The 456,080-nt window shown below is 70.6% G+C and carries 406 protein-coding genes, 12 pseudogenes and 1 riboswitch (2 of these 419 only partly in view); of the genes and pseudogenes, 223 read left to right on the top strand and 195 right to left on the bottom strand.

Annotation, left to right across the window (positions count from 1 at the left end; all coding sequences use genetic code 11):
• The 3 genes in view from KK483_RS01880 to KK483_RS01890 are tightly spaced (at most 59 nt apart) and all read left to right on the top strand, a layout consistent with a single transcriptional unit that may run on beyond the window.
• Nucleotides 1-302, top strand: the final stretch of a protein-coding gene (locus KK483_RS01880) for a polyprenyl synthetase family protein (protein ID WP_262003141.1). The gene continues 784 nt to the left of window position 1, outside the view; the window shows 302 of its 1,086 coding nt (coding positions 785-1,086); the start codon falls outside the window, past its left edge; it ends in the stop codon at nucleotides 300-302.
• Between the two features lie 59 nt (nucleotides 303-361).
• On the top strand, nucleotides 362-1,948 hold the full coding sequence (locus KK483_RS01885; protein ID WP_262003142.1) for a prenyltransferase/squalene oxidase repeat-containing protein: 1,587 nt from the start codon (nucleotides 362-364) through the stop codon (nucleotides 1,946-1,948).
• Nucleotides 1,948-3,150 carry a cytochrome P450 gene (locus tag KK483_RS01890; protein WP_262003143.1) on the top strand — a complete coding sequence of 401 codons (1,203 nt, stop codon included), beginning with the start codon at nucleotides 1,948-1,950 and terminating at the stop codon, nucleotides 3,148-3,150. The genes KK483_RS01885 and KK483_RS01890 overlap by 1 nt, the downstream gene beginning before the upstream one ends.
• An 82-nt stretch (nucleotides 3,151-3,232) precedes the next feature.
• Here KK483_RS01890 and KK483_RS01895 read toward each other — a convergent pair whose 3' ends face one another.
• The gene (locus KK483_RS01895; RefSeq protein ID WP_262003145.1) at nucleotides 3,233-4,009 is read right to left on the bottom strand and encodes a DUF3152 domain-containing protein; all 777 of its coding nucleotides are present in this window, start codon (nucleotides 4,007-4,009) and stop codon (nucleotides 3,233-3,235) included.
• A 330-nt stretch (nucleotides 4,010-4,339) separates the two neighbouring features.
• On the opposite strand from KK483_RS01895, the gene KK483_RS01900 reads away from it, so the two are divergent.
• From KK483_RS01900 to KK483_RS01915, 4 genes are all read left to right on the top strand, one after another.
• The gene (locus tag KK483_RS01900) at nucleotides 4,340-5,029 is read left to right on the top strand and encodes a response regulator transcription factor (protein WP_262003146.1); all 690 of its coding nucleotides are present in this window, start codon (nucleotides 4,340-4,342) and stop codon (nucleotides 5,027-5,029) included.
• Between the two features lie 92 nt (nucleotides 5,030-5,121).
• Nucleotides 5,122-6,624 (top strand): HAMP domain-containing sensor histidine kinase, encoded by a 1,503-nt coding sequence (locus KK483_RS01905; protein ID WP_262003147.1) that lies wholly within the window; start codon nucleotides 5,122-5,124, stop codon nucleotides 6,622-6,624.
• Nucleotides 6,625-6,635: 11 nt separating this feature from the next.
• Nucleotides 6,636-7,214, top strand: a complete 579-nt coding sequence (locus tag KK483_RS01910; protein WP_262003148.1) for a hypothetical protein — start codon at nucleotides 6,636-6,638, stop codon at nucleotides 7,212-7,214.
• A gap of 187 nt (nucleotides 7,215-7,401) precedes the next feature.
• Nucleotides 7,402-8,220 carry an SAM-dependent methyltransferase gene (locus KK483_RS01915; RefSeq protein ID WP_262003149.1) on the top strand — a complete coding sequence of 273 codons (819 nt, stop codon included), beginning with the start codon at nucleotides 7,402-7,404 and terminating at the stop codon, nucleotides 8,218-8,220.
• A gap of 142 nt (nucleotides 8,221-8,362) precedes the next feature.
• On the opposite strand, the gene KK483_RS01920 is transcribed toward KK483_RS01915, so the two are convergent.
• The gene (locus tag KK483_RS01920; protein ID WP_262003150.1) at nucleotides 8,363-8,938 is read right to left on the bottom strand and encodes a TetR/AcrR family transcriptional regulator; all 576 of its coding nucleotides are present in this window, start codon (nucleotides 8,936-8,938) and stop codon (nucleotides 8,363-8,365) included.
• A 74-nt stretch (nucleotides 8,939-9,012) separates the two neighbouring features.
• Between KK483_RS01920 and KK483_RS01925 the strand changes: the two genes are divergently transcribed.
• From KK483_RS01925 to KK483_RS01935, 3 genes are all read left to right on the top strand, one after another.
• Nucleotides 9,013-11,430 (top strand): PEP/pyruvate-binding domain-containing protein, encoded by a 2,418-nt coding sequence (locus tag KK483_RS01925; protein ID WP_262003151.1) that lies wholly within the window; start codon nucleotides 9,013-9,015, stop codon nucleotides 11,428-11,430.
• A 739-nt stretch (nucleotides 11,431-12,169) separates the two neighbouring features.
• Complete coding sequence (locus tag KK483_RS01930; RefSeq protein WP_262003152.1) at nucleotides 12,170-14,590, top strand: polysaccharide lyase 8 family protein; 2,421 nt, start codon at nucleotides 12,170-12,172, stop codon at nucleotides 14,588-14,590.
• Nucleotides 14,591-14,905: 315 nt separating this feature from the next.
• Entirely contained in the window at nucleotides 14,906-16,297 is a 1,392-nt protein-coding gene (locus tag KK483_RS01935; RefSeq protein ID WP_262003153.1) for an MFS transporter, read from the top strand.
• 104 nt (nucleotides 16,298-16,401) lie between these two features.
• On the opposite strand, the gene KK483_RS01940 is transcribed toward KK483_RS01935, so the two are convergent.
• The 4 genes from KK483_RS01940 to lnt (KK483_RS01955) all read right to left on the bottom strand — a co-directional run bounded on the left by KK483_RS01940 (nucleotide 16,402) and on the right by lnt (KK483_RS01955) (nucleotide 21,379).
• Nucleotides 16,402-18,294, bottom strand: coding sequence for a GAF domain-containing protein (locus tag KK483_RS01940; protein ID WP_262003154.1), 1,893 nt, complete (start codon nucleotides 18,292-18,294; stop codon nucleotides 16,402-16,404).
• 93 nt (nucleotides 18,295-18,387) lie between these two features.
• Nucleotides 18,388-19,224, bottom strand: a complete 837-nt coding sequence (locus KK483_RS01945; protein WP_262003155.1) for a 3-hydroxybutyrate dehydrogenase — start codon at nucleotides 19,222-19,224, stop codon at nucleotides 18,388-18,390.
• 55 nt (nucleotides 19,225-19,279) lie between these two features.
• On the bottom strand, nucleotides 19,280-19,762 hold the full coding sequence (locus KK483_RS01950) for an NUDIX domain-containing protein (protein ID WP_262003156.1): 483 nt from the start codon (nucleotides 19,760-19,762) through the stop codon (nucleotides 19,280-19,282).
• Nucleotides 19,763-19,771: 9 nt separating this feature from the next.
• Entirely contained in the window at nucleotides 19,772-21,379 is a 1,608-nt protein-coding gene (gene lnt, locus KK483_RS01955) for an apolipoprotein N-acyltransferase (RefSeq protein ID WP_399013057.1), read from the bottom strand.
• Between the two features lie 231 nt (nucleotides 21,380-21,610).
• Between lnt (KK483_RS01955) and KK483_RS01960 the strand changes: the two genes are divergently transcribed.
• A complete protein-coding gene (locus tag KK483_RS01960; protein ID WP_262003157.1) occupies nucleotides 21,611-22,738 on the top strand; it encodes an O-antigen ligase in 1,128 nt (375 codons plus the stop codon).
• 53 nt (nucleotides 22,739-22,791) lie between these two features.
• Here the strand turns inward: KK483_RS01960 and KK483_RS01965 are convergent, their stop codons facing one another.
• Nucleotides 22,792-23,355 (bottom strand): hypothetical protein, encoded by a 564-nt coding sequence (locus KK483_RS01965; protein WP_262003159.1) that lies wholly within the window; start codon nucleotides 23,353-23,355, stop codon nucleotides 22,792-22,794.
• 222 nt (nucleotides 23,356-23,577) lie between these two features.
• Here KK483_RS01965 and KK483_RS01970 point away from each other — a divergent pair, with 222 nt between their 5' ends.
• A complete protein-coding gene (locus KK483_RS01970; protein WP_262003160.1) occupies nucleotides 23,578-23,790 on the top strand; it encodes a hypothetical protein in 213 nt (70 codons plus the stop codon).
• An 86-nt stretch (nucleotides 23,791-23,876) separates the two neighbouring features.
• Here the strand turns inward: KK483_RS01970 and KK483_RS01975 are convergent, their stop codons facing one another.
• Both KK483_RS01975 and KK483_RS01980 read right to left on the bottom strand, forming a co-directional pair.
• Nucleotides 23,877-24,512, bottom strand: coding sequence for a hypothetical protein (locus KK483_RS01975; RefSeq protein WP_262003162.1), 636 nt, complete (start codon nucleotides 24,510-24,512; stop codon nucleotides 23,877-23,879).
• 267 nt (nucleotides 24,513-24,779) lie between these two features.
• A complete protein-coding gene (locus tag KK483_RS01980; RefSeq protein ID WP_262003164.1) occupies nucleotides 24,780-25,583 on the bottom strand; it encodes a glutamate racemase in 804 nt (267 codons plus the stop codon).
• Between the two features lie 58 nt (nucleotides 25,584-25,641).
• On the opposite strand from KK483_RS01980, the gene KK483_RS01985 reads away from it, so the two are divergent.
• On the top strand, nucleotides 25,642-26,826 hold the full coding sequence (locus KK483_RS01985) for a glycosyltransferase (RefSeq protein ID WP_262003165.1): 1,185 nt from the start codon (nucleotides 25,642-25,644) through the stop codon (nucleotides 26,824-26,826).
• Nucleotides 26,827-26,839: 13 nt separating this feature from the next.
• Here the strand turns inward: KK483_RS01985 and KK483_RS01990 are convergent, their stop codons facing one another.
• Nucleotides 26,840-28,114 (bottom strand): TerD domain-containing protein, encoded by a 1,275-nt coding sequence (locus KK483_RS01990; protein WP_262003167.1) that lies wholly within the window; start codon nucleotides 28,112-28,114, stop codon nucleotides 26,840-26,842.
• Nucleotides 28,115-28,366: 252 nt separating this feature from the next.
• Here KK483_RS01990 and KK483_RS01995 point away from each other — a divergent pair, with 252 nt between their 5' ends.
• The 4 genes from KK483_RS01995 to KK483_RS02010 all read left to right on the top strand — a co-directional run bounded on the left by KK483_RS01995 (nucleotide 28,367) and on the right by KK483_RS02010 (nucleotide 33,016).
• Nucleotides 28,367-28,828, top strand: a complete 462-nt coding sequence (locus KK483_RS01995; RefSeq protein WP_262003169.1) for a DUF6643 family protein — start codon at nucleotides 28,367-28,369, stop codon at nucleotides 28,826-28,828.
• Nucleotides 28,829-28,893: 65 nt separating this feature from the next.
• A complete protein-coding gene (locus KK483_RS02000) occupies nucleotides 28,894-29,727 on the top strand; it encodes an MOSC domain-containing protein (RefSeq protein ID WP_262003171.1) in 834 nt (277 codons plus the stop codon).
• Between the two features lie 157 nt (nucleotides 29,728-29,884).
• On the top strand, nucleotides 29,885-30,493 hold the full coding sequence (locus KK483_RS02005; RefSeq protein WP_262003173.1) for a hypothetical protein: 609 nt from the start codon (nucleotides 29,885-29,887) through the stop codon (nucleotides 30,491-30,493).
• Between the two features lie 87 nt (nucleotides 30,494-30,580).
• Complete coding sequence (locus KK483_RS02010; protein ID WP_262003174.1) at nucleotides 30,581-33,016, top strand: right-handed parallel beta-helix repeat-containing protein; 2,436 nt, start codon at nucleotides 30,581-30,583, stop codon at nucleotides 33,014-33,016.
• Between the two features lie 83 nt (nucleotides 33,017-33,099).
• Here the strand turns inward: KK483_RS02010 and KK483_RS02015 are convergent, their stop codons facing one another.
• On the bottom strand, nucleotides 33,100-35,547 hold the full coding sequence (locus KK483_RS02015; RefSeq protein ID WP_262003176.1) for a hypothetical protein: 2,448 nt from the start codon (nucleotides 35,545-35,547) through the stop codon (nucleotides 33,100-33,102).
• A 162-nt stretch (nucleotides 35,548-35,709) separates the two neighbouring features.
• Between KK483_RS02015 and KK483_RS02020 the strand changes: the two genes are divergently transcribed.
• A complete protein-coding gene (locus KK483_RS02020) occupies nucleotides 35,710-36,648 on the top strand; it encodes a DeoR/GlpR family DNA-binding transcription regulator (RefSeq protein WP_262003178.1) in 939 nt (312 codons plus the stop codon).
• Nucleotides 36,649-36,858: 210 nt separating this feature from the next.
• Nucleotides 36,859-37,341, top strand: coding sequence for an SRPBCC family protein (locus KK483_RS02025; protein ID WP_262003180.1), 483 nt, complete (start codon nucleotides 36,859-36,861; stop codon nucleotides 37,339-37,341).
• Nucleotides 37,342-37,433: 92 nt separating this feature from the next.
• On the opposite strand, the gene KK483_RS02030 is transcribed toward KK483_RS02025, so the two are convergent.
• Complete coding sequence (locus tag KK483_RS02030) at nucleotides 37,434-38,549, bottom strand: PLP-dependent cysteine synthase family protein (protein ID WP_262003182.1); 1,116 nt, start codon at nucleotides 38,547-38,549, stop codon at nucleotides 37,434-37,436.
• Between the two features lie 208 nt (nucleotides 38,550-38,757).
• On the opposite strand from KK483_RS02030, the gene KK483_RS02035 reads away from it, so the two are divergent.
• Together KK483_RS02035 and KK483_RS02040 are read left to right on the top strand one after the other, a co-directional pair.
• Nucleotides 38,758-39,090, top strand: coding sequence for a hypothetical protein (locus tag KK483_RS02035; RefSeq protein ID WP_262003183.1), 333 nt, complete (start codon nucleotides 38,758-38,760; stop codon nucleotides 39,088-39,090).
• A 361-nt stretch (nucleotides 39,091-39,451) separates the two neighbouring features.
• A complete protein-coding gene (locus tag KK483_RS02040; protein WP_262003185.1) occupies nucleotides 39,452-40,015 on the top strand; it encodes an ATP-binding protein in 564 nt (187 codons plus the stop codon).
• Between the two features lie 102 nt (nucleotides 40,016-40,117).
• Here KK483_RS02040 and KK483_RS02045 read toward each other — a convergent pair whose 3' ends face one another.
• From KK483_RS02045 to KK483_RS02055, 3 genes are all read right to left on the bottom strand, one after another.
• A complete protein-coding gene (locus KK483_RS02045; RefSeq protein WP_262003186.1) occupies nucleotides 40,118-40,405 on the bottom strand; it encodes an SHOCT domain-containing protein in 288 nt (95 codons plus the stop codon).
• A 261-nt stretch (nucleotides 40,406-40,666) separates the two neighbouring features.
• Nucleotides 40,667-41,461: a cyclopropane-fatty-acyl-phospholipid synthase family protein gene (locus KK483_RS02050; protein WP_262003188.1), complete on the bottom strand. Its 795-nt coding sequence runs from the start codon at nucleotides 41,459-41,461 to the stop codon at nucleotides 40,667-40,669.
• A gap of 164 nt (nucleotides 41,462-41,625) precedes the next feature.
• Nucleotides 41,626-42,852, bottom strand: coding sequence for an ROK family protein (locus tag KK483_RS02055; RefSeq protein ID WP_262003189.1), 1,227 nt, complete (start codon nucleotides 42,850-42,852; stop codon nucleotides 41,626-41,628).
• Between the two features lie 158 nt (nucleotides 42,853-43,010).
• On the opposite strand from KK483_RS02055, the gene KK483_RS02060 reads away from it, so the two are divergent.
• Entirely contained in the window at nucleotides 43,011-44,246 is a 1,236-nt protein-coding gene (locus KK483_RS02060; protein ID WP_262003191.1) for an MFS transporter, read from the top strand.
• Nucleotides 44,247-44,446: 200 nt separating this feature from the next.
• Nucleotides 44,447-44,584 (top strand): DUF6332 family protein, encoded by a 138-nt coding sequence (locus tag KK483_RS35420; protein ID WP_399015933.1) that lies wholly within the window; start codon nucleotides 44,447-44,449, stop codon nucleotides 44,582-44,584.
• Here the strand turns inward: KK483_RS35420 and KK483_RS02065 are convergent.
• Genes KK483_RS02065 through KK483_RS02075 form a run of 3 tightly spaced genes read right to left on the bottom strand, consistent with a single transcriptional unit; the run spans nucleotide 44,545 to nucleotide 47,337 of the window.
• On the bottom strand, nucleotides 44,545-45,210 hold the full coding sequence (locus KK483_RS02065) for a response regulator transcription factor (protein ID WP_262003193.1): 666 nt from the start codon (nucleotides 45,208-45,210) through the stop codon (nucleotides 44,545-44,547). The two genes, KK483_RS35420 and KK483_RS02065, sit on opposite strands and share 40 nt — an antisense overlap.
• Before the next feature lie 19 nt (nucleotides 45,211-45,229).
• Entirely contained in the window at nucleotides 45,230-46,558 is a 1,329-nt protein-coding gene (locus tag KK483_RS02070) for a sensor histidine kinase (protein WP_399013070.1), read from the bottom strand.
• A gap of 59 nt (nucleotides 46,559-46,617) precedes the next feature.
• Complete coding sequence (locus KK483_RS02075) at nucleotides 46,618-47,337, bottom strand: TetR/AcrR family transcriptional regulator (protein WP_262003195.1); 720 nt, start codon at nucleotides 47,335-47,337, stop codon at nucleotides 46,618-46,620.
• A gap of 134 nt (nucleotides 47,338-47,471) precedes the next feature.
• On the opposite strand from KK483_RS02075, the gene KK483_RS02080 reads away from it, so the two are divergent.
• On the top strand, nucleotides 47,472-47,924 hold the full coding sequence (locus KK483_RS02080) for a nitroreductase family deazaflavin-dependent oxidoreductase (RefSeq protein ID WP_262003197.1): 453 nt from the start codon (nucleotides 47,472-47,474) through the stop codon (nucleotides 47,922-47,924).
• Here KK483_RS02080 and KK483_RS02085 read toward each other — a convergent pair.
• Nucleotides 47,914-49,146, bottom strand: coding sequence for a geranylgeranyl reductase family protein (locus KK483_RS02085; RefSeq protein ID WP_262003199.1), 1,233 nt, complete (start codon nucleotides 49,144-49,146; stop codon nucleotides 47,914-47,916). The two genes, KK483_RS02080 and KK483_RS02085, sit on opposite strands and share 11 nt — an antisense overlap.
• Before the next feature lie 415 nt (nucleotides 49,147-49,561).
• Here KK483_RS02085 and KK483_RS02090 point away from each other — a divergent pair, with 415 nt between their 5' ends.
• Together KK483_RS02090 and KK483_RS35425 are read left to right on the top strand one after the other, a co-directional pair.
• Entirely contained in the window at nucleotides 49,562-50,926 is a 1,365-nt protein-coding gene (locus KK483_RS02090) for a dipeptidase (RefSeq protein ID WP_262003200.1), read from the top strand.
• Nucleotides 50,927-51,264: 338 nt separating this feature from the next.
• Nucleotides 51,265-51,465: pseudogene (locus tag KK483_RS35425) on the top strand (MBL fold metallo-hydrolase); the annotation flags it as partial.
• 168 nt (nucleotides 51,466-51,633) lie between these two features.
• Here the strand turns inward: KK483_RS35425 and KK483_RS02100 are convergent.
• Nucleotides 51,634-52,704: an NUDIX hydrolase gene (locus tag KK483_RS02100; RefSeq protein ID WP_262003201.1), complete on the bottom strand. Its 1,071-nt coding sequence runs from the start codon at nucleotides 52,702-52,704 to the stop codon at nucleotides 51,634-51,636.
• 154 nt (nucleotides 52,705-52,858) lie between these two features.
• Here KK483_RS02100 and KK483_RS02105 point away from each other — a divergent pair, with 154 nt between their 5' ends.
• Nucleotides 52,859-53,035, top strand: a complete 177-nt coding sequence (locus tag KK483_RS02105; RefSeq protein ID WP_262003203.1) for a hypothetical protein — start codon at nucleotides 52,859-52,861, stop codon at nucleotides 53,033-53,035.
• A gap of 25 nt (nucleotides 53,036-53,060) precedes the next feature.
• Here the strand turns inward: KK483_RS02105 and KK483_RS02110 are convergent, their stop codons facing one another.
• The 3 genes from KK483_RS02110 to KK483_RS02120 form a co-directional block, all read right to left on the bottom strand.
• Nucleotides 53,061-53,936, bottom strand: a complete 876-nt coding sequence (locus KK483_RS02110) for a carbohydrate ABC transporter permease (RefSeq protein WP_262009312.1) — start codon at nucleotides 53,934-53,936, stop codon at nucleotides 53,061-53,063.
• 77 nt (nucleotides 53,937-54,013) lie between these two features.
• Entirely contained in the window at nucleotides 54,014-54,928 is a 915-nt protein-coding gene (locus tag KK483_RS02115; RefSeq protein WP_262003205.1) for a carbohydrate ABC transporter permease, read from the bottom strand.
• A 47-nt stretch (nucleotides 54,929-54,975) separates the two neighbouring features.
• The gene (locus KK483_RS02120; RefSeq protein WP_262003207.1) at nucleotides 54,976-56,325 is read right to left on the bottom strand and encodes an ABC transporter substrate-binding protein; all 1,350 of its coding nucleotides are present in this window, start codon (nucleotides 56,323-56,325) and stop codon (nucleotides 54,976-54,978) included.
• A 220-nt stretch (nucleotides 56,326-56,545) separates the two neighbouring features.
• Between KK483_RS02120 and KK483_RS02125 the strand changes: the two genes are divergently transcribed.
• Together KK483_RS02125 and KK483_RS02130 are read left to right on the top strand one after the other, a co-directional pair.
• A complete protein-coding gene (locus KK483_RS02125) occupies nucleotides 56,546-58,606 on the top strand; it encodes an NPCBM/NEW2 domain-containing protein (protein ID WP_262003209.1) in 2,061 nt (686 codons plus the stop codon).
• Between the two features lie 227 nt (nucleotides 58,607-58,833).
• A complete protein-coding gene (locus KK483_RS02130; RefSeq protein WP_262003211.1) occupies nucleotides 58,834-59,697 on the top strand; it encodes a DUF4394 domain-containing protein in 864 nt (287 codons plus the stop codon).
• A gap of 149 nt (nucleotides 59,698-59,846) precedes the next feature.
• Here the strand turns inward: KK483_RS02130 and KK483_RS02135 are convergent, their stop codons facing one another.
• Nucleotides 59,847-60,806: an ROK family protein gene (locus KK483_RS02135; RefSeq protein WP_262003213.1), complete on the bottom strand. Its 960-nt coding sequence runs from the start codon at nucleotides 60,804-60,806 to the stop codon at nucleotides 59,847-59,849.
• Between the two features lie 209 nt (nucleotides 60,807-61,015).
• Between KK483_RS02135 and KK483_RS02140 the strand changes: the two genes are divergently transcribed.
• Nucleotides 61,016-62,050, top strand: coding sequence for a LacI family DNA-binding transcriptional regulator (locus KK483_RS02140; RefSeq protein WP_399013079.1), 1,035 nt, complete (start codon nucleotides 61,016-61,018; stop codon nucleotides 62,048-62,050).
• A gap of 224 nt (nucleotides 62,051-62,274) precedes the next feature.
• On the top strand, nucleotides 62,275-63,561 hold the full coding sequence (locus KK483_RS02145; RefSeq protein WP_262003215.1) for an MFS transporter: 1,287 nt from the start codon (nucleotides 62,275-62,277) through the stop codon (nucleotides 63,559-63,561).
• 45 nt (nucleotides 63,562-63,606) lie between these two features.
• Here the strand turns inward: KK483_RS02145 and KK483_RS02150 are convergent, their stop codons facing one another.
• The 5 genes from KK483_RS02150 to KK483_RS02170 all read right to left on the bottom strand — a co-directional run bounded on the left by KK483_RS02150 (nucleotide 63,607) and on the right by KK483_RS02170 (nucleotide 68,272).
• Nucleotides 63,607-64,896, bottom strand: coding sequence for an HpcH/HpaI aldolase/citrate lyase family protein (locus tag KK483_RS02150; protein ID WP_262003217.1), 1,290 nt, complete (start codon nucleotides 64,894-64,896; stop codon nucleotides 63,607-63,609).
• Nucleotides 64,897-65,054: 158 nt separating this feature from the next.
• Nucleotides 65,055-66,017 carry an electron transfer flavoprotein subunit alpha/FixB family protein gene (locus KK483_RS02155; protein WP_262003218.1) on the bottom strand — a complete coding sequence of 321 codons (963 nt, stop codon included), beginning with the start codon at nucleotides 66,015-66,017 and terminating at the stop codon, nucleotides 65,055-65,057.
• Nucleotides 66,018-66,116: 99 nt separating this feature from the next.
• Nucleotides 66,117-66,902, bottom strand: coding sequence for an electron transfer flavoprotein subunit beta/FixA family protein (locus KK483_RS02160; protein ID WP_262003220.1), 786 nt, complete (start codon nucleotides 66,900-66,902; stop codon nucleotides 66,117-66,119).
• A 216-nt stretch (nucleotides 66,903-67,118) separates the two neighbouring features.
• Nucleotides 67,119-67,625 (bottom strand): flavin reductase family protein, encoded by a 507-nt coding sequence (locus KK483_RS02165; RefSeq protein WP_262009314.1) that lies wholly within the window; start codon nucleotides 67,623-67,625, stop codon nucleotides 67,119-67,121.
• Nucleotides 67,626-67,831: 206 nt separating this feature from the next.
• Nucleotides 67,832-68,272 (bottom strand): thioredoxin family protein, encoded by a 441-nt coding sequence (locus tag KK483_RS02170; RefSeq protein WP_262003221.1) that lies wholly within the window; start codon nucleotides 68,270-68,272, stop codon nucleotides 67,832-67,834.
• A 106-nt stretch (nucleotides 68,273-68,378) separates the two neighbouring features.
• Here KK483_RS02170 and KK483_RS02175 point away from each other — a divergent pair, with 106 nt between their 5' ends.
• Nucleotides 68,379-68,795 carry a DUF4395 domain-containing protein gene (locus tag KK483_RS02175; protein WP_262009315.1) on the top strand — a complete coding sequence of 139 codons (417 nt, stop codon included), beginning with the start codon at nucleotides 68,379-68,381 and terminating at the stop codon, nucleotides 68,793-68,795.
• A 221-nt stretch (nucleotides 68,796-69,016) separates the two neighbouring features.
• Complete coding sequence (locus KK483_RS02180; protein ID WP_262003223.1) at nucleotides 69,017-69,757, top strand: 1-acyl-sn-glycerol-3-phosphate acyltransferase; 741 nt, start codon at nucleotides 69,017-69,019, stop codon at nucleotides 69,755-69,757.
• A 30-nt stretch (nucleotides 69,758-69,787) separates the two neighbouring features.
• On the opposite strand, the gene KK483_RS02185 is transcribed toward KK483_RS02180, so the two are convergent.
• The 4 genes from KK483_RS02185 to KK483_RS02200 all read right to left on the bottom strand — a co-directional run bounded on the left by KK483_RS02185 (nucleotide 69,788) and on the right by KK483_RS02200 (nucleotide 73,863).
• Complete coding sequence (locus KK483_RS02185) at nucleotides 69,788-70,480, bottom strand: B3/4 domain-containing protein (RefSeq protein WP_262003225.1); 693 nt, start codon at nucleotides 70,478-70,480, stop codon at nucleotides 69,788-69,790.
• Between the two features lie 112 nt (nucleotides 70,481-70,592).
• Complete coding sequence (locus KK483_RS02190; RefSeq protein ID WP_262009316.1) at nucleotides 70,593-71,654, bottom strand: low specificity L-threonine aldolase; 1,062 nt, start codon at nucleotides 71,652-71,654, stop codon at nucleotides 70,593-70,595.
• Between the two features lie 14 nt (nucleotides 71,655-71,668).
• Complete coding sequence (locus tag KK483_RS02195) at nucleotides 71,669-72,427, bottom strand: SDR family NAD(P)-dependent oxidoreductase (protein WP_262003227.1); 759 nt, start codon at nucleotides 72,425-72,427, stop codon at nucleotides 71,669-71,671.
• A gap of 35 nt (nucleotides 72,428-72,462) precedes the next feature.
• Entirely contained in the window at nucleotides 72,463-73,863 is a 1,401-nt protein-coding gene (locus KK483_RS02200) for a DUF6421 family protein (protein ID WP_262003229.1), read from the bottom strand.
• A 412-nt stretch (nucleotides 73,864-74,275) separates the two neighbouring features.
• On the opposite strand from KK483_RS02200, the gene KK483_RS02205 reads away from it, so the two are divergent.
• Nucleotides 74,276-74,959, top strand: a complete 684-nt coding sequence (locus tag KK483_RS02205; protein WP_262009317.1) for a glycerophosphodiester phosphodiesterase family protein — start codon at nucleotides 74,276-74,278, stop codon at nucleotides 74,957-74,959.
• Between the two features lie 44 nt (nucleotides 74,960-75,003).
• On the opposite strand, the gene KK483_RS02210 is transcribed toward KK483_RS02205, so the two are convergent.
• Nucleotides 75,004-75,558, bottom strand: coding sequence for a GNAT family N-acetyltransferase (locus KK483_RS02210; RefSeq protein WP_262003231.1), 555 nt, complete (start codon nucleotides 75,556-75,558; stop codon nucleotides 75,004-75,006).
• 49 nt (nucleotides 75,559-75,607) lie between these two features.
• Between KK483_RS02210 and KK483_RS02215 the strand changes: the two genes are divergently transcribed.
• From KK483_RS02215 to KK483_RS02250, 7 genes are all read left to right on the top strand, one after another.
• A complete protein-coding gene (locus KK483_RS02215) occupies nucleotides 75,608-75,994 on the top strand; it encodes a VOC family protein (protein WP_262003233.1) in 387 nt (128 codons plus the stop codon).
• A gap of 114 nt (nucleotides 75,995-76,108) precedes the next feature.
• Nucleotides 76,109-76,690 (top strand): DUF5134 domain-containing protein, encoded by a 582-nt coding sequence (locus KK483_RS02220; protein ID WP_262003235.1) that lies wholly within the window; start codon nucleotides 76,109-76,111, stop codon nucleotides 76,688-76,690.
• An 84-nt stretch (nucleotides 76,691-76,774) separates the two neighbouring features.
• Nucleotides 76,775-77,710, top strand: a complete 936-nt coding sequence (locus KK483_RS02225) for a M56 family metallopeptidase (RefSeq protein WP_262003237.1) — start codon at nucleotides 76,775-76,777, stop codon at nucleotides 77,708-77,710.
• Between the two features lie 914 nt (nucleotides 77,711-78,624).
• Nucleotides 78,625-78,846 (top strand): hypothetical protein, encoded by a 222-nt coding sequence (locus KK483_RS02235; protein WP_262009822.1) that lies wholly within the window; start codon nucleotides 78,625-78,627, stop codon nucleotides 78,844-78,846.
• A gap of 116 nt (nucleotides 78,847-78,962) precedes the next feature.
• Nucleotides 78,963-79,670, top strand: coding sequence for a phosphatase PAP2 family protein (locus KK483_RS02240; protein ID WP_399015939.1), 708 nt, complete (start codon nucleotides 78,963-78,965; stop codon nucleotides 79,668-79,670).
• 18 nt (nucleotides 79,671-79,688) lie between these two features.
• Complete coding sequence (locus KK483_RS02245; RefSeq protein WP_262003238.1) at nucleotides 79,689-80,408, top strand: HAD family hydrolase; 720 nt, start codon at nucleotides 79,689-79,691, stop codon at nucleotides 80,406-80,408.
• A 155-nt stretch (nucleotides 80,409-80,563) separates the two neighbouring features.
• Nucleotides 80,564-81,211 carry a TetR/AcrR family transcriptional regulator gene (locus KK483_RS02250; RefSeq protein ID WP_262003240.1) on the top strand — a complete coding sequence of 216 codons (648 nt, stop codon included), beginning with the start codon at nucleotides 80,564-80,566 and terminating at the stop codon, nucleotides 81,209-81,211.
• Between the two features lie 45 nt (nucleotides 81,212-81,256).
• Here KK483_RS02250 and KK483_RS02255 read toward each other — a convergent pair whose 3' ends face one another.
• A complete protein-coding gene (locus tag KK483_RS02255; RefSeq protein WP_262003241.1) occupies nucleotides 81,257-82,771 on the bottom strand; it encodes an LVIVD repeat-containing protein in 1,515 nt (504 codons plus the stop codon).
• Nucleotides 82,772-82,950: 179 nt separating this feature from the next.
• Between KK483_RS02255 and KK483_RS02260 the strand changes: the two genes are divergently transcribed.
• Entirely contained in the window at nucleotides 82,951-83,643 is a 693-nt protein-coding gene (locus KK483_RS02260) for a DUF305 domain-containing protein (protein ID WP_399015942.1), read from the top strand.
• A 60-nt stretch (nucleotides 83,644-83,703) separates the two neighbouring features.
• Complete coding sequence (locus KK483_RS02265; RefSeq protein ID WP_262003244.1) at nucleotides 83,704-85,374, top strand: FAD-dependent oxidoreductase; 1,671 nt, start codon at nucleotides 83,704-83,706, stop codon at nucleotides 85,372-85,374.
• Nucleotides 85,375-85,462: 88 nt separating this feature from the next.
• On the opposite strand, the gene KK483_RS02270 is transcribed toward KK483_RS02265, so the two are convergent.
• Nucleotides 85,463-85,813: a helix-turn-helix transcriptional regulator gene (locus KK483_RS02270; protein ID WP_242332501.1), complete on the bottom strand. Its 351-nt coding sequence runs from the start codon at nucleotides 85,811-85,813 to the stop codon at nucleotides 85,463-85,465.
• A 128-nt stretch (nucleotides 85,814-85,941) separates the two neighbouring features.
• On the bottom strand, nucleotides 85,942-86,355 hold the full coding sequence (locus KK483_RS02275) for an organic hydroperoxide resistance protein (RefSeq protein ID WP_262003246.1): 414 nt from the start codon (nucleotides 86,353-86,355) through the stop codon (nucleotides 85,942-85,944).
• 99 nt (nucleotides 86,356-86,454) lie between these two features.
• On the opposite strand from KK483_RS02275, the gene KK483_RS02280 reads away from it, so the two are divergent.
• The 6 genes from KK483_RS02280 to KK483_RS02305 all read left to right on the top strand — a co-directional run bounded on the left by KK483_RS02280 (nucleotide 86,455) and on the right by KK483_RS02305 (nucleotide 92,201).
• Entirely contained in the window at nucleotides 86,455-86,967 is a 513-nt protein-coding gene (locus KK483_RS02280; RefSeq protein WP_262003247.1) for a MarR family winged helix-turn-helix transcriptional regulator, read from the top strand.
• A 131-nt stretch (nucleotides 86,968-87,098) separates the two neighbouring features.
• Nucleotides 87,099-88,178, top strand: a complete 1,080-nt coding sequence (locus tag KK483_RS02285) for an NADH:flavin oxidoreductase/NADH oxidase (protein WP_262003249.1) — start codon at nucleotides 87,099-87,101, stop codon at nucleotides 88,176-88,178.
• A 139-nt stretch (nucleotides 88,179-88,317) separates the two neighbouring features.
• On the top strand, nucleotides 88,318-89,403 hold the full coding sequence (locus tag KK483_RS02290) for a sialidase family protein (protein WP_262003251.1): 1,086 nt from the start codon (nucleotides 88,318-88,320) through the stop codon (nucleotides 89,401-89,403).
• 65 nt (nucleotides 89,404-89,468) lie between these two features.
• Nucleotides 89,469-90,146, top strand: a complete 678-nt coding sequence (locus tag KK483_RS02295) for a uracil-DNA glycosylase (RefSeq protein WP_262003252.1) — start codon at nucleotides 89,469-89,471, stop codon at nucleotides 90,144-90,146.
• Nucleotides 90,143-91,156, top strand: coding sequence for an N-acetylglucosamine kinase (locus tag KK483_RS02300; RefSeq protein ID WP_262003253.1), 1,014 nt, complete (start codon nucleotides 90,143-90,145; stop codon nucleotides 91,154-91,156). The genes KK483_RS02295 and KK483_RS02300 overlap by 4 nt, the downstream gene beginning before the upstream one ends.
• A gap of 124 nt (nucleotides 91,157-91,280) precedes the next feature.
• A complete protein-coding gene (locus tag KK483_RS02305) occupies nucleotides 91,281-92,201 on the top strand; it encodes a sirohydrochlorin chelatase (RefSeq protein WP_262003254.1) in 921 nt (306 codons plus the stop codon).
• 65 nt (nucleotides 92,202-92,266) lie between these two features.
• Here KK483_RS02305 and KK483_RS02310 read toward each other — a convergent pair whose 3' ends face one another.
• The 3 genes from KK483_RS02310 to KK483_RS02320 all read right to left on the bottom strand — a co-directional run bounded on the left by KK483_RS02310 (nucleotide 92,267) and on the right by KK483_RS02320 (nucleotide 96,376).
• Nucleotides 92,267-93,400 (bottom strand): lactonase family protein, encoded by a 1,134-nt coding sequence (locus KK483_RS02310; protein ID WP_262003255.1) that lies wholly within the window; start codon nucleotides 93,398-93,400, stop codon nucleotides 92,267-92,269.
• Between the two features lie 73 nt (nucleotides 93,401-93,473).
• Nucleotides 93,474-94,661 carry a nitric oxide synthase oxygenase gene (locus KK483_RS02315; protein ID WP_262003256.1) on the bottom strand — a complete coding sequence of 396 codons (1,188 nt, stop codon included), beginning with the start codon at nucleotides 94,659-94,661 and terminating at the stop codon, nucleotides 93,474-93,476.
• Between the two features lie 188 nt (nucleotides 94,662-94,849).
• A complete protein-coding gene (locus tag KK483_RS02320; protein ID WP_262003258.1) occupies nucleotides 94,850-96,376 on the bottom strand; it encodes an FUSC family protein in 1,527 nt (508 codons plus the stop codon).
• Between the two features lie 472 nt (nucleotides 96,377-96,848).
• Here KK483_RS02320 and KK483_RS02325 point away from each other — a divergent pair, with 472 nt between their 5' ends.
• On the top strand, nucleotides 96,849-98,177 hold the full coding sequence (locus tag KK483_RS02325; protein ID WP_262003259.1) for an aromatic acid/H+ symport family MFS transporter: 1,329 nt from the start codon (nucleotides 96,849-96,851) through the stop codon (nucleotides 98,175-98,177).
• Between the two features lie 68 nt (nucleotides 98,178-98,245).
• On the opposite strand, the gene KK483_RS02330 is transcribed toward KK483_RS02325, so the two are convergent.
• The 8 genes from KK483_RS02330 to KK483_RS02365 form a co-directional block, all read right to left on the bottom strand.
• Nucleotides 98,246-99,430, bottom strand: a complete 1,185-nt coding sequence (locus KK483_RS02330) for a 4-hydroxybenzoate 3-monooxygenase (RefSeq protein WP_262003261.1) — start codon at nucleotides 99,428-99,430, stop codon at nucleotides 98,246-98,248.
• A complete protein-coding gene (gene pcaD, locus KK483_RS02335) occupies nucleotides 99,430-100,245 on the bottom strand; it encodes a 3-oxoadipate enol-lactonase (RefSeq protein WP_262003263.1) in 816 nt (271 codons plus the stop codon). Before pcaD ends, KK483_RS02330 begins: the two co-directional genes overlap by 1 nt.
• Before the next feature lie 228 nt (nucleotides 100,246-100,473).
• Complete coding sequence (gene pcaB, locus KK483_RS02340) at nucleotides 100,474-101,799, bottom strand: 3-carboxy-cis,cis-muconate cycloisomerase (RefSeq protein ID WP_262003265.1); 1,326 nt, start codon at nucleotides 101,797-101,799, stop codon at nucleotides 100,474-100,476.
• Nucleotides 101,783-102,322 carry a protocatechuate 3,4-dioxygenase subunit alpha gene (pcaG, locus tag KK483_RS02345; protein WP_262003266.1) on the bottom strand — a complete coding sequence of 180 codons (540 nt, stop codon included), beginning with the start codon at nucleotides 102,320-102,322 and terminating at the stop codon, nucleotides 101,783-101,785. The genes pcaB and pcaG overlap by 17 nt, the downstream gene beginning before the upstream one ends.
• Nucleotides 102,322-103,110, bottom strand: a complete 789-nt coding sequence (pcaH, locus tag KK483_RS02350; RefSeq protein ID WP_262003268.1) for a protocatechuate 3,4-dioxygenase subunit beta — start codon at nucleotides 103,108-103,110, stop codon at nucleotides 102,322-102,324. Before pcaH ends, pcaG begins: the two co-directional genes overlap by 1 nt.
• Before the next feature lie 26 nt (nucleotides 103,111-103,136).
• Nucleotides 103,137-104,327 carry an acetyl-CoA C-acyltransferase gene (locus tag KK483_RS02355; RefSeq protein WP_262003269.1) on the bottom strand — a complete coding sequence of 397 codons (1,191 nt, stop codon included), beginning with the start codon at nucleotides 104,325-104,327 and terminating at the stop codon, nucleotides 103,137-103,139.
• Nucleotides 104,324-104,950, bottom strand: a complete 627-nt coding sequence (locus KK483_RS02360) for a CoA transferase subunit B (protein ID WP_262003271.1) — start codon at nucleotides 104,948-104,950, stop codon at nucleotides 104,324-104,326. Before KK483_RS02360 ends, KK483_RS02355 begins: the two co-directional genes overlap by 4 nt.
• Nucleotides 104,950-105,732: a CoA transferase subunit A gene (locus tag KK483_RS02365; RefSeq protein WP_262003272.1), complete on the bottom strand. Its 783-nt coding sequence runs from the start codon at nucleotides 105,730-105,732 to the stop codon at nucleotides 104,950-104,952. The genes KK483_RS02360 and KK483_RS02365 overlap by 1 nt, the downstream gene beginning before the upstream one ends.
• 119 nt (nucleotides 105,733-105,851) lie before the next feature.
• Here KK483_RS02365 and KK483_RS02370 point away from each other — a divergent pair, with 119 nt between their 5' ends.
• The gene (locus tag KK483_RS02370) at nucleotides 105,852-107,531 is read left to right on the top strand and encodes an IclR family transcriptional regulator C-terminal domain-containing protein (protein ID WP_262003274.1); all 1,680 of its coding nucleotides are present in this window, start codon (nucleotides 105,852-105,854) and stop codon (nucleotides 107,529-107,531) included.
• A 24-nt stretch (nucleotides 107,532-107,555) separates the two neighbouring features.
• On the opposite strand, the gene KK483_RS02375 is transcribed toward KK483_RS02370, so the two are convergent.
• Nucleotides 107,556-107,843, bottom strand: a complete 288-nt coding sequence (locus KK483_RS02375; protein ID WP_262003276.1) for a DUF6158 family protein — start codon at nucleotides 107,841-107,843, stop codon at nucleotides 107,556-107,558.
• Between the two features lie 212 nt (nucleotides 107,844-108,055).
• On the opposite strand from KK483_RS02375, the gene KK483_RS02380 reads away from it, so the two are divergent.
• The 3 genes from KK483_RS02380 to KK483_RS02390 all read left to right on the top strand — a co-directional run bounded on the left by KK483_RS02380 (nucleotide 108,056) and on the right by KK483_RS02390 (nucleotide 113,349).
• Nucleotides 108,056-108,529, top strand: a complete 474-nt coding sequence (locus KK483_RS02380; RefSeq protein WP_262003278.1) for an Lrp/AsnC family transcriptional regulator — start codon at nucleotides 108,056-108,058, stop codon at nucleotides 108,527-108,529.
• A 105-nt stretch (nucleotides 108,530-108,634) separates the two neighbouring features.
• Nucleotides 108,635-109,312, top strand: a complete 678-nt coding sequence (locus KK483_RS02385) for an HAD family phosphatase (RefSeq protein WP_262003280.1) — start codon at nucleotides 108,635-108,637, stop codon at nucleotides 109,310-109,312.
• A gap of 866 nt (nucleotides 109,313-110,178) precedes the next feature.
• On the top strand, nucleotides 110,179-113,349 hold the full coding sequence (locus tag KK483_RS02390; RefSeq protein WP_262003282.1) for a type ISP restriction/modification enzyme: 3,171 nt from the start codon (nucleotides 110,179-110,181) through the stop codon (nucleotides 113,347-113,349).
• Nucleotides 113,350-114,590: 1,241 nt separating this feature from the next.
• On the opposite strand, the gene KK483_RS02395 is transcribed toward KK483_RS02390, so the two are convergent.
• Complete coding sequence (locus KK483_RS02395) at nucleotides 114,591-117,587, bottom strand: DEAD/DEAH box helicase (protein ID WP_262003284.1); 2,997 nt, start codon at nucleotides 117,585-117,587, stop codon at nucleotides 114,591-114,593.
• A 158-nt stretch (nucleotides 117,588-117,745) separates the two neighbouring features.
• Between KK483_RS02395 and KK483_RS02400 the strand changes: the two genes are divergently transcribed.
• The gene (locus KK483_RS02400; protein ID WP_262003286.1) at nucleotides 117,746-120,334 is read left to right on the top strand and encodes a DEAD/DEAH box helicase; all 2,589 of its coding nucleotides are present in this window, start codon (nucleotides 117,746-117,748) and stop codon (nucleotides 120,332-120,334) included.
• Between the two features lie 496 nt (nucleotides 120,335-120,830).
• On the opposite strand, the gene KK483_RS02405 is transcribed toward KK483_RS02400, so the two are convergent.
• From KK483_RS02405 to KK483_RS02450, 10 genes are all read right to left on the bottom strand, one after another.
• The gene (locus KK483_RS02405; RefSeq protein ID WP_262003288.1) at nucleotides 120,831-123,140 is read right to left on the bottom strand and encodes a UvrD-helicase domain-containing protein; all 2,310 of its coding nucleotides are present in this window, start codon (nucleotides 123,138-123,140) and stop codon (nucleotides 120,831-120,833) included.
• Nucleotides 123,137-129,850 carry a DEAD/DEAH box helicase gene (locus tag KK483_RS02410; protein ID WP_262003290.1) on the bottom strand — a complete coding sequence of 2,238 codons (6,714 nt, stop codon included), beginning with the start codon at nucleotides 129,848-129,850 and terminating at the stop codon, nucleotides 123,137-123,139. Before KK483_RS02410 ends, KK483_RS02405 begins: the two co-directional genes overlap by 4 nt.
• Nucleotides 129,847-135,105 (bottom strand): hypothetical protein, encoded by a 5,259-nt coding sequence (locus KK483_RS02415; protein WP_262003291.1) that lies wholly within the window; start codon nucleotides 135,103-135,105, stop codon nucleotides 129,847-129,849. The genes KK483_RS02410 and KK483_RS02415 overlap by 4 nt, the downstream gene beginning before the upstream one ends.
• A gap of 11 nt (nucleotides 135,106-135,116) precedes the next feature.
• The gene (locus KK483_RS02420; RefSeq protein ID WP_262003292.1) at nucleotides 135,117-138,278 is read right to left on the bottom strand and encodes a DEAD/DEAH box helicase; all 3,162 of its coding nucleotides are present in this window, start codon (nucleotides 138,276-138,278) and stop codon (nucleotides 135,117-135,119) included.
• Nucleotides 138,279-138,384: 106 nt separating this feature from the next.
• On the bottom strand, nucleotides 138,385-139,593 hold the full coding sequence (locus tag KK483_RS02425) for a serine/threonine-protein kinase (protein ID WP_262009319.1): 1,209 nt from the start codon (nucleotides 139,591-139,593) through the stop codon (nucleotides 138,385-138,387).
• Nucleotides 139,594-140,615: 1,022 nt separating this feature from the next.
• Nucleotides 140,616-141,878, bottom strand: coding sequence for a TIGR02679 family protein (locus KK483_RS02430; RefSeq protein WP_262003294.1), 1,263 nt, complete (start codon nucleotides 141,876-141,878; stop codon nucleotides 140,616-140,618).
• Nucleotides 141,878-146,212, bottom strand: coding sequence for a TIGR02680 family protein (locus tag KK483_RS02435; RefSeq protein ID WP_262003296.1), 4,335 nt, complete (start codon nucleotides 146,210-146,212; stop codon nucleotides 141,878-141,880). The genes KK483_RS02430 and KK483_RS02435 overlap by 1 nt, the downstream gene beginning before the upstream one ends.
• Nucleotides 146,209-147,630: a TIGR02678 family protein gene (locus KK483_RS02440; RefSeq protein WP_262003298.1), complete on the bottom strand. Its 1,422-nt coding sequence runs from the start codon at nucleotides 147,628-147,630 to the stop codon at nucleotides 146,209-146,211. Before KK483_RS02440 ends, KK483_RS02435 begins: the two co-directional genes overlap by 4 nt.
• Nucleotides 147,612-149,201 (bottom strand): TIGR02677 family protein, encoded by a 1,590-nt coding sequence (locus KK483_RS02445; RefSeq protein WP_262003299.1) that lies wholly within the window; start codon nucleotides 149,199-149,201, stop codon nucleotides 147,612-147,614. The genes KK483_RS02440 and KK483_RS02445 overlap by 19 nt, the downstream gene beginning before the upstream one ends.
• A 589-nt stretch (nucleotides 149,202-149,790) precedes the next feature.
• Nucleotides 149,791-150,540, bottom strand: a complete 750-nt coding sequence (locus tag KK483_RS02450) for a site-specific DNA-methyltransferase (RefSeq protein ID WP_262003300.1) — start codon at nucleotides 150,538-150,540, stop codon at nucleotides 149,791-149,793.
• A 636-nt stretch (nucleotides 150,541-151,176) separates the two neighbouring features.
• Between KK483_RS02450 and KK483_RS02455 the strand changes: the two genes are divergently transcribed.
• From KK483_RS02455 to KK483_RS02570, 24 genes are all read left to right on the top strand, one after another.
• Nucleotides 151,177-152,304, top strand: coding sequence for a C40 family peptidase (locus KK483_RS02455; RefSeq protein WP_262003302.1), 1,128 nt, complete (start codon nucleotides 151,177-151,179; stop codon nucleotides 152,302-152,304).
• 72 nt (nucleotides 152,305-152,376) lie between these two features.
• Nucleotides 152,377-152,685, top strand: coding sequence for a DUF6112 family protein (locus KK483_RS02460; protein ID WP_039649441.1), 309 nt, complete (start codon nucleotides 152,377-152,379; stop codon nucleotides 152,683-152,685).
• Nucleotides 152,685-153,371, top strand: coding sequence for a hypothetical protein (locus KK483_RS02465; protein ID WP_262003306.1), 687 nt, complete (start codon nucleotides 152,685-152,687; stop codon nucleotides 153,369-153,371). The genes KK483_RS02460 and KK483_RS02465 overlap by 1 nt, the downstream gene beginning before the upstream one ends.
• Before the next feature lie 31 nt (nucleotides 153,372-153,402).
• Nucleotides 153,403-154,773: an ATP-binding protein gene (locus tag KK483_RS02470; protein WP_262003308.1), complete on the top strand. Its 1,371-nt coding sequence runs from the start codon at nucleotides 153,403-153,405 to the stop codon at nucleotides 154,771-154,773.
• An 89-nt stretch (nucleotides 154,774-154,862) separates the two neighbouring features.
• Nucleotides 154,863-156,332 (top strand): SCO6880 family protein, encoded by a 1,470-nt coding sequence (locus KK483_RS02475; RefSeq protein WP_262003309.1) that lies wholly within the window; start codon nucleotides 154,863-154,865, stop codon nucleotides 156,330-156,332.
• A gap of 43 nt (nucleotides 156,333-156,375) precedes the next feature.
• Nucleotides 156,376-156,831: a DUF6238 family protein gene (locus KK483_RS02480; protein ID WP_262003311.1), complete on the top strand. Its 456-nt coding sequence runs from the start codon at nucleotides 156,376-156,378 to the stop codon at nucleotides 156,829-156,831.
• Nucleotides 156,832-156,850: 19 nt separating this feature from the next.
• A complete protein-coding gene (locus tag KK483_RS02485) occupies nucleotides 156,851-158,356 on the top strand; it encodes an ATP-binding protein (RefSeq protein WP_262003312.1) in 1,506 nt (501 codons plus the stop codon).
• 105 nt (nucleotides 158,357-158,461) lie between these two features.
• Nucleotides 158,462-158,653 (top strand): hypothetical protein, encoded by a 192-nt coding sequence (locus KK483_RS02490; RefSeq protein ID WP_262003314.1) that lies wholly within the window; start codon nucleotides 158,462-158,464, stop codon nucleotides 158,651-158,653.
• Nucleotides 158,646-159,755 carry a hypothetical protein gene (locus tag KK483_RS02495; RefSeq protein WP_262003316.1) on the top strand — a complete coding sequence of 370 codons (1,110 nt, stop codon included), beginning with the start codon at nucleotides 158,646-158,648 and terminating at the stop codon, nucleotides 159,753-159,755. Before KK483_RS02490 ends, KK483_RS02495 begins: the two co-directional genes overlap by 8 nt.
• Nucleotides 159,722-159,955, top strand: coding sequence for a hypothetical protein (locus KK483_RS02500; RefSeq protein WP_262003317.1), 234 nt, complete (start codon nucleotides 159,722-159,724; stop codon nucleotides 159,953-159,955). The genes KK483_RS02495 and KK483_RS02500 overlap by 34 nt, the downstream gene beginning before the upstream one ends.
• An 88-nt stretch (nucleotides 159,956-160,043) precedes the next feature.
• A complete protein-coding gene (locus tag KK483_RS02505; protein ID WP_262003318.1) occupies nucleotides 160,044-160,502 on the top strand; it encodes a hypothetical protein in 459 nt (152 codons plus the stop codon).
• A gap of 586 nt (nucleotides 160,503-161,088) precedes the next feature.
• Nucleotides 161,089-161,403: a hypothetical protein gene (locus tag KK483_RS02510; RefSeq protein ID WP_262003320.1), complete on the top strand. Its 315-nt coding sequence runs from the start codon at nucleotides 161,089-161,091 to the stop codon at nucleotides 161,401-161,403.
• 29 nt (nucleotides 161,404-161,432) lie between these two features.
• Nucleotides 161,433-161,870, top strand: coding sequence for a hypothetical protein (locus KK483_RS02515; RefSeq protein WP_262003322.1), 438 nt, complete (start codon nucleotides 161,433-161,435; stop codon nucleotides 161,868-161,870).
• A gap of 76 nt (nucleotides 161,871-161,946) precedes the next feature.
• Complete coding sequence (locus KK483_RS02520; protein WP_262003324.1) at nucleotides 161,947-163,740, top strand: type IV secretory system conjugative DNA transfer family protein; 1,794 nt, start codon at nucleotides 161,947-161,949, stop codon at nucleotides 163,738-163,740.
• A 99-nt stretch (nucleotides 163,741-163,839) separates the two neighbouring features.
• Nucleotides 163,840-164,076, top strand: a complete 237-nt coding sequence (locus KK483_RS02525) for a hypothetical protein (RefSeq protein ID WP_262003325.1) — start codon at nucleotides 163,840-163,842, stop codon at nucleotides 164,074-164,076.
• Complete coding sequence (locus KK483_RS02530; protein WP_262003327.1) at nucleotides 164,073-165,251, top strand: DnaB-like helicase N-terminal domain-containing protein; 1,179 nt, start codon at nucleotides 164,073-164,075, stop codon at nucleotides 165,249-165,251. Before KK483_RS02525 ends, KK483_RS02530 begins: the two co-directional genes overlap by 4 nt.
• Entirely contained in the window at nucleotides 165,248-165,850 is a 603-nt protein-coding gene (locus tag KK483_RS02535; RefSeq protein ID WP_262003329.1) for a hypothetical protein, read from the top strand. The genes KK483_RS02530 and KK483_RS02535 overlap by 4 nt, the downstream gene beginning before the upstream one ends.
• Nucleotides 165,840-166,130, top strand: coding sequence for a DNA cytosine methyltransferase (locus tag KK483_RS02540; protein WP_262003330.1), 291 nt, complete (start codon nucleotides 165,840-165,842; stop codon nucleotides 166,128-166,130). Before KK483_RS02535 ends, KK483_RS02540 begins: the two co-directional genes overlap by 11 nt.
• Entirely contained in the window at nucleotides 166,123-167,043 is a 921-nt protein-coding gene (locus tag KK483_RS02545) for a DNA cytosine methyltransferase (protein WP_262009320.1), read from the top strand. Before KK483_RS02540 ends, KK483_RS02545 begins: the two co-directional genes overlap by 8 nt.
• Nucleotides 167,044-167,138: 95 nt before the next feature.
• The gene (locus KK483_RS02550) at nucleotides 167,139-167,744 is read left to right on the top strand and encodes a DUF4913 domain-containing protein (RefSeq protein WP_262003333.1); all 606 of its coding nucleotides are present in this window, start codon (nucleotides 167,139-167,141) and stop codon (nucleotides 167,742-167,744) included.
• Between the two features lies 1 nt (nucleotide 167,745).
• Nucleotides 167,746-168,555 (top strand): hypothetical protein, encoded by an 810-nt coding sequence (locus tag KK483_RS02555; protein ID WP_262003334.1) that lies wholly within the window; start codon nucleotides 167,746-167,748, stop codon nucleotides 168,553-168,555.
• Complete coding sequence (locus KK483_RS02560) at nucleotides 168,552-169,025, top strand: hypothetical protein (RefSeq protein ID WP_262003336.1); 474 nt, start codon at nucleotides 168,552-168,554, stop codon at nucleotides 169,023-169,025. The genes KK483_RS02555 and KK483_RS02560 overlap by 4 nt, the downstream gene beginning before the upstream one ends.
• A gap of 41 nt (nucleotides 169,026-169,066) precedes the next feature.
• A complete protein-coding gene (locus tag KK483_RS02565; RefSeq protein ID WP_262003338.1) occupies nucleotides 169,067-169,927 on the top strand; it encodes a DUF317 domain-containing protein in 861 nt (286 codons plus the stop codon).
• Between the two features lie 30 nt (nucleotides 169,928-169,957).
• Entirely contained in the window at nucleotides 169,958-170,833 is an 876-nt protein-coding gene (locus tag KK483_RS02570; RefSeq protein WP_262003340.1) for a DUF317 domain-containing protein, read from the top strand.
• Between the two features lie 166 nt (nucleotides 170,834-170,999).
• Here KK483_RS02570 and KK483_RS02575 read toward each other — a convergent pair whose 3' ends face one another.
• Complete coding sequence (locus KK483_RS02575; RefSeq protein WP_262003342.1) at nucleotides 171,000-171,176, bottom strand: hypothetical protein; 177 nt, start codon at nucleotides 171,174-171,176, stop codon at nucleotides 171,000-171,002.
• 208 nt (nucleotides 171,177-171,384) lie between these two features.
• Between KK483_RS02575 and KK483_RS02580 the strand changes: the two genes are divergently transcribed.
• The 3 genes from KK483_RS02580 to KK483_RS02590 all read left to right on the top strand — a co-directional run bounded on the left by KK483_RS02580 (nucleotide 171,385) and on the right by KK483_RS02590 (nucleotide 172,439).
• A complete protein-coding gene (locus KK483_RS02580; RefSeq protein ID WP_262003343.1) occupies nucleotides 171,385-171,759 on the top strand; it encodes a DUF317 domain-containing protein in 375 nt (124 codons plus the stop codon).
• A gap of 36 nt (nucleotides 171,760-171,795) precedes the next feature.
• A complete protein-coding gene (locus KK483_RS02585) occupies nucleotides 171,796-172,020 on the top strand; it encodes a hypothetical protein (RefSeq protein ID WP_262003345.1) in 225 nt (74 codons plus the stop codon).
• A 236-nt stretch (nucleotides 172,021-172,256) separates the two neighbouring features.
• A complete protein-coding gene (locus KK483_RS02590; protein ID WP_262003347.1) occupies nucleotides 172,257-172,439 on the top strand; it encodes a hypothetical protein in 183 nt (60 codons plus the stop codon).
• 190 nt (nucleotides 172,440-172,629) lie between these two features.
• Here the strand turns inward: KK483_RS02590 and KK483_RS02595 are convergent, their stop codons facing one another.
• The 9 genes from KK483_RS02595 to KK483_RS02635 form a co-directional block, all read right to left on the bottom strand.
• Complete coding sequence (locus KK483_RS02595) at nucleotides 172,630-172,995, bottom strand: hypothetical protein (protein WP_313879507.1); 366 nt, start codon at nucleotides 172,993-172,995, stop codon at nucleotides 172,630-172,632.
• A 110-nt stretch (nucleotides 172,996-173,105) separates the two neighbouring features.
• Nucleotides 173,106-174,854 (bottom strand): relaxase/mobilization nuclease domain-containing protein, encoded by a 1,749-nt coding sequence (locus KK483_RS02600; RefSeq protein ID WP_262003351.1) that lies wholly within the window; start codon nucleotides 174,852-174,854, stop codon nucleotides 173,106-173,108.
• Between the two features lie 4 nt (nucleotides 174,855-174,858).
• Nucleotides 174,859-175,209, bottom strand: coding sequence for a MobC family plasmid mobilization relaxosome protein (locus tag KK483_RS02605; RefSeq protein WP_262003353.1), 351 nt, complete (start codon nucleotides 175,207-175,209; stop codon nucleotides 174,859-174,861).
• 269 nt (nucleotides 175,210-175,478) lie between these two features.
• Nucleotides 175,479-175,703, bottom strand: coding sequence for a hypothetical protein (locus KK483_RS02610; RefSeq protein ID WP_262003355.1), 225 nt, complete (start codon nucleotides 175,701-175,703; stop codon nucleotides 175,479-175,481).
• A gap of 104 nt (nucleotides 175,704-175,807) precedes the next feature.
• Entirely contained in the window at nucleotides 175,808-176,839 is a 1,032-nt protein-coding gene (locus KK483_RS02615) for a DUF2637 domain-containing protein (protein WP_399013122.1), read from the bottom strand.
• Nucleotides 176,836-177,399, bottom strand: coding sequence for a WhiB family transcriptional regulator (locus KK483_RS02620; RefSeq protein ID WP_262003356.1), 564 nt, complete (start codon nucleotides 177,397-177,399; stop codon nucleotides 176,836-176,838). Before KK483_RS02620 ends, KK483_RS02615 begins: the two co-directional genes overlap by 4 nt.
• A 92-nt stretch (nucleotides 177,400-177,491) precedes the next feature.
• Nucleotides 177,492-178,205, bottom strand: coding sequence for an ATP-binding protein (locus KK483_RS02625; protein ID WP_262003357.1), 714 nt, complete (start codon nucleotides 178,203-178,205; stop codon nucleotides 177,492-177,494).
• Nucleotides 178,205-179,212 (bottom strand): hypothetical protein, encoded by a 1,008-nt coding sequence (locus KK483_RS02630; protein ID WP_262003359.1) that lies wholly within the window; start codon nucleotides 179,210-179,212, stop codon nucleotides 178,205-178,207. Before KK483_RS02630 ends, KK483_RS02625 begins: the two co-directional genes overlap by 1 nt.
• Before the next feature lie 2 nt (nucleotides 179,213-179,214).
• Nucleotides 179,215-179,556 (bottom strand): transcriptional regulator, encoded by a 342-nt coding sequence (locus KK483_RS02635; RefSeq protein WP_262003360.1) that lies wholly within the window; start codon nucleotides 179,554-179,556, stop codon nucleotides 179,215-179,217.
• Nucleotides 179,557-179,879: 323 nt separating this feature from the next.
• On the opposite strand from KK483_RS02635, the gene KK483_RS02640 reads away from it, so the two are divergent.
• The 4 genes from KK483_RS02640 (at nucleotide 179,880) to KK483_RS02655 (ending at nucleotide 183,413) form a co-directional block, all read left to right on the top strand.
• A complete protein-coding gene (locus KK483_RS02640) occupies nucleotides 179,880-180,332 on the top strand; it encodes a helix-turn-helix domain-containing protein (protein WP_262003361.1) in 453 nt (150 codons plus the stop codon).
• Between the two features lie 167 nt (nucleotides 180,333-180,499).
• Complete coding sequence (locus KK483_RS02645) at nucleotides 180,500-181,027, top strand: regulator component (RefSeq protein ID WP_262003362.1); 528 nt, start codon at nucleotides 180,500-180,502, stop codon at nucleotides 181,025-181,027.
• Nucleotides 181,027-182,238 carry an MAB_1171c family putative transporter gene (locus tag KK483_RS02650; protein ID WP_262009322.1) on the top strand — a complete coding sequence of 404 codons (1,212 nt, stop codon included), beginning with the start codon at nucleotides 181,027-181,029 and terminating at the stop codon, nucleotides 182,236-182,238. Before KK483_RS02645 ends, KK483_RS02650 begins: the two co-directional genes overlap by 1 nt.
• Complete coding sequence (locus KK483_RS02655) at nucleotides 182,235-183,413, top strand: cytochrome P450 (RefSeq protein WP_262003363.1); 1,179 nt, start codon at nucleotides 182,235-182,237, stop codon at nucleotides 183,411-183,413. Before KK483_RS02650 ends, KK483_RS02655 begins: the two co-directional genes overlap by 4 nt.
• A 183-nt stretch (nucleotides 183,414-183,596) precedes the next feature.
• Here the strand turns inward: KK483_RS02655 and KK483_RS02660 are convergent, their stop codons facing one another.
• Nucleotides 183,597-184,469 carry an aminoglycoside phosphotransferase family protein gene (locus KK483_RS02660; RefSeq protein WP_262003364.1) on the bottom strand — a complete coding sequence of 291 codons (873 nt, stop codon included), beginning with the start codon at nucleotides 184,467-184,469 and terminating at the stop codon, nucleotides 183,597-183,599.
• A 38-nt stretch (nucleotides 184,470-184,507) separates the two neighbouring features.
• The gene (locus KK483_RS02665) at nucleotides 184,508-185,899 is read right to left on the bottom strand and encodes a helix-turn-helix domain-containing protein (protein ID WP_262003366.1); all 1,392 of its coding nucleotides are present in this window, start codon (nucleotides 185,897-185,899) and stop codon (nucleotides 184,508-184,510) included.
• A 212-nt stretch (nucleotides 185,900-186,111) separates the two neighbouring features.
• Between KK483_RS02665 and KK483_RS02670 the strand changes: the two genes are divergently transcribed.
• The 7 genes from KK483_RS02670 to KK483_RS02700 are packed head-to-tail and all read left to right on the top strand — an operon-like array spanning nucleotide 186,112 to nucleotide 192,267.
• On the top strand, nucleotides 186,112-186,354 hold the full coding sequence (locus tag KK483_RS02670; protein WP_262003368.1) for a hypothetical protein: 243 nt from the start codon (nucleotides 186,112-186,114) through the stop codon (nucleotides 186,352-186,354).
• A complete protein-coding gene (locus tag KK483_RS02675) occupies nucleotides 186,351-187,028 on the top strand; it encodes a class I SAM-dependent methyltransferase (RefSeq protein ID WP_262003369.1) in 678 nt (225 codons plus the stop codon). The genes KK483_RS02670 and KK483_RS02675 overlap by 4 nt, the downstream gene beginning before the upstream one ends.
• A complete protein-coding gene (locus KK483_RS02680; protein WP_262003371.1) occupies nucleotides 187,025-188,341 on the top strand; it encodes a N,N-dimethylformamidase beta subunit family domain-containing protein in 1,317 nt (438 codons plus the stop codon). The genes KK483_RS02675 and KK483_RS02680 overlap by 4 nt, the downstream gene beginning before the upstream one ends.
• A gap of 14 nt (nucleotides 188,342-188,355) precedes the next feature.
• Nucleotides 188,356-189,498, top strand: a complete 1,143-nt coding sequence (locus KK483_RS02685) for a glycosyltransferase family protein (RefSeq protein ID WP_262003373.1) — start codon at nucleotides 188,356-188,358, stop codon at nucleotides 189,496-189,498.
• Between the two features lie 39 nt (nucleotides 189,499-189,537).
• Nucleotides 189,538-191,100 carry a hypothetical protein gene (locus KK483_RS02690; RefSeq protein WP_262003375.1) on the top strand — a complete coding sequence of 521 codons (1,563 nt, stop codon included), beginning with the start codon at nucleotides 189,538-189,540 and terminating at the stop codon, nucleotides 191,098-191,100.
• Nucleotides 191,052-191,606 (top strand): FkbM family methyltransferase, encoded by a 555-nt coding sequence (locus tag KK483_RS02695; protein WP_262003376.1) that lies wholly within the window; start codon nucleotides 191,052-191,054, stop codon nucleotides 191,604-191,606. Before KK483_RS02690 ends, KK483_RS02695 begins: the two co-directional genes overlap by 49 nt.
• A 22-nt stretch (nucleotides 191,607-191,628) precedes the next feature.
• A complete protein-coding gene (locus KK483_RS02700) occupies nucleotides 191,629-192,267 on the top strand; it encodes a histidine phosphatase family protein (protein ID WP_262003378.1) in 639 nt (212 codons plus the stop codon).
• A gap of 32 nt (nucleotides 192,268-192,299) precedes the next feature.
• On the opposite strand, the gene metG is transcribed toward KK483_RS02700, so the two are convergent.
• On the bottom strand, nucleotides 192,300-194,024 hold the full coding sequence (metG, locus tag KK483_RS02705) for a methionine--tRNA ligase (RefSeq protein ID WP_262003379.1): 1,725 nt from the start codon (nucleotides 194,022-194,024) through the stop codon (nucleotides 192,300-192,302).
• A 335-nt stretch (nucleotides 194,025-194,359) separates the two neighbouring features.
• On the opposite strand from metG, the gene KK483_RS02710 reads away from it, so the two are divergent.
• A complete protein-coding gene (locus tag KK483_RS02710; protein WP_262003381.1) occupies nucleotides 194,360-195,655 on the top strand; it encodes a nucleotide sugar dehydrogenase in 1,296 nt (431 codons plus the stop codon).
• Between the two features lie 11 nt (nucleotides 195,656-195,666).
• Nucleotides 195,667-196,728, top strand: coding sequence for an NAD-dependent epimerase/dehydratase family protein (locus tag KK483_RS02715; protein ID WP_262003383.1), 1,062 nt, complete (start codon nucleotides 195,667-195,669; stop codon nucleotides 196,726-196,728).
• A 17-nt stretch (nucleotides 196,729-196,745) separates the two neighbouring features.
• Here KK483_RS02715 and KK483_RS02720 read toward each other — a convergent pair whose 3' ends face one another.
• From KK483_RS02720 to KK483_RS02735, 4 genes are all read right to left on the bottom strand, one after another.
• On the bottom strand, nucleotides 196,746-198,653 hold the full coding sequence (locus KK483_RS02720; RefSeq protein WP_262003385.1) for a UvrD-helicase domain-containing protein: 1,908 nt from the start codon (nucleotides 198,651-198,653) through the stop codon (nucleotides 196,746-196,748).
• Between the two features lie 3 nt (nucleotides 198,654-198,656).
• On the bottom strand, nucleotides 198,657-200,609 hold the full coding sequence (locus tag KK483_RS02725; RefSeq protein ID WP_262003387.1) for an ATP-dependent endonuclease: 1,953 nt from the start codon (nucleotides 200,607-200,609) through the stop codon (nucleotides 198,657-198,659).
• 417 nt (nucleotides 200,610-201,026) lie between these two features.
• Nucleotides 201,027-202,280, bottom strand: a complete 1,254-nt coding sequence (locus KK483_RS02730) for a hypothetical protein (protein ID WP_262003389.1) — start codon at nucleotides 202,278-202,280, stop codon at nucleotides 201,027-201,029.
• Nucleotides 202,281-202,736: 456 nt separating this feature from the next.
• Nucleotides 202,737-203,504 (bottom strand): hypothetical protein, encoded by a 768-nt coding sequence (locus tag KK483_RS02735; RefSeq protein ID WP_262003390.1) that lies wholly within the window; start codon nucleotides 203,502-203,504, stop codon nucleotides 202,737-202,739.
• A gap of 206 nt (nucleotides 203,505-203,710) precedes the next feature.
• Here KK483_RS02735 and KK483_RS02740 point away from each other — a divergent pair, with 206 nt between their 5' ends.
• Nucleotides 203,711-203,974, top strand: coding sequence for a hypothetical protein (locus KK483_RS02740; RefSeq protein ID WP_262003392.1), 264 nt, complete (start codon nucleotides 203,711-203,713; stop codon nucleotides 203,972-203,974).
• Nucleotides 203,975-204,360: 386 nt separating this feature from the next.
• Nucleotides 204,361-205,779, top strand: a complete 1,419-nt coding sequence (locus KK483_RS02745) for a hypothetical protein (protein WP_262003393.1) — start codon at nucleotides 204,361-204,363, stop codon at nucleotides 205,777-205,779.
• A gap of 212 nt (nucleotides 205,780-205,991) precedes the next feature.
• Here KK483_RS02745 and KK483_RS35430 read toward each other — a convergent pair whose 3' ends face one another.
• The 3 genes from KK483_RS35430 to KK483_RS02755 all read right to left on the bottom strand — a co-directional run bounded on the left by KK483_RS35430 (nucleotide 205,992) and on the right by KK483_RS02755 (nucleotide 208,824).
• Nucleotides 205,992-206,654, bottom strand: a complete 663-nt coding sequence (locus tag KK483_RS35430; RefSeq protein WP_399013136.1) for a hypothetical protein — start codon at nucleotides 206,652-206,654, stop codon at nucleotides 205,992-205,994.
• 139 nt (nucleotides 206,655-206,793) lie between these two features.
• Entirely contained in the window at nucleotides 206,794-208,317 is a 1,524-nt protein-coding gene (locus tag KK483_RS02750) for a recombinase family protein (protein WP_262003395.1), read from the bottom strand.
• 84 nt (nucleotides 208,318-208,401) lie between these two features.
• Nucleotides 208,402-208,824, bottom strand: coding sequence for a secondary thiamine-phosphate synthase enzyme YjbQ (locus KK483_RS02755; RefSeq protein ID WP_262003396.1), 423 nt, complete (start codon nucleotides 208,822-208,824; stop codon nucleotides 208,402-208,404).
• 126 nt (nucleotides 208,825-208,950) lie between these two features.
• On the opposite strand from KK483_RS02755, the gene KK483_RS35435 reads away from it, so the two are divergent.
• The 9 genes from KK483_RS35435 (at nucleotide 208,951) to KK483_RS02795 (ending at nucleotide 218,656) form a co-directional block, all read left to right on the top strand.
• The gene (locus KK483_RS35435) at nucleotides 208,951-209,034 is read left to right on the top strand and encodes a putative leader peptide (RefSeq protein ID WP_356832488.1); all 84 of its coding nucleotides are present in this window, start codon (nucleotides 208,951-208,953) and stop codon (nucleotides 209,032-209,034) included.
• A gap of 220 nt (nucleotides 209,035-209,254) precedes the next feature.
• The gene (locus KK483_RS02760) at nucleotides 209,255-210,184 is read left to right on the top strand and encodes an ABC transporter permease (RefSeq protein WP_262003397.1); all 930 of its coding nucleotides are present in this window, start codon (nucleotides 209,255-209,257) and stop codon (nucleotides 210,182-210,184) included.
• Nucleotides 210,157-210,951, top strand: coding sequence for an ABC transporter ATP-binding protein (locus KK483_RS02765; protein WP_262003398.1), 795 nt, complete (start codon nucleotides 210,157-210,159; stop codon nucleotides 210,949-210,951). The genes KK483_RS02760 and KK483_RS02765 overlap by 28 nt, the downstream gene beginning before the upstream one ends.
• 29 nt (nucleotides 210,952-210,980) lie before the next feature.
• Nucleotides 210,981-212,024: an ABC transporter substrate-binding protein gene (locus KK483_RS02770; protein WP_262003400.1), complete on the top strand. Its 1,044-nt coding sequence runs from the start codon at nucleotides 210,981-210,983 to the stop codon at nucleotides 212,022-212,024.
• Nucleotides 212,024-213,232, top strand: a complete 1,209-nt coding sequence (locus tag KK483_RS02775; protein ID WP_262003401.1) for an LLM class flavin-dependent oxidoreductase — start codon at nucleotides 212,024-212,026, stop codon at nucleotides 213,230-213,232. The genes KK483_RS02770 and KK483_RS02775 overlap by 1 nt, the downstream gene beginning before the upstream one ends.
• A gap of 125 nt (nucleotides 213,233-213,357) precedes the next feature.
• Nucleotides 213,358-214,557, top strand: coding sequence for an FAD-binding oxidoreductase (locus KK483_RS02780; RefSeq protein WP_262003402.1), 1,200 nt, complete (start codon nucleotides 213,358-213,360; stop codon nucleotides 214,555-214,557).
• A 20-nt stretch (nucleotides 214,558-214,577) separates the two neighbouring features.
• Nucleotides 214,578-215,933: a VOC family protein gene (locus KK483_RS02785; protein WP_262003403.1), complete on the top strand. Its 1,356-nt coding sequence runs from the start codon at nucleotides 214,578-214,580 to the stop codon at nucleotides 215,931-215,933.
• Complete coding sequence (locus tag KK483_RS02790; RefSeq protein ID WP_262003405.1) at nucleotides 215,930-217,462, top strand: aldehyde dehydrogenase family protein; 1,533 nt, start codon at nucleotides 215,930-215,932, stop codon at nucleotides 217,460-217,462. Before KK483_RS02785 ends, KK483_RS02790 begins: the two co-directional genes overlap by 4 nt.
• Nucleotides 217,463-217,549: 87 nt before the next feature.
• Nucleotides 217,550-218,656, top strand: coding sequence for an NAD(P)-binding domain-containing protein (locus KK483_RS02795; protein ID WP_262009323.1), 1,107 nt, complete (start codon nucleotides 217,550-217,552; stop codon nucleotides 218,654-218,656).
• Between the two features lie 67 nt (nucleotides 218,657-218,723).
• Here KK483_RS02795 and KK483_RS02800 read toward each other — a convergent pair whose 3' ends face one another.
• A complete protein-coding gene (locus KK483_RS02800) occupies nucleotides 218,724-220,556 on the bottom strand; it encodes an ABC transporter ATP-binding protein (protein ID WP_262003406.1) in 1,833 nt (610 codons plus the stop codon).
• A gap of 94 nt (nucleotides 220,557-220,650) precedes the next feature.
• Here KK483_RS02800 and KK483_RS02805 point away from each other — a divergent pair, with 94 nt between their 5' ends.
• Complete coding sequence (locus tag KK483_RS02805; RefSeq protein WP_262003408.1) at nucleotides 220,651-221,127, top strand: MarR family winged helix-turn-helix transcriptional regulator; 477 nt, start codon at nucleotides 220,651-220,653, stop codon at nucleotides 221,125-221,127.
• A gap of 61 nt (nucleotides 221,128-221,188) precedes the next feature.
• On the opposite strand, the gene KK483_RS02810 is transcribed toward KK483_RS02805, so the two are convergent.
• Together KK483_RS02810 and KK483_RS02815 are read right to left on the bottom strand one after the other, a co-directional pair.
• Nucleotides 221,189-223,234 (bottom strand): NPCBM/NEW2 domain-containing protein, encoded by a 2,046-nt coding sequence (locus tag KK483_RS02810; RefSeq protein ID WP_262003409.1) that lies wholly within the window; start codon nucleotides 223,232-223,234, stop codon nucleotides 221,189-221,191.
• Between the two features lie 195 nt (nucleotides 223,235-223,429).
• Nucleotides 223,430-225,064 carry a peptide-N4-asparagine amidase gene (locus KK483_RS02815; protein WP_262003411.1) on the bottom strand — a complete coding sequence of 545 codons (1,635 nt, stop codon included), beginning with the start codon at nucleotides 225,062-225,064 and terminating at the stop codon, nucleotides 223,430-223,432.
• A gap of 168 nt (nucleotides 225,065-225,232) precedes the next feature.
• Here KK483_RS02815 and KK483_RS02820 point away from each other — a divergent pair, with 168 nt between their 5' ends.
• On the top strand, nucleotides 225,233-227,113 hold the full coding sequence (locus tag KK483_RS02820) for an ABC transporter ATP-binding protein (RefSeq protein ID WP_262003413.1): 1,881 nt from the start codon (nucleotides 225,233-225,235) through the stop codon (nucleotides 227,111-227,113).
• Nucleotides 227,110-228,891 (top strand): ABC transporter ATP-binding protein, encoded by a 1,782-nt coding sequence (locus KK483_RS02825; protein WP_262003414.1) that lies wholly within the window; start codon nucleotides 227,110-227,112, stop codon nucleotides 228,889-228,891. Before KK483_RS02820 ends, KK483_RS02825 begins: the two co-directional genes overlap by 4 nt.
• Nucleotides 228,892-228,933: 42 nt before the next feature.
• On the opposite strand, the gene KK483_RS02830 is transcribed toward KK483_RS02825, so the two are convergent.
• The gene (locus KK483_RS02830; protein ID WP_262003416.1) at nucleotides 228,934-229,581 is read right to left on the bottom strand and encodes a TMEM175 family protein; all 648 of its coding nucleotides are present in this window, start codon (nucleotides 229,579-229,581) and stop codon (nucleotides 228,934-228,936) included.
• A gap of 84 nt (nucleotides 229,582-229,665) precedes the next feature.
• Nucleotides 229,666-230,457, bottom strand: a complete 792-nt coding sequence (locus KK483_RS02835; protein WP_262003418.1) for a metal-dependent hydrolase — start codon at nucleotides 230,455-230,457, stop codon at nucleotides 229,666-229,668.
• A 133-nt stretch (nucleotides 230,458-230,590) separates the two neighbouring features.
• Between KK483_RS02835 and KK483_RS02840 the strand changes: the two genes are divergently transcribed.
• The 3 genes from KK483_RS02840 to KK483_RS02850 are packed head-to-tail and all read left to right on the top strand — an operon-like array spanning nucleotide 230,591 to nucleotide 234,534.
• On the top strand, nucleotides 230,591-233,113 hold the full coding sequence (locus tag KK483_RS02840; protein WP_262003420.1) for an RNA helicase: 2,523 nt from the start codon (nucleotides 230,591-230,593) through the stop codon (nucleotides 233,111-233,113).
• Nucleotides 233,114-233,144: 31 nt separating this feature from the next.
• Nucleotides 233,145-234,014, top strand: a complete 870-nt coding sequence (locus KK483_RS02845; protein ID WP_262003422.1) for an acyl-CoA thioesterase II — start codon at nucleotides 233,145-233,147, stop codon at nucleotides 234,012-234,014.
• 34 nt (nucleotides 234,015-234,048) lie between these two features.
• Nucleotides 234,049-234,534 (top strand): glutathione peroxidase, encoded by a 486-nt coding sequence (locus KK483_RS02850; RefSeq protein WP_262003424.1) that lies wholly within the window; start codon nucleotides 234,049-234,051, stop codon nucleotides 234,532-234,534.
• 96 nt (nucleotides 234,535-234,630) lie between these two features.
• Here the strand turns inward: KK483_RS02850 and KK483_RS02855 are convergent, their stop codons facing one another.
• On the bottom strand, nucleotides 234,631-235,860 hold the full coding sequence (locus KK483_RS02855; protein ID WP_262003426.1) for an acyl-CoA dehydrogenase family protein: 1,230 nt from the start codon (nucleotides 235,858-235,860) through the stop codon (nucleotides 234,631-234,633).
• A gap of 172 nt (nucleotides 235,861-236,032) precedes the next feature.
• Here KK483_RS02855 and KK483_RS02860 point away from each other — a divergent pair, with 172 nt between their 5' ends.
• Nucleotides 236,033-236,680 (top strand): TetR/AcrR family transcriptional regulator, encoded by a 648-nt coding sequence (locus KK483_RS02860; RefSeq protein ID WP_262003428.1) that lies wholly within the window; start codon nucleotides 236,033-236,035, stop codon nucleotides 236,678-236,680.
• Nucleotides 236,681-236,817: 137 nt separating this feature from the next.
• Here the strand turns inward: KK483_RS02860 and def are convergent, their stop codons facing one another.
• Nucleotides 236,818-237,360 (bottom strand): peptide deformylase, encoded by a 543-nt coding sequence (def, locus tag KK483_RS02865; protein WP_262003429.1) that lies wholly within the window; start codon nucleotides 237,358-237,360, stop codon nucleotides 236,818-236,820.
• 103 nt (nucleotides 237,361-237,463) lie between these two features.
• Between def and KK483_RS02870 the strand changes: the two genes are divergently transcribed.
• From KK483_RS02870 to KK483_RS02895, 6 genes and pseudogenes are all read left to right on the top strand, one after another.
• Nucleotides 237,464-238,711 carry a MurT ligase domain-containing protein gene (locus tag KK483_RS02870; RefSeq protein WP_262003431.1) on the top strand — a complete coding sequence of 416 codons (1,248 nt, stop codon included), beginning with the start codon at nucleotides 237,464-237,466 and terminating at the stop codon, nucleotides 238,709-238,711.
• Between the two features lie 26 nt (nucleotides 238,712-238,737).
• Nucleotides 238,738-239,466 (top strand): type 1 glutamine amidotransferase, encoded by a 729-nt coding sequence (locus tag KK483_RS02875; RefSeq protein ID WP_262003432.1) that lies wholly within the window; start codon nucleotides 238,738-238,740, stop codon nucleotides 239,464-239,466.
• Nucleotides 239,467-239,633: 167 nt separating this feature from the next.
• Nucleotides 239,634-240,659 carry a 6-phosphofructokinase gene (locus KK483_RS02880; protein WP_262003433.1) on the top strand — a complete coding sequence of 342 codons (1,026 nt, stop codon included), beginning with the start codon at nucleotides 239,634-239,636 and terminating at the stop codon, nucleotides 240,657-240,659.
• Between the two features lie 144 nt (nucleotides 240,660-240,803).
• Entirely contained in the window at nucleotides 240,804-241,772 is a 969-nt protein-coding gene (locus KK483_RS02885; RefSeq protein ID WP_262003434.1) for a cytochrome c oxidase assembly protein, read from the top strand.
• Nucleotides 241,773-241,900: 128 nt separating this feature from the next.
• Nucleotides 241,901-242,065, top strand: a complete 165-nt coding sequence (locus KK483_RS02890) for a hypothetical protein (protein ID WP_242332541.1) — start codon at nucleotides 241,901-241,903, stop codon at nucleotides 242,063-242,065.
• A 65-nt stretch (nucleotides 242,066-242,130) separates the two neighbouring features.
• A pseudogene (locus KK483_RS02895) lies at nucleotides 242,131-242,487 on the top strand (response regulator); the annotation flags it as partial.
• A gap of 241 nt (nucleotides 242,488-242,728) precedes the next feature.
• Here KK483_RS02895 and KK483_RS02900 read toward each other — a convergent pair.
• From KK483_RS02900 to KK483_RS02930, 7 genes are all read right to left on the bottom strand, one after another.
• A complete protein-coding gene (locus tag KK483_RS02900) occupies nucleotides 242,729-243,268 on the bottom strand; it encodes a hypothetical protein (protein ID WP_262003436.1) in 540 nt (179 codons plus the stop codon).
• A gap of 36 nt (nucleotides 243,269-243,304) precedes the next feature.
• On the bottom strand, nucleotides 243,305-243,442 hold the full coding sequence (locus KK483_RS02905; protein WP_262003437.1) for a hypothetical protein: 138 nt from the start codon (nucleotides 243,440-243,442) through the stop codon (nucleotides 243,305-243,307).
• Between the two features lie 463 nt (nucleotides 243,443-243,905).
• Entirely contained in the window at nucleotides 243,906-245,948 is a 2,043-nt protein-coding gene (locus tag KK483_RS02910) for a glycoside hydrolase family 31 protein (RefSeq protein ID WP_262003439.1), read from the bottom strand.
• 93 nt (nucleotides 245,949-246,041) lie between these two features.
• Entirely contained in the window at nucleotides 246,042-246,875 is an 834-nt protein-coding gene (locus tag KK483_RS02915; protein WP_262003440.1) for a carbohydrate ABC transporter permease, read from the bottom strand.
• A gap of 6 nt (nucleotides 246,876-246,881) precedes the next feature.
• On the bottom strand, nucleotides 246,882-247,826 hold the full coding sequence (locus tag KK483_RS02920) for a carbohydrate ABC transporter permease (RefSeq protein ID WP_262003441.1): 945 nt from the start codon (nucleotides 247,824-247,826) through the stop codon (nucleotides 246,882-246,884).
• Between the two features lie 21 nt (nucleotides 247,827-247,847).
• A complete protein-coding gene (locus tag KK483_RS02925) occupies nucleotides 247,848-249,071 on the bottom strand; it encodes a sugar ABC transporter substrate-binding protein (RefSeq protein ID WP_262003443.1) in 1,224 nt (407 codons plus the stop codon).
• Complete coding sequence (locus KK483_RS02930) at nucleotides 249,068-250,090, bottom strand: LacI family DNA-binding transcriptional regulator (protein WP_262003445.1); 1,023 nt, start codon at nucleotides 250,088-250,090, stop codon at nucleotides 249,068-249,070. The genes KK483_RS02925 and KK483_RS02930 overlap by 4 nt, the downstream gene beginning before the upstream one ends.
• Before the next feature lie 280 nt (nucleotides 250,091-250,370).
• Between KK483_RS02930 and KK483_RS02935 the strand changes: the two genes are divergently transcribed.
• Nucleotides 250,371-251,030: an RraA family protein gene (locus tag KK483_RS02935; protein WP_262003446.1), complete on the top strand. Its 660-nt coding sequence runs from the start codon at nucleotides 250,371-250,373 to the stop codon at nucleotides 251,028-251,030.
• 349 nt (nucleotides 251,031-251,379) lie between these two features.
• Here KK483_RS02935 and KK483_RS02940 read toward each other — a convergent pair whose 3' ends face one another.
• On the bottom strand, nucleotides 251,380-251,853 hold the full coding sequence (locus KK483_RS02940; protein ID WP_262003448.1) for a VOC family protein: 474 nt from the start codon (nucleotides 251,851-251,853) through the stop codon (nucleotides 251,380-251,382).
• A 416-nt stretch (nucleotides 251,854-252,269) separates the two neighbouring features.
• Complete coding sequence (locus KK483_RS02945) at nucleotides 252,270-252,722, bottom strand: MarR family winged helix-turn-helix transcriptional regulator (protein WP_262003450.1); 453 nt, start codon at nucleotides 252,720-252,722, stop codon at nucleotides 252,270-252,272.
• Between the two features lie 151 nt (nucleotides 252,723-252,873).
• Between KK483_RS02945 and KK483_RS02950 the strand changes: the two genes are divergently transcribed.
• From KK483_RS02950 to KK483_RS02970, 5 genes are all read left to right on the top strand, one after another.
• On the top strand, nucleotides 252,874-253,779 hold the full coding sequence (locus KK483_RS02950) for an NAD(P)H-binding protein (RefSeq protein WP_262003451.1): 906 nt from the start codon (nucleotides 252,874-252,876) through the stop codon (nucleotides 253,777-253,779).
• Nucleotides 253,780-253,880: 101 nt separating this feature from the next.
• Nucleotides 253,881-254,600, top strand: a complete 720-nt coding sequence (locus tag KK483_RS02955; protein ID WP_262003453.1) for a flavodoxin family protein — start codon at nucleotides 253,881-253,883, stop codon at nucleotides 254,598-254,600.
• Between the two features lie 127 nt (nucleotides 254,601-254,727).
• Complete coding sequence (locus KK483_RS02960) at nucleotides 254,728-255,738, top strand: hypothetical protein (RefSeq protein WP_262003455.1); 1,011 nt, start codon at nucleotides 254,728-254,730, stop codon at nucleotides 255,736-255,738.
• A 183-nt stretch (nucleotides 255,739-255,921) separates the two neighbouring features.
• The gene (locus KK483_RS02965; protein ID WP_262003457.1) at nucleotides 255,922-256,644 is read left to right on the top strand and encodes a VOC family protein; all 723 of its coding nucleotides are present in this window, start codon (nucleotides 255,922-255,924) and stop codon (nucleotides 256,642-256,644) included.
• A 201-nt stretch (nucleotides 256,645-256,845) separates the two neighbouring features.
• On the top strand, nucleotides 256,846-257,565 hold the full coding sequence (locus tag KK483_RS02970) for a 1-acyl-sn-glycerol-3-phosphate acyltransferase (RefSeq protein ID WP_262003459.1): 720 nt from the start codon (nucleotides 256,846-256,848) through the stop codon (nucleotides 257,563-257,565).
• A 34-nt stretch (nucleotides 257,566-257,599) separates the two neighbouring features.
• On the opposite strand, the gene KK483_RS02975 is transcribed toward KK483_RS02970, so the two are convergent.
• Both KK483_RS02975 and KK483_RS02980 read right to left on the bottom strand, forming a co-directional pair.
• Nucleotides 257,600-258,973 (bottom strand): deoxyribodipyrimidine photo-lyase, encoded by a 1,374-nt coding sequence (locus KK483_RS02975; protein ID WP_262003461.1) that lies wholly within the window; start codon nucleotides 258,971-258,973, stop codon nucleotides 257,600-257,602.
• On the bottom strand, nucleotides 258,970-260,502 hold the full coding sequence (locus tag KK483_RS02980; protein WP_262009324.1) for an SDR family oxidoreductase: 1,533 nt from the start codon (nucleotides 260,500-260,502) through the stop codon (nucleotides 258,970-258,972). The genes KK483_RS02975 and KK483_RS02980 overlap by 4 nt, the downstream gene beginning before the upstream one ends.
• A 96-nt stretch (nucleotides 260,503-260,598) precedes the next feature.
• Between KK483_RS02980 and KK483_RS02985 the strand changes: the two genes are divergently transcribed.
• The gene (locus KK483_RS02985) at nucleotides 260,599-262,137 is read left to right on the top strand and encodes a bifunctional phosphatase PAP2/diacylglycerol kinase family protein (protein ID WP_262003463.1); all 1,539 of its coding nucleotides are present in this window, start codon (nucleotides 260,599-260,601) and stop codon (nucleotides 262,135-262,137) included.
• A gap of 9 nt (nucleotides 262,138-262,146) precedes the next feature.
• Here KK483_RS02985 and KK483_RS02990 read toward each other — a convergent pair whose 3' ends face one another.
• Entirely contained in the window at nucleotides 262,147-262,671 is a 525-nt protein-coding gene (locus KK483_RS02990; RefSeq protein ID WP_262003464.1) for a VanZ family protein, read from the bottom strand.
• 191 nt (nucleotides 262,672-262,862) lie between these two features.
• Between KK483_RS02990 and KK483_RS02995 the strand changes: the two genes are divergently transcribed.
• Nucleotides 262,863-263,681 carry an RNA polymerase sigma factor SigF gene (locus tag KK483_RS02995; protein ID WP_262009325.1) on the top strand — a complete coding sequence of 273 codons (819 nt, stop codon included), beginning with the start codon at nucleotides 262,863-262,865 and terminating at the stop codon, nucleotides 263,679-263,681.
• A gap of 112 nt (nucleotides 263,682-263,793) precedes the next feature.
• On the opposite strand, the gene KK483_RS03000 is transcribed toward KK483_RS02995, so the two are convergent.
• The 13 genes from KK483_RS03000 to KK483_RS35260 all read right to left on the bottom strand — a co-directional run bounded on the left by KK483_RS03000 (nucleotide 263,794) and on the right by KK483_RS35260 (nucleotide 277,976).
• The gene (locus KK483_RS03000; RefSeq protein ID WP_262003466.1) at nucleotides 263,794-264,225 is read right to left on the bottom strand and encodes an ATP-binding protein; all 432 of its coding nucleotides are present in this window, start codon (nucleotides 264,223-264,225) and stop codon (nucleotides 263,794-263,796) included.
• 133 nt (nucleotides 264,226-264,358) lie between these two features.
• Nucleotides 264,359-265,189, bottom strand: a complete 831-nt coding sequence (locus tag KK483_RS03005; protein WP_262003468.1) for an urease accessory protein UreD — start codon at nucleotides 265,187-265,189, stop codon at nucleotides 264,359-264,361.
• Nucleotides 265,186-265,866 (bottom strand): urease accessory protein UreG, encoded by a 681-nt coding sequence (gene ureG, locus KK483_RS03010; protein WP_262003470.1) that lies wholly within the window; start codon nucleotides 265,864-265,866, stop codon nucleotides 265,186-265,188. The genes KK483_RS03005 and ureG overlap by 4 nt, the downstream gene beginning before the upstream one ends.
• Before the next feature lie 78 nt (nucleotides 265,867-265,944).
• Nucleotides 265,945-266,652, bottom strand: coding sequence for an urease accessory protein UreF (locus tag KK483_RS03015; protein ID WP_262003472.1), 708 nt, complete (start codon nucleotides 266,650-266,652; stop codon nucleotides 265,945-265,947).
• 2 nt (nucleotides 266,653-266,654) lie between these two features.
• A complete protein-coding gene (locus tag KK483_RS03020) occupies nucleotides 266,655-268,376 on the bottom strand; it encodes an urease subunit alpha (RefSeq protein ID WP_262003474.1) in 1,722 nt (573 codons plus the stop codon).
• Nucleotides 268,369-268,755, bottom strand: a complete 387-nt coding sequence (locus KK483_RS03025; RefSeq protein ID WP_262003476.1) for an urease subunit beta — start codon at nucleotides 268,753-268,755, stop codon at nucleotides 268,369-268,371. Before KK483_RS03025 ends, KK483_RS03020 begins: the two co-directional genes overlap by 8 nt.
• Before the next feature lie 16 nt (nucleotides 268,756-268,771).
• A complete protein-coding gene (locus KK483_RS03030) occupies nucleotides 268,772-269,074 on the bottom strand; it encodes an urease subunit gamma (RefSeq protein ID WP_262003478.1) in 303 nt (100 codons plus the stop codon).
• Between the two features lie 371 nt (nucleotides 269,075-269,445).
• Nucleotides 269,446-269,739, bottom strand: a complete 294-nt coding sequence (locus KK483_RS03035; RefSeq protein WP_262003480.1) for a type II toxin-antitoxin system Phd/YefM family antitoxin — start codon at nucleotides 269,737-269,739, stop codon at nucleotides 269,446-269,448.
• Nucleotides 269,740-270,363: 624 nt separating this feature from the next.
• Nucleotides 270,364-271,383, bottom strand: a complete 1,020-nt coding sequence (locus KK483_RS03040; RefSeq protein ID WP_262003482.1) for a DUF4331 domain-containing protein — start codon at nucleotides 271,381-271,383, stop codon at nucleotides 270,364-270,366.
• A 319-nt stretch (nucleotides 271,384-271,702) separates the two neighbouring features.
• On the bottom strand, nucleotides 271,703-274,624 hold the full coding sequence (locus tag KK483_RS03045) for a carbohydrate binding domain-containing protein (RefSeq protein ID WP_262009326.1): 2,922 nt from the start codon (nucleotides 274,622-274,624) through the stop codon (nucleotides 271,703-271,705).
• A gap of 155 nt (nucleotides 274,625-274,779) precedes the next feature.
• Complete coding sequence (locus KK483_RS03050) at nucleotides 274,780-277,140, bottom strand: isoamylase (RefSeq protein WP_262003484.1); 2,361 nt, start codon at nucleotides 277,138-277,140, stop codon at nucleotides 274,780-274,782.
• Between the two features lie 156 nt (nucleotides 277,141-277,296).
• The gene (locus KK483_RS03055; protein ID WP_313878041.1) at nucleotides 277,297-277,698 is read right to left on the bottom strand and encodes an AAA family ATPase; all 402 of its coding nucleotides are present in this window, start codon (nucleotides 277,696-277,698) and stop codon (nucleotides 277,297-277,299) included.
• Entirely contained in the window at nucleotides 277,587-277,976 is a 390-nt protein-coding gene (locus KK483_RS35260) for an AAA family ATPase (RefSeq protein WP_313878043.1), read from the bottom strand. The genes KK483_RS03055 and KK483_RS35260 overlap by 112 nt, the downstream gene beginning before the upstream one ends.
• A 181-nt stretch (nucleotides 277,977-278,157) precedes the next feature.
• Between KK483_RS35260 and KK483_RS03065 the strand changes: the two genes are divergently transcribed.
• Nucleotides 278,158-279,153, top strand: a complete 996-nt coding sequence (locus KK483_RS03065; protein WP_262003486.1) for a terpene synthase family protein — start codon at nucleotides 278,158-278,160, stop codon at nucleotides 279,151-279,153.
• Nucleotides 279,150-280,496: a cytochrome P450 gene (locus KK483_RS03070; RefSeq protein ID WP_262003488.1), complete on the top strand. Its 1,347-nt coding sequence runs from the start codon at nucleotides 279,150-279,152 to the stop codon at nucleotides 280,494-280,496. Before KK483_RS03065 ends, KK483_RS03070 begins: the two co-directional genes overlap by 4 nt.
• 165 nt (nucleotides 280,497-280,661) lie before the next feature.
• Here KK483_RS03070 and KK483_RS35440 read toward each other — a convergent pair.
• The 4 genes and pseudogenes from KK483_RS35440 to KK483_RS03090 form a co-directional block, all read right to left on the bottom strand.
• Nucleotides 280,662-280,832 (bottom strand): annotated as a pseudogene (locus KK483_RS35440) (IS630 family transposase); the annotation flags it as partial.
• 308 nt (nucleotides 280,833-281,140) lie between these two features.
• A complete protein-coding gene (locus KK483_RS03080) occupies nucleotides 281,141-281,350 on the bottom strand; it encodes a DUF3592 domain-containing protein (RefSeq protein ID WP_262003490.1) in 210 nt (69 codons plus the stop codon).
• A gap of 274 nt (nucleotides 281,351-281,624) precedes the next feature.
• The gene (locus KK483_RS03085) at nucleotides 281,625-282,311 is read right to left on the bottom strand and encodes an alpha/beta hydrolase (RefSeq protein WP_262003492.1); all 687 of its coding nucleotides are present in this window, start codon (nucleotides 282,309-282,311) and stop codon (nucleotides 281,625-281,627) included.
• Between the two features lie 11 nt (nucleotides 282,312-282,322).
• Nucleotides 282,323-282,649 (bottom strand): hypothetical protein, encoded by a 327-nt coding sequence (locus KK483_RS03090; protein WP_262003493.1) that lies wholly within the window; start codon nucleotides 282,647-282,649, stop codon nucleotides 282,323-282,325.
• A 179-nt stretch (nucleotides 282,650-282,828) separates the two neighbouring features.
• On the opposite strand from KK483_RS03090, the gene KK483_RS03095 reads away from it, so the two are divergent.
• The 4 genes from KK483_RS03095 (at nucleotide 282,829) to KK483_RS03110 (ending at nucleotide 285,450) form a co-directional block, all read left to right on the top strand.
• Nucleotides 282,829-283,464, top strand: coding sequence for a ClpP family protease (locus tag KK483_RS03095; protein ID WP_262003494.1), 636 nt, complete (start codon nucleotides 282,829-282,831; stop codon nucleotides 283,462-283,464).
• 6 nt (nucleotides 283,465-283,470) lie between these two features.
• On the top strand, nucleotides 283,471-283,779 hold the full coding sequence (locus tag KK483_RS03100) for a hypothetical protein (RefSeq protein ID WP_262003496.1): 309 nt from the start codon (nucleotides 283,471-283,473) through the stop codon (nucleotides 283,777-283,779).
• Nucleotides 283,780-284,145: 366 nt separating this feature from the next.
• A riboswitch (cyclic di-AMP (ydaO/yuaA leader) is annotated at nucleotides 284,146-284,301 on the top strand.
• A gap of 3 nt (nucleotides 284,302-284,304) precedes the next feature.
• Nucleotides 284,305-284,781 carry a C40 family peptidase gene (locus tag KK483_RS03105; RefSeq protein WP_262003498.1) on the top strand — a complete coding sequence of 159 codons (477 nt, stop codon included), beginning with the start codon at nucleotides 284,305-284,307 and terminating at the stop codon, nucleotides 284,779-284,781.
• An 81-nt stretch (nucleotides 284,782-284,862) separates the two neighbouring features.
• Nucleotides 284,863-285,450 (top strand): DUF6328 family protein, encoded by a 588-nt coding sequence (locus KK483_RS03110; RefSeq protein WP_262003499.1) that lies wholly within the window; start codon nucleotides 284,863-284,865, stop codon nucleotides 285,448-285,450.
• 114 nt (nucleotides 285,451-285,564) lie between these two features.
• Here the strand turns inward: KK483_RS03110 and KK483_RS03115 are convergent, their stop codons facing one another.
• Both KK483_RS03115 and KK483_RS03120 read right to left on the bottom strand, forming a co-directional pair.
• Complete coding sequence (locus KK483_RS03115; protein WP_262003500.1) at nucleotides 285,565-286,005, bottom strand: ATP-binding protein; 441 nt, start codon at nucleotides 286,003-286,005, stop codon at nucleotides 285,565-285,567.
• A gap of 441 nt (nucleotides 286,006-286,446) precedes the next feature.
• The gene (locus tag KK483_RS03120) at nucleotides 286,447-287,604 is read right to left on the bottom strand and encodes an 8-amino-7-oxononanoate synthase (RefSeq protein WP_262003501.1); all 1,158 of its coding nucleotides are present in this window, start codon (nucleotides 287,602-287,604) and stop codon (nucleotides 286,447-286,449) included.
• Between the two features lie 148 nt (nucleotides 287,605-287,752).
• On the opposite strand from KK483_RS03120, the gene bioB reads away from it, so the two are divergent.
• The 5 genes from bioB (at nucleotide 287,753) to KK483_RS03145 (ending at nucleotide 292,269) form a co-directional block, all read left to right on the top strand.
• On the top strand, nucleotides 287,753-288,964 hold the full coding sequence (gene bioB, locus KK483_RS03125) for a biotin synthase BioB (RefSeq protein WP_262003503.1): 1,212 nt from the start codon (nucleotides 287,753-287,755) through the stop codon (nucleotides 288,962-288,964).
• The gene (locus tag KK483_RS03130; RefSeq protein ID WP_262003505.1) at nucleotides 288,957-290,261 is read left to right on the top strand and encodes an adenosylmethionine--8-amino-7-oxononanoate transaminase; all 1,305 of its coding nucleotides are present in this window, start codon (nucleotides 288,957-288,959) and stop codon (nucleotides 290,259-290,261) included. Before bioB ends, KK483_RS03130 begins: the two co-directional genes overlap by 8 nt.
• A 168-nt stretch (nucleotides 290,262-290,429) precedes the next feature.
• Nucleotides 290,430-291,146 carry a dethiobiotin synthase gene (gene bioD, locus KK483_RS03135; protein WP_262003507.1) on the top strand — a complete coding sequence of 239 codons (717 nt, stop codon included), beginning with the start codon at nucleotides 290,430-290,432 and terminating at the stop codon, nucleotides 291,144-291,146.
• Between the two features lie 5 nt (nucleotides 291,147-291,151).
• On the top strand, nucleotides 291,152-291,496 hold the full coding sequence (locus KK483_RS03140; protein WP_262003509.1) for a VOC family protein: 345 nt from the start codon (nucleotides 291,152-291,154) through the stop codon (nucleotides 291,494-291,496).
• 89 nt (nucleotides 291,497-291,585) lie between these two features.
• The gene (locus tag KK483_RS03145) at nucleotides 291,586-292,269 is read left to right on the top strand and encodes a class I SAM-dependent methyltransferase (protein ID WP_262003511.1); all 684 of its coding nucleotides are present in this window, start codon (nucleotides 291,586-291,588) and stop codon (nucleotides 292,267-292,269) included.
• On the opposite strand, the gene KK483_RS03150 is transcribed toward KK483_RS03145, so the two are convergent.
• Both KK483_RS03150 and KK483_RS03155 read right to left on the bottom strand, forming a co-directional pair.
• A complete protein-coding gene (locus KK483_RS03150) occupies nucleotides 292,263-292,634 on the bottom strand; it encodes a fic family toxin-antitoxin system, toxin component (protein WP_262003512.1) in 372 nt (123 codons plus the stop codon). The two genes, KK483_RS03145 and KK483_RS03150, sit on opposite strands and share 7 nt — an antisense overlap.
• Before the next feature lie 92 nt (nucleotides 292,635-292,726).
• Nucleotides 292,727-292,936, bottom strand: a pseudogene (locus KK483_RS03155) (antitoxin); the annotation flags it as partial.
• Between the two features lie 129 nt (nucleotides 292,937-293,065).
• Here KK483_RS03155 and KK483_RS03160 point away from each other — a divergent pair.
• The 4 genes and pseudogenes from KK483_RS03160 (at nucleotide 293,066) to KK483_RS03175 (ending at nucleotide 298,145) form a co-directional block, all read left to right on the top strand.
• Nucleotides 293,066-293,874 (top strand): annotated as a pseudogene (locus KK483_RS03160) (ABC transporter ATP-binding protein).
• Between the two features lie 89 nt (nucleotides 293,875-293,963).
• The gene (locus KK483_RS03165; protein ID WP_262003516.1) at nucleotides 293,964-296,528 is read left to right on the top strand and encodes an ABC transporter permease; all 2,565 of its coding nucleotides are present in this window, start codon (nucleotides 293,964-293,966) and stop codon (nucleotides 296,526-296,528) included.
• Nucleotides 296,529-296,543: 15 nt separating this feature from the next.
• On the top strand, nucleotides 296,544-297,428 hold the full coding sequence (locus tag KK483_RS03170) for a TIGR03621 family F420-dependent LLM class oxidoreductase (protein ID WP_262003518.1): 885 nt from the start codon (nucleotides 296,544-296,546) through the stop codon (nucleotides 297,426-297,428).
• A 195-nt stretch (nucleotides 297,429-297,623) separates the two neighbouring features.
• Complete coding sequence (locus KK483_RS03175; RefSeq protein WP_262003520.1) at nucleotides 297,624-298,145, top strand: hypothetical protein; 522 nt, start codon at nucleotides 297,624-297,626, stop codon at nucleotides 298,143-298,145.
• On the opposite strand, the pseudogene KK483_RS03180 reads toward KK483_RS03175, so the two are convergent.
• Together KK483_RS03180 and KK483_RS03185 are read right to left on the bottom strand one after the other, a co-directional pair.
• Nucleotides 298,056-298,388: pseudogene (locus KK483_RS03180) on the bottom strand (winged helix-turn-helix domain-containing protein); the annotation flags it as partial. The gene KK483_RS03175 and the pseudogene KK483_RS03180 sit on opposite strands and share 90 nt — an antisense overlap.
• A gap of 487 nt (nucleotides 298,389-298,875) precedes the next feature.
• The gene (locus KK483_RS03185) at nucleotides 298,876-302,772 is read right to left on the bottom strand and encodes a polymorphic toxin-type HINT domain-containing protein (RefSeq protein WP_262003521.1); all 3,897 of its coding nucleotides are present in this window, start codon (nucleotides 302,770-302,772) and stop codon (nucleotides 298,876-298,878) included.
• Nucleotides 302,773-303,148: 376 nt separating this feature from the next.
• Between KK483_RS03185 and KK483_RS03190 the strand changes: the two genes are divergently transcribed.
• The 8 genes from KK483_RS03190 to KK483_RS03220 all read left to right on the top strand — a co-directional run bounded on the left by KK483_RS03190 (nucleotide 303,149) and on the right by KK483_RS03220 (nucleotide 311,204).
• A complete protein-coding gene (locus KK483_RS03190) occupies nucleotides 303,149-303,661 on the top strand; it encodes a hypothetical protein (RefSeq protein WP_262003523.1) in 513 nt (170 codons plus the stop codon).
• Nucleotides 303,662-304,036: 375 nt separating this feature from the next.
• The gene (locus tag KK483_RS03195) at nucleotides 304,037-305,560 is read left to right on the top strand and encodes a trypsin-like serine protease (RefSeq protein ID WP_262003524.1); all 1,524 of its coding nucleotides are present in this window, start codon (nucleotides 304,037-304,039) and stop codon (nucleotides 305,558-305,560) included.
• 41 nt (nucleotides 305,561-305,601) lie between these two features.
• On the top strand, nucleotides 305,602-307,731 hold the full coding sequence (locus KK483_RS03200) for an FG-GAP-like repeat-containing protein (protein ID WP_262003526.1): 2,130 nt from the start codon (nucleotides 305,602-305,604) through the stop codon (nucleotides 307,729-307,731).
• Between the two features lie 337 nt (nucleotides 307,732-308,068).
• A complete protein-coding gene (locus KK483_RS35445) occupies nucleotides 308,069-308,578 on the top strand; it encodes a helix-turn-helix domain-containing protein (RefSeq protein WP_399013171.1) in 510 nt (169 codons plus the stop codon).
• Between the two features lie 55 nt (nucleotides 308,579-308,633).
• Entirely contained in the window at nucleotides 308,634-308,987 is a 354-nt protein-coding gene (locus KK483_RS03205; RefSeq protein WP_262003528.1) for a hypothetical protein, read from the top strand.
• Between the two features lie 692 nt (nucleotides 308,988-309,679).
• Entirely contained in the window at nucleotides 309,680-310,444 is a 765-nt protein-coding gene (locus KK483_RS03210) for a hypothetical protein (protein WP_262003530.1), read from the top strand.
• Nucleotides 310,444-310,620 (top strand): hypothetical protein, encoded by a 177-nt coding sequence (locus KK483_RS03215; protein ID WP_262003532.1) that lies wholly within the window; start codon nucleotides 310,444-310,446, stop codon nucleotides 310,618-310,620. The genes KK483_RS03210 and KK483_RS03215 overlap by 1 nt, the downstream gene beginning before the upstream one ends.
• A 371-nt stretch (nucleotides 310,621-310,991) precedes the next feature.
• Nucleotides 310,992-311,204 (top strand): hypothetical protein, encoded by a 213-nt coding sequence (locus KK483_RS03220; protein WP_262003534.1) that lies wholly within the window; start codon nucleotides 310,992-310,994, stop codon nucleotides 311,202-311,204.
• A 438-nt stretch (nucleotides 311,205-311,642) separates the two neighbouring features.
• Here KK483_RS03220 and KK483_RS03225 read toward each other — a convergent pair whose 3' ends face one another.
• Nucleotides 311,643-311,930, bottom strand: coding sequence for a hypothetical protein (locus KK483_RS03225; protein WP_262003536.1), 288 nt, complete (start codon nucleotides 311,928-311,930; stop codon nucleotides 311,643-311,645).
• Between KK483_RS03225 and KK483_RS03230 the strand changes: the two genes are divergently transcribed.
• From KK483_RS03230 to KK483_RS03245, 4 genes are all read left to right on the top strand, one after another.
• On the top strand, nucleotides 311,929-312,351 hold the full coding sequence (locus KK483_RS03230) for a GNAT family N-acetyltransferase (protein WP_262003538.1): 423 nt from the start codon (nucleotides 311,929-311,931) through the stop codon (nucleotides 312,349-312,351). The genes KK483_RS03225 and KK483_RS03230 overlap by 2 nt on opposite strands.
• 207 nt (nucleotides 312,352-312,558) lie before the next feature.
• On the top strand, nucleotides 312,559-314,220 hold the full coding sequence (locus tag KK483_RS03235; protein ID WP_262003540.1) for a hemolysin family protein: 1,662 nt from the start codon (nucleotides 312,559-312,561) through the stop codon (nucleotides 314,218-314,220).
• On the top strand, nucleotides 314,217-315,239 hold the full coding sequence (locus KK483_RS03240; protein WP_262003542.1) for a hemolysin family protein: 1,023 nt from the start codon (nucleotides 314,217-314,219) through the stop codon (nucleotides 315,237-315,239). Before KK483_RS03235 ends, KK483_RS03240 begins: the two co-directional genes overlap by 4 nt.
• Nucleotides 315,240-315,322: 83 nt before the next feature.
• Nucleotides 315,323-316,132, top strand: a complete 810-nt coding sequence (locus tag KK483_RS03245; RefSeq protein WP_262003544.1) for an SGNH/GDSL hydrolase family protein — start codon at nucleotides 315,323-315,325, stop codon at nucleotides 316,130-316,132.
• Nucleotides 316,133-316,215: 83 nt separating this feature from the next.
• On the opposite strand, the pseudogene KK483_RS03250 reads toward KK483_RS03245, so the two are convergent.
• Nucleotides 316,216-316,728: pseudogene (locus KK483_RS03250) on the bottom strand (hypothetical protein); the annotation flags it as partial.
• A gap of 539 nt (nucleotides 316,729-317,267) precedes the next feature.
• On the opposite strand from KK483_RS03250, the gene KK483_RS03255 reads away from it, so the two are divergent.
• From KK483_RS03255 to KK483_RS03265, 3 genes are read left to right on the top strand one after another with little or no spacing between them, the layout of a single operon-like run.
• The gene (locus tag KK483_RS03255) at nucleotides 317,268-319,496 is read left to right on the top strand and encodes a radical SAM protein (protein ID WP_262003546.1); all 2,229 of its coding nucleotides are present in this window, start codon (nucleotides 317,268-317,270) and stop codon (nucleotides 319,494-319,496) included.
• Nucleotides 319,497-319,504: 8 nt separating this feature from the next.
• Nucleotides 319,505-319,753, top strand: a complete 249-nt coding sequence (locus tag KK483_RS03260) for a hypothetical protein (protein ID WP_262003547.1) — start codon at nucleotides 319,505-319,507, stop codon at nucleotides 319,751-319,753.
• Nucleotides 319,722-320,387: a DUF6875 domain-containing protein gene (locus KK483_RS03265; RefSeq protein WP_262003549.1), complete on the top strand. Its 666-nt coding sequence runs from the start codon at nucleotides 319,722-319,724 to the stop codon at nucleotides 320,385-320,387. The genes KK483_RS03260 and KK483_RS03265 overlap by 32 nt, the downstream gene beginning before the upstream one ends.
• Here KK483_RS03265 and KK483_RS03270 read toward each other — a convergent pair.
• Complete coding sequence (locus tag KK483_RS03270) at nucleotides 320,359-321,267, bottom strand: hypothetical protein (RefSeq protein WP_262003550.1); 909 nt, start codon at nucleotides 321,265-321,267, stop codon at nucleotides 320,359-320,361. The genes KK483_RS03265 and KK483_RS03270 overlap by 29 nt on opposite strands.
• A gap of 87 nt (nucleotides 321,268-321,354) precedes the next feature.
• On the opposite strand from KK483_RS03270, the gene KK483_RS03275 reads away from it, so the two are divergent.
• The 3 genes from KK483_RS03275 (at nucleotide 321,355) to mug (ending at nucleotide 325,407) form a co-directional block, all read left to right on the top strand.
• A complete protein-coding gene (locus KK483_RS03275) occupies nucleotides 321,355-322,293 on the top strand; it encodes an isopenicillin N synthase family oxygenase (RefSeq protein ID WP_262003552.1) in 939 nt (312 codons plus the stop codon).
• Nucleotides 322,294-323,371: 1,078 nt separating this feature from the next.
• The gene (purB, locus tag KK483_RS03280) at nucleotides 323,372-324,805 is read left to right on the top strand and encodes an adenylosuccinate lyase (protein WP_262003554.1); all 1,434 of its coding nucleotides are present in this window, start codon (nucleotides 323,372-323,374) and stop codon (nucleotides 324,803-324,805) included.
• A gap of 29 nt (nucleotides 324,806-324,834) precedes the next feature.
• Nucleotides 324,835-325,407: a G/U mismatch-specific DNA glycosylase gene (mug, locus tag KK483_RS03285; RefSeq protein WP_262003556.1), complete on the top strand. Its 573-nt coding sequence runs from the start codon at nucleotides 324,835-324,837 to the stop codon at nucleotides 325,405-325,407.
• 125 nt (nucleotides 325,408-325,532) lie between these two features.
• Here mug and KK483_RS03290 read toward each other — a convergent pair whose 3' ends face one another.
• On the bottom strand, nucleotides 325,533-325,970 hold the full coding sequence (locus tag KK483_RS03290; RefSeq protein ID WP_262003558.1) for a hypothetical protein: 438 nt from the start codon (nucleotides 325,968-325,970) through the stop codon (nucleotides 325,533-325,535).
• Between the two features lie 183 nt (nucleotides 325,971-326,153).
• On the opposite strand from KK483_RS03290, the gene KK483_RS03295 reads away from it, so the two are divergent.
• On the top strand, nucleotides 326,154-327,314 hold the full coding sequence (locus KK483_RS03295) for an ROK family protein (RefSeq protein WP_262003559.1): 1,161 nt from the start codon (nucleotides 326,154-326,156) through the stop codon (nucleotides 327,312-327,314).
• A gap of 156 nt (nucleotides 327,315-327,470) precedes the next feature.
• Here KK483_RS03295 and KK483_RS03300 read toward each other — a convergent pair whose 3' ends face one another.
• Together KK483_RS03300 and KK483_RS03305 are read right to left on the bottom strand one after the other, a co-directional pair.
• Complete coding sequence (locus KK483_RS03300) at nucleotides 327,471-328,235, bottom strand: GntR family transcriptional regulator (protein WP_262003561.1); 765 nt, start codon at nucleotides 328,233-328,235, stop codon at nucleotides 327,471-327,473.
• 265 nt (nucleotides 328,236-328,500) lie between these two features.
• Nucleotides 328,501-329,382, bottom strand: a complete 882-nt coding sequence (locus KK483_RS03305) for an RNA polymerase sigma-70 factor (RefSeq protein ID WP_262003563.1) — start codon at nucleotides 329,380-329,382, stop codon at nucleotides 328,501-328,503.
• Between the two features lie 169 nt (nucleotides 329,383-329,551).
• On the opposite strand from KK483_RS03305, the gene KK483_RS03310 reads away from it, so the two are divergent.
• From KK483_RS03310 to KK483_RS03320, 3 genes are all read left to right on the top strand, one after another.
• Nucleotides 329,552-330,382 (top strand): alpha/beta fold hydrolase, encoded by an 831-nt coding sequence (locus KK483_RS03310; protein ID WP_262003565.1) that lies wholly within the window; start codon nucleotides 329,552-329,554, stop codon nucleotides 330,380-330,382.
• 157 nt (nucleotides 330,383-330,539) lie between these two features.
• Complete coding sequence (locus tag KK483_RS03315) at nucleotides 330,540-332,090, top strand: alkaline phosphatase (RefSeq protein WP_262003567.1); 1,551 nt, start codon at nucleotides 330,540-330,542, stop codon at nucleotides 332,088-332,090.
• A gap of 168 nt (nucleotides 332,091-332,258) precedes the next feature.
• A complete protein-coding gene (locus KK483_RS03320) occupies nucleotides 332,259-333,764 on the top strand; it encodes a GNAT family N-acetyltransferase (protein ID WP_262003569.1) in 1,506 nt (501 codons plus the stop codon).
• Here the strand turns inward: KK483_RS03320 and KK483_RS03325 are convergent.
• Nucleotides 333,700-334,953, bottom strand: coding sequence for a PLP-dependent aspartate aminotransferase family protein (locus KK483_RS03325; RefSeq protein ID WP_262003571.1), 1,254 nt, complete (start codon nucleotides 334,951-334,953; stop codon nucleotides 333,700-333,702). The genes KK483_RS03320 and KK483_RS03325 overlap by 65 nt on opposite strands.
• A 59-nt stretch (nucleotides 334,954-335,012) precedes the next feature.
• Here KK483_RS03325 and KK483_RS03330 point away from each other — a divergent pair, with 59 nt between their 5' ends.
• Nucleotides 335,013-335,489 carry an Lrp/AsnC family transcriptional regulator gene (locus KK483_RS03330; RefSeq protein ID WP_262003573.1) on the top strand — a complete coding sequence of 159 codons (477 nt, stop codon included), beginning with the start codon at nucleotides 335,013-335,015 and terminating at the stop codon, nucleotides 335,487-335,489.
• Between the two features lie 180 nt (nucleotides 335,490-335,669).
• Nucleotides 335,670-337,358, top strand: coding sequence for a DUF885 domain-containing protein (locus tag KK483_RS03335; RefSeq protein WP_262003575.1), 1,689 nt, complete (start codon nucleotides 335,670-335,672; stop codon nucleotides 337,356-337,358).
• Nucleotides 337,359-337,650: 292 nt separating this feature from the next.
• Here the strand turns inward: KK483_RS03335 and KK483_RS03340 are convergent, their stop codons facing one another.
• The gene (locus tag KK483_RS03340; protein WP_262003577.1) at nucleotides 337,651-338,505 is read right to left on the bottom strand and encodes an SDR family oxidoreductase; all 855 of its coding nucleotides are present in this window, start codon (nucleotides 338,503-338,505) and stop codon (nucleotides 337,651-337,653) included.
• Nucleotides 338,506-338,568: 63 nt separating this feature from the next.
• A complete protein-coding gene (locus tag KK483_RS03345) occupies nucleotides 338,569-339,033 on the bottom strand; it encodes a rhodanese-like domain-containing protein (protein ID WP_262003579.1) in 465 nt (154 codons plus the stop codon).
• Nucleotides 339,034-339,127: 94 nt separating this feature from the next.
• On the opposite strand from KK483_RS03345, the gene KK483_RS03350 reads away from it, so the two are divergent.
• The 3 genes from KK483_RS03350 (at nucleotide 339,128) to KK483_RS03360 (ending at nucleotide 341,063) form a co-directional block, all read left to right on the top strand.
• Nucleotides 339,128-339,574, top strand: a complete 447-nt coding sequence (locus KK483_RS03350; protein ID WP_262003581.1) for an Lrp/AsnC family transcriptional regulator — start codon at nucleotides 339,128-339,130, stop codon at nucleotides 339,572-339,574.
• Nucleotides 339,575-339,766: 192 nt separating this feature from the next.
• Nucleotides 339,767-340,309: a GNAT family N-acetyltransferase gene (locus KK483_RS03355; RefSeq protein ID WP_262003583.1), complete on the top strand. Its 543-nt coding sequence runs from the start codon at nucleotides 339,767-339,769 to the stop codon at nucleotides 340,307-340,309.
• Between the two features lie 130 nt (nucleotides 340,310-340,439).
• Nucleotides 340,440-341,063: an LAETG motif-containing sortase-dependent surface protein gene (locus tag KK483_RS03360; RefSeq protein ID WP_262003585.1), complete on the top strand. Its 624-nt coding sequence runs from the start codon at nucleotides 340,440-340,442 to the stop codon at nucleotides 341,061-341,063.
• 87 nt (nucleotides 341,064-341,150) lie between these two features.
• Here KK483_RS03360 and KK483_RS03365 read toward each other — a convergent pair whose 3' ends face one another.
• Nucleotides 341,151-344,579, bottom strand: coding sequence for an SMC family ATPase (locus KK483_RS03365; RefSeq protein WP_262003586.1), 3,429 nt, complete (start codon nucleotides 344,577-344,579; stop codon nucleotides 341,151-341,153).
• Nucleotides 344,576-345,766 (bottom strand): exonuclease SbcCD subunit D, encoded by a 1,191-nt coding sequence (locus KK483_RS03370; protein ID WP_262003588.1) that lies wholly within the window; start codon nucleotides 345,764-345,766, stop codon nucleotides 344,576-344,578. The genes KK483_RS03365 and KK483_RS03370 overlap by 4 nt, the downstream gene beginning before the upstream one ends.
• A 335-nt stretch (nucleotides 345,767-346,101) precedes the next feature.
• Here KK483_RS03370 and KK483_RS03375 point away from each other — a divergent pair, with 335 nt between their 5' ends.
• Nucleotides 346,102-346,734 carry a histidine phosphatase family protein gene (locus KK483_RS03375; protein WP_262003590.1) on the top strand — a complete coding sequence of 211 codons (633 nt, stop codon included), beginning with the start codon at nucleotides 346,102-346,104 and terminating at the stop codon, nucleotides 346,732-346,734.
• An 81-nt stretch (nucleotides 346,735-346,815) separates the two neighbouring features.
• Here the strand turns inward: KK483_RS03375 and KK483_RS03380 are convergent, their stop codons facing one another.
• A complete protein-coding gene (locus KK483_RS03380) occupies nucleotides 346,816-347,238 on the bottom strand; it encodes a hypothetical protein (RefSeq protein WP_262009329.1) in 423 nt (140 codons plus the stop codon).
• 235 nt (nucleotides 347,239-347,473) lie between these two features.
• On the bottom strand, nucleotides 347,474-348,637 hold the full coding sequence (locus tag KK483_RS03385; protein ID WP_262003592.1) for an NAD-dependent formate dehydrogenase: 1,164 nt from the start codon (nucleotides 348,635-348,637) through the stop codon (nucleotides 347,474-347,476).
• Nucleotides 348,638-348,866: 229 nt separating this feature from the next.
• Between KK483_RS03385 and KK483_RS35450 the strand changes: the two genes are divergently transcribed.
• The 3 genes from KK483_RS35450 to fmdA all read left to right on the top strand — a co-directional run bounded on the left by KK483_RS35450 (nucleotide 348,867) and on the right by fmdA (nucleotide 351,132).
• Nucleotides 348,867-349,145 carry an FmdB family zinc ribbon protein gene (locus KK483_RS35450; RefSeq protein WP_399013189.1) on the top strand — a complete coding sequence of 93 codons (279 nt, stop codon included), beginning with the start codon at nucleotides 348,867-348,869 and terminating at the stop codon, nucleotides 349,143-349,145.
• Between the two features lie 67 nt (nucleotides 349,146-349,212).
• A complete protein-coding gene (locus KK483_RS03390) occupies nucleotides 349,213-349,857 on the top strand; it encodes an AmiS/UreI family transporter (protein ID WP_262003593.1) in 645 nt (214 codons plus the stop codon).
• Nucleotides 349,858-349,881: 24 nt separating this feature from the next.
• Nucleotides 349,882-351,132 carry a formamidase gene (gene fmdA, locus KK483_RS03395; RefSeq protein ID WP_262003595.1) on the top strand — a complete coding sequence of 417 codons (1,251 nt, stop codon included), beginning with the start codon at nucleotides 349,882-349,884 and terminating at the stop codon, nucleotides 351,130-351,132.
• 121 nt (nucleotides 351,133-351,253) lie between these two features.
• On the opposite strand, the gene KK483_RS03400 is transcribed toward fmdA, so the two are convergent.
• Nucleotides 351,254-351,880, bottom strand: a complete 627-nt coding sequence (locus KK483_RS03400) for a YigZ family protein (protein ID WP_262003596.1) — start codon at nucleotides 351,878-351,880, stop codon at nucleotides 351,254-351,256.
• 59 nt (nucleotides 351,881-351,939) lie between these two features.
• Here KK483_RS03400 and KK483_RS03405 point away from each other — a divergent pair, with 59 nt between their 5' ends.
• Nucleotides 351,940-352,347: a CoA-binding protein gene (locus KK483_RS03405; RefSeq protein WP_262003598.1), complete on the top strand. Its 408-nt coding sequence runs from the start codon at nucleotides 351,940-351,942 to the stop codon at nucleotides 352,345-352,347.
• A gap of 19 nt (nucleotides 352,348-352,366) precedes the next feature.
• On the opposite strand, the gene KK483_RS03410 is transcribed toward KK483_RS03405, so the two are convergent.
• Nucleotides 352,367-352,924, bottom strand: a complete 558-nt coding sequence (locus tag KK483_RS03410) for a YbaK/EbsC family protein (protein ID WP_262003599.1) — start codon at nucleotides 352,922-352,924, stop codon at nucleotides 352,367-352,369.
• 44 nt (nucleotides 352,925-352,968) lie between these two features.
• Nucleotides 352,969-353,541: a helix-turn-helix domain-containing protein gene (locus tag KK483_RS03415; RefSeq protein ID WP_262003601.1), complete on the bottom strand. Its 573-nt coding sequence runs from the start codon at nucleotides 353,539-353,541 to the stop codon at nucleotides 352,969-352,971.
• Between the two features lie 92 nt (nucleotides 353,542-353,633).
• Between KK483_RS03415 and KK483_RS03420 the strand changes: the two genes are divergently transcribed.
• Nucleotides 353,634-354,506, top strand: a complete 873-nt coding sequence (locus KK483_RS03420; protein WP_262003602.1) for a DMT family transporter — start codon at nucleotides 353,634-353,636, stop codon at nucleotides 354,504-354,506.
• Nucleotides 354,507-354,529: 23 nt separating this feature from the next.
• Here KK483_RS03420 and KK483_RS03425 read toward each other — a convergent pair whose 3' ends face one another.
• The gene (locus KK483_RS03425; protein WP_262003604.1) at nucleotides 354,530-355,273 is read right to left on the bottom strand and encodes a DapH/DapD/GlmU-related protein; all 744 of its coding nucleotides are present in this window, start codon (nucleotides 355,271-355,273) and stop codon (nucleotides 354,530-354,532) included.
• 116 nt (nucleotides 355,274-355,389) lie between these two features.
• Here KK483_RS03425 and KK483_RS03430 point away from each other — a divergent pair, with 116 nt between their 5' ends.
• Nucleotides 355,390-356,613, top strand: a complete 1,224-nt coding sequence (locus tag KK483_RS03430) for an aromatic acid exporter family protein (RefSeq protein WP_262003605.1) — start codon at nucleotides 355,390-355,392, stop codon at nucleotides 356,611-356,613.
• Nucleotides 356,614-356,753: 140 nt separating this feature from the next.
• On the opposite strand, the gene KK483_RS03435 is transcribed toward KK483_RS03430, so the two are convergent.
• The 4 genes from KK483_RS03435 to KK483_RS03450 form a co-directional block, all read right to left on the bottom strand.
• Nucleotides 356,754-356,927, bottom strand: a complete 174-nt coding sequence (locus KK483_RS03435) for a CsbD family protein (protein WP_262003606.1) — start codon at nucleotides 356,925-356,927, stop codon at nucleotides 356,754-356,756.
• Between the two features lie 106 nt (nucleotides 356,928-357,033).
• Nucleotides 357,034-357,570: a gamma carbonic anhydrase family protein gene (locus KK483_RS03440; RefSeq protein ID WP_262003607.1), complete on the bottom strand. Its 537-nt coding sequence runs from the start codon at nucleotides 357,568-357,570 to the stop codon at nucleotides 357,034-357,036.
• Nucleotides 357,571-357,663: 93 nt separating this feature from the next.
• Nucleotides 357,664-358,356, bottom strand: a complete 693-nt coding sequence (locus tag KK483_RS03445) for a DedA family protein (RefSeq protein ID WP_262003608.1) — start codon at nucleotides 358,354-358,356, stop codon at nucleotides 357,664-357,666.
• 221 nt (nucleotides 358,357-358,577) lie between these two features.
• Nucleotides 358,578-359,030, bottom strand: a complete 453-nt coding sequence (locus KK483_RS03450; protein ID WP_262003610.1) for a DUF4442 domain-containing protein — start codon at nucleotides 359,028-359,030, stop codon at nucleotides 358,578-358,580.
• Between the two features lie 91 nt (nucleotides 359,031-359,121).
• Between KK483_RS03450 and KK483_RS03455 the strand changes: the two genes are divergently transcribed.
• Complete coding sequence (locus KK483_RS03455) at nucleotides 359,122-360,219, top strand: hypothetical protein (RefSeq protein ID WP_262003611.1); 1,098 nt, start codon at nucleotides 359,122-359,124, stop codon at nucleotides 360,217-360,219.
• A 48-nt stretch (nucleotides 360,220-360,267) separates the two neighbouring features.
• Entirely contained in the window at nucleotides 360,268-361,623 is a 1,356-nt protein-coding gene (locus KK483_RS03460; protein WP_399013198.1) for an MFS transporter, read from the top strand.
• Here KK483_RS03460 and KK483_RS03465 read toward each other — a convergent pair.
• The 4 genes from KK483_RS03465 to KK483_RS03480 all read right to left on the bottom strand — a co-directional run bounded on the left by KK483_RS03465 (nucleotide 361,585) and on the right by KK483_RS03480 (nucleotide 365,667).
• Nucleotides 361,585-362,430 carry a spermidine synthase gene (locus KK483_RS03465; protein ID WP_262003613.1) on the bottom strand — a complete coding sequence of 282 codons (846 nt, stop codon included), beginning with the start codon at nucleotides 362,428-362,430 and terminating at the stop codon, nucleotides 361,585-361,587. The genes KK483_RS03460 and KK483_RS03465 overlap by 39 nt on opposite strands.
• 85 nt (nucleotides 362,431-362,515) lie before the next feature.
• A complete protein-coding gene (locus tag KK483_RS03470) occupies nucleotides 362,516-363,385 on the bottom strand; it encodes a patatin-like phospholipase family protein (RefSeq protein WP_262003615.1) in 870 nt (289 codons plus the stop codon).
• A 73-nt stretch (nucleotides 363,386-363,458) separates the two neighbouring features.
• Nucleotides 363,459-364,640, bottom strand: a complete 1,182-nt coding sequence (tuf, locus tag KK483_RS03475; protein WP_262003616.1) for an elongation factor Tu — start codon at nucleotides 364,638-364,640, stop codon at nucleotides 363,459-363,461.
• 295 nt (nucleotides 364,641-364,935) lie between these two features.
• Entirely contained in the window at nucleotides 364,936-365,667 is a 732-nt protein-coding gene (locus KK483_RS03480) for a DNA alkylation repair protein (RefSeq protein WP_262003617.1), read from the bottom strand.
• 49 nt (nucleotides 365,668-365,716) lie between these two features.
• Here KK483_RS03480 and KK483_RS03485 point away from each other — a divergent pair, with 49 nt between their 5' ends.
• The 5 genes from KK483_RS03485 to lnt (KK483_RS03505) all read left to right on the top strand — a co-directional run bounded on the left by KK483_RS03485 (nucleotide 365,717) and on the right by lnt (KK483_RS03505) (nucleotide 371,986).
• Nucleotides 365,717-366,433 carry a TVP38/TMEM64 family protein gene (locus tag KK483_RS03485; RefSeq protein ID WP_262003619.1) on the top strand — a complete coding sequence of 239 codons (717 nt, stop codon included), beginning with the start codon at nucleotides 365,717-365,719 and terminating at the stop codon, nucleotides 366,431-366,433.
• 180 nt (nucleotides 366,434-366,613) lie between these two features.
• The gene (locus KK483_RS03490) at nucleotides 366,614-367,486 is read left to right on the top strand and encodes an undecaprenyl-diphosphate phosphatase (RefSeq protein WP_262003620.1); all 873 of its coding nucleotides are present in this window, start codon (nucleotides 366,614-366,616) and stop codon (nucleotides 367,484-367,486) included.
• 85 nt (nucleotides 367,487-367,571) lie between these two features.
• The gene (locus KK483_RS03495; protein ID WP_262003621.1) at nucleotides 367,572-369,584 is read left to right on the top strand and encodes an APC family permease; all 2,013 of its coding nucleotides are present in this window, start codon (nucleotides 367,572-367,574) and stop codon (nucleotides 369,582-369,584) included.
• A gap of 213 nt (nucleotides 369,585-369,797) precedes the next feature.
• Nucleotides 369,798-370,259 (top strand): nuclear transport factor 2 family protein, encoded by a 462-nt coding sequence (locus KK483_RS03500; protein ID WP_262003623.1) that lies wholly within the window; start codon nucleotides 369,798-369,800, stop codon nucleotides 370,257-370,259.
• A gap of 92 nt (nucleotides 370,260-370,351) precedes the next feature.
• Nucleotides 370,352-371,986 (top strand): apolipoprotein N-acyltransferase, encoded by a 1,635-nt coding sequence (gene lnt / locus KK483_RS03505; RefSeq protein WP_262003625.1) that lies wholly within the window; start codon nucleotides 370,352-370,354, stop codon nucleotides 371,984-371,986.
• Here lnt (KK483_RS03505) and KK483_RS03510 read toward each other — a convergent pair.
• Nucleotides 371,910-372,815: a Gfo/Idh/MocA family protein gene (locus tag KK483_RS03510; RefSeq protein WP_262003626.1), complete on the bottom strand. Its 906-nt coding sequence runs from the start codon at nucleotides 372,813-372,815 to the stop codon at nucleotides 371,910-371,912. The genes lnt (KK483_RS03505) and KK483_RS03510 overlap by 77 nt on opposite strands.
• Before the next feature lie 90 nt (nucleotides 372,816-372,905).
• Between KK483_RS03510 and KK483_RS03515 the strand changes: the two genes are divergently transcribed.
• Both KK483_RS03515 and KK483_RS03520 read left to right on the top strand, forming a co-directional pair.
• Entirely contained in the window at nucleotides 372,906-373,040 is a 135-nt protein-coding gene (locus KK483_RS03515; protein WP_262003628.1) for a hypothetical protein, read from the top strand.
• A gap of 82 nt (nucleotides 373,041-373,122) precedes the next feature.
• Nucleotides 373,123-373,635 (top strand): DinB family protein, encoded by a 513-nt coding sequence (locus KK483_RS03520; protein ID WP_262003629.1) that lies wholly within the window; start codon nucleotides 373,123-373,125, stop codon nucleotides 373,633-373,635.
• Between the two features lie 23 nt (nucleotides 373,636-373,658).
• Here the strand turns inward: KK483_RS03520 and KK483_RS03525 are convergent, their stop codons facing one another.
• The 7 genes from KK483_RS03525 to KK483_RS03555 form a co-directional block, all read right to left on the bottom strand.
• A complete protein-coding gene (locus KK483_RS03525; protein WP_262009331.1) occupies nucleotides 373,659-374,132 on the bottom strand; it encodes a hypothetical protein in 474 nt (157 codons plus the stop codon).
• Between the two features lie 155 nt (nucleotides 374,133-374,287).
• Nucleotides 374,288-374,971: a uracil-DNA glycosylase gene (gene ung / locus KK483_RS03530; RefSeq protein WP_262003631.1), complete on the bottom strand. Its 684-nt coding sequence runs from the start codon at nucleotides 374,969-374,971 to the stop codon at nucleotides 374,288-374,290.
• A gap of 138 nt (nucleotides 374,972-375,109) precedes the next feature.
• Entirely contained in the window at nucleotides 375,110-376,693 is a 1,584-nt protein-coding gene (locus tag KK483_RS03535) for an ABC transporter substrate-binding protein (RefSeq protein ID WP_262003633.1), read from the bottom strand.
• A 120-nt stretch (nucleotides 376,694-376,813) separates the two neighbouring features.
• Nucleotides 376,814-377,581, bottom strand: coding sequence for an SDR family oxidoreductase (locus tag KK483_RS03540; RefSeq protein WP_262003635.1), 768 nt, complete (start codon nucleotides 377,579-377,581; stop codon nucleotides 376,814-376,816).
• A 16-nt stretch (nucleotides 377,582-377,597) separates the two neighbouring features.
• A complete protein-coding gene (gene fabG / locus KK483_RS03545) occupies nucleotides 377,598-378,359 on the bottom strand; it encodes a 3-oxoacyl-ACP reductase FabG (RefSeq protein WP_262003637.1) in 762 nt (253 codons plus the stop codon).
• Between the two features lie 160 nt (nucleotides 378,360-378,519).
• Nucleotides 378,520-378,903, bottom strand: coding sequence for a DUF3037 domain-containing protein (locus KK483_RS03550; protein ID WP_262003639.1), 384 nt, complete (start codon nucleotides 378,901-378,903; stop codon nucleotides 378,520-378,522).
• Nucleotides 378,900-379,748: a HipA family kinase gene (locus KK483_RS03555; protein ID WP_262003641.1), complete on the bottom strand. Its 849-nt coding sequence runs from the start codon at nucleotides 379,746-379,748 to the stop codon at nucleotides 378,900-378,902. The genes KK483_RS03550 and KK483_RS03555 overlap by 4 nt, the downstream gene beginning before the upstream one ends.
• A 228-nt stretch (nucleotides 379,749-379,976) precedes the next feature.
• Between KK483_RS03555 and KK483_RS03560 the strand changes: the two genes are divergently transcribed.
• Both KK483_RS03560 and KK483_RS03565 read left to right on the top strand, forming a co-directional pair.
• Nucleotides 379,977-380,273, top strand: coding sequence for a transposase (locus KK483_RS03560; RefSeq protein ID WP_399013211.1), 297 nt, complete (start codon nucleotides 379,977-379,979; stop codon nucleotides 380,271-380,273).
• A gap of 2 nt (nucleotides 380,274-380,275) precedes the next feature.
• Nucleotides 380,276-380,662: an IS3 family transposase gene (locus KK483_RS03565; protein ID WP_262009332.1), complete on the top strand. Its 387-nt coding sequence runs from the start codon at nucleotides 380,276-380,278 to the stop codon at nucleotides 380,660-380,662.
• Here KK483_RS03565 and KK483_RS03570 read toward each other — a convergent pair.
• Nucleotides 380,634-381,073: pseudogene (locus tag KK483_RS03570) on the bottom strand (IS5 family transposase); the annotation flags it as partial. The gene KK483_RS03565 and the pseudogene KK483_RS03570 overlap by 29 nt on opposite strands.
• Before the next feature lie 169 nt (nucleotides 381,074-381,242).
• On the opposite strand from KK483_RS03570, the gene KK483_RS03575 reads away from it, so the two are divergent.
• From KK483_RS03575 to KK483_RS03585, 3 genes are all read left to right on the top strand, one after another.
• On the top strand, nucleotides 381,243-381,932 hold the full coding sequence (locus KK483_RS03575; RefSeq protein ID WP_262003643.1) for an ABC transporter ATP-binding protein: 690 nt from the start codon (nucleotides 381,243-381,245) through the stop codon (nucleotides 381,930-381,932).
• On the top strand, nucleotides 381,929-383,254 hold the full coding sequence (locus tag KK483_RS03580) for an ABC transporter permease (RefSeq protein ID WP_262003645.1): 1,326 nt from the start codon (nucleotides 381,929-381,931) through the stop codon (nucleotides 383,252-383,254). The genes KK483_RS03575 and KK483_RS03580 overlap by 4 nt, the downstream gene beginning before the upstream one ends.
• Nucleotides 383,255-383,430: 176 nt before the next feature.
• Nucleotides 383,431-384,729: a sensor histidine kinase gene (locus KK483_RS03585; RefSeq protein WP_262003647.1), complete on the top strand. Its 1,299-nt coding sequence runs from the start codon at nucleotides 383,431-383,433 to the stop codon at nucleotides 384,727-384,729.
• 169 nt (nucleotides 384,730-384,898) lie between these two features.
• On the opposite strand, the gene KK483_RS03590 is transcribed toward KK483_RS03585, so the two are convergent.
• On the bottom strand, nucleotides 384,899-385,468 hold the full coding sequence (locus tag KK483_RS03590) for a dihydrofolate reductase family protein (RefSeq protein ID WP_262003649.1): 570 nt from the start codon (nucleotides 385,466-385,468) through the stop codon (nucleotides 384,899-384,901).
• A gap of 287 nt (nucleotides 385,469-385,755) precedes the next feature.
• Between KK483_RS03590 and KK483_RS03595 the strand changes: the two genes are divergently transcribed.
• The 3 genes from KK483_RS03595 (at nucleotide 385,756) to KK483_RS03605 (ending at nucleotide 387,277) form a co-directional block, all read left to right on the top strand.
• On the top strand, nucleotides 385,756-386,406 hold the full coding sequence (locus KK483_RS03595; RefSeq protein WP_262003652.1) for a response regulator transcription factor: 651 nt from the start codon (nucleotides 385,756-385,758) through the stop codon (nucleotides 386,404-386,406).
• 113 nt (nucleotides 386,407-386,519) lie between these two features.
• On the top strand, nucleotides 386,520-386,813 hold the full coding sequence (locus KK483_RS03600) for a transposase (protein WP_262003654.1): 294 nt from the start codon (nucleotides 386,520-386,522) through the stop codon (nucleotides 386,811-386,813).
• The gene (locus KK483_RS03605) at nucleotides 386,810-387,277 is read left to right on the top strand and encodes an IS3 family transposase (protein ID WP_262003656.1); all 468 of its coding nucleotides are present in this window, start codon (nucleotides 386,810-386,812) and stop codon (nucleotides 387,275-387,277) included. Before KK483_RS03600 ends, KK483_RS03605 begins: the two co-directional genes overlap by 4 nt.
• Here the strand turns inward: KK483_RS03605 and KK483_RS03610 are convergent.
• The 3 genes from KK483_RS03610 to KK483_RS03620 form a co-directional block, all read right to left on the bottom strand.
• Nucleotides 387,222-388,592, bottom strand: coding sequence for an FAD-binding oxidoreductase (locus KK483_RS03610; protein ID WP_262003657.1), 1,371 nt, complete (start codon nucleotides 388,590-388,592; stop codon nucleotides 387,222-387,224). The genes KK483_RS03605 and KK483_RS03610 overlap by 56 nt on opposite strands.
• A gap of 70 nt (nucleotides 388,593-388,662) precedes the next feature.
• A complete protein-coding gene (locus KK483_RS03615; protein ID WP_262003659.1) occupies nucleotides 388,663-389,526 on the bottom strand; it encodes a DAPG hydrolase family protein in 864 nt (287 codons plus the stop codon).
• Between the two features lie 8 nt (nucleotides 389,527-389,534).
• Nucleotides 389,535-391,214 carry an arylsulfotransferase family protein gene (locus tag KK483_RS03620; protein ID WP_262003661.1) on the bottom strand — a complete coding sequence of 560 codons (1,680 nt, stop codon included), beginning with the start codon at nucleotides 391,212-391,214 and terminating at the stop codon, nucleotides 389,535-389,537.
• A 152-nt stretch (nucleotides 391,215-391,366) separates the two neighbouring features.
• On the opposite strand from KK483_RS03620, the gene KK483_RS03625 reads away from it, so the two are divergent.
• Entirely contained in the window at nucleotides 391,367-391,477 is a 111-nt protein-coding gene (locus tag KK483_RS03625) for a hypothetical protein (protein ID WP_313878092.1), read from the top strand.
• 724 nt (nucleotides 391,478-392,201) lie between these two features.
• A pseudogene (locus tag KK483_RS03630) lies at nucleotides 392,202-392,381 on the top strand (OsmC family peroxiredoxin); the annotation flags it as partial.
• 152 nt (nucleotides 392,382-392,533) lie between these two features.
• Here KK483_RS03630 and KK483_RS03635 read toward each other — a convergent pair.
• Together KK483_RS03635 and KK483_RS03640 are read right to left on the bottom strand one after the other, a co-directional pair.
• Nucleotides 392,534-393,397, bottom strand: a complete 864-nt coding sequence (locus KK483_RS03635; RefSeq protein WP_262003663.1) for a CBS domain-containing protein — start codon at nucleotides 393,395-393,397, stop codon at nucleotides 392,534-392,536.
• A 63-nt stretch (nucleotides 393,398-393,460) separates the two neighbouring features.
• Complete coding sequence (locus tag KK483_RS03640) at nucleotides 393,461-394,336, bottom strand: universal stress protein (RefSeq protein WP_262003665.1); 876 nt, start codon at nucleotides 394,334-394,336, stop codon at nucleotides 393,461-393,463.
• A gap of 242 nt (nucleotides 394,337-394,578) precedes the next feature.
• Here KK483_RS03640 and KK483_RS03645 point away from each other — a divergent pair, with 242 nt between their 5' ends.
• The 4 genes from KK483_RS03645 to KK483_RS03660 all read left to right on the top strand — a co-directional run bounded on the left by KK483_RS03645 (nucleotide 394,579) and on the right by KK483_RS03660 (nucleotide 397,010).
• A complete protein-coding gene (locus KK483_RS03645; RefSeq protein ID WP_262003667.1) occupies nucleotides 394,579-395,001 on the top strand; it encodes an Hsp20/alpha crystallin family protein in 423 nt (140 codons plus the stop codon).
• 136 nt (nucleotides 395,002-395,137) lie between these two features.
• Nucleotides 395,138-396,019: a universal stress protein gene (locus tag KK483_RS03650; protein ID WP_262003669.1), complete on the top strand. Its 882-nt coding sequence runs from the start codon at nucleotides 395,138-395,140 to the stop codon at nucleotides 396,017-396,019.
• A 198-nt stretch (nucleotides 396,020-396,217) separates the two neighbouring features.
• Nucleotides 396,218-396,679 (top strand): cyclic nucleotide-binding domain-containing protein, encoded by a 462-nt coding sequence (locus tag KK483_RS03655; RefSeq protein ID WP_262003670.1) that lies wholly within the window; start codon nucleotides 396,218-396,220, stop codon nucleotides 396,677-396,679.
• Between the two features lie 31 nt (nucleotides 396,680-396,710).
• Entirely contained in the window at nucleotides 396,711-397,010 is a 300-nt protein-coding gene (locus KK483_RS03660; RefSeq protein WP_262003672.1) for a DUF1876 domain-containing protein, read from the top strand.
• Nucleotides 397,011-397,084: 74 nt separating this feature from the next.
• On the opposite strand, the gene ppsA is transcribed toward KK483_RS03660, so the two are convergent.
• Nucleotides 397,085-399,475 carry a phosphoenolpyruvate synthase gene (ppsA, locus tag KK483_RS03665; RefSeq protein ID WP_399013220.1) on the bottom strand — a complete coding sequence of 797 codons (2,391 nt, stop codon included), beginning with the start codon at nucleotides 399,473-399,475 and terminating at the stop codon, nucleotides 397,085-397,087.
• Between the two features lie 408 nt (nucleotides 399,476-399,883).
• On the opposite strand from ppsA, the gene KK483_RS03670 reads away from it, so the two are divergent.
• From KK483_RS03670 to KK483_RS03695, 6 genes are all read left to right on the top strand, one after another.
• A complete protein-coding gene (locus KK483_RS03670) occupies nucleotides 399,884-400,759 on the top strand; it encodes a universal stress protein (protein WP_262003675.1) in 876 nt (291 codons plus the stop codon).
• A gap of 118 nt (nucleotides 400,760-400,877) precedes the next feature.
• Complete coding sequence (locus KK483_RS03675; RefSeq protein WP_262003676.1) at nucleotides 400,878-401,732, top strand: DMT family transporter; 855 nt, start codon at nucleotides 400,878-400,880, stop codon at nucleotides 401,730-401,732.
• Nucleotides 401,733-402,286: 554 nt separating this feature from the next.
• Nucleotides 402,287-402,721: a hypothetical protein gene (locus KK483_RS03680; RefSeq protein ID WP_262003677.1), complete on the top strand. Its 435-nt coding sequence runs from the start codon at nucleotides 402,287-402,289 to the stop codon at nucleotides 402,719-402,721.
• Nucleotides 402,687-405,548, top strand: a complete 2,862-nt coding sequence (locus KK483_RS03685) for a cation-transporting P-type ATPase (RefSeq protein ID WP_262003679.1) — start codon at nucleotides 402,687-402,689, stop codon at nucleotides 405,546-405,548. The genes KK483_RS03680 and KK483_RS03685 overlap by 35 nt, the downstream gene beginning before the upstream one ends.
• A complete protein-coding gene (locus KK483_RS03690) occupies nucleotides 405,545-406,204 on the top strand; it encodes a TrkA family potassium uptake protein (RefSeq protein WP_262003681.1) in 660 nt (219 codons plus the stop codon). Before KK483_RS03685 ends, KK483_RS03690 begins: the two co-directional genes overlap by 4 nt.
• Entirely contained in the window at nucleotides 406,201-406,857 is a 657-nt protein-coding gene (locus KK483_RS03695; RefSeq protein ID WP_262003683.1) for a TrkA family potassium uptake protein, read from the top strand. The genes KK483_RS03690 and KK483_RS03695 overlap by 4 nt, the downstream gene beginning before the upstream one ends.
• 240 nt (nucleotides 406,858-407,097) lie before the next feature.
• On the opposite strand, the gene KK483_RS03700 is transcribed toward KK483_RS03695, so the two are convergent.
• From KK483_RS03700 to KK483_RS03735, 9 genes and pseudogenes are all read right to left on the bottom strand, one after another.
• Nucleotides 407,098-407,754 (bottom strand): CBS domain-containing protein, encoded by a 657-nt coding sequence (locus tag KK483_RS03700; protein ID WP_262003684.1) that lies wholly within the window; start codon nucleotides 407,752-407,754, stop codon nucleotides 407,098-407,100.
• 77 nt (nucleotides 407,755-407,831) lie between these two features.
• Nucleotides 407,832-408,149, bottom strand: a pseudogene (locus KK483_RS35265) (universal stress protein); the annotation flags it as partial.
• Nucleotides 408,150-408,351: 202 nt separating this feature from the next.
• Nucleotides 408,352-408,741: pseudogene (locus KK483_RS35270) on the bottom strand (universal stress protein); the annotation flags it as partial.
• A gap of 73 nt (nucleotides 408,742-408,814) precedes the next feature.
• The gene (locus KK483_RS03710) at nucleotides 408,815-410,197 is read right to left on the bottom strand and encodes a Ni/Fe hydrogenase subunit alpha (protein WP_262003686.1); all 1,383 of its coding nucleotides are present in this window, start codon (nucleotides 410,195-410,197) and stop codon (nucleotides 408,815-408,817) included.
• Entirely contained in the window at nucleotides 410,194-411,006 is an 813-nt protein-coding gene (locus KK483_RS03715) for an oxidoreductase (RefSeq protein WP_262003687.1), read from the bottom strand. Before KK483_RS03715 ends, KK483_RS03710 begins: the two co-directional genes overlap by 4 nt.
• Before the next feature lies 1 nt (nucleotide 411,007).
• A complete protein-coding gene (locus KK483_RS03720) occupies nucleotides 411,008-411,811 on the bottom strand; it encodes an FAD/NAD(P)-binding protein (RefSeq protein ID WP_262003688.1) in 804 nt (267 codons plus the stop codon).
• Entirely contained in the window at nucleotides 411,808-412,236 is a 429-nt protein-coding gene (locus KK483_RS03725) for a cyclic nucleotide-binding domain-containing protein (protein ID WP_262003690.1), read from the bottom strand. Before KK483_RS03725 ends, KK483_RS03720 begins: the two co-directional genes overlap by 4 nt.
• A 113-nt stretch (nucleotides 412,237-412,349) precedes the next feature.
• The gene (locus KK483_RS03730; protein ID WP_262003692.1) at nucleotides 412,350-413,519 is read right to left on the bottom strand and encodes a 4Fe-4S dicluster domain-containing protein; all 1,170 of its coding nucleotides are present in this window, start codon (nucleotides 413,517-413,519) and stop codon (nucleotides 412,350-412,352) included.
• Nucleotides 413,520-413,692: 173 nt separating this feature from the next.
• Nucleotides 413,693-414,214, bottom strand: a complete 522-nt coding sequence (locus KK483_RS03735) for a hydrogenase maturation protease (protein WP_262003693.1) — start codon at nucleotides 414,212-414,214, stop codon at nucleotides 413,693-413,695.
• A 415-nt stretch (nucleotides 414,215-414,629) separates the two neighbouring features.
• Here KK483_RS03735 and KK483_RS03740 point away from each other — a divergent pair, with 415 nt between their 5' ends.
• Together KK483_RS03740 and KK483_RS03745 are read left to right on the top strand one after the other, a co-directional pair.
• On the top strand, nucleotides 414,630-415,070 hold the full coding sequence (locus KK483_RS03740) for a universal stress protein (RefSeq protein WP_262003694.1): 441 nt from the start codon (nucleotides 414,630-414,632) through the stop codon (nucleotides 415,068-415,070).
• 163 nt (nucleotides 415,071-415,233) lie between these two features.
• Nucleotides 415,234-415,665 carry a CBS domain-containing protein gene (locus KK483_RS03745; protein WP_262003695.1) on the top strand — a complete coding sequence of 144 codons (432 nt, stop codon included), beginning with the start codon at nucleotides 415,234-415,236 and terminating at the stop codon, nucleotides 415,663-415,665.
• Between the two features lie 390 nt (nucleotides 415,666-416,055).
• On the opposite strand, the gene KK483_RS03750 is transcribed toward KK483_RS03745, so the two are convergent.
• Complete coding sequence (locus KK483_RS03750; RefSeq protein WP_262003696.1) at nucleotides 416,056-416,475, bottom strand: CBS domain-containing protein; 420 nt, start codon at nucleotides 416,473-416,475, stop codon at nucleotides 416,056-416,058.
• 272 nt (nucleotides 416,476-416,747) lie between these two features.
• Here KK483_RS03750 and KK483_RS03755 point away from each other — a divergent pair, with 272 nt between their 5' ends.
• Nucleotides 416,748-417,005, top strand: a complete 258-nt coding sequence (locus KK483_RS03755) for an SHOCT domain-containing protein (protein WP_262003697.1) — start codon at nucleotides 416,748-416,750, stop codon at nucleotides 417,003-417,005.
• Nucleotides 417,006-417,013: 8 nt separating this feature from the next.
• Here KK483_RS03755 and KK483_RS03760 read toward each other — a convergent pair whose 3' ends face one another.
• The 4 genes from KK483_RS03760 to KK483_RS03775 form a co-directional block, all read right to left on the bottom strand.
• On the bottom strand, nucleotides 417,014-419,617 hold the full coding sequence (locus KK483_RS03760) for a cation-transporting P-type ATPase (protein ID WP_262003698.1): 2,604 nt from the start codon (nucleotides 419,615-419,617) through the stop codon (nucleotides 417,014-417,016).
• 72 nt (nucleotides 419,618-419,689) lie between these two features.
• Entirely contained in the window at nucleotides 419,690-420,283 is a 594-nt protein-coding gene (locus KK483_RS03765) for a fasciclin domain-containing protein (RefSeq protein ID WP_262003699.1), read from the bottom strand.
• A 176-nt stretch (nucleotides 420,284-420,459) separates the two neighbouring features.
• On the bottom strand, nucleotides 420,460-422,856 hold the full coding sequence (locus tag KK483_RS03770; protein ID WP_399013228.1) for a glycoside hydrolase family 65 protein: 2,397 nt from the start codon (nucleotides 422,854-422,856) through the stop codon (nucleotides 420,460-420,462).
• Nucleotides 422,857-422,925: 69 nt separating this feature from the next.
• On the bottom strand, nucleotides 422,926-423,801 hold the full coding sequence (locus KK483_RS03775; protein WP_262003701.1) for a universal stress protein: 876 nt from the start codon (nucleotides 423,799-423,801) through the stop codon (nucleotides 422,926-422,928).
• 276 nt (nucleotides 423,802-424,077) lie between these two features.
• On the opposite strand from KK483_RS03775, the gene KK483_RS03780 reads away from it, so the two are divergent.
• Together KK483_RS03780 and KK483_RS03785 are read left to right on the top strand one after the other, a co-directional pair.
• Nucleotides 424,078-424,818 carry a CBS domain-containing protein gene (locus KK483_RS03780; protein WP_262003702.1) on the top strand — a complete coding sequence of 247 codons (741 nt, stop codon included), beginning with the start codon at nucleotides 424,078-424,080 and terminating at the stop codon, nucleotides 424,816-424,818.
• Nucleotides 424,819-424,833: 15 nt separating this feature from the next.
• Nucleotides 424,834-425,517 carry a CBS domain-containing protein gene (locus KK483_RS03785; protein ID WP_262003703.1) on the top strand — a complete coding sequence of 228 codons (684 nt, stop codon included), beginning with the start codon at nucleotides 424,834-424,836 and terminating at the stop codon, nucleotides 425,515-425,517.
• A gap of 48 nt (nucleotides 425,518-425,565) precedes the next feature.
• Here the strand turns inward: KK483_RS03785 and KK483_RS03790 are convergent, their stop codons facing one another.
• Together KK483_RS03790 and KK483_RS03795 are read right to left on the bottom strand one after the other, a co-directional pair.
• Nucleotides 425,566-426,558 (bottom strand): Acg family FMN-binding oxidoreductase, encoded by a 993-nt coding sequence (locus KK483_RS03790; protein WP_262003704.1) that lies wholly within the window; start codon nucleotides 426,556-426,558, stop codon nucleotides 425,566-425,568.
• Between the two features lie 52 nt (nucleotides 426,559-426,610).
• Complete coding sequence (locus KK483_RS03795; RefSeq protein WP_262003705.1) at nucleotides 426,611-427,552, bottom strand: pyridoxamine 5'-phosphate oxidase family protein; 942 nt, start codon at nucleotides 427,550-427,552, stop codon at nucleotides 426,611-426,613.
• Nucleotides 427,553-427,784: 232 nt separating this feature from the next.
• Here KK483_RS03795 and KK483_RS03800 point away from each other — a divergent pair, with 232 nt between their 5' ends.
• The gene (locus tag KK483_RS03800; protein ID WP_262003706.1) at nucleotides 427,785-428,459 is read left to right on the top strand and encodes a CBS domain-containing protein; all 675 of its coding nucleotides are present in this window, start codon (nucleotides 427,785-427,787) and stop codon (nucleotides 428,457-428,459) included.
• A 61-nt stretch (nucleotides 428,460-428,520) separates the two neighbouring features.
• Here the strand turns inward: KK483_RS03800 and KK483_RS03805 are convergent.
• From KK483_RS03805 to KK483_RS03815, 3 genes and pseudogenes are all read right to left on the bottom strand, one after another.
• Nucleotides 428,521-429,866, bottom strand: a pseudogene (locus KK483_RS03805) (nicotinate phosphoribosyltransferase).
• A 37-nt stretch (nucleotides 429,867-429,903) separates the two neighbouring features.
• Complete coding sequence (locus KK483_RS03810; RefSeq protein ID WP_262003707.1) at nucleotides 429,904-430,524, bottom strand: hypothetical protein; 621 nt, start codon at nucleotides 430,522-430,524, stop codon at nucleotides 429,904-429,906.
• 302 nt (nucleotides 430,525-430,826) lie between these two features.
• Nucleotides 430,827-431,648 carry a universal stress protein gene (locus tag KK483_RS03815; RefSeq protein ID WP_262003708.1) on the bottom strand — a complete coding sequence of 274 codons (822 nt, stop codon included), beginning with the start codon at nucleotides 431,646-431,648 and terminating at the stop codon, nucleotides 430,827-430,829.
• A 193-nt stretch (nucleotides 431,649-431,841) separates the two neighbouring features.
• Here KK483_RS03815 and KK483_RS03820 point away from each other — a divergent pair, with 193 nt between their 5' ends.
• Both KK483_RS03820 and KK483_RS03825 read left to right on the top strand, forming a co-directional pair.
• A complete protein-coding gene (locus KK483_RS03820) occupies nucleotides 431,842-432,717 on the top strand; it encodes a universal stress protein (protein ID WP_262003709.1) in 876 nt (291 codons plus the stop codon).
• A 118-nt stretch (nucleotides 432,718-432,835) separates the two neighbouring features.
• Nucleotides 432,836-434,311: a bifunctional aminoglycoside phosphotransferase/ATP-binding protein gene (locus tag KK483_RS03825; RefSeq protein ID WP_262009333.1), complete on the top strand. Its 1,476-nt coding sequence runs from the start codon at nucleotides 432,836-432,838 to the stop codon at nucleotides 434,309-434,311.
• Between the two features lie 77 nt (nucleotides 434,312-434,388).
• Here KK483_RS03825 and KK483_RS03830 read toward each other — a convergent pair whose 3' ends face one another.
• Nucleotides 434,389-434,511, bottom strand: a complete 123-nt coding sequence (locus KK483_RS03830) for a hypothetical protein (protein ID WP_262003710.1) — start codon at nucleotides 434,509-434,511, stop codon at nucleotides 434,389-434,391.
• A 315-nt stretch (nucleotides 434,512-434,826) separates the two neighbouring features.
• A complete protein-coding gene (locus tag KK483_RS03835) occupies nucleotides 434,827-435,036 on the bottom strand; it encodes a hypothetical protein (protein ID WP_262003712.1) in 210 nt (69 codons plus the stop codon).
• Between the two features lie 211 nt (nucleotides 435,037-435,247).
• Between KK483_RS03835 and KK483_RS03840 the strand changes: the two genes are divergently transcribed.
• The gene (locus tag KK483_RS03840; RefSeq protein ID WP_262003713.1) at nucleotides 435,248-436,963 is read left to right on the top strand and encodes a SulP family inorganic anion transporter; all 1,716 of its coding nucleotides are present in this window, start codon (nucleotides 435,248-435,250) and stop codon (nucleotides 436,961-436,963) included.
• A 54-nt stretch (nucleotides 436,964-437,017) separates the two neighbouring features.
• Here KK483_RS03840 and KK483_RS03845 read toward each other — a convergent pair whose 3' ends face one another.
• Nucleotides 437,018-437,590 (bottom strand): rhodanese-like domain-containing protein, encoded by a 573-nt coding sequence (locus KK483_RS03845; protein WP_399015952.1) that lies wholly within the window; start codon nucleotides 437,588-437,590, stop codon nucleotides 437,018-437,020.
• 80 nt (nucleotides 437,591-437,670) lie between these two features.
• Between KK483_RS03845 and KK483_RS03850 the strand changes: the two genes are divergently transcribed.
• The gene (locus tag KK483_RS03850) at nucleotides 437,671-437,958 is read left to right on the top strand and encodes a metal-sensitive transcriptional regulator (RefSeq protein ID WP_262003716.1); all 288 of its coding nucleotides are present in this window, start codon (nucleotides 437,671-437,673) and stop codon (nucleotides 437,956-437,958) included.
• Nucleotides 437,959-438,014: 56 nt separating this feature from the next.
• Here the strand turns inward: KK483_RS03850 and KK483_RS03855 are convergent, their stop codons facing one another.
• From KK483_RS03855 to KK483_RS03865, 3 genes are read right to left on the bottom strand one after another with little or no spacing between them, the layout of a single operon-like run.
• A complete protein-coding gene (locus tag KK483_RS03855) occupies nucleotides 438,015-438,764 on the bottom strand; it encodes a sulfite exporter TauE/SafE family protein (protein WP_262003717.1) in 750 nt (249 codons plus the stop codon).
• The gene (locus KK483_RS03860; RefSeq protein ID WP_262003718.1) at nucleotides 438,761-439,123 is read right to left on the bottom strand and encodes a rhodanese-like domain-containing protein; all 363 of its coding nucleotides are present in this window, start codon (nucleotides 439,121-439,123) and stop codon (nucleotides 438,761-438,763) included. Before KK483_RS03860 ends, KK483_RS03855 begins: the two co-directional genes overlap by 4 nt.
• A 47-nt stretch (nucleotides 439,124-439,170) precedes the next feature.
• Nucleotides 439,171-440,532 carry a rhodanese-like domain-containing protein gene (locus KK483_RS03865; RefSeq protein WP_262003720.1) on the bottom strand — a complete coding sequence of 454 codons (1,362 nt, stop codon included), beginning with the start codon at nucleotides 440,530-440,532 and terminating at the stop codon, nucleotides 439,171-439,173.
• A 925-nt stretch (nucleotides 440,533-441,457) separates the two neighbouring features.
• On the opposite strand from KK483_RS03865, the gene KK483_RS03870 reads away from it, so the two are divergent.
• From KK483_RS03870 to KK483_RS03895, 6 genes are all read left to right on the top strand, one after another.
• Nucleotides 441,458-442,717, top strand: coding sequence for a sodium:proton antiporter (locus tag KK483_RS03870; protein ID WP_262003721.1), 1,260 nt, complete (start codon nucleotides 441,458-441,460; stop codon nucleotides 442,715-442,717).
• A gap of 142 nt (nucleotides 442,718-442,859) precedes the next feature.
• Nucleotides 442,860-443,156 (top strand): hypothetical protein, encoded by a 297-nt coding sequence (locus KK483_RS03875; protein WP_262003723.1) that lies wholly within the window; start codon nucleotides 442,860-442,862, stop codon nucleotides 443,154-443,156.
• Between the two features lie 82 nt (nucleotides 443,157-443,238).
• Entirely contained in the window at nucleotides 443,239-443,664 is a 426-nt protein-coding gene (locus KK483_RS03880) for a hypothetical protein (RefSeq protein ID WP_262003724.1), read from the top strand.
• A gap of 43 nt (nucleotides 443,665-443,707) precedes the next feature.
• Nucleotides 443,708-445,216 carry an FAD-dependent monooxygenase gene (locus KK483_RS03885; RefSeq protein WP_262003726.1) on the top strand — a complete coding sequence of 503 codons (1,509 nt, stop codon included), beginning with the start codon at nucleotides 443,708-443,710 and terminating at the stop codon, nucleotides 445,214-445,216.
• A 34-nt stretch (nucleotides 445,217-445,250) separates the two neighbouring features.
• On the top strand, nucleotides 445,251-445,844 hold the full coding sequence (locus KK483_RS03890; RefSeq protein WP_262003728.1) for a TetR/AcrR family transcriptional regulator: 594 nt from the start codon (nucleotides 445,251-445,253) through the stop codon (nucleotides 445,842-445,844).
• 181 nt (nucleotides 445,845-446,025) lie between these two features.
• The gene (locus KK483_RS03895; RefSeq protein WP_262009334.1) at nucleotides 446,026-447,957 is read left to right on the top strand and encodes a TrkA family potassium uptake protein; all 1,932 of its coding nucleotides are present in this window, start codon (nucleotides 446,026-446,028) and stop codon (nucleotides 447,955-447,957) included.
• 434 nt (nucleotides 447,958-448,391) lie between these two features.
• On the opposite strand, the gene KK483_RS03900 is transcribed toward KK483_RS03895, so the two are convergent.
• Nucleotides 448,392-448,892, bottom strand: a complete 501-nt coding sequence (locus KK483_RS03900; protein ID WP_262009335.1) for a MarR family winged helix-turn-helix transcriptional regulator — start codon at nucleotides 448,890-448,892, stop codon at nucleotides 448,392-448,394.
• 95 nt (nucleotides 448,893-448,987) lie between these two features.
• Entirely contained in the window at nucleotides 448,988-449,989 is a 1,002-nt protein-coding gene (locus tag KK483_RS03905; protein WP_262009336.1) for a PP2C family protein-serine/threonine phosphatase, read from the bottom strand.
• 250 nt (nucleotides 449,990-450,239) lie between these two features.
• Between KK483_RS03905 and KK483_RS03910 the strand changes: the two genes are divergently transcribed.
• Nucleotides 450,240-450,767 (top strand): nitroreductase family deazaflavin-dependent oxidoreductase, encoded by a 528-nt coding sequence (locus KK483_RS03910; RefSeq protein WP_262003729.1) that lies wholly within the window; start codon nucleotides 450,240-450,242, stop codon nucleotides 450,765-450,767.
• A 139-nt stretch (nucleotides 450,768-450,906) separates the two neighbouring features.
• Here KK483_RS03910 and KK483_RS03915 read toward each other — a convergent pair whose 3' ends face one another.
• The 5 genes from KK483_RS03915 to KK483_RS35455 form a co-directional block, all read right to left on the bottom strand.
• Entirely contained in the window at nucleotides 450,907-451,545 is a 639-nt protein-coding gene (locus tag KK483_RS03915) for a hypothetical protein (RefSeq protein WP_262003731.1), read from the bottom strand.
• 96 nt (nucleotides 451,546-451,641) lie between these two features.
• On the bottom strand, nucleotides 451,642-451,917 hold the full coding sequence (locus KK483_RS03920) for a hypothetical protein (protein WP_262003732.1): 276 nt from the start codon (nucleotides 451,915-451,917) through the stop codon (nucleotides 451,642-451,644).
• A 34-nt stretch (nucleotides 451,918-451,951) separates the two neighbouring features.
• Nucleotides 451,952-453,268, bottom strand: coding sequence for a Na+/H+ antiporter NhaA (nhaA, locus tag KK483_RS03925; protein ID WP_262003734.1), 1,317 nt, complete (start codon nucleotides 453,266-453,268; stop codon nucleotides 451,952-451,954).
• Nucleotides 453,269-453,529: 261 nt separating this feature from the next.
• Nucleotides 453,530-455,065 (bottom strand): sodium:alanine symporter family protein, encoded by a 1,536-nt coding sequence (locus KK483_RS03930; protein ID WP_262003735.1) that lies wholly within the window; start codon nucleotides 455,063-455,065, stop codon nucleotides 453,530-453,532.
• Nucleotides 455,066-455,290: 225 nt separating this feature from the next.
• The gene (locus tag KK483_RS35455; protein WP_399013244.1) at nucleotides 455,291-455,614 is read right to left on the bottom strand and encodes a hypothetical protein; all 324 of its coding nucleotides are present in this window, start codon (nucleotides 455,612-455,614) and stop codon (nucleotides 455,291-455,293) included.
• A gap of 422 nt (nucleotides 455,615-456,036) precedes the next feature.
• Here KK483_RS35455 and KK483_RS03940 point away from each other — a divergent pair, with 422 nt between their 5' ends.
• A protein-coding gene (locus tag KK483_RS03940) for a hypothetical protein (RefSeq protein ID WP_262003736.1) crosses the window boundary here: on the top strand, nucleotides 456,037-456,080 show its beginning. The gene runs 562 nt beyond the window's last position; 44 of the gene's 606 nt are visible here — the first part of the coding sequence; its start codon is at nucleotides 456,037-456,039; its stop codon lies beyond the right edge, outside the window.

A 456,080-nucleotide genomic window follows, 5' to 3' on the forward strand; every position in this document is an offset into this window, starting at 1 on the left:
GGCGCAAGAAGACCCTGCCCGTGCTGGCGGCGATCCGTGCCCGGGACTCCGTACGACACCGCTTCGTGGAGTCGTGGCTCGCGGACGGGAGCGTGGACGAGAGCCCCGACTCCACCGCCGACTCCACGGCCGGGGCGATGCTGGCCGCGCTGGAGGACGCCAACGCCCGTGCGTTCTGCGACGAGCGGGCGGAGCACCACTACCGGCAGGCCCTCGCACACCTGGAGGCGTTGCAGATGACCGCCACGGTGCGCGCCGAACTCGGCGATCTCGCCCGTTTCATCCGCCACCGCCGAGCCTGATATCCGCTACGGCGAAGGCTGGTCCCGCCAAGCCTGACCCGCCACCGCAGAGGCTGGACATGACCGCAGACCTGGCCCTGAAGTCGCTGTCGGACGCGCTCGACGACCCCTGGGGCCTCATCTCACCGTCGTTCTACGACACCGCGCACGTCGTCCGCGCCTGGTCCCGTAACCCCGAACGCGTCCCGCCGGCCCTCGGAGCACCGGCGCTCGCCTTCCTCCTCGACCGGCAGAATCCCGACGGCAGTTGGGGACGGCCGAGCACACCGCGTGCCTACCGTCTCGTTCCCACCCTCGCGGCCGCGGTCGCGCTGTCCGCCAGGACCCGCTCCGCGCCGGCCGCCGCGGCCGCGGAACACGACCGGGTCCTCGCCGCTCTTCGCCACGGGCTTGCCCACCTCACCACCCAGCCCGTGCCACGCCCCGACGACATGCCGGACACCGTGGCGGTCGAGTACCTCGTGCCCGCGTTGTTCGAGGAACTCCACGCACGGCTCGCCGACGCTTCTCCCGGGGACGCGGCGCGCGTGGAGCACGCGATGCGGCCGTTCGTTCCCTGGCGGGGACTGCTGCGTCTGCTGCGGGAACACGTCCGCGCCGGAGCCGCGGTGCCCGTCCAGCGGGACCACTGCTGGGAGATCTTCGACGCGGAGGACGCACCCGTACCGGTGCCGCCCTTCCGGGACGGTTCGGTCGTGTGCTCGCCCGCCGCCACGGCAGCGGCGCTCGCCCGCTGCGACCGCGACGTACCGGCGGCGGAGAAGTACCTGGCGCTCTCTCCCCCCGCGCTCGGCGGCGCGCAGCCGGTGGTGCTCCCGCTCGTCGTCTTCGAACGGGTCTGGGTGCTGACCGCCCTGCTGCACGCGGGGATTCCCCTGTCCGCCTCGGTGAGAGCGGCGGCCATCGCCGCTCTCCGCCCGTTCTGGACACCCGCCGGAGTGGGTGCCGCCCCGGGGCTCGCCATCGAGGCCGACGACACCGCCAACTACCTCCTCGCCCTGCTGCGGCTGGGCGAGGAGCCGGATCTCAGCTGCCTGCTGGCCTTCGAGGACGAAGCCGTCTTCCGCACCTATCACACGGCCGAACGCAATGTCTCCGTCAGCACCAACGCCCACGTCCTGGAGGCCCTGACGGCGGGGATGGCCCGGCGGCCGGGACTCGCGGCGCAGTTCGCGGCCCCGGCGGCCAAGGCCCGGGACTTCGTGCTCGATTCGCAGACCACCGACGGGCACTGGGTGGACAAGTGGCACGCCTCACCGCTCTACGCCACGTCCTGCGCCGTTTTCGCGCTCCTGCCGTCCTCCGACCCGCGCATCGGCCGGGCTGTGCGCAGGACCACGGACTGGCTGCTGAGCACCCAGCGCCGGGACGGGTCCTGGGGGCGGTGGTGCGGCACCCTCGAAGAGACCTCCTACGCGGTCACGATCCTCGCGCGCCACGGCCACGGGCGTGGCGGGAGCGCCGTACGCACGGCCGTGGAGCGGGGCCTTCGGTTCCTCGACGCCGCGAGCGGATCGGAGCCGGACGACGACGCCCGGACGCCCTTGTGGCACAGCAAGGAGCTCTACAGCCCGCTGCGGCTGGTCGGCGCGCTGGTCCTGGGAGCGCGCCACGCGGCCCGCCGGTATCTGGAAGGACGCGACTGATGCGCCTGAGCGATGCGGTCCTGAACTTCCCCTTCACGCCGGCCCCGCACGGCGAACCTCCGCCGGACTACGCCCACCTGCGCAGAAACGCACCGGTGACACCGGTGATCCTGCCCACCGGTCATCGGGTGTGGCTGGTCACCGGCCACGCCGACACCCAGACCGTGCTCAGCGACCCGCGCTTCAGCCGCGATGTGCGCAGCGCGGGACTCGCGATCGCCACGGGGACCGACTTCTTCGTGGTCAGCGGTTCCTTCATGTACATGGACCCGCCCGATCACACCCGGCTGCGCCGCCTGGTCCAGCCCTTCTTCACCCCCCGGTACCTGAAGCCGCTGACCTCGGCGGTGGAGGCCCTCGCGGACGAGTGCCTCGACGGCTTCACCGGGCTCGGGCCGCCGGCGGACCTCGTCGCACAGTTCGCGTTCCCGTTCACCGTGCGCGTCACCTGCCGGCTGCTGGGCATGGAGGTGAGCGATCTCGCCGTGTTCCGCTCCTGGGTGGAGACCATCCCTTCGCTGACCCGCTCGACTGCGGACGAGATCGGTCAGGCAGTGGCCGACATGGGCGCGTACCTGACGGAGCAACTCCACGCGAAGCGCGAACGACCGGGCGACGACCCGCTCACCGTGCTGGTGAACGCACAGGACACCGGCCGGATCACCGAGGAGGAAGCCCTCAACCTGGCCCGGCTGCTGTTCTTCGCGGGCCAGGACAGCCCCGGCAACCTGATCGCGCGAGGCGCCCTCCTGCTGATGCGGCACCCGGACCAGTGGGCGGCGCTGTGCGCCGACCCGTCCCTCGTCGACGGCGCGGTCGAGGAGATCCTCCGCCACTCGATGACGAGCGGTACGGGCCTGACCCACCCCACCGTCGCCACCGAGGACCTGACGCTCTCCGGCGTACGGATCAGGGCCGGCGAGGTGGTGGTGGCCCCGCTCATCGCCGCCAACCGCGACCCCGGAAGGTTCACCGAGCCGGACACCTTCGACATCACCCGAGCCGACGCGGCTTCACACCTCGCCTTCGGCAAAGGGATCCACTACTGCCTCGGCGCCCCGCTGGCCCGGATCCAGCTGCGCGCCGCATTCGGCCGACTCGCCCGGCGCTTCCCGGCGATACGCCGCGCGGACACCGGCGACCTCGCCTGGAGCACCGACATGCTGCCCAACAGGATCAAGGAACTGACGGTCACCTGGTGAGCGTCGCCCTGGCGGCCTCACGGCCGCGGGCGCTCGGCCCGTCACGTCCCGGGTGAACCGGAGAACGTGGGCGGCGTGCCGTTCACTGCACGTGCGGCCCCGTGACGAAGCGGCCGTTCTCGTCGTAGGGCCAGGCGTTGGCGATGCATCCGTGCAGGCCCTTGATCTGCTGCATCATCACCGGTGCCAGGTGGCCCGGGCCCGCGCAGGTCGTGTGCGTGTGGCCCAGGAAGTGCCCCATCTCGTGGTTGATGATCAGCGCCCGGTAGTCATGGATCGGACCGTCGAAGGTGGGCGAGCCCTTGACCCAGCGCTTGAGGTTCACCACCACCCCACCGGGAACCTCGCAGTTGTACTCGCCTTGGGTGTCCTGCTGGATGCCCGCCCAGCAGAGGGCGTCCGCCGTCCCCGGTGTCGCGATCCTCACCGTCAGGTCGTGGGGCTGTCCCGCGCTCACCAACTGGAACGAGTGGGCCGGGTTGCGGGTCCAGCCCCGGGGGGCGGCGAGTATGTCGGCGATCTCGTCCGCCGCTTGGGTCGGCGAGATGTCGAGGCCGGTCTCGACCTCCACCGCGTACCGGATCGGACGCGGACCGTGACCCACCTTCGCGCCACTGGCCTGCGCGGTGACGAACGTGCCGGTGCCCGTCGAGGGGACGTCGATCTCGGTGGGTGTCGGGGTCGGGGTGGGCGTCCGCGTGGGAGTGGGCGCCGGCGTCCGCGTCGGCGTGGTGGTGTGGGGTGCAACGCTCCGCGGGTGCGGCGCGCCGCTCGACGCGTCACGCGGCGCATCGCTCGACACGTCGCCTCGCCCACCGTCGAGGAAGAACACAGCGGAACCGAGCAGGCCCGCTGCCACCAGCGTGCCGATCAGGTACCTCCGGCCCGGGCGCCGCCGACTGCCCCGGTGGCGCGAGGACCGGCGACGGCCACCGCGGTGGGAGGCCACGGTGCTGCCGGTGGTCGATGTGAGTTCCCGCTCTCGTGCCGCATGCATGGCAACTCAAACTGGTCATTTCAGATGATCGCCCTGAGTTCGCATCATCACGAACCGATAACGGACCGCCGCTCGGCGGGTTCGGCGGATTCGGCCGCCCGACGGCACACCGATGTGACCCTTCTGTAACGGCTCCCGAGAGGGACTCCTGCGCAGGTCGGCGAGCGCACACGACCTGCCTACACTGTCGAGGTGCCACGAGTCCTGATTGTCGAAGACGACCCAGATGTCCGTAAGGCCGTCCAGCTGGGACTGCGTCATCAGGGGCATGACGTCTTCGCCGCCGGAACGGGTGAAGAGGGCTTGGAGCAGCTGCACCCCTTCCGTCCGGACGTCGTCGTGCTCGACCTCATGCTGCCCGGCGTGTCCGGCCTCGACGTATGCCGGCGGATCAGGGTTCGCGACCAGGTGCCGATCATCATGGTGACCGCCAAGGGCGACGACATCGACGTGGTCGTGGGGCTGGAGGCCGGAGCGGACGACTACGTGGTCAAGCCCGTGCAGGCCCGGGTGCTCGACGCGCGAATACGGGCCGTACTGCGCAGGCAGGACGCGTCGGTCTCCGACACCGTCCGGCCGAGGGCGGAGTCGCACGGCGACCTGGTCATCGACCGGGCCGGGCTCGTGGTGACACACCATAATGAACGCGTCGCGCTCGCCCCCTCGGAGCTTCGGCTGCTGCTGACCCTGTCGGCCTCGCCCGGACAGGTACTCAGCCGCCAGCAGTTGCTGGAAGCGGTCTGGGAGCACAGCTACTACGGCGACATCCGGCTCGTGGACGCCTGTGTGAAGCGATTGCGCGGCAAGCTCGGCGAGCTGGGCGGGGATCCCCGCTACATCCAGACCGTACGCGGCTTCGGTTACCGCTTCGGTTCCCAGTGAGCGGCCAGGGATCCGCACGGGCCCGCAGGCGCCTGCGCAAGCGCGAGGCCGTCGCGGCCGGGCAGGGCCCCCGGCCGGCGAGACCCTTTCGGATGATCCTGGCGAAAGTCCCGCTTCCGCTGCGGGGCCTGCGCTCCCGCCTGGTGGTCGCCTTCGTCCTGGTGGCCATGGCCAGTGCCCTGAGCACCGGAGCCGTCGCCTTCCGGGAGGCCCGCACGGGGGTGCTCCAGCAGAGCCAGGACTCCGTCATCCGGCAGTTCCGGACCAGCGTCGACGCCGCGGCTCTCGGCACTCCCCCGGCGCCGAGCCAGAGCCACCTGCAGAAGGCGGTGAACCAGGTACTCCAGGCCAACCAGTCGCAGGGGTGGCGGGTACTGGCCACGTACGGCAGCCTGCGCGCCTACGCGCCGAGTGCCGACTTCGGCAAGCTCAGCCCGGAACTGCGCCGGTCCGTGGACACCAAACGCGCCGCGGTGTTCCAGCGGGTGAACGAGGACGGGCGTCCCTATCTCGTCGTCGGCATGCCGGTCACGTACTCCGGCGGCGAAGGCACGGAGTCCAGGCTCTCGGGGATGGTGATGTACCTGGTGGTGCCGCAGAACACCGAACAGGCTTACGTCGAAGCGATGGTCAGCGCCATCGAGCACGCCACCCTGGTGGCGCTGTTCCTCGCCGTCGTCCTGGCGCTGCTGGCCGCGAGCGGCGTACTCCGTCCCGTGCGGGCGTTGCGCGGAGCCACGCGCCGGATGGCGGAGGGGCACCTCGACGTCCGGCTGGCCGTCAACGGCTCCGACGAACTGGCCGACCTCTCACGGTCCTTCAACCACACGGCGGCCGCGCTGGAGGAGTCGGTCTCGGAGCTGCGCCGCCTGGAGGCCCAGGCGCGCCGCTTCGTCGCGGACGTCTCCCACGAACTGCGGACGCCGCTGGCGGCGATGTCGGCGGTCACCGACGTGCTGGACGAGAAGGCGCTGCGCCTGGACGAGGAGACCGGCCAGGCACTGCAGCTCATCAGCGAGGGGACCAGCCGGTTGAGCGTGCTGGTGAACGACCTGATGGAGATCTCCCGCTTCGACGCGGGCGCGGCCGAACTCAGCCTGGACGAGGTCGACCTGGCCGACTTCGTCCAGCACACCCTCGCGGCTCGGGGGTGGCAGGGCCAGGTGGAGACCGACCTGCCCGGACCGGGCGTGCTCCGGACGCGCGTGGATCCGCGCCGGCTCGACGTGGTGATGGCCAATCTGGTCGGCAACGCGCTGCGGCACGGAGCGCCGCCGGTGCGGCTGACCATGGGCGTGAGAGAGGAGCGAGCGGACGTGGCGTGGGCCGTCATCGAGGTGACCGACAGCGGACCGGGCATCGCCGAGGAAGCCGTGCCACACATCTTCGAGCGCTTCTACAAGGCGAGCACCACACGGACCAGAAGCGAGAGCAGCGGACTGGGCCTGGCCATCACGGCGGAGAACGTGCACCTGCACGGTGGACGCATCAGCGCCGCCAACCTGCCCGGGGGCGGAGCGGCGTTCACGGTCGAACTCCCCCTGCACCGCGACACCGCGCCCGCCGACCACGACTCCACCCCGGGTGCCCGGTGAAGGGCGCGCGCGTGACGGCGAGCCTGGCCGGGCTCGCGGCCGCGCTCTCGCTGACGGCGTGCGGAGTCCCCCCGTCCGACGTCATCCAGGCCGGCGAACCGGCGAGCGGCATGTTCTCCGCCGCTCCGAAGCCCTCGGTGCCGGTCGTCGTCTCCCTCTATTTCCTCGACGACGGAGTTCTGACGGCTCATCCCCGCACGATCGCCGGTCCTGCGGACCTCGGGACCGTCGTGGGCGCGCTGTTCGGCGGACCGACTCCAGGCGAGACCATGACGGTCACCACGGAGCTGCCCCGCCTGACGGATGCGCCGGTCGTGACGGCGGACAGGAGCGTCAAGGACGTCTCCATCAAGCTTCCCGGTGATGTCGCTCCCTTCAGCCGTCCGGCCATGCTGCAGCTGGCGTGCACGGTGGCTCACGTGAGCAGGTCGTTGACCGCGCCTCCCTTGGACGCGGATCCGGACGGCTCCCCTGCGGCGCCTGTCGCCGATGCGCAACGCTCGCCCGCACGCACGAGCGTCCATGTGCTCGGGGACGGATGGACGATGAGGCAGTCGGCCGACTCGTGTCCCGAACCTCCGCGGCCGTAGGAGGAGCCCGGGCACGGCCCCCGGTACCGGCAGAGATCGTTGACGACGCTCAGCCCGCTCGGTGCGGGGTGCCGGGTGCCGGGTGCGCAGGCACGATGTCGATCTGTCGTGCCGCAAGCACTCACGTCCCTCAACTCCGGGCACTAAGTTGTCCCTTGCTATCTCACTGGCCGACTGGAGACTCACCGTGACCGATTTTCCGGCAGCGCCCGCAGACCCGCGCGACAGAATCAACACCGCGCAGCCCCACACCGCCCGCATCTGGAACTACTGGCTGGGCGGCAAGGACAACTACGAAGTCGATCGCGTCGTCGGAGACCAGATCCGCAAGCTGCACCCGGGCATCGGGGACTACGCCCTCGCGGACCGGCTTTTCCTCGGACGAGTCGTGCGTCACCTGGTGGACGAGTGCGGCATACGCCAGTTCCTCGACATCGGCACGGGGCTGCCGAGCGCCGACAACACCCATGAAGTCGCCCAGCGGTTGGCTCCGGAGTCCCGCATCGTCTACGTCGACAACGACCCCCTGGTGCTCGCGCACGCGCGTGCCCTGCTGAAGAGCACGCCCGAGGGCAGGACGGACTACCTGGACGAGGACCTGCGCAACGTCGACACCATCCTGGAGCACGCGGCGAGGACGCTGGACTTCAGCCGGCCCGTGGCGCTCATGCTTCTCGGAGTGGTCATCTTCGTCGGGGACGACGAGGAGGCCTACGGGAACGTTCGGCGGCTCATGGACGCGCTCCCGTCCGGCAGTCACCTGGTGCTTTCCCACACCATCACCAGCCCCGCCATGCCCGATGTCGACGCGGCGGTGGCGTTCTGGAACGAACACGGCACTCCGAAACTGACCCAGCGTACGCCGGAGGCCGTCGCCCGCTTCTTCGACGGGCTTGCACTCCTCGATCCCGGTGTCGTGTCCTGCAACCACTGGCGCCCCGATGCGCAGGGCACGCCGTTGCCCGATGAAGTGGCCATGTTCGGCGGGGTCGGACGCAAGAACTGATACGCGCGCGAAGGCGCCGCCGCTGTCGAGGAGTCGCACCGGCGGCGGTGCCACCGCACCGGCCTCGCCAGCCGGCTCGCCGGCGCCTTGGGGCGCTTCCGGCGATGAGTGACATGTCCTGCCGCTCGCCTCGCCGGCACGCCTAGGGCCGGTCGAAGAGCAGCGTGAGCTGGGCGTCGAGTGCGGCGACGGCGTCCTGCTCGGCGTATTGCTGCGACAGCAGTTGCATGCCCAGTCCGTCGACGAGCGCGAGGAGACCTGCGGCCGCGCGTTCGGGGTCGGCGCGATCGGCTCCCGCCGCGCGCAACTGGTCCGCGAGGAACGTGCGCATCGCTGCGGCGTCCTCGCGCAGCCCCGAAGCGATCGACGGCTTCACCGCGGCGTAGGCGAGGAACGCGAGCACGACGTGGTTCTCCAGCCGGCGGGGCTCGTCCAGCGGCAGCACCTGGAGCAGCAGGGCGCGGACGAGTTCGCGCGGCGAGTTCGGTACGGCCGCGGCCTGGGACCGTTCCCGGATCCTGTCCATGACCATGCCGAGCGCGAACGTCATCATCTCGTCCTTGGTGCGGAAGTAGTGCTGCACCATCCCGGTCGAGACGCCCGCCTCGGTCGCCACGTGCCGCAGGCTCACCCCCTCCAGGCCGCGTGCGGCGGCGAGGTTCATCAGTGCGTTGGCCAGCAGCTCCCGCCGCTCCTGGTGGTCCACCTTGCGAGGCATGGGCCCACTTTACATTGCGACCGTATTGCCATCTGATACATTGCAGTCGTATTGGAAAGATGGAGGTGGGTCCGATGACCGTGCTCGAGTTGACGGCGATAGACCAGTGGCGACGGGATCTGGTGGGCGGCAAGGCCGCCGGTCTGGCCGCGCTGATACTCCTGGGCGAGCGCGTGCCGGACGCCTTCTGCGTCACGACCGAGGCGCACCGGCGCGGCGAGGTGCCCCGCGACGAGGTGCTCGCGGCATACGAAAGGCTCGGTGGCGGACCGGTCGCGGTTCGCTCGAGCGCCACCACCGAGGACCTGCCCGACGCGAGCTTCGCCGGCCAGCAGGACACCCTTCTCTCGGTCACGGGCCCGGAAGAGCTGCTCAAGGCGATCCGCGCCTGCTGGGAATCGCTGCACACCGAGCGTGCCGTCGCCTACCGCGAGGCGGCCGGGATCGCCCATGACACCGTAGGCATGGCGGTCGTCGTGCAGCGGATGATCGCTCCCGAGGTCGCGGGCGTGATGTTCACCGCCAACCCGCTCACCGGTTCGCGCGGCGAGACCGTCGTCGATGCCGCACCAGGACTGGGCACGGCCGTCGTCGACGGGACCACCGTGGCCGACCACTACGTGCTGGACGGCACGGAACCGGCTGAGCGAGGGTGCCTGGCACCCGCCCGGCTGAAGGAGCTGAGTGAGGTCGGCGAGCGGCTCCGGCGCCGGCTCGGCACGGAGCAGGATGTCGAGTGGGCCTACGACCACGACGGCGAGCTGTGGCTGCTGCAGGCGCGCCCGATCACCACGTTGTTCCCGCTGCCGCCCGCCGGCACCAAGCCGGGGCCGCGTCTGTATGTCGAGTTCGGCCATGTGCAGGGCATGCTCCAACCGGCCACCCCGATGGGCATGTCGACGCTGAAGTCGATGGTGGCCGGCATGCTCGCCTCGGTCGGCCTCACGGTCGAGATCGTCGACATCGGCGGGCGCCTGTACGGCGACCTGACCGACGCGGTGCGCGATCCCTCGACCCGGCAGCGGCTGGTGAAGCTGATGGCGGTCGATTTCGGGCCCCGCGCGCAGGCCGCAGTCGAGCACCTGCTGGACGACCCCCGGTTCGCCCCGCAGCCCGGTGCCCGCCGCCGCAACTCGGCCGCGCTGGCCACGGGCCCGAAGGCGCTGTTCGGCATTCTCGGCGCGTTGGCCCGGCCGACGGCGGCGCGTGCCCGCGTGTTCGGCGAGATCGAACGCCTCCGGCGCGAGCCGGTCACCGACCCGCCCACCGCCGCGGAACTGCTCGACCTGCTCGACGAAGCGACCGCAGGAAGCGACCGCCTCAGCTCGATCATCTGGCCGGTGGTGAGCGGACTCGCGGTCTCCGCGGTGCTTCCGCCGCTGCTCAAGGGAATCGCCGACGACGCCGAGATCCACACCGTGCTCGGCGGCATGCCGCACAACGTCACCATCGAGATGGACCTCGAACTGTGGCGAACAGCCCAGCGTGCAGCGCCCCACCGCGAGACGCTGCTCAACACCCCGCCGGACCGGCTCGCCGCGGCCCATCTGGCGGGTAGCCTGCCGGAGTTCGGTCTGACCGCCTTCCTCGAGACCTACGGCAACCGTTCCGCCGCCGAGGTCGACGTCGGCGTCCCGCGCTGGTCGGAGGACCCCACACCGGTGTTCGCGATACTCGCCAACTATCTGCGGGTCACCGACCCCGAACAGGCCCCGGACCGGCGCTTCGCCCGCGCCGCGGCCACGGCGGAGGCGAAGCTGACCGAGCTCACCGAGCGGGCACGCCGCGCACACCGCCTGCGCGGCGCTCTCGCCGGCTTCCTCCTCCGCCGGGCGCGACAGCTGACCGGACTGCGCGAGGCGGGCAAGTTCGCCGGGTTGTACGCGCTGCGCGACCAGCGCCGCCGCCTCCTGCTCATCGGCACCGAACTGCGGGAGAACGGGCGTATCGAGCACGCGGACGACGTCATGTTCCTCACCGTGTCCGAGCTGCGCACAGCCGTGGAGTCGCACGACGACCTGCGTGAAACGGTCGCCGGACGTCGCTCGCAGTACGCACGGGAGCTGCGCCGGCGCACCGTTCCGGTCGCTCTGCTCTCGGACGGCACCGACGTGGAGACGCTGCTGCCCGCCCAGGCGGCGGACGGCCCCGCGCTCACCGGCATGGGTGCGGCACCCGGGCGGGTCAGCGGCCGTGCCCGCGTGGTCCGCGACCCGGCCGGCGCATCCATCGAGCCGGGCGAGATCCTCGTTGCGCCGACGACCGACCCGGGCTGGACACCGCTGTTCCTCACCGCCGGGGGGCTCGTCACCGAGACGGGCGCGGTGATGGCGCACGGCCCCACCGTGGCACGGGAGTACGGGATCCCCGCCGTGATCTGCGTACCGGGCGCGACTGAACGCATCCGCACCGGGCAGTTGATCACCGTCGACGGCGCCACGGGAACGATCACCATCGACCAGTCCCCCGGGGGCGAGAGCACGGCGCACTGAGCCCTGCAAGACCGTTGCGGCCCGGAGGCCACGGGTGTCGGCCGCGCACACCGTGGACCGGGCTCGGCGCCGTCGGAGCCCGGGTGTGTCCTGGCGGAATCCGTCAGGAGGTGGCCGCCGGGTGCGGGGCGGGGCGCAGAGGTACGGGAACCGGTCCAGGGTGTCGGTGTCCGGCGTCAGACCGGTGGGCGGCGCCTCGTTCCTGGTCAGGAACGCGACGCGATTCCTCTTGCCGCGGTGAGGACGTCTTCGGCGTCGGCCGCATCTTCTGCGGACGCGGATGTCCACGAGAGCTGCGCGGCCACAGCCATGGCTGCCGCTCCCTGCGGGACGAGTAAGCGTTTCCTCCGGCGCGGGAGATCACGTTGCCCCACCCCGGTTGCCGCGTCGACAGGTCAGCCGCCCTCCCTACGAGAAGGCAGCATGACGGGCATGATCAAGCAGGTTCGGTGCGGGCGGAGCACGTCCCGCATCCGCCCGCGGCAAACAACCACGGCCCGCCGTGGGCCGATTGCGACGAGCGCGGCGTTCGCCTGCGGACTTCGAGGCACAGTCGATCTGCGGCGGGGGGACACAGCCGACGCCCAGAGTCTCGGCCATGCGCGAAGGCACACAGGCGACCAGACGAGGAAATGATCGAAAATAATCAACTCGATCCGCCCTATAGAGCGAATGAGCGAATGCGTGCTAGAAACCGCCGTCCGCACACACTCGTCCCCATCCCACCCGGGAGACCGCAATGAAGCGTTCCTGGTCCCGCCGTACCTTCCTGAGTGCCACCGGCGGCACGGCGCTGGCCCTCGGCGTCGTCGGCAGCCCGCTGCTTACCGGTCAGGCAGCAGCGGCCGACGAGTTCGGCGATCTGCGCGCCAAGTGGCGCACGCTGATACTCGGTACGGGCTTCAGCCCCACCGCCGAGCCGTTCAAGAGCAGGTTGACCAGCCTCGGCGCCCGGGCCGCCGAGTACCAGGCGACGATGGTGCCGGGCACCGGATCGCTCTGGCCCGACCTGGTGTGGTCCGATCCGGAGCCCGACACCGACCAGGAGTCGTTCGGCTTCTCCCAGTGCATGAACGACAGTTTCTCCCGGCTGCGCACCATGGCCGAGGCGTACTGTCAGCCGGGTACGGGGCTGACCGGGAACGCCTCCCTGGCGTCCGCCGTCGTCACCGGGCTCGACCACATGCACGCCCGGATCTACAACCCGGGCCAGACGCGCTTCGGCAACTGGTGGAACTGGCAGATCGGTGCCCCGCAGGCGCTGCTGGACATCTGTGTGCTGATGTACGACCAGTTGTCGGCGGTGCAGATCGCGAACTACTGCGCGGCGGTCGACCACTTCGTCCCCGACTCGGCGATCGGCAGCTACACCGGCAGCAGTACCGGCGCCAACCGTGTCGACCTGTGCCGCGTTGTCGCGCTGCGCGGCATCGTCGGCAACAACTCCGCCAAGATCACTCTCGCCCGCAACGCGCTCTCGCCCGTGTTCCCGTACGTCACCTCGGGCGATGGCCTCTACGCCGACGGCTCCTTCATCCAGCACACCTCCGTCGCCTACACCGGCACCTACGGTGCGGTCATGCTCGGCGGCCTAGGCATGCTCTTCGCGCTGCTGGCAGGCTCCAGCTGGGCGGTGAGCGATCCGAACCGGCAGATCGTCTTCGACGCGGTCGAGAACGCCTGGGCACCGTTCCTCTACAACGGCCTCGTCATGGACAACGTCTCCGGACGTGCCATCAGCCGGGGCATATCCGCCACCGACCCCAACCAGGTCCAGGCCGACGACCATATACGCGGCCACAGCATTCTCGCTTCGATCGTGCTGCTCGGGCAGGGCGCGAGCGCGGCGGAGAACGCGCGGTGGCGGGGTCTGGTCAAGGGCTGGATCCAGCGCGACTACTACAGCCCGCCCATGAGCAATCCTTCGATGGGACTGGTGGGCCTCGCCCGGTTGAAGTCCGTGATGGACGACACCACGGTCGCGGCGATCGCCGAACCGACCGGTCACCGGCTCTTCCCCGCCATGGTCCGGGCCACCCACCGGCGCCCCGGCTGGGCCGCGTCGATCAGCATGGCCAACAAGCGCATCGCCTACTACGAAACGGGCAGTGAGAACCTGCACGGGTGGCACACCGGCTCCGGAATGCTCTACTGGTGGGGCGACACCTACGCCAACGGGCAGTACAGCGACGCCTTCTGGCCCACCGTCGACCCCTACCGCCTGCCCGGCACCACCAACTCGCGCAAGGTCCTCGCGGACGCCGCAGGCGGCGGGTCGAAGCCCGACGTGAACTGGGTGGGCGGGGCCACCGACGGCAACCGGGCCGCGATCGGCCAGTACCTCAGAGGGCTCCAGAGCACCCTGATGGCGAAGAAGTCCTGGTTCTGCCTCGACGACTCCATCGTCTGCCTCGGCGCCGGCATCAAGTCCACCGACGGCACGGCAGTCGAGTCCGTCATCGAGAACCGCAACCTGGGCCCCAACGGCACCCACGCCCTCACCGTCAACGGCACCGTCAAACCGGTCGCCCACCCCTGGTCCGAAACCATCACCGGCACCACCTGGGCACACATCGGAGGCATGGGCGGCTACGTCTTCCCCGGCGGCACGACGGTCAAGGCGCTGCGCGAAGAGCGCACCGGCAAGTGGAGCGACATCAACAGGAGTAGCGCGACCACCGCGATCACCCGCCACTACCTGACGATGTGGGTCGACCACGGCACCAACCCCACCGACGGCACCTACGCGTACATCCTGATGCCGGGCGCGAACACCACCCAGACCTCGGCGCGCGCCGCCGACACCACCTGGGTCCAGATCCTCGCCAACACCGACAACCAGCAGGGCATCCGCGTACCCTCCCTCGGCTTCACCGGCGTCAACTTCTGGTTCGGCGGCACCGTCGGCACACTCACCGCCAGCGCCCCCTGCGCCGTCATGATCACCGAGAAGAGCGACGGCACCGCCGTGATCTGCGTCAGCGACCCCATGCGCATGCAGACCAGCCTCACCCTCACCTGGAACCGAGCCGTGACCGCCGTGACCTCCAAGCCCTCCACCGTCACCAGCACGACCACCGGATCCTCACTCACCCTCAACTTCAGCGACCTCACCGGCACCCTCGGCGCCACCCAGAAAATCACCGTCACACTCGGCTGACCAGCACCGAAACCCGCGCTCCACAGGTGTTCCGGGCCCGTGGCAACACGAGCCCGGACCACAGCTCCCAGGGCCGCAGCATCCGCGTTCAGTCGCTTGCACGGCGCTCCACATCATGCCCGTATGACGCAACTCGGACAGCCTCTTTCACGGCCTGGCCAAGGCCGCATCGGAGATCCCAGCACCGGCTTCATGGTGGCCAAGCGCATGCCGACCGATAGAACTATGGTGTCCCACCATATGTGACCCTGACCTGCGTCTTCCTACGGTGTGGCGACACACAAACGTCCCCGCACCTGTCCGGAAGTGGTAGTCATGCCCGCCTCTGCAACCGCTCCACCAGCCCCCGGCTCGCTCAGGCGCATCGTCGCCGCGAGCCTCATCGGTACCACCATCGAGTGGTACGACTTCTTCCTCTACGGATCGGCCGCCGCGCTCGTCTTCAACGAGCTGTTCTTCCCGGAGAAGGATCCTCTGGTCGGCACGCTGCTGGCCTTTCTGACGTACGCCGTCGGGTTCGCCGCGCGGCCGCTGGGCGCGCTGGTGTTCGGGCACTACGGGGACCGGCTCGGGCGCAAGAAGCTGCTGGTGCTGAGTCTGCTGATGATGGGTGCCGCGACCTTCGCGATCGGGCTGCTGCCCACGTACGCGACGGTCGGGGCGGCCGCTCCCGTGCTGCTGACCGTGCTCCGGCTGGTGCAGGGGTTCGCGCTCGGTGGTGAGTGGGGCGGGGCCGTGCTGCTGGTGTCCGAGCACGGGGACGCGCGGCGGCGCGGGTTCTGGGCGTCGTGGCCGCAGACCGGGGCGCCGGCCGGGCAGTTGCTGGCGACCGGGGTGCTGTCCGCGCTGACGGCGCTGCTGTCGGACGCGGCGTTCACGTCGTGGGGCTGGCGCATACCGTTCCTGCTCTCCGGTGTTCTGGTGATCGTCGGCTTGTGGATTCGTCTCTCTGTCGATGAATCGCCGGTGTTCAAGGCCGCGCTGGCCCAGGCCGAGCAGCGCAAGGCGGCCACCGCGCAGGTCGAGAAGCTGCCGCTGGTCGCCGTGCTGCGGCACCACTGGCGCGATGTGCTGATCGCCATGGGCGCGCGCATGGCCGAGAACATCAGCTACTACGTGATCACCGCCTTCATCCTCGTCTACGCGACCACGTCGGCCGGGCTCAGCAAGCAGACCGCGCTCAACGCCGTGCTCATCGCGTCCGCCGTGCACTTCGCGGTGATCCCGGCGTGGGGCGCCCTGTCCGACCGGATCGGGCGGCGTCCGGTGTATCTCATCGGCGCGGCCGGTGTGGGCCTGTGGATGTTCCCGTTCTTCGCGCTCATCGACTCCAGGTCCTTCGGAAGTCTGCTGCTGGCCGTGACGGTCGGGCTGGTGCTGCACGGAGCGATGTACGCACCGCAGGCGGCCTTCTTCTCCGAGATGTTCGCAACGCGCATGCGCTACTCCGGTGCCTCGATCGGCGCGCAGTTCTCGTCGGTCGCCGCCGGCGCGCCCGCACCGCTCATCGCCACCGCGCTGCTCGCCAGCTACGACAGCTCGACACCGATCGCCCTGTACGTCATCGCCGCCGCGCTGCTCACGATGGTCGCCATCGCCTGCGCGAAGGAGACCCGTCACCGGGACCTGGCCGATGTCACGGTGGAACGCGACGACCGGGATGCCAGTAAGCCCATGGCCGCCGCGGACGCCCCGACGTCCGCCTGACACGGCGCCTGTCGGGCCCGGCCGAGGCCGGGTCCTGACAGCGCCCAGAAACACAGGGCCGCGTGGACAGGCGTCCACGCGGCCCGCCGTGTGTCGGCTCCGTGTCAGCGGACGACGGCCGATATCGCGTGCAGCCGCAGTGCCAGCTGGAGCTCCAGGGCGCGGGCCGGGGAGTGCCAGTCGTCGCCGAGCAGCCTTCCTATTCGTTCGAGCCGCTGCGCCACCGTGTTGACGTGGACGTGGAGTTCGTCCTTCGTACGGGCCGGGCTCATGCCGCTCGCGAAGTACGCGTCGAGCGTGCGCACCAGGTCCGTGCCGCGCCGCTCGTCGTAGTCGGCGACAGGTCCGAGCGTGCGCCGGACGAAGCCCTCGATGTCGCGGGTGTCGGCGAGCAGCAGGCCGAGGAAGCCCAGGTCCTCGGCGGCAGCGCCCTCGCCGGAGCGGCGCAGCAGCCTGAGGGACTCGACGCAGCGGCGGGCCTCGTCGTAGGCGGCGGCTATCGCCCCCGGGGTGGCGACGGGCGCCTGGACCGGGGCGGAGGCCCCGACGGTGACGAGCTCGCGCAGGGTGCCGCCGAGGTGTCTGGCGGTCTGGCGGGCGAGGTCGGCCGCGCTGTCGCCGGGTCCGAGCGGCAGCAGCAGGACCGCACCGCCGTCGCGGGCAGCGGCCAGACCGTGGCGGGTGGCGGCGAGGTGGGCGGCCGCGGAGGCGAGCCGCTGGCGGTCGGCGGTGGCCCGCTCGGCGCTGTCCGCGGCGGGGTGAGCGTCGATCCGCGCGGCGAGCACCACGTGCGGGGCGTCGAGGTCGGCCTTGAGCCGGCTCGCGCGCTCCCGCAGCAGCCGGGGGTCGCGGCCGGGGGCGTCCAGCAGGTCGTCGAGCAGCTCGCCGCGCACCCGCTGCTCGGCCTCGCCGGCGGAGCGACGGGCCAGCAGAAGCAGGGAGGTCACCATCGCCGCGCGCTCAAGGGTGCGCCGGTCGACCGGGTCGAGGTCCGGATGGCCGTGCAGCACGAGCGCGCCCAGCAGTTCGCCGCCGGCCGAGACCGCGACCACCCAGTCGTCGCCGTGCCGGATCGCGTGTCCGTCGGTGCCGTCGAGTTGGAGGGCGGCGATGGCGGGGGCGTCCGGGTCGGCGAAGGCGACGGTGCCGTCGAGCACCTCGGACACCGCGTCGGCCACGTCGTGGACCCCGCCGCCGTGCAGCACGAGTTCGGTGAGCCGGTCGTGCACGTCGGACGCCCGCTCGATGACGGCGCTGTGATCGCGGATGATCTCGTTGGCCCGCTCCAGCTCGGCGAGGGCGGTGCGGGTCTCGGCGAGCAGGTTGGCGGTGTCGATGGCGACCGCGGCGTGCGCCGCGAAGGAGCCCAGCAGCGCCACCTGTTCGCGCTCGAAGACGCGGGCGCGGCGGTCGGCGGCGAAGAGCACCCCGATGACCTGGCTGCCGAGCATCAGCGGGACGCCGAGGATCGCGACGAGTCCCTCGTCCCGGACGCCCGAGTCGATGGCCCGGGTGTGCTGGAAGCGTTCGTCCTCGAAGTAGCTCTCGGTCACATACGGCCGGGCGGTCTGGGCGACGAGGCCCCCGAGCCCCTCCCCCATGCCGAGCCTCAGCTGCTGGAAGCGCGCCGAGACCGAGCCTTCGGTGACGCGCATGTACGTGTCGCCGGCGGCCGGGTCGTTCAGGCTGAGATAGGCGACTTCGGTGCCGAGCAGCGAGCGGGCCCGCTGCACGATCGCGCGGAGCACCGCGTCGAGGTCGCGCAGGCCCGACAGGTCGTGCGCGGTCTCGAAGAGCGCCGACAGCTCCGCCTCGCGCCGCCGTCTGCCCTCCAACTCGGCTCGCACGCGCAGCGCGAGCTGCTTGGCCTGGTCGAGCCCGGCCAGCGTCTCGGGACCCGCGCCGCTCGCACGGGCGAGCAGCACGGGCCGGTCGTACGCCTCCACGGCGGCGCCGCGGGCAAGGAGCTCCAGGTAGGAGGCCTGATCGTGGGACATGGACAAGGGATACCTGTCGTGCGGGGGGTCGCACCAGCCCCTGTGGACGGTGCGGCCCATGTGGACAACTCCGTCACCCTGACCGCGCGCGGCTCAGTGCGCCGTCCAGCCGCCGTCCAGGGCCAGTGACGTACCGGTGATGAAGGACGCCTCCGGCGTGCAGAGGTACGCCACCGCCTCGGCCACCTCCTCCGGTTCGACGAGGCGCTTGAGAGCGGAGTCCTTCAGCAGGATGTCGGCGACGACCCGGTCCTCGGGTATGCCGTGGACGGCGGCCTGGTCGGCGATCTGCTTCTCGACCAGGGGGGTGCGCACATAGCCGGGGTTGACGCAGTTGGAGGTGACCCCGTGCGGAGCGCCCTCCAGCGCTGCGGTCTTGGAGAGCCCCTCCAGTCCATGTTTGGCGGCCACATAGGCACTCTTGTAGGCCGAGGCACGCACCCCGTGCACGGAGGAGACATTGATGATCCGGCCCCACCCCTGCCCGTACATGTGCGGAAGCGCGCCCCTGATCAGCCGGAACGGCGCCTCCAGCATCACGGTCAGGACGGTGTGGAAGACCTCCGGGGGGAACTCCTCGATGGGCCGCACCAGTTGCAGCCCCGCGTTGTTGACGAGGATGTCGGTGCCCGCGGCCGCCTCCTCCGCCGCGTCGAGGTCCGTCAGGTCGAGGACGTGTGCTTCCAGCGAGCCGGCGGCCGCCGGGCCCAGGGACTCGGCGAGCAGCGCTTCGAGGCCGTCCGCCTGCCTGTCCACGGCCTTGACCTTGGCCCCGGCGGCCACGAGCCGCAGCGCGCAGGCCCGGCCTATGCCGCTCGCCGCCCCCGTGACGAGCACGGTGCGGCCGTCGAGGTCGAGCCCGACGGAGGGGGCGGCGAGGGCCGGGGCGAGCGGACGGGGGTGAGGGGCGGGACCCGGGTTCATGGTCATGTTCCGCACCCTAGGCAGGCCCCAGGCGGCTACCGATGTGGGCAGCGCCCACAGTTCATTCAGGCACAGTGGAGTCGAACCACGTGTGGCCGTCCGTCAGCGCCTGCTTGATCCGGAACAACGCGAATTCCTGCAGCTCCGGCAGCGCGTCCACGGAGAACCAGCCCACCTCCAGCGACTCCTCGTCATTGACGCGCGCCTCACCGCCCACGGCCCGACAGCGCAGGCACACGTCCATGAACTGGCACTGGTCCCCGTTCGGATACGTGATCGGCTTCTGCAGGGCCTGGACGAGGACGATCCGCTCCGGGACGCACCGCACCGCGGTCTCCTCGTACACCTCGCGGACTGCCGTGGTCGCGGGCTGCTCCCCCGGCTCCGGGATACCACCGATGATCGCCCACTTGCCGGTGTCGGCCCGTCTTCCCAGCAGCACGCGCCCCTCGTCGTCGAAGACGACCGCGCTGACACCGGGAAGATAGAGCAACTGGTGGCCCGCGCTTGCGCGGATGGCGCGGATGAAGTCCGGAGTACCCATGGTCCGACCCTAACCGGCGTTCCGGCTCCGTTCCCGGGCACGGGCGTAGCCGACCCAGCCGAGCGCGCCGACGGCGAGTGCCACGAGCACGCCCTCGGGCAGCGTGCCCATCCGGGTCGCGGGGGTGAGCGAGGAGCGCAGCGGCACCTTCGCGACAAGGGCGTCCGGCGTGAACATCCTGGTCTGCTGCTCGATCGTCCCGTCCGGCCGGATCACGGCGCTGACGCCGCTCGTGACCGGGACGACGACGGCCCGGCCGTGCTCGACGGCCCGCACCCGCGACATCGCCAGCTGCTGGTACGTCATCTCGCTGCGCCCGAAGGTCGCGTTGTTGCTCGGCACGGAGATGAGCTGGGCGCCGTGGGTGACGGTGTCCCGGACGTCCCAGTCGAACGCGGCCTCGTAGCAGGTCGCGAGCCCCACCTTCGTACCGGCGAGGTCGAAGACCCCCACCTTGTCGCCGGGGCCGAAGTCCCGGCTGACGCGGTCGACGTCCGAGCTGAAGAGCCGGACGAAGGAGCGCATCGGGATGTACTCGCCGAAGGGCTGGACGTGCCTCTTGTCGTACGTGGCGACGGGCCCGCGATCCGGCTCCCACTGGATCAGCGTGTTGCGCAGCTTGCCGGTGTCCGGGGTGACCACCGCGCCGATGACGGTGGGCACGCCGATCTTCCGCACGGCCTGGTCGATCACCAGGCGTGCGTCGCCGTTGCGGTACGGGTCGAGGTCCGAGGAGTTCTCGGGCCACAGCACGAAGTCGGGCTTGGCCGCCCTGCCCGCCGCCACATCCGCCGCGAGCTGCTCGGTGCGGCGGGCGTGGTTGTCGAGGACGGCGCGGCGCTGGGAGTTGAAGTCGAGTCCGAGGCGCGGCACGTTGCCCTGGACGGCGGCGACCGTCGCGGTGCCGTCCTGCGCCGAGTCGTCGATGAGCGGAAGCGCGGCGAGCGCGGCCGTGACGGGGAGGAACACGGTGAGGACCGCCGCCGCGAGGGGGCCTCGGGGAAGCTCGCCGGAGGTGCGGTAGGAGCGGATCCGGCGCGCGGTCTCGTACAGCCCGAAGCCGCACAGCACGACGCCGAAGCCGAGCACCGGAGTGCCGCCGAGGGCGGCGAGCGGAAGGAAGACGCTGTCCGCCTGACCGAAGGCGATCTTGCCCCAGGGGAACCCGCCGAACGGGACGCGCGCGCGGGCGGCCTCACCGAGTACCCAGACAGCCGCGCCCCAGACCGGCCACAGCGGCAGCCGCGTCACGAGGGCGATACCCATGCAGGTGACGGCGATGAAGAGGGCCTCGACGGCGGCGAGCGCCAGCCATGGAAGCGCGCCGACCTCCTCCCCCGTCCAGATGAGCAGCGGGACCAGGAAGCCGAGCCCCGCGAGGTATCCGAGGCCGAGGGCCGCGCGTGGGCGGTGGGCGGTGCGCAGGCACCAGCCGAGCAGCGCGAAGCCGGGCAGGACCAGCCACCACAGGGGCCGGGGCGGAAAGCTGAGGTAGAGCAGTACGCCGGACAGCGCGGCGGCGCCGGGCCGCGCGAGCCGCAGCAGCAGCCGGTGGGCCCCGTCGCGCGGGGCTCGGACGGGCTGCTCGGTGTCGACGGGGGTCATCGTGGCGCTCACGTGCCGGAGTCTACGGCGGCGGCCCGTGCGCCGGGCAGTCCGGCCCAGCTCAGCACCGCCCCCGCCCACGCGTGTCCGCCCCGCTGCCGGACGGGGGCGCCGCCGGCCTGCGCCGCAGGGGCACAGTTCCTGCGCAGTCCATCCACAAACGTCCTTCTTGCCGTTACCGTGGCCGCCGGGCCGTGGACAGGGGTCCGGACGGGGCCGGACGGGGCCGGACGGGGGCGGCGGATGGCAGCAACGGCAGGCTGGTCGTCGAACACGAGCGCGACGGGCATCGATACGACCGATACGAACTCGGATGCTTCCGCGCCGGTACGGGACGGGGAGCAGCAGGAGCGGGGCCATGCCGCCGATGTCGTCGGCGTCGCGGTGCTCGGCTGCTCCGCCGCCTGGGCCCTGATCAGCGCCGCAGGGCGGGACGCGCGACCCGAGGGGGTGCTGCTCGCCGTACTGGCGGTCGCCGCCGGATACGCCTGCGGCCGGATCTGCGGCGGCCTGCTGCCGGTGACCGCCGCCGCTGCCGCCGCGCTCGGCGGCCTCGGGCTCGCCCTCGCCTCACCGCACGGGCTGCCCGGCCTCCACGACGTGCCCGGTGGCCCGTTGCCGCAGCCCGGTTCCTCCGGGGCGGCCGCCGCGCTGCTGGTCCTGGCGGCGGGAGCGGCGTGCTGTGCCGCTTCGGCGGCCCGGCCGGGGGCGATACGGCTCGCCCTGTGGCTGCTCGCCGTCGGCGTCGTCGGTACGTCGCTCCTGCTCGGCTCGGTCGTGGGGTCCGCGGCAGCCGTCGGCGTACTGCTGTGCTCGCTGGCCGCGGCCCATGTGCGCCGGCGGCTCATGGGTCTGGCCGGTTTCGCCCTGGCCACGGCCCTGGTGACCGCAGGTGCGTGGGCGATGGCCGAGGACACGCTGCCCCACGGGCTCACGGTCTCGCTCCAGGACCGGCTCACCGAGCACCGGGTGCGGCTGTGGCAGGACGCGGCCGGGATCGCCGAGGAGTATCCGGTGCTGGGCGCCGGACCGGGCCGGTTCGGCGAGCTGAGCCCGACGGTGCAGCAGTCGCCGGACCCCGACGGCACGCCGCGTTCCGCGCCGCTCCAGCTGGCGGCGGAGCAGGGTGTGGTGGGGGTGGTACTGCTGGGCGGGCTGTACGTCTGGATGCTCTACGGGCTCGGGCGCTCGTCCCGGTCCACGGCGGTGGCGCTGAGCGCGGGTGCGGCGCTGACGGCCGTGGGGGTGCTGGCGAGCGTCGGCGACTGCCTGAGCCATACGGCGGTGACGGCGGGGGCGGGGCTGCTGGCGGGGCTGGCCACGGCGCGTACGGCGTCCGGGCCGGACGGGAGCGCTCGGCACCTGGACTGAGGGTGCGGATTCAGGGCCGCTGAGGGAGCGGATTCAGGTCCCGTACGGCTGGGTCACACACCCGTCGTCGTCGAGCCCGCCGGTGCGGTCCGCAGATGGTCGCGGATAATCCGGACCGCCGTCTGGGCGTCGTCCACGGTGACCGTGAAGGTCTTGCCGTCATCGAGGGCGAGGACCACGCCCTCGCCGCGGCGGACGATGAAGGCCGTGCCCTTCTCGGGGTGCCAGCGGCAGCCCCAGCCGCCCCACTGGCAGGGGGTGACACGGGGATCGAAATCCGCCGCCACGACGGACGCGAGGGGGATCCGCCGGCGCGGTACGCCCATGTGACCGCAGCGCACCTCCACGGCGTCGCGGTCGACCGTGACCGTCACATGCACGAACGCGATGGTTCCGAAGAGCATCAGCAGGCCGGCGGCGACACAGCCGATGACCGACATCAGGAGCGGCACGGTGCCCGAGGTCCACGGCGAGTCGACGGCGAGCTCGATGCCGAGCGCCATGCAGCCCGCACCGGCGGCGGCGAGCGCCCATTGGATGTGGTTCGTCGCCCGGCCGGTCCAGATGGGGGGCAGCGAACCTGCGGCCTGCCCCTCGTCGCTGGGGTGGTCCCTCATGCGTAGCAGCGTACTCACGTTCCGCAGACCCGGCACCGCTGCGAGCCGACGGAATGCAGTGGTCCCCGGCCCGCTCGCCCGCGGCCCGCGCCCCTGCTGGGGGCCGTTCCTGTCAAGCCCCGAGTTCCCGGGGTGTGACGGAGCTCATGCGAGGGGGTTTACTCGAATACATGGGGCGCTCGGAGCGGGTGCCCGACCACGTCGTCCGGAAAGAGGACTCTCATGACTCGCACCTCTCGGAAACGGCGTCTGACGATGCTCGCCGCCTCAGCCGCGCTGGCCGCCGGTGGCGCGCTCCTGCCCGGCACCGCGTACGCCGTGCCTCCGGTGCCACCGCCCGACGGGACCGTGGCGATGTCGGTGGACACGCACACAGGCAGCAGCCGGCAGGTCGGGTTGGACCAAAGGGCTGACGCGTTGGCCCAGAAGGGCTGAGCGCAAGGGCCTCGGGCTTCAGGGCGGCGTGTGACCGGCTGCCGTCATGGGACGCGCCGCTGCCGTCATGGGACGTGCCGCAGCTGTCATGGGACGTGCCGCAGCGCGGCTGCGTCCGACAGGCGCTCGTTCATGCGCTCCAGCGCTTCCGCTGCGAGGCGGGGGAGTTCGGCCTTGCTTTCGGGCGGCCCCTCCACAGCGGCGTACAGCACCACTTCGCCCTTGCGGCCCGTCAGGGCGACGTACGAGTAGTTCGTGTTCTGACCGTCTTCGAGGGTTGCCCTGCCTTCCTCGGAGATCACGTGGTCCAGGCCCGACACATGCGGCGCCGCGCCCTCGCGGACGTCCTCGTAGCGGGCCTTGGGGGTGCGCTGCACGGGGCACCGGTGGAGCGTGTCCTCGATGTCCTTCATGTACGCCTCCGCGGTGGCCGCGTTCTTGAAGGCGCGCGCGTCGGACATCGCGAACAGGGTGCCCTCGTCACTCTTGGCGACGCGCTGCAGACCTACGAGCGTGCCGGGACGGTTGCCTCTGGCGGTCAGCTCGCAGTCCTTCTGCGCCAGCAGTTCCCCCGTGTCGTACCTGTCACCGAGGTCGTCGAAGCCGGGGCCCCAGTCGGTGGCCGTCGCGGCCACGTTCGTCACCAGTTCGCGCGCCTCGGCGGGCGACCTGCTGGGCCCGCCACCGAGGGTCAGCACCAGCGTGACCACGAGTCCCGTCACGACTGCCACACCGGCGACGGCCAGGGCCAGGAAGCGCCGCGATCGCCACCTCGGCCCGGGCTTCCCGGCGTCAGGGGGACCGGGGGCGGCTCCCGGCGGAGGGGGGAACGAGAGCGGACCGCTCGGCGGTCCGCCCGGCGGTTGTGAACTCACACGGTTCTCCTACCCGCCACGGGCAGGAGTGCCTCGCCGACCGGACGAGTGAATGGGGGCAATACAGGCGAACAGGTGCAAGCGGTCACGCAAGCACCGCGCCGCGCGCCCAGGTCAGTACGCGGAAGTAACCGGATCCACCGAACCGAGCAGACGGCCCTCGGCGTACGCCAGAGCGGCCTCGGGCAGTGACGACGCGCGGCCGCTGAGCAGGACGGTGAGCCGTGCGCTCGGCGTGGCCGCGGGCGCCGGAGCGGCGCCGATGCGGCGCAGCGCCTGCGCGGCGACGGCCCCGGCGGAGCCGTGCAGGGCGACCGGCGGCAGCGCATCCGTGCGGCCCTCGGCGACGGCCGCACGGATGCGCTCGGCGACGAGCTCGTAGTGGGTGCAGCCGAGCACGACGGCGCGTACGTCCATGGGCGTGAGGGCGGCCGCAGCGGCGACGGCTTCGTCGATGGCGCGCTCGTCGGCCTGTTCGACGGCGGCGGCGAGGCCCGGGCAGGGCACCTCGGTGACATCGACACCGTCCGCGAAGTCGCGGATGAGGCCGCGCTGATAGGCGCTGCCGGTGGTGGCGGGGGTCGCCCAGATGGCGACGCGACCGCCGCCCGCGGCGGCCGGCTTGATCGCGGGGACCGTGCCGATGACCGGCAGTCCCGGCTCCAGCTCCGTCCGGAGGGCGGGGAGCGCGTGCACCGAGGCGGTGTTGCAGCCGACGATCAGCGCGTCGGGGCCGTGGGCGCCGGCGGCGCGTGCGACGGCGAGCGCGTGGTCGGTCACATCGTCCGGCGTGCGCGGACCCCAGGGCATACCGTCGGGGTCCAGGGAGAGGACGAGCTCGGCGTCCGGCCGCAGCCGGCGCACGGCAGCGGCCGCGGGCAGCAGCCCGATTCCGGAGTCGATGAGCGCGATCTTCACCCGGTCACCCTAGCCGACCACCCTTGCGGTCCCAGCAATCTGGGGCACACTGCGGCGAATGAGCAGCATTGCGTGGATCGCCCTGGGGTCGCTGGCCGCCTGGCTGTGGCTGCTGCTGGGGCAGGGGTTCTTCTGGCGGACGGATCAGCGGCTCCCCCGGCGTACGGCGCCCGCGTCGTGGCCGTACGTCGTCATCGTCGTACCGGCGAGGGACGAGGCGGAGGTGCTGCCGGAGAGCCTGCCGTCGCTGCTGCGGCAGGCGTATCCCGGCCGGGCGGAGGTGATCCTGGTCGACGACGCCAGCACGGACGGTACGGGCAAGCTCGCCCAGGAGCTGGCCCTGAGGTACGAAGGGCTGCCGCTGACCGTGACCTCGCCGGGGGAACCCGAGCCGGGCTGGACGGGCAAGCTGTGGGCGCTGCGGCACGGCCTGGCGCTGGCACGGGCCCGCCGGCCGGAGTACCTGCTGCTGACCGACGCCGATATCGCGCATGAGCCCGACAGCCTGTCCGAGCTGGTCGCCGCGGCCGGCTCGAACGGCCTCGATCTCGTTTCGCAAATGGCGCGACTGCAGGTCACCAACGGCTGGGAGCGGCTGGTGGTGCCCGCCTTCGTCTACTTCTTCGCGCAGCTCTATCCCTTCCGCTGGATCAACAAGGAGCGTGCGTGGACGACGGCCGCGGCGGGCGGCTGTGTGCTGCTGCGCACGGACGCGGCCGAGCGGGCGGGGATCCCCGACGCGGTGCGCCAGGCGGTCATCGACGACGTGGCGGTGGCGCGTGCGGTGCGGCGGGCCGGGGGGCGGGTGTGGCTGGGGCTCGCGGAGCGGGTGGACAGCATCCGGCCCTATCCCCGCCTCGCCGACCTGTGGCGGATGGTGTCTCGGACCGCGTACGCCCAGCTGCGGCACAGTCCCGCGCTCCTCGCCGCGACCGTGGCGGGGCTCGCGCTGGTGTACCTCGCCCCGCCCGTCGCGCTGTGCGCCGGAGTGTTCGGCGCGGACGCCCCGGGTGACACGGTCGCGGGCTGGGCGGGGTTCCTGGCGTGGGCGGTGATGGCGGGTACGTACGCCCCGATGCTCCACTACTACCGGCAGACCCTGTGGCTCGCTCCGCTGCTGCCGCTCACCGCGCTGCTCTATCTGCTGATGACGGTGGACTCGGCGGTGCAGCACTACCGAGGGCGCGGCGCGGCCTGGAAGGGGCGTACGTACTCCCGTCCCGAAGCCGCGCCGGACCGTTGACGGCGGGCGTAGGTCACTTCCTGCCGGGCGTCCAGTTCATGCCCCAGCCATAGGCGTAATCGATGGTGCGCTGGGGGCTCACTCCGCGCTCGGGCACCAGATAGCGCGCCTCGCGCTGGACGACGATGTCCCCGCCCTGGTTGGTGAGGAGTGCGAGGGCGCACACCGTGGAGGGGACGGTGCACTCGTCGAGCGAGAACTCGATGGCGGCCCCGTGCTGTGGCTGGAGGGTGACCGTGGCGTGCAGATCGGCGAAGCTGCGCGCGCCTTCGTAGATGGTCACGAAGATGACGACGCGGCGCAGCTCGCTCTTGTGGTCGAGATTGACGGTGAGGTTCTCACCGCTGGTGACGGCTCCGGTGCGGTCGTCGCCGTCGAGATGGATGTAGGGGGGCTGGTGGAGGGCGCCGAAGGCGTTGCCGAGCGCCTGGACGACTCCCTTGCGGCCGTCGGTGAGTTCGTAGAGGGCGCACAGGTCGAGGTCGAGGTCGCCGTGGACGGCGACGGCCCGGCCGAGCTTGGCCCCCCAGCCCTTGAACTGCTTGCGCACCTCCCAGTTGAGGTTGACCCGCATGGCGCCGGACGTGCCGCCCTGCTTGCTGAGCGAGACGGTCGGGGACTCCTTCGTCAGGGTGACCTTGGTGAGGCGCACGGGCGCGGGGGCGGGCGGTGTCGGCGCCGGTGCCATCGGCGCCGGGGGCGGGGCGGCCGGAGCCGGCGCACGCCGGGGCGCGGGCTGCCGGGGTGCGGGCTGCTGGGGCTCGTCGACCGAGATGCCGAAGTCGGTGGCGAGGCCCGCGAGTCCGCTCCCGTACCCCTGGCCGACGGCGCGGAACTTCCACGCGCCCTGGCGCCGGTAGAGCTCGCCGAGGATGAAGGCCGTCTCGACGGTCGCGTCCTGGCTCTCGTAGCGGGCGATCTCCGTTCCCCCCGCCGCGTCGAGCAGCCGCACGTACAGACCCGGCACCTGTCCGAAGCTGCCGCCGTCGGCCGATGCGGCGAGAACGATCCGCTCGATGCCGGGCTCGACGCTCCCCAGGTCGACGGCGATGCGGTCGGTCGTGCCGTCCCCCTCGCTGCGCTTGCCTTCGTGGCGCACCGCGCCCGAGGCGTGCACGGGCTGGTTGTAGAAGACGAAGTCCGCGTCGGAGCGGACCTTTCCGGACCCCGCGTCGAGGAGCAGGGCCGACGCGTCGACGTCGGGCGCCCCGCCTCCCGAACGCCACCCCAACTCGACATGAACACTCAGCGCGGGTACTGGAACATTGGCCCCTTTGAGCATGGACATAGCGGCCCCCCATCACGGGTCCTGGTGCCCGGTCACTTCCCTGTCGCCAACCTAGCGGCGACCGCGCCCGGACACCCCCCGCAACCCGGCGGTAACCCCTTCCCAGCTTGCCCTTTACACGATCCGAACGCCGCGCGACGACCGTTTTTCCCAGATTCGCTCGCATTGGGGATCCACGGTCACTCGTAACACGTCAAACAACCCTCTTATCGGGCTCCCCAACCAGCACATCGTGGGCTTAACTTATGTGCCATGACCTCCCCCCGCTCCACCTACGGCGGCGGTTACTACGCCGCGCCGTCGTTCCCCGACACCCCGATCTACGACTCCCTGGTCGCGGAGCGGGGCACGCCTCAGATCGCCCCGATCCGAGTGCCTTCCGCGTACGAGACCGGTCACAGCTACCTGCCGGCCCTCCCCGCGGCCCTGCCCGCCCTCCCGGCGGCGCCCTCGCACCCCAGCCCTTCGTACGGCTACCCCCAGCCGGCTCCGCAGCCCGTCCCGCTGCAGCACGCGCCCGCGCCGTACATCCCGCAGCAGCCGACCGGCCCCCGCGGGTACCCGGGCGCCCAGCCGCAGCCGATGCCCCGCCCGATGGCGGGCGCCGGGTACGAGGCCATGCGCCCCGCCGCGGCGCCGCGCCCGATGCCGGCCCCGGCGCCCGCGCCGTACGAGGACCCGTACAACCGCCCCTACCAGGGCGGCCGATACTGACCGAAACGCACTGACCGGGGGTTTCCGGCCGAACGGATGCGCGGCGCGGCTGGCAGGATGGCCTCATGCCGATCGCAGTGCTTCGCTCTGTCCACGTCCACCCGGTCAAGTCGGTCGCGGGATACGCACCGGGCGAGGCCGTCGTGGAACCGTGGGGTCTCGCCGGCGACCGCCGGTGGATGGTGGTCGACGCGGCCGGCCGGGCCGTGACCCAACGCCAGCAGGCACGGCTGGCGTTGGCCGCCGCCGAGCCGCTCGCGGACGGCGGAATCCGGCTGTCCGCTCCCGGGCGGGAGCCGCTGACCGTGGCGGCGCCCGAGCCCGTGGGCGCGACCGTCGTGGAGCTCTTTGGGGAGAAGCTGGAGGCGGTGCCCGTCGGCACCGCCTCCGACGCCTGGTTCAGCGCCTATCTGGGCGTGCCGGTCCGGCTCGTGCACCTCGACGACCCGGCGCACCGCCGCCCGGTCGACCCTGACTACGCGCTGCCGGGCGAGACGGTGTCCTTCGCCGACGGTTTCCCGCTGCTCGTGACCTCGGTCGCCTCTCTCGACGCGCTGAACTCCCTCATCGCGCAGGGCGACCACCCCGACGAGGGCCCCCTGCCCATGAACCGCTTCCGGCCCAATCTCGTCGTGGACGGCACACCGCCGTGGGACGAGGACGGCTGGCAGCGCATCCAGGTGGGCGAGGTCCGTTTCCGGGTGACCAAGCCGTGCGGACGCTGCGTCGTGACGACGACCGACCAGCTGACGGCGGAGCGCGGCAAGGAGCCGCTGCGGACCCTCGCACGCCACCGGCGCTTCGGGGACCGGCTCGTCTTCGGCCAGAACCTGGTTCCGGAGCACACGGGAACCGTACGAGTGGGAGACCCCGTGCGGATCCTCGGCCGACGGACCTGAGATCCCGGGCCGGTGCCGCGGAACTCCGCGGGATGCCCCGCGCGTTGGCAGAGTGACCGGGTGAGCACCGGGGGGTGAGCTTGCTCTCTCTTCGCTCCACCCGTGCGTGTGCGGCGCCCGGCGGAGCTATCACGAAGGGGGAAGGGGGTGCGGGACAGTGCACGCGATCACCGGCCTCTGGCGCTGGCGGCACAATCCCCTGCGCCGCGCCACCGATCTCGTCGAAGCATGGGCGGCGCTGGCCGCTCTCGCACTGCTGGCCGTGGCCGTTCCGGCCGCCGGCTGGATCTGCGGCGGGCTGACCGACGCCGCGCTCCGGGAGTCCGTGCGCGCCCAGCGGGCCGAGCGCCATCTCACGACCGCCCGGGTGCTGCGGGCCGCACCACGCCCCGAGCAGACCGTCGCCGAACCGGAAGCGTCGACGGAGCAGCCCGTACGGCGCGCCGTCGTCGCCGAGTGGACGTCGGCGGACGGCAGCCGGCACAGCGGCACGGTCACCACGCATGTCCGGACGGCGGACCCCGGAGACACCTTCCGCATATGGACGGACGCCCGGGGCCGTGCGGTCAGCCGCCCCCTGGACCATGACACCGCACGGACGCACGCCGTCCTCGCCGGGCTCGCCGCCGCAGCCGTCGTCGCCGGATCCGTCGAAGGTGCCAGACGGCTCTTCGTACGCCGGCTGATGCAGCGGCGGTACGAGCGGCTCGACCGCGCGTGGGCCGATGCCGGTCCGGACTGGGGTCGCACGGGCGCGGGCAGCTGACCCGTCAACTCCCGCCCGCCGCGCGCGCTACGGTGGTGCGACGCGTGGCACGGCAGGCAGTCGACGAGGTGGGGGCAGAGCAGCACCATGGCACAGGGCACGGTCCAGGTGACGCACACCGGCACGTCGCGGTGGCGGCGCCGCACGGGCGAGTACGCCTCCCTCGCCGCAGCCCTCGAGGCCGCCGGCGACGGTGACATCCTCACCGTCGCCCCCGGGACCTACCGGGAGAACCTCGTGGTGCAGCGCGCCGTGACGCTGCGCGGGAGCGAGGGGTCGGCCGGTTCGGTGCGGATCGCCCCGGCCGAGGGCGTGCCGCTGACCGTGCGTGCCTCGGCGACGGTGCGGGACCTCCAAGTCGAGGGGCAGGACTCGGCGGCGCCGGCGCTGCTCGTCGAGGACGGCACACCCGAGCTGGCGGACCTGCGGATCGTCACCCGTTCCGCCGCGGGCATCGAGGTGCGCGGCGCGGCCCGGCCCACCGTGCGCCGGTGCACGGTCGACAATCCGGCCGGGGTCGGCATCGGGGTGCTGGACGGCGCCGGCGGCGTGTTCGAGGAGTGCGAGGTCGTCGCGGCCGGGCAGGCCGGGGTCTCGGTGCGTGGCGGCGCCCGTCCGCGGCTCGAGCGCTGCCGGGTGCATCACGCGTCGGGCGTGGGCCTGAGCGTGACCGGCGAGGGCAGCTCGCTGGAGGCGCTGGGCTGCGAGGTGTACGAGATCAAGGGTGCGGGCGTGCAGATCGCGTCGCGCGCCACGGCCCATCTCACCGACTCCAGCGTGCACCGCACCGCGTCGGACGGCATCACGCTCGACACGGACGCGGTGCTCACTCTCTCCGACTGCGACATCCACGACGTGCCGGAGAACGCGGTGGACCTGCGCTCCCGTGCGGTCCTCACGCTCACCCGCTCGACCGTCCGCCGCTTCGGCCGCAACGGTCTGTCGGTCTGGGACCCCGGCACCCGTGTGGATGCCAACCAGTGCGAGATCCATGACAGCACGGGCGACTATCCGGCGGTCTGGGTCAGCGACGGCGCCGCCGCCGTCCTCGACTCCTGCCGCGTCCACGACGTCCCCGACGCGCTCTTCGTCCTCGACCGCGGCTCGCGCGCCGATGTCGTCGACAGCGATCTCTTCCAGGTGCGCAACACCGCGGTGTCGGTCAGCGACGGAGCAACCGCCCAGCTCGACGACTGCCGTATCCGCGAGGCGTCCACCGGCGCCTGGTTCCGCGACCACGGCAGCGGCGGCACGCTCGGCAACTGCACCATCGACGGGGCGCAGACGGGCGTGATCGTCACCAAGGGCGCCGATCCCACGGTCGAGCGCTGCACGGTGACGTCCCCCGCCGAGGCGGGTTTCTACGTGTCGGCCGAGGGCCGCGGCACCTTCCACGCCTGCCGGGTGACCGGCAGCGGCGGCTACGGCTTCCATGTGATGGACGGCTGCCGTACGACCCTGACGCAGTGTCGCACCGAGCGGTGCACGCGCGGGGGCTACGAGTTCCCCGCGCAGGGCCCGGTGGTGGAGGACTGCACCAGCGACGAGAGCGGGGTGCGGTCCGCGCCGCAGCAGACCCCGGCGGTGGTGACGGCGTCCCAGCCCGACCGTTCCTCCACCGGGCTGCTCGGCATGATCCCCGGGCAGCGCACCGCCGAACCGCTGGTCATACCGGACGCGCCGGTGCAGCCCGCGGTCGCCGTCCCTGCGGCCCGTACGCCGGCGGACGTCCTCGGTGAACTCGACGCTCTGGTCGGCCTGGAGAGCGTCAAGCGCGAGGTGCGCACGCTCACCAACATGATCGAGGTGGGCAGGCGGCGCCAGGAGGCGGGCCTCAAGGCGGCGTCGGTCCGCCGCCATCTCGTCTTCACCGGCTCCCCCGGCACGGGCAAGACGACGGTGGCACGGCTGTACGGCGAGATCCTGGCCTCGCTCGGGGTGCTGGAGCGCGGCCATCTCGTCGAGGTGTCCCGGGTCGACCTCGTCGGCGAGCACATCGGCTCGACCGCCATCCGTACGCAGGAGGCGTTCGAGCGGGCGCGCGGCGGGGTGCTCTTCATCGACGAGGCGTACGCGCTCTCGCCCGAGGACTCCGGCCGGGACTTCGGCCGCGAGGCCATCGACACCCTCGTGAAGCTGATGGAGGACCACCGGGACGCGGTGGTGGTGATCGTCGCCGGGTACACGGCGGAGATGGAGCGCTTCCTCTCGGTCAACCCCGGTGTGGCGTCGCGTTTCTCACGGACCATCACCTTCAGCGACTACATGCCCGATGAACTGCTGCGGATCGTGGAGCAGCAGGCCGAGGAGCACGAGTACCGGCTGGCGGACGGCACTTCAGAGGCGCTGCGGAAGTACTTCACGGTGCTGCCCAAGGGACCCGCGTTCGGCAACGGCCGGACGGCCCGCCAGACCTTCGAGTCGATGGTGGAGCGGCATGCGGGCCGGGTCGCCGAGCTCAGCGAGGTGAGCACCGACGACCTGACGCTGCTCCATCCGGAGGATCTGCCCGAACTTCCCTGAGAGCCCCGGGGACTTGAGGATCCCGGGGGCTCAAGGGACTCGAAGGACTCGAAGGACTCGAGGGCTTGAGGGGCTTGAGGGTCCTAAGGGCTCTGAGGCTCCCGGAGGTCCTGGGGTTCCTCGGTGTCCGGGGAGACGCGACCCTCGGCGCGCTGGTGGGGCAGGGCGGGAGGCAGCCGGTCGAGCAGTGCCTGGCGCTCCTGCGCGAAGGCGGGGTCGGCCTGGTAGTCGGAGTGCCCGAGGATCGGCTCGGGCAGGGGGTGCGTGTCCGTACGCCCGTACACGACCGGGTCCTTGAGGGCGTCCCTGTCGACCTCGGGCCTGCCTTCCTCGGCAGGGATCCTGACGGGCCCGCCGATCGGGTCGGTATGCCGCCACAGGTTGCGCCAGCAGTGCAGCTCCCGGTGGAGCGCGCTGAGCGGGCCGGGGCCGAAGTAGGCGGGGAACCAGCGGCCGTAGAGCCGCTCCAGCGGTGAGCCGTAGGTCAGCAGGGCGACCCGGCGGCGCGTGGCGGGCGCCAGCTGCCACACGGCGGCGGCGGCCAGCACGCTCCCCTGCGAATGGCCGGAGATGACGAGCCGTCCGCCCGTGTTCGCGGTCCAGGAGGCCATGCGCCAGGTGAGGTCGGGTACGGCGCGCTCGGCGTAGCAGGGCGGCGCGAAGGGGTGCGCGGCGCGCGGCCAGAACGTGCCGACGTCCCAGAGGATGCCGATGGTGCGGCGGGCGGCCGCGTCCCGGTACGCCCGCCGGCCCCAGGTGACGAAGAGGAGGAACCCGAGCCCGATCAGCCAGGAGCCGAGCGTCTGGGCCACCTCCGCGGCGGCCTCCACGGCCGGGTGGGCCCGGTTGAACGCCTCCGCCGGGACCTCTCCGCTCACCCAGGCCCCGGCCACCGCGCCCGCGCCGAGGAGCAGGGTTGCCGTGCAGAGGATGCCGATGAGGGCCGGGGCGGCGTCGGTGAGTTCCGCCCTGGCCCGGGTGCCGGTGATGCGCCGGGTACGGACGTCGTCGGACCGCTCGCCGGTGTAGTCCGCCTCGACCGTGCCGGTCAGGGCACGCCCCGTCCGCCAGGTCCGGGCGCCGAGCACCGCGAGCGGGACGAGCAGCAGGAACAGCAGCACGGGGATCGCGGACGCCTGCCAGCTCAGCAGCACCGGCGGCCCGGCGATGGGCCCTTCGCCCACTCCGGGGGTGCCGGAGCCGTCCAGCCAGTCGGCGACCTGCTGGGCGACCCCGCCGGTCATGACACCGCCCAGCGCGCAGGCGAGCAGCGCGACGGCGGGCCCGGCCAGCCCTCGCATGGCGGTGCGCGGATGCCGCGCCCGGCGGTGCAGGAGATGGGCGGTGACCGCGAGGGTGACGACCAGCGCGCCCTGGGCCAGGGCGATCACGCGGAAGGCGACGTCGCCGGGGAGGGTGTCGTGGGAGACCCAGCCGGGCCGGGACCAGGAGGCGTACACCATCGCCAGGGCGAGTTGGGCGAACGAGACGGCGGGGAGCCATCTGGCGACGGCGTGGTCGATGCGGTTGTCGATGACCTTCTCGCTGCGGCCCCGGCGGAACACGACCGCTACGACGAACAGCCCGGTGACAGCGAGCACCGACTCCAGGGCGCGGCCCGCGACCTCGAGCGCCTGGACTCCGGCGTCGCGGTCGTGGCGGGCGGCCGCTCCGGTGACGGCGGCGGCGATGATCAGGAACCCGGCGGCGGTGTGCGCGGCACGCAGCCGGGCGACGAGGCGGCGGCCGTACCAGAAGCCGGGGCGTCCGAGCGCGGGCCGGATGTCGGCGGGCGAGTCGGTCCCGGCCGTTCCCGTGGCCTCACCGGCGGCGTCACCGGCTGTGTGACCGGGCGTTCCCGCGGTGTCGCCGGCCGTCGCCGCGCTGGGCGGCCGCTGGGACTCGTACGCGCTCCAGGTCCGGTTGGACAGGTACCAGAGCAGCCCCACGAGCCCGGTCGGCACCAGGGCGGCGAGCGCGAGGCGGCGTCCGGGCTGCGCCCACCAGCCGCCGTTGGCCGGGGAGAGGAAGCCCAGCCAGGAGCTTTCCGCCGAGCAGGCGGCCGAACCGGCGCACTGCCACGCCGTCAGATCGAGCGCGACCTCGCAGGCGGCGGCCGTGAGCAGTGCGGTGAGGCTGAGCGCCACGAGCCGTACGAGCATGCCGTAGAAGCGGACGGCGCGCGCCGGGCCCTTGCTGGTGGGACGCGTCCAGTGCGCGAGATTGACCACCATGAAGGGCAGGAGCAGCAGCCAGAGCGCGCGGGCGCCGTTGCCGGACGTGAGGTTGGACCAGCAGTACGCCTCCGGGATCGGCTCCTTCACGTACCGCTCAGGGTGGTCCTCGGCGTCGGTGTCCTCGGGACGCCGGTACACGGCGGCGGTCGCGTCGCCGGTGATCCGGACCGTACGCAGATCGTCGAGCATGTCCTGCGGAGTGGCTCCGCCGACGCCGTGGACCAGCAGCTCCAGCGCGGGCGCGCCGCGCGGTGGCCCCGGGACCGACGCCGAGACCGGTGTGGCAGAGGACACTTCTGTGACTCGCTCTCTGGTGGGAGGATCAGCGGCGCACGACCAGAATCCCGGATCATGGCCGCTGCCGCACGGCTCTCACCGAATCTTCGGAAACGGCCGTGGGAGGATGGGCGATCGCGGTGATTCGGTGAAGGCGAAACGGAAGGACCGGCCCGGGCGGTGAACGACAATCAGAACCTTCTCGCGGAGCAGCGGCGCGCCCTGATCCTCGACGAGGTGCGGCGGCGGGGCGGCGTGCGGGTCAACGAGCTCACGCGGAAGCTGAACGTCTCCGACATGACCGTGCGCCGCGATCTCGACGCCCTCGCCCGGCAGGGCGTCATCGAGAAGGTGCACGGCGGCGCGGTGCCGGTGGTCGAGGCGAGCACGCACGAGCCGGGTTTCGAGGCCAAGTCGTCGCTGGAGCTGAGCGCGAAGGAGGACATCGCGCGGGCGGCCGCGGCGATGGCCGTCCCGGGCAGCGCGATCGCCCTCTCCGGAGGGACCACGACGTACGCCCTGGCGCAGCATCTGGTGGGCGTTCCCGATCTGACGGTCGTGACGAACTCGGTCCGGGTGGCCGATGTGTTCCACGCGGCACAGCAGGCGGGTGCGGCGAGCGGGCAGCGGGCGGGGGCCGCGACGGTGGTGCTCACCGGAGGGGTGCGTACGCCGTCGGACTCGCTGGTGGGCCCGGTCGCGGACCAGGCGATCCGCTCCCTCCACTTCGACGTGCTGTTCCTCGGGGTGCACGGCATCTCGGTCGAGGCGGGGCTGTCGACGCCGAACCTGGCGGAGGCGGAGACGAACCGGCGCCTCGTCCGGTCGGCGCGACGTGTGGTGGTCGTGGCCGACCACACCAAGTGGGGGACGGTGGGGCTGAGTTCGTTCGCCCGGCTGGACGAGGTGGACACGCTGGTCACGGACGCGGGGCTGTCGGTGGAGGCGCGCGAGGAGATCGCGGAGCAGCTGCCGCACCTGGTGGTGGCGGGCGAGTCGGCGGAGGACGGGGCCGAGGCCGTCGCAGCGGTGGAGGTGGAGGCGGGGAGCGGGCCGGGGGGTCCCGGGGCGGACGGGATTTCCCTCGCCTCGGAGGGGCCGCGGGCGTCCGCGGAGTAGCGGCGAGGGCTCCGGGGTCCGTGGCCCGGGGTCCGAGGGCCGGGCGGCCGGGGCAGAGGGGCCCCGGCGCGCGAACGGCCGTACGGGCGGGCAGGTTTCGCGCTGCCGCGGTGGTGCCCATCCGACGGTTCGGGGGCTATCGTGGCCGCCCCCGCCCCCGCCCCCGACCCAGACCCCGACAGCCGGCCCGACATCCGGAGGTACGGTTCCATGGCTCACCGGCTGGACTCCGTGCAGCTCGACTTCGTCGAGACCGCGCCGCTGCGGCTGGTCTTCGCCACGGAGGTGAGTGCCGCGCCGGCGGAGCTCTACCGTGCGCTCGCCGAGGATGTGGAGGGCTGGCCCTCCTGGTTCAGGGCGATCGTGTCGGCGCGGCCGACCGCTGGGGATGCGGGCCGGGAGGTCCGGCTGCGTGGCGGCATCCGGTTCGAGGAGACGATCATGGCGGCGGAGCCGTCCACCCGGTACGCGTACCGGGTGGACGTGACCAACGCTCCCGGGGTGCGCGCCATGGTGGAGGAGTGGCGGCTCACGCCCACCGACTCCGGGAGGACTCGGGTGCAGTGGACCATGGCGGTGTCCGGCACGGCGCCGTTCCGGTTCGCGCTGCGGCTGGGCCGGGCGGGTATGGGGCAGTCCTTCCGCGACGCCGTGCGCAGGCTCGACCGCCGGATCGCCACCGCGGCCGGGTGAGCAGCGGGCAGCGCACAGCGCGCCCCGGGCCCTGGGCCCTGGGCCCTGGGATCCCCCGTGCCCCGCCCCTCGCCCGACTCCGACGCGCCCCGTCAGCCCGGCCAGACGCCGCTGTCGAGGAACTGGTCGATCGTCGCCGCGTACGGAGCGATGTCCAGCCCTTGTCCGGCCAGCCAGTCGTCGGAGTAGTACTTGTCGAGGTAGCGGTCGCCGGGGTCGCAGATCAGCGTGACCACGCTGCCGGTGGTGCCCTCCGCCACCATCTCCGCAACGATCTTCAGCGCGCTCCACAGCCCCGTTCCGGTGGACCCGCCCGCCTTGCGCCCGATGGCCTGCTCCAGGGCGCGCACGGCGGCGACGGTCGCGGCGTCCGGCACCTTCATCATCCGGTCGATCGCCCCGGGCACGAAGCTCGGCTCCATCCGCGGGCGTCCGATGCCCTCGATCCGCGAGCCGCAGTCGGCCGTGGCCAGCGGGTCGTGGCGGGTCCAGCCCTCGAAGAAACAGGAGTTCTCCGGGTCGGGCACACAGATCCTGGTGTCGTACTGCATGTAGTGGACGTACCGCGCGATCGTCGCCGACGTGCCGCCCGTCCCGGCCGTGGCCACGATCCACGTGGGCTCCGGATAGCGCTCCAACTTCAGCTGCTGGTAGATGGATTCGGCGATGTTGTTGTTCCCGCGCCAGTCGGTGGCCCGCTCGGCGTAGGTGAACTGGTCCATGTAGTGCCCGCCCGTTTCCGCTGCGAGCTCGGCGGACTCGTCGTACACCCGCATGGGGTCGTCCACGAAGTGGCACCGTCCACCGTGGAATTCGATGAGCCGGCACTTCTCGGCGCTGGTGGTGCGCGGCATGACGGCGATGAACGGCACACCGATGAGCTTGGCGAAGTACGCCTCCGACACGGCCGTCGAGCCGCTGGACGCCTCGATGACAGGCTTGCCGGGCCGGATCCAGCCGTTGCAGAGGCCGTACAGGAACAGCGAACGGGCCAGCCGGTGCTTGAGGCTGCCGGTGGGATGGGTGGACTCGTCCTTGAGGTAGAGGTCGATCCCCCACTGCTCGGGCAGCGGGAAACGCAGCAGATGGGTGTCGGCCGAGCGGTTCGCGTCGGCCTGCACCTTGCGCACGGCCTCATTCAGCCATGCCCGGTACTCCGGATCGCTCCGGTCCACATCGGTCGTGGCCGTCGCTTCGTACGTGCTCATACGCGCCGCTCCTCTTCTTGCCGGGCCCGTCCCCACTGCCCACCATAAGCCCCTCACCTGCACAAACGCTGACTTTGGGGTTCCATAGGAACTCCTTGTGGGAGGGTGGCGCCAAGGTGCCGGAATGCGCACTGGTGTCCAGGCGGTTGCATGGGCACACTGGGGTGCAGGAGTGGGGCGCGAGAGCGGGAGCGAAGGGGGCGGCGGCATGCGTGAGCCGGAGTTCAACGCCATGGGTGTGCGGATCGAGCGGTGGCCCCGCTCGCTCACCAAGGCCGGTCAAGTCCTCATCGAGGGCGGCCGACTGGCGCTTCTGACCAGCTACGGGCGGGTCATCGACAGTGCGCCGGTGCAGGCGGTCCGCGCGGAGAGGCCCTGGTTCGCGGGCAGCCGCAGCACGGTCGCGACGGTGAACGGCACGCGCTACCGGCTGACGATGGACCGGGCCGCCCGGGCGCGCGACGGCCACCGGATCGACGGTACGGCACTGGCGGGGCGCTTCCTGGCCGCCGTGCGCGGCGCCGGTGGCAGCAGCGGCTGACGGCCGCCGCGGCGGGCGCTCACGGCGGGCATCCGGCCGCTCCTGGGGGCGCCCGGCTCTCCCGGCACCCGATCCCGGCTCCCGGACCGCTCGTATACGTCCACGCACCCATCTGCCCGTGTGTCCACTGCACGGGTCCGGGAGACACGCACGTGGCGGGGGCTATGGCACTCATGTGCCCTGCGCAGGCATGTGTGCGCGGAGTTGCGAAGTCATTACTCCTGGTTCACGCTTGAGGGCATCACTCAGGGTTCACCGGCGGTGACACTGCGACCCAGCCCCGCCGGCGCAAACAGCAGGCAGCCAACTGCTGGATCCGTTCCTTCGTCTTCTTCCGGACCTATTTCGGGGAGTCGCAGCCGTGATCAGCGAGGCAAGCAGGCATTGCAGGGTGGAGCTCCAGGCTCTGCCCTCGCGGATCGGTCAGGTCCGCAGAATCATCTCGGCGCTTCTGCGCTACTGGCATCTCGATCCCTTGATCGACCACGCGGCCCTCGGCGTCACGGAGCTGCTGACCAATGTCCATCGGCACGCCGAGCCGGACAAACTCTGCTCGGTCGAGATTGAGCTGCTCCTCGACCGGCTGACGGTATCGGTGCACGACCACGATCCCCGGCTGCCCAGCGTCGCCGACGCCGGGCCGCTGGAGACCACGGGGCGCGGACTGGCGCTGATAGCAGCGGTGAGCGAGAGCTGGGGCGTGCTGCCCAAGGGCGAGGACGGCAAGGTCGTCTGGTTCACGCTCCCGGCCTCGGTACCGGTGGCGGCCGGGCCCAAGTGCGCGGCCGACCTGGTCTACGGTGCGGCGCCCGGCTCCCCCTTCCCCGCCGTGGAGACCCTTGTGGAGGCCGGGCGGGCACGTGAGCCGCGCACATCCGCCGTGGCCGCCGGCTCGGCCATGACCCGGTCACCCGTTCCGGGCTGACCTGGCACTGCCTCCAGGCCGACCGGGCCTGCTTGCCCGGCCGGTCCGGACAGGCCGGGCCTCAACAGGCGCGACCCGCCCGTCCGTTCGCAGATGCGGCCGTTACGCGGCACCGTGCTTGGAGTGCGCGCCGAACTGCTCGTCGAGGACGGACAGCCGGCGCCAGTACTCGTCCTCGTCGATCTCCCCTGCGGCGAACCGGCGCCCCAGAACGACGATCGGTGACCGGCCGTCGGGCACCGCGTGCGCGCGCCACGGTCCACCCCGGCCACCCCGGCCGCCCCGGACGGTGCGGCACAGCAGCGTGACGCCCGCGAAGATGACGGCCGCCCAGATCAGCGGGAAGAACAGGATCCACGGGCCGGGCCCGTCGTAGGCCAGCGTGTTCATGAGCGTCAGCTCCTCGGTCGCGGGGTTCGGGGTTCGCGGTATGCGGTTCTCCCTCGTTTCCCTCGCTACCGAGACTGGCTTCGAGTGGGGGGTCCGGTCGTCGTACGGCCAGCGGCTTCGCGTGTACGCCCGCGGAAGTAGGAACCGGTCTCGCGCACGACGACGGACCGGCGGCCGGACCCTCGCCCCGTGGCGCCACCCGGCGCCGGATGGGTCCCCGGTCCGCGACCGTACGGAGCGGACCGGCGGTGCTCCGGTGCCTCAGGCGACCGGGACCAGCGTCAGGTAGACGAGGCCGAGCACGCCGCGATAGCCGCGGAGCCAGCTCGCCCGATGGCGGTCCACGCGGTTCCGGGTCTCGGCGGCCAGCGGGTGCCCGGCGTTGGCGGCGAGCCACTCCTCCACGTCGGCGAGGTAGCCGGATTCGAAGTGCTCCCACTCCTCCTCGGTCGCCGTCTCGATCCACTCGACGCGGAATCCGGCCGCCGTGGCGGCCTCCGTGATCGCGGCGAGGGGCAGGTGGTCGTCGACCCGCGCTCCCGGCCACATCGCGGCCAGCTCGTCCGCGGCCGGGGTGCGCTGCCAGAAGCCCTCGCCGAAGAGCGCCCGCCCACCGGGGGCGACCAGGGTGCGCAGTGCCCGGAGCGCGTCGACGGTTGCGGACAACGACGCGCCGGCACCGGCGGGTTCACTGCCGGACTCGCTGTCGAGCAGCGCCTGCCCGGACCCGACGCACAGCACGACGTCGGCCGGCCCGCGGGTCGTACCGGTGGCGGATTCCTCGACGAACTCCGCTCGTCCGTCGAGGCCGCGCTCCCCCGCGGTGCGCCGCCCGCGCGCGAGATCGTCGGCGTTGAGGTCGATGCCGATCCCCTTCGCGTCCGGCGCCGCTTCCAGCACCCGCAGCATCAGCTCGCCCCATCCGCAGCCGATGTCCAGGACGGACGCAGGGCTGTTGCGTACGAGCCGTGTGACCAGCTGTGCGGCGCGTGCCTCGGAGAGCGGTCCGTGGAAGGTGAGCCGGGTGAGGCGGGGCGGAGTACCGGTGTCGGACATGGTGCGGACGGTACGGCACGCGGGGCGCGAGCACATCCGGATTTCGGCGGGGCGGCCACCCGAGCGGAAGGAGGGCGGCGGCCCACGCCCGAGCTGGGCCACCGCCTGGGGTGCCGGTGGCTGCTCGCGAGGGAGCCGGGCAGTGGGGAGTCAGGACATGGGGGTCAGGAGACGCGCGCGGGCAGCACGGTCAGCGGGTCGTCGAGGACCGGCTGCCAGGCCAGCTCCGCCGCGCCCACCAGGCTGTTGTGGTCGAGCGTGCAGGGGAGGATGGGGACGCCGCCGCTGCGGCCCCAGAGGCTGCGGTCGGCGACGACCGCGCGCAGCCGCTCGGGGTCGGCGTCGAGGAGGTCCCGGTGCAGGCCGCCGAGGATGATGCGGTCGGGGTTGAGGATGTTCACGAGGCCGGCGAGACCGAGGCCGAGCCGGTCGATGAGCTCCTCGGCCGCGGCGCGCACCGTCGGGTCGGCGTACTCCGTGCGGAGCAGTTCCTGCGACTGCTGGAGCAGGGACACCTCGGGGCCGGGCTCACGGCGCGCGGCGGTGAGGAAGGCCAGCGGATCGGCCTCGACGTCGAGGCAGCCGCGGCTGCCGCAGTGGCAGGGGCGGCCCTCGGGGTTGACGGTGAGGTGGCCGACCTCCAGGGCGAGGCCGGAACTTCCCGTGTGGAGGCGGCCGTCGAGGACGAGGGCGCCGCCGACGCCGCGGTGCCCGGTGGCGACGCAGAGCAGGTGCTGGGCGCCGCGGCCGGCGCCGTGGCGGTGTTCGGCGAGGGCGGCGAGGTTGACGTCGTTGCCCGTGAACGCCGGTCCCGTGATGCCGGCCGCGCGGACGCGCTCGGCGAAGATGTCGCGGACCGGGGCCCCGGCCGGCCAGGCGAGGTGGAGCGGGTTGAGTGCGGTGCCCTCGGGCTCGGCCACGGCGGAGGGGACGGCGAGCCCTGCGCCCACGCATCGCCTGCCGGTCTCGCGCAGCAGCGCCGCACCCGCGTCGACGACCTCGCCGAGCACCTGCGCCGGGTCGGCGGAGACCGCGACGCAGCCGGGGGCGGTCGCGACGATGCCCCCGCCGAGCCCGACGAGCGCGGCCCGGAAGCCGTCGGCGTGCACCTGCGCGGCGAGCGCGACGGGGCCCGTGTCGTCGATGGACAGCCGGTGCGAGGGGCGGCCCTGCGAGCCGGCGGCGGCACCGGGCCGCGAGTCGACGCGGATCAGCCCGAGGGCTTCGAGTTCGGCGGCGACGGCTCCGGCGGTGGCACGGGTGACGCCGAGCTCGGCGGTGAGGACGGCCCGGGTGGGCGCCCGGCCCGTGTGCACCAGTTCCAGCGCGGGGCCGAGCGCGCTGCGGCCTCTCTCCAGTCGTGTGCGGGCGGGCGTCACCTTGCCGTTCATGGAGGCGAGTGTCCCATGATCCGGTGCCTGCGGGCGGTATGGCGCCGGGCCGCCCGCAGGACCGCCGCCTGCCGGGCGCGCCAGGCGCCGGACGACAGCCGCTCGCACGGCGGGGCGCCGGCTTGTGCGCCGATCGCGGCTGCCCATATCCTCACTTTGTGCCGCTACTGAACAAACCAACGACGGCCACCTCCGGTGCACCCGGCGGCGACCCCGCCCCGCGCTCCCTGACCCGCCTGCGCACCGCGCTCACCGTCTTCTTCGCACTCGACGGCTTCCTCTTCGCCGGCTGGGTGGTCCGTATCCCCGCCATCAAGCAGCAGACGGGCGCCTCGGCGAGCGACTTGGGGCTGGCGCTGCTCGGGGTGTCCGCGGGGGCGGTCGTGACGATGACCCTGACCGGGCGGCTGTGCCGGAGGTTCGGCAGCCATCCCGTGACCGTCGCGGCGGGGGCGCTGATGTCGCTGGGCATCGCGTTGCCCGCGCAGGCCCATTCGGCGTTCTCGCTGGGGCTGGTCCTGCTCGTGTTCGGCATCGCGTACGGCGGCATCAACGTGGCGATGAACAGCGCCGCCGTGGACCTGGTGGCGGCTCTGCGGCGGCCCGTCATGCCCGGTTTCCACGCCGCGTTCAGCCTCGGCGGCATGATCGGCGCGGGGCTCGGCGGACTGGTTGCCGCAGGCCTCTCCCCCGCCGTCCATCTGCTCGCCCTGACGGCGGTGGGGCTGCTGGTCACGGCCGCGGCAGGGCCGACGCTGCTGCGCCACCCCGCACCCGTCCCCGCTTCCGCACCCGTGCCCCCGCCCGCGCGCGTCTCCGCGCAAGCCGGGCCCGTCGCCCGGCCGAGCGGTCGCACCCGCCGCCTGGTCGTGCTCTTCGGCGTGATCGCGTTGTGTACGGCATACGGAGAGGGGGCGCTCGCCGACTGGGGAGCGCTGCACCTGGAGCAGGACCTGGACGCACACCCGGGCATCGCGGCTGCCGGGTACTCCCTCTTCGCCCTCGCTATGACCGCGGGCCGGCTCACGGGCACGGCCCTGCTGGAGCGGCTGGGCCAGACGCGCACCCTGGTCCTGGGCGGAGCGACCGCCGCCGTCGGCATGCTGCTCGGCGCGCTGGCGCCGACGGTGTGGCTCGCGCTGCTCGGCTTCGCCGTGACCGGCCTCGGCCTGGCGAACATCTTCCCGGTGGCGGTGGGCCGCGCGGGCGCACTGGCCGGGCCCGCCGGTGTGGCGACGGCGTCCACGCTCGGCTACGGCGGCATGCTGCTGGGCCCGCCCGCGATCGGCTTCCTCGCCGACTGGTTCTCGCTCCCGGCGGCGCTGACGACGGTGGCGGCGCTCGCGGGCGCGGCGGCGCTGATCGGGTACGCGGCACGGAAGTCGGCGTCCTGACCGTCCTCACCGGCGTGACCGGCGTGACCGGCGTGACCGGCGAGTGCGCGGCGGACGGCAGACCGGCGGCTCGCCGCGGGGCGTGCTCGCCAGTGTGTGGAGGGTTGCCCGGGCATCACCGCCCTCTGATACTCGCGCCATGGGGGCACACACGCGAGCTGCTCGCCGCGGGCGCCGCGGCGGCCGCCGTGGTCTTCCCCGTGCGGGTGGTGAGCGTGCTGTGGCGGTTCTCGCGGGCGCCGGGGCGACCAGGTCGAGGGAGTGGGCCTGTTGAGCCGGGTGGGCCGGGGAAACCGGGTCAGCCGAGCCAGCCGGGGCGGACCAGGCCGGACTCGTAGGCCAGGACCACCAGTTGGGCCCGGTCGCGGGCGCCCAGCTTGACCATGGTGCGGCTGACATGCGTCTTCGCGGTGAGCGGGCTGACCACGAGGCGGCGGGCGATCTCCTCGTTGGAGAGTCCGATCCCGACGAGCGCCATCACCTCCCGCTCCCGCTCGGTGAGACCGGCGAGCCGCTCGTCGTCGGCGGGCGCCTTCGACCGCGCGGCGAACTCGGCGATGAGCCGACGGGTCACCCCCGGCGACAGGAGCGCGTCGCCGTCCACCACCGCCCGTACCGCGCGCAGCAGTTCGTCCGGCTCGGTGTCCTTCACGAGGAACCCCGAGGCCCCGGCGCGGATCGCCTCGAAGACGTACTCGTCCAGCTCGAAGGTGGTGAGCATGACGACCTTGACGCCGTCGAGGGACGCGTCCCCGGTGATGCGGCGGGTGGCGGCGAGCCCGTCGAGCAGCGGCATGCGGATGTCCATCAGGACGACATCGGGCCTGAGTTCGGCGACCCGGCGCAGCGCCTCCTCGCCGTCCGCGGCCTCTCCTGCCACGTCGATGTCCGGCTGGGCGTCGAGCAGCGCCCGGAAGCCCGCCCGCACCAGGGCCTGGTCGTCGGCGAGCAGTACGCGGATCACGCTGCCTCCTTCAGGCGGATCACGGTGTCTCCTTCAGCGTGCTCGGCACGACCGGCAGGTCGGCGTCGACGCGGAAGCCGCCGTCCGGGCGGGTGCCCGCCTCGATCGTGCCACCCAGTGCGGCGGCGCGCTCCCGCATCCCTGCGAGTCCGTTTCCGCTGCCGCCCTGGTCGGTGCCGGTGGCGGGCCCGTCGTCGTCGATCCGGAGGCGGAGCCGGCCGGGTGCGTAGGCGATCCGGACCCTCGCCGTCCGCGAACCGGAGTGGCGCACGACGTTGGTGAGCGCCTCCTGCACGATGCGGAACGCGGCGAGGTCCGCGCCGGGCGGCAGCGGCGCCTCGGTTCCCTCGGTGGCGACCTGCACGGTGAGTCCGGTCCTCGCTGCCTGTTCGACGAGTTCGGGGAGCCGGTCGAGTCCGGGTGCCGGCGCCCGCGGCGCCTCGCCGGGGGCGCGGAGCGTGTCCAGCACCTGGCGCACCTCGCCGAGGGCCTCCTTGCTGGCCGCTTTGATGGTGGTCAGTGCCGTGCGGGCCTGCTCGGGGTCGGAGTCCAGCAGGGCGAGGCCGACTCCGGCCTGCACGTTGATGACGGAGATGGAGTGGGCGAGCACGTCGTGGAGTTCGCGGGCGATGCGCAGCCGTTCCTCGTCGGCGCGGCGCTTCTCGGCGGCGGCCCGTTCGGCGCGGTCGCGGGCCCACTGCTCCCTGCGTACGCGGGTCAGTTCGGCGGCCGCGACGATGGCGAGGACCCAGGCGGCGCCCACCAGTTCCTGGCCCCACGGCACGGCCGCGTCGCCGGCCGGCGGCAGATACCGGTAGAGCCAGTGGCCGATGAGGAGATGGCCGGCCCAGAGCATGCCGACGGCGCCCCAGGCCGCGTACCGGTGCCCCGCCGCGACGGCCGAGAAGACGGCTAGGGCGACGGGGACGAAGGCCGGGCCGTAGGGATAGCCCGCGCCGAGGTAGACCAGCGTGGTCCCCGCCACCGCGAAGACCGTGGCGGCCGGGTACTTGTGGCGGGCCAGCAGCAGGACGGCGCCGACGAGCAGCAGGACGCGGGCGAAGGTGTCGAGGGGCTCGCGGTCGGGCTGGTTCCTGGCCGCGAAGGTGGTCCCGACCATCACGAACACGGCGACGACCAGCGTGGACCGCCAGGGCACCCCGGTCCCGTTCCACCGTACCGGCCCGTGACGCCACCACGGTGGGCCGCCGTGCGCCGACGGTGGCCCGCCATGCGCCCACGGTGGCCCGCCGTGCGCCGCCCACGGCGGACCGCCAGGCGTCCGGGGCGGTCCGCCAGGCGTCCAGGGCGGAGAGCCGTGGTCACGGCGGGTGTGCTGCTCGTCCATACCGGTCACGCTAGCCCCGGCCGCACCCGGCGGGCGTCAGCCGTGCGCGGTGATCACGTCTACTCCCTGTGCAGTACGAGTCCGGCGTCGCGGGCGAGTCGCCCGGCGGCGTGTGCGAAGAAGGCGTCCCGCTCCTCCACGACCCGGTGGAACTGGCCGAAGAGCTCGAACGAGATCATCCCGAACAGCTGGGACCAGGCCGCCACCAGAGCGACGACAAGGGCGGGGGGAAGATCGGGGGCGAGGTCGGCGGCCATCCGGTCGGCCTCCTCCCGCAGTTCGGGAGGGAGCGGGGGCGGGGCGACGCCGGGGCCCCGGTGTGCGTCGCGGGCGATGGCGATGAGGGTCTGGCCGACACGGGAGGCCGGCGCGATGGTGGTCTGCGGGGCGGCGTAGCCGGGGACGGGAGAGCCGTAGATGAGGGCGTACTCATGGGGGTGAACCAGCGCCCAGGCGCGCACGGCGGTGCAGACCGCGGTCCAGCGGGCTACGGGGGTGAGGCCGGGCGCGGCCTCGGCGAGTGCGCGTTCGGCGGCGGGGCCGACGGCGTCGTACGCGTCGACGATGAGCGCGGTGAGCAGCTCGTCGCGGCTCGGGAAGTAGCGGTAGAGCGCCGAGGAGACCATGCCCAGCTCGCGGGCGACGGCGCGCAGGGAGAGCTTGGCGGCGCCCTCGGCGGCAAGCTGTCTGCGGGCCTCGTCCTTGATGGCCGCGGTGATCTCGCTGCGGGCCCGTTCCCTGGCTCCGCGCATGGCGCTGCCCCTGTTCGTGCCGGTCATGGGCGACAGTCTGACACGCTTCAGAGCGGTGACCAAGAACGAGAGCAGTGCTCTTGCCCTGGTCCACCCTTCCAGTGCACACTGCTCATGACCGAGAGCACTGCTCTCTCACTTGTGAGGATGGGGAGAACGCCATGTCGTCGTCGCGCCACTACATCAAGGTCAGCCCGAACGACCTCCGCCTGAACCGCTTCGTCGGCTGGCTCGCCCGCCGCGGCATCAGCCTCGTCGGCTCCGCCGAGCTCTCCGTGCGCGGCCGCAAGAGCGGCGCGATGCAGCGCATCCCCGTCAACCCCTACACCCAGGACGGCGTGCAGTACCTGGTCTCGGCCCGCGGCCACTCCCAGTGGGTGCGCAACATGCGGGCCGCGGGCGGGGGCGAGTTGCGCGTGGGCCGCACGGTGCGCACCTTCACCGCCGAGGAGATCCCGGACGCGGAGAAGACCCCCGTCCTGCGCGGCTATCTGAAGCGCTGGGGCTGGGAGGTCGACCGGTTCTTCCAGGGCGTCACCGCCAAGTCCTCCGACACGGAGATCCTGGCGGCGGCCCCCGACCACCCGGTCTTCCGGATCACCGTCACGAAGTGACGGCGGCCCCGTCGGTCTCCGACTCCTCCGCCCCACTGCGCTCGCCGCCGCCGGAGGCGCCCATCGGCCGCACCCGGTCCAGCGCCTCAAGAGCCCGCCGCGCCATCGGCCGCGAGCGCACGATGCCCGCCAGCGAGGTCGCTCCCCGGGTGATGTCCGCGAACGCCTTCCACGCGGGCCGGAAGCCGGTGATCGTGGCGTGGAAGAGTCCCGGGCGCCGCTCGAAGACCGTCAGGAGCCGGCGCCCGACGCCCATCTCGACGCCCAGTCCCGCCTTGACGGCGAAGGCGTAGTTCAGCGCCTGACGGCGGGCGTCCACACCGTCGTTCGCCTCCGCGATCCGTACCGCCCACTCCCCCGCGAGACGCCCGGAGCGCAGCGCGTACGAGATGCCCTCGCGCGTCCACGGCTCCAGCAGCCCGGCCGCGTCCCCGCACACCAGCACCCGCCCGCGCGACAGCGGGGAGTCGTCGCTGCGGCAGCGGGTCAGGTGTCCCGACGAGACGGCCGGCTCGAAACCTGCGAGTCCCAGCCGGGCGATGAAGTCCTCCAGATAGCGCTTGGTCGCGCCACCCTCGCCGCGCGCCGAGATCACGCCGACGGTCAGGACGTCGCCCTTGGGGAAGACCCAGCCGTAACTCCCGGGCATCGGGCCCCAGTCGATGAGCACCCGGCCCGCCCAGTCCTCGGCGACCGTCGCCGGGACGGGGATCTCGGCCTCCAGGCCGAGATCGACCTGGTCGAGCTTGACGCCGACATGCGCTCCTATGCGGCTGGCGCTGCCGTCGGCACCGACCACGGCGCGGGCCAGGACCGTCTCGCCGTCCGCGAGGACGACCGCGACCGTGCGGCGGTCCGGCACCGCCGGTCCGTGCTGCTCGACGCGGGAGACGGTCGCGCCGGTGCGCAGCACGGCGCCCGCCTTCTGCGCCTGCTCCACCAGCCCCGCGTCGAACTCGGGCCGGTTGACCAGCCCGAAGAGCATCCTGCGCGAGCGCCGGGTACGGGCCAGCCTGCCGTTCAGCGAGAACGTGACGGCGTACACCCGGTCCCGGAGCGGCAGCTCGAAGCCGGGCGGCAGGCAGTCCCGCGACGGCCCGATGATCCCTCCGCCGCAGGTCTTGTAGCGGGGCAGCTCGGCCTTCTCCAGCAGGAGCACGCGGCGTCCGGCGACCGCGGCGGCGTAGGCCGCCGACGCTCCCGCCGGTCCTGCGCCGACCACGACGACGTCCCAGACGGGTTCGACGGGCGCAACAGGCTCGCTCGCCTCAGCCGGCTCACTGCCGCGTCCGACCTCGGGCCCGGACTCGGGCCCGGACTCGGGCCCGGACTCGGGCCCATGCCCGTGCCCGGCCTCAGACTCACGCCCGTGCCCGGACTCAGACTCACGCCCGTGCCCGGCCTCTCGGTCGTGCTCGTTCCCGTGCCCGTCCGCGTGCCCGCCCTGCTCTCCGTTTCCGCTGACGGCATCTGCGTTCTCGCTGCTCACGATGTGCTTCTGCTCCTGATCCGACCCATGGCCCAAGCTCTCGACGGCATCCTACGGGCGCAGACCGCGGCCCCCGCTGTGGGAGGATCGGCCGTACCTTCGCCGTACACACAATGCACACAACGTCGCACCCACGAGGAGCGTGCCCATGACCGCGAATCCGATCGCCGAGACCGTCGCGTCCCTGATACCCCGCGCGAAGACGGAGCTCAGGGAGCTGGTGGCGTTCCATTCGGTGGCGGACCCGGCCGTGGCGCCCAGGAGCGAGTGCGAGGCCGCGGCGAAGTGGGTGGCGGACGCGCTCGCCGCCGAAGGCTTCCAGGACGTGGCGCTCCTCGACACCCCCGACGGTTCGCAGTCGGTGTACGGCCTGCTGCCCGGGCCCGAGGGCGCGCCGACCGTGCTGCTGTACGCGCACTACGATGTGCAGCCGATGCTCGACGAATCGGCGTGGGTGACGCCCCCGTTCGAGCTGACCGACCGGAACGGCCGCTGGTACGGGCGCGGAGCCGCCGACTGCAAGGGCGGCTTCATCATGCACCTGCTCGCGCTGCGCGCCCTCAAGGCGAACGGCGGCGTCCCGGTCACCGTCAAGGTCATCGTCGAGGGCTCGGAGGAGCAGGGAACGGGCGGTCTCGAGCGGTACGCCGAGGCGCACCCGGAACTGCTGCGTGCGGACGCCATCGTGATCGGCGACAGCGGCAACTTCCGCCTGGGCCTGCCGACCGTGACGGCGACCCTGCGCGGGATGACGATGATCCGCGTCCAGGTCGACACCATGGAGGGCAACCTGCACTCCGGCATGTTCGGCGGCGCCGCCCCCGACGCGCTGGCCGCGCTGATCCGCGTCCTCGACTCGCTGCGCGCCGAGGACGGCTCGACGGTCGTCGACGGGCTGGCGGCGGACGCGGCCTGGGACGGACTCCAGTACCCGGAGGAGGACTTCCGCAAGGACGCGAAGGTGCTGGACGGCGTCGGACTGATCGGCCGCGGCACGGTCGCCGACCGCCTCTGGGCGCGACCCGCCGTCACCGTCGTGGGCATCGACTGCTCGCCGGTGGCCGGTGCGACCCCGTCCGTCCCGTCCAGTGCCCGTGCCCAGATCAGCCTGCGGGTGCCGCCCGGGCAGGACGCGGCCGAGGCGACGAAGCTGCTCTACGCCCACATCGAGAAGCACACGCCGTGGAACGCCCGGGTGCGCCTGGAGCAGGTGGGGCAGGGACAGGCGTTCCGCGCGGACGTGACCAGTCCGGCCTACACCTCGATGGCGGAGGCGATGGGGATCGCGTACCCGGGCGAGGAGATGCAGATCTCCGGCATGGGCGGCTCGATTCCGCTGTGCAACACGCTCGCCGCGCTGTACCCGGAGGCGGAGATCCTGCTGATCGGCCTGAGCGAGCCGGAGGCGCAGATCCACGCGGTGAACGAGAGCGTGTCGCCCGAGGAGCTGGAGCGGCTGTCGGTGGCGGAGGCGCACTTCCTGGTGAACTACGCGCGCTCGAAGCAGGTTTGACGCCGGGCGCCGCGCGCGTTCGCAAGCCACGCCCCCACCGCTCGGCGCTGAGCACTGAGCACTGAGTGCTGCGCTTTCGGCGGAAGTCGCCGCGAGCGTGGACGAAGGCGGCGGACGTACGCGTCTGCGTACGTCCGCCGCAGGGACGTCATCGGGGTACTCCCCCGGCGTCGATCCGGCCGGCATCCGCCGAATCGTGCCGACCGACTGCCGCCGCGACCATACCGGCGCCGTGCAGGAGGCACCCGCCCGCGAGCCTGTACGAGCGTGCGCTCACGGTGCCCGAGGCCCCGCCGCCCCGGGTGCACCCGGTGGTCCGGGTGGACCAGTTGGACCGGGTGGACCGGGTGGACCGGGTAGACCGGGTGGACCGGGTAGACCGGGTGGACCGGGAGCTGGAGGACGGCGACGAGCTCGGCTTCCGCGGCGGCGTACGGGTGGGGCATGTCCCGGGCCGCACCCCTGGCCCGATCGCGCTGCATCTGCCGCGCCACGGCGTGCTGTTCACCGGCGACGCGGTCGCGGGCGTGGGCCGGGTGATGCCCGGCGTCTTCGACACCGGCCGGAAGCAGCCCTGGAGTCGATGCACCCGCTGGCCCCGCTCGCACGGCCGTGCTCTGCCTGGGCACGGCGACCCGGTCGGCGAGGACGCGGTGGCGGTGGCGGTGCTGGGCGCGGCGGCAAGCGCCGCGTCGCCAGACGACCGGTCACCCCACGGGCACACCCGCCTCCAGGTTGAGCACCGTCCCGCGCTCCCGGGCCCGCAGCGCCCAGCGCAGCCGCTCGTAGCGCACCGGGGGCAGCATTCCGGCGGCCTCCTCCTCGGTGGCGAACCGCCATCCCCGCAGCTCCGCACCGGGCAGCAGCACCCGTGCGGCGGCCTCCTCGCCGGTGAGCCGGCCGCCGTCGAAGAGCAGCCGCAGCCCGCCGTACCCCGGCGGCCGTGGCGGCTCCCAGTCGACGACCAGCAGCCGCGGTACGGCGTCCAGCCGTATCCCCGTCTCCTCGGCCACCTCCCGCATGCCCGCGCGCGCCGGGGCCTCCCCGGGTTCGACCACGCCGCCGGGGAACTCCCAGCCGGGCTTGTAGGTGGGGTCGACGAGGAGCACCCGGTCGTGCTCGTCGAAGAGCAGCACGCCGGCGGCGAGGGTCTCCGCGGTGGGTTCGGGTGTCTGCACGATCGCGCTGACCGCGGCGGCGCCGCTGCTCACGGCCTCGGCGACGGCCTCGGCGGTCTGGCGCGGGCTGAGGGACGAGGTGTCGACGACATGCGCGTCGGCGGTGAGCCAGCCGTGGAGGGCGGTGCGGTAGGGCTCGACGTGGTCGTACGCCCACTGGTCCACGGGCTGCTCCGCGTCGGGGTTGCCGGGCTCCTCACGGGCGGGCTGCTCCCGGGTGGGCTCCTCCCGGGCGGCGATCCGGGCGCGCAGGATCGTTTCCTCCGAGTGGAGCAGGACATGGCGCACCGGGATGCGGCGGGCGGCGAGCCCGCCGAAGATCTCGTCCCGGTACTCCTGCCTGAGCAGCGTCATGGGCACCACGAGGACACCGCCGAACTCGGCGAGCATCCCCGCCGCCGCGTCCACCACCAGGCGGCGCCAGATCGGCAGGTCCTGGTAGTCGGTCACCTCGTCGAGCCGCTTCTGCGGCAGGAGGTACCGCAGCGCCCCGCCGATCACCTCGGGGTCGTACAACGTGCTGTTCGGGATCAGATCGATCAGCTCGCGAGCGGCGGTCGACTTGCCCGCGCCGAAAGCACCGTTGATCCAGACGATCACGGTTCCCCCTCCTCCGTAGCCCCCAGTGGACTGCCCGCTACACCCTGCCATGGAAACGTCGCACCCGGCCCGGCCGCGGCCCCGGGCGGGCACCGCCCGTAACACATCCGGAGGGAGCCTCGTTGGGGATCACGATGAGCAAGGGGGTGCGGAGATGCTCCGTACGGTGCTGGAGAGGTTTCCCGCAGGGGGCCCGCGAGGGAGCTGGCCGGCTGAGGAGTTCGCCCGGGCCCGGCGGGACGAGGGCGTGGCGGCGGAGGTCGTGATGGACCTGGACACGGACGCGTTCCTCGTGGTGGTGATCCCGCAGCAGGCGGTCGAGCCCCGCTGAGTTCCTCGGGCCCGCCCTGCGGTGGTCACCCCTTGCTCGACCCCAGCGTGAGCCCCGCGATGAAGTGCCGCTGCAGCAGCAGGAAGACGAGCAGCGTGGGCAGGGCCACGATCACCGAGCCCGCCGCCAGCAGGTTGTAGTCGGTGAAGAACTGCCCGCGCAGGTTGTTCAGGGCCGAGGTGATGGGGAGCTTGTCGCCGTCGGAGATGAAGACGAGCGCCCAGAGGAAGTCGTTGTACATCCAGTTGAACTGGAGCGTGCCGAGGGCCGCCAGCGCGGGTCGGCACAGCGGCAGCGTGATGCGCCAGTACTGCGTCCAGACCCCGGCGCCGTCGACGACGGCCGCCTCCAGGATCTCCTGGGGAAGCGTACGCATGAAATTGGCGAGGACGAACACGCAGAACCCGATCTGGAAGCCGACCTGGACGGTGATGACCGCCCAGTACGAGTCGAACATCGTCATCGAGTCGGACATCCAGTAGGGCAGCGGGATGCGGTTGAACAGGACGTACAGCGGCGTGACGATGACCTGCTGCGGGAGCAGGTTGCCCGCCGTGAAGAGCATCAGCAGCAGGATCGAGCCGCGCAGCTTCAGCCGGGAGACGGCGAAGGCGACGAAGGACGCGAGGAAGAGCGCGAGCAGCACGCCCGGTACGGCGATGACCAGGGTGTTGACGAAGTACTTCGTCATCCCCGAGTCGGTGAAGGCCTGCCGGTAGTAGGCGAAGGAGAGCGTGCGCGGCAGCGAGAAGTAGCCGTGCTCGGAGGTCTCGTCGTACGGCCTGAGCGAGGCGTAGACCGCGAGGGCGAGCGGCGCCAGGAAGGCGAGCGAGACGGTCATCAGGAACGCGTGCAGGCCGAGCCGGCCGGGGCGCAGGCGGCGCCGGCGGCCGGCGGGCACCCGTGCGCGCCGCGCGTCCGTGGCGGCCTGCGCGGCGGATGCGGCCGGGGTGTCGGTGCTCAGCGGGCTCAGTGGGCTCAACGGGCTTTCTCCCCTCGGATCTCCTGGACCAGATACGTCACGACGAATCCCAGGGAGACGGTGAGCAGCACCACCGCGATCGCCGAGCCGAAGCCGATCCGGCCGGCCTCGCCGATGATGTTGTCGGTGACGAGCACCGAGAGCAGCTCCAGGCCGTTGCGGCCCTTGTTGACGGCGTAGACGATGTCGAAGGCGCGCAGGGCCTCGATGACGGTGATGACGCCGACGATGACGTTGACGGGGCGCAGGGTCGGCAGGACGACCCGGAAGAAGGTCTGCGCCTCGCCGGCCCCGTCGATGGCGGCGGCTTCCTTGAGCGACGGGTCCACGGCCTTGAGCCCGGCGAGGTAGAGGATCATCACATAGCCGGTGTGCCGCCAGGCCGCGGCCAGCAGGACCATCCAGATGTTGAGGTCGGGGTCGCCGAGCCAGTCGGTGGGGTTGTCGGTGTTCCCGAGGATCGCGTTGAGCGCACCCTGGTCGCGGGAGAAGACCAGTTGGGCGATGAAGCCGACGATCGCGAGCGACAGGACGACGGGCATGTAGAGGGTCGACTGGTAGAAGCGGCTGAAGCGGACACCGCGGTCGACGAGGACGGCGAGGAGCAGCCCGAAGGGGGTGGCGACGAGGCCGAGGAAGGCCAGCCACAGCAGGTTGTGCCGTACGGCGGGCCAGAACTGGGGATAGTTGGTGAAGAGGTTCGCGTAGTTCTGCGTACCGACCCACTCGATGTCGCCGATGCCGTCCCAGCTGGTGAAGGAGAGCGCGACGGACGCGACTGTCGGCCCCCAGACGACGACGAGGTCGAGCAGGAGCGGTACGCCCAGGAGCACGCCGAGGACGGCGAGGTCGCGGGGGGTGAACCGCCGCGGGCCTCGTCGTCGGGTGCGCCGCGCGGTGTTGAGCGCCACGGATCGGAACTCCCAGTGGTCGAGGGCTGTCGGCCGCTCTCGGGCCGTCAGTCGGAGGCGAAGATGGTCTTCTTCTGCCGCTCGATGTCGTTGACGAGTCCGTCGACGTCGTCCGGATTGCTGATGAACGCCTGGATAGCCGGGATCATGACGGTCGAGGAGAAGTCGGGACGGGTGTCGCGGTCGAGGAACTGGGAGATCTGCCGGGCGTTCGAGACCAGTTCGACGGCCTTCTTCTGGATCGTGCTGTACGCGGAGGTGTCCGCCTCGCTGCTGACGGCGATGTTGTTCGGGTCGTGCTGGAGGTAGATGTCCTCGGCCTTGCCGGTGGCGAGCCACTTCAGCAGGTCCTTGGCGCTTTCGAGCGTCTTCTCGTTCTTGAGGTTCTTCGACTTCTTGGCGAGGAGGTAGCCGTCGATCGGGGCCTCGACGGCGTCCTGGCCGTGCTCCGGGTCGATGACCGGGAACGGGAAGAAGTCGAGGTCGTCCTGGTCGCTCTCCGGGAACTGCTGTCCGGGGTGCGGGAGTCCGAGGACCACCATGCCGGCCTCGCGCTTCTGGAGGCTGGTGGCGGCCTCCTGCCAGGTGCGGCCGTTGGCGCCCTGCTGGCAGTACGGGAGCAGCCGGCGCCAGGTGTCGAAGACCTCCTTGACCTGCTTGCCGTTCCAGGCTTCCTTCCCGGCCATCAGGTTCTTGTGGAACTCGTAGCCGTTGGTGCGCATGTTGAGATAGTCGAAGGTACCCATCGCGGGCCAGCCGTCCTTGTCGCAGAAAGCGATGGGGACGAGCTTGTCCTTCTGCATCTGCCGGGCGAGTGCGACGTACTCGTCGAGCGTCTTCGGAGCCTGGTAGCCGCGCTCCTCAAAGAGGCTCTTCCGGTGGAACACGGCCCACGGATAGTAGTAGTACGGCGTCAGGTACTGCTTGCCGTCCTCGCCCGTCGACTGGTCCTTGAGGGCCGGGGAGAAGCCCTGGTATCCGGACCAGAGGTCGGATATCTCGTGCAGCAGGCCCTTCTTGGCGAAGAACTGCATGCGGTAGCCGGCGAACCACATGAAGACGTCGTCCGGCTTGCCCTGCAGATAGCGGTTGATGTTCTCCTGGAAGGTGTTGTGGTCGACGGTGTTGACCTCGACCTTGCGGCCTTCCTTCGACTGGTTCTCGTAGGCCGTGAACGCCTCGGCGAACGCCTTGCGCGGCACCGGGTCCGACGCGTTGGACCCCATCGTGACGGTCCTGCCGTCACCACCGGGCCCTCCGCCGCAGGCGGTGAGGAGCGACGGCAGCGTGATTGCACCCGCACCCAGAGCCGCACCGCGCAGCACGCTCCGCCGGGAGACCCGATGGCCGGCCACGCTCCCTGGTACGGGCGAATCCTCGAACGATGACTGCGTCATGCCCCCTCCTCCGGGATGCAACCGAACACAACCAAACGCGCGAACTGGATCTCACTCCCAAGTAGCAGTGCAGTCAAGAGCTTTGACGCCGGAAGAAGCAACCGTTACGCATGCCTTCCAACAGACTCCCACAAGCCCTACCGTAAACGCGCTCAATTGTGCATGTGCATGCCGTGCATGAACGTCACCCGTCTTCGCGTGAGTACGGAGGAACGTAACGATGCGTCACCTTCCCATCTGCACACATCGACGAAGAGTGCTTACGGCAGCGGTCGTGGCCCTGGTGTGGGCGGGCGGAGCGTCCCCTGCGGGCCCGGCGGCCGCCGTGGCACCGGCCACGACCCCCTCCGCGGCATCGGCGCCGACGACGCCGGCCGACGCCTCACCGGTGGACGACGGGCTCGCCCTCACTCCGCCCATGGGGTTCAACAACTGGAACTCCACGCACTGCAGGGCCGAATTCAACGAGGCGATGGTCAAGGGCATCGCCGACATCTTCGTCGAAAAGGGCCTCAAGGACGCGGGATATCAGTACGTCAACCTCGACGACTGCTGGGCGCTACCCGAGCGCGACGCCGGAGGAAAGCTCGTGCCCGACCCGGTGCGCTTCCCGAACGGCATCAAGGCAGTGGCCGATTATGTCCACTCCAAAGGGCTGAAATTCGGTATCTACACGAGCGCCGGGACAAAGACCTGCAACCCCGCGGGATTCCCGGGCGGTCTGGGACACGAGTACAGCGATGCCCAGCAGTTCGCCGACTGGGGCGTCGACTACCTCAAGTACGACAACTGCAACAACCAGGGCGTGGACGCGAAACTGCGCTACAACACGATGCGCGACGCACTGAAGGCCACCGGTCGGCCCATCGTGTACAGCCTCTGCGAATGGGGCGAGAACAAGCCTTGGGAATGGGCGGCGGACACCGGCCATCTGTGGCGCACCACGGGCGACATCAGCGACAGCTGGGGCTCCATGCTCTCGATCATGAAGCAGAACCTGCCCCTCGCGCCGTACGCGGGACCGGGGAACTGGAACGACCCCGACATGCTGGAGGTCGGCAACGGCGGCATGACGGACACCGAGTACCGCACCCACTTCTCCATGTGGTCGATCATGGCCGCTCCCCTGCTCATCGGCTCGGACCTGCGCAAAGCGACCCCGGAGACCTTCGAGATCCTGGGCAATCGCGAGGTCATCGCCGTCGACCAGGACCCGCTGGGCAAGCAGGGCGCCGTCGTGTCGTCGGGGGCCGGCCGGTGGGTGGTCGCCAAGGAGATGGCGGACGGCAGCCGGGCCGTCGCGCTCTTCAACGAGAGCGCCAGTCCGCAGCGGATCGCGACGACCGCACGGGAGGTCGGACTCCCGGAGGCGGCGGGATACCGGCTCCGCGACCTGTGGCGGCACACCGACCGCAACACCGCGGGCGCGATCGCGGCGACCGTGCCCGCGCACGGCACGGTGCTGGTCCGGGTGTCGGCAGGCTCGGGCTGGGCGCAGCTGCCGCCCGCCGTCGAACTCGCCGCCGGCGAGGGGCTGATGACCGAGGCGGGCGAGCGCGCCGAGCTGACGACCGAGGTCACCGATCTGGGCCGTACGCCCGCACGGGACGTGTCGGTGTCGCTGACCGGACCCGAGGGCTGGCGGATCGAGCCCGCCTCCCGCACGTCGACACCGCTGCTGCGGACCGGCGGGAAGCTCACCACCGGCTGGCGGGTCACGGCGCCGGAGGATGCGGCGGACGGTTCGTACGGGCTGACGCTGACGGCCACGTACCGGGCACCGGACGGGAAGCGCATCACCGAGACCGTACCGGCGGCCGCCCAGGTGGTGACGGCCCCGCCCGCCGGGGCCTCGTACCTCAGCGACCTCGGGCCGCTCAGCGCCACCAACGGCTGGGGGCCGGTCGAGAAGGACCGCAGCAACGGCGAGAGCGGCGCCGGCGACGGCCGTCCGATCACCATCGGCGGCCAGGTCTTCGCCAAGGGCCTCGGCGTCCACGCGGGGAGCACCGTCGAGTACTACACCGGGGGACGCTGCACCTCCGTGACGGCCCAGGTCGGCCTGGACGACGAGTCGGGCACCCGCGGCACGGTCGCCTTCGAGATCTGGGCCGATGGCAGGAAGGCCGCGGCGACGGACGTCCTCACGAACGAGTCGGCAGCACAGCCGCTCTCGGCGGAGGTGTCCGGTGCCCAGGTCGTACGCCTGGTCGTGACCGACGGCGGTGACGGCATCGACTACGACCACGCGGACTGGGCGGAGCCGAGGCTGACCTGCTGAGGGCCGGAAGAGCGAAGGGACGGGCCCCGCGGGGCCCGTCCCCTGTCGGCAAACCACCCAGGTGGGGCATCATGCGGCCGCCGCGCCGGTAATCGCGTTCCCCCGCTCGGCTCAGCGTACGGCGCCTTATGGGTCATTTCATCGAGCTATATAGGGAATTACGTGGTTATGGTCGGCGTGTTGACGCCTCATCGGAAGGGGGCGTCCGAACAGATCTCGGAGATCTTATGCGTGCAGCAGTTATCGCTCTCGCCCTCGCGGCCTCCATCGCCACGGCCGTGCCGGCAACCGCCGTCACCATGGATGACGGAAACGACGGGCGTGGTGGCGGCAAGATCGAGGTGACGGGCCTGACCAGTGACAACCGGCTGGTGGAGTTCCGTGAGAACCGCCCCGGCAAGGTCACCTCGATCGGCGCCGTCACCGGGCTCACGGGGGACACGGATCTGGTGGGTATCGACTACCGGGTCCAGAACGGTCTCCTCTACGGAGTCGGCGACCAGGGCGGCATCTACACCCTGGACCCGGACACCGCAGTGGCGACAATGGTCAGCCAGCTCACGGTGGCCCTGTCCGGCAGCTCGTTCGGCGTGGACTTCAACCCCGCCGCCAACCGCCTGCGGATCGTCAGTGACACCGGGCAGAACCTCCGCCACAACATCGACGACCTCTCGGCCCCGCTGACCACGACCGTCGATGCCCCGCTGACCCATGTGTCGCCGGCCGGGCCGGCGAACGGAGTCACCGCAGCGGCCTACACCAACAACGACGGTGACGCGACGACGGGGACCACCCTGTTCGTCATCGACACGGTCAACAACCAGGTCGCGATCCAGTCCCCGGCGAACGCCGGCACCCTCGTTCCCACCGGTGCCCTGGGCGTCGACGCGGGCCTTGAGGCCGGCTTCGACATCTACTACTCGGCCAAGAACGGCAGCAATCGCGGCTTCGCCGTCCTGCAGGTCAACGGCGCCAGCGGCTTCTACGAGATCAACCTGCTGACGGGCCGTGCCACCAGCGAGGGCGCCTTCCCGGCGGCCGCCCAGGTGGTCGACATCGCGGTTCCGCTGAACCAGAACAACAAGAGCTGACTCGCGCGGTCGCGCCCTTGGAATGAGTCGTGCTGTGCCGGAGCGACGCTCCGGCACAGCACTGCCGTGTGCGGCGATGCCGTGCCGGTGAAGCACGGCGGGTGAAGCACGACGGGTGAATTCGCCGCCGGGACCGCCCGGTTGACCGGTCAGCCGTTGAGGCTCGCCGCCGCCTCGCCGCGCAGCACGGGCGACGCGGCCGCCGCGGCCCCCAGCAGGCCGGCGTCCGTACCCGTACGCGCGGGCGCGACGACGAGGTCCTGCACGAAGGAGAGCGTGGCGTAGTCCCGGAGGGCACGCCGCAGCGGCGTGAAGAGGACGTCGCCCGCCCCCGCCACTCCCCCGCCGATGACGGCGATACGGATCTCCACCAGCGTCGCGGTCGCCGCGATGCCCGCGGCCAGCGCCTGCGCCGCGCGCTCGAAGGACGCGGCCGCCAGGGGGTCGCCGGCGGCGGCCGCCGCGGCCACGGCGGCGGCCGAGGTGTCGCCGTCCGGGCCCGGCCGCCAGCCGGCCTCGACGGCACGGCGCGCGATGTTGGGTCCGCTGGCGATCCGCTCCACGCAGCCGCGCCCCCCGCACGGGCAGAGATCGCCGTCGAGGTCCACGCTGATGTGGCCGATGTGTCCCGCGTTGCCCGTGGGCCCCGGGTGCAGCTTGCCGCCGAGGACGAGTCCGCCGCCGACGCCCGTGGAGACCACCATGCACAGCGCGTCGTCGTACCCGCGCGCGGCGCCCTGCCAGTGCTCGGCCGCGGTGATCGCGACGCCGTCGCCGACCAGCTCGACGGGCAGCCCGCCGACGGCCGCACGCACCTGGTCCACCAGCGGAAAGCCACGCCAGCCGGGAATGTTGACCGGGCTCACCGTGCCGGCCGACGCGTCCACGGGACCGGCACTGCCGATGCCGACGGCGGTCGTGTGCAGCCACAGCGGGGATGCCGCGAGCTCACCGAGCACCGCCTGGACGGCGCGCATCACCGTCTCGCCGTCCTCACGCGCCGGGGTCGGCCGCTGCGCCCGTACGAGAATCCTGCCGCTGCCGTCCACCAGAGCGCCGGCGATCTTGGTGCCGCCGATGTCGAGCGCGGCGACGAGGTCGTTATGCATCGGGTGTGCGATCTCCCAGGGACTGGCGGGCGACGGGCAGATCCGGCGGACGGCCCGGACCTGCGGCTTCGACGACCAGTCTCCATTGCCCTGACAACGTTGTCCAGGCCCTATGCTCGACGCCACAGCCTTGCATGGCACCAAAGGTGTCCGCAGGCTATACCCCATGTGCCCGCACGGGCACTCCGACGACGACAGGACAGCGCACAGTGGCCGAGTTCGCCCGCCGCCCCGAGACCACCCGCTACGGCACCCGGCCCACCATGAAGGATGTGGCAGCGCGCGCCGGAGTCGGCCTCAAGACGGTGTCCCGGGTGGTCAACGGCGAGCCGGGGGTCACACCGGACACCGAGCGAAGGGTCCAGGAGGCCATCGAGGCGCTGGGCTTCCGGCGCAACGACAGCGCACGGGTGCTCCGCAAGGGGCGTACGGCATCGATCGGGCTGGTCCTGGAGGATCTCGCCGACCCCTTCTACGGTCCCCTGAGCCGCGCCGTCGAGGAAGTCGCCCGGGCCCACGGCGCGCTGCTCATCAACGGCTCCAGCGCGGAGGACCCGGACCGCGAGCAGGAGTTGGCGCTGGCGCTGTGCGCGCGCCGCGTGGACGGGCTGATCGTGATCCCGGCCGGCCGCGACCACCGCTATCTGGAGCCCGAGATCAAGGCGGGCGTGGCGACGGTGTTCGTGGACCGTCCGGCCGGGCGCATCGACGCGGACGTCGTCCTGTCGGACAGCTTCGGCGGCTCCCGGCAGGGCGTCGCGCATCTGGTCGCGCACGGGCACCGCAGGATCGGGTTCATCGGCGACCAGCCGCGGATCCACACGGCGACGGAGCGACTGCGCGGCTACCGCGCCGCGATGGAGGACGCGGGGCTGGACGTGGACGAGCGATGGGTGTCGCTCGGTTCGACGGACCCGGAGCGGGTGACGGAGGCGGTGGAGGCGATGCTGTCGGGGCCCGACCCGGTCACCGCGCTGTTCGCCGGCAACAACCGCGTGACCGTCACCGCCGTCCGGGTGCTGGCGGGGCGCGACAGTCCGGTCGCCCTGGTCGGCTTCGACGACATCGAACTCGCCGATCTGCTGGGCATCACCGTCATCGCACAGGACGCCGCGGCGCTCGGGCGCACGGCGGCGGAGCGGCTGTTCCGCCGGCTCGACGGGGTGGCCGACGAGCCGACGCGGGTCGAGCTGGCGACACGGCTGATCGCCCGCGGCTCGGGCGAAGTGCCGCCGCCCGCCTGAGCCGTACGCACGCGCCCGGGCTCGGACACGCCCCGGGCGCAGGCACGACCCCGGGCTCGGAAACAGCCCGGGCGCAGGCACAACCCCCGGCCCGGAAACAACCCGGGCACAGGCACAACCCCCGGCCCGGACAGGCCCGATCGACCGCGGGCGCGCCCCGGTCTCCGCCAGTGCTGTCCGTAATCACGGGCGTTCGCGCCCGGCTCCGCCGTACGCTCCTCCCCATGACCGAACTCGCCGCCGGCCGGCGGGCATCGAAAGGGGTACACCCGCTGTGGCGCGACCGTGACTTCGCTGTCTTCTGGGCCGCGCAGACCCTCTCGGTCGTCGGAGACTCCTTCGCCCTGATCGCAGTGCCGCTGCTGGTGCTGCACGCGACGGGATCCGTGGCGCAGATGGGCCTGCTGACCGCCGTCGCCGGCGCGGCCTCGCTCGTGGCGGGGGTGTTCGCCGGGGTCGTGGTGGACCGCCTCGACCGCAGGAAGCTGCTGATCGCCTGCGACGTCGCTCGCATGCTGCTCTACGCACTCGTGCCGTTGGTGTGGGCGTTCGGCCCGCGGATCTGGCTGCTCTATGTACTCCTGCCGCTCGGCGAGGCGGTGGGGATGCTGTTCGCCGTCACCTACGTCACCGTCGTACGCAGCCTGGTCAGCGGCGACCGCATCACGGAGGCCAACGGCGGGCTCAACGCGACGGCCGCGGCGGCCGGGGTGATCGGCCCGCTGTGCGCGGGCGTGGTGGCGGCCCGGTTCGGGCCGGCGGCGGCGGTCGGTGTGGACGCGGCGAGCTTCGGCGTCTCCGCGGCCTGCCTGGTCTTCGTACGGTTCAGGGACGGCACGCGGGCGACGCGGAGCGCCGAGCAACCGGGCGCCGAGGCGGGTGCGAAGGCGGCTCCGTGGAGGCTGTGGCAGGACCTGCGCGCCGGGGTGTCCTTCCTGCGCGGGCACCCCGTGCTGCGGGCCCTGACCGTCCTTCTGGCGTTCTTCAGCTTCCTGACGCTCGGTCTGAACGACCTGCTCATCTACCACCTCAAGCACGATCTCGGACAGAGCGACGGCGCGGTGGGCACCGTCTTCGCGTTCGGGGCGCTGGGCACGATCACCGGGGCCCTGCTCGTGGCCCGGATCCGCCGCAGGCTCGGCTTCGGCGCGACCTGGACCGGGGCCGTCGCGGTCTGCGGGCTCGCCGTCGCGGGCATCGGCTGGGCCGGCAGCGTGACGGGCGTCGCCGTCATGGCAGCCGCGTTCCTGGGCTGCGCCGGCATCGCGGGAACGTGCTCGATGTCCCTGCGGCAGGAAGTGACCCCGGAGCACCTGCTGGGACGCGTCACTTCGGCGTTCTGGACGCTCCACTACTCGGCGGCGCCGGTCGGTGCGGCCGTCCTCACCTGGGCCGCGCAACGCCACGGAACGGCCCCGGTGGGTCTGGCCGCCGGTGCGGCCTGCGTGCTCATGGCGGCGCTGGCGCTGTTCACACCGGTCCGCCGGCGCCGCCCGGAGTGCCCCGCGTAGACCGTCGGGGATCGCCCGGTCTCGCCGGGCGGGGGTACGGGGGGACTACTGCGCCGTGGCCGTCAGATCGCCGCGGCGCGGCCGTGCGAAACCGTCGAGCTCGGCGCGCGTCAGTCCGGTGAGCCCGGCCACCTCGTCGCCGTCCAGGGCGCCGCAGTCCAGTCCGCGCAGGAGGTAGCCGCTGAGCGCCTTCGCGGTGGCGGGCTCGTCCATGATGTCGCCCTCGGTCCTGGCGACGTACGCGGCGAGGCGGGCGGCGGCGGCCGCCATCCCCTCGCGGTAGAAGGCGAAGACGGCGGCGTAGCGGGTCGGGAGGTGGCCCGGGTGCATGTCCCAGCCCTGGTAGTACGCGCGGGCCAACGCGCGTCGCGTCAGGCCGTAGTGGAGCCTCCACGCCTCGTGGACGTGGTCGGTGGTCCCCACCGGGAGGACGTTGGTGGAGCCGTCGGAGACGCGGACGCCGGTGCCCGCCGCGGCGACCTGCATGACCGCCTTGGCGTGGTCGGCCGCCGGGTGGTCGCTCGCCTGGTACGCGGCGCTGACGCCGAGGCAGGCGCTGTAGTCGAAGGTGCCGTAGTGCAGTCCGGTGGCGCGCCCCTCGGCGGCGTCGAGCATGCGGGCCACGGTGGCGGTGCCGTCGGCGGCCAGGATGGCCTGGCTGGTCTCGATCTGGATCTCGAAGCCGATCCGGCCGGCGTCGAGGCCGTGGGCCTTCTCGAAGGCTTCGAGGAGCCGGACGAACGCCGCGACCTGCTCGGGGTAGGTCACCTTGGGGAGGGTGAGCACGTGCCCGTCGGGCAAACCGCCGTGCTCCATCAGACCGGTGAGGAAGATGTCCGTGGTGCGGATGCCGCGGTCGCGTACTGCGGCCTCCATGCATTTCATCCGGATGCCCATGTACGGGGCCGCCGTGCCCTCTTCGTACGCCTCGGAGATCAGCCGGGCGGCGCGGGCGGCGTCCGCGTCCTCGTCACGGCCGTGGTAGCCGTCCTCGAAGTCGACGCGGAGGTCCTCGACGGGCTCGCGCTCCAGCTTGGCCCGTACGCGCGTGTGGACGGGCTCGGCGAGTTCCTCGGAGAGGCCGAGCACCCGGGCGAGGGTCGCGGCGTCGGGCGCGTGCTCGTCGAGCGCGGCGAGGGCCTGGTCGCCCCATGAGCGGATGGTTCCGGCGTCGAACGCGTCGCCCGGTACGTAGACGGTGTGAACGGGCTGGCGGGTGCCGGGGTCTCCCGGGTAGCGGCGGGCGAGCTCGGCGTCCACCGGTGCGAGGGAGGCGCTGATGTCCTCGCTGACCGCGCCGGCGAGGCTCGTCGTCACCTTCTCCTGCTGACCCATCGCTGCTCACCCTCCTGTTTTCCGCTGCACGGAATCAGTAATCCGTATGGTGAAGCTATCTGGGTGACCGACCTGCGTCAATGGTCCCCTGCAACGGCGTGGGGCCGCGGGGTGGGGTTCACCGCGCGGCCCCGTGGTGGGGGTGGGGGGTGTCGGGTTCAGCTCTTGCGGGTGTTGATTTCCTGGGTGAGTTGGGGGACGACGTCGAAGAGGTCGCCGACGATGCCGTAGTCGACGAGGTCGAAGATGGGGGCTTCGGCGTCCTTGTTGATCGCGACGATGGTCTTGGAGGTCTGCATGCCGGCCCGGTGCTGGATCGCGCCGGAGATACCGGAGGCGATGTACAGCTGGGGGGAGACGCTCTTGCCGGTCTGGCCGACCTGGTTGGAGTGCGGGTACCAGCCGGCGTCGACCGCGGCGCGGGAGGCACCGACCGCGGCCCCCAGGGAGTCGGCGAGCGCTTCGATGATCGCGAAGTTCTCCGCGCCGTTGACACCGCGGCCGCCGGAGACCACGATCGCGGCCTCGGTCAGCTCCGGACGGCCGGTCGACTCCCGCGGCGTGCGGGAGACGATCTTCGTGCCGGTGGCCTGCTCACCGAAGGACACCGTCAGCGCCTCGACACTACCGGCGGCCGGGGCGGCCTGGACCGGGGCCGAGTTCGGCTTCACGGTGATGACCGGCGTGCCCTTGGACACCCGGGAGGTGGTGGTGAACGCGGCGGCGAACGCGGACTGCGTGGCCACCGGACCCTGCTCGCCGGCCTCCAGATCGATCGCGTCGGTGATGATGCCCGAACCGATCCGCACCGCCAGACGCGCGGCGATCTCCTTGCCCTCGGCCGAGGACGGCACCAACACCGCCACCGGCGAGGTGGCCTCGTAGGCGGCCTGCAACGCGTCCACCTTCGGGACCACCAGATAGTCGGCGAACTCGGGGGCATCGGCGGTCAGGACCCTGACCGCGCCGTGCTCGGCGAGCGTAGCGGCGGTGGCCTCGGCACCGGGGCCGAGCGCGACGGCGACCGGCTCACCGATACGGCGGGCCAGCGTCAGCAGCTCCAGCGTGGGCTTGCGGACGGCACCGTCCACGTGGTCGACATAGACGAGAACTTCAGCCATGGAACGTCTTCTCTCCTGCGTGCAAAGTATGCGAGACGGGACGAGCGGGCGGGCGGGGCGGGCGGGGTGAGCGGGGCGGTTGGGGTGAAGGGCCGGGGCTCAGATGAACTTCTGCCCGGCCAGGAACGCGGCCAGCTGCCTGCCGCCCTCGCCCTCGTCCTTGACGATCGTGCCCGCGCTGCGGGCCGGACGCTCGACCGCGGAATCCACCGCGGTCCAGGCACCCTCCAGACCCACCTCGTCCGCGTCGATCTCCAGATCGGACAGGTCCAGCGACTCCACCGGCTTCTTCTTCGCCGCCATGATCCCCTTGAACGACGGGTAACGCGCCTCGCCCGACTGGTCCGTCACCGACACCACGGCCGGCAGCGACGCCTCCAACTGCTCCGACGCGGTGTCACCATCCCGCCGACCCGTGACCACACCGCCCTCGACCGCAACCTCCGACAGCAGCGTGACCTGCGGAACACCCAACCGCTCCGCCAGGATCGCCGGCAGCACCCCCATCGTGCCGTCGGTCGAGGCCATACCACAGACGACCAGGTCGAAACCGGTCCTCTCGATCGCCTTCGCCAGCACCAACGACGTGCCCATCACATCCGAACCGTGCAGATCATCGTCCTCGACATGAACCGCCCGGTCCGCACCCATCGACAACGCCTTACGCAACGCATCCCGGGCATCCTCCGGACCCACCGTCACCACAGTGACCTCCGCATCACCCGACGCCTCCGCGATCTGCAACGCCTGCTCCACCGCATACTCGTCCAGCTCGGAAAGCAGACCGTCCACATCGTCCCGATCAACCGTCAGGTCATCACCGAAACGCCGGTCACCAGTCGCGTCGGGCACAAACTTCACAGTGACAACGATCCTCAAGCTCACGCCGGCTCTCCTACTGCATCGTCATTTCTCGGCTGCCTTCTGCAGGCAGCATAGGCGCCTGAAGCGGCCGATCCCGGTCGGAGCGCCCCGCGCTCCGCACGAAATATTACTCGCCAGTAGAGCGGGCCGACGACGGATGAGCAAGCGCTTGGAACTGTGACCTTGACAACGCTGCGTAATCACTGGTGCCGGGAGCTTCCGGCGGCCCGGAACTCCTCAGTCCCTCAGGGAGTTGAAGCGGCCCTGGTGGTACAGCAGCGGACGCCCCGCTCCGGCGGGGTCGCCCGCGACGGCCTCGGCGATGACGATCCGATGGTCCCCCGCGGGCACCCGGGCCACGACACGGCAGACCAGCCAGGCCAGCACCCCGTCGAGGACGGGGACGCCCGCGGGTCCGGTACGCCATCGGGTGGGCGGGGCGAAGCGCTCGGCGCCGCTGCGCGCGAAGGTGGCGGCCAGCTCGCGCTGGTGTTCACCGAGTACGTGGACACCGATGTGGCCGGCCTGGGAGACGACGGGCCAGCTGGACGACGCGGTCCCGATCCCGAAGGAGACCAACGGGGGCTCGGCGGCGACGGAGTTGAGGGAGGTGGCGGTGAAGCCGACGGGACGGTCGCCGTGGGCCGTGATGACCGCGACACCTGCCGCGTGCTGCCGGAAAACGGCGCGGAGCAGGTCGGGGGAGGCCAGTTGGGGGACGCCGAGATCGGGCGTAGCCGTCATGGAGTTGTCCTTCTTGTCCTTCTGCGGGGGATGCGTACGGGTCCTTGGCTGCTCAGACACCCGGACAGCGCGCACTCGCGTTGCGGCCCAGGTCAACGTGGGCCCTGCGGTGGAGAAGGAGTTGAGGTGGCACCTCGTCAGACTGACGATCGATGGCCAGTGCAGTCAAGCGCGTACCGGAATATGCGAGCAGCGTCACGACGCGTTCACTCCGCGCCGCGACCGGTCCCGTCCTGGACCGCAGCGCCCAGCGCCGCGATGACGTCGGCCTTGCGGGGCTGTCCCGACGCGCGGCGTACGATCCGGCCCCGGGCGTCCAGGACCAGCACGGTCGGCGTCTTCAGGATGTCCAGTTCGCGCACGAGCGAGAGCCGGTCCTCGGCGTCGAGTTCGACGTGGACGACGCCGTCGACCATGTCCACCACCTCGGCGAGCGTGCGCCGGGTCGCCCTGCAGGGCTGGCAGAAGGCGCTGGAGAACTGCACCAGCGTGGCCCGCTCCCCCAGTTCCGCGCCCAGCTCGGCCGCCCCGAGCCTGCGCTCCTCGTCCCGCCCCCGCACCTTCAGCCTCCCGCTCGTCCGCCGGTGCAGCAGGCCGAAGGCCCCCGCCACCGCGAGGACCGCCGCACACACCACAAGTCCGGTCATCGTTCCCTTCCGATCCGACTGCCTTGCCAGCGTTCACACGACCGCAAAGATTCCCGTGCTCCCCCTCCGCGTCTGCTGCGGGATGCTGGTCGCCATGGATGCCGCCATGAACATCGACGTCAGAGGGCCGCGCTTCGGCGCCGCCGTCACCACGGTCGTACTCGCCGCCGTTCTCATCACCTCCAGCTGGGCGCTGCTCGCCTGGCAGACGCTGTGCTTCGCCGTGGGGTCGGTGGCCGGCGTGCAGCGTTCACCGTACGGGTTGCTGTTCCGGGGCCTCATACGCCCGAGGATCGGTCCGCCCACGGAGGTCGAGTCTCCCGGACCGCCGCGGTTCGCGCAGAGGGTCGGGCTCGGCTTCGCGCTGCTGGGACTCGTCGGCTACGCCTGGGGGCCGCAGTGGCTGGGGATGGCGGCCGCGGCGTGCGCGCTTGCCGCCGCGTTCCTGAACGCGGCGTTCTCGTACTGCCTGGGGTGTGAGCTCTATCTGCTGCTCCGCCGGGCGGCTCCGGCCCGCGGATGACACACGGTTGCCCCACGGACGGACGTCGATGACGCGCGGAGGGAACGCGGAATGCCGCGATCCGTGACACGACGTGACGAGAATCTCGCCGTGTGAGGCGCCCAGGACTGGCCGTAACGCCGCGCATGGGGCACCATCTGCCCAATGCCGAAAACCTACGGCTGCGTAACTTCCGCCGGGTGAACCCTCCCGGGGCACAGTAAGGAAGGGTCTCCCGACAGATGGCAGAGCTCGTCTACCGGCCGGTCATCGGCGCCGCACTCACGATGTTCAAGGCGCTCGACCTGAAGATCGAGACCAAGGGGGCGGAGAACATTCCGCGCTCCGGCGGCGCGGTGCTGGTGAGCAACCACATCAGCTACCTCGACTTCGTCTTCTCCGGCCTCGCGGCGCTGCCGCAGAAGCGGCTGGTCCGCTTCATGGCGAAGGAGTCGGTGTTCCGGCACCGGATCTCGGGCCCGCTGATGCGCGGGATGAAGCACATCCCCGTCGACCGCGCCCAGGGCGAGGCGGCGTACGCGCACGCGCTGGACTCGCTGCGCTCCGGCGAGATCGTCGGGGTCTTCCCCGAGGCCACGATCTCGCAGTCGTTCACCCTGAAGAGCTTCAAGTCGGGTGCCGCGCGACTCGCCCAGGAGGCCGGGGTGCCGCTGGTCCCGATGGCGCTGTGGGGCACCCAGCGGCTGTGGACGAAGGGGCGGCCGAAGAACCTCAGGCGCAGCCACATCCCGGTGACGATCCGGGTCGGAGAGCCGGTGGAGGCCCCCTCCGACCAGTACGCGGGCGCGATCACCCGGCGGCTGCGGGAGCGTGTGCAGGAGCTGCTTGAGGCGGCGCAGCGCGCCTACCCGGTGCGCCCCAAGGACGCGGGCGACACCTGGTGGGTGCCCTCGCACCTCGGGGGCACGGCGCCTTCCCCCGCGGAGATCCGCGAGGCCGAGCGGAGCGTTCAGAACGGCTGAGGCCGTTGGGGCGTCGTAGCCGCTGAAACGTCACTCCGGGGTGCGGACGGTGATCCGCGCCCCGGGGCTCAGTTTCTCCAGGGACTCGGCGAGTTCCGCACCCGCCGCCCGGAGCGCGTCGATGGTCATCGGAGCGAGCGATTCCAGCAGGAAGATCGCGTTCACCGACTCCTCGGTGAGCCGGGTGCGCGGGCCCTGCCGCCAGTTCCAGCGCCGACAGGTGACACCCGCGTCGTCGCACCAGACGATCTCACCCGCGTCCGGGTGCTCGACCGTCTCCACCCCCGCCGCGACCGTGGTGAACGGCTCGTCGCCGACGGCGCGCACCAGGCTCATACCGCCCTGGATGTGGTCGAGGTCCTCACCGCCGACGGGGACGAGGTGGGCCACACTGATCGCGTTGTACGCGTCGACCAGCAGATTGATGCGCGGCAGCCCGCCGTCCGCCAGGGCGCGCCTGGCGAGCGCCTCCGCCGAGTTGCGGGTACGGGTCGGCTTGGCGCCGAAGGCGGTGTAGGCGGCGCGCCAGGCGGCGATGTGCGGGTCCTCGTGCGGCGCCCGGCCGTCGAGCCGCTCGGCGAGCCTGCGCGCCGCGTCATCCAGCAGTGCCGAACTCGCGGCGTTGCTGGGCGCGTTGACCAGGCCGTGGGCTTCGATCGCGAGATGGGTGAAGCCGGGGACGAGGCTGCGCACCTCGTCGGACACGGTGAGCGTGAGGGTCATCGTCTGCCTTGCTTCGGCGCTTCACAGCGCAACGGAGTGGACTGCACAGTCCATGATACGGCACTGTGCAGTCCACTCCATCAATCTCCGCCCCCGGGGGCCGTCGGCAGCGCTACCTGGCCATCTCTTCCTTCAGAGCGAGCAGGAACGCGTCCACGTCGTCCTCGCCGGTGTCGAAGGAGCACATCCACCGGACATCACCGGCCGCCTCGTCCCAGAAGTAGAAGCGGAACCGCTGCTGGAGCCGGCGGCTCACCTCGTGCGGCAGTCGGGCGAAGACCGCGTTGGCCTGCACCGGGTAGAGGATCTCGACACCGTCCACCGCGCGCACGCCGTCGGCGAGGCGCTGCGCCATCGCGTTGGAGTGCCGGGCGTTGCGCAGCCACAGGTCCTTGGCGAGCAGGGCCTCCAACTGCACCGACACGAACCGCATCTTGGAGGCGAGCTGCATCGACAGCTTGCGCAGGTGCTTCATATGGCTGACGGCGTCGGGGTTGAGCACGACGACGGCCTCACCGAAGAGCATCCCGTTCTTCGTGCCGCCGTACGAGATGACGTCCACGCCGACCGCGTTGGTGAACGCGCGCATCGGCACGTCCAGCGACGCGGCGGCGTTGGCTATCCGGGCCCCGTCGAGATGGACCTTCATGCCGAGGCCGTGCGCGTGCTCGACGATCGCACGGATCTCGTCCACCGTGTAGACGGTGCCGAGTTCGGTGTTCTGGGTGATCGAGACGACCTGCGGCATGGCACGGTGCTCGTCGTCCCAGCCGTACGCCTGCCGGTCGATCAGCTCGGGCGTGAGCTTGCCGTCCGGCGTCGGGACGGTCAGCAGCTTGATGCCGCCGACCCGCTCCGGCGCCCCGCACTCGTCGACGTTGATGTGCGCCGACTCGGCGCAGATCACCGCGCCCCAGCGGTCGGTGAGCGCCTGGAGCGCGACGACGTTGGCCCCGGTGCCGTTGAAGACGGGGAACGCCTCGGCGGACGAGCCGAAGTGGCTGTGCATGATCCGCTGGAGGTGGTCCGTGTAGTCGTCCTCGCCGTAGGAGACCTGGTGGCCGCCGTTGGCCAGGGCCAGGGCGGCCAGGATCTCCGGGTGCGCACCCGCGTAGTTGTCGCTGGCGAAGCCCCGTACGTCGGGGTCGTGGTGTCGGCGGGCGTCCGTCCTCAGGGGCGTCGACGGGGTCACGGCTCGGGGGTCAGCCACAGACGCTGTCCATTCACTTCCGGGGCGGGCCGGTCCCAGACTCCGGCAATGGCCTCGGCCAGTTCCTCGACGTCCGTGAAGCCCGCGAACTTCGCATTGGGGCGCTCGGCGCGCATGGCGTCGTGCACCAGTGCCTTGATGATCAGGATGGCAGCCGCGGCGCGCGGGCCCTCCTCGCCCCCAGCCTTCCGGAAGGAGTCGGCGAGCGCCAGGGTCCATGCCTCGGCGGCCGCCTTGGCCGCGGCATAGGCGGCGTTGCCCTCGGTGGGCCTGGCCGCGCCGGACTGGCTGACCAGCACGAAGCGGCCCCGGTCGCTGCGCTTGAGTGCGTCGTGGAAGGCGAGCGAGGTGTGCTGGACCGTGCGGATCAGCAGCCGCTCCAGCAGCTCCCAGTCGGCGAGGTCCGTCTCGGCGAAGGTCGCGCTGCCGCGCCAGCCGCCGACGAGATGCACCAGCCCGTCGACGCGGCCGAACTCCTTCTCGGTCTGGTTGGCCCAGTCACGGGCCGCGTTCGGGTCGAGCAGATCGACCGTGTCCCCGGTGACGGTCGCCCCACCGTGGGCGTACCGGGCGGCGTCGACCGCCTCGGCGAGGCGCTCGGTGTCCGCGTCGGCGCCCACGACGACCGCTCCTGCCTCCGCAAGGCGGAGCAGTGTGGCACGGCCGGCCGGTCCTGCGGCCCCGGCGACCGCGATCACGGCACCGTCCAGCACGCCACCGTTGTTGTTCGAGTCCATCCGGGTCTCCTCCGTGGTCTCTTCCGTGCCAGAGCTCACGCGGCGACTCGCTCAGCCTTGTCGTCGGCGGTGATCCCCTTGGTCGAGGCGATCACGTCCTTCAGCTTCTTGGACAGCGCCTCATAGAACATGCTGAGCGGAAACTCGTCCGGAAGCACGTCGTCCACGAGCTTGCGCGGCGGCTGGGTGAGGTCCAGGGCGTCCGGGCCCTTGGCCCAGCGGGAGCCGGGGTGCGGGGCCAGGTAGCCGGAGACCAGGTCGTACGCCTTGAACCAGTGGACGAGCTTCGGACGGTCGATGCCCTCGCGGTACAGCGTCTCGATCTCGGCGCAGAGCTGGTTGGTGATCCTCGGGGCCCGCTCCCAGTCGATCTTCAGCTGGTTGTCCGTCCAGCGCACCACGTCGTGCTTGTGGAGGTAGGCGAAGAGCAGCTGGCCGCCGAGGCCGTCGTAGTTGCGCACGCGGTCCCCGGTGAGGGGGAAGCGGAACATGCGGTCGAAGAGCACCGCGTACTGGACGTCGCGGCCGTGCTCGTTGCCCTCGGCCTCCAGCTTCACGGCCTCCTTGAAGGCGGTGAGGTCGCAGCGGAGCTCCTCCAGGCCGTACATCCAGAACGGCTGGCGCTGCTTGATCATGAACGGGTCGAAGGGCAGGTCGCCGTGGCTGTGGGTGCGGTCGTGGACCATGTCCCAGAGGACGAACGCCTTCTCGCAGCGCTCCTGGTCGTGGACCATCGCGGCGATGTCGTCGGGGAGCTCGACGCCGAGGATGTCGACGGCCGCCGCCGTGACGCGGCGGAAGCGGGCCGCCTCGCGGTCGCAGAAGATGCCTCCCCAGCTGAACCGCTCGGGGGCCTCGCGCACGGCTATGGTCTCCGGGAACAGCACGGCCGAGTTGGTGTCGTAGCCGGCGGTGAAGTCCTCGAAGGTGATGCCGCAGAAGAGCGGGTTGTCGTAGCGGGTGGCCTCCAGCTCGGCGAGCCACTCCGGCCAGACCATGCGCAGCACGACCGCTTCGAGGTTGCGGTCCGGATTGCCGTTCTGCGTGTACATGGGGAAGACGACCAGGTGCTGGAGGCCGTCCACGCGGTTCGCGGCGGGCTGGAAGGCGAGCAGCGAGTCCAGGAAGTCCGGCACGTCGAAAGCGCCGTCGGCCCACTTCCTCAGGTCGGCGACGAGCGCGCGGTGGTACGCGGCGTCGTGCGGGAGCAGCGGGGAGAGCTCCTCGACCGCGGCGGTCACGCGCTCGACCGCGCGCTCGGCGGTGGCGCGCGACGGGGCGGCCTCCGCGTCGAAGTCGATCGAGCCGTCCTTGGACTGCCAGGGCCGGATCTCCTCGACGGCATCCTTGAGCGTGCGCCAGGCCGGATGCTCGACCACCCGGGCAGCGGTGGCGATCGCGCCACCCACAGCGTCCTGCACAAGAATTTCCGTCATGTCACTTCCTCCACGGGAGAACCTCGCGTCAAGACACCGTAACCATGCGCGTGTCTCCCGTACAAGTGCTGCTTTGGGAAATTATCCTGCCCCACCCCTTGGTCACCGCAGATTTTGCTGCCGGCGCCCCGTTGGGGCGGCGATGGCTTCGATCGGCGCGTGCACCTCCCGCCCGGTGCACCGAGGGCCCGGTGCACCGAGGGCCCGGACGAACCCCGTCAAGGCCCGTACGACGCGCCCACGCGCGGGTGAGGGGGTGTGGCGCCCGTCCGCCCAGGGGACCGTTCCCATGCGCCCGTGGCCTCGTGCACGACCGGTTACGCCCGGGGCCGGGGCGGTTAGGCTGCCGCAGTGCCGCGTGGGGTACGAGCGCCGCACAGGAGCCGACAACACGACGGGAAGCGAGAAGATCTTGAGTTTCCTCACCATCGGTCATCGCGGGGTCATGGGAGTCGAGCCGGAGAACACCCTCCGCTCCTTCGTCCGCGCCGAGCGCGAGGGCATGGACGCCATCGAGCTCGATCTCCATCTGAGCAAGGACGGCGCACTCGTCGTCATGCACGACGCCGAGGTGGACCGCACGACCGACGGGACGGGCCCGATCGCCGAGAAGACCCTCGCCGAGCTGCGGGAGCTCGACGCCGGTCAGGGCGAGCGCGTCCCGGTCCTCGAGGAAGTCCTGGACGCCGTGAGCGCGCCGCTCCAGGCGGAGATCAAGGACATCAGGGCGGCGCGGGCGCTCGCGGACGTGCTGCACAAGCGCGATCTGGTGGGCCGGGTCGAGGTGTCGTCCTTCCAGGACGACGCGGTCGCGGAGATCGCCAAGCTGGTGCCGGGCGTACGGACCGCCCTGATCGCCAGCCGCTGGGACGGCGACGTGATCGAGCGCGCCCAGGCGGTGGGCGCCACCACCCTTGCGCTGAACATCCGCCGACTGACCCTGGAGACCGTGGAGCGGGCGCACGCCGAGGGGCTGAAGGTCATCGGCTGGGTGGTCAACACCCAGAACCACCTGCGGCTGGTGCGCGCCCTCGAACTCGACGGCGCGACCACCGACTTCCCCGAGATCCGGCGCACCGGCCGCTTCACGGCCTGAGCCGGTGCCGCAGAGGTCCGCGACCACTGCGGCCCGGTCCGCGCCTACTGCGGCAGGTTCTTCACGAGCAGCTCGAACCGCAGGTCGTCGCGTTGCGGGATGCCGAAGCGCTCGTCGCCGTACGGGAACGGGGTCATCGTCCCCGTACGGCGGTAGCCGCGGCGCTCGTACCAGGCGATGAGGTCCTCGCGCTGCGCGATCACCGTCATGTGCATCTCGCGCACGCCCCATGACTCCCGCGCGATGCGCTCCGCCTCCGCGAGGACCTGCCGGCCGACACCGCCGCCCTGGAGCCCAGGGCGGACGGCGAACATCCCGAAGTACGCGGCCTCGCCCCGGTGTTCGAGCTGGCAGCAGGCGGTCAGCTCCTCGTCCCGCTCGACGACGACGAGGCGGCTGCCGGACGCCCTGATGACCTGGCGGACGCCGTCCGGGTCCGTCCGCTGCCCCTCCAGGAGGTCCGCCTCCGTGGTCCAGCCGGCGCGGCTGCTGTCCCCGCGGTAGGCGGACTCGATGAGCTCGACGAGCGCGGGCACATCGGCCTCGACGGCGTCGCGGAAGGTCAGCCGGGCGGGGTCCTGCTGCGGGACGGTGGCCATGGCGTGCGTCTCCGATCTCTTCTGAGTGCTGACGTCTAGTGTGCAGCCCATGATGCATGTGCTCAGCAGCCGCATCCTGCTGCGGCCGACCGATCCCGAGCGGTCCCGCCGGTTCTACGAGGACGTACTCAACCTCCAGATCTACCGTGAGTTCGGCACCGGTCCGCAGCGCGGGACGGTCTACTTCCTCGGCGGCGGCTTCCTGGAGCTCTCCGGACGCTCGGACGCACCGCCCGCCCCCGGGCTCGCCCTCTGGCTCCAGGTCTCGGACGTGAAGGCGGCGTACGGGCACGTCCTGAAGCACCAGGCGGCGGTGGACCGGCCGCCGCAGCGGGAGCCTTGGGGGCTCGTGGAGATGTGGCTGACCGACCCGGACGGGGTGCGGATCGCCGTGGTCGAGGTGCCCGAGGAGCATCCGCTGCGCCACCGGCCCTGACGGCGGAGAGGCGCCGGCCGCTCCGAGCGCGCCCCGTGTACGCCTGTGCGCTCGTATGCGCCGGGGGCGGCGCGGGCATCACCTTCTCGACACCGTCGAACGGGGAGGTGCCCGGTGCACGGACCGGCGACGCCGGGCTGGCTGCTGGTCGCGCTGTGTGCGGCGTCCGGCGCGTACTGCCTGCTGCGCGCCCGCAGCTGTACGGGCGACGAGCGCAGGAGCGCGGGCGGCGAGGCGGTGATGGGGTTCGGGATGGCCGCGATGGCCGTGCCCGCCGCTGTCGTGCCGCCCCCGCCGTGGGCCTGGGCGGGGTACGCGGCCCTCTTCGGCACGGCCGCCCTGTGGGCCCTGCGCGGACTGTGGGCAGCGCGGTCACGGGCCTCGCACGGCGACACACATCATCTGCACCACCTCGTGGGCTCGCTGGCCATGGTCTACATGGCGCTGACGATGGCTCCCGGCGCGGCGGGTGGGCACGCGCACCATGTGGGAACGGGCGGAGTGCCGCTGGTGACCGGGGTGTTGCTGGTGTACTTCGTGGCGTTCGTGCTGCGTACGGGGGCGCGGCTGGTGCCGGTGGCGGCCGCTGCCACGCCGGCGGGCGCGACCGTGACCTGGGGGGCGCGGCCCGAGCTGGCGCTGGCCTGCCGGCTGTCCATGGGGGTCGCGATGGTCGCCATGCTCCTCACCGTGTGAGACACGGCGGCCGCGGGCGTGGCGTGCGTCACTTGACTCGCGCGCCCATACCCGTGGGTAGTACCGCCCTCATAGGCTGGCGCCATGATGGTCTCCCTCGTGCTGCTGACGCTCGGCGCACTGGCCGCCGTCGTGGCCCCGCGGCTGATGTCGCGGGCCGACTGGCCGGAGCGCGAGCCGGTGGTGGCGCTGTGGGTGTGGCAGTGCGTGGTCGCGGCGGTGCTGCTGAGCTTCGCGCTCTCCATGACCTTCAGCGCGGCGGCGGCCTGGCAGGCCGTACGGGGCCAGGTGTTCGCACCCGCGCCGACCGCGGTGGTGGAGGCGTACGCACTGGGTGCGCACGGCCCGTGGTCCGCGGTGCTCGCCGTGCTGCTCGCGTGCGGCGGGCTGTGGACCGGCGCGATGCTGACCCGGGAGGTCCACCGGGCGCATGCACGGCGCAAGCGCCGCCGGGCCGAACTGCTCGTACGCGCCCCCCTGTTGCCGGGCGAGGAACCGGGCGGCGAACCGCTGGTCCTGCTGGAGGGCGAGCGCCCCGACGCATGGTGGCTGCCGGGCGCGGCGCCGCAGCTCGTCATCACCACCGCGGCGCTGCGCCGGCTGAAGGGCCGTCAGCTCGATGCCGTGCTCGCCCATGAGCAGGGCCATGCGCGGGCGCGCCACGACTGGCTGCTCCACTGCTCCGGCGCGCTCGCGAACGGCTTTCCGCAGGTGCCGGTGTTCGCGGTCTTCCGCGACGAGATGCACCGGCTGGTGGAGCTGGCCGCCGACGATGTCGCGTCGCGCCGCTTCGGCCGGCTGACGATCGCTCTCGCTCTCGTGGAGCTCAACGAGCACCGCGGCGTGTTCGGCCCGTCCCCGGCCCCGGACGCCCACCTCCCGCAACGCGTCAACCGGCTGCTGGCCCCGCGCCCCCGCCTGACCGCGACCCATCGCCTCCGCCTGACCGCGGTGGCGGCGCTGGTCCCGGTGATCCCGCTGCTCGTGGCCTTCGTACCTGCGCTCGGCACCCTGCGCTAGCCGTTCGTCGCCCGCCCGCGGGGGCGGGGCTCCCGGCGTCCGGCCGGCCGGACGAACGGGCGAACGGGGCAACCCCTTGGACCGATCGCTTGATCGTTCGGCGCGTCTGCTGCCAGGGCCTCATGGCACGGCGAAAAAGCTGCCGGAGGGCGCCCCCGGAGCGGGACTTCCCGGGTCTTCGCTCGCTTCTCCGAGGAGTGATTGAGCATGGGTACTGATCACCGCACCCGGTCCGGCATGTCGCCGCTGCCCAGGAAGGGCGCGTGGTGCGCCGGTGGTGCTGCGGCGTCGCTCGCCCTCGTGGTGCTCGGTTTCGCCGAACCCGCGCTCGCCACCCCGAGCTCGCCGACGGGGCCCACGACCCCGGTACGTGCCACCGGCGGCGACGAGTGCCGGGACGGCAGGAGTGATCACGATGGCGCGCCCGGATTCCCGGGTCGCGGCCGCGGAAACGACGACGAGTGCGAGGCCGGACCCGCTGGTCCGCCGGGACCGCAAGGCCCGCAGGGCGACACCGGGCCGCAAGGCGCGACCGGAGAGGCCGGTCCGCAGGGCACCAGCGGACCGCAGGGCGACACCGGACAAGCAGGTCCACAAGGCGCCGTCGGCCCGGCGGGACCGCAGGGCGAGACCGGACCGGCCGGCTCGCAAGGCGCCACCGGACCGCAAGGCGCCACCGGAGAGGCCGGTCCGCAAGGGACCACCGGACCCCAGGGCGCCACCGGAGAGGCGGGACCGCAAGGGACCACCGGACCCGAGGGCGACACCGGAGAGGCGGGACCGCAAGGGACCACCGGACCCCGGGCGCCACCGGACCGCAGGGGCCGGAAGCACCGCAACCGATCTTCGGTCAGTTCCTCTCGACCCAGATCGTGCGCGGCGCGACGCTCACGTGTACGAGCATCAACACGACCGTGACCACTTCATCGTGCAGCGGGCCGAGGATCAACGGTCTCGACATCCGGCTGGCGGGTATCGAAGCACAGGCCATCTGCTCCGCCGTCACCGGGCAGAGCTTCAACACGGCGAGCGGAATGGGCGCCGCCGTGAATCCGTACGTCATCTGGAACGGAACGACATGGGCGCTCAGCTCCGCCGGCGCCACTCCGATGCTGAACATCAACTGCGATCGTTGAGCCGCGCCGGACGCGGGGGCCGCCCACCCGGTGCGTCCCCCGCGAAGGCAGTCGTGGTGGTGCCGTCGGCCCAATCGAGCGCGCAGATCTGGTAGCGCGCCGGGATCGCGGGCAGGATCGGTCTTGTGCACCTCCTCCACCCCGTCCGTCCCTCACGACTCGATGGTCCGGCTCCCGCTTCGCCCCGGGAGGCCGTTCGGACCGCCGCAGCCACCGCCGCCGTCGCGGTGGTGCTGATGGTGCTGGTCGTCGGCGGATGGGGACCGCTGGTGGCGCTGGATCTCATGGTGGCGCGGGAACTGCACACGTCGGCGCTGGAAGATCCCGGGTTCACGCAGACCAACCGGGTGTTCAGCGACTGGGTGTGGGACCCGTGGACGATGCGTGCCCTGATCGCCGCGGTGGTCCTGCTGCTGCTGCTGTGGCGGTCGGCGTGGCTGCCCGCGCTCTGGGTGGCCGCCGCGAGCGCGCTGGGCAGCGCCGTGCAGCAGGGGCTGAAGTTCCTGGTCGGCCGCGAGCGGCCGTCGTGGTCCGACCCGGTGGATACCGCCGAGTACGCCGCCTTCCCCTCCGGGCACGCCATGACGGCGACGGTGACCTGCGGGCTGCTGCTCTGGCTGCTGAGACGGCGCGGCACGAGTCCCCGGGTGTGGCGGGCCGCGGTCGCGGCCGCCGCCGTCACGGTGCTCGGCGTGGGCTTCACCCGGCTGTATCTCGGGGTGCACTGGCTCACCGACGTCGTGGCGGGCTGGCTGCTCGGGGTGTGTCTGGTGGCCGTCGCGGTGGCGTCGTACGACCGGTGGGCCTTGATCTGGAAGCGCTGACGCCGCGAGGATCTCCGCATGGGGATCAAAGGCGTGCTCTTCGACTTCTCGGGAACGCTCTTCCGGATCGAACCCGTCACCGCGTGGCTGCGGGCCGCGCCCGACGAGACCGGCGTCCGTGTCGGCAGCGAGGACTTCGAGCGGTACGCGCGCCAACTGGACGCCGCGGGGGCGCTGCCCGGCGGATCCGACCCGCTGCGGGTCCCGGCGCCGCTGGCCGAGCTGTGGTCCACCCGTGACGAGGACGCCGGTCGGCACCGCGCGGCCTACATCGGGCTCGCGCGCCGGGTCGAGCTTCCCGACCCGCGGCTGTACGACGTGCTGTACGAGCGGCACAAGACGCCGCCCGCCTGGCGGCCGTACCCGGACGCGGCGGAGGTGCTCGGCGGGCTGCGGCGGCGCGGCGTGGGGGTCGCGGTGGTCAGCAACATCGGCTGGGATCCGCGGCCGGTCTTCCGGGCACACGGGCTGGACGTGTACGTGGACGCGTACGTCCTGTCGTACCGCCACGGTGTGCAGAAGCCGGACACACGGCTGTTCCGGGCGGGCTGCGAGGCGCTGGGACACGATCCGCGGAACGTGCTGATGGTGGGCGACGACCGGTATGCGGACGGCGGCGCGGCCAGGCTGGGCTGCGCAGTGCACTTCGTGGACCGGCTGCCGGTGGACGAAAGGCCGGAGGGACTGCGTCCGGTCCTGGCGCTCGTCGATGCGGCACCGATCCGGCCGCAGGCATGACGAGGTCGTGAAACACGCATGACGAAGCTGCCCGGCCGGGCGATCCCCCGCGTCGCCCGGCCGGGCAGTCACCCCCGCTGACCAGGCACAACAGCGCCGTTCAGCGGTACGCGCCGAGTATACTGGCTCCGAGCCAGTCAACGCAGGAGTCAAGCATGTCCCCGCGGAGCCCATCGGTCAACGAAGAACTCCGCCGGCGTTCCCGCGAGCGTCTTCTCCAGGCGACCGTGGACCTCGTCGGAGAGCGCGGCTACGAGGCGACGACCCTGGGCGACATCGCCGACCGCGCGGGCTCGGCGCGCGGTCTGGTCTCGTACTACTTCGCCGGCAAGCGGCAGCTCTTCCAGTCCGCCGTCCACCGGTTGATGCATCTGACGCTCGAAGCGGCGCTGGAGCGCGAACCGCGCACGGACGACGGCCGGGAGCGGCTGGCACGGGCGGTCGACGCGGTGCTGGGGCTGGCCGTGGACCGGCCGGTGCTGATGCGGGCGCACATGGCCGGGATCCTTCAGGCCGAGGGGTTCGTCCGGTGTCCGGAGCAGCAGCGGCTGGCGTTTCTGCTGCGCGACACGGTCGAGCGCTACGGCTCGCAGGACGTGGACGCCGACTATCCGCTGCTGCGCGCGCTGTTGATGGGCGCGGTCTTCGCGGTGGCGCTGCCGGGGGCGCCGATGCCGCGGGAGCGGCTGCGGGCCGAGCTGTTCCAGCGGTACGGTCTCGCCTGGGAGCAGGGCGCACCCCCGGCCTCGGGTGTCACGCCGGACGCACTCCCCGGTGCCCCCGTTCGTCCCGCCGGGCGGTGAGCCGCCCGGCGGGACGAACGGTGCCCATACGGGCACGGACGACGGTCAGTCGCGGTCGAAGTCGTCGAAGTAGTCCGGCTGCGTCTGCACGTTGAGCTCGTGCATCCGCACCCGCTTCGCCTGGTCGGTGCGACGGTCGTCGAGCTTCAGCACGTCGAAGCCCTTGGCGATGTCGTTCGAGTAGATGTAGCCGTTGTAGTAGTACGCCGACCACGAGCCGCCCGTGGCGAGGGCGGTGGTGGAGAGCGGGCCACGCTCGAAGTAGGCGATCTCCCGGGGCTTGCGGGAGTCGGTGAACTCCCAGACCGAGATGCCGCCCTGGTACCAGGCCTGGACCATGATGTCGCGGCCCCTGACCGGGATCAGCGAGCCGTTGTGGGCCACGCAGTTCTCGGTCGCCGCCTGGTGACGGTCGATCTTGTAGTAGCTGCGGAAGACAAGCTTGCGCTTGTCACCCTTGCCGACGATGTCGTAGATGCCGTCGGCACCGCGGTTCGGACCGATCTCCGCGTTGCAGGTGGCACCGGAGCCGCCGCCGAGCTCGTCGGTGAAGACGACCTTGTTGGCGCCCTGGTTGAAGGTCGCCGAGTGCCAGAAGGCGAAGTTGACGTTGTCCTGGACCCGGTCGATGACCCTGGGGCGCTCGGGGTCGTCGATGTCGAACAGGATGCCGTCACCCATGCAGGCGCCCGCCGCGAGGTCCTTCGAGGGCAGCACGGTGATGTCATGGCAGCCGGTCGTCTTGGAGACGCCCGGGTTCGTCGGGCCGCCGGGGTTTCCGCCGCCGTCCGGGCCCTCGCCCGGGAACAGCACGGGGAAGCCCACGAGCGCGGCCTTCTCGGGGGCGTACCGCGGCACCTTGATGACGGAGATTCCGTCGTGCGGCGGCTGGCAGTCCGGGAACGTCGCGTTCGGCGAGTACGAGGAGACGTAGACGTAGACGTTGCGGCGTTCGGGCACCAGGGTGTGCGTGTGCGATCCGCAGGCGGTCTCGACGGCAGCGACGTACTTCGGGTTGCGCTTGTCGCTGATGTCGAAGATCTTCATGCCCTCCCAGGAGGACTTCTCCGTCGCGGGCTGCGTGGTGCTGCTGCAGGAGTTGTCGCTGCGCGAGGAGTCGGTGGAGAGGAAGAGCAGGTTCCCGGAGACGGAGATGTCGTTCTGCGATCCGGGGCACAGGACCTGGGCGACGGTCTTCGGGGCCTTCGGGTTGCTGATGTCGAAGATCCGGAAGCCGTCGTAGTTGCCGGCGAAGGCGTACCTGCCCTGGAATGCCAGGTCCGAGTTGGTGCCCGGGAGCGCCTCCTTGGGGATGTTGACGAGGTGCTCGATGTTGTCGCTGTGGACGATCTCGTCCACGCCCGGTATCTCGCCGTTCGCCACGGCCGACGACGCCTCGGCGCGCTGGGCCGAGGAGAGCTTCCCCTGGGTCGGGGCGTCTCCCGGGTCGGGGATGGCGGCCGCGGGTGCAGCCGTCAGCAGTGTGGCGAGCAGTCCGGCCGCGGCCGCCGCCACGCCGAGGTGTCTGCGCCGCACGCGGGTGTTGTGCAAGGAGATCACTGCGTCCTCCCTTGTCTCCGTTCGCATTTGAACGGTTCATGGATCCCGGCAGTATGGTCCTTTGCATGCCCATTCCAACAGATGGAAACAGAGCCGTAATGAAAGTTTTTGATCACTGAGCCGTGCAACCGTGCTACTACGATCACCGACACCCCCAAGTACCGCAGGAGATTGCTGTGTTGCTGCCCCGTAGATCACGTTCTGTCCGCAGATCCGCCCTGGTCGCATGGGTCTCGGTCGCCGTACTCACCCTGGGCGCCTGCGAGTCGGGGTCCGGTGACGGCTCCGGTGACGGCAAGGCGGCGGCGAAGGACGGCGGCGCGCCGGCCGTGGTCGCACCCGGCAAGCCGGGAGAACCGGCCAGGACGCTGTCGCCGGAGGAGGCCAAGAAGGAACTGCCGGACAACAGCCCCAACTCCGCGGACCACTCCTATGTCCAGATGATGATTACCCATCACCACCAGGCCCTGGAGATGACGTCGCTCGTTCCGGACCGCGCTGCCGGGGACCCCGTGAAGCGGCTCGCCGAGCGCATCAGGGCGGCGCAGCAGCCGGAGATCGGCGCGATGGAGGGATGGCTGAAAAGCAACGGTGGCGGAAAGGACGACGGCTCGGGGAAGAGCGGTCACGACGCCCATAAGCACGGGGTGATGCCCGGCATGGCCACCGAGGCGCAGCTGGCCCAGCTGCGCGCGGCGAAGGGCCGGGCCTTCGACGAGCTCTTCCTGAAGCTGATGATCACCCATCACGAGGGGGCTCTCACGATGGCGTCGGGGGTGCTCTCCGAGGGCAACAACGTCCAGGTGGAGGAGATGGCCAACGACGTGGTCGCCCAGCAGACGGCGGAGATCAGCCGTATGCGCGCGATGTGAGCCTCCCCGCGCGACCGTCCGGGTGCCATGCTGGAAGCACCCTGCGGAAGGAGCGCAGCCGTGCTTCGAGTCGCCGTCGTCGGATCCGGCCCGAGCGGGGTGTACACCGCTCAGGGCCTCGTCCAGCAGTCCCTGGTCCCGGATGTCCGTGTGGACGTACTGGACCGGCTCCCCTGTCCGTTCGGGCTGGTGAGATACGGAGTCGCGCCCGACCACGAGAAGATCAAGTCGCTGCAGAACAACCTCCGGACGGTGCTGGAGGACGAGCGGATCGGCTTCCTCGGCAATGTCGAGGTGGGCGCCCGGGGGCTGACCCCGGCGCGGCTGCTGGAGCTGTACCACGCGGTGGTCTACTGCGTGGGGGCGGCGAAGGACCGCAGGCTCGGCGTGCCGGGCGAGGATCTTCCGGGCAGTTGCTCGGCCACCGACTTCGTGTCCTGGTACAGCGCGCATCCCGACGCCGCGGCCGACGGGGCGGACGGCTTCGGGCTCGGCGGGGTCCGGTCCGCGGTGGTGATCGGGGTCGGCAACGTGGCCGTGGACGTCGCCCGGATCCTCGCACGCGCCGCGGCCGACCTGCATCCGACCGATATGCCGGATGCGGCGCTCGGGGTGCTGGCGGCCAGTGGTGTGCGCGAGGTGCACATGGTGGGCAGGCGAGGTCCGTCGCAGGCGAAGTTCACGACGAAGGAGCTGCGCGAACTGGGAGCACTGTCCGGCGCCGTGGTGGGCGTCGAGCCGTCGGACCTCGCGCTGGACCCCGGCTACGCCGACCCGTCGGCGCTGCCGGGCGTGAACCGGCGCAACGTCGAGGTCGTACGGGGCTGGACGGCGGGCGCCGATGAGGCCGGTGTGTCCGGTGAGGCCGGCGCGCAGGGCGAAGCCGGTGCGCGGGGCGAAGCCGGTGCGCGGGGCGAAGCCGGTGCGCGGGGCGAAGCCGGTGCGCGGGGCGAAGCCGGTGCGCGGGGCGAAGCCGGCGGCGCGGCGGACGAACGGGGCGGCCTCGCACGGCGGATCCGGCTGCGCTTCTTCCTCCGGCCCGTGGAGCTGCTGGCGGGCGGCGACGGGCGGGTCGCCGGGGTGCGCTTCGAGCGCACGGTGCCGGACGGCGCGGGCGGGGTGCGCGGCACGGGGACGTACGAGGACATCGAGGCGCAGCTGGTGCTGCGGGCGGTCGGCTACCGCGGAGTGCCGCTGGACGGGCTGCCGTTCGACCCGGCGCACGGCACGGTGCCGCACGAGGCGGGGCGGGTGCTCCGGGACGGCGTGCCGTCATCGGGCGAGTACGTGGCGGGGTGGATCAAGCGCGGGCCGACCGGTGTGATCGGCACGAACCGGCCGTGCGCCAAGGAGACGGTGGCCTCGCTGCTCGCTGACGCGGCCGGGCTGTCCGCGCGTCCGCTCACGGGCGAACCGCTCGATGTGCTGCGGGGCTTGGGCCACCGGCCGGTCGAATGGCGCGGCTGGCAGGCGATCGAGCGGGCCGAGGCCGAGCTGGGCCGCTCGCTCGGGCGGCGCTCCGTGAAGATCCCGGACTGGCCGGGGCTGCTGGGGGCGGCGCTGGGCGCGGACGCGCACACGGATCCGGATGCGGGCCCGGATCCTGACGCAGGCGCCGCTCCGGATGCAGGCGCCGTTCCGGACCCGGAGGAAGGTGCGGACGCGGAGGAAGGTGCGGACGCGGGGACGGACGCGGGTGCGGACGCGGGTGCGGAGGTGCCGGCGGCGTAGCCCTTCCGGGGCCGGCCGGGGTACGGCTGCCGCCGGTGGGTGGGCCGGGCGCCCGGTGCGCGGCGCACAGTGGCCCCGCGCGGGGCGGCTATGCCGTGCCGAGTCGGCCCGCCTCGCGGGCGGCCGCGGCGAGGACGCTGTCGAGGAGGCCCGGGAAGAGCGCGCCGAGGTCGTCGCGCCGCAGGCAGTTCATCTTCGCCGTTCCGCGGTAGATCTGCCGGATCACCCCGCTCTCCCGCAGCACGCGGAAGTGGTGCGTGGTCGTCGACTTGGTGACGGGCAGCTCGAAGTCCGAGCAGGACAGCTCCTCGGACGCGGTCGCGAGCTCCCGCACCACCCGCAGCCGCATCGGGTCGGAGAGCGCGTGGAGCACGCCCTCCAGGCGGATCTCGTCACGGGCGGGGTGGGCGAGGGCGCGCGGGCTGGTCGCGGTGGTCACAGCGGCTCCACTTCTCCGGGGGCTCCATCGTACGAGATCCGTCGTAGTTGCTGCCCCGGATGGGAGGAGCGGCCCGCGCAGGCGGGACAGCTGCGGTGCCCGCGCCGCGGGCACCGCACAGCGGGCGGCTACTCGACGACGAGCTCGACCGGGATGTTGCCGCGGGTCGCCTTGGAGTACGGGCAGACCTGGTGGGCCTGCTTCACCAGCAGCTGCCCCGTCTCGCCCTCCAGCGCCTGCGGCAGCTCGACGCGGAGCGTCACGGCCAGGCCGAAGCCGCCGTCCTCGTCCTTGCCGATGCCGACCTCGGCGGTCACCGAGATCTCGCCGGTGTCGACCTTCGCCTGCCGGCCGACGAGGCCGAGCGCGCTCGCGAAGCAGGCGGCGTAGCCGGCCGCGAAGAGCTGCTCCGGGTTGGTGCCCTCGCCGCTGCCGCCCAGGGCGGTGGGAGCGGCGAGCGGAAGGTCGAGTCGGCCGTCGGAGCTGACGGCACGGCCGTCACGGCCGTTGGCGGTGGCGACCGCGGTGTACAGCGCGTTCATCGGTTCATCCCTCTGTCGGTGTGGTTGGTCAGACATGAGTACAGCACACAATTTAATTGTGCACAACTGAATGATGCCCGAACAGGTACCCTGGACACCATGAAGACGACACCGGACGCGACGCCGGACGGGGAGATCCTCCGCCTCGACCACCAGATCTGCTTCTCGCTCCACGCGGCCTCGCGTGCCTTCAACGGCGTCTACCGGACGGTCCTCAAGGACCTCGGGATCACCTATCCGCAGTACCTGGCGATGCTGGTGCTCTGGGAGCACGGCGAGCTGCCGGTCAAGACGATCGGGGCCCGGCTGCGCCTGGACTCGGGCACGCTCTCGCCGCTGCTCAAGCGGCTGGAGGCGCTCGGCCTCGTGGAGCGCAGGCGCAGCGCGGAGGACGAGCGGTCGGTCACCGTCAGGCCGACCGCACAGGGCGTCGCCCTGCGCGAGCAGGCCGCCCTGGTGCCGCGCAGGATCGCCGCCGCCACCGGACTGACCCTCGCGGAGATGGGAGACCTCCAGGAGCGGCTCACCGCACTGACGGCCAAGCTCGACGGCGCCGACCCGGAGTACGAGCCGTCGGCGGGGTGCGCGGGCGGACAGGACCCACTGGACTGACGCGCTGGACCGACGGGCCTGGCCCGACGCGGGACTTTGTACGAGAGTTCTCGTAGTTTGACAGCCACCGTATTACGATGGCTATCGTACGAGTGGCACTTTCCCCGTGCATCCCGTGAATGGAGTCCGCCGTGAGCGCACTGTTCGAGCCGTACACCCTTCGGCAGCTGACGATCCCGAACCGGGTCTGGATGGCGCCCATGTGCCAGTACAGCGCCGAGGCGTCCGGCCCGGACGCGGGCGTCCCCAACGACTGGCACTTCGCCCACTACGCCGCCCGTGCGGCCGGCGGCACGGGACTGATCCTGACGGAGGCCACCGCGGTCTCGCCGGAGGGCCGGATCAGCCCGCACGACCTCGGCATCTGGAACGACACCCAGGTCGAGGGCTTCCGCCGGATCACCCGCTTCCTCAAGGCGCAGGGCACCGTCCCCGGCATCCAGATCGCCCATGCCGGCCGCAAGGCGTCGACCGACCGGCCGTGGAACGGCGGTGCACCGGTCGGCCCGGACGCGAACGGCTGGCAGCCGCTCGGCCCGAGCCCGGTCGCCTTCGACGAGGGCCACCCCGTGCCCGACGAGCTGACGACGGCCCGGATCGCGGAGATCGTGGACCGGTTCGCGGACGCCGCGCGCCGGGCGCTGGACGCGGGCTTCGAGGTCGTCGAGGTGCACGGCGCGCACGGCTACCTCCTCGGCGAGTTCCTCTCCCCGCACAGCAACCACCGGACCGACGAGTACGGCGGCTCCTTCGCCGGCCGCACCCGGTTCGCCCTCGAAGTCGTCGACGCCGTACGGGCGGTGTGGCCGCAGGAGCTGCCCGTCCTCTTCCGCATCTCGGCGACCGACTGGCTGGACGAGAACGGCTGGACGGCCGACGACACCGTGCGCTTCGCCGCGTTGCTCAAGGAGCACGGCGTCGATCTCCTGGACGTCTCGTCCGGCGGCAACGCCCCGCGGGTACGGATCCCGGTCGGCCCCGGTTACCAAGTACCGTTCGCGGCCCGGGTGAAGGCCGAGACGGGCCTGCCGGTCGCCGCCGTCGGGATGATCACCGCTCCCGGGCAGGCCGAGAAGATCCTCTCCAACGGCGAGGCCGACGCGGTGCTGCTGGGGCGGGAGCTGCTGCGCGACCCGTCCTGGGCCCGGCGGGCGGCGCGCGAGCTGGGCGGCTCGATCCGGGTCCCCGAGCAGTACCACCGCTCGGTCTGACCGCGGCGCGGGGCCGGGTGTCCGCGCAGGTCGGCCGGGCCGCGCCGACCTGCGCGGATGCGCGCCGTCCGGTCCGCTGTCAGTGGCGGGGTGCAGACTGGCCCGTATCCGTGACAACGGCGTCCTGGAGGTGTCGGCGATGACCGACGTACTGCTGGCTGTAGGCACTCGAAAAGGGCTCTTCATCGGCCGTAGGCGGGCCGGCCGATGGGAGCTCGACGGCCCCCACTTCAACGCACAGGCCGTGTACTCGATCGGGATCGACACACGCCGCCCCGTCCCCCGGCTGCTCGTCGGCGGCGACAGCTCGCACTGGGGACCGTCGGTCTTCCACTCCGACGACCTGGGTGCGAGCTGGAGCGAGCCGGCGAAGCCCGCGATCAAGTTCCCCAAGGACACCGGGGCTTCCCTGGAGCGGGTCTGGCAGCTGCATCCGGCGGGCCCCACGGCCCCCGACGTGGTGTACGCGGGCACGGAGCCCGCGGCGCTGTTCCGCTCCGACGACGCCGGCGAGACGTTCGAGCTGGTCCGACCGTTGTGGGAGCATCCGACACGGTCGAAATGGGCGCCCGGCGGGGGCGGCGAGGCGGTCCACACGGTGGTGACCGACCGGCGGGCTCCGGAGGCCGTGACCGTCGCCGTCTCCGCGGCCGGGGTCTTCCGCAGCCGCGACGGCGGCGCCACGTGGAAGGCATCCAACCAAGGAGTGTCGGCGGTCTTCCTTCCCGATCCGTACCCCGAGTTCGGCCAGTGCGTCCACAAGATCGCGCAGGACGCGGGCGATCTGGACCGGTTGTACCTGCAGAACCACTGGGGGGTGTACCGCAGCGACGACGCGGGCGCCAAGTGGACCGACATCGGCGACGGCCTGCCGTCGGACTTCGGCTTCACGGTCACCGCCCATCCGCACCGCCCGGACGTGGCGTACGTCTTCCCGATCACGGCGGACGAGGACCGGGTGCCCGCGGGGCGCCGCTGCCGGGTCTACCGCACGGAGGACGCGGGACGCAGCTGGGAGCCCCTCTCGGCCGGCCTCCCCGAGGACGACCACTACGGCACGGTGCTGCGCGACGCGATGTGCACGGACGGCGCCGACCCCGCGGGTGTGTACTTCGGCAACCGGAACGGGGAGTTGTTCGCGAGCGCCGACGACGGCGACAGCTGGCAGCAGCTCGCCTCGCACCTGCCGGACGTCCTGTGCGTGCGGGCGGCGGTGGTCGGCTGAGCTCGGGTGCGGCCGTCTGCCGCCGGGTGATCGGGACACGGGCCGCACCAGTAGAGTGACGCCCCGTGGCAGCACGACCCTTGAATGAGATTGTCGAGCCGGGATGGGCGGACGCCCTGCGACCGGTGGCCGAACGCATCGCCGCGATGGGCGACTTCCTCCGCGCGGAGATCGCCGCGGGCCGGACGTATCTGCCGGCGGGCGCGCATGTGCTGCGCGCCTTCCAGCAGCCGTTCGACGAGGTGCGCGTCCTGATCGTCGGCCAGGATCCGTATCCGACGCCAGGGCATGCGGTGGGGCTGAGCTTCTCCGTGGCACCGGAGGTGCGTCCACTGCCGGGCAGCCTGGAGAACATCTTCCGGGAGATGCACACCGACCTCGGGTTGCCCCGGCCGTCCAACGGCGATCTCACGCCGTGGACGCGGCAGGGTGTGCTGCTGCTCAACAGGGCCCTGACCACGGCCCCCCGCAAGCCCGCCGCGCATCGCGGCAAGGGCTGGGAGGACGTGACCGAGCAGGCCATCCGGGCCCTGGTGGACCGCGGCAAGCCGATGGTGTCGGTGCTGTGGGGGCGCGACGCGCGCAATCTGCGACCGCTGCTGGGTGAGCTCCCCGCGATCGAGTCCGCGCATCCCTCGCCGATGTCGGCGGACCGCGGCTTCTTCGGATCACGGCCGTTCAGCAGGGCGAACGAGCTGTTGGTCCGCCAGGGGGCGCAGCCGGTGGACTGGCGGCTGCCGTGACCACCCCGGGTCCGGGGTGGGTGCTGGGGGCCGACTCCGGGGGCTCGGGCCTGCGGGTCGCCCTCGCCCCGGCCGACACCCCCGCCCATGCCCTGTCGACCGCGTCCCGCGAGCCGGTCCGCACGGGCCCCCGCGGGATCGACGCGGCCCATCTGCTGGAGCAGCTGCTGCCGATGGCGCACACCCTGCTGCGGCGGGCGGCCGGGACCGGCGCCCCCGGCGCGGCGGACGCGGAGGCGCCCGGGCTCGTCGCCGTCGCGATCGGGGCCGCCGGGATGGCGACGCTCGGGGACGACCTGCGTGCGGTGCTCCCCCGTGCACTCGCGCAGGCGCTCGGCGTGCACCGGGTGGCGCTCGCCGCCGATGCGGTGACCGCGTACGCCGGTGCGCTGGACCAGCGCCCGGGGGCGGTCGTCGCGGCGGGCACGGGGATGATCGCGCTGGGCACCGACCTGACGGACTGGCGCCGCGCGGACGGCTGGGGCCATCTGCTGGGCGACTGCGGCGGCGGGGCATGGATCGGCCGGGCGGGCCTGGAAGCGGCGATGCGCGCCCACGACGGGCGCCGGGGCGGTTCGGCGGCGCTGCTGGAGCGGCTGGAAGCGGTGTTCGGGCCGGCCGATGAGCTGCCGGGGCTGCTCTATCCGCGCTCCGACCGGCCCGCCCTGCTCGCCTCCTTCGCGCCCGAGGTCGCCCGCTGCGCCGCGGACGACCCGGTCGCCCGGGGCATCCTCGCCAAGGCCGCCGACGACATCGCCGCCGCGGCGGCCGCGGTCTGCCCGCCCGTGTCGGCCGGGGAGTGCGAAGTCGCCCTGACCGGGGGCCTGTTCAAAATGGGCGACCCCCTGGCCGTACCGCTGCGGGCCGCTCTCGCACAGCAACTCCCGCACGCCCGCCCGGTGTCCGCCGCGGGCGATCCGCTCGCCGGTTCGCTGACCGTCGCCGCCGCGCTCGCCACCGGATCGCTGACGCTTCCCCGGCACCCGCGCATGCTCCATGTGTCCCTGTGATATATCCCCGTTCAGAACAGGACACTCGACCAGTAACGAACTCATCGGATAAAAACGGACAGACAGTTCTCGGCCGCCCCCTCCCCGAACAGCTGAGCCGATAAACGAAGTAGCATGCGGCGCCATGAGCTCCCCCACTGGGCCTGCATCCGGCCTGCCCGTACGAATGCCGCGACCCCGCCAGTCCGGGCGACACCGTCGCCCCGAGCCCGTGGCGGCGCCCGAGGGCGCGCCCGTGCTCGTTCTCGCGGTGCCCGGCACCCCCACCCCCGCGACACGCGGTCTCGCCGAGGAAGTCGTCAGCATCGCCCGCTCCGAGCTGCCCGGCCTGGAGGCCGCGATCGGCTACCTCGACGGTGACGACGCCGAGTACCCCACGCTGGGGAGCGTGCTCGCACAAGCGGCGGCGCTGCGCGTCGAGCGGTACGAGCTGGCCAGGGCCGCCGGCCGCGAGGTCGCCGAGCCCGAGGGCCCGGCCTCCGTCGTGGTCCCGCTGCTCGCCGGCCCCGACAGCGCGCTGACCCGGCGGATCCGCCAGGCGGTCATGGAGAGCCAGGGCACCGCCGAGCTGACCGATGTCCTCGGTCCGCACCCGCTGCTCGCGGAGGCGCTGCACGTGCGGCTGTCCGAGGCCGGGCTGGCCCGCGCCGACCGCGCCCGGCTGTTCACGGTCGCGACAGCCGCCGACGGCATCGTGCTGGCCACGGTCGGCGGCGACGAGGCCGTGCAGGCCGCCGGGATCACGGGCATGCTGCTCGCCGCCCGCCTCGCCGTTCCGGTGATGGCCGCCGCGCTGGACCAGGAGGGCGCGATCGCCGCGACCGCCGACGAGCTGCGCGCCGCCGGTTCCGGACAGCTGGCGCTGGCCCCGTACCTGGTCGGCCCCGAGCTGCCGGAGGGTCTGCTCGCCGCGGCCGCCGCGGAGGCGGGCTGCGCCGCGGCCGAGCCGCTCGGCGCGTACCCGGCGATCGGCAAGCTGGTGCTGTCGAAGTACACGACCGCGCTCGGCATCCCGACGCAGCCGCAGGGCGCCCAGGCGCACTGAACGGACGGAAAGGGCCCACGCCGACGCGGCGCGGGCCCTTTCGTTGCCGCAGGTGCGGCCGGGGGTCAGGCGAAGACCACGCACGAGGCCGCCGGGGCGGCGATCGAACCCGCCCGGCGCGGCAGGCCGCTTGCGGCGTCGATGTCGAACCAGGTGACGTCCCCGGAGCGCTCGTTCGCCGCGTACAGCCGCGTCCCGGTGGGGTCGAGCGCGAGGTCGCGCGGCCAGTGGCCGCCGCACGGCACGGTGGTGACCAGCTCGGCCTTCTCCCCGCTCGGGTCGAGGGCGAGGACGGAGATCGAGTCGTGGCCCCGGTTGGCCACCCACACGAACCGCCCGTCGTGGGCCACGACGACCGCGGAAGGGTAGCTGACGCCCGCGAGGCCCTCCGGCAGGACCGCGGTCTCCCCCACGGGTTCGAGGACGCCCTCCTCGGCCTCCCAGCGGCACACGGTCAGCACCGGCTCCAGCTCGCCGAGCACGTACGCGTACCGGCCCGAGGGGTGGAAGGCGAGCTGGCGCGGGCCGGTGCCGGGCCGCAGCGGCGTCTCGCCGTGCGGGCTCAGGTCGCCGGTGGCCGGGTCGAGTTCGCCGACGCGCACGGAGTCGGTGCCGAGGTCGACGCCGAGTATCCAGCGCCCGGTGGGATCGGGGAGCACCTGGTGGGCGTGCGGGCCGCGCTGCCGCTCCGGGTGCGGGCCCGAGCCCTCGTGCCGCAGTACGCCCACGGCGGCGGCCGGCGCCCCCGCGGGGCCGACCGGGAGGACGCTGACGCTGCCCGAGCCGTAGTTGGCGGTGAGCAGATGGCCGCCTGCCACGGCGAGATGGGTGGGGCCGGCCCCGCTCACCGGCGCCGGCGCACCGATGAGCCGGAACGCCGCCGGCCCCTCCCCGGCGGTCGCGGAAGTCGCGGTCGTCGCGATGGTCGCGATGGTCGCGATGATGTCGAAGGCCGCGACGGCACCCTCGTCCGTCTCGGAGACGGCGTAGAGGACCGGACCGCTCTCGGCGGCGCCGACGGCCAGGTACGACGGATCGGCGACGGCGTCCGTCGCGGCGGTCTCGCTGAGGGCCCCGGTCTGCTCGTCGACGGCGGCCGCGATGATGCCGCGGCCGCCCGCCGAGGTGAAGGATCCGATGAAAGCCGTCGCCCGTCCGCCGGTTCCGCCGGTTCCGCCGGGGCCCGTGCCGTTGCTCATGCCGTCGCCGCCCACTGCGTTTTCCCCTCGCCGCCGGGATGTCCGTTTCCCGGCTGACGGTAGCAGGAACGGTCTAGACCACATCGGACTCCTCTCCCCGGGCGCGCGCGAGCGCCTCCGGATGGTGCGCGAACATCGGCTTGAGCTGCGTCGCGTCGTACGTCCGGTGGAAGACGGGGGTGGCGGAGCCGGAGATCGGCGGCACGATCCAGGACCAGTCGGCGCCCACCGCCCGGCCCTTGGCCTGCTCACGGTCGAGGTGGGCGAGGAAGCGGCGGGATTCGGTGTGGTGGTCGGCCAGGGTGACTCCGGCCCGGTCGAAGGAGTGCAGGACGGCCCGGTTGAGCTCGACGAGAGCGCGGTCCTTCCACAGGGAGCGTTCGTCGGAGGTGTCGAGTCCGAGCCGATCGGCGACGAACGGCAGCAGGTGGTACCGGTCGGTGTCACCGAGGTTCCTGGCGCCGATCTCGGTGCCCATGTACCAGCCGTTGAAGGGCGCTGCCGGGTAGCAGATGCCGCCGATCTCCAGGCACATGTTGGCGATGGCGGGAACGGCGTTCCAGCGCAGGCCGAGCACGGCGTGCCAGTCGTCGTCGGGGTGGCGCAGCGGGACCTCGAGGACGGCGTCCTCGGGGAGCGTGAACCAGCGGGGTTTGTCGTCGCTGCCCTGGACGATCAGCGGCAGCACGTCGAAGGGGGTGCCGGGACCGCCGGGCCAGCCGAGCCGCTCGGCGTAGGCGGTGATGCCGGCGTTGCGCGGATCGCCCGTGCGACCGCCGCCTTGGGCGGCGGTGTAGCCCGCGTACCGCACGAGTTGCTCGTTCCAGATGCGCGGGCCGGGGCGGCCGGGGGCGTCGGGCGCGAAGACCGTGATGAGGGGCCGTATCCGGCCGCCGTTGGTCGCCTCCCGCAGATGGTCCGCCGACTCGGCCGCGACGGTGTCGGCGTCGCGCACGTCACGGCGGTCCCGCACCCGCAACGAACGCCAGTAGAGCCTGCCTATGCAGCGGTTGCTGTTGCGCCAGGCGACGCGCGCGCCGTGGGCGAGTTCCTCGGTGGTGTGCCGGTACGTCCCGGTCGCGTCGATCTCGGCGTGGACGGCGGCGACACGGGCCGCGAGGGCGGCCGGTCCGCCCGCCTCCGGCTCCTCGTGGTGGCACAGCCGCAGGAACTCCTCCGCTTCCTGCCGCAGTTCGGCATACGGGTCATGACGGTCGTACCGGGCCTTGCGGCCGGCGGCTCTTCGGCGGAACTTCCGCATGGAGTGCACCCCCCGGGTGAAGCGGACGGACGTGGTTGCCGTCCGAACTACCCCATAGGTGGCCTGATCCACCCTGTACGTGCCACACGCACATGCCTGGTGCGAGCGCCGCGCGGCCGTTCGGCTGCCGTGAGGCTTGCCGTGAGGCTTGCCGTGAGGGGGCCCGGCCGCAGGGCGGCAGCGGGCCGTCAGACGGCGATGAGCGGGGAGCGCGGTGAGGTGCCGAGGGGCGTGGCAAGGTCCGTGAGTGCGCGCTCGAGACCGTGCAGATGCGTGAGGGCGGCATCGGCGCCGGAATGCTGCCGCTGGGCCGGGATGGCGACGGCGAGGCCCTGCGCAGGGGCGGGCGCGGGTACGCCGTCCGGCGAGGCCAGGGTGAGGACGGCGGCCTCGACACGGTGGCAGGCGGCGGCCAGCCGGGCGTCGTGGGAGGCGGCCGGGTCGGCGGCGACCGCGGCGAGCCCCCGTGCCTCGCGGGCGCACTCGTCGAGCAGCGCGAGCACCTGCCGGGCACGGGCCTTGCGGGCGCGCATCGGGCTGAGCGGATGCACCAGCGGCGCCACGGCCATCCGCACCCGGCCGAGCAGCGCCTCCAGCTCCGTGACGTGCGGAGCGGGGTCGGCCGTCGTGGATCCGGCCAGCCGCGCGGCAGCTTCTGCGGTGCAGCGGTGGACGCAGCGCAGCGCCTGCTGGATCCAGGCGTCGGTGGTGGCGTGCGTGGTGACGGGCAGCACGAGGAGGACGGCGACCACGGCGCCCAGCGCGCCGACGCCGGTCTCCGCGAGCCGCAGCGCGAGCAGGCCCGGGTCGAGGACGCCGAGCAGCCCGTACAGCAGGCTGACCATGACGGTGACGAAGAACATCATCCAGCTGTACGAGACCGCGGCCGTGTAGAAGATGCCGAAGACGCACACGGCCACCAGTGCGGCCGTGGGGGCCGCGTCGCCGTGCACGGGGACGGCGACGAGCAGGCCCACGGCGATGCCGGTGACCGTGCCGAGGACCCGGCGGAAGCCGCGGACCAGGGTCTCGCCGCGCGACGCGGTGTTCACGAAGATCCACCAGGCGGCGCCGACGGCCCAGTACCAGCGCTCCTGCGAGAGCAGTTGGCCAAGCGCGAGGGCGAGGGCGCCCGCGACGGCCACCTGCACGGCCTGGCGGGTGGTCGTCCTGGCCAGACCCGTTCCGGCGGGAAGGGCGGGCACGACGGGCGGCGCCAGCCGTCGCTCGTAGCACCAGAGGCCGAAGCGGACGGCGGACGAGGCGACCACGGCGAGCAGGACGGCCGAGTACAGCCCGGGCAGCTGCGCGGGGATCGTGTGCAGGAACTGCGCCACGAAGAAGGTCATGAACGCGAAGACCCCCAGGGCGTGACCGCGCGGCCCCCAGCGGCGGACGTACACCCCCGCGCCGGCGACGGCGAGGAACGCCGTGTCTCGCAGCAGGGGCTGGTCGTGCAGCCCGGCCGCGAGCGCGAGCACCGGAAGCCCGGCCGCGGGCAGCAGCAGCGTGGTCACGGCCTGGCCGCGGACGGTCGCGTCGGTGACAGTGAAGAGGGCGAGGAGCGCGGCGAGCCCGCCGGTGATCACGGCGGGCAGCGAATGGCCGGTCAGCGCGACCGCGAGCACGGCCGGCCCGATGCCGAGCACGGACCGGGAGGCGCTGCGCAGCCGCAGCCGCCCCGGATCCGGAACCACGAACATCCCCTTCAGCAACTCTTCCCGCCCCTTCCGCTCCGCTTACGCGACTCCGCGCCCGGGAAGGACGCCCGGGCATGAAAAAGGCGCCGCGGAGTCCGCAGCGCCATCGACACGTCCATGAGAGCATCCCCGGCCCCAGTGGTTCAAGCGGCGACGGGCGAGCTGGGCCATTGGCACATTCCACCAAGGAGAACGGGGGCTGCGCGCGGCCATCGGACCACCCCTGCGTGGACCGGCGTGGACCGGCGTGAACCGGCGTGAACCGGTGCCCTACGGACTGCCGACTCGGCGCGCGTCGCGGCACGGCACGGCACGGCACGGCACGGCACGGCACGGCACGGCCGAACTCGTCGCGAACCGCTCGCATCGCCTTGCGTCCGACTCATTGACACCCGGTCGTGCCGACCCGACACTCATACGCCCGCAGCCTGTGAATTTCAGTTCACTTGGCGAACAATCTTTCTCGGGACGACATTCAGGGACCGATATGACCCCACCGCCCCAGCCCCACACCTTCCGCTCGGTGCTTCCCGTTCTCGCGCTCTGCTGGCTCGCCGTCTTCTTCGACGGCATGGACGTCAACATCTACGGCGCCGTCATGCCGCACATGCTCGACGACACCGGCCTCGGCCTCACCCCCGGGACCGCGGGCACCATCGGCAGCTGGACCACCTTCGGCATGCTCATCGGCGCGCTGACCGCCGGGAACATGACCGACTGGCTCGGCCGCCGCCCCCTGCTCGTCGCGAGCATCACGCTCTTCTCGCTCGGCTCCGCCCTCTGCGCCGTCGCCGGGAGCCCCGCGGCCTTCGGGGCCGGGCGGTTCGTCGCCGGGCTCGGGCTCGGCGGGCTGATGCCGCTGTGCCTGGCCATGGTGATGGAGTTCGCGCCGCCGCGCAGGGCCGCGCTGACGACGGGGCTGCTGATGACCTCGTACCACGCGGGCGGCATGGCCGCGACGGCCCTCGGTCTCACGCTCGCGCCCGCGGCCGGCTGGCGCTGGGTGTTCTGGGCGGGCGCCCTGCCGGCCGTCGTCGCCGTGCCCCTGCTGCTGAAGCTGCTCCCCGAGTCGCCCGGCGTGCTCCTCGCACGCGGCGAGCGGACACGGGCGGAGGCGGTGGCCGACCGGTACGGGCTGCCGCGGCCGACGGCCGTCGAGGCACCGGCCGCCGGTGCCAAGGGGCGTTTCGAGGCGGTCCTCGCGCTCTTCAGGCCGGAGTCCCGCTGGGCGACCCCGCTGCTCTGGCTGGCGTCCTTCTGCGGACTGCTGCTCGTCTACGGCGTCAGCACCTGGCTCCCCCAGCTGATGCGCGCCTCCGGCTACGGACTGACCTCGTCCGTCAGCTTCCTCCTCGTCATCAACGCGGGCGGCATCGTGGGCATGCTGATCGCGGGCCGGACGGCGGACCGCTTCGGCGCGGTACGGGTCTCGGCCGTCTGGTTCGTCCTCACCGCGGTCGGCGCGCTGCTGCTGAAGGCGCATCTGCCGCTCGGGATCACGTACGTCGTCGTCGCCGTCACCGGTGTCTGGCTCTTCAGCGCACAGGTGATGGTGTACGCGGCCACGAACACCCTCTACCGGGGCAGCGAGCGCGCCGCGGGGCTCGGCTGGGTGACCGGGGTCGGCCGCACCGGTGCGGTCGTCGGCCCCTGGCTCGGCGGTGTGCTCGCCGCGAACGGCAACGAGGGCTGGGGCTTCACGGCGTTCGCCCTGGCCGGGCTGGTGGGTGCGGTGGCGATCTCCCTGGTGCCGCTCGCGGCCCGGCTCGGCGCGGGCCGTGCCCGGCGCGCCGAGACCTCCGCGGCCGTCGCCTGAACCCGCCGGAAGGGCTCCGAAGGAAGGGGCCCGTCCGGCGCAGGTGAGCGGCCTGCGCACGCCGCATGTCAGTGCGCGAGCGGCAACCCCGTGTAGTTCTCGGCCAGTTCCGCCGCCGCGTGCGGCGACACCGCCACCCGCTCCAGCTGGGACAGTTGCAGCCGCGCCTCGAACGCCGACTGGGCCGGATCGGTGTGCAGCGTCGTCGTCATGAAGTACGAGAAGTGCTCCGCCCGCCACACCCGCCGCAGGCAGGTGTCCGAGTACGCGTCCAGCAGCCGGGTCGAGCCCGTGCGGCGCCACAGGGCGAGCGCCCGCGCCAGGACGATGACATCGGCGGCGGCGAGGTTCAGCCCCTTCGCGCCGGTCGGCGGGACGATATGGGCCGCGTCGCCCGCCAGGAAGACCCGGCCGTGGCGCATGGGTTCGACCACGTGGCTGCGCATCGGCAGCACCGCCTTCGACGTCACCGGCCCGCGCTCCAGCTTCCACCCGGGGTCCCCGTCGGTCGCGAACCGGGCGTCCAGCTCGTCCCAGATCCGGCCGTCGGACCAGTCCGCCGGGTCCGTGCCGTTCGGCACCTGGAGGTAGAGCCGGCTCACCGTCGCCGACCGCATGCTGGCGAGCGCGAAGCCGCGCTCGGAGTGGGCGTACACCAACTCCGCGTAGACGGGCGGGGCTTCGGCCAGGATGCCCAGCCAGGAGTAGGGATACGTCCGCTCGTACGCGGTCCGCACGGACGCGGGTATCGCCTTCCGGGCCACCCCGTGGAAGCCGTCGCAGCCGATGACGTAGTCGCAGGTCAGCGTCTGCTCGCGGCCTTCGTGCAGATACCGGATCGCCGGGCTGTCGCTGTCGGCGCCCTCGACGGACGTCACCTCGGCGTCGAACAGCAGCGGACCGCCGTCGGCGAGCTGGAGGGCGATGAGGTCCTTCACCACCTCGGTCTGGGCGTACACCATCACGCTGCGCCCGCCGGTGAGGGACGGGAAGTCGATGCGGTGTGCGCGGCGGCCGAAGCGCAGCTCGATGCCGTGGTGGGGCATGCCTTCGCGGTCCATCCGCGCCCCGGCCCCGGCGGCGCGCAGGGCGTCCACGGTGGCCTGTTCGAGGATGCCGGCGCGCTGCCGCTGCTCGACGTAGGCTCGGTCGCGGCGCTCCAGGACGACGCTGTCGATGCCCGCGTTGTGCAGGAGCCGCGCCAGCAGCACTCCCGCGGGGCCGGCGCCGACGATGCCGACGGTGGTGTGCATCAGCGCTCCTCCTCTTCCTCTTCGTCTTCCTGTCGTCCCTGGTGCTCGTCGCAGTGGTCGAAGTGATCGAAGTGGTCCTGAAGGGCGGTCAGTACGGCCTGCGGGCGCTCGACGTTCGCGAGATGCGCGGCGCGGGGCAGTTCGAGGAGCCGGGCGCCACGGATACCGTCGGCGAGTTCGCGGGCGTGCACGGGCGGGGTCGCCTTGTCGTCCCGGCCCGCGACGACGAGCGTGGGGGCGGTGATGCGGGCCAGATCGGCGCGGAGGTCGAGCGCGGCGAGGATCCCGCAGCACGCGGCGTACGCGTCCGGGTCGGCGGAGCGCTGGTCGGCGACAAGCGCTTCGTACGCCGTGAAGGCGGGCGTGAACCAGCGCGCCGGCGCGGTCGCGGCGAGCGGGCCGAACCCTTTCGTACGGACCATCTCGGCGCGTTCCAGCCAGGGGCCGGGGTCCCCGAAGCGGGCCGATGAGCAGACCAGCGCCAGTGCCGCCACCCGCTCCGGGTGGTGTGCGGCGAGCCAGGTGCCGACGGCGCCACCGAGGGAGATGCCCGCGTAGGCGAAGGTCCGCGCGCCGAGCTCGTCCGCGAGGCCGAGGACGAGCCGGCCGACGTCGGCGACGGTCGCCCCGGCGGGGAGCAGTCCGGGCGCGGAGCCCCCGTGCCCGGGGAGGTCCCAGCGGACGACGCGCCGACGCTGCGCGAGCGCGGATGCCTGCGGGTCCCAGACACGCAGGGATGTTCCGAGGGACGGCCCGAGCACGAGCACGGGCGCGCTCTCCGGGCCGTCGATGCGGTGGTGGAGCAAGGGGGTCATCGTTGAGTCCCGTCGTAGGCCGGGGTTCTGTCGTAGGCCAGGGTTCTGTCGTAGGCCGGGGTTCTGTCGTAGGCCGGGGTTCTGTCGTAGGCCGGGGTTCTGTCGTAGGCCGGGGTTCTGTCGTCGGTCAGGGTCCCGCCGACGGTCAAAGTCCCCCTTCGGTCGAAGTCCCCTTCGGTCAAGGTCCCGCTTCGGTCAGGGGCCCGTCGCCGGTCGAGGTCCTGCCGGTCAGGGGTTCGTGCCCATGGCACCGCAGCCGCGGGACAGCGCCCGGTCCACCAGGGCCGGGGCGCTGCCCAGGTAGCCGGCGGGGTCGCCGAGGTGGTCCAGCGAGGGCAGCTCGCGGTGCTCGGCGAGGACGGCGAACAGGTCCGTGCCCTCCTGCGCCGCACGCCGCGACGCCTCCGCCAGCAGCTGCCGGGCCCGCTCCCGGCCGAGCAGCGGTGTCACCTCCGCGAGCAGGCGCTCCGTCAGCATCCGCCCGCCCGTCAAGGCCAGGTTGGCCCGCATCCGGTCCGGGTGGACGACCAGCTGCGTGCAGAGCGCGGCGGCCGCCGACGCCGCGGCGCCCGTCAGCCGCAGGGCCTCGCGCAGGGGCTGCCACTCCGCGTGCCAGGCCCCGGCGGGCCGTTCGTCCTCTGCGGCCAGCGAGCCGAGGAGGACCGCGGCGAGCGCCGGCATCTGGCGGGCCGCGGACGCGATCAGCGTCGCCCGCACGGGGTTGCTCTTGTGCGGCATGGCGGACGAGCCGCCGCCCGCGCTCTCGCCCAACTCCCCGATCTCGGTGCGCGACAGCACCAGCACATCCGCCGCGATCTTCCCCAGCGCACCGGTGCAGAACGCCAGCGCCGCCCCCAGGTCCGCGACCGGGGTGCGGAGCACATGCCATGGCAACTGCGGTTCCGCGAGGCCGAGTTCACGTGCGTAGGCGGCCGTGTGCGCCGGTCCCGCGTCTCCGAACGCCGCCAGCGTCCCCGCTGCGCCGCCGAGTTGGGCGGGCAGTGTGGCCCGGACTCGCGCCAGCCGGTCGTGCGCGTCCAGGACGAGCGCCCGCCAGCCCGCCGCTTTCAGGCCGAAGGTGGTGGGGACGGCGTGCTGGGTGAGGGTGCGGCCCGGCATGGGGGTGGTGCGGTGCGCGGCGGCGAGGTCGCCCAGGGAGTCGGCGGTCCGCTCCAGATCGGCGGTGATCGGACCGAGCGTCCGGACGGAGACGAGCATGAGGGCGGTGTCCACGATGTCCTGGCTGGTGGCTCCCCGGTGCACGGACTCCGCGTGCACCGGGGACATTTCGGCGACGGCCGCGGTGAGATCGGCGACCAGCGGGATCACCGGGTTCCCTCCGGCCCGTGCGCGCAGTGCGAGGGACCGTACGTCGAACCGCTCGGCGTGCGCGACCGCCGTGACGGTCGCACCCGCCGCCGGGTCGAGGACGCGCGCCAGTGCCGCCTCGGCGTCGAGCATGGCCTGGAGGAAGGCCGAGTCGCCGGTCGCCGCCTCGGCCGGGCTCCCCGCACGGACGGGGGAGAACAGCCCCGCGTCAGCCCCGGAAGTCAAGGAAGACCGTCTCCTTCTCGCCCTGCAGATGAATGTCGAAGCGGTACGTCCGTTCGCCGTCGGGCACGGCGAGCAGCGTGCCGCGTCGCTCCTGCGGGACCGCCGGCGGCAGTGCTTCCGCGGGAGGTTCGCCGATGTACGCACGCGTGAACAGATGGTGTGTCAGCCCGCGCGCGAACACGCAGACGGAGAGATACGGGGTCTGCGCCCGCGGCGGGAGCGTCCGCACCACCCAGCGCCCGTCGGCGTCGGTCGCCACCCGTCCGAACCCGGTGAAGTCCACACCGTTGCGGCGCAACGAACCGGGGCTCGGTGCACCGGGCCGCTGTGCACCGGGCCGCCCGGCCGGCTGCCAGAACTCCAGGAGTGCGTCGGGCACCGGGGCGCCGTCCCCGTCGCGTACGCACCCGTGCACGGTGATGGTGTCGAGGTGGCCGGCAGGGGCGATGTCGCCGCCCCCGGCGAACGGCAGGGCGTATCCGTAGAAGGGCCCGACGGTCTGGGAGGGAGTGGGTGCCGGCATCACGGGCCCTCCTCGGGATCGGGAAGCGTCGCGGCCGGGCCGTCGAGCACGATGTCCCAGCGGTAGCCGAGTGCCCATTCGGGGCTGGACAGTTCGTGGTCGTAAGCGGCGACGAGCCGGGTACGCGCCGCCGGGTCGGTGACCGACTGGAGGATCGGGTCGTAGGGGAAGAGCGGGTCGCCCGGGAAGTACATCTGCGTCACCAGGCGCTGGGTGAAGGCGGTCCCGAAGAGGGAGAAGTGGATGTGGGCGGGCCGCCAGGCCCCCACGTGGTTGCGCCACGGGTACGCCCCGGGTCTGACCGTCGTGAAGGCGTACCGCCCGTCGTCGTCGGTCAGACAGCGGCCCACGCCGGTGAAGTTGGGGTCCAGCGGCGCCGGGTGCTGGTCGCGCCGGTGCGCGTACCGGCCGGAGGCATTGGCCTGCCAGATCTCGACGAGCTGGCGGCGCACGGGCCGTCCGGCGCGGTCCAGCACCCGGCCGGTGACCGTGATGCGCTCGCCGAGGGGCTCGCCCGTGTGCTGCCGGGTCAGGTCCGCGTCGAGTTCGGCCACATCGGTGGCGCCGAAGACCGGTCCGTACAGCTCGGCCGCCTCCGGGTCGTCCGCCACGGCCACCAGCGGCTGCTGGGGGTGGCGCAGGGCGGTGCTGCGGTACGGGGCGAAGTCGCGGGCCGGATGGTGCGGTGCGACGCCGTCGGCCTGGACGGCCTGGACGGCCTGGTGCGCGGCTTCGATCTCCGCGCTGATCTGCCGCTGACCGGGGATCACCGGGGTTGCCCGGGCCATGGGATGCGTCGAAGGGGGCACCGGCGTCACCGCTCCAGGACGAGCGCGATGCCCTGGCCGACACCGATGCACAGCGTGGCGAGGCCGGTCCCCGAGCCCGCGGCGGCGAGCTGGTGGGCGACGGCGCCGGTGAGCCGGACGCCGGAGGCGCCGAGGGGGTGGCCGATGGCGATGGCGCCGCCGCGCGGGTTGACGACGGACGGGTCGAGTCCGGGCCACTGGCGCAGACAGGCCAGCGCCTGTGCGGCGAAAGCCTCGTTGAGCTCGACGGTGTGCAGGTCGGCGAATTCACGGCCGGCCTTCTTCAGGGCGCGGTGGACCGCCTCGACGGGGCCCGCGCCGAAGTACTGCGGTTCGATGCCGGTGACGGCGGAAGCACCGATGCGTGCGAGAGGTTCGCGGCCGGTGGCGCGCAGCCCGTCCTCGTCCACGAGCAGCAGCGCGGCGGCGCCGTCGTTGAGCGGCGACGAGTTCCCCGCGGTGACGGTCCCGTCCTTGCGGAAGACCGGCTTCAGCTTGGCCAGCGCCTCCGGCGACGTGGTGTCGCGGATGCACTCGTCCCTGGCCAGGTCGACTCCGTCGACGGGCACGACCTCGCCGGCGTACAGGCCGTCGGCCCACGCCCGTGCCGCGTTGCGGTGGCTGGCGAGGGCGAAGGCGTCCTGCTCGTCGCGGCCGATCCCGTACCGCTCGGCGAGGAGTTCGGCGCCTTCTCCGAGTCCGACCGTCCACTCCTCGGGCATTCGCGGGTTGACCATCCGCCAGCCGAGCGTGGTCGAGTACATCTGCTGGTGCCCGGCGGGGAAGCCGCGCTCCGGCTTCTGCACGACCCAGGGGGCGCGGCTCATCGACTCGACGCCGCCCGCGACGGCGATCGACGCGTCGCCGACGGCGATGGCGCGCGCCGCCTGGACGACGGCCTCCATGCCGGAACCGCAGAGCCGGTTCACGGTCGTGCCGGGGACGGTGACGGGCAGCCCGGCGAGCAGCACGGCCATCCGCGCCACATCGCGGTTGTCCTCGCCCGCGCCGTTGGCGTCGCCGAAGAAGACGTCGTCGACACGGGCCGGGTCGAGCTCCGGCGTACGGGAGACGAGGGCGCCGAGCACCCCCGCCGCGAGGTCGTCGGGGCGGACGCCGGCCAGCGCGCCGCCGTACTTGCCGATGGGGGTGCGAACGGCGTCGACCACGTACACATCGCGCAGCCGGTCGGTCATGTCAGCTCAGCTCCAGTCCTGTCTCGTATCTCGTCGGGTGTGACGCCGGGCGCCGTCTCGACGAGGGCGAAGCCCTCGCCGGTCACGTCGAGCACGCCCAGGTCGGTGATGACGCGGTGCACGCACGCCTTGCCCGTCAGCGGCAGTGTGCAGGCGCGGACGAGCTTCGGGGAGCCGTCCTTGGCCGTGTGGTCGGTGAGGACGATGACGCGGCGGGCGCCGTGGACCAGATCCATCGCGCCTCCCATGCCCTTGATCACCTTTCCGGGGACGGACCAGTTGGCGAGGTCGCCGCCCGCGGACACCTGCATGGCTCCCAGGATGGCGGTGTCGATGTGTCCGCCGCGGATCATGCCGAAGGAGAGCGCGGAGTCGAAGTACGCGGCGCCGGGCCGGACCGTGACGGTCTCCTTGCCGGCGTTGATCAGATCCGGGTCGACCTCGTGCTCGTGCGGATACGGTCCGACGCCGAGGATCCCGTTCTCGGAGTGCAGGACGACGCTCACGCCGGGCGGCAGATGGCCGGGCACGAGCGTGGGGAGTCCGATGCCGAGGTTCACGTAGGAACCGTCGGTCAGCTCGGCGGCCGCGCGGGCGGCCATCTCGTCGCGGGTCCAGGCCATCAGGCGCGCACCGTCCCCCGTGGCGCGGGCGCGGAGACCGTGCGGTGCTCGATGCCCTTCGCGGCGGTCTGCTCCGGGGTGAGCGGCAGCACCCGCTGCACGAAGACGCCCGGCACGTGGATCGCGTCCGGGTCCAGCTCCCCGGGCTCGACCAGCTCCTCGACCTCGGCGATCGTCACACGGCCCGCCATGGCGGCGAGCGGGTTGAAGTTCCGGGCGGCCCGGCGGAAGACCAGGTTTCCGTGGCGGTCGCCCCTGGCGGCCCGTACGAGCGCGAAGTCGGTGGTGATGCCGCGCTCCAGGACGTGGTCGCGGCCGTCGAACGAACGGATCTCCTTGGCCGGGGACGGCACGGCGACGGCACTGTCGGGGCCGTAACGCCAGGGCAGTCCGCCGTCGGCGACCTGGGTGCCGACACCGGCCGGGGTGTAGAAGGCGGGGATCCCGCAGCCGCCGGCGCGCAGCCGCTCGGCGAGGGTGCCCTGGGGGACGAGCTCGACCTCGATCTCGCCGCCGAGGTACTGGCGGGCGAACTCCTTGTTCTCGCCGATGTACGAGCCGGTCACACGGGCGATACGGCCCGCGGCGAGCAGCACACCGAGGCCGCCGCCGTCGACGCCGCAGTTGTTGGAGACGACGCTCAGTGCGCGAACCCCGCGCGCGTGCACCGCCTCGATCAGTACATTCGGCACACCGCTGAGGCCGAAGCCGCCGACGGCGAGTGACGCGTGGTCGGCGATGCCGGCGACCGCGTCGGCCGCGGACCGTTCGACTTTGTCCATGAGGCTTCCGTTCGACGCCTGCCGTATCGTGTGCGTTCGCCAGATGAACTAAAGTTCATAAGCGAACCGCCCCCGAGTGTGGGTGCACGGGTCACGCATGTCAACGCCCTGGAGGTCCGATGCCGGCCGCACCCGCCGCCGAGCCGCCCGCCGAGGCTCCTGCCCAGGCTGCGGCCCAGGCCCTTGCCGAGGCCCCCGCCGAGGCCGTGGGTCCGCTGATGCGCGGTATCGCCGTCCTGCGCGCGGTCAGCGACGCCGGTGGCCGGATGAGCCTCAGCGACCTCGTCCGCACCACCGGTCTCGCCCGCTCCACCGTCGACCGGGTCGCCGCGACGCTCGCGCGCATGGGCTACGTACGCCTCGACGGCCATGAGGCGACGCTGGCACCGCGCCTCATGGAGCTGGGCAACGCCTATCTGGCCGCGGCCGGCCTGCCGGGCCCGCTCGGCCCGCTCGCCGAGCGGCTCGCCGACGAACTCGACGAATCGGTGTCGCTCGCCGTCCCGGACGCCGACGGCATCCGCTTCGTCCACCAGACCACGCGCCGGCGCGCCATGTCGCTGACCTTCCGCATCGGCGACCTGCTGCCCGCCGAACGCACGGCGCCCGGGCCGCTGTTCGCCGCCGCGTGGCCGGACGCCCGGTGGGCGGCATGGCGCCGCGGTCCCGGCTCCGGGACCGCGGACTTCGAGGAGCGGGCGGCCCGCGCCGCCAGGGACGGCTGGGCACTGGACGACCAGCTGATCGAGCCCGGTCTCGTGGCCCTCGCGGTCCCGGTGCGGGACCCGCGGGGACGGACGGTCTGCGCGCTGAGCGTCGTCAGCCACACCAGCCGCCACGGTGCCGACGCGCTGCGCCGCGCGCTCCTTCCCCGCGTACGCGAGACCGTGGCCGCGATGGAGCGCGAGCTCCACCGGGCGCCGCCCGCCGCCGGGCAGGCCACGGCGGGCGAGGCCGCCGGCGGCACCGCCGTGCGGGGCCTCGCGCACTGGACCGCCGCGTCGAAGCAGGAGCTCGGGGCCGAGTTCGTGGAGTCGCTCGCCCGCGGGCTGACCGTCATCACCGCCTTCGGCGAGGGCCGCGCGGAGCTGGGGCTCACCGCGATCGCCGAGGCCACCGGCCTCGCCCGCGCCACCGCCCGCCGCGCCCTCATCACCCTGGAGCACCTCGGCTACGTCACCTCGCAGGACCGGACCTTCCGCCTCACCCCGCGCGTGCTCGCCCTCGGCTGCCCGCCGCTCTCCCGGACGACGCTCTCCGACATCGCCGTGCCGCACATGGCCGAGCTGGTCCGCCACGTCCACGACTCCGCGTCCCTGGCCGTCCTCGAAGGCGAGGACATCCGCTACACCGCTCGCGTCGCCACCGAGCGCATCATGAGCGTCAACATCACCATCGGCACCCGCTTCCCCGCGTACGCGGCGTCCATGGGCCGGGTCCTCCTCGCCGGTCTCCCCGCCGACGAGCGAACGGCACACATCGGCCGCACCGGGCTGCGCGCCCTCACCCCCCGCACGGTCACCGATCCCGCCCGGCTGGCCGCGCTCCTCGACCGCGTCGTCGACGAGGGCTACGCGCTGGTCGACGAGGAACTGGAGGAGGGCCTGCGCTCCCTGGCCGTCCCGGTCCGCAACCACACGGGCCGCACCGTCGCGGCGCTCAACGTCGCCATGCACTCCGCCCGGCGCACCCTCGACGAATGCCTCACGGAGGTGCTCCCCCAGCTCCGTGCCACGGCCGCCGGCATCGAGTCCGATCTCCGCATCGCGGGCCGCTTCACCCGTATCGCCGAGGCGTGACGCCTGCCGGCTCCGTGCGGAAGGTCACTTCTCGTCGTCGCACTCCTCGCCATGGCACTTCTCGCCGTCGCACTTCTCGCCGTCGCGGGCGCGCGCTCCGGCACGGGTCCGGCCGGGCGACTGGGCCCGCTGCGGGTGGCGGCGGACGTACTCGTCCTCCAGGGCCGCCATCCGGGCCGTGTGGGTACTGAGCGCGTCCTCCGACCCGTAGAGCAGGGTCTCGTGGCGGGTGCGGTGGATGACCTCCAGTTCCTTGAGGAGCAGTCCGTCCGTCAGCTGCTCCGGCGCCACCCCGCGTTCCTTCTCGGCCATGGCTCACACCTCCGGGTCGGGACATCCAGCCTCGCAGCCTGCGGCTCCCCCCGCGCTCCCCGCCACGCGAATGGCGCATACCCGTATCGGGACGGAACGACACCGCACGGACGGCCACCGCCGCCGGGACAGTGGCACGGCCGGGGCGCCGGACCTGGGCCATTGGTACGGTCATGAGGCGCTCGGCCGGCCGGGAGGAGAGCTGAGGACCCATGGCGGTGGACGAACTCGACACCCGCATCCTGCGGCTGCTGATCGAGCAGCCCCGGACCAGCGTGCGGGAGTACGCGCGCATCCTCGGTATCGCGCGCGGCACGCTCCAGGCCAGGATCGACCGGCTGGAGCGGGACGGGGTGATCACGGGCAGCGGTCCGTACCTGTCCCCCGCCGCGCTCGGCCATCCGGTGCTCGCGTTCGTGCACATCGAGGTCACCCAGGGGCATCTGGACGAGGTCGGCGACGCACTCGCCGAGGTGCCGGAGATCGTCGAGGCGTTCTCGATCACCGGTGGCGGGGATCTGCTGACCCGGGTGGTGGCCCGGGACAACGGTCATCTGGAGGATGTGATCCAGCGGCTGATCAATCTGCCCGGCGTGGTCCGTACGCGTACGGAGATGGCGCTGCGCGAGCGGGTGGCGCACCGGCTGCTGCCGCTGGTCGAGTCGGTGGGGCGGGACACTCGCTGACCCGGCCGTCCGCGCCGGCCGGGCGTCGGCCGACCCGTGCCGGGGAACGCATGACCGGGTGACCGGGTGACCGGGTGCAGCGGACCGATTGGCATCCTGGAGTGCATGAGCACAGCGCAGAGCACTTCGGTCATCTTCGATCTCGACGGGACGCTCGTGGACAGCGAGCCGAACTACTACGAGGCGGGCCGCCGGGTCCTCGCGAGCCACGGCATCACCGATTTCACCTGGGAGGACCACAGTCGCTTCGTCGGCATCGGCACCCGCGAGACGCTGGAGGCGCTGCGCGAGCGGTACGGGATCGGCGCGCCGGTGGACGAGCTGCTGGCGGGAAAGAACCGGCACTACCTGGAACTGGCGAGGGCCAGGACCGACGTCTTTCCGGAGATGTGGAAGTTCGTGCGACGGCTGCACGCGGACGGCGTGCCGATGGCCGTGGCCTCCGGCTCCTCGCTCTCCGCCATCGAGGCCGTGCTGGCGGGCACCGGCCTCGACGCCTACCTCACCACCCTGGTCTCCGCGGAGGAGGTCGCCCACGGAAAGCCCCGTCCGGACGTCTTCCTGGAGGCGGCGCGCAGGCTCGGCGCCGCTCCGGCCGACTGCGTCGTGCTGGAGGACTCCCCGCCGGGTGCGGCGGCGGCGCACGCCGCGGGCATGCGCTGCATCGGCATCCCGTACGTGCCCGAGACGGCGAAGGACGAGGCGTTCGAAGCGGCCGGGCTGCTCTTCCGGGGCGGGCAGGCCGAGTTCACCGCGCGGGCCGCTTACGACTGGCTCGGCTGACGGTACGTCATCGCGCCCGTGCCACCGCCCGGTGCTTGCCGGGCGGACGTGCGCTTGGCGAACGCGCGCCTGTCGACGGCCGAGCCGGGACGGGACGGCGCGGCCGGGGGCGGGCGGGGGCGGGCCGGGCCTCAGCCGAGGAAGGAGAGCCGCACCTGGCGCTGCGGGTTGTCCCTGTTGGTGTCCGCCAACCTCCGCAAAGACAACCCTCAGCATAGACGCGCACTTGCCTGGCGAGAGAGCCACTGACCAACCGGGCGGGCGGGAGGCGGCCCGCGAGACATCGCGGGCTAAAATCCCGCCACCCGGACAGAGAAGTACCAGGTCAGGGCCTGATCCAGTGAGTGGATCAGGCCCTGAGTGGTTCCTGGAGAGCGTTTGGGAGAAAACTGAGAGAAGATCTCAGTTGGGCTCTCCCAACGGGCAGCAGCCGCACCCGCCTCCTGGCTCGTCTCGGCGATCCGACTGAACGCCAAACAGCCCCTGGACAGCGCCCGCAACGTCTCAGCTCCAGTCCGACATGGGCGCGTATTGCACGCATACGCGCGCCTCCATGCGCCCTCGCGTGCACCCTCCTTGCGCCCCGCGCTCCCCTCCTACGGTCATGGAACAGCGAGGGCCGGAGTGAAGTCCGACCCCGACGGGAGCAAGGTGCGGCAGATAGCCGCATCGACCTGACGTCGGCCGGATCTGCCCGCCTTGGGGGATGGGGCGGTATGAGTGCCCGACGCAGGGTCCATTACAGCTTCGAGCAGGCAGTCCAAGCCTCTGTGTCCGCGTTTGGAGCGGAGGTCACGCCGAAACTGAGAGGCAGCGGGTGGCAGGAGGACCAGCTCCGGGGGCCGCTGGAGAACATGATCCGGTCCGTGTGCCGTGGCCTGGGTCTGGACGTCACCCTCATCGGTGAGGTTCCGCTCGTCGACATGAGGGCCCGCCCTGACTATGCGGTTGAGGTCGGTGGCGCTCTCGTCGGTTACATCGAGCTCAAGAAGCCGGGCACCCAGGCCGACCCGTCCGTCTACACAGGCCGCAATGCCGAACAGTGGGCGAAGCTGCGGCTGCTCAACAACGTACTGCTCTGTGACGGGGACGAGTTCTCTGTCCACCAGCAGGGCCAGCAGGTTGGCGAAGTGGCCTCAATGCGCGGCTCGGTCCTCACCTCCGGCGCCCGTCTTGCTCCCGCCGACGGGGCGCTTGCGCGGGTGCTGTACGACTTTCTGACCTGGGAACCGCAGACACCCCGCACCACGAGCCAGCTCATCCGAGCAGTCGCCGGACTCTGCCAACTCCTGTCGGAAGAGGTCGGAGAGGCGATCGCGCAGGAGAAGAGCCGACGCCGTCTGCCAGCCTTTACAAGACTTGCCAAGGACTGGCGGCACTTGCTGTTCCCAGAGGCGACCGATGCCGAGTTCGTCGAACAGTACGGCCAAGCCGTCGTGTTCGCCCTTCTGCTCGCTCGGGTGGAGGAGATCACCTTCGAGGGCGAGACCATGCACAGTATCGCCACGAAGCTGGGCAAGAAGCACTCGCTGATGGGCCAGGCTCTGGACGCCCTCGCCGGAGACTCGGTCGCTGGACTGTCCACCACGCTCAACACACTGCTCCGTGTCATCGGCGCGGTCAGATGGGACGTGCTGGACGACGGAACGGGCGACGCCTATTTCCTGCTCTACGAGCACTTCCTTCACATCTACGACCCTGAGCTGCGGATACGCACCGGCTCGTACTACACACCACGTGGTGTCGTCTCGGCCATGGCCAGGCTGGTCGAGGACGTGCTGAGACGGGAGGGATTCCGTATTCCGTCCGGCTTCGCATCTCCCGATGTGGTCCTTGTCGATCCGGCCATGGGCACCGGCACTTTCCTGCTGTCGGCACTGGAGCTCGCTGCCGAGACCATCGCCGAAGAAGAGGGCCCAGGCGCGGTGGGCCCGCGCCTGCGAGAGATGGTGGGGCGTCGACTGGTCGGCTTCGAGATGCAGGTCGGTCCGTTCGCAGTCGCAGAACTGCGTATGCACGCCATGCTCAAGCAGTACGGGTCTGCGGCCCCCTCCCAGGGCCTCAGGCTGCTGGTGGCTGATGCCCTGGACAGCCCGACAGCCGAGTTCAACTGGATCCCCCACACCTACCGGGCGCTCGCCGAATCCCGCCGCCAGGCCAACCAGGTCAAACGGGACGAGCGTGTCATGGTCGTCATGGGCAACCCGCCTCACGACGCTGTGAGTCGTGGCGCTGGCAAGTGGGTGGAACGAGGGGAGCCTGAGGCGGACACCCCCGCCCCGCTGGGGGCCTTCCGGCAACCCGGTAACGGCAGGTACGAGTCGAAGATCGCCAACCTCTACGTCTATTTCTGGCGCTGGGCCACCTGGAAGGTCTTCGACGCACACGACGACGCGCCATTCGGTGTCGTCGCGCTGATCACACCGAAGGCATGGCTCAAGGGACGGGCGTTCGCCGGAATGCGCCGCTACCTGCGGGAAACCTCCGACGAGGGCTGGATCATCGACCTGTCGCCGGAGGGCCACCGCGCGGATGTCGCGACCCGCATCTTCCCTGAGGTCGCCCAGGAGCTGTGCATCGCAATCTTCGTACGATGGCGGGACAGCCCCAGGCCGCGGACAAACCGGCAGACCGCAAAGGTAAGACACCTCAAGGTCGGCGGACGCCGCGACGAGAAGATCGAACGCCTGACGACCCTCAGGCTCGACGACCCCGAATGGCGCGTGTGCGCCACGGGCGAGACGGATGCCTTCCTGCCACCCGGCAGCGACCTGTGGGAGTCCTGCCCGCAGTTGAGAGACCTGATGCCGTGGTCGTCCCGTGGCGTCACCCCGGGGCGCATGTGGGTCTATGCACCGGACAAGGACACGCTCCACAAACGGTGGCGGCGTTTTGTCGCCGTGGACACCGAGCGGCGTGCCGAGATGCTCGGAGACTCGGGAGAGCGAACACCTGATGACAATGTCCCGCCCCTGCCGGGGGTCGAATCTCATGGACGGACAACACTCGCCACCGAGCACAGGACCAACGCTCAAACAGTGCGCATCGGATTCCGGTCGTTCGACCGGCAATATGTCCTGCCGGACAGCCGATTGATGGAACGCGGCAGAGCGGACCTCTGGCGAGTCCGCAGCGACCGCCAGATCTACACCATCGAACAGAACGCCCACCCGGTGGTCAACGGGCCAGCACTGGTCTTCAGCGCCCTCATTCCCGACATGCACTACTTCAACAACCGCAGCGGTTGCGCCCGTCCTCTTTACCGCAACGCCGCCGGTACGCTGCCCAACGTCACGACCGGTCTGCTCCCCCTGCTCTCCGGGCGGCTCGGCGTACCAGTCGTCGCAGAAGACCTGCTGGCGTACATCGCCGCGATCGCGTCCCACCCGGAGTACACAGATCGATTCGAGGAAGACCTCGAAGTCCCGGGCGTCCGGATACCAATCACCTCTGACCATTACCTGTGGGAGCGGGCGGTTGCCATCGGCCAGCGAGTCCTGTGGCTGCACACCTACGGCGAGCGGTACGCCGATGAGACGGCCGGGAGGCCGTACGGCAGGGTGTTGCTGCCACGCGACCGTCCCCGATGCGTCGCGGAGATTCCGGATGATGCGGAAGCCATGCCGGAGAAGCTGACGTACGACCCCGTGACACAGGACCTGTGGGTTGGCAGTGGACGGATCAGTCCAGTGCCTCGCGCGGTCCGGGAGTACGAAGTGTCCGGGATGAACGTTCTCGACAAGTGGTTTGGCTACCGCCGAAGGAATCCCGCCGGCAAGCGGCGCCTCGAACTGGACCATGAGTTCGCTCGGCGCTGGCTTCCGTCATGGACCACGGAACTGCTTGAGCTGTTGAATGTCCTCGGCCTGCTCGTGCAGGAAGAGCAGGCACAGGCCGACCTCTTCAATGAGGTGTGCGCGGGCCCACTGATCACGGTGACGGACCTGACCACAGCGGGCATCCTTCCCGTGCCCACAGAGGCGACCAAGGCGTTGAAGGCGACATCGGACGCGGGCGACGCCCTATTCGACCTGTGAGCGAAGCAGCGGCTCGTCTCCACTGCCATGCCCGTGGCTCCGGCAGAACCTGGCTGCGTGAGGGGCATCAGGCAGCGGGACAACTCACTGCGCTGCTCCCTTCGGCTCATCAGCCGCGGACGGGGGACGTACCTGCCCTCGTTGAACGGCGTGAACCACGCCTTGAACGCCATCGGTGCGACGCCGAGAGCCGCTCCGACGGCGGTCTCGTCGATGCCGTCCATGGAGTCGTCGTAGAGCCACTCGTGGTCCATGTCCTCGTAGACGTTGTCGGCGAACGAGTCGAGCGCGGCCGAGACGCCGTGGTCGAGCAGCCCGAAGGTCTCCATGGTCACGTTCGTCTCATTCAGCAGCAGCTTCAGCGCAAGTTCCTCGGCGACGCAGCCATGGGTTCACGCGTCACCACCCGACCGCGCAGAGTCCTGGCCCGCCACTCGCGTAGGAGAACACGATGACGACCACCTCAAGCTGGGCACTTCTCAACGTTCCACGGGGCGTTTGGCGGCCGGAGCTCACCGATACAGTCCCACCGCAGCGAATCACTGACCGAAGAAACTGAACGGAACCTGACGGTTGGTGTTGCTCCTAATAGTGTCGCCGACCTCCACAAAGACAACCCGCAGCACAGCCATCGGTCTCCCGACCCGAACAAGCTGCTTGCGCAGCAGGGGCGGAGCCAGTGGGCTGGCGCCTGCCGTAGGCCGCCACCCGCTGTCCCCCGGCTCGGTTCTACAGGCCCGGCGTACAAGGCAATCGAGGTCCTCGCTCCGCTCGCGCCCACCTTGCCCGAGGCAATCGCGGCCTCGAGCGCAGAGCCCTACCTGCTGTACAGCGGCCAGCACCACGACCTTGGCGTGATTGTCCAGGCCCTGACCACCACCAGCACCGAACTGCTCCTTCTCGGTGCCGCGCCCGGGATCGACCTATGACTTGACGGCGACCCGCGCCGACGGCATCGCCCAGGCGTCACCGACGCCGACGCCCCTACGTGGAGACCACCGCAGACTCCGACGACCAGGGCGCCGCCGACACTGTGCGCACTCCCATCAAGCGCCCGAAGGGCCAGCGACACAACGGCAGGGCGAAATAGGCCAACTCCGCCCTCGCCAGGCTCCGCGTCCCTGCCGAGCGCGACTTCGCCGAACTCGGGCGCTGGCGGGTGCTCGACCTGTTGCGGATCAGCCCGAATCGCGTTACCCGCCGCGCTTCACGCCCTCCTCGTGATCACACAAAAGCGATCTTCACTGGCGAGGGGGTAGATCGTAAACGCTCAGCACGAGCGCCGCAGTGAGGATCTGCGGTGGCTTCGTCGACATCAACTGCTGCTGGTCGAGCAGTGCGAGACGCTTGCGAAGCCGTACATCGAGCTCGACAGCCTTGCGGTGGAGGCTCTCGGAGGACTCCTTGGGCTTCTCGCCCCTTCGTTCCTTCTCGGAGGCCGCCGCAGCATCGAGGAGCAGCCGCTCACTCTCCGAGGTCAGGCGCTTGGTCACTAGTTCCCGGGTGTTGACCAACTCTGCCAGGCGACGGGGCTGGACCTCGGCCAGGTATTCGGGAAGCTGGTTGGCAATGATCCAGCTGGTTGCCTTGTCTTCGGCGTCTGCGAGCCAGTGAAGACCGCGCGCGATGTCGACCGCCGTGCCGTTGGGAGCCTCGGCGCAGTCGAGGTAGGGCGCGGGGCCGGCCGGGCGCACGGTGCCGCGGCTGTCCACGTAGGCGTAGGCGAACCGTCTTGCCACCGACGCGCCCGTGGCGTCCGCGACCTCTTCGACCACCCCGACGAGAAGGTGCGGTTCGTCGAGGGTGGCCGAAACGAGGACGGTGCCCCGGTTGAGGGCGCTGCCGAAGTTCCGGATGGTTTCGGCCATGACGGCGTCATGCAACAGGTGGCCGGGAGCGAGCAGATCGACGTGACCGCGGTCGTCAGGCCGGACGTGGCTGAGGTCGAAGGTGACGTGATTGTACTTGGTGGCAATGGGCCCGTTACCTGCCGAGCGGATGTGCTGGGGCACGTGGGCTATCTCGTAACGCCCCCGTTCGCGCTTGACGATCCGGCCCCCGAGCCGGGTGAAGGCGTCCTTGAAGGCCGATTCGATGTCGTGCGGCTGAAGACGCCGGGCGCGGGCGTCGTCCATCGCGGCGCGCAGGGCGCGAAGATCGGCGTCCGAGAAGTGCTCCGAAGCGAGCGCGCGCTCGTCCAGGAGGCCCTTGAGGCCGTCTCCAACGGTGGCGTCGATGACCTCGTACATCCGATCCTTGACAGCCGGCTGCTCACCGTACTGGATGGCATTGAGGAGCAAGTCTCGCAGCGGGGTCTCGGCAAACGCCTCTCCCAGCACATCGAAGACCTTCCCGCCGTACGTCTCGCGCATCTGGTCGAGTTTCTCCAGCAGGCGCGTGAAGACCTCACCCTCGCGGGTGTTGGAGGCGACGAGGTTCCAGAGCCGGCAGACCGCCTCCTGGCCGATGCGGTGAATGCGGCCGAAGCGCTGCTCAATGCGGTTGGGATTCCAGGGCAGGTCGTAGTTGACCATCAGGTGTGCGGCCTGCAGGTTGAGTCCCTCGCCGGCGGCGTCGGTGGCCAGCAGGATCTGAACGTCGCGGTTCTTGGTGAACTCCTCGGTGATCTGCCGCCGCTCGGCCCGGCGTACGCCGCCGTGTATGGCCTTGACTGCATCGGGCTTGCCCAGAAGCGACGCGATCTTGCGCTGCAGATACTGGAGGGTGTCGCGGTGCTCGGTGAAGATGATGAGTTTCCGAGGCCGGCCATTGGCGTCTGTCACCAGCGTGTGGTCTCGAAGGAGGGCGGACAGCTCGGTCCACTTGCGGTCCGTACCTGCCTCTCGGACCCGCTGCGCCGTCTTCACCAACGCCCTCAGCTCGACGAGCTCGACGTTGAGCTCCTCGACCGTCTGCGCCGCCGTCGCGGCATCGAGCAGTTCCTCCTCGGTCTCCTCGATCTCTTCGGCATTGAAGTCGTCATTGTCGAAGTCGGCGAGGTCGATGGTGGGCATGCTCTCGCGCCAGGTGCCGTTGAGGATCTCCTGCTTCTTGCGCTCCAGGCGCTCGGTACGCCGCACGAGGCTCTTGTAGATCGCCTCGGGGCTGGAGGCCAGGCGTCGCTGCAGAACGGTGAGCGCAAAACCGACAGTGTTCTTGCGTTTACCACCGACGCGGTCGGCGCGGTTCATCCCCTCGCGGACATAGTGGGTGACGTCCTCGTAGAGGTCGTACTCGAGTGCCGTGAGCTCATAGGGGACGGTCTCCGCGATGCGCTCGGGGAAGAGCTTCCTGCCCTCGAAGGTGAGCAGATCTTCCTTGATCATGCGCCGCATGATCCCGCTGACGTCGGTACTCCTCTTCTGCCTGCCCTCGAACCGGTCACGGTCCAGCAGCGTGAGGAAGAGCTGGAAGTCCTCCTCCTTTCCCGAGTGCGGGGTAGCTGTCATCAGGAGCAGGTGACGAGTGATCTCGCCGAGCATCTCACCGAGCTGGAACCTCTTGGTCTTCTCCAGCTTGCCACCGAAGTAGTGGCCCCCCATCCGGTGCGCCTCATCGACCACGATCAGGTCCCACTCCGACTCCTGGAGCTGCGCCTTCAGGTGCTCGTTACGGGAGAGCTGATCCATGCGAGCGATCAGGAGCGGGGCGGAGTCGAAGACGTGGGGATGGAGCTTGGAGTCGATGACCTGGTTCGTGAGCAGGTCGAAGCGGAGACCGAACTTGAAGAAGAGCTCGTCCTGCCACTGATCGACCAAGCCCCCCGGAGCCACAACAAGGCACCGCTCGACGTCGTCGCGCAGCAGGAGCTCCTTGATGTAGAGCCCAGCCATGATCGTCTTTCCCGCACCCGGATCGTCGGCGAGTAGGAAGCGCAACGGTGTACGGGGCATGAGCTCGCCGTACACGGCGCGGATCTGGTGCGGGAGCGGCTGGACGTCGCTGGTCGCCACAGCAAGCATCGGGTCGAACAGGCCTGCCATTGAAATCCGCTGAGCCTCGGCAACCAGCTTGAAGTCACGTACGCTCGCGTCGAAGGCGCGGCTGCCGCTGTGAGCGACGCTGAGCTTCTCCTCGTCCTTCCGGAAGACGACCCGCTGGTCGAGGACGCCTCCGGCGGTCTTGTAGGTCAGCTCGAGTGCGTTCGCACCGTGCCACTGGGCTGCGACGACCGTGACGACCTCCGCCGGTATGAGGCCGTCGATCCGCAGACCCGGCTTCAGCTCCTCGAGCAGCACGTACACAACCTCCTGCTTGGCAGCCTACGAACGCTACTCGGGCGTTCCGGCGATTTCCTGATCCCGTCGACTTCGTCAACCGGGGTCGCTAATCTTCCCAGAGGTCATGCGAGTCGGCGGGGGCAATGGAGCGAGAAGCACGTCATCACCTGCGTGGTGTGGTGGAGGACGTCAGCGGGTGGCGCAGCCTCGCGGTGCGGATCGTCGAGCACCGTGAGCCCGTCGAGACAGCGGCAGAAGACGCCGCCAGGCAGTTCCTCGACCGAGTGACTTCTCTCGGGACCGGAGGCAACACCGCATGGCGCGTACTGCAGGTGTCGCCGTCCGACGTCGACCTGGTGGCCTCCCTGGCCTGCCGTCAGGCTCTTCCGGTGCTCACCGCGCATGCCCAGCAGGGCGTCCACCAGTTGACCAACGACGTCGGCCAGGCGCTGAGGTCCGTTCGGGCGCTGTTCGGTGCACGCCGGATCTTGTCGGGCAAGAGCCGAAAGGACGAAGCAGGGCAGGCTGCGACGTACCTGACTTCCTTTCACGAGTGGGCTGCGAGCACCCCACTTGTATCCGAGTTGGAAAGCCTGGCAGCATGGGACAGGAGCGCTGTCCCCGCGATCGGGCTCTCGGCCATCCTCGATGACACGGTCGGCTTCGCCCACCGCCTAAGCGGCCGAGCCGAACTCGTCGGGCGGCATGAACTGGCCGTCGCCAAGACCGCGATCAGAGCTATCGATCAGGCCCTACAGCGCGAGGACAAGTTCAGAACGGCGGTAAACACCGCCGGCCATGCCGTCCGAGAGGCCGAGGCTCGCAAGCTCGTCGCCGAAATGCCCGTCGAGCGGCTCAAGGACGCCACCAGCGGCCAACTGCGCATCACGGCGCTGATCGATGCCGGAATCAGGACCGTGCAACAGGTACTCGACCAGAAGTCACGGATTCGATCGCTCCCCGGAGTCGGTGAGACGACGGGCAACCGGATGGTCGGCGCCGCGCGAACCATCTGGCAAACCACGCTGGACGAGATGCCGGTCCGGATCGACGTAAGGAAGCGATCCAACGCCACCACGAAGCTCCTCAAGGCGATGCGGGCTTGGGACGCGGCACGCTCGATCCGCAGCGCAACAGCCGACCTCGCTGCCGCCGACGCGGTTCGACCGCTCCTCCAAAGCCTTGATTCCCAGACTTCCCACGTGGTTCTCGTCCCCCAGGCGCGGACCGTCGCCGAGTTGCGTACTGCACTAGCGGCCGTCGAGCGCCGCGGGGCGCTGCTCAGCGGTGAGACCAACGCCGCGGGCGGTGATCCTTGGGAGGATTTCATCACCCGCCCGGCCGACTACTACGCGATGCTCGCGGAGCTCGGGTTCCTGGCCGACGACGCCGAGAAGAGCCAAGGCGACCTGCCGGCCGACATCGTCGAGGCGATCAGGGGGCTCACACTCGACACCAGCCATCTGAAGGCGTCCCTGCGTGGGTACCAGTCATTCGGTGCCCGCTTCGCGATCGTGCAACGGAAGGTCATCATCGGCGACGAGATGGGGCTGGGAAAGACCGTCGAATCACTCGCCGTACTCACCCACTTGCGCGCCAAGGGCTCGTCTCACTTCCTGGTCGTGTGCCCCGCCGCTGTCGTGACCAACTGGGTGCGCGAGGTCCAGGCCAAGTCCGATCTGCGCGCGTATCGCCTGCACGGGCTCGGTCGCGACGACGCGCTGAAATCCTGGATCCGCAATGGTGGAGTCGCGGTCACCACCTACGACATCCTCGGTTGGATGGAAGGCCGGATCCCCGAACGCGCCAGACCTGCATGCCTGGTCTTCGACGAAGCGCACTACATCAAGAATCCGGGCGCCCAGCGAACCCGGCGCTCCACGGCCCTGATCAACAGCTCGGAGCGAACGATCCTCCTGACGGGCACCCCACTGGAGAACAGGATTGAGGAATTCCGCAATCTCGTCGGCTACCTCCGGCCAGACCTGTCGATCAGCGCCTCGGAAATAGCTCCTCGCCAGTTCCGGAAGCAGGTGGCACCGGCCTACTTGCGGCGCAACCAGGAAGACGTCCTCACCGAGCTCCCGGAGCGGTTCGAAGTCGACGAGTGGATGCCAATGTCCAGCGCCGACGAGCAGCACTACCGAGCGGCTGTCATCGAGGGCAACTTCATGGCCATGCGCCAGGCCGCGCTACGCGCCGGCGCCAAGTCCGAAAAGATGCAGCGCCTCATCGACATCGTCCAGGAGGCAGAGGACAACGAGCGCAAGGTGCTGGTCTTCTCGTACTTCCGTGACGTCCTCGACGAAGTGGCGTCGGTCCTTCCGGGCAAGGTGTTCGGGCCCCTTACCGGCTCTGTTCCCGCCGCGAAGCGACAGAGCATGGTCGATGAGTTCTCCCAATCCCCCCACGGGGCAGTGCTCGTCGCGCAAATCGTGGCAGGCGGCGTCGGTCTGAACATTCAGTCGGCATCGGTCGTCGTGATCTGCGAGCCCCAGCTCAAGCCGACGACCGAATGGCAAGCCATCGGCCGCTCCCACAGAATGGGGCAGCTGGAGTCAGTACAAGTACACCGCCTGCTCTCCGAAGAAGGCGTCGACCAGCGCATCATTGAGATCCTGGCGCGCAAGAGCCAACTCTTCGCGGAGTTTGCCCGAGTCTCAGAAACCGCCGACAGCGCCCCGGAAGCGTTCGACATCACAGACGCCGAGCTGGCACGGGAGATCGTGGCGGCCGAGCGTGAACGCCTCCTCACGGGCGGCTGACAGACGCGAGACACGGAGCCGACTGCAGTCGGCCGACCCAGGCGCTCACCTCTCTCTGACCGTCGCCGGCACCGGGAGACCGGCGAGGCCAGCTGGGTCTCAGGCAACAGGTGCCACGTCTTCCCGGGGCCGTCCGGTGACGATGGCCTGGATTACGACTTCAGGGTCGGCTCTGGCAAGCACCCGCTGTTGTACGAGGTCAACGCCACGCAGGGGCCGGGAGGTCAGATCGAACTCGGGGAGACCGGGGTGAGGGCCGCCCAGAGATACGCCAGCAGCGATCGCTGGAGGATCCTGGTAGGCACATCGGTACTGGATCCCGACCGGCGGGAGCTACGCATGCTGCCAAATCCGTTCGGCGACCATGGCCGTGGCCTGTACCGAGAGGAGGGCGGCGCGCTTCGGTTCTCCTATCGAATCTGATCGCGAATGATCTGACTGCCAGCCCTCTGCCCCGCGGTAGTTGGTCACCGCCGGGCAGAGCCGCCTCGGTCAGCTACAAGGGGAGGAACGGACTGGGCTTGCCGTGCCAGGAGATGCGCAACGCGTCGCGGGCTCGGGTGGTGGCGACGAAGAGTTGGTTTCGGCTCTTCTGGAGTTCGCGTTCGTATCGCTTAGGGTCGATCTTTTCGTACTGCTCGACGAGGGCGGTGCGCGGAAGAATGCCGTCGCTCGCACCGATGATCGCGAGCTTCTGGTACTCAAGCCCCTTGAATCGATGCATCGTACCGATGTGGACTTCTCCCCCACCCTGCGGGCCGTCCTTGGTGAGGGTGGCTGTGGTGATGCCATGCTTCATCTCCAGGTCGGTGGCGACGCGGCCGGCCATCTCGCCGTCGGCGACGCAGACAGCCATGGTGCCGCTCGGGTCGCGTACGGTGCCGTCCGCGCCAGGCTGGGTGATGTTCGCGCGCCACTCCTTGAGAGCCTCAGCGAGCTGGGCGATCTCGTCGGTCCAGTCGGCGCAGGCGACGTACTCGGGGGCTGGGCCGTGCAGCAGGGAGTGGTAGCCGTCTAGGGTGTCGGTGCCGTCGTCGAGGTCGTCGTAGGTTGCCCCGCTGACGACCTTGGCGGCCTGGTCGAGGATCTCCTGGGTGGTGCGGTAGCTGAGCGTCAGCTTCGAGGCACGACCGCGGATGTGGACGCCGACGGTGGAGAGGGTGACCTGCCGGTCGTAGATCCGCTGGTGCGTGTCGCTTGCGATGAAGAGGTCGCCCTCGCCGGACGCGACCATGGCGCGCAGCATCTTCCAGTGGGCGGGGCTGAGGTCCTGGGCCTCGTCGACGACGATGTGCTGGTAGCGATGACGCAGGTAGCGCATGGCGGAGCTGTTGTCGTCGAGGTGGACCAGGTCGCCGCCGCCGATGTCCGCCTTTCGCTCGGCACGGATCTTGATCTTGTGGGCGCGTTCCATCTCGTAGCGGGCCGCCCGTTCGGCGGACTGGGCCCAGGTCTCCCGGCCCAGGCCGTTGAGGCGCAGAGTGAACTGGTCGAGCAGCTTCCAGATGGCGGCACGTTCGGGGCGGCTCAGCGCGCGCCCCATACCTGCGCGGCGGGCCTTGAAGTAGTCCTGGCGGGTCGCGAGGGACTGGCCGAGGACGATCTGTTCCCATTCGTCGAAGAGGAACTCGGCGCCCCAGCGCTGCTCATCGTGCTCGAAGAGGACTTCGCGCAGGACGTCCAGGGCCCGGTCGTCGGAGATCAGGCTGCGCTGCGAGCCGGGCGCGGTGTTCTCGTTGAGGACGCTCTGCGCGAGCTGGTCGATGTGCTTGATGTCGACGCGGCCGAGCAGTGCCGGATCCATGAGCGAGGTGAGCCTGGAGCGCAGGTCGGCCGTGAGGTTCTTGGTGTACGTGGTCAGCAGGATCGGCTTGCTGTGGCCGGAGGGCAGGGCGGCGGCGAGACGGGCGACGCGGTGCAGGGCGACGATGGTCTTGCCGGTGCCGGGGCCGCCGCTGACACGGGCCGGGCCGCCGTAGTTCCGCTCGACGATCTTGCGCTGAGTGGGGTGGAGATACACCTTCCAGGCGCGGAAGTCGCCCTCGGCCAGGACGTTGCGGATGTCGTCGTCGACCGTGGTGACCGCGGTCCTAGTGAGGGCCGCCGCCATGTCGTCCTCGAAGCCCGGCTCAAGTTCGGTGGCAGCAGGCTGGGTGATCTCACGCTCCACCTCGTCCACAGACATTCCGGAGCCGAGGCCGGTGAGGACCTCGGCGGTCAGCCGCGGAGCGCCGGCGATGAGGTGGTCGAGTTCCTCGTCGGTCGTTACGGTGAGGGCGAGGTCGATGAGCGCGTCGGCGACACCGAGCCGACGCAGGTCTCCCGGGGCGCAGCCGACGAGGAGTGGTTCTGCGGCGACGGCAGGTTCCGGCGCCACGACGGGTGCGGGTGTGGGTTCGACCGGCACGGTCTGCTCGTCCGGAGCCGGAGTGAGCTGGAGTCCCGCACGCTGGAGGACGCTCTGACCGACGACGCCGAGGTCGACGAACTCGATCTCACCGGTGATCCGGTTGATGGCGACGGTGAGTTCCTCGTAGACGTCCTTGCGGTGGCGGACGGCGACGATCAGCCACTGCGGGATGCCATCGGCGCCGACGCCGGCCCGGGCGAGAAGTGCCCGGTACGTACGGTCAATCTTGGCGCGGAAGATCCGGCCGTCGCCCTTAAGGGGCTTGAGGTCGAGGCTGGGGTGATCGGGGTCGAGGCGGAATTGGTGACAGAAGTCGTAGAACTTCGTCTTGACCGACGACTCCATCTTGTAGAGCTCGTTTTCGGCCTTCTGGTAGAGGCTGAGGCGTGCGGTCATCGTGCGGCACCCTGTTCTTCGGAGTCGGGGCGGGTGGTGGCGTTGGGGAGCACGGTCAGCAGGGCGTCGAGATCGGCGAGCCAGTCGTCGGCCGAGCGGACGGTGAACCCGGCGTCGCGGTAGGCGCGCCAGGTCTTGTCGCTCTCCTCGTCCTCGTGGTCGTACGGCTCAGCCATGACGGCGATCCGCTGGTCTCTGTGGCCCCAGGCGAAGTCGGCGAGCCAGCCGCGTTCGCCGAGTTCGAAGCCGTAGGCGGGGGCTGCCTTGCCGCCGTCGGCCAGGGCGTGGGCGAGGCGGGTGAGGGGGGCGTCGGGTTCGTCCTCGTCGAGGTACTCGAGGATCTCCCGGTCCCACAGCAGATCACGCAGCTTCGCTTCGAGCGGAGTGGCGTCGGGTGCCTCCACCGCAGGGCGCTGCGGCGCGGGTGTGCCGGTGCCGTACCGCACGACCAGCGATTCGAGTTCGCCGAGGCCGCCGAGAGCCTTGAGGACCGAGATGTCGAAGCGCGCCGCGGTCGCTGTGGTGAGTTGGATGCCGTCGCCGCCGTCGTGGGCGAGGAACTGCAGGATGTTGGACCACTGGAGCCAGGCGCGCCAGCGCGCCTTGTGTTCGGGCGTGCCGAGCTGGTCGGGTGCGGTGTCGTCGAGGCAGGCCAGGGCGGACCAGTGACCGGTGGCGCCGTCGACGAGGAAGGCAACGGGGAGACCGGACTGGTCGCAAGTCTGGAACAGGTTGAGCGTGCCGGTGCCCTGGACGGGCGCCGGGTCGATCCCGTCGGTGCGGCCCCAGGCGTCAAGGAGCCCGCTGAGCGTCTGACGCGTCTGGTCGGGGGTGCCGTTGCCGACGAGGATCTCCTGGCTGGTCCCGAGGAGCCCGCCGGCCATGGCTGATGCCCGCTTGCCCCAGGCCGCGTCGTCCGGACTGCGCAGGTAGGCGAGGAGCATGGTCATCGGGTCGGTGAAGGCGGTGGCCGCGAGGTCGTCGCCGCCACGGTCGGCGTAGAGCTGTTTGGCGAGGTCCTGGGCGCTGCGCGGGTACGGCGGCCACACCGGCTCGGCCGCCTCCCGCCCCGCGGCGGACTCCGCCGTGTTCGTCTGCCGCTCGAAGGCGTCGAGGTCGTCCCAGGTGAGCTGGAAGACGGCGCGACCCTCGGCCCGGAGCCGGTTGCGCTTGTCGGCGTCGCCGGCGAGCCGGTTGTGCTGGCGGGTGGCGTGGAAGCGGTGTCCGTCGAGGTAGACGGTAATCTTCTGCTTGGGACCGTCAACGCGTTCGAAGGTGAAGTCGGTACGGGTGTAACCCTCGTTGCGCTGGGCGGTCAGACGCCAGCCGTGCACGGTGCCGACCTCGTCCAGACGCAGGTAGGCGCTGTTGTCGCTGCTCTCCTCCAGCACGGCGTCGCCGCGCTGTCCGGCCCACCCGCGCAGGGCCTTGAGGAAGCGTGCCTCCAGATCGGACTCGACCTGTCCGTCGAGACCGATCTGGTCAGTGTTGCCGACCTTCTTGGTGTCCCAGGCGTCGGTGTCGGTGCCCAGGAGTTCGTCGAGGATCTCCAGGGCAGCCTGGCGAGAGACCCGCTCGATGTACTGCTCGTCGGCGTAGAGGTACAGACAGCGGTGGCAGGCCTGCCCGCCCTCCTCGTTGCAGGGGCACTCCACGAGCAGCCGGCGCGCGCCCTCCAGAACCTGACGGAAGGCGGCGGGGTCAGTGAGCCGGTCGAGATAGCCGGTGCCGTGCGGGAGACGGTCGTACAGGACCAGGAAGTGCCGTTTCTCCGCCGTGTCACGGTCCGGCATGGTGGCGAGGGTGGTGGCGAGGTGTTGAGGGTCGCCGCCGAAGGCACCGTCCACGCCGAGGCGCAGGGCTGCCTGGAAGGAGTGGACCTTCTCCTCTACGAGGACGGTCGCGGCCGGCAGCAGGATGCGCAGTGCTTCGGTCTCCAGCTCGTGGGCGAGCAGGACCGGTTCCTGGGGTACGCCCTTCTTTCCGCGCCGCAGCGGGCACCAGGGAGTGTGGTGCTTGAGTTCGCGATGGCGGTTGGCGGAGTTGTCGACGGCGTCCCGGTCGTCGTCGAAGACCGGCCGGCCGTCCGCGCTCGCGGCTCCGCAGGCGGTGCACACATGGAAGGGGGCGATGCGCACCGGCTTCCCGGCGAGCTGGTCGTTCTCCTGGGCGCCGATGCTGAGCGGTCCGGTGTTGATACGGCGGATGACGGCACGGCGGGTGTAGTCGACGCCGAAGATCTCTTTGGTGTGCCGCCAGGACTTGCCTACCGCGAAGTCCTTGGGGTCGATGTCGACCATGTCGACGACGGTGTAGAAGCGGCGGTCGCGGTCGTCGCTCTCGTCGCCGATCCTGGCGTCCTCCCGCTTGTCACGGGCCGTCACGACACTGGGCTGGACGATCTGCCACAGGCTGCCGGAGTCGGCGATGCCCGCCTCCCCGCAGCGCGGGCAGGGCGTGATGTCGTTCTCAGCGTTCTCGGTGCGGACGTAGCCGCACGAGGGGCAGAAACGCCAGTGGCGCCAGTCCTGATCCCGGCCGGTGACGATGTCGATACCGGTGATCCGGTGCTTGTAGCCCTCGGCGTAGAAGGTGTTGCCAGGGGCGAGTTCGGACAGGGCGAAGCCGCGCGGTCGTCCGTAGGAGAACGACTTCGACTTGTAGCGGGGCCGGCCTTCCGGTGTGGTGCCCTCCGGCCAGAAGACGGTGGCGTCGAGGGTGGTCGTGGCGTCGATGAGGGCGTAGTTGGGCAGTAGGCCGAGGTCGCACAGCACGGTCTGCGAAGGCTGACGCTGGCGCGTGGCGCCCTGCTTAGAGATGGCGCCGAGCTCGGCCTCCAACTCCGCCTTGGTGTCCGCCTGTTCGTCGTCGCCGTCCTTGAGCTCGTCGATCGCGGAACGGATCGTACGGATACGGGTGCGCAGCTTCTGGTTCTCGCGCTCCCACTCCCGCTCGGCCTTCTCGATCGCGCTCCGGATGCCGCGGACCGCGTACTTCTCCAGCTCCGCCTTGGCGGTGTCGCTCACGCCGGTCGGGAACAGGGCGAGGAAGTCGGCGACGAGTTCCTCGCCGTGGGCGAGGGCGGCGTCGGTGAAGTCGGCGAGGTAGCCGGAGGGGCCGAAGAGCTCGTCGACCCGGCGTGACAGCGCGGCCAGCGGCCTGCCGTCCTCGCGCAGCATCCGGCCGCGCGCCGCGAGATCGAGGAGATGGGCGGTGTACTGGCGGCGCAGGATCTCGATGGCCGACAGATACGAGCCCGGCGGCACGATCCGCCCGTCGATCATGTCCCGTGGCCGGTCGAGGAAGTACAGGTCGCGGCGCTTGCGGTCGGGGATGGTCAGCAGGAAGGCGTTGCCGGTGCGGCGTCCGGCCCGGCCCGCCTGCTGGGCGTAGTTGGCCGGGCGGCGTGGCAGGGCGCCGAGGACGACGGCGGACAGGTCGCCGATGTCGATGCCCATCTCCAGGGTGGGCGTGCAGGACAGCACATTGGGGTCGTTGAATCCCTCGCCGTTGCGGAAGGCGTCCTCGACGCGTTCGCGTTTGCCGCGGGAGAGCAGACCGGTGTGCTCGGCGGTGATGACCTGGTAGGTGCCGGCTCGTCGGTACAGGCTGCGGTAGTAGTCGTCGCGGTAGTCCCGGTCCCGGTCGTGCCGGTCCACGGTCTCCAGCCACCGATCACCAGCGACCAGCCGCCCCTTCGCACAGCGATACGCCTGGCAAGGCTGCCCGTGATACTGCGCCAGCAGCGAGGGATGGACGGTCTGCTCCCAGAAACACTTCGGGCAGCGCACATACGCCTCGTTGACCTGGGCGTCGGTCAGCAACTGCAGCCGGATGGCACCCGGTTGAAGGCCGTACAGACGGGCGGCCGAGTCGCTCGGCGTACGCGCGGCGAGCAGCCCGGCGTCGGTGAGCTGCGGCAGCAGCCGCACCCAGAACTCGTCGGCCTGCTCGCGCGTCATGTCGAGGCAGCGCTGGGCCCAGGTCTGGTACCAGGACAGACGTCCGGCGGCGAAGTCGAACTCGCTGCTCGGCTTGGGCCGCGCGAGCAGGAAGGTCGGCGCGGAAACCCCCTTGGGGAAGGCCTTCATGCCGCGTGGGCGACCGCCCCAGATGAAGTAACGGCTGGTGCCCGCCTCGTCGAGGAACTTCTCCAGCCACCGGTGCCCGACCGCCCCCCGCGTACGCAGCCGCTCCAACAGGCCGCGCAGGAACGCCAGATAGCGGGAGTCGTCGTGTTCGGTGAGCGTCAACCCGCGCTGGGCGACCTCCTCATGAGCAGCGCGCACGAGCGCCACGGCCGCCTGCTCGTCGGGGATGTCCACCCAGGCGGCTGCGGTACGGGTCAGTTCGAGGGTACGGCCGTTGCGGGAGCGGTGGCCGAACTCCATCACGGCCTCGAACGCGAACCGTTCACCGATCAGATCCCAGGTCTTCCGGTCCCCGCCCCGCCCCACGCCCGACAGCAGACGCGCCACACCCGTGTCGTCGTGCAGGTCCGGCGGGACGACGGCGGCGAGTGTCTCACGGTCGGTGGTGGCCGCGACGACGTCGGCGACAAGGTCGTTGAGCGCGCTGGGCCGTTGCTCGCTCAGGTGCTTGGTAAACAGGGCCCGCAAGGAGAAAGTGTACGAGCGGGAGGCGACGAACCCGGCCCGGTGCGCGGCGTCCTGCACCGAGTCGTTGAACATCAGCGTCTTCGTCTCACGCTGCTTCTTGTCCATCTCCCCGCTGGTGAACAGCTGGGTGACGGAGGCAGCGGCGAGAGCGGCGGCACCCGTACCGACGAAGCGGATCGCGTTGTGCGTGCCGCAGGCCGGGCACCAGTCGTCCTTGGCGGCGCGCTCCGCCGTGTCGCCGAGCTGGACGAGGACGAAGGCAGAGTCGGGGCCGGCAGGAGCCGGGTTGCCCTCGTCGTCGTAGTCACCCTGGGGATCGGGAAGACGCAGACGCTGGGACAGACCATCGAGCACCATGAGCACGCCCGCGCCGCCGGTGGTCAGCGACCTCTGCGCCGCCGGGTCCATGGCGGTACGGCCGTTGCCCTCACGGGCCTCGTTGTCGGTGGCCGCCACCAGGGTGCGCACCTTGGCCTTCTCGGCGGTGACGGTGGCCCGGCGGATCTTGTGGGCCTCGAAGTTCAGCTCCTCGAAGTCCGACTCGGGGGCGAGGACCGACCATCCGGAACGCCCGCACTCGCGGCAGTACACCGCAGGCAGGAAGATCTTGGTGTCGCGGGAGGCGGTGGTGTCCGGCGTGGTACGCGACTGGTTCTGCGCCCCGGCCGTATCCCACGCGAACTCGGCCTTCGGCCACGGCAGTACGCCCCGCAGCATGCGGGTGACGGACCGCGCCCACTGGTGAACCTCGACCTGGACGAAGGGGCGGCCGAGCTCGGGCAGCGCGTCCGGGTCACGCGCCACGGACAGCAGGGCCACGAAACGGGCGAGTGCCAGCGCGGCGATCTGCGGCCGCGTCGTGATCGCCTCGTCCCAGCTTTTCGCCCCACTGCGGCGCATCACGTCGAGCACCTCGTCGTAGGTGCGCACCGTGCCGTCGAAGGCGTTCAGGACACCGTAGGTGAGCCGGTTGCGCTTGAGCGCGGCACCGAGGGCGACCGGGTCGGTGATCCGGCTTCCGGTGACGGCCTCGGCGAGGTCCGCGAGCTGTTCCAGGCCGGACGCCGGGTCCGGCAGGGCGGTGAGTGTCTCGGGGGGCGTGGCCTGGCCGGGGAGGAATCGCGCGTCCGGGATCGACTCGTCCTCGCCGAGGATGAATTCGTCGACCGTCAGCCGGTCCTCGCCGACGATCGCGTCCTCGGTGAACTCCGTGCCGAAGATGTTGGTGGCCACGGAGAGGAGTTGGCGTACCCCATCCTCATCAGTGCCGGAGGCGAGGGTCGCGGAGGTAGCGACGGGGGTGATCGAGCCAAGCGGCTTGCCTGGCTGGTTGGCATCGACGGCGATGGCGAGGCGGCGCAGCAGCATGGCGACGTCGGTGCCCTGTGCGCCGTCGTAGGTGTGGAACTCGTCGACGACCACGTAGCGGATGTCGCTGCCGTCCCACAGCGGTGCGTCGGCGGCACGCTGGAGCAGCAAGTCGAGCATCTTGTAGTTGGTGATCAGGATGTCCGGCGGGGACAGCTGCATGTCCTGGCGCCGGGTGTAAACCTGGTCGTAGTGTGTCGCCGCCTTCTCCCCGATGTAGAGGCCGGCGCGGACACCGCTCAACTCGTCGTAATCGGTGAGCAGATCGTTGATCCGGGCCGCCTGGTCGGTGGCCAGGGCGTTCATCGGGTACAGGAAGACCGCCTTGACCCCGTTGTTCCCGGCCGCGCGCTCGCGGGCGCAGTGATCAAGCACGGGGTACAGGAACGACTCGGTCTTGCCGGAACCTGTGCCTGTCGTGACGAGCGTGGGCTGAGGTGTGTGGCCGTCCTTGGATGTGAGCCGGGCGAAGGCGCGGGCCTGGTGGGCGTAGGGTGTCCAGCCGTCGGTACGGACCCAGTCCAGGTACTGCTGCCAGCCGTCGTCGGCCGGGGTGAAGGGGGTACGCAGGCGGAGGTACGGTCCGCGGAACATACCCGTCGTCTCGTCCCCGAGGAAGGCGTTCAGCGCCTTTCGGGCGCCCTCGTCCGCGAGACCGTACGTCGTGGACAGGTACTGGAGCAGGCTCTCCTTGAGTCCCTGTGCTTCGAGGGTCGGCCTCACGGGGTCGGGACCTCCATCTTCTCCGGGTCCCACAGACCCTTAGCCACGGCTTCGTCGAGGCGCTGCTTGAAGTAGGCGTGCGCGGCGCGCATCTCACGCTCGCGGTCGGCCTTGTAGAAGGGGGCGGTGTAGCCGTCGGGGACAGGACTGGCGTCGGGTGCGGCCAAATGCTCCACTAGGGCTTTCCAATGCTCGCCGGTCTGCCCGGTGCCGAAAACCCACCTGTCTGAAGCAAGTTGTCGCCCGCGCTCGTCGAAGTACATCTGCTCTTCACGGGCGGATAGCACGTCGAGGCGTGCTTGGTACGCCGCGATCAGTGCGTCTGCGGGAAGCCCCATCCACACAGCGGCCAGCGCGTCGAGCTCAACGAGCGCGGCGCGGCGTTCGAACTCCGTGCGCAGTGGTGTGCTCCACGACCAGCGGGGTTCCATCGCGTTCAGTGGGCGCAGGCCCGTCCACGGAATTGCCCATTCCTCGCAGAGCCATGAGAAACGGAACTCCGACTCCCACAGGTCAGCGTAGGCACTTGAGAGACAGTTCAGGCGGGCCGACCTGATGGCAAGCGCCCTCGCCAGCGGGTGGTCCGGAGACGGAGCGGGAAGCCGCTGGGCACCGGTCTCGTAGAGGTCCTTCATTCCGAAGGCACGCAGCATGTAGTCCAGCGGAATCGCCGACCAGAAACCGGAGACCAGCAGCAGATGCTGGCGATTTCGAAAGGCAAGACTGTGGACACCGTGAACATGGGTGGGACCTGGGGGAATGATCCCGGCTTGCAGAACCCTCTCCGTCTTCCCGTCGTTCCTGCGCCGGAAGGCCAAGCGGTAGTGGCGGGCATGTGGCTGCCCCTGCCAGTCCCTCCATACCATAGCCATGGACTCAAACCTTTCCCGATCGCATGACCTGGCCATCTTGGTGGCGGGAATGAAGTCGGCTGGGATTGTGGTCAGATCGATCCGCACCCCCTCTGATCTCAGTTCGGGGTCTTCCTTGCAGAAGGGTGTTCCAGGACCGATATGCGGGCCATGCAGGATCGCTTCATCCCAGGAAGCCGGCCGCTGGCTTCGATAGTTGACGTATCCCGCAGTACGGTCGCGCTCTTCGTCATAGCCACGGCTCATGCTGATCTCGTCGCGGGAGAGCCGGATGGGGTACTTCGCCATCAGAGCGACCGCATTCTGTTCACTCTGCGTCAGCGGATACATCATCTCCGCCTCCGCCGCCGGGAACTCACCGCCTTGCTGCTCACTCCACAGGGCGAGAGTCTCTGCATTCACGTTGATGATCCGCGCCCGGTGCGGCCGGGTGTCGTACTGCCCGTCGAACCTTAGACCCGGTTCCGGACCAGACCCATCGTGCCGCAGGGAATCTGTGAGCACATCGGCCCTGTAGAGGAAGCTCAGGTGCTTGAAGTTGACCTCTTGACGAGGGCCGTAGATGTTGGCTGCAAACTCCTTCGTGTGTCCAACAGGTTGAGGGAAGGCCCAATTCGAGACGTTCACAAAGGCTCCGTGCACACGCAGCCGGCGATACGCTTCCGCACGGATGCGCCGGTTCTGCTTCCCTTTCAGGTGACCATCGGGGTGTACGAGTCCGATGGCACCCGTCGCGGCCGCGTGGTCCCAGCATTGGCTCATGAAGCGCGGGTGCAGGTGCGCCGGTGTCCCCGCGAGGATCGGGTACACGGCCGCGCTGGAGTAGAAGCTCGCCAGTGCCGTGTCCGTGGCCGCGTCTCGGAGTACCCGGATGCGCCACTCGGGCACCTGCAAGACACGATCGCGCAACTCTGCCTCGCGCTCCTTGGTAAGGCTCTCCTGCAGCGTCAGGTGGGGTTCGAACTCGGAGAAACTGGCTGTACGGTTGAACTTGATCTCCACCCAAGGCGGGTTCCCGACCTGGAGGTCGAAACCTCCCGTTTCACTCGCGAATACACCCGCAAAGTCCAGTTCCCAGTGCAGGAACCCCTGTTCCTTCGCGATATCCCGTACCAACCGCATCCACGGATACCGCGTCTCCACGGCCTTTCGAGCATCGTCCATGCCCATCTCGCCCTGCATGGCCTCTTCGAGGACCTTCAGCTCCTCCAGGGAGTCAACGGAGGTGGCAAACGTTTCCTCCGGGACCGACCCCGTGCCAACCATGGATTCCAGGAAGGCAAGCCAGTCATCCAGGTCCTTCAGAGCGATGACGGGGCGGCGCTGCGCCGTTCCTACGCCCTTCTTCGGCGCCGACGGCGTGCGACGCCTCTTGACCCGCGTCTTCTCGACCAGTTCACTCTCGTCCGCGCGCTCTCCGAAGGTCAACTGGTCCCCGTTCAGCGCGAACAGCAGCCCACTCTCGACGTACTGAGGTGCAGGCGCAGGTTCCATCTCGCCCACCTGCGGCACCCCCGACGACAACAGCGCATCGACCGCCACCACCGGTGGCGTCTCGTATTCTGCGTCCGTCCCGTCGAGCATCCCCACCTGGTCCAGCGGCCAGAAACACAGCGCACACCACGCGTCCATGACCTGCTTGAGTCGCCAGTACGGAGAACCTTCTGCCTCGAACAAGTCCTGGAAGACCTGTTCCTTGGTCAGCGGCAAGGAGTCCCCCTCCGCGTTCGTCTTATCACGGCGTAGGAACGCGTACTCCTCCGCATCCTCCTCCCGCCCGGTCCCCCACACGTCGATAGTGCGGGCAATCTCGCGCTCACTCAGCTCCATCCGCTTGCCGACGAGCTGCCAGAGGAACTCCACCCGCTTGGCCGCCTCCTGTAGCCGCGCGAGCTGGCTCCCTTTGCCACCCGTGGCCTTCGGTTTGGCGCCTACCGCTTTTCGCCACTCGATAAGTCGGTCGAGTTCCGGCTTGGCCGACTGCCTGATGAGCTGGCCGGCAGGATTTGCTGGCTTGACCAAGGCGACCGCGCCCCACCCCGGCGTGGGCAGCAGGAACTGGTGCACCGCCCCCTCGGGCAGCGCCTGCTCCGCGCCATCGCCCTCCGTGTCGCGGAACGGCAACTTGACCGGCGTCGTACCGCCGACGGTCCGCTCGTTCTTGATGCGGTCCGCTTCGTACACCCAACGCCGCGCCCCGATCAGCGAGTTGCCGCGCCGCAGGTGCAGTCCGAACCATGGTGCGCGCATACCGGGGTGCATGGTGTTCAGCCATAGCGACACCTCGGCGAGCTCCACGCCCGTCGCGTTCAGGTCGATGCCGTACGCGTTGTGCAGCGCGATGTACGCCTTGACTTTCTGCTTCGCGTCCAGCGCCTTCGACGTGTCCAGGCTGACGCCGAGCTCCTCCTGCCGGCGCTTAAGGTACTCGTCCGCGACCTGGTTGATCGCCTCGTTGAGGAACGCGCCGGAGCCGAGCGCGGGCTCGCAGATCGTGTACTTCAGGAGGTCGCTCGCCCGCGTCTCGTCCGTGAGCCGGTGCTTGAGAGCCAGTTCGACGGTGACCTTCGTCAACGACTCCGGCGTGTAGTACGAGGCGGACGTCTCGCGGTCGCGTCCGGCCAGCCGGTAGACGTACTCGCCTACCGCGTACTTCTTCGGACCGCGAAGGCCGTGCTGTTCGGCGTCCTGGGCGGAGTAGACGACCCAGGTGTTCTCCGGGTAGTCGCCCAGCCGGTCCGCGGGAATCAGCCACGAGCCCTTCTCCGGCTCGCCGTACTGCTTGCCACCCCGCTTCTCACCCGGCCTTGCGACCTCGGCGAGCTCCTTCTCGGCGATTATGCCGGTGTAGGACATCAGGCCCTCGTAGACGGCGCCGAGCTGGTTGATGCCGAGGTTGCGGTAGGAGATGAAGCCGCCCTGTCTGCCCTTCTGGCCGGCCTCCTTCATGGTCAGCAGACGCAGTACCTGGTGCAACGCCTCGTTGCGCAGTCGCAGATCCAGCCACCTCGGCTGCTCGTCGCCGTCCTCGTCCCATCGAGGGTGGAGGATGCGACGGCCGATAAGGGTGATCGCCTTGGGGTCGAACAGCTCGCTGCGCAGCGGCTCGAAGCGCAGTCCGCGAAGCTCGCTGCGTTCCTCGGCTGGCTTGTCGTCGTCTGCTTCGGTGCCGTGCGGGCGGTGGCCGTAGTTGACCTTGTTGAAGAGGACGTCGAGGGAGGCGAAGAGGTGGAAGCCGTTCCGGCTGTCCTCCTCGACCAGCTTTCGCTCGCGCGCCACCAGTTCGCGCAGCCGGGCGATCGAGTACCCGGTCTGGTACGTCGAGTCGTCGGCGGGCAGAATGCCCAGTTCGGGGCGGGCTTCCGCGTAGAGGAGGAAGAGGATGCGGTACAGGTAGCGCAGCGATTCGCGGGTGAGCTGCTTGGCGAACGGGCCCTTCTTGAGGTCCTCGATCTCCCGCGGCTCGACCTCCGCCTTGCGCAGGCGGGCGAGCACCTCGTTCGCGATGATCTCGACCGATTGCTGGAGTCCCTTGCGCAGCTCGGAGTTGACGCCAACGGCGTTGTCGCGGGAGGCCTTGAGCAGGTCGTTGAAGCGTCGGCCCTTGCCGTCAGGGCGGGGCGCGAGCATGTCGTGGGAGAAGAGGGCGGCGAGGAGGGCGAGTTCGCCGGCCTTCGCGGTGTCGTTGCGGGCGAGGGCCGCGTCCAGGCTGGCGGCGAGATAGCGGCCTTCCGCCCAGGCTCTCCGGTCGGCGAGGACGAGCACGCCGCCGCAGAGCAGCAGGATAAAGCGGGGCGCGTCGCCGCCCGGCTCGTGCAGTTCGCTCTGAAAGAGCCAGCCCGCCAGCTTCTCGCCGACTTCGAGGAGGCCATCGGCGGTCTTGAGGGGGTGGAGGAGCTGTCCGGCCTCGGCGAGGTCGAGGGCGTCGTCGAGCTTGGCGGTCCAGCCGCAGTCGACGGCGAGGATGCCATCTCCGTGCCAGGCGACCTGGAGTTCGTACTCCTTACCCGCGTTGTGCACGGTGATTGGCTCCGGCCGGTCACCGCCGTAACCGAAGGCCTTGAGGACGGCGGTGTGCCAGGTAGTAAGGCGCTCGGCCCACTCGCCCGTGGGGTCGTCGTAGGTGCTGCCGAGTTCTTCCTGCTGGGCGCGGGCGGCGAGGAAGGGACGCACGGTGGCCAGGTACTCACCGCGGAGCCGGGGGAGGAGTTCACGCGGAGTGGGCTGCGGGTCGTGAGGGTCGGTCTCGCGACTGGTCCACAGGGTGAACAGGCCCTCGTCACCCACTTTGCTCTTCTTGAGGGTGTTCTCCAACTCCTCGCTAAAGTAGTGGGCGGAGAGGTACTCGCCGCGGTTGGAGAAGGAGTCGTAGGTGTAGCTCATCGCGCGGACTCCTAAGCGTGTACGGCGGAGACGGTGGTGGCGTGGAGGGGTTCGAGAACGCCGAGGACCCGCAGCATCGGGTCGCCGTCGGTCCGCAGACGGCGTACGAGGTCGCGGCGGCGGGCCGCGGTGTCGTACACCTGCTTGCGGCGACGCTCCTGGTTGCCTACGGCGATCAGGGCGCCCTGCTCCCAGACCTGCACACGGTCCTCGTACGGGGCCAGGTAGGAGTCGACCTGCTTGTCGTAGTCGGCGCGGCGCTCGCGCAGGTGGGTCTCGGCCGCGTCGACGGCCGCGGGGACGAGTTCCTGGAGGAGGTCGGGGTCGACGGGCTGGCCGCGGCCGGGCATGTCAGGGCCCACGCCGCAGGCGGCGAGGAACGCCGAGTCCATGCGCCATACGCGAGGGGTGGCCTCGGCGAGGTCAGTGACGGCCATCCACTCCACGACCGTCGGCTTGCCCGCCGCGTTGGAGTAGACGCCCTGGAGGAGATAGACCGGGCCGGTGAGGGCTGAAGGAAGAGCGGCGTCGATCCGCTTGGCCTTGGCTACATCTGGCTGGTAGGCGAGGACGAACGCCTCGTCGTACTTGAGCTTGGCGAGGACCTTGTCCGTCACCCAGTCGAGCACCGGGTGGATGTCGGAGACGTAGGAGACATTGGGCCACTGGGACGTGGGCTCGTCGGTCTTGCCCTGCTTGGCGTTACGGGCGGCCTCCAGCCGGTCGGCGGCATACTGCTTGTCGAAGGTGATGCGCAGCGTGCCGTCGTACTTAGGTGTCGTAAGGATCTTCTCCTGCTCCAGGTACGACTTCGGTAGCTCCCGGAAGCGGTACTGCAGGTCGTCGGGCGGAGTGAACTCGATGCGGCCACCCGCCGTCTCCGGCTTCCAGTCGAGGGCTTCGCGCTCGGCCTGCGGGTAGATGAGGTCCACGGCGGTGTGGAAGTACGCTTTGGTGTCGGCGAAGACGTGGGGTACGTCGGCCTCGGGCACCGCGGCCGTGCCGAGAGTGGCCGGAGCAGCCGACGGGTCGGCAAGCCGGGCGTTGGCGCCGGCGAGGAGCCCCGCAAGGACCCCACCGGACTCCTGCTGGGACTGTTTGATAGAACGCTCGACGGTGCCGCCCTTGATGAGGTCGCGGGTGAGGCGGTCCTCTTCCTTCTTGTCGTCGTAGAGACCCGTGACGGCCTCGGCGCTGCCCTCACCGGTCTCGATCTCGTGCGCCTGGGCCTCGCGACGCAGCAGACGAGTGCCGACGAGCCGGTCGTCGAGCGTGAGCATCTCGCCGCTCTCCTCATCGAGCCGCCAGGGCACGTCGGCAGTGAGGGTGAGCGCACGGAACTCGGGGCTGACCGCCTGCCCGTAGCGGTCGATACGTCCGTTGCGCTGTTCGATACGGATCAGGGACCAGGGCAGGTCGTAGTGGATAAGGTCGTGGCACTGGTGGTGCAGGTTGACGCCCTCGGAGGCGATGTCACCGGTGAACAGCAGCCGCACCGGCTCCTCGCGCCGGCCGAAGCGGTCGACGATCTCCTGCTGTTGCTGATCGTTGGTGGTATCGCCGTGCATGACCTCGACGGCGCCGTCGTACGCCTTCCAGGGACGCATCTTGTCGGGCTTGGCCAGGTTCTTCTTCTTGAAGCCAAGTCGGGCCGGGACCTCCTGGCCCAGCCAGTCCAGGGTCTGGACCCGCTCCGAGAAGATCACGACGCGGCGCTCGGAGTGCGGGCCAACGCCGAGGTCGTCCTTCAGCGTGCGGACGAGAGCGTCGAGCTTGGCGGAGTCCTGGTCGGTGAAGTCCGCGACCAGCGCCTCCAGCTCCGCGAGAGCCTTGCTCTCGGCGGCGAGAGCAGCACGGCGCTCGGGGGTGTCCGGCGCGGTCTTGGCCTTGCCCTTTGCCGTGACGCTCTTCGGGTTGTCCAGGTAGGCACGCCGGTTGGCCAGGGAATGGCGCAGCGCGACGTGGGAGGAGAGGAACGCCTTCAGGAAGTTGTAGCCGACCAGGGGATCGGCGCAGACCGACGAACGGTTCGGATCGCCCGGCGTCCATTCGTTCGCGAGCTTCTCCAGGACGGCGACCTCCCTCCGGGTCGCCGGAGCCGGCACCGGAAGGGAGTCGCCGCGTTCGGCCCAAGGCTTGTTCTTGAGGCCGTCGCGTACCTCGCGGTCGGACTTGGTGCGCCTGATGTAGAGGTGGTCGAGGTCGGCGACCTTGTAGTTCTTGGGGTCGGCGATCGCCGCTGGGTCGAGCATCCGGATCAGCTCGGCGAAGGATTCGGCGTCGCCGTTGTGCGGAGTGGCGGATGCCAGGATCAGCGCATCGGTCTGCTCGGCGAGACGGCGGGCAAGGCGGTTGTTGCGGGTGCCCTTGTTCACGAGGTTGTGTGACTCGTCGATGACCACCGCGTCCCAGGTGATGTTCTCCAGGTGGTGGGCGTAAGTCGCCGACTTGAGGGTGTCGACGGAGACGATGACGCGCTTGAAGTGGGCGAACGGGTTCCGGCCCGCCGGGATCTCCTGCTGGATGCGCTGGATGCCGGTGGAGTCCAGGCGCACCAGCGGCAGGGCGAAGCGGGTCCACAGCTCGCGCTGGAACTGCTCCAGCACATGGGCGGGCGTGACCACGAGGATGCGCTCGCCGCGCCCGCGCCGGATGAGCTCCGAGAGCGTGATGCCGATCTCCAGCGTCTTGCCCAGCCCGACCACGTCGGCGATCAGCAGCCGGGGCTGCGGGTTGCGCATGGACAGCGCCAGCTCGGCGGGGCGCAGCTGGTGCTCCTGCCGGTCCATGAGGAAGGAGTCGGCGAGCGCGATGCCGTGTTCGGTCTGCGGCAGCGCGGTCTTGCGGATGACTGCCTCCAGGTAGAGGCGGGCCTTGGCGTGCCTGGATGTGTCGTCGGGCTTGAGCCGGGTCTTGCGTGGATCGAGTACGTCGATCTGGTCAAGGTCGGAGTAGAACACCGCGTCCGTGCCCCGGACGAACGAGGACACCCCGCTGACCTCGACCATCATTCCGTCGCGGGACTCGTCGACGGACTTCACGAGCCACTGCTCATGGCGGATGCGCACCTGGGCGCCGGGCGCGAAGGTCGGCTTCGCACCGGCCGGGTACGCCGACCGCGCCGCATCAGCGTCGCGCGCCTCAGGAACCTCGGGCTGCATCGCCGTGGTCACGTGGTGCTCCTCTGTGGACTGTGTGCTCGTGATGTGCGGTGTGCTGCCGCCCACCCTTTGTATCGCCCTGGACCGGCTCCGTCGGCGAAAGGTGAGGAAGAGCGGTTCAGCGCCTCGACCAGGCGAGTGCCGGCCCCATTGCGTAGCGCTTGCGCAGCTCGTCGGCGACCCGCCGGGAAGCGGGAGGACGGCCCCTTTTCGGCGTGGGTTCAGCCGTGCTTCCGCTCCCGGGCTCGGGCTTCTGCACGGGCGGGGACGAGTTCTCCACGCCGTTCTCGACATCGCTCTCGGCCGGGGTGTCCGGAGCGGATTCAACGTCGGACGGCGAGGCGGGGATGTTCTCCGCTGGGGACGCCGACTGTTCGCGCAGCTGCCTCTCAAGTGAGTCGAGCCGGTCCAGCATGGGCGTGTCAGGCTGAGGCAGCACCGTCGTGGGATGGTCCTTCGGCGTCGTCTCCTGGATCAGAGCACGCCGTGCCCGGGCCGGACTTGTACCCAGCAACCGCATCAGATCAGCACACTGGCGGGTTACGTCCTCCAGGGAGGGACGGTCCTCCGCCTTGTGTGCCAGCATGGCCGATACGACGGAGGTCAGTTCGGCGGGTAGCCCGGACAGGTCGGGGCCGATCTCGGCGTTGACCACCTGAGCGGCCACCGCCTCCCACCGGGCGCCGTCGTACGGATAGTGCCCGGTCGCCGCGTACAGAAGCACGGTGCCGAGGCCGTACACGTCAGCGGCCTGCGTCACGTCCAGCTCACCCAGTGCCTGCTCGGGCGGCATGCAGCGAACTGTGCCGATGACCACACCGGCCTGTGTGAGCGATCCCTTGGATGCCCCGACGAAGGCACCGAGACCGAAGTCGATGATCACGGGACCGAAGTCTCCGAGAATGACGTTCTGCGCCTTCAGGTCGCGGTGCACCAGCCCCGCGGCGTGCACGGCGGCAAGCCCCTCGGCCAACAGCGCGCCAAGGCTCGCCACGAGTGGCGTGGACAGCAGACCTTGGTCCTTCACGACATCGGAGAGCGGGCGGCCGGGAACGTAGTCCATGGCCAGCCAAGGCTGCTCAGCGAACGGATCCGCCTCGATGAAACGCGCCACACGCCCCGTTCCCGAGATCGTACGCGCCATCGCCGCCTCGCGTTCGAACCGGGCGCGCGTGTGCGGATCCGTGCGGTCGGGCCGGATCACCTTCACGGCGACTGGTTCACCCGCGACCGAGTAGGCGAGGTATACCTCCCCCATCCCGCCTGCGCCGAGCCTCCGCTCGACGAGGTACGGACCGATACGCGACGGCAGAGTCGCGCCGTTCACCGCACACCCCCTGACTCCCGCAACGACAGCGCGGCCTGGCTCGGCGCATGCGTCCGCTCCACCGTAGAAGAAACAAGGCACGAGGGGCATGGACACCGACGAATCACCGCTACAGCGTACTGATCGGCATCCCATAGGAGGAAGTGATCACATCGGACTGGGCCGAGCTTCCGGGCGCTATGTCCGGAATCATGCAGCTATAGATGCGGCTCAGTGATCTCAGGGAATGTCACCCCGGTCCGTCCAGATTCCTCAGCAGGGCCCACGGACCTACGCGTGGCTGTCCTGAGAGCAGGCCCGGCGGACGAAGCAGGCTCATAGCTTTATCGCACCACCTGACCTCCGCTGGCTCGGAGCGGCAGAGGCCGGTCACATCCTGGTACTCCTGTGAGGCCTTGGTTGGCTTTGACAGCAGTTCGTGGCTCCACTTGTCAGCGATGGCTCCACCGGCGTGGGGAGCAACCTGATGTGAGAGAGTTTGGGCCCCACTGCCCTTCTTGCGGTGGGAGTACCGATGTGCGTCCAGCGTTGGGGAGGCTCCGATGCGGCCGCAGTCCAAAGTCGATCTTTTCGCGGCGATCCGCCGGGACTCTCGTACCGAGGGGCTGTCGATACGGGCCATGGCCCGTAAGTACGACGTGCACCGCAGAACGGTGCGCGAGGCGTTGTCCTCGGCATGGTAGGGCCCCACGCCGCAAGCCGCCTCCCTGTTCGTCTCAGCTGGACCCGTTCAAGCGCGCCATCGATCAGATACTGAGGGCGGATCTGGACGCGCTGCAAGCAGCGGCATACGGTGCAGCGGATCTACGTCCGGCTGATCGACGAGTTCTGTATGCAGGGCATTTCGTACTCGCTGGTGCGTGAATACGTGGCCCGCCGCCGACCGCAGATCCGGATGAAGGAGGTACGGGGCCCGCCCAGGTGTTCATCCCGCAGTCGCACCGGCCAGGCGTCGAGGCGAAGGTCGACTTCGGCGACGTCTACGTGAAGCTGACCGGGGTCAGAGCCAAAATCGCCGTCGTTCACAAGGGCTGGCCACCCCAATCCGCCAGGAGGGCGTCAGCGACGCCTTCCTCGTAGACAGCCGCCTGATGCTCCTGCATCGCATTGCTCAAACGCGGGTCCCATGAAGTGCTACGGGCCTTCCCGGACAAGGCAACGTGGTCGTCTTCGGTCCGGAGCCCCTCCAGGTAATCCTCAGCGCTCATCTTCCAGGGCTCGGCTCCGTAACGGCCGATGAGCTGATTGGTCATGTCGATTCCCGGCCAGTCGAAGTCCCCGTGGTAGAGGAGCCGGCCCCCTCCGTTGACGATCAAGCGGGCCAGTCGGTGGAAGGCCGTTGACGGTCGGCCTTCGGCGCAGATCAACGGCGGGCTGCTCGCGCCGAGCTCTCCGGCAGCGCGGCGGAGGACGGCTGGATTCTCACACACGTACACCCGGGGCAGGTGAACGGTGACAGGCAAGGTGACCAGCTGGTGAAGTGTGACGTGGAAGGGGGTGCCGTATCGAGCCGCGTCAGCGAGCCACTCCCCCAGCCCTCGACCAGCCGCCGGCAGGTTGAGGACAAGGACACGGCTGGCCAGGTCGTCGACGATGACGTCGAACGCGTCCCAGAGCTCACGCCGGGCCTCGGCTCCTGCCTTGAGCGGAACTCCTCGTGCTGTTGCCAGCGCGCGGAGTACGAGGGTCGGCAGCGAGCCTTGGCCAGGGTTGAGGGCCTTGGTGTTTCCCGTGGTCGCATCGGCCAAGGCGGCCAGCATGATCGGGGGCGAACCGCTGGCGCGGGCATAGAGGTATTCCAGAACACGGATGGCCTGGCCGAGGAGGCGGCCGTCCTCCTTATTGATCAGCCCAGTGATCGTCCCGTCGGAGGCTAGGCCACTCAGCCACTCCTTGTACCAGGGATTCTCGGCGTGGAGCGCGCTGGCCTCCCCCTCGGCCAGCAACTGCTGGCGGGCCTGATCGATGGCGCTGCGTTCGTCGGCTCGAAACCGCAGCGGAGGACCCATTCGCTCCAAGACGTCGCGGAGTGAGGCGCCGGTGACGTTGCGGACATTCTGGTCCAGTGCCGCGAGCGGAAGAGAGACACGGCGGACATCCGCCGAGCGGTACGCGCCTGTGATGCCGATGATGGCGTTGCGCTCTTCTGTCGTTGGATTTGTCAGGCCGATGGAGCCGGTGATCTCGCCTCCATTGCGTTCAAGAGAGCGCCGGGCGGCCCCAAGAAGGCGGCGGAACTCGGGGCCACGGTAGCGCTCGTATGCGTCGGACGCCGGCAGACTCATTACTCCCCCTCGTTTTCCTCAGTGCCGGTGTCTGCCGCCTCTTCCTCAGGTACGTCGGTGAGCAACCCCGCGTGGGCCGGAACGTGGCGGCTTGGCCGGAAGCTGAGCAGCTCGGCGGCCAGATCTTCAGATCCGGGGTATCCGACATCGTCGAGGATCTGTTCACCGTCCCAGACCAGCAGCATGGCGGAGACGGTGTGCGATGCCTCGTCGTGCTTCATGTCGTAGTGCGAGATCTGCGGCACGTCGGGATACGTGATCCACAGGTCGTAGCCGGTCATGAAGAGGTCGAGGTCGAACTTGGCCGTGAGGGCGAGCAGGTCAGGGCGGTACTTCTCATCGATGCCTGCGAACGCCTCGTCGAGGGCGATCAAGCGTGGGCAGGTGGGGTAGGCGGAACTGTACTGGGCGTGGGCGGCGGCGAAGAGTGGCAGGTGGATGGAGGCGGACTTCTCACCGCCGGACATCACACTGTGTTTGGCCTTGGTGAGAACTTCTCCTTTCTTCCTCTCCTCCTCACTCATGCCCGGGCGGAACAGCCGCAGTTCGAACTTGCGCCAGGATCGGTAGTCAAGGACTTCGGCGATCACGTGTTGGTAGCTCTGCTTTTTGTCTGCGGCGGCCTTGGTGCGGATCTGGCTGCGCAGGTGGGAGCGGAGTTCGGCCAGGCTCGCAGAGTCGAGTCCGGACGCGTCCTTCTCCAGCAGCTTGCTGACGGCCTTCTGAGGGTCGGTCAGGCTGTCGGAAGTCACCCAGTGGATACCGACCGTCGTCCCGGACGACATCGGCCTGGCCCGGGTGTCGGCGTCCATGTTCCTGACCAAATCGCGGGCCGCAATGGTGCGGCTATGAATCTGCTGGGCGAGCCCGGTCAGCAGGCCGTCTTCAAGGACGGTACGTTCCTTCTCCTCCAGCAATACCCGCTGATCGGCGAGTTGTTCGGCCAATCGGCGCCCGAAGTCCGCGACCGGCGCCGGGCCTTCGCTGTCTGTGACCCTCGCCAGGATGATGTCGCCGGCCTGCTCCCACTCGAAGAGGTAGCCCTGATCGGATCCGAGCAGGGCGCCTTCCAGTGTGGTGATGGCCGTGGAGATCTTTGTGGTGGCGGTCTTCAGGAGGCTCTCGGTGATACGGCGGCCTTGAGTGGCTTCGTCGAGTGCGTCGACGAGGGAGATGACGGTCGCAGGGACGGCGCTGCGGGCTGCCTCGATGCCGGTGACCGAGGTGTCGTGGGCAGTCAGCGTGTCCGTGAGTCGCCGCACGGTCTCCTCGGCAGATGGCCACACTTCGCGCGGTACCCAGACGGTGTCCACCACTGCGTCGAGTAGGCCGAGCAGGTCCGGCCGGGCGTACGGCTCAAGGGTGAGTGTCGTTCGTACCTGCTCGCGCACGGCGGTCGTCAGGGCGTCGCCGACGAACTCCAGAGTGTTCTTGGCCTTCATAAGCCGGTCACGCTGCTCTTCGACGTCCTTCACCGCACGCCGGTGTGCCTTCCCTGCTTCCGCCAGCTGCCCCTCGGCCACCTTGATCTTCTGGAGGATCTCCCGGAGCGGTGCTTCAAGCGTCTCTTGTCGCGTACGTAGCCGCTCTTCCAGGACGGCGAAAGCATCCTTGCGTGTCTGCAGCTGCTCGGCCTCCTCGGCGTAGGTCTGCGCCTGCCCTTCGATAATCTCTTTGCGGCCCACGAGGTCCTTCTCGGCCTCATCGATCTGTTCTCGGCATACCGCAAGCTCCTTGCCGGCAGCGCCGAAATCGGTGACGGCCTGGGCGACACCTTTCAGTTCCTCACGGGTCGTAGGAAGCCGCGCGGCAGTGGCGGCTTGTCTCAGCAGCCGCTTCTTCTCGTGTGCACGGGCAACAGCACCATCAAGGTCTTTGCGAGCCTTCTCAAGGCGGCGGCGAGCTCCGGCGAGATCGCTGGCGATCACCGCCACCTGGCGTGCCGCTTCGTCGATCATCTGGGTGCTGGGGAGCTGGCAGCGCGCGCGGTCGAAGTCGTCGAACACCTCCTGGGCGTACTTCCGTTGACCCTCGGCATCTGTGAGCTGGGTCTCCAGCACGGTGATGGCCCCATCGAGGCGGCTCAGCCGCTCACGTCGGCGTGCAGCCCGTGCAGTGGCTCCGATGTACTCCGGCTGTTCCTTGGGATGGGCACCGACCTGAACGCCGAGGGAGAAATGCGACCCGACGGTGATGCAAGGGGCGCCATCCGTGTCGATGTCTCTGTCGGCTGTCGGAGCTTCGTCCGTGACACCGATGGAAGCGAGGACGGCTTGCACACCTTCGGGGCTCACATGTTCCTGGTCTTCGACAACCAGGATGTCGGCCAGTGTGCTCCCGGTGGGCCGTTGCGTGACGGGCAGTGGACGCAGATAGGCGTCGGCGACTTTATCGCGCAGTGCCTGGTCGGTGGCCTCCGAGCCGGGGTGCAGCCATGCGGTGAGCAACCCGGCCGCGTACAGGGCGCCTTCCACCGCGGCAGCGTGGTCATCGGGAATGTGATCGGCGAACCGTACGAGCTGCCACAGCGGAGCGCCTGGCCTTCCCTCTCTGTTGGCGGGTCGCAGGTCGCTGAGCGGAGGTGCCTCGTCTTCTTCAGCTGCCACCCTGTCTCGCTCGCTTCGCGTCTTGTGCAGGGCATCCGAGATGTCGTCGTACTGCCTCTTGAGCGTTTCGACGCGGGTGAGGGCTGCAGTTCGGCGCTGATCAGTGAGAGAGCGGAAGACCTCAGGCAGCGGGGTCGCCGCCGGCTCTCCTGCGGCGGCCAAATCAGCGAGCAGGGGTGCACGGTCGGCGGGGCAGAGAACCGCGGCTTCGCCGTCGCTGGTCCAGCGAGCGATGACTTGGTCGAGATCCTGGGCGGCCTCTGCGCGCGCCTGGCTGAGCTGATCGGCGGCGGCAGCTGACTTCTGCTCGGTCTCCGTGAGTTCAGCAGCTGCGATATCCACACGTTTTTGCTCGCGGCCCTGATCCTCCATAGCTTGCTCGACTGCGGTGAGATGGTGGCGCACATCCTCGAGTTCGGCTTCGCGCGCGGTCGTGTAGCCGACGACGTGCGCCTGGAACGCGGCATCGAAGTTCAGTGCGTCCTCTTCGAGGAGGATGCCGGAGCGGCGTGCCGCGTCCAAGAGGTCTCGGGTGTGCCGTGATGCGGCTGCGTTGAGTTTCTCGCACCGCTCGCCGACCTTCTCTGCCTCACCCTTGAGAGTGGCCAGGTGCCCCCAAGCGCCGTTGAGGAGGCGGTCGCTGTCTTTGATGCCCTGGTTCTCGTCGCGCACTCGGTCACGTAGCTCGTCGAGGTCCTTCTGCTGCGTAACGGCGTCATGATTCCTGAGGGTGGCGAGACGTGTGTCGATCTCTTTGCACTGCCGTTCACCGGTGTACCGGCGTTGCCGTGCCTCAGCCAGTTGCCCGTCGGCGGTGCGCCGCTCCTCCGCTGCCTGAAGGATCTTGGCGCACTCATCGGCCGTGGCCTGTGTGCGCTCCTTGACCTGGTCTATGCGGTCTCGGGCGTGGACTTGCAGGTAACTGGTGTACTCACGCAGGAAGTTCTGTACGGCTGTGTCGGCCCCGGCCAAGGCATTGAGGAGCGCCTGGATCTCTGCGAGGTTCTCGAAGTCCCGGGCGGCTTGCTTGATCAGGTCTTCGTCGACGGGGCGCAGACCCGCGGTGAGGGTGTCAGACACCTTGACCGGATCCAGGTCCTTGGCCAGGAGAGGGCGCCGCAACTGGAGCAGCAGGTTGATCAGTTGGCCGTAGCGTTCGCGCCCAAGGCCGAACAGCCGGTCGTCGATGGCATCGCGATATGCCTCTGCCGTCTCGTACGTGGCATCCGCGCCCAGCAATTCCGCCAGTGCCCTTTCCCGCAGAGGCCGCGAGGCATCGTCCAGGAGACCAAAGTCGAGGCCCATGCGGCCATCGGTGACGAAGTAGAGGCGGGCCGGCGAGGGCATCGATTTCGTCACTCGCATGCCGATGCCAGCGGTAACAGCCTCGATGACCTTGCCGTCAGGCGCAGTGCGGGCGAACTCCATCCATACATAGCCGTATGCGGACTCCTGCTTCTTGTAGAGCAGGTTCGATTTCATGGTCCGTTCCTCGCCACTGAACGGATCCAGCCGTCGCGCGTCTAGGACGCCGTCCAGCACGAGGGGGAAGAGCACCTCCAGGGCCTTGGTCTTGCCGGATCCGTTGTGCCCGCGAAGCACCAGGCGACCGTCGGCGAAGACGAACTCCTCGTCGATGTAGTCCCACAGGCCGATCACGCCCGCCCGCGTGGGCTTGAATCGGGCCTCCGGATACTCGGCATTGCGGGGATGCGGGATGAGCGTCATCGAGAGGTGTCCTCAAGGGGGAAGTCGAGGGCGAACTGACCTTCGTACGCAGGTCGAGGCAGCACGGCGGTGATATTGCGGTAACGCGCCGCGGCAGGGCACACGAGGATTCCCCCGGGGACGAGGTGCACCAGGCGCAGGTCTGCCAGCAGAGAGAGGGCCTCGGCCAGGAGCCCTCCTGGATCGCCCTGCCATTTGTTGGTGAACGAGGACGGACCGAACTCCTCGTAGAGCTCGGTGATCATCTGCTCCAGCACGCCTTGCTCAACGAATGGCAGGCCCGCCCGCTGTTCGGCTGCGTGGGCTTCCGTTCCTGGTCCGTGCGTCTCTTGGCCGTTGTCTGTCTGCGGGTCATAGGCGAGGGCTTCGAGCGTGCCAGCGTCGGGCAGGGCCATGTCGATGCGACTCAGGAGGTCCTCGTGTTCTTCTCGCGGGTCAGGTGGGAGAAGGCTCTGCAGGCTGCCGGAACGGTCGGGGTCTTCCTGCAGGTCCGCGATCTTCGCCAGTATCAGACCGGCGGTCCGGTTGACTGCTCCTCCTCGCCCCGGGAAACGCTTGTCCGTGAAGCGCCCCGTGGTATCGACAAGCATGATCCCCTCAGCCCGGCGCTCGACGGGCAGACCGGTCAGACGCGCGATGTCCTCGGCCAGGGTGGGCTGGCGCAGCGCAATCGCGGTTTCCGGGTCAATGCCGGCGAAGTAGACCACCGGGTGCTCGATGAGCATCCGTCGGGCCTGCTGGGCAGCCCAACGCCGACGCGGGTCCCGCCCGGTTCCTGCGGTCGGGGTGTCCAGCAGACCGGCGGCACTCGTCAGGTGCTGCAAGGGCCTGTTGGGCTTGAAGAGGGCTGCGCAGGCGTCGTGGTCGATGTCGAACAGCGCGTCCCCACGATCGTGATCACGGGCCCAGTCCTCGGTGGAACCATCGGAAATCCGCAGCGCCCCTCGGTCGACCAGCCAGTCCATCACGTCAACGACCGCGTCCTTGTGGCCCGCTGCCGTCGCGTCGAAGCCGAGATGCTCGATGGCGTTGGCGTACGGGCCAAGGAACTTGACGAGATCGGCGAGGGTGATCTCCATCCGCGACCGGTTCAGGCACGCCAGGACCAGACACAGGTATGCGAGTCGCCGCCGGTCGAAGGGATTCTTGCTCTTCACCGTCAGAAAGGCCTGGCTCTCGTCGAAGGCATCCAGCCGCCGCAGCAGGCGAGCATGACGGGCACTCGTGGACAGCGTGTATCCGAAAAGGTCCCGGAAGTCCTTCGTCAGTTCGTCGGCCCACTGCAGGACCGACGCAAGCGCCTTGGTCCGCGGGTAGGTTTCGGTGACCACGCTGTGTAACAACATGAGCCGGGCCGCCTGCTGGTACGAGCTGAGGTCCGCGGGCTCCACGGATGCGGCTACGCGATGGGCAGGCATCTGGGCGCCTCCGATCCGAGACGGCGACGCATCGCACCGTGGGGCTTGATCTCCAGGGCGAAACCGGGCAGGTGCAGCGTGCCGGTTTCGGTCCGCACGCGACTCCCGCGTTCACTGGGCACGAGACGCAGCGTCAGCACATCGCTGCTGCCGGTACCCGAGCGCAGACGTCCCGCGACGACCGTTCGCGCCTCCAGGGCGCGGGTCAGCAGCTTGAGCACGGCGCGAGTCTCCGCCTGGTTCAGTACTCGATCATGAGGTCCGTGCTCCAGGAGGGTTTCCGCCGCGCTCCGTTCCGCGGCCCGCTCTGCCAGTTGTGCCTCGCGCAGGCGGGCGTGCGCGCCCCGGGACTTCCGCACCGGCTGCGGACCTCCCTGCGCTGGCCTCTTACCGTGCTTGAAGAGGCTGACACTGATCTCCACGCCCGGCGCCTCCCACCACGTCGAACGTGGCGAGATCTGGTCGTCATCGTCGTGGGCGCCCGAAAGATGCCGTACGGAGCGCAGATCGAAAGCGGCGGCGACCAAAGCGTTCGCCGCTAGCTCATCCGGTGCCGCGGCAGCCCACGCGGCCAGATGCCGCAGCTGAGTAGTGCGGCTCACGCCGCCTCTGCGTGACTCCGTGACCTGCCTCAGCAAGGCGATGACCCCAGAGATCGCGGAGCGAGTGGCGCCCTGCAACTGGTCTGCCCTGGACCCGTCCGTGCCATCGGCCAAGAACCACTGCCGCAGCCCCATCCAGCGCCGCCGCCAGTCCTCCAGCCGTACAGCCGGGCGCATCATGGGCCGTTCGTCCGCTGCGGCCGCCCGCTCCAGCAGCGTCTCCACCCCGGTGTCCTCCACCTCATGCACAGCCTCAGCCAGGCGGGGCGCATAGCGTTCCAGTTCGGCCGTGAACTCGCTCATGTGGGCCAGCAGCGCATGCTTGTACCGGAGGAACGTCTCGGGGGATATGTCCGTCGTACGCACTACGTCGTTGAGCGTCAAATAGAAGCGCGCTGCCCGTTGGGTCATGTCCTCCAACACGCTGTCGAGCCGGGTGAGCTTGCGGTAGACCTCGTCCTGGTCGCCCTGCCGGTTCGCGGTGGCCAGGGCCTTGAAGTCCGCCAGGATGTCGGCGAAGACCAGACGCGACAGGTTTGCGTCCTGGACCCGCGACCCGATGACCTCTTCCACTGCGCAGTAGACGCGGTAGCCGATCTCCGTGAACTGGTACACCGACTGGCGGTTGCGGTAGGCAGCAAGATTGCCGCACCGCGTCGCGTCCTCCACCTTGTAGAGGACCTGCTCATCCTCGGCCGCGAGGTTGTCGAGCATGGCCCGCAGGTTCAGGTCCTTAGCACTCGGCACCTCGTCGTGCGCTGCCGCAAGTTCACTCAAGGCCTTAGCCACGTCATCGGTGTGGACCTGAACCTGGTGCACAGCCCGCAGCACATTCATCGCCCGCAGCACCCACAAGTACGCGACATGGTTATCGCGCTGAGTGAAGTTGAACAGTCTCAGCCGGTCGCCCACCGTCAATGAATCAAGATCGAACGACTCTGCGATTCCCGAGTCATCACGCTGCAGCACCTACACCGCCCCTCGTTCGCATCTACTGCTCCTACCCTGACAGTTGCCACTGACAATCACGCCGGAGTGCCCGGAAATCGGTCGCCCCTGACGCCGCTCAACGGCCAAGCCGCCGGGCAGCCATCGCCCGAGGGTCGTGGACGATCGTGTGGCCGTAGGGCACGGTCCACGCCGAGGCCGCCCGGTTTCTGCGCCGGCATGACGGCTCGGGCACGCAGAGTACGCACGCGTATCTGCTGGTGGGACCTGCGGTGGCTGGAGCGCGAGTGTCTGGCCTTCGACACGGTGCAACAACACGACCTGGAGCGGTACATGGGCATCGTGGCGCCGAGGTGCGCATTGCCGCTCGGTAAGCCGTGGCGTGGAGCTGCACGACAGGTTCTCCGAGACATCCAAGGCGTGGGGGTCATGGGAATGGGCAGCGGCGCGGGTCGGCTCGCGCGAAGACCTCGCACGGGCTACCGATCTCATTCAGCGGAGCATCGAAGCTGGGCGACTCCCCGTACAGGGGAAGGGCGGTTGTTCCACCTGACTGTTGGAACAACCGCCCTTCTCTGCATGCCGCGCCCGCTGTCTGGGCTTCTCACTCTCACTCCTCTGGCCCGGCGAGTTCGAAGTCGTCCTGGGTCAGCGCGCGCCGCAGCCGCTGCTCAGCGATGTGGGCGTAGTGCTCGGAGAGCTCGACGCCGATGAACTTGCGGCCCTCGCGCAGGGCGGCGACGCCGGTTGTGCCGGAGCCGGTGAAGGGGTCGAGGACGGTTCCGCCCGGCGGGCAGATCCTCACCAGCTCCTGCATCACCTCCACGGGCTTCTGTGTGATGTGTACGCGGTCCTTCCGGGGCTGGCTCGCGGTATAGAGGCCGGGCAGGTAGACGGGGTTCCGGTCTGGGTCGACCGGGCCCTTGGTGCCCCAGACGATGTACTCGCAGGACTGCTTGAGCCGGCCCTTCTGCGGTCGGGAGACCGGCTTGTGCCACGAGGCGATGCCGCGCCAGGTCCAGCCGGCGGCCTGGAGCGCGTCGGTGGTGGTGGGCAGTTGCCTCCAGTCGGTGAAGACGAGCGCGGCGCCCGACTCGGCGGTGGCCCGGTAGGACTCGGTGAGCAGGAGAGTGAGCCAGAAGTCGTACGAGCGCTGGTCGCGGTTCTCGCCGGGGAAGTTGGCGAGGTCGTGCTCGGCGTCGCCCGAGGTGTACTTCGCGCGGGCACTGCGGCCGGTTCGTTCGCCGCTGGTTCGGCCACCGCTGTTGTAGGGCGGGTCCGTGATCACGGCATCGACACTGTTGTCGGGGATGCCAGCGAGCGCGGTCAGCGCGTCGCCTCGGTGCAGGGTGTACGACATTGTGCGGTTCTCTCTTTCCGCGGGGACGGTCGTGCGGGATTCCGCGTTCCCGGAATACCGCGCACATCGGCGTGATCCGCTCCCGGATGCCACAGAAGCAGCCGCCTGAGGAGAGCGATGGGCTGGAGAGTAACCACCATTCCCGGCCGCACCTAATGACGCTCTGCCGCCACATCACGGGCGCCGGCTGCCAGACGAGGCGTCGTTTGGTGCGGCCGGAATTCGTCTCTACAGTCTCGCCGTGTTCGACGGACGGGGCTCAGCTCCCGCTCTGTTGAGCTGTACTGATGCGTGTCGCCTCGTCCAAGCGGCGGCCCAGAGGCGCTCACGAAACGGCCTGATATTTCGGCGAGGGGATTCTCCGTGTGGCGTGTGAGATTTAGAGCGCGGCTGGCTGCCGCTCTCCAGTAACGGGGTCCCCATGGGTCGGGAGTTAGCCGCTCCCGGCCCTTGGAATCTCCATTCCCTGATCTCAGGTGTTGTGATTTCTGACCGGTGCGGTGCCGGTGACCTTTTCGACGAGAACGCTGGTGCCGCGCTGCCTACGAGTAAGGAGCTGCTGATGCAGCATGCCCAGGCACGCCCTTCCCCGACGTCCGACTCCTGCGACCTCTGCTCGGCGGACGGCCTGCGGCCGTGAAGGCGGGCGCGGCAATAGTCGGGTCCGTGGCTCTTGGGCCACTGCTGCTGATCGCCCCGCTCGCGATGGCTCTGGCCGGCGCGAGCAGTGCCCAGGCCGCCTGTGCGAGCGGCGATGCACAGGCTGTGGATTCTGCGGCGGTGGCCAAGCAGGTGAAGTCGATCCTCAAGGGCGGTGGGAAGGCCACCCTGTCGGTCCCGGGGCTGGACGATCCCGCGGAGCAGATCCCGAACGCCAAGACGATCCAGGCCACGGGCGTCGCCATGAAGGTACTGGCCCGGGGGCAGGTCGTGGCTCTGGTCACGGCCCTGCAGGAGTCGGGGCTGCGGAATCTGGACTACGGCGACCGGGATTCGCTCGGCCTATTCCAGCAGCGCCCAAGCCAGGGCTGGGGAACGGCTCAGCAGGTCCGCGATCCGGTGCACGCCTCGACGAGGTTCTACGAGGCTCTACTCAAGGTCCCAGGCTGGCAGTCGATGACCGTCACGCAGGCGGCACAGGCGGTCCAGAAGAGCGGCTTTCCTGACGCCTACGCCAAGTGGGAGCCGCTGGGCACGGCTCTACAGAAGGCCATCGCCACGTCGCTGTCGGATGAGTCGAGTTCCGACGGAGGCGACGAGGGCGAGCAGACGGATGCGGCTCCCGGCGGGTGCGGCACCGGTGAGGACGGGGCCAAATTCGGTCCGATCCCCGCAGGCTCCGTCCCCAAGGACTACAAGATCCCGGTTGATGCGCCCAAGTCGGTCCGCACCGCCATCCGCTGGGGTCTCGGTCAGCTCGGCACTCCGTATCAGTGGGGTGGCGCGTGTACCGATCCGCGTGGCCAGGACCCGATGGGCCGCTGCGACTGCTCGTCCCTGATGCAGATGTCGTACAAGGCCGGGGGCGTCTCGATCTCCCGGACCACGTACACGCAGGTCAAGGAGGGCAAGGCGGTCAGCGTCGATGCCCTCAAGCCGGGCGATCTCCTCTTCACTCGCGGCACGGCCCAAGTTCCGGAACACGTAGGGATGTTCATCGGTGACGGCCTGATTTTGCATGCTCCGCGTACCGGTGACGTGGTCAAGATCTCGACCCTCGCCGACTGGCGGCCGGACGTGCTCGCCGCCCGCCGGATCGTCTGACCGGCCCCCCTCTCCCCCTCTCACTCCTCCCCTTCCGGGCCTTCGCGCGCCCATGTTCGTACTGGAGTTCCAATGAAGCTCATTCAGCACGCTCAGATGCTGGCGTACAACCCTGGCGTCACACCGAGCGAGGGCGGTCTGCCCGGCCTCGACGTCCTCAAGAAGGTCATGGGCAGCATCAACCTCTTCGGCATCATCGCCACGGTCGGCGCCCTCGCCATCTCCGCCATCGTCTGGGCCTGGGGCCACCACAGCGGAGGCCACCAGGCCGAGGCCAACGGTAAGAAGGGCACGGTCGTCGCCGCCGGCTGCGCCCTCCTGCTCGGCGCGGCCAACGGCGTCGTCGCGTTCTTCTCGGCGATGGGGACGCAGGTTCACTGATGTCGAAGAATCGCTTCCCTTCCGCCAGGGGGCGGAGGCACGGAGCCCCGTCCTCGGTTCTGCGCCGCGCCTCGATCGGCGGCATCGTCCTCGCTGTCCTGCTGGCCGTCGCCGGTCTGGTCGCGTACGTCACCCGTGCGGAGAGCCCGGCCGCGCCGAAGGCCACCCCCGCGCCGGCGTCCTCTTCGACGTCGCCCTCCCCTGCCGCCACCACGCACGCCGGGGTGCCGGTGGCCGCGCCGCCCAGGACGACGGATCCGATCGAGTTCGCCAAGGCCGCCACCAAGGTCCTGTGGACGTACGACACCCGGTCGTGCTCGCAGGCCGAGCACCTGGCCGGTCTCAAGCAGTGGATGACCAGCGAGAAGAAGTACGCGGACTGGAAGTCGGTCTCGGACCAGGTGCCCAGCCCGGTGTTGTGGTCGCGGATGCACGACAACGGGCAGCACGCCGACGCCGCGGTCGGCGAGGGCCACTTCCCGCAGGCATTCAAGACCGCCCTGGCCCAGGACCCCGGCGCGATCACCGAGGCGTACGTCTACGCCGTCACGGCCACCGGCAAGCAGTCCATCGCCTGGAAGGGCTCCGGTGCCGGAGCCGAGTCCCGCTCGACGACCCTCGCCGTCCAGTGCCGACCGGACCGCGACTGCGCCCTCGTCGGTGTCCTGCCGAACGTCGCGTCGTGATCGCCCTCAACCTGTGTAAGGAGGTGCCCTCATGGGGGCTTGCGACCTTCCTCTGATGAGTACGGTCTGCGACACCGTAGGCGGTGTCGTCGGCGCGACCGGCGAAGCCGTCACGGACGGCATCGGTGCCTGGATCGCCAAGTCGATGGGCGAGATGGCCCAGGCCGCAGCTGACCTGGCCTCGAAGGCCGTCGACCGGACCACGGCCATCGATCTCAACGCCGAGTGGTTCAGGAGCAACTACGAGCTGATCCTGCCCATCGGCCTCATCCTCACCGTCGGCACGTTCTGCCTGCAGCTCACCCGTGCCGCCTGGCGCCGGGACGAACGCGCCCTCGCTCAGGCGGTGTACGGAACAGTGGCCGGCGTCCTGTTCGCGTTCGCCGCGATCGCCTGCACCACCGTCGCGATCACTGTAGTCGACGCGCTCAGCGCCGGCCTGTTCAAGGCGGCCAACAGCTCCGTGGACGACGCGGTACGCCGCATCATCAAGGTCAACGAGTTGGGGGCGATGTACGGCCTGGGCTGGGGCGTCCCCGCGATCGTCGCGCTCGGCTGCGCGGTGGGTGCCTTCCTCTACTGGGCGGTGATGGTCGCCCGTAAGGTCGGCATCCTGGTCCTGGTCACCCTGGCCGTGTTCGCGGGGGCCGGCGGCGGCTGGGAGGTCGCGCGGCGCTGGCGGCGCGGCTGGATCGAGGCGACCAGCACCCTGATCGTCTCCAAGCTCCTGATGACGATGGTGTTCCTGCTGGGCGTCTCGGCCATGGGCAAGACGGACGCGAGCGACGGGCTGAGCGCCCTGTCGGACGCGATCGCGGGCATCGTCGTGATGGTCCTGGTGCTGCTCTGCCCCTACGCCACGTACAAGTTCGTGCACTGGGCGGCCGACGGCGGCGGCCACGACGATCTGCACCGCACCGGCGTCGCCGGCATGGCGGTCGCCGCGGGCGCGGCGAAGACCGCGGGGCAGCTCGCGGTCCAGGCCGGCACGGGAATGCGGGCTCCGCAGGGGCCGGCGAAGGTGCCGGGCCAGGGCTCCGGTGGCGTCGCCTCCGGGATCGACCCGACGGGCGGATCCGGTAGTGACACGAAGCCGAAGCAGACCCACTTCCGCTTCGGTGAGGATCCGGACGCGACTGGCGACAAGGGCCGGGCGCTGATCCGCCGTCCTCCGACGGACGGCGACCGCGGAGTCCCGCTCATCCAGCGCCCCGGTGGGGGCCAGGCAGCTGACTCGGCGCCAGCGGTCTCCGGACCTACGCCACAGGGCGCCTCGGTCTCGGCGCCGCAGGTCACGCACCTGGACCCGCCGGCACCGCGGCGCAGCGGTCCTCCTCCGCAGGGCGGCGCCACCCCGCAGCGGTGGATCTATCCCGGGCCAGCGGACCGCTCGGGCTCGTAGCCCGGAGCTGACGGGGTGGGCCGGGGCCCGCCCGGCCCACCCCGTCTTCCTCTTCTTCTTTCTCCTCATGTTCCAAGGACGGCTTCGCCATGCTCTCTGACGCTTCTCACCCCGACGGTCCGGCCACCGTCAAGTTTCCTCACCGCTCGCGGCGGGGCGTGCTGCTCGGCCTGTCGGCCCCTCAGCTGATCGTCGTCGCGGTCTGCGGGCTGCTCCTTCTCGGGGTGCTGCTCACCTCCGGTGTGACCGGAGCGCTCCAGCTCGTACCGCTGTGGGCCGTCGTTCTCGCGGCGGTCTTCATCCGCCACCGCGGACGGGCACTCGCCGACTGGACGCCGATCGCGATCCGATACGCGCTGCGGCGCTTCCGGGGGCAGCTGATCTGGCTCGCCCGTCCCTCAACCCGGCCGCGGCGAGAGGGTCTGCTCCACCTGCCCGGCACGGCCGCGTCCCTGCGGGTGGTCTCCTCGCCGGACGGCCGCCTCGGCGCGGTGCACGATCCGCACCAGGCCACCCTCACGGCCGTGGTGAAGGTCTCCTCCCGCGCCTTCGCCCTGCTGGACCCGGCCGCCCAGGCCGGCAACGTCTCCGGCTGGGGCCGCACGCTGGCCGCGCTCTCACGCAGCGGGCACATCGCCCGCGTCCAGGTGCTTGAGCGCACGGTTCCCGACTCCGGAGACGCACTCAACCGCTACTGGCAGGAGCACGGCAACGCCCAGACCCCGCTCGCCGGTCCGATCTACGGCGACCTGCTGGCCGCCGCCGGCCCCGCCGCCGCCCCGCACGAGGCGTACGTCGCCCTCGCGCTCGACCTCAAGGCCGCCCGCCGCCTGATCAACCAGGCCGGCGGCGGACTCACCGGAGCCTTCGCCGTACTGGCCCAGCTCGCTTCCACCTTCGACCAGTCCGCCCGTACCTCCGGGCTCACACCGAATGGCTGGCTGCCCGCGCGCGAGATCGCCGCCGTGATCCGTACCGCGTACGACCCCAAGGCGTCGGCTGGCCTCGACCGGTGGTCCGACTCTGGCCGTCCGCAGGCCGACCCCGCTGCCGCCGGGCCGGTCGTCCTGGTCGAGAAGGCCGACCGTATCCAGACCGACTCGGCCCACCACGCCACGTTCTGGATCGAGAACTGGCCGCGCATCGAGACCAGCCCCGGGTTCCTCCACCAGCTCCTGTTCACCACCGGCGTGCGCCGCACCCTCTCGCTGACCTACGAGCCCAAGGGACTGGACGCCGCCCTGAAGGACGTACAGCGCAAGAAGGCCACCGTGATCGCGGACGCCGCCGAGCGGGCCCGCAAGGGCCAGGTCGACTCCGAGGAAGACTCGGTCGAGTACGCCGACATCAAGCAGCGCGAGCGCCAGCTCATCGCCGGACACGCCGACGTCGCCCTCACCGGCCTGCTCACCGTGAGCGCGGACACCCGCGAGGAGCTCAACGCCGCCTGCGCCGCCGTCGAAACCGCGGCCGTCGCCGCCCTCGTCGACCTGCGCCTGCTGACCTGGCAGCAGGCCGAAGCCTTCACCAACGCCGCTCTGCCGCTCGCCCGCCCGTAGCGCGGCCCAGCACCACCGACCGCGCTCTACCGAAGGGCACCCCATGCCGACCGAGCCCCTGCCCGAACTGGCTTCGGACTTCGTCCCGTTCGCCACCGCAGCGCTCGACTTCCACCGGGCCATCAACATGCCCGTCGCCCCGGTCGCCGCCAGCCGCACCGAACTGGACTCCCTGCACGCCCACCTGGTCGCCCTGTACGGGCTGCTGGACGCGCACACCGCCCGGACCACCCCGGTGGCCACCGGTGAGGGCGATCACCTGCGGGCCTGCCGCATCCGGCTGTGGCAGGCAGCCGAGCACCTCCACGCCGCCTATCACGCGGCCCCGCAGCGAGTCACCGGCCGCCTCCCCACGCGGGAGGCATGCCGGGCCCGCCTTCCCGAGGGCGCACCCGACCTCACCGTGTGCCAGCGCCACCTGGCCACCGCCGCCCGCGTCCGCCGTGACCACACCCCGGCCGACCTGCGCGACCCGTTCACCGGCCTGATCCGCCACTGACCACCGGAGCACCACCGCCATGCCCACCCGAACCACCCGCGCCAGCGCCAGTCCGCTGTTCGTCCCCCGCAACACCGACCGCCGCACGGCCCGCGCCGCTCGCGACCAGTTCGCCGCCGCCCGCGACAAGGCCCGCCACGCCGCCCGTCCCGAAGCCCGCCGCACCGCGACCGGCATCGATCCCGGGCTGCGCGCCACCTACCCGGCCGCCGGCCGCCCCGGGCCCGCCTCCGCCCGCGGCGGCCGGCTCAAGCTCCCCGCCCACCGGATGACCACCGCCACCGCGTCCGGCGCCTACCCCTTCCTCGCCGAGGGCGGTCTGGGCGCCCAGGGCATCTACGTGGGCCGAGACGTACACGCGGAGGCCGCCTTCACCTACGACCCGTTCGCGCTGTACGGGCGGCTCGACGGCTTCACGAACCCGAACATCCTGCTCGCCGGGATCATCGGCATGGGCAAGTCCGCCCTGGCCAAGTCCCTCGCCGTACGCGCCGTCGCCTTCGGCTACCGAATCTACGTGCCGTGCGACCCCAAGGGCGAATGGACCGTGGTCGCCCAGGCGCTGGGCGGGCAGACCATCGCCCTCGGCCCCGGTCTTCCCGGCCGGCTGAATCCGCTGGACGCCCCCGCCAGGCCGTACGGCGTCAGCGAGGAGGACTGGGCCGGCGAGGTCCGCAAGCGGCGCCTGCTGCTCCTCGGCTCGCTCGCGAAGACCGTTCTGCGGCGTGACCTGCACCCGATGGAGCACACCGCCCTCGACGTGGCACTCGACCAGGCAGTCGCCCACGCCGGGGCCGTCGGCACCACCCCGCTGCTCGGCGACGTCGCGTACGTGCTCGGCGCGCCCGAGCGGCTCGACGCCGCACTCGGTGACCTGTCCGGACGCCTCGGACGGGCGGCCGAGGACCTGGCCCACGCACTGCGGCGCCTCGTCCATGGCGACCTGGCCGGCATGTTCGACGCGCCGAGCACCGTGGCCTTCGACCCCGGAGCGCCGATGCTCTCCATCGACCTGTCCCGGCTCGGCGGCGCCGGCGACGACACCGCACTCGTCCTGGCGATGACCTGCGCCTCCGCGTGGATGGAGTCCGCCCTCTCCGACCCGACCGGCGGACGGCGCTGGGTGATCTACGACGAGGCATGGCGCGTGATGCGGCACGTCGCCCTGCTGGAACGCATGCAGAGCCAGTGGAAGCTCAGCCGAGGGCTCGGCATCGCCAACATGATGGTCATCCACCGCCTCAGCGACCTACTCACCGCGGGCGACGCCGGCTCCCGGGGCCGCGCGCTCGCCGAGGGCCTGCTCACCGACTGCTCCACCCGGATCATTTACCGCCAGGAAGCCGACCAACTCGGCTCCGCCGCCGCCCTGCTGGGCCTCACCGGCGTCGAGACCCAGGCCGTCTCCGCCCTCACCAAGGGGCGCGGCCTGTGGAAGGTCGCGGGCCGGTCGTTCATTACTCAACATCTGCTCCACCCGCACGAGCGCGAGCTGTTCGACACGGATGCCCGGATGCATACCTGAGCCGTCCGCTCCCGTTCACGCGCCCCCGGGGGAGCCGGCCCACGCCGCCCCGGCTCCCCCTCGCGGTCGTCACATCACGCCCTCCGCACAGAAAGCCGCCCCGCCATGCACCTGAAGCGCACCATCCGTCGCGGCCTGCGCCGCCTCGTCCAGCTCTACGCCGACGCCGCTCGCGCCCACACCGCACTCGGCCATGCCTCCGTAACCCCCAGCCCGTGCGATCCCGTGGGCGCGACACGGCGAGAGGCCGACCGGCGCCCTGACGCGCACGACGAGGGCGAGACCCGCCATGGCTGAGCTGGCATGGATCACGCTGGGCAAGCACCCGCAGCTCGGCCTCACCGCCGCCACCATCCACGACGACTTCGGCTCCGCGAACCGGCTGCTGCTCGATGCCGGATTCTCCACCGGGCATCCCGACTTCGCCTATGTCCGGGCGACGCTTCAGCAGCTCTACAGCGCTGTGGCCAGCCACTACATCGCCATCGACGACGCCTCGCTCGACGGCCCCATGCCCACCAACCCGGCGCCGCCCCGTGGTTCAGAGCCCGCGCACCCTCCGACCCCGTCACCGCGCCGGCCGGACTCGCGGGCCGATCTCGCGGAGTTCGCCGAGGAACTGTCGGGCCGACTCCCCGGCTCCTGGACTTCCGCCGTCCACGAACGCGCTGCAGAGGAAGGCCAGCTCCCGCTCAGCGAACGGGTATGGGATTACGGCCACGTGAGCTGGGCCTTCTCCGAATTCACCCCACATCGAAGCGCCGTACTCACCAGTGACTCTGGCATCGAGCTCCTGGTCACCGACCGCCCCCTGCGCAAGCACGAGTTCCTGGTCGTCGCGTTCGAGCCACGAGGTAGCGGGTTCGACACCACCACCAGGACACCTAACGGCATCGTCGTGAGCACCGACCCGGTGCGAGCAGCCTCCCGAGTGACAACCCGCCTGCTGCCTCGGTACCAGGAGGCCGTCCGCGAGACCCGGCTCAGTCATGTCGCCAAGTCGGTGGCTGCCGGCCAGCGCGTTCTGGCCGAATGGGACGCGGTCTCGGACAGCCTGTGCGATGCCGATCACTGTCCGCTCGACGAGCGGTACGGCCTGCGCCAGCAGGTCCGGGACGCGGAGATGTGGGCGCAGTTCGCTCCCTTCCTTGAGCACGGTCAGGCTCTGGTCGCGCACGCCGAGGAAACGCTTCCTCTCCTTGACCCCGCGGAGCGCGTGGCCGGGCGCTGGGCGTACCGGCTCCGTGCCCTGCGCGAGGCACTGGACGGCGGCGCCCGGGTGCAGGCCGAGTTCCAGGTGGTCGCGCCGAGGCGCTCCTGCCCGACCATCCTCGCTCGAAGGCGGTGTTCGCGGACGCCGTGTCCATGCGCAACGCCGAGGGCTGGCACTACTCCCTGACCTGGATGGACAACGCCGGCGTCCTCGCCGACATCGCACGCGCCGACAAGGCGCCGCCCGCGCCACCGACCCGACCGCTCCGTGCGCAGCGGGTCCGGTCAACACGCGCCGCTCGCCAGATCACCGCGGCGATCGAGAAGAACGCCGGTCCGCCGGCCATCCGCCTCTTCAACTCCAGCAGGCCGCCGCGCTCACGCTGACTAGCGCGAATCCACGGCCACACCAAATCCGCCTTCCGGCCGCATCCTCGTCCTCCGCACGGCCCCGACCTCTGCGAGGTGCATCTTCGTGGCGGAAACACGTCCGCACATCACTGTCGGCCATCACGACCAGTACGGCGTCGTGGCGGCGACGTCGCACGACAACCACGTCGCCGAGCACATCCTGCGGCTCGTCGGCTTCGAGCGGCTGCCCGGCAGCACTCTGTACGGGCTCACCGATCCGCAGCGTGACCCAGTACGGCGCGGGGCTCAGGCGGTCCAGTCCCTGCGGGCCGCGCAGTACAGGGTCAACGCCGATGTCGCATACGACCTCCAGCCCTATACCCGGCTCGGCACGGGCCGGGGCCTCCTGGAGCGACTGGAGAAACCTTCCGCCTCAACGGTGACGCCCGCGGCCCAGCAGCGCCGCTCCCAGGCCGCCACCGCCATCTCCCCGGCCCGCGCGGGTGCGCCGCCGGCGCGGCCCGCCGCCGCAGTCGAGTACCGCCCCGCCCCCTCCGCCCCGCAACCGGTCCGCAGCCGCTAGACCGCACCCACCAAGGAGCCCACGCGATGACTCTGCAACTCGAACCGGACGTCGCCTTCGGGATGCACCCCGACTACGGGGTGGCCGCCGCCGTCGCGGATGACCGACCGTTCCTCGACGAGGTCCTGCGCAAGCACCACTTCCGCTACAGCGAGTACCTCGACGTCTACCTGCTGGCGGACAACACGCCCCACAACACGGCGGCACGGACCGTGGCCAGGGCCACCCGCGAATTCCAGGACGCCGGTCTCTCCGTCGCGGCCGACCCGAGGATCATGACTCCACCGCCGGTCCCGACTCCGGACGAGACGACGCCCCGATCCTTCTGGTACCGCCTGCCCTGGGACATGGGCGAAACCCGCGAGAACCAGATGGCCAGCCACGCGACCCGCATGCTCACCGCCGTCGGCCACCGCGTCGGCCTCGGCCCCGATCTGCACATGGGCCCCCTCACCACGCCCTCCGACCCCCAGGGCAAACACGTCCACGGCCACCAGGTCCTGCGGCTGACCGACGAACTCAACGGCGCCGAGACGTACGAGACTGCGGCCGACCTCGCGGAGCACGTCCTGGACCCCACGATGGTGTGCTCGTCCGCCTCAGCGAGTTCTTCGAAGCCGCCGCCGAACAGGCCAAGGCATCCGAAACCGACGTCGGTTGGGATCTGTCCTGCGACTTCGCGGAAGCCGCGGCGACGCTCACCGACCTCGGCGAAGACCTGCACGACGCCGCCGACCAACTGCGGGCACTCGATCGGCCGGCGAAGCCGAGCTGGCAGGCACGGGTCGCCGGCTACTACGCCACTGCCCCGGTGCCCCAGCGCACCGGAACACCCACCGTCACACCCGAGGCGTCCGCTGCCGCTCCACCGCCCGCGTCCAGGCCGATCCGAACGCGCTGACCAATCCCCCTCATCAGAAGGGCCGTTGCGTGTCCTTCCTGCACGAAGAGTGCGGAACCGACGCCGAGATCTACCGCAAGCCGTTCAGCGGCGAGGTGATCGCCGACTGCGGCGACCCGCGAGCCCACGAGGTGCTTGCCGCGTGCGGCTTCGTGAAGAAGACCGTCCCGCCGCACTACGTCTGGCACCAGCTCCCCGAGGGACTGCCCGAGGAGGAACAGAAGCGGAGCGCCACGCGCGCCGCGTGCCTCCTGCGCGCCCGGGGCTTCGACGCGAACGTCGCCGAGGACCTGGTCTCCGAGGAAGCCGTCACCGCCGTACGCGACGAGATCCGGCGACACCGGATCAGCGGCGCGGCCACGTCGTCCTCGCCGACCGCCGGCCCGGTCGCGCCACCGGCACGCCCGGACACCACCGCCCCGGCCGCGCCTGCGGCTCCCTCCACCTCCGCCCACCGCAGCCGCTAGGAGCCCCCGTGATCACTAGAAGAACCCGCCAGCCCCAGCCCATCGCCCCTCTCGCACCACGTAACGGGACCGCGCTTTGTCTCCTGCACGCACGAGCACACCCTCGATCACCACCGGCACCGACTTCCTGCTGTACCTGATGCTGTCCGTCGCCGGCCTCGGCTTGGGGGCCGGGACGTTGGCCTGGTTGTTCGGCAACATCGCCAACACCCTCACCAGGTCCGGCCCCTGGGCCCCGTACGAACCCACCGAGGCGCTGCTCCACCCCTACGAGGTCTGGCCGCACCTTCCACAGCCGGTCCTCGTCGGCGCCTGCTACGTCCTGCCCGCACTCGTACTCCTGGCCGCCGCGCTGCTCGGCGCGAAGGTGTGGCTGCGGCTGTGCGGCAACCCCAAGGGGCTGGCCGACCAGCGTGACCTGGCCGACCTGATGCCCAAGAAGATCGCGGCCAAGGCGATCGATCTCCGTCCGAGCCTCAAGGGCACCAAGCCCAAGGACATCGTCCCCGACGACCGCGGCGTCCTGCTCGGCACGCTCACGCCCGGCGCACGCGAGGTCCGCTCCTCGTGGGAGGACGTGATCCTGGCGATCATGGCACCCCGGTCCGGAAAGACCTCCGGCCTGGCGATCCCGGCGATCCTGCGCGCGCCCGGACCGGTACTGCTGACCTCGAACAAGGCGGCCCGCGACGCCTACACCGCCACGCTCGCGGCCCGCGCCGAAGCTGGCACGGTATGGACGCTCGATCCGCAGCAGATCGCCCACGCCCCCCAGACGATGTGGTGGGACATCCTCGCCGACGCCCGCGATCTCGCCGGGGCCCGCCGTCTGGCCGGACACTTCGTGACCGCCTCCGTGGACGAGTCGAGCGCGGGCGACTTCTGGTCCACCGCCGCCGCGAACACGCTCACCGCACTGTTCCTCGCCGCCGCCCGCGACCGGCGGCCGATCACCGACGTCCTGGCCTGGCTCGCCTCGCCGGCCGACCGCTCCCCCATCGACCTGCTCCAGGACGCCGGACTCGACGCGGTCGCCGCCCAGCTCCAGGGCACCGTGGCCGGCGCCGTCGAGACCCGCGACGGCATCTTCGAGACCGCGCGGCAGTACGCGAGCTGCCTGCTCGACCCGGCCATCGCCGCCTGGGTCACGCCACCCAGCGGCCTCGGCAAGATCCGCGAGTTCAAGCCGGAGGCGTTCGCCACCAGCAATGACACCCTGTTCCTGTTGTCGAAGGACGGCGGCGGCTCCGCCTCGGCGATCATCGCCGCCGCTGCCGACGGGGTGATGCGCGCGGCCGTCATCCAGGCCGAGCTCGACGGCGGGCGGCTCGACGCCCCGCTGCTCGCGATCCTCGACGAGGCCGCCAACGTGTGCAAGATCGCCGACCTGCCGGACCTGTACTCGCACCTCGGCTCCCGCGGCGTCATCCCGATCACGATCCTGCAGTCCTACCGCCAGGGCGTCCGGGTCTGGGGCGAGGCAGGGATGGACGCCCTGTGGTCCGCCGCGACGATCAAACTCGTCGGCTCGGGCATCGACGACGCCGACTTCGCGGACAAACTCAGCCGCCTGGTGGGCGATCACGACGTCCGTACGGTCTCGGTGTCCACCAGCGAGTCGGGCAAATCCACATCGGTCTCCATGCGCCAGGAGCGCGTGCTGCCGACCGACGCGATCCGCGCCCTACGCAAGGGCTCCGCGCTGCTGCTGGCCACCGGCATCCGCCCCGCGCTCCTCGACCTCAAGCCCTGGTACCGGGAGCCGGACGCCGACCGGCTCGGCGCCGCGTCCGCCACGGCGACCGCGGCGATCACCGAGCGCGCGCTGGCCAAGGGCCTGCGCCGAGACGACTTCGGTCCGGCCGCATGACCTCGGTGCTGCCAGGTGCCCGGCTGGCGAGACGCAAGGGTGCACGCCCCCAACCGTCGCGTCCCTGGGCCTTCGCCCCCATCTCCTTGAGGTAGTCACATGTCCCACCCCGCCCCGTCCTGGGCTTCGATCCGCCGGTCAGAGCGCCTCGCCGGCGCACCCGTCGTTCGGCGCGGCGCCGACTGGTGGCTCGTGTCCCCGTCCGGCTCCCTGCTCGCCTCGGACCCCGCCTTCACCGATGAACTGGACCGCTTCGCCGCCGACCTGGCCGCAGCCGACCACACGGTCGCTGAGATCCACGCCCAGGCCAAGCCTCCGCACAAGGCACAGCCGTGACCCCGCTCGTCCACGCCGAGCAGGCCGTGCTGGGCGCGATCTTCCTGGAGCCCGGCCAACTCGACAGGCTCTCGCCCTGGCTGCGCCCGGAACACTTCTCCCGCCCCGCGCACACGGCGATCTACTCCACGATGCTCCAGCTCAAGGCCGCCGGTCACCCGGCAGCAGCCACGACGGCCGGCTTCCCCGTCCCGCTGGCCTGGGTGACCGACACGCTGCGGGAGGCGAGCACGCGGACCCGCGGGCTCACGGCCTCGTATCTGCACTCCCTCGCGTCGGCGTGTCCGCGCCCCGACCACGCCCCGGTGTACGGGCGGATGGTCCTGGAGGGGTCCATCCACCGCAGCGTGGCCCAGCACGCCGCACGCCTCCATCAGGCCGCGCTCGCCGACGGCCGGGCCGGCACGGTGGAGGAGACGCTGCACCACGCCCAGGTCCTGACCGACGTACTCGCCGACCTGGCGCGCGGCTGGGGCACCGAGACACGTCCCGTGCAGCCGCCCACCCCGTACGCACCCCAGGCCGAGCGCCCGCAGCCGGTGGGCGAGCAGGTCCTCGCCGACGAGGAGTTCCTCCTCGGCTGCCTCGCCGCCCGCCCCGAGCAGCTGCTCGGCCTGGTGCGGTGGCTCCGCCCCGGCGACTTCGCCGACCCGGGCCATCAGCAGCTCTACCGCGCGCTGGGGGCCCTGCACCATCGCGGCGAACCCATCGACCAGCTGACCGTGCTGTGGGAGACCCAGCGTCGCGGCACCCTCGCAGACGGGACGCTCGACACCGAGCGTGTGATGCGGATCTGCGATCCGCTTGTGGGCGGGGCCGCCGAGCACTTCGGCGAGCAGGTCGTCCACGCCTCCCTCGTCCGCACGGCCGCCCTCGCGGCCCGGCAGGTCGGCGCCCTGGCCGACCGCGACGCGCTCGCGCCCGGGCAGCTCATCGGCTACGCCCTGCACGCGCTCGGCCCGCTGGACGACGTACGCCGCCGACTGCGCCTCGCGCGCGAAGCCGAACCCGAGCCACGGCCGCCGGCCAGCCAGCCCGGTGCGCCGCCACCTGCCGCCCGTATCGACGCCGCCCGTGCGCGCAGCCGCCTCGCGGATGCAGCGGCCCCCGCGGCGCCGGTCGCGGCCTCCTGCGCCGCGCTGCCCTCCCGCCACAACCTTCGGAGTCCGTCATGACCGGCCACACCGGCCGCGCAGGTCTGGAGAAGGACGAACTGTACACGGTGGCCCGGGAGTTCGAGGAGGCCCGCCACGAGATTGTCGGGCCGTACACAACGAACTCCCTGCCTGACCTCGTCACCGCGTCCCACCACCTCGCCGCGCTGACGGGGCTGGTGAAGGACCTGTCCGACGAGGTCCTCTTCCGCGTCACCGACAACGACCCGGGCCTCGACTTCGGTCCGGTCATCGCCGCGTACACCAGCGCGTCCGCCCCGGCAGGACGCGCCGTGACCAACTACACCGAAGCCTTCGAGCAGCTCGGATTCCTGCGCCAGCACGCGGAAGCCCCAGCCTCGGCAGACCTCCATGGCGCCCGCCAGGCCGCGTTCGACGTCGTGCAGGACCGGCTGGACCTCACCGTGGACTCGCTGCAGGAAGCCTTCGTTGCTCTGCGGCACGCTGCCGACCGGATCGACGGCACCCCGCCTCGTGTCCTCGCGGCACTGAGCCGCTCGGCACGCCCAGCGAACTCGATCTACCGCGTCCCGGCCGAGCTGCCCGCGACCGAGCCGATCCGTCTCGCCTACATGCCGGTGTCCCGCCATGCGCGCTGATCTCCAGGCAGCGGCGCACCCGCCGTCTATCGGGAGCCTGTGTTCCGGGTACGGCGGTCTGGATCTCGGCGTCCAAGCCGTCTTCGGCGGAACGATCGCCTGGCATGCCGAGGTCGATCCAGGCCCAGCCCGGATCCTGTCCCGACACTGGCCGGCCGTGCCCAATCTCGGCGACATCACGGCCGTGAACTGGGCCGATGTCCCGGAGGTGTGCGTCCTGACGGCCGGGTTCCCCTGTCAAGGACGTCTCGGTCGCCGGCCGTCGCGCCGGACTGGCTGATGGCACCCGGTCCGGTCTGTGGTTGCACATCGTCCGTGCCATCGAAGCCCTCAACCCGTGCCTGGTGGTCATCGAGAAAGTCCGAGGACTCCTCACCTCCCCCGCCGGTTCCCCTGGCGACGTGGAACCCTGCCCGTGGTGTCTGGGAGACACCGCAGGCCAGCCTGCTGTGCGCGCACTCGGTGCCGTACTCGGATCCCTGGCCGACCTCGGGTTCGATGCGCGCTGGTGCGTGCTTCGCGCCTCTGAAGTCGGAGCCCCGCACCGCCGTGAGCGCATCTTCCTCGCCGCCTGGCCCACCTGGCGGGCCGCCGTTGCTGAAGACGCCGACGAGCAACCTGGCGACGAACGGAGGGAGTCAGCACCCGACGAAGAGGAAACAGGGCGGCCACGGCCCCAATCTGGCGGACGAGGTCGAGTGGCTGCTGCCGACACCGAAGGCGTCGGACGGAGCCAAGGGATCGCCAAACCAGCGTCACGGAAACGGGGACCTGACACTGCCCTCGGCGGCTGCCCGACTGCTGCCGACCCCACGGGCAAGCGACACCGGCACTCCGGGACGCCGACCGGGCGCGGGCTTCCGGCCCCCGCTCTCAGCGGTAGCGCTCCCCATGTTCACGGCTCAGACGCCGACGGACGGAGGGCGTGGGGACCGTACGCCGCCGCCATCGCCCGATGGGAGAGGGCAACGCGCCCGGCGCCCCTGCCCACGGACGAGGCGGGGCGCCTCAGCCCGCTGTTCGTCGAGTGGATGCAAGGGCTTGAACCCGGCTGGGTGACGGCCACTCCGGGACTGGGACGCCCAGCCCAACTATCCGCTCTGGGCAACGGAGTCGTGCCGCAGCAGGCCGCTCGCGCGCTGGAGATCCTCGCTCCTCCCGTCGCGGTCTGCGGCCATCACGGCTCGCGGTGAACGGCGCTCTCTACACCGGATTTCCCGGCCTGGCCAAACCCGGTTTTCTTCGGATCCTCGCCACCCCAACCACCCGATCTTGCGGAGGCGTAGCGATGGCCGAACCCGCTCAGGACAGCGAGCCGATTCGCGTGGCGGACCACGATCTGGACGACCTGGTCGCCACGGTCGCGAGGCTGGTCACGGAGAGCCGTAAGCAGGGCGAGACGCTCGCCCAGCTCACCAACGACGCTCCGCCCCCGGACGACGAGGGCGACGGAGCCGAGCGCGGTGATGGCGAGGGCTCGGTCGCCGCGCTGGCGACGGCCGAGCCGGGCGACTCACAGGAACGCCCGGCGTCCATCTTCATCCTGGCCCTCGACGACAAGGCATACGTCGAGGAACTCGCGGCGCTGACGAGTTGGGTGCACGACCTGCTGCTGCCGGTCTACGGGCGGGAGATCACCACCGGCCGGCCGTGGTGCCGGCAGTGGCAGGAGCACCCCGAGGCCGTGGCCCGCCTCCATGCCCTGTGGCTGGCCTGGCAACAGCTCACCGACACCGAGGCCGGCCTCACCGGCCCCTCGACATGGCACCGCGACCACCTCGACCCGACTCTTCTCCAACTTCGCGTTCCCGATGGTCCATTCGGAGCGTGCACGACCAGCCCTACCCGCCCCAACCACCGGCTTCTCGCCTCGCCCGAGCCTGCGGGAGCCTGACATGACCGACACACACGAGCCCCAGGCTCCGGACTACCGGATCGACGGCTTCGAAGCAGCCACCGTGCGGATCGAGGAGGACTTCTTCTCGGTCACGCTCGCAGACGACATGTTCGTACCCCTCGCCGAGCACCACAGCGACGACGGACGCGACACCTACCTGCTGTTCTACGACCGGGCGGCCATCTGGGATGTGCCCGGCACAGCGGAGTACCTCGCGTTGCACCTCACCCGAGACGTGGAGCAGCGCACCTTCGACTTCGAGTACGAGCGGGCCCCCGTCGTCCCGCTCGCCCAGAACTGGCTTATCCGCCAGGACTGCCCGCCCGAGGCCACCGCTCCGAGCCGCAACGGCGGGCCACGCCCCGCCGATGCGATCACCACGCAGCTGGAGGACCTGCTCCGGACCCATCCCGACGGCCGGTACGAGGTCATCGACCACCACACCGACAACCCGGGTTCCTTCGACGTCGGCACCGAGGTGCGCACCCTCGTCCACTACACCCGCCCGGACTCGGCGCACGCCCCCTACCGTCTCTTCCTCGAAGAGACGGCCAAGGACTTCCGCTCCTACACGGTGCGCGAAGGAGCCTTCGCGAGCGCCGAGGCGGTGGACGACCGGGCCATGGACCGCAACACTCCTTTTCCACTGGCACCGGCCCCGCAGGCCACCGTCGTCCGCAGGGCCCAGGTTGCCCTCACCCGCTCGCCGCTCGCCGGAGCCGCTGGTCTCGCGGTTCCCCCGGCGCCTGTCACGGCTCCTCACCTCCCGCTTCCTTCCGTACCGCGCTCTCGCGGGAGTGCACGGTGAGCCGGGCACGGTACGCCTTCGCGGCGCACCCCGAAGCCCTGGCCGATCTGCGCTCCGTTCCTGAGAGCATCCGCGACCTGGCCCTGCTGGAACTGCAGCACCTGGTCCACGGCAACGAACGCGGCGCGGCGCTGACCCGCGAGCTCGCGGGCTGCCACAAGATCTACGTCGATCCGGAGACCCGCTGGCGCATGGTCGTCCAGTACCGCGACGCCCCGGCGACCTCGCAGCACCGCCGGGAGATCTACCTCCTCGCGGTCGGCGAGCGCCAGGACCAGGCCACCTACCGCACCGCGGCTCACCGCCTGGACCGCGAACGCGTGGCATCCACCGGGACATCGCCTGTGCACGGTCGCCGCGCCCAGGCGGCCCGGTCCCGATCCCTGCACGGGAGCGCCGGTCCGGCACACGCAGGTTCGCCGGACCCCGCCCCTTCCGCAGCTCCGCCGCGAGCACGCCGCCCCTCATGACGCCCAGCCCCTCATCCGCCACCGCCCGGAGGCACTTCCCCATGCCGCCTCTCGACCTCGGCGATCTCGCCCCGGGTACCGAGGCCCTCGTCGCGCCAGTCCACCTCGCAGGTCCCGGGACGAGGGAGCCCGTCTTCAGCGTCCTCGACAACGCCGTCGGCTGGACGAAGACCGTCGCCTTCGGTACGGACGCGTACTACGCGAGCCCGTGTCAGCGAGTCCGTATCGCCAACCCCGTGGAGAGCCACTACGGCGGCTGGACGATCACCTACGCCGAGGACCCGCTCGGCGTTCCGGACTGGATCACCACCTTCGACCGCAACACGCCCCGCGAGATCGGTGTCGCCTTCACCAAGACGCTCGTCGACAGCCTGCCCAACCACTTCCGGGACTACTTCAGCGACGGCAAGGACTACACCGGCCTCGGCCAGGAGGACGTACTGCGCCAGAGCAACTGGGAGCCGGTTCATGGAAGTCGGCCGTACTGGATCGTCTCGCCCGACAGCCGAGCGGCCCTGCGCACGCGCAGCGGGTGGCACGACGAGTACACCGAGCTGCTGACTCCGGAGAAGTCCATGTGGCGTCTGTCCGGCGGCGTCGATCCCGTCCACGTGCCGACCTGGAGGGCCTTCTTCAGCAGTAGTACCCCACATCACCTGCGCACCGCTGCCGCCACCGCTCTCACCAGCGCGGACGCTGTGCCGCGCTTCGTCGGCGACATCCCCGAACGCCACCACGACCTGGTGCACGTGCGTCTCGCCGAGCCGATGGCCACCGTGCCCCGGGCTCAGGCGGCCTTGGCCCGTCGGCCGTACGCCATCCACGCAGCCGCGCCCGGGGCGGAGGCCGCAACCTCGCCCGGATCACCTGCCGCGCACAGTCGTTCACGCCGCCAGCGCTGACAGCCCGCCGCTCACACCCGGAGATCCCGCATGCCCTCACACACGCTCGACGGCGACGTCTACGTGACCCCGCTGTACCTCGCTGGCTCCACCACCGTCGGCGACCCGGCGATGCAACCACTCCTCGACCACGGCTGCATGGCGCACAGCGACGAGCTGGCGAACGTCTACGTCTCCTCCCCCGACCAGCACGTCCGGCTCGGATTCCTGCCAGAGGTCACGGACAACACCTTGTGGAAGGTCGCCGCCCACAGCGACCCGTTCGGGCCGCCCGACTGGCTGGCCACCTTCGACTCCAACACGCCGACGGAGCTGGTGACCGCCTTCACCTCCGCCCTCGCCACCACCTACGCCAAGGATCCGGACGCCGCCTTGACCGGTCCCGGTCGACCGGCCGAGGAAGGTTTTCGGCCCCTGGAAGACGCCGGATGGAAGCGAGGAAGCTGGCAGCTCACCACCCTGTTCACCGCGCCCGACGAAATCGCCGGCCTCACCTACAGGGGCGGGGTCCTGGATCGACACGCCGAACTCCGCGGCGACCAGGACCGCTGGCTGCTCTGGGGCGGCCGGGACGGCTTCAGCTCGCGCTGGTACGCCACGTTCACCTCCAGCGTCCCCGTAGATCTGATCGCGGCGACCACCGCCCGCCTGGCCGACCCAGCCCCCGTACTCCGATACGAGATCGAGGTTCCCAAGCGAAACCGCGGTGCCGCCCAGATACGCCCCGTGTCTCCCCCGGTGCCGACTCCGCTGGACGTCCGACGTGCCGCAGCCGCACGCGCGCGCTCCCACGTGGGTCACCTCGTCCGCCGAGCACCAGCGGCGTCCGCAACGACGGGCAGCCCCAGTGCTGTCCCACCGACCCGCCTCGCCCATCGACGGCGGGCCGCTGCGGCACGCTCGTGAACGGCAGCCCGCACCGACGGCCTCTCACGCACACTGGCACGTTCGACCCACGATGCAAGTAGAGGCCGCTCGCCCCCGCTCAACCGAGGCGGTCGTGGTCGTCCCTACGTACCCAGGACGCTGGCCGGGCGGTGGCTCCCGGCAGCTCGCACGAGCCGCCGTTAGCTCACGTCGGCTCCACGACGCTCCAGGTGAGTTCGCCCCCGCCAGCGCCCACCGCCTCCGCCAGCTCCTCGACGCTCAGATCGATCCGTCTGCCGTCCGCCATGCGGGATCGACCCAAGGACGCCGCTACCACGTCATCCACGGTCTCGTCGTACGTACCCATCTCGTGGTCCAGCACGCCGCTCTTCCCGCCTTCCATCGGTCGCCCCGAAAACAGCTCCCGGGGCGACCGATCCATTCCTCCGACTGGTCACACGCGGGCGCTGTCATGGCCAGTTCGCCCACGGCAGACGCGCACCTCTAGGAAGGACTGGAGACCTACTCCTCGACCATGTCAACGTACGACCGCTTCGAAAAACCACAGGTCAACGAAGGGTTTGCTGCTCGTGACGCTTACTGCCACCGCCCCGTCTCATGTCCCCGCCGCACCTCGTCACTCGGCGCTCGGCGACCGCGAGTGGCTGCTCGACTGCCACTGTGCGGGCCCGGTCGTCGACCTCCTCAAAGACCGGGGGTGGGACGTCATCCCCGACCTCGCCGCCAACGTCCACTGCTCCAGCCCTGACCAGCGTGTGTACGTCGGGTTCCTCCCCGAGACCAAGGAGGCGGAGCGCGGCGAGTTGTGGCACATCCAGGTCAAAGAAGCCGACGGACGGGTGGCATGGAGCCAGACCTTCGGGTCGAGCGTCCCGGCCCAGGCCGTCGCCGGGTTCCTCGCGGCAGTCATCGCCTTCCCTAACCGCCACTGCGCCTGCGTCTGACCTACGCCACCCCCTTCACCAACTCAGGAGTCTCTCTTGCCTCGCGAGATCACCGTTCGCCAACTGATCCACCAGCTCCAGGCAGTCGACCCGGATCTCCCCGCGTACTTCGCCATCAACCCGGACTGGCCCCAGACCCACCGCATCGGTCACGTCATCGAGATCAGCGGCCCGGGCGGTGCCGTCTACCTTGCCGAGAACGGCCAAGAGGGCGTCTTGCCAACTGAAGTCCGCACTCAGCTCGACTGGGCCGACGTGTGAACCGCTGGTCACGCTCGCAGTTCGCGGCGGGCGCGAAGAACCCTCCGGTCCCGCCATTGCTCCTCGGCAATGTCGCCCAACGCCCTATGCCTCCAGGCGTACGTGGTGCTCTCGTCCGCTCCGTGCCCCGATGCGCCACCGAGCCGGTTCCCACGACCTGGGTGTCCGCGCAAGACCCCGCTTCCCTTCGTCCGGGCTCCGTTCGGCTGTCCTGGGAACTCGCCCCTTCCGGCGGGATGGACGTCACCGCATACCTCGGCCTGACTTCAGCGAACGTCACCCTCGCCACGTGGCCGAACCTTCGCGGGGAGTGGACCCCGGTCGTCCACCCCACGCTGCTGGAGGTAATCGGTCTGCACACAGCGCTGTCCGTGGCCATCGACGCGCTGCACCTCGCCAACCACCTTGCTGACGCCTGACTCCACGACGCATCTCGAACGCCGAGGGCTGTCCCAATTGGGACAGCCCTCGGCGCTTTTCGTCCCACGAGCCTCGATGCACATCACCCGCGCATCAGGCTCGTGCCTAGAGCGTCCCTGCACCTCCTGAAAGACTCGCCCGGGTAGAGCTCTCGTCCGGCCATGGGGCATTGATGCCACGGGCAGGCTTCTATTCAGGCCGCAGCTCCGACAGGTAGGTGCGGGCGAGCGTGCCGTCGTAGCCCACGGCCTGCGCGGCGGCCTCCAGGCTCGGATAGTCCTGGCCCCCGAAGTCGATCATCGCGTCGTAGTCCGCGCGCGTCAGTTCGGGCTCGACCCACTGGTGCGCGCATCGGCAGCGGATGCTGATCTCGCTGCGGTCGCAGATGACCATCCAGTCGCGCCGGGCTCCGCACTTCGGGCACATCACCAGGATGCCGCCGATGCGGATTTCCTCCGGGTGGGTGGTGGCGCGGAGGCGGATGATGCCGTCGCCGAGCCGCGTCTCCTGCTGGAGCCTCAGCAAGGGGTCGTCGGCTGCCGTCTCCGGCAACACGACTCTCCGGGTCCGGAGGTCTTCGCTGAGCATTGGCATCGTCTCCTCGTCCTCTTGTTGACCAGCACTAACAGCGTTGGCCGTGGGTGTCCAGCGCTTTGAGGTGCTGGTCAGCGCCGTGGGCCCGGCCTGCGGGTACTGTTCGTGTCGTGGCGAGCCGTGGGCTCGGATACCTGCGGCTTCGGGGATCGGTGCTGCGGCGGGGGTGTCCGCGGGTGCGCGCGTGTGCGGGGCAGGTCCGCAGCGGCGGGCAGTTTCCCCATGCGGCGCAGGCGCCAGACGAGTACGTCAGTGACGTTGTCGGCGGTCTCCAACTCGCGCCATTCGATCGCCTGTTGGAGCAGTACGTCGGGGTCGTGTCCCACTCGTTCGGCTTGGGCGAGGGTGGCGGCGAGCACGTCCCAGCCGGGCTCGCGCAGGACGTGATCGGCCTGTCCGGGCAGTGCGGCTTCCACGGTGTGGGCGTAGCGGTCGCGTACGGGGGCGGGGAGTCGGCGTCCCTGTTCGCGCATCGCCTTCATGGGCGTGGCGGACGCGGTCTGGTAGGCGGCGCGCAGGTGCTGCGCGGCTTGTCGGGCGGCGGCGGCCTGCTGGGCGTGACCGCGGGCCGAGTGCCAGCGGACGGCAGCGATCGTGACGAGGACCATCGTGGACAGGAGCATCGCCGTGGTGCCGCCATCCTCGCCTTTGCCGAGGGCGTTGCCGGCTCGGACGATGCCGCGCGCGGCGGAGCGGAGGGCGCGGTGGTCGGCGTGCTCGGCGCGGGTGTGGGAGCGGGTGGCGCGTTCGAAGGCGCGGGCGGCCTCGGCGAGTTCCTTGCGGGTGGAGGCCGGGGAGGTCTGGGCGACGGCGTCGAGGAGTTCGCCGACGCCGATGAGCTGAGCGGCGCCTGCCGCGTCGTCGTCCCCGGCGAGCACGGTGACGGCCTGCTCGACGACGTGAGCGGCGTCTCGGCGAGCACCCGGTGGGCGAGCGGCCCGTGGGGCGGGGCCCGTGACGGTCGTCGGCCCGTCCTCGGGCGGTCCGTCCGCAATGCGTTGGCGGATCTTGGGGAGGGAGAGGTCGGGGGCGAGTCGGGAGCCGGGGAACCAGATGGGCGCGCCGTCACGGTTGCGGTCGCCGGGCAGGGCGACCTTGTAACCGAGGATGTCTCCAGAGGGGGCGACACGCTTGTCGAGGCGAAGTCCGGCTTCGGTGAGACGGCGGAAGAACTCGTCCTCGTCGGCTGCGCCGGCCAGCGCCTGGCGGACGTGCTCACGCAGCGTTTCACGAGGCGGTTCGGTGCGGCCGGTGCGCTCCGCCTTGGCGCGTTCGGCGCTGGTGGGGCGTTGGGCGGCGGTGCGGTCGCCCTCATTGAGGATCTGCAGGCCCCACTCCTTTTCGATCTTGCGGCATTCGGCCTGGGCGCGGATGCCGTCCTGGTGCCGGCGGGGGCTTCGTCCGTCTTCGCGTTTGAGCGTGGCGACGATGTGGATGTGGTCCTCGGCGTGGCGTACGGCGATCCAGCGGCACGCCTTGTCGTCGCCTTCCTCGGCGATGCCGGTGGCGTGGACGATGCGGCGGGCGACCTCGGCCCATTCGGCGTCGGTGAGGTGCCGGTCGCCTGGGGCGGTGCGGACGGGGCAGTGCCAGACGTGCTGGGCGGGGCGGCGGTCCTTGGGGAGGGCGAGGATGGGGAGGTCGAGCCGGTCGGTGAGCTGCTTGAGAGTGGCGGCCGGGTCACGTCCGGGGTCGGGGGCGAGTTCCGGCATCCAGGCGGCGACGAGGTGCGGGTCGGTGTGTTCGTCCCGGCGGCCGGGTCCGTAGAGGTAGGCGAGGAGTCCGTACGTGCGGCTGCCGGTGGAGATGTCCGGGACCACGCTGTCAGCGCCTCGCCATCTCGATGGCGGCGGCCTCGACCAGTGCGGCGGCGCGCAGGACGCGGGCGACCGCGTCGTCGGCGTACTCCGGCCGGCCGCCGGAGTTGAGGACGCGGGCCACCTGGTTGAGGTTGTTGCCGGCGCGGCCGAGCTGGGCGCTGGCGGACATCAGCTCCTCGACGCGTCCGCGCTGGTCCAACAGCCATGCCCTGGAGTCGCCTTGGGCCTGGGCGACCGCGACCGCGGCGTCGGCGAGGAACCCGGCGGTCTTCAGGCCGACGGCTTCGGCGGCGCGCTTGACGATGTCGAGTTCGTCTCGGGTCAGGCGGACGCTGCGGACTTGGTCGCGGTGCACGCTCTGACGCAGGCGGGGGCGCGTACGCGGCGCGGAAGGCGCGGCTTCTTGTCCCTCCGGCTGCGATCCGCCCTCGGTCGCGACCCCACGACCTGGCTCCCCCTGGTGCCGGGCCTCCCCCGCCCCCTGGGGGGTGGGGGCAAGCCCTTCCGAACCTCCTCCGCGGCCCGTGGCTGCGGAGGAGTTTCGGAAGGTACAGCTTGCTCGACCTCGTGCCGGGCAGTGACCTTCCCCCAGGTCAGCGGGGGCGGAGGTGGGATCGGTGGGCGTCATCGGGGCAGTCCGGAGGGGTCGCGGCGTACGTCGCGCAGGACCTCGGCGACGAAGTCGAGCGCGAAGACCGCGTGGTGGAGGGTGCGGGGTGTGCTCGTGGGCGTGCGCTTGACGGTCCAGGCTCCGTCGGGGCCGGGTTCGGCGTGGTGGAGGTGTCCGTACCGGCTGAGCACGGTGATCCAGGCGTCGGCTTCGGCTCGAGTGGCCGAGGTGGTGCGCATGGTAGCGGCTCCAGTGCGTGTGTGGGGCGGGAGGGATTCGTGTGCTCGGCGGGTGCGCCGGTCTGGGTGGACAGGCCGGCGCACCCGCCGAGCGGGCTGTCCGGTCAGGCAGTCCGGGTGTCCGCAGCCTGTTCCGCTTCCTTGCGGAGGTGCTGCATCAGGACGGTCAGCCGGTCGTTCCCGAGGCCGTGTCCGTAACCGCGGATGGCGTCCGCGACGACCTTCCGGGTCAGGTCGCCTGCCTCGGTGACCGCCTGGCGGGCGATCGCGAGAAGCTGCTCGTCGGTGACCGGGGCCGACTTGCGGTCACCGGTGTCCGGACGGGCGGTGGGCCCAGCCTCCGGGGCCGCGCCCGAAGGGGTGTCCGGACGCTTGGCTGGGTCGGCGGGGTGGGTGACCGGGCGGAGTCTGGGGGCGGGGTGTCCGCCCTGGTCAGCGTCGCGGCCGCCGTGCTCGGGCTCCGGTTCGACCGGCTTCTCCCGCTCTCCGGACACGGTGTCCGGGGTGTGGGTCTCCGAGGTGTCCGGCCCCTTGGTGACCGCGGGGCGGCTTGTGGCGGGGCCGGGCAACTCGGCGGGGTGTCCGGAGGTGACCGGGGCTGGGCCTCGTTCACCCCTGGCCGGGGAGGTGTCCGGACGGTCATCGGTGACCCAATCCGTACGGACATCGGGAGTCTCCGGGTGTCCGGACAGATCGGCCTCGGTGGCCCGCCGTGCGATCAGGATGTACAGGTGGACGGCTCCAGCCAGGGCGAGCGGGGCCAGCGTGGACAGGACGCCGACTGTGAGGTCACCGAGCCGGAGGCCTGCACCGTCGTGCTGCTGCTGGTTGAGGCGTACGGCGTGCAGTGCGTTTGCCCAGATGCTGGCTGCGGTCGCGGTGCCGAACAGCGTCCACACGTAGCAGCGGGCGGCAAGCGGGGCGGTGCGCAGGACGAGGAGGGCTCGTACCCCGTACGCGATGCATCCGTCGATGACCAGAGGGAAGAGGAAGGTTAGGAGTCCTCGGACGTGGATCGCGGTGGCCATCTGCTGCAGCGCGTCATACGAGAGGGCGCATCCCGCGCCGCCGAGGGCAACGACGGCAGCCCGGTCCCAGCCGTTGATCCGCGCCGGCATCGGCACGACGTGGCTCACGCTGCCGTCCCGAGGTCGTCGCGAGCCGGGAGCTTGGCAGTGGGACTCTTCAGTGCCTGGGGGGTGTTGTTCTGCTGGTCGACGGCGCGGTTTCGGATCTCGCGACAGGTGCGGCGGTAGAGCTTCCCGGCGTGCTCCTCGGTGACCTTGAGCATCCGGGCGAGCCGCTCGGCGGGGATGTCTGCTTGGTAGGCGGCGCGGACGACGGCCCGGCGCTCGGCCTTGGTGAGGTGGATGTCGCGGCCGGCCAGGACCTCGTTGACGCGGGCGTAGTTGAGGCGGTGCTCCAACCTGCCGTGCAGGAGTTCTCGCTCCTCCTCGGTCATGCCGCCCCGGATGCCGTCGCGGTCGCCGTTTTCGAGGGCAGCGTCAAGGCAGGTGCTGCGGACCGGGCACTGCGCGCACAGGGCCTTGGCGGCGGCGATGCGGTCGACCTCGTCGGGCTCGGGGAAGAAGAGTTCGGGGTCGACCTGGTGGTGCGTGGTCGAGCGGCAGGCGGCCCGGTCGCGCCAGGTGTGGTCGCCGAGGGTGCGGGGCCGTGGGGTCTTGGTGTGGTGCATGAGGATGTCTCCGTGTTCCCCCAGAGCGCGTTCGGGCAGGAGCGACCCGGGGGTGGGTGCGGGAAGGGACAGGCCGGTGTTCGCCGGCAGGGTCAGGCGCGGGCTGCGGCGATGTGGCGTCGCTCGGCCGCGAGGGCTCGTCTGCGGTCGGGGCCGTCGAGAATGACCCGGTCGGTCATCTCGGTGAGCCGGGAGGCGACGCGGTCGCCGATGTGGGCACGCAGGTCGGCCATGCCGAGGTTGGTGGTGATCAGGGTCGGGAGCATCGCGTTGTAGCGGCGGTTGATGAGCCGCATCGTGATTTCCTCGGTCCACTCGCTGTTCTTCGCGGCGCCGAGGTCGTCGATGATCAGCAGCGGGCAGCGGGCCAGGTCCATCAGCTCGCGCTCACCGTCGTGGCCGGGGCGAGGCCGCAGCTCCGCGTACAGGTCGGCGGCCGTGATCGCCTTCCAGCGCAGCCGGACCCCGGCGATCAGGAGTGAGCGGACCGCTCCGTACGCCTGGTGGGTCTTGCCTGTCCCTGTAGTGCCGACGATCAGCAGCGAGCGGCCCTCGGCGAGCCCCGGCGCGCCCTTGGGCCCCGGCCGTCCGCCCCCGGCGACCTCGCGGACCCAAGAGGCGACGGCCGGGTGGTCGGCGACGGCGGCGCGGTAGCGGGCTGGGATACGGGCTTGCGCCGCGTCAAGGGCAGGGACGGGTCCGACCGGGTCGGTGAGCTTGGTTCTCGGGTCGATGCCCCGCGCGGTGAGGATGTGGGCCAGGCGGTGGACGATGCCGCCGACGGGCTGGGCGTCGTAATCGCGCATCACAGCTCCTCGGCATAGGCAGCGGCAGGACTTACGGGGTTACTCCAAGCCCGATGAGCGGGCACGTTAGGACCTGATTCCGGCCGCGCCAAGCCACCGGGTCCGGCGTTCATGGCTTCGTTGACCATGCTGGTAAGCACGCTGGGGTGCTTGGGAGTGGCGGCGAAGCGTTGCAGTCCGGCGCGGATGTGGTCGGGGGCTATGCCCTCGTCCAGGAGCTTCTTGGCGATGCGACCGAGGTGGCCGATCACGTCCCCTGGAGGGCGTTCCCTGGAGGCGGCAACGTACTCACGGACGAGGTCCTGCGCCGAGGCGGTGGGTGCGGGCGCTTTGCGCCCCGAAGGATCAGTCGATCCAGGATCCAAGATCCTAGATCCAGGCGCCGAACCCTCCGAGAGGTTTCGGGGAGCCTTCGGCGAGGTCTGTCGTGCACTCGCCTGACCTGCACCTTTGTCCGTCGTTCCGGTCAGGGTCTCTGGGGCTCCGTCAAGCGCGCGAGGCTCGCCATTTGCACGGCGCCGTCCAGGGGCGGGGACGTCCGGGGACGGGGCGAGCTTACGGTTCGGCTTCGGTGAGCTCTCGCCGAGTCCTCCGCGCAATTCCGCCGAGGTCTCACCGAACACGGTGCAGACGTCCTTGCAGGCCCCGCAGCGTTCCTTGGCGTGATGGTTCGGACACGCCGGGATACGTGACTGCGACGGCTTGTCGATTTTCTGGTGCTCGAACCAGGTGACGATGTGCAAGTACCGTCGGCCATCGCAGCCGGTGTACCGGCAGATCAGCGCAGCGTCAGCAAGCTGCTGTAGATCATCCTCAACGTGCACCGGGGTGTGCTCGGCACGGAGTGGCCAGAGCAGGCCGGTGATGATGGCCGGGTTGTCGCGGAAGCGGCCGTGGTCGTCCGCCTGGGTGAAGAGGCCTAGGAACGTACGCTCGGCGTGGACGCTCACCTCGGCGCAGGACTCGCTGATGAACAGTTCGGGCTTGATGGTTCGGATGCGGGCCACGGTCAGCAGGCCTGTCCGACCGACTTCAGATGGCCCGCGCCAGGAACAGTCGGTGTGAGCTCCGCGCTCGCGAGGTCGAAGTCGTGAGCCTCTTTCCAAAGCGCTTCCGGGTGGGCTCGCATGATCCACCGCGCCACCGTGTACACCTGGGCCCGCTTCAGTTCGATCAGGCAGCCGTCTGAGTCGTAGGCACGAGCGTGCGGGTGCGGCCATGACTCGGTGGGCGCTTGCTGGGTTACCCGAATCCTCGCAGCTTCGGGGACCAGGTCGGTCAGGGCGGTTGCCAGACGACGGCACCGATCGTCGGGGTCGCAGATTGTGCGGCCATGGAAGGTTTCGGACATGCGAGAATCCCTTGCTTGTAGGCGGAGCTCGTCGGCTGGTTCTCGTCGAAAAGGTTCAGCCGACCGCTCGGTGTATGAAGGCTCCCTCTGGGCGCCTGCGGTGCCCGGGAGCGGCTAACTCCCGGGCACCGGTCTCGTTCACATATGCGCGCCTCCGCACGACGGGCGGACTTCGCCCCCCGTGACGCACTTTAGTGTTCGAGGCGCGATCAACGTACACTGAAGTACGCCCAGCTGGTCAACTAGAGTGTCAGTCACGCGCACCCAGCATGCGCATCGAGCACTAAAGTGTGTAAATCGCCGCGCCATGCGAGGAGGTGGATGTGACCGAAGACCGACAGCGCAGCTTGGCAGAGAAGCTGGATCACCTGTTCACAACGATCCACCCACCCTCTCGCGGCCCGTATACGCCCGCAGAGGTCGCCGAGGCGATCGCAGAAGCGGACGACAAGGGCAGAGGGCTGTCGCCAAGCGCCATTCAGCAGCTGCGCAACGGCTCGAAGCAGAACCCGACCATGAACACCATTCGGGCACTGGCGGGATTCTTTGGTGTGCCATCGGCGTACTTCTTCGACGACGAAGTGGCCGCTCGCACAGACGCCGAGATCGGCATCCTGGCAGCCATGGGCGATGCCGGTGTGAGACAGGTCGCGCTGCGGGCGAAAGGCCTGTCCACAGAAAGCCTGCAGATCATCAATGCAGTCATCGACCAGGCCCGGCGCCTGGACGGCCTTGCCGGCGACGCCCCGGACGAGGGCGTCGACCCACAGCACTGAATCTGCGGGGCAAGCTTCCGTCCCCAAAAGATCCTTTTGGTTTGCCCTGACAGAGCCCTTACGCTTTCGAGCGATTCGGAGCCACCCATTCCGGATCGCTCGGCTATGCCGCCCGGTGTAAGTAGGGGAAGCAAGCTTCCAGCCCAGGGCATCCGTCAAGGACGATCATGGAACACGACCGACTCCGCGATGCCTGCGAGGAACGCGTGCGGCAACTCGGACTGCCGCATCACTTCGGCACTGAAGACCTCTGCGATGCTGTCGCAGCTCGACGCGGGCGACCCATTGTGCTCAAGCCATTGGCCACTGCGGGCGCTATCGACGCGCCCTGCGGCATCCGCGTGGAGACGGATGCAGCTGACTACCTCTTTTACGAAGCAGCCACCTCGTTGCTGCACAGAACCCATATTCTCGCCCACGAGATCAGTCACATCGTGTGCGACCACCCCGGCAGCCTCTCACTGGATGAGCACGCTCCTCTCGCCACGGGTATCAACCCGACCCTCATCCGACGCATGGCCGGACGCACGAGCTACACGACGCAGGACGAGCGCGAAGCAGAGCTGATGGCGACCGTCATACGGCAACGTATGTACCGAGGCCGGATCCTGCCGCCCAGTAAGCCGTCACGAGCCGCAGAACGCTGGGAGGCGCTGTTCGCGCAGCCGCCGTCGAGGGGCACCGGTCGGTTGTGATGATGAACCTGATCTTCCTGGGTATGGCGGTTGTTCTGCTGCTTGCAGCCCTGTACTGGGCTCGACGACGGCGCGGCCCCCGGCCCGCCGGCACCTGGGCGATGTGTGCTCTGCTCACGGCATTCGCTCTTGCCTTCGTGTCATACGCCCCCGCGTTGACGACAGCCATGGAAACAGTGGTTCCTCACGTCGCCAGGCTGTTCAGCAACTCCTTCACGCTCGCGGCGGCCACGTCGGTGCTGGCGTTCCTGTTCCAGATGAACCTCGAGCCCGACGAGGCCCGTCGCCGAATCCGGCGGCGGCTGGTGTTCCTGGTGACTGCCGTCAGCGCCATGGTCATGTTCTTTGCCCTTGAGCAGTGGAACGACGGCTCGCCTCAGATGTACGCGCTGTACATGATGGTCTACATCTCGTATCTCGCGGGGACCGTTTGGGACTTCCTCCAGCAGACGTGGACGCAAGCGAAGTCCGCACGAAGGAGAAGCCAGCGAGTCGGTTTGCGGATCACCGTCGCGGGGTGCCTGCTCGCGATGTTGTACATCACGTACAAGGTGGTCAAGGTCGCACCCCTCAGTCTCGGCATGCAGCTTGGGCCGGACCGCCCAAGGTGTTCGTCGCCTGTCACACCCGCGACCTGCGCTTTCAGTGTGACCGCGCCTGCCCTGGCCGTCCTTCTCATCACCATCGGGCTCACACTTCCCGCGGCGATATGGCCGATTCGGCAGCTTCTCCGACATCGGTGGGAGGCCAGGTCCATGGAAGCACTCAAGGAACTCTGGTCCGAGATGTCACGCGCCACGCCTGAGATCGTGCTACCGACAGAAGCAGGCCGGGACGAGACCGACTTCCTTCTGCACCGCCGCGTCATCGAGATCAACGACGGCATTCTCGCGTTGCGCCCTTACCGGTCGGTGGCCGTGCAGCAAGCTGCGACGGAGGCTGTGGCTGCCCTCGATGGCAACGCAAGCCCCAGCACGAGAGCCGCAATCGTGGAGGCCGCAGTGCTGTCCTCGGCGGTGCTCGCAAAGACTTCCGGCGGGCAGGCGTGTTCCACCCAGGCACCGCCAGCGCCCGGCACGGACACGCGAGCCGACAACCTCTGGGCAGAGACTGAATGGCTGCTCCGGGTTGCCCGGGCCTACGCGGACAGCGACATCGTGCGCGCCGTTACCGGCACGCAGGTACCGACGCAAGCACTCTGGAAGGCATGAGCGACCCCCTGCAGGATCCCGGCTTCTTCCAGAACCCGTACGAGACCTACGCTCGGCTTCGCGCTGCCTCGCCGGTGCAAAAGGTGCCCACCGGTTCTGCAGAGAGGCACAGCTACCTCGTCACGGGGTACGCCGAGGCGCGAGCGGCGTTCACAGACCCTCGGCTGTCAAAGGACACGGGGCGCTTCTTCGCCGGTCAACCTTCTCGACGCAATCTGCACCCCGCTGTCTCGCAGACCATGCTGGCCAGCGACCCACCGCAGCACACGCGGCTTCGACGATTGGTGACGGGCGCATTCACCCAGGGCGCGGTGGAACAGCTACGCCCCTACATCCAACAGGTGACCAACGAGCTTCTCGACGATTGGGAACAGCACGGACAAGCCGACCTGGTAGAGGACCTCGCCATCCCACTCCCGGTAACCGTCATCTGCGAAATGCTCGGTGTACCGGAAACCGATCGCGCAGAAGTCCGCCGCTGGTCGAACGACCTCTTCGCCGCCGGCCAGCCGGACCGCATCGACGCCGCCTCACACGCGGTCGCCGAATACATGGGGATGCTGGTCGACACCAAGCGCCATTCACCGGACGACAGCCTGCTGCACGATCTCATCGCAGTCCGCGACGGTGAGGACATGCTCAGCGAGGACGAACTGATCTCACTCGCCGTGCTCTTGCTAGTAGCGGGCCACGAGACCACTACCAATTTCATCGGAAACGCCACACTGGCTCTGCTGCAGTCACCTGACACCCTCGCCCGCCTCCGCGACGCCCCACCGCTGATCGGATCCTTGCTGGACGAGTTGCTGCGGTTCGACTCGCCCGTGGGCATCGCGACCTTCCGGTACAGCACCGAGGCCCTCACTCTCGGCGGGACAACGATTCCGCAGGGCGCTCCCGTGCTTATCGCTCCCGGAGCAGCCGATCGCGACCCAGGCCGCTTCCCCGATCCTGACCGCCTCGACCCGGACCGTGACGCCGCCGGCCATCTCGCCTTCGGCCACGGCATCCACCGTTGTGTCGGAGCTCCGTTGGCTCGAGCGGAAGGCGAAATCGCTCTCAGGACCGTCCTCAGCCGTTTCCCGCGACTGCGCCTTGACATTCCGGCCGAGCAGTTGGAGTGGCGTCATACGCGTCTGATGCGAGGGCTACGTTCACTACCCGTCTCTTGGTAGCCGTCGCCGCCCTCGACACCGACCAGAGCAAGTGCTGAGGACTCAGGCGGCGCACCTTCGCGTGATCGGGCCATTGCACATCCGGTGACGCCTGTTGCGCTTATCGGATGCATCGTTGGTCTCCGCCTGGGTTCAGGGGTCGGGCCGGGGCCCTGTCCGGCCCCGCCTCGCATTTGGGAAGTACTACGGCACGGCGGTCCATCGCCAGGGCCGCGCCCCTTGGCGCCCCATCAAGCATTCGATCCTGTACTGGACTTCGCGGAGAGCGTGCGGATGGCCGGGGTGCTCGGTGGCGATCCGGCAAGCGTAGGCGGTCATGCGCAGTTCCCGAATATCGCGCAGGGTCTCGTAGCCTGGCCAGGCAGTGACGTCCGCGCCGTAGATGGAGCAGAACTCCTCGTAGTCGCTGGACGTGATGCCGCCGGTCGACGTGAGCTTGACGGCGGTGGACGTCAGATCCCACTCCCGGGGGCCCGTGGTGAAACTGTCGAGGTCGAGGAGATAGGAAATGCCGTCTTCGGCCGCTGCGACATTGCCGACCCAGGCGTCACCATGCAGGACGCATCGCGAGAGCGTGGGGGCCTCCACCAGGCGCAGCCACGCCGCCTCCAGTCTGTCCGTATAGCTGTGCAGCCAGGCAAGATTGGCGTCGTCGACAACCGCTGCCTGGTTCAGCCTTGTTCGGATCTTACTGAAAGGCTCGAGCGGCTCCAGGGCGAAGTCCGGCTCGGGCAGGGAATGCAGAGCCTTGAGGAGGTGGGCGACCTCATTGACCGTGCCGTCCCGGTGGGGCGGCAGCTCCTCCCAGATCGTCACGGCCCGGCCATCGACGGTGGTCGGCTGGTCAACGCCGGGGGCAGGGCGTACAGCGGGTATGCCGTGGTCGGCGAGCCAGTTGGCGACGGCGAGTTCACGTCGTGCGGTAGGGGTACCCCCGGGTCGGGAGATACGTGCGACGAGCTGCCCGGGGAGCCGCCAGATGGCGTTCTCCGCGATCCGGATCGGCTCGGCGCCTGCGCAGTCGAGTCCCAGAACCTGGCAGGCGTCGACCAGCACGCGCCGGGAGGTAGTGGCGCTGTCGGTGGAGGCTAGGGTCACGTCTTGATCGTCTCCTTGATGCGGTCGCGCAGGGCTGCTGCCTCGGGGATCGCGCGATGCGTGGCGGCGAGCCTGGCGAGATGGCGCATGTCGTCCACTGCCCGTTGTGAGTGCAGTTTCGCCACCTCGTCAAGGGCTTGGTGCCCGATGGCAGCAGCCTCGGTCGGGTCTCCCCCGGCCATCGTCAAGGTCGCCAGTTTCGTCCGGGAGAACACACGAGACCGTGGGTAGGCATCGGTGTGCCCTTCGACAGCTGCGCGTAACCGGTCTGCTGCGCTGGCCGACTGATACCCGGCCATTGCAAGGTCGTAGAGGGCATGGCCGGTGTCGCCCGCGTGCTGGGCGGCGTCGTAGTAGGTCATCCACGGCGGATCCTCACCAGGCTGGCTCTGCGCGAACGCTTCATCGGCCTGGCCGACCGCGCGCAACGCTGACTGCGCGTCTCCGGCTCTGGCCAGAGCGCGGGCCTTGGCGGTGTAGAGCATGGCGCGCTCGGTGGCTGTGAGGCGGTTCTCGTGGATGAGACCGAGTTCGGCATACGTGAGGCCGGTATCGCAGTCGCCGAGCCACACGGCCTGTCGAGCTCGGTACGAGTAGATCTTCGCGCGCAGGTGCCATTGGGCGGCTTCCTCGGCGCAGGCTGCAGCGAAGGCGTAGACGCGGCGGGCGTCCTCGTGGGCGTGAGCATCGAAGTCCGCTGCACCAACGACCATGCCGAGGCGGGCCGCGGAGGCGAACAAACCGGGACGCAGCGTGTCGCCGCAGGGGAGTTCGAGAAGGGCTGAGGCCCAGCGAAGCTGGGCCTCAGCGGCCGTACGGACGATTCCACCGCCGCCGTAGTGGTGATCCCAGCCGGCGAGCACGGTCGCGGCGGCCTCAATCTGCTCAATGTCTTCGCGACGGACCACGGTCGGCAGGGCGGACGGCTCGCTCGGCTTGATCAGGTGTGAAAACGGGGCGCTGGTCAATAGAGCGGTGACCCCAGTGGCGGAGAGGAAGGCGCGGCGGTTCACGTGGCTCCCGTCGTCGGTCGTGCTTTCGGCAGTCGACAGCATGACTCCCGGGAAGCCCAGAGCGCCTGGTGGCGCCGGTGACCCGGCCGGCTTGTCCGCATCATTAGGGGCCTCGTCCGCGTCAGCGGCCATGCTCCGCAAGAGCCACGCCAGGATGCCCCCCGTGTGCAGTGCCTCGTCGAGTGACCGTGCCAAATCCAGATCACAGGGGCGCTCGGCTTTCTCGATCTTGGCGATCGTGCTGCCGCTGACGTGGACGCGCAAGCCCAGGGCCTGCTGCGAAAGCCCGCGCACCTGACGCCAGTGACGCACGTGGGCGCCGAACCAGTCCCGCGGAGACCGGGTCGGATCAAGATCCTTGGATGGCTGCGGCACAGTCGCTCCCTCCCCCTGATGCGTACACCAGCGCAGTACGCATCTGCCAGTAGCCCGGTAACGAGCCGAGCCCGCAAGGTTTCTACCAAGCAAACGTCACAACTGCCGCCGCCCTGCGGCCTTTTCGGACGACGCCGGCCTCGCATGCGTCGCTCGCAGGTATCGAAATGCGTCCCAACCGGGGCAATCCCCAAGCATCAAGGAGATCAGTCATGCCGAAGCCCAAGCGAGAGAAGCCGAACCACCTGATCTACGCGGAGGTCGTGGGCTCCGAGCCGAGGGTGAGCGTGTGGATGGACGAGCGAGCCTCCTTCCGCGAGAGACAGGGCTGCAGCCTCGACGCGCTGCAGGACCGCACCGAGTGGGCCGAGGTGAAGTTCGGCGACGAGTTCGCCGCCTGCTACGGCGTGGCGCGGGTGCGCCGCACGGAGACGAAAAGGGTGGTCGCACAGTGAACGGAACGACTGAGCAACAAGGCAGTACGGGCGGATGGTCTGAACAGCAGATCGCCTACTACAGGGCACGCGCCGACGAGTACGACGGCACGTACACCAATCGCATGAGCATGCCGCGGCTTGCGAAGTCCATCGAGGCACTGCCGATCAGCGGTGACGTCCTGGAGCTGGCTTGCGGTACGGGCCAGTGGACCCGGCTGCTCTATCGCCGTGCACGCAGCCTTACCGCGCTGGACGCTGCACCGGAGATGCTCCGTCATGCCCGCAACCGTATGCAGGGCACCACCACCCGCTTCATCGAGGCGGACATCTTCGAGTGGGAGCCGGACCGCCATTACGACACGGTGTTCCTCGCCTTCTGGCTCAGCCATGTGCCGCCAGCCGAGATGGAGCCGTTCTGGGATCTGCTCAGGTGGGCCCTGGCCCCTGGCGGCTGCGTGGTGTTCCTCGACGACTCGCCGGCGAAGGCGGAGATCGAAGAGCTGGCGGTCGGGGCGCCGGTACCGACGGTCCACCGCACCCTCGCCGACGGTTCCCGTCACCTCGCCGTGAAGGTGCTCCGCGACCCTGCCGGGCTCTCCTCCCAGCTGAACGGCCTGGGTTGGGAATCCCACGTCGAGGCGGTCGACCCCTTCCACCTGACGGGTGTGGCTCGCCCAAGGGAGACCGCATGAGCACCATCAACGGCTACCCGGCCCGGCCGAGCGTCCGCGCCGGTCACGTGGTCCGACTGCACATCGCGACGTCCGCCGCACGGTTCCACGTCGACTTCTACCGCTGGGGAGCGACGCCGGAGCATGCTGGTCACATCGAGTGGCCCGGCAGCGCCGCCTCATCCGGACGATTCGACGCGGACTGGCAGTGGCCCGCGTACGAGTTCCTCGTACCCCCTGAGTGGCGTTCCGGGGTGTACATCGCGGTGCTGAGCACGGAGCGCCCGTCCGGCATACCGCCACTGGATGCCAGAGAAGCGCGCATCCTGCTGGTCGTCACCTCCTCCGCTCCCTCAGGCCGCAGGGTCCTGTACAAGATCCCGACCTTTACGTACCAGGCGTACAACACCGCAGGTGGGGGCAGCCTCTACAGCGCCTCGCAGGTAACAACACGCCGCCCCGGGGGTGGTGTTGGTGGGCCGGTCAAAGGCCTGCCGGACGCGTATGACCCATCGTCTCCGCGGCAGACGTTCGCGCACTGGGACGCCCCGTTCATCGCATGGCTGGAGCAGAACCGGATCGCCGCTGACTTCTGCACCGACCTGGACCTTCACGAGGGTCTGTTCCTACGCGACGGATACCGCCTCCTGGTCTCCGCCGGCCACGATGAATACTGGAGCGCCGAGACTCGCCGACACGTCACCACCTTCCGGGACGCTGGCGGCCATATCGCCAACTTCGGGGCGAACACCTGCTGGTGGCGAGTCGGAGTCACCCCTGACGGAACAGAGCTGTCCTGCGACAAGTTCCCCCCGGGTGCCCCCGCCGGCACCGACCCGGACAGCTCGTACGGCTCCCCGGACCATTGGTGGGAGGCGGAGCCGGAGAACGCCCTCCTTGGCGTGAGTTACCGCAACGGCGGTGGCCACTGGGACGGTACCCGCGCTCCCCTCGGATTCACCGTCACGGATGCCGGCCACTGGGCGTTCTCTGGCACGGGACTGAGGACCGGCGACAGCCTCGGGCACGATGGGGCGCTGATCGGCTACGAATGCGACGGCGCGGCCTATGAGCCCGACGCCGCTGGCCGCCCGCGTCCCACCGGCCAGGACGGTACGCCCAAGGACTTCGAGATCCTTGGCGTCGCCGAGCTCCCCTCGGACTGGAACTTCGCCGCTCGAGAGCCGATGCCCAGTCCCCGGGCGGCCACGCTCGGCCTCTTCACCGCCGCCGGCACGGTCTTCACCGCCGCCACCACCGACTGGGCCCGCCTGCTGGCCACCGATCCCCAAGTGGCAGCGATCACCCGCAACGTCATCACCCGTCTCTCCTGACAGAAGGGATCGTTGTGTCCGGATACGCACGGCCGCTCAACGTGGTCATCGGTGTCAACGGCATCGGCATGGGCCACTCCGTCAGGCAGAGCGTGATCGCTCAGTACCTCCGCGACCGCGGGCACGAGGTGCGGATCGTCACCAACGGAGCTGCACGCGTCGAGTACTTCAGGGACCTCGGCTTCACCGCGTGGGACGGGTGGATGCCGACGCTTCTGGCCCGCGGGGACCGCATACGCACAAGCGATGCGATACGCGACAACATGTGGCAAGCACCCGTCGGCGTCACCAAGCACCTCCGCCTGCGTCGGATACTTCGCGAGACCGGTCTCCCCGACGTGTTCGTCACCGACTACGAGCCCAACACTCCACGGCTGGCCTATCACTTCGGCCGACCGTTGATCTCGGTCGATCAGCAGAGCAAGTACCGGCACCTCGACCTGCCGGCCGTCGGCCGGTACGCCAGGACCGCGGACGAGCAGCGACTGCGCTACTTCGCACCTCGCGTCGATCGGTCCTTCATCTGCTCCTACGTTCCGCTGGAGGCCGACGACCGACGGCTGGAGTTCATCGCCCCGGTCATCCCCGACTCGGTGCGCTCCACACCGGTCACCACGGAGCCTCTGGCCACGGCCTACTTCTCGCGCTACTTCGACCACGGCCCGGAAGAGTCAGTCGGTACCCTCGCCTCGGTCTTCCGCCAGTACGTGCCAGACCGCGCCCTGCGGATCTATGTGCAACCGACGGAGATCGGCAATCTACGCAAGTATGCCGACGGCAAGATCGAAATCTGTACGTTCGACCGCGAGGCGTTCATCACGGACATGGCGCGGTCCGAGGCCGTCTTCTCCAACGCCGGCTTCAATCTCATCAGCGAAGCCTTCGTACTCGGCAAACCGGTCCACCTGGTGCCGCTGCCCACGTACGACCAGCACTGGTGCGCCAAGGTCGTCCAGGAAGCAGAACTGGGCACATCCGCGCTGCGCATCGACCGCGGTGCGATACTCGACTTTCTCAACCGCACCCGGGAGCTGCGCGACAACGTCGTGCGTCACCGGGATCAGCACCTCGCGATCGACCCCCGGGAGCGGATCGCCTCCTACCTGGAGAACCTGTCGGCAGCCAGTCCGCGAGCCCTTGCTCCGTCCACCCGGTAGACGGCAATGCAGACACCACCGCTCCCTGCATACGTGGGCATGGCGGCGACAGTGGCCGGCGCCGTGGGCTGCTATCGCTTCGCAGTCTCGCCCGCGGTACGGGCCATGGCTCGCCGCCGCTCTGTCTCGCTGGCACTGATCGCTGGTGCCGCGCCTGCGGTACTGCTCGCCTTCAGGCCGCCGCCCGATCCGGGCCCGCTCCGCTGGTTCGTAGTCTTCGTGATCGCCTTGCTCACTTGGCAGGGAGTGACGAGCGACTACGACGTTACGGAGCCCATCGACCCACAGCGCCAGGACAAACGGCTGCTCCTGCTGCTGGCTGCCGCCTCGTGCTGTTGGCCTCCAGCTCTCCTGGCCTGGATGGCTGCGTACTGCGGCAAGCTGCGGGGCTGGAAGCATCACGCGATGATGCCGTTACGCATACTCAAGGCGTACCTCGCCTGGTTCCTCGTAGCGCTGCTCTGCGGCGCTACAGACTCCGCAGCGGGACTCCTCCTGATGCTGGGCTGCGTCTCGCTCTCCCACTACGTCAAACCCGCCTGGAGCAAGGCCCGCCTGGGGCCGCGCCCCTGGTCGTGGATGTGGCACAACCGCACCCACTACCTCATGGCCTCGGCCTACTCCTGGGGATGGGCACGCTTCCTGCACACCGAGACCGTGTCCCGCATACTGCGCCGAGCCCGCGGCCTCGATCGCCCGGTCAACCTGCTCACGATGGCCGTCGAGGCCGCCGGACTCGTCGCATTCATTGATCGCCGGCTGCTGATCGCGATCCTGGTGGCAACCGCCCTCTTCAACCTTGCCGTCGCCCTCGCTTCGGGCATCCTCTTCTGGGAGAACATCAGCACCAACATCGCCTTCGCGATCGCAGTCGGGCAGCTTCCCGATGCCGAGTGCAAGACGGCCTTCGGCTGGCCTGCCGCGCTGATCGCGCTCACTGCGCTTTTGCTCAGCGCCGCCGACCTGCTGTGGCAGCCCTGGCACCTGGGGTGGTGGGACTCTCCCTTCACAGCCCGTGTCCACTGGCAGGTGGAGACAGCGTCCGGCGCGAAGCTGGGGCTCTACAACGACTTCATGTGCCCGTACGAGCGCGAGTTCGGGCGCGTCCTGGGCTACTTCCTCACCGACCAGCCAGTCCTCCACGGCCACCTCGGCATCGTCTGGGACCGGCAGTTACGCGACCGCCTCATCCACGCAGACGGCGACCCCGACCAGCTGCGCGCCATCAAGCAGACGTACGGCCGGGTGCACGAAGACGAGAAGCAGGCGCGCGACCACATTGCATTTCTGACCACGATGTTCACCCGGCTCAACGCCGGCGCCCAGAAGAGTCCGCTGCCCAGGTCGCTGCGCCACCTCAAAGCCCCAGGCGGCCAGCTCTACCAATGGGGCGATCTTCCCCCCTACCGAGGTCAGGAACCGGTCCGGCGCATCACCATCCGCTACCAGGAACGCTGCTACCGCCCAGCCACCTGCGACTTCGTCCTGATCACCGACCTCGCCGTGCAGGAGTTTGACCTCCTCGCGCCCACCACCGATCACGGGAGTACCTCATGCGCAAGATCTTCGTCGACTGCGGCACCAACCTCGGAGTCGTGCTGAACCGCTTCATCCACGAGCTCCCGGACCACGACTTCTACGCCTTCGAGCCCAACAAGGACCTCATCCCCTCCATCCGCCACGAAGTCGAACGCGCCGCCCACTCCCCCCACGTCGAGATCTCCAACAGCGCGGTATGGACCCACGACGGAACGATCGACCTCTTCCTAGGCCACCACGAGAGCTCCACTGTGATGCCCGGCAAGCGCGTGCCGCCGATGTACGACCAACAGATCGACTACAGCTCGCCAGTCCCCGTACCCGCCACCGACTTCAGCGCCTGGCTACAGAAGACCGTCAGCCCAGATGACCACGTCGTCGTGAAGATGGACATCGAGGGCGCCGAGTACCCCGTACTCACCAAGCTGCTCGCCGACGGAACGATCAGTCTCATCTCCGTCCTCTACATCGAGTGGCACTGCGACCGCTTCCCCGCCATGAGCCGAGCCGACCACGATCAGATCGCCGGCGCGGTATCCGCCTGCGTCGACGTCCGCGACTGGGACTGACCCAGGAAGGGGGCACGAGGTAATGCACTCGAAGCACATCTACTTGATCAAGCACGGCGAGACAGAAGAAAACCTCCGAGGCATCCACCAGGGCCAAGCCGTCGGCGGCGTGCTCAGCCAGCGTGGGGGCGACGACATCCGCATGGTCGGCGACAGTCTCTCGGCGGCCGAGATCACCGTGGACCAGATGCTCGTCAGTCCGATGTCCCGTTGCCGTGAGTCTGCCGCCCTGCTGACAGCCGCTCTGGAACCAGCAGACGTAAGAGTGGACGACCGACTGGCCGCCAAGAACAGCGGCCATCTCGGAGGCAGGCGCAGGGACCTCGCTGTAACCGAGGCCGCCCGTAAAAGGGTGCCTGTCCACCAACTCCGCACACCGGGTGGCGAGTCGTCCGAGGACGTCCAAGCCCGCTACGTGCGCCTGTGGGATGAAGTCTGCGCCGGACCACATCGCACGACCGTCCTCATCGGGCACGGTGGGGGAATCGCTTGCTTACTGTTGCGGCTGACAAGGAACGGCTTCGATCGCTACCTCGAGCACGTGCCCGGATCCGCAGGCGTCACCTGGGTCGAGGTGGATGAGGAAGCCCCTCGAATCCGGCTGATGAACGTGTCAGCCGCGGACCTGGCCGGTCACCTCACGGCCCGCACCGCCCGATGAGGACGCGGGCGGTACGGGTGCGAGAAAGACGGTCAGGCGGTCTCAGCACCGCCGAAGCGTTCACGGTAGGACTCCAGGTCCTCCTCCGTGATCTTCGCGAAGAGCACCGGCGGGACAGTGAACGCCGTGCCGGCCGGAACCGCGGCCAGGGCCTTGGCCTGCTCTGCGGTCACCCAGGTCGCCGTGTCACCCTCCAGCGCGAAGGCGCCGCGCATGGCAGCGGCCGTAGCCGGAATGAACGGCTCGGAGACGACCGCGTACAGGTGGATCAGGTTCATCGCCGTGCGCAGGGTCAGCGCGGCGCCGTCCGGGTCGGTCTTGATCTCCAACCAGGGGGCCTTCTCTTCCAGGTAGGAGTTGCCCGCGGACCACAGGGCGCGCAGCGCGGCCGCGGCCTTGCGGAACTGGAGGACCTCCATCTGGTCCTCGTACTCGGCGAGCAGGCGTGCGATCTCCTCGCCCAGCTTGGCCTCTGCCTCGCCGGCGGTGGCGCCCGCCGGGACGTCGTCGCCGAACCGCTTCCGGGAGAAGGACAGCACCCGGTTGACGAAGTTGCCGAGGGTGTCGGCCAGGTCCTTGTTGACCGTGGCGGTGAAGTGCTCCCAGGTGAAGGACGAGTCGTCGGACTCGGGGGCGTTGGCGATCAGGAAGTAGCGCCAGTAGTCGGCGGGCAGGATCTCCAGGGCGGCGTCCGTGAAGACGCCTCGCTTCTGGGAGGTCGAGAACTTGCCGCCGTAGTAGGTCAGCCAGTTGAAGCCCTTGACGAGGTCGACCTTCTTCCACGGTTCGCGCACGCCGAGCTCGGTGGCCGGGAACATCACCGTGTGGAAGGGGACGTTGTCCTTGGCCATGAACTGGGTGTAGCGGACGGTGTCATCGGCCTCGTACCACCACGACTTCCAGTCGCGGGTCTCGCCGTCCGCGGCGGCGTCCGCCCACTCCTTCGTCGCACCGATGTACTCGATCGGGGCATCGAACCAGACGTAGAAGACCTTGCCGTCGGCCGCGAGCTCCGGCCAGGTGTCGGCCGGGACCGGGACACCCCAGTCCAGGTCGCGGGTGATCGCGCGGTCGTGCAGGCCCTCGGTCAACCACTTGCGAGCGATGGCCGTGGACAGGTGCGGCCACTCCTCGCTGACTGCGTCGATCCATGCTTCGACCTCGTGCTGAAGCTTGGACTGCAGCAGGAAGAGGTGCTTGGTCTCGCGGACCTCCAGCTCCGTGGAGCCGCTGATCGCCGAGCGCGGGTTGATCAGGTCAGTCGGATCGAGGACGCGGGTGCAGTTCTCGCACTGGTCGCCGCGGGCCTTGTCGTAGCCGCAGTGCGGGCAGGTGCCCTCGACGTACCGGTCCGGGAGGAAGCGACCGTCAGCAGGCGAGTACACCTGGCGGATCGCGCGCTCCTCGATGAAGCCGTTGTCGTTCAGCTTGCGCGCGAAGTGCTGGGTGATCTCGACATTCTGCTGCGAGGAGCTGCGCCCGAAGTAGTCGAAGGCCAGCTCGAACCCGTCGTACACGGCCTTCTGTGCGTCATGCGCCTGCGCGCAGAATTCCGCAACCGGCAGCCCCTGCTCTTTGGCGGCCAGCTCTGCCGGCGTGCCGTGCTCGTCGGTCGCGCAGATGTAGAGGACGTCGTGACCGCGCTGGCGGAGGTACCGGGAGTACACATCCGCCGGAAGCATCGACCCGACCATGTTGCCCAGGTGCTTGATCCCGTTGATGTAGGGAAGCGCGCTGGTGACCAGGTGTCGAGCCATCCTCGGATGCTCCATTTCGTACGTACGGCGCCGATGACGGTGTCGCGGCGGGCCCAAGTCGGGAGGCTGCAGCCGACGCGATCACTCGAGTCACACGTGGGCGTCACGCACGGTGACGGGCCGGGTCTGCAAGCCAGAGCCATCGTATCGAACCTGAGGAACGCCCTTCCCGCGGATTTTCAGGTCCTGCTGGGCGGAGCCGAGAAGGCACTCGGCCGTCCGAGACAGGCGGCCAAGCGAGTCTCGTACGGCCGAGGCAGTCCCCATCTTAGAGCCACCGCGCTGCCTCATACTCGCACGCACCGCTCTCTCCGCATTCCAACGAGGTGGACAGCATGATCAAGAATCCTGATTTCCAGCAGCTCCGCGTCGTCGTAGTAGGCCAGGGGTACGTCGGACTCCCGCTCGCGGTGAGAGCCGCGGAAATCGGGCACCGGGTCGTCGGTCTCGATGTTGACGCGCAGCGCGTGAAGCGACTGATCCTCGGTGAGTCGTACGTGGAGGACATCCCGGACACACGGCTGGCGCCGCTCCTTGCTTCCGGCGCCTATCGCCCGAGCATCGACGCATCCGACTGCGAGGAATTCGACATAGCAATCGTCGCTGTCCCCACACCACTCCGCGACGGCGTGCCGGACCTCTCCCATGTTGAGGAGGCAGCGCGGATGCTCGGCCGCCACCTCAGACGCGGGGCAACCGTCATCCTGGAGTCCACCACGTACCCCGGCACCACAGAGGAGCTGTTCGGCCCCCTCCTCGCACGCACCTCCGGCCTGACTGCCGGCCCTGACTTCCACCTCGGCTACAGCCCCGAACGCATCGACCCCGGCAACCCCAATTGGAAGCTCGAGAACACCCCCAAGGTCATCTCCGGCATCGACGCCGCATCCATGGAAGTCGTCCGCCGCTTCTACTCGTCCCTCGTCGACACGACCGTCCCGGTCGCCAGTTGCAAGGAAGCCGAGCTGACCAAGCTCTTGGAGAACACCTTCCGGCATGTGAACATCGCGCTTGCCAACGAGCTGGCGATCTTCGCCCACGAACTGGACATCGACGTCTGGGCAGCCATCGATGCTGCTTCTACCAAGCCGTTCGGGTTCATGCGCTTCACCCCTGGCCCGGGCGTCGGAGGCCACTGCCTGCCCATTGATCCGTCGTACCTCTCCTGGCGCGTTCAACGCACCCTGGGACGCAGCTTCCGCTTCGTCGAGCTAGCGAACGACGTCAACAACCACATGCCCGACTACGTCGTCCGCCGCCTCGTCGACGGTCTCAACCAGCGCAGGAAGTCGCTCAACGGATCCCGGATTCTGCTGCTCGGTCTCGCCTACAAGGCCAACACCGGAGACGCCCGAGAGACCCCGGCAGCGCGGATCGCCGAGCTGCTCACTGGCATGGGCGCCGAGGTTCAGGCGGCAGACCCTCACGTCGTCGACGACGCGCACCCTCGTGCCGCCGACCTCCAAACGATTGAGCGAGTCGCAGTGAGCCCCGAGTACCTCGCGGCCACTGACGCCGTCGTACTGCTCGCCGATCACGACGCCTTCGACTACCCCGCGATCACCACACACGCTCCGTACATCCTCGACTGCCGCCGCCGACTCGTCGGTGCACACGTCGACTCTCTCTGAAGGGAAGGCCCGTGAAAGTCGTGATCACCGGCGGCGCCGGATTCATCGGCAGCAACCTCGCCCGAACGCTGGCTGAGCACCCCGAGATCACCCAGATCCGGGTGATCGACAACCTCTCCACCGGTTACAAGGACAACCTTGTGAGCCTCGATGCTCACTTCATCGAAGGCGACATCCAGGACGCAGCTCTTCTGGACCGGGTCTTCCACGGCGCGGACGCCGTCGTCCACCTGGCCGCCCTGCCATCCGTACCGCGCTCCGTGAAGGACCCCCTGGCCAGCCACCACGCCAACGCAACCGGGACCCTCCAGGTCCTCGAAGCCGCGCGCCGCGCTGACAACCTGCACGTAATCGCAGCTTCCTCATCGTCCGTCTACGGTTCGAACCAGCTCCTCCCAAAGCACGAGGACCTCGCCACCGCCCCGATGAGCCCGTACGCGGTCACCAAACTCGCGACTGAGGCATACCTGGGCGCGTACCACCACAGCTACGGCCTGCCAGTCCTGCCCTTCCGCTTCTTCAACGTCTACGGCCCCGGCCAGCGCGCCGACCACCCATATGCCGCGGTCATCCCGAAGTGGATCAACGCCACGCTCGCCGGGCGCCCTGTAATCGTGCACGGTGACGGTACTCAGACGCGGGACTTCACGTACGTGGGCACCGTATGCCGCGTCCTCACCGACGCGCTGCTGCGCCGGGTAGTCGAGTCCCGGCCGGTGAACCTGGCCTTCGGGACACGTCTGTCGCTTCTGGACCTGATTCCTGCGATCGAGTCCACAACCGGAATCCGCGCTCTGAGGGAGCACACGGCCACTCGCGCGGGAGATGTCCCCCATTCCCAGGCCGACGGCACACGCCTGCGAGCGCTGTTCCCGGCGGTGAAGCCCGTACCTATACGGGAGGGCATCTCAGCAACGACGGATTGGCTTGGCACCTCGATCGCGGGTCCTCTGTCGCCAGAATGTCCAATAGGGACCTCTGGTCTCCATTTCCAGAGCACCACACAGGCGGTTGTCGGCGACGGCCTCCGGAGTGATCAGGTGGACGGCTCCCTCATGGTCCATGGCCGCTGACTCGCGGCGCAGGTCGCTCATTGGACGTTGATGTCGTGGATGGACCAGCCGCGTGCCATCATCGCCTCGACGTGCGGTTCAGCTCTCGTGCGGTGCACGGCAAAGGCGAGCAGGTGTGTCGGGCGGGTGGCGCCCACGAAGACGAGCTGTGCCGCGCGCTGGATCGTGACCAGGGCCTTAGAGGCGTCCTGCTGCTGGCTCAGGAGTCTGAGGACCTCGTGCACGTCGTACTTCTTGCCGCTGCGTTCCAGGCACTCGAGGATGAGCGTGGCCACATGAGTTTCACCCTTGGCACTCTGGATCGATCCCGCAACCGACAGCACCACACCCTGCTCCGCATCATCCGACGCCTGAGGCACGGGGGCTGGCTGGACAACGGGCGGGACGTGAGCGAGGGGATCCGTGAGGCGCGCGACCCCTTTCAGGGGGCTCTGAGTCAGGTCGGGCAGCAACCGCAAAAGCCGGGCGGTGAACACTGCCCATTCGACGTCACTGTCGAGTGGGCTCGTCAGCATCTCGTGCAGGAGCAGGCGTGTCCGGCCCCCGGCGGTGGCCGGGTCTCGGTCCAGTCGCCTCAACGGGGGCAGGCTGCCTGAGCTGGCGAGTCGGGCGACATCACGGATTGCCTTCCACAGCAGTGTGACGGCTGCGTGGTTGTCGCCGGATTGCCGCTCTGTCTGGGCGGCGCGTGCCGTCGTGATGAGGCTGCCGGTCGCCTGGCTGGGGGCGGTGGTGAAGCCGGGTACGTAGCAGGAGACGGATTGCGGAAAGGTCTTGGCGCTTCCTCGGGTGAGGCGAGCGCCCAGGACGCGGGGAGGGCTGTCCAGCAGCAGCTGGCGAGGAACCGCGGCCGCTGCCATCCGCTCGAAGGCCGGCACGACCTCGGCGACACAGTCGTCGTCGAAGAGCAGGAGGGCGATGGTCCCCTCGTGGCCAGCGCCGTCAATGCGCTGGCGGCGGTGGACCGTGAGGTCACTAGCCAGTGCTGCGATCTTGCTGCCGAAGCGGCGGCTGACGGGGAGTTGGGCGGCATGAGGTAGGGGGAACGACGAGGGCTGTGCAGCATCCGGCCCGTCAGCAAAGATGCGCTGATTGACGTCACCCACTCGCTGGACGACCGTGCTCGGCGAGCCGAAGACCTTGTCGAGCAGGCGTTGCTGGAGGTCACTGGTGTCTTGCATTTCGTCCAGGAGGACGAAGGAGAAGCGGTGGGTGGCGGCCAGCGCGAGCTGGGGGTGATGAAAGAGATGGTGCTCGGCGATGGCGAACATGTCTTGGTAGCGGAAGACGCCTCGCTCGGTGAGCGTTTCTTTGAGAGCGGCGAATTGCTGGCCACTGTCACTGGCTGCTTTGAAGGGACGGGTGCCGTCAGGTCCTGTCGCGATCAGATCTCCGGCGTCACACAGGTAGCGGGCCTCAGCGACCAGTGAGGGGCCGTTCGTGCGGTGTCCGAGTGCGGTGTTGAGTTTCCGGAACTGGGGGTGGCGTTCGAGCAGCTGGAGGGCTTCGTCCGCGTAAGCGCGGTCGTCTACGATCTGGACTTCAACGCCCCTGGCCCGTAGAGCCGGCAGGGCGAAGAAGGTGTTGGTGAAGGCCTGGATCGTGCCGATGAAGTGCGGGTACTGCAGTAGGCGGCGCCCCGCTGGGCTGGCGGCGAGGCGGTGGAGGATTTCATCCTTGGCCGTGTTGGTGTGGGACAGGACGCAGATGCCGCGCGTGGGCGAGTTCCATCCCTGGCACAGGAGGGCGAGCTTCAGTCCGATCAGGCTGGTCTTGCCCGAGCCGGGAGCTGCCTGGAGGTCCAGGGACTCCGCGCTCTGGATGAAGTCCCACTGTTCCTGGTGCGGCAGTGCAAGGCCGAGTTGCTGGGCGAGTGCCTCAACCTTGTCCTTGATGAAGACATCGGGCGCGTAGAGGCTCATCATTGCTCAAACCTCGCAGCACAGATACGTGAAGGCGGCCACGAGGTAGGGCGGCAGATCGCCCTCGGTCACGGAGGTGGTCTTCAGAAGCCGGGCCGCGTGATGGGCGGCGATCGGCTTGCTGCCCCGGCCCCTGCGCAGCGGCTCATAAATGTCCAGGGCCGCCTTTTCCAGGGAGACGTTGCTCTCTCGCCACTTCGAGACCTCGTCCCGCGCGGAGCGGTCCAGGTCGGCGAGCTTGTCCGCTGTGGGCCAGGTGGTCTTGGAGGCCACGGCGGCGCGGACGGCCTGGTGCATCAGGGTCGCCATGGTCCATGAGGCGGCGGCTAGGTCGTACTCCAGGGTCCAGTGGTCGGAGACAAACGTGCGTACGTGGCCACCGTCCTCCTCTTTCAACCCTGCGACATAGTCGTCGATCTCTTGCTTGGTCATCTCTGCCGAGCACTTCAGCTTCTTGCGCATCTCGTCGGAGGTGCCGGCGGGAACCAAGTCCCGGTCTCGGATGCAGGCCACCGCAACCGGGATTTGCTCTCCCTCGCGTTGGAAGATCCGGCTGTAGCGGAACAGGCCGACGCCACCGACGTCGACAACGCTGACTCCGCGTTCGTTGAACGACTTACCGACCGCCTGTGCGAGCGCGGGCAGGACGATGGCTTCGGCGTCGCCTTCGACGATGGCGACGCTGCGGGCGAAGAATAGGTTGGCCTTGGTGACGTCGAGGAAGCGGGTGAGGAAGGCATAGTCGCCCTCGTCGAGGCGCGTCAGTCCTGGGGCAAGGCGGAAGGTAGAGCCGCGGGCGACGAGGGTGAGGTGTTCGACCGGGATGGCTGACGCGAGGTTGGGGCTGTGGGTGGTGAGGATGACCTGGACGGGCGGCGCCCCGGCCGTTTTGGCGGCGTCGGCGCGATCCTGCAGGAGATCCATGATGCGGGTCTGGAGCTGCGGGTGGAGGTGGGCTTCGGGTTCTTCGATCAGCAGCAGGGGCGCGAAGGCGCTGTTTCCGAGCAGGAGCAGTTCGGCTGCCATGAACAGGGCGTTGTTGTAACCCAGGCCGTGCCTGGTCCACTCCCCCGTGCCCGCGAACAGCGTGAGTTCCAGCCGCTCCAGTGCACGGGCGAGGGAGGCGTCGCCGGCGACGCCGATCTCGCCGCGCAGGATGTCGGAGCCGATGGAGAACTTCTGCAGATAGCCGGTGTTGATGTCGTCCCGGGCTGCCTTCACCGCCTCGTTGTCGCTGATGTGGCGTTCCGCGCGGCGCAGGATGCCAACCAGGGTGGTCGCGTTGCCTGTCTCCTCGTCGAAGTCGTCCTCACCTTGTGCGCGCATGGCCGGATAGCCGGCCAGAATTTGCGACAGCCGGGATCCCCTGCCCGAGCGCAGCTCCGCCTCGGCATCCCGCAGCGGACGCAGGTAAGTGGCCTTCAGCAGTTCGCGGGCGGCGCCGTCCAGGGCCGGCCCCTGGCCGTCGCGTCCGGTGCGCGTGGTCACCGCGACGCGGTGGGGACGCAGCGGGTCCATCAGCTCCGCTTTGACGGTGACGTAGAGGGCGACGTTGCCGTCGTCGTCCGTGGTGAGCAGTTCCAGGAAGACCGCTTGTTCTTCCGTCGATAGTTCCTTGAAACCGCAGGTGATCTTGAAGGTGCCTGCACGGCCATCGGGTCCGACGTGAAAGTCGTCTCGGGTGATGCGGTAGAAGTCAGCCGCGGTCGTCAGCAGGCACAGGCGGATCGCATCGATGATGGCCGTCTTGCCGCTGTCGTTCTCGCCGACGAGGACGTTTGTGGCGGGACCGAAGTCCAAGCTCAGGCTGGCGTCCTTGTCACCGTCCTTCTGCGGCGCCGCGCCGAAGATCCGGAAGTTCTCCGCGTACAGACAGGCAAGGTACAACGATGTCCCCCGAGCGTTGAGGCCCGTGCCCTGGCTGGCCCAGGCGGTCGCAACCGCCTCAAGTTCCCCCATCGCACGCGGTCCTGACGCATCATACGATTCTTGACAACACTCGTGTCCCGTTAGGAGAATCCGCTCCCAGGGCCTGGAAATGAACACATCACATCGGCCCCTCTCTTTCGGTAGCGCTGGACCGTCATCGTGGCGCGGCCGGAGAGGCCAGGGGTTAGCTTCCACACTCGGCATGCATGACAACAGGAAGCCGTCATCGAACATGGCGGCGCTGGAACGCTCCGGTCCTCGGCGGGTGTTGAACACTGCGCGCATGCCCTTGAGAAGCTGGACGCTCTCCTCCTGAACGTCAAGGGTGAAGTTCCCAACGCAGCACCGAAGCGCGAGACGTTCACGACCGGTTCCTCCGCGGTAATGCGGCTCTTCGCAGTTGAGGGTGTAGTCGGGCTGCGCACGTGGCTAACGGTCGGCGCTCACTCAGCCTTCCTCGTCGCGTTCCTCCTCCTCCCCGCGCCGACGGCGCGCTCGCTCGGCGATCCCGCTGGAGAGCTTGCCCTTTACCGAGCTGGCCCGGTCGAGGGTCTCGTTGCCGAGGCTTCTGGCGGCACCGACGCCCTTCGCTCCTGTCTCAAGCGCCTTGTCCCTCACCTCCGCCGCCGCGGCCACCCATCCCCTCGTCTCCGACGGCCGGCGACCGGACTCGATCCCGAGCCGCCCCTGGAAGTCGTGGACACCACCCACGACATGGTTGCTCGACTGGACCACAGCCGGAGACTTGGTCGGGTGCAGCAGCACCTTCGCGTTGGCCGCCCCGGCAGCCCCATTCATTCGGGCCACCAGACGCTCGGTGCTCCGCGAGATGAGATCCAGCCGACTCTGCCGGGCAATCCGAATCCCGAGGCGGTGCCGGTCCAGCTCCTCCGGAGCCGCGTCCAGCACCCGGTCGAGTTCGAGCACGGCGATCGCGTCCTGCAGCTGGAAGCAACGAGCCAGAACAGCGAGCCACTCCTGAGCCTTGGACTCGGCTTCTTTGGCCGCCTCGGCGAGATCACCGATCTTGGCCTTGCGCTCCATCTTCTCCGCGAGTGCGTCGAGTCGACGCAACGCGTACACCTGGGTCGTCGCAATCGTCCCCGGTGTGGCCTGCACCTTCGACCACGTGATCTCGGAAACCCGGCCCACCTGCTCCCGGATGGTCATGGCCTCCTCGATCACGAGCTCCGCTCCGATCATGTCCGACAACGCGGCGTCCACCTGAGCGCGGAGCACGTCGTCGACTTTCTCGTCGATCGTGGCGAGATAATCGGTGATCTCGTCCATGGTCTGCTGCATCGCGAGCTGCGCCATGATCCCCGCAGCATGAGCGAGAACCGCCGGGTTACCCAGAAGCGATCGGGGCCCGCTCGCGAATTCGACGAAACCCCTGATCTGGCCCTTGGGCCCCTTCACCACACCGGTGCTGAGACCCGTCTTCGAGCTTTCCCTCAGTCCGTACTTCTTGACCACCTGTGCCGACTCCCGGGTCAGCTTCACCCAGCAAGCCGATTCGGCGGCAATGTCCGAACCTGCCTGCGCGACCAGAGCCCCGGTACCGGTGACGGACTTGAGCCGTCGCAATCCAAGGTCCTTCGACGACAGTCCCTCCGAGACAAGGAAGCGTTCGACATCCGTCTCACTCCCGATGACCGTCAGTCCGTCACCGTCGCTGATCAGCTGAATCTCGTTGTCCATCCGGCTGATTCTTCACCAGTCGCCGGCTCGGCCCGCCCGATTTGCGGAACTCCCCCATCAGCGTTGCTGTCGACAGCCCGAGAGACACAGACCCGCAGCCCTTCGCCTCCGGCGCGATAGGCCAGTCTCGTGAGCGCGCTCGTCCACTGCTCTGCACGCTTGTCCATCGGTTGTCCACCGACTCCACCGAGCGGCGGCCCTCGGGCCGGTCAGAGGGCAGCGAGACCCGTCCACGGAAGGCAATAGGCCCAGGTCAGCGAGGGTCTAACCTGGACCTTCGTGGAGCGGCCTTCGGGATTCGAACCCGAGACCTACGCATTACGAGGGCCCGCAAGATCATCCCGGCGCGTGCCGGGCGATGCCGCAGAATCCCAATTCCCCAGGTCAGAGGCCTATGCCCCTGAACCCTCGTGCCGCCCAATCCACCCTGTGCCACCCTGTCCGCTCACGCAGCGCTCACGCAATGCCGTCGCCGCGGGCAGGTGGGCTCAGCTGCTTTTGGAGCTCCTCGATCCTGTTGCTCGTAGCAGCAGCGCGCTGCTGCTGGCGCCGGAGCTGCTCCTTCGCCTTGGCCAGCTCGGCAACGACACGTGCCTGCTCCACCTCACTCCGGGCTGCCTCCACGCCATCGGCGGTATATGCGGGTCCGAGCCGCTTGCTCTCGACAACCCCGCGCCGCGTCCGACACTCGGGACAGTCGACCACTCGCCGGACGTAGGTGTTCTCCCGGTGCTGGATGAAGGTGGTCACGTGCTCGCAGGTGAGGATCAGCTCCCAGGCGTCCAGGTCCTTCTTGCGTTCCTCGACAGAGGGGAAGGTCTGAAGCAACCGAGTGAGTTTCTCGATCTGCGCCGGCCCCACCGGTGGTGGCGGACAGCACAGACAGCAGTGCCTCACGCGCGACCCGCCTGTGCCCCAGCGGCCACTCTTACACTCTGGGTGCAGCTGGCGGAACCGCTCTTCCATGGCCTCGTAGTCGCACTTCTCCTCTTCGGTGAGGTACATGAGCCCCGGCCAGCTCCCCAAGCCGTCATACATGGGTTCGCCACATCCCCGACATGGCACCCCGGCCTTGTACTCGTCCCAGGTGAGCCGTGTACCTTCACGCGCCCATGCTTCACGCCGTTCCGTGTCCCGGCGATCCTCCTCCTCGGCGGCAAGAGCCTCACGGCGCGCTCGCGTAGCTGCACGCTTCGCCTTCTGCTCATCAGTGAGCTTGGCCATCGATTCCCCTCGGAGGACCAGACGCGTACGGGGCCTACAAAGCTAGTGCGCCTGCGCGGCCGACGGGGAAGCTACAGGACCGAAGGCGCAACCCGGGACGCAACGATTGACCCTTCACCCTAAAGCGTGATCCGACTGCCCATCAGGCCCGTGCTGCGACCTCGCAGAGAACCATCCACCACAGAACATCGGTGAAGGAGGCCCAAGTGGACCCCACGGAACGTTCGCTTCGCAGTCGCCTCGCTGCCCACGTCAGCTGGGCAAACACGGCGGACCGTCCCGCCCGTACCGAAGCGGCACGCAAAGCGAGCGAGTCCCGCTTTCTGAGCGAGGCTCGGAAACTCCACCCCACGGGTACGTCAAAGCAGATCGAAGACGCCGCCCAGTCGCTGCGCAAGGCGCACTACGCGAGGCTCGCCCTCCTGTCCGCGCAGGCCAGGCGCGCCAGGAAGGCGACCAGTGGGAAGTGAAACGGAAACGGACGTGCCGGAACGCGGCCCGAAGCGGCGCTACACCTATCCCGAGGCTGCCGAGGTCCTCCGCGTCAAGGAACGGTGGCTCCGCGACAACATCAGGCGCCTGCCTCACTCGAGGAAGGGCGTCACTGTGACCTTCTCTGAGGCCAATCTGGACGCGATCGACACCATGTTCCACCACCCTGTCGCGCCCGTTACCCCTGCCCACCCATACGGCACCAACCCGCTGGCTGCCATCAAGCCCAGCGGGCCCCGAAGACGCAAGCTATAGCTGCGCCTTCGATGCCGACCGTCCACGACTCCATGCGTGCTTCGCCTTCCAGGAGCGACCACCCGTACGAGTCATTGCACCTAGCTAAATCCCGGGGTGAGCTGTCGCCATGCATCGTTGGTCTCCCCTGAACGAACGACAGCTCGCCTTGCTCGGCCGGCTCGCGAGCAGCAAGGAGTCCGAGGAGCCCTGGGACCCCGGTGAGTTCCGCACCGCCTACGCGCTGCGCGACCGAGGGCTGGTGACAATCAAGCGCAGCGGGGGCGAGGTGGATGCCCAGGTCACCGAGGCAGGCACCTTCTACATTCAGCACGGCCACCACCCAGACGACCCCGCGCACGCCGGGGAAAAGAAGACCGCCGGGGAGAAGGCGGCAAGCGGCACGCGCTCCGCGTCCTACGCCGACAGGCCAGTGGCACTCACCCGTCGGACCAAGGCGAAGGAGCTCGTCGAGCGACTCGTTACGGACAGGCGGGTCACCTTCACCGAGCCCGACGACGCCACTGTGACGGAGTGGCGACGCGTGATCGACTACGCGAAGCGCCACAGCCTCGTACCTGAGGGCAAACGCATCGAGAGTCTCCGCATGTGGAATCGCGACCTGCAGATCTCTCTGATCGAGGGTCCACACCCCAACTCGCTGAGGCAGAGGCCGGACGAGGCGCCACCCGTCCACGTACCCGCCCAGTTGCGCTCTCCACATCCGGTCGTGGCCGCCATGAGAGACGACGAGGGTCGACTCGTCATGCCTGCCCCGCTCCGCCGCCGATCATTGCTGCTGCTCCAGGGCCTCGCCGCCGAGGCAGTACGGCGCGGGCACAAGGTGAAAGGGCATGAAGTCCCCTCCCGCCACCGCAGCCATGCGTACACGTACAACGGGCGGCACTACCCCTCCAGCTACTCCCGCCGAGAGGGCGAACTGGAACTGGTCGTGGACGGCTTCACCTACACCGTCACGATCCAGCAGGAGTTTCCTCAGTCCACCGAACCAGAGCGCTCCAAGAGCCTCGTGATCGAACTCGGCTACAGCCAAGCCAGCCGGCAGTCCCGATGGGCCGATCGCAAGCGCTGGGTGCTGGAGGACGTCCTGGGAGCCGTGCTCCGGGAGGTCGAGACCCGCGCCGTAGAGGATGCGCAGCGCAAGGCAGACGACGAGCGGGCGAAGGCCGAGCGCGAGGTTCGCTGGCGGGCGGCCATGGAGAAGGCGAAGGACCTGGCCGCCCAGGAGCAATATGCCGAGGTGCTCCGCGCGCAGACCCGCCAGTGGCAGGAAGCGGCGGACCTGAACGCGTACTGCAACGCACTGGAGCGTCGGCTGGGAGAGGCGGCCGCGGAAGACGAGGCGGTGGTGGCCTCTGCACAAGGGTGGTTGTCCTGGGCACGCCGATACGTTCAGAGCCTCGACCCACTGACCCACCTACCCGCCATGCCCACCGCTCGCGAACCGAAGCCCGAGGAGCTGGCGCCCTACCTGAACGGCTGGAGCCCACATGGCCCCGAAGCGCACCGCGGCTGGGGAGCCCGATGAGAAGAAACGGGAACCCCACGCGAGGTGCCCCCACGCGGAGCTAGTGCCGGCCTCGCGCCTTGAGCGAGACCGGCACAGGCGAGAGATCCCCGCCCCTACGCTTCCGCGATCACTTCCTCGGCTGCCACGTCCGGCTTAACCTCGCCGCCCAGTGCCTCGGCTTGATCCCGTGCGAGCTGATGGCGAACGCGGCTCTCCCACTTCTCTCTCCATCAAGCGGCCAGGTGTAGACCAGCTTGGGCCACTGAAAGGCGCCGCACGGTGTGCACCTCCGGATACGAGAACGAGACATCGAGCCCCGACCTGGTCGCCAAGCGTTGCTCTCGAAGAACCAACTCCATCTGCGCCGGTCCACCAGTTCGCTCCACCTTGTGAGACAACGATTCCAACGATTCGTAGAGCTGCCATGCCGACGATTGAAATGAGAGCTCACCCAGCTCCGGAGCTGCCGCTAGGCAGAAGACCAGACGAGCATCAGGCCTTGGTCCCGCCCCAGACCGCGCGGCCGCCTTGCGTTCAAAGGGGTCATCGGGGCACCCGCAAGGCTTGCCCTCGTCCAGCATCGGGGGGAGGAACCTCGAGCCGTCGCAGGCGTGGACAAGACCCCCTTCTTTCTCCAGAGCCAGCCGGTGCCTCACATCGGCCGCACTGGCAACAATCACCGCGATGCCTCGTGAGTGGAGCTTCCGGACATGAAGGTCACCTCCGGGAGCTGCACCCACCGCCTCCCCCTGATACAGCTCGGAAACGCACTCCGCGACTTCCCTGCTCTCGGTGGTCAAAAGCCAGGACCAAAGCCCTGCCCGTCGCCCGGTCCTCCCCTCGTCCGCCGTGATCTGGCCGACGAGTTCTTCACGCCCATGCACCTGGGCCATGCCAGCGCTCCTGCCCTCGGGATTTCGAGGATCCCAGGATCCACAGGTACTGGAACTTGGCCGTGCCGTTGTTCTCGTGTAGGGAGGAGGCCCCACACTCAGCCGTCGAGTCAGATGCGATGTAGCGGCCCGCCAGACTTCATGCGACGCCTACTGGATCCCTTTCCGGTCCATGCACTACGCCTGCCACCCAACGCACCGGTGCTGCATTCGAGTAGAGAATGACCCGCACACCGAAGTCCATGAGGATCTCCTTACGGGCCTGGACATCCAACGCTTTGTCCCAGCGATCCTGCACGGTCTCTCCGGTCGCCCGCCGCACCATGCCCGGCGGGCGTTCCGGCTCCAGTTCAAGTTCCGCCAGCTCATGTCCCATCGCCGCATACTTCTCCCGGAACCACGCAGCGTCATCTGGCGCGTCATAAAGTCCAGCCTCGCGGTCAGCGCGCAGGCGCTCCCGGCTGGCCCGGAGTTCGGCCATGCGTTCCGCCACCCCGTTCCCCTCGTCGTAGACCGTCTCGAAGATCATTCCGTCGCCGAACCTCTGCAGGAACCACTCCTCGACGTACGCGTCCAGCAGCGGCATCCGTACCAGCGGCGCAGGCCGACAGTCCTTCGCGCTCAGCCAACCCTTGTTCCGGGCAGTGCACACGTATCGAGGCGGCTGATCGTGGGAGGTCTGCGTGTACAGCCGGTTGTGGCACTGGCCGCACTGCGCCAGCTCCGTGAGCATGTAATCCCGGTTTGTACGACGGCCGATCCAGGGCGTCCGCCGGGAAGCCAGAGCCTCCTTCAATGCCTCGTGAGTCGGGCGGTCCCACAAGCCCTCGCAGAGCCGCACGGGGTTTCCGTCTCGGTCGATCACCGGCTTGCTCTGGTGCATCAAGTAGCCCAAGGCCGCTTCAGACAAGAGGATGTTCTTCAGACTTGTCGGCCGCCAGGGGCGACCACCTGCTGGCTTGCCGTACATGATGGCCAAGTGGTCAGCGGGTGAGGGCTCTCCGCCCCGGTTCAGGCGGGCCGCCTCACTGCTGGGTGTGACCTTCTCGGGATCAGCCAGGATGCGACGGGCGACCGTACGGATGACAGCCGAGGCGTGCGGATGCAGGACAACGTGATCGATCTTGCCGCCCATCACGGTCCGCACGTACTGGAATCCGTAGGAAGGCTTCCCCTTGGGGCGTCCCGCTGCCCGCGTCTTCTCCGTAGCGTTGCGGTTTCGGCGCTGGATGGCCCGCAGTTCCATCTGAGCGCCCCAGGCCTCCATGGTGAAGCGGTTCTCGTCGACCTGGTCATCCAGGTCCCACGGACCGTCATGGCCGTAGGTGACGAGCAGCTTCCCTTCGTCACGCATCTTGTAGCCGGTGTTCAGGCAGTCCACGACGTTGCGGCCGAGCCGGTCCACGGCTGCAGCCACCAACCCGTCGTACGGACCCTTTTCATCGCGAAGCCAAGGGCCCAGCTTTGGCCGGGTCATCGGGTCGGTGGCGCCCGACACCTCCCAGTCGTCGGCCCAGCCAATGATGTGGCCCCCGACGGATGCGGCGACGGTCAGCACGTCCTCTCGTTGCCGCTCCGGAGACGACGTGGCGAGCTTCATCCGCGACAGCCGTCGCACGCCGAGCAGGCACTTGCCGCACCCGTCGTAGGGGCGTTCGATCATGTTCAGGTCCGTACCGCGCAAGACTTCTCCGTTTCGAGCACGCAAGGTACGGAGATTTGGCGGCCACACCCAGGATGATCTTGCTCAGCCCAGGAAGCTCAGTCGAACCTGACGGTTGACATTGTCTTTATTGGTGTCCACGAGACAGACCGACTGCCAGGTGCCGAGCTCCAGCCGGCCGCCGATGACGGGCAGGGTGGCGTACGGCGGCACCAGTGCGGGCAGCACATGGTCGCGCCCGTGGCCGGGGCTGCCGTGCCGGTGCTGGTAGCGGTCGTCGGCGGGGAGCAGGACGTGCAGCGCCGCCAGCAGGTCGTGGTCGCTGCCGGCGCCGGTCTCGATCAGCGCGATCCCGGCAGTTGCATGAGGCACAAAGACATGGAGGAGACCGTCCCGGCCGGCGGCCGCCTCCTCGAGGAACTTCTCGCACTCACGCGTCAGATCGGTCACGGCCTCGGCCGTGCCGGTGGCCACGTTCAGGACTCGGGTGGTGAAGGCTTCGGGCATACGTCCATCGTCCCGCCCGTCCGGCGGCTTCGCCCATCCGACGAGATCGCCCACGACGTAAGATCACGCGTCCGGGTGGCGAGACGGCATTGACCGCCGGCCGGACCGGTCGCTACGTTCTGCGCCATGTTGCGTACAGCCCTGCTCACCACGCGCGGTCACATCGACCTGCTGCGGGTGGCCTCCGCCGCGTGTTGCCGCGGCTGCTGACGCCTGCTCAGCACAACTGACGCACCCTTAGCGCGACGTCCGGCGCGCGCCCGGGCCGTAACACCCGCACCCGCAGGAGCGGCAACGCCCACGGGAGCGCACCGGCCCGCTCCGCTTCCCTCTCGCCCCGCCCGAACTCTGCGTACCCGGCCGCGCCGTGCATCCGCAGGGCCTTGGCCGGGGTGCTGAGGCACCTCCCTCCCCCCGCTCAGGAGCCTCCGTGACCGTCGGCCATGCACCGCCGGATATTTCCGCCATATCTGCATCCGATCAGGCGTCATCCGCCGATGCGCCGTCACCGCCCCGGGAAACCGCCGCCGGGGCAACGGCCTTCGCCCTCGAAGCCGTCACCCCGCCCGGCGGCCGGAACGGGGGCGCGCGCCGCCGCTCCGTTCCCCGCTGGCTGCGTCGCACCGTCGGCCCACTGCTCCTCCTCGTCCTGTGGCAGCTCTCCAGCTCCACCGGGCTGCTGCCTGCCGAAACCCTCGCCTCGCCCGGCACCGTCGCCCGCGCCGCCGGCGGTCTGATCGCCGACGGGACGCTGCCGAACGCGATGGGCGTCTCGCTCCAGCGCGTCGCCGTCGGACTGCTGCTCGGCGGGGCGATCGGCATCGGCCTGGCGCTGGTGTCGGGCCTGTCCCGGCTCGGCGAGGACCTCGTCGACGCGACCGTGCAGATGCTGCGCACCGTCCCCTGGGTCGGGCTGATCCCGCTCTTCATCATCTGGCTGGGCATCGGCGAGGCCCCGAAGGTCGCCCTCATCGCGCTCGGCGTCGCCTTCCACCTCTATCTCAACCTCTACGCCGGAATCCGCGGCGTGGACGAGCAACTCATCGAGGCGGGGCAGTCATTGGGCCTGGGCCGCTGGGGACTCGTCCGGCACGTCGTCCTGCCGGGCGCGCTGCCGGGCGCGATGACCGGGCTGCGGTACTCGCTAGCGACCGCCTGGCTCGCGCTCGTCTTCGGCGAGTCCATCAACGCCGACGCCGGGATCGGCTTCCTGATGAACCAGGCCCGGGAGTTCTTCCGCACCGACGTCATCGTCGTCTGCCTCGTCGTGTACGCATTCCTCGGCCTGCTCGCCGACGCCGTCGTCCGCACTCTCGAAAGGCTGCTGCTGCAATGGCGACCGACCTTCACGGGCCAGTGAGCACCGCACCGCGGACCACCGCGGTACAGGTCGAAGGGCTGACCCGGTCCTTCGACGGCCGCCCCGTCATCGACCGGCTCGATCTGACGCTGCGCGCGGGCGAGTTCACCGCGCTGCTCGGGCGCAGCGGCTGCGGCAAGTCGACGCTGCTGCGCGTGCTCGCCGGGCTCGACCGCGACATCGCGGGCACCGTCCTCGTTCCGAAGCGGCGGGCCGTCGCCTTCCAGGCGCCGCGTCTGATGCCGTGGAAGCGGGTGTGGCGCAATGTGCTGCTCGGACTGCCGGGCAAGGCCGACCGGGCCCTCGCCGAGCGGGCGCTGGAGGAGGTCGGCCTCGGCCACCGCGCCGGCGCCTGGCCCAAGACGCTCTCCGGCGGCGAGGCCCAGCGGGCCTCGCTCGCGCGGGCCCTCGTCCGCGAGCCCGATCTGCTCCTGCTCGACGAGCCGTTCGGTGCGCTCGACGCGCTGACCCGGCTCAGGGCGCAGCAGTTGGTCGCCGAGTTGTGGCAGCGGCGCGGCTGTGCGGTGCTGCTCGTCACCCACGACGTGGACGAGGCGCTGCTGCTCGCCGACCGGGCGCTGGTGATGCGGGACGGCGTCGTCGCGTACGACACCCCGGTCGCGCCGGAGCGCCCGCGCACGGCCGGCGATCCGGAGCTCGCCGCGCTCCGCGCCCGGCTGCTCACCGAACTCGGCGTCGACGCGCCCGCCCCACGGCCCGCACCCGTCCCCGTCCCCGTGCCCGTCCCCGCACCCGCCGCCACCTGAACCGCCCTCACCAGAAAGCCGGTCAGCCCATGAAACGCATACTCCCCGCCGCGGCCCTGCTCCCCCTCGTGCTCCTCCTCTCCGCCTGCTCCGGCAGCTCCGCCGCCGACGACGCCTCGGGCGGCGCCGGGAGCAATGTGGACGGAAAGGGCTCGCTCACGCTCGACGTCGGTGACCAGAAGGGCGGTTCCGAGGCCGTGCTGCGGGCCGCGGGCGAACTCGACGATCTCACCTACAGGATCAAGTGGTCGACGTTCACCTCCGGGCCGCCGCTGCTGGAGGCGGTGAACGCCAAGGCCGTGGACATCGGCGGGGTGGGCAACACCCCGCCGGTCTTCGCCGCCGGCTCCGGTCAGAGGATCACGGTCGTCGCCGCCACGCACGGGGACTCCTCGGGCGAGGCGATCCTCGTACGCGACGACTCCCCGCTGAAGAGGACCGCGGACCTCAAGGGCAAGAGGGTCGCCGTCGCGCAGGGCAGCTCGGCGCACTACCAGCTCTTCGCCTCCCTCCGGGCGGCCGGGCTCGGCTTCGACGACATCGAGCTCAGCCTGCTCCAGCCGGCCGACGCGCTGGCCGCGTTCACCAGCGGCAAGGTCGACGCCTGGGCGGTGTGGGACCCGTACACCTCGCAGGTGCTGAAGGGAGGCAGGAGCCGGATCCTGACCGACGGCAACGGGCTCGTGAACGGACTCGGCTTCCAGGTCGCCGCACCCTCCGCCCTCGCCGACAAGGAGAAGGCGGCCGCGATCGGCGACTACCTGGAGCGGCTGCGGCGCGCCCAGGACTGGGTGTTCGACCACCCCGAGCAGTGGGCGGAGGTCTGGGCGAAGGACACCGGACTGCCGTACGAGGTCGCGCTCGACGCGGTGAAGCGGTCGTACGCGACGAGGGTGCCGGTCGCCGTGGACGCCGCCGCGATCGCCTCCGAGCAGAAGATCGCGGACACCTTCGCCGGGCTGGGGCTCATTCCGCGCCGCTTCGACTTCGCCGACCACGTCGACGACCGCTTCAACAAGGACCTGCCGCCGTCGACCTCCCCGGCGCGCAGCTACGGAAAGGGCTCCTCCTGATGACGGTTCATCTGCACTGGTTCCTGCCGACCGGAGGCGACGGCCGCACCCTCGTGGACCGGCACGCCTACACCGACGGCGGGGTCAAGCGCGCCAGGATCACCCCCGTGAGCGGGGTGCGGGCGCCGGACATCGACTATCTGGCGCAGATCTCGAAGGCAGCCGAGCAGTTGGGCTTCGAGGCGGTGCTCACACCCACCGGGACGTGGTGCGAGGACGCCTGGCTGACGACCGCGGCGCTGGCGCAGCACACACAGCGGCTGAAGTTCCTGGTCGCGTTCCGGCCGGGGGTCATCTCGCCGGTCCTCGCGGCGCAGATGGCGGCCACCTACCAGCGCATCACGCGCGGACGGCTGCTGCTGAACGTCGTCACCGGCGGCGACTCCACCGAGCAGCGGCGCTTCGGCGACCATCTGGACCACGACCGGCGGTATGCGCGGACGGCGGAGTTCCTGTCCGTCGTGCGGGGCGTCTGGGGCGGCGCACCGTACGACTTCGAGGGCGAGCACTTCCGTATCGAGGGCGGACTGACCGCCCTGCCGCCCGACCCGCTGCCGGAGATCTTCTTCGGCGGCTCGTCCGCCGCGGCGGGGCCGGTCGCGGCGGAGCATGCCGACACCTATCTGACCTGGGGTGAGCCTCCGCAGCAGGTCAAGGAGAAGATCGACTGGATCCGCGGGCTGGCGGAGGAGCGGGGCCGGACCGTCCGCTTCGGTATCCGGCTGCACACCGTCTCCCGCGACTCGGCGCGCGAGGCGTGGGCCGTGGCCGACCGGCTGCTGGACGATCTGGACGCCGACACCGTCGCCGCGGCGCAGCAGGCCCTCGGCCGGAGCGAGTCGGTGGGCCAGCAGCGGATGCTCGCCCTCCACGGCGGCAGGCGGGAGGCCCTGGAGATCTCGCCGAACCTGTGGGCGGGCGTGGGGCTCGTGCGGGGCGGCGCGGGGACGGCGCTGGTCGGCAGTCACGCGGATGTCGCCGACCGGATCGAGGAGTACCACGAGCTCGGCATCGAGCACTTCGTGCTCTCCGGCTACCCCCATCTGGAGGAGGCGTACTGGTTCGGCGAGGGCGTGGCCCCTCAGCTGGCCGCACGTGGCCTCCTGTCGACAGTCCCGGCCTCGCCCCTGCTGGGCGTCCCCGCGGCGAACGGCCGCCCGCCCTCGGCGCCGGGCGGCGCGCCGCTGCTGGTGGCGGGCGGGCGGTAGGCGCGCCCGCGCAGGCACCTTCCCCGCCCCGCCCTGACCCGTTCCTGCCCGAACGGGGCAGGGCGGGGCGGCGTGCGGGGGGGGGCTCCATGGACGCGCAGCCCCACCCCCGCCACCATGGCCTCATGGCTCACGACACCGCTCGTACGCCCCCATCCCCACCCCCACCCCCGCCACCCTCCGCCGACGTCGTCGTCATCGGCGCAGGCGTCATCGGCGCCAGCGTCGCCTTCCACCTCGCCGAGGCGGGCGTGCGCGACGTACTCGTCCTGGAGCGGGACACCCCCGCCGCCGGCTCGTCCGGCAAACCGATCGGCGGGGTCCGCGCGCAGTTCTCCGATCCGCTCAACATCCGCCTCGGGCAGCGCAGTCTGCGCGCGTGGCACGGCTTCGCCGCCCGGCCCGGCGCGGACGTGGGACTGCGGACCGTCGGCTATCTCTTCCTCCTCTCCCGCGCCGAGGACGTGCCCGTCTTCGAGGCGGCCGCGGCGCTCCAGCGGGAGCTCGGCGTCGAGAGCCGCCTGATCGGCCCCCGCGAGGCCCACGCACTGTGCCCGTACGTCGACCCGTCCGGGATCGTGGCCGCCGCCCACTCCCCCGGCGACGGGTACGCGCTGCCGCAGGCCGCCGTCCTCGGCTATCTGCGCGCGGCCCGCGGCCTCGGGGCGACCGTGCTCACCCACTGCGCCGTCACCGAAATCGACACCGACGGCGGCGTGGTGCGGGCCGTGCGCACCACGGCCGGCGTGGTCCGCACCGGCACGGTGGTGTGCGCGGCCGGCGCGTGGTCGCACCGGATCGGCGCGATGGCGGGCGTGCGCCTGCCGGTCACGCCGCTGCGCCGCCAGATCGCGCTCACCGGCCCGCTCACCCCGCCTCCACCGCCCATCCCCTTCACGCTCGACTTCGAGTCGACGATGTACTTCCACGACGACGCGGGCGGGCTCGTCCTCGGTCTCTCCGATGCCCGCCAGCAGCCCGGGTTCGAGCGGGAGTTCGGGGTGGAGTGGCTGGAGCCGTTCCGGGCCGCCGCCGCGCGCCGCGCCCCCGCGCTCGCCGGGCTTGAGCCGGCCGGCGGCGGTTGGGCGGGGCTGTACGAGATGACACCGGACCGCAACGCGCTGATCGGCGAGGCGGCGGAGGTCTCCCGCTTCCTGTACGCCACCGGCTTCTCCGGGCACGGCTTCCTCCAGGCCCCGGCGGTCGGGGAGCTCGTGCGCGACCTGTGGCTGGGGAGGGAACCGTTCCTCGACATCGGCCCGTTGTCGGCCACCCGCTTCGAGCGGGCCGGCGCCGCCGCCCGCCCCGAGGCACACATCATCTGAACGGCGTCCAGGAGGTCCGTATGGTTCCGCTCGTCCCCCCGTGGGTGCTGCGTGCCGCGTTCGCACGCCGCTTGTCCGTCATGTACGGCACGGAGGTCCCGGCGTACGCGACCCTCGTCGAGGTCGCCGGGCAGGTGAACGACGCGGTCCTCCGGGACGCGGGTGAGGGCGCCGAGCGGTTCGGCAGCATCGAGCGCGTCACCGCGGAGCGGCACGGGGCGATCCGGGTCGGTACCCCGGGCGAACTGCGCCAGGTGGCGCAGATCTTCGCCGCACTGGGGATGGAGCCGGTCGGCTTCTACGATCTGCGGGACGCCGCGGCCAGTGCCGTACCCGTCGTCTCCACCGCGTTCCGGCCGGTGCTTCCCGAGGAACTGGACCGCAATCCGTTCCGGGTCTTCACCTCGATGCTGACCCCGGCCGACCGGCGCTTCTTCGACGCCGACCTGGAGAAACGGCTGACGGCGTTCCTGGAGCGCCGCGAGCTGTTCCCACCCGAGCTGCTGGAGCTGGCGGTCCGCGCCGAACGTGAGGCGGGACTGCCGCAGGGGCAGGCCGAGCGGTTCCTGACGCTCGCGGTCGCCGCCTTCGAGCTGTCCCCGGAGCCGGTGGACCGCGCCTGGTACGCGGAGCTGGAGAAGGTCTCCGCCGTCGCCGCCGACATCGGCGGTGTGACGAGCACCCACATCAACCACCTCACGCCGCGCGTCCTGGACATCGACGAGCTGTACCGGCGGATGGAGGACCGGGGCATCACGATGATCGACCGGATCCAGGGGCCGCCGCGCTGGGACGGCCCTGAGGTGCTGCTGCGGCAGACCTCGTTCCGGGCCCTGGCGGAGCCCCGGACGTTCCGGGAGACGGACGGCAGCGTCACGACCGGTGCGCTGCGGGTGCGCTTCGGGGAGGTCGAGGCGCGCGGCATCGCGCTCAGCCGCGCGGGGCGGGCGCTGTACGACAGGCTCGTCGACGGCCCCGTCGAACAGTGGGCCGCGCACTTCCCGGACACCGAGCGCCGACTCGCCCTGGACGGGCTGGGGTTCTTCACGTACGAGGCCGCGACGGGCCGTCCGCGCGACGGGCGGCGGCCGCCGGACGACCTCGCCGGCCTGCTCGACGGCGGCTGGCTGACCGCCAGCCCCATCGTCTACGAGGACTTCCTGCCGCGCTCGGCCGCCGGGATCTTCCAGTCGAACCTGACCGATCCGGGCGCCCGGGACTCCGCGCAGACGGGCACCCACTACGACCAGCACGGGATGTCCGAGGCGGTCGGACGCCCGGTCCACGACCCCTTCGAGCTGTACGCCGCGCAGCAGAACGACTCGCTGGCACGGGCCAGGCGGGCCCTGGGAGACATCGAGGAGAGCGACGCATGACCACCACCGCACTGCCCGGAACGGACGCGCTGCGGGCGCGGGCCGAGGACGCCCTGCGCCGCTGCGGCGCACAGCCGCCGGCCGGCGGGACGGGTGTCACCGCCCGTACGCCGCTGACGGGCGGCACGCTGCTCACTCTGCCCGCCGCCACTCCCGAGGAAGCCGCCGCCACGATCGGGGCCGCGGAGGCCGCCTTCCGGGAGTGGCGCACGCTCCCCGCACCGCGCCGCGGCGCCCTGGTCAAGCGGCTCGGTGAGCTGCTCACCGAGCACAAGGAGGATCTCGCCGAACTCGTCACCATCGAGGCCGGGAAGATTCGCTCCGAAGCGCTCGGCGAGGTGCAGGAGATGATCGACATCTGCGATTTCGCGGTCGGCCTCTCCCGGCAGTTGTACGGACGCACGATGGCCTCCGAGCGGCCCGGGCACCGGCTCTCGGAGAGCTGGCATCCACTGGGCGTGGTCGGGGTCATCTCCGCGTTCAACTTCCCCGTCGCCGTCTGGTCCTGGAACACGGCGATCGCGCTGGTCTGCGGCGACACGGTGGTGTGGAAGCCCTCCGAGCTGACACCGCTGACCGCCGTGGCCTGCGCCGCGCTGCTGGGCCGCGCGGCCGCGGACACCGGCGCGCCGGAGGGAGTGCACGGGCTGCTGCTCGGCGGCCGCGACTGCGGTGAACTGCTGGTCGACGACGCACGGGTGGCGCTGGTCAGTGCGACAGGATCGGTGCGGATGGGCCGGCAGGTGGGTCCGCGGGTGGCCGCCCGGTTCGGCCGCTGCCTGCTGGAGCTGGGCGGCAACAACGCGGCGGTCGTCACGCCGTCCGCCGATCTCGCCCTCGCGGTGCGCGGCATCGTCTTCTCGGCGGCCGGCACGGCGGGGCAGCGGTGCACGAGCCTGCGCAGGCTCATCGTCCACGAGGACATCGCCGATGCGCTCATGGAGCAGATCGTCCATGCATACGGCCAGTTGCCGGTCGGTGATCCGTTCCGGCCGGGGACGCTCGTCGGGCCGCTGATCTCGACGGCCGCGTACGAGGCGATGGCCAAGGCGCTCGACGCGGCGCAGGCCGACGGCGGCAAGGTGCTGACGGGAGGGGACCGCAGACTGCGGGACGAGGCGCCGGAGGCGGCGTACGTCGGCCCGGCGGTGGTGCGGATGCCCGCGCAGACGGCGATCGTGCGCGAGGAGACGTTCGCGCCGATCCTGTACGTCCTGACCTATCGCACCCTGGACCAGGCGATCGAGCTGCACAACGGCGTCCCGCAGGGGCTGTCCTCGTCGATCTTCACACGGGACCAGCGCGAGGCGGAGCGCTTCCTGGCCGCCGACGGCTCCGACTGCGGCATCGCCAATGTGAACATCGGCACGTCGGGCGCGGAGATCGGCGGCGCGTTCGGCGGTGAGAAGCAGACCGGCGGCGGTCGGGAGTCCGGATCGGACGCGTGGCGCGCGTACATGCGCAGGGCGACGAACACGGTGAACCACTCGGACGACCTGCCGCTCGCGCAGGGGGTGAACTTCCTCTGAGCCACCCCGCCCCCGCCCCGTGGGAAGACCGGCGGCACCCCGCGGGTTGGTAGAAGCGTGAACGATTCTGGGGTGCGGGTGGTGCGGATGGTGCGGGACGTGGACGTGGACGTGGTCGTCATCGGCGCCGGGCAGGCGGGCCTGTCCGGCGCCTACCATCTGCGCCGCGTGGGGCTGCGCCCCGACGAGGACTTCGTGGTCCTGGACCACTCCCCCCGGCCGGGCGGCGCCTGGCAGTTCCGCTGGCCGTCACTGACGTACGGCAGGGTCCACGGCATGCACGCGCTGCCGGGCATGGAGCTGACCGGCGCCGACGGGAGCCGCCCGTCGTCCGAGGTGATCGGCGAGTACTTCGCCCGCTACGAGCGCACCTTCGGTCTGCGGGTGCACCGTCCCGTGGATGTCCGCGCGGTGCGCGAGGGCGAGGGCGGCCGGCTGCTGGTGGAGTCGTCGGAGGGGACGTACGCCACGCGCGCCGTCATCAACGCCACCGGCACCTGGGACCGGCCGTTCTGGCCCCGCTATCCCGGGCAGGGAACCTTCCTCGGCCGCCAGTTGCACACGGCGGACTACCCGGGGCCCGAGGCGTTCGCCGGCCGCCGGGTCGTCGTGGTGGGCGGCGGGACCTCGGGGACGCAGCATCTGATGGAGATCGCGGAGGTCGCGGCGGAGACCACCTGGGTGACGCGCCGCCCGCCGGTCTTCCGTGAAGGCCCGTTCGGGGAGGAGCAGGGCCGGGCGGCGGTCTCGCTCGTCGAGGAGCGGGTGCGCGGCGGGCTCCCGCCGCTGAGCGTGGTCTCGGTGACCGGGCTGCCGCTGACCGACGCGATCCGGCGCGCCCGCGCCGACGGCATCCTGGACCGGCTCCCGATGTTCGACCGGATCACACCGACCGGGGTGGCCTGGGACGACGGCCGGACGGTCGACGCCGACGTCATCCTCTGGGCCACGGGCTTCCGCGCCGCGATCGACCATCTCGCCCCGCTGCGGCTCCGGGAGCCGGGCGGCGGCATAGCGCTGGACGGCACGCGCGCGGTGCGCGACGCACGCATCCATCTGGTCGGCTACGGCCCGTCGGCCTCGACGATCGGCGCCAACCGCGCCGGCCGGGCCGCGGTCCACGAGATCCGGCAGCTGCTGGAAGGCGCCCCGACGCACGACCCCGAGCCGGCCGCCGTGGCCGCGTCGCTCTGAGGCCCGGGCCCCGGGAGCGACGCGGACCGATCCACCACGCCGTCGAGAGCGCGACGCCGCACGGGGATCAGGACGTGGCCGGGGCCAGCTCGGCGTCCCTGCGGACCAGGGCGGCATAGCGGCCTTCCCGGTCGAGCAGCTCCTCGTGCGTACCGCTCTCGACTATCTGTCCACCGTCGAGAACGACGATCTGATCGGCGTCCCGCACGGTCGAGAGCCGATGGGCGATGGTGATCGTCGTGCGGCCGGCCGACAGGGCGTCGATCGCCTGCTGGACCGCGTGCTCCGTCCGGGTGTCGAGCGCGCTGGTCGCCTCGTCCAGAATCAGCACCGGCGGATCGCGCAGGATCGTGCGCGCGATGGCGAGACGCTGCTTCTCACCACCCGAGAATCGGTATCCGCGCTCGCCGACCAGGGTGTCGTACCCGTCGGGCAGGGCCGCGATGTGGTCGTGGATCTGCGCGGATCGTGCGGCCGCCCGCATTTCCTCGTCCGTGGCGTCCGGCTTGGCGAAGCGCAGATTGTCGGCGACGGAGGCGTGGAAGAGGTAGGTCTCCTGCGAGACGACGCCCACCGTCCGCGACAGCGTGTCGAAGTCGAGGTCGCGCACGTCCACCCCGTCGATCGTGACCCGGCCGCCGGTGACGTCGTACAACCGGGGCACGAGGTAGCTGAGTGTGGACTTGCCGGATCCGGTGGGTCCGACAACGGCCAGGCTGGCGCCCGCGGGCACGGTGACGTCGATGCCGTCGAGCGTCGTCCCGTTTCGCTCGTCGTAGCTGAAGTCGACGTCCTCGAAACGGACTTCGCCGTGGATCTTCTCCAGCCGGACCGGCTTCTCCGGCTCGGTGATGTCCACCGGAAGGTCCAGATACTCGAAGATGCGGTGGAACAGGGCGAGCGAGGTCTGGATCTGCACGCCCGTGGACAGCAGGCTCACGGCCGGGCGGAAGAGGCCCTGCTGGAGGGAGACGAAGGCGACGAGCGTGCCGATCGATATCGCCGGCCCGCCGGACCCCATGGTGATGCCCGCGGCCCAGTAGAGAAGGGCCGGCATGGCGGCCATCACCATGCCGATGGTGGCCATCCGCCAGCGGCCGGCCATGCTGGAACGGACCTCCAGATCGACCAGACGCTCGGACTCGTCGGCGAAGGAGCGGGTGAGCGAGTCGGCGCGGCCCATCGTGCGGCCGAGGAGGATGCCGCTGACGGACAGCGACTCGGTGACCGTGGCGGCCATCGCGGCCATCTGCTTCTGCCGCTGTGTGGTGATCTTCCTGCGCTCACGGCCGACGCGGCGGCTGATCGCCACGAACAGCGGCAGCAGGAGGAGCGAGACGGCGGTCAGCCGCCAGTCCAGCGCGAGCATCGCGACGATCGTGGCGACGACGGCGGTCGCGTTGGAGACGAGGGAGGTCGCGGTGGAGGTGACGGTCGCCTGCATCCCGCCGATGTCATTGGCGATGCGGGACTGGACCTCGCCGGTGCGGGTCCTGGTGAAGAAGGCGAGCGGCATCCGCTGCAACCGGGCGTAGACCCCAGTGCGCAGATCGTGCATGACGCGCTGGCCGACGGTGGTCGAGATCAGCGTCTGCAGCACACCGAAGGCCCCCGATGTCACGGAGGCGAGGATCATGCCCAGGGCGAGCAGTGAGAGCAGTCCCGTGCGGCCCTGGGGGATCGCCGTGTCCAGGATCTCGCGGAGCAGGAACGGCGACGCCACCGAGACCAGCGACGAGGCGCCGACGAGCAGCCCGACGATCGCGAGCCGCCCCCGATACGGCCGGAAGAGCCGGAGGATGCGGCGCACCTGTGCGGGCTGCTCGGGCAGCGGCGGGCGCGTCGGGTCGAGCGGGCGGTCAGGAGGCGTCCAGGAAGGACCTTCGTCGAGAGGGCGCATGGGCTCCTTCCCAGGGTGCGGGGACACGGACTCGAGGAGCATAGCTCATTGTTACCTATACTCACAATGAACCAGGTCCTGATATGGTTCCCGTATGACCTCCCCCGTCCCCGCCCCCGATCCGGACGGCCTGCTGGCCGAGCAGCTGCTGCGGCTGACCCGCCGGCTCCACCGCATCCAGAAGCGCCATCTGGAGCCCGTCGGCATCACCCCCGCGCAGTCCCGGCTGCTGCGGGTCGTGGCCCACTACGATGGGGCTCCCCGGATGGCCGACCTGGCCGACCGGCTGGAGGTCGTGCCGCGGGCGATCACCACGCTGGTCGACGGGCTGGAGGCGAGCGGCCGGGTCCGCCGGGTGCCGGACCCGGCCAACCGCCGGGTGGTGCGCATCGAGCTGACCGAGACCGGCCGTGTGACGCTGCGGGAGCTGCGCAGCGCCCGCCGGGCGGCAGCGGAGGACATCCTGGCACCCCTCACCGCCGACCAGCGCGAGGTGCTCGGCGGGCTGCTGTCCGCTCTCGTCGACGGTGTACCGGGGCCGCGCTGCCGGCCCGCCGCCGAGTCCTCCTAGTCCTCCTAGTCCTCGCGGCAGGCCGTCGGCGACCGGCCCTTCGGGGCCCCGGCATTCGGGGCTACTCCGCGCAGCCGACCTTCAGATCGGCCCAGTCCGCGTGGTCGTTGCCGTTGCCGTCGTCGGCCGTGGTGGCGACGAGGCTGACGAACTGCGCCCCGCTGATGTCCACTTCGACGTGGCGGGCCGGGTCCTGCCACGAGACCTTCCCCGTGTCCACGGCCTTCTCCCGGTCCGTCCACACCTCGAAGGTGACCGTGCCGCGCTGCGCCGCCACATGGTCCTGGCTGTCGTCCACGCCGACGTCCGCGGTGAGTGTGGTGCAGCGGCCCGCCGTGTAGTAGACGGCCTCGCTCCAGGCGTGCGTGCCCAGCCCCTTGGCGTAGACGGTGCCGCCGATCGTGAGCGGTGTCCCGTCGCCCTGGGGCTGGTCGCCGTTGGTCATGTCGCGCTCCATCGGGCCCCAGCCGTTGGTGGACTTCACCCACGGGGTGTCACTGAGCTGAGTGGCACCGCCCGGCACCGCCTCGGCGACGGTCACCCGGGTCGTGGAGGTGTCCGTGACCGTGCGGCCCCCGACCGTGTACCGCGCTGTGGCGGTGAGGTCGTACGAACCCGAGCCGAGCCCCGCCGGCGGAGTGAGCGTCCACGCGGTCGCCAGCGGACGCCCTTCCCGTACGAGGGAGGCCCGGGCCGGGCCCGCCGCCTCGACCGTCCAGCCTTCCGGCGCCTCGACCCGTACCGACGCGTCCTTCAGCGGCACCCGTCCGAGACCGGCGAGTTCCGTGCGCACGGTTCCCGGCCGGCCCGGCTCGACGAGGGAGGCCGCGGCGCCCTCGTACAGCAGCGGTGTGGTGAGCCCGAAGGAACGCGCGGGGGTGGCGGGTGCGGGTGCGCCGGGGCCGGCCGGTGCGACCCGGTAGACCGTGACCCCGTGCGCCGGAACCCCGGCCTTCAGCGCCCCGTTGCTGTGCAGTTCCTCGCCGGTGAACAGATCGCTCAGCCGGTACGTGGCGGCTCGCGGCAGGCCGGCCGCCGCCGCGGTCGTGGAGATCGTCACCGCGTAGTCGTTCTCGTTGTAGAGCGCGACGGCGACCGAGCCGTCGGCGAGCGGCTTGGCGAGGACGTACGCCCCGCCGTTCTCGGAGACCACGGCGGCCTGCCTGCCGAGCCGGTCCTGGTCGACCGCGATCAGGCCCCGGTTGAGCAGCAGTTCCATGGTCTGCGGTGAGGCGCTGCCCAGGTCCGTGCCGATCATGATGGGCGCGGCCATCATCGCCCAGAGGGCGAAGTGGGTGCGGTACTCGTGGTCGGTCATGCCGCCGTTGCCGACCTGGAGCATGTCGGGGTCGTTCCAGTGGCCAGGACCCGCGTACCGCGCGAGGGTCAGGTTCTTGCGGACGATGGTCTTGACGCTGTCCCAGTCGTCGGTGATGTCCCCGGTGGTGCGCCACAGCTGGCCACCGACCGAGGTCCCCCATTCCCAGGGCTGGTTGGCGCCCCATTCGCAGATGCTGTAGACGATCGGGCGACCGGTGGCGGCGATCGCGTCGCCCATGGCGCGGTAGCGGTCCTGGGCGGGCAGGCCCTGGTTGTTGCAGTTGTCGTACTTGAGGTAGTCGATGCCCCAGTCGGCGAAGGTCCGCGCGTCGGTCGTCTCATGGCCGAGGCTGCCGGGGTACCCGGCGCAGGTGCTGGTGCCTGCGTCGCCGTAGATGCCGAGCTTCAGACCCTTGGCGTGGACGTAGTCGGCCAGCCAGGCCATCCCGTTCGGGAACTTGGCGGGGTCGGCGACCAGCCGGCCGTCGGCGTCGCGCTGCTTCAGGCTCCAGCAGTCGTCGATGGTGACGTACTCGTACCCCGCGCCCTTCAGCCCCTTGGCGACGAACGCGTCCACCGTGTCGGTGACGAGCTGCTGGTTCACCCCGCAGCCGACGGCGTTCCAGCTGTTCCAGCCCATCGGCGGGGTCTGGGCGAGCGGCGGGCGGGCGTCGGCGGGAGCTGTCGGCGGGGCGGGCGCCGTCGGCGGGGCGGCCGCGCTTCCCGTCCCGGTCGTTCCGGCGAGGAGGGCTGCGGTGCACAGCACGGCGGTCAGCAGTCGTCTCATGGCGCGGCAGTGAAGCCGATCCGGCCGGGGTACGGCCAGTGATCGGGCATGGCCCGGGCGAAGAGTCCATGGGCCCGTCCCAAGAGTCCAACAGGCCCTGTGCGCATCAAGAGCCCCACCGGATAGGCTCCTTGACGGAGCTTCCGACGATCCGGACACCCGCCCGCCCCGCCGCCCCGCCGTGCGGTCGTCCCGTCAGCAGCGCAGCCGGTCCTCGGTCAGGACGCCCTGTACCGTCCGCAGTTCACGGTCATGGCAGCCGCCCGGCGCCCGCGGGCCGTGGAACCGGTAGCGCTCCGCAGTCGTACCGACCGCGTGACGCTGGTCGCGGGGCACACCGGCGGTGTAGGTCGCGTCGCCCTCGTACACGTCGTCCAGCCGCGACCAGCCCGTTCGCCGGCCGTCGCGCAGCACCGCGGTCTCGGCCCTGTCCCCGAGCGTGAGTACGGTCCTCAGCCGGTCACCGGCGCCGAGGGTCGTCTCGCCGTCCATCGTGTAGGTGCGGTGGGTGCGGGTCGTGGTCCGGCCCGAGACCACGGTCTCCCGGTCGGTCCAGGCGCCCTTGAGGGCGTCCGGGTTCTCCGCCTCGCCCCAGCGGTGCACCGACGAGTGGGCGACCGTGCGCGTCACGGTGGTCGCGATCCGGCCGTGCGAGGTATCCAGATAGCCTGCGGCGGTGAGGCGGTGGCCGCCCTTCGTGTCCAGCCGGTGCGGTGAACCAGGCGTGTACACCGCAGAGTTGGTGAGCTGCCCCTCCTCATGGCGGGTGAGTGCGCCGGTGACGACGGAGCGGCCCTCGTCCTGCCAGACCAGCAGATTGGCGGGCGTGCTCCAGCCGGTCTGCCCGGCCGGCACCCCGGCGACGGAGACCTCGATCCGGTGCGGACGGCCGTCGTTGAGCAGGGCCGCGAACGGCGTGAGGTCGTACTGCACCGGCCTGACGTCGAAGGCGCGGGGCCCGGGGATCACGTACCAGAGGAAGGGGTTGGACCAGCCACCGGTCCATACGGTCGGGAACGGCGCGGCGATGCCGGCGAGTTGTCCGTCGACCCTGATCTGCACCTCGCGGTAGGGGCCCTCGCCGGCCTTGCACGCGTAGGGCGCCGGGTCGGGGACGGTAAGGTACCAGTACTCCTCGCATCCGCCGCCGGAGCCCGTCGCGTACACCTCGGCGAGGATCCGCTCCGCGTTGCGCGGAGTGGTGAGCGGAGCGGCGGGGTCGAGCGGGAGCACACGGTCGGGCACCCCGCCCGGAGGTGCTGTCCGGCCCTTGGCGGGATAGAAGCTGAGGGTGACGCGGACGTCGATGACTCCGGTGTGGACGTCGTCGACGACATTGCCGATGAGCATCTCGACGGGCTGGGGCCGGCGCAGGACGTCGGAGTAGGCGGTGACGTCCTTCTCGACCGACCAGGCGATGCCGTCGGGCGAGGGCTGGGGGGTGGAGGTGCGGAAGACCTCGACCCCGCCGATCGCGAGGTGGCCGAGGCGGTCGTACTGGCGGCCCTTGACCGTGCCGTCCAGGCGCAGCACCACCTTGCTCCAGTTGCCGCCGCACCCCTCGGGCGGCGCGTAACTCCCCCTGTACGGCGTGAAGTCGCGGAACTGCGCGCTGGCGACGGTCAGGTCGCAGGACTTCCCCGCGGGGCGGGTGACGGGCGGCGCGGCCGTGACCGGGTCGTGCCAGTCGCTGCCGAACTCGGCGGGAGCGACGTCGCGTTCACCCGCGGGGCCCGCCGCTGCCGCCTGCGCCGGGGGCCCCGCTCCGAGCACGGATCCCGCGGCCAGCACGAGCCCGGCGAGCATGGACATGATCTGTTGTCGTCTCATGGGACGGGAGTGAATCGCGCGGACCGCAGCGGGCGCCAGAGCGCCTCGGCGGCCGGAAACGGATCATGGCCGGTTGTCGTCAGGGCGCCTGAAAATCGCTTGCTACGGACGACTGCGGAGAGCGAACCTTGCACGTCCGAGGCCCTTCTTCCGAACGACTGGGACGTCATGCAGATTCGCGATCTTCCGTATCTCGATCCCGGACTACCGGATACGCGCTCGGGTCTCCGGTACCTGGTCTGGCTCGGGCGCAAGCAGCTCGGCGGGCAGCTGAAGTCACTCGCGTGGGGCATGCTCCACTTCGTCTCGGTGATGGCCCTCCCGTACGGCGTCGGCTTCGCCGTGCAGGCCGTGGTGGAGCGCTCCGGCAGCCGACTCGCGCTCGCGGGCGGGCTGATCGCCCTCGCGACGGTCGGGATCGCCCTCGGCGACACGATGCTGCACCGCACGGCCGTCACCAACTGGATCACCGCGGCCGCCCGGACGCAGCAGCTGCTCGCCCGCAGGACCGCCGAGCTGGGCTCCGCGCTCACCCGGCGCGTCGCGGCCGGTGAGGTCGTCGCCGTCTCGACGGGCGACGTCGAGAAGATCGGCTGGTTCGTGGAGGCGGTCTCGCGCTTCCTCGCCGCGGCGCTCACGGTCGTCCTGGTCGTCGTGGGGCTGCTGGTCTACCAGCCGGCGATCGGTGTCGTGGTCGCGATCGGCGTACCGGTGCTGGCGCTCGGCGTGCTGCCGCTGCTCCCCCGGGCCACCCGGCTGGCGGACGCGCAGCGCGAGAAGGCGGGCAAGGCCACCGAGCTGGCCTCCGACACGGTCGCCGGGCTGCGGGTGCTGCGCGGTATCGGCGGCGAGGAGCTGTTCCTGCAGCGCTACCGGCGCGCCTCGCAGGAGGTGCGCCGGGCCGCCGTCCGCAGCGCGCGCATGTGGTCGCTGATCACGGCCGCCCAGGTGCTGCTGCCGGGCCTGCTGCTGATCGCCGTCGTCTGGTACGGCATCGGGCTGGTCGGGGCGGGGCGCATCGAGGTGGGCGAACTCGTCACGGTCTACAGCGCCGTGATGCTGCTGACCTACCCGCTGCGCCACTTCGAGGAGATCGCGATGGCGTACTCGTTCTCGCGGCCCTCCGCGCGGCGGGCCGCGCGGGTGCTGTCGCTGGAACGTCCCTCCGGCGGCTCCGGGGACGCGTCCGGCGGTCCGCCGGCGGGCGACCTGTACGACCCGGCGAGCGGGCTGCTCGCCCCGGCCGGGACGCTGACCGCGGTCGTCTGCGGCGATCCCGACGCGGCGGGCCGGCTGGCGGAGCGGCTCGGCGGGCACGCCGCCGAGCCGGGGGGCCTGCCCTCGGTGCTGCTCGGCGGGGTCGCCCTGGACGAGCAGCCGCGCGAGACCGCCCGCGCCGCGGTGCTGGTCCAGGACAAGGACCCGGTGCTGCTCTCCGGCAGCCTGACCGAGCTGCTCGACGTGCCCGCGTCCGGCGAGGTCTCCGCGACCGAGGCGCTGACCGCCGCCGAGTGCGCGGACGTGCTCGACGCGCTGGCGCAGGCGGCCCTGGACGGCGACCCGATGGGCGCGCCCATCACCGAGCGCGGCCGCTCGCTCTCCGGCGGGCAGCGGCAGCGGCTGGCCCTGGCCAGGTCGCTGGTCGCGGACCCCGAGGTGCTTGTGCTCGACGAGCCGACGTCGGCCGTCGACTCGCACACGGAGGCGCGGATCGCCGAAGGGGTGCGGGCCCTGCGGACGGGGCGTACGACCGTCGTCCTCACGTCGTCCCCGCTGCTGCTCGACCGCGCCGACCGGGTGGTGCTCGTCCACGAGGGCGAGGCCGTCGCCGTCGGCGTGCACCGGGAGTTGCTCCAGAAGGAGCCGCGCTATCGGGAGGTGGTGACCCGGGAGACGGAGACGGAGTCGGAACGGCTCGCCGTGCGCCCGAGCCCGGGCCCGGACACCGGAGAAGCGGTCGGCACGGACGGAAACCCCGGCGACCTCGCCATCGCCGTCGCCGCCGACATCGGCGCCGACATCGACATCGACATCGAGGAGACCGCATGATCGGCGTGGCGCCGCCCGGGTACGACCCGGCGGCTCCCCGGACGGCGACCACCCTGCCGGTGGGCTCGCCCGCGACGGTGCGTGCCTACGTGGCCGAGCTGCTGCGGCGGCACCGCCGCGCGTTCACGGTGCTCATCGCCGTCAACACGGTGGCCGTCGTGGCCTCGATGACCGGGCCGTGGCTGCTCGGTTCGCTCGTGGAGCGGGCGGCCGACGGGGCCCGTGAGATCCATCTGGGGCGCACCGCCGCCCTGTTCGCGGTGGCGCTGGCCGTCCAGGCCGTGTTCGTGCGGCTGGTGCGGCTGCGGGGCGCGATGCTCGGCGAGCGGATGCTGGCGGACCTGCGCGAGGACTTCCTCGTACGGTCGGTCAGGCTGCCGCCGGGCGTGCTGGAGCGGGCCGGCACGGGCGATCTGCTCTCCCGGATCACGACGGACATCGACCGGCTGGCGAACGCGATGCGCGAGGCGGTCCCCCAGCTGACGATCGGCGTCTTCTGGATCGTGCTGCTGCTCGGCGGGCTTGCCCTGACCGCGCCGCCGCTGGCGCCCGCCGTACTGCTGGCCGTTCCGGTTGCGGTGATCGGCTGCCGCTGGTATTTCAAGCGGGCGCCGTCGGCGTACCGCTCGGAGGCGGCGGGTTACGCGGCCGTGGCGGCGGTGCTCGCGGAGACCGTCGACGCGGGGCGCACGGTCGAGGCGCACCGGCTCGGAGCGCGGCGCATCGCCCTGTCGGACCGGCGGATCAAGGAGTGGACGGCCTGGGAGCGGTACACGCTGTGGCTGCGCTCGGTGCTCTTCCCGGTCGTCAACGTCACGCACGCGACCGTGCTCGGCTCGGTGCTGATGGTCGGCGGCGTCTTCGTCCTCCAGGGCTGGATCGGGATCGGGCAGCTGACCACGGGTGCGCTGCTCGCGCAGATGATGGTCGACCCGGTGAACCTGATCCTGCGCTGGTACGACGAGCTCCAAGTAGCCCAGGTGTCACTGGCACGGCTGGTGGGCGTCCGGGAGATCGAACCGGACGCCGGTGACGGGAAGGTCCGGCCCGAGGGCCGCACGGTGCGGGCCGACCAGGTCCACTTCGGCTACCGCGAGGGCGTCGACGTGCTCCACCGGGTGTCGATGGACGTGCCGCCCGGCACCCGGCTGGCGCTGGTGGGCCCGTCGGGCGCGGGCAAGTCCACACTGGGCCGGCTGCTCGCGGGGATCTACGCCCCGCGCACGGGCCGGGTGACGCTCGGCGCGGCCGAGCTGTCCCGGATGCCCGCGGAGCGGGTCCGGGAGCATGTGGCGCTGGTCAACCAGGAGCACCACGTCTTCGTGGGCTCGCTGCGCGACAATCTGCTGCTCGCACGGGCGGGGGCCGAGGACGCGGAGCTGTGGGCGGCGCTGGGTGCGGTGGACGCGGACGCCTGGGCGCGTGCGCTGGACGACGGCCTCGACACGGAGGTCGGCTCGGGCGGCGCGTCGCTCACCCCGGCCCAGGCCCAGCAGATCGCCCTCGCCAGGCTGGTCCTCGCGGACCCGCACACGCTGGTCCTGGACGAGGCGACGTCGCTGCTGGACCCGAGGGCGGCCCGGCATCTGGAGCGTTCCCTGGCCCGGGTCCTCGACGGCCGTACGGTCGTGGCGATCGCGCACCGGCTGCACACGGCCCACGACGCGGACGTGATCGCCGTCGTCGAGAACGGCCGGATCAGCGAACTGGGCAGCCACGCGGAGCTGGTGGCGGCGGACGGTGCGTACGCGGCGCTGTGGCGGTCCTGGCACGGGTGAGCAGCCCCGGCCCTGCCCCGCTCCCGCCCCGGCGGCCCGGTGTCAGCCGGCGGGCGGGGCGGGCCGGGACCGGAGGTCGAGCCAGCGGCGGAGCGGGATCGCGGCCAGCCACGAGATCTGGGCGACCTTCGGTGAGACGAGGGTCAGGGGGATCGAGGCGGCGAAGACAAGCACCATCACCACGCCTTCCTGGACGGAGCGGCGCAGGCTCTCCCGCCCCAGCCCCGGCGTGGCCAGCTCGGGCCGGAAGTGGAGCCGTAGCGACATGGCCGTGAGCAGCGCGGAGGCGAGGGCGATCACTCCCGCGTAGACGGCCGTCGCCGGTGCGGTGTCGCCGTATTCGCTGATCAGGCGGGTCGGGAACGGGAGCCCGGCGATCACGGCCAGCAGTGCCAGATAGAGATAGAGCAGCCACGAGTCGAGCCGGGCGACCTTGGCGAACACCGCGTGCTGGCTCAGCCAGAGCACCCCGATGACCACGAAGCTCAGCAGGAACGCGCCCACGTCGGCGAGGATGTCGAGCAGCGCGTCGCCGAGCCGCGCGTCGGGCAGCCCCTTCGGCACGTTGATGTCGAGGGCCAGCAGGGTGATCGCGATGGCGAAGACCGCGTCGCCGAACGCGAGCAGCCGCTCCCGCCCGATGACGCTGTCGACGTCCTCGGCTCCGGGGCCTCGTCCGACTGGGCTCACGGCCCGGACGCTACCTGCGGGCGCCGGCGGCGGCATCCGGCGTTGGTCCGAACGCCGCCCCTGCCCCAGGACCTGTACGGGGCCCTATATGACGTTCAGCGCCGCAGCCCCGCCCACGCCGCCGAGCAGCATGAACGCCGGCATCAGCACCTTCAGCTCGACCCAGCTGCCGGCCCGGAACCGCATGCCCTTCGGCGGGCCGACCGGGTACCAGCGCTTGCCGCCGACGGGGACCGGCCACAGGATCGGGCAGCCCGAGACGGTCAGGGCGTCGCCGATATCATGGACCAGCGCGCCGAGGACGACGGGGAGACCGAGCCAGAGGTACTCCTGACCGGGTCCGGTGAAGAGCCAGTCGGCGCCGCTGCCCGGCTTGTCCAGGACGCCCGCCAGGATCCAGGCGCTCGTCGCGCCGAGCAGCCACACGAGGACATCGCTGGACACGCGCGCGGCCCGCCACAGCAGCCCCTCGACCGCGAGCACCAGGTGGACGAAGAGGATCGCGAGGACGGCCCACCGCCCGCCGGCCATCGCCAGCACCGAGGTGCCCCCTCCGATCAGGACCGCCCACAGCCAGGTGTGCGTGAGGGTGCGGTGCCCGCCGGTCCTGCGCTTGTCGCCCGGCTTCCTCGTCGCCTTGTAGACGGCGAACGACAGCTTGTCGACCACCTCGCACAGGCCCCGTGACACCGGCCCGAAGGCCCGGGAGATCGTCGCCGCCTTGTGGTCGAGGTCCGGTGCGAGCGCCGCGCCCGCACAGATCAGTGCGCCGACGACGAGCACGGGCCACGGCATCGGACGGTCCAAGGCGGCCGCCGCCGCTCCCACCCCCAGCCAGGCTGCCGCCCCGGACAGGGAGTGCGCCGGTCCCATCATGCTGTTCCCGCCCCATTTGTGTTGTCGTTGTGCTCAGTTGACGCTCATATGAGAGTCGGCTGACGGGACAGGGTACCGGGAGCGATCTTCGTCCCGGCAGCCGGTTCCCTCATCGGGACCGAAGCCAGGCAAGATGGAGGGCGTGACCCTTATCGATCAGCTGCCGCCGGACGCCGACCCCGATGCCCTCTTCGAAGCCTTCGCGTCATGGGCCGAGGAACGGGGCATCTCGCTCTACCCGGCCCAGGAGGAGGCGCTGATCGAGGTGGTCTCCGGGGCCAATGTGATCCTTTCCACACCCACCGGCTCGGGCAAGAGCCTGGTCGCGGCCGGGGCGCACTTCGCCGCGCTGGCCCGGGACGAGGTCACCTTCTACACGGCTCCGATCAAGGCCCTGGTCTCGGAGAAGTTCTTCGACCTCTGCAAGCTCTTCGGCACCGAGAACGTCGGCATGCTCACCGGCGACGCCTCCGTCAACGCGGACGCGCCCGTCATCTGCTGCACCGCCGAGGTGCTGGCCTCCATCGCGCTGCGCGACGGCAAGAACGCCGACATCGGCCAGGTCGTGATGGACGAGTTCCACTTCTACGCGGAGCCCGACCGCGGCTGGGCCTGGCAGATCCCGCTCCTGGAACTCCCCCAGGCGCAGTTCGTGCTGATGTCGGCGACGCTCGGCGACGTCTCGATGTTCGAGAAGGACCTCAAGCGCCGCACCGGCCGCGACACCGCCGTTGTCCGCTCCGCGACCCGCCCGGTCCCGCTGTCGTACGAGTACGTGACGACACCGATCACCGAGACGCTGACCGAGCTGCTCGAGACCAGGCAGGCGCCGGTCTACATCGTGCACTTCACACAGGCGCAGGCGGTCGAGCGGGCCCAGTCGCTGATGAGTATCAACATGTGCACGCGCGAGGAGAAGGACCGGATCGCCGAGCTGATCGGCAACTTCCGCTTCACCACCACGTTCGGCCGGAACCTCTCCCGGTACGTGCGCCACGGCATCGGCGTCCACCACGCCGGCATGCTGCCCAAGTACCGCCGGCTCGTCGAGAAGCTCGCCCAGGCCGGACTGCTGAAGGTCATCTGCGGGACGGACACGCTCGGGGTCGGCGTCAACGTCCCCATCCGCACGGTGCTGTTCACCGCGCTCACCAAGTACGACGGCAGCCGTGTCCGTACGCTGCGCTCCCGCGAGTTCCACCAGATCGCGGGCCGGGCCGGCCGCGCAGGATTCGACACCGCCGGGTTCGTCGTCGCGCAGGCGCCCGAGCACGTCATCGAGAACGAGAAGGCGCTCGCCAAGGCGGGCGACGACCCGAAGAAGAAGCGCAAGGTGGTCCGCAAGAAGGCCCCCGAGGGTTTCGTCGCATGGTCCCAGGGCTCCTTCGAGAAGCTCATCGCCTCCGACCCCGAGCCGCTGACCTCCCGGTTCAAGGTCACCCACGCCATGCTGCTGTCGGTGATCGCCCGCCCCGGCAACGCCTTCGACGCGATGCGCAAGCTGCTTGAGGACAACCACGAGCCGCGCAGGCAGCAGCTGCGGCACATCCGCCGGGCGATCGCGATCTACCGCTCGCTCCTCGACGGCGGCATCGTGGAGCGCCTCGAAACCCCCGACGCACAGGGCCGGATCGTCCGGCTCACCGTCGACTTCCAGCAGGACTTCGCGCTCAACCAGGCGCTCTCCACGTTCGCGCTCGCCGCCTTCGACCTGCTGGACCCCGAGTCGCCGTCGTACGCGCTCGACATGGTCTCCGTCGTCGAGTCGACCCTCGACGACCCGCGCCAGATCCTCGCCGCGCAGCAGAACAAGGCGCGCGGGGAGGCGGTCGGCGCGATGAAGGCGGAGGGCGTCGAGTACGAGGAGCGGATGGAGCGGCTGGCGGACATCTCGTATCCGAAGCCGCTGGAAGAGCTCCTCTGGCACGCCTACAACCTGTACCGCAAGTCCCACCCGTGGGTCGGCGACCATCCGGTGTCGCCGAAGTCCGTCATCCGCGACATGTACGAACGGGCGCTGTCCTTCACCGAGTTCACGTCCTTCTACGAACTGGCCCGCACCGAGGGCATCGTGCTGCGCTATCTCGCGAGCGCGTACAAGGCCCTGGACCACACCATCCCGGACGACCTGAAGACCGAGGACCTCCAGGATCTGATCGCCTGGCTGGGCGAGATGGTCCGGCAGGTCGACTCCAGCCTGCTCGACGAGTGGGAGCAGCTGGCCAACCCCGAGGTGGAGACCGCGGAGGAGGCCCAGGAGAAGGCCGACCAGGTCAAGCCGGTCACGGCCAACGCCCGCGCCTTCCGCGTGCTGGTGCGCAACGCCATGTTCCGCCGTGTGGAGCTCGCGGCCCTCGACCAGGTCGCCCAGCTGGGCGCGCTGGACGCCGAGTCCGGCTGGGACGAGGACGCGTGGGGCGAGGCGATGGACGCGTACTGGGACGAGTACGACGACCTGGGCACGGGCCCGGACGCGCGCGGTCCGAAACTGCTGTCCATCGAGGAGGACCCCGCACACGGTCTGTGGCGGGTGCGGCAGACCTTCGCCGACCCGAACGGCGACCATGACTGGGGCATCGGTGCGGAGGTCGATCTGGCGGCCTCCGACGAGGAGGGCCGGGCGGTCGTGCGGGTCACCTCCGTCGGGCAGCTGTGACGGCCGTCGGAGCTGTGAGAGGACTCCTGCCATGACCAACCCCGCAGAGCGCCTCGTCGACCTGCTCGACCTGGAGCGGATCGAGGTCAACATCTTCCGCGGGCAGAGCCCCAACGAGTCGCTTCAGCGCGTCTTCGGCGGGCAGGTGGCGGGCCAGGCGCTGGTCGCTGCCGGGCGGACGACGGACGGCGGGCGGCCGGTGCACTCGCTGCACGCGTACTTCCTGCGCCCGGGGGTCCCCGGCGTGCCGATCGTCTACCAGGTCGAACGGGTCAGGGACGGCCGCTCGTTCACCACCCGCCGGGTCACCGCCGTGCAGCAGGGGCGCACGATCTTCAACCTCACGGCCTCCTTCCACCAGCCCGAGGAGGCCGGCTTCGAGCACCAGCTGCCGCCGCGCCTGGACTTCCCCGACCCCGAGACCCTGCCGACGGTCACCACGGAGATCAGGGAGCACCTGGGTGCGCTGCCGGAGGCGCTTCAGCGGATGGCCCGGCGCCAGCCCTTCGACATCCGCTACGTCGACCGGCTGCGCTGGACCCACGAGGAGATCAAGGACGCGGACCCGCGCAGCGCCGTGTGGATGCGTGCGGTGGGTCCGCTCGGCGACGACCCGCTGGTGCACACGTGCGCGCTGACGTACGCGAGCGACATGACGCTGCTGGACGCGGTGCGCATCCCGGTCGAGCCGCTGTGGGGGCCGCGGGGCTTCGACATGGCGTCGCTGGACCACGCCATGTGGTTCCACCGGCCGTTCCGGGCGGACGAGTGGTTCCTCTACGACCAGGAGGCGCCCATCGCGACGGGCGGCCGCGGGCTGGCGCGCGGCCGGATCTACGACCGCGAGGGGCGGCTCCTGGTCTCGGTGGTCCAGGAGGGCCTGTTCAGACCGCTGAAGTGACCGATTCACCAGACCCGATTCACAAGGAGATCCGATGACGCTGTACGACATCCCGCTGCGCACCCTGAGCGGCGAGCCCACCTCGCTGGCCGACTACCGGGACTCGGCCGTGCTGCTGGTGAACGTGGCCTCCAAGTGCGGCCTGACCCCGCAGTACGCCGGTCTGGAGCGGCTCCAGAAGCAGTACGGGGACCGCGGGTTCACCGTGCTCGGCGTGCCCTGCAACCAGTTCGCCGGGCAGGAGCCGGGCAGCGCCGAGGAGATCCGGACGTTCTGCTCGACGACGTACGGCGTCTCGTTCCCGCTCCTGGAGAAGGTGGACGTGAACGGCGCGGACCGGCATGCGCTGTACACGGAGCTGACGCAGGTCGCGGACGCGGACGGGGAGGCGGGCGACGTGCAGTGGAACTTCGAGAAGTTCCTGATCTCGCCGCGCGGTGAGGTGACCCGCTTCCGTCCGCGCACGGAGCCGGAGGCCCCGGAGCTCGTCGCGGCGATCGAGGCACTGCTGGGCGCCTGACAGCGGCGGAGGGGGCGGCGTACGGGTGTCGTACGCCGCCCCCTCGCGCGTCGGCCGGGCGTGTCGCCCGGGCCGTGTCGCCCGGGTCGCGGCTCCCTAGCGGATCGGCATCCCGGACAGCGTGCGGGCGATCACCAGGCGCTGGATCTCGCTGGTGCCCTCGAAGATCGTGTAGATCGCTGCGTCGCGGTGCATGCGCTCCACCGGGTACTCGCGGGTGAAGCCGTTGCCGCCGAGGATCTGGACGGCCTGCGCGGTGACCTTCTTGGCGACCTCGCTGGCGAAGAGCTTCGACATCGAGCCCTCGGCCGCGGTGAACGGCTTGCCGCTCACCCCCATCCAGGAGGCGCGCCAGACGAGCAGCCGGGCCGCGTCGATCTGCGTGCGCATGTCGGCGAGCTGGAAGGCGATGCCCTGGTTGTCGATGATCGGGCGGCCGAACTGCTCACGGGTCCTGGCGTAGTCGAGCGCGTAGTCGTACGCGGCGCGGGCCGTGCCGACCGCCATGGCGCCGACGGCGGGGCGGGACGCCTCGAAGGTCGCCATGGCGGCGTTCTTGACGCGTTCGCCGCCGCCCGCCCTGGCCCGCTCGCGGGCGCGGGCGAGGCGCTTGTCGAGCTTCTCCTTGCCGCCGAGGAGGCAGGAGCCGGGGACGCGGACGTCCTCCAGGACGACCTCGGCGGTGTGGGAGGCGCGGATGCCGTGCTTCTTGAACTTCTGGCCCTGGGAGAGACCGGGGGTGTTCGGCGGCACGATGAAGGAGGCGTGGCCCTTGGTGCCGAGCTCCGGGTCGACCACGGCGACGACGACATGGACGTTGGCGATGCCGCCGTTGGTCGCCCAGGTCTTCGTGCCGTTGAGGACCCATTCGTCCTTGGCCTCGTCGTAGACGGCGCGGGTGCGCATCGAGCCGACGTCGGAGCCGGCGTCGGGCTCGGAGGAGCAGAAGGCGGCGACCTTCACGTCCTGGACGTCGCCGTACATCTGCGGGATCCAGGTGCCGATCTGCTCCTCGGTGCCGTTGGCGAGGACGCCGACGGCGGCGAGTCCGGTACCGACGATGGAGAGGGCGATGCCGGCGTCGCCCCAGAAGAGCTCCTCCATGGCCACCGGGATGCCGAGGCCGGTGGGGTCGAAGAACTGCTGGGCATAGAAGTCGAGGGAGTAGATGCCGACCTTGGCGGCCTCCTGGATGACCGGCCAGGGTGTCTCCTCGCGCTCGTCCCACTCCGCGGCGGCCGGGCGGATCACGTCCTTCGCGAAGCCGTGCAGCCAGTCGCGCACCTGCTTCTGGTCGTCGTTGAGATCGAGCGCGAACTCGGTCATTTTCCCCTCCTGATGTGCATCCACTCGCCCGCTGCGACGCATGTTACTAGCGGTAACCGCAGTCTGTTACCGGCAGGTACGGGCTGTCAACCGCCATCGGCACGATCGCCACCCGAGCCCGGCGGAGTGTTACGTTTCGCAGGCCGCAGGAGAACGAGGGCGGGGAGACGCCATGGAGACCACGACTCAGCAGACCGACCAGCAGCGGTCGGTGGACCAGCGGCGACGGGAACTCCTCGAAGCCGCGGACCGTGTGGTGCTCAGGGACGGGCCGGGGGCGTCCATGAACGCGATCGCGGCGGAGGCGGGGATCACCAAGCCGATCCTCTACCGGCACTTCGGTGACAAGGGCGGACTCTACCGCGCCCTCGCCAAGCGGCACACCGACGCACTGCTGGACGCACTGCGCACCGCGATCGACGCCAGCTCCGACCGGCGCGAGCGGGTCGAGCACACGCTCGACACCTACCTCGCGGCGATCGAGGCGCGGCCTCAGGTCTACCGCTTCCTGATGCACCCCGCCGACGACCCCCAGCTGACCGAGCAGACCTTCGACGTCGGCCGCCACTCGGCGCCGCTGCTGCGCCGACTCGGCGAGGAGCTGGCGAAGGTCATCGCCGAACGCGTCGACCTCGGTCCCGGCGGCGACGAGCTGGCCCGGATCTGGGGCCACGGCATCGTCGGCATGATGCACGGCGCCGGCGACTGGTGGCTGGGCGAACGCCCGTGCTCACGGCAGCAGTTGGTCCGGAGCCTGGCGGACCTGCTGTGGGGCCGCCTGTCGGTGGCCGAGGACCGCGCGGGCAGCCCGGGCTTCTGACGGGGACCGGCGCCAGGACCCCCAGCGCCAGGACCCCCGTACGGCCTTCGGCCGTTTCCCCCATCGCCGGACGGGCCGGGTTCCAGCCCGTCCGGCGATCGAGGAGCGGGGGTTCGGGGGCGGAGCCCGGTTCGGGGCTACCGGCGCCCCCACGCCGTGCGGCCCACCGCACGCAGGGCGCGCCGGCGGCGCCAGCCGGTGACGCGGTCCAGGTAGACCCCGCCCTCCAGGTGGTCGCACTCGTGCTGGAGGCACCGCGCGAAGAACCCGGTGCCCTCCACCCGCACCGGCGCGCCCTCCGCCGTCACGCCCTCCACGACCGCGCGGTCGTACCGGGGCGTCCCCGCCTCGATCCCCGGCAGCGACAGACAGCCCTCGGGGCCGCGCAGCTCGACCCCGTCCGCGGCGACGAGCCGCGGATTCACCACGTGCCCGAGGTGGCGCACGTCCTCGTCGTCGGGGCAGTCGTAGACGAAGACCCGCAGCCCCACACCGACCTGGTTCGCCGCGAGCCCGACGCCGTTGGCCGCGTACATTGTCGCGTACATGTCCTCGATCAGCCTCGCCAGCGACGGTCCGAAGTCGGTGACCGCCTCGCAGGGCGCGTGCAGAACGGGGTCACCGAGCAGGCGCATGGCGCGGACGCGCCCGGAACTGCCGGGGATCGGTCGGTTTCGCATGCCGGCAAGGTTACGTTCCGCCCACCTGCGCGAACCGCGGTTCGGGCCCGTGACCGGATCTCGATAGGCTGAGCCCCGACCGACGCAAGGAGGATCAAGGACGATGGCAGGACACCCTGGCAACGCAGAGCCGCTGTCGCCGCGGGCCAAGCTGGCCGTGACGGCAGGGAAGGCCGCAGCGGCGGTGTCGCGCGCAGCGGGACGTGGCAGCGGATCGGTGATCGGCGGCCGGGTGGCGCTGAAACTCGACCCGGATCTGCTGAGTCGGCTGGCACACCACCTCGACGTCATCCTGGTGTCGGCGACGAACGGCAAGACGACCACCACCCGGCTCATCGCCGAGGCGCTGCGCGCCAGCGGCCCGGTCGTCTCGAACGCGCTGGGCGCGAACATGCCCGCGGGCATCACGTCCGCGCTCGCCGGCGGCTCCGACGCCAAGTACGGCGTGATCGAGGTCGACGAGAAGTACCTGGCCGGGGTCGCCCGCGACACCACCCCCAAGGCCATCGCGCTGCTCAACCTCTCCCGCGACCAGCTCGACCGCGCCGCCGAGACCCGGATGCTCGCCGAGAAGTGGCGCGAGGGCCTCTCCGGCACCAAGGCCGTCGTCATCGCCAACGCCGACGACCCGCTGATCGTCTGGGCCGCGTCCTCCTCCGCCAACGTGGTGTGGGTGGCCGCCGGACAGGAGTGGAAGGACGACGCCTGGTCCTGCCCGTCCTGCGGCGGTGTGATGCAGCGCCCCGGCGACGACTGGTACTGCGGCGAGTGCGGCTTCCGCCGGCCCCCGGTGAGCTGGGCGCTGAGCGGCGACCACGTACTCGACCCGCACGGCTCGGCCTGGCCGATCCACCTCCAGCTGCCGGGCCGCGCCAACAAGGCCAACGCCGCCACCTCCGCCGCGGTCGCCGCCGTCTTCGGCGTCCCGCCGCAGGTCGCCCTGGAGCGCATGTACCAGGTGCAGGCGGTCGCCGGACGGTACGACGTGGTGTCGTTCCTCGGCCGCGACCTGCGGCTGCTGCTGGCGAAGAACCCGGCCGGCTGGCTGGAGACGTTCTCGCTGATCGACCCGCCGCCGACCCCGGTGATCCTCTCCGTCAACGCCCGCGGCGCCGACGGCACGGACACCTCCTGGCTGTGGGACGTCGACTACACCCGGCTCGCCGGGCACCCGATCCTGGTGATCGGCGACCGCAGGCTCGACCTGGCCGTCCGCCTCGAGGTCGCGGGCCTGGAATTCCGGGTCTGCGACACCGTCGAGGAGGCCGTGCAGCTCGCCCCGCCCGGGCGGATCGAGCTCATCGCCAACTACACCGCCTTCCAGGACGTACGCCGCCGCGTCGGCAACTGAGCCGGCAGACCAGAGGAAAAGAGAGCATGAGCGACAGCAGCCTGCGCCTGGTCTGGGTCTACCCGGACCTGCTCAGCACCTACGGGGACCAGGGCAACGCCCTGGTCGTGGAGCGCCGGGCCCGGCAGCGCCGACTCGGCGTCACGCGCGTCGACGTCCGCAGCGACCAGCCGGTGCCGACCTCAGGCGACATCTATCTGATCGGCGGCGGCGAGGACCGGCCGCAGCGGCTCGCGGCGGAGCGGCTGCGCCGGGACGGCGGCCTCTCCCGGGCCGCGTCCAACGGCGCGATCATCTTCTCGGTCTGCGCCGGGTACCAGATCCTCGGCCACGAGTTCATCAACGACCTGGGCGAGCGCGAGCCCGGCCTCGGGCTGCTCGACGTGATCTCCACGCGCGGCGAGGGCGAGCGGTGCGTCGGCGACGTCCTCGCCGACATCGACCCGCGGCTCGGCCTGCCGCAGCTGACGGGCTTCGAGAACCACCAGGGCATCACGCATCTGGGACCGACGGCCCGGCCCTTCGCACGCACCGTGTTCGGCAAGGGCAACGGCACGGGCGACGGCACCGAGGGCGCGTACAACGACACCGTCTTCGGTACGTACATGCACGGCCCGGTCATGGCCCGCAATCCGCAGATCGCGGATCTGCTGCTGAAGCTGGCGCTCGATGTGAACGCACTGCCGCCGGCCGACGACCGCTGGTACGAGGCGCTGCGCGCCGAGCGCATCGCGGCGGCGACCCAGCCGGCCTGACCCGCGGCCGGCGGCCTCCGTCCCGCAAGCGGATTCGTACGAACATCCGGTGTCCACGGTGCGGACGTCCGGTTCGGCCCCCGCCACCTGCCGCCGGTAGGCTGGCGGGGATCCAACCGGACGACGTGGTCCGGGAGTCGGCCCACGTTGCAAAGGTATTCGGGCTCATGCGCATTGGTGTCCTCACGTCCGGCGGCGACTGCCCCGGTCTGAACGCGGTCATCCGTTCCGTCGTGCACCGCGCCGTCGTGGACCACGACGACGAGGTCATCGGCTTCCACGACGGCTGGAAGGGCCTGCTGGAGGCCGACTACCGCAAGCTCGACCTCGACGCGGTGGCGGGCATCCTGGCCCGCGGCGGCACCATCCTCGGCTCCTCCCGGGTGCAGCCGGCCCATCTGGTCGACGGCGTCGAGCGCGCCAAGGGCCACGTCGCCGAGCTGGGCCTCGACGCGATCATCCCGATCGGCGGCGAGGGCACGCTGAAGGCCGCCAACCTCCTCTCCGAGGCGGGGCTGCCGATCGTCGGCGTACCGAAGACCATCGACAACGACATCGCCTCGACCGACGTCACCTTCGGCTTCGACACCGCCGTCGGGGTCGCGACGGAGGCGCTGGACCGGCTGAAGACGACCGCCGAGTCGCACCAGCGGGTGCTGATCGTCGAGGTCATGGGCCGCCACACCGGCTGGATCGCCCTGCACTCCGGCATGGCCGCCGGCGCGCACGCCATCGTCGTGCCGGAGCGCCCCTTCGACATCGACGAGCTGACCAAGCGGGTCGGCGCGCGCTTCGAGGCGGGCAAGCGGTTCGCGATCGTCGTGGTCGCGGAGGGCGCCAAGCCGCGCGAGGGCACGATGGAGTTCGACGAGGGCGGCCGGGACATCTACGGCCACGAGCGCTTCGCGGGTGTCGCCCGGCAGCTCTCGGTCGAGCTGGAGCACCGGCTCGGCAAGGAGGCCCGGCCGGTGATCCTCGGGCATGTGCAGCGCGGCGGCACGCCGACCGCGTACGACCGGGTCCTCGCCACCCGGTTCGGCTGGCACGCCGTGGAGGCCGCGCACCGCGGCGAGTTCGGGATGCTGACGGCGCTGCGCGGCACGGACATCACGATGGTGCCGCTGGCGCAGGCCGTGGAAACGCTGAAGACGGTTCCCGACGAGCGGTACGCCGAGGCGGAGTGCGTCCTCTGAACCTCTGACACCTCTGACACCTCCCCTCTGAACACCTCCCCGGACGTCACGAACCGCCCCCGGTCGCAGCAGCGGCCGGGGGCGGTTCTAGTCTGGTCCGGACAACCAGCACGAATCAGGGCGCTCCAGGGGCAGGGCAGGCAGATGGATCACAGCGGGCACGGCGGTCACAGTGGGCACGGGATGCCGATGGATCTGCCGCCGTTCACGCTGGGGCGGGGCCTGGAGCTCTCCGGCGACCCCGTCTTCCTGGCCGGCTGCCTCCTCGTGCTCGGCCTGTACGCGTGGGGCGTCGTCCGGCTGCGGCGGCGCGGGGACGCGTGGCCGGTCGGCCGGACGGTCTTCTTCACCGTCGGCGTGCTGAGCATCGCGCTGGTGATGTGCACCGCGCTCAACGACTACGGCATGGTCATGTTTAGCGTGCACATGGTGCAGCACATGGTGATCAGCATGCTCTCGCCGATCCTGCTGCTGCTCGGCGCCCCGGTGACGCTCGCGCTGCGCGCCCTGCCGGTCGCGGGACGCGGCGCGAAGGGCCCGCGCGAGCTGCTCCTCGCGCTGCTCCACAGCCGCTACATGAAGGTCGTCACGCATCCGGCGTTCACGATCCCGATGTTCATCGCGAGCCTCTACGGGCTCTACTTCACGCCGCTCTTCGACTTCCTCATGGGGTCCAGGGCCGGGCACATCGCGATGATGGTGCACTTCCTCGCCGTCGGGCTGATCTTCTTCTGGCCGATCATGGGCGTGGACCCGGGTCCGCACCGGCCGGGCTATGTGATGCGGATGCTGGAGCTGTTCGCGGGGATGCCGTTCCACGCCTTCTTCGGCATCGCGCTGATGATGGCGAGCGCACCGATGGTGAAGGCGTACGAGAACCCGCCCGCGTCACTCGGGATCACCGCGCTCTCCGACCAGAATGCGGCGGGCGGCATCGCCTGGGCGTTCAGCGAGATCCCGTCGGTGCTGGTGCTGATCGCGCTGGTGTTCCAGTGGTACCGCTCCGAGCAGCGCCAGGCGGTGCGCAAGGACCGGGCGGCGGACCGGGACGGGGACCGGGAGCTGGAGGCGTACAACGCGTATCTGGCCTCGCTCCAGGCGCGCGGACGCTGAGCACGCACGGCGGCCCCCGCCTGGTACGTGCCCGCCAGTAGCGCGAGGCACGTCTCAGGGGTCACGATGGCTGCACGGCCCTGGCCATGGCTTCCAGCGATGGCGCGTCGGCCCGGAGGAGGACGCGCATGTCCGGTTCGAGTGCCACGAAGACGATGGGTGTGCTCACCGTCTCGACCCTGGTGGTCGTGACGGCCTACACGGTCGCGCTGGGGAGCAACGGCTGGCTGTGGTTCGGCTGGATCGTACTGGGTCTCGCCACGATCGGGATGGTGGCGTCCAAGCCCACGTGATCCAGGGGCCGGCGGAGGTCACGCTTCTCAGGGTTCTTTGAGGTTCGTCCGGTACGGATGGGCGCATGAGCGACCCTTCCCCCGGCGGCCCTCCGCCCGGCGGCCCTTCTCCCGGCGGCCCCTCCTCGGGCGACGTCACCGTGCTCGTCGTCGACGACGAGCCGAACATCCGTGACCTGCTGTCCCAGACCCTGCGGCTCGTCGGCTTCCGGGTCACGACCGCCGCCACCGGCTTCGGGGCGCTCACGGCCGCCGAATCGGGGCGGCCGGACCTCGTCGTGCTCGATGTGATGCTGCCCGACCTCGACGGGTTCGAGGTGGCGGGGCGGCTGCGCGCGGCGGGCACGGACGCACCGGTGCTCTTCCTCACCGCACGCGACTCGGTGGACGACCGGATCAGGGGCCTGACGGCCGGTGGCGACGGTGATGGCGGGCGGGGTCGGTGCCACCCTGGTCATCGGCGCTCTGGCGGGGATCTATCCGGCGGTACGGGCGGTACGGCTGCCCCCGACCGAGGCGCTGGCCGCGGCCTGAGCGCCGGTACGCGGGGGCGCCGGGCCGGACAGGGACGGTACGCGGGGGCGCCGGAACGGAAAGGAGGGAGGGTCCGCCGGGCGGTTGCCGGCGGGCCTTCCGCCGTCGGCGGATGACCGCGACCGCGGTTCACTGGCCGGCGGAGAGCTGCCTCGCCTTGGCGGCGACGTGGTGGCGCGTGATGCGGCCGATCTCGTGCCAGAAGGGCTTGGCGGTCAGGTAGGTGCCGAGTACCGACAGAATGCCGAAGGACACGTCCACGCTGATGCGCCCCTGCTTGGCCCAGTAGACGTCCTGAAGGTCGAGCAGCAGGGCGAACTCGTCGGCGATCAGCGCCGTTCCGCATCCGTAGGCGGCGGCGACCGCGGGATGCCCGACGGCCTGCTCGTCTCCGCGGACCGCGATCAGACCGACGCAGGCGAGGGTGCCGATGCCGAAGTTGTAGTGGTGGATGTGCTCGCCCCCCGCGGAGATGTTCCCCCAGGGCAGCCACCCGCCGCGGATGCCGTGCGTGATCAGCCGCACGGTCCCGAAGGTCGTGCCGAAGGCGATCCATGTCACCAGCAGCGACCGCTGGAGCGGGGTGAGGTTCCGGTCCGCCGCCTGGTGCCAGCGCGCGAGCAGCCCCGTCCCGGTCGTGCCGCCCCCACGCGTCGGATTCGCTCCCATGGGCTGCCCTTCCTGTGCGGACGACACACCGGCGCCTCACTCGGGCGCTTGCTCATCAGGACCATCGCTGTCATGCCCCGGCGCGGACGGCGGAAAGAGCACGTCCTCCAAAACCTCGAGGGCGAACATCAGCACCATCATCAACACCGGGACCAGCACGGCTATCACGACCATGGCGTCTCCCCAGAGGAGTCAGGGTGCACGGTCTCCGCGACCTCGACGACACCACTGCCCGGCTTGCCACCTCCTCGCGCCGGCACCCGGTTCCTCGCCCCAGCTTCTGCCCGAACGGAGCACGGCGCACGCTGCGGCGTACGGCGCGGCGGGCGCGACGCGGGCCTGTCCAGGGCGCCGACCTGGGCTTCCGGGGCAACACCGCGGGCTACGCCGATAGGCCATTCGAGTGAGACCGGCGCCGCGCGGCCCGGGCTTTCGGCCTGTTCGGCCGCCGGGCTCGCCGCGCCCCCGGTCCACGGCCGGCGCAGGCTCCGCCATCGGCGGGCCCCCCACGCCACCGGGACCTCGGGCCGCGAGGGCCGCGACGTCGTCGGGTGCGGCGCCTTCGGGACGGGCCGAAGCCGTCAGTCGAGCGCGGCGAGCAGTTCACGCTCGCGCTGGGCGCCGAGGCCGGCTCGTCTCACCCGGTCCACTCGGCGATGGGCAGCCGCGCACCGTTCCGCAGCAGCAGCGGGATCCGGTCGAGCGGCGCGTCCAGCGTGTACGTGCCGGCGCCCTCGTACGGCTCGCCGGTCCAGGCGCAGGTCCAGCGGGCGCCCGCCGGCAGATACACCTCGCGGCGGGTGGCACCGGCCTCGGTGACGGGGGCGACCAGGAGATCAGGACCAAGCAGGAACTGGTCGGTGACGGTCCAGCTGGCCTCGTCCCCGGGGAACTCCAGGAACAGCGGGCGCATCGGCGGCAGCCCTTCCTGCGAGGCCACCAGCATCTGGTCGGCGACGTACGGGCGGATCCGCTCCCGCACCTTCAGGTACCGGCTCAGGATGGCGTATGCCTCGTCGCCGTAGGACCACACCTCGTTGGGGCCGCCGGTCATCTCCCCGCCGAGCGGCAGCCACGGCAGCCGGAAACCGTGCAGCCGGAAGATCGGGCAGAACGCGCCGAACTGGAACCAGCGGACGAGGACTTCGCGGTACGCCGGGTCGTCCGGGTCGCCGCCGTGGAAGCCTCCGATGTCGGTCGTCCACCACGGGATGCCGGACAGGCCGATGTTGAGGCCGGCCGTGATCTGTGAGCGCAGCGTGGCGAAGTCCGTGCCGATGTCGCCCGACCACACGGCCGTTCCGTAACGCTGGCTGCCGGCCCAGGCCGAGCGGCTGAACGACATGCCGTCGGTGTTGCCCGACGCGGCCATGCCCTCGTGGAAGGTACGGGCGTTCTCCCTCGGGTAGAGGTTGGCGACCTCGAGGCCGGGTCCCGCGTGGTAGCGCAGGTTGGCCGGGTGACCGGGATTCATCTCCGGCTCGCAGGCGTCCAGCCACCACAGGTTGACGCCCAGGGACTGGTAGTTCCGCTGCGCCTTGGACCAGACGAACGCGCGGGCCTCGGGGTTGGTGGGATCGTAGAAGGAGACCATGGCCTTGGCCCGTGAGCCCTTGTCCATGAAGGGCGCGTGGGCGGCGGTGCCGAACTCGTTGGCCACGAGCAGGCCGCGGCGCTCCATCTCGTCGTGGTTCTCCGAGAGCCGGTTGACCGAAGGCCAGATGGAGACCATCAGCTTGATGCCGAGTTCGTCGAGTTCGGCGACCATGGCGGCCGGGTCGGGCCACTCGTCGGTGTCGAACTTCCAGTCGCCGAGGTGGGGCCAGTGGAAGAAGTCGGAGACGATGACCGACATCGGAAGCCCGCGGCGCTTGTGCTCACGGGCGACGCCGAGCAGTTCCTCCTGTGTCCTGTAGCGCAGCTTGCACTGCCAGAACCCGGTGCCCCAGTCCGGGAACTCGGGCGCGTGCCCGGTGGCGTCGGCATAGGAGCGCAGGATATCGGCGGGCGTGTCCCCCGCCGTGATCCAGTAGTCGATCTGGCGGGCGCTGTCGGCGACCCAGCGGGTGCCGGTGGCGGCCAGCTCGACGCGGCCGACCGCGGGGCTGTTCCAGAGCAGGCCGTAGCCGCGGCTGGACAGGACGAACGGGATGGAGACCTCGGTGTTGCGCTGCACCAGGTCGATCACGGCGCCCTTCTGGTCGAGCAGTCCGTGCTGGTGCTGGCCGAGACCGTACAGTCGTTCGCCCTCGTACGCGGCGAAGTTCTGCTCCAGGCGATGGTGGCCGTTGCCCGTGGGGGTGTACACGCGGGTGCCGGGCCACCAGAAGTGCGCGCGGCGCTCGGCGAGCAGCTCACGCCCGTCCTCGGTGCTCACGAAGCGCAGCCCGCCGTCGACGGTGAGCTCGGCGGTGATCCGTCCGTTGACCAGGCGGGCCGGCGCGACCGGGTCGGTGGGCGAGCCGAGACCGGTGCTGAACACCGTCAGGCCGTGCAGGTCCGGGACGGTGATCTCGGCCTTGGCCCCGGCCGGGCGGTCGAGGAGTGCGCCGGGTATGTCGTCGCGCGGTGCACCGAGCGTGGCCCGCACCCGGACCGCGTCGGGGCCCCATGCCTCGACCCGCAGGGTCTCGTGGTTGCCGCTCCACTCCAGGCCGCCGTCGCGCTCCCGAAAGGACATGGTTCTCCCTGTTCCTGGCTGTTCTTGGCTGTTCTTGGATGGTGCCGTGGATGGTGCCGTGGATGGTGCGGGTTCGTACGGGCAGAAGGCCCGTCAGTCCTTGACGGAGCCGCCGGTGATGCCGGCCGCGATGTAGCGCTGGGCGATGACCAGGAGGATCGCGGCGGGTACGGAGGCGATGACGGCCGAGGCCATGACCGCGTTCCAGTCGGCGGCGTTGGCTCCGATGAAGCGGTAGATGCCGACGGTGACCGGGGTCACCGCGTCGCGCGAGGTGAGCGTGATGGCGAAGAGGAAGTCCGCCCAGGAGAAGAGGAAGGCGAAAAGCCCCGCGGTGATCACGGAGTTGCGGCTCATCGGCAGCACCACGCGCAGAAAGGTGCGCCAGTGACCGGCTCCGTCGAGGGCTGCGGCCTCGACGACCTCCTTGGGCAGGTTCTGCATGAAGGCGCGCAGCAGGATCGCGGCGAACGGCACCGACAGCGTGGACTGGGCGAGCATCAGGCCGATGGTGTTGTTCAGCAGCCCGAGGTGGCTGTAGAGCACGAACAGCGAGTTGGCCTTCGCCATGCCGGGGATCATCTGGACGATCAGCAGCACGAAGAGGATGAGTCCCGCGTGGCGCAGCGTGAACCTCGCCAGGGCCCAGGCCAGCGGGGCGGCCACGGCGAGGGTGATCAGGACGTTGCCGCAGGCGACGAAGAGGCTGATCAGCAGATGGCGGCCCTGGGTGTCGAAGGCGGCGCGGTAGCCGTCGGCCGTGGGATCGCTCGGGAACCACCTGGGCGGGATGGAGAGCAGCTCGTGGCTCGGCTGGAGCGAGGCGTTGAACATCCAGTAGAGCGGGAAGAGCAGCACGGCGACGAGGGCGACGGCGAGGGCGGTCGTGCCCCAGCGGCGCGTCGACGGGACGGTTGCGGTGGTCATCCTCGGTTACCTTCCGTCCTGCTCGGTACGGACCACGCGCAGGTAGACCAGCGCGAAGAGCATGGCGATGACGACGAGTACGTTGCCGACGGCAGCACCTTCGCCGAAGTGCAGCTCGGTGAAGGAGAGCTGGTAGGACCAGGTGGAGAGCAGCTGGGTCGCGTCGGCGGGCCCTGCCTGGGTGAGCACCATGATCACGTCGAACGCCTTGATGGTGTAGATCAGTCCGAGCATCAGCACCACGGTGGTGACCGGGCGGAGCAGCGGCCAGGTGACGTTGCGGAACCGCTGCCAGGCGCTCGCCCCGTCCAGGGAGGCGGCCTCGTACAACTGCTCGGGAATGGTCTGGAGACCGCCGTAAAGAATCACCATGTTGAAGGGGATGCCGATCCAGATGTTGGCGATGACCACGGCGGTCATGGCGTAGGCCGGATCGACCAGCCAGCCGACGGGGGCGTCGATCACATGCAGGCCGAGGAGTACGTGGTTGAGCACGCCGTATTCCTGGTCCAGCAGCCAGCGGAAGACGGTCCCGGAGACAAGGAGGGGCAGCAGCCAGGGCAGGAGCAGCAGGGCGCGCAGCACCCCGCTGAGCGGGAAGTGCCGGCGGAAGAACAGGGCGAGGCCGAGCCCGATCGCGAACTGGAAGGCCAGCGATGCGAGGGTGAAGACAGCGGTGTTCCACAGGGTGGCCGAGAACAGCTCGTTGCCGAACACGGCCGCGTAGTTGTCCCAGCCGGTCCAGGGGGCGTCCCCCTGGTAGAACGAGCTCACCGTGTAGTCCTGGAAGGCCATGACAACGTTGGCAACGATGGGGTAGCCGAAGAAGACCGCGAGGTAGACCAGGGCGGGGACGTAGAAGCCGAGCTTGGCGATCCGTTGGGCGCGACGGTGCCGGACGGTGGCGCGGCCGGTCACCGGCGCTGCCGGCTCGGTGAGGGTCATGGTCATGGGTGTGCGCACCTCGCCTGATCAGTGGTCGGCCGCGTCGGCCTGGCGCTGGGCGGCGGCCATGGCCTCGGCGGGGGTGAGCTTTCCGGTGGCGACCTGCTGCAGAGCGGTCGATATGGCCTTGGACACCGCGGGGTAGCGGGTGCCGAGCACGGCGGTGCGGGCGCGGGCGCCTGGCGCGCTGGCCACGAACGGGGCGAGGTCGGGCTGCTCCTTCACCAGCTTGCGGGCGACGGCCGGCTTGCTCGCCACGTCGGCCCGCAGCCGCGACCACTGGAGCATGTTCTTGTCGCTCAGTACGCAGTCGAGGAGCCGCACGGCCTGGTCCTGCTTCCCGCCCTCGGGTACGGCCCAGGTCTCGCCGCCCATGGGGCTGGCCGGCATGCCTCCCTCCTCCTTGACCGGGAGCGGCACGACCCCGTAGTCGAGGTGCGTCTCGGAGTCCAGCGATGCCAGCTGCCAGGAACCGTTGATCATCATGGCGGCGTGGCCGCCGATGAACGCGTCGGCGGCATTGGCCTGTTCCCAGTTCAGCGCCGACGTGGAGACCGAGCCGTCGTCGAAGAGGGACTTCCAGTACGTGAGCGCCTCGATGGCCGCCGGTGAGTCGAGGTCGGTGAGTTCCCCGCCTGCGCCCCACAGGAACGGCTCGAACTGCCAGGTGCCTTCCTCGGTGCCGATCGCGGAGAGCGCGAGGCCGTGCCGGTACCCCTTGGTCAGTTTCCTTGCCGTGGAGCGCAGTTCCTCCCATGTGGTGGGCGGTTCGACGCCCTCGTCCGCGAGGGCGCGCTTGTCGTAGAAGAGCGCGAGGCCGTTGACACCGGGGGCGACACCGTAGAGCTCGCCCTGGTAGCTGCCCGCCTGCAGGACACTCTCGTAGAACCCCTCGGTGTCGACCTTCCCGTCGAGCCGGAGCAACGCGCCGGTCGATGCGAGCTTGGCGAGATCCGGGTTGTCGGTGAGGACCAGGTCGGAGAGGGTGTGCGCGGCGCCGTCGCGCAGCAGCTTCGGGACGAGCTGGGAGCGCGGCATCACCTCGCGCTCCACGGTGACGCCGAGATCGCGCCCGCAGGCGTGCAGGATGCTGGTCAGCGCGGTGTTGCCGGGCTCGGAGGTGTAGTAGTCCGCGACGGTCAGGGTGTTGGGCCCGGTCTCGGCCGTGATCAGTCCGCAGCCGACGGTGCTGACGGCGAGTGCGAACGCGGCGCAGGAGGCCAGCGCACCGCGGGCGAGGGGTCGGTTCATCGGTCTTCCTTCGGCTCGTCGCCGCGGACGGGTGCCGGGCGGGTGCTGGCCCTGACCGCGAGTCGGGGTTCCAGGAGCACGGGGGTGCCGGTGGTGGAGCGGTCGAGGTTGTCCATCAGCAGGTCGACGGCGCGCGCGGCCATCTCGGCGGCGGGCACGGCGATCGAGGTCAGCTGCGGTTCGCCCGCGGTGGCGACGGCGTCCGAGCCGATCACGACCATCGAGAGGTCCTCGGGCACCGCACGGCCGTGGCTGCGCAGCAGCGCGGGGAGATGGGCGGTGGCCGACTCGTTCTGCACCACGAGCGCGGTGGCGTCCGGGCGTTCGGCAAGGACTCTGGCGACCGTGCCCGCGGTGCCGGCCCAGTCCGCCTCGCAGGGACGGTGGGTGAGCCTGGCTCCCCGGGCGGCGGCCTGGGCGAAAGCGCCCGCGGCGGTGCGCTCCGCGTAGCCCGCGCGGTGCCGGTAGACAGCGGCGGGTTCGCCGACGAAGACGATGTCGCGATGGCCGAGGCCGGTCAGATGGTCCACACACATCCGTCCTGCGGCCTCGAAGTCCAGGTCCACGCAGGGCAGACCCGCGGGGTTGGCGGGCAGCCCGATGAGCACCGCGGGCACGGAAAGGCGGCGGACCACGTCGAGACGGGGATCGGCCACACCGATGTCCATCATGACCAGCCCGTCGAGCCGGGCGGCCTGCACGGCGTCGAGCAGGTCGTCGCTGCCCTGGTGATCGGTGAGCAGCAGGACGTTGCACCGGTGGCCGCGGGCGGCGACGCTCGCCGCGAGCATGAACTCGGCGAGGAGCGGCCGGTGTTCGCCGCCATGGACGCTGACGGCCAGTCCGACGGTTCGGCGGGGCGGGTGTGCTCCCGGAGTCGGCCGGTAGTCGAGGGCCGCGATGGCGTCGAGCACACGGCTCCGGGTCGCGTCGGATATCGGCCGTTTCCCGCTGAGGACGTAGCTGACGGTGCTGACCGCGACGCCCGCGTGTTGCGCCACGTCCACGATCGTCGCCACGGCTTCTCCTCACGCTGCACCGGCAGGCGAGCGCATCGTCGAAACCGTTTCGACGACACGGATGTGCGGCTCGCCCCTGAGCTGCCCGCGTGAGGTTAAGCAGGGGTGAACGATCGCGTCCATAGCCCTCGGACCGTTTCGACGATTTCGACGCGCGCCATCTGCCCCCGGTGGCCGCCCGGCAGCACCGGGGTACGCCGCTTCTCGTGCTCAGGAATTCCCGAGGGCTTACGAGTACCGTGAAATCAAGGGAGGCCCTACGTCGGCTCGGGAGGCCCTCATGGCAGACAAGCCCGACCGCCTGCACGAACTGGCCTCGCGTGTGCGTACCCCCGACGTCGTCGATGCCATGGGACGGATGCACCGCCACCGGTGCCACATCAACGACCTGGTGAGCCCGACTCCGGGCCGTGTCCTCCTGGGCCCCGCGGTGACGGTGTCCTATCTCCCTTCCTGCGAGAAGGCGCTCCCGCCCGACCGGTTCAACTTCGACCGCCTGTTCAATGACGCCATCGCAGATGGTGCACAGGGGCGGGTGCTGGTCCTGGCCGGCAACGGGCACACGGACGTGTCGCTCGGAGGCGGAGCCAAGCTCTCGCGACTGGCCGTGCACGGTCTTGCGGGCATCCTGGCCGACGGACGTCTGCGGGACTTCGCCCAGATCGCGAGTTACGGCTTCGCCGCCTACTGCTGGGGGGAGACGGTCAAATGGGGCGGCGACGTGGTGACGCCGTTCGAGGCCGACCGGCCGGTCGTGGTGGCCGGTGTGGCCGTCCGCCCGGGTGACTACGTGTTCGCGGACGCGTGCGGCGCTGCCGTGATCCCCGCCGCAGAGGTGCTCAGCGTGTTCGAAGAGGCCAACCGCGTCGTGCAGGACGAGGCGGCCTTCGTCGAAGGAATCCGTCAGGAAGGCCCCGCCGGCAGCGGATCCGGGCAGTAGCGGGCCGCTCCTCCCCCGTCGTCGCGTCCTCCCCCGTCGTCGCGGTTCTCTGCGCGTTCGGCGCCGCGACCGTCCTCGCCGCTCGCTGATGGTCGGGGCGTGCACCTCGGTCGGACGTTCCCGGGCCTGACGGGAGGGGCGGGAGGGGCGGGAGGGGCGGGAGGGGACGAGCACTCACCGATGCCGGGAGGACGGCTCCCCGCGGCGACAGGACCGCCGGGTGCGGAGGGTCACCTCCACACCCGGCGGCTGCGCACCCCGCACCCCGCGGTTCCACACCCCGCGGTTCCACACCCGGCGGCTCCGCACCCGGCGGTCCTGCGCCGGTGTGTCGGCCTCCTGAGGGGTTTCAGCGGCCAGGGGCCCGCTGTGTGACCTCCTGGAGCACCCAGCCGTTGCCGTCCGGGTCGCTGAAAGTGGCGTAGGAGCCGTAGGAGGCGCGGTCGGGATGCGGGCCGGCGACCCGCTCCTGGCCCTCGGCCCCGTGGGTGAGGTCTCCGGCCTCGTGGCCGTGGTAGAAGAGCCCTCCGCCGTCGTGGAATGCCTCGCTCACCTCGATGCCACGGCCGACGAGCTCCGCGCGGGCCTGCTCGATGTCGGTGACGATGAGGTACAGGCCCTGGACCGAGCCCGGCGCGGCGGAGGTGAGCCCCTGGCCGAAGATGATCGAGCACTCGGAGCCGGGCGGCGTGAAGTGCACCGCGCGCCAGTCCTCACTGACGGCCTTGTCGAGATCCAGGCGGAATCCCGCCTGCTCGTAGAAGGTCTTGGCCCGATCGATGTCGGAGACGGGCAGCACGATGAGTTCGAGCTTCAGATCCATGTGGGGGGTCCTTCTCTCTGAGTATCGGTGAATCCCGCACCCTGTGCGTCACCGGTTCACGACGTGGTCCCGGACGGCGGAGCCGGCTCCGGACGCTCGGTCGCGCATGCCCGCGCGCTGTGCGCAGACAGATACCGCCGAGTCGCGGCGCGGTACGCGGACGGCACTGTCCGCACGGCGCGGGAGCTACCCGACCACGAATAGGAGCATATACTCCTATTTGCCACGGAGCAAGAAACCTTTCCACAGCAGCTGGGACCGGGTGTGCCGGTGCGACGAGCACCACTGGCACACGGCATCACGACATCCACCGGCCCGTTCGCGCCGTCGAACCGGTGATCGCGGCGAGAGGCGAGAGAGGGGCCGACCGTTCCAGGATAGATCGCCGACCCCGGTGGCGCTCCGCGCCTCGTTCCTCACTCGGCCCAGGGCTCGAAGCCGGTATGGAGGACGGCCTCCAGGGAGGCGCGCAGCCCGGCCGCCTCCCCCACTCCGAACTTCTCCTCGAACTGGGCTTGCACGGCTTTCCACAGGGGCACCGCCGCCCTCATCCGGGACAGGCCGGCCGGCGTGACGGTGACGATCCGTGCGCGGCGATCGGCCGCCGACTGCTCGACGGTCACCAGACCCTCCCGCGCGAGCGGCTTGAGGTTCGAGGCCAGGGTCGTACGGTCCATGGCGATCATGTCGGCGAGGGTGGTGATCGTCGTTTCCCCGTGAGTGCTCAGCTTCTGCAGGATGCTGAACTGCGTCGCACGAAGACCGACCGGGCCGAGCGCCTTGTCGTATGTCGCACCGAGGTACCGGGCCGCCTTCCGCAGAGCCAGGTTGTTGCACGAGTCGGCGAGATCCGTCGGCGCAGTGGTCATGGTCTCCTCCAGAGTTCCCCCGCCCATAATAGGAGTGCATGCTCGTAATCGCCGACGGTGCCGAGCTCGCGGCCTTCCCGCAGGCGGGGTCCCGCCCGCCTGTCTAGGCTGAAAAGGGGCCCGGGGGCGATCGAAGGGCGGAGGTCGACCGATGGCTGCCGGCAACCTCGTTCTCATCGCCAACGCCGGTGACGTGGGCAGCGCGGTCCTCGACCAACTGCGCGCCCAGGACGTGCCGGTGCGCGTGCTGGTCCGCCGTGACGACGATCGTGCGGCAGGGCTGCGCGCACGCGGGGCGGAGGTCGTCCTCGGCGATCTGACCAGGCCCGAGAGCGTAGCGGCTGCGCTGGAGGGGGTCGCGAGGATGTACTTCGCGATGCCGGTGTCGCCGGACCATCTGCTGGCGACGACCGTGGTGGCCAGCGTGGCCCGCGAACACGGGGAGCTGGACGGCCTGGTCGGCATGTCCCAGATGACGGTGTCGCAGATGACCGCCACCAGCACCGCGGAGTCCTTCCAGCAGCGGCTGCACTGGCTGGCGGAGCAGGTGCTGAACTGGTCGGGCCTGCCGGTGGTGCACATCCGACCGACCTCGTTCCTCGACAACCCGCTGTTCACCACGCTGGCGGCACGGTCGATCCGGGAGAACGGCACGATCGCGCTGCCCTTCGGCACCGGACGCACCTCGCCGGTCGCCGTGGCCGACGTCGCCCGAGTGGTCTCCACCGTGCTCCGCGACCCGGCCCCGCACATCGGACACGTCTACGAGCTGACCGGACCACGCACGGTCGACATGACCGAGATGGCCGAGGAGTTCTCCCGGGCCCTCGGGCGGCCGGTGGCCTACGTGGACGTGCCCCTGGACCAGTGGCGGTCCGGCGTACTCGCCAAGGCCGGTCTGCCGCCGCACACCGAACAGCACATCGCCACCATGGCCCGGCTGCACCGCGAGAACCGCTACGACCGCGCGACCGACGCCGTCGAACGCGTCACGGGCCTGCCGGCCGAGAGGATCGAGGCGTTCGTGGCCGCTCGCAAGGACTTCTATCTCGGCTGAGCCGCGGGACCACGCGCCCCCTGCGTCACGCTCGTCCCACACTCGCCCCCGCTCCCGCATTACGCTCTGCGGCGACGACCGGCCGCGTCCCCGGAGGCTCCATGCCATCCCCCGATTCCCCGCGCTACGACGACCTCCGCGCGATGTTCGTCAACTGCACGCTGAAGCGGTCGCCCGAGGTCAGCAACACCCAGGGCCTGATCGACAGGAGCCGCGCCGTCATGGAGGCGGCCGGCGTCGCCACCGAGCTCGTCCGGGCCGTCGACCACGACATCGCGACCGGCGTGTGGCCGGACATGACCGAACACGGCTGGGAGAGCGACGCATGGCCCGCGCTGTACGAACGGGTCATGGCGGCCGACATCCTGGTCCTGGCCGGGCCGATCTGGCTCGGGGACAACAGCTCGGTGATGAAGCAGGTGATCGAGCGGCTCTACGCGTGCTCCTCGCTGCTCAACGACCGTGGCCAGTACGCGTATTACGGGCGCGTAGGCGGTTGCCTCATCACCGGCAACGAGGACGGCGTGAAGCACTGCGCGATGAACGTCCTCTACAGCCTCCAGCACCTCGGCTACAGCATCGCCCCGCAGGCCGACGCGGGCTGGATCGGGGAGGCGGGGCCCGGACCCTCGTACCTCGACCCCGGATCCGGCGGGCCGCAGAACGACTTCACCAACCGCAACACGACCTTCATGAGCTGGAACCTGATGCACCTCGCCGCCCTGCTCAAGCGCTCGGGTGGCATCCCGGCCCACGGCAACCAGCGCTCGGAGTGGGACGCGGGCTGCCGCTTCGACTTCCCGAACCCCGAGCACCGCTGAGCGGACGGACGCCTCGCGGGCGTCCCCCGGTTCACCACCGAACGGTGCGGTGGGATCGGCCCGGGCAGAGCGGTGACGCCGCCTGGGATACGGTGCCGCGGGACACCGGAGCAGGGAGAGCGGTCCGATGAAGGTCATACGCCGCCTGGCGTTGTACGTGGCGCTGCCGCTGACGGTCGCCGCCGTGGCGGGCCACGGCTGGTACCAGTTCAGCGACACGGGCAAGCGGTGGCGGTACGAGGACAGACTCGCGACGTACTGCCAGGGGCTCATCCCGCCCGAGGAGTCCGCCGTCATCACCGGCTACGACACGGTCGAAGGGCTGCCCAACGACGTGCACCACGGCGGGTCCGACGGCTACGAACTCTGCTGGGTCGGGAGGAGGAACGCACTGACCATCGCCCGGATTCCCGCGTCCGCCCGCGACGACGACGGCCGCCGGGGCGTGTTCGACCTGCTGCGCCCGAGTGCGTCGAAGACGCCACCGCTGCCCCTGGGGGGCGGCTGGCAGGGCTACACCAACCTCAAGAGCGCCGCCGTCGTTCTCGAGTGCACCAACCAGGACGCCTCCGTCGTCGTGAGTTCGGCGAGCGCCGGGGGCGGTGCGGCCGACGGCGCCACGACCGAACTCGTCGCGGCCACGGCGGTCCGCGCGGCGGACCGGTGGGGCTGCGCGGCCGATCCCGGCGGCCCGCTGCCGAAGCTGCCCGACCCACCTGCGGAGAAGTCGCCCCTCGATGCGGAAGGCACCTGCGCGGGCATCCCCATGCGCGGCATGGACATGATCCACTGGATCAGGGAGACGACGTCATCGGCAGGGACCGCGCCGCTGGAGAGCTGCGTCCTCGGTGAGACGAAGGCCCGCGCGGAGGAACTCTTCGTGCTCAGCGCCCGTTTCGGCCCCCTCGCCCAGGCCAGGGCCTCGGACACGGATCCCGACGGGGACGCGGGACACGTCGGCGTCTCCTTCTGGGCCACCGCCAAGTGCCCCGGCGCCGACGCCCGTGCACTCTTCACGATCTCCACCACCGCTTACGTCCACGAGAACGCCGACGCCTTCGCCCGGTCCGCCCTCTCCGCCTTCGCCGAGCGGGCGTCCGCGCAGCGCGGCTGCACGGACCTCCGGCTCCCCGGCTGACGCGTCGGTGGCGAGTCACCGGTGGGCGGCGCTCCCGCGCGCGATCCTGCGCGAGAGCGCCGCCCCCCGAACTATTCCCGTTGCTTCGCGGGGCCCGGGCGTCCTAGCGTGGCCCTCCTCATGGGCAGGGAGACGGTGCCTTGTCCGCGGCTGCGAGTCAGCAGATCGGAGACGCGGAACGGGATGACTTCCCACCTCCTCGCACTCTGCTTCGATGCGAACGACCCCCTCCGCCTCGCCCGCTTCTGGGCCGGCGTCCTGGACTGGGAGTTCGCCGACGATCCCCACGACGGCATCGCCCTCCTGCCGAGCGATGACACCGGGTTCCGTATCCGGTTCCTCCCGACCAGGGAGCAGAAGGCCGTCCCGAACCGGATGCACTTCGATCTGACGAGCGCGTCCCTCGATGACCAGCAGCGGACGGTGGCGACGGCGCTCGCACTCGGCGGCCGCCACATCGACGTCGGTCAGCGCCCGGAGGAGGGTCATGTGGTGCTCGCCGACCCCGACGGCAATGAGTTCTGCGTCACCGAGCCGGGCAACAACTTCCTTGCCGACTGCGGATTCATCGGAGCGCTCGCGTGCGACGGTTCGCAGGAGGTCGGGTACTTCTGGAGCGAGGCGCTGGGCTGGCCGTTGGTCTGGGACCAGGACCAGGAGACCGCGATCCGCGCGCCGTACGGCGGTCCGAAGATCACGTGGGGCGGCCCGCCGCTGCTGCCGAAGCCGGGGAGGAACCGGCTGCATTTCGACCTCGCTCCCCCTGCCGACGGTGACCGGCGAGCGGAGGTCGACCGTCTCGTCTCCCTGGGGGCGACTCGTATCGACATCGGCCGGGACGAGGCCGGCCGGGTGGCGATGGCCGATCCCGACGGCAACGAGTTCTGCGTCCTGACTCCCCGGTAGCGCGACGCGGCGTTCGGCTCGCTCGCGCACCGGGCACCGCCGGGCCGTTCGGGTCTGTCGTCCTCCGTCCCCACGCAGGCCAGGCGTCGATCGACACCGCTCCCGGAATTGATCGCCGGGATCGCATCCCAGATACTGCGTCCTGGCAGGGACCAAGGTGACATCCCCTGAGCCGATCCGGTCGAGTTGGGAGAGACCCTCTTGTTCTACTACGTGCTCAAGTACGTCATTCTGGGCCCGCTGCTGCGGCTGCTGTTCCGGCCCCGGATCGAAGGGCTCGAGCACATTCCCGCGGACGGGGCGGCGATCGTCGCGGGGAACCATCTGTCGTTCTCCGACCACTTCCTGATGCCGGCCATCATCAAGCGGCGCATCACGTTCCTCGCCAAGGCGGAGTACTTCACCGGCCCCGGGCTCAAAGGGCGGCTCACCGCCGCGTTCTTCCGCAGTGCCGGGCAGATCCCGGTGGACCGGTCGGGGAAGGACGCGGGTCAGGCGGCCATCCGTGAGGGTCTCGGGGTGCTGCGCAAGAGCGAGTTGCTCGGGATCTATCCCGAGGGGACGCGCTCGCACGACGGGCGGCTGTACAAGGGGAAGGTCGGGGTCGCGGTGATGGCCGTCACCGCGCAGGTGCCGGTGGTGCCGTGCGCGATGGTCGGGACCTTCGAGATCCAGCCTCCGGGACAGGTCCTGCCGAAGATCAAGCGGGTGACGATCCGCTTCGGGGAGCCGCTGGACTTCTCCCGCTACGCGGGGATGGAGCACGAGAAGGCCGTGCTGCGGGCGGTGACGGACGAGATCATGTACGAGATCCTCGCGCTGTCCGGGCAGGAGTACGTGGACGAGTACGCGGTCAAGGTGAAGGCCGGGCAGTCGGCCGCCCAGCCGCGGGCCCGCAGGTTCCCGCGGAGGCGGCGCTGACCGGCCCCGTTCGGCGCTCTCCGCCCGTCGGGTGTCAGGCTCCGCCCCGGCCGCGCCTGAATCGTTCGAACCCGTCGGCGAGTCCGATGACGGGCTCGGGATAGGCGTACCGCGCCCGGTGGGGGCCCTGGAGCTTCCAGGGCTCGTGGACGGCCGGTCCACCGAGCCCCGCCAGCTCGGGTACCCAGCGCCGTACGTAGGCACCGTCCGGGTCGTACCTCCTGGCCTGCCGGACAGGGTTGAGCACGCGGTTCGGCCGGGTGTCGGTGCCGGTCCCGGCCACCCACTGCCAGTTGAGCTGGTTGTCGGCGACATCACCGTCGACGAGCAGCCCGAGGAAGTACCGCGCTCCGTCGCGCCAGTCGAGACAGAGCGTCTTCGTGAGGAAGCTCGCGGCCAGCAGCCGCCCGCGGTTGTGCATCCAGCCCTCGTGCCGCAGCTGGCGCATGGCGGCGTCGACGACGGGATATCCGGTGCGGCCGTCCTGCCACGCCGCGAGGTCCTCCTCGGCCTCCCTTCCGGTGCGCCAGCGGTCGTGCCGGGTGCGGTAGTCGTCGACGGCGGCCCACGGCCGTGCGGCCAGCACCTGGTGGTGGAAGTCGCGCCAGCACAGCTGCCGTACGAACGCCTCGGCCCCCGGGCCGCCCTTCGCGCGGGCCCGGTGCACGACTTCGGCGGGTGAGAGGGTGCCGAAGTGCAGATGCGGCGAGAGTCTGGACGTCCCGTCGCCTGCGAGGTCGTCGTGGAGGTCGTCGTAGCGCGCGATGCCGCCGCGGAGCCAGGTGGCGAGTCGCCTGCGTCCGGCGCTCTCCCCGCCGCCGGCGAGTCCCGCGGAGACGCCCGGGACGTCCTTGCGGGCCGGTACGGGCTCCGAGCGGACACGGCCGGGAACGCGCACCGTGCGCGGTGCGCCGAGGGTGCCGCGGACCTCCTCCCCCGACCAGCGGCGGAAGTACGGGGTGAACACCGCGAAGTGGTCCGATCCCGAGGGTGTGACACGGCCGGGAGCGATCGCGGTGGTGACGGCGTCATGCACACGGAGCCGGCGGCCGTCCTGCTCAAGGGCCGTGCGCAGCCGCTCCTCCCGGGCCTGGGCGTAGGCGCTGACGCCTGCCGCGATGTGCACCTCGGACGCGTCCGCTTCGTGCGCCACGGCGCGGACCTCGGCGACGACGTCGCCTGAGCGGACGACGAGCCGGCCCCCGCGGGCGTGCAGGCTCCGGTCGAGGTCCGTGAGGCAGTCGGCGAGGAAGGCCAGCCGGTTGGGGGCGGCGAAGCCGGTGCCGGTGATGCGGTCGTCGCGGACGAACAGCGGCACGACCTCCTCGCTCGCGCCCAGCGCCGCACGCAGCGGCGGGTGGTCGTGCAGGCGCAGATCGGCGGTGAAGAGGACGACCGCGGTGGTCATGGGCGCACTCCGGTGTCCGCGTCGCCATGAGGGGAGGCGTCGGTCTTCTCGGCGGCCCGGGCGATGTTGCGGGCCATGCCGCCGAACACGACGGCGTGGAACGGCGACACGCTCCACCAGTAGAGGTGCCCGAGCAGTCCGCGCGGGTGGAACAGGGCCCGCTGGCGGTAGCGGGCCCGGCCGTCCCCGGCCGTGTCGGCGTACATCTCCAGCCAGGCGAGCCCCGGCAGCCGCATCTCGGCGCGCAACCGCAGCAGCCGGCCCGGTTCGATCTCCTCCACGCGCCAGAAGTCGAGCGAGTCGCCGACCCGCAGCCGGGCCGCGTCGCGGCGGCCACGGCGCAGGCCCACGCCGCCGGCGAGCCGGTCCAGCCAGCCGCGTACGGCCCAGGCGAGGGGGAAGGAGTACCAGCCGTTGTCGCCGCCGATCCCCTCGATCACCCGCCACAGCGCCTCCGGCGAGGCGTCGACCGCGAGGGCTCGCCGGTCGGTGTAGAGGCTGCCGCCGGCCCAGTCGGGGTCCGTGGGCATCGGGTCGCTGGGGGCGCCGGGCAGTGCGGCGGAGGACCAGCGCGTGGTCACCCGGGCCTCGCGTACGCGCTGGAGCGCGAGGGTGAGGGCCTGGTCGAAGCCGATGGGGGCGCCGGGTGGATCGGGCACGTACCGGGCGATGTCGTGCTCGCGGCAGACGACCTCGTGCCGCAGTGACTCGGCCAGCGGCCGGGCGAGGGCGGGCGGCACGGGCGTGACCAGGCCGATCCAGTAGCCGGAGAGGCGGGGGGTGAGCATCGGGACCCGCAGGACGAGGCGGTGCGGCAGCCCGGCCACCGCCGCGTAGCGGTGCATCATCTGCTCGTACGTCATCACGTCGGGCCCGCCGATGTCGAAGGCGCGGTTCACGTCGTCGGGCATCCGCGCGCAGCCCACCAGATAGCGCAGCACGTCCCGGACGGCGATGGGCTGGATGCGGGTGCCGACCCAGCTCGGTGTGACCATGACCGGCAGCCGCTCGGTGAGGTAGCGCAGCATCTCGAACGACGCCGAACCGGAGCCGATGATGACCGCGGCGCGCAGCACCGTCGCGGGAACGCCGCCGCGCAGGAAGATGTCGCCGACCTCGGCCCGGGAGCGCAGGTGCGGCGACAGTTCGCTCGCGGACGCCCCGGCCGGGGTGAGCCCGCCGAGGTAGACGATGCGCCGTACGCCGGCGGCGCGTGCCCGCTCGGCGAACTCCCGGGCGGCGTGCCGGTCGGTCTCCTCGAACCCCGGTCCGCCGCGGAGCGCGTGCACGAGGTAGTAGGCGACGTCGATGTCGCGCAGGGCGGCGCCGAGCGAATCCGCGTCGGTCACGTCCCCGCGCACCGCTTCCACACGCCCCGCCCACGGGTGGTCGCGCAGCTTCTCCGGGGTCCGGGCCATGCACCGGACCCGGTGACCCGCGTCGAGCAGCTCCGGCACCAGCCGGCCGCCGATGTAGCCCGTGGCGCCGGTCACCAGACAGCGCGCCTGCCGCGTCGCCTCGCCGTTCATGATGGTCACCGGTGCTTTCCAGGGTACGTCGGCCTTCCGCGCAAGGTCGTGGTGACGGCGGCCAATGGAAGGAAACCGCAGGGGTATAGAGAGCACATGAGTCATTCCCGGGCCCGACGCGTCAGACAGCTCCTCCGTGCACAGGACCACGCCGGGTCCGGCCCGGTCGACTCACCGCGCCGGGCAAGGGGCGGGCTCGTCCCTTCCCTGCTGGGCCGCAGCGCCGACCGCGGACTGCTGTGGTTCGCCGTCGGTGCCGGGATCTGGGCGTTCGGCGGGGCACGGGGGCGTCGGGCCGCCGTGCGCGGGGCCGCCTCCCTCCTCCTCTCGTCGGCGGCGGTCACCACGATCGGGGGCGGCACGGTGCGTCGGGCGACCCGCCCGGCACCGGAATCGGGCACGGCGCTGCGGCGTCCGCCGCGTACCGGCTCCTTCCCGTCCGGGCACGCCGCCTCGGCCGCGGCCTTCGCCGCCGGTGTGGCCATGGAGGCCCGCGGCGTGGGTGCGGTCCTGGCGCCGGTGGCCGCCGGGGTGGCGCTCTCCGGTGTCCGCACCGGCGACCACCGCTCCCGTGATGTGGTCGTCGGGGCGGCGCTCGGCATAGGAGCGGCCTTCGCGGTCCGGGGACTCGTGCCGTCGCGGACCCAGCTCTTTCCCCCGGCCCGGCCGGTGGCCGACGCCCCCGCGCTGGTCGAGGGCAAGGGCCTGACGGTCGTGGTCAACCCGTCCTCCGGAGCCCAGCCCCAACTGGTCAGTCCGGTCCAGCAGCTGAGGAACGCGCTGCCGCGGGCCGAGATCGTGGTCCACGAGCCGGATTCAGGGCCTCTGGCGGACGTGCTCGCCGAGGCGGCAAGGAACGCCGCCCGATCCGGTGGCGCCCTCGGGGTGTGCGGCGGCGACGGCACGGTCAACGCGGGGGCGGCGGCCGCCCTGCGCTTCGACGTGCCGCTCGCGGTCCTGCCCGGCGGTACGTTCAACCACTTCGCCGTCGATCTGGGGACCGACACCGTCGCGGACGCGTGTGCCGCCGTGGAGGCCGGCAGCGCGGTGCGGGTCGACGTCGGAAGGATCAGGCCGCTGGTGCACGCCGGCGGGCAGTTCCCCGACCGTCACGTCCTCGGGCCCCCGGCCGCGGAGCCCTCGTACTTCCTCAACACCTTCAGCATCGGCGTCTACCCGGAGCTGGTCAGGATCCGTGAGCGGTGGTCGCCGCGCATCGGCGGTCCTCCCGCCACGCTGCTCGCCCTGGTGCAGGTGCTGCGCACGACACGCCCTCTGCGGGCCCGTGTGAACGGCCGACGCCGCGCGGTCTGGCTGCTGTTCGCGGGCAACGGCGCGTACCGCAGCCTCGGGGTGGCCCCGACACGCCGTCACGACCTCGCCGACGGACTCCTCGACGTCCGCATCGGGCACGGAGGCCCCTTGGCGCGTACCCGCCTGCTGGCCACGGCTCTCGCCGGCGGATCCGCGAGGACGGGCCTGTACGCGGCGGCACGGCCCCGGCGGCTCGTCATCTCGGAGCTGCCGGAGGGTACGCAGATGGCCTTCGACGGCGAGACCCGGCGCGCACCCTCGGCGTTCGTGATCGACAAGCTCGACGAGGCACTGACCGTGTACCGGCCGGCCGCGGACTGACGTCCCGCGTCAGCCCGTGCTCCTGCCGCTCCCGGTCCAGCGGTGCCACCTGTGGCGGCGGCGCGGATGGACGGCGCGGCCGAGGCGCCTGCCGAGGACGAGATAGCCGAGCAGCGCACCGGTCGTGTTCAGGATGACGTCGTCGATGTCGAAGGCGCGGCCGGTCACCAGCGATCCCTGCACGAGCTCGACCAGCGTCATCACCGCGCCGGTCACGACGGCCACCCGCAGCAGCCCGCGGGTGCGGGGCAGCAGGACGGGCAGCAGGACGCCGAAGGGTACGCCGAGCAGGAGGTTGCCGCCGAGCTGCTTCACGGTGTCGCGGAACGCGGGCTGGGACAGGTAGTCACGGATGGAGTCCCCCGGGCGCAGGTTGCTGTGCGTCAGCGGCTCGGAGGCCGCCGAGGGCTCCAGGGTCAGCCGGGCGAGAACGACGCTGAAGGCCGCTGTCGCGATGAAGGCCAGCAGCACGGCCGCTGCCCTCAGCACGGGTGTCATGGGTGTCGCCGTGTCGTCGGATCCGGTCCGTACCATCGTCGCCCCTAACCAACTCGTCCGGTGTTCCCGACGGTTACCCGGCGGCCGGATGCGCATACCTGGGGAGTGCGGCGGGCGATCCCGGGTATGCGAACCCCACCCAGGAGACCGATCGGACGACAGAGGTGGAACACGTGGCAGCCGTGACGGCAGCAACCGTGGCACAGCAGACGACCGAAGCAACCGGGGTGGCAGGACTCGCACCGATTCCGGAGCCGTCCAAGGTGGCTCCCCGTGACGCGCGTGATCTCTCCCGGCGGTTCTTCGCCCGTCTGGCGGAGCTGGAGGAGGGCACACACGACCACCAGTACGTGCGCAACACGCTCATCGAGATGAACCTGTCGCTCGTCAGGTACGCGGCCGGCCGCTTCCGCAGCCGGGGCGCGGACGAGATGGAGGACATCGTGCAGGTCGGCACGATCGGCCTCATCAAGGCCATCGACCGCTTCGACCTGTCCCGAGAGGCGGAGTTCACCACTTTCGCCGTTCCGTGCATCGTCGGAGAGATCAAGCGCTTCTTCCGCGACACCAGCTGGGCCGTGCATGTCCCCCGCCGGCTCCAGGAGGCCCGCGTGGAGCTGGCCAAGGCCACCGAGGAGCTGCGCAGCCGCCTGGGGCGCACGCCCACCGTGCGGGAGCTGTCCGAGCTGATGTCCTTGTCCGAGGACGAGGTGATCGAGGCCCGAAAGGCGTCCAACGCCTACAACTCCGCCTCGCTGGACGCCGCACTCACCGGTGAACCCTCGCAGGAGAACGAAACGGCTCTCGCCGACTTCATCGGCGAGGAGGAGCCGGCCCTCGAACTCATCGAGGACTTCCACTCCCTCGCTCCGCTCATCGCCCAACTGGACGACCGTGACCGGCAGATCCTGCATCTGCGCTTCGTCGAGGAACGCACCCAGGCCGAGATCGGTGAGCGACTGGGCATCTCCCAGATGCACGTCTCACGCCTGCTGGCCCGGATCATCGCCCGGCTGCGCGAGGGGCTGCTCGACACCACCGGCTGAACGCCACCGAGCGGCACTGCACGGCGCTGCACGGCGCCGGACAGCGGCGGGCGACGGGCGGCGGGCGGCGGCGGGCGGATCGAAGCGTCGGATGCCACGGGTCGTGGCGTCGTCACGGGCAGGTGACACGAACCGTGATGCGCTTCCCGACCGGTTTCCGCTCCACGGCGAAGCGGTCGCACAGGGCCAGCACGATCTCCAGACCGTGCTGGCCCACGCGCTCCGGATCGGCGGCCCTGGCCACGGGCAGGGTGGTGCTGCTGTCCCACACCGTGACCTCCACGCCGGACGGAATCCGCTCCAGGTCCAGCGCGCACGGCCCGAAGGCGTACTTGCGGGCGTTGGTCACCAGCTCCGACACGATCAGCTGGACGGCACCCACGACCCGTGACGCGGGAGCGAAGCCGTGTCCGTCCACCAGGAAGTGCGTGGCGAAGCGGCGGGCCTGTGCGATGCACTCGGGACCGCCGTCGTACACGGCGCCGGCCCACACGCGCCCGGCCCGGCCGGTGGCCGCGCCCTGGTCGTCCCCGTTCGAAGTCATCCGCTGGTCATCTCGTTCAGCCTGCCGTCCCTCGTCCCTGGATCTGTCCCGGGATCCGGGATTTCTCGTACCCAGGATCCGGCCCGGCAGTGCTGGAACATCGAGACGTCTCGGCAACCGGCGCCGTCCGGGCTCAGCCGGGGACGGCCTGGGCCGCCCGTGGTGCGGCCCGTACGGTGCCGGGCTCGCTCATGTCTGCCGGTGCCTCCGCGGGCGCAAGCAGGGCGGTGGACGCGGCGTCGAGCACCCGGCGCAGGACGAGTGCGTCCGGGGCCACCGCGGTGACCAGCACCGCGGGGCCCGCGAGCGGGGTGAGGACGGCGGTGGCGCCGAGCCGGCGGGGCGGGACGGGAGACCTTTCGAACCGGGGGTCCACGACGAGGAGTTGCCCCACCGCGCCGTGGCCGCCGAGGACGGCCGGGCCGCTCCAGCCTGCCGGGGCGGCGGGACCGTAGCAGAGCTCCTGGTCGAGCAGGGGGCGTCCCGCACGGCGGACGGTCAGGCGGGCGGTGAGACTGCCCGTCTCCTCGCCGTACCGGCCCAGGATCTGCTCCTCGCGCAGCACCAGCCGTGCGGTGGCGGCGAGGTCGACGCGGGTGCGCATGTGCAGCTCGCTGCCGCGGGCGGTGATGAGCTGTTCGGGCAGCCAGCGGAGTTCGGCCCCCTCGCCCACGGTGAGCGTGACGTCGTACGTGGCCGGTGCCGGGGTGCGGCCGGGCAGCGCGACGGTCGCGGCGGACGCGTCCACGTGCAGCCGGGCCCCGTCGCACACGTCCGCCTCGATGGCGAGCCGGTCGCCGCCGAGCGGTGCGCTCATGGCGCCGACGACGGTGACGCGGGTGTACGGTCCGGCCGCGCGGGTACGGCGCAGCGCGAGCGGACCGTCGCTCTCCAGGACGGGCAGGCGGCCGTCGCCGGTGGCGACGACACGGGCGGTGGCGGCGAGGCTCGTACGGGCTCTCATGCGGCCCAGGCGAGCAGTTGTGCGCGTACCCAGTCGGCGACCGGCCGGACTCCGTCCTCGCCGGTGAGCGAGGTGAAGGCGACGGGGAGCTCGCCGCGCTGCTCCTTGGCGTCGCGGGCCATGCGCTGGAGGTCGGAGCCGACGTAGGGGGCGAGGTCGGTCTTGTTCACGACGAGGAGGTCGGCGGTGGTGACGCCCGGGCCGCCCTTGCGGGGGATGTCGTCGCCGCCGGCCACGTCGATGACGAAGATCTGGGCGTCGACGAGGCCCTTGGAGAAGGTGGCGGTGAGGTTGTCGCCGCCGGACTCGACGAGGATCAGGTCGAGCGGTCCGACCGTGTCCTCCAGGTCCTCGACGGCTTCGAGGTTGGCGGAGATGTCGTCGCGGATGGCGGTGTGCGGGCAGGCGCCGGTCTCGACCGCCTGGATCCGCTCGGGCGGCAGGACGGCGTTGCGCAGCAGGAACTCGGCGTCCTCGCGCGTGTAGATGTCGTTGGTGACGACGGCGATGGAGAGCTGGTCGCGCAGGTCTCGGCAGAGGGCGGCCACGGTCGCGGTCTTGCCCGAGCCGACGGGGCCGCCGAGGCCGATACGCAGGGCGCGCCGGGTGCCGTCGGGGCGTACGGCGTCGGCGCCGACGGCGGCCGGGCCGGGGTGGTGGTCGTGGTCGAGGTGCATGGCGGCTCCTAGCGCGGTGTCCTACGTGGGTCAGGAGGTACGTGGGTCAGGAGGTACGTGGGTCAGGAGGTACGTGGGTCAGGAGGCGAAGAGGCGGACGGGCCAGGCGGCGTGCTGCTCGGCGGTGATGTCGAGCAGCGGGGCCGACGCGGCGGGCAGGGCGTCGAGCCCGGCCCCGGCCGCCCGGCGGGCCGCTTCGGCGGCGCGGCCCGCGACCTGGTCCAGTTCCGGGGCGAGGCGGGCGAGAACGGCCGTGGCCTGGAAGGGGTCGAGGCCGAGCAGCCGTACGGCGGCGGTCGCGGGGCCGCCGACGCTCTCGTACGCCGCACAGTGCGCGGCGTCCTCGGGCCCGAGGCCGGCGGCGCGTGCGGCGAGGCCGAGAACGACGGGCTGGTGGGCGCCCTTGGGCAACGCGCTTGCCAGTGCGTCGAGTTCGGCCGACGGCCAGGTGGCGCGGGCAGCCCGCATGAGCTGCCGGCCGAGCCTGCGCCCGGTGGCGCGCAGCGCGGGCGACGGCGTACGGGCGTCGGCGGCCTCGTCGAGCTCGACGGGGTCGAGCCCGAGCGCCGCCGCCGCGGCGAGCCCGGCCGCGGTCAGCCCCGCGGTGTGCAGCCGCCCCCGGCAGAACCCGGCAAGCCCTCCGGCGTCCCGGACCCGTCCCGCCTTCACGGCGGCCTCGACCCCACCGGAGTGGGCGTGTCCGCCGGCGGGAAACCGTCCGTCGGCGAGGATGAGCAGCGCGGCCCGCCCGCCCGTCGTACGGCCGGCGGCAGTGGTCGCGTCCATGGTCAGAAGAGGAAGTAGCGCTGGGCCATGGGCAGTTCCTCCGCCGGTGCCGGTTCGACGGGTTCCCCGTCGATGGTCACCGTGAAGGTGTCGGCGTCGACCTCGACGCGCGGCAGGGCGTCGTTCTCCCTCATGTCCGCCTTGGTCACCCCCCTGGTGCTGTGGATCGGGGCGAAGCGCTTGGCGAGCGCAAGGCGTTCGGGAAGGTCGGCCTCGATCGCCTCGGCGGTGGCGAAGTTGAGGGAGTTACCGGCCGGGGCCCGGCCGATCGCGCCGAACATGGGCCGGGGCATGACCGGCTGGGGCGTGGGGATGGAGGCGTTCGCGTCGCCCATCTGGGCATAGGCGATCTGGCCGCCCTTGACGACCAGGTGCGGTTTGACGCCGAAGAACGCCGGCTCCCACAGGACCAGGTCCGCCAGCTTGCCGGGTTCGACCGAGCCGACCTCGTGGTCCATGCCCTGGGCGACGGCCGGGTTGATCGTGTACTTGGCGACATAGCGACGTGCCCGGAGATTGTCGGCGCGGCCGTCGCCGGGCAGCGCCCCACGGCGCCGCTTCATGGCGTGCGCGGTCTGCCAGGTACGCATGATCACCTCGCCGATCCGCCCCATGGCCTGCGAGTCCGAGGAGATGATGGAGATCGCGCCCAGGTCGTGCAGCACGTCCTCCGCGGCCATCGTGGACGGCCGGATCCGGGACTCGGCGAAGGCGAGGTCCTCGGGGACTGCCGGGTTGAGGTGGTGGCAGACCATCAGCATGTCGAGGTGTTCCTCGATGGTGTTGACGGTGTGCGGGCGGGTCGGATTGGTGGAGCTCGGCAGGACGTACGGCTCCGAGACGACGGTGATGATGTCGGGGGCGTGCCCGCCTCCCGCGCCCTCGGTGTGGTACGCGTGGATCGTGCGCCCCGCGATCGCGGCGAGGGTGTCGCCGACGAACCCGGCCTCGTTCAGGGTGTCCGTGTGCACCGCGAGCTGGGCGCCGGTCTCCTCGCAGACGCCGAGGCAGGCGTCGATGGCGGCCGGGGTGGCCCCCCAGTCCTCGTGGATCTTGAACCCGACGGCGCCGCCGCGCAGTTGGGCGTGCATCGCCTCGCGGGACGTGGTGTTGCCCTTGCCGAGCAGACCGATGTTGACGGGGTAGTGCTCCAGCGCTTCGAACATCCGGGCGAGGTGCCAGGAGCCCGGTGTGATGGTCGTAGCCTTGGTGCCTTCGGCGGGTCCGGTGCCGCCGCCCACGAGCGTCGTGATGCCGGAGGACAGCGCCTGGTCGACGACGGTCGGCGAGATGAAGTGGACATGGGCGTCGATCGCGCCCGCGGTGACGATCTTCCCGTTGCCGGCGATGATCTCGGTCTCGGGGCCGATGACGAGGTCCGGGTGGACACCGTCCATCGTGTCGGGGTTGCCCGCCTTGCCGACCGCGGTGATCCGGCCGTCTCGGATGCCGATGTCCGCCTTGACGATCCCCCAGTGGTCGATGACCACCGCGCCGGTGACGACCGTGTCCGGCGCGCCCTCGGCGCGGGTCACCCGCGACTGGCCCATCGACTCGCGGATCACCTTGCCGCCGCCGAACACGGCTTCGTCGCCGGCGCGTCCGGGACCGCCGGAGCGGTCCTCCTCGATCTCGACGAGCAGGTCGGTGTCGGCGAGCCGGATCCGGTCACCGGTCGTGGGGCCGAAGAGGTCCGCGTACACGGCACGTGTCAGCTCAGGCACCCGCTTCTCCGTTCTCCCCCAGCGCTGCCGCGGCGGGCTCGCGTGCGCCGCTCACGCCGCTCATGACACTCACGTCGAGCGGGCCGCCGGTCTCGCCTCGCAGCCCGTGCACGATGCGGCGGCCGGCGAGCGGCACGAGTCCGACCTCGACGGGGACGCCGGGCTCGAAGCGCACGGCGGTGCCTGCGGCGATGTTGAGCCGCCGGCCGCGGGCCGCGACACGGTCGAATGCGAGGCCCGGGTTGGCCTCGGCGAAGTGGTAGTGGGAGCCGACCTGGACGGGCCGGTCGGCGGCGTTGAGCACGGTCAGCCGGGTGACGTCACGGCCCGCGTTGAGCGTGACGGGCTCGTCCGCGTACAGGATCTCTCCGGGGATCATCGCTGCCGCCACCCCTTCAGACGATTGGGTCGTGGACGGTGACGAGCTTGGTGCCGTCCGGGAAGGTCGCCTCGACCTGGACGTCGTGGATCATCTCCGCGATGCCCGTCATGACGTCGTCGCGGGTGAGGACCTTGCGTCCCGAGGCCATCAGTTCGGCCACGGTGCGCCCGTCCCTGGCACCCTCCAGGATGTGCGAGGTGATGAGGGCGACCGCCTCGGGGTGGTTGAGCTTCACTCCGCGGGCCCGGCGCTTGGCGGCGACGTCCGCCGCGACATGGATGAGCAGCCGTTCCTGCTCGTGCGGGGTCAGTTGCACGCTTCCACCTCACAGATCGACCGGCGGGGGCCAGTACGGGCAAGCGCGACCGTAACCCGTTTCGACATGGTGTTGACCGCGATACGAGCTCCGCATGACCGACGCTTGAACGGTAGGGCGGAAGTTTTTCCGGCGCGTTAACTGATCTTTGGCACGTGCAGGGACGTCAGCCCGCGCAGCCCGTCGTCGCGGCGCGTTCCGCGTGCACCGCTACGACGTCGGGGCCGCCGCCCGGAGCGCGGCGGAGGGCGTCGTATACGGCGCCGTGCCGCCGTGGCGTGGCGCCGCGCACCGGAGGCCCCCGCCAGGCGGCACCCCTGGAGGCGGCCAGGGCAGCCGCAACCGCCCGACCGGTCGCAACGCGGCCTCCGTCAGGCGCCGGCGCCCGGGGGCCGGTGTTCCGCCGCGATGCCGAAGCGGCCCCGTTCGCCCGGAGCGGACGGCGCCGAGGTGCGCAGCGTCGAGACCGAGGTGACCACGGACTCGTCGTCCGTCTGCGCGGCGGCGTCGAGTCCGTCGAGTCGCTCCAGGTCAGCGGCGGAAACCAGAGCCACGAGGGGCTTTCCGTGGCGGGTGACGACCACCCGCTCGCCTCCGTACACCACGCGGTTGATCAGCTCGGCGAGCTCCGCCCGTGCTTGCGTCACCGGAATCTCATAGGCCATGTTCCCCAGCTTACGGGGCGTCCATCATGTCCACACGATCCGTAGAGAACGGAGAAAGTCCAGGTCAGAGACTCCGAGACCAGTCGCACACAACACGTCTGTGAGACCTGTGCGAGACGGAGGAGGCCGACCGTGACGGACGGTACCCGGCCCTGGCACCACCGCCAGGGATGAGCCGGTGTCCACCCCGCGGTCCACGCTCGTCATTCCGAGCGGAGTTGCCGCGTGGTGGGGAGCAGTCGCCGGGGCTGGACAACCTGGCGGTTCGGGTGGATCCATCCTCCCGGGCGCGGGAGCAACGCCGCAGGTGGCCGATCGCCGCGTCTTGATCGGGAGCATCCCCGCAGCCGCAGGGCAGAGTCGGTCCTCTTCGTCGACGGCGCCTACTTCCTTGGAGCATCCCCCGGGTCGGGGAGCACGGCACGGCCGTTGGCAAGTCGCCCCAGGCGGAGACCATCCTCGCGGGCGCAGGGGAGCAGTTGGGGGCGATCGTCGTCGCCCACGTCCGTGGCTCTTCCCTGCGGGGTGCAGGGAGCAGGGGGGGACAGCATCGGTGCTCATCTGGGCAGTGCGGTCCTCCCCGAAACCCGCAGGTAGCAGTCGGCCGGCATCTGCCGGGATCCGTCAGGAGGTGGTTGCCGGGTGCGGGTCGCCGAGGTACGGGAACCGGTCCAGGGTGTCGGTGTGCGGCGTCAGACCGGTGGGCGGCGCCTCGTTCTTGGTGAGGAAGGCGACGCGGGTGTCGATGACGTCTTCCGTGAATGTGCGGCCGTTCGGGTACGCGGCGGGCTTGGACGGGTCGAAGTGCAGCACGTCCGGCAGGAGGCCGTGCTCGTCGAGCGCGGTGATCGCCTCCTCACGCGAGTAGCCGCCGGTGTGGCCCAGCAGGTGGACGAACTGCTCCGTCCATCTGGCCCGGTCGTTGACCGGCTCGCTGGCGTTGTACTCCTCCTTCGTGTCGTCGGTGTTGAAGAAGCTGCTCATCGAGGGGTGCCCGGCCCGGTCCGCGTGGACGAGTTCGCCGTCGCGCAGGACGCTGCACCGGCCCCAGATGTGCAACTCGGGATCGGGGGCCAGCTCCGCGGTCGGCAGTTCGATGGCCATGGAGAAGACGTTGGCCGTGCTGTTGGAGTCGACACCGGTCCAGGGGGACTTTCCGCCCAGATGCGGCGCGGTGAAATTCCTCTTGCCGCTGGTGTCGAACAGGTTCTTGATCCCGTCGAAGTCGAAGAAGAAGGCATCACTGCGGCTACCGGCGGCCACCTTGTAGGCGCCGCTGCCGACCACGTTGGCCTGGGAGCCGAAGGAGACGGCGGCGTTCGACACGATCTCGGTGCCGACCGCGTCGGGCCTTCGGGACTCCGCTCCGGTTGCCATGAAGACGCTGTAGGTCTGCGAACCGTCGGATGCCGGCGGGCTGAAGACCCAGCTGAAGGCGGCGTCGGTCAGGTAATCGCCGTCATTGTCGATGTTCAGGCGGTACACGGCGTCGGGGTGCATGGCATCTGCCTGGGGATTGGCGTTGAGGATGAGAACGGTCCTGCTCGGATCGCCGGGTGCCCCGAAGGCGTACAGGTCGCACAGATCGAGGCGCTGGTCGCCGAGTGGTGGCCCAAGGCTGAGGCCGGTGAAGTGGTTGGACATGGTGGACCCTTCCGTTGCTCGCCCGTCGGACAACCACCTAGACGCCCGAACGGACGTTCTGGGGTGCGTGAGGTACTCCCACATCTGGACAGTCCATCCACGCTAGCCGCCGCAGAAGTACGGCCATGGAGGGCGAACACGTAGCCGTCAAACAACGCCCGGATGGATCACGGTGCTCGGCCCGGTCGCCCGCATGACGTCCCGGTACGACGGGCCCGACGTGAGAAGTGGCTCGGCGCGAACGGGCGCGGTGGCTCCTCGTCCCTGCGGGGACGAGGAGCCACCGGCCATGTGCGCTGCCGGCTCGGAACGAGCGCGGCTATCTCAGGTAGGGGCCGTCCGCGCCGATCTTGCCGGGTGCGGCGTTGGAGCCTCCGAGGTCGAGGACGTACACCCTCAGATTGCCCTTGCCGGGACCTGCGACGCCGAGGGTGCCGTTGGAGACGGTCCTCACGTCGCCGGTGACGGCGTCCTTGTACGTTCCGTTGGGGATCCCGGTGAACGTCGCACCGTCGGTGACGGTCACCAGGGCGAAGCTGTCGACGCCGGTGGTGGTGTTCGTGTACCGGCGCTTGAAGGCCATGGTCCCGCTGATGCCCTCGGTCGAGTACTGGCCCATCTGCAGGGCGGGGATGGTCCGGCGGATCATGTTCAGCCTCTGCACATGCTTGACCAGGGGCTTCGACAGTGTGGTGGCGACGGCTCCGGAAGCGGAGGAGACGACGGAGAAGTCACTGGCCGTGACCTCCCCCGCGATCTGGTCTCCGTAGTAGGCCCGTCCGGTGGTGGCGAGCGGGCAGGTGGGTCCGCAGTCGATCTGCTTGCCCGCCTGGAACTCCGTCTCCGAGCCGTAGTAGAGCGTGGGGATGCCGCGGAAGGTCCACATCAGGGCCATGTTCTCGGCCCAGGCGTCGGTGCCTCCCGTGTAGCGCTCCTTGGATTTGTTGGGGCCGTAGTCGTGGCTGTCGACGTAGACGACGTTGTAGGTGGCGTCGTTGACCGAGTCGTCGGAGTCCTTGCCGTTGTGGAAGGCGTTGGAGGCGTAGCCGAAGTTCATGTGCATGCGCATGTCGATGATGTTCATGCCGCTGAACCGGCTGTGGTCGGGAGCGTGATAGCTGTTCCCGTTGAGGAAGGCATTGGTTGACGTGGGCTGGTTGCCGGTGCCCAGGTCGTTCTCGTAGGTGTACTGCTCCAGCGCCGCCTGCACGTCGTCGGCGGCGTACTCCTTGCGTTCCTTCCAGGTGAAGAACTGCGCGGAGTGGTTGACCGAGCCGCGGTTCCACTTGTCGTTGACGAAGGCCCCCACCTCGCCGAAGACGAAGAAGTCGGCCGCCTTGGCGGCCCCGAACCTCCGGGTGGCCTCCTCTTGGATGGCGGGCAGGAAGCGTCGGTTCCAGGTGACGCGGGGGATGTGTACGGCGGTGTCGACCCGGAAACCGTCGACGCCCATGCCGATGTACTTGTTGTACGCGCCGATCAGGTACTGCTGGACCGCCGGGTTCTCGGTGTTGAAGTCGGCCAGGTCCTCGTGGATCCAGCAGGAGCGCGAGTCCTCGCCCTCCCAGTTGCCGATCCAGCACTGGTGGTAGAGCGTGCTCGGGAACATCTTCTTGGTCGGGTCGGGCCACTGGCAGTTGTAGAGGGTGTAGCCTTCGGGGCTCTTCGCGCCCGTGGGCGTGCCCCAGTTGAGGCAGGTGTTGCCGGGCGGCTCGGCGGTCGACCACAGGTCGCCGTTGTAGTACGACTTCCCGGAGACCGGGTCGATCGTCAGGCCGTCGTAGGTGAAGCCCTCGTTCTTCTCGTCGTAGTACCAGCTCCATTGCGCGTCGCGGACGCCGTACACGGTCGGGGTGAACAGACCCTTGGCGCCCCAGCGGGAGCTGTGGTTGTAGACCACGTCCTGGTAGATCTTCATGCCCTTGGCGTGGGTGGCGTTGATCAGGTCCTGGTACGAGGCGCCGGCGGATTCCAGCCGGGCGTCGACCTTGTAGAAGTCGAAGCCGTGGTAGCCGTGGTAGTCGTAGTCGGACCGGTTGAGCACGACCGGGCTGATCCAGATCGCCGAGAAGCCGAGACCCTTGATGTAGTCGAGCTTCTGGATGAGTCCCTTGAAGTCTCCACGGAACATGGGGTCGTTGTTGGCGGCGTTGCCCGACTTCACGTGCTGGCTGCCGCCCCGGTTGTTGGACGTGTCGCCGTCGTTGAAGCGGGCGGTGAGGACGAAGTAGACGGGGTCCTTGCGGGGGTCGCCGCCGAGCGGGGTGCCGGGGGCTGCGGGCGGCGGGGCGGTGCCGGTGGTGGCGCAGTCCTCGGCGCTCGCCGCGGAGAGATTGCCCGCTGCGTCCAGGGCCTTGACGGTGTAGCAGTAGGACGTGTTCTCCTCCAGTCCGCTTTCGGAGTGGACGGTGGAGGAGGTGTTGGTGACCGAGGTGCCGTGAGTGCCGCCGGTGCGGGTGATCTGGTAGCCGGTGACGGTCACGTTGTCGGTGGATGCGTTCCAGGTGAGCACGACGGCCGTGCCGGTGGCGTTCGCGGTGACCGCCGTCGGGACGGTGGGCGCTGTGGTGTCGGGCGTGACGGCCTCGCACGGATCGCTTGCGTCCGCGGTCGCCACGTGGTCCCGCACGGTGGTGTTGCCGTCGCCGAGCTGGTAGTTGGCACCGTTGTTGTTGTCCCAGACGCCGTTGCCGTTGTTGAAGGTGGCCTGCCAGGTGGTCGCCGCCCCCAGGTCGACGGTCTTCCGCACCCATCCCGTGCAGGCCGCCTCCATGCCGGTGCCGGGGACGGTGGTCCAGGAGCCGCCGGCGGGGGCCCAGTGCAGGTTGACCGTGGGCCAGCCCACGGTGGTGGTGGAGTACCAGACGGTCGCCGTGTTTCCGGTCGGTGGCTCAGTCGTGCCGCAGGGGTCGCTGTGGGCCACGGCGCCGTCCCGTACGGTGATCGTTCCGGTGCCGAGCTGGTAGTTGGCGCCGCCGTTGTTGTCCCACGTACCCGAGCCGTTGTTGAACGTGGCCTGCCAGGTGGTCGCCGCCCCCAGGTCGACGGTCAGTTTGACCCAGTCGGTGCAGGCGGCGGCCATCGTCGTTCCGGGCACGGTGGTCCAGCTTCCGCCGGTGGGAGCCCAGTGGAGGTGGTACGCGGACCAGTTCCTGGACGCGGTGTGGTAGTAGACCGTCGCCGAGTTCGCGGCGGCGGACTCGCTGCCGTCGGACGCAGTGGGAGCCGCGCTGACGGTCATGGCGGGCAGCAGGGTGGCCAGGAGAGCTGTGAGCGCGGCGAGCACAAGCCCCCATGGCCGGAGAGGGCTGCGCCGCCGGACGGGTGGCGGCGCGTGGACAGTGCGGTACACGGTGCGGCTCCTCGATCGGTGACGGGTCGGTGGGAGGTGCGGGGCTACTTGGCGATCAGCAGCAGGGTCGCGCGGCCGTGCAGGCGGTAGACGGTTCCCGCGCCGCCGATGAAGGCTTCGGAGCCGGGCTGGGCGACCTGGTCGACGCCTTCCGCCCAGGTGGACGTGTCGGTGGCGCGGTACCAGTTCTTGCCCGCCCCTGGGGACGGGAGGGTGAAGTCGACATCGCCCGACCAGCCGTTGTAGCCCACGTACAGGGCGCTGCTGGAGTCACCGAGCTCCGTGCCGTCGATACGCCAGCCCAGGGCGTGGTTGTTCGGGTTGGACCAGTACGTACCGTCCGGGGCGCTTCCGGCAGGTGTGAACCAGTTCAACTGCCCCATGCCGTTGGCGTTGGTGTCGGCCGCGGTGTAGAAGCCGGTCGGACGCAGCGCGGAGTGGGCCTTGCGAAACGCGATCATCCGCTGGACGTAGGTGCGGAACGTGCTCTGGTCGCCACTCCAGGAGGTGGTGAGCCAGTTGGCGGAGGAGTCCAGATTGTAGGGGTTGTTGTTGCACCGGACGGAGCGCAGGTATTCGTCGCCGCCGGTCGTCATCGGTGTCCCCGCGGAGAGCATGAGCAGGGCGAAGCCGTTGCGTGCGGCCTTTCGCTGGTCGGCCGCGTTGCCGGCCTGGTCCCAGGAGAGGTTGTAGTCGGACCCTCCGTCGGAAGGGCCGTAGGGCCAGGGCCGGCTGTTGTTCTTGGAATTGCACATGTACAGATCGGCGAGGGTGAACCCGTCGTGGGCGACGGCGAAGTTGACGGAGTTGTACGGGGCCCGGCCGTCGTCCTGGTACAGGTCCGATGAGCCGGCGAAGCGGGTGGCGAGTTCGCTCGGAGTGACGTTCTCGACGCCCATGGTGTTCTGGTCGCGGCGTACCGTGTCGCGGAACTTGTCGTTCCATTCGGACCAGCCGGCGGGGAAGTTGCCGACCTGGTAGGTACCGCTGCCCAGGGCCCACGGCTCGGCTATCCAGTCGGTGCCGGTTCCCCCGGTGGCGGGACGGGCAGGCATCAGGGCGGTGATCCGGTTGAGGGCGGTGCCCGGATCGGTACGGCTGTACTGGAAGCAGCCGTGCTGGCAGGTGTTGCCGAGGACCGGCGCGAGGTCGAAGCGGAAGCCGTCGACGCCGAGGGTGTCCTTCCAGTAGGCGAGGGAATCGGTGATCAGGTTCCGGGTGACGGGGTGGTACGTGTTGACGTTGCCGCCGACGCCCGTGTTGTCCCACGGGCTCTGCATGTCACTGGTGAGGGAGTAATAGGCGGGGTTGTCGAGGCCCCGCAGGGACAGCAGGCTGTAGGTGTTCTTGTCGTTCGCGTTCCAGGGCCCGCCCTCGCCCGTGTGGTTGTAGACCACGTCCGTGAAGACCTTGATGCCTGCGTCGTGGTAAGCCCTGACCATCTCCTTGAACTCGCTGGTCGGCCCACCGGGCGACTTGTCGGAGGAGTAACGGCGGTCCGGCGCGAAGTAGTTGAGCGTCGAGTAGCCCCAGTAGTTGTCGCCGGCGGTGCCGGTCGGGTCGACGTCGTTCGCGTCGTTCTGCGTCTCCTGGACGGGCAGGAACTCCACCGCCGTGACACCGAGCGCCGCGAGATCGGCGGCCTTGAGCGCCGCGCCCTTGTACGTGCCCCGATAGGCCGCCGGCACGGAGGGATCGTTCTTGGTGAGCCCGCGGACATGCACCTCGTAGACGATGTCGTCCTTCAGCGCTCTGGTCGGCTTGGTGCCGGTGCTCGTGGCTCCGTCGGCAAGGACGACGCCCTTGGGGGCCTGGGTCCCGCTGTCCGCGCCGCGGTGCTGTGGGCCCGTCCCGTAGACCGCCCCGTCGGCGCCGCCCGGGGTGATCGGGTCATGGCTCAGTTCCGGCGCGTACGGGTCGGTCAGGAGCTTGTTGGGGTTGAAGCGATTGCCGGCGGCGTCGACGTCGGCGATGAACCCGGCGGTCGACCCCTTCGTCCAGGCGGGATCGTAGGGCCAGTTGGGACCCCACGCCCGGTATCCGTAGTACACAGCCCCGCTGATGCCGTACTGCCCTTGGATCGCCGCCACCGGCACGGACACCGACCAGACGTTCGTCGCGGCGTCCTTGGTGAGGGGGACGGCGGCGGCTTCCTGGCTTCCGGATGCCGTCCGGTAGAGGTAGAGGTCGATCCGGCCGGCCCGTGACGAGTGGACCCGGAACTCGATGGAGGCTCCACCGGTGTCGTAATGGGCCCCGAGAGGGCCGCCGGAGGCCGCGGCGGCAGGGACGACGAAGGCGCCGGGCGCCCCCGGCCCGGCGAAGGTGGCGGCCAGGACCGCCGTCGCGGCAAGTACACCGAGACGGGGAGCTCTTCGTATACGGGCAGGGCGGGACACACTCACGGCGGCTCCTGACTGCGAGAGTGGGCGGATGGCCCGGCGCGCCGGGCATCACAGCGACAGCCTGCAAGGCATTGCAGAATGTTGCTGCAAGCTAGTGCAGCCAGATGGGCCCGTAAAGGTTTCCGACAGGTTTCGTTCCACTTCAACAGCCAGTGATTACGGCGGCGTAGGGGTGGACCGGCCGACACAGGTGACGCGTCCATGGCTCACACCCGAGCCGCCGCCCGCAAGTCCTGGTCGACGGCACGGATGTCCTCGTCGGTGAGCGAGGTATGCGTGTGCGCGATCGCCTGCAGACAGTCGTCGTGGTGAGCCGGGCCGGGGCCGGTCGAACCGGCCCGGCCGCAGGAAGGCCGGGTCCAGACTGCGGACCGCGCTGGTCGCGCAGATCAGCAGTCTGCGCTCTCCGCGTCGGAACTGCCGGATGAGCTTGAGGAGCTCGTTGGTCACGCAGTGGGCCAGTGTGGTCGGATAACGCCGCTCGGAGGCGGTCTCCTCCGCATCGTCGAAGAACAACACGACCTGTTGCAGGTGGTCGACCCGGGAGAGCTGCTGCACCGCAGACCGGCCGCCACTCCATGCGGCTCGGCGGCGAGCTGCCAGGGGAACACCTCGATGAAGGCCCAGCACAGCCGGGAGGCCACCGCCCGCGCGAACGTGGTCTTGCCAGTGCCCGGCGGCACGACCAGCACCACGGTCCGGGGGGGGCGGCGCCAGCCGGAAGCGCTCCGCGGCCAGCGGACGTTCCAGGGCAGCACGAGCTCGAAGTAGCTCAGGTCGGGCCGGCCGGTGTATCCCGAATTCACGAAAGCCTCCTCACCGGGCCTCCACCCCACGGCAGGTTGAACAGCTCAATGAGTTGAGGACGGGTCCGTGCAACCCGTTCAACACGTCAGTGGTCCCGGAAGATGGCGCGGTGCCGGCAGTCGGGCTGCAATGGGGAGGATCGCCCGTCTCGGACGTTCGTGCCATTGGCAGCGTGGTTCAAGGGCATCGACCGCATGGTGCCGGGCCAGGGTGAGCGACCTGGAGGGCGGCGTGGTTTCGATCTACGACCTGATCGTGCCGGGGGGCAAGCAGGTAAATCCGCATGCCGAAGCCGCGGAGGCAGTCGCGCATCAGGAGGGTGCGGCCCTCGGAATCGATCTGCCGCATTCACATGAGTACGCGACGATGTCGGCCTACCTGTTCCCCCACGCTGCCGCGGACCGGCTGATGGCGATCATCCTGCTGAACAACATTCTCTTCTACGTGGACGACATGTTCTCCTCGCTGCGGTACAGCCCTACCGACCGACGAAACGAGGCGCTCCACACCTACCGCCAGTGCGTCAGGGTCTTCCGCGGAGATAACACACCGCGCGCCGGTGATCGCCTAGGTGCCGCGTTCCTCAGGTTGCGGACTGTGATGCTTCAGATGGCACCGGAGGCGGCCATGAAACGGTTGCCGGATTCGCTGGAAAGGCACCTGGCAGCGACCCTCACCCCCAGGGCCTCGATCACGACCGGCCGCCGGATGGACATGAACCGCTACATCCAAGTCCGCAAGCACGATTGCGGGATGGGCGTTGTCATCAACTTGATCGAGTTCAGCGAGGGTATGTCCCTGGCCGACATGGTCTGGGCCGACCCGATGGTCGCCAGATGCCGCGATGAGCTGATCCTCATCGGCGGCTTGATGAACGACATCTTCTCCTACGACAAAGAGGTCCGCCAAGGTCAACCGTTCAACCTCGTCTGCGTCCTGATGGAAAACGCAGGGTGCGACGAAAACGCAGCCCTCCGACGCGCCATCGCAATGGTCAACGAGGTCTCCGGGAAGTTCTTGGCTGACCTGAAACACCCCGCGCTGGTGGAACTCGTCAAGGCCGAGCCCGATCTCAGGCACTATCTCTGCGGCCTGCACGACCAGGCGAACGCGAGCTTCCACTGGCAAATGGACACTAATCGGTATCGCTCCCCGCAATCACCGTTCCCTGAACTGCGGGCACTGCTGCAAAGGGAGTTTGAGTGACCGTCAACGATCACCGGCGCGCTGTGCCATCGGCCCGGCGGAGGATTCCCCTCGTCGGAAACGCCTTGTCCCTTCTTCACGACCCGGTCGCGTTTCTGACCTCGCTGCACCGGCAGGGCGACATCGTCCGCGTCCACATCGGTGCCTGGCCCGTGTACTTCGTGACCACACCCGAGCTGGTCTGGCAGGTGCTGGTCACGGACGCCGTGGACTTCGAACTCGGCCGGATCCTCGAGCGTCAGCGCGTGGTCTTCCGGAACGGAATCGTCACCGCTGACGGCGACCTGCACCGGCGGCAGAGGCTGCTCATGCAACCAGCCTTCCACCGCTCAAGGATCGAGCACTACATCACGACCATGAACGAGCACGCCGACGCCATGGCGGGCGCCTGGCGCCCTGGGCAGTCCCTCGCCCTCGATGAGCACTTGCACGAACTCATGCTGACCATCATCACCTCGACGATGTTCTCCGCCGACCCCGCAGCCGCCGCGGTCGCCGAGGTCCGCAGATCGCTCCCACTCATCGCCAAGGGCGTGATGATGCGATCAGCGCTCCCGCCGGTATTCGACCGCCTGCCCATCCCGCTCAACCGCCGCTTCACCGCGGCCAGCGAGAGACTCAGAGCCATCATCATCGAGATCATCGACAACCACGGCGGAGACGGCCACGACCTGCTCTCCCTCCTGCGGACAGCGCGCGATGACCAGGGCCGGCCAATGAGTAGGGAGCAACTCTGCGACGAGCTGATCGGGATCATGCTCGGCGGCACGGAGGCCACCGCGAACATCGTCGCCTGGGCATTCCATGAACTCGCCCAAGCGCCACACTGTGCGGACCGGCTCAGCGACGAGATCGACACAGTCCTCGGCGGAAGGCAACCAGGCGGCCAGGACCTCGCCCGCCTGCCCTACACAGCCAACATCATCAACGAGACCCTCCGTCTGCACTCCCCGCTGCTGAACATGCGCCGAGCCACACAACCGGTCCGGATAGCCGGAGTCACCCTGCCTACCGGCACCGAAGTCGCCTTCAGCCCTTACGTCCTCCACCGCGATCCCCGACTGCATGACCAGCCGGACCGCTTCGTCCCCGAGAGGTGGGACACCGAGGATCCAGCACTCTCACACACGATGTTCCTGCCGTTCGCCGCAGGTCCCCACAAATGCATCGGCGAGAGCTTCGCGCGAGCCGAAATCGCCATCACCATTGCCGCCATCGCCTCGCGATGGCGGCTACACGCCGCGCCGGGAAACCAGGTCCGCGAAGTCCTGGCATCAGTCCCACGCCCGAACGCTCTACCGATGATCGTCCAGCAACGCAGGATCGACCTGCTCCCGCGGTGAGGCTGCCCCACCGTGGCACGTTTCGGGACAGCGGGTTGCGCATGACCTCCAGGGGTCCATCCCCGCGACGCCTTCCAGGAGAGGTCAGCGCGAGGACCACGCTGCCGTCGTGATGCAGTTCCGCGTGGATCGGGCGCCTGGGAAAAGCTCCCCGCGTGAGTGTGGTCAGTACCCAGCAGGGCAGCCCGGAGCGTGGATTGCTCGCGACGATCTCGAGGCCTGCCAGGTCAGCACATCGGGGTGGCGGGCGTTCGCGTCGCGCCACCGCAGGTAGGCGTGAAGTGCCCGGGGCTGCGCGGGGTGGTTGCGGTGGCTGGAGTTGGCGACGGTGAACTGCAAGCCGACGGCACAGTCCAGCTTGAGCCCGAAGAGAGGCCCGTCGGGTGAGCAAGACCGACGATAACCAACGTGGAGGCATATTCAGGCTGGCCGGCCACTGACATCGTCCAAGCCGTCGCCGCACTGCTCTCCCATCAGCAGACCGCCATGATGCACCGCGGTGCGCGAGCGTGAACACGGCGGCGAATCCGCAGCCTTCGACGTGCCACCTGCAACCAGGCACGAGTTCGTAAGGGCGTGTCCGGTGGGTCCCGTGACGGGTCTGGCGGTGGATCCGTCGGTCAGAACGAGGAGGGAGAACAAGCTCAGCGCGTGAGCAGGCACCCAGCCGCGACGCCGAGGAAGATCACGGCTCCGAAGAACAGGCCGACGATCTCATGCAGGCGGTACTTCCAGGTGAACACCCGTGCGCTTTTCGGCCTTTCGGGCAGGTAGGCGACCGGCACATGGGTTCCGAGGTCCAGCCCCGTCGCCGTCGTCGGTGGCCGGAACCTGACGGGCCGTTCACCCGTCATCCGTCCCCTGCTCTCCCTCGCACAGCGCCGCCTGGCACGGGCCGCGCATCAGGAGGACGCGGCACACAACCCGACGGTTCACGAAGGTGCGCGGGCACACCGACTTCTCGGGCCTACGTTGTCGTGGCTCGGGCCACGAAGCGCCGATTGTCGCCTCAGCCGTCTCGCACACGACTGCCGCCCCTGATGGGCCTTCGCCGAGTCGAGCCAGTCAACCGAGTCAGTGCAGTCAACTGGCCAGGCACGGCAGGCTCGCCGACCCATCGGACAGGCCCTACGCGTCGAGGGACTCCGCGGCTTCACGGATCACATCGAGGACGAAGTCAGGATGCGAGAGCATGGGAACGTGGCTGCTGTCCACGGGACGGACATTGGCGCCCATGCGCTCGGCGGCGGACCGCTCCAGGTCGGGGTGCACGGTACGGTCGTTGTTGGCGACGATGAACCAGCTTGGCTTCGTCCGCCAGGCGGTGCCGGGAACCTGCTGGTTGAACAGGTCCGCCACTGGCACAGCGCCCGTCGCCAGGACGAGCTTCTGCTCCGCTTCCGGGAGGTCGCCGCAGAAGTGCGGGACGCCCGAGGGCTTGAGCCACACGCGGCCGTCAGCAACGTCCACGTGCTCGAAGATGGGCGTGCGGGGGAATTTGTCCAGCTGCTCCTGCGACGTCTCGTCCTCGTCCGGGGCGAGCGCGGCGATGTACACCAGAGCGCCGACGCGGTCGTGGGTGCCCGCTTTGGTGATCAGCGTCCCACCGTAGGAGTGACCGACCAGCACGATCGGGCCGGGAACGTGGTTGAGCGTGAAGTTGACGCACGCGACGTCGCTTTCGAGCGAGTCGAGGCCGTGCTGTGAGGCGAAAACCTCGTGCCCTTCAGCCTGGAGCGTGGGGATGAGCTTGTTGAAGCACGACCCATCCGCCCAGAGTCCGTGGGCGAAGACAATGCTGGGCTTGCCCGCCATGGCATTTCCTCCTACAGAGAGATCAAATACGAAAAATTGCACCACATTGCACGTTTGGTGCCTATTCTTGCGTGATGGCCGGGCGTGTCCCCCCATCCCAATTGTTGGGCCGATGAGGTTGAACGTGTTGTCGTGGCGGTCATCCGTTGAGCCACCGGAATCACCGCGATCGCCGCGACCATCGCCTTCCCTTTGAACGTCGCGACGCTGCTGGTGGGATTCGGCGAGATCAGGCGGCACAGGCGCGCGGCCGGCAGCCGGAATCCTGAACGGCAATGGACAGCGACGGTACCGAAGACCTGCCCACGCTGGTGGACCAGGCCTTCCAGGCCCTGCACGGCTGAGCCGACCACACCCCGAGAGCCGCAGGCGCGGGGAGGACGGCCCCGACGCCGCGCAGCCGCCACTCCCCCGGGCTTCCTGCCCCCTCCACCCCACAGCGCAACTCCCTCACCATAATTATCTGTACGTCCTGTACATTTTTTACAGAGACTCGCGCCCCGAGGAGAGGTACGCCATGAACCGGCCTTCCGCCCGCTACGTCCTGCCCGAGCTGACCGAGCGCACCAGCTCCGGCTTCCGCTCGCTCGACCCGTACTCGAAGCTCCTGCAGGAGCGGATCGTCTTCCTCGGCAGCGCCGTCGACGACACCTCGGCCAACGACCTCATCGCCCAGTTCCTGTACCTCGAGTACGACGCCCCTGACCAGGACATCAGCCTCTACATCAACTCGCCTGGCGGCAGCGTCAGCGCCATGACGTCGATCTACGACACCATGCAGGTGGTGAGGTGCGACATCGCGACGACCTGCCTCGGCCAGGCCGCCTCCACCGCCGCCGTCCTGCTCGCGGCCGGCACGCCCGGCAAGCGCATGGCCCTGCCCGGCGCCCGGGTGGTCGTCCAGCAGCCCGCGCTGCCCGAGCCCGTACAGGGACAGCCGACCGATCTGGACATCCAGGCGCGGGAGTTGCTGCGGCTGCGCGATCAGATCACCACGATCCTCGCTCGCCACACGGGTCACAGCTCCGGGCGTGTCGCCGCCGACCTCGAACGCGACACGGTGTTCAATGCCCAAGCGGCCAGGGATTACGGTCTGATCGATCACATCATCAAGAACCGCAAGGCGTCCGCCGCTTCGCCGCTGGTGCGGTGACGGCCCGTGCTGCCTCCGGAGCCTCCACCGCTGCCCGCACTGACGCGCGCCGAAAGCGAGTTCATCGACTGCTGGCTCGAAGTCGTCGACCAGCTGGGACGGATCAATCCGGCCCGGGCCACCCGCACCTACGGCGCGCTGCGCGCCGCACAGGCGCTGGCCGTTCGGGCGGCCGCACTCCGCGACTCGCTCGCTCTGATGCACGCACGGGGCGAGAACGAGCTGCACACGCCCACATTGGCCCGTGCCCTGCGGGTGTTGGACGGGGAGCGGCGCGCCGCGCGGATCACCCTCCCGCCCGAGTCCACGAGTTGACGCCGCGGCACCCCGACGCGCCGTGGCGGCGCGCCACGCTGGGCCACAAGGCGTACGAGTGGGTGTCGCCCATCCGGGGCAGACGTGGCATCGGCTTGCGTGGCTGCGAGTTGCGCCGCAGGTTGGTCCATCCGGTGGAGTCGGCCGTTCCGTTGCTGGTACGGCGCTCGTTCCCGCGCCACTCGACCTCGGCCGAACGGCCGTCTCCACTCGAACGGATCAGCCGTGAGGAGCCTCACATATCGTCGTTTCCAACCAGAAATCCGGCACGGAATGAGTCAAGATCCCTGGGACGACAAGCCCCCGCCACCACGGCGGGGCGGTCCGGGCGGACGCCGAGTCCTGCCGCCGCACCGGATGCCTGGTCGACATGAAGTGCTTCGGCAGGAGTGGAGGACCCATGCAGTACGGGCCGGCCGCCACCCGCGACCGGTCCTCGGGGTGAAGCCGCTTCCGCGGCCGGGCGTCTTCGCAGGCCCGAACCCGACAGGTCATCCTTCACAGGCGGCTGACGAAGGGTTGCGCATGGCTGCGCAGACACAACTTCCGTCCCTGCTGTCCCGGACGGGTGCCGTTTCGGCTCTGACCATCGCCGCCGTCGGCGGCTCCTTGCTCGTACCGGGCGGCACGGCGGAGGCCCACGCCGCCTCGGGACACGCGGCGAAGGCCCTCAAGGTGGCCGCGTCGAAGAGGGGATCCCCGTACCGGTGGGGCGCCACGGGCCCGAACCGGTTCGACTGCTCCGGGCTGACGCAGTACGCCTTCAAGAGGGCCGGCAAGCGCCTGCCGCGTACGGCCCAGGCCCAGTACAACCGCACCCGCCACATCCCCGCCTCCCGCCGCAGCGTCGGCGACCTGGTGTTCTTCCACTGGGGCGGCGCCGTGTACCACGTGGGGATCTACGCCGGCCACGGAAAGATGTGGCACTCCCCCAAGACCGGTTCCGTCGTGAAGCTGAGCAAGATCTGGGCCAAGAACGTCCGGTACGGCCGCGTCCGCTGACCCTCGTGGTCGGCCGGCAGGCCGCAAGCCGCAAGCCGAGGAGACCGGCATGTTCCGCGGGGTACGGGCAACTCGTACGGTATGCCCGACACCGACCCCCGTACCCCGCGGAACGATCCCCCTCCGGACGGCACCGGGGAGCTCCCCCCGGACGGCACCGAGCGTGACGAGACCGAGCCCGAGCGGGCCGACCGCAACTTCGCCGAGCTGCTCCAGGAGCTGCGGGTCACCCAGACGGGCGTGCAGATCCTGTTCGCCTTCCTGCTGACCATCGCCTTCACGGCCGCGTTCCCCCGGCTCGACTCCTTCCAGCGCGGCACGTACGTGACCACGCTGCTGCTGTCCGTGCTGGCCGCGGTGCTGTTCACGGCGCCCGCCGCGGTCCATCGCGGCCTGTTCCGGCAGGGCGCCAAACCGGAGATCGTGACGGTCTCCTCGCGACTGGCCGCTGCCGGCCTCGCGGTCCTCGCGCCGGCGCTCGCCTCCGCGGTGCTGCTGGTCGTCGACGTCGTGCACGGCACGCCCGAAGGCATCGTCACCGCCGTGGCGACGCTGCTCGTCTGCGCCGTGCTCTGGGGAGTCCTGCCCGCGATGATACGGCGGAGGCTCAAAGGGTCGGCGGACCCGTCACCGGGGCCGGACCGAGAGCGGTCGGGGTCCGTCCGCTGACGCCGCACGGCACACGCCGCACGGCACACGGGCGGGCGGGGTCACGCCCGAGATGTGCGGCCACCGCCTCGGATACGGGGCCGCCGCCCCCTGAGGCGCCGCCGCCCCCGTACGTCAACCGCCGGAAGGCCCCGGGAACGGTGTCCACGGAAGGGCGATCCACACCGTCTTGCCGCCCTCGGGGGTCGGGGTCACCGACAGGCGGCCGCCGTACTCCGCGGTGAGCCAGCGGATGATGACCATGCCGCGGCCGTTGTCCTGCTGGACCGCGGCCGGGAGGCGCTGGGGCCAGCGGGGGTGGCTGTCGGTGACGCCGATGCGCAGCTGCTCGTCGCGTACCAGGCGGAGGGCGACGGTGAAGGTCGGCGACTGGCCGAAGGTGTGCTGCACCGCGTTGGTGGCGAGTTCGGAGACGATCAGCCGGACGGTGTCCGCGGTGTCCGCCTCCCCGGGGAGGCCCCATTCGGCGAGGACGCCGCTGACGTACCTCCGCGCGGCGGAGACCGAGGCGGGATCGCTCGGCAGAGTGACGGAGGCTTCCTGGAGGTCTGCCATGGCGAGCTGTCCCTTTCCCACCGGGGCCGGTTGCCGGTACGTGGCGACACGCAGCGGATGAGGAGCCGGCGCGGCCTCGGATTGCGCTGGGCGCCAGACTGCCACCCTTGCCACCGCCGTTGGAGGCGATCCACCCGGGTATGCAGGGATCTGTCGCTCGAAGCGGTGAACTCTGCGACGCGAGAGCGTATTTGGCCGCACGCCCGGTGGCCCCGGGTCGCCCTGCCCTGCCCCGGGCTGCCCTGCCATGCGCGGGCCGCGGCTCGCGCGGGGACTCCATCGGCCGGGCGGCACGGGCGGGTTCGGCGCGCACGCCGGACAGCTCGACCCTGCCGGAGCTGCTCCGGGCGCCGACTCCGCGCGTGCGGTGGCGCGTTCGGCGCCGGACGGGACGCCTCCGGCGGCCTTGGACTCGCTGGTGGAGGTGGGGCCCGACCGGGTTCAGCGGGGCGGTGCGGCCCGAAGGATCACGCCGACGGCGTCGTCGATCTGCCGGTCGGTGAGGTCGGCCCGCGCGGTGAGCCGGATCCGGGAGATGCCGTCCGGGACGGACGGGGGCCGGAAGCAGCCCACGGCCAGCCCGCCGGCCCGGCAGTCCGCGGCCCATCGCACGGCCGCCTCGGGCGACGGCGCCTGTACGGAGACGACCGCCGCGTCCGGGCGTGCCGCGGTCAGCCCGGCGTCCGTCAGCCGCTCGTACAGCGTGGTGGCGACGGTGCGCGCCCGCCCGGCGAGCTCCGGTTCCCGGCGCAGCAGCCGCAGACTCGCGAGTGCCGCGCCCGCGGCGGCCGGGGCGAGGCCGGTGTCGAAGATGAACGTGCGGGCGGCGTTGACGAGATGGTCGACGACCCGCGCCGGGCCGAGGACGGCACCGCCCTGGCTGCCGAGGGACTTGGAGAGGGTGAGCGTGGCCACGACACCCGTCGAGCCCGCGAGGCCCGCGGCGTGCAGCGCGCCCCGGCCGCCGTCGCCGAGCACCCCGAAGCCGTGCGCGTCGTCGACGACCAGTGCGGCGCCATGGGCGCCGCACACGTCGGCGAGGTCCGTGAGCGGAGCGGCGTCGCCGTCCACCGAGAAGACCGAGTCGCTGACGACGAGGGCGCGCCGTCCCGGATCGGCGTCGAGCGTCTTGCGTACGGCCTCGGGGTCGGCGTGCGGCACGACGGCCGTCTCGGCGCGGGAGAGCCGGCAGCCGTCGACGATGGACGCGTGGTTGCCCGCGTCGGAGACGATCAGGGAGCCATGGGTGCTCAGCGCCGTGAGGGCGGCGAGGTTGGCGGCGTACCCGGAGGAGAAGACCAGCGCGGCCTCGAAGCCGCAGAACTCGGCGAGTTCGCCTTCGAGTTCGGTGTGCAGCTCGGTGGTGCCGGTGACGAGCCGGGAGCCGGTGGCGCCCGCGCCCCAGCGCAGGGCGGCCTCCGCCGCGGCCGCCGTGATCTCCGGCCGGCGGGTGAGGCCGAGGTAGTCGTTGCTCGCGAGATCGAGCAGTGCCGTGGCGGCGGGGCGGGGCCGCAGCGCGCGTACGAGTCCGGCGTCCGCGCGCAGGCGCGCCGCTTCGGCGGTCCACTCGAAGGGATCCTGGGGCTGGGACTGCGACATGAGGGTGGTCCGGTCCTTTTGTAGGCAGCGCACAGACACTAGCCCGGGACAGCTGAGGTCAGAGTGTGGCCATGCACACACCCTGTTCGGCGCGTGTTGTCGAGTTCCTCCTTGGCCCGGGGGTGTCCGGTAAGCGAGGATCAGCGCCATGGACCTCCTGAACACGCTGGTGGACAAGGGGCTGCGGCGTGAGCTGCCGTCCCGCGAAGAAGCGCTCGCCGTGCTGGCGACCTCCGACGACGAACTGCTCGAAGTGGTGGCCGCGGCCGGAAAGGTGCGCCGCCAGTGGTTCGGGCGGCGGGTGAAGCTCAACTACCTGGTCAATCTGAAGTCCGGGCTGTGTCCCGAGGACTGCTCGTACTGTTCCCAGCGGCTCGGTTCCAAGGCCGACATCCTCAAGTACACCTGGCTGAAGCCGGACGAGGCGTCACAGGCGGCTGCCGCGGGGGTCGCGGGCGGCGCGAAGCGGGTCTGCCTCGTCGCGAGCGGCCGGGGTCCGACGGACCGGGACGTCGACCGGGTCTCGCAGACCATCGAGGCGATCAAGGAGCGGAACGAGGGCGTCGAGGTGTGTGCCTGCCTCGGGCTGCTCTCGGACGGCCAGGCGGAGCGGCTGCGCGAGGCGGGCGCGGACGCGTACAACCACAACCTCAACACGTCCGAGGGGACGTACGGGGACATCACGACCACCCACACGTACGCCGACCGGGTCGACACCGTGCAGAAGGCCCACGCCGCCGGTCTGTCGGCCTGCTCGGGTCTGATCGCGGGCATGGGCGAGAGCGACGAGGACCTGGTCGACGTCGTCTTCGCGCTGCGCGAGCTGGACCCGGACTCGGTGCCGGTGAACTTCCTCATCCCGTTCGAGGGCACCCCGCTCGCCAAGGAGTGGAACCTGACGCCGCAGCGCTGTCTGCGCATCCTCGCGATGGTCCGGTTCGTCTGCCCGGACGTGGAGGTGCGCATCGCGGGCGGGCGTGAGGTCCATCTGCGCGCGATGCAGCCGCTCGCGCTGCACCTCGCCAACTCGATCTTCCTCGGCGACTACCTCACCAGCGAGGGCCAGGCCGGCAAGGCCGACCTGGAGATGATCGCGGACGCCGGCTTCGAGGTGGAGGGAACGGAGACGACGACGCTGCCGGGGCACCGGGCGGACGCGGCGGCCGGCGGCGCGTGCGGCTCGCACTCCGGTGGCTGCGCACCGTGCGGCGACGGCGCATCCCAGGCCGTGGCCGAGGCCGGGCAAGAGGCCGGGCAAGAGGCCGGGCGAGGGGCCGGGCAAGAGGCGTCGGCCGCCCGTACGGATCTGGTGGCGGTCCGCCGCCGGGGTGCAGGGACGGACCTCGCGCCCAATGCGTGAGCCGTTGAACGCCCGGGAGCTGGTGGCCCTGGACCGCGCCCACGTCTGGCACCCGTACGGTCCGATGCCGGGCCGTACCGACCCGCTCGTCGTGGAGTCCGCCGACGGGGTACGGCTGCGGCTCGCGGAAGCCGCCCACGGGCAGCGGGAGTTGGTCGACGGGATGTCGTCCTGGTGGTCGGCGATCCACGGCTACAACCACCCGGTGCTCAACGAGGCCGCGCGCGGCCAGCTGGACCGGATGAGCCATGTGATGTTCGGGGGACTCACCCACGAGCCCGCCGTCCGGCTCGCCACCCGGCTGGTGGAGATCACCCCCGAGCCGCTCCGGCACGTCTTCCTCTGCGACTCGGGCTCGGTCTCGGTCGAGGTCGCCGTGAAGATGTGCCTGCAGTACTGGCGTTCGGTCGGCCGCCCGGCCAAGCAGCGGCTGCTGACCTGGCGCGGCGGGTACCACGGTGACACCTGGCAGCCCATGTCGGTCTGCGACCCCGAGGGCGGGATGCACGGCCTGTGGTCGGGCGTGCTCCCGCGCCAGATCTTCGCGGACGCCCCGCCCGGGACGTACGAGGAGTACGACCCGTCGTACGGGGACCGGCTGCGCGAGCTCATCGGGCGCCACGCGGACGAGCTGGCCGCCGTGATCGTGGAGCCGGTGGTGCAGGGCGCGGGCGGGATGCGCTTCCACTCCCCCGAGTACCTGCGGGTGCTGCGGGAGGCGTGCGACGCCCACGGCGTCCTCCTCGTCCTCGACGAGATCGCCACGGGCTTCGGGCGCACGGGCCGGCTCTTCGCCGCCGAGCACGCGGGCGTCTCGCCCGATGTGCTGTGCCTCGGCAAGGCGCTGACCGGCGGTTACCTCACGATGGCGGCGACGCTGTGCACGAGCCGGATCGCCGACGGCATCTCCCGGGGCGAGGTCCCGGTCCTCGCCCACGGCCCCACGTTCATGGCCAACCCGCTCGCGTCCGCGGTCGCCTGCGCCTCGCTCGACCTGCTCCTCGGCCAGGACTGGTCCCAGGAGGTCAAGCGCCTGGAGGCGGGCCTGCGCGAGGGCCTGGCGGAGGCGGCCACGCTGCCGGGCGTCCTCGACGTCCGCGTCCTCGGCGCCATCGGCGTCGTGCAGTTGGACCACCCCGTGGACATGGCTGCGGCGACGGAGGCGGCGGTGCGGGAGGGCGTATGGCTGCGGCCGTTCCGCGACCTCGTGTACACGATGCCGCCGTACGTGACGGGCGACGAGGACCTGGCGCGCATCACGCGCGCGGTCCGCGCCGCGGCGGCGGCGGCGGGGTGACGGTCGGGGCCTTCCGTGACTGGGGGCAAGCCCCCAGACCCCCGTACGGCCTTCGGCCGTGTCCTCAATCGCCGGACGGGCTGAAAATCGCCGGCGATTGAGGCGCGGGGGTCCGGGGGCGGAGCCCCCGCTCGACGGACAACAGCCGTACAACCAGGAGCAGCACACATGACCATCCTCGTCGTCAGCGGCACCGGCACCGAGATCGGCAAGACCGTCGTCACCGCCGCCGTCGCCGCCCTCGCCACCACCCGCGGCCGGACGGTCGCGGTGCTCAAGCCCGCCCAGACCGGCCTCGCCGCCGGGGAGACGGGTGACGCCCAGGAGGCCGCGCGGCTGGCCGGGAGCGGGGCGGCGAGCGTCGAGCTCGCGCGTTTTCCCGAACCGCTGGCCCCCGCGACGGCCGCGCGGCGCGCCGGCCTGCCCCCCGTGCGGCCCCAGGACGTGGCCGAGGCGGCCCGGAAGCTCGCCGCCGAGCACGATCTCGTCCTCGTCGAGGGCGCCGGTGGCCTCCTCGTACGCTTCGACGACCGGGGCGGCACGCTCGCCGATGTCGCCCGCCTGCTGCGCGCCCCCGTGCTCGTCGTCGCCCCCGCCGGGCTCGGCACGCTGAACACGACCGCGCTCACCGCCGAGGCGCTGCGCGCCCGCTCGCTGGAGCCGCTCGGCGTCGTCGTCGGCAGCTGGCCCGCCCGGCCGGACCTCGCCGCCCGCTGCAACCTCGCCGACCTGCCGGAGGCGGCGGGCGCGCCGCTGCTGGGCGCGGTGCCGGAGGGCTCGGGCTCGCTGCCGCCCGCCGCGTTCCGCGCCGCCGCCGCGCGCTGGCTGGCCCCGCGGCTCGGTGGCCGCTGGGACGCGGAGTCGTTCGCCGCGTCCGTAAGCTGACCTGCATGCGAGCACGTATCGAGGAGATCGTCTTCGACTGCGCCGAGCCCCTGCCCCTCGCCCGGTTCTGGTCCGCCCTGCTCGGCGGCGAGGCGGTGGAGCGGAGCGCGGACTGGGCGTACGTCGACCCGCCGGAGTTCGTACGCGTCGCCTTCCAGCGGGTGCCGGAGGGCAAGGCCGCCAAGAACCGGCTCCATCTGGACCTGGCCGCGGGTGACGTCGAGGCCGCGGCGGCCGAGGCCGCACGGTACGGCGCGACCCTGGTCGGCGGTGTGGTCATGGACGACTACGGGCGTTTTCAGGTGGTGCGGGACCCGGAGGGCAACGAGTTCTGTTTTGTGGGCGATTGATGGGCTGACGGGCGCCGTCCCGGGGGACAATTTCCCTATCCGGCCCACCGGGTCCGTCCGGTCGTGCCGGTCGTCGGAGGAGGCCCACGATGCCGCTGCGCCCTGCGAAAGTCCCACGGGACGCCGTCCACCACCCCGTCTTCGCCCGCTTCTACGCGCGGATGAGCGTGGCCGCCGACACGAAGGGCGGAATCGCCGCCCACCGTGCGGAGCTGCTCTCCGGGCTCTCCGGCCGGGTCATCGAGATCGGCGCGGGCAACGGGCTGAACTTCGCGCATTACCCGCGCGCCGTCTCCGAGGTCGTCGCCATCGAACCGGAGCGCACGCTGCGCCGGTTGGCGGCGACCGCCGCGCTGCACGCAGACGTCCCCGTGGACGTGGTGCCGGCGGCCGCCGAGGCGCTGCCGGTGAAGAGCGAGGCGTTCGACGCCGCCGTCGTCTCGCTGGTGCTGTGCACGGTGCGGGACCTGCCGCGGGCGCTGTCGGAGATCAGGCGGGTGCTGCGCCCCGGCGGTGAGCTGCGCTTCTTCGAGCACGGTCTGGCGCCCGGCGGAGGCGCGATGGCGCGGGCGCAGCGGGTGCTGGACCGCACGGTGTGGCCGTTCCTGTTCGGTGGCTGCCACACGGCCAGGGACCCGATCGCGGCGCTGGACCGGGCCGGCTTCGGCGTCGGTGAGTACCGCAGGCTGCGCATCCCGGAGAAGGGGCCCCGACTTCCCACGTCCTTCGCCGTGCTGGGGGTGGCGCGCCGGCCGTTCGAGGACGGTCAGTGACACCAGTGGCGCAGCTCGTCCGCGATGGCGCGGACGTCCGCCTTGCCCTCCTTGACCAGCCGGGCGAGGTCGCGGACCTGCTCGGGCGAGGTGGCGACCTTCAGCCCGGAGGCGACGAGGAAGCCGTAGGCGACGGCGGAGGCGAACATCGCGTTCGAGCGCTCCAGCGCGGGCACATGCAGCAGCAGCTGGAGCAGGGACGCGGCGCGGCTGTGCGGATCGCTGTAGACCGGGGTGCCGAAGATCTCCGCCTCGTGACGGCTGACGGCGGCGACGAGCGCGCCCCAGTCGGTGACCTGCGGGTCGCCGGGCGTCTTGTGCTCGGCGACCATGAGGAGCCAGGCGAGGTCGATCGACAGGTTCAAAGCGCGCCCTTGCGCCGCTTGTTCCCCGTGTCCGCGCCCACGCCCGCCGCCGGGCTCGGGGCGGACGCCGGCCGGGGACCTGCCTCGGCGCCGTCGGCGCCGAACTCCTCCGTGAAAACCGACTCGTACTGCTTCATGAAGTCGGCCGCGGCCTCGACGAAGGTCCGTCCCACCTCGCCGGCGTCCTGCTTGACGAGCTCCTCGATGTACCGGTTCACGCTCACCCCGCGCTGGTGCGCCCGCCGCCGCGCCGCCTCCGCGGTGGTCTCGTCCACGCGTACGTTCAGCTGAGTCTTCGCCACACCGCCACGCTAGCGCGGTGCCGCTAGCACCGCCAGCTGCGGGTAGGGCCCTTACGCTCGGGGTACGCAGCACGGAGTACGGGAGCCGAGACGCCCACGACGGCGACGCCCACGATCCGGGAGGCAGCCTTGTCCACCCCTGCCCCAGCACCCGCCCAGGACCTTCCCGCGGATCCCCCGCTCGCCGCACGCGCCCGCGGCCTCACCAAGGCGTACGGATCGGGCGAGACGGCGGTCCTCGCCCTGGACTCCGTGGACGTGGACATCGCGCGCGGGCGGTTCACCGCCGTGATGGGCCCGTCCGGCTCCGGCAAGTCCACACTGATGCTTCCCCTCGCTGCGCTGGGGAGACCCCAAGCCTCGCCGGTCTCGACACGGTCTCCGCCGGGCAGGTCTGGCTCGGCGCGACCGAGATCACCGGGCTGCGCGAGCGCGAGCTGACCCGGCTGCGGCGGGACCGAGTCGGGTTTGTGTTCCAGGCGTTCAATCTGCTGCCGACGCTGACGGCCGCCGAGAACATCACCCTGCCGATGGACATCGCGGGCCGCAGACCCGACCAGGAGTGGGTGGACCGCGTCATCGACACGCTGAGGCTGCGCGACCGGCTCTCCCACCGGCCCGCGCAGCTCTCCGGGGGACAGCAGCAGCGCGTCGCCTGCGCCCGCGCCCTCGCCTCCCGCCCGGATCTGATCTTCGCCGACGAGCCGACCGGCAATCTGGACTCGCGGTCGGGGGCGGAGGTGCTCGCGTTCCTGCGGGAGGCCGTGGACCGGCTGGACCAGACGGTGGTGATGGTGACTCACGACCCGGGGGCGGCCGCCCACGCCGACCTCGTCCTGTTCCTCGCCGACGGACGGATCGTGGACGTGATGCACGGACCGACCGCCGAGACCGTGCTGGAGCGGCTCAAGCGCTTCGACTCGCTGCGCAGGAGCTGACGCCCGGCTGCCGAGACCCGATGACGAGACCCGATGACGAGACCCCGATGCCGAGGCGCCGATGCTGAGAACCCCATGCTGAGAACCCGATGCTGAGAGCGACGCTGCGCAGCTTCTTCGCACACAAGGGCCGGCTGATGCTGTCGGCCCTCGCAGTGGTGCTGTCGGTGGCGTTCGTCAGCGGTTCGCTGATCTTCTCGGACACGGTGGCCCGTACCTTCGACCGGCTGTTCGCCTTGACGGCGGCGGACGTGACGGTGTCCCGAAGGACGGGGCTCGACGAGTACGTGCCCTCCGGCGCGGTCCGTACGGTCCCGGCGTCGCTCGCGCGGCGGATCGCCGCGGTCGACGGGGTCGCCCGCGCCCACGTCGACGCGGCCGTCCAGAACATCACCGTCGTCGACGAGCGGGGCGAGCCGGTCGGACCGACCACCGGCGCGCCGACCATCGCCGCCAACTGGTACGTCACCGAGCGCAGTCCGGTGGAGCTCACCAGCGGGCGCGCGCCGCGCGGCCCCGGTGAGGCGCTCCTGGACGCGGACACCGCCGCCGAGCGGCACCTGGGCATCGGGGACAGGCTGACCGTGCTCGCGCAGCCCGGCTCGTTCACCGTGCGGATCGTCGGCATCGAGACCTTCACCACCACCAACCCCGGGGCCGCGCTGCTCCATCTGGACACCGCGACCGCGCAGCGGGCACTGCTGGGCCGGCCGGACGTGGCCACCTCGATCTCGGTCGAGGCGGCCGACGGGGTGCCCGACGCGGTGCTCAAGCGCCGGATCGCGGCCGTGCTCGGGGACGCGTACGAGCTGAGGACCGCGGACGAGCAGGCCGAGTCGGAGATCGAGCAGCTGGGCGGCTTCCTCGATGTGATCAAGTACGTGATGCTCGGCTTCGCCGGGGTCGCCGTGCTGGTCGGGATCTTCCTGATCGTCAACACCTTCTCGATGCTGATCGCCCAGCGCACCCGTGAACTGGGCCTGTTGCGGGCGCTGGGCGCGGACCGGCGCCAGGTGCGGCGCTCGGTGCTGACCGAGGCGGTGCTGCTCGGGCTGGCCGGGGCGACAGCGGGACTCGCCGCGGGCATCGGCCTGGCTGCCGGACTGATCGAGCTGATGGGCCTGTTCGGGATGAATCTGCGGGCCGCCGAGATGGTGATCGGGGCGGCCACCCCGGTCGCGGCGTACACCGTCGGGCTCGGCGTCACCTTCGTCGCCGCCTACCTCCCGGCCAGGCGCGCGGCCCGCGTCTCGCCGATGGCCGCGCTCGTGGACGCCGAGGTCGCGGGCGTGGGTCGGCCGCTGACCGTGCGGGCGGTCGCGGGCGCTCCGGTCGGGGCCGCGGGTCTCGCCGCGCTCGCGGGGTGTGCGGCGAGCGGGCGGACTGCGACCGCGTCCTGGCTCCTCGGGCTGGGCGTGGTGCTGACGCTGATCGCCGCCGTCGTGTCGGGGCCGCTGCTGGTGCGGCCGGTGATCCGGGTGCTGGGCGCGGCGTTCCCCCGGCTGTTCGGCGCGGTCGGGCGGATGGGCCGGCGCAACGCGCTGCGCAATCCGCGCCGTACGGGAGCGACGGCCGCGGCCCTGATGATCGGGCTGGCGCTGGTGGCCGGCCTGTCGGTGGCGAGCGCTTCGATGACACGCTCCTTCGACCGGCAGATCGACCGCACGCTGGGCGCCGACTTCGTCGTGCAGAACACCAACTTCCAGCCCTTCCCGGCCGAGGTCACCGAGAAGGTGCGGGGTGTGGCGGGCGCGGGGACGGTGGTGCGGCAGCGGTTCACGCCGCTCGCGCTCACGCTGCCGGACGGGGAGCGGATCGAGTCGACCGCCGCCGGGTACGACCCGGAGCTGGACGAGGCCGCCAACGTCACGTACACGAGCGGCGACACCCGGGCGGCGCTGGCGGCGGACGCGCTCGGCATGGACCGGGACTTCGCCTCGGAGCACGGGGTGCGGGTCGGGACGGTCCTGCCCGTGGAGTTCCCCGGCGGGCGGCGGGCGCGGCTGACGGTCGGCGCGCTGACGGACATGGACCAGGCCACGGGACCGGGGATGCGGGGCGGCCTGTTCATGGGCCTGGCCACGCTGGAGCGCCGGGTGCCGGGCGGTCAGGAGAGCGCGCTGTACGTCAACGCGGCGGCGGGCACCGGCACGGACGAGCTGCGGACCGGCCTGGAGCGGGCGCTGGATCCGTATCCCCAGGTGCAGGTGCGGGACCAGGCCGACTACAAGGAGCTGGTGCGGCAGCAGATCGCCGTGCTGCTCTATCTGGTGTACGCGCTGCTGGGGCTGGCCATCGTGATCGCCGTGCTGGGCGTGGTGAACACGCTGGCCCTGTCGGTGGTGGAGCGGACCCGGGAGATCGGGCTGCTGCGGGCGATCGGCCTCTCACGTGTGCAGCTGCGCCGCATGATCCGGCTGGAGTCCGTCGTCATCGCGGTCTTCGGCGCGGTACTCGGTCTTGCGCTGGGGATGGTGTGGGGAGTGGCGGTGCAGCAGGTGCTGGAGCTGGAGGGCATGACCGAGTTCGCCGTGCCGTGGGGGACGCTCGTCGCGGTCGTGGTGGGCTCGGTGGTGGTGGGGCTCGTCGCGGCCGTCCTTCCGGCGCTGCGGGCATCACGGATGAACGTGCTGGCGGCGATCGCGCACGAATAGCGAGGGGTTGAGACGGTGAGGCCGTTCCGGTTCGCGGTGAACATGGTGACGCCCGCGGAGGGCGAGGAGTGGCGCACACGGTGCCGGCGGGCCGAGGCGCTCGGCTACGACGTGATCCTGGTGCCCGATCATCTGGGCATGGTCGCGCCGTTCCCCGCCCTGGTCGCCGCGGCCGGGGCCACCGAGCGACCGCGGCTCGGCACGTTCGTGCTCAACGCCGCCTTCTGGAACCCGGCGCTGCTCGCCCGGGAGATCGCCACCACGGACGCGCTCACGGGCGGCCGGCTGGAGGTGGGGCTCGGCACGGGCTATGTGAGGGAGGAGCACGACCGGGCGGGGCTGGAGTTCCTGCCGCCGGGCCGGCGGGTGGACCTGCTGACGCGTACGGTCGAGGAGGTCGGCCGGCTGCTCGCGGACGGGGACCACGTGCCGCGTGCGGTGCAGCGGCCGCGGCCGCCGCTGCTGATCGGCGGGAACGGCGACCGGGTGCTGCGGCTGGCGGCGGAGCACGCGGACATCACCGCGTTCACCGGGGCCCGCACGGCGAAGGACGGCACGCTGCTGCCGCTCACTGCCGAGGAGCTGGACGAGCGGGTGGCGGCGTACCGTTCGTTCGAGGCAGTGTCCGGGCGGCGGACTCCGGCCGAGCTGAATCTCCTGGTCCAGGCACCCGTGGTCACCGACGACCGGCGGGCCGCGGCCAAGGAGTTGCTGCCTCGGCTGCCGCAGCTGACGGAGGAGCAGCTGCTGGAGCTGCCGCTGCTGACGATCGGCACGGTGGAGGAGATCGCCGCCCAGCTGAGGGCGCAGCGGGAGCGGTACGGCTTCTCGTACATCACGGTGCTCGATCCGTACATGGAGGCGTTCGGGCAGGTGGTCGAGGAGCTGCGCGGCCACTGAGCGCACGGGCGAGCGGGCAGGCGGGGCCACAGCACGAGCGGGCGGGGTGGCGGCGCGGGCGTGCGGGCGGGGTGGCGGCGCGGGGGTGCGGGCGGGGCCACAGCGCGGGCGTGCGGGCGGGAGCGGACCTGCGGCGCGTACCGCATGCCGGAACGGCGTCGACGGCGCCGCACGGGCAGTGGTGGGATGGCGGCCATGACCGATCTGCGGATACGGGCCGCCACGCCCGCCGATCTCGACGCCGTGCTCGCCTTCTGGAAGGTGGCCGCGGAGGGCACCAGCATCAGTGACGACCGGGCAGGCGTCGAGCGGCTGGTCGCGCGCGACCCCGAGGCGCTCATCCTCGCCGAACGGGGCGGTGAGCTGGCGGGCACGGTGATCGCGGGCTTCGACGGGTCGAATTTTCTGTCCTCACAAGATAGCCCCGGGACGTGGACCACAGGGGTGTGGCCGCAGCGGGACCAGGTGCGGGTGGTCGGCGGCGTCATCGAGAATCTGGCTTCGTCCTCGAAGACGAGCCAGGCGTCGAGCGCCGCCACGGTCCTTCCACCTGGGGCCAGGTCTCCCCACCCAGCCGGCCACCACGTTCTCGTCCCGCTCGATCGCACGCCGGGCGGGAACCTGGCAGGTCCAGCCGTGCCGCTTGAGCAGGGCAGCCACCCCTTGCACGGTGTAGCTCTTGTGGAACCGACGCCCGATCAGCGTCTTGATCCGTGACAGGGTCCAGGTCTGGTCCAGCCAGCCGTGTGCCACTGGCCCCTTGGCCAGCTGCCGCTCCAACACGGCGAACAGTTCGTCGCTGAGCAGCGGCAGCGATGCCGGGCCCTTCGAGGCCAGGGCTCTCGATCCGGCCTGCGACCAGGCCTTGCGCCAACGCTGTACCGACCGGACGCTGACCCGCAGGTCGTGAGCGATGACCGCGTTCTCCTCGCCCAGGGCGAACCACCCGGCCGCCTCCATCCTCAACCTCTCACGGAAGGCCCGCCGTTCGTCGGTCAACCCGCCCCCCTTGCGCGTACCTCATGCAGTCGGATACCGCAGGGATCACGAGACGTCAGCCTCTACGACACCACGCTTTGAAGGTCAGTAACGCTCGGCAGCGACAGCAGAGCCCTTCGGCCGCGGCCGTCTAAACGGCCGAGGTAGAAGGAAATCCTTTAGGTGACGACAGTCAGGGCGGCCTGTCGGTACAGAAGACAGGCCGCCCTAGATCGAATCAGTTATCGGGATCTGGTTCGACGTTCTCCAGGTGCGACCACAGACCGCTCAGGCCGAACCTGGACAAGTATTCTTCGAGGAATACGAAAGGAGGGGTGTTCGTGGGCTCTCCCGAGTCCCACACGGTGTCGCATTCCTTGCATACGAGGAACTGATCCTGCCTTCCTCGAACGCGGCGGGAGACAACCCATCCCTGCTCGCATCTGGGACACCAGATCATTCTTTTCTCCTAGAGTTGCGGGAAAGCTGTGATGATCCTAGTGGTGCCTGGCACCACTACGACGCGAATCTTTTTCTCGCCGGCTGTACCAACCACTCTGTTCAGATTCACAACGTACTTGGCGGGATCTGATGGGTCGGGTGCGCCCCTCTTGGTCCATGCCTCGTCGAGCAGCGCAAGGATCTTCGCCTGGTCAGGGTCCGCAAAGACACCGTGTGTGGGCTTGGACGGATCCGGAACAGCATGCGCCATGACGTGGGTCAGTCGATGGCCTTCGGCGGATCCAGGGCCGAAAATCAGCCCTGCTGGCGACCTGAAACGATCTCCGCCGAGGTCTGTGAATCCTACGGGGCAGCTGGCATTGTGCACCAGGATGGGCGTGCTTCCCGCCAGTACATAGAATGTGTGCAGATCGCCAACGGTCAGCGTGTAAGTCCGCTCGTTCTTCGCGAAGGGCTCGCTATTCTGAATCGTGACCGCGGTTCCGTCGAAAGACTGAAGGGTCATCCCCTGACGAAGATCGCCAGCCTCGATCCAGGCCCTTTCTGATGGTGACCAGAAAGGATGTTCCTTCGTTGCTGTGATCTGCTCCTGACTCGTAGAGGTTGCGATTGTGAGCGTGTTGAATGACTTGTCATGCTCGGTGACGATGACATTGGTGACCGTGCGCTGCCCCCGCTCGCCAGACTCCGGGTCGGCGGCAATCACGGAATCGCCGCTGTTGACAGCCTCGATGTTCTTCGTGGAGCCGTCGCCCATCAGCACCTTAGTTCCCGCCAGGAAGCATTGGAAGCATAGGATCGCCTTTGCTGCCCGTGTCCCCTCGGCGACGTCCTCTAGGGCATCCCATCCCTTTTTGAGAAGCTTCACCTTTCCGACTGGGAGCACCCCCACGGCTGCCCAGATACATTGTGCGAGTGTTGGGTTGTCAACGCATTCGATGATGTCGTTGATGCCGAGCCCCTCGCCAATAACCAGCCTGGCCAGCTCGGCTGATGGTTTTGGCATGACTATGGGTTCGCCGGCGAGTGCACAGACCGGAAGATGGTCCTTGGCCATGTACGCGTAGCAAGTGGGCTTGCTCTCTCTTTCCTTCTTTCGCTGCTCCTCAGCCTGCCGGCGTGCTTCGGCTTCTTCGGCCTGCCGCTTCTTGACGACGTCCTTCCAGGCTTGGTTGGCCAGGCTGTTGGCTTCCTCGGCGCTCTTACCTGCGTCCAGTGCAGACACGCGGGCATCCACTGCGGCATCGCCAGCAAGTTCTGCGGAAGTACGTGCGTATTGTGCGGAGAATTCGGCTTGGGCTGCGGATTCTTCGGCGGCGATGGCGTCTTGTTCGGCGCGGTTGGCGGCGTTGCGGGCGGTGGTGGCGGAGGTGGCTGCTTGGGCGGCGCTGGTTTCGGCGTCGTCGGCTGCTGCGTCGGCCTGTGTGGCGTACTGGGCTGCTTGGTCGGCGCTCTTCTGGGCCTCGGTGGCCGCCGTCGCGGCTTCAGCCGCGGCCTGGTTGGCCTCGGCGGCCGCCTTGGCGGCGAGCCAGCGGTTCTGCTGGGCCTTGGCCGCGATGATGCCGCCTTCGGCGATCAGACGCTGGACCTGGGCGATGTGGGTGTTGGCGAGCTGGTCCTTGCGGTCGGCCATGTACTGGCCGGCCTGGACGAATGTGTGAAGCTGGTCGGCCGGTCCTGACAGCGCGATCTTCGCCGCGGCTTTGACCTCGGGCCCGCCGTCGTTGAACAGCTTGCTGGCGGTCACCCGCTCGTCGGTGTTGCGGGTGGCGTACTGGCCGCTGTTGAGGAAACCGAGCAGGGCCTGAGTGCTGCCGTCCTCCAGCGCTGCCCTGGCTGCTTCCTTCACCGCGGTGTCACCGTCGTTGTAGATCTTGCTGACCTCGACGCGGTAGTCGGTCTCGGCGACCTGGTGTCGGCCGGTGGTGTAGAAGCTGCGGATCTGCTCGTCGGTGCCGTCCAGCACCTCGGTGGCCGCGGTGCGCACGGCCTCGTAGGGGCTGGTGGAGGCGATGTCGGCGACCTGCTGGCGCATCTCGTCCTGGACAGCCTTGTCCCACCCGGTGCGCAGGTACTCCAGGACGTCTGCGTCGGTGCCGGACAGAGCCCGAGCAGCGGCTTCCTGGCGCCAAGACCCGAAGTACTCCAACGCCCGCAGGGCAACCTCGCGGCCCTCGTCGGCGATCGCCGTCTGGTCGGCGTCCGGCTTGGCGAGCTCGGCGGCCAGGGCCTTGGTGTCGCCCTCGATCGCCTGACCCTCCACGACCGTCTTGGAGATCTCAACGGTGAAGCTGCTCGCGATCGTCGTCTGTGACTTGGCACTCTCGACGGCCGCGGCGGTGCGGGTGTTGAGGTCTTCGGCCTCGGTCTCCCGCGCGATGTCGAAGGTCGTCTTCGCCATCGCCACCGCGGCCGCAGCCGCATCGGCGGCAACCTTGGCAGCGTTCGCCTGCTTCGTCGCCTCCGCCGCATGATTGGCTGCCTCACCGGCATGCTCAGCCGCTTCATCGGCGGCATCCGCGGCGTTCTCAGCGTGAGTGGCAGCCGAGTTGGCAGCATCACGGGCCTCGTTCGCGGCGGTGGCCGACTTGCGCGCCAACGCCTCGGCAGCGTTGGCCGCACGGTTGGCCTCGTTCGCATGCCGACGGGTCTCCGCCGCTGCGGCCCGGGCCTCGGCCGAGGAAGCACCGGCCGCATCCGCGTAGTCGGCTGCTTCGTCGGCAGCATCGGCCGCGGTGTTCGCGTTGCCACTGGCACTGCGGGACGCCGCCGCCGCCTCGGCAGCCGCGAGCGACGCCTTGCTGGCCTGCTCGGCAGCCTTCGCGGACTTCCGGGCCAGTGCTCCCGCATCCCGGGCGATCTTGGCCCGGTCACGGGCGGCCTGAGCCTGGGACGCGTCCTTGCCCGCGGCGATCGCCGCATTCGAGGCACGTGTGGCCGCATCGGCCGCAGCCGCGGCCGCACTCGCGGTCTGCGCCGCAGCCAGCGCAGCGATCCGCGCCGAACGGTTGGCGGCATTAGCCGCACCGATCGCCGTCTGCGCCGCATCAGCCGCGGCCCGGGCGGCATCGGCAGCCTGCTTGGCCTTCACCGACGCACGCTTGGCATCATCCTTGGCAGCCTCGGTCTCCGCAGCAGCCTTCTGCGCCGCCTGCTTGGCCAACTCCGCCGCAGCGATCGCCTTGCCGGAGGCCTCCTGAGCCGCCTTGGTCGCATCCTCGGCCTGCTTGCCGGCCTTCTCAGCCTGCTCCGTCAGCTGCGCAATGGTGGCGTGCTCCTGGTCGCGGTTCCGCGCGACAAACTGGCCCACCTCAAGAAACTCAACTACGTCGGCCGGCGTACCCCTGAGCGCGAGCATGGCGGCCGCCTTCACATTCGGCCCACCACTGTTGTACAGCTTGGAGGTCTCGACCCGGTCGTCGGTCTCCCGCGCCTTGTACTGACCAACCTGAAGGAACTTCTTGACATCCTCCGGCGTCCCCTGCAGCGCCGCTTCACCAGCGTCCTTGACCGCCACGCCGCCGAAGTTGACAACCCTCGAGGTTTCCACCCGCATGTCCAGCTCATGCGGAGCCTTCCACCCGTCCTTCAGGAACGCTTCCACGTCCGCGGGCGTGCCCTGCAACGCCTGCTTTGCCGCCTCCCGCACCGCCAAACCGCCAGCATTGAGTACTCGGGAGACATCCACCCGGTCGTCGATCTGCTGAATCGCAGGCGCATCCGCAAGGAACTGACGGATGTCGTCATCGGTGCCGAGAAGCGCCTGCTCGGCCGCTTCCTGGATGCCCACGCCGCCGGTCATCCAGTAGTCGACGACCAGTTCGCGATCGGGGGGCGAGGCCGGTTCGTCGGCTGAGGCCGGCGACACTCCCAGCAGCCCGGCCGCGAGCGCGGCGGACAGCACCGTCGCACATGTCGTCCGCGACGCGAGAACCCAGGATGCCGGTCTGTGTCGAAGCCTGAAGGTTCCCCTCGAACCTATAGAACGAAATCGCTGCTTCACCCAACTACCCTTCTTTGACTCAAGAGATCATCTATTTATCCGCCTAGATCCTTACATGGAACAAATGTCCGCTTTGGCCTGCATCGTGACGATGCGGCACCATGGCGGGTTATTGTCAACTGCGAAGGGAACTGGCGTGCACTCGGCCACCCCGCCCTCTCGTGTGAATGAGCAGGGGAGAGGGCTTCACGTGGATCTTACATATGCTTTACTTCAGCCAACTGGAGGGCAGCGTTCCGCCTTGCTCTCAGTCGGCTCACTTCCTGAGAGGACCCCCATGGCGATACCCCGTGCCCGGAAGACGCTTCTGGCAGGGCTCACCGCAGCGATCGTGGCGTGCCTCGGCGCCACTGCCCTGGCTGCCCCGCAGACTGTTCCGGCCGCGCCCCGTGCAGCTGGTGACATGCCGCTCGCTGTCGAGGACTTCAACTACCCCGGCGCCGACAAGCTCCTCCAGGAGCGTCAGATCACGCTGAAGCGCGGTGACGGCCACATCATCCTCACCGACATCACCGACAAGAACGAGTGCTGGGCGGACCCCGCGAACATCCTGGTCGAGTCCTTCCTCGGCAACTTCTGCTTCAGGACCAACGCCACGACCGGCTACCTGACCATGGAGCTTCCCAAGACCTTCAACCTCTGGACCGGAGACCAGCCGATTCAGGCCACCCTGACCGCTGAGGGCGAGGAAACTGTCGTCCAGGCCCCCGCGAACGAGCTCACCACCGTCGGCATCGCCGGCGACACCGGCAAGCAGTCCGCCCTGGTCGAAATCCGCCTCAAGGGCTGACCAGAGCTGCCCCCGCCCGCTCTACGCTCGAGCCCCAGGAAAAGACATTCCGCGCTCGCGGGGCATCAAGGCCAAACGATGTATGGACTGCAGCGCCCCGTCTTCGGCTCATGCCGTTGAGCCCTGCGCCTGACGTGCCCCTGCCTCCGAATGACTGCGGCGAACGGGCAACGTGGCAGCCAACGAACACTGGTACGTCGGTGCATCGACAACAGGGTCCTGAGCTTGCTGCACGCCGAAAGGTCGCAGCGGGTACTGACCGCGTATGGATGTCCCTTTCGCGCCGACAGCGCACGGGAAGACCGCTCGGTGACTCGCTTGAACCACATGCGTAGGGAACAGAAAGTGCCTGAAATACGTCGACGCTTTGCCGTTGTGGCGAGCGTCATCGCGGCGGTAACCGCCTCCGGTGTGCTTACCGCGTCGCCCGCCAGTGCCGTCGCCGGTACGGCCGTCGCGGATAACGCTTACGCGTTCACCGCACGTCTCCAGATCGGCGACGACGAGGACACGATGCGCGCCTGTTCCGGCGCCCTTGTCGACGCCCAGTGGGTGTTGACCGCCGCGTCCTGCTTCACGGGCGGGCTCACCGAACTCGCCCCCGGCAGGCCGGCGGAGAAGACGGTCGCGACGATCGGCCGCGCTGATCTGACCGGCACCGACGGGCACGTCAGCGAGATCGTCGATCTCGTGCCGCGTGCCGGCCGGGACATGGTGATGGCCCGCCTGGCCTCCCCCGCCACCGGTATCACCCCGGTGACCGTGGCCACCATTCAGGCGACGCAAGGTGACACGCTCACGGTCGCCGGTTACGGCCGTACCAAGACGGAGTGGGCGCCGCTCAGGCTCCACACCGCCGCCTTTGCGGTCAACGCGGTCACCGACACCGAGGTGAACATCGCCGGCAAGACCGCGAACGACGCGATCTGCAAGGGCGACACCGGAGCCCCGCTCCTACGCGACCACAACGGCACCCCCGAACTCGTCGGCGTCAACAGCCGCTCCTGGCAGGGCGGTTGCTTCGGCACCGACCCGGCCGAGACCCGCACCGACGCCGTGTCGGCGCGTGCGGACGATGTGGCCTCGTGGATCGGGCAGCTGCGTCTGGCGCCTCTGGTCGAGCAGGTCACCGACGTGGTGACCAGTGCCGATTTCAATGGTGACGGTCGTCAGGATGTTGCCGCGGTGCTCGCCGACGGTTCGCTGCACGCCTTCTACGGGCGCGTGGACGGCACCCTCCAGTACGGCCGCGACCTGTGGCGCGACAAGGGCTGGAAGAGCATCAAGAAGATCATCGGTGGTGACTTCAACGGTGACGGGAAGGCCGACATCGCGGCCATCTCCGCCGCCGGGGTGCTGCTGCTCTACCCGGGTACGAGCCATGACGGCAAGCTCGGCGACAACCGGCCCATGTGGACGGACAACAGCTGGAGCAGCGACCGGCCGGTCACCCGCTTCAAGGTCGACTCCTCCGGCCGTGACGGTCTGGCCGTGCAGGCCGCCGACGGTGCGCTCTACGGCTACCCCAGCAACACTGACGGCGTTCTGACCGGTGCCCGGCTGAACCTGTGGCACGACAAGTCGTGGACCAAGCGCCACATCGCCGCGGGCGACCTGACCGGCGACGGCTACGACGACATGGTCGCGGTCGCACCGGACGGGAAGCTGCACCTCTACCCCGGCACCGCCCAGCACGGGCTCGGCGCCGCACGTCAGATATGGCCCGACACCACCTGGCTGGGGATGAAGACCGTCCTGGCCGGTGACGTCAACGGCGACGGCAAGGGCGACGTCATCGGCCGCGTGAACGCCGGTGGCCTGTACGGATACGCCGGCGACGGCACCGGAACCATCGCCCCCGGCCGCCTGATGTGGCCCACCATCACCTCGGCCAGCTGACACCTCTTCGCCGTCTGGCCTGTATTTCCAAGGAATCCATCATGTCTTCGAGACGTCCTCTAGCCGCAGTGGTGGCGAGCGCCATCGCGGCCATAGCGGCTGCCGGCACTATCACCGCCGGTCCTGCGCACGCCGTCACCGGCACCCCTGCCACCGACAGCACCTACGCCTTCACCGCACGCATCGAGATCGGCGACAACGACGACACCCGCCGTGCCTGTTCCGGTGCCCTCGTCGACGCCCAGTGGGTCCTGACCGCCGCGTCCTGCTTCACCGGTGGGCTCACGGAGCTCACGCCGGGCAAGCCGGCGGAGAAGACGGTCGCGACGATCGGCCGGGCCGATATCACCGGAACTGGCGGCCACGTCAGCGAGGTCGTCGACCTGGTGCCCCGCGCCGGTCGCGACATGGTCATGGCCCGCCTCGCCACCCCGGCGACCGGTATCACACCGGTCAAGATGGCCACCACCCCGGCCGCGGGCGGGGACACGCTCACCGTCGCCGGCTACGGCCGCACCAAGACCGAATGGGCACCAAAGAAGCTCCACACCGCCAGTTTTGCGGTCAACGCGGTCACCGACACCGAGCTGAACATCACCGGCAAGACCGCGAACGACGCCATCTGCAGCGGCGACACCGGCGCCCCGCTCCTGCGCGACAACAATGGCACCCTGGAAGTCGTCGCTGTCAGCAGCCACTCCTGGCAGGGCGGTTGCTTCGGCACCGACGCGACGGAGACCCGGACCGACGCCGTAACTACCCGGGTCGACAACATCACCCTCGGCAACCGCCTGAACGCCGGTCAGCAGCTGCTCTCGGGTGACAGCCTCGTCTCCGCCGTGACCCGGTTGACCATGCAGCCGGACGGCAACCTCGCCATCACCAACCCTGGCGGCAAGACCCTGTGGTCCACAGGCACCGGCGGCAACCCCGGCGCCACGGCCGAACTCGGCACCGACGGCAATCTCGTCGTCCGCAACGCGGCCGACACCGCCACCCTGTGGGAGTCGAAGACCACCGCCACCGGCGGCTACGCCATCCTGCAGAACCGCGGCAACCTGGTCATCCACGATGCCCAGAACGCATCCCAGTGGTCCAGCAACAGCGCACCGCGCCGTGACGTCAACGGCGACGGGCTCAGTGACATGACCGACTGGTACGAGTACACCGACGGCAAGGACGGCATCCACACCTTCGCCGGCACCGCCGACGGGACCTTCGCCGCTCCGTTCCAGGCCTACAAGAGCACGGGCAACAACTGGACGATGAGCCTGTCCCAGCGCGTCCAGGGCGACTTCAACGGCGACGGCCATGCAGATGTCGCAATGATCTACGACTACCCGGACGACACAGCGAAGTTGTGGACGTTCCTCGGCAAGACTGACGGCGGTGTCCAGTCGCCGACCGCGTCCTGGACCTCCCCGGCAGGCACCTGGGACCCGACCCGCTCCACCCTCCATGTCGGTGACTTCAACGCCGACGGCCGCGACGACATCGCCGCTTGGTACGACTACGCCGACGGCTCGGACGCCCTGTTCACCTTCGTCGCCAACCCCGGCGGTGGCTTCGCCGCCCCCGTAAAGAGCTGGTCCGCACCCAACAACTGGTCCGCCTCCATGGCCAAGTACATCACCGGCGACTTCAACGGTGACGGCCGCGACGACATCACGATCCTCTATGACTACGCTGCCAGCGCCGTCAAGCTGTGGACGTTCACCGCCAATCCCACGGGAGGCTTCAACGCCCCCGTACAGGCGTGGAGCCACGACGGCTGGGGTGACTGGGCCCGCACCGCCGTCTACGCCGGCGACTTCAACGGCGACCGACGCGACGACGTGGCCCTCTGGTTCGACTACCCCGACGGCCGCGACACCGTCTACTACACCCTGGCGGGCAACACCGACGGCACCTTCACCTCCCCCCAGGCAGCCATGACCATCCCCGCCGGCACCATGACCTACCAGTCGATGCAGATCGTGCCCGGCGACTACAACGGCGACGGCCGCGACGACCTCGGCGCCATGTACGGCTACAGCGACGGCAACGTCAAGATGTTCACCTGGCTCTCCAAGCCCGACAACACCCTCGACGCGGTCAAGTTTGGCTGGACCAGCCCCACCACAACCAGCTGGACCTACTCCCTGACTCACTTCATCCGCCAGGACAGCTGAAACACCCCAACCGACCGCTGCGCCCCTACCGGACCTCATCCGGTAGGGGCGCAGCGTCACCTGCAGGGCAGCTCCCACGCACGACCACCCCACCAGTCCGCACCCGACACCCTGCGTGCCCTTACCGAGCGCGCCCTGCGCACATTCTGTGACGGAGCGGTAACCCTTCCCGACCCTATGCCTTCTCTGCGGTGCGCCCACTGTTCTCAGGGTGCCACTTGTGTGGAAGGCAAGCCTGGGCGTCGGCGCTCCTTGGCCACCTTTGTGGTGCTGGTACACGGAGTAACCGCTCTCCTCACCCCGAGAACCTGGCGCCGCTTGTTCACTTTTCGCAACATTGCATCGACTGCTGGATACCTGGGACTCGCTGCCCTGGCCCGGTCTGACCTATGACCAGCTGGCCCAACGGTCCCCAGTGGGTCGGGCGACCCTCGCACGGGCAACCAGCGGTCGGGCACTGCCGTCCCGTTCCGCCGTCGCCGCCTTCCTCGACGCCGTAAAGGCTCCCCCGTCAAAGCGTGCCGCAACGCTCCAACTGTGGGAGCACGCCAGCGCCGACCTTCGCAAAACGGAGGAGGAAAGCACTGACTACCTCGTGAAGGCGCTTCACGACCTGCACGAGCGAGCTGGTCGGCCTTCCATGCGCGAGATCGCCAACCGAGCGGGACAGAGTGTGAGCCATCAGACGATCCACCGGGTCATGTCAGGCGAGGTGGTCCCCTCGGCCGGGACGCTGGATGCCGTGGTCACCGCGCTCACCAATCACCTATCGCCCGGCAGAACGCAGCAAGTCGCACACACTCTTCCAACAACTTGCCCAAACGATGTATCGCCCCACCGGCGATAAGCCCCGTGAGCCGGTCCATCGCGCTGGATCGGCGCCTGCCGCCCCATCGAGCAATGTGGCCTTCCAGCACGCGCTGAATCTGATGGAACGACTGCTCGACGTCAACCGGCGCCTGGAAAAGGAACTGCGGGAGCGTACACCCTCCACTGAGGAGTCTGACCAGCTCCTCGACGAGGCTCGACGCACCCGACACTGGGGGACTGCGCTCATTCGGCAACTAGACGAGGAGGGACGGGGTCCCGCGACGCCGCCTTCCTCTCAGAACGCAACCCAACGCACTCAGGCGATCATGGTCGCGGCTGCCCTTCTCGAGGGGACTGACGCGGCACACCTGAGCGAGAACATCGACCGGCTGTTGGCGCTCAGGAACGAGTTGGCCCATGACGCTGCCCCGCTCGATGGAGACTGACGGCAAAGACATAGCCGCGCAGGAGGCCAACTGGGGAGGGTCCGCAATTCTCCCCCTCTGCCCCCGCACCAACGCTCTGGACGTGGTCCTTCGACGTCATCCTGGGCTCCGCGCTGATCGCCGCGGTGGCCGGCGTCGGCCTGTTCGTCCTTGGCCTGGACCGCGCCACCGGGGGCGCTAACTCTGGTCACGCTCGCGGCGCGGGCCGCACTCTGGGGGAAGGTCTTGGTGTACCACGCCCCGGCCTGATACCCGGGGGCGCCCGGGCGGGGACAGCCGGGCACGTCCTCGTGCTCGCGCCGCTCGGCGGGCAGATGGCGCAGTGCGGCCACTGCCGGCCGGAGTCCACACGGCGGGCCCCGGCACAGCGAAGGGGTCGTTCACCCGTATGCGGGTGAACGGCCCTTTCCGTGTATCAGCCAACGCTCTCCACCTCCGCAGGAGCAGCTGAAGCGGGAACAAATGCACCGCTCCGCCAGCGCGGCGCCGGAACCTCGCGGAGCGGTTCTCCCGCTGAACGACCGGCCCGGCCACTCGGTCACGGCGGGCAGGTCTCCGGGAACGTGCAGACGCCAAATCGTGTGCCTGCCACGAATCGCAAGAGTTCTCTGCACTTTCGCGGGGGATGACTCGGGCTTCCTTTCATAAGAGCGCAGCACTACAACTTCCTTGTACAAGATGGAGTGATGTCCGTGTCTGCCAACCACAAGTCGTCCGCCGGCTACCTCGAGGCGCACCGGGGGAACCCTGAGCAGCGGGCCGCCGACCGCGAGTTGTACGAGCAGCTGGTGACCGACGGCTTTACCGGTCCGCGGTTCGAGCTTCTCCGCGAAGACCTTTGGCTGTACGGGTGGCGCGTCCTGCGGAGGTGGATGCGGGAGGGTGAGATCATCGCCCGCTGCCGTGAGAGCGACATCTACTTCTTCGCCCCGTACACGGAAGTGGAGGAGATGATGCGGCGCGATGAGGTCCGCGTCGACATCGCCGGGCTCTGCTTGGGGAAGGCCGTTCCCCTGTTCATGCGTCTGCTCTCCCAGGGACGCTGGAACCCGGAGGGAGGCGCGTCCATCCGCACCTTCTTCATTGGCCTGTGCCTCGCCTGCTTCCGTGACGCGTACCGGGAGTGGGCCGGCCCGTACCGCCGCCGCCTTGCGGAAGTCCTCCACCCCGACGTCATCGGAGGGTTCCCCAAGGTCAGCCTCGCCCCGGAACCCGCGGCGCAGATGCTGTTCCGCGACACGATCGACACGATCCTGGCCGACGCCTCGTGGGAGGAACGGGCTGTCTGCATGTTGATGCTGACCACCGGTGCCACGCAGGAACAGATCGCGCAGCGGCTCGGCACCACACGCAAGGCGGTGGAGCGCCGCCTCGGCCGTATCCGGCGCCGGGCCCAGGAACTCGCCGCTGCCGGCGTCATCATGGTCCCCTCGGTCAGTTCGGCGGTGGCCAAGTGATGGGCGGCCCGCTCGATCTCCGTGCCGTGGTTCTGATGATGGCCGGCGCGGTCACGGCGTACGTCGCCTACCTTCACCCCGACGTGGGCGTGGCCCTGCTCGTCGGAGCGGGGGTGGTGACGCTGCTGTACCTGCTGATGGGCTCCGGCGGGAGCGGATCGGCCCCGCCCCGCTGACCGGTGGTCACCGTCTGGCGAGGAGGCGCCGGTTCGCGCTCGGCGCCTCGTCCGACTCTCCTCGCCCTGCCGTACCTGGGGCGTTGACATACCCGTAGGCGGAAATCGATTCGAGCCTGTCAGAACCCCCGCGTATGCTGTGTGTCGTTCCTCTCCGGCCCATGCGTGGATGAGGTAACGGCTTCGCGACCTGGGATGGTTGGTCGGCAGCCGCAGATGTTCCTGCGGAGCGACGACGTACAACAGGGCAGCCGCTTCGAGCTTCTGTGTCGGCAGTGGCTCGCTTTCGACACCTGTCCTGGTGGTGTCGGACTGCGAGCTGCCTTCACAGGCTCAGGTCCGGCACCCCCTCTGTCCCTTGGGAGGGGCCCATGAGTACGTCTTCCAGCGCGACCCCGCAGTCCGGCCGGATCCTCGGCACGGTCATCGTCTTTCTGCTCGCCGTCATCATCACGCTGGTCGTCAGCTTCGTTCTGGTCGGCCTTGGCCTCAGCGGCCCCCTGACCGTTGCGAGTGCGATCACGCTGTTCATTTCCGCCTCGACGCTCGGGATGAAGGTCCTGGCCTACCTCGCTCCGGCCTGATGGGCGACGGCTCCACCAGGCGGTGGGCCTGGTGGAGCCGGATTAGCCGGTGCGACGGGGGGAGACACACGGGCTCTGTACTCAGTGTGGCTCAAGCCGGTTTGTCCTGGACGTGGTCGGCGCCCGCGCCAATCGCGGGCTGCGAAACCCGACGTAGCCGGGGAGGGGTGCGCACGCTGCGCGCCCTCCGCAGGTGAGCACCCTGAGGGCGATGGCTTCAAGAAGATCTCTTCATCCCAACGCCAGGATGACTCGTGGCCCTTTTCCCGAGAGAACTCCACTCAATCTTGGCCGCCACAAGCGGCCTGAGCAGCACGCCAGCCTGCCTGACACCCCATCAGAACGAGCGTCATATGAGCGTCACGGGCGTCATTTCAGCGTCAAGATATCGCCCGTAACGCCCACACCGCACATAATGCACACGGGCAAAGCCGCAGGTCAGGAGCCCTTCGCGGCCGGTTCAAGGATGGCGACACACTCCACATGGTGCGTCATCGGAAACAGGTCGAGGATCCACACGGCCGGACGCCTACCCTTACGTTCGACCAGCTCGACGTCCACCAGATCCGCGCCGCAACCAACATCCGCCTGCGTGGGCAATGCACGGGATTCGACCGGTGGGCTCGCGGCCTGCGGAAACCCCAGGCCCCGGCTTGCTCCCTCCCGATTCCCCCGTCCGAAAATCCGTTCGCCCAGCACGTATGCGCTCTGCTTGGCTCGCCCCATGAGCGATCTCCACATCCGCCACGCCGCCCTCGCGGACATCGACACCGTGCTCCAGTTCTGGCGCGAAGCCGCGGAAGGAACGAGCATCAGCGACGACCACGACGGAGTGACCCGACTCATCACACGAGACCCCGAAGCACTGCTCCTCGCAGAGCGCGACGGCCTCCTCACCGGAACCGTCATAGCCGGCTCCGACGGCTGGCGCTGCCACCTCTACCGGCTCGCGGTCCACCCCGAGCACCGGCGGCGCGGAGTGGGCGGGGCGCTGCTCGCCGCCGCGGAGGAACGTTTCGTACGGCTGGGCGGGCGGCGCGGGGACGCGATGGTGCTGGACCGGAACGCCCTCGCGCACCATGCGTGGCGGGCCGCGGGCTACGCACCCCAGCCGGAGTGGAGCCGCTGGGTGAAGCCGCTCTCCTGACCGCACCCGGCCCAGCCGGCCCAGCCGGCCCAGCCCGACAGGGGCGCCGGGGTCTTTTGCCGGTCCTTTACCATGGAGGTTCTCCTCAGCGACGAACGAAAGGTGTGAGCGTCCGCCCATGGGCGAGCCTCCCAGTAGCAGACAACCGGGCAGCCGACATCGCGCAGTCCTCCTCCCCCTGGCCGATCATGGGACGGAGGTGAACCGATGACCGAAGTGCTCCTGCTCGTGGTGGCGGTGCTGCTCTGCCTCGCCTGTGGAGCGTTCGTCGCGGCGGAGTTCTCGCTCACCACCGTCGAGCGCACCGATCTGGAGCGCGCGGCGGAGCGCGGCGAGCGCGGGGCCGCGAGCGCCCTGAAGGCCGTCCGGGAGCTCACCTTCCAGCTCTCCGGCGCGCAGCTCGGCATCACCGTCACCAATCTCGTCGTCGGCATGCTCGCCGAGCCGTCCATCGCCGTACTGCTCAGCGGGCCGGTCGAGGCGCTCGGCGCGTCCCCGCAGGTGGCCTCGTCGCTGGCGCTCGTCATCGGCACGGCCCTGTCGACCGTCGTACTGATGGTCATCGGCGAGCTGGTCCCCAAGAACTGGGCGATCTCGTCGCCGCTCGCGGTCGCGAAGGTCGTCGCGCCCCCGCAGCGCGTGTTCTCGGCGGCCTTCCGGCCGCTGATCGGGCACCTGAACAACACGGCCAACCGCATCCTGCGCCGTCTCGGCCTGGAGCCGACAGAGGAGCTGGCGTCCGCGCGCAGCCCGCAGGAGCTGGTCGCGCTGGCCCGCCACTCCGCCCGGGAGGGCGCGCTGGAGGCGGACACCGCCGACCTGTTCGTCCGTACCCTCGGCCTGGCCGGGCTGACCGCGGAGAATGTGATGACGCCCCGCGTCCAGGTCACCGCCCTCGACGCGCAGGCGACCGCCGAGGACGTCGCCAACGCCACCCGTGCCACGGGGCTCTCGCGCTTCCCCGTCTACCAGGGCACCCTCGACGCCGTCGTCGGGATCGCGCACATCAAGGACGTCCTGGCCGTGCCGGCCGACCTGCGCCCGCGGCGCCCGGTCTCCGAGCTGATGCGGGAGCCGCTCCTGGTGCCCGAGACGCTGACCGTCGACCGGCTGCTCGACCGGCTCTCCGGCAAGCGGACGATGGCGGTCGTGATCGACGAGTACGGCGGGACGGCCGGGGTCGTCACGCTGGAGGACATCGTCGAGGAGGTCGTGGGCGAGGTCCGCGACGAACACGACCCGCACGAGACACCCGACCTGGCGCGCGCGGGCGAGGACGCCGACGCCCGGGCCCTGTGGTCGGCCGACGGCGCCGCCCGCACCGACCAGCTGGAGGCGATCGGCCTCCGGGTCCCCGAGGGGCCCTACGAGACGCTCGCCGGCCTGATCGCGAGCGATCTCGGCCGGATCCCGGCCGTCGGCGACACCATCGAACTCACCGGCTGGCAGCTCGACGTCATCGACGCGTCGGGCCGGCGCGCGGCGCGGGTGCTGCTGCACGCGCCGCAGGCGTCGAGGGACGACGCCGTGGACGGCGACGCCGCCGCGCCCGCTCCCGGGCGCTTCCGCCGCGGAGGCCGCGGCGGAAGCGGCGGAAGCGGCGGAAGCGGCGGAAGCGGCGGCGAGTCCGGCGGCACCGACGATTCCGACAGCTCCGACAGCTCCGACAGCTCCGACGACCCGAGCGGCTTTGACGAACCGGGCGATTCCGGAGCCTCCCAGGAATCCCGGAGCCCTCAGGATTCCCAGGATTCCCAGGATTCCCAGGGCTCTCGCGGGTCCCGTGGGTCCCATGGCCCGCGTCGCTCCCGTCGCTCCCGTCGCTCCGGTCGCTCCGGTCGCTCCGACGAGGGGAGGGCCGGACGATGACCATGATTCAGCTGCTGATCGGGCTCCTGACGCTGGTCGTCAATGCCTTCTTCGTCGGCGCCGAATTCGCCCTGATCTCCGTGCGCCGCAGTCAGATCGAGCCGGAGGCGGAGGCCGGGAACCGGCGCGCCCGGAGTGTCATCTGGGGGCTGGAGCACGTCTCGGCGCTGCTTGCCGCCGCCCAGCTCGGCATCACGCTGTGCACGCTGGTGCTCGGTGTCGTCGCTGAGCCGGCCATCGCGCATCTGCTGGAGCCGGTCTTCGACGCCGTCGGGGTGCCGCACGGGCTGATCCATCCGATCTCGTTCGTGATCGCGCTGGCCGTGGCGACCTATCTGCACATGCTCCTGGGCGAGATGGTGCCGAAGAACATCGCGCTGGCCGAGCCGACGCGTACGGCACTGGCGCTCGGCCCGCCGCTGGTGGCGATGGCCCGGGCGCTGCGTCCGGTGATCTTCACGGTCAACGCCTTCGCGAACGCCCTGCTGAAACTGTTGCGCGTGGAGGCCAGGAACGAGGTGGCCGCGACCTTCTCGGACGACGAGCTGGCGCGGATGGTCAGGGACTCCGGTGACGCGGGGCTGCTGGACGACCGGGCCGCCGAGCGGCTGCGCGACGCACTGGAGCTGGGGCGCCGGCCGGTGGCCGATGTGGTGATGCCGGTGGAGCGGGTGGTGGCCACGCACATCGGCACCACCCCCGAGGAGCTGGAGCGGCTGTCGGCGGAATCGGGCTTCTCCCGCTTCCCGGTCCTCGACCCCGCTCAGCGGATCCTGGGCTACCTCCATGTGAAGGACGCCCTGGACGAGGCGCCGCGCGACAGCCCGTTCCCGGTCACGGCGCTGCGGCCGATCGCCCGGGTGCGGGCCGTGACCCCCTTGGACGACGTGCTCACCGCGATGCGTCGCAGCCGTACGCACCTGGCGGCGGTCCTCGACGAGGACGGCACGCTCGCCGGGCTCGTCACCATGGAGGACGTGCTCCGGGAACTGGTGGGCCCGCCGGGCCGCGGCCTCTGAGCACCCCGCTCCGGCTGCCCCGTCCGACGATGCGTCGGACGGGGCACGTCGTCGGCCGTACCGCACGGTAGTATCGCTCCGCCATGGAGATGAATGCCACATACACCAGTTTTGTCGCGGTCGGCGACTCGTTCACCGAGGGCATGTCCGACCTGCTCCCGGACGGCTCGTACCGCGGTTGGGCCGATCTCCTCGCGAGCCGGCTCGCGGCCCGTACCCCCGGCTTCCGGTACGCGAACCTCGCCGTGCGCGGCAAGCTCATCGGGCAGATCGTCGAGGAGCAGGTGGACAACGCGTCCGCGATGAGGGCCGATGTGGTGACGCTGGTGGGCGGCCTCAACGACACGCTGCGCCCCAAGTGCGACATGGTCCGGGTGCGCGCGCTGCTGGAGGAGGCCGTGGAGCGGCTCGCGCCGTCCTGCGGACAGCTGGTGCTGATGCGCAGCCCGGGCCGCAACGGCCCGGTGATGGAGCGCTTCCGGCCGCGCATGGAGGAGCTCTTCGCCCACATCGACGCGCTCGCGGCGCGGCACGGCGCCCTCGTCGTCGACCTGTACGGCGCCGAGGTGCTCGGCGACCAGCGGCTGTGGGACGTGGACCGGCTGCATCTGACCGCCGATGGGCACCGCAGGGTCGCCGAGGCGGTGTGGCAGACGCTGGGGCTTGCGGCCGAGGAGGACTGGCGGACACCGCTGCCGCCCGCCATGCGCCCCGGCTGGGCGGCGCGGCGGACGGCGGACGCGCGGTTCGCCCGGGAGCACCTGGTCCCCTGGATCGGACGCAGGCTCACCGGCCGCTCATCGGGCGACGGCAGACCCGCCAAGCGCCCCGAGCTGCTGCCGTTCGGGCCCGTGGAGCCGGCGCTGCCGGACGGCGACAGCGTGGTCTCGTAGCAACCGGGGCGGGGCGCTGACCTGCGTAAACCGCCAGCAGAAGCAGGGCAACGCTGCCAACTCCGGGGATACCCTCAAACGCCCTAGGTGTATTGGCCCGGAGGGTTGTTGACACGGCTGATGGGTGGCTGGCCGTCGAGTGCGGTGTGGCAGCGGTGGTGGTTGGAAGGCCTGGGCCCGCTGCCGGTATGCGGCGGCGGCGTACTGGCGCCCGTCGCGCAGGATCTCGCTGTAGGCCACGCGGGAGCGGTCGGCGGCGGCGGAGTGGATATAGCTGTAGCCGATCACTGGCTTGCAGCCCGTGCGCTGGTCGGTGGTGTGCTGGCGGTTGCGCTCGCCTGCCGCTCTGCCGACCGTGCGCCGGCCGCCGTCGGGAATGTTGCCCAGTTCCTTGATGCCAACGTGGACCAGCTCACCGGACCGGGCCCGTTCGTGGCGGCGGATGGGTTCACCGGTGGGCCGGTCGAACCAGGCCAGGCGGTTCAGGCCCTGCCCGGCCAGGACGCGGTGGACGGTGGAGCGGCCAGGCCAGGATGGGCGATGCACGCCGGTCCGAGCTTGCGGGCCCGGCACAGCTCGCAGACCCGGGCTGCGACCTTCCTTCGCATCCTGGACTACGCGGGTGCGGACATGTTCAACGACGGTGGAAGAGTTGTCCGGCGTGCCGAGGCGCGGTCTCGATGTCTCACAGGGGCAATCGCAGCCCGCCCTACGGTGACGTTGCGTGACGGGGGAGTTTTGCCGGGGTGGTCCGGGGTGGTCTGCGGGTCGTGATGACGCAGCAAGGACGTGGCCTCCGCAGCAGGCAGTTGCGTGCACCGACTGGCTCTTCGAATGCCTGCGTGGGCGAACGTGGCACGCTGCTCGGTTGGCTCCTCCAGCTCGAATCCCTGTCGGGCCTGCAGATTCGGCGAGTCTGCCACCGACGCTCGCGGCTTTCCAAGTAGGCACCGTAACATGTCAGTTGATCGGCAAAAATCGGTGCATGCCTTGCATGTGACGGCCTTGACGGAGTGTCCGATTCGCTACAACAATTGCTGCCTGATCCTGATCTGCCAACTACGTGGCGACGAGGAAGGGTTGGCTGCGGGCAAGGCAAGAGTGCGAGTCGGACCGTCGAGCATCAAGAGGCAATGTGAGACAACTCTTCCTGTATCCGATCACTGGCCTCTACAACGAGTGCCACGATGTCGACCACGCGGCCCTCCGGGACGCGGTGCCGCCGACTGCCGGCGACCCACGCGCGCTGGCCGACGTCAACAACCTCTGGTGGCAGCATGTTTTGGAGCCGGAGGCTGTGCGCGCAGCCGTGGGCATGCTCGACCGTCTGATGCGTCCTGGCGACGCGCATCCGGCCGCATGGGAGGCCATCGTCGCGGCGCCCGAGAAGTTCGTGGACGAAGTCGTCAGGGCGCCACGGGCACTGGTGGATCTGGGGGCGGGACCGCGGGCCGCGTTCCGGGCGCTGGAGACCCTTCAGCTCTACACGGACATCCACTCGGCCACGATCGGCCGCCCCTTCGAGCTGTCGCTTCAGGAAGGCTATGTCGTCAACGAGCTCTCCTCGCTTGAGCTCGTCCAGTCGGCGCTCGTCCCGGGCTCCAATCCCTATCTGCCGTTCCTGAGGGAATTCGTCTTCCCCGTCATAGAGGACAGCCCCCCGGACATTGCCTGGATCGTGGGCCGCATCAAGATGTCGACCATGGCCATGGCCATGAGGATCAAGGAAGTCAATCCGTCCTGTCACGTGTCCGTGGTGGGGCACTCGAGCGAGTACTACTCACTCAACAAGATCACCAAGTATCTCCGGACCAACAGCCAGCTCTTCAGTGAGATCGACAGCATCGTCCTCGACGACTTCGACAACACACCCCGGCTGCTGCGCGAAGCCCTCGAAGGTGGCGACCCGCTGGAGTCGGTCCCCAACCTGATGTACCGCGAGGGCGATCGCATCCACCAGACCGGCTACGTGGTGGCCGACCGGGCGTTGGACGCCGACCTGCGCAGTGCGCCGCCACGCGACGAGTACGCCGATATGACGGCACCGAGCCTCTCCGTGGCGGAGACACGACTGTGGCCGGCCGCTCAGTGCTACTGGAACAACTGCAACTTCTGTGCGATCAACCGCCGTTACAACACCCTTCCGCGCAATAGCTTCTCGCTGGAGCACGAACGGGCGGAGCTGATGCTGCGCCTCGCGGAGCAGGGGACGTCGTACCTGTGGTCCGTTGACGAGGCCATCCCCCCGGTCAACCTCGGGATCCTCGCCCAGGAGCTGATCGCCCTGGGCTCGCCGCTGGTCTGGGAGACCCGCAGCAAGATCGACCGCAACTTCTCGCCCGAGATCTGCACAGACCTCGGCAAGTCTGGTCTGCGGGAGATCCGGCTGGGATTCGAGTCCGCGAGTCCTCGTGTTCTGGCACTGATGGGCAAGTACCCCGAGGGTTGGTCACTCGACCTGGTCGAGAAGATCGTCTCGCGTTTTCACGCCGCCGGTGTCTCGGTGCATTTCCCCACCATCGTCGGGTTCCCCGGCGAGACTCCGGAAGAGCGCCGTGAGACGTACGAGTTCCTCGAGCACCTGGTATCCCAGTACCCCAGTGTCACCTTCAACGTGAACATTCTCGGCTTCGACGTCGCCAGCAAACTCTTCGAGGACTACGAGGAGTTCGGCGTCACCACCCTGAGGTGGCCGACGCCGACGAAGTACTTCCTGGGGAACCTGATCGATTGGGACTGCGCCGAAACGCCCTTCGACTACGGCCGGCTGGACCAGGAACGCAACGAGTTCATGCGGCAGGTCCTCTACCCTTGGATGCCCGCATCAGCCAGCATCCCCCCGTACATCTTCTACCGTCTGACCGAGACCTCCCGTGCCACGATGGTGTGGAAGTCCCAGCGAGCGGCGACCGGGCGATGGCGTGAACCGGCGCTGTCCGCGGACCTGTCACAGGAGATCCGGACCAGCCCCTCGCTGGTGGCCATGGGGCCTTTCAAGAAGAGCTCGTACGCCACCGAGGAACACTACGCCTGCTATGTCTGGCAGACCCATCATGCCTTCGAGTGCGACGGGCCCACCGCCGGCCTGTTGGAGTTCCTCACTGAGCCCCACTCCCTCGCCGAAGCGGCCCAGGCGACGGGGCTGACGCCCGAGGAGACGGGCGCGGTCGTCAGGGCGCTCTCGGCCATCGGCGCGGTTGTCACGGCATCCACCGACGACGTCCCGGTGAGCCTGCCCGTCTTCGCACCCGCTCCCCGACGCTGGCACGCCCTTGCGGGGCCGGCTCCGGCCCCACGCAAGCGCATCAGCGCCCAACGCAAGCAGGACCTCACGCTCACACTGGGGAGGACATCGTCGACATGATCAGAATCATGGCAGGAACTCTCACGCCGCTGCCCGCTACGGAGCACGAGGAAGCAGCCGAGCCCGACATCCGCCGTCACGTGCGGCTGCTTGGCTCCCCACTCGACGGCGGCCCTCCGCAGGCCGACGCCGACTGGAGCCAGGTGCAGAAGTACGCGATCAGCATGCGTGGTGGGGGCGGCGGCGGTGGTGGAGGCGGTGGCGGGGGAGGAGGAGGCGGGGGTGGTGGCGGTGGTGGAGGCGGCGGCGGTTGGTAGTCCCAGGGCGGCGGCAGCGCGGCACTGCCCTGAGCATCCGCTTCCGGAGCCGGCTCGCACCTGGATCGAGGACTTCGTAGCGGCACCGCACCCGCAGCTGGGCCGTCCGGGGGCCATCTGTCCCAACCTCCCCTTCATTCTCGCGCGACGGCAGCTGTACTGGGGCTCCGTCGACTACGCCGCGGTCGGGAGCGGTGCGATGCCACCGGCCCGCACGCTGACCGTCCTGTTCAGGCAGGCGCTGGCCGAAGCGGCCCGGATCATCGCGGAGTCCGGTGACACGTACCGGACCGCTGTGGTCTGGGTGATCGAGTCGGCGCCGCCGCACACCCACCGGTCCGTGATCGAACCCGCCTTCCAGGCGATCCGGAGCGAAAGCATTGCGGCGGGGATCATGGTCGGCTGCTTCCATCCCTACCGCCGCCGGCGCAGCAGAGTGCAGCCCGAGCTGGCGACGATGAGATCACCGGTCCCGATGATTGCCATGCGCCGTCTGCTGCGCGGTGACCTCGATTCGGTGAGGGATGAACCGGACTCGAGGCGGGCCTTTGACGAGTACTTCACTGCTCACGACCGAGATCGCCGATCACGAGCAAGGCCGCCGCTCACGGCTGAGAGCACCGATGATGAATGAGGTCAAAGAACCGGGCGGAGTTCTCGTGGAAGACGCGCCTCAGGTCACCGTCCTTGACGTCCAGGGCCGCCAGCTTCGTCCGAGCGTCGAGCGCGAGGAGGAACCCCGGATCCGATGGCCCCGTCGCACCCCGAAAAACCACCCGGCCGCTGCGTACCGACCAGGACCGGTCTCCGGAGACAACGAGCCTGTCGCCGTAGCCCAGTTCGACCAACTCCTTCACCAAGTTCATCCGGGCCGTGTCGGCGGTGCTCGTCAGGGGCGTGATGTCCGTGACGCAGAGCAGAGCTCCCTCGTCGAGGCAGGCTCGCATGGATCGCAGCACCTCGTCGAAGGGCTTTCGTCGCCGCCCTTTCAGCTCCAGTTCGGGGTGGCTGAGCATCACGCGGTGCGGCTCCACGCCCAGCGAGCGCAGAAGACGCAGGTGCTCAAGGGCTCCGCTCGGCGAGTGGGTGACGATAGGCAGCCCGGTGCTTCGGTGAACCGCCGCCACAGCCCGGAAGGCGTTGCCCTCGAAATCCGACAGGGTTCCTTGATGGGCCGCGACCTTCACAGCGGCCACGTGAACACGTCCCCGCAGACGGGCCCGCTTCCGCAGAAGCCGTTGTTCCAGCCGCGTGGCCGACAACTCCCTGACCGGTCGACTGACCGAATGGGAAAGGTAGTACCCCACACAGGCGTGGACGCGCACGGGAACGTCGCTGATCAGATCCGCATACCGGAGGGGATCGATGTAAGCCGTCAGGTCAACGATGTCCGTGACCCCGGCGCGTGCGGCGCGCGACAGCTCCTCACGCAGGAACTCCGCGGTCAACGCCTCCCTGCCACCCGGAAACCGGGAGAACACGTGTTCATGCGGCAGGATGACCGGAGATTCCATGCGGGGCATCATACCGATGCGGTTCTTCGGCAAAGCACGGCAAGGACGCCACCCCGACCGCTGACAAAACTGCCGATGGGATGATCGATGGCCAAGGTCCCGGTGATCGACCTGGACGCCGATCCCGAACTGGAGGGACGCAGAGTCTGGGGAATCCTGCGCGACGAAGGGTACTTCTACCTCACCGGATCCAAAGTCGCCGACGTGGACCTCGAAAAACTGGTGGCGGTGGCGGAGGAATTCTTCCGTATGCCGGTCAGCGAGAAAATGAAGTTCCACATCAGCGGATCAGCCTGCCACCGAGGCTACTACCCGCCTGGCGAAGAAGGACCTGCTGATGGAATACCCGACCTCAAAGAAGGGTACGACTCCGGCCTGTTCGAGATCCGATCCGGTCGCGACGATCACACCACCTCGTCGCCGGGCTGCTCTCCTCCCGTACCCGGTTTTCTGGCCACAGTGAACAGCTACCACTCGGCCATGACTGATATCGCGCACGCCCTGTCCGTGGTCGTCGCCCACGCCATAGGCATGCCTGACCGGTTCTTCCTCGAACGTTCTCAGAATCCGCCCAATCAGCTGCGCCTGCTGCACTATCCGGCAAGCCCCACCCCGCGCCAGGGAGTCGGAACCCACAAAGACTTCGAGTGCTTCACACTGCTGGCCTCCACCGGACCGGGACTCGAAGTCGAACGGTCGGACGGCGCCTGGATCCTGGTCCCACCCCGCCAGGACACGCTGGTCGTCACCACCGGGGAGATGCTCGAAATCCTTACCAACGGTGCCCTCCTCGCCGCACGCCACAGAGTGGGGTGGATCCGCGAAGACAGATATTCCTTCCCGTACTTCTTCAGCCTTGACCGGAATATCCTGGTGGAGCCGCTCGATCGATTCGTTGGCCCCGAAGGCACCCACTACGCATCGCTCACCGCCGGAGACCATCTCCAGGCCCGGACATCTCAGGTCTTCCGGTATCTGAGGAACAGAGAACAGGGCAAGCGCGATCACTTGCAGCAGCAGTCCTGAGAGGTCGTCGTCAACGGCCTGATCGCCGGCCGCGCCCACAGCCCGAGGGACATCGTCGATCTCATGCGCCATGTCGGCCTCGACCCGGACCAGTTCGACCTCAAGCGCAGCGCGTCGCCCAGCGCAAGCAGGCCGCCCTGGTGCCGCACAGGACTCGGCCTTCGTCGAGTGGCGGCGATCAGTTGACCGGGCGCGACGTCCGTCCTGTTGCAGTCGGCCACGGTGCAGTGAAAGTAGACCTCCCCCTCGGACCCCCACCAGATGGTGGCCGTATCGATCAGATGGTGGCCGTATCGATCTTGATGCTCACGGTCACGTTGTTGCGAACCTGGTGGATGACCTTGGTCGACGGGACGCTGTTCGTTGTGTCGCCGCAGTGGTAAGAGGCCGGGGGGACCCACGCCAACGTGCAGTTCAGAGAGCCAGACGTGCGAAACGCGCTCCAAGGCGAGCTCTCTGGGGGGTGCTCACAACCCGTCCTTGAGGTTGCCCGTGCCCGTGCCGCCGCTGATCAGATACGAGACCATCGGGTGTGCTCGGGGTACCCCCACGGGTGTGTCTACGGGGTCTGGCCTGCGCGTATGACGCCTGCCCCGGTCGTGTCCGACGCGGCGGACGGGGCGTCATACGGCGGGACCTTGAGCGCCATGCTCGAAGGGTGCAACGGCCTGCGGGTGCAGGCCCGTGTCCCGCATCCAGCGGTAGCCGTGCGCGAGGAACGCGACCGCGTGTCGGCCAGCGTCCGACGCGGTCATGACAGTGCTCATGAGCACTGCGAGATCGTCCGACAGGGGCTGGTCAACGCGGACGGGCATCCGGCGTCGCGCGGTACCAGCGTGCGGCGCGCGTCCCACGCTTCGAGGTGGGCGAAGCCCTTGCCGTCCCGGCCGACGCGGGACGGGTGGATGCCCTTCGGATCAAGGCGCCGTTCGGTGGTTGCACACCGGGCGGCGCCGCCGTCTGACACGCGTCTCGCAGACGTGAGGCGTGAGACGGGCCCGGGCGCCCCTGACCTGCGGTTTTGTCACCGCTATGGACGATTCGTTGCAGTGATGGACGGAAGGTAAACTCCGTTCACGTGACTGCAAAGCCTCGCATCCCCAATGTTCTGGCCGGCCGCTACGCCTCCGCGGAGCTCGCCGTCCTGTGGTCCCCCGAGCAGAAGGTGAAGCTGGAGCGTCAGCTCTGGCTCGCCGTGCTGCGCGCGCAGAAGGACCTCGGGATCGAGGTGCCGGACGCCGCGCTCGCCGACTACGAGCGCGTGCTCGACCAGGTCGACCTGGGCTCCATCGCGGAGCGCGAGAAGGTCACCCGGCACGATGTGAAGGCCCGAATCGAGGAGTTCAACGCCCTCGCCGGGCACGAGCACGTACACAAGGGCATGACCTCGCGCGATCTCACGGAGAACGTGGAGCAGCTGCAGATCCGGCTCTCGCTGGAGCTGATGCGGGACCGCACGGTCGCCGTTCTCGCCCGCCTCGGCCGGCTGGCCGGGGAGTACGCGGAGCTGGTCATGGCCGGCCGCTCGCACAATGTCGCGGCTCAGGCGACGACGCTCGGCAAGCGTTTCGCCACGGGCGCCGACGAGCTGCTGGTGGCGTACGGGCGTCTTGAGGAGCTGCTCGGCCGCTACCCGCTGCGCGGGATCAAGGGCCCGGTGGGCACCGCCCAGGACATGCTGGACCTGCTCGGCGGGGACGCGGCGAAGCTCGCCGAGCTGGAGCAGCGGATCGCGGGCCACCTCGGCTTCGCGCACGCCTTCACCTCCGTGGGCCAGGTCTATCCGCGCTCGCTCGACTACGACGTCGTCACGGCGCTGGTGCAGCTTGCCGCCGCGCCGTCCTCGCTGGCGAAGACGATCCGCCTGATGGCCGGGCACGAGCTGGTCACCGAGGGCTTCAAGCCCGGGCAGGTCGGCTCGTCCGCGATGCCGCACAAGATGAACACCCGCTCCTGCGAGCGCGTCAACGGCCTCATGGTGATCCTGCGCGGCTACGCGTCGATGACGGGCGAGCTGGCGGGCGACCAGTGGAACGAGGGCGACGTCTCCTGCTCGGTGGTGCGCCGGGTCGCGCTGCCGGACGCGTTCTTCGCGTTCGACGGGCTGCTGGAGACGTTCCTCACGGTCCTGGACGAGTTCGGCGCGTTCCCCGCGGTCGTCGCCCGCGAACTCGACCGCTATCTCCCCTTCCTCGCCACCACCAAGGTGCTGATGGGCGCGGTGCGCGCCGGGGTCGGCCGCGAGGTCGCCCACGAGGCCATCAAGGAGAACGCGGTCGCCTCCGCGCTGGCGATGCGCGAGCAGGGTGCCGAGCGCAACGAGCTGCTGGACAAGCTCGCCGCGGATGAACGCATTCCGCTGGACCGGGCCCAGCTCGACGCCCTGATGGCCGACAAGCTGTCCTTCACGGGTGCCGCCGGCGACCAGGTGGCCTCGGTGGTCTCCCGTATCGAGGAGATCGCGAAGCAGCACCCGGAGGCGGCCGCGTACGCCCCCGGGTCGATCCTCTGAACCGCATCTCCCCTGAACCGGATCTTCCCGTGCCCCGCTTCACGCCCGCCGAGCTGGAGGCCGCCCGCGACCGCCTCGTCCCCGATGTGGTCGCGGACGGTCTGGCCGTCCTCTTCTGCGGCATCAACCCCGGTCTGATGTCGGCCGCGACGGGCCACCACTTCGCCCGCCCCGGCAACCGCTTCTGGCCGGTGCTCCATCTGTCGGGCTTCACCCCGTGGCAGTTGAAACCGTCCGAGCAGGACGAGCTGCCGGCGTACGGACTCGGCATCACCAATGTGGCGGCGCGGGCGACCGCGCGCGCCGACGAGCTCGGCGAGGAGGAGTTCCGCGAGGGCGGCCGGATCCTCGCCGGGAAGGTGGAGCGGCTGCGGCCCCGCTGGCTGGCGGTGGCCGGGGTCACCGCGTACCGCACGGCCTTCGGGGACCGCACGGCACGGGTAGGGCCGCAGGAGCGGACGATCGGCGGCACGCGCATCTGGGTACTGCCCAACCCCAGTGGGCTGAACGCGCATTGGACGGTCCGGACGATGGCCGAGGAGTTCGCGCGGCTGCGAGCCGCGGCCATGTCGGGGGACGCCGGGGACGTGTCCGGCACATAGCGGCGCCCCGCCGCAGGGCCGGGCGCGCGCGGTATTGCCGTGCGTGCCATCGCACGGCGGAGGGTCCGCTACGGGGCAGGGCGTGCCGGGCCTCGCGCGGCCGGGCGGGATGTGTCAGACACGGCCTACGGAGGATCCGCGTCCGTGACGGCGGCCACCAGCTGGAACGGCAGCTCGGTGTCCCACTGCGAGACACCGAGCGCGATCCAGCGGCCGTCCGCCCGCCACAGGTGCACATCCGGCACGGAGTTGCTCAGCGTCCCCCAGGGCTCGGGTATCTCCTCGCCGTCGTCGACCGACCTGGCCAGCAACGAGGCCAGGCTGAACACCTGGGCCTCGCCCCAGCGCTCGCTCAGCAGCAGGGCCAGGGCCTCGCGCTCCGCCGCGCACTGCTCCTCGACGACCTCCCACATCGAACGGTCCTCACTGAACCCCTCGCTCGTGGTGAGCTCCGCCAGATGGAAGCCGGGGCCGCAGGCGCCCACATCCGATCTGCCGGGCTCCGCCGGAAAGGGGCGGGAGCGCAGCAGGTCGATGATCGCCACATGCCGTGCAAGGGTCATGGCTTCAGTAAACCTTCCTCCACTGACATTTGGCGGTCCGTCAGATGGACGGGCGGCAGCCGGCGGGGTGGCCCGGCGGGCGGGGCCGCCGACGCGTGACGAGCGGCTGCGGACAGTGCTCGCGGGGCCCTGCCGCCATTGAGTACGATCCGCAGACACGCGCACGAGCTGGAAGGACACACGGTGGGCCGGCTGACCGGCGGGGACCCGTCCCTGCTGCGGCGGATCAACTCCGCGGTGGTACTGCACGCGCTGCGGGGCGGCGCGGACTCCCCCACGCTCACCGATCTGACGCGGGTCACCGGGCTGTCCCGGCCGACCGTCGAGGGCGTGATCGAGGGGCTGATCGAGTCCGGCCTGGTGACCGAGGCGGCGCCCGACGAGGGCGAGGCCCGGCGGCAGGGCCGGCCGGCGCGGAGGTTCCGCTTCCGGGCCGAGGCCGGGCATCTGCTGGGCGTGGAGATCGGTCCGCACCGGGTGGCGGCGCTGCTGTCCGGGCTCGACGGGCGGGTCACGGGCGCCGGGTCTCGGGAGGTGGCGGAGACCGCTTCCGTCGAGGAGCGGCTGGAGCGGGTCCGTACGGTCGTGGCCGATGTGCTGCGCAGGTCCGGGGTGCCCCGCAGCTCGCTGCGGGCGGTCGGGGTCGGCACGCCGGGGATCGTGGAGGCCGACGGGACCGTACGGCTCTGTACGGCGCTGCCCGGCTGGACGGGGCTCGCGCTCGGCGAGCGACTGCGGCGTTCGTTCCGCTGCCCGGTGCTGGTCGAGAACGACGCCAACGCGGCCGCGGTCGCCGAGCACTGGAAGGGGGCCGCGACGGATTCGGACGACATCGTCTTCGTCCTCGCGGGGCTGAGCCCCGGCGCGGGCTCGCTGATCGGCGGCCGGCTGCACCGGGGGTACGGGGGCGCGGCCGGGGAGATCGGCGCGCTGCACCTGCTGGGCCGCGAGGTGACGCCGGAGACGCTGCTGTCCACGACCGGTGAGCCGCTGCACCCCCTGGACGAGCAGGCGGTGGCCGAGGTGTTCACACACGCCCGGCAGGGCGACGAGCGGGCGCGGGCGGCGGTCGACCGGTTCATCCAGCGGCTCGTGCACGACGTGGCCGCGCTGGTGCTGGCGCTCGACCCCGAGCTGGTGGTCGTCGGCGGCTGGGCGGCCGGCCTGGACGGTGTGCTCGATCCTCTGCGCGGCGAACTGTCCCGCTACTGCCTGCGCCCGCCTCGGGTGACGCTGTCCTTGCTCGGCGAGGCGGCGGTGGCGACGGGCGCGTTGCGGTTGGCCCTGGACCACGTCGAGGAGCAGCTCTTCGCCGTCGAGGGATCGGTGACGGCCCGCCGCTGAGCACGGTCGGCGCGGTGCTGAGCACGGTCCCGCGGCGGGCGCGCGGGCGCGGCGCCGCGGGGCGGGCACGGCGCGGCAGGGATGGCGCGGCGCGCGGGCACAGAGGGGGCTCGCCCGCCTCCCTGCCCCCGCCGTCGGAGCGCCTCGCGCCCGCTGTCAGGAAGCGCGGCGCTGCGCTGCGTCGTGCCGGATCTCCAGGTCGCCCGCGGCACCGAAGGTGAGGCGGCAGGTGTCCGCGCGATAGGTCGCGACCGAGACGACCGCCGTACGGCCTTCGGTGAAGTAGCGCGTGGTGACGACCAGGACGGGGGCGCCGGGTAGGCGGTCCAGTTCCTTGGCGTCGTCGGCGCGCGCGGAGCCGAGCTCGACGGCCCGGTCGAGGCCGGCCGGGGCGAGGTGCTGGAGTTCGCGCAGGACGGCGCGGGCGCGGGCGGCGCCCGCGGGGGCGTCTATGGCGGAGAGCTCGGGGACGGAGGAGGAGGGGACGTAGAGCAGTTCGGCGGCGACCGGCTGACCGTGGGTGACCAGCATCCGGCGCAGCGTGTGGACGTCCTCGTCGATGTCCGTGTCGAGTGCGCGGGCGACGGCGGCGGGCGGCAGGGCGGTCGTGCAGCCGACCGGCTGCCAGGCGTCCGTCGAGGAGCCCGGCCAGTCCTGGGGGGAGGCGGAGACGTCGACGCCCATGCGCGGCGGCGCGACGGTCGTGCCGACACCGCGGCGGCGCTGCAGCCGGCCTTCCAGCTCCAGCTGCTCGAGCGCCTGCCGGAGGGTGGCCCGGGCGACGCCGAACCGGGCGGCGAGCTCGCGCTCGTTGGGCAGGATCTCGCCGACCGCGAAGTCGGAGTCGAGCGCCTCGCCGATCACCGTCTTGAGGTGCCAGTACTTCGGCTCCGGCACCGTGTCGAGCTGCGTGGTCCCCACCCTGTCCTCCGCAATCGCCGTGTCCCCGGCGGCTTTTCCGTGCCCTTGTTTATTAAAGGTTCCTGCACTAACTCTGCGACCATAGGACGGCCCACAGACTTGGTCAAGACCAATCCTCGGGGCAGGCGCCATGGAATCACCCTGCGCCATGGGCTGTTCACAGAACGTTTGTGCGGTGGCGAAAAACGGTGGCTTCGCTTCCGCCTCGCCCGTGGCGTCGCGGCCCACGGGCCACGGGCGGCGCCGGTACGACGACGCCGGCCGGCTACCCCGCGAGGCCGCCGAGCTTGTCCGGATTGCGCACCAGGTAGATGCACTGGATCCGCCCGTCCCTGACCTCGACCTGGAAGACGGTGTCCGGACGGCCGCCGGAGAGCACGAGCAGCCCCGGCGCTCCGTTGACCTCGGTGAGGCGGAACTCCCCCTCGGGCACCGGGTCCTTGGCGACGGCGAACAGGAAGCGCCCGACCTTGTCCGCGGTCTCGATGACGCGCCGCGGCGCCTTCGACTTGCCGCCGCTGTCGCTGACCAGCCGGACGTCCGGGGCGAGCAGTCCGAGCAGCTCGTCCAGGTCGCCGCCGGAGGCCGCGGCGAGGAACCGCTCGGTCAGCGCGCGGCGTTCGGCCGGGTCGACGTCGTACCGGGGCCTGCGCTCCTCGACATGGCGGCGCGCCCGCCCGCCGAGCTGGCGCACCGCGGCCTCGCTGCGGTCGAGGGCCGTGGCGATGTCGCCGTACGGGAATCCGAACGCCTCGCGGAGCACGAACACCGCGCGCTCCAGCGGCGAGAGGGATTCGAGGACGACGAGGACCGCGAGGGACACGGACTCCGTCAGCACGGCGCGTTCGGCGGTGTCGGGGGCGGTGTCGCCGAAGTCGGTGGCGATGGGCTCGGGCAGCCAGGGCCCGACGTACGACTCGCGGCGCGACTGCGCCTGGCGGAGCCGGTCGATGGCGAGCCGTGTGGTGATCCGCACGAGATAGCCGCGCGGCTCCCGGACGTCGTCGCGCTCCTCGGCCGACCAGCGCAGCCAGGCGTCCTGGACGACGTCCTCGGCGTCGGCGAACCTGCCGAGCATGCGGTACGCCACTCCCGTCAGCAGGGAGCGGTGGGCCTCGAAGACGTCGGTCACGGTGTCGGTCGCCACGTTCCCATCCCAGCCGACGGCACCCGCGATGTCCAGCGAACGGCCCGTGGGCGGATCCGCGCGCCCGACACCCTCTTGAACCGGCGGCTACCGAGCGGTAATTGTTGCTGACAGGACGTCTACGAAGTCACGGTCGCGGAACGGCCGGGGAACGATCAGGAGCGGCAGCATGGTCTCGAAGGTCTCGTTCACGCTCGACACCCCCGGCGGCGGCCACGAGCTGTCCGTCGCGTACGAACGCCGCGGCGACGGGGAGCCCTTGCTGCTGCTCCACGGCATCGGGCACCACTGGCAGGCATGGGAACCGGTGCTGCCCGTCCTCGCGGCGGAGCGGGACGTCATCGCGGTCGATCTGCCCGGCTTCGGCACCTCCCCGGCGCTGCCCGACGGTGTGTCGTACGACCTGTCGGCCGTGGTCCCGGCACTGGGGGCGTTCTGCGCGGCGCTCGGCATCGACCGGCCGCATGTCGTGGGCAACTCGCTCGGCGGACTGCTCGCACTGGAGCTGGGGCGCGAGAAGCTCGTACGGTCCGTCACGGCGATCTCCCCCGCCGGGTTCTGGACGGAGAGCGAGCGACGGTACGCGTTCGGGACGCTCCTCGCGATGCGCCGCGGCGCGCGGATCCTGCCGTTGCCGGTGATCGACCGGCTGTCCCGCACGCCCGCCGGGCGTGCGGCGCTGACCAGCACCATCTACGCCCGCCCCGGGCGCCGTTCACCCGAGGCGGTCGTCGCCGAGACGCTCGCGCTCCGTGACGCCGCCGGCTTCCGCCGGACGCTCGACGCGGGGCGCGGGGTGCTGTTCACCCACGACCTGCCCGGGCTGCCCGTCACCGTGGCCTGGGGCACGCGCGACCGGCTGCTGCTGCGCCGCCAGGGCGTCCGTGCCAAGCAGGCGATCCCCGGCGCCCGGCTGGTGCGGCTGCCCGGCTGCGGGCATGTGCCGATGAACGACGATCCGGCGCTGGTCGCACGCGTGATCCTCGACGGCAGCCGCTGATCCGGGGCGCGCCGGCCACCGGGTCGACGCATGGCGACGCATGGCGACGACAGGCCCAACGCCCGGTTGTTCACGCGGGGTTCGCGTACCGGCCGTCACGGCGCACTAGGCATGGGCACGGCAGTCCTCCCCCACCCCCTCCCTGGAGGTCCGTACGATGCCGTACAACCGCCGTGCCGTTCTGCGCAGTTCGCTCGCCGCGTCGGCGGCGCTCACGCTCGGGGCCGCCGCCCCGGCCCAGGTCCTGCGCGGCAGGCCGAGCGCCGGCTGGGGCGTCCAGACGGGCGACGTCACCTCGTCGTCGGCGACGGTGTGGGTGCGGTCCGACCGGCCCGCCCGGATGCTCGTGGAGACCTCGGCGACCGAGTCGTTCCGCCGTGCGCACAGCTGGCACGGCCCCCTGCTGGGCCCCGGCACGGACTTCACCGGCACGACGGCGCTCCGCGGGCTGCCGGCGGGCGAGCAGATCCACTACCGGGTGTCGCTCACCGACCCCGAGGACCCGCGCCGCCGCGGCGAGCCCGTGCTCGGCACGTTCCGCACGGCGCCCGCACACCGCCGCTCCGGTGTGCGCTTCCTGTGGTCGGGCGACATCGCCGGGCAGGGCTGGGGCATCAACCCGGACATCGGCGGCTTCCGCGCGTACGAGGAGATGCGGCGACTCGACCCGGACTTCTTCCTGTGCAGCGGGGACACGGTGTACGCGGACGGGCCGCTCGTCCCCAGCGTGACGCTGCCGGACGGACGGGTGTGGCGGAACGTCACCACCGAGGAGAAGTCCAAGGTCGCGGAGACGCTCGACGAGTACCGCGGGAACTTCCGCTACAACCTGCTCGACGCGAACGTCCGCCGGTTCAACGCGCAGGTGCCGACGGTGGTGCAGTGGGACGACCACGAGGTGCGCAACAACTGGTACCCGGGCCAGATCCTCGACGACGCGCGCTACACGGAGAAGGACGTGGACGTGCTGGCGGAGCGCGCGCTGCGGGCGTTCGGCGAGTACTTCCCCGTCTCCACGCTCCGGACGGGCGGCCGCGAGGGACGGATGCACCGGGTGGTGCGGTACGGCCCGCTGCTCGACGTCTTCGTCCTCGACATGCGCTCCCACCGCAACGCCAACTCCCCCGGGCGGCAGGCCGACGACACGACCGGCATCCTCGGCGCGGAGCAACTGGCCTGGCTCAAGCGCGAGCTGGCCCGGTCCCGTGCGGTGTGGAAGGTGCTCGCGGCCGACATGCCGCTCGGGCTGGTCGTCCCGGACGGTGCGGTGAACTTCGAGGCGGTCGCGCAGGGCGATCCGGGTGCGCCGCTCGGGCGCGAGCTGCAGATCGCCGAGCTGCTGCGGTTCATCAAGCACCGGCGGATCACCGGCACGGTGTGGCTGACCGCGGACGTGCACTACACGTCGGCGCAGCACTACGCGCCGGAGCGGGCCGCGTTCGCGGACTTCGCGCCGTTCTGGGAGTTCGTCTCCGGGCCGCTGGCGGCGGGAGGCTTCCCGGCGAACGCGCTCGACGCGACGTTCGGGCCGGACCGGGTGTTCGTACGGGCTCCGGAGCGGGCCAATGTGTCGCCGATGGAGTCGCCGCAGTACTTCGGCGAGGTCGACATCGACGGCGGCAGCGGGGAGTTGACGGTGCGGCTGCGGGCGGAGGGCGGAACGGTACTGTTCAGCAAGGTGCTCCAGCCGGGGCGGGTCGGCCAGTAGGGCCCGCTCCCGGGCCTCTCTGCCGGCCGCTGACCGCAGTACGCCACGGTTGCGATCAGTTCAGGACAGAAATGGCAGAAACCGGTCCATAGCATGCAAGAGCCCTCCTTAACCCATCAGTCACAAAGCGTTCGTGATCACGCAACACCGCTCAGTCACAGTGATTGCATGACTGAAGTGACTTCCGCGAAGCGCAGCGCCCGCCGCCACCACCACTGGCGCCGGGACATGGTCGAGCTGGCCGCCCTGTTCACCGCCGTCGCCGTGGCCGACGCGGTGGCGAACATGATCGCCCACGGCCCCGACGGCCCGTACCTGCTCGTCGCCTCCGCCGTCGCGCTCATCGCCACGGCCGCGTTCCACACATGGTGGGCACGCCGCCACGGCCATGCACCCCCGACAACCGATACCGGCGGTCCCGGAGCCAGGGGCTCCGGGACCGGGCCCGCCTTCACCACCACGGAGCCGGGCGCGCCCGCCGACGACGGCGAGTCGACGCGCCCGCACGAGACGACGCTGTGGCGGATGCGGACGACCGTACGGGACCAGCCCGGCAGCCTCGCCGCACTGTGCACCGCGCTCGCCCGGCACCAGGTGGACATCCTCACCCTCCAGACGCACCCCCTGGCGGACGGCACGGTCGACGAGTTCCTGCTGCGGGCGCCCGCAGCGCTCCAGGCCCCGCAGATCACCCGCGAGGTCGCGGCCGCCGGCGGCCGGAGCACCTGGATCGAGCGCGCCGACGCCCACGACCTGGTGGACACCCCCACCAGGCTGCTGGGCCTCGCCACCCGCACCGCGCTGGACGCGGCCGAACTGCCGCTCGCGCTGCGCCAGCTCCTCGGCCGGTGCACCATCCACTCGCTGCCCGCCACCACACTCGGGGGCCGGCCGGCCGAGAACCCGGCGCCCGAGGAGGGCGTGCTGGACGAGACGGTGATACGGCTGCGCGACCCGCACGGCGGCACGATCACGGTCGAGCGGCCGTATCTGCCGTTCACGCCGACCGAGTTCGCGCGGGCACGCGCACTGGTCGAGCTCGACGCCCGCCTCGGCCCGCGCATCCCGCGCAGCCAGGACGTGCTGACACTCCCCGAGGGCAACGAGATCACGGTGCGGCGCGCCGACCGCGGCGATCTCGCGGCCGCCCGCGCCATGCACGACCGCTGCTCCGCACGCACCCTGAGCCTGCGCTACCACGGCCCCGTCGGCGACGCCGACCGCTATCTCGACCATCTGCTCAGCCCGCGCTTCGGCCGCACCCTGGCCGTCCAGGCGGCCTCAGGGCGGATCGTCGCCCTCGGCCATCTGCTGTGGGACGGCGACGAGACCGAGGTGGCCCTGCTCGTCGAGGACGAGTGGCAGCACCGCGGCATCGGCTCGGAACTGCTCGGCAGGCTCGTCACGATGGCCGTCGAGGCGCGCTGCGAGAGCGTGTACGCCGTGACGCAGGCGTCCAACACCGGCATGGTCGCGGCGATGCGCGGGCTCGGACTGCCCCTCGACTACCAGATAGAGGAGGGGACGCTGGTGATCACCGCCCGGCTGGACTCCGGGCGCGCGGGATCCCACCCCTCGTACGGGACCCCGCGCGAGCTGTCCGCCGGACTCAGCCGGCTGCCTCACCCGCCGCTGCTGCCGGAACTGCCGCACGAGCGGGCCGAGCAGGGGTAGTGGAACGGGCGTGGGCGGCGACCGGGACAGGGGTCGCGCTCAGCGCCTCGCAGAGGTCCGCCCAGAGGTCCTCGACGTCCTCGAGACCGACCGACATGCGCAGCAGCCGGTCGCTGACGCCCGCGGCACGCCGGTCTCCCTCGGCCACGATCCGGTGGCTGATGGAGGCCGGGTGCTGGATCAGCGTGTCGACGCTGCCGAGGCTCACCGCGGGCGTGATCAGCCGGACCCCCGCGACCACGTCGCGCGCCTCGCCGTACACCTCGAACGAGACCATCGCACCGCCCACCGCCGGGTAGTGGACCCGGGCGACGCGCGGGTCGGCGGCGAGTCGCCGGGCCAGATCGGCCGCGGTGACCGATGCCGCCCGTATCCGCACCGGAAGCGTTGCCAGCCCGCGCAGCAGCAGATAGCCGGCCATCGGGTGCAGCACCCCTCCGGTGGCGAAGCGCACCTGCCGCAGGGCGGCCGCGAACTCCTCGTCGCAGGCCACGACCCCGCCCATGACGTCGCCGTGCCCACCCAGGTACTTGGTCGCGCTGTGCAGGACGACCCGGGCACCCTGCTCCACGGGGCGCTGGAGGACGGGGGTGGCGAAGGTGTTGTCGACCAGCAGCGGCACCGAGCCGCACACATGGGCGAGAGCGCGGATGTCGGTCTCGGCGAGGGTGGGGTTCGCCGGGGTCTCGACCATCACCAGGCCGGTGTCGGGCCGGATCGCGTCGGCGACGCCCGCCGGGTCGGTCCAGGTCACCTCGGTGCCGAGCAGCCCGCCGTCCAGGAGGTGGTCGCTGCAGCCGTAGAGCGGCCGGACGGCGACCACGTGCCGCAGCCCCATGGAGGCCCTGACCAGCAGGACCGCGGTGAGGGCGGCCATTCCGCTGGCGAAGGCGACGGCGTCGGCCGCGCCCTCCAGCCGGGCGAGCGCGGTCTCGAAACGGGCCGTCGTGGGGTTGTCGAGCCGGGCGTAGACCGGCGGGCCGTCGAGCCGGGCGCCGGTCGCGGCGAAGGTGTCGATCCGCGCCGCCTCCGCCGCCACGTCGTGCGAGGGGTAGGTGGTGGACAGATCGATGGGTGCGGCGTGCAGGCCGAGGGCGACGAGGTCCTCGCGGCCGGCGTGCACGGCTTCGGTGGCCAGCGCCCGCGCGGTGGGTGTGGCGGCGGGGGTGGCCGGAGCGGCGTAGTCCATGGGCGCAGCCTGAACAATTACCGGGCGGTAGTGCGATCACTCCGTGCTACGTTCGGGCCATGGCCGAATCCGTCGAACTGGACCCGGTGGATCTCCGCATACTGCGCGTTCTCCAGAACGACGCCCGGACCACCTACCGGGAGGTGGCCGCCGAGGTGGGCGTCGCGCCCTCGACCTGTCTCGACCGGGTGGCCCGGTTGCGCCGCGCCGGGGTCATCCTGGGTCATCAGCTCCGACTCGATCCGGCCAAACTCGGCCGGGGTCTTGAAGCGCTCCTCTCCGTTCAGGTACGCCCCCACAGGCGCGAGCTGATCGGGCCCTTCGTGGACCGGATCCGGGCGCTGCCGGAGTCCCGTGCGCTCTTCCATCTCACCGGGCCCGACGACTATCTCGTGCACGTGGCCGTCTCCGACACGGCCGATCTCCAGCGGCTGGTGCTCGACGAGTTCACCTCGCGGCCCGAAGTCGCCCGCGTGGAGACCCGGCTGATCTTCCAGCACTGGGACTGCGGACCGCTGCTCCCGCCGGGTGCCTGAGAGCGTTCCCCGGCCGTTCCGCGGCCGGTCCCGACCGCTCCGCGTCCGTTCCGATGCCTTTCCGGCGCTTTTCCCTCACCTTCCCCGTATCGCTCAAACGCGGCGGGACAGGCTCGTTTGTCAGCCGACCGAGATCCAACGATGATGACGCGGGCACCCCACCCGTATCAGGATGAGCCCATGCCAGAGACACCGAGCAGCGCGCTGCCCCGCCAGGTCGCCGACGCCTACGTCGACGCACTCATCGACCTCGACCCGATCACCGGTACCTACCTCGGAGTTCCGGAGAGCGCAGGCCGCCTCCCCGACTTCTCCCCGGCCGGCCAGGACGCACTGGCCGGCCTCGCCCGCGCGACGCTCGAACGGCTCGACGAGGCCGAGCGGCTGCCCGGCGCCGGCACGGACACCGAACGGCGGTGCGGACGGCTGCTGCGCGAGCGCCTCACGGCCGAACTGGCCGTCCACGATGCCGAAGAGGGGCTGCGCACCGTCAGCAATCTCCGCTCCCCCGCGCACGCGGTGCGCAATGTGTTCACCGTCATGCCGACCGCTACGAAGGCCGACTGGTCGGCCGTGGCGGAGCGGCTGCGGGCGGTGCCCGAGGCGCTGGAGGGCTACCGGGCGTCGCTCGCCCTCGGGCTCGAACGCAAGCTGCCTGCCGGGCCGCGGGCGACGGCCGCCTTCATCGGACAGCTGGCGGAGTGGTCGGGAGCGGGCCGAGCACCGGGCTGGTTCGAGGAGTTCGTCGCACCGGGCCCGGCCGAGCTCCGCGCCGAACTCGACAGCGCCGCACGGGCGGCGACGGCCGCGGTCACCGGGCTGCGCGACTGGATGCGCGACGTCTACGCGCCCGCCGTCGAGTCGGCGTCCGACACCGTCGGCCGTGAGCGGTACGTGCGCTGGGCCCGCTTCTTCAACGGCACCGAGCTCGACATCGACGAGGCGTACGCGTACGGCTGGGCCGAATACCACCGGCTGATGGCCGAGATGACGGCCGAGGCGGACAAGATCCTGCCCGGCGCCGGCCCGTGGGAGGCCCTCGCCCACCTCGACGAGCACGGCACCCACATCGAGGGCGTCGACGAGGTCCGGACCTGGCTGCAGTCGCTGATGGACGAGGCCGTCGACGCGCTGGACGGCACGCATTTCGAGCTCGCGGAGCGGGTGCGCCGGGTCGAGTCCCGTATCGCACCGGCCGGCAGTGCGGCAGCGCCGTACTACACGGGCCCCTCGGAGGACTTCTCGCGACCCGGCCAGACCTGGCTGCCGACGATGGGCGAGACACGCTTCCCCGTGTACGACCTGGTCTCCACCTGGTACCACGAGGGCGTCCCCGGCCACCACCTCCAGATCGCGCAGTGGGCGCACGTCGCCGACCAGCTCTCGCGCTACCAGGCCACCGTCGGATCGGTCAGCGCCAACTGCGAGGGCTGGGCGCTGTACGCGGAGCGCCTCATGGACGAGCTCGGCTTCCTGCCCGACGCCGAGCGCAGGCTCGGCTATCTGGACGCGCAGATGATGCGGGCCTGCCGGGTGATCGTCGACATCGGCATGCACCTGGAGCTGGAGATCCCGGCCGATTCGCCGTTCCACCCGGGCGAGCGCTGGACGCCGGAGCTGGCGCAGGAGTTCTTCGGGCGCCACAGCGGACGTCCTGCGGACTTCGTCGAGAGCGAGCTGACCCGCTATCTCTCCATGCCGGCCCAGGCCATCGGCTACAAGCTCGGTGAGCGGGCGTGGCTGCTGGGCCGTGAGCGGGCACGTGCCGCGCGCGGCGAGGCGTTCGACGCCAAGGCGTGGCACATGGCCGCGCTCTCCCAGGGGCCGCTCGGCCTGGACGACCTCGTCGACGAGCTGGCGAAGCTCTGACGGCTCGGTCGGCCCGGACGGCTCGGACACCGCTCTGACAGTTCGGTCGGCTCGGACGGCTCGGACACTGTTCAGACGGCTCGGACCGCTCAGACGGTGTGCGGGCCCTTCGACCGCTCCGACGCCCGGCCGTACGGCGTCGGGCGGCGCCCCGGGGGCCCCGCGGGCCCCGCAGGTTCCGTGAGCGCCGCGAGCCCCGTGGGCATCATGACGGCCCGGGCCCGCGCATCCGCGGCGGCCGGGCCGGCGCGGATGCGCGGGCCCGGCCTTCCGGTCAGGCACGGCCCGCCGGTCACGAACGACTGAAGCCGCCCTCGGAGTTGATGACCTGGCCCGTGACCCATTCCGCCTCGTCGGTCGCGAGCCAGGCGATCAGCCGGGCCGGATCGTCAGGCATCCCCCAGCGGCCGGCCGGGAAGCGGGCGGCGACGGAGTCGTACACCTCGCCCGAAAGGTAATCCGTGTCCACGGGCCCCGGATTGACGGTGTTGACCGTCACCGCGAGGCCGCCGAGGGCGGTGGCGAGCGTACGCGTGGCCGACGCCAAGGCGCCCTTGGCCAGGGCGTACGCAACCTCGCGCGGCATCCCGTCGGCGAGGTCCTGGCCGGAGGTCATCATGACGACCCGGCCGCCGGGCGTGCGGGGCGGCAGGGCCGCACGCAGCCGGGCGTACGCCTGGGCCAGCAGGATCACGGATCGGGTGTCGGTCGCCCAGTGGGCGTCGAGCATGACCGCGTCGATCGTGTCGAGCGTGCCGTCGGAGCCGCTCAGGGCGTGGTTGGCGACGAGGATGTCGACCCGCCCGCCGAGCGCCCCGGCCGCCCGGTCCATCAGCTCCGCCGGGGCGTCGGGGTCGGTGAGATCGCCGGGGCCGTGGCAGACCCGCGCCTCCGGGTCGCCGAGCGCCTCCCGCACTCCGTCCGCCACCGCGTCGGGGCCGCCGGGCTCGGCGCCCCAGGGCTGGGTCGCGTCGTGCGGGACATGGTGGTGCAGATAGAGGCTCGCGCCGTACGCGGCGAGCCGGCGGGCGATCGCGTATCCGATGCCGCTGCGCCGGCTCGCGCCGGTCACCAGCGCGGTACGGCCGCGCAGCGGCAGGGGGTCACGGCGCAGTTCGGCCGTGCCGGGGTGCGGGAACCTGGGCATGGCAGCCCATCCTGGAGCGGCTTCCTCGCGGTGTCACGCGAATTCCCGCGCGGCGGACTCCCTTCAGCAGCCGCAGGCCCCAGCCCCGGCCGGTGCGGTGAGCGGGTCGGGGGCGCCGCGCCGCTCGCCCTCCCAGGTCTCGTACGCGAAGCCCTCCCGCACCCAGTACTCGAAGCCGCCGAGCATCTCCTTGACCCGGTAGCCGAGTTCGGCGAGGGCGAGCGCCGCGCGGCTGGCGCCGTTGCAGCCGGGGCCCCAGCAGTAGGTGACGACCGGAACGGACGGGTCCAGGAGGTGTGCCGCCTGCTCGGGGACGAGGGCGGTGGGCAGGTGGACCGCGCCCGGGACGTGGCCCTGGTCCCACGCCTCGGTGGAACGGGAGTCGAGCAGGACGAACCCCGGGTCACCGCCGCCGGCGGCGAGCGCGGCGGCGACGTCCGAGACGTCGGCGTGGAGGGCCAGGCTCGCCGAGAAGTAGGCGGCGGCCGTGGCGGACGGGGCCGGGGGAACACGGAGTACGGGGTTCATGACCCCCAATCTAGGTTCGGGGATCATCACGATGAAGGGAGGATTCCCGGCACTCCTCTTGATGGACCGCGGAATCCCCTGCTATTCCTCCTGTATGACGGGATATTCACCGGACGCCACGGACTGGCGCATCCTCGACGCCCTGCAGAGCCAGGGGCGCGCCAGTTTCACCGAGCTGGCCAGGGCGGTCTCGATGTCGCCGAGCGCGGTGACCGAGCGGGTCCGCAGGCTGGAGGAGGCCGGGGTGATCTCGGGCTACACGGCGGTGGTGGACCAGGAGCGGCTCGGGCTGCCGATCCTCGCGTTCGTGCGGCTGCGGTATCCGAACGGCAACTACAAGCCGTTCCACGACCTGCTCTCGGCGACGCCCGAGGTGCTGGAGGCACACCATGTGACGGGCGACGACTGCTTCGTCCTCAAGGTCGCCGCCCGGTCGATGAGCCACCTGGAAGAGGTGTCCGGAAGGATCGGCACGCTCGGGTCGGTGACGACGAGCGTCGTCTACTCTTCCCCGCTCCGGCGCCGGGCGATCAGCCGCTGAGACCCGGGCGCGGCGCGGCGCTGCGCTCAGGGTGCTGCGCTCGGGACGCTGCGATCGGGATGCTGTGATCAGGGCGCTGCGATCAAGCGCCGTACGCCGCCACGGCCCGGCTGTGAGAGTGCCCCGGAGAGTGCGGTGAACCTCCCGCTGGTTACCCTTCCTCGTCCCGCACCCACCAGGGAGGCCCCCAGCATGAGCAGCACCACGTCGTCCTTTCCCGAGCGGATCGAGCTCGTCGGGGAGGGTCTCGTCCTGCGCGACTGGACGGAGGCGGACACGTCCGCCATGCCGGAGCTGTTCGACCACCCCGACATCGCGTACTGGACGCCGATCGTCTCCCCCTTCGACGACGCGGCCGCCCGCGCGCGGCTGGAGCGGGCCCGGCAGCTGCGGGCCGAGGGCACGGCCGTCCTCCTCGCCATCACCGTCGACGGCGGGGCACCGCTCGGCGAGGTGATGCTGCGGCGTTCCCCCGAGGGCACAGAGATCGGCTACGCGGTCGGCCCGGCGCACCGCGGCCAGGGCCTGGCGGCGCGGGCGGTGCGGGTGATGGCCGACCATGCCTTCGAACAGCTGGGCGTGGAGCGCGTGATATTGGAGCTCGAGGCCGAGAACGCCGCGAGCGTCGCCGTGGCCACCAAGGCGGGCTTCCGTCTGCTCGACGTGCCGCTGATCGAGGGGGCGGAGAAGGGGCGGCCCTACGCCCTGCAGACATGGGGCCTGAACCGCCCCTGATCGCCCTCCGCACATGGAACAGGCAGCTGTCCGGCGCATGTTCGAGGGGCGGGTGTGGGGCGTGGTGCAGGGGGGAGTAGTGTCCGCTCGCATCAACCCCCCTCAGAAGTACAGAGTGTGTGGAGGACAGATGAAGGTACTCACCCGTGCGTGGCAGCGCTCGGGCGCTCTGATAACGGGCGCGGCCGTCGGTTTCGTCGGAGTGGGCCTGTGTGCCACTCCGGTGGCGGCCCACACGCCCGTGTGGACGGTGACGTGCTCCGAGGTCACCGTCGATCTCACGGCCTACAACGACGATGTCACCAACACGGTGACCATCACCGTCGACGGCAAGGACCTGCTGCCCGCCAAGGAGTTCGGGCGCGAGTTCCACGAGACGCTGAAGCTTCCCGAGCACAAGACCGAGGTGCCGGTGCGCCTCGTCGTGAAGGCGGGCGACGGGGACGGGTTCTCGCGCGACGAGACCAAGTCCTCGCCGGTCTGCGAGACCACGCCGCCCGCCGAGACCACCCCGCCCGCCGAGACGCCGGAGCCTTCCGGGACTCCGGAGCCCTCGGAGACCACCCCGGGCACCGAGCCGCCCAGCTCGGAGCCGCCCGCTCCGTCGACCAGCGCCCCGGCGCCGGGTGACCTCGCGGAGACCGGTGGATCCAGCGCGACCCCGGTGATCGCCGGTGCCGCGGTCGTCGCGGTCCTGGCCGGTGGCGGCATCCTGGTCGTGACCCGCAGGCGCCGCGCGGCCGACCGCGGCTGACCTCCTCCCGGTATCACGTGCCCTGCGGCCTCTTCGGCCGCAGGGCACGTCCGTGCGGGGCCACCACCACCGGCGGGCGGTGGGGTTTCACCCGCCGGACGCGGCCGTCCTCAGCCGTACCGCCGAGCCGTTCCTGTCCTTGACGACCTCCAGCTGCGCGGGGATCCGGCGGCGCAGGTCGGGGACGTGGCTGACGATGCCGACGCTGCGATCGCGCTCCCGCAGCGAGTCGAGGACGTCGAGCACCTCGTCGAGGGTCTGGTCGTCGAGGCTGCCGAAGCCCTCGTCGATGAAGAGGGTGTCCAGGCGTACGCCGCCGGCCTCGTCGGTGACGACGTCCGCGAGGCCGAGTGCGAGGGCGAGCGAGGCGAAGAACGTCTCGCCTCCGGAAAGCGTCGCCGTGTCGCGCTCGCGGCCGGTCCAGGCGTCGACGACGTGCAGGCCGAGGCCGGCGCGTCTGCCCCCGGCGCGGGCGTCGGAGTGCACGAGTGTGTAGCGGCCGGAGGACATGCGGTGGAGCCGGACGGTCGCGGCGGCGGCGACCTGTTCGAGGCGGGCGGCGAGGACGTACGACTCCAGGCGCATCCGGAGCTCGTTGTCGGCCGAGGTGCCCGCGGTGAGGCCGGCGAGCCGGGCGATCCGGTCGTACTCCTCGCGGAGCGGGCCGAGGCGGCGTACTTCGGCGTCGGCCTGCCGGGACAGACGGGCGAGTTCCGCGCACCGCTGGCGGGCGGCGGCGAGCGCGGACGAGGCGTCGCGCAGGGCCCGGTCGGCGGCGTCGTGCGCCTGCTGCGCGGTCTGCGGGTCGGCGGGCGGGCGTTCGGCGGCCGCCAGGGTGTCGGGCTCGGCGAGCCGGTCCGCGACGGCGGCGGCCTCGTGCTGCCAGGCGTCGATCCGCTGCCGGAGCTCGCGCCGGCCGGCGCCGCCGAGCAGCGCGGCGGCCGCCGCGGCGGGCGTGTCGAACCCGGCGCGGAACGCGGCGTCGGCGAGCCGGTCGTCGGCCTCCTTGAGCCGCTGGGCGGTGTCCTCGGCCGCGCGTACGGTATCGGCGGCCGTGGCGAGCAGCCCGATCCGGCGCTCCAGGAGCGCGGTCCGGTCGGCGACGGTGCCCGCGCCACCGGTCGCGCGGTCCACTTCGGCGTCCAGTGCGGCCTGCTCCCGGTCCAGCACCTCCCGCCGCGATGTCCGCGCGGCCCCTCGCTGCTCGGCCTCCTGCCGGGCGGCGAGCCGCTCCGCATGCTCCCGCTCGGCCCGCTCCAGCGCCTCACGCGCACCGTGCGTCCCTGCGGCGAGCGCATGCGCCTCACCGTGCTCGCGCTCGAGCGCCTCGACGAGCTTCCTCAGCTCTCCGACCTCGGGGTCGGCAGCCGTCTCCTCGGCGTGCCCGCCCCCGTCGGACTGCGCGGGGATGGAAGCGTGCCGCTCCGCGCCGGCGGCGTCGCGGATGCCGTCGGCGCGCGGGCCCTCGGCGCCGTCGCCGTCGGACGACTCCGCCCCGGCAGCACCGCCGAACCGCGCCCCAGCGGCCACGGCCGACGGTGGCATCCGACCCGCAACAAGCCCCGCGCCACCGACCGTCCCGTGAACCGACCCCGACCGAGCCGGGTGGGAGTCGGCCTCGGCGTGCGGGTCCGCCGACGCGGTACCGCTGTCCCTCGCCGCAGCGAGCGCCGACGCCGGCTCCGCCTGGACCGGAATGGTCCCCGGCGTGCCGCCGGTCGCGCGGTCCGCCTGCGGCGATGCCGGCGGGGCGGGCACCGCGGCTTCCGTCCGGTGCAGTTCGCGGGCGGCGCGGCGGGCGGCGGCGAACGACTCGCGGGCGACGGCGAGTTCGCGCTCCGCGTCGGCGCGGGCACTGTCGGCGGCCGTGAAGCCGGCGTACGCCGCGTCCTCCCGGGCGCGGTCCACATGGTCCTCGGTGGTGGTGGCCGGGGCGGGGTGGTCGGACGAGCCGCAGACGGCGCAGGGGGTACCGGGGGAAAGGCCCGCGGCGAGCTCGGCGGCGATGCCGCGCAGGCGGCGCTCCTTGAGGTCGAGCCAGGTGGCGCGCAGTGCGTTCGCGTGGTCGAGGGCGTCGCGCACGGCGTCCTCCGCGGCGGTGACGCGGGTCGCGAGCTCATCGCGCTCGCGGGCGGCGGCCAGCCGGCGGCGCGCCGGGTCGAGGCGGCCGGCCAGGCGCTCGGCGCGCGTCGCGGCATCGGTGGCGGCGGCGATGCGGTCCTGGTGGCGGCGGCGTACGGAGTCCCAGCCGGAAAGCCAGTCGCGGGCGTCCTGGAGGAGGTCCTCGTCGGCGCGCGCCTGGCGCTCCAGGTCCGCGCGCTCCCGGGCGAGTTCGGCGCTGCGGCGTTCGGCACGGCGTGCCGCGCCGAGGCCGCCGAGCTCCTGGCGCAGCTCGCGCTCCAGCGCTGCGAGCTGCTCCGCACCGGCGTCCACCAGCTGCGGCGGCAGCGTCCTGCGTGCCCGTTCCCAGGCGGCGCTCGCCGCGTGGTGCGCGCGTTCCGCGTCCTCGCGCAACCGCAGTGCGGGGACGACGAGTTCGGCCTTGCGGTCCTGGTCGAGCAGGGACTGGTCCCGGTCCCGCGCGGGCCTGCGGGCGGCCAGTTCCGCGGCGCGCCGCGTCGCCTCGGCATGGCGCTGCTGAAGGCGCACCAGCTCCCGCGCCTCGTCCAGGGCGCGCCGCGCCGCCGTCTGCCGGCTCTCCGCCGCGGACAGCGCGCAGCCGGTGATGTCGAGGGCCTCCCGTGCGCCGGAGCGGGCCACGGCCGCCCATTCCAGGACGGATTCGGCGAGCCCCGGGTCGCCGGGCCTGGCGTCGGGCGCCGGCCTGCCGTCGGCCGCGCCGCCCGCCGCCTGGGCCGTCCGCTGGGCGATGGCGAGCAGTTGCTCGTCCCCTGACCTGACCTGGTGTTCCGCACCGCGCCGCAGCTCCGCGAGCCGTTCCTCGACGAGCGCGAAGCGCCGGGTGTCGAAGAGCCGGCCGAGCAGCTTGCCGCGTGCCTCCGCGTCCGCCCGCAGGAAGCGTGCGAAGTCGCCCTGCGGCAACAGCACGACCTGGCAGAACTGCTCCCTGCTCATCCCGACGAGCTGGGTGAGCTCCTCACCGATCTCCTGGTGGGAACGGCTGAGCGCCTTCCACTCGGCGCGTTCCGCGTCGTACTCCCGCAGCAGGCTCTGGGCCTTCTCGGTCGTGAAGCCGGTGCCCTTCTTCTTGGGGCGCGGCTGTGCGGGCCGCCGGGTGATCTCCAACCGCCGTCCGGCGACACTGAGTTCGAGCAGGACCTCGGTGTGCGTGCCCGCCGCGGCGTGATCGCTGCGCAGCGAGGCGCCGGGGCTCTGCCTCGCGCCGGGCACGGCTCCGTACAGCGCGTAGCAGACGGCGTCCAGGACGGACGTCTTGCCCGCGCCGGTCGGTCCGTGCAGCAGAAAGAGTCCGGCGGCGGACAGCGCGTCGAAGTCGACGTCCTGCCGCCCGCCGAAGGGGCCGAAGGCGGTCATCTCCAGCCGGTGCAGCCTCATCCGGACGCCCCCCGCCCAAGGTTCGGTTCGCCGTCCCGCACCGACGTGGCGACCCGCACCTCGTCGAAGGCGCCGCGCAGCACTGTCCGTTCGCGCTCGTCGGGGCCCGCCCCGCCGCGCACATGGGCCACGAAGTCCTCGGCGATCTGGTGGTCGTCGCGGTCGCGCAGCCGCTGCGCGTACGAGGCGAGCGGGTCCTCGTCGGTCCGTTCGGGGGCGAAGACCAGGCTGAGGATGTGCGGGAAGCGTTCGGTGAGCCGGGCCATGGGGTCGGCGGGCCGCACCGGGTCGGTGAGGGTGGCCTCGACCCAGGACTCTTCGTGGCGGGCCGGCGCGGGGTCGGCCAGCAGCTCGTCGAGCCGCCCCCGGATCCGGGCGATGGGCCGCGGCACGGGGCAGTCGATGCGCTCGGCCGCGATCTCGCCCGCCGGTCCGAGCTCGACGAGCCACATCGTCTTGCGGTGGCCCGCTTCGGAGAAGGAGTACGCGAGCGGTGAACCCGAGTACCGTACGCGTGCGTTGATGGTCTGGCAGCCGTGCAGATGTCCCAGCGCCGTGTAGTCGACGCCGTCGAACACACCGGCGGGGACGGCCGCGACGCCGCCGACGGTGATGTCCCGTTCGCTGTCGCTGGGCTCTCCGCCGACCACGAACGCGTGCGCGAGGACGATCGACCGGGTGCCCGGGGCACGCCGTGCGAGGTCGGACCGTACGCGCTCCATGGCCGCGGCGAGTACGGCTTCGTGTCCGGCGGCGGGCGCGCGCAGCTGCTCGCGCACGAGCGCGGGTTCGAGGTACGGAAGCCCGTAGACCGCGATGTCGCCGTGGGCGTCGGTGAGTGTGACGGGCGTGCCGCAGCCGGCCGGGTCGGTGCGCAGGTGGATGCCCGCGAGCTCGATGAGCCCGGCGCCGACCCCGAGCCGGCGGGCCGAGTCGTGGTTCCCGGAGATCATCACCGTGGGCACGCCGGCTTCGGCGAGCCGGTGCAGTACGTCGTCGAAGAGCTCGACGGCGGCGAGCGGCGGTACCGCGCGGTCGTACACGTCCCCTGCGACGAGCACCGCGTCCACGTCGTGCTCGCGCGCCGTCGCCACCAGATGGTCGAGGAACACGGCCTGTGCGTCGAGGAGCCCCACCCGGTGGAACGACCGTCCCAGATGCCAGTCCGATGTGTGCAGAAACCTCAAGCGACGGCTCCGACCTGCATGTCTCCCCTCCCTGCCGCGGCATCCGCGCCCCGTCTGCGCGCGGTCCCGCGACTGGCAACGACCACGCTAGCGCCGGTCGGCCTCTGGTCCCTCACGGACCACAGTTTTTCACCGTGGTCGGCGGGCGGTGGAACCGGGCCGTACGGAGCGGCGTCCATCCGGGCAGCTGCAAGATCACGACAGCCGCAACCACCGCATCGATCGCAGCAGATGTGCGAGATACGTGAAATGCATGAGATGTACGAGACACACGAGATATGCGAGATACACGACCGCACCGCGGAGGGCGGCATGGCAGCCGGGGAGGGCGCTCAATGACGGGGCAGGCGACGCGGTATCTCTATCTCGCCCGGCACGGCGAGGCTTCGCCTGACGAGAGCACACTCACGGAGAACGGCCGGCGGCAGGCGGTCCTGCTGGGCGAGCGGCTCCGGCACAGTCCGCTCGCGCGGATCCACCACGGCCCCCTGCCGCGCGCGGCGCAGACCGCCCGGCTGATCGGCGAGCAGCTCGACGGGGTGCCACTGCGGCCGTCGGAGGCGGCCGGGGACTACCTCCCGTACGTGCCGCGACGGGAAGAGCTGCCCGCGGACACGGCCGACGCCCTGCTCGCCCGCCTGGCCGGTTTCCCCGCCCATGAGCGCGAGCGCGGACCTGGGCTGGCGCGCGAGGCGCTCGCCCGGTTCACCGGGCCCGTGGACGGTGACGAGCCCCGGCACGAGCTGGTCGTCACGCACAACTTCCTCGTCGGCTGGCTCGTCAGGGCCGCGCTCGACGCCCCGCGGTGGCGCTGGATGGGCCTCGATCAGGGCAACGCGGCGCTGACCGTGATCCGGTACGCGCCCGGCCGGCCCGCGTCCGTGCTGTTCTCCAACGACATGGGCCATCTGCCGGCGGAGCTGCGCTGGACGGGCTTCCCGCCCGAACTGCGCGCCGTGGGCAGCTGACCCCGGGCGTCCGTTCGCCGTGCCCGCCGTACCCGCCGCACCTGACGTGCCCGCCGCGTCAGCGCGCGGCGGGCACGGGACTCAGAGCTTGCCGCCGATCTCGCAGGCCTGGCACGCCGGCCTGCCGCAGGTGCACTGCATGATCGCTTCGAGTACCCCGCGATCGTGGTACAGGCACTCGTCCCGGCAGGTGTGGCGGGGGATGAAGCCCGCCTGGATCTCGCCGGGCCACGGCTCGTGACCGTCCCTGCAGCGGGCGAACCGCTCCGGGTCGGTGGCGTGCAGCTGGTGCATGGCGGACCTGGCCTCGTCCTCCAGCTCCCGCACCCGCGTCACCAGGGCCTTGAGCTCGGCGGCGACACCGGCGTAGCGGTCGGCCCCGGTCCGTACGTGGGCGGCCCGCAGCGCCATGGCCGCGTTGCCCAAGAAGCGGCCGGCGTCCTGGAGGTCGGTCACGTGGTGCAACTGAATGCCGTTCACGCCCCGGACCCACACGGCGTCCATGGTCACTGATCCACCCTTCCGGCGTTCACCTGGTTTTGCGCGAAGAGATGCGTCCTCCGATATGCGCGGCACCATCGCCGGCCGCATTCACGAAAGAAATAGGGATAAATATGAACGCTAAAGGTGTTTAAGGTATTCGTCCAGAAAAATCGCAGTGAACCGCCTCACAGCCGGGCACAGGGATGCCCGGGGCACGGACGACCTGCCCCGCTGCGAAGCGGCTCCCGTGACGTGATCACCCCGCGACGGTGTACGAGTGCGCTCCGGCCCCGGCCAGACCGCCGCCGTCGACGATCAGGTACTCCGGACGGATCGGGCGCTCGCCGAACCAGCACTCCAGGATCTCCCGGGCCCCTGCCGCGTACCGGGCCTGTGCGGAGAGGCTCGACCCGGAGACGTGCGGTGTCATCGCCTCGTAGGGCATGGTGCGCCACGGGTGGTCGGGCGGCGGGGGCTGCGGGTACCAGACGTCGCCCGCGTACCCGGCGAGCTGACCGCTGTCGAGGGCCCGTACGACGGCGTCCCGGTCCACGATGAGCGCGCGGGCGGTGTTGACGATGTAGGCGCCACGCCTCATCGCACCGAGCAGTTCGTCGTCGAAGAGGTTCTGTGTCTGCGGGTGGAGCGGCGTATGGATCGACAGCACGTCCACCGTGGACACCAGGGACCGCACATCGGGGTGGTACGTCAGCCCCAGCTCCTCCTCGACCTCCTTCGGCAGCCGGTGCACATCGAAGTAGTGCAGGCGGACGTCGAACGGCTTGAGTCGCCGCAGCACCGCCTGGCCGATGCGGCCGGAGCCGAGGACGCCGACGTCCATGCCTTCGATGTCGTAGCTGCGGGAGACGGCGTCGGCGATGTTCCAGCCCTTCTTCGCCGTGACCCACTCGTGGGAGGGCATGTAGTTGCGCACCAGCGTGAGGATCTGCATGACGGCGTGCTCGGAGACGCTGATACTGTTGCTGAAGGTCACCTCCGCCACGGTCATCCCGTGCGCGATGGCGCTCGGCAGGTCGACGTGGTCGGAGCCGATGCCCGCCGTGATCGCCAGTTTGAGCCGGGGAGCCGCGGCGATGCGTTCGGGGGTCAGGTAGGCCGGCCAGAAGGGCTGGGAGATCACCACGTCGGTGTCGGGGAGTTCACGGTCCAGGACGGAGTCCGGCTCCTCCTTGTCGGAGGTGACGACGTAGGTGTGGCCCGCGTCCTCCAGGAACCGGCGCAGTCCCAGTTCGCCCGAGACGCAGCCGAGCAGTTGTCCCGGGGTGAAGTCGATGGCCTCGGGGGTGGGCGTGGTCTGGCCCCCCGGATAGCCGGTGATGGTGGGAATCCCGTCGCGGGCGTAATCGGGTGGATATCCGCTCACGGGGTCGGGATACAGCACCGAAAGGATCTTTGCCATGGCCGTCCTCCAACGATCGGGCCGTAGCGGGTAAAGACCTCTTCGTATTCGAGCATACGTCGGGCGGGCCCTCACGAGTCCCGCCCCGCCGCCCGCCCCGACCGCCCGCCCGACGCGTCCCACGGCAGGTCCGAGCGGTCCGCTTCGACCTTGACAACAGGGTTGCCGCGGCGTCTCCTTGAATTACGGAAGGGTTGTCCGGAGTACGCCGATACCCGGAGGCGAACTAATGGCAACCTATGAATACCTTTGCAGCCGCTGCGGGCCCTTCGACGTGAAGCTGGCGATAGGGACGGCGCCCGGCCTTCACGGCTGCCCCACGTGCGCGGGCACGGCCAGACGCGTGTACTCGCCTCCCGCCCTGACGAAGACCTCGCACGAGGCCGCCTCTCTCCATGCACTGGAGGAAAAGGCCCGTGAGGCTCCGGCAGTGGTCTCCGAGGTGCCGTCCCACAGCAAGGTGCCACCGCGCCCGCACCCGGCCCTCTCCCGACTGCCACGGCCCTGAGGGAGGTGGTCGGCGCAGGTTTGTCGCAGCGATGGCATCCCCCACGCGGACTTAGGAGGTGCGTCCCGTGGGAAACGTGGGACTGCTCTTCGTCGGTGCCGTGCTCTTCATCAACGGGCTGCTGCTTCTCGGTAAGGTCGAAGCCCGGTCCGCGGCCGTATTCAATCTGTTCGTCGGCGCTTTGCAGGTACTGACACCGACCTATCTCATCTTTACTTCCGGGGGCGACCCGGCCAAGGTCCTGGCGGCATCCGGGCTCTACCTGTTCGGATTCACCTACCTTTATGTGGGCATCGGTCTGCTCGCCGGTCTCGACAGCAGCGGAGTCGGCTACTACTCCCTGTTCGTGGCGATTGTCGCCCTGGGGTTCTCGTTCATCAATTTCCACCGTTTCAAGGACTACCCGTTCGGAGTCATCTGGCTCTACTGGGCATTCCTGTGGTTCCTGTTCTTCCTCCTGCTCGGTCTCAAGAAGACGGAGCTCACCACCTATACGGGCTGGGTGACGGCGATCCAGGGCTGGGTCACCGGTGTGATCCCTGCGGCGCTGCTGCTCGGCGACTACTGGAAGCACACCACCGAGATCGCGATCGCCCTCGGTGTCTTCGGGGTGGTGGTGTTCGGCGCGCTGTGGCCGCTCACCAGGACGTCGCGGCAACCGGCCCCGGCCGGATCGGCCGCTTCGACGGGAAGTGCGGGCACACCGTCCTGAACGGATCTGAACTGAGAGGCTGTCATGCCCGAAATCGTCTTCCATGTGGACCACAGCAAGTCGATGCGTGACCAGGATGTCCCCGGGCACAACAGGTGGCACCCCGACGTCCCTACCGCCGCCATGGTCAAGCCGGGAGCCGAGTTCCGGATGGAGTGCCGCGACTGGACCGACTGCCAGGTCGGCAACAACGACTCCGCCAACGACGTACGCGACATCGACCTGACGATCCCCCATATGCTCAGCGGACCGATAGGCGTGGAGGGCGCCGAGCCCGGCGACCTGCTCGTCGTCGACATACTCGACCTCGGCCCCGTACCGCAGCAGAGCGGGGACGCGGCGGGCCAGGGCTGGGGCTACACCGGCATCTTCGCCAAGGCCAACGGCGGCGGCTTCCTGACCGACTACTTCCCGGACGCCTACAAGGCGATATGGGACTTCCACGGTCAGCAGGCGGTCTCCCGCCACCTTCCCGGCATCCGCTTCACCGGGATCACCCACCCCGGGCTGTTCGGAACGGCTCCGTCCGCCGAGTTGCTGGCCCGGTGGAACGCCCGTGAGCAGGCGCTCATCGACACCGACCCGAACCGGGTCCCGCCGCTCGCCGTACCCCCGGACCCCTCCCACGCGCTCGCCGGGACGGCCACCGGGGATCTCGCCCGCCGCATCACCGAGGAGGGCGCGCGCACCGTGCCGGCCCGTGAGAACGGAGGAAATCACGACATCAAGAACTTCACGCGCGGTTCACGGGTCTTCTACCCCGTGCATGTGAAGGACGCCAAACTCTCCGGCGGCGACCTGCACTTCAGTCAGGGAGACGGAGAGATCACCTTCTGCGGCGCCATCGAGATGGGCGGCTTCATCGACTTCCATGTCGACCTGATCAAGGGCGGCATGGAGACGTACGGCATCTCGACCAACCCGGTGTTCATGCCGGGCAACGTCGAGCCGCGCTACACGGAGTTCCTCACCTTCATCGGGATCTCCGTCGACCACGACACGGACACCAACTTCTATCTGGACGCGACACTGGCGTACCGCCGCGCCTGCCTGAACGCCGTCGAGTACTTCAAGAAGTTCGGCTACAGCGGTGAGCAGGCGTACCTCCTGCTCGGCTCCTCTCCCATCGAGGGACGGATCAGCGGCATCGTCGACATTCCGAACGCGTGCTGTTCGCTCTACGTGCCGACCGCGATGTTCGACTTCGACGTCCGCCCGTCCCCCGCGGGACCGGCGCGGGCCGACCGCGGCCAGGCCGCTCTGACCAGCATCTGACGCCGCGTCCGCACGGCCACGGTCCCGCAGTCCCCGCCTGCGGGACCGTCCCGTGGGTCCCGCACCTCTTGTGCCGTCCGGTGCCTGTGCCCGGTGCCCGGTGCGCGTCCGCGGCCGCCGCTCAGACGTCCCCGTACGCCTCCCCGCCGAGCTCCAGTCGCGCGGTCCCCGCGCTGACGTCCGCGAGCCACGCCCCGAACGTCTCGACATCGGCCTCCGGCAGCCCGATCTCGATGGTCACCGCCTCGCCGTAGCGGACCTCGCGCACCGCCCGTCCCGTCGCGCGCAGATCGTTCTCCAACCTGCCCGCCCGCTGGTGGTCGACGGCTACGGTGGCCAGGCGGAAGCGCTGCCGCGTGACGGTGCCGAGCGCGTCGAGGGCCTCGCCGACGGCGCCTCCGTAGGCGCGGATGAGACCGCCCGCGCCCAGCTTGACGCCACCGTAGTAGCGGGTGACGACGGCGACGGCGTAGCGGATGTCGCGGCGCATGAGCATCTGGAGCATCGGCACGCCCGCGGTGCCGCCCGGCTCGCCGTCGTCTCCGGCCTTCTGGACCGACGCGTCGGCACCGACGACGTACGCGAAGCAGTTGTGGGTGGCGGTCGGGTGCTCCTTGCGGATGCGGGCGACGAAGTCCTGGGCCTCCTGCTCGGTCGCGGCGGGCGCGAGCGCGCAGATGAAGCGCGATCGGTTGACCTCGGTCTCGTGCACACCCTCGCGGGCCACTGTGCGGTACTGCTCCTGCATCCGGCCAGCCTATGCGGCATCGCGGGAATGATCGGCGCGGGCCCGGGGTTGAGCGGGGCATGTACGCAGACGTGGAGACGGTCCGGAAGATCCTCACCGAGACGGGCGGCACCTGGGCGGTGGTCGGCCTGTCGACCAACGAGTCGCGCGCGGCCCACGGCGTCGCCCGGGTCCTTCAGAAGTTCGGCAAGCGCATCGTGCCCGTCCATCCGAAGGCCGAGACCGTCCTCGGAGAGCCGGGCTACCCCTCGCTCGCCGAGATCCCCTTCCCCGTCGATGTCGTGGACGTGTTCGTCAACAGCGACCTTGCCGGTGCGGTCGCGGACGAGGCCGTCGCCAAGGGCGCGAAGGCGGTCTGGTTCCAGCTCGGCGTCATCGACGAGGCGGCGTACGACAGGACCCGCGAGGCCGGGCTCGACATGGTCATGGACCGCTGCCCTGCGATCGAGATCCCGCTGCTCGCCTGAGGCAGCCCCCGTCAGGGCCTCAGGCGGTGCCGAGGTCCTCCAGGACCACCGCGCCGGGGAGCCCGGCGAAGGTCTTGCCGGGCACGATCAGCTTGCCGCGCCGGCGTCCGCTGCCGACGAGGACCCACTCGGTGTCCACGACGGCCGAGTCGACCAGCAGCGGCCAGTCGGCGGGCAGTCCGATCGGCGTGATGCCGCCGTACTCCATGCCCGTCGCTCCGGTGGCGGTGTCCATGGGCGCGAACGACACTTTGCGGGCGCCGAGTTGCCTGCGCACGGCGCCGTTGACGTCGGCCCGGGTGCGGGAGAGGACGACGCAGGCGGCGAGGGTCTGCTCGCCGCCGCGCTTGCCCGCCACGACCACGCAGTTGGCGGAGGTGTCGAGGAGGTCGGCGCCGTGGTGCTCCACGAAGGCCGCGGTGTCGGCGATCGCCGGGTCGGTGTCGACGTAGAGCAGCTGCTCGACCGGGATGTCGCCGCTCCATGCGCGTACCGCGGCGGCGACGGGCCCGGTGAGCTCGTCGAGGCAGTCCGCGGCGGGCCTGGCGTTGTCGAAGTCTCCGATGGGTGCGCGCATACGGCTCACGCTAACAGCCGCCGGCCGGGAGGTGATCGGGCGTCTCAGCGTGCGGGCGGGACGGCGACCGCCATGGTCATCTCGACCTTCTCGGCGCCGTCGTTCCGGTAGGTGTGCGGGACGTTGGCCTCGAAGGTGGCGGAGGTGCCGGCGGGCACGGCGTGCGACTCCCCCTCGATGACCAGCGTGAGGTCGCCCGCGCTGACGTGCAGCAGCTCGACGGTGCCGTCGGGGTGCGGGTCGGAGGCGCTCTCGTCACCGGGCATGAGGGTCCACGACCACAGTTCGACGGGGCCGCGGGCCTCGGTGCCCACCAGCAGGGTGGTGGAGCTGCCGGCGGGGGTCGACCACATGCGCACGGCCTGCTCCCGGGGGACGAGCTGGACCTGCGGGCCGCGCTCGTAGTCGAGGAGCGTGGTGATGCTGACGCCGAGTGCGTCGGCGAGCTTCACCGTCGTGCCCACGCTCGGGTTGGTACGGGCCTGCTCGATCTGGATGATCATGCCGCGGCTGACCCCGGAGCGGGCCGCGAGGGCGTCGAGCGTGAAGCCCCGTTCACCGCGCCAGCGCTTGACGTTGCGGGCGAGCGACTGCGTGAGCTGATCCAGGTCCGACACATTCCGTCCAATATTCTTGATGACATAGTTCAACAGAGTGCACTACGGTGGGATGCACCCCATCGTTCACCAAACTGTACTGCGAGGCCCTCATGACTGCGCTGTTCGCCCTGGCCACCAGCCTCCTGTGGGGGCTGGCCGACTTCGGCGGCGGCCTGCTCACCCGGCGCACGCCCGCGCTGACCGTGGTCGTGGTCTCGCAGTCGATCGCCGTGGTCGTGCTGGGCGCGATCGTGGTCGCCACCGGCGGGTTCGCCGAGGCCGGCCCCCGGCTCTGGTACGCGGTGGCGGCCGGTGTCGTCGGCCCGGTCGCCATGCTGAGCTTCTACAAGGCCCTGGCGCTCGGCCCGATGGGCGTGGTGTCGCCGCTCGGCTCGCTGGGCGTGGTCGTACCGGTCTCGGTGGGCCTGCTGCTCGGGGACCGGCCGGGGCTGCTGCAGTTCGCGGGCATCGGTGTGGCCGTGGCCGGTGTGCTCCTGGCGGGCGGGCCCGAGTTGCGCGGGGCGCCCGTGCAGCGCCGGGCGATCCTGCTGACGCTGATCGCCGCCTTCGGTTTCGGATCCGTGATGGCGCTGATCGCCGAGGCGTCGACGAACCTGACCGGGCTCTTCCTGGCGCTGTTCGTGCAGCGGGTCACCAACGTCGCGGTGGGCGGCGGCGCGCTGTACGTGTCGGTGCGGCGCGGCGGCCGGGCGCTGCCGGCGGCCGAGGACGGCGGGGCGCGACTCGTGCTGCGGTCGCTGCCCGCGCTCGGCTTCGTCGGACTCGCCGATGTCGCGGCGAACGGCACGTACGCGATCGCCGCGCAGCACGGCCCGGTGACCGTGGCGGCGGTGCTCGCCTCGCTCTATCCGGTGGTGACGGCGCTGGCGGCGCGGGGCGTGCTCAAGGAGCGGCTGCGGGCGGTGCAGTCGGCCGGCGCCGGCCTGGCCCTGATCGGCACCGTCCTGCTCGCGAGCGGCTGACCCGGTCCGGCCCCCGCGGGCCGTCAGCCCTCGTCCGGCTCCAGAGCGGCGAGGGCCCGGAGGGCTTCCGGGGTGATCCCGTCCGGGAGGGGCACCGGCGTGGGTGTGCGCAGCGGCGGCTGCCAGCCCTCCTGCGCGTCCCAGCGGCGTACGACCTTGGCGGGCGCCCCGGCCACCACCGCGCGGTCGGGCACCTCGCCCCGTACGACCGCGCCCGCGGCGACCACCGCGTTGCGGCCGATCCGGGCGCCGGGGAGGATCACCGCGCCCGTGCCGAGCCAGCAGCCGGGCCCGATCTCGACGGGTGCGGCCCGCGGCCACTGCTTGCCGACGGGCGTGTGCGGGTCGTCGTAACTGTGGTTGGTCGAGGTGATGTAGACGTACGGGCCGCAGTACGTGTCCGAGCCGATGGTCACCGTCGTGTCGGCGATGACATGACTCCCACGCCCGAGGACGACGCCGTCGCCGAGGGTCAGGATCGGGTCGGGCCCCAGGTCGAGATCGGGCATCATGCCCGCGGTCAGCGTGACCTGTTCGCCGATGATGCAGTGGTCGCCGAGCTCGATCCACGGCTCGCCGAACACCGTGCCCTGCGGGAACGCGAGCCGGGTGCCGGTGCCGATCCTGCGGAAGCGCAGCGGCCCCGGCGTCTGTGCCGTGACGGCGCCCCGCTCCTGGACCCAGCGCCAACCGCGGTGGACGGCACGGGAGAGGAGGCGGCGCCGCCAGACGGTCAGCGATGAGAACGTGTTGCTGTTTTCCGGCACCCGGACACGCTAGTCCGCGCACACATGGCCGATGAGAGCGGTGCGCTGTGATGTTCGCCCCACACCGGGCAGTCTGGGTGGAGGACCTCGTACGTACCGACAGAAAAAGGACGAGGGTGAGCGCAGCCACCGAACCACTCCGCGAACTCGTACGGCGCCACCGCGAACCGGCCGTCGTCCAGACGGTGCGATCCACGGCGGCCGCCGTCATCGCCTACGTCGTCGCCCTCCAGCTCAGCAGCGAGCAGCTGCCGCTGACCGCGCCGCTCACCGCCCTGCTGGTCGTGCAGGTGACGCTCTACTCGACGCTCACCAACTCCATCCGCCGGGTGAACGCGGTCGTGGCGGGCGTCCTCATCGCCGTCGCCTTCAGCGTGTGGGTCGGCCTGAGCTGGTGGAGCCTCGGGCTGATCATCCTGGCGTCCCTGGTGATCGGCCGGTTCGTCAAGGTCGGCGAGTACGTGCCCGAGGTGGCGATCAGCGCGATGCTCGTGCTGGGCGTGACACAAGTGGGCTCGACGGCGTGGGACCGGGTGCTGGAGACGTTGATCGGCGCCGTGGTGGGCCTGATGTTCCATTTCCTGTTCGTGCCGCCCGTCTGGGTGAACGACGCGAGCGAGGCGATCACCGACCTCGCGACGAGGATGCGGACGCTGCTCGCGCACATCTCCGGTCAGCTCGGCGAGCACACCCCCGTGGCGCTCGCGGCGGCCCGGCTCCACGAGGCCCGCCGTCTCGACCACGACATCGTGCAGGTCGACGCGGCCCTGCGGCAGGCCGAGGACAGTCTGCGGCTCAACCCCCGGGTCAAGGAGCCGGTGCTCTCGCGCCTGGTGCTGCGCACGGGTCTCGACGCGCTGGAGATCTGCGCGGTGATCCTCCGGGTGTCCTGCCGCACGCTCACCGACCTGGCGAAGACCCGCAGCTCGGGAACGCTCTTCCCGCCCCACGTCACCGCGGCGATGCAGGAGCTCTTCGGCCACCTCTCCGCCGCCATCGGCAGCTTCGCCGAGCTCATCACCAGCCAGGTGTCGGCGAACGCCGAGGAGGCCGAGGCGCGCCTGGCCGAGGAGCTCGCCGCGGGGCGCGCCTGCCGGGACCGGGTCGAGAAGCTGCTGCTGGACGGTCTCCGTGCGGACAAGGAGCACTGGCAGCTCCACGGGGCGCTGCTCGCGGAGGCGGACAGGATCCTGGACGAGCTCGACATCGAGAAGCGCTCCGAGCGACTGATCGAGGAGCTCGACCGGCACTCCAGCGCGCCGCCGCCCGCCCGCCGCTGGCTCGACGACGTGAGGACCAGGGTGCGCGGGAGCTTCCGGCGCGGCGGCGAGCACCGCTGACGGGTCCCTAGCCGCTGACGGGCCCTCGTCTGCCGCTGCCGCTGCCGCAGTGGACTGCGGGAGCGGTACGCACCGAGGCGGCCGTACCCGCCTCGCACGCGGGTACGACCGCCTCGGCCGTACGGGTGAGGACCGGGTGGTTACCGGCCCTGCCGCTTCGTCCGCTCGGCGGCGTTCTCCATGGCCTCCTGGGCCTTGCCCGTCATCTGCTCGCCGCGGCCCTCGGCCTGCATGCGCTTGTCGCCCGTCGCCTTGCCGGCGGTTTCCTTCATCTGACCCTTGGCCTGCTTCGCCTTGGCCTTTGCCTTCGCCATGAGGGTGGTCCCTTCACTGTGGGGGGTGGACTGGCGTATCCACCTTGCGCACATCACCCAGCGTCCGCAATCGGTGACGGTGGGCGCACACCCGGGTGGGCTCCGGTCAGCCGCCGTGCGCCGCCCGGTGCTCCTTCGCCAGCTCCAGGTACATGGCGGCGTTGAGCTTGATGCCCTCGCGCTCCTCGTCGGTCAGCTCGCGCTTGACCTTGGCGGGTACGCCCGCGACCAGCGAGCCGGGCGGCACCCGCATCCCCTGCGGGACGAGCGCCTGCGCCGCGATCAGCGAGCCCGCGCCGATGTGGGCGCCGTTCAGGACGGTGGCGCCCATGCCGACCAGGACGTCGTCCTCGACCGTGCAGCCGTGCAGCACGGCGTTGTGGCCGACCGAGACCCGGGCACCGACGGTCACCGGGAAGCCGGGGTCGACGTGCACGGTGCAGTTGTCCTGGATGTTGCTGTCGGCGCCGAGGACGATCGGGCCGAAGTCGGCGCGCAGCACCGCGTGGTACCAGACACTCGCGCCCGGGCCGATCGTGACGTCGCCGACCACGACGGAGGTGGGTGCGGTGAACGCCTCGGGAGCGATCTGCGGCTCCTTCCCGCCGATCCCCGAGACCAGTGCCCGCTCGCCCTCTGCCATCGCCGACTCCTCGTCACATCGCCACGTCTTCAGGCCGTCACGTATTCAGGCCGCCAGGTCTTCAGGCCGCCAGGTCTTCAGGCCGCCACGGCGTCAATTCCGCGCCGCGCCCGCGTGCACCGTAGGCGATGCTTCGTCGGCGGTTGCGACGGGGGCGCCGTCCGGCTCGCTCCCGGCGCGCGCCGCGGCCTTCTTGGCGCGGTTCTTGATGACGAGCATCGACGTGATCCCGATCAGCACGGCGATGACCAGACCGAGCCAGGAGAAGCGCTTGAGCCATGCCTCGGCGACGACGCCGAGCGAGTAGACGACGGCGGTCGTGCCGCCCGCCCAGAGGATGCCGCCGAAGACGTTGGCGATGAGGAACTTCCAGTACGGCATGCGCAGGACACCGGCGAGCGGCCCGGCGAAGATCCGCAGCAGGGCGACGAACCGGCCGAAGAAGACGGCCCACATGCCCCACTTCTCGAACGACCGCTCGGCCATCGCGATGTTGGCCTCGCTGAAGTGCTTGGGGAACTTCCCGCCGCACCAGGTGAGCAGCGGCCGTCCGCCCTTGCGTCCGATGGCGTAGCCGATCGAGTCGCCGATGATCGCGCCGGCGGTGGCGCAGATGCCCAGCACCCAGGGGTCGATGTCGCCGTGCTGGGAGGCGAGGAGCGCGGAACTGACGAGGACGATCTCGCCCGGCAGCGGGATGCCGAGGCTTTCGAGGCCGATGACCACCCCCACCAGGAGGTAGATGCTGACCGCGGGAACGGTCTCGAGCCACTCCTGGACGTGCAACGCCGGTTCCTCCGTGGTCGTCGGCCGGGCCCCGGTCGCCGGGCCGGCCCTTCGTGCGGATCGCGCCGGCGTCCGCGTGCGCGCGAGCTGCCCGGCGTGCGCCCTGTGGCGCACGCCGGGCAGCCTACCTGGTCGCGCGAGCGGTCCCGCCCGGGCTCGCTCGCGCGGCCGGCCCCGCGACCCGGGCCCGGCGCGGCGCGGCGCCCGGAGGTCCCGTCCGCTCAGCCGTTGGGCCGCAGCGTCCAGACGATGCTCATCTCGCCGGTCACGGCGCCGTCCGCGCGGGTGATCGCGACGTTCACGGGGAACTCGGGGCGCTCGCCCGCGTCCAGCTCCGCGACGACGTCGGCGGCGGGGCGGCCGAGCGTGGCGGTGGCGGTGACCTCGCCCATCGCGAGCTTCCTGTAGCCGATCTCGGCCTTGACGGCGAGCGGCACGGCCCGGCCCAGCTGGTCGCCGAAGGCGGCGAGCACGATCGCGCCGCTCGCGGACTCGGCGAGCGTGAACATCGCTCCGGCGTGCGGTCCGCCGACGTGGTTGTGGTAGTCGGCCTGGTCCGGGAGGCGGACCACGGCACGCTCGGCGGTGGTCTCATCGAACGTGAGGTTGAGGGTCCTGGCCATGGGGACCGTGGCGGCGAGCAGCTCGCCGACGGACTTCTGATCTGCGGTCATGCGCCCGGATGTTACCCGTCGGTAATGACTTTGGCCATCCCTTGGGGGTGGACATGGCAACCGGGGCCGGGCACCTCTATGGTTACTGGCCATGTGGCCAGGACAGCAGCCGCCCGGGGGCGAGCAGAACCCGCAGGACCAGAACCAGAACCCGTACACGCAGCCGGGGTACCAGCAGCCGAATCCGTACGCGCAGCCGGGATACCAGCAGCAGCCCGGGTATCAGCAGCCGCAGCCGGGATACCAGCAGCAGCCCGGATACCCGCAGGCGCAGCCGGGTTACCCGCAGCCGGACCAGAACCCGAACGTGAACCCGTACCAGCAGACCGCGCCGCAGTACTCGGTGCCGGGACCGCCGCAGCCGGGTGGCCCCGGCCCGTCGTCGGACCGGAAGAAGACCGCCGTCGTCGCGGTCGTCGCGGCCCTGGCCGTCGCCGCCGCCGCCGTCATCACCGGCGTCGTGGTGCTGAAGGACGACGACAGGAAGTCGCCCCAGGCGGACGACAAGAACCCCGCCCCGACCGGGAGTTCGTCCGGGACCGCCCCGTCGCCGACCGACAATCCGCGCGACGGTTCGGGGTCGGCGCAGGCGACCATCCCCGGCTGGAAGGTCGTCACCAACCCCAAGCACGGCACGCAGTTCGAGGTGCCGCCGGAGTGGGAGCTGAGCTCGACCGACACGGCCGCCGGGTTCGAGGACGACAAGAAGGGCGACGGCTCGCCGGTGGTGATGTTCACCGCGCCCGCCTTCCTGAAGTCCAAGTGGTGCCTGGACGACACGGACAAGGACGGCCGGCAGGACGAGCACTCGCTCGGCGGCACCGGCACCAAGGGCGGCCAGGGCGCGAAGGACACGGCCTCCACCGCCCGCAGCGAGGCCGCCACCTGGGTCTGGGCCGCGTACGCCCAGAACGACGACAAGAAGAAGATCACCTACCCGCCGGCCAAGCCGTACACCACCAAGTCCGGCTTGTCGGGCCATGTCGCCGTGGCGACCGCGACCAACATCAAGAAGCTCGGCAAGTGCGACACCGACGGCAAGTCGATCGCCTTCACGTTCAAGAACGCGAAGAACGACTTCGCCACCTGGGTGCTCTACACCCGCAAGGGCGTGCCGGACGAGCTGCCGGACACGACCATCCAGCAGATCCTCAGCACGGTGCGGCTGGCGGAGATCCCAGAGAACTGACGCGTATTCGGTTTGGCAGGAAGGGGTGGCGGCAGCGATAGTCCCCGGGTGAACAGTCCCGCCGCCTCCCCCGGACGCCGTACGAAGCACGGCTCGCTCCGCCCGCGCCGCCCGCACCGCCCCGAGTGGGCGGGGCGCAACTACACGCTGCTGACCGCCTCCGCGATCGTCACCAACCTGGGCACGCACGGTGCGCTGATCGCGGCGGCGTTCGCCGTGCTGGAGTCCGGCGGGGACGGTGGCGACGTGGGGCTCGTCGCGGCGGCGCGGACCCTTCCGCTCGTGCTGTTCCTGCTGATCGGCGGGGCGATCGCCGACCGGCTGCCGCGGCACCGGGTGATGGTCGCCGCCAACGCCCTCAACTGCGTCTCACAGGCCGCCTTCGCCGTACTGGTGCTCGCCGGGGACCCGCAGCTGTGGCAGATGATGGTGCTCACCGCCCTCTGCGGCACCGGGCAGGCGTTCTTCAACCCGGCCGCCGAGGGCATGCTGATGTCCAGCGTCAGCGGCGAGCAGGTCAGCCGGGCCTTCGCGCTCTTCCGGATGGCGATGCACGGCGCCGGGATCGGGGGGGCCGCGCTCGGCGGCGCGATGATCGCCGCAATCGGGCCGGGCTGGGTGCTCGCGATCGACGCCGCCGCCTTCGCGGTCGCGGGTGCCCTGCGCGCCTTCCTCGACGTCGGCCACATCCCCGAGCGCGCCCCGGGCGGCGGCCTTCTCGCGGACCTGCGCGACGGCTGGCAGGAGGTCATCGGCCGGCCGTGGCTGTGGTCGATCGTCGCCCAGTTCTCGGTGGTGGTCGCCGTGGTCGGCGCGGCCGATTCCGTGTACGGACCGCTGGTCGCCGAGGAGTCGCTGGGCGGGGCGCGCCCATGGGGCCTGGCGCTCGCGGCGTTCGGCGCGGGCACGCTCGGCGGGGCGCTGCTGATGATGCGCTGGAAGCCGCGGCGGATGCTGCTCGTCGGCACCTTGTGCGTGTTCCCGCTGGCGCTGCCGTCGGCGGCGCTCGCCGTACCGCTGTCCTTCGCTCCGCTGACCGTGATGATGTTCCTCAGCGGGGTCGCGATCGAGGTGTTCGGTGTCGCGTGGATGACCACGCTGCACCAGGAGATCCCGGAGGAGAAACTGTCCCGTGTCTCCGCGTACGACTGGTTCGGCTCCACGGCGATGCTGCCGCTCTCCACGGCGCTCGCCGGGCCTGCGGAGAGCCTGTTCGGCAGGGAGCAGGCGCTGTGGGGCTGCGCGGCGCTGATCGTCCTGGTGACGGCGCTGGTGCTGCTGGTGCCGGACGTACGGAATCTGACCAGGCGCACGGAGACGAAGCGCGTGACCGGGCACGAGGCCGCCGCGGCGCTGGCGGCCGGCTCAGCCGATACCGAAGGCGCCGTCGGGCGGCTCGGGTGACGCCACGGCGTCCGCGTCCCGCACCGGCTGTGCGTCCCCGATGAGGCGGCGCAGTGGGCGGCCGTGCTCGACGCGGGCGGGGAAGGCGTCGGCGGCGGTGCGGCGTGCGAGAGCCGAGGTGTCGATCGCGGCGTGCGAGGCGAGCAGTACGGCGTTGCCGAAGCGCCGGCCGCGCAGCACCGCGGGCTCGGCGATGAGCGCGAGCTCCTCGAACTGCTCGGCGAAGGTGGCCAGCTGGGAGCGGAGGAACGCGAAGGGGGCGCCGTCGGCGAGGTTGGCGGCGTAGACACCGCCGGGGCGCAGGACCCGCTCGGCGGCCCGCGCGTACTCGCGCGACGTGAGGTGCGCGGGCACCCGAGACCCCCCGAACACATCCGCGATCAGCACATCGGCCGAGCCGGGCGTGGCCTGCTCCAGCCAGCGCCGGGCATCGGCGCCGTGCACCGCGATCCCCGCCCCGGGCGGCAGCGGCAACCGCTCCGCCACCAGCGCGAGCAGCCCGTGGTCCGCCTCCACGACGTCCTGCCGTGAGCCGGGACGGGTCGCCGCCACGTACCGGGGCATGGTGAGCGCCCCGCCGCCGAGGTGCAGCACGTCGAGGGGGGCGCCCTCCTCGGCCACGCAGTCGAGCACGTGCCCGAGCCGCGCCGCGTACTCGAACTCCAGGTGCGTCGGATCGTCCAGATCGACGTACGACTGCGGCGCCCCGTCCACGGTCAGCAGCCACCCCTGCGCCCGGTCGATGTCGGGCATGAGCCTGGCGGCGCCGTGATCGACCTCGCGACTGACGGGTATGCGCTTGTCCACCCGCCCATTCTGCGCCCCGCCCGTGCGATGGCCTCCCCGGCCCCCGCACCGCCGGGCCCGGGCCAGGGCCGGGCCACCGGCGCCGTCAGGCCGGCCAGATCGCGCGGACCTCGGGCGCGTGGAGCGGGGCCTGGGCGAGGCCGGCCCGGGCCGAGGGAGCGCGCCGGGAGGGGTCCAGGACGTTGCGGCCGAAGGCCCTTCGTGCCGCGCGGTCCGGGGTGATCAGGACGACGCGGGACCCGGACGCGGTCAGCCGCGCGACCAGGGTCCGGGCCGAGAGCACGGGCCCGCCGCCGACCGCGATGGGCGCGACGACCACGACCGTGCCGTAACCGAGCGCGAGGTCCGCGTTGGTGGAGGACCGCACCCCGCCGTCGATGAAGCGCCGCCCGTCGATGGTGACGGGCGGCCACACGCCGGGCACGGCGCAGCTCGCGCCGACCGCGTCGATCAGCTCCACCCCGCTCTCCCGGTCGAAGGCCCGGAACTCGCCGGTGAGCGCGTCCACCGCGGTGACGACGAGCCGACGTGCCCGCGGCCACTCGTGCGCGAGCAGCCGCTCGGCGAACACGGCGCGCCGCACCTCCTCCGGCTCGGTGGGCGTCGACAGCGCGAGGCGGCCCATCCTCGCCCCGTACGCCTGGGTGTCGCGGGCCCGCACCACACCCCAGAGATAGCGGGCCAGCACGCCCGGCCCCATGCCCGCAGGCACCTCCCCCTCGGGGTCCGCGAGCTGACGTTCGTACAGCTCGGGCAGGCCGACCCGCCCGGAGGTGAGCTGTACGCCGACGACCGAGCCCGCCGACGTACCGACGATCAGATCCGCGCCGGACGGATCGGCGCCGGCCCGGGCGAGCCCGTGCAGCACACCGATCTCCCAGCCGATCCCGGCAAGACCGCCCCCGCCGAGGACCAGTGCCGTCCGGTTCCGTTTCGCGTCGTCCTTGTCCGCCATGGCAGCAGTGTGACGTGTACGGGTCGGGCCCGCCCCCCGCACGCGTGCAAGAGGCGGACCCGTGGTGCGATGCTCAGAGCAACTCGTTCACCGTTCCGGCGCCGACCGTGCGCCCGCCCTCGCGGATGGCGAAGCCGAGCCCGGGCTCCAGCGGCATGTCGCGGCCGAGTTCGACGGTCATCGTGACCGTGTCACCCGGTCGGGCGACCACCGCCCCTCCGAGGTCGACGTCCCCGACGACATCGGCAGTCCGGATGTAGAACTGCGGCCGGTAGCCGGTGCCGATCGGCGTCGACCGGCCGCCCTCGCGGGTGGACAGCACATACACCTGGGCGGTGAAGCGGCGGCTCGGCGTGACGCTGCCCGGCGCCGCGACGACCTGCCCCCGGCGCACGCCGTCGCGCGGCACACCGCGCAGCAGCAGCGCCACGTTGTCCCCGGCCTCGGCGGAGTCCATCGGCTTGCCGAAGGTCTCCAGGCCGGTGACCACGGTCGTCACATCGGCGCCGAGCACCTCCACCCGGTCGCCGACGCGCACGGTGCCGCGCTCGACGGCGCCGGTGACGACCGTGCCGCGGCCGGTGATGGTGAGCACGTTCTCCACCGGCAGCAGGAACGGCGCGTCCGTGTATCGCACCGGCATCGGCACATAGGTGTCCACCGCGTCGAGCAGCGCCTCGATCGAGGACGTCCACCGAGGGTCGCCCTCCAGGGCCTTGAGCCCGGAGACCCGGACGACGGGCGCCGCGTCGCCGCCGTAGCCGTGCGCGGTGAGCAGCTCGCGGACCTCCAGCTCGACGAGGTCGGTGAGCACGGCGTCCTCACCGTCGTCGACGGCGTCGGCCTTGTTCAGGGCGACCACGATGTGGTCGACGCCGACCTGACGGGCCAGCAGGACGTGCTCGGCGGTCTGCGGCATGATCCCGTCGAGCGCGGAGACGACGAGGATCGCCCCGTCGAGCTGCGCGGCGCCGGTGACCATGTTCTTGACGTAGTCGGCGTGGCCGGGCATGTCGACGTGCGCGTAGTGGCGGGTGCCCGTCTCGTACTCGACGTGCGCGATGTTGATGGTGATGCCGCGGGCGGCCTCCTCCGGCGCGCGGTCGATGCGGTCGAACGGCACGAAGGTGCCGCTGCCGCGCTCGCTGAGGACCTTGGTGATGGCGGCGGTGAGGGTGGTCTTGCCGTGGTCGACGTGGCCCATGGTGCCGATGTTGAGGTGCGGCTTGGTGCGCACGTATGCCGTCTTGGGCATGGCTGACGCGGTTCCTTCCCGGAACTCGACGTGTGAACTCCCTGCGGAGGGGGACCCCTGAGCCGGACCGACCCTCCCCCTGCGGGGTCCGCCGGACAATCCGGGGAGGGTCAGCTTCGGGCGCCGTCGAGGGGCGCCGCAGCAGCATCCGTGAGGAGGACGGCAGCCTTCGGCGCGTCCGCGACTGCGGACGGCGCTGCGGGGAAGGCGTGCCGGAACATGCGTCGATGGTCGCCGCCCGAACGGGGCCGCGTCGAATGGTTTTCCGCCCCTCGGTGGTCGCGGGCCGCGACGGTCACAGGTTCTTGAGCGCTTCCCGCACGGAGAGCGGTGCGAGCCGGTCGCGGGCGCCGTCGACGAAGTCCCGTACGGCGTCCGGGTCGGTCTTCGCGTACTCGCGCAGGCTCCAGCCGATCGCCTTGCGGATGAAGAAGTCGGGATGGGGGGCCTGGCGCAGGCAGTGGCGGAAGAGCCGCTCCGCGTCGGTGGCCTGCTTGTAGCGGAGCTGGTGGAGCAGTGCGGAGCGCGCGACCCACAGGTCGTCGTCCTCGATCCACTCGTCCATGACGGGGACGAGCGCGGGATCGGCGGCGACGAGTCCGCCGACGACGTGCGCGGCGAGCGCGTCGACGGTGTCCCACCAGGAGACGGTGGTGACGAGGCGGCGTACGACCGGCAGGAAGCCGGAGGAGCAGCGTCCGGTGTGGCGCCGCAGATAGTCGACGGCGAAGTAGTGGTACTCGCGCTCGGGCAGCTGCCAGCAGCGCAGGGCGACCGCCGCGCAGTCGGTCTCACCGGGGCGGGCGGTGCCCTGGAGGACCGTGCGGGACAGCACGCGTCGTTCGGGTGTGCGGATGCCGAGGAACGGCGCGACGTCCTTCATGTACGCGGCGGCCTCGGCGGCGCGCACCGGGTCGGCCGCGGCGGCGTACGCGCTGGTGAGCCGCTCCATCACGGTGTCGGCGAGGGCGCTGTGGGGGGTCGCCGGGGGCGCGGTGGATGCTGTCCCGGAGCGCGTCATCGGCATGAGGCCCAGATTACGGCGGACGTTCGGATTCGTCGGTTAGTCTCCCGGGATGCTCGAACCCGTCCCCGGGCCGCGCGGCGGCCTCGCTCTGCGCTGCGGCCGCGCCCTGCTCTCACCGTGGGCCCGGCTGGCACTGCTTGTGCTGCTGCTGGCAGCCGGGGCGGGCTCGATGGTGCTGTACGAACCCCACCGGATGCTCGCCTCGGGCTGGCCGCCCCAGGTGAGCGGCGGCGTGGCGGTGGTCGTCTTCGCCGTCGCGTACGGCGTGTGCTCGGCGGCGTTCGTGCCGCGGCCGCTGATGAGCATGGCCGCGGGCGCGCTCTTCGGATCCGCGGCGGGGCTCACCGCCGCGGTCGCCGGGACGGTGATCGGCGCCGGCATCTCGTTCGTCCTCGTCCGGGTGCTCGGCCAGGACGCGCTCCGCCCGCTGCTGCGCGGACGGTGGCTGAAGGCGGCCGACGGCCTGCTGAGCCGGCACGGCTTCCGCTCCATGCTCGCGCTGCGCCTCTTCCCCGGGATCCCGTTCGCGGCGGCCAACTACTGCGGGGCGCTGTCGCAGATGCGGTACGCGCCCTTCCTGCTGGCGACGGGGATCGGGGTGGTGCCGAACACGGCGGCGTACGTGATCGCGGGGAGCACCGCCGCGTCTCCGACATCGCCGGTGTTCCTCGCGGCGACGGGCTTCATCGTGCTGTCCGGCCTGGTCGGGGTGTTCGTGGCCTGGCGCAAACGCCACCGCCTGCGCGGCGCTGCCAGACCCAGGTGACGGCGGAGCCGCGCTGCCGGGACGAGGGGCGGAGGTCCGCGCCGGGCCCGCGCGGCCCGTTGACAACGGCCCGCCGGAGCAACGGAAAACCGCGGACGCTACGCTGCCACGCGGCGGACGCAAGATCGCGGCCCGTCCCGTACGTTCCGACCTGACCAGCACTTGGATGGCTTAGCTTTCATGTCGTGGTTCGAATCATTCATCCTCGGGCTCGTCCAGGGGCTGACGGAATTCCTGCCCATCTCGTCCAGCGCGCATCTGCGCCTGACGGCGGCGTTCGCCGGCTGGCACGACCCGGGGGCCGCCTTCACCGCGATCACCCAGATCGGCACGGAGACCGCCGTACTGATCTACTTCCGCAAGGACATCGCACGGATCGTCTCCGCCTGGTTCCGCTCCCTCACGGACAAGTCGATGCGCGGTGACCACGACGCGCAGATGGGCTGGCTGGTGATCGTCGGCTCGATCCCGATCGGCGTGCTGGGCATCACGCTCAAGGACCAGATCGAGGGCCCCTTCCGCGATCTGCGCCTGATCGCCACGACGCTGATCGTCATGGGCGTCGTGCTCGGCATCGCGGACCGCCTCGCGGCCCGGGACGAGACCGGCGGCAAGCACCGCGCGATCAAGGAGCGCAAGTCGCTCAAGGAGCTGTCCGTCCGGGACGGCCTGATCTACGGCCTCTGCCAGGCGATGGCCCTGATCCCGGGCGTCTCCCGCTCGGGCGCCACGATCAGCGGCGGTCTGCTGATGGGCTACACGCGCGAGGCGGCGGCCCGCTACTCCTTCCTGCTCGCCATCCCGGCCGTGCTCGCCTCCGGGCTCTTCGAACTGAAGGACGCGGGCGAGGGACATGTGTCCTGGGGGCCGACGATCTTCGCGACGATCATCGCCTTCGGCGTCGGATATGCCGTGATCGCCTGGTTCATGAAGTTCATCACGACCAAGAGCTTCATGCCGTTCGTCATCTACCGGATCCTCCTCGGCATCCTGCTCTTCATCCTCGTCGGGACGGACACCCTCAGCCCGCACGCGGGCGAGTCGGCCGGCTGACGCAGGCGCGGCAGACCGGGCGGGAACGGGGCAGCACGGCGCGGCGGGGCGGAGCCGAACAGGGTCCGCCGCATACGCTCGCGCCGTGTTCAACGTCACGGCGCTCCTGAAACGGCTGGTCATCGGGCGCGCACTGCGCAGCGAGGAACTGGGCGAGACCCTGCTGCCCAAGCGGCTGGCGCTGCCCATCTTCGCCTCGGACCCGCTCTCCTCGGTCGCGTACGCGACGCAGGAGATCCTGCTGGTGCTCACGCTCGGCGGGCTGGCCTATCTGCACTTCACGCCCTGGATCGCGACCGCGGTCGTGGCCCTCATGACCGTGGTCGTGCTCTCGTACCGTCAGGTCGTGCACGCCTATCCGAGCGGCGGCGGCTCCTACGAGGTGGCCTCCACCAACCTGGGCCCCTCCGCCGGCCTCGTGGTCGCCTCGGCCCTGCTGGTCGACTACGTGATGACCGTGGCCGTGTCGGTGGCGTCAGGCGTGGACAACATCATCTCGGCGTTCCCCACGCTGGCCGAGTACCGGGTGCTCATGGCGCTCCTCTTCGTGGGTCTGCTCACCGCGATGAACCTGCGCGGGGTGCGCGAGTCGGGACGGGCGTTCGCGGCCCCGACGTACCTGTTCGTCGCAGGCGTGCTCATCATGTGCGCGACCGGGCTGCTCCGCTATCTGCTCGGCGACCCGCCGGTCGCCGCCACGGCCGCGTACGGCATCGCGCCCGTCCCGGCCGACGCGAACCTGGTCGGCCTCGCGCTGCTGCTGCTGGTGCTGCGGGCCTTCTCCAGCGGTTGCACGGCGCTGACGGGAGTCGAGGCGATCTCCAACGGCGTACCGGCCTTCCGCAAACCGAAGTCGAGCAACGCCGCCGCCACCATGGCCGCGATGGGGATCATCGCCGTGACGATGTTCGTCGGCGTCACGACGCTCGCGATCGTCGCGAAGGTGCACATCGCCGCGGACGCCTGCCAGCTGACCGGGCTGCCCGACTGCGAGGACTACACCCAGCGCACGGTCATCGCGCAGCTGGCGGCCGCGGTCTTCGGCGGCGAGCACAGCGTCGGCTTCTACTACATCCAGGCCGCCACCGCGCTTGTGCTGATCCTCGCGGCGAACACCGCCTTCAACGGCTTCCCGCTGCTCGCCTCGATCCTCGCCCACCACCGCTATCTGCCGCGCCAGTTGCACAACCGCGGCGACCGGCTGGCGTTCTCCAACGGCATCCTGGCGCTCGCGGTCGTGGCCGGGCTGCTCCTGTGGGCGTACAAGGCGAACGTCACCAGCCTCATCCACCTCTACATCCTGGGCGTGTTCACCTCCTTCACGCTCTCCCAGACCGGCATGGTCCTGCACTGGAACCGGGAGCTGCGCGCCGAGCGGGACCCGGCCGTGCGCCGGCGCCACCAGACCGCCCGGGTCATCAACGCGACCGGAGCGGTCGTCACCTGCCTGGTCCTGATCATCGTGCTGATCACCAAGTTCACGCAGGGCGCCTGGCTCGCGGTGCTCGCCGCGGTCGTGCTGTGGGTGATGATGCGGGCCATCCGCCGCCACTACGACGCCACCTCGGCCGAACTGGCGGTCACGGACCCGCGCAGCGAACTGGCTCCGCCCTCCCGGGTCCTGGGGATCGTCCTGGTCTCCACCCTGCACAAGCCGACGCTGCGCGCCCTCGCCTACGCCCGCGCCCTCCGGCCGGACCGGCTGGAGGCCCTCACCGTCGCCGTCGACCGCGACGGAGCGGCGGCGCTCCAACGGCAGTGGGACGACTACCGCATCGACGTACCGCTGAAGGTGCTGGACTCCCCGTACCGGGAGATCACCAGTTCGGTCCTGGCCTACGTCCGCTCGGTCAGGCGCGAGAGCCCGCGCGATGTGGTCGCCGTCTTCATCCCGGAGTACGTCGTCGGGCACTGGTGGGAGAACGTGCTGCACAACCAGTCCGCGCTGTGGCTGAAGAGCAGGCTGCTCTTCACCCCCGGGGTGATGGTCACCAGCGTTCCCTGGCAGCTGAGTTCGTCCGCGCACGCCGACCACCCGGCGCCCCGCGCGCCCGGTGCGGTCCGCAGGGGCGAGCCGCTCCCCCGGCAGAAGTCCTGAGGCCCCGGCCGTGTCCGCTGCCGTACCCGTTGCCGTGTCCGCTGCCGTAGCCGGTGCCGTGTCCGCTGCCGTACTCGTTGCCGTGTCCGCTGCCGTAGTCCGTGCCGTGCCACCTGCCGTCCCGCCGGGGGGCCGCTCGTGCCCCGGGCGCCCGGAGCGCCCGATCCTGCGTGGGCTCTTGGCGTGGCGCGTCCGCTGCCCGAGACTGTGCCGATGACGCAGCGCGTGGATCTCGCGACGGTGATGGACCGGCTGGCCATCGACGAGGTGATCACCGGGTACGCGGTGGCCGTGGACGACGGTGACTGGTCCGGTTACCGGGCCCTCTTCACCCCGGAAGGCCGCGCCGACTACCGCGGCGCGGGCGGCATCGAGGGCCCCGCCGCGGACGTCGCGCAGTGGCTCGCCGAGACGATGCGGCTGTTCCCGGTGCGGCAGCACCTCATCGTCAACCGGCGGGTGCGCCTCCAGGATCTCGGCGGCTACCCGGGCGACGGGGCGGACGCGCAGGCCGACTACGTGAACCCGATGCGGCTGGAGTCGGGCGAGGACTTCGTCTGCGGCGGCAGGTACGCGTTCGCGCTGGAGCGGACGGACGGTGGCTGGCGGCTGCGGTCGGTGACCGTGCGGGAGAAGTGGCGGCACGCCGCCTTCCCCGTCCCGGCGGTCGGCTGAGCCCCCGCCCGCCGTTGATCGGCACGGGCTCTGTCCCGCGCCGCGTCGCTCCCTCACACTGGAATCGGACACTGCTCTCGGGGAGGCGCTGCATGCGGATTCCGGCGGGCCGGCGGGAGCGGCTCACGAGGCTGTTGTCGTCGCCGTGGGGGCGTGGCGCGGCCGCGCTCGCGGCGGGCGCGCTGCCCGCGCTGGCCTTCCCTGCCCCGGGGCTGTGGTGGTTCGCGTACGCCGCGCTCGTCCCGTGGCTCCTGCTGATCCGTACGGCGGCGACGGGGCGGCGCGCAGTCCTGGACGGCTGGCTCGGCGGCATCGGTTTCCTGCTGGCCGTGCACCACTGGCTGGTGCCGAACCTGCATGTGTTCATCCTGCTGCTGGCGGCGCTGCTCGGGCTGCTGTGGGCCCCCTGGGGATGGCTGGTGCGCGCCATGCTCGGCGGGACGCCGTCGGCGGCCCGCGCCACCGCCGCGATCGCCGTCGTGCCGTCGGGCTGGCTGACGGTGGAGCTCGTGCGGTCCTGGGAGGGGCTCGGCGGACCCTGGGGTCTGCTCGGGGCGAGCCAGTGGCAGGTGGAGCCCGCGCTGCGACTCGCCTCGGTGGGCGGGGTGTGGCTGGTGAGCCTGCTGGTGGTCGCGGTGAACACGGCGGTGGTCGTGCTGCTGACGGTGCCGGTGGCGCGGGTGCCAGCCGTGGCGGGTGTCTGCGCGTGTGCGATGGCCGCGGGGGCGGTGTGGCTGTGGGCGCCACGGCCGGAGCGGCCGGGCGACGTGGCGCGGGTCGCCGTCGTCCAGCCCGGTGTCATCAACGGGCTAGGCGGAGCGGAGCGGCGCTTCGCCCGCAGCGAGGAGCTGACCGGTGCGCTCGCCGGGCAGCGGCTCGATCTGGTGGTCTGGGGCGAGAGCAGCGTCGGCGTGGACCTGGCGGCGCGGCCGGACTTCGCGGCGCGTGTCGCCGCCGTGTCCCGTGCCGTGGGAGCCGAGGTGCTGGTCAATGTGGACGCGCGGCGCTCGGATCGGCCCGGGATATTCAAGAGCAGCGTGCTGGTGGGTCCGGGCGGCCCCACCGGTGACCGCTACGACAAGATGCGGCTGGTCCCCTTCGGCGAGTACGTCCCGGCGCGGGCGCTGCTCGGCTGGGTGACGTCCGTGGGCGAGGCGGCGGGTGAGGACCGCAGGCGCGGCAGCCGCCAGGTGGTGCTGGAGCTGGCGGACGGGGCGTCCGGCTCCGGGCTGCGGGTGGGGCCGCTGGTCTGCTTCGAGTCGGCGTTCCCCGACATGAGCCGCCGGCTGGTGCGCGGTGGCGCGCAGCTGCTGGTGGCGCAGTCCGCGACCTCGACGTTCCAGGAGAGCTGGGCGCCGGCGCAGCACGCCTCGCTGGCGGCGCTGCGGGCGGCCGAGACGGGCCGGCCGATGGTGCACGCCACGCTCACGGGCGTCTCGGCGGTGTACGGGCCGGACGGCGAGCCGCTGGGCGACCGGCTGGGCACGGACGCCGGCACCGCTGCCGTGTACGAGATCCCGCTGGCCCGGGGCACGACGCCGTACGTCCGGTTCGGGGACTGGCCCGTGTACGGCACGCTGGCGGTGCTCGCGGCGCTGTGCGCGGCCGAGGGCCTGCGGGCGCTGCGGCGTCCCGGTCCGCCCGCTGACCTCAGGAAGCCTGGGTCAGGGACTCCCGGACCACCCGCTCGCACAGCTCATGGGTCAGCAGCGCGTCCTGAGCGCTGAGGAACTTCCCGGCGCGCACGGCGTCGAGGAAGGCGAGGACGGACTGCTCGATGCCCCGCTGTCGCGCCACCGGCACCCAGTCGCCGCGCCGCCGCACGGTCGGCTGGCCCTTGTGGTCGATGACTTCCGCGAGGTTGACCACCTCGCGCTTGGTGTCCTGTCCGGCGACTTCGAGGATCTCCTCGGTGGAGCCGTTCAGCCGGTTCATCATGCCGATGGCGGTGAATCCGTCGCCGGAGAGCTGGAGGACGACGTGGTGCATCAGCCCGTCGCGGATCCTGGCCCGTACGTCGGTGTGCTCCACGGGGCCGGGCAGCAGGAAGCGCAGGGTGTCGACGACGTGGATGAAATCGTCGAGGACGAGCGTGCGCGGGTCCTCGGGCAGACCGACCCGGTTCTTGCGCATCAGGATCAGCTCGCGCGGGTGCTCGGCGCACTGGGCGTAGGCGGGCGCGAAGCGGCGGTTGAAGCCGACGGCGAGCGTCGTCCCGGTGCGCTCGGACAGTTCCACCAGCCGCTGCGAGTCCGCGAGTTCGTAAGCGAGCGGCTTGTCGACGTACGTCGGCACGCCGGCCTCCAGGAGCCGCGCCACGATCTCGGGGTGCACGGGGGTGGGCGCGTGGACGAAGGCGGCGTCCAGACCCCGGTCGAGGAGCGAGTCCAGGGTGGTGCGGCAGCGGTCGCCGGGGATGTGGTGGGCCGCGGCGATCCGGTCGAGGGTGGCGGGGGTCCGGGTGTGCAGATGCAGTTCGACGTCCGCCCGGGTGGTGAGCACCGGCAGGTACGCCTTCTGCGCGATGTCCCCGAGCCCGATGCAGCCGACCTTCACCTTTGCCTCCCTCGCGTGCCGGCGCGGGACGGCGCCGTCCCCGCAGCATACGTGGGCCGGGGCGACTGCCGGTCGGCGATGCCGTCGAAGGTGCGCAGGAGTAGGTTCACGGGTGTACGCGGCGAGACCCCGGCCGATGTCCGGGGCGGGGCCGGCACCGCCGCCGGCGTGGTGGGCGAGCACGATCGCGTCCTCGACGGCCGTGGCGGGCCGGCCGAGCTGTGAAAGGGTCCGGCGAGCTGCTCCGGAGCTGCTCGGTGAGTGAATTCCCTGGCGGGGACGGGCGCGCGTGGCAGAGGATCGAGCCATGACGACGACTGAACGCACCATGGTCCCCACCATTGCCGGCGAGCGCGAGATGCTGGAGGCCTGGCTCGACTTCCACCGGGAGACCCTCGCCGTGAAGTGCGCCGGGCTCGGCGACGAGCAGCTGCGGGAGAGGTCCGTCCCGCCGTCGGAGCTCTCGCTGCTCGGTCTCGTACGGCACATGGCGGACGTCGAGCGGAACTGGTTCCGCCGGGTCCTGGCCGCGGAGGACGCCCCTCCGCTGTACTACGGCAAGGAGGACCCGGACGGCGAGTTCCACCCGACCGGCGAGGACACCTGGGAAGCGGCGCACGGAGCCTGGCTGGCGGAGATCGCACGAGCCCGGGAGCTGGCCGCGTCGCGCACCCTGGACGACCGGACGGCCGGCACCAACACCAGCGGCGAGCCGTTCAACCTCCGCTGGATCTATGTCCACATGATCGAGGAGTACGCCCGGCACAACGGGCACGCGGACCTGCTCCGGGAGCGGATCGACGGCGTGACGGGCTTCTGACGGTCATACCCCGCGCCGGCGGGTCACTCCCGCGACAGCTGCCGGTCCAGCCGCGCGATCGCCGCCCGGACGCCGTCACCGTACCCGTCGTCTCCGAGGGTGTCCGACGCCGCACGGGCGCGCTCCAGATGGGCGCGCGCGGCCTCCGGACGGTGCAGCTTCGCATAGTCCGCGGCCAGGTTCAGAAGCAGCGAGGGGTACATCCCGCGGACCGCGACCGCTGCGTCATGCCGCGCCAGGCGCGCGTCGCCGAGCACCTCTGCCGCCGACAGCGCCCGCAGGTCCCAGGCGAGTTCGTCGCCGGGGTCGTCCTGGGTGTCCGCCATGTAGTGGGCGAGGGTGCAGCGGTGCAGCGGGTCGCCGTCCTCGCCGATCTGCTCCCACAGCCGGCCGAACCTGTTGCGCGCCTCCTCCCGGTCGCCCGCGTGGAGCAGCATGACCGCCTGCCCGATCCTCGTCATGACGGCGTCGTCCGACGTCTCCCGCTGCTCCGTCACCGCGGCCTCCAGCCCTTTGGTCGCCTGATCGCCCTGATCGCCCTGGACGCGCCTGGTCGCTCCGGTGCGCGTGGGCACGACGCTAGCCGTCGCCGGCGGCAATCCGGCACAGGCTCGGACGGGGGCCCGAGCCTGTCAGCCGGGTGCGCGAACGCTCAGCCGAGATCGGGGATGCGCCAGTCGACCGGCTCATGGTCCTGGGCGGCCACGGCCTCGTTGATCTGCGTGAAGGGCCGGGAGCCGAAGAACTTCTTCGCCGAGAGCGGCGAGGGGTGGGCGCCCTTCACCACCACATGGCGCTCCTCGTCGATCAGCGGCAGCTTTTTCTGGGCGTAGTTGCCCCAGAGGACGAAGACCGCCGGGTCGGGCCGTGAGGCCACCGCGCCGATCACGGCGTCGGTGAACTTCTCCCAGCCCTTGCCCTTGTGGGAGTTGGCCTCGCCCGCCCGCACCGTCAGCACCGCGTTCAGCAGCAGGACGCCCTGCCGGGCCCACGGCATCAGATATCCGTTGTCCGGCACGGGGTGGCCCAGCTCCTCCTGCATCTCCTTGTAGATGTTGCGCAGGGAGGGCGGGGTCTTGACGCCGGGGCGCACCGAGAAGCACAGGCCGTGGCCCTGGCCTTCGCCGTGATACGGGTCCTGGCCGAGGATCAGCACCTTGACCCGGTCGAAGGGCGTGGCGTCCAGCGCCGCGAAGACCTCGTCGCGCGGCGGGTACACCGGCCCCTTGGCGCGCTCGTCCTCGACGAAGTCGACGAGCTCCTTGAAGTACGGCTTCTGGAGCTCCTCGCCGAGGACGCCGCGCCAGGACTCGGGCAGCATGTCGGTGTCGGTCACGTCAACCTCCGGTATGCGATCGGTTCTCGATCGGCTCTCGATCACAGAACCTACCCGCGGCCACTGACAACGGCCGCCGCCGGGGACGGGTCCGCCCGTCCCCCGCGACGGCCGTCGTCAGTGGCCGGCGAACGATCGCTACCAGCTGGCCTTCCGATGGAGCTCCCACACCTGCATGATCGTCTGCGGGTCCATGGCGCGCTCGCAGCCGGCGATCTCCTCGCTGGCCGCGATGTGCAGCTTGCCCTGCCACAGCGGCAGCAGCCTGACGTCGTCCACGAGGACCTCCTGGGCCCGCTCGAACTGCTTGGACACCGCCAGCGCGCCCCGGTCGGTCTCGCGGCGCGAGAGGGTGAGCTGCTCGGCGATCTCGGTGCTCTCGTACGGGGTGCCGAGCGCGTTGTTCTTGCCGACGAACGGTGCGATGAAGTTGTCCGGGTCCGGGAAGTCGGGGAACCAGCCACGCCCGAAGACCGGGTACTTGCCGTTCTTGTAGCCCTCCTGGAAGTCCTTCCAGGGCTTGCCCTGCAGGGTGATCTTGAACAGCTTCGAGGCGTCCAGCTGCCGCTTGAGCTCGGCGAACTCCCGCGCGGTGGCGGAGCCGTAGCGGTCCGTGGTGAACCAGAAGGTCAGCTCGACCGGCTCGTCGATGCCGGCGTCCTGGAGGATCTCGCGCGCCTTGTCGATGTCCGGGTCGCCGAAGGTGTCGAAGAAGCTGGTCGTGTGGCTGGCGATGCCCTTGGGGATCATCGAGTACAGCGGCTCGGCGGTGCCGGCATAGACCTGCGAGACCAGCGCCTCACGGTCCACGACCTGGGCGATCGCCCGGCGCACCGGCAGCTTCGCGGCCGCCGGGTCCTTGGGGTTGAAGACCAGGTAGCGGATGTCGGAGCCGACGGTCTCGACGACCTGGAGGCCCTCGTTCCCGGACTTCTTCTCCTGCAGCGCCGTGACCTCTTCCGCGGTGAGACCACGGTTGGTGACGTCGATGGTCTTGCTCTTGAGGGCGCTCACCATCGCTTCGGAGTCCTTGAAGTACCGGATGGTGACGGCGTCGTTCTTGCGGTCGGCGAAGCCGTTGTAGCTCGCGTTCTTCTTCAGGAGGGCCTCGGAGCCCTCGGTGTACGACTCCAGGGTGTACGGGCCCGAGCCGGTCAGCTTGCCGTCCTCGCGGAGCTTGTCGAGCGGGTACTCGGCGGGGTCGACGAGGGACATCGCGGGCGTGGCGAGGATGAACGGGAAGGTGGCGTCGGCCTTGGTGAGCCGGAAGGTGACCGTCCGGTCCCCTTGCGTCTCGACCCCGCTGAGTGAGCCGAGCAGTCCGCTGGGACCGCCGTTCACATTGATCTTGAGGATCCGGTCGACGGTGTGCTTGACGGCGGCGGCGTCCAGCTTGTGGCCGTTGGAGAAGGTGAGGTTCTCCCGCAGCTTGCACTGGTATGCCGTGTTGGTCGCGTCGGTGAACTTGCAGTTCTCGGCCGCATCGGGCTGCGGACTCGTACTCCCTGTCGGGAAACTCAGAAGTGTCTGGAACACATTGCGGTACAGCTCCCACGAGCCGTCCCACGCAGCAGCAGGATCGAGTGTGCTGGGCGCACTCGTCGTGCCCACAACCACTGGCTTGGCACCCTCGGCGTCATCATCCGAAAACAGACCGCATCCCGCCACCAGGGATATGGACGCAAGGGCTGCAGCCGCCCGCAGCATCGTCCGGTTGAACACGTGCACACGCTCCTCGTTCAGCCATGGGTCGGCGAACCATACCGCAGTGCCCCGCCGGATCAACGGGGAGGTCCGGCGGGGCACTTGAGGCAATCCTCAGCCATTCGGGCACAAACCGGATCAGTGCACTCCGGCATTCAGGAAAATACCGCCGTCAACGACGAGCGTCTGTCCGGTGATCCAGTCCGACTGGTCGGAGGTGAGAAAGGCCGCAGCGCCTCCGATGTCCTCGGGAACGCCGAGCCGGCCGAGCGGATAGGCAGCGGCGGCCTCCGCCTCCCTGCCCTCGTAAAGCGCCTCCGCGAACCTGGTCTTGATCACGGCGGGGGCGATGGCGTTGACCCGGACCCGCGGGGCGAATTCATGCGCGAGCTGCAGGGTCAGATTGACCATGGCCGCCTTGCTCATGCCGTACGCCCCGATGAAGGGGGATGCGGAGACTCCGGCGATCGACGCGATGTTCACGATCGCACCGCCGTTCTCCTTCTGCCATGCCTTCCAGGTCTGCTGGGCGAAGCCGAGCGCCGAGATCACGTTGGTCTCGTAGACCTTGCGGGCGACGCCCAGGTCGAGTTCGGCGATGGGGCCGAAGACCGGGTTGGTGCCGGCGTTGTTGACGAGGAAGTCGACGCGGCCGAACGCCTCCATCACCCGCTCGACGGCGGCCGCCTGGTGGGACTCGTCATGGGCCTTGCCGGCGACGGCGATCACCCGGTCGGCGCCGAGCTGCTCGACGGCCTCCTTGAGCGCGTCCTCTCCGCGCCCGGTGATGCAGACGCGGTCACCTCGGGCGACGAGCGCCTCGGCGACGCCGTAGCCGATGCCCCGGCTGGCGCCCGTGACGAGGGCGACCTTGCCGGACAGCGGGGGAAGTTCCTTCGTGGTCATCTCTGTCGTCTCCGGTTCAGTTGAGCGGGCCGCCGGCGACGTACATGACCTGGCCGGACACGAATCCGGCGTCGTCGCCCGTGAAGAAGGCGATGGCGTTCGCGACGTCCTCGGGACGGCCGACTCGCTGCACCGGGATCTGGGTGGCGGCGGCGGCCTGGAACTCCTCGAAGCCCATGCCCACGCGCGCGGCCGTCTGCGCGGTCATCTCGGTGACGATGAAGCCGGGGGCCACGGCGTTGGCGGTGACGCCGAACTTGCCGAGCTCCTTGGCGAGCGTCTTGGTGAAGCCCTGCAGACCGGCCTTCACGGCGGAGTAGTTGGCCTGGCCGCGGTTGCCGAGCGCCGAGCTGGAGGAGAGCGAGACGATCCGGCCGAAGCCCGCGTCGACCATGTGCTTCTGGCACGCCTTCGCCATCAGGAACGCGCCCTTGAGATGCACGTTCACCACGGTGTCCCAGTCGGACTCGCTCATCTTGAAGAGCAGGTTGTCGCGGAGCACGCCCGCGTTGTTGACGAGGATCACCGGCGCGCCGAGCTCGGCGGCGACGCGCTCGACGGCGGCCTCGACCTGGGCGGAGTCGGAGACGTCGCAGCCGACCGCGACGGCCTTGCCACCGGCCGCGGTGATCTTCTCGACGGTGTCCTTGCAGGCCGCCTCGTCGAGGTCGAGTACGGCGACGGCACGGCCCTCGGCCGCCAGACGCACGGCGGTGGCGGCGCCAATGCCGCGCGCGGCACCGGTCACGATCGCAACGCGCTGCTCGGTGGTGGACATGGTTGGCTCTCCTCGCCCTTGGATCCCGTTGGATGCGGCCACCCGGTACGGCCCGGATGATGAATGAGCGACCGCTTAGTACCTTCAGCAGACGAGACGCTAGAAGCCCTGGCACCCGGTGTCAACGGCGGGATCCCTCCGAGGCCCCGCCGTACCCCGGTCAGCGCACCAGCACATCCAGCAGATGCTCGACCTCGGCCGCGGGGTCGGCCGTCAGTCCGGTGTGCACGGGACCGGGCTGCACGACCGTCGAGCGGGGAGCGATCAGCCAGCGGAAGCGCCGTCCCGCATCGTCGTGCGCCGCCTGCCCGGCATCATCCCCGCCACGGCAGATTCCCTCGACCGCGTGGAGCGCGGCCCGTACGCCCCGGACGTCCGCCCGGGGGTCCAGGGCCTTCAGCTTCGTCTCGTCCAGATACGTCCGGGCGGCCACGAAGGACTTGGCGCGGCAGTAGACCACCACGCCCGCGTTGAAGCACTCGCCGCGCTCGACGCGCGGGACGACGCGGAGCACCGCGTATTCGAAGACGTCGCGCCCGCTCACCGGTTCTCTTCCTTCTGCTTCGTCGGGTGCGGCCAGGGGGTGAGGTGGGCGGTCAGCCAGCCGGGGGCCCCCGAGGGCCGCGGCCTGGACGGCGCGTTCAGAGTGATCCGCTCGTGGATGCCGTCCGCCCGCGCCAGCAGGGTCTCCACATAGGCGCGGCGCAAAGCGGCGGTGGAGTCGAAGCCGGGCTCGTCGACCAGCCACTCGTCGGGCACGTCGGCGGCCGCCTCGGTCAGCAACTCCTCGGTGACCAGCGGGGCCAGCTCGGCCGCCGCGGCCGTGATGTCGGGGCCGAAGGGCGCGAGAGCGTGGTCGGAGGCGTCGTACGGCTTGGCGGCGGATGCCCGCGCGCCCGGCCAGTTGTGGTGCCAGATCATCGTGGCGCCGTGGTCGATGAGCCAGAGCTCACCGTGCCAGACGAGCATGTTGGGGTTGCGCCAGGACCGGTCGACGTTGTTGATCAGCGCGTCGAACCAGACGACCCGGCCCGCCTCCCGGGCGTCCACCTCGTACGCGAGCGGGTCGAAGCCGATCGAGCCGGGCAGGAAGTCCATCCCGAGGTTGAGGCCGCCACTGGCCTTCAGCAGCTCCTGCACCTCCTGGTCGGGCTCGGACAGACCGATGACCGGGTCGAGCTGTATCTGCACGAGCTCCGGAACCCGCAGCCCGAGCCGCCGCCCGAGCTGCCCGCAGATGACCTCGGCGACCAGGGTCTTGCGGCCCTGTCCCGCGCCGGTGAACTTCATGACGTACGTACCGAGATCGTCGGCCTCGACGATGCCCGGGAGCGAACCGCCCTCACGCAGAGGCGTGACGTAGCGGGCCGCTGTGACCTCTGTCAGCATTTCCCCAGGCTATACGGGCTATACGGGTTCGCTCCCTGGCAATCGACGGAGAGGGTCGGCGCGGCACAACCTGGGGCATCGCCTCCGGTCAGCCCTGGGGAAAATCTGGGGAGTCTCGACCGGCAAGCAGTCCGTCGATGACGGCGCGCCCCTTTGTGGGCTTGATCCGCTTTGACGGACATCCGAGATCAGGGGTTCTGCCCCGGGAGGATGTCCATCATGGAGAGCATGGGGAAGAAGCCTCGGCCTCGCCGTTCGTTCACGCCGGAGTTCAAGGCCGAGATTGTCGAGCTGTGCCGACGCGGTGACCGCTCGGTGGGTCAGGTCGCCAAGGACTTCGACCTGACCGAGACCGCGGTGCGGCTGTGGGTCAGCCAGGCCGAAACCGACGCGGGTGAACGGGACGGGCTGACCAGCAGCGAACGCGAGGAGCCGGCCGCGCTGCGGCGGGAGAACCGCCGGCTGCGGGAGGACGTGGAGATCCTCAAGCGGGCCACGGCTTTCTTCGCGAAGGAGACCCGGTGACGGTGCACCCGTTCATCGAGGCGGAGAAGCGAAACGGTCACAACGTCAAGCACGCGTGTGAACTGCTGCAGGTCTCCCGAGCCGCCTTCTACGCCCGCCGCACCGGCAAGCCCGGTCCGCGGGCGGTCCGTGACGCCGAGCTGACCGAGAAGATCACCGAGGTTCACGAGCGTTCCCGCGGGACCTACGGCGCCCCACGAGTCCATGCCGTCCTGCATAGGCAGGACGAGGAGTACGGACGGCGCCGCATCGCCCGGCTGATGCGCAACGCCGGGCTGCAGGGCCGACACCGCAGACGACGGCAGCTGACGACGATCCCCGATCCGCGCGCCGCGTCCCGGCCCGACCTCGTCGTCCGCGACTTCGCGGAATGCCGGTGGCATCGGTGATCAGGTGATGCTTGCTGCCCGTCCTGCCCCGGTCAACGGGGCTTCGTCCGGTCTTGGCTCCCCCTTTAACGCCCGGATGTGGGAGCCGTCGACCGCCGCCCGGGAGAAGTCGAGGGCGTTCGCGCCGCGCAGCTTGGCGAGGAGGATTTCGTGCCGTCGGGGCCACACTCCGGCCCCGGTCCATTCGGCCAAGCGGCGCCAGCAGGTCATGCCCGAGCCGAAGCCGAGTTCCTGCGGCAGGTGTTCCCAGGCGATCCCGGTGTGCAGCACGAACAGGATGCCCTGGAACACCAGCCGGTCCGGATGCCGCTTACGACCAGGATGCCGGATCCGACGCTCAGCCTTCGGCAGCAGCGGCTCGATCACCGCCCACCGCTCGTCGTCGACTTCCCACGCCTTCGGCCGAGCCATCCGTACCCCCAGATCACCAATCCCGGAGTGATCCAACCATCTCGAAGATCATTTCGTTAGGAGTTCCAAGCGCCGCCGCGGGCGTCCGAAGGGGTCGGAATTTCCGACCCCCGGACTCGGGTGCCTGCCCCATCGCGTCGATGACCAGCGGATTCGTACGGTCGACGGCATGGAAGCCATTCTCGAACTCGAGCGGGTCAGCCGGACCTACGGCCGCGGCCGGCACACCGTGCACGCGCTGCACGACCTCGACGCGCGGCTGTACGCGCACTCCCTCACCGCCGTCACGGGCCCTTCCGGGTCTGGGAAGTCGACCTTCCTGCAGTGCGCGGCCGGGCTCGACAAGCCGACGTCGGGGAGCGTGCGGCTGGCCGGGCAGGAGATCTCCGGCATGGGTGAGCGGCAGCTGACCCGGCTGCGCCGGGCCCGCATCGGGTTCGTGTTCCAGTCCTTCAACCTGCTGCCGACGCTGACCGCCGAGGAGAATGTGCTGCTGCCGCTGCGCCTCGACGGCAAGCGCAGGGACCCCGCAAGAGCGCGGCAGATGCTCTCCCGTGTCGGCCTCGACGGCCGCGCGGACGCGAAGCCCGGTCAGCTGTCCGGCGGCCAGCAGCAGCGCGTCGCCATCGCCCGCGCGCTGATCACCGAGCCGGACGTGGTCTTCGCCGACGAGCCGACCGGCTCCCTCGATGCGGAGACCGCGGCCGGGGTGCTGGTGCTGCTGCGGGAGGCGGTGAGCTCGTACGGGGCCACCGTCGCGGTCGTCACCCACGACCCGGCGGTGACCGAGCGGGCCGACCGGGTGCTGCGGCTCGCTGAGGGGCGGCTCGTGGCGGACACCGTGGGGGCACTGGCATGAGCGTGCTCGCCCCCAACGGCCTCGGCGCCGCCTCCGTCAGGGCCCGCCCCTCCGCATTCGCGGGGACCTTCGCCGCTCTGGTGTTCTGCGCGACCGTCGTCACCGCGAGCGTGGCCGTCGCGGTCTCCGCCTCCCGGGTGCCGTCCTCCCCCGAGCAGTACGCGGTCTACGAAATGGGCCTCGTCTTCAGCCTGGTCACCGTCTACATGTCCGTCTTCGTCATCGGCCAGGTGATGTCCCTGGCCGTGAGCCAGCGAGGCCGGGAGAGCGCGCTGCTGCGCGCGATCGGCGCTGGACCGTGGCAGATCCGGCGCATGGTGGCGACCGAGGCGCTGTTCACGGCGCTGCTCGCGCTGCCGGTCGGTTACGGGCTCGGGGCGCTGGTCGCGTGGGGATGGTTCGGCGCGCTCGATGCCGGCGGGATGCTCCCGGACGGGATGTCGCTGCACATCGGTCTCGGGCCGCTGTTCGCCGCGCTCGGCACGCTGGTGGTGTCCTCGCAGCTCGGCGGCCTGATCGCAGCTCTGCGCGCCTCCCGTACCCGCCCGTCGGCCGCGCTGTCGGCGACACAGGTCCCGGGCGGTGAACAGGCGGGCAGGGTCCGGGGCACCGTCTCGCTGGTGTTCCTCGCGGGCGCGGTGGCGCTCACCGTCGTGGCCGCGGTGGGGTCGGCGGAGAACGCCGGGGACGTGATCCCGCTGGTGCTGCTCGCGTATCTGGTGGCCACCGGTGTCGCGGGGCCCTGGCTCGGGCGGTTTGCGACCCGGGCGGCGGCGCCCGTGCTGTACGCCGTGGGGGGCGTGGCGGGCGAGCTCGCGGTGGCGGGATCCCGGGCCAGGGCCCGCCGCCTCTCCGCGGCGATCACGCCGATCGCGATGGTGACGGCCTTCTCACTGGCCCAGTTCGTCTCGCTGGCCGCAGCTGAGGACGTGGACGCGACAGCGCTGTTCGGCACCCTGCTGTATGCCGCCTTCGCGGGCCTGGTCGCCGCCAACACGCTGGTGATGCTGACGCTTGAGCGACTGCGGGAGTTCTCGCTGCTGCGCACGATCGGCGCCGAGAAGCACCAGATACGCGCGGTGGTGCTTGCCGAGTCGGCGATCACGGCCCTTGCCGGAGTCGGTGCGGGCACGGCGATCGCCTGCGCGCTGATGGCCCCGCTGGGAGCCAGGACGGGCACGCCGCTGTCCGCTCTTCCGATGTGGGCATGGGCGGCGACCCTCGGCGCGGGGGCCGTCCTGGTGTGGGCGGCGTCCGCCGCGCCGCTGGGGCGAATGTTCCGAGTGCGTCCGATCGACGGGGTTGCCCGCAGGAGCGCGTAACAGATGGGAATCTCAAGGCTGTGGGCACCCGGCCCGCCCGAAGAGCGAAGCCGGTGCCTCGACACGAAGCGCCCGCCCCGGAGCATCGCGGTCACGCCGCCCACGGCAGCACCGGGACACGCGGGGCGGGCACAGCCGAACCCAGCTATTACCACCCGACAGGCATCGAGGACTTGATGCGCCACCTCCGCAAGCTGCCCGGCTCCCTCAGGGGGGCAGCGAACCTTCTCTTCGGCTCGCCCGGCGAGGCCGCGTACGCCCTGCTCGTCCCCGCCCTCGGGCTCGTCTGCGGCCTCGCCCTGCTGATGCTGCTCGCCACGTCCCTTCTCACCGCGATCGTCCAGATCGGCCTGGTCCTGCTCATCGGCACGCTCGCCGCCGCCCGCGCCATCGGCGCCCTGCACCGCGCCCTGCTGCGCGGCATGCTCGGCGAGGACATTCCCGCGCCGCCCGAGCGGCAGCGACCGCGCGGGTTGCGCTCCGCCCTGACCGACGGTGACGACTGGCGAGCCGCTGCTTTCACCGTCGCGTACACGCCCGTCGGCCTCGTCCTGTTCGCGGTGTGGGTGATGGGCAGGTACTACGGCCTGGCCGCGCTCACCTACCCCTTGTGGTGGCGGGCCATCGAGGAGGACGGCCACTACGGCATCGGCTTCGGCTTCGGCATCGAACCCGACACCTGGCCTCAGGCTCTCATCACCGCCGTGGCCGGCGCCGGCATCCTCGGCTTCACCACCTGGTCGACGCGCGGACTGCTCGACCGCGTCGTACGCCCCATGGCCCAGGCGCTGATCGGGCCCGGACGGCTCGAAACCCGGGTCCAGGAGCTCCAGGAGACCCGCGCGCTGGCCGTCAAGGACTCCGCCGCCACCCTGCGCCGCATCGAACGCGACCTGCACGACGGCGCCCAGGCCAGGCTCGTCGCCGTCGCGATGGCCCTCGCGGGCGCGAAGGACCAGCTCGCCCGGGTCCCCGGCGACGCCCCCGAACTGGCGCGCGGCCGCGAGCTGGTGGACTCCGCCCTCGACGGCTCCCGCACCGCGATCAAAGAACTCCGCGATCTGGTCCGGGGCATCCACCCACCGGCCCTCGACGACGGCCTGGACGTCGCCCTTGAGACTCTGGTCTCGGGATACGACGCACCGCAGGTGACCCTGAACGCGGACCTGCCGGAACGACCTCCCGAGGCGATCGAGACCATCGCGTACTTCTGCGCGGCCGAGCTGATCGCCAACGCCGCGAAGCACGCGGGCGCGACCCGCGCCGACGTGGCGGCGTACACGAAGGACGGGACGCTGCGCCTGTCCGTGACCGACGACGGGCACGGCGGCGCACGGCCGCGCGCGGGCGGCGGCACGGGGCTGGCCGGATTGTCGGAGCGGGTCAGTACGGTGGACGGGCGGCTGCTGATCGACAGCCCCGCCGGCGGCCCGACCACCGCCACCGTCGAACTGCCGCTGGACCCCAGGACGTAGGACCTAGTACCGCATCAGGCAACGTCTGCCCTGTCCGCTACCGGCACCTCGGGGCGATGTCCCCCGTCGATATGTCCGTGCGTTCGGGCGCACGGGCGAGCGCGGGGCAACGCGACCCGAGCCGTCGTTCCGTCGCGAGGCAGCGGCCAACGGCCCAGGACAAATCAGGTCAAGCCGGAACTCGCGTGGGCCGGTATCGCATGGCGACTGCTCCCGACCGGAACTCATGGCGATCCACGAGCTCGACCTGGATGCGCTCGCGCAGACCGGCGAGCAACGTCGGCCCGTGCCCGGCAAGGACCGGCTGCACAAGGAACTCATACTCGTCGATCAATCCCAGGTCTGCCAACGCCAGGGGGAGCGTCACGCCACCCACCCACAGGCCCTCGCCTGGCTCCTGCTTGAGCCGCTGAACCGCTTGCCCCAAGTCGCCTCGCAGCAGCTCAGCATTCCAATCGGCCTCGCCCAGCGTGCTCGACACGACGTACTTCTTCGCCCGGTCGATGGTCTCGGCGAACGGGACCTCCCACTCATCCATCCAGTCAGGCCACGTGCCCGTGGCCGGCTTCCGCCACGCCGACTCCATCATCTCGTAGGTCACCCGGCCGAATAGCAGGGCATCGGCTCGTCCCATCTCGGCGGTCCAGTAGTGCATCGACTCCTCGTCCGGCGGAAGCCCTGCCTCGTGATGGCAGCAGCCGTCGAGCGTGACGTTGATCGAGTATCGAAGTGGTCTCATCTCGTTGCTCTCCCTTGATGCGCGCCCCGCGTTCACCGGACCGTACTTAGACGGCTGTCGGCACCATTTCTGATCGGCGCCCCGATCGGACCTACTCAACACCGTTGCGATGCGAACCAGGCCGCAGACCGCGCGCCCGACCGATTCGGTGTTCGGGGCGGTCAGGTCCGCGACGGGACGGCGCCCATAACGCTCGACTTTGATGCACGTACCGGTCACCTACCGCTGACTCAGGGGCAACGACGAACGTCGCAAACGTTGCCTGACGCGGCACTAGGATCCGCCGCATGCGCATCGTGATCGCCGAAGACGCCGCCGTCGTACGCGAGGGCCTGGTCCAGCTGCTGCGTGACCGGGGCTTGGACGTCGCCGCCGCGGTGGGCGACGCCGAGGCGCTGCTCGCGGCAGTCGAGGAATACCGGCCGGACGCCGTCGTCGCGGACATTCGCATGCCGCCCACGCACCGCGACGAAGGACTGCGCGCCGCGCTCACCCTGCGCGAACGCTATCCGGACCTCGGGGTGCTGCTCTTCTCCCAATACGTGGAAACGCGCTACGCCAACCGGCTCGCCGCCACCGGCATGTCCGGCTTCGGCTATCTGCTCAAGGAACGCGTCGTCGACGTGGACGACTTCGTCGACGCCCTGCACCGGGTGGCCGCGGGCGGCACCGCGCTCGATCCGGAGGTGGTCTCGAAGCTGCTGGCCGCCCAGCACACAGCACACGGCCTGGCGGAGCTCACCGCGCGCGAGCACGAGATCCTCGCGCTGATGGCACAGGGCCGCACGAACGCAGCGATCGCCGAGGGGCTCGGCATCTCCCAGCGCGTGGTGGAGAAGCACACCGCAAGCATCTTCACCAAGCTGGACCTGCCGCGCACAGAGACCGGCCACCGACGGGTACTGGCGGTGCTGCGGTATCTGCAGGGCGACGGCTGAAGACGAAGGACCTGGTGCCGTACGCCATGCGGGAGGCGGGCGGCCCTGAAGCTTCCCCTTGATTGTGGACAGCTGGAGACTGGGACGAGAGATCCCAGGGGAAGCAGTGCCAGGTGGGAAGCAACTACGCGAAGCGGTACTCCGACGAGTACAAACGGGACGCAGTCGAGCTCGTTCGGTCCTCGGGTCGGACGGTGACCGAGGTCGCCCGGGAGCTCGGGATCAGTCCGGAGTCCCTACGGGCCTGGGTGAAGAAGGCCATGACCGGCCTCGACCAGTCCGTGCAGGCGGCCGACGACCGCGACAAGGAGCTGAGGCGGCTGCGGAAGCTCACCGCGGACCAGGCGAAGACGATCGAGATCCTGAAAAAAGCGACGGCCTTCTTCGCGAAGGAGAGCGACCGGTGAGCGAGATATGCCGGTTCATCCACGCGGAGAAGGCAAACTACACGATCGTCCTGTTGCGCAAAGCGATGAGGACCGGCCGCTCGACGTACTACGCCTGGGTCGCCGGGGTCGAGGCCCGCGAAGCAAGGCGACCGGCCGATGAGGCCCTGGCCCACGAGATCACGGTGATCCACATCGCCTCCCGCGGCAATTACGGCGTCCCACGCGTCGCCGCAGAACTACGCCGGCTGGGCAAGCTGGTCAACCGCAAGCGGGTCGAGCGCGTCATGCGCGAGCGAGGCATCGCCGGGAACAGCCGCCGCACCGGGCGCCGCAGCCTGACCAAGGCCGACGCCACCTCCGCCGCGTCGCCCGACCTGCTCGGCCGGGACTTCACCGCAACCCGCCCCGTCTCTCAGGGTCGTTCCTTCAGCGACTCCTCCGAGTGTTGGCGGCCGGTTCGGGGCGGCCGAGCCAGGAGATGAAGAGCCCGTCGGGGTCCCATGTGGCGCGGAGGTCGTCGAGGCGTTGGAGGTTCTCGTCGCTCACGAAGCGGTAGGGGCGGTTGATCAGGTTTTCGTCGGCCAGCTGGATGCCGCTGGCATATGGCTCCCAGGCTTGCATGTGGTCGGTAACCCAGTCCGTGTACTTCCGGTCGTCGGCTGGATCGGTCCAGGCCGCGTACAGCCCGTAGTACAGCTCGTCTTCCACCGAGTAGGCCATCGGCGGGCGTTCGGGCTGTCCCTCGTACCCTGCCCAGTTGTAGAGCACCATGTGTGAGGGCGCGGGGGGCCAGGTCTTCAGCATGGCCTCCAAGTTGGGCCAGAGGCCGTCGAAGGAGGCGTGGGTCCACATGTTGTCGGCCAGATAGCGCTTGGTCTCGTCGTAGTGCGGATCGGTGCCGAGCCGGCTCAGGGTGCCGGTGTCGGTCACCTCGTTGAGCCGTGTGGTGAGCACCTGAGCGCGTGCCGGGCAGGACTCGAAGACCGACAGCTGTTCTCTGGCCTCCTCCTCGGTGTCGGTGAAGGCGGTGGCGTTGAGGGAGATGAGCGGCTCGTCGTTCGCCATCGGGTCGCGGTTGCACATGAGGTTGATCTCTGTGGGTGTCCGGCTGCCGATCTCGTGCACGAAGCCGTAGATGTCCCGCGCGGCCGAGGCGGGCCAGAAGTAGCCGCTGTTCATCGTGATTCGCTTGCGCGGGTAGAGTTTGACGTGGAACCGGGTGACGACGGCGAAGAAGCCGGGACCGGCGCCTCGGGCAGCCCAGAGCAGGTCGGCGTTCTGTGTTTCGTCGGCATGGATCCGCTCGCCGTTCGCGGTGACCGCATCGATGCCGGTGACTGACATGCAGGCCGGTCCGTAGTCCCGCCCGGCCCAGGCGAATCCCCCCTGCAGCAGATAGCCGCCGATGGAGACGCCCGTGCAGTGACCCGTGGGGAAGAACAGCTCTTTCTCCGCCAGCATGGAGTTGAGCTCTGACCCTTTGATTCCGGGCTGGGCGGTGCCGGTCATCGCCTCCTTGTCGACGGTCACACGGCGCAGATTGGAGAGGTCGATCAGCAGCGTGCCGTCGCGCAGGTGCGACCCGGACCAACTGTGGCCGCCTGAACGCACCGCGATCTGCAGGCCCTCCTCCCTGGCCAGCTTCACCGCTCCGACGACATCGTCCTCGTTGTTCGCCAGCACGATCACCTCGGGATAGCGGCCGGGGACCCCCGAGTGCCAGCAGGCGTCACGGCGCAGGCTCTCGTAGCGGTAGTCGCCGCGCCGCAGCACCCTGCCCTCGATCTGGTTCGCCATGTCCGCTCCCTTCGCGAGTCACATCGGCATCATCTGTGCACGCATCCCAGGGCATAGGACGCCGGGCCCGTCACTCTTGTTCGCTGCGTTCGAATTCGTCGAAGATGTCGGGGAGGAACACGGCAAGATGGTTCATCTCCTGCGAGCAGTGCACGACCATGGCGCGGGCCTGTGCTTCTCCCAGATTCCTCACCCCTTCGGCGACCCTTTCGAGTTCACCGGTCAGGGATACTCCCTCCCGGGGGGAGACGTGACTTCCGCCCATCCAGAACCGCGAACGCATCTCGGCGCCACCGTCCACCAGACGCACATGATGGACCAGATGTCCCCAGTCGAGTGGGACATCCGAGAACCCGACCCTCGCGCAGACCGCGGTCGCCTGCTGCGGATCGAGCCTGTCCTCGCTGAATCCCAGACTGCCGGGACGCACGAAACGAATGGCGAGACGGCCGGGTACGTTGCCGACGTACTCATCCACGAACGATGTGCCGCCGATGTACCGCTCGCGATAACGAGCAACTTCTTCCTCCGCACCGCCGGACCACTCCGCGTACAGGTGGGCACGTGGATACCACAGTTTGTACCGCTGGGTCTCCGTGGCATGCCACCAGAACCACCAGTCCACCATGTCAGGGGACACTCGCGGCATATGGGTTGCTGTGGCAACGTGCATGGAGCCGTCGTCGAAGAGGCTGTATCCGTTCTCCAGATCCTGGTATCCGGCCCTGTCCAGTGTCCCCGCGCCGTCCAGGCCCAGACACAGCGGAGGCGCCTGCGGACCGAGAGAGATCGCCTCCTTGACGTGCTCCGGCAGCGGAGCCATCACAGGATTCCAGTACTTCGCATACCACTTGCCGTCGAGTTCGCCGGGACGCATTCCCAAATGGGTCTGGCGTGTGGGATCGGGACGCGGCTCCGCAGTGGAATCGGTCATGCCGGCCCTCATGGGGAAAGGGTCACCACCTCGGAGGACTTGAGGACCCGCCCCTCTTCGTCCAACGCCTTGACCTGGAAGTACGGCCCTGGGGCGTCCGTCGGGACCGCCGTCTCGAAACCGGTCCGCTTGGCGTGCCGCACGACCACCGACAGGGAATCGGGGTCCGGTCCGGCGAGCACCCGCCATGCTCTGGTCTGCGTCGAACCGTTCCAGGAGGCGTATACGACGCTCTCACCGCCGTCGGACTTCACCGCAGCCCGCGGCGGATAGTAGGGCTTGCCTACCCACGTGTTCCGGAAGGCCCGGTACGAGATGTTCGAGCCCGGCATCTGCGCGTCGTACAGCAGGTTCTCCGAGCCGTCGCCCGCCGTGTTCCCCGCGTTGGCGTATTCCGAGTAGTACGAGTTCTGGCCCCATCCGATGAACTTGTTGCCGTTGTCCAGGGCCTGGGTGTTTCCCTGAGACGCGGAGAACAGCGGTGGCCGGTGGTAGTAGGTCCGCACGGCGCTCGCGCGGCGCTCGTCGAAGTCCAGATCCAGGACCAGGCCGTGCGACTCCTGTTCCGGAGTACCGTCCGGCTGGTCGCAGCAGCCGTCGTCGAACATGCTGATCGTGCCCTTCGGCCCGAACCGCGCGTCGTGCTGCCAGTAGAAATCCGCGTCGGGGCCAAAGGTGAAGTCGCTGTCCTTGCCGCCGAGCTGCCACTTGATCTTTCCGGTCTTCCTGGAGATGTCGTAGATCGCCCAGAAGTTGCGGAGCGAGATCAACAGCTCCCCTCTGGGCCCCTCATCGAGCGAGTTCAGGTGGTAGGCGTCCCACACCCCGCCCGACGACGCGGCGTCGGAGGCCGGCACCTCGGAATCGGCGGGGTCCAGGTGGTCCAGCAGGTCCCAGGAGAAGACGAGCCTGCCCGTCTCCAGGTCGACCTCCTGGATCTCGCTGTCCAGGATGGCCCCGTCCTCAGGGCCTCCGTAGGGCCTGAGGTCCATAGGGACCGGCTTGGTCGCGATGAACAGCGCGGTCCCCCTGCGGGTCAGCAGGAACTCGTGCTCGTCCGGATAAAAGCCGTGATGCGCGAAGACCGTCTTGAGGAGGCGGTAGTGATTGTCGTAGATGTAGTAGCACCCGCCCGGCTCGGGAGCGCCACCCGGCAGGTTCGTGTAGGTGGGCGGAATGGCGATGGATCCCTGCCACCAGGTCAGCACCGGCTTCGCCTTCCCGGTCCTTGGATGGTGATACGTCTGAACCTTGAAGTCCGCGTTCTGGAGGTCGGGGGAGGACAGCGGGCGGAACCAGACCGGATCGCCGGAGTTGTCGGAGATCAGTGCCCCCGTCTGGCCGTACACCGCGGTACCGATGGCATAGGGGCCGACGAAGATCTTGCCGGGGGCCGTCCCGGGCTCGTGCGCAGTCACCGTGACCCGCTGGGGGTGAAGGCCCGGCTCGGAGACGAAGCTCCACACGTCGCTGCCCGAGGTGATCGGCGGCGGGGTGGTCGCGCTGCCGGTCGGGGGAGCGGGCTCCGTCGCACACAGGTGCGGCCGGTTCGGTGGTGAACTCTCGGCGGCACCGGCGGCAGCGGGCGGGCAGCCCGCAAAGGTGAACACCGCGACAAGCGCGCAGACGCCTGCCGTGCGGCTCAGACCCCGTCTCGCATGGCGGGCCCCCGGTTGTCGCACCGTCATGTCCCGGCTCCTTACAGCCCTTACACCGCAGTCGGAATCGCTTGGGTTGCTGTCCCACTGGCGAAGTTAGGCTCCACCGCCGGCTTCCGCCTGTTGCAGGCCAGTGCGATGGGCCATTCGGCCGCCGTGGGGGCGCCACACGCCGGGCGGGGGTGGAACGCGTCATGTGCTTCTGCACCGGGAAGGAGCACCAGCGCTTCCAGCACCGGTGCCCGATCGTCGAGGGGATGCTGGTCGTGGACGGCATTCTGCCGCGCGAGTAAGGGTTTCCGGTCATCGACATGATCGCGCCACGAGGACACCGGAGGTCCGGCGGGCACACCACGGGGTCCGACACTCCCCGTGCGTGCCGGCACCGGGGCCCAACAGCCCCCTGGTCCGCCCCGGTCGGCCCTGTCCGCGGTGGCCCTCGACGGCAACACTCGGAGCTGCCAGGCAGCCACAGCGGTACGGAACGGTCGGAGGCACCGGATGTCGCCACGGTCAGCACGCCGTGACCGGCATGCGATGCGACTGCCCCAGCCGCCGGCCGAGCGTCGGACTTGCGGTGCCGGAGCCCGCCGAGTGCGGCAGGAGCGAGTGATTCGGATGGTGACACCAGTGTCCGAGAAGCAGTCGATTACACAGGCGGAAACCGTGCACACGGGGTGTGGCCGCACGGTCAGCGTCTCCAGATTCGTGCCCGCAGGACTGCCCGCCGCGATGGGGCGCGTGGTCCTCGATACCGTGTGCGAGCCGTTTGACAGAGATGAGGTCTGGGCCTCGCTGACCCCTGAAGAGGCCAGGCGCATCGCCGCACTTCTGCTGTTCCAGGCCGAAGCGGTCGAACCCATTCCGCCGGGCCGAGCGGGACATGCGGAGGTCGTTCCCATCTCCGGCGATGCCTATGAAGTCACCGTACGAGGACATGTACTGACGGTTGACCAGCCCATTGGGGACGGTGGCCATGACACGGCGCCCACACCGGTGGAACTGTTTGTGGCCGCAATGACGTCGTGTGTCGCCCACTACGCCGGGCGGTTCCTCGACCGCCACGGCATCGCGCGTAAGGGTCTCCACGTCACGGCCGACCACACGATGGCTTCGGAACGCCCTGCGCGCGTGGCCTCACTGAGCATCCTGGTCGACGTCCCCGAGTTGCCACCGTCCCGTGCCTCCGCGATGCAGGCGGTGATCTCGCACTGCACCGTCAAGAACACGCTCGAAGTCCCACCCGAGATCACCATCACGCTGAGGGGACCGGGATCCGGAGTCGCGCGGCTGCCGGGCAGGAGTCGAGGGTCCACCTCTCGCTGTGACCCCCTCGCGCTCACGCGCCCTCACGCCCTGCCGAGGTGGTCGATCACATCGGTCACGTCGTCGATGTCCTTGATCTGTGCGAGGAGACGGGGGACATCGGCCTCTGCCATCCGTCCGCTGAGGTCGACCACGCCGTTGCGTACGGCAACCTCCACGGTGCTCCGGGCGGCCGGGAAGAGTTTCGCGAGGATCCTGGACTCGATCTCCTCGCGGATGTCGTCGTCATCACGTATCAGGGCGTTGAGCAGGGCGTTCCTGTGCACTACACCGACGAGACGCCCGTCGTGGTCCGTCACCGGCAAACGCTTGAGACGGGACAGGGCGACCAGCCAGGCCGCTTCGGCGACCGTCTGGCCGGGGTATACCGTGACGGCCGGGGTGGTCATCAGCTCCTCCGCGGTCTCGCCGCGTGCCTTGTCGTGCAGCCGCCGTTCCCTCAACCGGCCGAGCGGACCCGGTCGGTGCTCCGTCGCCTCCACGGCGGCCTTGGCCAGCAGATCGGACTCCGACACCACACCCAGCACACGGTCCTCGGCGTCGACGACCGGCAGCGCTCCGACGTGCTCGCGGGTCAGGCTCCGCGCGATGTCCATGAACGGCACGTCCGCGCGCACCGATGGGGCGGGTACGTCCATGACCTCACGGACCAGCAAGGGCTCGGGTTCACCCCCCGCCGCAGCGGCCTCGTCCGCTCGCTCGGCGGGCGCCGGCCCGGTGGCCGCAGGTCGGCGGGCGGCAGCCTCTTTCGCGGACACCGAGGCCACGGCGCCGGCATAGCGCAGCAGCAGGTCCTCGCGCCGGGGCTCGTCGGGCGGCGCCGGCGTCCCGTCCGGGGCCACCCGGCGGGCTTCGGCTCCCGTCGAGGACATCTCACGCTCAGTCATGGTCGGCTCCTCAACGCACTCCGGCCGAGGCGGCCCTCACCTCTCAGTGTCCCGCGGCCAGGGTCAGCCGTCCTCGTGGACCGAGGGGGGCACGACGACCACGGGGCTCACGGCCCTGTGCAGCAGACCGTGCGGAACGGAGCCGAGCCGCATGCCCGTGAAGCCGTCCCGGCCACGACGGCCGACGACCACGGCGAGGGCATGCGCGGCGGCCTCGGCCAGCACCTCGACCGGATGTCCCCGCAGCACCGCGTGGTTCAGCGGCACGTCCTGGTGGGCGGAGGACCGTCCCGCGGTCGCTTCGAGCAACCGCACGTGGCACGCCTCGACGGCGGCCTGCTCGTCGATGAATCCCAGCGCAGGACGCTGCCAGGCCCACACCGCCCGCACCAAGGCCCCTCGCGAGGCAGCGTCTTCCAGGGCATGGTCCAGGGCTGCGTCGGCCGACGGGCTGCCGTCCACCCCGACCACGAGGCAGGGAGGCTCCTCCACCGTGTGCTCTGCTTCCGGTACCACGACCACCGGGCATGCGGCGTTCGCGGTGACGGGGACCACCGTGGAAGCCGCGCTGAGCACCTCCGCCAGCCGGCCCAGCCGACGCGATCCCAGGACCACCAGTCCCGCGTGCGCGGACTGACGTACCAGCGCATGTGCCGGATTGGCGTCCGTGATGAACGTCGTCACCTCAAGACGCGGCTGACGCTCATGGGCACGAACCATGGCCTTGTCGAGCGCCTCGTCCCCAAGCTCCCGCAGGGCCCTGTGATGAGCGGTCTCCTCCACGCCGCGCACGCGATGGGCCACGGGCAGCACCGCGTGGACCAACTGCAGCGGCACCCCGCGGCGGGCGGCTTCATCGGTCGCCCAGGCCAGTGCTGCATCCTGGTCCACGGTGTCGACGCCGAAGACGACCGGGAGTACCTCGCTGGCAGATGTCATGGCTCCTCCACCGGTCTGCGTTCCGGGTGGCGACAGCTCGGCAGCCGCCGTCTCACACCAGCACGCTACGCAGGGGACGGCCGACACGGCAGGACCGAGTGGGCCCGTTCCTGGAGCCGTTCGTCCGTGAACCACGGAACTGGGGACGTTCGGACCCCGATACTGCCTCTTCGGCCCGCGCGAACGTGAACCCGGCGCGGTGGACTGGACGTGTTGTCACCGCGATACCGAGGAGCCGGGTCATGGCCGTACTCGCACGCAAGCAGAAGTTCCCGTTCCCCGACCTGCCCGACTGGTTCGAGGCCTTTCCCACTCGATTCACCATGCCGGCCATGGCAGATCTGTACACCATGAGGATCGAGGAATACACCGAGGAGGGCCGGTACCTCGTCCGTGCCGAAATCCCCGGCATCGACGTCAAGGATCTCGACGTCACCGTCGATGACGGCCTCCTCACCATCACGGCCGAGCGCACCGAGCGCGAGGTCGACAAGCACCGCAGCGAGATCCGGTACGGATCTCTCACCCGCAGCGTTCCCCTGCCCAAGAGCGCGGACGAGAAGGACGTACGCGCCGAGTACGCCGACGGCATGCTCACCGTCAGCGTGGGCCTCGGCGAAGCGAAGCCGGAGCCGAAACACATCGAGATCAAGCACACCACGTGACACCGCCCTCGGACGCCTGGGCGGACTTCCGCGCACACCGCCCAGGCGCCACGGGCAGCGCGCCGCTGCCGCCTGCCCGGGGTCACCGGCGAACACCGCCTCGGCCGGCGCACTCGCTCCGAAGGAGATCCGCACCATGATCCGTCATCTGACCGTCGGCGTGGACGGCTCGCCCGAAAGCCGCTGGGCGGCGGCGTGGGCCGCCGACGAAGCCGTGCTGCACAGCCTGCCGTTGCGCCTCGTCTACGCCGAGGACTGGCCCGTATCCGTCACGACGCCGGTGAGCGGCCCCGAGTCCCGGCAGCGCTGGTCCGATCAGATGCTCACCGAAACCGCCGACAAACTGCGGGAACGCCGTCCCGGGCTGGAGATCTCCACCCGGCGGATCTCCGCGCGGCCCGCCGCGGCTCTGTCCGCCGAGGCGGGCGAGGCGGACATGCTCGTGCTCGGATCGCGCGGGCTCAGCCGTATCGCGGGGTTCCTCATCGGCTCGGTCGGCATGGCCACCATCAGCGCCACCGAGCAGCCTGTCGTCCTCGTACGGGCGCCAGAGCATCCGAGCGACGAGCCGCCGCCTGTCCGGACCGGCCCGTACCGCGACCTGGTCGTCGGGGTCGATGTCGACCAGCCCTGCGACGCGCCCCTGGGCTTCGCCTTCGACGAGGCCGCACGGCGCGGGTGTGCGCTGCGCGCCGTGTACGGCTGGTCGCTTCCCCTGGTGCTCAACCAGGATCCCCTGCCCGACCACGGCGTCCGTCGGGAAGTTGCCGCGGAAGCCGACCGTGCGCTCGCCGACCTGCTGATGCCCTGGCGTCAGAAGTTCCCGTCGGTGGACGTCGTCGAGCAGGCGCTCGTGGGCTCGCGTGGAGAGCAGTTGATCCACTGCGCAGCCGGCGCGGATCTCGTGGTCGTCGGCCGGCGCATCCGCAGATCCCCCCTGGGAGCGCATATCGGCCCCATTGCGCACGCGGTGATCCACCACTCCCCCGCCCCCGTCGCCGTCGTCGCCCACGACTGACCGCCGTGCCCGACGAGGGGCCCACGCGGCATGGCCCCACCTGAAGCGGGCCGAGGCCGCATGGCCACACGGCTGGGACCTGTTGGCCCACGTGCGCGGCGTGCCGTCGGAGCAGCCTGGAGGCATGGCCTCGGTCTGCACCCGCGGCCGCACCCGCACCCGCACCGACCGCCGGGCCCAGAACCCGGGAGGAAACCGATGAACAGCACCTTTCTCCACGGACTGCCGTCAGAGGGCCTGGACCGCCTGATGGCGTGCTCGCACCAGGTCTCGTTCCCCGCCGGCACACGGATCTTCGACGAGGGCGAACCGGCCGACCGGTTCTGGATCATCCGCACCGGCGCCGTCACTCTCGATCTCCAGGCGCACGGCCGCTGCGCTGCCACCGTCGAGACGCTGGGCCACGGGGATCTGCTCGGCTGGTCCTGGCTGGTGCCTCCCTACGGCTGGCGGCTCGGGGCTGAAGCTTTCAGCCTGGTGCGGGCTCATGAGTTCGACGCCAGGACCGTACGCGCCCTGTGCGAGGTGGATCCCGCACTCGGTCTCGCGCTGACCCGCCGCGTACTGGAGGTCGTCACCCACCGGCTGCAGGCCACTCGGGTCCGTCTCCTCGATCTGTACGCGCCCCACGGCAGCGGCGTGATGCGGGTACCGCAGTGAACCCCCTGCGGTACCGGATCGGAGGGACGTCATGACCCGTACGGCCGAGTGGAAGATCCGGCTCTATCTGTTCGAGGAGGACCGGACGACGAAGGCCCGCGTCGTGCTGGACACGGGAACGACCGTTCTCACCGGCCACGGGGTCGCCCACTGCAGCCCCGCCGACGAAGACGTGCCGGAGATCGGCGACGAACTGTCCGTGAGCCGCGCCCTCCACGATCTCGGGCGGCAGCTGATGACCGCGGCCGATGGCGACATGGAGGCCGTGCGGACCACGCCGTCGACGCGGACCACGCCGTCGGCACCGGGCGCCACACGCGACGCGCCCTGATACCTCAGCCGGACCCGCCGGCCCCCCTCGTCTTGTGGTCGTCCGGGTCAGGGTCACTGCGGTCCTCCGTCCCTTCAGGTCGCGCCGGCCCCGTTCCCGTTCTGCTCGGCTGCGGCCACATGGCCCTTCACCGCGGCGAAGCTGTCAGGTGCGACGGAGATCGAGTCGATGCCGGCGCGGACCAGGAATTCGGTGAAGTCCGGGTCGTCGCTGGGGCGCTGGCCACACAGGCCGACAGGGCGGCCGCAGGCATGGGCCCGGGCGATGAGGGTTTCGATGCTGCGGGTGACGGCGGGGTCACGTTCGTCGAAGACCTCGGCGAGCGCTTCCGAGTCGCGGTCGGCTCCGAGGGTGAGCTGGGTGAGGTCGTTACTGCCGATGGAGAAGCCGTCGAAGCGTTCGGCGAACTCCTCCGCGAGGATCACGTTCGCCGGGATCTCCGCCATCACATAGACCTGGAGCCCGTTGGCGCCTCGGTCGAGGCCCTCGTCGGCCATGACCGACAGGACACGGTCCGCCTCGGTCAGCGAGCGGCAGAAGGGGATCATGACGATGACGTTGGTGAGTCCCATGTCGTCCCGTACGCGGCGCAGGGCACGGCATTCGAGCGCGAAACCTTCGCGGTAGCCCTCGCTGTAGTACCGGCTGGCGCCACGCCAGCCGATCATCGGGTTGGCCTCGTCGGGCTCGAAGGGGCGCCCCCCGAGGAGCCGGGCGTACTCGTTCGTCTTGAAGTCGCTCGTGCGGACGATGACGGGAGAGGGCCAGCGGGAGGCGGCGATGCGTGCCACACCGTGAGCGAGGCGATCCGTGAAGTACTGCGTGCGGTCGGGGTATCCGTGGGTGAGTTCGTCGATGCGGCGCCGGTCCGCGGCGTCCAGGCGCTCGGGGTGGACGAGGGCCATCGGGTGGGCCTTGACCTGGTGGGCGACGATGAACTCAAGCCGGGCCAGGCCGACTCCGTCGGCGGGGAGCCGCCACCACCGGAACGCGGCCGCGGGGTCGGCGAGGTTCAGCATGACGCGGGTCCGGGTGGACGGCAGTCCGGAGAGATCGGTCTCGGTCTCCTCGTAGTCGAGAAGGCCGGCGTAGACGTGTCCGTGCTCGCCCTCGGCGCAGGACACGGTCACGTCCTGGCCGTCCCGGAGCACCCGGGTCGCGCGGCCCGACCCGACGACGGCGGGGACGCCGAGCTCCCGGCTGACGATGGCGGCGTGCGAGGTGCGGCCGCCGTGGTCGGTGACGATCGCGGACGCCCGCTTCATGAGGGGCTCCCAGTCCGGGTCGGTGATGCCGGTGACCAGGACGGCGCCGGCCGGGAAGCGGTCGAGATCGACGGGCGCGTCGAGTGCCCTGACGGGGCCCTGGCCGATCGCCTCGCCCACCGCCATGCCCTCGACGAGGCGTTCGCCACCGGCGGTCAGACGGTAGCGGCGCAGCGTCGTGGTACGCCGACGGGACTGCACGGTTTCGGGGCGGGCCTGGACGACGGCGATCTCGCCGGTGATGCCGTCCTTGGCCCATTCGATGTCCATAGGCCCGCCGTAGTGCTGTTCTATGGCGACGGCCCAGCCGGCGAGGGCCCGGATCTCGCTGTCGTCGAGGACCCTGCGTCCGCGCTCCGTCTCGGGTGTGTCGACGGTACGGGTCATGCCTTCGTCCGCGTAGACGGTCTTGAGCTTCTTGCCCCCGATGCGCACATAGATGACCGGGTCGAGCGCGGGGTCCTTGAGGGTCGGCTTGAACACGGTGTACTCGTCGGGATCGACCTGCCCGCTGACCACGGTCTCGCCGAGGCCCCAGGCCGCGCTGATCGTGATCGCGTCCGGAAAGCCGCTCTCGGTGTCGAGGGTGAACATCACGCCGGATCCGGCCAGGTCGGAGCGCACCATGAGCTGCACGCCCACGGAGAGCGCCACGGCCAGGTGGTCGAAGCCCATCCGTTCCCGGTAGTCGATGGCCCGGTCGGTGAAGAGCGAGGAGTAGCAGCGCCGGCAGGCATCGAGCAGCTCCGTGACGCCGCGGACATTGAGGAAGGTCTCCTGCTGGCCCGCGAAGCTCGCCTCCGGAAGGTCCTCGGCGGTGGCGCTGCTGCGCACCGCCACATCCGGGTCCTGGCGCCCGGCGTCACGGCCCAGACGTGCGTACGCCCCCACGACAGCGGCTTCCAGAGCCGGCGGCAGGGGCGCCGCCAGGAAGGCCGTACGGATTGCCGTACCCACGTCGTCGAGCGACGCTCCCTGGTGCAGTCGGCCGATGTGATCCGCGATCGTGCGACGCAGACCGGCCGTGTCCAGCAGCTCCCAGTAGGCATCCGCCGTCGTGGCGAAGCCCCCGGGGACCCGTACACCGCCGATGCCGAGCCGGGTGATCATTTCACCGAGTGACGCGTTCTTGCCCCCGACGAGGCCGACGTCCTGCCGACCGAGTTCGGAGAGGGGGATCACACGGCGAATCGACGGCATAACGTCCTCTCACGGTTCAGGTTCGGACAGTGCCGCTCCGCCCCGCCCGGGGCCGAGCGCGATCGTGGCAAAGGCCGAGAGGAGCTCCGGTCCGGACGCCGGGCGATGCGTCCCGGCGGAACCGTCCCGCGCACCGCGTACTGCCGGCTCGACCGTGTCGGCACAGAGAACGGCGGGGAGGACAACCCACTTCTCGTGGATCCGGATTGCACGGTGAGCGGTTTCGCTCCGCTGCTCCGTGTCCTTGTCCTGTCCTCCTCGTCAATACCAGTGAAGCGCCACCGGACGGTACGGCACAGGTCCGCATGGGGCAGATCGCGGGGACCACTCGGCCCTTCATCGCGGGGGCGTCGCACCGGGACCCTGAAAGCCACGGCCGAGCCTGCGGCACGAAGGAGGCCAGCACCGATGTCCCGCCATGTGACGGCCGGCCTGGACGGGTCGCCCCAGAGCGCCGCCGCCGCCGAATGGGCGGCACGGGAGGCGCTGCTGCGGGAGGTGCCGCTGTGCCTCGTGCACGCGGACGAGTGGCCGGTCTGGACCGCCGATCCCGAGGCCAGGGCCGACGTACAACGACGCTGGGCCGACCAGCTCCTGGCCGGGGCCACGGAGCAGTTGCGGGAAAGGCACCCACACCTGGAGATCACCACTCGCCGGTTGTCCGGGCGGCCGCCCGCCGCCCTGGCCGCGGAGGCGGCCGAGGCCGACCTGCTGGTCCTCGGCTCCCGCGGGCTGAGCTGCGTCAAGGGCTTCGTCCTCGGGTCGGTCGGCATGGAGACGATCACTGCCACCGAGGCGCCGGTCGTTCTCGTACGGGCACCGAAGCCTGCGGGCACCGACCAGGACTCTCCGGCAGGAGCCCCGCGTGACGTGGTGGTCGGTGTCGATGTCCACCTGTCCTGCGACCCGCTCCTGGAGTTCGCGTTCGACGAGGCCGCGCGCCGCGGCGCCCGTCTGCGGGCGCTCCACGGCTGGTCACTCCCGCCGGTCGTCCGCGACGCACTCGCGCTCGAAGAAGCCGAGCTGGACATGGCTCCGGACATCGCCCACCGCCTCACGGAGATGCTGGCGCCCTGGAAGCGGAAGTATCCGTCGGTGACTGTCGTCGAGCGGACACCCGTGGGCGCGCCCTCCCAGCTGCTGGTGCAGTCCGCCGACGATGCGGACCTGGTCGTCGTCGGCCGGCGCGGCCGCCGGTCTCGCCTGGGCGCCCGCATCGGTCCGGTCGCGCACGCGGTGATCCACCACTGCGCCTCACCCGTCGCCGTCGTCGCCCACCACTGACCCCTCCCGGCGGGACGTGACCCCGCTCGGCCGGACGCTGCACCCTGTCGCACCCCACGTTTCCGGGCGCTTGCGTGTCGGGGAGGGCCACGGTCACCCATGACGGGATGCTGGGCCCGTGAACACGGCTGTCGCGGTGCCGGCCGCCCTGCTCTCCGCGCTCGCCTTCGGAGTCGCGTCAGTGCTCCAGCAGCAGGCGGCGCGCGAGGCGCCCGCCGGGGAGGCCCTGCGGCTGCGGCTGGTGCTCCACCTGGCACGCCGGCCGAAATGGCTGGCGGGTATGGGCCTGACCATCGCCTCCTACGCACTGCTCGGCCTCGCTCTCGCCCACGGCCCGCTGGTCCTGGTCCAGCCGCTCGCCGCCACCGATCTGGTCTTCGCGCTACCCCTGCTCGCCCGGCACCGCGGCCTGCCCCTGACGCGCGGGGAGGTGACGGGAATCGCCTGCACTGCGGGGGGTGTGGCCGCGTTCCTGACGGTTCTGCCGCCGTCCCCTGCCGGGTCGGAGGTGCCGGTGGGGTACGCATGGCTCCCGGTGCTCGCGGCCGTCGGCGGCGCGGTGGCGGTGCTGGCCCCGATCGGGCGCAGAAGCCGGGCGACGGCGCGGACGGCCCTGTACGCGACCTGCGCGGCTCTGCTGTTCGCCTTGCTCGACAGCCTCACCAAGAGTGCGGCAGGCCGCTTCCGCGCCGAAGGATTCGGTGCCCTGGCGTACTGGGAGCCGTACGCACTGGTCGTCGTCGGTGTAACGGCCCTGGTCTTCTCGCAGAGCGCCTACCAGGCAGGCTCCCTGGCCATCAGTCTGCCGGTCATCGACACCCTCGAGCCGATCGGCGCCGTGCTGATCGGCATCGCCGTCTTCGGCGAGCAACTCGCGTCCTCCACCTGGGCCCTGACCGTGCAGGCGCTGGGGGCGGCCACCGCTGTGGTCGGCATCGTGCTCCTGGACCGCTCGTCCCTGGCACGGGTCTGAGGCGCGGAGGCCCCGGCTCCAGGCGCCGACGTCCCCGCACGCCGGGCCAGGATGCGGCCCGGGGCGACTGCCGCCACGATGAGGGCATGGTTTCCGTGGGTCCTGCGGACCGTTTCGACGCGTTTCGGGCCCTTGCCGACCGGCGCGGGCCGCGCGGAGACCGGCTGATCAAGTCGAGGGCCGAGGCGAGGGCAGCAACGAGGGCGGCAACGGCGGACGGCCCCGAGGCCTGTGCTCCGGCTGTCGCCGCCCGTGTGGGCCTGCCCGCCGCCGCCGGGCTCGGGCCGGCCCGCTGCCACGCGGGCCTCGCAGCCCCGCACGGCCGCCGTCATGTTCGGGTCTGCGCGGCGAGGGCGTGCTTCGCCGCAGAGGGCGGCCGGCATGCCACCGCTGTGGAGCGCGAGCTGGACACCACTGCGGGCACGGTCTCACCGGACTGCGAGGGGGCCGTCCCGTGGTCTTGCCCGAATCACCACCGCCCCGGGAAAGCCGCGCTGTGCACGGAGAGGTCCGTCACGCCGGACGGGCGGACCCGCCTCACCGCGACCCCCTGCTTGCCACCCGGCGAACAGCCCGGCGACGACTTCAGGCTGGTGATCCTGGTCACCGGAGGGCGCTGGGCCCAGGGCGACTCCGGCGGTATGGCCCGCCGCGGCGGCAATCTCGCACTCGGTCCGGTCCACTTCCCCGACCACCGCCCCGACGGCGTCGTCCGGTACGACGTGCGTGACGACGTGCAGGTCGTCGTCGAGGGCGGGCACGGGCCGGCCCGCCCCGTCGCCCGTGCCGGCGAACGGACGGCCCCCGGCCCGGACTTCTCCTCTTTCCACTGCCCCGCAAGCAGTGTGAACCGCCTCGCCTCCGCCCTTGCGGACACCGTCACGTCCTGCCCCGAGTACAAGGTCGCAGCGGTCCGCGTGGCCGTGGCGTGGCCGCGTCGCGCCAAGGTGGCCCATGGGTACCGGAACCCCCGTACTGACACCCGGTGACAGGGGACGCGAACCGACGGCCCCCGGCGGCGAGCGCGGCCGGGCGGTACAGACCTTGCCGACCGGGGACGTCTTCGCCGCCCTGGGCACCTCGCCGCGGGGACTGACGGCGGCGGAGGCAGCGGCGCGGCGGGACCGATTCGGGCCCAACGAGCTCCCCCGGGCCGGGCGGAGAGGGCTCTGGCGTGACCTCCTCGGCCAGTTCACCGACCTCTTCGCCGTCGTCCTGCTCGTCGCGTCCGCGGTCACGTTCCTGGCCTACGGACTTCAGGAGCCGCGCGACGTGGGCACCCTGCAGCTGGCCGTAGCCATTCTGGGAGTGGTGGTGCTCAACGCGGCCATCGGCTTCGCGCAGGAGTACTCGGCCGAACGGACGGCGGAGTCCCTGCAGGCAATGGTGCCGCACACCTGCCGAGTGCTCCGCGACGGGGAGCGGCAGGAGCTGCCCGCGCCCGGCCTGGTGCCCGGAGACGTCATCGTCCTGGAAGCCGGAGACGCCGTGCCGGCGGACTGCCGGCTCGTCGACGCGCACGAGGTCGCGGTGAACAACGCGGCCCTGACGGGGGAGAGCGACGCCGTCGGTCGCACCGGTGAACCCGTGGCGAGCGGCCCGGTGCTCGAAGCACGTAACTGCGTCTTCATGGGCACCGATGTGGTGGCGGGCTCGGCGAAGGCCGTGGTGTTCGCCACCGGTGCGACGACGGAGTTCGGGCGGATCTTCCGGCTCGCCGCGGCGGCACCGCGGCAGAAGACTCCGTTGCAGCGCCAGGTCTCGTTGATGGCCCGCCGGGTGGCGGGTGCGGCGCTGGCGATCGGGGCTGTCCTGTTCGCGGTGCGCGTGCCCACGGGGCAGGCGCTCGTGGAGACCTTCGTGTTCGCCCTCGGGGTGATGGTCGCGCTCGTACCCGAAGGGCTTCCCGCGACACTGTCGGTGTCGCTGGCGATCGGCGTACGCCGCATGGCCCGTCGGCACGCACTGGTCAAGCAGCTGCTGGCGGTGGAGGCGCTCGGCTCCACCACCGTCGTGTGCACGGACAAGACCGGGACACTCACCCAGGCCGAGATGACCGTCGTCCAGGTGTGGGCCGGCGGTGTGTCACATGCCGTGTCCGGCGTGGGGTACGCGCCGGTCGGCGATGTGGCCGACCCCAGGCCGGTGCGGGAGCTGCTCCGCGCGGCCGGGCTGTGCTCCAACGCCCGACTCGTCCCTCCCCCGGCCGACGCTGTGGGGTCCCGCGACGCTGTGGGGTCCCGCCGGCCGGACCACGCGGGCCGGCGGGTGCTCGGCGACACCACCGAGGGGGCGCTGCTCGTCGCCGCGGCGAAGGCAGGTGTGGATGTGTCCGACGAGGAAGCGGCCGCGCCGCGTGTGGCGGAGTACCCGTTCGACTCGGCCCGCAAGCTGATGAGCACCGTGCACAAGTCCTCCGACGGGTACCGTGCCTACGTCAAAGGCGCGCCCCAGGAGCTCCTCGCCCGCTGCAGCACCGTCGACTGGGGAGGTGCGCGGCGGCCGCTGACCGACGACCTTCGTACCACGGTGACCGCAGCGAGTGATCAACTGGCGTCACAGGGGCTGCGCGTACTGGCGGCGGCATCGCGGGTCGTGGACGAATCCCACCCCGCCCGGCACGAGGTCGAGCGAGGGCTCACGCTGCTGGGCCTGGTCGGCATGTTCGACCCGCCGCGACCGGACGTCAGCGAGGCCGTCGACGCGTGCCGACGGTCCGGGATCCGCATCGTGATGGTCACCGGAGACCATCCGTTGACCGCTGAGGCGGTCGCCCGCCGCGTCGGGATCGTGCGGCAGCCCGCGCCCACGGTCGTCACCGGCACCCGGCTGGACGAGCTGGACGACGCCGGACTCGACGCGCTCCTCGCCGACTCGGGCGAGCTGCTGCTGTGCCGGGTCAGCCCAGAACACAAGATGCGGGTGGTCACCGCCCTGCAGCGGCGCGGCGAGGTCGTCGCGGTCACCGGCGACGGCGCCAACGACGCCCCCGCTCTCAAGCACGCGGACATCGGCGTGGCGATGGGCGCCTCCGGCACCGATGTGGCCCGGGAAGCCGCGGTCATGGTGCTCCTTGACGACTCGTTCGCCTCCATCGCCGCAGCAGTGCGGCTCGGCCGGTCGGTCTATCAGAACATCCGCAAGTTCCTGGTCTACCTTTTCAGCCACAACATCGCTGAGCTGGTGCCGATCCTGGCCGCGACCTTCGCCGGATTCCCGCTGGTCCCCATCACCGCCGTGCAGATCCTGGCGATCGACCTCGGGTCCGACGTGCTGCCCGCCCTGGCGCTCGGCGCCGAGCCTCCGGAGCCCGATGTCATGGACCGTCCGCCGCGCTCCCGGCGCGAACGGCTCTTCTCCGCCGCCGTGATGGGACGCGTCCTGTTCCTGGGTGGCATCCAGGCCGTCGGCGTGACCACCGTGTTCTTCTGGCACATCCACGCCTCCGGAATCCCGTACTCCGACTTCACCGCGGACGACATCGTCTACCGCGAGGCGATCACCTTGGTCCAGGCAGGCATCGTGGTCAGCCAGTTCTTCAACGCGCTCGCGGTACGCACCGACCGGCAGAGCGTGTTCCGGATCGGACTGCTGTCCAACCCCTGGCTGCTCGCCGCCGGCTGCTTCGGCATCGCGCTGATGGCGGCGATCAGCTATCTGCCCCCGCTGCAGGCCCTCTTCAACACCGCGCCGCTCGACGCCGCCGACTGGGCGGTCCTCGCCGGTTTCGGAGCACTGCTGCTGGCAGCCGAGGAAAGCCGCAAATGGTGGCTGCGCCACCGCCGGCCGAGGAGCGCGAAGGGAGAAGCGGGATGAGAGTCATCATCGCGGGCTGCGGGCGGGTGGGGTCCGCGCTCGCCGTGCAGCTCGTCACCGAAGGCCATGACGTACGTCTCATCGATCGCATGCCCAGGACCCGCAGGCATCTGCCCGACACCTTTCCCGGCCGGTTCCACGAGGGCAACGCGTACAGCCGCGTCGCCATGGAGGCGGCGGGCATCGAGCACGCGGACGCGTTCGTGGCCGTCACCTCGGGCGACAACAGCAACATCGTCAGCGCACGGACAGCCAAGGAGACCTACCGCGTCCCGATCGTCCTGGCCCGCATCTACGACCCCCGCCGCGCCGACATCTACCGGGAACTCGGCATCCCCACCATCGCCAGCGTCCGCTGGACGGTGCACCAGATCCACCAGATGCTGCTGCACCGCCACCTCACGCCCGAACTCGCCTTCGGCAACGGCGAAACCCTGCTGGTTCGGTCCGAGCTGCCCGCCTATCTCACGGGCCGGCGGCTGACCGAGTTCGACGTCGACGGCGAGATCCGCGTCGTGGAGGTGACCCGCGCCGGGCGCTCCCTCGTGCCCGCCCACAGCACCCCCGTCGAACCCGGCGACCTGGTCACCTTCGCCGTCGCGGCCACCGCCCTCGGCCGTCTGCGCGGCTTCCTGGACAAGGAGCTGGGGACATGAAGGCCCTCATCGCAGGCGCCGGGCGCCTGGGCACCCAGATCGCGCAGGTCCTCGCCGCCGCCCGTAACGACGTCACCCTCGTCGACGTCGACGAGGACCGCATCGCCGAGCTCGGAGGACACCTTCCCGTGCGCCTCGTCGCCGGGGACGCCTGCGAGCCCGCCTTCCTCGAACACGCGGGAGCCCGCACCGCCGACCTCGTCATCGCCACCACCGGCAACGACGAGGACAACCTCGTCATCAGCCTCCTCGCCAAGCGGCAGTTCGCCGTCCCCCGCGTCGCGGCGCGCGTCAACGACCCGGAGAACGCCTGGCTCTTCGACCAGAACTGGGGTGTCGACACCGCAGTCCCCGCCGCCGCGCCCCTCATCTCCCTCATCGAGGAGGCCACCGGCGCCACCGACACCGTGGCCCTCCTGCGCCTGAGCAAAGCGGGCGTCGACGTGATCGAGACCGCCATCACACCGCAGTCCCGCGCCGCAGGCCGCACACTCGCCGAGATCACCCTCCCCGCAGGCACCGTCATCGCCACGGTCGTCCGCGAGGGCCAACCCACCCTCCCCACGCCCGGGATGCGGCTGCGGCCCGGCGACGAACTCCTCGTGGTCTCCCACGCCGCCACCGAACAGGAGATCCACGCCGCCTTCCAGTGACGGCCGGGGGCACCGGCGAGGGCGGGCGCATCGGACACCAGGTCGCCGACCGACGGAGCTCGCCTTGCAGCAGGCCGGGCACAAGGCCGTTGCGCAGACCTGAGCCATCGGCGTACACCGTTTCACGGCTCCCGGGGCCGGTGCAGCACAGGGCGCGTGAGTCCCCGTCGGTGTCTCAGGGGATGCTCAGTCGGCGGGTCGATGGGCGGTGCGGGATCGCATGCACCAGTGCCTCAGCTGTCACGCGGACCCGTCCGCGCGGTCCAGGTCCCATACGACGTCGACGACCCCGGGCACGGCCCGGGCCATCCGGGAGAGGGCGGGCACGAGCCGGGGGTCGGCCATAACGCCCGTGAAGGTGACCACGCCGCCCGTCACGCGCACGCGCAGCTCGTCACCGGCGCCCTTCGGTACGCGTCCGAGGATGTCCTGCTGCACGTCCGCCGCCAGGTCCTCGTCCGGCCGGAGGTACACCTTCAGCAGGTCCGAGCGGCTGACGATGCCTTCGAGCCGCCCGGCCGAGTCCACGACGGGCAGCCGCTTGACGTTCTCACGGGCCATGAGACGTGCCGCCTGGGGCAGCGAGGCCATCGCGGGCACGGTCACCGCGGGACTGGACATGAGCCCTTCGGCGGTCGTTCCCGTGGCCTTGGCGAGGTCACGGGGACGGCATCGCTGCTGGGTGAGGGTGGGTCGGCTGACACTGAACTCCTCCTTCGCCAGCAGATCGGCTTCGGAGACCACCCCCACGACCACACGGTCGGCGCCGACGACGGGAAGCGCGCTCGCCCCCCAGGCGCTCATCGTCTCGATGATCTCCTTGAACCCCGCATCCGTCGGGACGGCGGCCACGCGGCGGGTCATCACGTCGCGGACGAGCAGGGCGTTGCTGTGCATGGAACGCTCCGTTCTCTCGCCGTACCGGGCCGGTCCGCCAGCCGGGCTCGTCCATGGGTGAGGAGGGGCGGGCGCCGTCATGTCCCCTGCGGTACCACGGCAACGGGACATTCGCTGTGATGGAGCACCGTGTGGGCGACTCGCCCGAGCTGGAGACCGAAGTGCCCCTGTCTGCGGTGCGCCCCGACGACCACAAGGTCCGCTGCGGCGCTGCGCTGCACCAGCACCTTGTATGCCGGGCCTTCGACGGTCGAGCGGCGCAGTGGGACCTCGGGATGCTCCCGCACCCCCTCGGCTACGGCCACGTCGATCTGCGTGGCTGCCCTCTCCCTGTCGTACAACCCTGGGTCGGCGGCCAGCAGTGTGTGGTCGGCGGGCTGGTGTGCCGGGCGGCGCCAGGCTCGGACTGCCTCGAGTTCGCAGGCGCGTGCCGCGGCTTCCCGGAACGCGAAATGAGGTGGCGCTGGAGCCCTGCCCCGTGTCGGCGACGCCCAGCAGGACGCGCCCGTGCGTGCCTTTGCGGCCGGCCGTGTCCCCGCGGACCACGACCACCGGGCAGTGCGCCCGCGCCGCCACCCCCAGCGACACCGAGCCCAGCAGCAGACCCGCCAGTCCGCCGCGGCCGCGCGCCCCTGTGACCAGCATCGCCGCGTGACGGCTCTCGTCCACGAGTGCTGTCACGGTGTCCTCCGCCGAGACTTCCGCGACGACCTTGACGCCCGGGTTCCGGCGGTGGGCTCGCTCAGTGGCCACATCGACAAAGGCATCGATGAGCTGCTGCTCCGAAGGGCGTTCGAGGTCCTCGACGAAGGCGGCGGTCCCCTCGTACCGTTCCCACCGGGAGGCGTACACCAGGCGCAGGGCGAGCGAGCGACGGGCGGCCCCGTCGACGGCCCAGTCCAGTGCGTCGAGGCCGGAACCGGAGCCGTCGACTCCCACGACCAGGGGTGACTCCACCGTACCCACCGCCCTTCTCTGACCGTCCACTGCGGAGGCGGCACCTTCCCAGGATGCATGTGCACCGCGACGGTCGCGAGGGACGACCGTCGGGACGGGGGCGTCAGGTGACTCCCTGCATCCGCTCGATATCCAGGTCCAGGAAGTGGGCCGAGCACGAGATGCAGGGGTCGTGGTTGCGAATGGCCCGCTCGCAGACCCGGGTGAGTTCGGCCTCGGAATCCTCGCCTCGGTCGAGCGCGGCCTGGATCAGGCGCCGCAGGTCCTCCTCGATGGCGCCCTGGTTCTGGGCGGTCGGCGGAACGATGCGGGCGTCGGTGACCCGGCCCCCGTCGTCGAACGCGTAGCGGTGGTAGAGCAGGCCGCGTGGCGCCTCGGTGGCACCGTGCCCGATTCCGGCCCGGGCCGGCACCTCCACGTACGGGTGGGCGGGACGCTCGTACGCGGCAATGATCCGCAGGGCCTCTTCCACGGCGTACAGGACCTCCACGGCGCGGACGAGGATGCTCCGATAGGGGTTTCTGCAGACCTCGCCCCGTCCGGCCGCCTCCCCTCCGGGGCGCGGTGGAGGGTCGCCCAGTCCGGCCTCGCGTGCCGCTTCGAGGGCCAGCGGGGAGAGCAGGTGGCCGTTGATCGCGTAGCGGGCGAGGGAGCCCGTGAGATGCCTTCGGCCGTCCAGCCGGGAGTGCAGGGCGGTCGAGTGGGCGACCTGCTCCTCGGTGACGTGGTCGGAGAATTCGCGGAGCGGGAAGCTGCGGGGCGCACGTGCCCGGTCGTACGGGAGCACGGTGGGGACGCCTGACTCGATGGCGTAGGTGCCGGCCTCGGCAAGGGCGAGCAGGTCGGCGTCGCATTCCGCGTCGGGGAAGTCGAAGCCCGCGACCCAGCGCACGGTGTCCCAGGCGTCGTCGAGGGCCGTACGCAGCCGCTCTGCCAGGGGGAGGAGTTCGGCGCGGGCCGGGGTGCGGTGGAAACCGCCGAGGCGGACGTTGACCGGGTGGATCGCCCGTCCCCCGAGCAGTTCGAGGACGGCGTTGCCGGTCTGCTTCAGGCGCAGACCCCGCTCCACATGTGCCAGATGGGAGCGGGACATGCCGATCACGTCGTCGTGGCCGAGGAAGTCCGGTGCGTGCAGCAGATGGATGTGCAGCGTCTGGCTCTCGATCCACTCCCCGCAGTACAGCAGGCGGCGCAGGGCGGCGAGTTGTCCGTCGACGACGGCGCCGCACGCGTCCTCCACGGCCCGGCAGGCGCTCAGCTGGTAGGCGACGGGGCAGATCCCGCAGATGCGGGAGGTGAGGTCGGGCGGCTCGGTGTGCGCCCGGCCCCGGAGGAAGGCTTCGAAGAACCGTGGGGGTTCGTAGATGCTGAGGTGCGCCTCGGTGACGGTGCTGTCGTGGATCGTCAGGTGCAGAGCGGTCTCGCCCTCGACACGGGTGAGTGCGGGAACGCGCAGGACCTGCGACCGGGGCGCGTTCTCGCTCATCGAGGCCCCTCCTCGCCCGTGCCTGGCCCTTGGTCCTCCACGGCCCTGAAGGCGGTGACGTTGAAGGTGTGCAGGAATCTGCCGATGTCGTCGTCGCTCATCCCGTCGCGGTGCATGAGTGGCACGAGGGCGGGGAGGTTGGTGGTTCCGGCGGGTCCGAAGCAGCCGTAGCAGCCGCGCCCGTAGGTCGGGCACAGGGCTCCGCAGCCTGCGTGGGTGACCGGCCCGAGGCAGGGTGTGCCGTGGGCGACGGTGACGCAGACGTTGCCGCGCCGCTTGCAGGCGAAGCAGACGGCGTGGTTCGGAATGCCGGGCTTCCGTCCGGTGAGGAAGGCGGTGATGACCTCAACGAGCTGGCCGCGGTCGATGGGACAGCCACGCAGTTCGAAGTCGACGGATACGTGGGCGGAGATCGGTGTGGAGGTCGCCAGGGTCTCGATGTAGTCGGGCCGGGCGTAGACAACGGCCAGGTACTCCTCGGCATCGGCGTAGTTGCGCAGCGCCTGGACGCCGCCGGCCGTGGCGCAGGCGCCGATGGTGACGAGATGGCGGGAGTCGGCGCGGATGCGCCGGATGCGATCCTCGTCCTCGGGGGTGCTGACCGAACCCTCGACGAGCGAGAGATCGTAGGGGCCGGGTGCCACGTCGCTTGACGCCTCGAGGAAGTGCGCGATCTCCAGTTCGCCGGCGATACCCAGCAGTTCGTCCTCGCAGTCGAGGAGCGTGAGCTGGCAGCCGTCGCAGGAGGCGAACTTGAACACGCCGAGCCGGGGGCGGGAAGCAGGCCGGGGCACGGTAGGGGTGTTCATCTCACAGCTCCCGTACGGTCAGCAGGGGTTCGGCTCGGTCGTAGCCGACGACCGGGCCGTCGCGGCAGAGCAGCAGGGGTCCGAGCTGGCAGTGGCCGCAGTGGCCGGTGGCGCAGCGCATGTTGCGTTCGAGGGAGACCTGGATGCGGTCGGGGCACATCCCTCGGTGGATCAGGGCGCAGGCGGTTGCGCGGATCATGACTTCGGGGCCGCACACGAAGGCGGTCGTTTCCGCCGGTGTGAACCGGGCTTCTCCGAGCAGCGCGGTGACCACGCCCACCCGGCCGGTCCACTCCGAGGAGGGCCGGTCGACCGTGACGGCGGCGAACGGCCTTCCCCAGGAGGGGAATTCGTCCTGGTACAGGAGATCACCGGGGGTTCTGGCACCGGCGAGGACGTTCAGCCGCCCGTACGGCTGCGGTTCGGCCAGGACCGCGTCGATCAGAGGGCGCAGCGGCGCGATGCCAATACCACCGCCGATGACGAGCAGATCGTGGCCGCGGGCCGCAGCCAGGTCCCAGTGCGTGCCGAACGGGCCGCGCACGCCGACCGATCCACCGACTCTCAGTTCGCACAGCGCACGCGAGACGGCGCCGACCGCGCGGACCGTGTGCGTCAGCCGGTCGTCGACGGCCCGGGACACGGAGACCGGGATCTCGCCCACGCCGAACGCGTAGACCATCGCGAACTGGCCCGGTGCGAAGGGGCTCAGGGCCGCTTCGGCCGGTTCGAGCACGAGCGTGGCCGTGTCGTGCGTCTCGTCGCGGCGGTCGACCAGGCGGTACGGAACAGGAGTGAGGGTCATGGCACCGGACCGCTCTCCTGAGACCCTTGAGACTCCTGAGACCTCTGAGGTCCGTACAGATCGAGGAGCCGGGTGCGGGTGGCCCGGAGCCGCTCTCCGATGGTCTCGGCGACGACGGTGACCAGTGCCAGGCCCAGCGCGGGGTGCCGGGCGCAGAGGTCGTGCACCGGGGCGGCGTCGAACTCCCACGCGCTGACGGGGCCCCGGGTCTCTGCCCCGAGGTGCCACTGGCGGGGTGGGCACAGCCACGACCAGCCGAGCAGGGCGCCGGCGCCGATGGTCTCGACTACGGCGCGTCCACGGCCCGGCACCTGGATGTCGAGCGCGACCGTGCCCGAGCGGATGATCCAGAAGCGGTCGGCCTTGTCGCCCTCCTCGAAGATCCGGGTGGCGGCGGGAAGGACGGCCTCGCGTGCGAGGGCCATGAGCCGCTCGCGGTGCTCCGCAGACAGAGCGGCGAGCACCCCCTCTGCGGGAGACTCGCTCGACTGCGGTTGCCGGGCGCGACCTCCCGGATGACCGGGACCGTCCCCCGCGTTCACGGTGCGACCTCCTGCTGCGTCGCCTCCTGGTGCAGGGCGTGGGCTTCTTCGGTGAGGTCGATGCCGGTGGGGCACCAGACGATGCACCGGCCGCAGCCGACGCAGCCCGAGCTGTCGAACTGGTCGTGCCATGTGCCCAGCTTGTGGGAGAGCCACTGGCGGTACCGGCTGCGCGGGGTGGCCCGGACCGGGCCGCCTTGGAGGAGCGAGAAGTCCAGGTCGTAGCAGGAGTCCCAGCGACGCCAGCGTTCGGCGTGGTCGCCGGTCAGATCGGTGACGTCCTCTGTGGTGGTGCAGAAGCAGGTGGGGCAGACCATGGTGCAGTTTCCGCAGCTCAGGCACCGGGCCGTGACGTCGTCCCAGCGTTCCGCCTCCAGGTTGTCCCGCATCAGTGTGCGCAGGTCCACCGGCGGCATGGACCGGCCCATGCGGTCGGCGGCCTCACTCACGGCTCGGGCTGCGGCGGTGCGGGTCGGGCCGTCGGCGCTGCGGCGCGGTAGTTCCGCGAGTACCGCCGCGCCCTCCTCGCTCCCGCTCCGACACAGGAAGCGGTGGCCGTCGGCGTCCACGACCTCGGTGAGGGCGAGGTCGTACCCGGCGTCCACGGCAGGCCCGGTGCCCATGGAGACGCAGAAACACGTGGCACCCGGCTCGGTGCACTCGACCGCGATCAGGAAGGCACCCGTCCGCCGGGAGAGATAGGCGGGATCCCGGTACCGGCCACCGGACATGACGCGGTCCAGGATCTGGATGGCCCGCAGATCGCAGGGCCTCACACCGAGGAAGGCGAAGGAGACGCTCTGCGGCCGCTCCTCGCGCACGGCGATCGCTCCGTCCGGGCGGCGGTCCGCGGTCCACTGCCGGACCCGCTCGGGGTGCAGGAACGACTTCCACGACTGGGGCCCCGCGCTGTGGGCGAAGGCGGCCCCGTCCTCCCGCGGGCGCACCCGGTACTGCCCCGCCTCCAGCTCGACCCCCCACCCGTAGGGCAGCGCATGAGCGGAATCCAGCTCGTCGAGAACGATCGCTCCGTCACGCACCGTCGGGCCGACCACCGTGCGGCCGCGGCGCTTCAGGACCTGTACGAGCGTCTCCAGGCCGTCGCGGTCGAGCACTGCACCGGCCTGCCGGCCGAGGGCCTCTCCAATATCCGGAGCGTCGGTCATGGTCTGTCCCTCGGTCTCCACACGCCTCGGCCGGGAGGACCGAACCATCCGCCGCAGTCCACCTCCACACGGCTGCCGTGCGGTGCGCAATCGAACCCTGACAGCATGTCAGCCAGGTGTGCTCCGAGCCCTGCAGCCGGTACGGCGTGTCCCGCTGGGCGCGCCGCTGACGCTCACTCGGTCGGCCAAATGCCCGCAGACGCCGCGCTGTGCTGCGCGAGCTCCATCTCGATCCGCCGGGCCAGTCGCGGCACGGCGCACGCCACCGCCGGACTGAGCCCCACGCCCAGCGAACGGTCCGCCCCCTCGATCGCGTACACGACGAGTCGCCGGGGGCGGCGTCCGAGCGCGTCGCCGAGGCACAACGCCTCCGCGAGGCCGAGCCCATGCGTGCTGTTCCTGCCCGGATCGGCCGAACGCAGGGTGCCGTCCGGGACTGAGCACCACCGGTGCGCCCGCCCCGGGTGTGGCGAGGGGGGGAAGCAGGCGTCGACCACGATCGCGAGGCGGGCGTCCTCCCACCATTCGATCAGCCGGCCAGGGTCTCCGTCGGACTGTACGAGAACGGTGCCCGAGGGCAGCGGCCGCTGCCGCACTCGATCCCTCAGCAGTGCGACGACAGCCCACCCGACCCCGTCGTCCCGCCGGAACTCGTTGCCGATCCCGATGACCGCTGCATCGACGGGCGGCTTCATTGGCGTGCCTTCTTCCCCTGACGACATCACCGTGGCGGCCCCTCCGCGCGGACGCCGTACCGGCCCGTTGCGCGACCTCGTTGCCGAGGGAGGCCGTCCGCCCTCTGTCCATGGTCGATGACGGACGCGGACATGTGGCGCAGCGACGCACTTGTCGCGGTCAAGGGTGCGGTTAGGCGCCATGGGGCCGAAAGTCCGGCGCGGCACCGCGAGATCGACCATGCCGAGGCTGCATGCTGTCCCCCGCAGCGGCGGGCCGGGGCATCGCCAAGCACCGGTGCAGTTCGCCCGGACAGCGCCAGGCCGATGACTCCAGCCCCCTGCGGCGGCCCGGGTACTGCCCGTCGGCACCGGATGTGCGCGAGCGGGCCCGTGGCTCGGACGACGTTCGCTCAGGACAGCGCGGAGGTAGGGGATGGTGACCGAGGACCAGCCGCTGGTCGTGGTCGGCGTGGACGGATCCGAGGTGAGCATCGAGGCGTTGAGGTGGGCGGCTCGGCATGCCGAACTCACCGGCGCCGTACTGCGGGTGGTCACTGCGTGGCGGCTGCCGCCGAGCTACGGGGATCTGCCCGACTATGCGGACATGGACTTCGCGGCGGCCGCTCGCGAGACTCTCGATTCCGCGATCACGGCGGTACTGGGCCCGACTCCCCGGCTGTCCGTGGAGGCCCGGGTCGAGGAGGGGCATCCTGCCCCGGTGCTTCTCGCTGCCGCGCACCACGCGGACCTCCTTGTTGTCGGCAGTCGCGGGCACGGCGCGTTCGTCGGGATGCTCCTCGGCTCCACCGCTCAGCACTGCGTCCACCACGCGCCCTGCCCGGTCCTGGTGGTACGCCCGCAGACGACGCCGTGAGATCCGGACCGGACCGCGGCATGTCAGCCGCCTCGCCGTGGGGCCCGCGTTTCTCTGCTCTCGCGTGTCGGGCGCGGCCGCACCGGCCCATGCCGGATTCTTGCCCTCATGGGCGCCGCTGCCGCGACGACGCTCCGTGCTCCAACACGGAAGGGACTGTGCCGTGAAGGCATCCGAGTACATGATGTCGCCGGTGGTGACGGTGCCCCCGGATACCTCTGCGGCCCACGCCGCTCGCACCATGCTCCGGGAATCGGTCGGCTGCCTGCTGATCGTCGACAACGACGACCTGCGCGGCATCGTCACCGACCGCGACCTGGTGGTGCGGTGCCTGGCCGTCGACGTCGGCCCGGACACTCCCGTCTCGCAGCTGATGACTCCCTCCGTGGTCACGTTCAGATCCACCGACGACATCCAGACCGCCTACCGGGCTTTCCGTAGATCGGGCGTGCGCAGACTGCCTGTCATGGACGAGAACGGGCACGTCGCCGGACTCCTGACCATCGACGACCTCTTCCTTGACGTCTTCCAGCGCCTCGCCGACGTACTCGGACCGGTCGCCTGGACGGTACTGCGCGATCCACCCGACTCCTAGGGTCCCGCCCCGCGGTGCGGCGCCTCCAGGGCATCTTCACCGTCACCGGCTGCGCGGATCCGAGGTCTCCGACGCCACCACCACGGTCACCAATCTCGGCGACCAGGGTGTGGAGACCGACTTCGGCGTGATCTTCCCGCTACATGTGGCCTTCGTCGGCTTCGCGGACGGGTCGTCGACGGGCCGTGCGCTGTCGGCGGCCTGCTCAGCGTGGCACGTGGTCACCGCCCCCCTGTCCGACAGCGTCGATTCCTCGTCGCCCGCACCGGGTGAAGTGCCGCGGGACTGCGGCGCGGGACCGGACAGTCACGTGCGGGACCGGACAGTCGCCGTCGGGACGTACCGGAAGTGCCGTCTCTCCGAGCAACACCGCTTCGCCCCCAGGAGTGTTCACTTCGCCGCGCAGACGGCCTCGATGAAGTGGCCCACCTGCTTCTCCGGGAGGCGACGTGCGAGATCCGCCTCGCTGATCATGCCCACCAGACGGTGGTTCTCTATGACCGGCAGCCGCCGGATCTTGTGTTCCTCCATGGCCCGCAGGACCTGGTCCGTGTCGGCCTCGGCGTCGATGGTCACCGGCTTGCCCTGCTCAAGCATGCCGGCGGTCATGGTCTTCGGGTCCTTGCCCTTGGCGAGACACTTCACCACGATGTCGCGGTCGGTGATGATCCCATGAAGCCGGTCGTCCGGCCCGCAGATCGGCAGGGCTCCGACGTCCAGCTCACTCATCCGGCGCGCCGCGTCCGCCAGTGTCTCGTTCTCCTGGATGCAGGTGGCACCGAGGTGCATGATCTCCCGTGCAGTGGTCATGGCCGTCTCCTTCGGGTCAAGGATCTGCGCCGGGAGAGCCCATGGAGCCGGACCCGCCCCGACCGGTACTCCTTCAGGCCAGTGTGGGTTCTTCACGTCCGCCACGCATGCCGGCGAAGAGCCGGCGTCCCCTTGCGGTGGCCGGCCAGGTGCCGAGCGGCCGCCGAGTGGACTCGTAGGGCCCGAGCAGCCCGGGGAGCCAGGCCGATCGGCCCTGGCGTGCGTCCCGTTGTGTGGGGAGAGTGGAAGAGCCCCGGGAGGTGAGTCACATCATGTACTGGAATGGTGGCTGGGCCTGGATGACGCTGATGCCCCTGCTCTGGATCGCGTTGATCGGCTTGGTGGCGTGGGTGGTGGTGCGGCTGACGCAGCACTCGGCCGGTCGCCACGGGACCTCAGCGCCCCGGAAAGCACCGGGGGAGACGCCTGAGGAGATCCTCGACCGCCGTTTCGCCTCCGGAGAGATCGACGCGGACACGTACTCCGAGGCACGCAGACGGCTCGCCGCCCACCGGCCGGGGCCCTGGTGACCGGACGTTCAACGTCCCCCAGTTCTCGATGTCACCGCCGCGCGAGGTGGACGTTCCGGTAGCAGCCACGCCTGGAGACGCATGACGACGTGGCCGAGACCTGACACCGCTGCCGCGATCGCAAGGTCGGTGAGGGGAAGTGGCTCGGTGCCCAACAGGGCCTGCAGGGGAGGCAGGTAGACGCCTGCCACCTGGAGGCACAGTGCCGTGCCGACGGCCACCAGGAGGAACGGGTTGGCCAGGCTTCCCGGGCGGGCGCGGGATCCGAGTGCGACACCGAGCTGCGTGGCGCCGAGGACCAGGAACATCATGGTCTGCCAGGGGCGGCCGGTCTCCCGCGCCCAGACCCCGGCGACGAGGGTCACCGCTGCGACGAAGGCACCCATCAGCAGGATCCGGGGCCACAGGCCGGCGCCGAGCACGCTTTCCTCGGGGGGCCGGGGCGGGTGCCGCATCGTGCCCGGTGCGACGGGTTCCGCGCCGAGAGCGACACCCGGCAGGCCGTGCGTGAGCAGGTTGATCCACAGGATCTGCGCGGGAAGCAGCGGCAGCGGCATCCCCAGGAAGGGACCGAGAAGCATGACCAGGATCTCCGCGGTGCCCCCGGCGAGCCCGTAGAGCAGGAAGCGGCGCACATTGGCGTAGACACGGCGTCCCTCCTCGACGGCCGACACGATCGTCGCCGGGTTGTCGTCGGCGAGTACGAGATCGGCCGCCTGGCGTGCCACCTCGGTGCCGCGCTCCCCCATCGCGACGCCGATGTCGGCCTGACGCAGGGCCGGCCCGTCGTTGACGCCGTCCCCGGTCATCGCGACCACGTGCCCCGCTCCACGCCAGGCCTGGACGATGTCCAGTTTCTGCTCGGGGGTGGTCCGGGCGTAGACGCGTACGCCCGTCAGATCGCCCGCGGTGCCCTCCCGGATCCGCTCACCGGTGGTGAGTTCTTCGTCCCGCGACGTGATGCCCAGGCGGCCGGCCACGGCCCGTGCCGTCAGGGGGTGGTCACCGGTGATGAGTACGGGGACGATGCCGGCCCGTTTGCAGGCGGCGATGGTCGCCTGGGACGCGCTCCGGGGCGGGTCCAGGATGCCGACGAGGCCGAGGAGGGACAGGCCCGACTCCCAGGTCCTCGGCCGTTCCGCCGGGTCCCCGAGGTCTGCCGAGGCGACGGCGAGCACTCGGTACCCGCTGCGTGCGAGCACCTCCGCCTGAGCCGCCGCCCGCCCGAGCAGCTCCGCGCCGTCGGCCAGAGTTTCCGGCCGGAGCACCGATTCCGGCGCCCCCTTGCACACGACCCTCAGTCCCCCCTCGGGTCGACGGTGCACGGTCGTCATGCGCTTGCGGCCGCTGTCGAAGGGAACCTCCTCGACTCGCGCCATCTCTCCGTCCAGCACCCGCCGGTCCAGCCCGAGACGGGCCCCGGCCGCCAGCAGGGCGGCCTCGGTGGGATCGCCCAGTGCGCGCCATTCCGCGGAACGGTCCGACGGGGGCTCCAGCGCTGCGTCGTTGCACAGCATCGCGCCTTCCAGCAGCGCCGCCAGGTCGGGGGCATCCCCCGGGGTGACCGTCTCGCCGTCGCGTAGGACCCTGCCTTCGGGTTCGTAGCCGGTGCCCAGGACGGTGGCCTCTCCGTGCGGCGTCCACAGCCGTTCAGCGGCCATCCGGCCCTCGGTCAGAGTGCCGGTCTTGTCGGTGGCGATCACGGTGACGGAGCCCAGCGTCTCCACCCCGGGCAGTCTGCGGACGATGGCCTGCCGCTCTGCCATCCGCCGGGCGCCCAGCGCGAGGGCAAGCGTCACGACGGCGGGAAGGGATTCCGGAACAGCGGCGACAGCCAGGCTGATCGCCGCCACGATCATCAGCTCCACGGGCTGTCCGCGCACCAGCCCGAGAGCGAGGACCACCGCACACAGCACCACGATGACCGCCGCCAGCATCCGGCCGAACCTCGCCAGCCGGTGCTGCAGCGGAGTCGGACCGGGCGCCGCACCCATGAGGGCAGCGATCCGGCCGAGCGCGCTGCCGGCTCCGGTGGCGGTGACCACGACGCGGCCTCGGCCACGGACGACGACCGTGCCCGCCGACACCGCGCAGGGCGACGTGTCACCGCCGTCGGCCTTCTCCACCGGAACGGACTCGCCCGTCAGCGAGGACTCGTCCACCATCAGCGACGCCGCGGCCTGTATGTCCCCGTCCGCGGGAACGATGTCGCCCTCGCCCACCAGGACCAGATCACCGGGCACCACCTCGGCAGCCGGGACGGAGCGCTCCGCGCCGTCCCGCACCACTCTCGCAGCGGGGGCGCTCAGGGCGGACAGTGCGGTGACCGCTGCCTCCGCCCGTACCTCCTGCACGACACCGACCACCGTGTTCACGGTGATCACGAGCAGGATGACGGCGGCATCGGTGAGGTCGCCGGTGGCGATCGTCAGCACGGCGGCCGCGAGAAGCACCAGGATCAGCGGATCGCGCAGCTGCTGCAGCACCCGCCGCCGCACGGGGGTCCGCGGCTCCTCCGGCACCTTGTTGGGCCCGTGGAGCTCAAGCCGCCGCGCGGCCTCGTCCGACGACAGACCTGCCGCTCCGGGTGGCGCACTTCGGAGTTCGTCCACGTGCTCACCATGCCCTCGGCCGCGCCTGCCCTGAGTCACTGCCTCACCGGAGCTGCGTCCCCGCGGGGACCGTCAGGCGGGCGGGGTGAGGAGCGCGTCGATGAAGTAGACGGTGGCGTTGGCGGTGGTGATGTTGCCGCAGACGATGTTCGCGGAGTCATTGACCTTGTACGAGGTACCCGAACCGGAGGTGGTGAGCTCGGCGCCCTCGAGCGTCTTGAACGAGCCGTCGGGCAGCAGGCTCGGGGTGATGTTCTCGTCCACCACGTGGTAGGTCAGTACCTTCTTCAGCTGCTCCGGGTCGTTCAGCAGTGAGTCGCGTTGTGTCTCGGACAAACTGTTGAAGGCGTGGTTGGTGGGCGCGAAGAGGGTGATGTCGTCGGATTGGTTGAGGGTGTTGTCCAGCCTGGCCTTCGCCAACGCCGATGACAGCTGTGTCAGCTGCCGGCTTCCTGCCGCGGCGTCCGCCACCTTCTGCTCGGCCATGGCGGCGGCGCTGCCTTCTCCGCTCTCGGGCAGTTCCGAGCAGTCGGGGCCGAACGTCCCCGTCGGACCGGGAGTCGGCTCCATTGCGTAGCTCTGCGGGGCAGATATACCGAGCGCGAGCGGAAGTGCGACTGCCGCCGCGACAGCGGCCTCCGCCATGCGAACTCCCATGAACGTCATCGTGATTCCTCCTCGGTGGACGGCGTTCGTGTGAACGTGCCGCCGACGGCTGCCCGACCGGCCACGGGACCGCGATACCTCCACGTAAGCAGCCCCCGCCGGGGAGCGCACTTCGGGTTCGTGGAGGCCCGGGTGACCGGGTTCTTGGGCCGGTGATCTGCCGTCATCACGGAGAGTCAACCTGTCGGCAGCACGAGCGTGCACGTCTCCCCCGGTGCGATGGTGACGGCCCGGTCAGCGAGCACCACACGGATCGGTGACTCCTCGGAGTCGGGTACACCGATCCGTAGCTGTCCGCTCTGCAGGCGCACGCCGACACCCCAGTGCCCGCGGTAGCGCAGTGAGAATCCGTACTCGGACAGCGCCGGAAGCGGCACCGGGTCCAGCCACAGGGCGTCCTCGCGGGTCTCCAGCCCGGTGAGGCCCCGCTGGACCAGGTCCAGGGTCCCGGCCATGGCGCCGAGGTGGATACCTTCGCCGGTCGTGCCGCCCTGGATGTCGGCGACATCCGCCTCCAGGGCCTCCTGGCAGTACGTCCATGCCTCGGCCCGTCGGACCCGAGCGAGGACCCATCCGTGGACGAGACCGCTGAGGGTGGAGCCGTGGCTGGTGCGCCGGAGGTAGTAGTCGACGGTCCTGCGCCAGACCTCGTCGTCCAGCTCGTACCCGAGACGGTGGAAGAGCTGCTGCAGTTCCGCGGGCGAGAAGAGGTAGCCGAGCATCAGGACGTCGGCCTGCTTGGAGGCCTGGTAGCGGTTGACCGTGTCGCCTTCGGCCTCGAGGATCCGGTCGAGGCGGCGGATGCTGTCGTACCGCTCCCGGTAGGCGTCCCAGTCGAGCTCGGCGAGGTCGCCGTAGCCGTCGAACTGGCTGACGACGCCTTGGTGGTAGGGCACCCGCAGCCGCCGGGACACCTCTTCCCACTTCGGGAGTTCGCCGGCGTCCAGCTGCACCCGCTCGGACAGTTCCTGCCGGCGCCAGGCCGGCAGGCGCCGCAGGAGATCCAGAGCACGGCTGAGGACCCAGGCGGCAGTGACGTTGGTGTACGCGTTGTCGTCCAGGCCGGGTTGCACGGCGCCCGGGTAGCTGTCGTGGTATTCGTCGGGACCCACCACTCCGCGGATACGGAAACGGCCCGACGCGGGGTCGAGAACCGCGGTGTCCGCCCAGAACCGGGCTATCTGCAGCAGCATCTCCGCACCTTTGGTGTGCAGGAACTCGGTGTCGCCGCTGGCCTCGCAGTACTGCCACACGTTGTACGCGATCGCCGAGCCGACGTGGTGCTGAAGCCGGGAGTGGTCAGGCAACCAGCGGCCCGAACGGGGGTTGAGATGCAGGTGCTGGGCCTCCTCACGGCCGTCGCTGCCGCTCTGCCACGGGTACATCGCCCCGGCCCGGCCCACCGCCCGGGCTGAGCGGCACGCCTGCGGGAGGCGCCGGTGGCGGTAGTTGAGCAAGGCCCGTGAGACCTCCGGGAAGTGCAGGTTCAGATACGGGAGCACGAACAGCTCGTCCCAGAAGACATGCCCGCGGTAGGCCTCACCGTGCAGCCCTCGCGCCGGAACGCCCACATCGAGTTCCGCGGTGTGCGGCGACAGGGTCTGCAGGACATGGAACAGATGCAGGCGCAGCACGCGACCGGCCTGGCCGGGCACCTGGACGTCCGCGTGCCGCCACAACTGCGCCCACGCGGTGACGTGGGAGTCCAGCAGAGCAGGGAAGTCCGCGGCTGCGGACACCCGGTCGACCGCTGCCCCCAGCGGGTCGCTGATCGCCGCATCGCGTGAGGTGTGCAGCGCCACGGTCTTGTCCACAACGACGGGGCGGCCCGGAGCGACGGGGATCACCAGTCGCCGGACGGCCCGTTGCCGAGCGGGATGAAGCCGCGACGAAGCAGGCGGCTGTCCGGTGACGACCGTGCGGGCCGCCATGGCGATACCCATGTCGGAGCTGCTGGTGCGGCAGTGCAGCCACACGGTGTCGGACTCCTCCACGCCGGTCTGTACGTTGACCAGGTGGTTTCGGTCGAGAGACCGGTAGCGGTGCACATTGCCGTTGACGATGTCGCCGTCGATCGCGGACTCGACCTCGATCTGTCCCGACCGGTCCTCGGCGGTGAAGACGGTCCGCAGCACGGCGAGGTGGGGGTCCGCCATGTGTACCGCGCGGGTCTGTTCCACACTCAACACGCCGGCCTCGCCGTCCTGGTAGCGGAAGGTGCGTGTGAGCGTGCCCCGCCGCAGGTCCAGCGTGTGCCGATGGCCGAGGAAGGCACAGGTGTCCGGGGAGAACCACGAGCCTGCCGATCCTTCCGTACGGCGCAGCCGGAACCGCAGCGGCAGCCAGTTCGGGAGGTTGACCATGTCCTCGTTCGCCACCTGCCGGCCCGCGACGGTCGACTCAAGGCGGTTGTAGCATCCGGCCGCGTAGGTCCCTGGGTAGTGCACCAGACCGGCTCTGCTCTCGGGAACAGCCCCGCGGGTGGCGAAGTAACCGTTGCCGAGCGTGCACAGCGATTCACGCAGGCGCTCGGCTCCCGGGTCGTAGCCCTCGTACTCCCAGGTCCATTCCACTCCGGCATCCGTCGTTCTCACCCCTCCGCCCCCATGAGATTGCACGGGGCGCGATCCACGCGCCGGGGCTCAGTCCCGCTGAGGGACGACAGCGATCGGGCACCGGGAGTGGTGCAGGAGGGTGTGGGCGACCCTGCCGAGTTGCAGACCCATTGGGCCGTGCCGCCTCAGGGCGCCGACGACCAGCAGGTCGGCGTCTGCCGACGCGTCCAGGAGGACCTGCTGGGCGGGGCCTTCCACCGGCCGGCGGACCGCGTCGGCCCCGGGGTGATCGCCTGCGGCCTCGCGCAGCGCGTCGTCGAGGCCCGCGGAGGCCCGTTCCCCGTGTGCGTGGGCGGGATCAACGGCGAGGAGGGGGTCGTCCGCGTGCTCATGGGCCGGGCAGCGCCAGGCCCGCACGGCCTCCAGGACACAGCCGCGTGCCTTCGCCTCGCGGAATGCGAACCGTACTGCGTCCGAGCTCTCCGTCGAGTCGCCGACCCCGACCACCACCCGCCCGACGGCTCCCTGCCGGCTGCGCTCCGAGCCACGGACCACGACGACCGGGCACACGGCGCGGCCGGCCACTGCGACGCTCACCGAGCCCAGCAGCAGTCCGGCGAGCTCGCCACGGCCACGGGCACCCGTGACGAGGGCGAAAGCCTCGTGTCCTGACTGCAGCAGCGCGGAGACGGCGTCGTCGGCCAGCACCTCGCCCGACACCTTCACCTCCGGATTGCGCAGCCGGGCGCGTTCCGCGCCGGACGCGACGATGTGCTCCGCCATGACCTCTCCGGCGGGGCGAGCGGTGCTGACGGACGGGCGGCTGCCCTCGTAGCGCTCCCACAAGGAGCCATGGACCAGGCGCAGGGGCACCCCGTGGCGTGCCGCTTCGTCGACCGCCCAGTCGACCGCATCCAGGCTGGAATCCGATCCGTCGACACCCACGACCAGCGGGAGTTCCATCGTCCCCACCGCCTTCCTCTCCAGCGCCCGCGAGCGCCCCTGTGAATACCGTCGCACCGCCCCGGGGCAACCGCGACACGCAGCACCGGCGATCGGCCCCGGGGCCCTTCCGGCCGGGTCGCCCGGCCGGTTTGACGCGCCGGTGGAGTCGTACGGCCGGTCAGCCCGCCTTCGTGCCCCATAAGGCCCTGGAGCCCCGGCGTCTTGTCGCCGGAAGCTGAAGCAGAAAGCAGAAGCACGTGGCCAGAGCGGACCGCCTTCGAAAGGAAGCCCGCGATGAAGCACAGCAAGATCGGCAGCCTGATGGTGGACAATGTGGTCTCGGTGATTCCGAAGACCTCGTTCAAGGAGGTCGCCAAGCTGCTCGCCGTGCACGGCATCAGCGGTCTGCCGGTGGTCGACACCGACGACAAGGTGCTCGGTGTGATCTCCGAGAGCGACCTCGTGCTGCGGCAGGCCGGGGTCGGTGCGGAGACGGAACCCGTTCGCAGCAGCGCGGACGCCACGGCGCAGGCGATGCGGGCGCGTGAGCTGATGTCGCACCCCGCGATCACCGTCCAGGCCGACAGCACCATCGCCGCGGCCGCCCGCAGGATGGCCGAGCAGCGTGTCGAGCGGCTGCCCGTGGTCGACGAGGACGACCGCCTTGTGGGTATCGTCACCCGCCGCGACCTGCTTCAGGTCTTCCTGCGTCCGGACCCCGACATCCGCCGGGAGGTCGTCGACGAGATCCTGGAACAAACCCTGTGGCTGTCCCCGGACGCGGTCCAGGTGCATGTGATCGACGGTGTGGTCACTCTTGAAGGACAGCTGGAGCGGTTCAGCAGCATCCAGGTCGTGGTCCGGCTGGCGCAGGAGGTGGACGGTGTGGTCGCCGTCGTGGACAAGCTGACCTTCCGCTACGACGACTCCGACTCGCGGCCCGCCCAGCAGACATCGTCCCAGCGGACATCACCCCCCGCCCTGGCAGGCGACCACGCCGGGCGCAGGGGAATGCATGTGGAGAGGTCCCCGTGACCGAGGAGGTCTGACGTGCCTGAGACCCCGCACATCGTGAGCGATGTGATGACCCAGACGGTCGTGGCCGTCGGGCGCGTCGCGCCCTTCAAGGAGATCGTCCGCACCATGGAGCAGTGGAAGGTGAGTGCCCTGCCGGTCCTCGAGGGTGAAGGGCGCGTCATCGGTGTCGTTTCCGAGGCCGACCTGCTGCCCAAGGAGGAGTTCCACGACAGGCCCATGAGCCTCTACGACGAGCGACAGCGTCTGGCCGACGTGGCCAAGGCGGGGGCGGTGACCGCGCAGGAGCTCATGAGCAGCCCCGCCGTCACGGTGCACCCTGACGTCACCCTGGCACAGGCCGCGCGGATCATGGCCGTCAGGCACGTCAAACGGCTCCCCGTGGTCGATGACGAGGGCATGCTGCAGGGCATCGTCAGCCGCGCCGATCTGCTCAAGGTCTTCCTGCGTCCGGACGAGGAGATCGAGGAGGAGGTCCGCCGCACGGTCATCGCCTACCTCTTCCCCGCCTTCAGCCACGCCATCCACGTGAACGTGCACGACGGGGTCGTCACCCTCCGCGGGCAGATCCGCGACACCTCCCTCATTTCGGTCGCTGCCCGCCTTGTCCGCGCCGTGGAGGGTGTGGTGGACGTCGAGCCCCTTCTCACAGGCGAGTCCTCCGCGCGGACCGGGTCGGAGGAACGCGGTGGGACGTGACGGGAGGAACGCGGTGAGCTGTGACGGGTTCTCCGCGCCCCGGGCCGGTCACGGCCGGATGTCGAGCACTTCCGGCACCGGACGGCGGGGCGTGCCGGGGCCTGCCGGTCCGTATCCGAGTCGCACGATCATCTGGGTGTAGCCCGTTCCCGACAACGGTTCCCTCAGGGGCCAGCGAAGGTCGGTCCACTCGATCGCCTGGGTGGCGAAGGAGCTGGACAGGCCCGTGAGAGTGGCCAGCAGCAGGACGCGTTCCATGGCCTGGCCGGCACGCAGCCAGTCCTCCGGACGGTCGTCCACCGTGCTGAGGAGCGCCAGCTGGGGGGACCGTTCGAAGTCGGCGGCGCCGCGGCCGGGGACCTGCCGGCTCCCGGCGAAGTCACGCATGGGTGCCTTGCCGCCGCGTTTGCGCGGCCCGAAGGCATAGTCCGGGATCCCGTCGGGAGCCGTGTTCACCGACGGCCCACCGATACGAGTCCACTGCGCCAGATCCTCGTCACTGCCATGGTCGGTGAGGTCGCGCCGCTCGGCCTCCTCGACGAGTTCCAGCACCTCCTCCTTGTGCCATGGGCCGGGGAAGCTCAGCGTGGCCCCTTCGCGACCGGCGGCCGCGCCGAGGGCTGTCCGCAGGGCCTCGGGAACCTCCGTTTCCTCGAACGGGAAGCGGCTGCTGTGCCGGCGGTGGATCGCCGGATACAGCGCGGCGAGGTCGCTCTCGCCGCCCGCGGCAACGCTCAGCTGCACCGTCGCCAGCAGCGCCGGGTCCGCAGGGTCGGGGAGCAGCCGGACTGCGGGGAACCAGCCCTCGTGGACCACGGCGACCCGCAGATTGAGCAGGGCGGCGCCGCAGCCGAGGTGCAGGGCGCGGGCGTCGGGGTCGGAGTGCGGGATGACACGGTCGAAATCGGCGCGGAGGTGGAAGGTGCGGCTCCCCCGGAAGTAGCGGAAGCGCCACGGCTGCGCGTTGTGCATCGACGGCGCCGCAGCAGCGTCGTGGACCAGGGCTGCGACGCGCTCTTCGGAAGGTTCTTGTCGGATCACCAGGGCGTCCCTTCACGAGCGTCCCTTCACGGAAGCGGCAGCCCGTCGCCGCTCACTGCTCGGCCGGACTGATACGCCGACCGGTGAGGCGCTGGGGCTGGATCGACACCCACGTCTCGCGCTCGCCACCCGCCCATGGCCTGGTGTAGGCGCCATCGTCCAGCTGCCGTACCGCGTCGGGCTCCGTGACAAGCCGGGCAGGGCCGACGACGAGAACGCTCCAGCCCTCGCTCGTGGCCTCGTCCAGTTGGTCGACCTCGAAGGCGACGTCCGTACCCGCGGCCGCTGCGGGCGCTGAATCGGGCGCGGTCCTGAAAGCGATCGCGTCGTCGATGACCACATAGTTGACCGGGACGACGGCAGGGCCGTCGGGTGTCGTCACCGCGAGGCGGCCCACGCCGTGGGTGGAGAGCCGGGCCCGGCATTCGTCCGGGTCGAGCTCCCGCAGCCGGGGGTGGAGGAGGGCCTGGCCCTGGCCGGGCGGCAGATCGATGCCGCCGCCGCGCAGGGCTTCGACGCTCGTTCCCAGCGCGCCGGCCAGCCGGGTGAGAGTCCCGAGGCTCGGATCAGCCGGATGTTCCTCGAGGTACGCCAGGTACTCGGGCGCCATCGCGGCGCGGGCGGCCACGGTGGCCCGGGTGAGCCCCTGCCGCTCGCGCTCGGCGGCAACTCGCCGGCCGATGTCGCCGGGATTGGGCGCCCGGTCCGTCCCGTCGGGTGCCGTGCCCGCCCGCTCCGTACCCGCAGGCTCGCGGGGTGCCGCAGGCTCGCGGGGTGTCGCGGGCTCGCGGGGTGTCGCGGGCTCGTGCTCCAGGTGACGGATATGCGCGTCGGGCCCGGGGAACACCAGCGTCACCTCGTCCGTGTCCGACCAGCGCACGTCGTAGGGGGGTGTGCCATCCGCATGGTGGAGTCCGACGATCTCGCCGTCGCGCCTGGTGGCGCCGGTCTTCTGGCTTTCGATGACGAGCTGGTCGCCGAGGTGAGCTCGCATGATCGCCGCCCTTTCCTCAGAATGTTGCTGTACCCAACGTGCCACGCACGGAGTGCCGCCGCACGGGCCGGGAAGCCCCGTCCGAGGGCTGGCCGGACCGGTCTCGGACCGGTGGCTCGGGTCGAGCGGCCCCAGGGCGGGCCTGAGCTGCTCATGCGCGGGCGGGCTGCTCCCGACACGCTTGCGACATCACCACGACCGCCTGTCAGGGGGCCTCGAAGGGAAACGCGCCATGCACCACCGAACGGTCGCAGAACTCATGACCCGACAGGTCGTCCGGGCGCGGCGTGACCTGCCGTTCAAGGAGATCGTCAAGCTGTTGGCGGACAACGACGTCACCGCCGTACCCGTGGTCGACGAACTGGACCGCCCCATGGGCGTGGTCTCCGAGGCCGACCTGCTGCGCAAGTCGGCGGACCAGGCCGACCCCTCGGGCCGCACGCCGATCCCGCACCTGGAGGCGTGGGAACGGGCCAAGGCCGAAGGGGCCAGTGCCGAAGAGCTCATGTCGGCTCCGGCCGTGTGCGCACACCCGGAGTGGACCGTGGTCGAAGCAGCCCGCCTCATGGAGGTCCACGGCGTCAAGCGGCTGCCCGTCGTGGACGAGACGGACAAGCTGCAGGGCATCGTCAGCCGCAGCGACCTGCTGCGGATCTTCCTACGTCGTGACGACGCCATCCGCGAGGAGATCAACCGGGATGTGCTGCGGCAGACGTTGGGCCTCGCTCCGTCGGATGTGACAGTCGTTGTGCGCGAGGGCCAGGTCTCCCTGGACGGCTCCGTCGAGTTCAGGAGCCTGATCCCCATCATCGAGCGGCTGTGCCGGAGCGTGGACGGTGTGGTCTCGGTCTCGACGCACATCGCGTACCGGAACGACGACGCCCGGAGTTCCGCTGCAGGCACGTGAGTCGGCGGGCAGGGGGTGCGCAGCGGCGGACCGACGCCGAGACCGCCGTTGCGTCACGGGTCTAGGACCGCATCGCAGGGACCTGCGTCTCCTCCTCGATACGACGCCGGACCCGGTCTGCGAGTGTGCTCAGCCGCTCGGAGACCGTCGCCCGAGGCGCGACCGGCGATCGGATCAGCCGAGCTGCCGACGGCAGTTCGGCCAGGTCGGCAGCGAATCTCGCCCGGCACTCCGCGAGCGTGGGCCTCGCGGAGGTGCGCCGCCCGTTCTGCATCACCGTCTCCAGCAACGGCTTCGACACATCGTCGGGCGGCTGCTCGCCGGCGAGTGCGATCACGTCGGCGTACCCGGCGCGACGGAACACCTGCTTCGGCCGGGTGCCGTGACCTTCGCCGAGGAGAGCTTCATCACCGGGCGGCCGTCGTATTCCACCATCTTGTAGGCGGAGTCCAGGTACGGGGCGTCGGCCGAGACCCCGACCCGGGGCCCGACGGCGTAGATGTCGATCGGTGCTCCGGAGCGCACGAGTTCGTCCACGGCGTACTCGTCGAGACTGCCACTGGCGACGACCTGTACGTCCGGCAGGCCGGCCGCGTCGAGGATGGCGCGCGCCCGTACTGCCAGGGCTCCCGGGTCACCGCTGTCGAGCCGGACCGCCGAGCCGGGCCCCCGTTCCAGGTCCCGCAGTACGCGCGCCGCGATGCGGACGCCGGTTTCGGTGTCGTAGGTGTCCACCAGCAGCGTCACCGGGCCGGGATGGGAGCGTGCGAAGGCACGGAAGGCCTCCTCTTCCGTCGCGAAAGCCTCGATGAACGAGTGGGCCATCGTGCCGACCGCGGGCACGCCTTCGGCGGCGGCCGCGGCGACATTGCTCGTCCCGGCGAAGCCCACCATCGCGCTCAGCCGGGCCGCCTGGAATCCGGCCTGCGGGCCATGGGTCCGCCGCAGGGAGAAGTCCACGATCGGATGTCCCGCCGCGGCGAGCAGGCATCTCGCCGCCTTCGAGGCGATCGCGGTCTGGTGGCTGAGCTGATTGAGCACGTACGTCTCGGCCAACTGCGCCTGGGGAAGCGGCGCGGTCACCTCCAGCAGGGGTTCGCCCGCGAGGACGATCCGCCCTTCCGGCACCGCCCGCACCTGGCCGGTGAACTCGAGTCCGAGCAGCGGCTCCAGATCGCGGCGCGGCCGCTGCAGCGCCGTGGTGAAAGCGTCGATGTCCTCGGGGCCGACCCGGAATCCCGAGAGGAAGTCCAGTGACGACTCCAGGCCCGCGGCGACGAGGAAGCCGCGGTGAGGAGGCAGGTTGCGGACGAAGAGGCTGAAGGTTGCCGGGCCGGTCATCCGCTCCCGCAGGTACGACATCGCCATCGTCACCTCGTACAGGTCGGTGGTCGTCGCCTCGGACATCGCTCTCTCCTCCTCTGGAGCAGCACACACCGGCCTGTCACCGGCGGAAGCGCCCGGACCAGGAGGGCTCCACCAGGTCCCACTCGGCCTCCCACTGTGCGGCCCTGCTGCGGTCCAGCACGAGGCGCATGCCCGCCCTGGCGGTGAAGACACCCGCTGTCACCGCGACCGCCGTCATGCCGCCCACCAGCCAGCCGGTGGCCGTGGCGTTGTCCTGGGTCATCGGCGGCCTGCTGAGGGTTCCCCCGGGGCCGAGCCAGACTCGCACGGTCGCGCCCTCGGTGGCGCCCGGCTCCACCCGCGCAGTACCGGTCCTCTCCTTGCCGTCCGTGGCGGTCCATCGCACCTGCGCCCATCGCCAGACGTCTTTTGCACCACCCTGTGCTCCGTCCCCCTCGGTGTCCGAAACCACGCGGGCGGTGATCGCGTGCCGTTCCGCCGACTGGGCCTCCGCTGTGCGCATCGAGGACTCGTACGCCGCCAGCCCCGCGCTGACCGAGGCCGCCGGCAGTCCCAGGGCAAGGACGAGCATCAGGAGGCGGCGGAACCAGGACTCGATCCTGTCGGACCTACGCCTCAGCCGGTTTGCGTCCTGTGCCGGATGCTGCTGGTGCGGCGGACGGGGACCGGATGCGTACGGCGAGCCCTGTGCACTCATGGCCCCTGACCTCCGGCTGTCGCTGGTCACTTCCCCCACCACGATCGAACGGCGGCAGAGACCGGTCACTGGGCCGAACGGCCCTCGCGGGCGACCGCCCGGACCACGGCCGGGCCGGGTCCGGCCGGGTCCGGGCGGGGCGGGCCGGGGCCGGGCGGGGCGGGCCGGGTCCGGGCGGGGCGGGCCGGGGCCGGGCGGGGCGGGCCGGGTCCGGGCGGGGCGGGCCGGGTCCGGGCGGGGCGGGCCGGGTCCGGGCGGGGCGGGCCGGGTCCGGGCGGGGCGGGATCCCGCGAGGTGAACGGTCACCTCTGCGGAACGACCGCGATCGGACAGGGCGCGTGATGCAGTACCGCGTGGTTGACGAGGCCCAGTTGCAGCCCCAGGTGCCCGCGCCGCCTGCCGGCGCCGACGACGAGCAGGTCGGCGTCCGCCGCGGCTGCCAGCAGCGCCTGGCGTGCCGGTCCTTCGACCGTCTGACGGCTCACCGGGACGTCCGGGTACCGCTCGGCGCGACCGCGCAGCGCGTCGTCGAGCACCTGTGCAGGGGGGCGGCAGTGGGCCTCGGTGGCGTAGCCGGACGGGGGCGGCGGCTCGGAGAGGACTCCGAACGGGACACTCCAGGCATGCACCGCGACCAGCCGGCCGCGCCGCACGTGGGCTTCACGCAGCGCGAACTGCAGTGCCGTGCCGCTTCCGTCCCCGTCCTCGACACCGACGACGACAGTTCCGAAACGGCCGTCCCGGTGCTCGGCAGCCCCGCGCACCACGACGACGGGGCAATCGGCGCGCGCCGCCACAGCGAGACCGACCGACCCGAGGAGCAGTCCGTCGAGCTCTCCGAGCCCTCTGGACCCGAGGACCAGGGCGAAGGCGTTGCGCCCCTTGCCGAGCAGAGCGGACGCCGGGTCCTCGTGCAGCACCTCGCTCGACAGCCGCACCGGGGGAGCATTCTTCCTGGCCCGGTCCATGGCAGCGGCGATCCGACCGGCGGTGTCGTGGTCCGGCGCGGCCGCGTGCACGAGGTGGAGCGGCACGTCGTGCCGGACTGCCTCCTCGGCGGCCCAGTCCACCGCCTCCAGACTCGCCTCCGACCCGTCGAAGCCGACCACCAGGGGAATCGCCACTGCCCTCACCTCCGCCCCGGGGACCTGACTGCATGCTCGTTCAAGCCCCGCCACGGCTCGGTCCGCATGCGCCGCTGGAAGCTCTGAGGTACTCCTCGAATGACAAGAAGGTGTGCTCGGAGTGCCGGCGCAGTCCGGACTGGCGGACTCGTTCACCGTCATTCCAGCTTCTTACGAGACGGAGGCAGGCGCCATGGAGCCAGTGATCACCGTGGGGCTCGACGGTTCAGCCGAGAGTCTGGCCGCCGCCCGCTGGGCCGCCGAGGAAGCCGAGCGGCGCAGGTTCACGCTGCGCCTGCTGCATGCATGGCCTCTGCTTGCGCCGGAACCGCCCCGCGGCCCCGCGGAGATCGATCAGAACTACTGGGCGAAGCGGATCGTGCACAACGCACGGGCCGAGCTCCAGGCACGACACCCTGGTCTCTCCGTGGTCGGCAACCTGGTCGCCGAGGACGCTCAGGACGCGCTGCTGCAAGCGGCGTCCGAGTCCGAGATGGTCGTCCTCGGTTCGCGAGGCCTGACGCCCGTGGAGAGCTACTTCCTGGGCGACGTCAGCATGCCCGTCCTGACCCGGTCCGAGCGGCCGGTGGTCCTGGTACGGGCCGAAAGGCGCGCCGGAGGGCCACCACCGGCTCGCGGTACGGCAGGTGCCGTAGTGGTGGCTCTGAAACTCCACGGCCCGTGCGACGACCTGCTCGGCTTCGCCTTCACCTGCGCCGCGGCCCGCGGCGTGCCTCTTCGCGCCGTCCACGGCCGAAGCGTTCCGCTGTACGCGTACACGCCCTGGGGTGTGGACCACGACGTCACCGACGAGATCACGCGGGAGGCGCAGCAGCGGCTGGGGAACACCCTCCAGCCCTGGCGCGAGAGGTTCCCCGGGGTGGAGGTGGTCGACGCGGTCCGGCTCGACAGCGCCGCGAAGGCCGTCGTAGGGGAATCCGAGAGCGCGGGGCTGCTGGTCGTCGGCCGGCGCAGGCACCGACCCCCCTTGGCACCACGTCTGGGCGCCGTGGCCGAAGCCTCCGTCCACCACGCGCGCTGCCCCGTCGCCGTCGTCCCCCATGACTGAGCCGAACATGACCGGGCTGGGCAACGTCGGGGATGCGACGGTGCCGGTCCATCAAGCCGACGCGTCCGCGCTCCGGTCCGCCACCGGCCATGACACTCCACCACTCCCGCGCGCGGAGGTGTGCGAGACCCACACGGCGATCGTGTTCTTCGTCGGTGACTGCGCCTACAAACTCAAGAAGCCGCTCGATCTGAAGTTCCTGGACTACACCACCGTGCAGGCGCGGCGCGCCGCGTGCGAGCGTGAGGTCGAGCTCAACCGGCGCTTCGCCCCGGACGTCTACCTGGGCGTCGGGGAACTCCGCAGCCCGCAGGCCGAGGCGCCCGAACCACTCGTCGTGATGCGCCGCATGCCGGCGGAACGCCGGCTCTCCCGGCTGGTGCGGGAAGGAGCGACCGTCGATGACGCCCTCAGGGCCGTCGCCCGGCGCCTCGCCACCCGGCACGCGGACGCACCCCGCAGCCGGGAGGTGGACGAACAAGGCACCAGGGACGCACTGCTGTCGCGCTGGGCAGCGAGCTTCGCGCATGTGCGTGAGCTGGCCGGCGGCAGCCCGGTGCCCGACGGCGTGGAAGAGGCCGAGCGTCTGGTGCGCCGCTACCTCGCCGGGCGCAAGCAGCTGTTCGACACGCGCATCGAGCAGGGACGCATGGTCGACGGACATGGCGACCTGCTCGCCGACGACATCTTCTGCCTCGACGACGGCCCCCGCATCCTGGACTGCCTCGAGTTCGACGACCACCTGCGCTACGTCGACGGCCTGGACGACGCCGCCTTCCTCGCCATGGACCTGGAACAGCTCGGCGCCCCGGAAGCCGCGGCGTACTTCCTCGCCCAGTACAGCGAGTACTCCGGCGATCCCGCGCCCCCGTCCCTGTGGCACCACTACGTGGCCTACCGTGCCTTCGTCCGCGCCAAGGTGTCCCTCATCCAGGCACGCCAGGGGGCGGCCGGCGCCGAGGCCGCGTCACGGCGCCTGGTCACAACGGCGCTGCGCCATCTGCGCACCTCCGCCGTCGGTCTGACGCTCGTCGGCGGCCTGCCGGGCAGCGGCAAGTCGACGCTGTCCGGCGCGCTCGCCGACCGTCTGGGTGTCACGCTGCTCAGCAGCGACCGCCTCCGCAAGGAGCTGGCCGGCATCCCGGCGGAGGAGTCCGCGGCCGCTGCCTACGGCGAAGGCCTGTACACGGCGGAGTGGACCGCGAAGACCTACGCGGCCCTCCTTGACCGTGCCTCTGCGCTGCTGGCCTGCGGCGAGTCCGTCGTCCTGGACGCGACGTGGTCCGATGCGGGCAGGCGAGAAGCCGCCCAGCACATGGCCGAACGCGTCGGCGCCGACCTGGTGGCGCTGCACTGTCAGGTTCCGGACGATGTGTCGGCGTCCCGTCTGAGCACCCGCGCACCCGGACCGTCCGACGCCGGCCTCGACGTGGCCAGGGCCATGGCGGCCACGGAGCCGCCCTGGTCGGAGGCCGTCACGATCGACACCAGCGGCCCCCTGGAGTCCGCGGTCGTCCGGGCTCTGGCGGCCGTACGCCCGTGGGGCACCGGACAAGCCCCGGTCTTCCGCCGCTCCTACATGGAGCCGGACTGACCGGGAGCCGTCGCCGGGGGGCGGAGTGAAGCGGAGCGATACCGCAGGCCGTGCTCTCGTCCGGACAGCGGGCGCACTCAGCGCAGCCGGCGCAGGTACGGGCCGTGGGTGTGCCGCGGCAGCAGCCGGACACGCACGTCCGAGGCGGTGACGCCGCCGGGCGAGCCAGCAGCTTCGGGCCGCTGCGTGGGCCAGCGCACGGGCCGCGTCCTGCGTCGGCATACGCGGGCAAGTTGCCGCCTGCGCCGGTGTGGCAGGCGGGCGGGCTCGGCCTGATCGAGGAGGACCAGTGCGACCGTTCGCGGCCATGTGTCCCGGGCCGCGGTGTGGGTGCCACGCAGGCGCGCAGCGACGCGCCGTCGACGGTGGCGGTCGCGTCGACGGGGTTGGCGGCGTCCCTTGTGGTGGTGTCCCTCCGCAACCGCGAGCGCGATCCCAGCGGTCGTGGTGCCTGGCGTCGCCTCGTACTCGGCGAGCCCGACGATCCGGTCGGCGCTCTCGGCCGCCATCGCCCGCTAGCCGCGCCGGGGCTGGTCGGCCACCCGAGCGGCAGCCTTCTCCGCCGAGCGCCGGCTCGCCGCGAAGAAGCGCAACCGCAGATTCTCGGGCGACATCTCCTCGTACAGGCGCAGCACCTCGTCCCGGTCGTCCGGCCCTGCCTGCCGTATCCGCATGGTCGTGCCGTCGGTGAGCAGCGCGTGCACCTGCGCAGCCGTGTCCGTCATGGCTGGTGCCTCCTCATCACCGATGCTGTCACCACCGTCCGGATCGGGCATCACGGCTCCCAAGGGCTACCCGGGGCAGCAGAGAGGACCGACCGGCCCTCGGCCACCCGCTGATCGTCGGAATCCGGCACGGCGCCGTGCACCGCATTCTTCGACTGCGCCCGCGGCGGGCTACGAACCGATGGGCGAAGAGAACGGCAGAAGACGCTTGATGTCCAGGTCGCACAGCAGGTACCAGGCTCTTCGTCGCCTCACGCCCGGGGTCGCCGTCCTCGCCGGCTATCAGCGCATCTGGTTGCGAGGTGACCTACTGGCCGGGGTGACCGTGGCCGCCTATCTGATCCCGCAGGTCATGGCCTACGCAGGTCTGGCCGGACTGTCCCCCGTCGCCGGATTGTGGGCGATCGTTCCGCCGTTGGTGCTCTACGCGCTCCTCGGGTCTTCCCGGCAGCTTTCGGTCGGGCCCGAATCCACCACAGCCCTGCTGACCGCCACCGTCATCGGACCGCTCGCCGGCGGCGACCCCGGACGATACGCCGCGTTGGCGGCTGCTCTCGCCGTCGTCGTCGGAGGGCTGTGTCTCATCGCCTGGGCGGCGCGGCTGGGCTTCGTCGCCGATCTGCTCTCCCGGCCGATCCTCGTCGGTTACATGACCGGTGTCGGCCTGATCATGATCGTCGACCAGCTGCCCAAGCTGGCCGGGGTGTCAGCGAGCGGAACCACCTTCTTCCCTCAGATCGTGTCCTTCGTCCGCCACTTTCCTCAGGCCCACCTGCCCACGCTGCTACTCGCGGTCTCAGCCCTGGCGTTCCTGTTCCTGATGCAGCGCCTGTTCCCCAAGGTGCCCGGACCACTCCTCGTCGTACTGCTGGCCACTGCGGTGGTCGGTGTCTTCGGCTTGGAGCAGTACGGCGTTCAGGTGATCGGTGAGACCCCGGCCGGTCTGCCCGGCCTGGAGGTTCCCCGACTCGACGACTTCCGTGGCCTGTTGCTGCCCGCCCTTGGGGTACTGCTCGTCGGCTACACCGATGTCATCCTGACCGCGCGGGCGTTCGCGGACCGCCGGGGCCATCCGGTCGACGCCAATCAGGAACTGCTGGCTCTGGGCGCATCGAACATCGGCACCGGAGTGCTTCAGGGCTTCCCGGTCAGCAGCAGCGCCAGCCGCACCGCACTCGGCGACGCCGCAGGCAGCCGCACCCAGCTGTACTCGCTCGTGGCCTGCGGAGCGGTGGTCGCAGTGCTGCTGTTCCTCAGCCCTCTGCTCGCGCACTTCCCCTCCGCCGCTCTCGGTGCCATCGTCGTCTACGCGGCGGTCCGTCTGATCGACGCGTCCGGGTTCCGGCGGCTTGCCGCGTTCCGCCGCAGCGAGTTCCTGCTGGCGCTGGGCACGCTCGTCGGTGTGCTGTCCCTCGACATCCTCTACGGCGTGCTGGTCGCCGTCGGCCTGTCGGTCACGGAGATGCTGGCCCGCGTGGCCCGCCCTCACGACGCGATCCAGGGACTGGTCCCCGGACTGGCCGGGATGCATGACGTCGACGACTACCCCGAGGCCCGTACGGTCCCCGGGCTGGTCGTCTACCGCTACGACTCGCCCCTCTTCTTCGCCAACGCCCAGAACTTCCGGCGCAGGGCGACGGCCGCGGTCGATGACCATCCCGGCCCCGTCGCCTGGTTCGTCCTCAACGCCGAGGCGAACGTCGAGGTCGACATCACCGCGCTCGACGCCGTCGAGGCCCTTCGCCGGGATCTGGAGCGCCGCGGCATCGTCTTCGCACTGGCCCGGGTCAAGCAGGACCTGCGGGACGAACTGGACGCCTTCGGGCTCACCGCCGCCGTGGGCCCGGACCGGATGTTCCCGACGCTGCCCACCGCCGTGGCGGCATACGAGGAGTGGTCCCGCGACCAAGCCCCGCCAGAGCCGTGACACAGCGACGAGGCGTGCGGACTCCTCGCCCCACCGGCCCGGTCCATGGCGGATTCAGTCGCGCCTCAGGGCGGCCAGAGTGCGGTCGAGGTCGGCCTGCCGAGGTCGGTTGTGCGGCAGCTTGGCCAGGAGGGCGGCCATGCCGCATGTGTCGGTGAGCGCAGAGAACACAAGTCCGCCGGCGACACCCGCCGAGAGCAGGTGCCAGGCCGGGTGGAGCAGTCCGAGGCCCAGGCCCGCCAGCACCAGCGAGCCGGCGGTGAGTCGGACTTGGCGCTCCATGGCCCAGGTACTGCGCGTGGGGCCGTCGGGGTGGTGGAGCTCATGACCCTCGTTCACCCACGCGCTGGTGCCTCCGACGAGGGTCGAGGCGGGGATGCCGTGTTCGGCAAGGAGAGCGCAAGCGCTGTCGGACCGGGCTCCCGAGGCGCAGACCATGAGAAGGCCGCCACGATCCGCGACCTCCCCGAGCTCGGTCAGTGCGTGGCCGATCAGATCGAGGGGAATGTTGAACGCGCCGGGCACATGGCCCGAGGCGTACTCGCCCGGGGTACGGACATCGATCACCGTCAGGTCGTGCAATCGGGACCGGACCTGGCCCGGCGTGAGCGTGGTGGTCATATTCATCATCGGTGTCATCCCTTGGGGTGGTCGGCATCGTCCCCCTGGGAGTAAATTACCCCCAGGGGTATAGACAGGGAGTTGCGGTGGAACTTGATCTCGCGGGTGCTGAGCTGAAGGCCGTACTGAATCGGCTGCGCCGGGCTCAGGGCCAGATCTCCGGCGTGATCCGGATGATCGAGGAGGGCCGCGACTGCGAGGAGGTCGTGACGCAGCTCGCCGCCGCCTCGCGCGCCCTCGACCGGGCGGGATTCGCGATCATCGCCACGGGCCTGCAGCAGTGCCTGACAGACATGGAGACCGGGCAGACGAACGGGGAGGACCGCGAGCAGATGCGTGCGCGCCTGGAGAAACTCTTCCTGTCGCTCGCGTGACACAGGTCGGGCGACGGGCGGTGGGGAAACCGTCAGTGGTTCCCATGGGGAGCCGGTCATACGAGGCTCCCGATCAGCATCAGACCGGCGACAGCCAGCAGGACGCGGGCGAAGATCCGCCGTAGCGTGTCGGCCTTCACCTTTCCCGACAAGCGTCTTCCGTCCCAGGCGCCGAGGATGGCGGCGCCGGTGAAGGGTGCGATCACCGACCAGTCGAGCGCGTCGGCCGCGCCGGTGCGTGTGGCCAGGGCGGCCAGCGCATTGACCGTGATCACCAGCAGGCTGGTGCCGACAGCGGTCCGCATCCGCAGGCGCAGCGTGGTGACCAGGGCAGGTACGGCGAGGAATCCGCCACCCACGCCCAGTACGCCGGTGACGGCCCCGAGCGCGGCGCCGGTGGCCGCCGCCCGGCCTCTGCGCACGGAGCGGTCGGCCTGGACCACTTCGGGCGGGGTGCGCAGCATCCGCGCCGCCGCGAGGGCCGCGAGGATGCCGAACGCACCGGTCAGCAGGGCCGGGGGGAGCCTGCCCGCAACCGCGCCGCCCAGCGCCGCCGGCACAAGGCCCGCGGAGGCGAACAGCACCCCCGTGCCCCATCTGACGTTGCCGTCGCGAGTATGCGCGTACAACCCGGTGGCGGCGGTGGCAGCCACGATGACGAGACTCGCGGTGGTGGCAGCGGCCGGGGTGAAACCGAGCACATAGATCAGCGCCGGCACGGCCAGAACGGCGCCTCCGCCCCCGAGGGCGCCGAGCGCGAGCCCGACAACGGCTCCGGCGGCCAGAGCAAGGAACAACGTGCTCACGCGATCGATCCCTCCACACCGCGTATGTCCACGACCGGGAGACCCGCCCCGGCCCAGGCGACCATGCCGCCGGTCACGTCCATGGCCACCAGGTCGCGTGCGGCAAGCAGTTCCGCCGCGTGGCGGGAGCGGTTGCCGGAACGGCAGATCACCACCAGCGGCCGGCCTCGGGCGGGCGCGAGAACCGCAGCACCGGCGGCAAGCGCAGCCAGCGGCAGATGGACCGCCCACGGGACATGGCCCATAGACCATTCGTGCGCCTCGCGCACATCCAGCAGTACGGAACCGCCCAGGTCGACGGTGTGCTCATAGGCTTCGGCGGGGTCGAGCCGGCCGGGCCCTCGGTGGAAGAGAGGCATGGTCGCTCCAGTTCACGAGTCGGCGATGGAGGGGCGGTCGGCCCCGGTCAGCTCTCCATCACGGGCAGTCCTGCCGCCCGGGCCGAGTCGAACGCGTCGTCCACGGCCACGACTTCCCGACCCGCCGCGTCCAGCAAGGAAGCCGCGATCCCGGCTCGCATCCCGCCGGCGCAGTGCACCCACACGGTCCCGTGCGGTATCTCGCCGATTCGGGAGCGCAGCTCGTGCAGCGGTATGTGCAGAGAGCCGGCGATATGGGCGTGGGCACGCTCGGAAGTTCGCCGCACGTCGAGCACGACACGCTCGACGTCCGTGTCCCCAGAAGCGAGAGCGGTGAAGGTGGCGCGAGGGAAGGAACGCAGCCGCTCGCCCTCGCGTATCCAGTCGGCCGGCGAGCCGGTGGCAGCCACGGCGGGCCGATCGATTCCGACCCGTACGAGTTCCCGCTGGGCGTAGGCCAGTTGCTCCGCCGACTCGGCGAGCAGCGTGACGGGCTTCCCCCAGGGCACCAGCCAGGCCAGATAAGTGGCGAGCTGCCCGTCCGCCTCGAAGTTGAACGATCCAGCGACGTGTCCATAGGCGAAGGCGATACGGCTGCGCAGGTCGACCACCCACTCCCCCGCCGCCAGCCGCTCGGCGATCTCCTCGGCATCCGCGACGGCGGGCGGCGTCAGGTCGACCGACTCGGGTCCGTGCGCGTTCAACGGCCCCATGTGGGCGTAGTACGCCGGTATGGCATCCAGCGAGGAGAGCAGTTCCGCGACGAATGTGTCGGCGTCCTTGACGAATGCGTCATTGCCGATCCGCTCCTTGCCGATGGTCGTGGCATCCCCTTCGGCTTGCGCCGAGGAGCAGAAGCTGCCGAAGCCGTGGGTGGGCAGAACGGCCGTTTCATCGGGCAGTTCGTCCGCCAGCCGGTGCGCGGAGGCATGCTGGGCACGTGCCAGCCGCTCGGTGAGTCCCGGCTCGACCAGGTCGGGACGACCGACGGTACCGATCAGCAGCGAGCCGCCGGTGAAGACGGCGACGGGCCGGCCGGCCTCCGCCAGCACGTACGCGGTGTGATGCGGGGTGTGGCCGGGCGTCGCCAGGGCACGCAGCACAAGGGCCGCGTCGATCTCCACCCGGTCCCCGTCGGCGACCGGGACCCGCCGGAACGAGACCCGCGCCCCGGCCGGCACCAGGTAGGCGGCCCCGGTGAGACGGGCCAGCTCCAGACCGCCGGTCACATAGTCGTTGTGCACATGCGTCTCGACGACGTGCGTGATCCGCACTCCGCGTCGGGCTGCGGCCTCGATCACCCGGTCGATGTCCCGTGGCGGATCGACCGCCACGGCCCGGCCGGCACCGCCCGCCAGATAGCTCCGGTTACCGAGCCCAGGGACCTCAACGGTGTCGATGAAGAACACGGCGTCACTCCTTTCACAGGGATGTACCCCGGGGGGTATATGTACACCGTAACAGAATTACCCCGGGGGGTATTTCTGGAGAGTCGGCCACCCGATCACCAGGCCCCCCGCAGAGCGCACTGTCACCCACCGAACACCCGAAGGAAGCAGGCAAGACGGCCATCGCCCACCTCGCCGAGGTCACCGCGTCATGGACCCCGACGGCACCAACGCGATCCACCGGGTGACCGGCGAGCGGTGGCCCACATCTGGGACGTCCCGTCCGTGGCCCCGCTCGACGCGGTCAACACCAACGTTCCTCCCATTGAGCCCGGCTGTCCGGCCCCCTGGCGCGGAGCCGTCGTATGCGCTTCGACTGCAAGGAGGCGCTGGTGAGGCGCCTGCGCCCCAGGCGACCAAGTGGCGGGGGCAGTGCGGTGCGGCGATGTGGTGGCGGTCTCCGCGTTCGGCACCCGCAGCCGACTCGGCCCACCCTGGCGACAGTCGCTGTGCGCGCCGGCCCGGATGACGGCTCTTACCCCGGTGGGCGAGCTCGGCTCCTCGCTGCATGAAGGTGACACCGCCGTCCAGGCCGGCGCGTATGCGTACGGCCCTTGCACCTTCACGATCGCTGAGTGATCGGTACCGACCCTGGGATCCGTGCGATCGTCCTGATGGTGTGACTGCCGACCTTCGACACCCAGACACGACAACTCTTCGTCGGGTGGCCCGTCGACGCACCACCCGTGCGCTGTGCGTCCTCCACGCGCGTGCGCGGCGCGTCGAGTCCGGGGATTGCCGGGACCCGGCAATCAGTGGAGCGCGAAGGCGTCCGTAAGCAACCTGCCAGAAACGCGTATGGGACGCGTAAAGTCCGCCGTGGTGTGCCGGGAAGCCTGGTCGGCGAGTTCGAGACAGCTCTCTTCGCCGATCGGGGGATTCCATCATGGTGCTCGTCGCCGTCTTCGGGGTCGCACTTCTCGTCGCGGTCCTCCTCTCCGGCCTGGCCGCCCGAACGGTCCTGTCCACCTCTCTGCTCTTCCTCCTGGGCGGGGCGCTGGTCAGCGACGGGTTCCTCGGGCTGATCCACATCACACCGGACAGCGAGATCGTTTCGGTCACTGCGGACCTGGCCCTGTTCGCCGTGCTGTTCACCGACGGCACGCACGTCTCCTTCCCCAAGCTGCGCGCGAACTGGCGCAACCCGGCCCGTGCGCTCGGCCTCGGCATGCCGCTGGCGTTCGTCGGTATGGCGCTGGTGACGCACTATGCGGTCGGACTGGACTGGACGACGTCGTTCCTCGTGGGTGCCGTACTCGCGCCGACCGACCCGGTGTTCGCCTCGGCGATCGTCGGGCGCAAGGAGGTCCCCGCCAGGCTTCGGCAGTTGCTCAACGTCGAGAGCGGCATCAACGACGGCCTCGCTCTGCCCATCGTCCTCGTCCTGATCGCCGCTGCCGGTCCCACGGCCGGTCACGCGGAGGCATCGCTCTCGAAGATCGGGCTGGAACTGGGACTCGGCCTCGCACTCGGCATCATGCTGCCGCTGTTCGTCACCCGTCTCGTACGGTTCCGGCTGCTGGGGGCAGAGCCGAAGCTCCAGCCACTGCTACCGCTCGCCATCGGTGTGATCCTCTATGGACTCTGCCACCTCACGCACGCCAACCCCTACCTCGCGGCCTTCTCCGCCGGCGCCGTGCTCGCGACCGTGTCACCGGACGGGAAAGCGGCGTTCGAGCCGCTCGGTGAGCTGTTGGCCGAGCTGGCCAAGTTCGCCGCGCTGCTCGTCTTCGGCGCCCTGCTCACGCCGCAGCTCTTCGGCGGCCTTCCTCTTGGCGGCTACGTCGCCGTCGTGCTGGCGATCGTGCTGATCCGGCCGGCATCACTGCTGATCTCGCTCATCGGCACGCGCTTCGAGCGCCGCGAGAAGCTGGTGGCCGCGTGGTTCGGGCCGAAGGGCTTCGCCTCGGTGGTGTACGGGCTGCTGGTGCTGCAGTCCGGCATCCCCGGGGGACAGCAGGCGTACACCCTCATCGCCGTCTGCATCGCGGCCTCGATCATCGCCCACAGCAGCACCGACGTCCCCATCGCCCGCCTCTTCCATGTCGAGGACCTCTCGGGCATTCCCGCCGACGGCGAGAAAACGGCGTCCCGCCCCGGCAAGGAGATCGACGGACACCGTGAGAACCACCGTCAGATGGCCTGACCGGTGACGACACGTCCACAGGCGGCGCTCACACGCGGCTCATCGTGGGCGCGCTCGTCATCCGCACCGACCTCGTACCCCGGCGGTCGTCGACGCCTCATACGGCGACCGCCCAACCCCTTCCGCTACGGAGACCTCGCTGATGCCCCTGACCCTCGTCGTGCTCACCGCTTGGGCCGTGATGTTCCTGGCCGCCAACGTCTATGTGAGTGTGCGCGTGTGGCGAATGCACGATCTGCCCACGTGGCGCCGGATCCTGCCGGCCGTCCTGCTGTGTGCAGCGCTCGCGGCGAGCCTCTCCCGGGCCACCGGAACCACCGCGATCGCGGCGACCATCGCCTTCCCTTTGAACGTCGCGACGCTGCTGGTGGGATGCGGCGAGATCAGGCGGCACAGGCGCACGGCAGCAGCCGGAATCCCGAACGGCCCGGTCCGGTGAGGACGGCTGCGCTGAACCGTCACTCGCCGGCACCGGCCCTCGTCAGGCGTATCGAGCTGTCCACTGTGCGGAGGAGGCGCTGATGAACGGCAACCCGGTCTACCACTGGATCGGCCTCGCCATCGCCACGGCGGTGATGGTGCCGATGCCTGCCGCCATGCTGCGGGGCTGGGTGCCGCCCTGGCAGCGGAAGAAGTACGCGGCAGGCGTCCGGTTGCGTGCATGGGCGCTGCTGTGCCTCTACGGAAACATCCTCGCCAACGGCATCCCGCGCCTGGCCGACGCCTCGTACAGGACGGTCACGGCCTGCATGAGCGTCGGCTTCGGCTGCATCGCCGCTGCGGCGGTCCTGTTCTTCCTCGCCGATCGCAGGGACAACCGGGCGACGAAGGCCGGATGCTCCTGGTCACGCCACGAGCCCGCCATCGACCCCGGGATCGATCGTCACCCGTCGGCCGCGGTTCCCCAGGTACCCATCCACACAGAAGATCGATCACGTAAGTGTTAGTATCTAACATACGTTAGTGGCTAACAGATTTAGAGGTCGGGACATGCCGACGGTTGTGATCGTGGGGGCAGGCCCTACCGGGCTTGCCCTGGCGTGCGGATTGCGGGCCGCCGGCGTAGCGGTCCGGGTGGTGGACAAGGCTCAAGGGCCGTCCGTGACTTCGCGGGCTCTGGGGTTGCAGCCGCGAGGTTCGGAGGTCCTGGACCGTCTCGGCGCTCTGGGTGATCTGTCTCAGCGGTCCGTGCCGATCCAGCAGGTGATCACTCATGTCGACGGTCGGCCGATGGCCCGGCTGAAGGTCGGCCTGCGCACCAAGCTGGTGACCCGGCCCGGGCTCCTCGTGTCGCAGGCCGAGATCGAAGCGCGGCTGCGGCACCGGCTCGCCGAGTTGGGGACGGAGGTGGAATGGGGACGGGAGCTCCTGGCCGCCGAACAGGACGGCGAGGGCGTGACGATCCGCGTCACCAACGGGCAGGTGCGTACCGACTGGCTGGTGGGGTGCGACGGCGCGCACAGCCAGGTACGCAAAGCGGCGGGTGTCGACTTCCCCGGCGTGGCCGTCATCGAACGCTTCCTCCTTGCCGACGTACGGGTCGATCTGCCGTTCCCGCGCGACGCGGTGTCGGTCTGGTTGCGCGGCGATCGGATGGTCTCGGCCTTCCCGCTGCCCGGGGCCGATCTCTGGCGTCTGATGGCCCCTGCGGCCGACGGGCTGGGGGAGGTTCTCGATGCCGATACGGTGCTGAGCACGCTGAGCCAGGCGCTGTCCGCAGAGGCGGGCCTGGCGGCCGTAAGGGTGCGCGAGGTGGTGTGGACTTCCACGTTCCGCATTCACCGACGCCTGGCGTCCACTTATCGCAGCGGCCGGATCCTGCTCGGTGGGGACGCCGCCCACATCCACAGCCCGATCGGCGGGCAGGGCCTCAACACCGGCCTGGGCGACGCCGAGAACCTGGCATGGAAGCTCGCGCTCGTCGCCTCCGGCCGCGCCCACGAAGGACTACTGGACACCTACCAGACCGAGCGGCGGCCCATCGCAGAGGAGGTCCTGGCGTCCACCAGCGCCATGACACGGCTGGTCGTCGGGCAGACCCCGCTCGCCCGTGCGGTCCGTGACCGCCTCTTCGTGCCTTTGATGAACCGGTCACTCGTCCAGCGGCTGATCTGGGAGAAATCCTCCCAGTTGAAGATCAGTTACCGGCGCGGCCCGCTGGCCGGCGGGACCCTTGCGACCCTGCCCCTGCCCTGCCCGCGTACCGGCGACCGCGTCCCCGACCTGGATTGCGTGCGCCACGACGGCAGCCGGACCCGCCTGCACGCCGAGCTCGGCTCCCGCTGGGCCGTGCTGACCCCTGCGGCAGCGCGAACTGACATCCTGGCGGCCGCCCACCGCCACTTGGGAGAGGCGAACACAGCCGTGCTGACACCAGCCGCCCACAGGGCCAAGGTGCTGCTTGTGCGGCCCGACGGCCATCTGGCATGGTCAGGGACCTCACCGGCCGCGCTGGACCGCCGGCTGACCCGCATGCTCGGCACCGGCCGTACCGGGTGACTCCTGCACCAGACCCCGAGAGGCATCACGGCCGATGAACGCGCCCCTGCCACCGACCCCGCCCACCGGTCTGCGCGCCCGGAAGAAGGCCCAGACCCGCCGCACCATCCAGGACCAGGCCCTGAAGCTGTTCCTGAGCCAGGGGTACGAGAACACGACCGTCGAGGAGATCGCCGCCGCTGCCGGTGTCTCCCACATGACCTTCTTCCGGCACTTCCCCACGAAGGAAGCCGTCGTGGAGACCGACGACTACGACCCGATGATCGTCCAGCTCATCCAAGAGCGCCCGCCGGACGAGGACCCGCTCACGGCTCTGCGCCGGGCCCTGGCCCAGGGACTGGAGGCGGTGTACGCCACCGACAGAGAGGCACTCCTGGTCCGCACCCGGCTCGTCCTGAGGACACCGGCTCTACGCGCCCGCGTCTGGGAGAACCAGTACGCCACCGAGCAGTTGTTCGCGCAGGCCCTGTCCGTCCGTCAGCCGGGAGCCGACCCGCTGCGCACCCGCGTCCTCGCCGCCGCCACACTGGCCGCACTGACCACCGCCCTCACCGTGTGGGTGGAAAGCGACGGCACCGAAGACCTGCCCACACTGGTGGACCAGGCCCTCCAGGCCCTGCACGGCTGAGCCGACCACACCCCGAGCCGCAGGTGTGTGGGGACGCGGCCAGGCGCCGCGCAGACGCCTCTCCCCCGGCCGTCTCCTCGCACCACCCCCGCAGCGCAACTCCCCTGCCCTGCAAGGGAGTCTTGGTGACGTGACCTCACGCCTTCCTCACCAACCGCTGCCTGCCGCGCCGGCAGGGCAGATGATCGTCTGCGGCGACGACGCACTGGCGACCCGCCTCGCCACCGAGCTCCACGATGTCTACGGAGAACGGGTGACGCTGCTCGCCCCGCCCTCCCGCTCCCTCGCCGACCCACAGCCCTCCCCGGCAGCGGCCCGCCTCCGGGCCTCTGCACTGCTCGGTCGTGTGTCCGCCGCGATGAACCGTCCCGACGGCGCCGACGGGGTCGGCTCCAGCGGACAGTTCCTCCTGCCGGTCCAGGAGAGGGAGGCGGCGGAGCCGACGGAGGAGGTGCTGCGCGAGGCCGGTGCGGAGCAGGCCGCCGCGCTCGCGCTCGTGTACGAGGACGACGAGACGAACATCAGAGCCGCACTCGCCGCGCGCCGGCTCAACCCCCGCCTGCGGCTGGTCATCCGGCTCTACAACCGCAAGCTGGGCCAGCACCTGGAGGAGCTGCTGGACCAGGCCGCTCTGGTCGCGATGCCCGAACTGGAGTCGGCCGCTCTGGACGCCTCCACCACGGTGCTGTCGGACGCCGACACCGCGGCTCCCGCGCTCGCGGCGACCGCCGTGGCCGGCACGAGCAAGGTCGTCCAGGCCGACGGCCTCCTGCTGCGGGCGGTGGAGCGCACCCCGCCCGCGCGGGGCGAGGTCCCCGATCCCGGCCTGTGCACACTCGCTCTGCTGTCCTCCACGACCAACGACCCAGCAGGCGCCGAGGGTTCGGAAAGCAGCGGCCCGCAGAGTCCGACGCTCCTGCCCGACGACGCGGCGGTCACGGCGGCAACGGGACGGGGAACCGTGGTGTTGGAGGCGGTCTCGCACACCGGACCGCCGCTACCGTCCCGCCGACTCGCAGGCCGGGGCGCCCCGCTCGGGGAGCTCTTCTCACGCCGCCTGCGGTGGGCGCTCGCCGGTGTTTTCGCGGCCGTGCTCGCCCTGACCGTGGCGTCGACGCTCATCACGGGCGACGATCCCCTGCACGCCGTCTACATCACCCTGCTCGACGTGTTCGGCATCGGGGACCCGGCCGTCGGCGAGCCCACCGCCCGTCAGCTGCTCCAACTCCTGGCCGGGCTGGTGGGCCTCGCCCTGCTGCCGGTCCTGGTCGCCGCATCGCTGGAGGCCTTCGGGGCCTTCCGAGGGGCCGCCGCGCTGCGCCGCCCTCCGCGCGGTCTGTCCGGGCACGTCGTGCTGCTCGGCCTCGGCAAGATCGGTACGCGGGTACTCGCCCGGCTGCGTGAGCTCGGCATCCCCGTGGTGTGCGTCGAGGAGGACCCGGAAGCACGCGGCATCGCCCTCGCCCGCCGGCTCCGTGTCCCCGTCGTCCTGGGTGACGTCACCCAGGAAGGCGTCCTGGAAGCGGCCAAAGTCCACCGCGCCCACGCTCTGCTGGCCCTCACCAGCGCCGACACCACCAACCTCGAAGCCGCACTGTACGCCCGCAGCGTCACACCCGACCTGCGCGTGGCCCTCCGGCTGTACGACGACCACTTCGCCACCGCCGTCTACCGCACACTGCGCGCCGCACACCCCTCGGCGCTCACCCGCAGCCGCAGCGTCTCGACGCTCGCCGCACCCGCGTTCGCCGGAGCGATGATGGGCCGCCAGATCCTCGGCGCCATCCCCGTCGAGCGCAAGGTGCTGCTGTTCGCGGCACTGGAGGTCGCCGAGCACCCGCGGTTCGAAGGCCGGACCGTCGCCGAGGCGTTCCGGCCCGGCGCCTGGCGTGTGATCGCTCTGGACACGGCCGACCCCGCCGAACGCCGCCCCGACCTGGCCGCCGCCCGCTCCTACGACTCCGGGGAGCACAACAGCGGCCGCAGCGGTGCCGGGCTGCTGTGGGACCTGCACCCCGGCTACGTCCTGCGTTCCGAGGACCGTGTCGTCCTCGCCGCCACCCGCCGCGGACTTGCGGAACTCCTCGGCCGGCGAAACCGCCCAGACCGCTGAGTCGGAGGTCTCGCCGCGCCACTGGCCGCCGACGGCGCTCCACGCGGGAGAGCAGATGGGCGGCGCGCGCTCGGCACGTGAGGCGCGGCGAGCTCCGTACCGGAGGGACACGCCGAAGAGCACAGAGCCACCCTCCTCCATTGCACTGTGCAATGCTCTTGTCGCGAGGAGGGCTCCGGCAGCACGGGCGGCACCTGCGCGAGGTCTCGGGCGCCGGAACGATGGTCACTGCTCGACACGGCACGCCGGTCCCGTCGGGGGAGCCCTCCTCACCACACCGGCACGCAGGTCGCGCGGCCGGTTGCGGGCGTGCCGCTCCTGTCGGCCGGTTGTCCGGGCGAGGGACTCATCGGGCTCCTGAGGGCTGTCGGCAGGAGCGGCGCGACCGTGACAGGACTGAGCCCGCGACGGTCGCCGGCCCTTCAGCCGACCGTTCAACTGTCGCGTTGTACGGGTGCGTCCGCCCAGCCCAGCGGATGGATGCCCGCGTCTCCTGTCATCGCGTCCGGCTCCCCGCCCGCCTCGGTGAATGCGGTCAGGGCGTCGATCAGGGCTGAGCGCTGTCCGGGGGCGAGGCGTGCCACGATCGACGCGATCTCCTCGCGGCGTCTGGTGGTGACGTCCTCGACGAGGCTGCGGCCCTCCGGCGTCAGCTGCAGGACGGTCTCACGCCGGTTCTCGGGATTGATCCGACGGTCGACCAGACCGGCCGCGACCAGCCGGTCGACCATGCGCATGGCGGTCGAGGGGTTGACGCCGAGAAGGTCGGCAAGTGCGACGAGCTTGGCCGAGCCGTGAGTGGACAGCACCACCAGCAGCCGGAACTGAGGCAGCGTCACCCTGTCCTCGACAGCGGCCAGCGAGCGCGCCGAGACGGCGACGAGCAGGCGCGACGCCGTGAGAACCGCGAGGGTCACCGCGTCGACGTCGTCCATGCCTCGGGAGGGTTTCGCGGTCTTGGCCATTGGTCCTTTCTACCGTGCGCTGCCCGCCGCTCAACCTCCGCCCTCACCAGTTGCCCAGGCTGCCCTCACCGTTCGTGGTAGCGGAGCAACAGCATGGCGGCGTCGTCATGGAGCGGCCCTTCCACGTGCCGGACCAGGTCCCCACGCAGAGCCTGCAGCGCCGCCTCGGGGTCAGGATCCTTGAGGAGCACCGCACGCTCGCCGAGCGGATAGAAGCAATCAGTATGGTCCCGGGCCTCGGTAACCCCGTCGGTGTACAGCAGGAGTTGGTCCCCCGGTGTGAACTCCGCCCGGTACGGCTCGGGCCCGCCCGTGCCGTGTATACCGAGGCCGAGCGGCAGAGCATAGCGCCGCGGTTCGGCGAAGTGGACGGTGCCGTCGCGGCGGAGGATCACGGGCGCCGGATGGCCGTAGTTGAGCAGGGTGACGCACTGGTCGTCGCGCACCTCCGCGAGCACGGCGGTGACGAACTTCTCGCCCTGCAGTTCCCGGTCGGTGGCCCGTTCGAGCCGAGCACCGACGCTGCTCAGATCGGGTTCGTCGTGGGCGGCCTCCCGGAAGGCGCCCAGGACGAGGGCGGCCGTCTCCACCGCTTCGAGCCCTTTGCCCTGCACATCGCCCACGATCACGCGCACACCGCCCGGCGACGCGACGACCTCGTACAGATCACCGCCGATGCGGGCTTCGGCCATCGCCGAGGTGTAGGAGACGGCCACTCGCAAGTGCCCTGCGCTGCGCGGCACCGGCCGCAGCAGCACCCGCTGCGCGACCTCGGCGATCGAGCGGACACTGGCCAGCTCGGCTTCCCGCCGCTGCCGCATCACCGCGGCCACGAGTCCGGCGGCGGTCACGCCCGCCACGGATGCCAGCGCGGTGAAACCTCGCCGGCCGGCGAACAGGCCGTCGTACAGTCCGAGGCCCAGGCAGAGGACCAACGCGAGCGCACCGACCAGGGCCGTGCGGCGCCAGCCACCCATCAGCCCGGCGAAGGCGGGGCCGAGGGCGACCAGCGGCAGGAACCCGACCGACGGGCCGGCGGTGACATCGACCACCGCCACTATCGCCATGACGGCATACGGCAGCACGGAGAGCAGCGATGAACTCCGCGAAGCCTGCACTGCTGCTTCCGCCAAAGCAGACCCCCGCGAGGTGACAGGCGGTGCGTGCGCTCCCCACCGGCCGCCTGGCACCGCTTCGCAGACAGCCGCAAGATTTAGCCTATGCAAAACTTTCACTTACGAAGCATCCGGCGTCGCGCCCTGTTACCGAACCGAGGCCAACAAACCGAGGCCACAACGCAGGAGTGACAGAGGAGACATGAAGCCTTCAGCCCATGGACCGGTCAGGCGGCCGAAGCCGCCGACCGGCTGGAAGCGTTCCCTTGCCAGGCTTCCCATCCACATGTACCGGATCGGCCTCGGACCGCTGTTCGGCAAACGGCTGATGCTCCTCATCCACACGGGCCGTTTCAGCGGGGTCACCCGCAAGGTGATCCTCGAGGTCGTCGAACACGATCCGAGGGCCGGGTCCTGGACGGTGGCCTCCGGATTCGGCACTCGGGCCCAGTGGTACCGGAATCTGCGCCGTACCCCTCAAGCCACGATCCAGTTCGGCAGGCGCTATCACGCCGTCACCGCACACTTCCTCCCGGCGGAGGAGGGAGCCCGGACGATGGCCCGATACGCCGAGGCTCACCCGCGCACGGCACAGCGCCTCTGCGCCTTCATGGGCCTCCCCTCGGACGGCACCCCGGAAGGCTTCCGCCGGGCCGGGGAGCAGATCCCCTTCGTACGCCTGGAGCCCAGTCCCGCCTTCCGGAGCGCCGCGCAGAGCGGGAGGCGCTGAACCGGGAGGCATCATGCATCCGAACCGACGCGCGACACGACCCCATGTCCCGGTGTGGACGATTGCGATCGTCGTCGCGCTCCGCGCCACCGTCACGCCCTTGCTGATCGCGGTAGCGAGCTACTGCCTCCTCGTCGGCTCAAGAGGCCAACCTGTACGAGCGGACGACGGCGATCGCGCTCAGCGCGCCCAACGCCGCACCGACACCGATGGGCTCCGTGAGAGGCTGGGAGAGCGCGCCAGGTCGGCTTATCCCCCGCGGGGGCACCTGCCCCTCGGGGTCGTACACGATGCCGATCGTGTCCCCAGGGCCCGTGGTCGACTCGCATCCCCGCCAGATCTTCACGGAGAGGGGCGTGCCGTCTGCGTGGCGCACCGCGCAATAGCGCCTGCCGGGGGCCTCGTCCCCACGCGTGGCCACGGACGTCACGACGACGCTCTGCGCTTGTCCGCGCCACAGCAGCACGGCCTCCGACGCGGCCTTGGGCGCCAGGAAAGCCCAGCTCACACCAAGTACCGCAATGACCCCGAGAAACGCGCGGCCCGCCCCGATGACACCAAGGAAGAGCACGAGTCCCAGAGCGACGACAACCCCCGCCTCGCCGGTCCGCAGCATCGCCGAACCGGCGAGCGTCCCGGCGACCCCCGGGCCGGCAATGACCACGGCCCCGACGAGCCCCACCGCCAGTCCCTCCGCGACCAGCCAGTGAGGCGGCCCTCCGCCGTACTCGGCAGGCCCCCACAGGGCCGCCCGGATCGGACCCTTGGGTCTTGGCATCGCCCTGTGTCTCCCGCGCCCCATGCTTGCATTATGCAAATGAAGTCAACTTCCTCTGACCGCAGGGGGCCGAACGTCCTACGGCGCTTCCCGGGCTCAACGACGGGACGGGCCGGATGAACCACCCACGATGAACGCGACGAGGATTCCGGCGAGGACAGCCCATGCCAACGCGGCGTAACCGCTCGACTGCCAGCCGATGAGGCCGAGAGCAGCGCCGCTCCCGGCACCCACGCCGATCGCGCGTGGACTTCCGGCATCTGCCCACTGCCTCCGTGCACTGCCGGGCTCCCGAAGCTCAGTGATCGCGGTCCTGACCACCAGCGCGGCGATCACTACAGCCACCGTCAGGAGCGCCACGGGTCCGTTCACGGCTCCCCCCTCCCTCTCTCGCTACGTCCCTTTCCTACCGGTCGGTCCCCGGAGCAGCAGGTCCGGTTCCGGCACGCTCGTAGATGTCGGGGATGCCGTTGGCGTCCTCGTCCAGCGTTTCCTCTTCGTACAGGCGGCGGTAGATCTCGTTGCGGCGTTTGATCAGCACTGCGGCCAGACCTGCCGCGAGCAGCGACCCGATGAGAACCGCCGCCTTGATGTGCTCGGCGTCGGCCGGGTCTGGGAAGGCCAGCTCGCCGATCAGCAGGGCGACGGTGAAGCCGATGCCCGCGAGGACGGCGAGCGCGAGGACATCCGCCCAGGCCAGGTCGGGATTGAGCCGGGCCCGGGTGAAGCGTGCGGCCAGATATGTGCCGACGAAGATGCCCAGGGTCTTGCCGACGACCAGTCCCACCACGACCCCGAGCGGCTCCGGTTCGGTGAAGACCTGGGCCAGCGCTGCACCGGAGACTCCGACACCCGCGGCGAACAGGGCGAAGAGAGGCACCGCGACGCCCGCCGAGACCGGGTGCAGAAGGTGTGAGGTCCGTTCCGCGGGTGAAGCGGCCTCGCCCTTGTCGCGGGTGGTGCGCAGGATCAGGCCCATTGCCACTCCGGCGACGGTTGCGTGGACGCCGCCGTTGTACATCAGCGCCCAGGTCGCGACGCCGAGCGGGACGTACCACCACCAGCCCGTCACGCGCAGGCGCTGGAGCACGTAGAAGACGGCCAGTCCTGCGAAGGCTCCTCCCAGGGCGAGGAAGTTCAGATCGCTGGTGAAAAAGATCGCGATGATCAGGATGGCGCCCAGGTCGTCGACGACAGCCAGGGTGAGCAGAAAGGCGCGCAGCGCGGAGGGCAGGTGGGTGCTGAGGACAGCGAGGAAGGCGAGGGCGAAGGCGATGTCGGTGGCCATCGGTACGGCCCAGCCGTCCAGCCGGCCCCCTCCGGCCCCGGCGGTCGCGGCGTACAGCGCGGCGGGTACCGCCATGCCGCACACAGCGGCGATCACCGGCAGGGCGGCGGTGGCCGGTGTACGCAGCTCGCCGACGACGAGTTCTCGTTTCAGTTCGATGCCCGCGACCAGGAAGAAGACGGTGAGCAGGCCGTCGGCGGTCCAGTGTCCGACGGAGAGGTCCAAGCCGAGTGCCGGTATCCCGAAGTGGAAGTCGCGTATCTCCTCATACACGCCGCTCCATGGAGTGTTGGCCCACACCAGGGCCACCACTGCGGCGACGAGCAGGACCAGTCCGCCGACGGTTTCAGTCCGCAAGGCCTGGGCCACGGCCTTGCGTTCCGGCCACGGCAGCAGGCCGAGGAAGGTGGAACGCTCGCGCGGGGCAGCGGACATCGAAGGGACCTCCGGGGGGCATCGACATGAGGGCACACTGCCCCTGGACGCCGACCAGACTTCCCGGCACACCCCGCGTCCGAATCCATCGCCCGAAGGCGGTTCATTAACGCGTTGCTAACACCCTAACCGGCTGGTCCAGATCCCGCCAGAGCTCTATTCACCTGCGGAAACGTGCTGGGAAGGCATGACGAGCGGGCCCGTCCACACCAAGGCGCGAGGTGTGCACGGGCCCGCTCAGGAGCCGGGCCGCGGGGGCGGTCAGACGGTGGTCTTCACCGGCTCCTGGTCTTCGTCGGACTCATCCGCGACACCGGACTTGCGGGCGCGGACGAACTCCAGGAAGGAGTTCAGTTCGCGCTTGACGACCGGGGCGAGGAGGTAGAGGCCGATGATGTTGATGACGGCGAGCATGAACAGCACGGCGTCGGCCATGTCGATGAGCGTCTGCAGGGTGAGCAGCGAGCCCGCGACGGCGAACAGCGTGTAGAGGACCTTGTACGTCAGCTCGCTGGCCTTGCTGCGGCCGAAGAGGTACGACCACGCCTTGAGGCCGTAGTAGCCCCAGGTGAGCACGGTCGAGATCGCGAAGAGCAGGACCGCGACGGTGAGGATGTACGGGAACCAGGGCAGCACCGTGGCGAAGGCGTCCGAAGTGATCGTGACGCCGCCGATGGACTCGCCGGCGCGCGCCTCGGCCCAGCTGGCCGGGTTCGCGATCACGATCGTCAGCGCGGTCATGGTGCAGATGACGACGGTGTCGATGAACGGCTCCAGCAGAGCGACCAGGCCCTCGCTGGCCGGGTGCTTCGTCTTCACCGCGGAGTGGGCGATCGGCGCCGAGCCGAGGCCGGCCTCGTTGGAGAAGGCTGCCCGCTTGAAACCGATGATCAGCGCACCGATGACACCGCCCGCGACACCCTCGGGGGCGAACGCGCCCTTGATGATCGTGACGACGGCGTCCGGCACGGCGGTGACGTGCACCAGGATGACGACAAGACAGGCCGCGATGTAGATGCCCGCCATGGCAGGAACCAGCTTGCTGGTGACGTTGGCGATCGACCGGATGCCGCCGAGCAGGACGATGCCGACGAGCGCGGCGACCAGGACGCCGAAGAACAGGGCGCCGGCGGAGGAGCCGATGACGCCGTCCTCGCCGCCGGTGACGGAGACGAGCTGGGCGTAACTCTGGTTGACCTGGAACAGGTTGCCGCCGAAGAGGCCGAAGAACAGCACCATCGCGGAGGCGAGGACTGCGAGGACCTTGCCGAGCTTCAGGCCGCCGCTGCCGAAGCGGTCGGCGAGGCCCTTGGGCAGGTAGTGCATCGGGCCGCCGGAAACGGTGCCGTCGGCGTGCACCTCGCGGTACTTCACGCCGAGCGTGACCTCGACGAACTTGGTGGCCATGCCCAGCAGACCGCACAGGATCATCCAGAACGTGGCACCGGGACCGCCGATGGAGACGGCCACCGCGACACCGGCGATGTTCCCGAGCCCGACGGTGCCGGAGACGGCCGCGGTCAGGGCCTGGAAGTGGTTGACCTCGCCGGCCGAACCCTTCTCGTCGTACTTGCCTCTCACCACGTCCACGGCGAGCCGGAACTTGCGGATCTGCACGAAGCCGAACCAGCCCGTGAAGACCAGACCGGCGACGACGAGCCAGGCGACGATGAGCGGCAGATCGGTCCCGCCGACCGGAACGGCGTAGAAGACGACTTCCCCGAGCCACTTGGCGATGGGTTCGAAGAGTCCGCTGACGGCTTCGTCGACGGACGTGGTGATCGAGTCGAGTGACACTATGGCTACCTCGGTGGCGCAGGACCGGCACACGCGAATGCACCGGATGATGTGCGGGCTTTGGGTGAACGCCGTTGTCCGACGGCGACCCTGGGTAGCGGCCCGCGGACTCGGACCTGGCTACCCCGGTCGTGCAGTGGCCGGTGCGCGCCGGCGATCCGCGACACGGCGTTGGGGCACCGTGCTGGGGAGTTGCGAAGTTCTAACACACCCTTTACGCATCCTTTAGTGATGCAAGTCACATGACGCCGCGTAGTCACGGAAAAGCCCAGCAAGCGAGACCAGACCGTTATTCACACAGCCACATCCGCTGACCGAACGCCGCCGCCTGACCAGGCCCTCCGGCCGGCACCCGTCACTGCACACCACACCCCGGAGACCGCTCAGCGGATCGGCGTACGGCTTGGCGCCTTGCGTCAGGGCGACGGCGTGGGCTTTGGAGAACAGGAACCCGAAGCGCTCTGCCCGTTCCGCGACGCGGCCCTGGTCGCTGCGTCCGTAGAGCAGGTCGTCGATGGACTCGCGGCGCGCCGCCTCCTCCTGGCGCACCGCGAGAGGCTGTGCAGCACGCTCGTGGCCCCTCCGCGAACGCGTCCACAGCTTGCTCACAGCGGTCAGCAGATGCTCGGCACCGGCCGGCGTGAGTCCAGGCCGGATCACCCGGGCGGCTGCGGGATGAGCTCGGACCAGCGTGCGCGGTCCGAGCCTCGCCCCGTTTCCTGACACACCGATGGCGACGTCCTGACACGAACGTCAAGCGTGGCATGTGCGTCCCAAGTGGCGGGCACCGGCATCAAGGAGGCGTAAAGACTGCCGGAGAGCGGCAATGTGAACAGGCTTGCCCTGCTGCCAAGATGTGAAGGCGAGGGCAGAGGGGAGCGCGCCCCTGCCGGAAGCCGGAAGGGAGTGCTCTGCTCCGCGTTCCGGTCGGATGTGCGGCAGAGCGGTCGTCGTGTGAAGGGGGATGACGGATGGGCGAGTTTCTTCGGGCTGCTTTCGGATTCCCCACAGTGCT

Source organism: Streptomyces sp. FIT100, assembly GCF_024584805.1.
GTDB lineage: Bacteria > Actinomycetota > Actinomycetes > Streptomycetales > Streptomycetaceae > Streptomyces.

Excerpts from the sequence above, each read along its gene's own strand:
- KK483_RS03580 (WP_262003645.1), top strand. The coding sequence starts at position 381,929 with ATGAGCGTGCTCGCCCCCAACGGCCTCGGCGCCGCCTCCGTCAGGGCC.
- KK483_RS03310 (WP_262003565.1), top strand. The coding sequence starts at position 329,552 with ATGGTCTCGAAGGTCTCGTTCACGCTCGACACCCCCGGCGGCGGCCAC.
- KK483_RS02080 (WP_262003197.1), top strand. The coding sequence starts at position 47,472 with ATGTCGTCGTCGCGCCACTACATCAAGGTCAGCCCGAACGACCTCCGC.
- KK483_RS02195 (WP_262003227.1), bottom strand. The coding sequence starts at position 72,427 with ATGGACTCGAACAACAACGGTGGCGTGCTGGACGGTGCCGTGATCGCG.
- KK483_RS03440 (WP_262003607.1), bottom strand. The coding sequence starts at position 357,570 with ATGGCAGAGGGCGAGCGGGCACTGGTCTCGGGGATCGGCGGGAAGGAG.
- KK483_RS02030 (WP_262003182.1), bottom strand. The coding sequence starts at position 38,549 with ATGAGCACGTACGAAGCGACGGCCACGACCGATGTGGACCGGAGCGAT.
- KK483_RS03225 (WP_262003536.1), bottom strand. The coding sequence starts at position 311,930 with ATGGGGCGAGCCAAGCAGAGCGCATACGTGCTGGGCGAACGGATTTTC.
- def (WP_262003429.1), bottom strand. The coding sequence starts at position 237,360 with ATGCGAAACCGACCGATCCCCGGCAGTTCCGGGCGCGTCCGCGCCATG.
- KK483_RS02025 (WP_262003180.1), top strand. The coding sequence starts at position 36,859 with ATGGCTCACCGGCTGGACTCCGTGCAGCTCGACTTCGTCGAGACCGCG.
- KK483_RS02965 (WP_262003457.1), top strand. The coding sequence starts at position 255,922 with ATGACTTCCCACCTCCTCGCACTCTGCTTCGATGCGAACGACCCCCTC.
- KK483_RS02385 (WP_262003280.1), top strand. The coding sequence starts at position 108,635 with ATGAGCACAGCGCAGAGCACTTCGGTCATCTTCGATCTCGACGGGACG.
- KK483_RS02375 (WP_262003276.1), bottom strand. The coding sequence starts at position 107,843 with ATGGCCGAGAAGGAACGCGGGGTGGCGCCGGAGCAGCTGACGGACGGA.
- KK483_RS01935 (WP_262003153.1), top strand. The coding sequence starts at position 14,906 with ATGCCCGCCTCTGCAACCGCTCCACCAGCCCCCGGCTCGCTCAGGCGC.
- KK483_RS03540 (WP_262003635.1), bottom strand. The coding sequence starts at position 377,581 with ATGACCACGAAGGAACTTCCCCCGCTGTCCGGCAAGGTCGCCCTCGTC.
- KK483_RS03360 (WP_262003585.1), top strand. The coding sequence starts at position 340,440 with ATGAAGGTACTCACCCGTGCGTGGCAGCGCTCGGGCGCTCTGATAACG.
- KK483_RS02035 (WP_262003183.1), top strand. The coding sequence starts at position 38,758 with ATGCGTGAGCCGGAGTTCAACGCCATGGGTGTGCGGATCGAGCGGTGG.
- KK483_RS03410 (WP_262003599.1), bottom strand. The coding sequence starts at position 352,924 with ATGCGCGCACCCATCGGAGACTTCGACAACGCCAGGCCCGCCGCGGAC.
- KK483_RS02500 (WP_262003317.1), top strand. The coding sequence starts at position 159,722 with ATGCGCAACGCCGAGGGCTGGCACTACTCCCTGACCTGGATGGACAAC.
- ureG (WP_262003470.1), bottom strand. The coding sequence starts at position 265,866 with ATGCACCTCGACCACGACCACCACCCCGGCCCGGCCGCCGTCGGCGCC.
- KK483_RS03115 (WP_262003500.1), bottom strand. The coding sequence starts at position 286,005 with ATGGCAGACCTCCAGGAAGCCTCCGTCACTCTGCCGAGCGATCCCGCC.
- KK483_RS01995 (WP_262003169.1), top strand. The coding sequence starts at position 28,367 with ATGACCTCCCCCCGCTCCACCTACGGCGGCGGTTACTACGCCGCGCCG.
- KK483_RS02460 (WP_039649441.1), top strand. The coding sequence starts at position 152,377 with ATGAAGCTCATTCAGCACGCTCAGATGCTGGCGTACAACCCTGGCGTC.
- KK483_RS02700 (WP_262003378.1), top strand. The coding sequence starts at position 191,629 with ATGCACTCGAAGCACATCTACTTGATCAAGCACGGCGAGACAGAAGAA.
- KK483_RS02170 (WP_262003221.1), bottom strand. The coding sequence starts at position 68,272 with ATGACCGGACTTGTGGTGTGTGCGGCGGTCCTCGCGGTGGCGGGGGCC.
- KK483_RS03085 (WP_262003492.1), bottom strand. The coding sequence starts at position 282,311 with ATGGCGGGCAAGCCCAGCATTGTCTTCGCCCACGGACTCTGGGCGGAT.
- KK483_RS02440 (WP_262003298.1), bottom strand. The coding sequence starts at position 147,630 with ATGCCTGCCCATCGCGTAGCCGCATCCGTGGAGCCCGCGGACCTCAGC.
- KK483_RS03895 (WP_262009334.1), top strand. The coding sequence starts at position 446,026 with ATGATCGTCTGCGGCGACGACGCACTGGCGACCCGCCTCGCCACCGAG.
- KK483_RS03005 (WP_262003468.1), bottom strand. The coding sequence starts at position 265,189 with ATGAGAGCCCGTACGAGCCTCGCCGCCACCGCCCGTGTCGTCGCCACC.
- KK483_RS03690 (WP_262003681.1), top strand. The coding sequence starts at position 405,545 with ATGAGAGTCATCATCGCGGGCTGCGGGCGGGTGGGGTCCGCGCTCGCC.
- KK483_RS03800 (WP_262003706.1), top strand. The coding sequence starts at position 427,785 with ATGCACCACCGAACGGTCGCAGAACTCATGACCCGACAGGTCGTCCGG.
- KK483_RS03375 (WP_262003590.1), top strand. The coding sequence starts at position 346,102 with ATGACGGGGCAGGCGACGCGGTATCTCTATCTCGCCCGGCACGGCGAG.
- KK483_RS03355 (WP_262003583.1), top strand. The coding sequence starts at position 339,767 with ATGAGCAGCACCACGTCGTCCTTTCCCGAGCGGATCGAGCTCGTCGGG.
- KK483_RS03120 (WP_262003501.1), bottom strand. The coding sequence starts at position 287,604 with ATGTCGCAGTCCCAGCCCCAGGATCCCTTCGAGTGGACCGCCGAAGCG.
- KK483_RS03140 (WP_262003509.1), top strand. The coding sequence starts at position 291,152 with ATGCGAGCACGTATCGAGGAGATCGTCTTCGACTGCGCCGAGCCCCTG.
- KK483_RS02485 (WP_262003312.1), top strand. The coding sequence starts at position 156,851 with ATGCCCACCCGAACCACCCGCGCCAGCGCCAGTCCGCTGTTCGTCCCC.
- KK483_RS03270 (WP_262003550.1), bottom strand. The coding sequence starts at position 321,267 with ATGGAATCTCCGGTCATCCTGCCGCATGAACACGTGTTCTCCCGGTTT.
- KK483_RS02655 (WP_262003363.1), top strand. The coding sequence starts at position 182,235 with ATGAGCGACCCCCTGCAGGATCCCGGCTTCTTCCAGAACCCGTACGAG.
- KK483_RS02540 (WP_262003330.1), top strand. The coding sequence starts at position 165,840 with ATGCGCGCTGATCTCCAGGCAGCGGCGCACCCGCCGTCTATCGGGAGC.
- KK483_RS03875 (WP_262003723.1), top strand. The coding sequence starts at position 442,860 with ATGCCCCTGACCCTCGTCGTGCTCACCGCTTGGGCCGTGATGTTCCTG.
- KK483_RS03555 (WP_262003641.1), bottom strand. The coding sequence starts at position 379,748 with ATGCTGACAGAGGTCACAGCGGCCCGCTACGTCACGCCTCTGCGTGAG.
- KK483_RS02070 (WP_399013070.1), bottom strand. The coding sequence starts at position 46,558 with ATGGACGAGCAGCACACCCGCCGTGACCACGGCTCTCCGCCCTGGACG.
- KK483_RS03620 (WP_262003661.1), bottom strand. The coding sequence starts at position 391,214 with ATGACGGTGCGACAACCGGGGGCCCGCCATGCGAGACGGGGTCTGAGC.
- KK483_RS03615 (WP_262003659.1), bottom strand. The coding sequence starts at position 389,526 with ATGACCGATTCCACTGCGGAGCCGCGTCCCGATCCCACACGCCAGACC.
- lnt (WP_262003625.1), top strand. The coding sequence starts at position 370,352 with ATGCGGATTCCGGCGGGCCGGCGGGAGCGGCTCACGAGGCTGTTGTCG.
- KK483_RS02710 (WP_262003381.1), top strand. The coding sequence starts at position 194,360 with ATGATCAAGAATCCTGATTTCCAGCAGCTCCGCGTCGTCGTAGTAGGC.
- KK483_RS02415 (WP_262003291.1), bottom strand. The coding sequence starts at position 135,105 with ATGAGCTACACCTACGACTCCTTCTCCAACCGCGGCGAGTACCTCTCC.
- KK483_RS02175 (WP_262009315.1), top strand. The coding sequence starts at position 68,379 with ATGAACATCGACGTCAGAGGGCCGCGCTTCGGCGCCGCCGTCACCACG.
- KK483_RS03820 (WP_262003709.1), top strand. The coding sequence starts at position 431,842 with ATGGAGCCAGTGATCACCGTGGGGCTCGACGGTTCAGCCGAGAGTCTG.
- KK483_RS02620 (WP_262003356.1), bottom strand. The coding sequence starts at position 177,399 with ATGCACCACACCAAGACCCCACGGCCCCGCACCCTCGGCGACCACACC.
- KK483_RS03350 (WP_262003581.1), top strand. The coding sequence starts at position 339,128 with ATGACGGGATATTCACCGGACGCCACGGACTGGCGCATCCTCGACGCC.
- KK483_RS02330 (WP_262003261.1), bottom strand. The coding sequence starts at position 99,430 with ATGCACACCACCGTCGGCATCGTCGGCGCCGGCCCCGCGGGAGTGCTG.
- KK483_RS02635 (WP_262003360.1), bottom strand. The coding sequence starts at position 179,556 with ATGTCCGAAACCTTCCATGGCCGCACAATCTGCGACCCCGACGATCGG.
- KK483_RS02845 (WP_262003422.1), top strand. The coding sequence starts at position 233,145 with ATGACCAACCCCGCAGAGCGCCTCGTCGACCTGCTCGACCTGGAGCGG.
- KK483_RS01920 (WP_262003150.1), bottom strand. The coding sequence starts at position 8,938 with ATGCCTCGCAAGGTGGACCACCAGGAGCGGCGGGAGCTGCTGGCCAAC.
- KK483_RS02480 (WP_262003311.1), top strand. The coding sequence starts at position 156,376 with ATGCCGACCGAGCCCCTGCCCGAACTGGCTTCGGACTTCGTCCCGTTC.
- KK483_RS03645 (WP_262003667.1), top strand. The coding sequence starts at position 394,579 with ATGGCCGTACTCGCACGCAAGCAGAAGTTCCCGTTCCCCGACCTGCCC.
- KK483_RS01945 (WP_262003155.1), bottom strand. The coding sequence starts at position 19,224 with ATGACCATGAACCCGGGTCCCGCCCCTCACCCCCGTCCGCTCGCCCCG.
- KK483_RS02820 (WP_262003413.1), top strand. The coding sequence starts at position 225,233 with ATGCAGATTCGCGATCTTCCGTATCTCGATCCCGGACTACCGGATACG.
- KK483_RS02955 (WP_262003453.1), top strand. The coding sequence starts at position 253,881 with ATGCCATCCCCCGATTCCCCGCGCTACGACGACCTCCGCGCGATGTTC.
- KK483_RS03840 (WP_262003713.1), top strand. The coding sequence starts at position 435,248 with ATGTCCAGGTCGCACAGCAGGTACCAGGCTCTTCGTCGCCTCACGCCC.
- pcaD (WP_262003263.1), bottom strand. The coding sequence starts at position 100,245 with ATGACCCCCTTGCTCCACCACCGCATCGACGGCCCGGAGAGCGCGCCC.
- KK483_RS02890 (WP_242332541.1), top strand. The coding sequence starts at position 241,901 with ATGTCCGGTTCGAGTGCCACGAAGACGATGGGTGTGCTCACCGTCTCG.
- KK483_RS03485 (WP_262003619.1), top strand. The coding sequence starts at position 365,717 with ATGCTCGAACCCGTCCCCGGGCCGCGCGGCGGCCTCGCTCTGCGCTGC.
- KK483_RS03385 (WP_262003592.1), bottom strand. The coding sequence starts at position 348,637 with ATGGCAAAGATCCTTTCGGTGCTGTATCCCGACCCCGTGAGCGGATAT.
- KK483_RS02365 (WP_262003272.1), bottom strand. The coding sequence starts at position 105,732 with ATGGACAAAGTCGAACGGTCCGCGGCCGACGCGGTCGCCGGCATCGCC.
- KK483_RS03325 (WP_262003571.1), bottom strand. The coding sequence starts at position 334,953 with ATGGACTACGCCGCTCCGGCCACCCCCGCCGCCACACCCACCGCGCGG.
- KK483_RS02245 (WP_262003238.1), top strand. The coding sequence starts at position 79,689 with ATGGGGATCAAAGGCGTGCTCTTCGACTTCTCGGGAACGCTCTTCCGG.
- KK483_RS03635 (WP_262003663.1), bottom strand. The coding sequence starts at position 393,397 with ATGACTGAGCGTGAGATGTCCTCGACGGGAGCCGAAGCCCGCCGGGTG.
- KK483_RS02135 (WP_262003213.1), bottom strand. The coding sequence starts at position 60,806 with ATGCATAACGACCTCGTCGCCGCGCTCGACATCGGCGGCACCAAGATC.
- KK483_RS02550 (WP_262003333.1), top strand. The coding sequence starts at position 167,139 with ATGGCCGAACCCGCTCAGGACAGCGAGCCGATTCGCGTGGCGGACCAC.
- KK483_RS02725 (WP_262003387.1), bottom strand. The coding sequence starts at position 200,609 with ATGGGGGAACTTGAGGCGGTTGCGACCGCCTGGGCCAGCCAGGGCACG.
- KK483_RS02920 (WP_262003441.1), bottom strand. The coding sequence starts at position 247,826 with ATGACCATGACCCTCACCGAGCCGGCAGCGCCGGTGACCGGCCGCGCC.
- KK483_RS03400 (WP_262003596.1), bottom strand. The coding sequence starts at position 351,880 with ATGCAGGAGCAGTACCGCACAGTGGCCCGCGAGGGTGTGCACGAGACC.
- KK483_RS02055 (WP_262003189.1), bottom strand. The coding sequence starts at position 42,852 with ATGAACGGCAAGGTGACGCCCGCCCGCACACGACTGGAGAGAGGCCGC.
- KK483_RS02610 (WP_262003355.1), bottom strand. The coding sequence starts at position 175,703 with ATGCGCACCACCTCGGCCACTCGAGCCGAAGCCGACGCCTGGATCACC.
- KK483_RS03035 (WP_262003480.1), bottom strand. The coding sequence starts at position 269,739 with ATGGCCTATGAGATTCCGGTGACGCAAGCACGGGCGGAGCTCGCCGAG.
- KK483_RS02840 (WP_262003420.1), top strand. The coding sequence starts at position 230,591 with ATGGAGGGCGTGACCCTTATCGATCAGCTGCCGCCGGACGCCGACCCC.
- KK483_RS02985 (WP_262003463.1), top strand. The coding sequence starts at position 260,599 with ATGAGTCATTCCCGGGCCCGACGCGTCAGACAGCTCCTCCGTGCACAG.
- KK483_RS03405 (WP_262003598.1), top strand. The coding sequence starts at position 351,940 with ATGTACGCAGACGTGGAGACGGTCCGGAAGATCCTCACCGAGACGGGC.
- KK483_RS02150 (WP_262003217.1), bottom strand. The coding sequence starts at position 64,896 with ATGGGTCAGCAGGAGAAGGTGACGACGAGCCTCGCCGGCGCGGTCAGC.
- KK483_RS03710 (WP_262003686.1), bottom strand. The coding sequence starts at position 410,197 with ATGAGCGAGAACGCGCCCCGGTCGCAGGTCCTGCGCGTTCCCGCACTC.
- KK483_RS02770 (WP_262003400.1), top strand. The coding sequence starts at position 210,981 with ATGAAACGCATACTCCCCGCCGCGGCCCTGCTCCCCCTCGTGCTCCTC.
- KK483_RS03000 (WP_262003466.1), bottom strand. The coding sequence starts at position 264,225 with ATGACTTCGAACGGGGACGACCAGGGCGCGGCCACCGGCCGGGCCGGG.
- KK483_RS02750 (WP_262003395.1), bottom strand. The coding sequence starts at position 208,317 with ATGATCGAACGCCCCTACGACGGGTGCGGCAAGTGCCTGCTCGGCGTG.
- KK483_RS02355 (WP_262003269.1), bottom strand. The coding sequence starts at position 104,327 with ATGACCGACCGGCTGCGCGATGTGTACGTGGTCGACGCCGTTCGCACC.
- fmdA (WP_262003595.1), top strand. The coding sequence starts at position 349,882 with ATGCCCGAAATCGTCTTCCATGTGGACCACAGCAAGTCGATGCGTGAC.
- KK483_RS02125 (WP_262003209.1), top strand. The coding sequence starts at position 56,546 with ATGCGTCACCTTCCCATCTGCACACATCGACGAAGAGTGCTTACGGCA.
- KK483_RS03655 (WP_262003670.1), top strand. The coding sequence starts at position 396,218 with ATGAACAGCACCTTTCTCCACGGACTGCCGTCAGAGGGCCTGGACCGC.
- KK483_RS02090 (WP_262003200.1), top strand. The coding sequence starts at position 49,562 with ATGACCGCGAATCCGATCGCCGAGACCGTCGCGTCCCTGATACCCCGC.
- KK483_RS01960 (WP_262003157.1), top strand. The coding sequence starts at position 21,611 with ATGGCAGCAACGGCAGGCTGGTCGTCGAACACGAGCGCGACGGGCATC.
- KK483_RS03780 (WP_262003702.1), top strand. The coding sequence starts at position 424,078 with ATGAAGCACAGCAAGATCGGCAGCCTGATGGTGGACAATGTGGTCTCG.
- KK483_RS03230 (WP_262003538.1), top strand. The coding sequence starts at position 311,929 with ATGAGCGATCTCCACATCCGCCACGCCGCCCTCGCGGACATCGACACC.
- KK483_RS03420 (WP_262003602.1), top strand. The coding sequence starts at position 353,634 with ATGACTGCGCTGTTCGCCCTGGCCACCAGCCTCCTGTGGGGGCTGGCC.
- KK483_RS01990 (WP_262003167.1), bottom strand. The coding sequence starts at position 28,114 with ATGTCCATGCTCAAAGGGGCCAATGTTCCAGTACCCGCGCTGAGTGTT.
- KK483_RS03765 (WP_262003699.1), bottom strand. The coding sequence starts at position 420,283 with ATGACGTTCATGGGAGTTCGCATGGCGGAGGCCGCTGTCGCGGCGGCA.
- KK483_RS02000 (WP_262003171.1), top strand. The coding sequence starts at position 28,894 with ATGCCGATCGCAGTGCTTCGCTCTGTCCACGTCCACCCGGTCAAGTCG.
- KK483_RS03650 (WP_262003669.1), top strand. The coding sequence starts at position 395,138 with ATGATCCGTCATCTGACCGTCGGCGTGGACGGCTCGCCCGAAAGCCGC.
- KK483_RS02900 (WP_262003436.1), bottom strand. The coding sequence starts at position 243,268 with ATGGGAGCGAATCCGACGCGTGGGGGCGGCACGACCGGGACGGGGCTG.
- KK483_RS03725 (WP_262003690.1), bottom strand. The coding sequence starts at position 412,236 with ATGGCCCTCGCACGCGAGGCCGTCCTTCCCGCCGCCACCCGGATCTTC.
- KK483_RS03470 (WP_262003615.1), bottom strand. The coding sequence starts at position 363,385 with ATGGCGGACAAGGACGACGCGAAACGGAACCGGACGGCACTGGTCCTC.
- KK483_RS03560 (WP_399013211.1), top strand. The coding sequence starts at position 379,977 with ATGGGGAAGAAGCCTCGGCCTCGCCGTTCGTTCACGCCGGAGTTCAAG.
- KK483_RS03480 (WP_262003617.1), bottom strand. The coding sequence starts at position 365,667 with ATGCCGATGACGCGCTCCGGGACAGCATCCACCGCGCCCCCGGCGACC.
- KK483_RS03105 (WP_262003498.1), top strand. The coding sequence starts at position 284,305 with ATGGCTGCGCAGACACAACTTCCGTCCCTGCTGTCCCGGACGGGTGCC.
- KK483_RS03175 (WP_262003520.1), top strand. The coding sequence starts at position 297,624 with ATGACCGATCTGCGGATACGGGCCGCCACGCCCGCCGATCTCGACGCC.
- KK483_RS03575 (WP_262003643.1), top strand. The coding sequence starts at position 381,243 with ATGGAAGCCATTCTCGAACTCGAGCGGGTCAGCCGGACCTACGGCCGC.
- KK483_RS02875 (WP_262003432.1), top strand. The coding sequence starts at position 238,738 with ATGAGCGACAGCAGCCTGCGCCTGGTCTGGGTCTACCCGGACCTGCTC.
- KK483_RS02130 (WP_262003211.1), top strand. The coding sequence starts at position 58,834 with ATGCGTGCAGCAGTTATCGCTCTCGCCCTCGCGGCCTCCATCGCCACG.
- KK483_RS03795 (WP_262003705.1), bottom strand. The coding sequence starts at position 427,552 with ATGCGAGCTCACCTCGGCGACCAGCTCGTCATCGAAAGCCAGAAGACC.
- KK483_RS02430 (WP_262003294.1), bottom strand. The coding sequence starts at position 141,878 with ATGAGTCTGCCGGCGTCCGACGCATACGAGCGCTACCGTGGCCCCGAG.
- KK483_RS03235 (WP_262003540.1), top strand. The coding sequence starts at position 312,559 with ATGACCGAAGTGCTCCTGCTCGTGGTGGCGGTGCTGCTCTGCCTCGCC.
- KK483_RS01930 (WP_262003152.1), top strand. The coding sequence starts at position 12,170 with ATGAAGCGTTCCTGGTCCCGCCGTACCTTCCTGAGTGCCACCGGCGGC.
- KK483_RS02250 (WP_262003240.1), top strand. The coding sequence starts at position 80,564 with ATGTCCCCGCGGAGCCCATCGGTCAACGAAGAACTCCGCCGGCGTTCC.
- KK483_RS02815 (WP_262003411.1), bottom strand. The coding sequence starts at position 225,064 with ATGAGACGACAACAGATCATGTCCATGCTCGCCGGGCTCGTGCTGGCC.
- KK483_RS02145 (WP_262003215.1), top strand. The coding sequence starts at position 62,275 with ATGACCGAACTCGCCGCCGGCCGGCGGGCATCGAAAGGGGTACACCCG.
- KK483_RS02180 (WP_262003223.1), top strand. The coding sequence starts at position 69,017 with ATGGCAGAGCTCGTCTACCGGCCGGTCATCGGCGCCGCACTCACGATG.
- KK483_RS02670 (WP_262003368.1), top strand. The coding sequence starts at position 186,112 with ATGCCGAAGCCCAAGCGAGAGAAGCCGAACCACCTGATCTACGCGGAG.
- KK483_RS02650 (WP_262009322.1), top strand. The coding sequence starts at position 181,027 with ATGATGAACCTGATCTTCCTGGGTATGGCGGTTGTTCTGCTGCTTGCA.
- KK483_RS03885 (WP_262003726.1), top strand. The coding sequence starts at position 443,708 with ATGCCGACGGTTGTGATCGTGGGGGCAGGCCCTACCGGGCTTGCCCTG.
- KK483_RS02305 (WP_262003254.1), top strand. The coding sequence starts at position 91,281 with ATGAGCTCCCCCACTGGGCCTGCATCCGGCCTGCCCGTACGAATGCCG.
- KK483_RS03190 (WP_262003523.1), top strand. The coding sequence starts at position 303,149 with ATGGCGATACCCCGTGCCCGGAAGACGCTTCTGGCAGGGCTCACCGCA.
- KK483_RS02915 (WP_262003440.1), bottom strand. The coding sequence starts at position 246,875 with ATGACCACCGCAACCGTCCCGTCGACGCGCCGCTGGGGCACGACCGCC.
- pcaG (WP_262003266.1), bottom strand. The coding sequence starts at position 102,322 with ATGCCGGCACCCACTCCCTCCCAGACCGTCGGGCCCTTCTACGGATAC.
- KK483_RS02225 (WP_262003237.1), top strand. The coding sequence starts at position 76,775 with ATGATGGTCTCCCTCGTGCTGCTGACGCTCGGCGCACTGGCCGCCGTC.
- KK483_RS03045 (WP_262009326.1), bottom strand. The coding sequence starts at position 274,624 with ATGACCGTCAGCGCGGCTCCCACTGCGTCCGACGGCAGCGAGTCCGCC.
- KK483_RS02795 (WP_262009323.1), top strand. The coding sequence starts at position 217,550 with ATGGTGCGGGACGTGGACGTGGACGTGGTCGTCATCGGCGCCGGGCAG.
- KK483_RS03595 (WP_262003652.1), top strand. The coding sequence starts at position 385,756 with ATGCGCATCGTGATCGCCGAAGACGCCGCCGTCGTACGCGAGGGCCTG.
- ppsA (WP_399013220.1), bottom strand. The coding sequence starts at position 399,475 with ATGCCGTCGATTCGCCGTGTGATCCCCCTCTCCGAACTCGGTCGGCAG.
- KK483_RS02570 (WP_262003340.1), top strand. The coding sequence starts at position 169,958 with ATGCCCTCACACACGCTCGACGGCGACGTCTACGTGACCCCGCTGTAC.
- KK483_RS02825 (WP_262003414.1), top strand. The coding sequence starts at position 227,110 with ATGATCGGCGTGGCGCCGCCCGGGTACGACCCGGCGGCTCCCCGGACG.
- KK483_RS02465 (WP_262003306.1), top strand. The coding sequence starts at position 152,685 with ATGTCGAAGAATCGCTTCCCTTCCGCCAGGGGGCGGAGGCACGGAGCC.
- KK483_RS03260 (WP_262003547.1), top strand. The coding sequence starts at position 319,505 with ATGGCAGGAACTCTCACGCCGCTGCCCGCTACGGAGCACGAGGAAGCA.
- KK483_RS03700 (WP_262003684.1), bottom strand. The coding sequence starts at position 407,754 with ATGCACAGCAACGCCCTGCTCGTCCGCGACGTGATGACCCGCCGCGTG.
- KK483_RS03870 (WP_262003721.1), top strand. The coding sequence starts at position 441,458 with ATGGTGCTCGTCGCCGTCTTCGGGGTCGCACTTCTCGTCGCGGTCCTC.
- KK483_RS02870 (WP_262003431.1), top strand. The coding sequence starts at position 237,464 with ATGGCAGGACACCCTGGCAACGCAGAGCCGCTGTCGCCGCGGGCCAAG.
- KK483_RS02495 (WP_262003316.1), top strand. The coding sequence starts at position 158,646 with ATGGCTGAGCTGGCATGGATCACGCTGGGCAAGCACCCGCAGCTCGGC.
- KK483_RS02490 (WP_262003314.1), top strand. The coding sequence starts at position 158,462 with ATGCACCTGAAGCGCACCATCCGTCGCGGCCTGCGCCGCCTCGTCCAG.
- KK483_RS02360 (WP_262003271.1), bottom strand. The coding sequence starts at position 104,950 with ATGGCCTGGACCCGCGACGAGATGGCCGCCCGCGCGGCCGCCGAGCTG.
- KK483_RS02835 (WP_262003418.1), bottom strand. The coding sequence starts at position 230,457 with ATGATGGGACCGGCGCACTCCCTGTCCGGGGCGGCAGCCTGGCTGGGG.
- KK483_RS02755 (WP_262003396.1), bottom strand. The coding sequence starts at position 208,824 with ATGCCCGAAGCCTTCACCACCCGAGTCCTGAACGTGGCCACCGGCACG.
- KK483_RS03810 (WP_262003707.1), bottom strand. The coding sequence starts at position 430,524 with ATGAGTGCACAGGGCTCGCCGTACGCATCCGGTCCCCGTCCGCCGCAC.
- nhaA (WP_262003734.1), bottom strand. The coding sequence starts at position 453,268 with ATGTCCGCTGCCCCGCGCGAGCGTTCCACCTTCCTCGGCCTGCTGCCG.
- KK483_RS03330 (WP_262003573.1), top strand. The coding sequence starts at position 335,013 with ATGGCCGAATCCGTCGAACTGGACCCGGTGGATCTCCGCATACTGCGC.
- KK483_RS02775 (WP_262003401.1), top strand. The coding sequence starts at position 212,024 with ATGACGGTTCATCTGCACTGGTTCCTGCCGACCGGAGGCGACGGCCGC.
- pcaH (WP_262003268.1), bottom strand. The coding sequence starts at position 103,110 with ATGGCCCGGGCAACCCCGGTGATCCCCGGTCAGCGGCAGATCAGCGCG.
- KK483_RS02525 (WP_262003325.1), top strand. The coding sequence starts at position 163,840 with ATGTCCCACCCCGCCCCGTCCTGGGCTTCGATCCGCCGGTCAGAGCGC.
- KK483_RS02960 (WP_262003455.1), top strand. The coding sequence starts at position 254,728 with ATGAAGGTCATACGCCGCCTGGCGTTGTACGTGGCGCTGCCGCTGACG.
- tuf (WP_262003616.1), bottom strand. The coding sequence starts at position 364,640 with ATGCCCAAGACGGCATACGTGCGCACCAAGCCGCACCTCAACATCGGC.
- KK483_RS02075 (WP_262003195.1), bottom strand. The coding sequence starts at position 47,337 with ATGACCGGCACGAACAGGGGCAGCGCCATGCGCGGAGCCAGGGAACGG.
- KK483_RS02470 (WP_262003308.1), top strand. The coding sequence starts at position 153,403 with ATGGGGGCTTGCGACCTTCCTCTGATGAGTACGGTCTGCGACACCGTA.
- KK483_RS02625 (WP_262003357.1), bottom strand. The coding sequence starts at position 178,205 with ATGCGCGATTACGACGCCCAGCCCGTCGGCGGCATCGTCCACCGCCTG.
- KK483_RS02720 (WP_262003385.1), bottom strand. The coding sequence starts at position 198,653 with ATGATGAGCCTCTACGCGCCCGATGTCTTCATCAAGGACAAGGTTGAG.
- KK483_RS03220 (WP_262003534.1), top strand. The coding sequence starts at position 310,992 with ATGAGTACGTCTTCCAGCGCGACCCCGCAGTCCGGCCGGATCCTCGGC.
- KK483_RS03245 (WP_262003544.1), top strand. The coding sequence starts at position 315,323 with ATGGAGATGAATGCCACATACACCAGTTTTGTCGCGGTCGGCGACTCG.
- KK483_RS03900 (WP_262009335.1), bottom strand. The coding sequence starts at position 448,892 with ATGGACGACGTCGACGCGGTGACCCTCGCGGTTCTCACGGCGTCGCGC.
- KK483_RS02680 (WP_262003371.1), top strand. The coding sequence starts at position 187,025 with ATGAGCACCATCAACGGCTACCCGGCCCGGCCGAGCGTCCGCGCCGGT.
- KK483_RS03880 (WP_262003724.1), top strand. The coding sequence starts at position 443,239 with ATGAACGGCAACCCGGTCTACCACTGGATCGGCCTCGCCATCGCCACG.
- KK483_RS35435 (WP_356832488.1), top strand. The coding sequence starts at position 208,951 with ATGTTGCGTACAGCCCTGCTCACCACGCGCGGTCACATCGACCTGCTG.
- KK483_RS02535 (WP_262003329.1), top strand. The coding sequence starts at position 165,248 with ATGACCGGCCACACCGGCCGCGCAGGTCTGGAGAAGGACGAACTGTAC.
- KK483_RS03345 (WP_262003579.1), bottom strand. The coding sequence starts at position 339,033 with ATGAACCCCGTACTCCGTGTTCCCCCGGCCCCGTCCGCCACGGCCGCC.
- KK483_RS02315 (WP_262003256.1), bottom strand. The coding sequence starts at position 94,661 with ATGCGGAAGTTCCGCCGAAGAGCCGCCGGCCGCAAGGCCCGGTACGAC.
- KK483_RS01985 (WP_262003165.1), top strand. The coding sequence starts at position 25,642 with ATGAGCAGCATTGCGTGGATCGCCCTGGGGTCGCTGGCCGCCTGGCTG.
- KK483_RS03520 (WP_262003629.1), top strand. The coding sequence starts at position 373,123 with ATGACGACGACTGAACGCACCATGGTCCCCACCATTGCCGGCGAGCGC.
- KK483_RS03860 (WP_262003718.1), bottom strand. The coding sequence starts at position 439,123 with ATGCCTCTCTTCCACCGAGGGCCCGGCCGGCTCGACCCCGCCGAAGCC.
- KK483_RS02555 (WP_262003334.1), top strand. The coding sequence starts at position 167,746 with ATGACCGACACACACGAGCCCCAGGCTCCGGACTACCGGATCGACGGC.
- KK483_RS02855 (WP_262003426.1), bottom strand. The coding sequence starts at position 235,860 with ATGACCGAGTTCGCGCTCGATCTCAACGACGACCAGAAGCAGGTGCGC.
- KK483_RS02325 (WP_262003259.1), top strand. The coding sequence starts at position 96,849 with ATGACCCCACCGCCCCAGCCCCACACCTTCCGCTCGGTGCTTCCCGTT.
- KK483_RS02880 (WP_262003433.1), top strand. The coding sequence starts at position 239,634 with ATGCGCATTGGTGTCCTCACGTCCGGCGGCGACTGCCCCGGTCTGAAC.
- KK483_RS02280 (WP_262003247.1), top strand. The coding sequence starts at position 86,455 with ATGAAGACGACACCGGACGCGACGCCGGACGGGGAGATCCTCCGCCTC.
- KK483_RS03610 (WP_262003657.1), bottom strand. The coding sequence starts at position 388,592 with ATGGCGAACCAGATCGAGGGCAGGGTGCTGCGGCGCGGCGACTACCGC.
- KK483_RS02885 (WP_262003434.1), top strand. The coding sequence starts at position 240,804 with ATGGATCACAGCGGGCACGGCGGTCACAGTGGGCACGGGATGCCGATG.
- KK483_RS03720 (WP_262003688.1), bottom strand. The coding sequence starts at position 411,811 with ATGACCCTCACTCCTGTTCCGTACCGCCTGGTCGACCGCCGCGACGAG.
- KK483_RS02745 (WP_262003393.1), top strand. The coding sequence starts at position 204,361 with ATGCATCGTTGGTCTCCCCTGAACGAACGACAGCTCGCCTTGCTCGGC.
- KK483_RS03215 (WP_262003532.1), top strand. The coding sequence starts at position 310,444 with ATGGGCGGCCCGCTCGATCTCCGTGCCGTGGTTCTGATGATGGCCGGC.
- KK483_RS02435 (WP_262003296.1), bottom strand. The coding sequence starts at position 146,212 with ATGACGCTCATCCCGCATCCCCGCAATGCCGAGTATCCGGAGGCCCGA.
- KK483_RS02800 (WP_262003406.1), bottom strand. The coding sequence starts at position 220,556 with ATGCGCCCTCTCGACGAAGGTCCTTCCTGGACGCCTCCTGACCGCCCG.
- KK483_RS03740 (WP_262003694.1), top strand. The coding sequence starts at position 414,630 with ATGGTGACCGAGGACCAGCCGCTGGTCGTGGTCGGCGTGGACGGATCC.
- KK483_RS03080 (WP_262003490.1), bottom strand. The coding sequence starts at position 281,350 with ATGACGGGTGAACGGCCCGTCAGGTTCCGGCCACCGACGACGGCGACG.
- KK483_RS02045 (WP_262003186.1), bottom strand. The coding sequence starts at position 40,405 with ATGAACACGCTGGCCTACGACGGGCCCGGCCCGTGGATCCTGTTCTTC.
- KK483_RS03335 (WP_262003575.1), top strand. The coding sequence starts at position 335,670 with ATGCCAGAGACACCGAGCAGCGCGCTGCCCCGCCAGGTCGCCGACGCC.
- KK483_RS01940 (WP_262003154.1), bottom strand. The coding sequence starts at position 18,294 with ATGTCCCACGATCAGGCCTCCTACCTGGAGCTCCTTGCCCGCGGCGCC.
- KK483_RS03290 (WP_262003558.1), bottom strand. The coding sequence starts at position 325,970 with ATGACCCTTGCACGGCATGTGGCGATCATCGACCTGCTGCGCTCCCGC.
- KK483_RS02935 (WP_262003446.1), top strand. The coding sequence starts at position 250,371 with ATGGCAGACAAGCCCGACCGCCTGCACGAACTGGCCTCGCGTGTGCGT.
- KK483_RS02730 (WP_262003389.1), bottom strand. The coding sequence starts at position 202,280 with ATGGACAACGAGATTCAGCTGATCAGCGACGGTGACGGACTGACGGTC.
- KK483_RS01885 (WP_262003142.1), top strand. The coding sequence starts at position 362 with ATGACCGCAGACCTGGCCCTGAAGTCGCTGTCGGACGCGCTCGACGAC.
- KK483_RS02370 (WP_262003274.1), top strand. The coding sequence starts at position 105,852 with ATGCCGGCCGCACCCGCCGCCGAGCCGCCCGCCGAGGCTCCTGCCCAG.
- KK483_RS02310 (WP_262003255.1), bottom strand. The coding sequence starts at position 93,400 with ATGAGCAACGGCACGGGCCCCGGCGGAACCGGCGGAACCGGCGGACGG.
- KK483_RS03685 (WP_262003679.1), top strand. The coding sequence starts at position 402,687 with ATGGGTACCGGAACCCCCGTACTGACACCCGGTGACAGGGGACGCGAA.
- KK483_RS02645 (WP_262003362.1), top strand. The coding sequence starts at position 180,500 with ATGGAACACGACCGACTCCGCGATGCCTGCGAGGAACGCGTGCGGCAA.
- KK483_RS03380 (WP_262009329.1), bottom strand. The coding sequence starts at position 347,238 with ATGGACGCCGTGTGGGTCCGGGGCGTGAACGGCATTCAGTTGCACCAC.
- KK483_RS02695 (WP_262003376.1), top strand. The coding sequence starts at position 191,052 with ATGCGCAAGATCTTCGTCGACTGCGGCACCAACCTCGGAGTCGTGCTG.
- KK483_RS02185 (WP_262003225.1), bottom strand. The coding sequence starts at position 70,480 with ATGACCCTCACGCTCACCGTGTCCGACGAGGTGCGCAGCCTCGTCCCC.
- KK483_RS03040 (WP_262003482.1), bottom strand. The coding sequence starts at position 271,383 with ATGTCCAACCACTTCACCGGCCTCAGCCTTGGGCCACCACTCGGCGAC.
- KK483_RS03340 (WP_262003577.1), bottom strand. The coding sequence starts at position 338,505 with ATGCCCAGGTTCCCGCACCCCGGCACGGCCGAACTGCGCCGTGACCCC.
- KK483_RS02050 (WP_262003188.1), bottom strand. The coding sequence starts at position 41,461 with ATGTCCGACACCGGTACTCCGCCCCGCCTCACCCGGCTCACCTTCCAC.
- KK483_RS02010 (WP_262003174.1), top strand. The coding sequence starts at position 30,581 with ATGGCACAGGGCACGGTCCAGGTGACGCACACCGGCACGTCGCGGTGG.
- KK483_RS03735 (WP_262003693.1), bottom strand. The coding sequence starts at position 414,214 with ATGAAGCCGCCCGTCGATGCAGCGGTCATCGGGATCGGCAACGAGTTC.
- KK483_RS01890 (WP_262003143.1), top strand. The coding sequence starts at position 1,948 with ATGCGCCTGAGCGATGCGGTCCTGAACTTCCCCTTCACGCCGGCCCCG.
- KK483_RS02850 (WP_262003424.1), top strand. The coding sequence starts at position 234,049 with ATGACGCTGTACGACATCCCGCTGCGCACCCTGAGCGGCGAGCCCACC.
- KK483_RS03320 (WP_262003569.1), top strand. The coding sequence starts at position 332,259 with ATGACTGAAGTGACTTCCGCGAAGCGCAGCGCCCGCCGCCACCACCAC.
- KK483_RS02155 (WP_262003218.1), bottom strand. The coding sequence starts at position 66,017 with ATGGCTGAAGTTCTCGTCTATGTCGACCACGTGGACGGTGCCGTCCGC.
- KK483_RS03130 (WP_262003505.1), top strand. The coding sequence starts at position 288,957 with ATGCGTGAGCCGTTGAACGCCCGGGAGCTGGTGGCCCTGGACCGCGCC.
- KK483_RS03200 (WP_262003526.1), top strand. The coding sequence starts at position 305,602 with ATGTCTTCGAGACGTCCTCTAGCCGCAGTGGTGGCGAGCGCCATCGCG.
- KK483_RS02735 (WP_262003390.1), bottom strand. The coding sequence starts at position 203,504 with ATGGCCAAGCTCACTGATGAGCAGAAGGCGAAGCGTGCAGCTACGCGA.
- KK483_RS02590 (WP_262003347.1), top strand. The coding sequence starts at position 172,257 with ATGGACGTCACCGCATACCTCGGCCTGACTTCAGCGAACGTCACCCTC.
- KK483_RS02275 (WP_262003246.1), bottom strand. The coding sequence starts at position 86,355 with ATGAACGCGCTGTACACCGCGGTCGCCACCGCCAACGGCCGTGACGGC.
- KK483_RS02785 (WP_262003403.1), top strand. The coding sequence starts at position 214,578 with ATGGTTCCGCTCGTCCCCCCGTGGGTGCTGCGTGCCGCGTTCGCACGC.
- KK483_RS02565 (WP_262003338.1), top strand. The coding sequence starts at position 169,067 with ATGCCGCCTCTCGACCTCGGCGATCTCGCCCCGGGTACCGAGGCCCTC.
- KK483_RS03715 (WP_262003687.1), bottom strand. The coding sequence starts at position 411,006 with ATGAACACCCCTACCGTGCCCCGGCCTGCTTCCCGCCCCCGGCTCGGC.
- KK483_RS03890 (WP_262003728.1), top strand. The coding sequence starts at position 445,251 with ATGAACGCGCCCCTGCCACCGACCCCGCCCACCGGTCTGCGCGCCCGG.
- KK483_RS03905 (WP_262009336.1), bottom strand. The coding sequence starts at position 449,989 with ATGGCGATAGTGGCGGTGGTCGATGTCACCGCCGGCCCGTCGGTCGGG.
- KK483_RS03695 (WP_262003683.1), top strand. The coding sequence starts at position 406,201 with ATGAAGGCCCTCATCGCAGGCGCCGGGCGCCTGGGCACCCAGATCGCG.
- KK483_RS02910 (WP_262003439.1), bottom strand. The coding sequence starts at position 245,948 with ATGTCCTTTCGGGAGCGCGACGGCGGCCTGGAGTGGAGCGGCAACCAC.
- KK483_RS02790 (WP_262003405.1), top strand. The coding sequence starts at position 215,930 with ATGACCACCACCGCACTGCCCGGAACGGACGCGCTGCGGGCGCGGGCC.
- KK483_RS03365 (WP_262003586.1), bottom strand. The coding sequence starts at position 344,579 with ATGAGGCTGCACCGGCTGGAGATGACCGCCTTCGGCCCCTTCGGCGGG.
- KK483_RS35430 (WP_399013136.1), bottom strand. The coding sequence starts at position 206,654 with ATGGCCCAGGTGCATGGGCGTGAAGAACTCGTCGGCCAGATCACGGCG.
- KK483_RS03490 (WP_262003620.1), top strand. The coding sequence starts at position 366,614 with ATGTCGTGGTTCGAATCATTCATCCTCGGGCTCGTCCAGGGGCTGACG.
- KK483_RS02690 (WP_262003375.1), top strand. The coding sequence starts at position 189,538 with ATGGCGGCGACAGTGGCCGGCGCCGTGGGCTGCTATCGCTTCGCAGTC.
- KK483_RS02780 (WP_262003402.1), top strand. The coding sequence starts at position 213,358 with ATGGCTCACGACACCGCTCGTACGCCCCCATCCCCACCCCCACCCCCG.
- KK483_RS02475 (WP_262003309.1), top strand. The coding sequence starts at position 154,863 with ATGCTCTCTGACGCTTCTCACCCCGACGGTCCGGCCACCGTCAAGTTT.
- KK483_RS01905 (WP_262003147.1), top strand. The coding sequence starts at position 5,122 with ATGATCCTGGCGAAAGTCCCGCTTCCGCTGCGGGGCCTGCGCTCCCGC.
- KK483_RS02105 (WP_262003203.1), top strand. The coding sequence starts at position 52,859 with ATGCTCCGTACGGTGCTGGAGAGGTTTCCCGCAGGGGGCCCGCGAGGG.
- KK483_RS02805 (WP_262003408.1), top strand. The coding sequence starts at position 220,651 with ATGACCTCCCCCGTCCCCGCCCCCGATCCGGACGGCCTGCTGGCCGAG.
- KK483_RS03915 (WP_262003731.1), bottom strand. The coding sequence starts at position 451,545 with ATGCCAAGACCCAAGGGTCCGATCCGGGCGGCCCTGTGGGGGCCTGCC.
- KK483_RS01950 (WP_262003156.1), bottom strand. The coding sequence starts at position 19,762 with ATGGGTACTCCGGACTTCATCCGCGCCATCCGCGCAAGCGCGGGCCAC.
- KK483_RS02210 (WP_262003231.1), bottom strand. The coding sequence starts at position 75,558 with ATGGCCACCGTCCCGCAGCAGGACCCCGCCCGGCTGACCTTCCGCGAC.
- KK483_RS02450 (WP_262003300.1), bottom strand. The coding sequence starts at position 150,540 with ATGTCGTACACCCTGCACCGAGGCGACGCGCTGACCGCGCTCGCTGGC.
- KK483_RS02810 (WP_262003409.1), bottom strand. The coding sequence starts at position 223,234 with ATGAGACGACTGCTGACCGCCGTGCTGTGCACCGCAGCCCTCCTCGCC.
- KK483_RS03640 (WP_262003665.1), bottom strand. The coding sequence starts at position 394,336 with ATGACATCTGCCAGCGAGGTACTCCCGGTCGTCTTCGGCGTCGACACC.
- KK483_RS03755 (WP_262003697.1), top strand. The coding sequence starts at position 416,748 with ATGTACTGGAATGGTGGCTGGGCCTGGATGACGCTGATGCCCCTGCTC.
- KK483_RS03750 (WP_262003696.1), bottom strand. The coding sequence starts at position 416,475 with ATGACCACTGCACGGGAGATCATGCACCTCGGTGCCACCTGCATCCAG.
- KK483_RS03435 (WP_262003606.1), bottom strand. The coding sequence starts at position 356,927 with ATGGCGAAGGCAAAGGCCAAGGCGAAGCAGGCCAAGGGTCAGATGAAG.
- KK483_RS02945 (WP_262003450.1), bottom strand. The coding sequence starts at position 252,722 with ATGACCACTGCGCCGACGGATCTCGCCGACTCGTGCAACAACCTGGCT.
- KK483_RS02380 (WP_262003278.1), top strand. The coding sequence starts at position 108,056 with ATGGCGGTGGACGAACTCGACACCCGCATCCTGCGGCTGCTGATCGAG.
- KK483_RS03835 (WP_262003712.1), bottom strand. The coding sequence starts at position 435,036 with ATGACGGACACGGCTGCGCAGGTGCACGCGCTGCTCACCGACGGCACG.
- KK483_RS02905 (WP_262003437.1), bottom strand. The coding sequence starts at position 243,442 with ATGGTCGTGATAGCCGTGCTGGTCCCGGTGTTGATGATGGTGCTGATG.
- KK483_RS02925 (WP_262003443.1), bottom strand. The coding sequence starts at position 249,071 with ATGAACCGACCCCTCGCCCGCGGTGCGCTGGCCTCCTGCGCCGCGTTC.
- bioD (WP_262003507.1), top strand. The coding sequence starts at position 290,430 with ATGACCATCCTCGTCGTCAGCGGCACCGGCACCGAGATCGGCAAGACC.
- KK483_RS03145 (WP_262003511.1), top strand. The coding sequence starts at position 291,586 with ATGCCGCTGCGCCCTGCGAAAGTCCCACGGGACGCCGTCCACCACCCC.
- KK483_RS02120 (WP_262003207.1), bottom strand. The coding sequence starts at position 56,325 with ATGACGCAGTCATCGTTCGAGGATTCGCCCGTACCAGGGAGCGTGGCC.
- KK483_RS03585 (WP_262003647.1), top strand. The coding sequence starts at position 383,431 with ATGCGCCACCTCCGCAAGCTGCCCGGCTCCCTCAGGGGGGCAGCGAAC.
- KK483_RS02765 (WP_262003398.1), top strand. The coding sequence starts at position 210,157 with ATGGCGACCGACCTTCACGGGCCAGTGAGCACCGCACCGCGGACCACC.
- KK483_RS03670 (WP_262003675.1), top strand. The coding sequence starts at position 399,884 with ATGTCCCGCCATGTGACGGCCGGCCTGGACGGGTCGCCCCAGAGCGCC.
- KK483_RS03025 (WP_262003476.1), bottom strand. The coding sequence starts at position 268,755 with ATGATCCCCGGAGAGATCCTGTACGCGGACGAGCCCGTCACGCTCAAC.
- KK483_RS03095 (WP_262003494.1), top strand. The coding sequence starts at position 282,829 with ATGAACCGGCCTTCCGCCCGCTACGTCCTGCCCGAGCTGACCGAGCGC.
- KK483_RS03730 (WP_262003692.1), bottom strand. The coding sequence starts at position 413,519 with ATGACCGACGCTCCGGATATTGGAGAGGCCCTCGGCCGGCAGGCCGGT.
- KK483_RS03165 (WP_262003516.1), top strand. The coding sequence starts at position 293,964 with ATGCTGAGAGCGACGCTGCGCAGCTTCTTCGCACACAAGGGCCGGCTG.
- KK483_RS01925 (WP_262003151.1), top strand. The coding sequence starts at position 9,013 with ATGACCGTGCTCGAGTTGACGGCGATAGACCAGTGGCGACGGGATCTG.
- KK483_RS35450 (WP_399013189.1), top strand. The coding sequence starts at position 348,867 with ATGGCAACCTATGAATACCTTTGCAGCCGCTGCGGGCCCTTCGACGTG.
- KK483_RS01970 (WP_262003160.1), top strand. The coding sequence starts at position 23,578 with ATGACTCGCACCTCTCGGAAACGGCGTCTGACGATGCTCGCCGCCTCA.
- metG (WP_262003379.1), bottom strand. The coding sequence starts at position 194,024 with ATGGCTCGACACCTGGTCACCAGCGCGCTTCCCTACATCAACGGGATC.
- KK483_RS03910 (WP_262003729.1), top strand. The coding sequence starts at position 450,240 with ATGAAGCCTTCAGCCCATGGACCGGTCAGGCGGCCGAAGCCGCCGACC.
- KK483_RS03775 (WP_262003701.1), bottom strand. The coding sequence starts at position 423,801 with ATGGAACTCCCGCTGGTCGTGGGTGTCGACGGATCGGATTCCAGCCTG.
- KK483_RS02940 (WP_262003448.1), bottom strand. The coding sequence starts at position 251,853 with ATGGATCTGAAGCTCGAACTCATCGTGCTGCCCGTCTCCGACATCGAT.
- KK483_RS02990 (WP_262003464.1), bottom strand. The coding sequence starts at position 262,671 with ATGGTACGGACCGGATCCGACGACACGGCGACACCCATGACACCCGTG.
- KK483_RS02980 (WP_262009324.1), bottom strand. The coding sequence starts at position 260,502 with ATGAACGGCGAGGCGACGCGGCAGGCGCGCTGTCTGGTGACCGGCGCC.
- KK483_RS03315 (WP_262003567.1), top strand. The coding sequence starts at position 330,540 with ATGCCGTACAACCGCCGTGCCGTTCTGCGCAGTTCGCTCGCCGCGTCG.
- KK483_RS02215 (WP_262003233.1), top strand. The coding sequence starts at position 75,608 with ATGATGCATGTGCTCAGCAGCCGCATCCTGCTGCGGCCGACCGATCCC.
- KK483_RS03500 (WP_262003623.1), top strand. The coding sequence starts at position 369,798 with ATGACGCAGCGCGTGGATCTCGCGACGGTGATGGACCGGCTGGCCATC.
- fabG (WP_262003637.1), bottom strand. The coding sequence starts at position 378,359 with ATGTCCACCACCGAGCAGCGCGTTGCGATCGTGACCGGTGCCGCGCGC.
- KK483_RS03590 (WP_262003649.1), bottom strand. The coding sequence starts at position 385,468 with ATGAGACCACTTCGATACTCGATCAACGTCACGCTCGACGGCTGCTGC.
- KK483_RS03015 (WP_262003472.1), bottom strand. The coding sequence starts at position 266,652 with ATGGACGCGACCACTGCCGCCGGCCGTACGACGGGCGGGCGGGCCGCG.
- KK483_RS02405 (WP_262003288.1), bottom strand. The coding sequence starts at position 123,140 with ATGACCGCACGCCTCAGCCTCTACCAGAAGGCCGAAAACGAGCTCTAC.
- KK483_RS03240 (WP_262003542.1), top strand. The coding sequence starts at position 314,217 with ATGACCATGATTCAGCTGCTGATCGGGCTCCTGACGCTGGTCGTCAAT.
- KK483_RS02200 (WP_262003229.1), bottom strand. The coding sequence starts at position 73,863 with ATGACGGAAATTCTTGTGCAGGACGCTGTGGGTGGCGCGATCGCCACC.
- KK483_RS02950 (WP_262003451.1), top strand. The coding sequence starts at position 252,874 with ATGGCTGCCGGCAACCTCGTTCTCATCGCCAACGCCGGTGACGTGGGC.
- KK483_RS02290 (WP_262003251.1), top strand. The coding sequence starts at position 88,318 with ATGACCGACGTACTGCTGGCTGTAGGCACTCGAAAAGGGCTCTTCATC.
- KK483_RS03845 (WP_399015952.1), bottom strand. The coding sequence starts at position 437,590 with ATGAATATGACCACCACGCTCACGCCGGGCCAGGTCCGGTCCCGATTG.
- KK483_RS02860 (WP_262003428.1), top strand. The coding sequence starts at position 236,033 with ATGGAGACCACGACTCAGCAGACCGACCAGCAGCGGTCGGTGGACCAG.
- bioB (WP_262003503.1), top strand. The coding sequence starts at position 287,753 with ATGGACCTCCTGAACACGCTGGTGGACAAGGGGCTGCGGCGTGAGCTG.
- KK483_RS03455 (WP_262003611.1), top strand. The coding sequence starts at position 359,122 with ATGTGGCCAGGACAGCAGCCGCCCGGGGGCGAGCAGAACCCGCAGGAC.
- KK483_RS03275 (WP_262003552.1), top strand. The coding sequence starts at position 321,355 with ATGGCCAAGGTCCCGGTGATCGACCTGGACGCCGATCCCGAACTGGAG.
- KK483_RS03110 (WP_262003499.1), top strand. The coding sequence starts at position 284,863 with ATGCCCGACACCGACCCCCGTACCCCGCGGAACGATCCCCCTCCGGAC.
- KK483_RS01965 (WP_262003159.1), bottom strand. The coding sequence starts at position 23,355 with ATGAGGGACCACCCCAGCGACGAGGGGCAGGCCGCAGGTTCGCTGCCC.
- KK483_RS02165 (WP_262009314.1), bottom strand. The coding sequence starts at position 67,625 with ATGACGGCTACGCCCGATCTCGGCGTCCCCCAACTGGCCTCCCCCGAC.
- KK483_RS03450 (WP_262003610.1), bottom strand. The coding sequence starts at position 359,030 with ATGACCGCAGATCAGAAGTCCGTCGGCGAGCTGCTCGCCGCCACGGTC.
- KK483_RS02975 (WP_262003461.1), bottom strand. The coding sequence starts at position 258,973 with ATGACCACCGCGGTCGTCCTCTTCACCGCCGATCTGCGCCTGCACGAC.
- KK483_RS03660 (WP_262003672.1), top strand. The coding sequence starts at position 396,711 with ATGACCCGTACGGCCGAGTGGAAGATCCGGCTCTATCTGTTCGAGGAG.